Origin of the sequence: Xanthomarina sp. GH4-25, from assembly GCF_045363175.1 — a bacterium.
Taxonomy (GTDB): Bacteria; Bacteroidota; Bacteroidia; order Flavobacteriales; family Flavobacteriaceae; genus Xanthomarina.
The window spans coordinates 1-405618 of the sequence record NZ_JBJFLO010000003.1 but is presented as its reverse complement, the minus strand read 5'-3'; the positions used below and the strand labels follow the sequence as shown (position 1 = coordinate 405618).

Sequence of the window (405618 nt, the reverse complement as noted above, 5' to 3'; positions counted from 1 at the left end):
AGGTAAAACAAGTTGCAGACAGTCCTAAAATTAATGTCAACCACTTACAAGCTGGAATCTATCTTGTAAAAATATTTACAGACAACGGACAAATTACTAAAAAAATTATTGTTGAATAATTACAACAATTATTATTTAGTCTTTTAATTGCCAAAAAAGCTCAATGTAAAGTTTGAGCTTTTTTTTTATGCTTTTTATTAAAATATACAAGTTGTAACCAAATGTAAAAATCTTCAAATTCTCAAAATGCTTTGTAAGTGTGTGTGTGTGTGTGTAAAGCATTCAAAAACTTAACAAATAATTACATCATTGAAAGTTTATCTTTATAGTCCTTCATAAGTTGATGTCATTTTATTTGATTAATTTTAGATACTAATCGCTAGTATCATTTAAATGAAACGATTTTATATTGCTGTTATATTTTTTTACGGAATAAGCTCTATTACAGCTCAAAACGACAACTTTTATTTCAAACAAATTACAGTAAACGAAGATTTTTCACCAAACAATGTCGTTAGTGTGGCTCAAGATAGTACAGGCTATCTTTGGATTGCTTCAAGAGATGAATTATTGCGTTATGATGGTAGTAGTTTTAAAAGATTCTACAAACAGTTTGACGCGATTACAAAACCCAATATGAAAACTTTGGGCAAAGTGTATATCGATCATGAAAATAATCTTTGGATTATTTCAAAAGATGGCATTTTAGAAAAATTCAATCGTATTTCAGAAATTTTTATTCCTATTAGAAATATAAAACACGCTAGTTCAATATATCAAGATTCAGAAAACGATACTTGGATAGGGACTTATGGGGATGGTCTTTATAAAATAAGTTCAAATAAAAAAGATACAATTCATATTGACAAAAATTTTCAAGATGACATTTATGACATTATTGAGGCAGAAGACAGACATTCCATACTTTTTACTAGTGGAACTCGTATTATCGAAATGGATAAGAAATCCTTAAACTATCGAGTCTTGCCCATAACAGATAAGAATCTATATAAGGGCAGTTTTAATTGTTTGTCCATATCAAAAAAAGGAACTATTTGGGCTGGCTCTTATGACGATGGTTTGTTTTATAAGCCTAAAGGACAACATGAATTTAAACCCTATAAATTACCTAAAAAAAATATAAATACGCCAACAGTTACTATACAAAAACTATTTGTAGATCATTTAGATAGATTATGGATGTCTACGTTTTATAATGGCGTGTTTTTAATTGATAATGAAACAGTAAAACATTTTAATAACAAACAGATTAATACCTCTACTACCATTTTAACTAGTGTATATGAGATTTATCAAGATAAATCTCATGTCATTTGGTTTGGTATTGGAGATGGAAGCTTGAGCTATTATGATGAAAAACTTATAAAGTTTAATAAGCTTGCTGGCAACCCTACTAGTGACAGTGATTTTTTAAGTGAAATTTACGCCATTGAAAAACACAACAACTCTCTGTACTTTGGAGCAGCAAATGGCATAAACATTTATAATTTCGATACTGAAAGCTGGACACATATTAATAAAGAAAACTCTAACTTATCATCAAATGTAGTAACCGATTTTTGTTATATCGATAATGCTATTTGGATTGCCTTAAATAAAGGAGGTTTGAATATATTAAATAAAGATAATACCATTAACACATTTAACACTACAAGCAAAACACCTTTAAATGCTACTACTATTTGGTCAATAATTAAAGATTATAAAAATAGGGTTTGGTTAGGTACCAGAGAAAATGGGCTAATTCAATTTGATAGAAACTTAGGAATCATAAATCAATATAAAAATGTTTTTAAAGATTCAGATAGCCTATTTATTAATAATGGCAGAATTCTTATTGAAGGGAATCAAGGAGATTTGTGGATAGGAACTGAAGCTAATGGTATTTTTAAATATAATCCAGATTCAGGAGAAACTAAAAGTTTTAAAAATGATATTTTAAAAAATCCTATTAGATCGTTATACTACGACAAAGAAAAGAATAGACTTTGGATTGGAAGTTATCAAGGAGGTTTAAGCATTTTAGACATAAATACAGATACACTGTACAGCTATTCGATGAAAGATGGTTTAGCTAGCAACTCAGTTTCAGGCATCTTACCTGGTGTTGAAAATACCATGTGGATTAGTAGCGAGCGAGGTTTGGCTAAAATAGACCTATCCATAGATTTTAAAATAACTGATTTTGTAAATTATAACATACAAAACAACTTACAAAGTTTAATATTTAATGAAGGTGCATGTTATAAAGATGCCAATGGGTTTTTATATTTTGGAGGTATGAATGGTGTGAATTGGTTTAATCCTTCACAAATACGTCAAAACACTTACAAACCCCCTACAGTAATCTCTAAAGTAGAAGTATTTAACAAAGAAGTACCTTTTATTCAAAATCGTACCTTTAAATATTCCGAAAACAACTTGTCTTTTACGTTTTCGGCACTTCAATTTTCATATCCAGAACATAACATGTATAAGTATAGACTTAAAAATCATGATGATACATGGATTGATACAGGAACCAGAAACACAATTAGTTTTGCTAATTTATCTCCTGGAAACTACACATTTCAAGTAAAATCTGCAAATTATGATGGTATCTGGAGTGATACTCCAGTAAGTTATAAGTTTACAATTGCACAACCTTGGTATTTTAACACTTGGGCTAAAAGCATCTATTTACTATTATTCTGTTTAAGCATATACATGATTTATAGATATTTTAAATGGCGTTGGAATATGAAATTAACACTTCAAAATGAGCATGCAGAAACCGAAAGATTAAAAGAATTAAGCGATTTTAAAACGAAAGTTTACACCAATATTGCTCACGAATTCCGTACGCCTTTAACCTTAATTTCTGGTCCTATTGAAAAACGCTTAGAGTCTGTTGACCTTTCCGATACCGATAGATTAGAATTTGGAATGATTCAACGGAATGCCCATAGATTACTTAATTTAATCAATCAGTTATTGGATCTATCAAAAGTTAAAACCAAATATTTAAAGTTAAAAGTAGCTCAAGACAATTTGGGGTTATTTTTAAAATCTTTGGGAGCTTCATTCGAATATCAAGCAGCACAACAAAAAATAGACTACATCTTGACAATCGAAACTTTTAAAGATGCTTGGTTTGACAGAGATGTTATAGAAAAAATAGTTACCAATTTACTCTCCAACGCTTTTAAATATACACCAAAACAAGGTTGCATTCTATTTAAAGCATCAGCAGTAAACAACCACTTGCAAATCCTTGTTGAAAATAATGGCATTCAACTAACAGAAGTACAGTTAGAAAATATCTTTGATCGGTTTTATCAAATTAATGAACAGTCAGAAGGTGTCGGACTTGGTTTATCCTTGGTAAAAGAACTTGTGTCACTTTATAAAGGTACTATTTCAGTTAGCAACACTCAAAACAACAATATCGTTTTTACTGTAACCTTACCATTGTTAAAAACTCATTTCCAAGAAGAAGACATAGTTGAAACAGCTTTAAGTACACAAATAAAATTAGAATCTTTCAATGATAAAAAGACTCAAAAAACTGCAAGTTGGAATCAATTAGAATTACCAATTTTGTTAATTATTGAAGACAATCAAGATATTAGAACCTTTGTAAAATCGGCATTTATTGATAATTTTCAAGTATTTGAAGCTGAAAATGGGAAAACAGGTTTAGAGCTAGCAATAGAAATTATACCAGATATTATAATTTCAGATGTTATGATGCCTTTGGTCGATGGATTTCAATTAACATCGCAATTAAAACAAGATGATAGAACCAGTCACATTCCTATTATATTATTAACAGCTAAAGCCGAAGAAACAGCTAAAACAATTGGTTTAGAAACAGGAGCTGACGATTATATAACCAAGCCCTTTAAGTTAAAGCTTTTAGAAATTAAGGTTAGAAACCTAATGAATTTAAGAGAAAAACTCCAACAACGTTACAGTCAAGAGTTAGTATTAAAACCTAAAGACATGGTTGTTTCAGATTTTGATGGAAAATTCATTAAGAAACTAAAAATGGTTTTAGATGAAAGCCTGACCGAATCATCATTTAGTGTAGAAGATTTTAGTAATGCTTTGCAAATGAGTCGTATGCAGCTTCACCGAAAATTAAAAGCACTTACAGGCTTATCTGCTACAGAATTTATTCGTTCTCAACGTTTAAAACTAGCTGTCACTTTACTTCAAAACAGCGAAGCTAATATATCTGAAATAGGTTATTCTGTAGGATTTAACGATCCGTCATACTTCACCAAATGCTTTAAAGAAGCCTATGGTTGTTCTCCCTCAGAATACACATCAAAATAACCTTAAAACACTAATATTAACTTCTTCCATAACATCTTAAAAACCACAAATTCAACCTATAAATATCAGATGTTACATCTGTTATAGTGTTTGTTACATGTGTTTTACTTCAACTTAACAATAGTTTTTACTTTCACAATCATAGAGTTTTTTACTAATAAATAATTTGTATGAAACATACAAAGTATGAAGCTAATCTTGAAGGTGTTTTAGAAAAAAATATTTTTCTAAATGTGAATCTATTGAAAAAAGGAACCTATAAATTAAATATTGTTCACAAAAAAAAGATCATAAAAAGTATTCATTTTACTAAAGAATAAAAACAAACTAATTCAAATGTATTAATACAAATCCAAAAATCATGAAAATTCCAAAACAAGTATTCTCAGTTATAATTTTATGTCTTTTTATTATCACTTCCTGTTCAAGTGATGATGACAATTCAGATTCTCAACCACCACAACCAACTACCATAGAATTATTAACCTCAGGTAAATGGTATTTCGAATCTAAAACACCTGGCATGTATACATCATGTGAAAAAAAAGGTTACATCCAGTTTAAGACCAATGGTGATCTTATATTAAACTCCTTCGATGATGGCTCTGGTTCTTGCGAATCTTTAGGAGCAGTTACAGCTGCATACACCTTAACAAGTAATGTAAACCTCACACTAGTATTTGGACCAGACAGCCAATCTGCAGTAATAAATTCCATTTCTACAAACGAACTTAAAGTTTCAAATTCTGATACTGGTGAAAATTTAGTTTTTGATAAAACTGAAGGATAATCGTTTTACTAATTGAATTAACAAATTCCAAAAACAAAATCATGAAAACAAAATTTTTAATTTTACTCGCTTTACTTTTTTCAGTAATCAGTTTCGCCCAACAAGGCATCAATTATAAAGCAGTTATTAAGGATAATTCGGGCAATGTAGTTGCCAATCAAACTGTAACCATACAATTTTCAATATTGAAAGGTGCAGAACAAAACAACCAATACACAGAAACGCACAATCCAACAACCGACAACAATGGTATTGTAATAGTAAATATTGGAGAGGGTACTTTAGTTAACGGAAATTATGCAACCATAAATTGGGGAAGCGAGGACCATTTCTTGAAAGTCGAAGTAGATACAGGTTCTGGATTTGAGAACATGGGAACCACAGAATTTAAAGCGGTTCCTTATGCGCTCAATGTTACAGGTTTGGAAGCTATAGATGAAGGGAACGGGAGAGGTTGGCGATTAAAAGGACGTACTCCTAATCTTTATGGCAATATTGGTAATGGAGCCATAGATTTGAGTTTCAGTGGATCGCCCTCATTAACCCATGGTGCAACAGAAAGTTATTCCACCGCCATGGGATATTCTACGGAAGCATCAGAATATGCTTCCACCGCCATGGGATCTCGTTCAAAAGCAACAGAAATTTATTCCACCGCCATGGGATATTTTACGGAAGCATCAGGAATAGCTTCCACCGCCATGGGAAGTGATACAAAGGCTTCTTCGTATGCCTCAACAGCCATAGGAAAGTTTAATATTGGTGGAGGAATAGCTGATGTCTGGCTACCAACAGACCCATTATTTGAAATAGGAAATGGGGATTTTTTAACATCTTCAAACGCATTGACCGTTTTAAAAAATGGCACTATTACAGCACCATCACTAACAAATGCGCTTATTACTTTAGCAGGAAACAAAGCATTAATTACTAAAGAGTACTTTGACGCGAATGAACTAACAAGCATTAACGACTTAACAGATGGCAAATCCGATGCAAATGGTTCGTCCGTATTTCTTGGTCTGGATGCAGGATTAAATGATGATGGTAATAATGGAAATGTAGGCATTGGTTATCAGGCGCTTGCTTCCAACACCACAGGCAGCCAGAATACTGCCAACGGACATGATGCGCTTTCTTCCAACACTACAGGAAATTCCAATACCGCCAACGGACTTGGTGCGCTTTCTTCCAACACTACAGGTGGCTTAAATACTGCCAACGGAAGTTATGCGCTTACTTCCAACACCACAGGTGACTTTAATACTGCCAACGGAGTTAATGTACTTTCTTCCAATACCGCAGGTAATTTTAATATTGGCAACGGATATCGAGCACTTTTCTCCAACACCACAGGTGGCTTTAATACTGCCAACGGGAGTTATGCGCTTAGTTTAAACATCACAGGAAATAATAATACTGCAGTCGGAAATAGATCAGGTTATAATATAAAAGGAAGTGGTAATGTAACCATAGGTAATGACGCGGGGTATTATGAAATCGGGTCTAATACATTATATATTGATAACTCATCTGCCAATGCCAACAATGCACTTATCTATGGTAGGTTTGATACAGATTTCTTACGTTTTAATGCAAATGTTGCAGTAAAGGGAACCCTTAATTTAAACGAAAATACCACAGGCGAAGGTGTTGCTTTAAGGGTTCAAGGTGACGAAGCTTTATGGTATAATGGCACCTATTTTAGTTATGGTTTTGGTGGTTCAGCTAATTTTTTTGCCGATAATGTTGGTATTGGTATTACCAATCCAAATGCACAATTAGATGTCAATGGTAATATAGAATATACAGGTACTTTAACGGATGTGTCCGACAGACGCCTAAAAGAAAACCTTAACCCAATTACTAATGTTTTAGGGCAACTGCAAAATATAAAAGGCTATACCTATAACATGAAAGACGATGTCACAAAAAAACGCGAATATGGCGTTATCGCCCAAGATGTGCAAAAAGTATTCCCAGAAATGGTAAGCATTATAGATGATAAAGACCATTTGGGCGTAAGCTATGTACAACTTATTCCTGTGTTGCTGGAAGCGATTAAGGAGCAGCAAAAAATTATAGACCAACAAAACTCAAAAATCAATGGTTTGTCCGCAGAATTAACAGAAAAGGATATAGCCTTATCCCAATTTGATAAACGTTTAAAACAACTGGAAACACAAATTAAAACTTCAAACCAATGAAACCAACAGTAACATTAATTCTCGCATTACTCATTTCAGCAATAAATTTCGCCCAAAATAGTATAAACTATAAAGCCATAATAAAAGATACTAATGGCAATGTGGTTGCTAACGATTTAATAGTCGTCCAATTTGCAATTCTAAAAGGCTTAGCTCAAACCAACGTCTATCAAGAAACTCAGTCGCCAACTACCAATGCCAATGGAATGATGATTGTAAACATAGGTGAAGGCACGACATCTGATGATTTTTCAGCTATAAATTGGGGCAGCGATGATCATTATTTAAATGTACAAATCAATACAGGTTCTGGGTTGATTGATATGGGCACCACACAATTTATGGCAGTACCATATGCATTATCGTCTGGTGATAATTATTGGTCTAAAAACGGAGAAAAGATCTACACTTTAAACAATAATACGGGAATAGGGATAGATGACCCTCTAGCTAAATTAGATATTTTAGGAGGTAATTGGAATTTGATGCAGGGAACCCAGGGGATTTAAGAATTGGAAATCCTACCAATAACTTCCGAATTGGAATTGCTACAGGTGGTGGCGGAGTTGGGATTACTAGAATGTATACCAATAGCAATTCCTTAATTCTAGGGGTTAATAATGCGCCTGCATTAATGATAGAGCAAAATGGAAGTATTATTGCACCAGCTCTTACTAATACCCTTATTAATGATGCTGGAGATAAGGCTTTGGTAACTAAAGAATATGTTGATGCAAATGCTTCTGCTAATGCATCTGCAGCTAAATTTTATACAAATACACATATTGTAGAATATTCATGTGGTATATAATATAATTTAATATTTGGTTCTACTTGGTTTAATTATGGAGGAGGAGCTTATAACAATTCCACAGGCGAATATACTGTTCCATTTACTGGAGTTTATAATATCTCTACCAATTTACAAATGTGGTTCGGACGTTCTGTAAGTAAAGAAATGGTAATAACCTTTAGAATTTATGTCAATGGGCTAATAAGGGAAAGCAGTTCCTTACAAGGTGGTGCTTTTTATCTTTCAGGATATTCTCATAATTTTGATTATAACAGATATATTACTCTAAATGTAAATAATGTGGTTAGTTTTAGAATCCTTCCATATTGGGGAACAAGTACACCAGCTCCTTCTATTAGTTAATATAGTAGTATTTCTAAAACTAAGGTGTATTGAGCTTTCAAAAACAACCATGCTTATAAATTTGCTTATCAAATAATAATATTGAAAATGCTATTAATTAGGAGAAGGAGAAAAGGCTTTAGAGCTGCTGCTTCTCCTTTTTTAAAACCACTTAATAGTTAGATCTACCATTTTTTGCTTCCAATTGTTATAGGGTGGCTTTAATAAATCCACAGCTCCAATGGTATGTTGTTTTAATAGAGAGCGCTGGTTGGTGAATTCTAAAAACCCAAAATGGCCATGAGATTTACCAATACCGCTATTATTAGAACCTCCAAAAGGAAGGTTGTGATTCAAGTATTGTAATAAGTTATGATTGACACAGGTGCCTCCTGCTCTAGTATTGTTAATAACAAAATTTGTCTGTTTCTTGTTTTTACTATAAATGTAAAGGGCTAAAGGTTTTTCGTTAGAATTGATATAATCTACAGCTTCATTTAGTGTTTTATACGTTTTGATAGGTAGAATAGGCCCAAATATCTCCTCTTTCATTAAGGTGCAATCTTCGGTGAGATTGCTCACTAAAGTAGGTTCCATATACGTGTCTGATTCATTAAAATTCCCACCAGAATCCACAACGGCTCCTTTGGATTTAGCATCTTCTAAAGCATCTACCAACCTTTTAAAATGTTTCTTATTTACAATCCTACAATAGGATTCAGAATCGGAAGCATTTTCGGAATAGTCCTTTATGATTTGGTTTTTAAAACGAGTTATAAATTCATCTTTAATGGTTTCATTAATTAAAACGTAATCTGGAGCAATACAAGTTTGTCCTGCATTGGTGAATTTTCCAAAAATTATTTTCTGAACCGCTTTTTCAAGATGCGCAGAATCATCAATAATGGTGGGCGACTTCCCTCCTAATTCTAAAGTAACTGACGTTAGATGTTCGGAAGCTGCTTTCATTACAATTTTTCCAACGGCTGGAGATCCTGTAAAAAAGATGTGATTAAATGGTAATTTTAATAACTCTTGGGATGTTTCTACCTCCCCTTCAACCAAAGCAATGTCGTTTTCATCAAAAAGATTTGCCACCATTCTTGCCATAACTTTTGATGTATTTGGCGTCATTTCAGAAGGTTTTAAAATAACTGTATTTCCAGCAGCTATGGCAGAAACCAATGGCCCAAAGGTGAGGTTGATGGGATAATTCCATGGGGAAATAATTAAGCAAACTCCTTTCGGCTCGTTTACAATGTAGGACGTGCTTCCTAACATGGCCAAAGGCGTTCCAACTTGCTCTCTTTTTAACCAAGATTTTAAATTTTGTTTTACAAAATTTATCTCATCAATTACTGGGTAAATTTCGGTTAGGTCTGTTTCTAACTGTGGTTTCTTAAAATCTTTAAAAAGAGCTTCCCGAATATCCTGCTTATAGGTAACTTCAAGTGCTTTTTTTAGTTTATTTAATTTATCAATTCGCTGTTTAGATGAGGTATTCCCAATATGAAACTGATTCGCTTTTTGTTTATTAAATAACTCAGAATACTTATTATTTTCAATCATTGTATTACTAATCTGCACGCATTAATTCCCCTCTAGTTTCTTGTTCTTTGAATTTTTGAACGAGTGCTAACGCATCTGGAATCACATCGCTACATAAAATAATAAGCGATCCTTTTACAGCATTATTCACGGCGTAGGTTATCGCTTCTTTCTCTGAAGGTATAATGGTGGTTTTTTTATTTGGATCTTTAGATTGAATCCCATCATTCAAAAGCTTAATAAGCTCTTCTTCGGTTCTTCCACGTAAACGCTTGTCTTGTCTAATAATAATCTCATCAAACATATCTGCTGCAATACTTCCTACTTGATTCGTATCTTCATCTCGTCTATCTCCTACTCCTGCAATAATTCCTACTTTAACAGTTGCTTCTAATTCATCTGTAAAGTTTTTAAGTGCTAGCATTCCTGCAGGATTGTGTGCATAATCTAATAGAATTGTAAAATCTTTAAATTCGAATAAGTTTAAACGTCCTGGAGTTTGCGCTGCTGAAGGAATAAAAGTTTCTAAAGCAGCTTTCATATCTTCAATACTAAAACCTTGAATATTTGCTGTTAATATTGCTGGTAACACATTTTGAATCATGAATTTTGCTTTTCCTCCATAAGTTAACGGAATATCTTCAGCTTTCATGATACGCATTTTCCATTCGCCACGACAAATAGTTACATAACCGTTTTCGTAAACGGCTGTAATGCCTCCAATTCGTTGTAAAGCTTTAATTCTAGGGTTGTTTTCATCCATTGAAAATAAAGCAACATTGCAATTTACCGTTCGACGCATATCGTAAACCAAGTCGTCGTCTGCATTTAAAATAGCATACCCATCAGGCAAAACTGTTTCTGGGATCACACCTTTTACTTTGGCTAATTGTTCCACCGTATGAATGCCTTTTAAACCCAAATGGTCTGCTGCCACATTGGTTACAATACCAATATCGCATTTTTTATATCCAAGTCCGGCTCTTAGAAGTCCCCCTCTGGCACTCTCAAGAACAGCAAAATTTACCGTTGGGTCTTTAAGTACAAATTCGGCACTTGTTGGTCCTGTACAATCGCCAGTCATTAATAATCTGTTTTGAATATACACGCCATCACTCGTGGTATAACCAACACGATAGCCATTCATTTTCGCCATGTGAGCAATCAGTCTGGTGGTGGTGGTTTTTCCATTTGTTCCAGAAATAGCAACTATTGGAATACGACCCGTATTTCCTTTTGGGAATAACTTATCGATTACGTGTCCTGCTACATTTCTTGGCAACCCTTTGGTTGGTGCTAAGTGCATTCTAAATCCAGGTCCAGCATTTACCTCTAAAACGGCGCCTCCTGTTTCGGATAAAGGTTTCGAAATATCTGTTGTTGCAATATCAATACCACAAATATCTAAATCAATAATTTTAGAAATACGTTCTGCCATAGAGATATTTGCTGGATGCACAATATCTGTTACATCTTCAGCTGTACCCCCAGTACTTAAGTTGGCCGTATCCTTTAAAAGTAGCATTTCGTCTTTAGGGATAACAGATTCTAAAGTGTAACCTGCTTCTTTAATAATAGAAAGGGTTAATTCATTTATTGTTATTTGGGTCAACACATTTTCATGTCCATAACCACGTCTTGGATCTTTATTGACTTCATCTACTAATTCTTGTACTGTCGATTTTCCATCACCAATAACATGTGCTGGCGTACGTTTTGCAGCTGCAACCAATCTATTATTAATGACTAATAAACGATAATCATCACCTTTAATAAATTTTTCAACAATGATGGCGCCACTACGTGAACTTTCTTTGGCATGATTAAAAGCTTCTAAAGCCTCCTCATAATTTTGAATATCGACCGTTATACCTCGACCATGATTTCCATCTACAGGTTTAATAACCAACGGAAAACCAACATATCTACAAGCTTCTTCTAAGCTGCGTTCACGACGAATAATATCTCCTTTTGGAACTTCAACTTCAGCTTGTTCCAAAAGGTATTTAGTATCTTCTTTATCGCAAGCTATTTCCACACCAATACTACTAGTTTCACTAGTTACCGTTGCTTGAATACGTTTCTGATTGGCGCCATAACCTAATTGACAAAGCGAATATTTATTTAAACGAATCCAAGGTATGCCTCTTGCTTCTGCTTCTTCCACTATAGAACCAGTACTTGGTCCTAAACGGGAATCTTCACGAAGTTCACGCATTTTTTGGATATCATCGGTCATATCATAATCTTCACCAGCAATTAAAGCCTCACAAATATCCACAGAAACTTTAGCTGCATAACGCCCAACAGATTCTTCCATATATGCAAACACCACATTGTAAACGCCTTCTTCTCCATAACCACGGGTTCTTCCAAAACCAACATCCATTCCTGCAAGGGTCTGTATTTCTAAAGCAATATGTTCTATTATATGCCCCATCCAGGTACCTTCTTCCACACGTTGAAAAAATCCTCCAGGCTCTCCAACCGAACATCGATGTTCGAACATAGTTGGAAACATGTTTTTTAATCTATCGTAAAATCCGTCAATTTTATTAGATGGCAATGCTTCCATCTCTTCCAAGTCGAGAACCATAACTATTAATTTATGACGTCTTATTGACCAATAATTTGGCCCTCTCATGGCATTAATTTCTCTTATTTTCATAAAATTTTAGGATTTTGCTAATTAAAAATGAATTATTGTAAATATACAGAAATGATTGAAAAAAAAAAGTCATCTTATATTGTTTTAAAGAAGATAAAAAATAATCCAACACTTGAATCAATAGTAATCTCGTTTCAAGCATTGCATTTGTCTTAAACACATTAATAAAAAGTGTCTTTTAAATAAAAAATTATTGCCCACCAAACACAGCTATTCCATCTTTTTGAAGCACATAACCTTTCCAGCTTATAAGTATAAAGCCCTTGTTTGCCCAATTCCCTTCATTGGTTTTGGCCAATACCAACCCCTTGTCTTTCTTTGGAAGAAAAATCTCTGCTTTACTTTTATCTTGGCTGAAAAGAAGGTAGGTTATATCACCTTCAGTTGTAGCCCCATCTTTTAACGGATTCAGTTTTATGTTTAAATCAGTTAAATCCAAACATGTTTGTTTGATTTGGGAAAAAGATTTCCCGTTTTCAAAAAAACACAGTGCTCTTCACTGCTCACAATCTGTTTTAGTCAATGGCATAGTGGACGAATAGTTAACCGAATTGACATCCTTGAATGTTGTTCCGTCTTCATTCATTTCTCCATAGCCTTCAACTAACTGATTGTCCTTGAGCATAAAAGCAACTTGCCTGGCACTTTCAACACCTTCCGATTGAAATGTATACGTTCCAATAAGTTTCCCATCGTTGAACTCTCCTTTAAAAGTTCCTGTATTCTTATCCTTTTCGGCGAATTCATAGGTTAGATTCCCTTCTACTGGGTTATCTGAACTTGTAATTTCAATATTAACCATACTGCCATTTTCATTGTATGTGTAACAGCCTTTCTCAAGTGTTGGAGCTGTAACAACTACTTCTTCCACAACTTCCTCTTCAATAACTTCATCTGGTTTTTCTTCCTTGTTTTTACAGTTGAAAAAAGCCACAGCTACGAAAGTTAGCAAAACTATTTTTTTGCTTGCTGAAATAAAATACGAATTTTTTGAATTTGAATGTGTCATTATTTATAGTGTTTAATTGTTAATCTACTTTTTTAAATACGGTCAATATCCCAGAAGGGCTAGACAGGGTTAATCTATTATTTTCAATGGAATAGCTGATACTACTTTGAAGCGCTTTTAAAAATTCAGCTTCTTTGTTGTTTGGTTCACATAGCATTTTTGTTGTGGCTATTTTGGTAAACCGAAGCAGGTCTTTTTCAAAGAAAATTTTGCCGTTCATTCTATTGCAACCTGCAAAACCCATAAATTTATTATCGGCTGCATGGATTTCCATAGATGGGAATTCTTTTGGGAAATCCTCCTTGGTTATAGTTTTACCATTTAGAGTTTCTAGCACCCAAATATCGTGTAATCTATAATCGGTCATATAACGACCACAGCCTTCCAGCTTTTGAAATTCTGTTTCAATACCTTTTTTGTATTCAATCGTTACAGAATAAGGGGATACTTTTCCAGACATGGCATTGGTGCAATCCATTTGCGAAATTTGAATGGTCATTTTAGTGGACTCTGTTTCAATTTTGTAAAGTTTCACATTGGAATCCTGTGCCAAAATGGGTTCTACATGTGACATTTTAATAGAATCTATAGGTGTTTTAAAAACAATCTGTTTCTCGCTAACCTCTAAATTCCAGAATGGTTCTGTACCACTTGCGCTAAAATAAGCTGTGTTGGTATCTTCAAATATTTCAGAATTAATTGCATCAGATTGTTCTGTGATTTCTGACTCGTTGTTCTGTACAGCTTCCTGTTTCTTATTGGAATTGTTGCATGCAGAAAACATAAAAAAGCCTGCAAGAATAAAACAATATAGAGTTCTCATTATTTTTGTGTTTTTTTAAAACGCATCATTGGCACGTCTTCAATCATGAGGTTTAGTTTTCCATCAGCATCAAAATCGTAGGCGTTTATTTTTTTCATCATGGCAAGAAATTGGGGTTCGCCTTCACCACAAAACATCATGGTTGTTGGTCCTGGTTCGCCAAAGGAAATGGAATTTCCTTCTAAAGTGTATTTAGCAGAATAACCGTTACAACTATTGTTCCCACTAACTTCAGAAGTTTCTTTGTTAAATGTTAGTTCTGGTTTTTTGTCTGGAAAAAGTCCATCGAATGCAATACGTGGGCCAGACATGTATTCCAATTGCCAAGTGTTGCCATACAGTTGGTCAATGCTAGCCTTTTCTTTTTTAGAGCCACAAGCAGAAATAAGAGAAAGAAAAAGTAAGAATAAAATAGATTGAATTTTCATATTAATAGGTTTATGGTTTATGTTAATTAAAAATTGTACTAATAGATAAAATACAATCAACAGAATCAGTAAAAACAGATAATGAAGTCTGTTATTAGTTTAAATATAATAAAAAAACAGGATACTATTTAGAGAACGATATTCAAAATCAATTCCGTATTTAAATACAGAGATTAAACAGGATAAATATATTTTTTTAAGGAAATAAGTTTATTTTTGTTCCCGAAAATTAATAGCATATTATGAGTCAATCTGAAATAAAAGGAACACTTATTCCTATTGGTGGCAATGAAGATAAAGGTATGGGGAGTGACGAAAAACACACCTTAGAATTTATTGATGAAGGCATTTTATATCATGTCGTTAGAGAAGCTGGAGGTGTAGACGCTAATATTGTTGTTATTCCAACAGCATCGAGTATTCCAATAGAGGTTGGAGAAAACTATATGACGGCATTTACAACATTAGGATGCAAAAATGTGACTGTTTTAAATATTAGAAGTGTCAAAGATTCTGAAAAAGCTGAATCTATTCAACTTGTAAAAGATGCCGATTGTATCATGTTTTCTGGAGGTGATCAATCTAAAATTAAAAATAGAATTGGTGGCACAACCATTCATCAAATCTTATTAGACAGGTATAAAAATGAAGAAGGCTTTGTAATTGCTGGTACCAGTGCAGGTGCTATGGCCATGACCAATGAAATGATTGCTGGAGGAAGCCCTAAAGATGCTTTTGTAAAAGGCTCTGTGACTATGTATAACGGTTTAGGACTCATTCCTGAATTAATTATTGACACCCATTTTATTCAAAGAGGACGTTTTGGACGTGTATCTCAAGCTGTTTCTAAATTCCCAAACCTTGTTGGTTTTGGTCTTGCTGAAGACACTGGAATGATTATTAAAAACGGGAATAACTGTACAGTAATAGGCTCTGGAATGGTCATTGTTTTTGATGGTCATAAACTCACGCATAACAATGAAAAAGTACTAGAAGAAGGAACGCCAATGACAATGGTAAATTTGATTGTCAATATATTAACAAATGGCGATCTTTATGATATTAAGAACAGACGGGTAAGCGCCTTACCAATTGAGGCTGATTTTATTTAGTATTCCCACGAAGTCAGGAATTTTATATATTTTTATGTTTATTATTTTGGGCGTTACCTAAAGGTCGGGTTTTCCACTATATCTTTTTTAGCTATTCTCGATATATTTTTCTCATGCGTCAAAAAACCCTCGAACAGACTTAAAAAGGCTAAGACTATCGATAGATAGGCGAACTTCAATCCCTAACGCGAGAATCGAAATAGATTTAATAGATATAGTTCAGATTCATGAGACCCCTGTATTCAAAGGGATTTGTTACTTATAAATAGATATCTCCTCGGTTCCCATAGACGATTTACTTGCACGATACATGCCTTCAGTATTAAATGGCATTGCTATATGTCCTTGAGAATCAACAGCAACTAAACCACCATCTCCTCCAATTTCCAATATGCGTTTGTTTATCACTTCGTTTGAAGCATCAGCTAAACTCATATTTTTATGTTCCATCAAGCAAGCCACATCGTAAGCCACAACGCCACGAATAAAAAACTCCCCACTTCCGGTACAAGAAATAGCACAGGTTTTATTATTAGCATAATTTCCTGCTCCAACCATGGGAGAATCGCCTACGCGTCCCCATTTTTTATTGGTCATGCCTCCTGTAGAAGTTGCTGCAGCAATATTACCATCTTGGTCGCAAGCTACAGCTCCAACAGTTCCAAATTTTGAATCTTTCTTTTTAGCATGATCTAATTGAAAACTATCAGTATCTTTTATCTCTAACCATTGGTTGTGTCTAAACGCATCATAAAAATAAGAGGCATCTTCAAGTTTATAGCTTAACTCTTTTGCAAACTGCATAGCGCCATCGCCAGCTAAAAATACATGCTCGCTCTTTTCCATAACATCTCTAGCCAAACTAATTGGGTTTTTAATTCCCGTAATTAAAGACACAGCCCCAGCATTTAAGGTTTTTCCCTCCATAATACAAGCATCCATTTCATGAGATTCTGTAGCAGTAAAAACAGATCCTTTTCCAGCATTAAACAAAGGAGAATCTTCTAAAACGGTTACTGCTTTTTCTACAGCATCAACAGCAGAACCTCCATTTTCTAGCAAATAATAACCAGCATCAAGCGCCTCTTTTAAAGCTTGTTTATATTTAGATTCTAATTCTGGAGTCATCATCCCTTTTACTAAAGTTCCAGCTCCTCCATGAATGGCAATTGAAAATGTATTCATCTGTAATTTTTTAACTCCCGAAAAATACAAATTGCAAATCAAATGTCATTCATAAAAGCATAAGTTTTTGTAGCTTTGAGATTCTTACAAAAACAATCCAATGTCAGATCAAAAACGCCTTTTTCTAGTCGATGCTTACGCCCTTATTTTTCGTGGCTATTACGCTTTTATAAAAAACCCAAGAATCAACTCTAAAGGCGAAGACACGTCAGCAATCATGGGATTTATGAACTCCCTTTTGGATGTCATTAAACGCGAACGACCAGATCATCTGGCTGTTTGTTTTGATAAAGGTGGTAGTGTCGATCGCGTAGAAATGTTTGAAGCTTATAAAGCTAATAGAGATGAAACTCCCGAAGGCATTAAAACGGCTGTGCCGTATATCTGTGAGATTTTAAAAGCCATGCACATTCCTATTATGGTAAAAGATGGATACGAAGCAGACGATGTGATTGGCACCTTGGCTAAAAAAGCCGAAAAACAAGGCTATAAAACCTTTATGGTCACGCCAGATAAAGATTTTGCACAACTGGTTTCAGAAAATATTTTCATGTACAGACCTGTCTTTGGAGGTGGTTATGAAACTTGGGGCATTCCAGAAGTACAAAAGAAATTTGAAGTGACAGATCCTTTGCAAGTCATTGACTTTTTGGGTATGATGGGAGATGCAAGTGATAATATTCCAGGTCTTCCAGGTGTTGGCGAAAAAACAGCGAAAAAATTTATAGCTCAGTTTGGTAGTATGGAAGGCTTATTGGCCAATACCGATCAGCTTAAAGGCAAGATGAAAGAAAAAGTGGAAGCCAATGGCGAATTAGGCTTACTCTCAAAACAACTAGCCACCATTATGCTAGATGTTCCTGTGGAATTTGATGCCAAAGATTTTGAAATGTCTGAGCCAGACATTCCTAAAGTCACAGAAATTTTTCAAGAATTAGAGTTTAGAAGACTCATAGATAATTTCTTAAAAACATTTGCTTCAGAAGCCCAACCAGCAACAAACAACACACCTGCTACTCCTGAAAAAGCAGCAGTAAAAGCAACACCTAAAGAACAAGCTTCAGCAGGCGCTGGACAGTTTTCGTTGTTTGGAGGTAACCCTTCAACAGAGCCTGAATCCATTTCTGAGCATGCACGTAAAACTGCTGAAAACACCTCACATTTTTACCAAAGTGTGGCTTCTGGAATGGCAACCAAATTATTCGTAAAAAACCTCATGAATCAAACATCTGTTTGTTTTGATACTGAAACAACAGGCTTAAATCCATTAACAGCAGAATTGGTTGGTATTGCTTTTTCTTGGGAAGCTGGCAAAGGCTTTTATGTGCCTTTTCCTGAAGATAAAGCCGAAGCTCAAGAACTCATTGAAATCTTAAGACCGTTTTTCGAAAGTGAAACCATTCAAAAAATTGGTCAGAATTTAAAATACGATATTAAAGTCCTTAGAAAATATAACATCAAAGTAAAAGGCAAGTTGTTCGACACCATGTTATCGCATTATTTAATTAATCCAGATATGCGACATAATATGGATGTGTTAGCAGAAACCTATTTGAATTACACTCCTATTTCCATAACAGAACTTCTTGGTAAAAAAGGGAAGAATCAGTTATCGATGCGAGACGTTCCGTTAGAAAAACAAACAGAATATGCTGTTGAAGATGCTGACATAACATTACAGCTAAAAGAACATTTTGAAAAAGAATTAGGCGAAGCCAACACACAAAAATTATTCGATGAGATTGAAATCCCACTACTTCGTGTGCTGGCAGATATGGAATTAGAAGGCATTAATTTGGATACAGCGTTTTTAAATTCCCTTTCGGAAGATTTAAATAATGACATCGCTAATCTTGAAAAGCGTATTTACGAAGCAGCAGGCGAAGCATTCAACATTGCCTCACCAAAGCAATTGGGGATCATTCTTTTTGAAAAATTAAAGTTGGTTGATAAGCCTAAAAAAACCAAAACCGGACAGTATGCAACCTCTGAAGATATTTTATCTTATTTAGCAAAAGACCATGAGATTATTCAGAATATTTTGGATTATCGTGGACTTGCCAAACTAAAAAGCACTTATGTGGATGCTTTACCTCTTCAGGTTGAAGCAAGCACAGGACGCGTTCATACAGATTACATGCAAACCGTTGCTGCCACAGGACGTTTAAGTAGTAATAATCCAAATTTACAAAACATTCCCATTCGTACCGAACGTGGCAGACAGGTTAGAAAAGCCTTTGTACCAAGAAACGAAGATTACACCTTATTAGCTGCCGATTATTCTCAAATTGAATTACGTATTATTGCTGCTTTAAGTGAAGAAGAAACCATGATTGAAGCCTTTAAAAATGGCGAAGACATTCATGCATCCACGGCTTCTAAAGTCTTTAATGTGCCATTGGCTAAAGTCACCAGAGAACAACGTAGCAATGCGAAAACCGTGAATTTTGGAATTATCTATGGCGTGTCTGCTTTTGGTTTGAGCAACCAAACCGATTTATCTCGTAATGAATCTAAAGAGCTTATTGATACCTATTATAAAAACTATCCTAAGTTGCGTAATTATATGAGTGAGTTGGTAGATTTTGCTCGCGACCATGGCTATGTGCAAACCGTTTTAGGCAGACGCCGTTATTTAAAAGACATCAATTCCAGAAACGCAGTTGTTCGTGGTGCTGCCGAACGAAATGCTGTAAACGCGCCTATTCAAGGATCTGCTGCCGACATTATTAAGATTGCCATGATTAACATTTATAAGAAACTCCAGGAGGGCAATTATAAAACCAAAATGCTCTTACAAGTGCATGATGAATTGGTTTTTGATGTTTACAAACCAGAATTGGAAGCCATGAAAACGCTTATTAAAACCGAAATGGAAAATGCTTTTACATTAAAAGTGCCTTTAGATGTGGAATTGGATATTGGTGATAATTGGTTGGAGGCGCATTAGGGAAAATATTATTGATGTGGGAAACCGTAAACCAATATTAATCAATTCGTTTAATTTTAAAGATGAACAAATAAATTTATTAATAGTATAACTATGAAAAGAAATTTATATACTAAAGAAGAAATTATTCTTTGTACTTATATCGCTAGATTTGGACGATCTAAATTTGATGAAAGTGATATACACAAATTGAAAGAAAGGTCTATATCGTCAATTAAAATGAAAGTTCAAAACATTGCGTCTATGTTAGTCGAAAATGGTTTTGAAATTGATTCAGAAGTATCAATACTAACTGGAAAACCACATGGCAAAAAAGGAAGACGGACAAATTGGGATATTGTTGAAGCTCTAGCAGCAACTAATAAAATTGATTTATTTAATTTATGTTCCAAGATTATTTAGTAAAAAATTAGTAGAACTACTTATTGCATCGAACTTAGACTTTTGCTAAGTTTGGAAACATTTAATATCAAATATGTCAAAATTAAAATTTATAGATTTGTTTTCTGGTGCAGGAGGCTTATCAGAGGGATTTATGAGAGCTGGTTTCAGCCCAATTGCCCATGTTGAAATGAATAAAGATGCTTGTGACACTTTAAAAACAAGAACCGCTTACCATCATCTTAAAGATAATAACTGCATAAATATATATCACCAATACCTAAAAAAAGAAATATCCAGAGAAGAGTTTTGGAATTCAGTACCTATCAATCTAATTGATTCAGTAATCAATACTGAAATTTCAAAGAAAACCCTTAACCCTTTATTTGCACAAATAGACTCTTCACTAGAAGGTGAAAAAGTAGATTTAATTATTGGTGGTCCTCCTTGTCAGGCTTATTCAATAGTAGGAAGAGCTAGAGACCCAAAAGGAATGGTGGATGACCCAAGAAACCATCTTTACAAACATTATGTAGGGTTTTTAAAAAAATATAACCCGAAAATGTTTGTGTTTGAAAATGTTCCTGGAATTCTATCTGCCAGTAATGGCTCTTTTTTAAAAAAAATATTCAATGCAATTGATAGAGCAGGTTATAATATAGAAATCCCCTCAACCAAACATCTTAACTCGAAAAACTTCAATGTTCTACAAGACAGAAAAAGAGTTATAATGATAGGCTGGAAAAAGGGCTCTAAATACAAATATCCAGATTTTGAAGAAAGGCCAGTCCAATATAACTTAGGAAAAAGTTTGTTTTCTGATTTACCAAAATTAAAACATGGAGAAGGTTCATTGGGTATTGTCAAATATGCTAAACCAATAACTGATTACTTACAAGAAACAGGTATTAGGAATGGAATTGATTTTACCACTCAGCATATTGCTAGACCACATAATGAAACAGATTTAGAAATTTATAGAATAGCAGTCAATTTGCTTCTCAAAAAAGGCAAGAGATTAAATTATGCTGACTTACCTAAAAGATTAATTAAGCATAAAAACACAACGTCCTTTACAAACAGATTCCAAGTAGTAAACCCTAATGGCATTTCAAATACTGTAGTTGCTCATATTGCTATGGATGGTCACTATTATATTCACCCTGACGTTAAACAGAATAGATCTATATCACTAAGAGAAGCTGCCAGACTTCAATCATTTCCAGATGATTTCTTTTTTGAAGGCAGTAGGACAGCAGCTTTCAAACAAATTGGAAATGCAGTTCCTCCTTTAATGGCAGAAGGCATAGCTCACAAAATCAAAGAAATGTTCTAATATGGATGAATATAGAGCTGAAAATGCAAGACCTAACCCAAAATCAACTATAAATTCTTATAGAAGTTTTGGCTATAATTTATCTACAGCTATAGCAGATATTGTTGACAACAGTATTTCAGCTAATGCTTCTATAATAGAAGTTGACTATAAATGGGATGGAGAAAAATCATTCATATCAATTGTTGACAATGGAAATGGAATGAACTTAGAAGAGCTTATTGAAGCTATGACTCCGGGCAGTAAAGACCCAGAAGAAATTAGAAATAAAAATGATTTAGGTAGATTTGGTATGGGGCTAAAAACTGCTTCATTCTCTCAATGCAAAAGACTTACTGTTATAACTAAAAAGAAAGGTTACAAAACAATAAAACGATGCTGGGATATTGATTACATCAATCAAATTGAAGAATGGGTTTTATTAGACTATATTTCAGATTCAAGTTTTATAGAACTCTTAGATAAGTTTGATTCAGGCACTATAGTATTATGGCAAAATCTAGATAGAATTGTTGGAAATGCTCAAAAAAACAATGAGAGTGTAAAAAATGCTTTTTACAATGAGATGTCTATTGTTAAAGAACACCTTGGACATGTATTTCATAGGTTCATTGAAAACTCTAGAGTCACAATAAACTCAAATTCATATACTATTGAGCCTTGGAATCCATTCCTATATAATCTCACTACCAAACCAGAAATGGGTCAGCCTGAAAAATTAAATAATAATGTTGAAGTAACTTATTATATACTTCCTCATATGTCACGGATTTCACAAAATGAATACGAAAAATCTGGAGGACCTTTAGGCTGGTTTAATCAACAGGGATTTTATATCTATAGAGGAGATAGACTTTTAGTTTCTGGAGATTGGTTAGGTCTTGAAAAGAAAAGAGACTATTCCAAGCTAGCCAGAATTGCTGTTAACTTTCCAAATACAGGGGATTTTGATTGGAATTTAGATATTAAAAAATCTACAGCAACCCCACCAATTGAGATTCGTAGAGAATTATCTCGAATAGCTAAAATTACAATTAAAAAATCTGCAAAGATTTATAATTGGAGAGGTCAAAAATCTATATCCCAAATTAGTAATGGGAATAACTTTGAAAAACTCTGGATAGATTCAACAAATAGGGAAGGAATAAAAAAGTATCAAATTAATAGAAAACACCCAATAATTGCTCAAGCTCTAAAGATTGAGAGCTCAAAAAAAATATTTTCAAAAACACTTAAACTAATTGAAAGTAATATACCAATTGAGCTTATTCTTTACAATCAAAATGAAGACCCTTCTCATCACGAATTAGAGAAAATATCTGAGACACCAGATGATGCATTAATCCAATTAGCTATTGACTTATTTAAAATAAATATAGAAAATGGCATACCTGAATCATTAGCAAGACAACAGATAATGAACTCTGTTCCATTTAACCTTTTCCCACTAATAAATGACTATCTAAAATGAATAATATAAACGAAACTGCCAGAATGATAGCTCATTCTTTATTAGACCATGAGAAAAAAAATGGCGAAATAACAGAAGAAGTAATTCTTTCAATCATTGAAAAAGTATCTGCAATAGACATCATACCAAATCAACAAATAAACAAAGAAGATTTATTTGAAGTTTTAATGTCTGATTTAAGTATTGGACAAGGCTCAATTACATCTATGACAAATGATATTGAACCGTGGCTAAATGAAGAAAAGGTAAATATTGATTTTGAACTTTGGAATAGATATAAACTATATCTAAAAGAAAAAGACAAATCTTTCCCAATACCATCACTAGATGATTTTACTGATAAAATTTTAGATAAATGTGTTAACCCTAAACAAAAAGGGTCTTGGGATAGAAGAGGTATGGTAGTAGGGCATGTACAATCTGGAAAAACATCAAACTATGTAGGATTAATTAATAAAGCTACTGATGCAGGTTATAAATTAATAATAGTTATTGCTGGAACAATAAGCTCTCTTAGAAGACAAACTCAGGAAAGAATTGATTCTGGATATATTGGTAGAAATAGTTCTCTGTATTTAAGAAATAAAGGAGAAAATAGAATTAAAGGTGTTGGAAAATATAAAGTTAAAACTGATATATATCCTTTAACATCATCTTATTATCTTAAGGGAGACGAAGGTGATTTTAGCACAAAACAATTACATAATTCTAATATTCCAATTGGTAAGAACCCTGTGATATTTGTAATTAAAAAGAATAAGACTATCCTTGAAAACTTAATTGATTGGTTATCTCTTAATGAGAATATTAAAACAATTGAAGGTCGAAAAAAATTAATGAACATTCCTGCATTAATTATTGATGATGAATCAGATTATGCCTCTGTAAATACAACTAAAGATATAAATGAAGTAAAAACAATAAATAAACTAATTAGAATCCTACTTAATTTATTTGACCAGAATACTTTTATAGGATATACGGCAACTCCTTATGCGAACTTATTTATTTCTCAAGAATACAATGATGACCTTACAACCTATATTAAAGGTAAAGAATACTATATTGGAGATGATTTATTTCCTCAGCATTTCATTGTAAACATTAAAGCTGCTAAAAATTACATAGGAGCCTCAACTTTGTTTGGGTTAGAAGACCCTACTTTAGAAGAAAACAAGGAACCTCTTGATATTTTTAGACCAATTTATAGTGATGAGTATAACCCTCCTCTTTTTGAAAAAATCAATAAACACAATAAAGATGACTTACCTGAATATCTTCCAGATAGTCTAAAGTTTGCAATCAAATCTTATATTCTTACATGTACTATAAGAAGATTGAGAGGGCATGAAAAGAAGCATAACTCAATGCTAATACATGTAGCTTTATATGTCAAGTGGATTGATAGGGTTGCTTTACTTGTCAATGAGCTAATTAAAGAATTCACTAACAGTATTGAAGCAAATGATGCTGAGTTTATTGAAGAAATGAGAGAAATTTTTGAATCTGATTTCAAGCCAACTACTAAAAATGTTCTTGAAAATCTTAGTTATAAAGACAATAGAATTAAAACTCATGATTGGCAAGATGTAAAACGAGAAATCAGAACAGCTATTAAAAAGTTTGATGTTAGAGCTGTTCATGGTACAACTTCTTTATCAAAAATAGATTATCATAATATATCTAATATAGATTATGAAAGACATGAAAATGGCTTATCTGTAATTGCAATTGGAGGTGGCAAACTATCAAGAGGAATTACTCTTGAAGGTCTCTCTGTAAGTTATTACTTGAGAACTACTAAAATGTATGACTCACTTATGCAAATGGGAAGATGGTTTGGTTACAGACCAGGCTATGTTGATTTATGTAGACTTTTTACTAATAATCGAATTTTTGATTGGTTCAACCATATTACAATGGCTACTGAAGAAATGAGAAATGATTTTGACATCATGTGTTCTCAAAATTTAAAGCCCAAAGATTTCAAATTAAAAGTTAGAAACCATCATGGTTTATTAGCTGTAACTAGTGTCTCTAAATTACATTGGTCTACGAATATTAAAATATCATTCTCTGGAACTAATCTTCAAACTTATCTTATTAACAAAGACTTTGATTCAATAAATAATAATTTTAAGCAATTACAATATCTTAGTAAAAGACTCCGAAACCCTCAAAAAATTAACAAAAGGGGTAAATTGAGATATTTGCTTTTTAAAAATGTAGATATAGGACCTATAACAGAATTTATAAATGGAATCAGTATTAATTCCCCTCATATTAACAAACAAGTAATAACAGATTACATTGAATTACAGAAGGTTAATAACAATATTAAAGAGTGGACAATTTGTATAGTTTCAAATACTGATAAAGAAGTTGGTTTTTATGCAAACAAGGAAGACATGAAAAACAAAATTAAAACAAAAGGAACTCCTCGTCAATATAGTTTAATTTCTGATGGAAAAGATTTTAATATTACATGTAGTATAAGAAATCAAACTGAACCTTCAGAGCAATATAAAATAACGAAAAACCAAATTGATGACTTAGTTGATAGAAAAATCGATTTAAAAAACCAAGATTTAGAATCAAATAAATTAATTAAAAGTGAAAGAAAAAAAGAAGGAAAAGGATTGTTGTTGATTTATTCTCTTGATGAAAGAGGTACTAATAATTTGGATAATAACACACCTATAATTGGCTATAGTATCCATTTTCCAGAAATTGAAAATGAAACTAAAACTTCGTATACGGCTACAATATTTGATGATTTTGATGAAGAGGTTATGCCAGATGATGAAAACCCAGAAAACGAATAGCTATGTTAGATTTAAAGTCAATATGGGCTCTCCAAAAACCATCTAAAGAAGAGTTAATTATAAAAACAAGAATTGATACACTTCCTCAATTCAATTGTTTTGCAGCTACAAACCATTTAACAGGTAATCACCTTTACATTATGGAGTTATCAAATCATACAATAATTCCTGAATTTAAGAATTCAAATTTTAAAGGAGTTAGAATTGATGTTTTTGACCTAAATGAGAGTAAAGAGTTAAATGTATATTTAATTGACAATGAACTTAAAGATATATTTAGCCTATTCATTGAGAATATTATTGAAGAAATAACTAATGTTCCAACAGAAAATGAAGCTGTTACAATAACTTCAAATGTTATTCAAAAGTGGAGAAAACTATTCGATAAATTAAACACCCAAGGATTAACAATTGAACAACAAAAAGGTCTTCTAGGAGAGCTTTTGTTTTTGAATGAGTTGATTGAAAGTGGATTTAATCCTGACTATCTTTTAAATTGCTGGACAGGTCCTAATTATGAAGATAAAGACTTTACACTTGGAGCAACTTGTTTTGAAATTAAATTCACTACATCCAAACTACCTAGAATAAAAATAACTAGTGAACGACAATTAGACATTTCAAATATTGAAAACCTTTTTTTAAACACCTATACTTCTGAAAACTTAAAAGAAAACGGTATTTCACTCAATCTAATTATAGATAATATTCGTGTCAAATTATCTAATAACACAGCTGCCTTAAAGTACTTTAATGAAAAACTAGAATCAGCAGAATATTTTGATGAAGATAGAGATAATTATAATTCTCAATATGGAGTGAAATCTAGGTCATTATATGAAGTTAATGACTTATTTCCTAAACTAACTATTGACAATTTACCTCAAGGAATTTATAACACTTCTTATTATATCGAAAATTCTGCTGTAGAAGATTACAAGGTTGATTATGAATCAATAATTAATGAATTAAAAAATGAATAGAGCATTAAGAAATTATATAGATGAAGTGAAGTCTGAAGTTGCTGCTCTGGTGTATTCTGATGGTGAAGGTTCTAGTTTTGAAGATAAATTCACTGAATACTGTATTGAAGTCCTTGATTCAATAGGTAAGACTGATGGAGCAAGAGTCTTGTCTTTTATTCATCCCAACTCTAAAGGCGGAATTGATTGGAAAATTAACGGTTATTGCTTGAAAGATGCTTACAAAGATGATAGTAATAAAAGTTATTTTGAAACTTTAGAACTGTTTATTACTTATTATAATACTGATGATTATGATTATAACATTCTGTCAACAGAATTCACTAAAACCTTGAATCAAATCAAGAAGTTCTTAAATGGAGCTATTAAAAGACATATAGATTACATAGATGCTTCTAACGATGAATTAGTTGAACTTTTGAAAATTATAGGAAAACAAAACCATCTTTTTGATAGGGTTAATATTTATTTATTAATGAATGGTAACTCAAACCAAAAGGTTGACAAAATAAAACTAAAAGGTATAGATGAAAATATAAGCATAAATCTTCATGTTTGGGATATAAATAGATTCTTCAGAATTAATGAAACCAACAGCAATAGAGAACCTATTGAAATCAATTTTTCCGATTTCTTAGGTGATAATCAACAAGGAATACAATGCCTTAAAGTTCCTACTATAGATGAGTTATATGATTGCTACTTAGCCATCATACCAGGTTATGTTTTAGCCAATTTATATAAAGAGTTTTCTAATGAATTATTAGAAAGTAATGTGAGAGCTTTTCTTGGGCAAGCTGGTAAGTTCAATAAAGGCATCAGAGATACTATTAGAGAAAAGCCACATATGTTTTTGCCATACAATAATGGTATAACTGCAACAGCTAATGAAGTAGAGACAAAAATAATCGACAACCAGCTTTGTGTGACGAAATTAAACGATTTTCAAATTGTAAATGGAGGTCAAACTACAGCTTCCTTATACCATACTCAAAAAAAATATAAGGATGCAGATTTGAGTAGTATTTCGGTTCAAATGAAATTAACCGTTATTAAAGACATTGAAAAGAAGAATGTTGAAGTCCCTAATATTGCTAGATATGCTAATAGTCAGAACAAGGTAACGGAGTTAGACTTGTCATCTAACAACCCATATTTTGTAAAGATAGAGAGTCTATCTAGAAAGAAATATGTTGTTAATCCCGAGAATAAAAATCAATCACTTCTATGGTATTTTGAAAGGGTCAAAGGACAATATAGGGAAGCTATTAACAAGCTTACTCCAAGTATGCAAAGGAAATTTAAAGAGCAAAACCCAACAAAACTTAGATTTGTAAAATCTGATATTGCTAAATATATGAATTTATGGGAATTGAAGCCTTACATGGTGTCAAGAGGTTCTCAGAAAAATTTTATTGATTTTACTAAAAGTATAAATGAGCTAGTTGAGAAAAACAAAATACCTGGAGATAACTTTTATAAAAAATTCATTGCCAATGCAATAATTTTTAGAACAGTAGACAAGCTCTTCGGAAGAAAAAATGTTAATGCGATAGGAGATACAAACCTTAAATCTTTCTCTGTGTCTTATACTATTTCATATTATCATTTCTTAACTAATAATAGAACTGACTTATGGAAAATATATACAGATCAAAAGCTAAATGATTCATTTATAGACATGTTTCAAGAGTTACTTGTTTTTGTATATAATCATTTAACTAAAAACGCAGTAAATACTCTTATATCTGAGTACGCTAAAAAAGAAACATCTTGGAAAAGATTACAAGAAGAAAATTATAGTTTAGACAAGGCTGTATTAGATGAATATCTAGTTTCTGAAGAAGAAGCAATTTTAAGAGCTAAAGAAAAAGAAGTAGAAGAAAATGATACAGAAAGTAACATATTTATAATAAGTGAAATTAAGAAAAACGGAATACAATTCTGGGATGGTCTTAAAAAGTATGTTGACAAAAACCCTATTGATGGACTAGATTTTTATGAGCTATTTAATTTAGTAAAAAAAATAAAAGAAAATAGAAACTTAAATTCTAAAGATTATCATATTGGAAAAAAAGGATTAAATTTCTTAGCTAAAAACCCTGAAAAGCTTAATGAAATTAAAAACTTATCAGAACTAAAGGAAATTGAAATTGTAGAGATTAAACCTATTTATGACAGGCTAAAACTAGTTTCATCTGAAGAATGGAAAAAAGTTATTGCTTTAGGTGAACAAACCAAAATCTTTGAGTACAAAGAACTGTCTAACATAAAATACACTAGTTCAAAACTATTAAAAAGAGAATCTGTAAAAGAAAAAGCACTATTAAAATGTTTTGAGTCACTGAAAAAGGTGAAAAAATTTGGAATAAAAATTTAATTAAAATAGATACTATTTTAAATCCTGTTTAAGTTAAAAATGGAAAGAAATATTACTTTTCTATTCTTGTATATGCCTAGTTATTATTGAAATAGCTTCATCTTTACCTAAAATGTTATTAAACTCACTTATTGAATCTTCATCTCTGTAAACACCATTTCTATCATTCCATACTAACCAATCAATTAAATCTTCACGAGTCCAAGATTTCAATTCAAACTGAAGCTTATCATCACTCAATTCCATTATTTTATAATATGGATGTCTTAATTTTTCTTCTTCACTTACATAAGTATACATGACTTTATTATATATAAATTCGACTTATAAATATAATTAAAATCACACTAAAAACCTATTAAACAGTTAGTTGAAATTAACAAACAATTCTCTTTTTCGAGAAAAAGCAAAGAATGAGTTTGGAAATAGTATGGGATACGTATTTATTGGCGAGGGTGAATTAAAGGATTATAATGGCTCTAAACCAATCAGCATAAATTGGGAACTGAGTGAACCAATGCCACATTATTTATGGAAAGATGCAGCTAAACTTTCTAAAGGATAACCTATTAACTTTAAATTTTAAAAAAAATTCTAAAACACAAAAAAGCAGGATTTTCTATAAAAATCCTGCTTTTTCAAATTTAATTCAAAAACTTAGGCTGTTTGCATGTCATGCTTGCCTTCGTAAACTTCTTCAACGAATTTTGAATTAAATGCTGGTAAATCTTTAGGAGAACGACTTGTTACTAATCCTTCATCAACCACGACTTCTTCATCTACCCAATGGGCTCCTGCATTTTTAATGTCTGTTTTAATAGAACCATAAGAAGTTACTTTTCGTCCTTTTAAAACATCGGCTTCTGCCAATAACCATGGTCCATGACAAATAGCTCCAACGGGTTTTTTATTTTCAAAAAACGATTTCACAAAAGAAACTGCGTTTTCGTTTCTTCTTAATACATCTGGATTGATAACACCTCCTGGAAGCATTAAGGCATGATAATCTTTTTGCGACACTTCGTCTAAAGTTTTATCTACTTTATAGGTGTTACTCCAATTTCCATCTTGCCATCCTTTAATGTCTCCACGTTCTAAAGACACAATGTGAACATTAGCTCCAGCATCTTCTAAGGCTTTTTTTGGTTCTCTTAATTCACTTTCTTCAAATCCATTAGTTGCTAATATAGCAACAGTTTTTTTATTCAAATTTTTCATTTTTATATGTTTTTAATTAATTTTTATTTTATTCTAAATTAGCATTAATATCGTGTGAACACAAGTATTTTGGGTGGTTTAACCCAAGATTAACGCCTTGTGTTAATGAATCTTAAAATAAGATGCACGGCGTTATTTTATTCACTTTAATTTAACTTAAACAAATGAGAGGTATAAATAACTGATAGAATTCTTGAATAAAGAATCACGAATTTTAAATATAAAATGAGGAGTAAAAAAGATATAAACAAAGTTATCAAAAATATCTCACTTCACTATTTGGTAATCAAATATATAATCGTAAATTTGCAAACTCTTTTTAAGAGAGGAATGTTTAATCTATTGCGCCTAAGCGTAATAAAAAAATTAATTAATAACGTGGACACATTAAGCTACAAAACGATATCAGCAAACAAAGCGACTGTAAATAAGCAGTGGGTTTTGGTAGATGCTGATGGTCAAACTCTAGGACGTTTAGCATCTAAAGTTGCTAAACTATTAAGAGGAAAACACAAGCCTAACTTCACGCCTCACGTTGATTGTGGAGATAACGTCATTGTTATCAATGCAGAAAAAATCAACTTAACTGGAAACAAATGGACAGATAAATCTTATATCCGTCACACAGGTTACCCAGGTGGTCAAAGAAGTTTAACAGCTACAGAATTGTTTGGAAAAGATCCAGCAAGATTGGTAGAAAAATCAGTAAAAGGAATGTTACCTAAGAACAAATTAGGTGCTACATTATTCCGTAATTTAAATGTTGTTGTTGGTGCAGCTCATACACATGAAGCTCAAAAACCTAAAACAATTAACCTAGAAGAATTCAAATAACATGGAAGTAATTCACAAAATTGGTCGTAGAAAGACGGCTGTTGCTCGTGTGTATGTTGCCCCAGGAAAAGGGAACATCACGATTAATAAAAAAGACTTAACTAATTACTTTCCTACTGCAACATTGCAGTACAAAGTAAATCAACCTTTAGTTTTGACTAACAATGATGGCAACTTTGATATTACAGTAAATGTATTTGGAGGAGGTATCACAGGACAAGCAGAAGCAATCCGTTTAGGTTTATCTCGCGTTATGTGCGAGTTAGATCCTGAAAACAGATTAATTCTAAAACCAGAAGGTTTATTAACAAGAGATCCAAGAATGGTTGAACGTAAGAAATTCGGTCAGAAGAAAGCTCGTAAGAAATTTCAATTCTCTAAACGTTAATTTATCTTCAACAAGATTGAAATGCTTTATAATACGTATTTCCATCTTGTTGAAACAAAACAAAAAAATAACTCAGTTATTGTTGTCCATGACTTTTAAAAATAAAAAGTCAGGATTTAGTTTAGCATCTAAATGATTAAGGCGAATTGAAAAATGACCACTTAAACATTGCTAATACAACAGAACGTAAACTATTACAAAATGGCAGTAGAAGTAAAAGACTTACTTGAAGCAGGTGTACACTTTGGACACCTTACACGTAAATGGGATCCAAACATGGCTCCTTACGTATATATGGAGCGTAATGGCATCCATATTATCAATCTATACAAAACAGCAGCTAAAATGGACGAAGCTGGAGCAGCACTTGCTAAAATTGCAGCTTCTGGACGTAAAATTTTATTTGTTGCAACCAAAAAACAAGCTAAAGATATTGTAGCTGAAAAAGCAGGTAACATCAACATGCCTTACATTACAGAAAGATGGCCAGGTGGTATGTTAACTAACTTCGTAACTATTAGAAAAGCCGTTAAAAAAATGGCAACTATCGATAGAATGAAGAAAGATGGCACTTTCAATTCTTTATCTAAAAAAGAACGTTTACAAGTAGACCGTCAACGTGCTAAATTAGAAAAGAACTTAGGTTCTATTAGCGACATGACACGTTTACCAGCAGCATTATTTGTTGTAGATATTAAACGCGAACATATTGCTATTGCAGAAGCTCAAAAATTAAACATTCCAATTTTTGCTATGGTAGATACCAACTCAGACCCACGTCAAGTTGATTATGTTATACCAGCAAACGATGATGCTTCTAAATCAATTAGCAAAATTTTAACCCACGTAACCGACGCTATCGCTAATGGATTAGCTGAACGTAAAGCTGAAAAAGACGCAACTTCTAAAGATGCGGCTCCTAAAGCTGAAAAGAAAGCTGCTCCGAAAAAGAAAGCAGTAGCAAAAGACGAGGAAGAATAAATTATTAAAAACAACCCTAATTAAGTCGTTTATTCTTTTCTTTTAGAAACTAGATTAAACGACTTTTTTAAATTTAAAATAATATGGAAGCTATGGTAAAAGTAACAGCAGCAGAAGTAAATAAATTAAGACAAGCAACAGGTGCAGGAATGATGGATTGCAAAAAAGCTTTAGTGGAAGCTGAAGGAAATTTTGACAAAGCCATTGAAGTTTTACGTAAAAAAGGACAAAAAGTAGCAGAAAAAAGAGCCGACAGAGATTCTTCTGAAGGTGCTGCAATCGCTAAAATAAATGATGACAATACTGTAGGTGTTGCTATTGTTTTAGGATGCGAAACTGATTTTGTTGGTAAAAACGAAAACTTTGTAGCTCTTGCTAACCAACTTGCTGAAAAAGCAATCAACTTTAACTCTAAAGACGAATTTTTAGCTTCTGATTTTGGTGGCATGACAGTTGCTGAAAAATTAGTAGAACAAACTGGCGTTATTGGTGAAAAATTAGATATCACTGCTTTTGAGAAATTAGAAGCACCTTATGTTGGACAATATGTTCACATTAATAAAATTGCTGCTTTAGTAGGTTTATCTAATAAAGTAGATAACGCTGAAACTTTAGTAAAAGACGTTGCTATGCAAGTAGCATCAATGGGAGCAACAACACTTTCTTACAAAGATTTTGATCCAGCATTTATTGCAGCAGAAACTGAAGCTAGAATTGCTGTTATTGAAAAAGACAATATCGAATTAGGACGTTTAGGTAAGACCTTAAAAAATGTCCCTCAATACATTTCTATGGCGCAATTAACTCCTGAAGTTATTGCTGAAGCTGAAGAAGCTGCTAAAGCTGAACTTAAAGCTGAAGGGAAACCTGAACAAATTTGGGATAGAATCCTTCCTGGAAAAATGGAACGTTTTATTTCAGATAATACCACTTTAGACCAAGAAAAATGTTTATTAGATCAAAACTTTATTAAAGATGATAAAATAAACGTTTCTAAATATGTAGCCTCTTATGGAGATGTTGCTATTACAGGTTTTAAACGTGTAACTTTAGGATAACAAATTCCTTTTGTCACCTTGAGCACAGTTGAAAGGTATCAGACAAAAAATAAATATAAAACCACTACTCCTTTTTAAGATGTAGTGGTTTTTTTAAATTGTAAAAACAAATTTTTATTACAAATTATACCCAACAGAGAACATGATGATTCTTGGTAAAATATAAGTTTTAGTATCTGAAATTATATAAGAAGAAAAACTATTTTGTCTTCTAAATGCTACATCAAATACATTCCTAGCTTCTAATTTAAAACTCCATGCACTATTCTCATGCTTGTAATATAAAGAGGTGTTTACTATATCGTAAGTGTTATTTTGATTAAAGAACTTGTTTTTATAATTATACATAGAGTAATCGAAAGAGAAAATAAATCCTTTTAAAAAATCGTAATCAATATTTAAAAAAGGTTCGTTTGTAACAAATTCCGATTTGATATTACTTGACGTATAATTTCCAATACTACTTTTATAGCCCACTTCTATGGTTGGGAAATTAGTATAAAGTGTTTTGGCCGAGACGTTTATCGATGCTTGATTATTTTCGTTAGTTTCGAAAGTATTGTCTATTTGTTGTAGGTACTTTGAACCATTATAATTTAATCCTAAACCAAAATTTATTTTTTTAATCTTCTTTTGAATATGCCCTCTAACTTGCCAACTTTCAGTAGGGTTATCCAACATCATCACACTCACATATTGATTAGTGTCTTGATAATTTACAGTATTTTCTGCACCATGTAATTTTTTTGTGTAACTGGCATTTGCATATACCGATATCCCTCTAAAATTGCCCAGCCTTCTATATCCTAACCTAAACACATGGTATAATTCGTTTTCTAAATTTTCATTCCCTTTAAAAACAGAGTTATAGCTTTGCAGATTAAACCGATTGGCAAAAGTAGATGCATCTGAAAAAGAGGTTTTCAAGTTGTAATTAAATTGTAATCTCTTAGAGTTAGTTATATCAATTTTAGCCAAAAAACTAGGTAAAAGCACGACCTTGTTCTTAACAATATTTGTTTGCTGATCTAACTTCCAATGGTAAATATGTAAAAAAGCACCTTGATTAAAGGTGAAAATTCCTACCCTGAATTTATAGTGAATTCCAAAAAAGAAATCGTTTAAATTAAAAACTAAATCGTTTCCAAAACCTGAGGAACTAAAATCATTAATTGTTCCGTCTAAAAGTTCTTGACTATCGTTGGTGTAAAATTTTTGATTTAAATAGGTATTCGCAATAGAAGAATAGATATGATTAAATCTATTAAGCACCCAATAATGCTTAAAATAGACATTAAAGTTGGTGTTTTTTGTTTCCATTATTTGATTTAACCTATAAATAGGCTCTTCAACAACAGGAATTAAACCTTCTAAAATAGGGTCTGGAGTTTCCCAAAAGGAGTTTGGGTTGTTTTTATCGAAAACAAAATCAGCTGCAAAAGAAAACGTGTGGTTTTTAGATGCTTTTTTATGCCACTCTATATTCTGGCTAAAAAATGAAACATCCATATTTTGAAGTGTTAGATATCTACTATTGGTTGTATCTACTAAGGAGTTTATGATGTTTTCATTCTCTGCATGCGACTTTTTAAATTGGGTTTTAAAATCCCATTGTTCTCTTAAATTAGGTAAATATTTAAAATTCAAATTTCCTATGGCAAAGGTGCTTTGGGCTTGACCTAACTCATCTTTTAATTCATTAAAGGTATTGTATTGATTTAAAGATTGGTTATAAGTTTCATCTTTGGTATTGGAAAAAATCCCATAGCCTTGAACATTTAGTTTGTTATTAATTTCTTGGCTAATATTTATGGCTGCAAATTGATTCTGGCTTTTTATGACGTTTTTGTTTTCTAACAGTTGTAGAAAATCGTTATTTATGGTATTAAAAACAGTACTTCCATTTTTAAAGGCTTCGTTTAAACCACCTTGAAATTCAAAATAGTCCTTATAGGTTAATACTTTTTCGGCTGTATTATTGAGATTCCCTATAAAATTAATATTGGTTTTCGGACTATAATAAAAAAGATTGCTATGTGCTCTATAAAAATCCTGATTTCCCTTTCCTGCTTCAATATCGCCAAAGGCAAAATCTTTTTTATCTTCCTTTAATAACACATTCATTGCCATTTCTTCATTTTCAACCAAGTTTTTAAGAAAAGCAACTTCGTTATAGTTGTCTAAAACCTCTATTTTATCTATGGCATTTGCAGGGATATTATCTACTGCCAATTTAGAACCACCACCAAAAAACTTCTTCCCTTCCACAAGCATGGTGGTTACTTTTTTTCCGTTTACAGTAACGGTTCCGTTTTTTTCAACTTCGACTCCAGGGAGTTTTTTAAGGACATTTTTTAATTTCCGTTCGTCCCTTGTTACAAACTTATCTGTGTGATAAATAATGGTGTCTTGCTTAACCGTTATAGGTAATTCTATAACAACCTCGTCTAATCTGTTATCTTGTTCTTTTAATATTATATTTCTAATCGTGTTCTCTTTAGTGTCTATTTCAAAATGATAAGACGCATAACCCATATAACTGACCGTAACTTGATAAGCTACGTTTTCTAACTCTAATCTATAACGACCTTGCTCATCTGTTATAGAGAATTTCATCCTCTTAAGGGAGTCTTGAGGTTGGGCTATAACATTGGCATAGGGTAAAGGTTTTTGTAAACTATCTTTTACAACACCACTAAAAGTAACTTGTGAAAAACCAGAAAAATGACATATCAATAAAAGCAATAAGACTATTTGGGTTCGCATCATAAATTAAACTCTAAAACCTGAATTGGCACAAAATAGTTACCTGTCTTTTTTCCTTTCTGCTTCAATTTCGGAAATCATGGCGTGAGACTCTTCTTCGGTAATAATCTTTTCGTTTTTCTTTGGTTTAATTATTTTTACTTCTTCTTCAGGATTTAAATTAATTTCTATCGCTTTTAAGCTAAACTTATCTCTATAAATTTCTAATACTAAACCTGGTAAGCCTATATAATTTTTAGGCCCAAAATTTAACGGGATTTCTGGCGTGAACCAAGCAATCACTTGTCGATTATAATAAAAGCCCCGACGACTAAACAAGCGTTCAGAAGATTTAGCCTGGTAACAAGTGTACTTGCCTATTTTTTTTACCTCCCCTGTTAAATGCCATTTTAAAGGAGTCATAGCTATTTTTCCAAAATGTGTAGTATATTCGATAATTTTTCCTGAAGATTTTTCTGTATAATACGGAAAAATACTTGAATTGCTTCCCATAATATAACCCTCTTCTGTATCTAAACTTGGTAAGGTGTAATAATAGGATTCGTCCCCTTTAATGTGCAGTTCAAAATACTCCGGTCTGGCATTATAATAATGATTTGCAACCCTCTGTTTAACACCCATAGCTACATTTTTTTTATTTTCTAAAGCCGTTACAAAACTATCCACATATTTTGGGTTTATTTCCCCTTTATAGGTAATTATTGCGTTTGGGGTTTGAGCATAGGTTGTAGCAAGTAGCAGCGAACACACTAAAATGGTCAGTTGTTTTAAATATAACATCATACTATTTTTTTTTAAATAAAGTCTTTATCAAGCAGCAAGATTACCACTTGACAAAGACGTAATTTACTACTAATTAGCAACCACCGCTTCTCATACAATGATAAAACTCGGCATAATCATCCGGATATTGGGCGTCACAATCTAAAAATACTTGAGGACAATCCTCCTTTTCTTCAAAGACTTTGCTCTTTTGGTTGTCATTTAAAGGTTTTAGATTACTCATTGCAGTTAATCCAAAAAGGAAAACTGTTACTAAAATTGTTGTTTTAAAAATTTTCATAATTGATAAATTTTAAACTAGTTATGTATTTTTATTAACTAGTTAGTTAAACTAAATGCTTTTCAGTCTAAATTAAAATTTCAGTCTTTGTTGAATTATTGGTCTATTCAGTCTTATTTTTAAAATATAAGGTCAGTCTAAAACCTAATATCTTACGCTGTTAATTGTGTTAGGGAGAGAATTAAAAATCAGCGCTGATTTATGTTGCAACAAGGCTAATCGTATCCATTTGTTAGACTGAATAAAAACAAACTTTTACTTTTAGCTTTTCAAACTTAAAAAAAAAAAAAAAACTATTTCTAAAAGGATTTTAAAGAAATTTGTGCAGTTCATCGAAAAGTTAAAAATCCATTACGGTTTTTCCGTAATTGAAATTTAATTCTGAATCATTTTAGAATAAAACGTAAGTTTAAACAATAGTGATTTATAAAATCATTTTAAAAATGTAGTGGTTTATTTTATTTATAAAATCACGATTTTAAAAAATTTAAAAAATAAAAATTTTATGTAGCTTTGCGAAACGCTTTATTCCAGCAAATGCAGGAATGAGATACATTCCAAAAATACATGAAACAGTCATGCTAAAAGGTTGAACACCTAAGAAAATGATTATTAGGCTGTTCCATGTGACGATAAAAAAGCAATAGAATAAACACATGAAATACAAAAGAATTCTCTTAAAATTATCAGGTGAAGCCTTAATGGGTAACAGACAATATGGTATTGACCCAGATCGTTTAGCAGAATACGCTAAAGACATCAAAGAAATTAAAGACCTTGGTATTGAAGTAGCCATTGTTATTGGTGGTGGAAATATATTTAGAGGTGTTGCTGGAGCTAGTAATGGCATGGACAGAGTTCAAGGAGACCATATGGGCATGCTTGCTACCGTTATTAATGGTCTAGCATTACAAAGTGCTTTAGAAGATGCAGGAGTTCCTACACGGTTACAAACGGCTATTCATATTGAAGAAGTTGCCGAACCATTTATTCGTCGTAAAGCCTTGAGACATTTAGAAAAAGGACGTGTCGTTATATTTGGAGGAGGCACTGGAAATCCATATTTCACAACAGATTCTGCAGCCGTTTTAAGAGCTATTGAAATTGAAGCCGATGTTATTTTAAAAGGCACTCGTGTGGATGGCATTTATAATACAGACCCTGAAAAAGATTCAAAAGCCATAAAATTCGATTTTATTTCTTTCGACGATGTCTTGAAAAAAGGCTTAAAAGTTATGGATACAACAGCTTTTACATTAAGTCAAGAAAACGAATTACCTATAATTGTGTTTGATATGAATAAAAAAGGAAACCTCTTAAAAGTGGTTTCTGGCGAAAATATAGGAACTAAAGTTAATTTATAATTCTTACATTTACTTTTGGCTTATTTTTTGAATAGCCTTTAAAAAATTAAAATTTAAAAGATGAACGAAGACATTCAATTTATACTAGACTCGGCAAAAGAATCTATGGATGCCGCAATTAAGCATCTAGAAAAACAATTTCTTAATATTAGAGCTGGAAAAGCAACTCCTGCTATGTTAGGAAGTGTTATGGTAGATTATTATGGGTCTCAAACACCATTAAGTCAAGTTGCCAACGTAAACACTCCCGATGGTAGAACCATTACAGTACAGCCTTGGGAGAAAAACATGCTTCAGGAAATTGAAAGAGGCATTATGTATGCTAACTTAGGCTTTAACCCTATGAATAATGGCGATACCATTATTATAAACGTACCACCTTTAACCGAAGAACGCAGGTTAAATTTAGCAAAACAAGCAAAAGCTGAAGCTGAAGATGCTAAAATAAGCATTCGTACTGCTAGAAAAGATGCCAATGATGACATTAAGAAAGCTGACGTTTCTGAAGACCTTGAAAAAAATGCTGAATCTGACATTCAAAAATTAACAGATAAATACGTTGTTAAAATTGATAGCTTATTTGATTTCAAAGAAAAAGAAATCATGACAGTATAATTTAAAAGCGACTTAGGTCGCTTTTTTTATTGTTAAAAACACCTTTATTATTTTTTCATCGAAGACAGCAGCATGCTTATAAATAATAGTCATTAACAGCTTCATCTTTGGGTTGCATTTTGGTTTATTAATAGAAATAACTATTCTAAATTCTATTTTTTAGGCTCATATATTTTCTTCAAAATTCCAAATCATTTAGCTTCTTACCCTTTTAATTGCAGATATGCGATTTAAACATAACATTATACTTAAAATCAAGAGCAAATACATTGCTTTTTCCTAACTTTGCGCCTGTTTTTATTTCAGTATGTTTAAACTATTTACAAAAGGGTTTTGGGATGTTATTGCTCGTATTATTCTAAGGAATAAAATAGCAATACTAATAGCTATTGCATTGGTTACTATTCTTTTTAGTACTCAATGGAAAAACATGCGCTTCACATACACGGAAGCTAATTTACTACCAGACGACCATGAAGTAAATGTGGTCTATACTGATTTTTTGAAGATTTTTGGTGAGGAAGGAAACCTGGTTGTTTTAGGAATAAAAGACTCGACACTATTTACAGTCGAAAAACTAAACGCCTGGAACCAACTCTCCGAAGCATTTAAAACTTCAAAAGGCGTTGAAGCAGTTGTATCTATTAAAGACCTAAAAAAACTTGTAAAGAATACAGAAAAAGAGAGATTTGAGCTGGAACCATTTATTAAAGACTCCATTCATTCTATCAATCAATTAGATTCACTACAACAAGATTTATTTAAAAAATATCCATTTTACGATAATTTTCTGTTTAATAAAGAAACTAAAACCATTCGTACAGCCATTTATCTAAAAAAAGATATTGTAAACACTCCTGCACGAAAAGATTTTGTATTTGACGAATTATTGCCCAAAGTAGAAGCCTTTGAGAAAGCAACAAATCTAGATGTTAGAATATCTGGAATGCCTTATGTTAGGACTTTAAATGCGCAAAACATTGTTGATGAAATCGGTAAATTTATTGCTTTAGCATTGGGTGTCACCTCACTTATTTTCTTTCTATTCTTTAGGTCTTTTAGAGCCACGTTTATATCACTTTTAGTAGTTTGTATTGGTGTTATGTGGACCTTTGGAATTATTGGTTTTTTAAATTACGAAATAACGGTTCTAACGGCTTTAATTCCTCCATTGATTATTGTTATTGGTATACCAAACTGTATCTTTTTAATAAATAAATATCAGCACGAAGTCAAGCTTCATGGTAACAAAGTAAGATCCTTACAACGCGTTATTACAAAAGTTGGTAATGCAACTTTAATGACCAATGTCACGACAGCTTCTGGTTTTGCAACATTTATTTTAACAGAAAGTACGCTTTTAAAAGAATTTGGTATGGTTGCTTCCTTAAGCATTCTATCTATTTTTATTTTATGCTTACTTATCATACCTATTGTCTATACGTTTTTACCTTATCCTAAAGACAGGCATTTAGAACATTTAAATAAACGTTGGATAGGTGGTTTTGTCGATTGGATGGAACGCATGGTAAAAGAAAGACGTATTACCATTTACATTACCTCTATTGTGCTTTTAATTGCAAGTATGATAGGCATCTACCAAATAAAAATATCTGGTAGTTTAATTGAAGACATGTCTAAAGAAGCTGAGTTTTTCCAAGACATTCGCTTTTTTGAAGAGGAGTTTAATGGCATCATGCCTGTTGAAATTTTGGTGGATACCAAACGCAAAAAAGGGGTCATGAAATTAGCCACCTTAAAACGGATGAACGAACTGGAAGAAGTTATTTTAGAAACTCCAGAACTTTCAAGACCAATTTCTATTGTTAGCTTAGTTAAATACTCGAAACAAGCTTACTATAATGGCAACCCGAAATATTATCAATTACCAACATCGCAAGAAAATAATTTCATTCTTAGCTATGCTAAAAACTCTTCGTCTAACCTAAATCTATTAACCAATTTTGTTGATAGTACAGGGCAATATGCACGTATTACAACGTTCATGAAAGATATAGGAACTGACAAGATGGAGCGTATTGAAGATAATCTTCAAACAAAAATTAACAAGGTTTTTCCAGAAGACAAATACAATGTAACCATTACTGGAAAAGCCCTCGTATTTCAAAAAGGAACCAAATATCTGGTTAAAAATTTAGCCATTTCTTTATCGTTAGCTATTTTACTTATTTCGTTGTTTATGGCTTATATGTTCCGTTCTTTTAGAATGATTATTGTGTCTCTAGTCCCTAACCTATTACCTTTAGTTATTACAGCTGGTTTAATGGGTTATTTAGGGGTTCCTATAAAGCCTTCAACTATTTTAGTGTTTAGTATTGCTTTCGGAATCTCAGTGGACGACACCATTCATTTTTTAGCAAAGTACAGGCAAGAACTACAAGCGAACCATTGGAAAATTAGAAAATCGGTTTATGGAGCTCTTAGAGAAACAGGTGTGAGCATGTTTTATACATCCATAGTATTATTCTTCGGGTTTCTAGTTTTTACATTCTCTAGCTTTGGAGGTACTGTAGCTTTAGGAGCCTTAGTTTCTGCTACCTTGCTTTTTGCTATGTTATCGAATTTATTATTGCTTCCTTCGTTGTTGCTATCCTTAGAACGAAATATTGCAAATAAAGAAGTCTTAAAAAAGCCTTCAATAAATATCATTCCAGAAGAAGATGACATAGAAGAAAGTGATAACGACATAAAAAACAATCATTCATAAAATAAATCGAAGAATTATCTTTGTACAAAATATATATTACCATGAAATCGAGCACCATTGCAGACTTACTTTCAAAAGAAAATATCTTACAAGACATCGAAATAAAAGGTTGGGTTAGAACCTTTAGAGCTAACCGTTTTATTGCCTTAAACGATGGCTCTACCATAAACAACATACAATGTGTGGTAGATTTCGAGAACACAGACGAAGCTACTTTAAAACGTATTACTACAGGAGCAGCCGTTCATATCAAAGGATCTCTTACCGAAAGTCAAGGAAAAGGACAAAGTGTAGAAATTCAAGTAACATCTATTGAGATTCTAGGAGATTCAGATCCGGAAACGTTTCCTATTCAGCCTAAAAAACACTCTTTCGAGTTTTTAAGAGAAAATGCTCATTTACGTACTAGAACTAATACGTTTAGTGCAGTGATGCGTTTGCGTTCTTCTCTATCTTTTGCTATTCATAAGTATTTTAACGACAATGGATTCTACTACATGCACACGCCAATTATTACAGGAAGTGATGCAGAAGGTGCAGGCGAAATGTTTCGTGTCACCAATTTAGATGCTAAAAACCCTCCTTTAGATGAAAATGGCAACGTAAATTATAAAGAAGATTTCTTTGGAAAAGAAACCAACTTAACCGTGTCTGGACAATTAGAAGCTGAAACATACGCGATGTCTTTAGGGAAAGTATACACTTTTGGACCAACGTTTAGAGCTGAAAACTCAAATACGTCTAGACACTTAGCAGAATTCTGGATGATAGAACCAGAAGTTGCTTTTATGGATCTAGCTGGAAATATGGATTTAGCAGAAGATTTTATGAAATCGGTTTTAAGCTATATTCTGGAGCACAATCGTGAAGATTTAGAATTTCTAGAAAGTAGATTATTAGACGAAGAAAAAACAAAACCACAAGCTGAACGTAGCGACATGAGCTTGATTGAAAAAATTAAGTTCGTTGTCGATAACAACTTTAAACGTGTTAGTTATACCGAAGCTATTGATATTCTTAAAAATTGCAAACCAAACAAAAAGAAAAAATTCAAATATATTATTGAAGAATGGGGAGCCGATTTACAAAGTGAACACGAACGCTATTTAGTTGAAAAACACTTTAACTGTCCGGTTATTTTATTTGATTACCCAGCAAACATTAAAGCTTTTTACATGCGCTTAAACGAAGATGGTAAAACGGTTCGTGCTATGGATATCCTTTTTCCTGGTATTGGAGAAATGGTAGGAGGTTCGCAACGTGAAGAACGTCTTGATGTGTTAAAAGAAAAAATGAAAGCTTTAGATATAGACGAAGAAGAATTATGGTGGTACTTAGATCTACGTAAATACGGAACTGCAGTCCATTCTGGTTTTGGGTTAGGGTTTGAGCGTTTGGTGATGTTTGCCACAGGCATGGGCAACATTCGCGATGTGATTCCGTTTCCTAGAACACCTCAAAATGCAGAGTTCTAAACCTTGTTATTAAGAGCGAAACAAAGAATTATAATCATTTATATTTTCCTTTTAAAATTAAAGACCTAATTATATCATAAAACAATCTATATCTACGTTTATATAGATTGTTTTTTTTATTTTTATATGAAATGCCAGTAACAAAAATTACATACCAATCGATATAATAACAAGGACATTGCATCTGACCATTGAAAAACAATAATTATTAACAGGTGAAACCAAATCCATACAATGCTTAAACAATTTTTACAATTTAAATTATCGCAAAAGTTATCGCCTCAGCAAATTCAATTAATGAAGCTGATACAATTGCCTACACAAGCATTTGAGCAACGTTTAAAACAAGAGTTAGAAGAAAACCCTGCCCTTGAAAGTGGAAAAGAGCAACTAGAGGAGCTTGATGACGATTTTGATAATACAGACGATTACGACAATGACAATGAATCTATAAGTGCAGATGATATTAATGTGGATGATTATTTAAGCGATGACGATGTACCAGATTACAGAACACAAGCTAATAATTATAGTAGCGACGATGAAGAAAAAACCATGCCATATGCTGCTGGAACGTCGTTTACCCAACATTTAATCAATCAGTTAAACACTTTTAGATTAACAGATGATGAGTTTGATGTTGCCGAATTTCTAGTAGGTAGTATTGACGAAAGTGGTTATATCCGTCGTTCCCTAAGCGATATTATGGACGATTTGGCTTTTACACAAAACATCTACACTACAGAAGATGAGATTAAGAAGGTTTTAAAAATAGTCCACCAATTAGATCCAGCAGGTGTTGGAGCCAGAAACCTTCAGGAGTGTTTAAGCATTCAATTACATAGAAAAGAAAAACGTCCAGATGTTGAATTGGCCATTGAAATTATTGACAATGCCTTCGAGAAATTCACTAAAAAGCATTACAAGAAACTGCTTCAAAAATTCGATATCACAGAGCAGCAACTTAAAGATGCCATCGACGAAATAGAGCATTTAAATCCGAAACCTGGTGGTTCCTATTCTGGAAATAACCGCATGGTAGAACATGTTGTTCCAGATTTTGCCATTAAAATTGTTGATGGTGAACTTGAACTTACCTTAAACGGAAGAAATGCACCAGAACTCCATGTTTCCAGAGAATATAGCAACATGCTTAAAGGTTATAAAGAAGCCAAGGACAAGTCGAAATCTCAAAAAGATGCCGTAATGTTTATCAAACAAAAACTGGATGCTGCCAAATGGTTTATAGATGCTATTAGACAGCGTCAGCAGACTTTATTTGTAACCATGAGTTCTATTATGCATTATCAAAAAGAATACTTTTTAACAGGTGATGAACGCAAATTGCGTCCTATGATTCTTAAAGATATTGCAGACGAAATTGAGATGGATGTTTCCACTGTTTCCAGAGTTGCCAATAGTAAATATGTAGATACACCTTATGGCACAAAGTTAATAAAAGAGTTCTTTTCGGAATCGATGACAAACGATCAAGGAGAAGAGGTTTCAACCCGAGAAATTAAAAAAATCTTAGAAACTGTTATTGAAGAAGAGAACAAAAGAAAACCTTTAACAGATGAAGCTCTTGCTAAAATATTAAAAGAAAAAGGGTATCCAATTGCCAGAAGAACCGTTGCGAAATACAGAGAGCAATTAGATATTCCTGTGGCTAGATTACGTAAAAAAATATGATGAACTGGCTTTTAAAAAGTGTCTCTTTAATATTTCATCCCATTCTCATGCCATTATTAGGTGTGCTTTTTTACTTTTCTAAATCACCTAGATTTATTCCCATAGAAATTATTCAAGCTAAGATCATCTCCTTATTAATTTTAACCATTGCTCTGCCTATTTTGCTTTACTTTCTTTTAAAGAATATTGGAAGGGTAAATTCAATCTATTTAAATACAACAAAAGAAAGATTAATCCCTTTATTTTTAAATGGGTGTATTACTCTATTAATTATTAATCGTCTATTGCCTCCTACAGAAATTATTGAATTGTATTATTTTTTTGTTGGAATTTTAATCTCTACACTAGCCTGTTTTATTCTAGCCATCTTAAAGTTTAAAGCAAGTATTCACATGATTGGAATTGCTGGAGTAACTATGTTTTATATAGCCTTAAGCATTCACTTTAGCATTAATGTAAATGGTACATTAGCACTTATGTTTATATTGATTGGCGCCATAGCTACTTCGAGACTACATGTAAAGGCACACAGCAATATAGAGTTACTAATAGGTTTTTTTATAGGTTTAGTACCTCAGCTTATTTTAGTTAATTATTGGTTATAAAATATAAAAGATAAGACCAAATTTAACTGCATACATATCAATTGCTTGTTCTCCTAACCTAGCATCTGAAGAAAGTATCGAGTTTAAAGAATAATAGAGGTGGAAATTCCAGGTATTATAACCTGCACTAAATGTTAAGCCATATTGAAATTCGTTAAAGCTTTTAATATTACTATGTTTTATTTTCCCTAAATCTCCTTTAAATTTTGTGGAACTTGCCAATAGATAACCCACTTTAAATCCTGTATAAATACGCCAAAACTTATATTCTTCTGCTGTAGATGTTCGCCATCTAACTTCTAATGGCATTTCTAACAGATAGGTTGAGAATTTGTTTTTGGTATAATTTATATCAGCATCACTTAAATTAATATACTCTATCTCTCCAGAAGTGTTTTCAGATAAAAAGATATTATGATTGTAAGAGTTTATTGAGGCTCCTAAGCCTAAACCTAGACCAAAATTTCTTCTCTCGTTTAAAGGAAAGTCTCTAATATATCCAAAATGGAAACCACTAGAAAACCCGGTTTGTTTAACATTATTTGGTTTTTGTGCAAGCAAGTTGTAGGTAATAGCCAAATAAAACTGATCTTCTCTATATTTAGTGTCTACAGCCTTGGTAGTATCCATGACGACATCTTGAGACCAAATGGTAGTTACACAAAAAAAGCTCAAAAATAAAGTAAGAATAACCTTCATAACAAATAGTCCTTTTCCTAGATAAATATAAAACAAAAGGCGTTAAGATTTCTCAAAACGCCTTTTAATAATATAAAATTAAGATGTTATTAATTTTTCAATCCATCAAGGGCATTCCCTTTTCTAGTTGTATAATTAATTTTAAGTGCATTTACTTTACGCAATTCTTGTTTAATGTCTGTTACTAACCCCATATTAGCATCACTGTCTACTTTTAAAGCAGTTGTCAAGAAAGGGATTAACTCTTCTCTTTTAGAAGCACGCTCAGCAGCTATAAAAGCAGGTATTTCAGATACCTCAGCAAACTTATCGTTTAATTGAATTCTAGCTTCTGTACCAAATGTTGATTTATAATTGCTACTTGGTTTTCCAGCATAGATGTACATTACCAAATCTTTCTTATCTAATTTTTCAACTTGATCTGCTTGTGGTAACTTATTCTCAATCATTAGCGTGTTCTGTCTCATAACAGTTGCTACCATGAAAAAGAATAATAGCATAAATACGATATCTGGTAAAGAGGCTGTATTTACAGCTGGCATATCGCCACTTTTTTTCTTATTAAATTTAGACATATTTTTTATTTATCTAATTAGACTTTTTAGGTTCTGCTTCAGAGAACTTTTGCGGAATTAAAATTTTAATTTCTTCCAATTTGTCTTTTAATTTTGCTTTTTCTTCCGAAGAAGTTCTAGGGTCTGAATAGCGTTTCTCTGCTTCTACAAAACTCATTCTTAAATTAGGGAAACTTTTTTCAAACTCTCTATCTCTTAACTCGTTATAGGCAGCAATAATTTCGTTTTGAACAGCTATATACGTATCGTATTTTGTTGCTCTATCATTTTGTAACGAAATAATGGCTTTGTCGAAATTATCTGAAGATCTCGGATTTTTCTTTCCTTGACAACGCTTACAAGCATCAGGACCTGTACCACCACCATTGTCCAAAAAGGCAACTGCAGCTTTACGAAGATCTTTTATCTGGATAATTTTTTCTTCACCTCCTGTTTTTAAAAACAATTGGTTGCTTTTATTTACATTTAGTTGAAAAATATTTTTCTCTTTAATAATAACGTCTTCTTGTTCGGTATCGTCTATTGGAGGCAGTTTTCTGTTTAATCCAGAATCTGTTTCAATAGTTGTAGTTACCAAGAAAAATATAAGGAGTAAGAAAGCAATGTCAGCCATAGAGCCTGCATTAACTTCTGGTGCTGATCTCTTTGCCATAATTATTTATTCGTTACATTTTTAATTCCTGAAAACGCCATAGAACCAATAGCTATAATTGCTAAAGCATAGAAAGCGTACAATCCTGCTCCAACATATTTAGAAGTTGCTTCTGTTACATCAACACCTTTATCTGTAAAAGGGGTTAAATCTAAATCATTACCTGAAGACATGGCATAAGAAATTACAAGAATAACTACAAATGCTCCAACAGACATTAAGGTCTTTTTAATGTTACCTGCAAATAATCCTTTAATCACATACACTAGAACTAGAGCTAGTATAAGAGCAAGAATTACATAAGTAACATACATCATATTGTCTATCATACTTTCATTTCCGGACATAATCATTAAAGCGAATATGACACCGACTATTGAAAGTACACCAACAATAATTTTTAATATTTTATGTAAACTCATTGTTTAATGTGTTTTTAGGTTATTATTACTTCTTGTTTCTAATCAATAAATCCATTAAAGTGATTGATGCATCTTCCATATCGTTTACAATGCTATCAATTTTTGCAATAATGTAATTGTAGAATACTTGAAGTATAATAGCAACAATAAGACCAAATACTGTAGTTAAAAGTGCTACTTTAATACCACCTGCAACTAAAGAAGGTTGCATATCTCCTGCTGCTTCAATTTTATCGAATGCTTGAATCATCCCAATTACTGTTCCCATGAATCCTAACATTGGAGCCAAAGCAATAAATAATGATATCCAAGAAACGTTTTTCTCTAATTGTCCCATTTGTACACCACCATAAGCAATAACAGCTTTTTCAGCAGCTTCGATACCTTCGTCTGTTCTATCTAAACCTTGATAGAAAATAGAGGCAACAGGCCCTTTTGTGTTTCTACAAACTTCTTTTGCAGCTTCAACACCACCAGATTGTAATGCGTCTTCAACGTCTTGAGTTAATTTTTTAGTGTTTGTTGTAGAAAGGTTTAAAAAGATAATTCTTTCGATAGCAATTGCTAAACCAAGAATTAAACATAATAGAACGATTCCCATAAAACCTGGTCCACCTTCTATAAAACGTTTTTTTAGTTCTTGGTGAAATCCAAGATCTTCAGTTACTACATCATCAGTTGCAGCGTCGTCTTGTGATACACTAGCAACAGTTGCTGCTATTGATGCTGTTATGTTTGCAGTTGTATTTGCATTAACAGTTCCGAAAGCCATAATTCCAGTAATGGCTAGAATAGAAAATAATCTTTTCATTGTTCTTGTTCTTAATTTTATTAGTTAAAGTGTTAAAGATATAAAAAAAATACGATTAAAAAATAAAAATAACAGCAGAGAGGAAGGGATTCGAACCCTCGATACCCTTTTGAGGTATACACACTTTCCAGGCGTGCGCCTTCGACCACTCGGCCACCTCTCTCAATATTATATTTTATAATACGTTAGGCAAATAACAAAAAAAACTTTGAAAGCTAAAAATTTTGACAGTTAATTTTAAGACATTTCTCCTCTTAAAGAGGTTTCAAATATGGTTTTGAAGGTGTTAGCCGAAATTTTTTCTCCTAGAAAATACATTAATTTTACAATTGCAGCCTCTGTAGTAATGTCTTTTCCTGTAATAACCCCTATTTTTTTTAATTCAGAACTGGTTTCATACTGTCCCATATTAACACTTCCTCCTGAACATTGAGTCACATTTATTACTTGAACACCTCTTTTAATAACTTCGTCTATTAAAGTAATAAACCAGGATTCAGTGGTGGCATTTCCTGCTCCATAGGTTTCTAAAATAATTCCTTTTACGCTAGGATTATTAATAATACATTCTAAAACAGACTTAGAAATACCCGGAAATAATTTAATAAGTGCAATATTGGTATCTAATACTTTATGGACCTTCAGCTTTTTTTTAGCGTTTGGAGTAAATAAGGCTTCGCTATTTATTTTTATATGAACTCCAGATTCTGCTAAATGTGGGTAATTTAAAGATTCGAAAGCTTCAAAATGTTCGGCATTAATTTTTGTAGTTCTATTGCCTCTATATAATTTGTACTCAAAATATAATCCCACTTCTCTAATAACAGGTTTGTTATTTTTTATTAAAGACGCCATTTGTATGGACGTAATTAAATTTTCTTTAGCATCTGTACGTAAATCTCCAATGGGTAGTTGTGACCCTGTAAGAATCACGGGTTTTGCTAGGTTCTCTAACATAAAACTTAATGCTGAAGCAGTATAACTCATGGTGTCACTTCCATGCAGAACTACAAAGCCATCAAAATCGTTATAATTTTTTTCAATAATTTCAGCCATTTGCAACCAATATTCTGGATTCATATTAGAGGAATCTATAGGTTCTTCAAACGAAACGGTTGAAATATTACAACTCAACAGTTTTAACTCTGGAATACGCTTCAAGAGATTGTTAAAATCGAAGGCTTGTAATTCTCCTGTATTGGGATTTTTTATCATTCCAATAGTACCACCAGTATATATTAAAAGAATGTTGGGTTTCATGGCTTCCATACTTATATATTAAAAATGTCTTTTGAATTTTGAGTGGTAATTTCGGCAATTTTTTCCTGAGGCAGCTTATAAAGCTCTGATAGTTTTTCTAACACCTTTATAATGTAGCTACTTTCATTTCGTTTACCACGATAAGGTTTTGGTGCTAAATAAGGCGAATCGGTTTCTAAAACAATATGTTTTAAATCTATTTGATTGATAAACTGATCTATTTTACCATTTTTAAAAGTAACAACACCTCCAATGCCTAACTTCATATTAAATGATATAGCACGTTTTGCTTGATCTAAGGTTCCAGTAAAACAATGAAAAATTCCGAATAAGTCGTTGCTTTTCTCTTCTTCTAAAACATCGAAAATCTCATCGAAAGCTTCCCGACAATGAATCACGATTGGCAATTTATATTTTTTTGCCAATTGTATTTGTCGCCTAAACGCTTTTTTCTGGATATCTAAAGTAGATGTATCCCAATACAAATCGATGCCAATTTCGCCAATGGCATAAAAAGAACGTTTGTCTAACAGGTCTTCAACAAGTGCTAATTCGTCTTGATAATTTTCTTTTACAGATGTTGGGTGTAAGCCCATCATTAAAAAAACATTTTCTGAAAAATCTCTTTCTAATTGAAGCATGGCTTCTGTATAAGACGAATCGATTGCTGGAATAAAGAAACGGGAAACTCCTGCCTCAATAGCTCTTTGAATCATGTCTTTCTGGTCTTCAGCAAAAGCTTCGCTATATAAATGTGTATGAGTGTCTGTAATTATCATTTTGCAAAAGTATAAGTTTTTACATTACTATCTTTGTAAGAAATATGAAGTTATGGAAAATCTTAAAGACTTCCTTTTAGAAAAAGGCTATACAAAAATTAAATTGAAGCTAACAAAAACCAATCATTTTGAAATTAAAGCAACTATTAATGGTGTAAAAGGGCTTTTTATTTTAGATACAGGTGCTTCTAGTTCTTGTGTTGGGTTTGAAGCTATTGATAGGTTTCGTTTAAAAGTTAAAGACTCTGAAATAATGGCAGCTGGAGCTGGAGCGACAGATATGCTCACACAAATTTCTAAAAAAAATAAGCTAAAAATTGGCAAATGGAATAAGGAACAAGTTGTCCTTATCTTATTCAACTTAACACATGTTAATACAGCTTTAGTCAACCATAATGCCCAACCTGTAGACGGTATTATTGGAGCTGATATTCTAAAGAAAGGAAAAGGTATTATTGACTATGAAAAAAAATATTTATATTTAAAAATGTAGTAAATTTCTTATAAAATAAATATCTTTACCTTTATATTGATTACATTAATAGCACATGAATACATCTATAATAATTGCAGACGACCATCCTCTAATTTTAAAAGGGCTTAACGATTTCCTTTTAGAAAAAAAATATAATGTAATATCTAGTGCCGTTAATGGCAAAGAGGCCTTTGAACTTATTGAAACGCATAGACCTGGTATTGCGATATTAGATATACAAATGCCTTTTTTAACTGGTTTAGACATTGCTAAAAAATGCAAAGAACTTAACTACGAAACTAAAATAATCCTTATAACTTTCGAAAAGGATGAAACAATTTATAACCAAGCTAAGTGCTTGGGGATCTATGGTTATGTTTTAAAAGAGTTTGCTCTTGCAGAAATTGAACATTGTATCGATTCTGTTATTAAAGACATTCCTTATTTTAGTCAGGAATTACTTTCATATTTAGAAGTTGAGGAGGCTCCAGTAGAATTTGAAACTTTAACCCCAACCGAAATTGAAGTTTTAAAACACATTTCAGAAGATAAAACAGCTAAAGATATTGGAGACCTTATGTTTATATCTTTTCGAACTGTAGAGAAACACAAAAGCAATATCAATAAAAAATTGAATCTAACTCCAACAAAATACAGCCTACTTTTCTGGGCTAAAGAAAATAAGAACCATTTAAAGTAAAAAATACGTAGTACTACGTATTGTTTGGCATGTTCTTTATACCGATATTTGTCTTGCTATTAATTAGTTCTTAGGGAGAATTATGAAAGCTCTAAATAAATTATTTTATTTGGAGCTTTCTTCATTTACACCATTCTTGTTTTTGTAATTTATAATGAAAAATACGTAGTACTACGTATTGTTTGGCATTAAGATATTTAAGATATTTACAGTGCTATTAATCAATTACCTTTAAGGGATAAATTACAAAACTCTATGTGGTAAAAAGCATAGAGTTTTATTTCCTTTTAAAAGTTAAAAAACACCCTAAATCTAAATTTTTTAAAGACATGGAAAACGAGGAGCAAGCTGTAAACAAATATTTTATTATTGGATTGGTTATTGTTGTTGTAACTGTAATATCAATAAATATTCTTGTTAATTTTTTTTAGTTAGTTATTTTCAAGATAAAAGCGCAACCTAAAAATTAGATTGCGCTTTTTTTATGACTAATAATAACCTGTATTATAATTCTAAAGCTTTCTTCACATCACTATTCATTAACAATTCTGTTGGGTTTTCTAAAGCTTCTTTTACAGCTACTAAAAATCCTACAGATTCTTTTCCATCAATAATTCTATGATCGTAAGATAAAGCTACAAACATAATTGGTCTAATTTCCACTTTACCATCTACTGCTACCGGACGTTCCACAATATTATGCATTCCTAAAATAGCACTTTGTGGTGGATTGATAATAGGCGTTGATAACATACTACCAAAAACCCCACCGTTAGAAATTGTAAAGGTACCTCCTGTCATTTCATCTACAGTAATTTGTCCGTCACGTGCTCTTATTGCTAAACGTTTTACCTCAGCTTCAACACCTCTAAATGTGAGGTTTTCAGCATTTCTAATTACAGGAACCATTAAGCCTTTCGGGCCAGAAACAGCGATTGAGACATCTACAAAATCGTAAGAAATCATTTCGTTTCCATCTATCATTGAATTAACATCTGGATACATTTTTAAAGCTCTAACAACTGCTAAAGTAAAGAAAGACATAAAGCCTAACCCTACACCGTGTTTGTTTTTAAAGGTTTCTTTGTACTCGTTACGCAAAGCAAAGATTGGAGACATATCTACTTCGTTAAACGTTGTAAGCATAGCCGTTGTGTTTTTAGCTTCCACCAATCTTTCAGCTACTTTACGACGCAACATAGACATTCTACTTCTAGTATTGCCTCTGTTACCTCCTGTTGGGGTTCCCATAGACGGTACGGCTTGAACAGCGTCTTCTTTAGTAACACGTCCATCTTTTCCAGTACCAGAAATACTTGAAGCATCCATACCTTTTTCGGCTAAAATCTTTTTAGCTGCTGGACTTGCAGTACCTGTAGCATACGTTTTAGTTTCGGCTACTGCTGCTGGCTTTTCTTCCTTTTTAGGGGCTTCTTCTTTTTTTGGAGCCTCTTCTTTTTCTGGAGAAGAACTTCCCTCAGGTTTTGCAGCACTTGTATCTATTAAACAAACGACTTCTCCAACAGCAACAGCATCGCCTTCTTCAGCTTTAAGTGTAATGGTGCCACTTGCTTCTGCTGGCAGTTCTAATGTTGCTTTATCGCTATCTACTTCAGCAATGGCCTGATCTTTTTCTACATAATCTCCATCTTGAACTAACCAAGCTGCTATTTCTACTTCTGTTATTGATTCTCCTGGTGAAGGAACTTTCATTTCTAAAATCATAGTTTATAATTTTAATTGTAAACGGGTTGTTATCAGTCTCTATTTTTTATTACATCTCCTTTAACAGGAAGATAATCTTGTTTTATTTCGCCATTAACCAAAATTCTGTCAAAATATAATTTGGCTCCTGTAGCAATATTCATATCCAAAGTATTTTGAAGGCTTAAGTGTAAATGAGGTTCGGTCGTGTTCCCAGAATTCCCACATTTTCCTAGTAATCCTCCTTGTCTGATGAATTGACCTTCTCTTACTGTAATAGAATTCTCTTTTAAATGTGCAAACAAAAGATATTCTTTATTACTTGTCTCCAAAATAATGGTGTTTCCTGTAAGTTGCTCTGGGTTTAATTCTCCTGGAATATTATCTGATACTCCAGTAATAACCTTTACAACTTTAGCATCGCAAGGAGCTATAATATCTTTCCCAAAAACGTAATAACTTTCATTATTCTTAGGGTCTCCATTAAAAGATACGCCATCTTTAACCATTAAAATATCGTAAGCAAATTGCTGATTTTCATAAGCTACGTGATAATTTTGCTCTTTATTTGTTCCTCCCCAAAACACCATCCACTCTTCCTTAAAAGGCAAAATCATTTTTGTAGTATTTCTTTCTAATACAGGCAAATTATCTGGTTTATGGTATGTCACTAACAAGCCGCCAATTTTATTATTTCCATCAACATGTAAGGTAACATCCCTAACCTCAGCAGCAAATGTTATTTTATAAATATGTGTTTCGTCTTTAAGTTTATTAAATTCGACCTGAGATATTTTACCTAATTTACTTTTTAAATCTGAAAAAAATGCTTGTGTCTTTTTTAATGGTAATGCCTTTTTCATGCTGTAATTAAACATATTAAATATAGCATTATAATTCCCTTCATTATAAAATGTTTGGAATTCTGATACCACTTTGTTATAGTTTTCTTTTTCTTGCGAAAAAGAACCTATAGACAAAAGAAAAAGCACTATAAATATTTTATTTTTCAAACTAGCGTTGGTTATTTTTTGATTTATCGAAAACATAATCTATAACTTCCTTATGACGTTTCTTAGAACGAACAGAACTACCAGCTGCTGGTGCTCCATATGCTCTTCTGGTTGCAGCTCTGAATGTTTTTGCTTCGTCTAAATGCATGAGCATATGACTATATGCTCCCATATTTCTTGGTTCTTCTTGTGCCCAAACTATATCTGTAGCATTTTTATATTTTTTTAATATGTCTTTAATTTCTTTTACTGGTAAAGGGAACAATTGTTCTATCCTTACTAATGCCACATCGTTCCTCTTTAGTTTCTCTTGTTCTTCAAGTAAATCGTAGTAGAATTTTCCTGTTAGGAATACTAGAGTTTTAATCTTATCTGCTTTTGCTCTTTCATCATCTATTAGCATTTGAAAGCTTCCATTTGCAAATTCATCTACAGTTGAAACGACTAAAGGATGACGCAATAAGCTTTTTGGTGTAAAAACAATTAAAGGTTTTCTAAATTTAGCTTTTACCTGCTTTCTTAATAAATGATAAAAATTTGCTGGCGTTGTACAGTCTGCAACATACATATTGTCTTTAGCACAAAGTTGTAAGTAACGTTCCATACGTCCAGATGAATGTTCTGCTCCTTGACCTTCATATCCATGTGGCAACAACATAACCAATCCGTTTTGAAGCTTCCATTTATCTTCAGCTGCAGAAATATATTGATCTAACATAATTTGAGCACCATTACTAAAATCTCCAAACTGTGCTTCCCAAATGGTTAGAGTTTTAGGGCTTGCCATAGCATAGCCATAATCGAAACCTACAACACCATATTCAGAAAGTAAAGAGTTATAAATAAAGAACTTTCCTTGTTTATCGCTTATATTATTATGAAGAATTATTTCCTCTTCGCTATCTTCAACTTTAACAACAGCATGTCTATGTGAAAAGGTTCCTCTTTCTACATCTTGCCCAGAGATTCTAACATCAAATCCTTCTTCAAGTAATGTCCCGTAAGCTAAATGTTCGGCCATAGCCCAATCTAACTTATTTTCGTTAAACATGTCTTGTCTAGATTCTACTAAACGAGAAATTTTACGAATAAATTTTTTGTCTTTTGGCAATGATGAAATAACCTCAGTAATTTTAGCCAAGCCTTCTTTAGGGAAAGTGGTATCTACAGGTTTCATCATTTTATCTTCTTCAACAGTGATGTAATTCTCCCATTCATTTTGCATAAATGGTGTTATAACTGTTTTGTCTTCTTTTCTAGAATCTTCTAATTTCTCTTCTAATGATGCTTTATAATCTTCTTCTAACTTTGTAACATAATCTTGATCAATAATCCCTTGAGAAATTAGCTTTTCGGCATAAATCTGTCTTGGATTCTCATGTTTCGCAATAGCTTTATACAATTTTGGTTGTGTAAAACGAGGCTCATCCCCTTCGTTATGACCATATTTTCTATAACCCAATAAATCTATAAAAACGTCGCGTTTAAAAGTCATTCTAAAATCTAAAGCAAATAGCATGGCGTGAACTACAGCTTCAGCATCATCTGCATTAACGTGCAACACTGGAGAAAGCGTTACTTTACCAACATCTGTACAATAAGTACTTGAACGTGCATCTAAGTAATTAGTAGTAAATCCAACTTGATTATTTACAACAATATGAATAGTACCATTTGTTTTATAACCATCTAATTGTGCCATTTGAACAATTTCATAAACCAAACCTTGTCCTGCAATAGCAGCATCTCCATGCACAATAATTGGCAATACTTGCGATGGATTATCCGGATATTTATCGTCTTGTTTTGCCCTAACAATTCCTTCAACAACAGCACCTACAGTTTCTAAATGTGATGGATTTGGTGCAATATTTAAATTAATTTTCTTTCCAGTATTGGTTATTCTATCGCTCGTCCAACCTAGATGATATTTAACATCTCCATCAAACACTTCTTGTTCATAATCTTTTCCATCAAACTCGCTAAAAATATCTTTAGCCGATTTGCCAAAAATATTTGTTAAAGTACTTAAGCGACCACGATGTGCCATACCCATTACAAATTCTTTCACATCGTACTCAGATGCTTTTTCAATTAATGCGTCTAAAGCTGGAATTAAAGATTCTCCTCCTTCTAGAGAAAAACGTTTTTGACCCACATATTTAGTATGCAGAAAACTTTCAAATGAAACAGCTTCATTTAATTTTTTAAGAATATATTTTTTTTGTTCTACATCGAAATTAGGCTGATTATCATTAATATTCAACTTATCCTGGATCCATTTAATTTCTTCAGGCTTTCTTATGTACATATACTCAACACCAATGGAGTTACAATAGATTTTTTCAAGATGATCTATTATTTGTTGTAGAGTTTGAGAGCCAATTCCTAAAACTTCTCCTGCACTAAAAACGGTATTAAGATCTGATTTAGAAAGTCCAAAATTTTCAATCTCTAATGTTGGTGCATATTTTCTACGTGCACGAACTGGATTTGTTTTAGTAAACAAATGCCCTCTAGATCTATAGCCATCGATCAATTTTATAACTTGAAATTCTTTTGTCAAGCTCTCAGAAACGTGCTCGCAAGAAATGTCTCCAATTGATTGATCTACCAATCCAAAACTTTCGGAACCAAAATCATAGCCTTGAAAGAAAGCTCTCCAACTTGGTTCTACAGAATCTGGGTTTTGTAAATACTGGTCGTATAAATCAGCAAAGTATGCTGAATGTGCTGCATTTAAAAAGGAAAATTTATCCATATAAAATGTAAAACTAAATAGTTCAAACAAAATTTACACAAAAGTACAACATTTAGTAAAATTAGATATGGTTTTATTATTTTTATCCAGTACCTTTTTCAACGAAATTTAAAATCATGAAAAAAATATTCATTTTATTTAAGGAAAAGAATTATTACCTCTTTTTAATATGTTTGTTTTCTATGGGTGTGTCTGCCCAAGAAATTACACATAAACAATCTAATGATTTTTGGAATCATGTACAGTTTGGTGGTGGAATAGGTCTTAGCTTTGGTAGTAATTATTTTAGCGGAACCTTAGCGCCAAGTGCTATTTACAGATTTAATAGTCAATTTGGATTAGGTGTTGGACTTAGTGGCACCTATAACTCCCAAAAACATTATTATAAATCTTCCATAATTGGAGGCAGTCTTATAGGGCTTTATAATCCTATTAGAGAATTACAAATTTCTGCAGAATTTGAAGAAAACAATGTGAATGTAGATTGGGATAGTCGAACTGGATATGCAGATGACAATTATTGGTACCCATCCCTCTTTTTAGGCGCTGGTTACAGCACTAGAAATGTGACCATTGGAATTCGATTTGATGTGCTCTACAACAGTTCTAAAAGCACCTATTTAGACCCTTGGATGCCTTTTATACGTATTTACTTTTAAGAATATTTATTTTTAAACCACACTTTTTGCCATTCTCGTTGTAAAATTAAAAAAGCTACTTGATCCGAGAGTAATACCACATCAGTGCCATCTAATTGTTTTATCTTCTTTTCGGACACATCTATAATGTATAATAGATTGAGGTAATCCATGAATTTTTCTTGAATTAATTTAAAAACAGTTTCATGGAGCAATAGTTTTAAACTAGTTGGCAGGACGTCTTCATTAAAACTCAGGTCAATATTGGCATATAATAAATCTTTATTAAGCTGTTGCACCAATTTCCTGTATAACTTTAATTGTGTTGCTTCTTCAATTAACTGATTAAATGTGGTAGGTAATTGCATTACACGTTCCTATTCATTAATTCTTCACCAAACTGTCTTAAAGCTTGTTTATTTTCTTCTGAAATATGCAACTTATCCAGTACAAGAAAGGCTTTAGTAGTATAATTCTGAATTTCTTTTTGAGTCGCTTCTGCAGAACCACTTGATACAAATATCTGTTTGGTTGTTTTTATTTTCTCAAAATGATTTTTAGTCTCTAAGCTATATAAATGTAGAAGTTCTGTTTTTTTATCTTCAGCCGAAAATTCTACAGCTTTTAAATACAAATAGGTTTTTTTATTCTCAATAATATCACCACCTACCTGTTTACCAAAGGTCTTTGGATCTCCAAAAGCATCTAAATAATCGTCTTGTAATTGAAAGGCTATTCCTAAATTTATTCCAAAATCGTAAATTAAATGTTGGTCTTCAAGAGATGCTTTAGCTACAATAGCTCCCATTTGCATGGCAGCTCCAATCAATACAGCTGTTTTATATTCTATCATTTTCAGATACTCCGGAATGGTCACATCGTCTCTTGTTTCAAAATCGACATCAAATTGTTGTCCTTCGCAAACTTCAAGAGCTGTTTTACTAAATAATTTGGCAAGTGCTTGAAATGTTTCACAATCGTAATTTTCAAATAACTGGTAAGCCATAATCAACATTGCATCACCCGATAGAATAGCTGTATTTAAATCCCATTTCTCATGGACCGTTTCTTTGCCTCTTCTTAATGGAGCATCGTCCATAATATCGTCATGCACTAAAGAAAAATTATGAAACACCTCGATACTTAATGCAGCATTTAAAGCTGTTTTATAATCGCATTCAAAAATTTCTGCTGTCATTAAAGTTAAAACCGGACGCAAACGCTTACCTCCTAGTTTCAAAATATAATTAATTGGATTATAAAGAGATTCTGGATTTCTCTTAACTAAAAAGTTTTTTAAATAAGAAACAAATGCTTCCTGATAAATTGGTACTTGTTGCATCAAACAAAAATAGTGTAATTAAGAACACTTATCCAATAAGTTTTTATCAATATTAATAAATTGTTAAAACTTTGGAAACTTTTTAGGTTTTTAAAGTTTCCTATTGTACTTTTGCCACTTATTATGAGAGACAAAATACTTATTAACGCATCAGATATGTTTTTAAACTATGGGTTTAAAAGCGTAACAATGGATGATATTGCTAACAAAATTGGCATATCTAAAAAAACCATTTATCAGCATTTTGACAACAAAACAAAGCTAGTTGAAGCAACTACACTTTATATGTTTGAAGTGATTTCACATGGCATTGATTGTATTTGTGCTTTAAATAAAAGCCCTATTGATGAGATTTTTGAAATAAAAAAATTCACCATGGAGCATTTAAAAGACGAAAAATCTTCTCCACAACATCAACTTCAAAAATATTATCCAAAAATTTTTGAAAAACTAAAAACAAATCAATTTTGCATCATGCAAGACTGTGTTACCAATAACTTAACTAGAGGTGTAAAAGAAGGTTATTATAGAGACTCTATTAACATAGAGTTTATATCTAGGTTGTATTTTAATAGCATGATGCTATTAAAAGACCCTGAGATATTTCCATTAAATAATATTTCCATGAAAAAGCTTATGGATAATTATTTGGAGTATCACATTCGTGGCATCAGTACTGAAAAAGGCATTACAAAACTTAACAACATATTAAACACTAAATAGAAGTACATCAAATATGAAACACAAATTATTTATTCTAATAACTCTTTGTTATACTTCTTGGGTTTTTTCACAAGAAATACCAAGTAGTTTTTCACTTCAAGAAGCCATAGAATTTGCATTAGAAAATAATAGATCTGCAAAAAATGCTATAAGAAATATTGAAGCTGCAGAAAAACAAAAATGGGAAACTACTGCTACGGGATTGCCACAAATTAATGGTGGTATAGATTATCAAAATTGGATAAAACAACAAGTATCTTTACTTCCTGCTGAAATTGCAGGTGGTGATCCAGGAACCTTTGTTCCAGTTACATTTAGCCCGAAACAAAGTATTAACGCTACCGCAACCCTTAATCAATTATTATTTGATGGCTCTTATATTGTAGGTTTACAATCTGCTAAGGTGTATCTTGAAATTTCCGAAAACGCTAAAACCAAAACAGATTTAGAAGTTCGTCAATCAATCATTGATGCTTATGGCAATGTACTATTGGCTGAAGAAAACCTACTTATTGTAAACAAAAACATAGAAGTACTAGAAAAAAATCTTGCCGAAACTACTAAAATCTATGAAAATGGACTAGCTGAAGAAGAAAGTGTTGAACAATTACAAATTACATTAACTAGCTTAGAAAGCTATCTAAATAACGTTGAAAGATTAAAAGATTTATCTTATAAAATGTTCAATATTACGTTAGGTATTGACCTTAACAAACAAATTACATTAACAGATAACCTTGAAACTTTAACGCTTCAAAACATCTCTTTAGAATTACTTAATGCAGATGAGAATATTGAAAATAGCATAGATTTTCAAATAGCTAAAAACCAAGAGGTATCAAAAGAGCTTCTTTTAAAACTTGAAAAAAGCAGTTTTCTTCCTAGTTTAAATGCCTTTGTAAATGCTGGTTATAGTGGTTTTAGCGAAAAATTTACATTTGCTAACAACAATCAAGATTGGTATGGTTCATCTCTATTAGGCGTTAGTATGTCTATTCCTATTTTTAGTTCTGGCATGAGAAGTTCTGCGACGCAACGTGCAAAAATAGATTTAGAAATTGCAAAAGAAGAGCTCACAGAAACCGAACAACAATTAAAATTTCAAATTGCAAATGCAAAAAGCAACTACCAATTTGCTATTGAAGAATACGAAAACAAAAGACAAAATCTAAACTTGGCCGAGCGAATAGAACAAAAAAATCAAACCAAATTTTTTGAAGGCATTGCATCTAGTTTCGATCTAAGACAAGCACAAACACAACTATATACAGCACAACAGGAGTATTTACAATCCATGTTCAATGTTATTGCTAATAAAGCCGAATTAGAAACCATATTAAACACAGTTAACTATTAAGTCAACGAATCAACTAACTCTTATGAAAAATATAAAACTCCTTATTATCCTTGTTCTTATTGCAACTTCTTGCGGCAATAAAAAAACAAAATCAATAGATGATGTGCTTGCCTCCGGTAATTTAACAGAATTAAAAGAAAAACGAAACGAAATAGACTTAAAACAACAAGAACTTAACGATCAAATGAAGTTGCTTATTGAAAAAATAGCACAATTAGATACAGTTAAAAAGGTCCCTTTAATTACCACATTTAAAGCACATCAAGAAGTGTTTAATCATCAATTAGAAATTCAAGGTAATGTTACAACTAAAGACTTACTTGTTATTACTCCCGAATACAACGGCATTTTAACAAAGGTATATGTTAAAGAAGGGCAACAAGTAAAAAAAGGGCAGCTTTTAGCTAAAATTGATGATGGTGGTTTAAGTCAACAATTAGCACAACTGGAAATTCAAACCAGTTTAGCTAAAACCACTTTTGAGCGTCAAAAACGTCTTTGGGATCAAAACATTGGAAGTGAGATCCAGTTTTTACAAGCAAAATCTACTTACGAATCTCAAGCAGAAGCCGTAAACCAATTAAAAAAACAAATGGCTAAAACAAATGTAACTGCACCATTTTCTGGAACCATTGACGATGTAATTACGCAACAAGGAAGTGTTGTTGCTGCTGGTCAATCTCAACTTATGCGTATGGTTAATTTAGACAATATGTATATAGAAACGGATGTTCCTGAAAGTTATATTGGAGATGTAACTAGAGGAAAAAATGTTACGGTAGAATTTCCCGTTTTAGGAAAAATCATCGAAACAAAAATTCGACAAGCAGGAGATGTAATCAATCCAGCAAATAGAACTTTTAAAATTGAAGTAAGTGTACCAAATAAAGATAAAACCATTAAACCAAATCTTACGGCTCGACTTAAAATAAACGATTACACAAATAAAAAAGCCATACTTATACCTCAAAGTATTATTTCAGAAAATGCTGATGGCGAACAATATATTTACATCATTACAAATAAAAACTCTAATGGAGAAGGAGATGCCAAACGTGTTATTATAAAAACTGGAAAAACGCAAGGCGATGTCATTGAAGTCCTTGAAGGTGTTGAAGATGGAGCGGAAATTGTAAAAGAAGGAGCTCGAAGTGTTAAAGATGGGCAAACCGTTAAAGTCATAAACTTGCCTAACGAAACAATAAACAGCACTAACGAACAAAACTAAAGACTAATGACAAAAAAGAAAAAACAAGTCGAAAAAGAATTTGGTTTATCATCGTGGGCAATCAACAACAAAACCACCATGTATGTGCTTATTCTTGTGATTTTTTATTTAGGCGTTTCTGCCTTTTTCGATATGCCACGAGAAAACTTTCCAGAAGTTAATGAAACCAAAATTTACATAAGTTCTATTTATCCGGGAAACACAGCTGAAGATGTCGAAAAACTCATTACAGATCCACTAGAAGACGAATTAAAAACGGTTAGTAATGTGGTTGAAATAACATCCACATCGCAAGAGGATTTCTCAATGATTATTGTAGAATTCGACGAGCATCTTACCGTTGAACAGGCCAAACAAAAAGTAAAAGATGAAATAGACACTAAAACAGCTGGTGAAGACTGGCCAATGTCTAATGGAGCCAAAGTAAAACCAGATGTATTTGAATTAAGTATGTCTGAAGAAATGCCCATTTTAAACATTAATATTTCTGGTGATTATCCGGTTGAAAAACTAAAAGAATATGGCGAGTATCTTCAAGATGAAATTGAAGATTTATTAGAAATTAAGAAAGTAGATATTCGTGGCGCTCAAGACAAAGAAGTTGAAGTTGCCGTGGACATCTATAAAATGATGGCTGCCGAAGTCACTTTTTCAGATATCATTGGAGCCATAAATAATGGAAACGTTACCATGTCTGCCGGAAATTTAAAAACCAGTGGACAACGAAGAACCATCAGAATTTTAGGGGAAATAGAATCGCCAAAAGAATTAGAAAATTTTGTAGTAAAAGCTGAAAATGGCCATGCCATTTATTTAAAAGATGTTGCAACGGTAACGTTCCATGAAGAAGACAAAACAACGTTTGCTAGAGAGTTTGGAGCTCCTGTAGTTATGCTAGACGTTAAAAAGCGTGCAGGAAAAAATATGGTGGCTGCTGCAGAACAAATTCAGGTAATTGTTCAAGATGCCATAGACAATGTGTTCCCACAAGATTTAAAAGTAACAATTGCTAACGATCAATCTCCTGTTACCATTGGTCAGGTAGACGATTTAGTGAACAACATTATTTTTGGGGTTATACTAGTGGTCACTGTTTTAATGTTCTTTTTAGGTTTTAAAAACGCCATTTTCGTCGGTTTTGCAATCCCAATGTCCATGTTTATGTCGCTCATGATATTAAACATGCTAGGACAAAGTTTAAACACCATGGTTCTTTTCGGGTTAATTATGGGACTTGGCATGCTGGTAGATAACGGTATTGTGGTGGTAGAAAATGTCTATCGACTCATGGATGAAGAAGGCATGAGTAGGATTGAAGCTGCCAAAAAAGGAATTGGAGAAATTGCGTTTCCAATTATTATTTCGACAGCAACAACTGTTGCTGCATTTATTCCATTAGGTTTATGGCCTGGCATTATGGGAGAGTTTATGATGATCTTGCCTATTACACTTTCAGTTGTTTTAGGATCCTCCTTGTTTGTCGCAGTGTTCTTTAACTCGGTGTTAGTATCGCAGTTTATGAATACCGAAGATAAAAACATGCCACTTCATAAAATTATCCGTACCACCATAATTATTGCCGTTATTGGAATTCTCATCCTTATTTTTGGAGGAGACTATCGTGCTCTTGGATCATTAATGATTTTTACAGCTATCATGCTTTGGGTGTATCGTTTGTTTTTACGTAAATGGGCTAATAGCTTTCAAACAAAAACACTTGTAAGATTAGAACGTTGGTATGAGCGTCAATTACGTTGGGCTTTATCTGGCAAGAAACCTTTTATATTAACTATTGGGACATTTGTTTTATTAATCCTAGCCTTTGTAGCTTTTGGTATTTCTTTAATGACACAGCGAACCAAGGTGGAGTTTTTTCCAGATAACAAACCCAACCAGATTATTGTTTATATAGAATATCCACAAGGAACAGCTATAGAGAAAACAAATGTTATCACTAAAGAAGTAGAAAAAATTGTTTATCAGGTTGTAAACAACGATCAATATAAAGATGGCGACTATAACTTTATGGTAGAAAGTGCTGTATCTCAAGTAGGTGAAGGTGCTGGAAATCCACAAACAGATAGTGGTTCTTCTGCCGAAATGCCACATAAAGCTAAGATTACGGCTTCCATGCGTGAATATAAATACCGTCGTGGTGAAGACAGTGAGCTCCTACGTCAAAAAGTGCAAAAAGCTTTAGTTGGTATTTTCCCAGGGGTTCTTATTTCAGTTGAAAAAAATGCCGATGGACCTCCAGCTGGATCTCCAATTAATATTGAAATTGAAGGAGATGATTATGATGAGCTGATTAATACAGCCGAAAACATGCGTGAATTTATCAATAATAAAAATATTGCTGGAATTGATGAGCTTAAAATAGATGTGAACAAAGATAAACCATCTATGAAAGTTGTCATTGACAGAGAAAAAGCTGGTGAATTAGGCATAAGCGCTTCTCAAGTAGGACAACAATTACGTAATTCTATTTTTGGAACCAAAGCTGGTATTTATAAAGAAGGTGGAGACGACTTTGATATTTACGTACGTTTTAATGAAGAAAATCGCTATAACACAAGTGCTCTTTTTAATCAGAATATCACATTTAGAGACAATTCAGGAAAAATAAAAAGCATTCCCGTTTCAGCAGTCACCAAACACGAAAACAATTCAGGGTTTAGCGCTATTAAACACAAAGACACGAAGCGTGTTGTAACTATATATTCTGCATTATCCCCAGGTTTTACAGATGCTGGAGCCATTGTAACTCAAGTTCAAAATGAAATGAAGACTTATAAAGGGTTACCGAAGAATATTAAAATAGATTATACTGGTCAAATTGAAGAACAAAACAAGCAAATGACCTTTCTAATGGGTGCCTTTTTTACTGGGTTGGGATTAATATTCTTTATCTTAATATTTCAGTTTAACTCGATTTCCAAACCAGCCATTATTATGTTGGCCATCTTTTTAAGTTTAATAGGTGTCTTTGGAGGAATTGTTCTTACGGGCAGTGCTTTCGTAATTATGATGACTATGGTTGGAATTATTGCACTTGCTGGAATTGTGGTAAATAATGGGGTGGTTCTGCTCGATTATGCCCAGCTTCTCATTGACAGGAAAAAACAACAAATGAATTTAAAAGACAATGATTATTTAACTAAGGAAGATTTATTTGAAAGTATTGTTCGTGCCGGAAAAGCACGTTTACGCCCTGTATTATTAACAGCTATTACCACCATACTTGGTTTAATTCCATTAGCAATCGGATTAAACATCAATTTCTTTACCCTGTTTAAAGAATTTGATGCCAATATTTATATGGGTGGAGACAACGTGGTATTCTGGGGACCATTAGCATGGACCGTTATTTATGGTTTATTAATAGCAACTTTCTTAACACTAATAGTTGTACCTGTATTATTTTACTTATCCATGCAATTAAAAATGTGGATACGTAGAAAAAGAACTACAACAGATATCATATAATTACCTTCCTTTTTACGCTTAGTTAAAAGGACTAATTAATAGCGGAAAAGCCTCGACAAATGTTGAGGCTTTTTTTTATTTGATAATCATTTAACTTCCTTAAATTTGCAACCTATTTAATTACTTGGAGTAAAAGCAAGCAAATTTAAAGTTTAAATTTATGTATAGAAGTCATAATTGTGGTGAATTAAGAGCATCGCATATCAATAACGAAGTTACATTATCTGGTTGGGTACAAAAATCACGCGACAAAGGGTTTATTGTTTGGGTAGATTTACGCGACCGTTATGGTATTACACAATTAGTTTTTGATGAAGAACGTACCCCTAAAGCCATGATAGAAATGGCTCAAAAATTAGGTCGTGAATTCGTTATTCAAGTTACTGGAACTGTTATTGAACGTGCTTCTAAAAACCCAAACATCCTAACAGGAGACATCGAAATTTTAGTTTCTGAGATGACTATTTTAAACGAATCTTTACTACCTCCCTTTACTATTGAAGACAAAACCGATGGTGGCGAAGACATTAGAATGAAATATCGCTATTTAGATATTAGAAGAAATCCAGTAAAAAATAGTTTGATTTTCCGTCATAAAGTGACTCAAGAAGTTAGAAACTATTTATCTAAAGAAGGTTTTATCGAAGTAGAAACGCCTTACTTAATCAAATCGACTCCTGAAGGCGCTAGAGATTTTGTGGTTCCAAGTAGAATGAACGAAGGGCAATTTTATGCCCTTCCTCAAAGTCCACAAACCTTCAAACAATTGTTAATGGTTGGAGGTATGGATAAATACTTTCAAATTGTTAAATGTTTTAGAGACGAAGATTTACGTGCAGACAGGCAACCAGAGTTTACACAAATAGACTGCGAAATGGCGTTTGTTGAACAAGAAGATATATTAAATGCTTTTGAAGGATTAACACGTCATTTACTAAAAGAAGTAAATGGCATTGATATAAAAGAGTTTCCACGTATGTTGTACGATGATGCCATGCGTTTATATGGAAACGACAAACCAGATATCCGTTTTGGGATGAAATTTGGGGAATTAAACGATGTTGCTCAACACAAAGATTTTGGTGTATTTAACTCTGCCGAATTGGTTGTTGGCATTGCAGTTCCAGGAGGAAATGCTTACACAAGAAAAGAAATAGACAAGCTAATTGATTGGGTAAAACGTCCTCAAATTGGTGCTTTAGGCATGATTTATTCTCGTTGTAATGACGATGGAACCTATAAATCATCCGTAGATAAATTTTACGATCAAGACGATTTAGCAAAATGGGCAGAGAAAACTGGTGCTAAAGCTGGCGATTTAGTTTGTGTTCTTTCTGGAGATAAAAATAAAGTAAGGGCTCAATTAAGTGCCTTACGGATGGAATTAGCAGAGCGTTTAGGTTTACGCAAACCAAACGAATTTGCACCACTTTGGGTCATGGATTTTCCATTATTGGAATGGGATGAAGATACAGAGCGTTATCACGCGATGCATCATCCATTTACTTCGCCTAAACCTGGACAGTTAGAACTATTAGCTACAAATCCTGGAGACGTAAAAGCCAATGCATACGATTTGGTTTTAAACGGAAATGAAATTGGTGGTGGTTCTATTAGAATTCACGATAAAAAAATACAAGCCTTAATGTTCGATTATTTAGGGTTCACTGAAGAAGAAGCCAAAGCACAATTTGGTTTTTTAATGAATGCTTTCGAATTTGGAGCACCACCTCATGGTGGCTTAGCTTTTGGTCTAGATAGATTGGTTGCTATACTTGGTGGTCAAGAAACTATTAGAGACTTTATAGCCTTTCCAAAAAACAATGCTGGACGAGATGTTATGATAGATGCTCCTGCTCCATTAGACGACAAACAACTAGAAGAACTTAGTTTGAAGCTACATTTAAAATCATAAATATTAAATCCTGCAATTGCAGGATTTTTTAGTAGTTTTATTTCATGAGAAAGAAACTAATAAAAATCATCTTATATATAGTGCTTACTTTTACTATTATTTTGTTTGGTTTATACACTTATGCTTATTTTGCAATGAAACCTTAATAAACCATTCAATCTTTTCATGAACATAAAGTCTTTCATAAAGCAATTTATTATTTGGAGATATAAACATATCTCACAGAAAAACTTTGTTTTATTATTAAGCATTTTTGTTGGATTATTAGCTGGTTTAGCTGCTGTAACGTTAAAAAACATTACCTATTTTATACAAAACTCTTTAGAAGAAGGCATTGTTTTTTCTCAAAATCAATTGTATTTTATTTTACCTTTTCTAGGATTGCTCATTGTTTATCTTATTAAAAAATATTTATTTACAAAAGCATTAGAACCAACAACACCTCCTTTTATAAAGCGTGCCATTCCTTCATTATTATACTCTCTTTTAAGGCAAAAAGGACTTTTATCTTATAAACTTATTTATCATCCATTAATTCTGGCTCCTTTAACAGTAGGGTTTGGTGGTTCGGTTGGGTTATTAGGTCCAGCTATTACATCTGGTTCGGCTATAAGTTCGAATTTAAGTAGACTGATGCGAATTGATAAGAAAACCAGAACCTTACTTATTGCTTGTGCTACAGCTGGTGCTATTGCCTCAATGTTTAAATCGCCAATTGCAGCCATTGTTTTTGCTGTTGAGGTCTTTAGTTTAGACTTAACTTTTGCTTCATTATTACCATTATTAATTGCATCTATATCTTCTGTTTTAACATCGTATTTTTTTCTTGGAGATGAAGTGCTTTTTAACTTTACACTTACCGATAAGTTTACCATAAATGACACAGGATTTTATATTCTACTTGGCATAGGGACTGGAATTGCATCCATCTATTTTACTAAGATTTACTTTGCCATTTATGCCTTTTTTGATAGGTTTAAAACTCGGTTCACTAAATTACTTGTCGGAGGCATGGCTATTGGAATTATGCTTTATTTTATCCCTCCACTTTATGGGGAAGGGTTAAGTTTTACAAAAGATTTATTTGATGGAAATCACCTTCACGCTTTAGGCACCAATTTATTTGATGACTATTTAGATAATATTTGGGTTGTAATTGTTTTATTAATAGGGTTTACAATTTTTAAAGCCATTGCTATGACCACCACTTTTGCTGCTGGTGGTGTTGGTGGCGTTATTGTTCCAACTATGGTTATGGGAAGTGCTTTAGGTAATGTAGTAGCAAAAGTAATAAACAATATAGGATTTGGCCACCAAGTGTCTGAATCTAATTTTACGTTAGTTGGCATGGCTGGGCTTATAGCTGGTGTTATTCATGCGCCTCTTACTGCTATTTTTTTAATTGCTGAAATTACTGGAGGATATGAGTTGTTTTTACCATTAATGATAACTGTTGCCATTTCTTATATGATTACAAAAAATTATATGGTTCATACCATCTATACGAAAGAATTGGCCGAAAGAGGCGATTTATTAACTCATGATAGAGACCAAAATGTGTTAACTACCATGAATCTTGACAGTGTCATAGAGAGAAACTTTATTACGTTACACCCAGAAATGTCTTTAGGAGACATGCTTCATAAAGGGGTTTCTAAATCTAATAGAAATTTATTTCCAGTTATTAATGACGATAAAATTCTTGTAGGTATTATACTCTTAGATGATATTAGAAGTGTCATGTTCGACCAATCTTTATACCATTCTACATCTGTTGAAACATTTATGCATATGCCTCCTGGTTTTATTGATTATAATAAAGATAGTATGAGGATTGTTATGCAAAAATTTCAAGATACTGGAGCCTGGAATTTACCTGTTATTAAAAATGACAAATATTTTGGTTTTGTTTCAAAATCTAAATTATTAACAGCTTACAGACACGAATTAATTAATTTTACCTAATGAAAATAACTGTTTTAAAAATAATAACTCTCATACTACTTATTCTTTCTGTAGGTAGTATTTTTATTGGTTATGTATCTGATTTAGATGATGCTGAAAAACTCATTGGTTTTGGAGTTATAGGGCTATTTATTTTTGTGTTTCCATTATTTTCATATTATAGATGGAAAGACAGAAACGTTAAAGATTATATGATTACCAAAGAAAGTTTAGAAAAAATGCGTGATTATAAAGAAAAAAAAGATGCTTAATTTAAATTTCGTTTTTCAATAAAGAATCGCTTTAACAACTGAGAAGCTTCCTCTGCTAAAACACCTCCTTCAATAATGGTCTTAGGATGTAGGGTTGTTTTCATATTTATACATCCACGATCTTCATCTCTTGCTCCATAGACAATTTTAGATATCTGACTCCAATACAAAGCACCTGCACACATTTGGCAAGGTTCTAAAGTTACATATAGTGTACAATTTTTAAGGTATTTCCCTCCAAGAAAATTTGAAGCAGCAGTAATCGCTTGCATTTCGGCATGAGCCGTTACATCGTTTAAAAGTTCGGATAAATTATGTGCTCTGGCAATAACCCGATTATCCACAACAATGATCGCTCCAACAGGAATTTCTCCTTTTTCAAAAGCAACTTCAGCTTCTTGAAGCGCTTTTTTCATAAAATAGATATCGTCGAACATGTTTTCCATATTGGTAAAAATAAAAAAAGGCAGCTAATTAACATTAGCTGCCTTTAAATTATTATTTAAAAATCAATTAGTTTTTAATAACCTTATGATTGGCACTAAATGATTGTCCGTTGATACTTAATATATAAATACCAGACTGTAGTTTATTTATATCTAACTCAACTTGGTTAAATAATTCTACTTTTTTAGAAAGCACTTGTCTTCCATTAATATCTGTAAGTGTCATAGTAACCTTACCATAGTTCTTAGCCGTTTTAATAAATAAACGTCCATTGGTTGGGTTTGGATACACTTTATAACTACTTGTATTAAAATCTTCAATACTTAAGCTTGTACAATTAGCCAATGAAGGATCGTTTGCTGGAGGCATGGTGAAATCTTCAACCTGATCCACTCTACTAAAAGTAGAACCTTGATCTGCTGCATAACCAACACCTCTATTAGCAAATACTTCCCATATTAAACATTGGTCTTCACCACCTGTTAAAGCCATATCTGCTGCTAAAATACCATCTCTACCTGAAACAAATCCTGGTGAACAACCTTGTAATTTTAAACCATCCATAACAACTTGCATCACTTTATTGTTTCCACCTGTACCGTTATAAAGGTCTTCATCAAAACCATATTTATCAACATAAGCCCAAGTTAAATCCCAGATAAATGTTGCCCAAACAAAACCAATTCCATGTGGTGCTGCTACATTAGCAGTATCGTTCGTATCATTATAAGTAAAGTCATTAACAGCAAAATCTGTACTATAAGGTGCATTTCTAATACCTACTCCAGTTGTTGGCTGTCCTGTAGCATAAGTACCAATGCCTCTAGCATCTGTTCCTTCGTCTCCTGGTTTCATGGTTAGCATTAAACCAAACCAATCTGACCATCCTTCACCCATTTGCTCGGCATTGTTTAAACATCCTGCTGCTGCTGCGCCTCCTGTTAATCTATTTGAAATACCATGTCCATATTCGTGAGCAATAATACCGTTATCAAAACTTCCGTCTCTTTGGTAAGAATTTGGATTAACTAATGAAGCGCTAATAATATCTCCAGCTAATAAGGCTGCAATTATAGCTTCTCCATCAATATTATCTACCATAACTGCTGGAATTGTTACGGATCCTCCAAGGACACCTCCTCCCATTGCAATAGTTCCTCCAGGAACGTTATTCACAATAACGACTCCTACTGCCCCTTCATCTTGAGCAGCTTTGGCTTTAAATCCAAATTCACATTCACCTCTACGAATTACTACAATCTTACCGTTTAGTTCTGCTGCATTTGTTAATGGGTTACAACCATCGTTAGGGTCATTTACATTGTCTACAACAATTGCTAAATTTGCAGTAAGTGGCGTAGTTGGTAAATTAGCACCAAACGTTGCTGGTTCTGCAATATAACCTCCTGCTAAAGAGCCATCGTTAATAACCAATGCTTCTCCTGGTGGCTCTGACCATAAATACATTTGCATATATGGGTTTTGTCCATCAGGTCCAGTACCAAAATTGGCATTATTAGTTCCTCCGCCATCTTGTCCTTCAGCCTCAACATAATCACTTCCTAAACCTCCATTGCCATAATTGTTTTCTTGGAAATTTCCAGATGCTTCATCAAATCCATATTGATACCAAACATCATGCATCATGTTACTAACATAAAACATATTAGTTACTGAGACATCTTGATAACCAACTGGCTCTTGATTAATATTTAAAGTGAAATCGAAATTTAAAGTAGCTCCTCCATCTGGCGAAGCTCCTGGAACATCTTGATTAGCAGTGTCTTCATAAGCATATACATTGTTACCTCTAGTAATGGTAAATTCTGCTCCTGCAGCACCATTTGTATCATGCCATCCGTAAGGTGAAGCATTATCATCGGCTGGAGAATCTAATAAGGTTCTTCCTCCAAAACTTGGAGCTTCTACAGGAAAAGCAAACACGTTATATTGCGATCCATCAGCTACAAATGCATTTGGCTTAAATAAAGAGAAACTTTCTTGTGCTACTACTTGATGATTAGAATTATCTATGTGATTTGCATGATTTCCATCTCCAAAATTACAAGATACAACCCAGTTGTTCTTTTCTAGAACCTGTCCTGTAACAGCATCAACTCTTACACTCCACCAGTTGCTTCCATCTTTAGTTTGAATACTTAAATCCCAAGCTAATTTTAAATCATCTTGTTCAACTGAATAGTAATAAACTAATTTTACTGGGATATTATTTCTAGAAACATTTCCGTTTGTAAATAAAAATTCTTTATTATTCCCAGAAATTAATTCTAAGCCTTGTAAGCTTCCTAAGTTTAATTGTGTTACCACATTTTCTATAGCACGTTGTGCATTGATTTGTGGCGATATGGTGTTTACTTTTTGGCTAATATTACCTATTAAGTTATTAGCATAATAAAACACCGCATGATCTCTCATGGCTACACTTGAAATGGCGTTGTGTATTTCAATCCCTTGATATCTTTGATTGACATATACGTGATTGATTTTTGTGCTCTTAGAAAAGTATTCTTTGGTCACGTATAAATCTTCAATATCATTAGCTGTTAAATGATATTTAGCTTGATTTTGTGTTAAATACGTTTTAATAACATTGCCATATTCTGAATTAACCAAAGAGTTTTGTGAAAACCCCATTAATCCAAAAAATAACAATCCTACTACCATAAAGCTGTGGATGTAATTTTTTTTCATTCTATCTTAAATATTAATTTTTAAATTGTGTAAATATAGTTTCTACATCTCTACAAATCTAACTTTCAAGTTATAATATTAATAAGTTAGAAAAAAAAAGTCTTTTAAATTCATCTAATTGAAAGCATTAAATATCAAGACTCAGGATTTAACAATATTGCTTTTATACATATTCTAAAAAAAAAAAAGCAGCTAATATTAATTAGCTGCTTTTAAATTATTATTTAAAAATCAATTAGTTTTTAATAACCTTATGATTGGCACTAAATGATTGTCCGTTGATACTTAATATATAAATACCAGACTGTAGTTTATTTATATCTAACTCAACTTGGTTAAATAATTCTACTTTTTTAGAAAGCACTTGTCTTCCATTAATATCTGTAAGTGTCATAGTAACCTCACCATAGTTCTTAGCCGTTTTAATAAATAAACGTCCATTGGTTGGGTTTGGATACACTTTATAACTACTTGTATTAAAATCTTCAATACTTAAGCTTGTACAATTAGCCAATGAAGGATCGTTTGCTGGAGGCATGGTGAAATCTTCAACCTGATCCACTCTACTAAAAGTAGAACCTTGATCTGCTGCATAACCAACACCTCTATTAGCAAATACTTCCCATATTAAACATTGGTCTTCACCACCTGTTAAAGCCATATCTGCTGCTAAAATACCATCTCTACCTGAAACAAATCCTGGTGAACAACCTTGTAATTTTAAACCATCCATAACAACTTGCATCACTTTATTGTTTCCACCTGTACCGTTATAAAGGTCTTCATCAAAACCATATTTATCAACATAAGCCCAAGTTAAATCCCAGATAAATGTTGCCCAAACAAAACCAATTCCATGTGGTGCTGCTAAAACTGTGTTATTAGTATCACCATATGTATAATCGTTTATAGCAAAATCTGTACTGTAAGGCGCTTCTCTAATCCCAACACCTGAAGTTGATTGCCCTGCAGCATAAGTACCCATGCCTCTAGCATCTGTTCCTTCATCTCCTGGTTCCATCGTTAACATTAATGCAAACCAATCAGACCAACCTTCACCCATTTGCTCAGCATTGTTTAAACAACCTGTTGATGCTGCTCCTCCTGTTAATCTATTTGAAATACCATGCCCATATTCGTGAGCTACAATACTATTATCAAAACTTCCGTCAATCATATACTCAGCAACCACTTGTAAAGTCACACTAACAGGACCTTCATTTTGCATAGCTGCAAGTAAAATTTCACCATTATCATAATTTGTAAATACAGAAGGAATTGTAAATAAAGGATTAGTTTCTCCAGCCATTGTTACAAAAGGCACATAAGCAGGATCGTTAGTTGGGTTGTTATGGTTTATAACAATTACCGCTATAGCTCCTGCATCTTGAGCATTTTGGATTTTATCAACAAATGGGCAAGTCCCTCTTCTTATCACGGCAATTTTACCTGCTACACTAGAAATTGGGTTACACCCTTCTGTAGGAAGTGCTGTACCATCATCCACTAACACTAACTCACCTGTAACTGGTGTACTACCAATTCCTGTAATATTGTTTGGTGGCGTAGTTGCTGGATTTGCTGCTTGGTAAAAACCTGCAACAGATGTATTATTAACTTTTATTAATTCTTGGATAGCCGGAGGCGTCCATAAATACATTTGCATACGTGGATTTTGTCCATCTGGTCCAGTAGCAAAATTAGCGTTATCTGTTCCTCCACCATCTTGACCTTCGGCATTAACAGAATCACTTCCTAATCCAGCATTACCATAATTATTTTCTTGGAAATTTCCAGATGCTTCATCAAATCCATATTGATACCAAACATCATGCATCATGTTGCTTACATAAAACATGTTAGTAACGGATGCATTTTGATACCCAATTGGGTCTTGATCTATATTTAATGCAAAATCAAAATTTAATAAAGACCCACCATTTGGTGAAGATCCAGAACCAATATCATTAGTATCTTCATAAGCAAAAACATTGTTTCCTCTTGTAAAGTTATATTCAGCTCCTGCAGCACCATTTGTATCATGCCATCCGTAAGGTGAAGCATTATCATCGGCTGGAGAACTTAATAAGGTTCTTCCTCCAAAACTTGGAGCTTCTACAGGTAAGGCAAACACGTTATAATGTGATCCATCTTCAACAAGTGCATTTGGCTTAAATAAAGAAAAGCTTTCTTGCGCTACTACTTGATGATTAGAATTATCTGTATGATTTGCGTGATTTCCATCTCCAAAATTACAAGATACAACCCAGTCGCTCTTTTCTAAAATCTGACCTGTAACAGCATCAACTCTTACACTCCACCAGTTATTACTCTTTAAGGCATCGATGTTTAGATCCCAAGCTAATTTTAAATCATCTTGTTCAACTGAATAGTAATAAACTAATTTTACTGGGATATTATTTCTTGAAACATTTCCGTTTGTAAATAAAAATTCTTTATTATTTCCAGAAATTAATTCTAAGCCTTGTAAGCTTCCTAAGTTTAATTGTGTTACCACATTTTCTATAGCATGTTGTGCATTAATTTGTGGCGATATGGTGTTTACTTTTTGGTTAATATTACCTATTAAGTTATTAGCATAATAAAACACTGCATGATCTCTCATGGCTACACTTGAAATGGCGTTGTGTATTTCAATCCCTTGATATCTTTGATTGACATATACGTGATTGATTTTTGTGCTCTTAGAAAAGTATTCTTTGGTCACGTATAAATCTTCAATATCATTAGCTGTTAAATGATATTTAGCTTGATTTTGTGTTAAATACGTTTTAATAACATTGCCATATTCTGAATTAACCAAAGAGTTTTGTGAAAACCCTATTAATCCAAAAAACAACAATCCTACTACCATAATGCTGTGGATGTAATTTTTTTTCATTATTTATTTTTCTTAGTGAATATTTTGTGTAATCTTCAAATATAACATGCTTATTTGTATTATTAAAATAAAAATTTAAAATACTTTACATATTAACAGTTATTCTATCTATTTTAATAATTTTACGGAATATTTTACCTGGATGGCTACAGATATTTTAAAGACTATAAATTCATCAGAAGAACTACGTTCTCTAAGCGATAGCCAGTTACTTCAACTTGCAAAAGAGTTGCGAGAATTTATTATTAAAATTGTAGCTACAAAAGAAGGTCATTTAGGAGCCAGTTTAGGTGTGGTTGAACTGACCATTGCGCTACATTATGTGTTTAATACGCCTAAAGATTTACTTATTTGGGATGTTGGTCATCAAGCATATGGACATAAGATATTAACGGGTAGACAATCCGTTTTTGAGACCAATAGACAATTATATGGTATTAGCGGATTTCCAAGAAGGGAAGAAAGTGAGTTCGATGCTTTTGGTGTTGGACATTCTTCTACATCCATCTCTGCAGCTTTAGGTATGGCAATAGCATCTCAATTAAAAGGGGATTTTAAAAAACAACATATTGCCATTATTGGAGATGCATCTATAGCCAGTGGCATGGCTTTCGAAGGATTAAACCATGCTGGTGTAACAACAGCTAATTTATTAGTTATTTTAAACGACAATGCCATAGGAATCGACCCTTCGGTAGGGGCTTTAAAACAGTATTTAACGAATGTTAAAAAAGGTACTCAAAAACAGGACAATATTTTTGAAGCTTTAAATTTTGATTATTCTGGACCTATTGACGGCCATAATCTACCACTATTAATTTCAGAATTAGAACGTTTAAAAACAGTAAAAGGCCCAAAGTTTTTACATGTAATTACAAAAAAGGGGAAAGGTTTAAAACAGGCTGAAGATAATCAAATCACCTATCATGCACCAGGGAAATTTGATGCTATAACAGGGGAATTAGTGCCAAAAACTAATTACAATCAACCTCCAAAATATCAAGATGTTTTTGGTTTTACAATGGTAGAATTAGCTAGAAAAAATACGAATATTATAGGTATTACTCCTGCCATGCCTACTGGTAGTTCTTTAAAATACATGATGGAAGAAATCCCTGATCGCGCTTTCGATGTTGGTATTGCCGAACAACATGCTGTAACTCTTGCTGCCGGAATGGCAACCCAAGGACTCATACCATTTTGCAATATTTACTCTACTTTTTTACAACGTGCTTACGATCAAGTAATTCACGATGTGGCTTTACAAAAATTACCCGTAATTTTTTGTCTAGATAGAGCTGGTTTAGTTGGTCAAGATGGAGCCACACATCATGGTAATTTTGATATGGCTTTTTTACGTTGTATTCCAAACTTAATTATTTTTGCACCAAGAAATGAAATAGAATTACGTAACATGATGTATACCTCGCAATTAGGAAACTTAAAACAACCTATTGTCATTAGATATCCAAGAGGAAGAGGGGTTACTTTAAATTGGAAACAACCATTTAAAGAGATTGAGATAGGAAAAGGCATTCAATTAAAAAAGGGTACAAAAATAGCCGTTTTAAGCATTGGGAGCATGTCTAAAAATTGTACCGAAGCCATTGATTCAATATCTGTAAATCAATCTATTTCACATTATGATATGCGATTTGTGAAGCCTTTAGACGAAAAACTTCTTCATGAGATTTGTAAAACTTATAAAACTATTATTACGGTTGAAGATGGTACTATAAAAGGCGGATTTGGTAGTGCTATTTTAGAATTTGCCTCATACAACAATTATAAAAACACTTTTAAATTACTTGGTATTTCAGATGAATTTATTGAACATGGAACAACCGAGGAACTTCAGCAACAGTGCCATTTAGATAGTTATTCTATTTCTAAATTCATTTCAGATTGTTTAAACCAGTAAGTTTAAAAACCTATTAAAAACTTATTCTGAGTCAGCGTAGTATTGTTGAGCTTCAACGTCAGAAGCATTAACATCATTTACTTCGCTTATAACTAATAGGCAGGCAAAAATTACAAAAACGATAACGATTGCGCCAAGTAAATTTTTTTTCATTTTAAGTTAGATTTAGAGTTTTGGTTTGGTAAATATACATATTAAATCGTTAAAACGCAATATTTATCCGACAAAATGCAATATTCTTCATGTTTTTATAAAGAAATCCCTTTAATGTTTTTATATTTTAATATCGCTTGACTATCTGAAAGTAAAGACACATAATGACAAACACTAAGCAATTTATAGTAAATACTATGGTTTTCATTTAGGGTTAAATCTGGAATACTTTTTAAAATAAGCTTATCGTAATTAGATCCTAATTGATTAGATGTATTAATAATGGCTGAAGAATATTTTTCTAATAACGTGCTAATCACTTCAAAACCTACTATTTCTTTATCAATAACTTCTTTAGATTGATACACATTTTTAATGCTTAACTTAATAATATCAATTATTTGAGCTTCGTATTTACTTTTATCTAATAAAGCACAAGTAAACGTATCGTTTAATATCGCTTCTTCGTTGTTTAAAAAAACCTCAACAGCTTCATTGATTAATGTATTTATTGCTAAAGCCCTTAAGTAGCTTACACGATCTTGCGTTGTTGAAAGTTGGTTATACTTTTTAGAATTAATAGAATGTCTAACCAAATTAATTAAATACTCTAAGGCATATTCCTCTTGAATAAGCCCTAAGTTAATACCGTCTTCAAAATCAATAATGGTATAACAAATGTCGTCTGCTGCTTCTACCAAATATGTAAGTGGATGTCTAGAATAACTTACACAATTTTTATCTCCTCTTTTGAGTAAGCCTAATTCGTTTGCAACATCTTCAAACAATTCTTTTTCACTTTGGAAAAAACCATATTTCTTATCTGCAATATGATTGCTTGGCTTTTTAGGCAAGGATTCTTTGGGGTATTTAGTAAATGCACCAAGAGTGGCATAGCTTAAACGTAAACCTCCTTCTCTTCCAACCCTACTTTCTGTTACAATTTTAAATCCATTGGCATTTCCTTCAAAATCACATAAATCCTGATATTCTTTTTCAGTTAAATGATTTTTAAATTGTTTCCCTTTTCCTGATTTAAAAAACTCACCTATGGCTTTTTCTCCTGAATGTCCAAAAGGTGGGTTTCCAATATCATGTGCTAAAGCTGCTGCTGCAACAATAGCTCCAAAATCATTGGCTTGATAACCATGAATGGTTTGTAAATGTGGGTATTTCTCAATTAATTTGGCTCCAACTTTTCTACCTAACGTCCTACCTACAACACTTACTTCCAAACTATGGGTAAGTCTTGTATGGACAAAATCTGTTTGAGATAATGGAATGACCTGAGTTTTATCTTGAAGACTTCTAAATTCTGACGAAAATATAATCCGATCATAATCAACTTCAAAGCCTAATCTCGTTTCATCTTGTTCTTTTCTTAAACGCTTATTTGTATCTCCATATCGTTTTAAGGAGAGTAATTGTTCCCAATTCATAGTTGCTATTTATGAGATGCAAGATACATTTTTTCAACTTTCATATATCCAATTTACAAATCAGATATAAACAATTCTACAGACCTTAATGTTAAGAAATGGTTTCTAAAAAGAGCAGGTTATGTAAACCTCATAACATTTAAGTAATGGTTTTATTACGAAGCCTTAACTCAGCATTAACAACAGCTTTACATTGTTGCAGTTTATTTGCATAAGATTTTTATCAAGATAAACTCATATTAAAACTGAAAAAATGAAAAAATTAACTTTAGCCATTATTGGCCTATTATCAATAACTCTTACTGGTTGTTTTAAAGATGATGACACACCTATAGTTATAGAAGAAACTACTATTTATAATGAAAATGGTGGTGGTAATACTGAAACTTGTCCAACAATTACAAAAGCTGGTGGTATTGCACTTAACGAAACATGGACTAATGATAACATATACATATTAGATAGAAAAGTTGTTGTTCAAGACGGAGTAACACTTACAATAGAACCAGGTACCATTATAAAAGGTAGAGCTGGTCAAGGTTCATTATCGTCTGCATTAATAGTTGCCAGAGGTGGCAAAATTATGGCCGAAGGTACTCCAGATCAACCCATTATTTTTACATCTGAAAGTGACAATATTACTTGTGGAGAAACTTCTGGAACTAATTTAGATGAAAACAATCGTGGGCTTTGGGGAGGATTATTAATAATGGGTTATGCGCCATGTTCACTTTCTGGTGATGTTGAAGAAACTCAAATAGAAGGTATTCCTGCTGATGACACTTTTGGACTATATGGTGGTAATGACCCTGAAGACAACTCAGGAAGACTTCAATATATATCTATTAGACATGGAGGTACACTTATTGGTGATGGAAATGAAATTAATGGTTTAACTCTTGGTGGAGTTGGACGTGGAACTTTTATAGATAACATTGAAATAGTTGCGAATGTGGATGATGGTGTTGAGTTCTTTGGAGGAACCGTTGATGCTTCTAATTTATTAGTTTGGGCTCAAGGAGATGATGCTCTTGATATTGACCAAGCTTATTCTGGAACTATAGATAATGCTGTAGTTATATTGGGAGATAGCTCAGATCACGCTTTCGAAATAGATGGCCCTGAAGGATCTGCTGTAGGGTCTTTTACTCTTCAAAATGTAACTATGAAAGGTAATGCAATTACTGCTGGTGGTGAATATGCTGATTATAGAAGTAATGCAATGGGAGCCACAAATAACATTTTTGCATTTAACTTTAAAGATAGTTCTGATATTGAATTAGATAATGATGGTGTTGCTGCTAACTACAATAATGATATATTAACTTTCTCTAATTGGGAAATTGTTTTACCAACTGGAGTAACAGACGTATTAGACGTTTTCAACAATACAGCTTCAGGAACAACTCCAACACCTGGATATGGTTCAGAAGCAACAGCCGTTAATTTTGGCAGTCAAACTGTAGGAGCCAACACATCTACTTTAGGCTGGACTTACGCTAGCGAACTAGGAGCTTTAGACTTCTAAAACAAAATCTTTATGAAGCACTAAAGCTTATCTTATCTAGCTTTAGTGCTTTTTTTAATCTTTCTTAAAAATTAGGAAAAACTATAGAAATATACACACTTGTTTTTATAGCAAACCCTGGAAGTTAAGAAATAACAAAAAAGCTCAGATGAAAAAAAACAAAATATTATTCACGCTATCTTTGTTGTTTATTACTTTGTTTGGTTACTCACAAACCGGAAAATTAGCAGGTACTTTAATTGACGGAGAATTTGTTGACCCCCTTCCTTTTGCCAATGTTATAGTAAAAGGAACTACAACTGGAACAACAACAGATTTTGATGGCAAGTATGAACTTGAATTAGAGCCTGGTAACTATACAATTGTATTCTCTTATGTAGGATATGAAACCAAAGAAGTAAGCGACGTTGTTATACATGCTAATGAAGTCGTTATTTTAGATCTAACTCTAACCACAAATTCATTAGATGAAATAATAATTACTACTAGTACAAAAAGGAATACTGAGAATGCGATATTAAATATTCAGCGCAAATCTGTTGTTGTTTTAGATGGACTTTCAGCTCAAAGCATAAAAAAAACGGGAGCAAGCAATATTGCAAGTGCTATTAAAAGCGTCCCAGGCGTTTCAGTTCAAGGCGATAAATACGTATATGTTAGAGGGCTAGGTGACCGTTACACTAAATCCATATTAAACGGAGTCGATATTCCTGGATTAGACCCAGATAGAAACACCATTCCAATGGATGTATTTCCTACAAACATTATCGACAATGTATTAGTTATTAAATCTGCAGCAGCAGACCAACCAGCTGATTTTACCGGAGGAATAGTAGATGTTGTTACAAAAGATTTTCCAACAAAAGCAGAATATAGTCTTTCTTTAGGTTTTGGTTATAATCCAAGCATGCACTTCAATAATAATTTTTTAACTTATAAAGGTGGTAATACAGATTTTTGGGGATATGACGATGGCACTAGAAATAGACCTATAAACAGATACCAGCCAATTCCCGGAACTTTTGAAAATAAAATTTTGCTAACTAGTTTAACAAATAGATTTCAAGAACAACTAAAAGCAGATAAGGCTACAAGTAACCCTAATTTTAATATAGGAGCTACTGCAGGCAACCAATTTGAACTTAATAACGGTAATAAAATAGGCTATTTAGCATCTGCATCTTATAAAAATAATACAAAATTTTATGAAGGCAGAATTGATGGTGGAGCTATTAAAGACGCTGACAAAAACGATTACCAACCCCGTTATTCACTCTATACTGTTGGTGATGAAGGTATAAATGAAATATTAATAAGTGCACTTGGAGGATTAACCTACAAAACCGATTTATCTAAATATAAATTTACTTTGTTGCATATACAGAATGGAGAGTCTTCTGCCGGTTTTTATGATCAGGAATTATCCCAAGATAATGCTGGTGGTGCTTATGAAAATGTGGTTAAGGATGCCCTTTTATATACTGAAAGGTCTATTACAAATTTCAATTTAAGTGGAAATCATAAATTAGGTGTAAATTCAGGATGGGATTTCGATTGGACCTTATCTCCTTCCTTTTCAAAAGTAGAAGACAAAGACCATAGAATAACGCCATTATTAGTTACACAAGAGAACGAGTATGTAATAAACCCTAGTACAACTACTAACCCAACTAGAATTTGGAGAAATTTATTAGAAGAAAACTGGGTGTTTAAAGCTGATTTTGATAAAAAATATAAGCTGTTTGGAAAACCAGCAAAATTCCAAATAGGAGGTGGTTATATTTATAAATTTAGAGATTTTAGTATTGATGAGTTTTTTATGAGTGCCACAAATTTAGTTGTTCCAAATGGAGACACAAATTTATTATTAATTGATCAAAATTTATGGACACCAGAAAGCAACCAAGGCACCTATTTAATTTCAACAGCAAACAATCAGACATTTAACGCTTCGAACGCATATGAAGGGGAACAGTTTGTATATTCTACATATATTTCAAACGAATTTAATTTAAGTGAAAAACTTAAAACCGTTTTAGGATTAAGAACTGAATTATATCAATTGTATTACTCAGGTCAAACTGCACAAGGTTTAATTTATGATGACGTAAATACCATTGACAATTTCGATTTCTTTCCATCGGCTAACGTTATATATTCTCTATCCGATAAATCTAATTTAAGAGCTTCCTATTCAAGAACAACTGCAAGACCTTCTTTTAAAGAATCTTCACGAGTTCAAATTTTTGATCCAATTACTAATAGAACTTTTATTGGTAATGGTTTTGGGATTTTTGATCAGAATGGTTCTGTTATATATGAACCTGTTAAACCAACATATATTAACAATTTCGATGTTAGATATGAGTTATTTAGAGAAAAAGGTCAAATGTTTGCTGTAAGTGGATTTTATAAAGGATTTAATGACCCACTTGAAACAGTCTTCTTCCCTTCTTCTCCACTTCAATTAACAGTTTCAAATTTAGGAGATGCGACTGTAGTTGGAGGTGAAATTGAGTTTAGACAAAACTTTGGGTTTTTAACTAATAGCTTAGGGAATTTGAGATTAAACATTAATGCTTCTTATATTTATTCTGAATTAACAATGTCTGATAGTGAATATAACAGAAGAGTTCTTGCAGCCAGAGAAGGAGAAAGTATCGATAGAAAAAGAGAATTACAAGGCCAGTCTCCATTCTTAATTAATGCAGGTTTTGATTATGATAATGATGACTTTCAAGTTGGATTATTTTATAATGTTCAAGGCAAGGCTTTAGAAGTTGTTGGAACTGGTATTATACCTGATGTTTATAGCCAAGCATTTCATAGTCTAAATTTTACTCTAAATAAAAAGTTTGGCGAAAACAAAAAATCATCAATAGACTTAAAAATCAATAACATACTTGGTGATGACAGAGAAAGCCTATATGAATCTTATAATGCAACGGATTTAATTTATTCGCAAAGAAAACCTGGAACAGAATTTTCTTTAGGATATAGCTATTCCTTTTAATAAAAGCTTAGCTTTAAACATCAAAAAAGCCCTCTCAAATTATTGAGAGGGCTTTTTTGTTAAGTCAAACTAATGCTCAATTTCTTATTGCTAGTTTAGAATCACTCTTCCATTCATTTACTGTTGCAATTTTATAATCTACAAAATCAACCTCTTTCAAAGTATCATCCGACCAAAAAAACCATTTACCAACTTTTCTCCCATTGTCATAATTACCTACAGCAAGCTTCTCTCCATTTATATCATAACTGGTCCAAGTTCCGTGTAACTTCCCTGATTGATTAAAAAACCCTTGTTGCTTAACAGCACCATTTTCATAAAAATATGTAACCTCTATTTTATCTCCTATTTTTTCAGCTTTAGGACTAATTTGTTCTTGTGCAAAAGAACCCACTGTCATTAAAAAGGCAAAAAATACTATAACTCTTTTCATAATTATTCGGGTATTAATTTATTACAAATCAAATATAACAATTCCGTAACATTAAAACAACATTCACGTAACATTAATTTAACATTAAGCTTTCAATATTCTGATTATAAAGATATTATATGTTTTTATAATTTAGCAATTACTTAATATTTAGGTTACAAAAATATGGAGACAAATAAAGATATTTGTTTTGTCTTAAGACAATCAATTAGTAATTTCATATAATTTATTAGTTTTTGTCGACTATATTATAATGAATTCTATGGCTGCTTTTGGCCGAAGCAGCCTTTTTTATTATAAATTAGATTTAATCTTTAGGAAACATTAATTTAACATTAGAGTTGGTTCTTTGCAGCGACAAAAACTAAAAACTCTTTATGAAATTTAAAGCTATTCTTATTATACTTGTTTTAAGTGTAATAAGTCATTCGAAAGCTCAAGAAATTGAATCTCCTTCATTTGGAAAAGGCATTTTTAATCTAGTTGGAAAAGACAGTACTTGGTCAATGAAAGTTGGTGCAAGAATGCAATTTCTAGCATTAGCAAGTTGGGAAAACAACCATGGTGATTTCATACATGGAGAATCAGCTTTTTTAGTTAGAAGGGCCAGGTTAAAATTTGATGGTTACGCTTTAACTCCAAAATTAAAATACAAAATAGAACTTGGTTTATCAAATAGAGACATGGCCGGTTCATCCATCTACACAAGTAACACCCCAAGATTTATTCTTGATGCTGTTATGAAGTGGAATTTCTACGAAAATTTCGAATTATGGTTTGGTCAAGCCAAACTACCAGGCAATAGAGAACGAGTTATCTCTTCTGGAAACTTACAATTTGTTGATCGTTCTATTTTGAATGCGGGTTTTAATATAGATAGGGATTTAGGGATTCAAATTAGACACCATTTTAATCTAACAGACACCTTTGTGATTAGAGAAGCTTTAGCTATTTCTCAAGGAGAGGGAAGAAACGTCACTACTGGAAATATTGGTGGATTTCAATACACAAGTCGCTTAGAATTCTTGCCATTAGGATTATTTCCAGGTAAAGGTGATTATTTAGGTGGCGCTTTAAACAGACCTGAAACCCCAAAACTTGCCATTGGAGTCACTTATGATTTTAACAATAATGCTGTAAAAACTAGAAGCAATCAAGGGTCTTATATGGTAATTGAAGACGGTTTTTTCGAAACGAATATTACAACGTTTTTTGTTGATGCTATTTTTAAACACAAAGGCTTTTCTTTTATGGGCGAATATGCTAATCGTGATGCCAAAGATCCAATTGCTAAGGAAAAAGATGGCACACCAACTGGTAAAGTGGTACAGGTAGGAACCGCCATAAACCTACAAGCAGGATATTTATTTAAATCTAATTGGGAAATAGCAGGTCGTTATTCTAATGTAGATTTAAATAAAGGAATTACTGGAGAAGATTTGGTAAATGAATACACCTTGGGAGTTTCAAAATATATTGTTGGACATAAATTAAAAGTACAATCAGATGTTACTTATGTAGATACAGATAACTTTAATAGTCGTTTAGCGTATAGGCTTCAATTTGACATTCACTTTTAATTAATAACATTTAGATAACATGTCTATTAAAAACACTTTAGATATTTGCAAACGATATTAAAATAATATATGGATAATATTTACTTATTAATGATCATTGCTCTTGCTATTTTGGCTATTGCCGATTTAGTAGTAGGAGTTAGTAACGACGCAGTTAATTTTCTTAATTCTGCCATTGGGTCGAAAGCCATTTCGTTTAAAACGATTATGATAGTAGCCAGTGTTGGTGTTGCTGTTGGAGCCGTATTTTCTAGCGGAATGATGGAGGTAGCTAGAAAGGGGATTTTTAATCCTCATGAATTTATGTTTAATGAAATCATGATCATTTTTATGGCTGTCATGATTACAGATATTTTATTACTTGATTTCTTTAATAGTGTTGGTATGCCTACATCAACTACTGTATCTATTGTCTTTGAGTTATTAGGAGCATCCGTTGCTATGGCTCTTATTAAAATAGGTCATGATGGTGGTGGTTTGGTCGATGTTATTAATTATATTAATACTACTAAAGCTGCTGAAATTATTATAGGAATCTTACTCTCTGTAGTTGTCGCGTTCTCCATTGGTGCTTTTGTTCAATACATTGCTAGGGTTTTACTTTCTTTTAATTTTGAAAGAAAAGCGAAATGGGTAGGAGCTTTATTTGGTGGTGTTGCTTTAACGTCTATTACCTATTTTATCTTCATGAAAGGTTTAAAGGGTACATCTTATGCTAAACAAACCTTCGACATAATTAATGGCGAAACAATCAGTCATTACTTAGAAACTCATGTCCTATTAATTGTATCAGTAAGCATGATTTTTTGGTCGCTTTTATCTTTTTTATTCATTTCAGTTTTTAAAACGAATATTTATAAGCTTATCATCTTGGTTGGGACTTTCGCTTTAGCACTTGCTTTTGCAGGGAACGATTTGGTAAACTTTATTGGTGTGCCTATCGCTGGTTGGCAATCTTATGTTGCTTGGGCAGATTCAGGTGTGTCTGCAGAGTTATTCAGTATGGGTTTCCTTGCCGATAAAGTACCTACTCCAACTTATTTATTAGTTGCAGCTGGATTGATAATGGTTGTTACATTATGGTTTTCTAGTAAAGCTAAAGATGTAGTAAAAACATCGTTGGATCTTTCAAGTCAAGAAGATACAAAAGAGCGTTTTCAACCTAATTTCTTATCTCGTGGTTTTGTACGAATTGCTATGTTATCGTCTCAAATGTCATCTTATATTTTACCAGAATCTTGGCAAGCTAAAATTGAAAAACAGTTTGAAAAGCCAGTAATTACTTTAAAAAGAGACAAAACTTTTGAAATGCCTGCTTTCGATTTAGTAAGAGCAGCCGTAAATTTAATGGTTGCAGCTGTATTAATTTCTATAGCAACTTCAATGAAACTGCCTTTATCTACTACCTATGTAACCTTTATGGTTGCCATGGGAACATCGTTAGCAGATAGAGCTTGGGGAGCAGAAAGTGCCGTATATAGAGTGGCAGGTGTTCTTAATGTTATTGGTGGCTGGTTTTTTACAGCAATTATCGCGTTTTCAGCTGCAGCTTTAGTGGCTTACTTACTCAACTTAAATTTACCTATTATGTTTCCAATTTTATTATTGGCAGCCATTGGTTTGATAGTAAGAAATTACGTAGCTCACAATAAAAAAACGAAAGAAAGTAATGCTGAAGATAGTTTAAGAAGAGCTGAAAGCAGTTCTGTACAAGGAGTTATTCATGAAAGTGCTGAAAACATTGCAAACGTCGTGAAACGTTCTAATAGAATTTACTCTAATGCTATTGTTGGACTTGCAAGACAAGATTTAAGTTTATTAAAAAAGAGTAAAAAGCAAGTTGTTAAATTAACAAATGAAGTTGATGATTTACGTGATAACATTTTTTACTTCATTAAAAATTTAGATGAATCTAGTATTGGTGCAAGTAATTTTTATATTAATGTTTTAGGCTACTTACAAGACATGACCCAATCTTTGGAATATATTGCCAAAGTAAGTCACAAACACATTCATAACAACCATAAGAAACTTAAGTTTAGTCAAATAAAAGAGCTAAAAGAAGTTGATGAACGTTTTGAACTTTTCTTTAACAACACTTACAAAGCATTTGACTCGAGATCTTTTGAAGAAATTGGTATTATTTTAACTAGAAAAAAAGAGATTATTTCTTTGGTTTCTGATAAGATTCAAAAACAAGTAGAACGTACTAGAACGGAAGAATCCAGTCCAAAAAATACGACTTTATACTTTAGTCTTTTATTAGAAACAAGGGATTTACTTACAGCTACCATGAATTTATTAGAAGAGTATCATAATTCTCATGACAGTTCAGTAGAACCAGCTAAAATAGCTGATGAGCAAGGAGAATAAAAGTTTAAAAATTAAATTTAAAAAGCGCCTTTATTTGGCGCTTTTTTTGTTAGTATGACTTTCATATTATTTTTAAACAAATAGCTACTTTGGAGGAAGATTTATCTGTTTTAAACTAAAAAAAGCACCTCTTTCGAAACTTCAAAAAGAGATGCTTTAATAACACTTAAATCTAATTTAATTAAGAACCACACATCAAGCAATCATCACCTTCAGCTTCTTTAGCTTGAGCAATTAATGCTTTCATTTCATCTGCACTCATTGGTTCTGCTTCAACTTTTATTGGCTCAACTGCAACCTTCTCTGCTGTTTGCTTTGCAAATTTCACTGCAGTTTCAGCTGCCACTTGTTGTTTCTGAGCTATATTATCTACTGCAACCTCTTGTACTTCAGCAACAGGTTCTGCTTTAACTTCTCTTGTAATAGTTACTTTCTTAGCATCTACTGCACTTTTTGTTCGTAAATAATACATACCCGTCTTTAAGCCACTTTTCCATGCATAAAAATGCATAGAGGTTAACTTAGCCATGGTAGCTCCTTCTAAGAATAAGTTTAGAGACTGCGATTGGTCTATAAAATAACCGCGTTGACGAGACATATCTATAATATCCTTCATAGACAATTCCCAAACAGTTTTGTATAAATCTTTAATGTCTTGAGGAATACAGTCTACATTTTGTACAGACCCATTAGCTCTCATAATTTCGTTTTTTAGTTCTTCATTCCAAAGGCCCAATTCTACTAAATCTTCTAATAAATGTTTGTTTACAACAATAAACTCTCCAGATAATACACGACGTGTATAAATGTTAGATGTGTAAGGCTCAAAACATTCATTATTTCCTAAAATCTGTGATGTTGATGCTGTTGGCATTGGAGCCACTAATAACGAGTTACGTACACCGTTTTTCAAAACTTGCTTACGTAGTTTTGCCCAATCCCAAAGTCCACTAAGCTCTTCGTCTTTAATTCCCCAAAGATTGTATTGGAATTCTCCTTTACTTATTGGAGATCCTTCATAAGTTTGGTAAGGTCCATCTTTTTCAGCCTCTTCCATACTTGCTGTTACAGCAGCAAAGTATAATGTTTCAAAAATATCGTGATTCAATTTTTTAGCTTCATCACTGGTAAAAGGCATTCTTAATTTAATAAACGTATCTGCTAATCCTTGAACTCCTAAACCAACTGGTCTATGACGGAAATTTGAATTTTCAGCCTCTTTTACTGGATAATAATTTCTATCTATAACTCTGTTTAAGTTTTTAGTGACACGTTTTGTGATTCTAAATAATTCTTTATGGTCAAACTCGCCATTTTTAACAAACATTGGTAAAGCAATAGACGCTAAATTACATACTGCAACTTCGTCTGGAGATGTGTACTCCATAATTTCAGTACATAAATTTGAAGAACGAATGGTTCCTAAATTTTTCTGGTTTGACTTACGGTTTGCTGCATCTTTATACAACATGTAAGGCGTTCCTGTTTCAATTTGAGATTCTAATATTTTTTCCCAAAGCTCTCTTGCTTTGATCGCTTTTCTCCCTTTCCCTTCAGCTTCATATTTTGTATATAATGCTTCAAATTCTTCACTATGTACATCGCATAATCCAGGGCATTCGTTAGGACACATTAGGGTCCATTGGGCATCTTCTTGTACACGCTTCATGAATAAGTCTGGCATCCACATGGCGTAGAATAAATCACGAGCACGTAATTCTTCAGCTCCATGATTCTTCTTTAAATCTAAGAAACTCATAATGTCTGCATGCCAAGGCTCTATGTACATAGCAAAGCTTCCTTTACGTTTTCCTCCACCTTGATCGACATAACGAGCCGTATCATTAAAGACTTTAAGCATTGGTACAATACCATTACTTGTTCCGTTTGTGCCTGCAATATAACTTCCTGTTGCACGAACATTGTGAATAGATAAGCCTATTCCTCCTGCAGATTGTGAAATCTTAGCTGTTTGTTTTAAAGTATCGTAAATACCATCAATGCTATCATCTTTCATTGTTAACAAGAAACAAGATGACATTTGTGGTTTTGGTGTTCCTGAATTAAATAATGTTGGAGTCGCGTGTGTAAAGTATTTTTTAGACATCAACTCATACGTTTCTATAGCAGACTCTAAATCGTTAAGGTGAATACCAATAGATACTCTCATTAACATGTGTTGTGGACGTTCTGCAATTTTACCATTCAATTTTAAAAGGTAAGAACGTTCTAAGGTTTTAAATCCGAAGTAATCATAACCAAAATCACGATTATAGATAATTGCCGAATCTAATTGCTCTTTATTATCTTGAATAACTTTGTAAACTTCGTCGCTTAATAAAGGTGCTTTTTTGCCATTTCTAGGATTTACATAGGTATATAAATCTGTCATAACTTCGCTAAAAGTCTTTTTTGTATTTTTATGTAAGTTAGAAACTGAAATACGAGCAGCTAAACGTGCATAATCTGGGTGAGCAGTTGTCATCGTTGCTGCTTGCTCTGCTGCCAAATTATCCAATTCGCTTGTTGTAACACCATCGTATAAACCATCAATTACTCGCATTGCTACTTTAATAGGGTCTACAAGCTCATTAAGTCCATAACATAATTTACGAACTCTTGCCGTAATCTTGTCGAACATGATTGGTTCTTTTCTTCCGTCTCTTTTTAATACATACATATGCTACACGTTTTTAGTTTTTTTCTGAAGCAACCATTCAGAAAAAGGGATTAGTTAGTTACTATTAATCGGTAGAAACCTGATTAATAGCTGAATTAATTATTATTTATATTGAAATTAAAACTGGCTGTAACACTTTATGTTGAAATCGATACGACTAAAGCGACACGAAGCCAATTAAAATAATTCTATTTTTGATTATTGTAATGGCTCTAGAAATCGAAATTATCTGAACCAAAATCGTATTTATTCTCTTCTTCTTCCTTGTTTAGAACACCAGCTTTCTGGTATTCAGACACGCGTTTTTCGAAGAAGTTGGTTTTGCCTTGAAGCGAAATCATATCCATAAAATCGAATGGATTTGCTGTTCCATATTCTTTTTCACAACCTAAGTCTTGAAGCAATCCATCGGTTACAAACTCTAAGTATTGTGACATTAATTTAGAATTCATTCCAATTAAACTTGCTGGAAGAGACTCTGTAATAAACTCTCTTTCAATATCTAAAGCATCTACTAAAATTTCTCTAATACGTTCTTTTGGAACTTTATTTACTAAGTGGTGTTCGTGTAAGTGAACTGCAAAGTCGCAATGCATTCCTTCATCACGAGATATCAACTCATTTGAGAATGTTAAACCAGGCATTAAACCACGTTTTTTCAACCAAAATATGGAACAAAACGATCCTGAAAAGAAAATACCTTCAACAGCAGCAAAAGCAATTAAACGTTCAGCAAAACTTGGAGAATCTATCCATTTTAAAGCCCAGTCTGCTTTCTTTTTAATGGCTGGAAACGTTTCTATAGCATTAAATAAATTTGCTTTTTCTTTTTCATCTTTTACATAAGTATCAATAAGTAAAGAATACGTTTCGCTATGAATATTTTCCATCATAATTTGAAAACCATAGAAAAATTTAGCCTCAGTATATTGTACTTCACTTACAAAGTTTTCTGCTAAGTTTTCGTTTACAATACCATCACTCGCCGCAAAAAATGCTAAAACGTGTTTGATAAAATAACGCTCATCGTCATTTAATTTCTGTGTCCAATCTGTAAGGTCTTGATGTAAATCAATTTCTTCAGCTGTCCACATACTGGCTTCAGATTTCTTGTACCACTCCCATAAATCATGATGTTGGATAGGAAAAATTACAAATCTATCTTTGTTTTCTTGTAAAATTGGTTCTACAGCTTCAGACATATTATATGGTTTTATGATTAAAATTCACTGAAAAATTCGGTGTAATTTGGAACTAACAAAGATTCAAAAATGAGTTCGAAAATGAAAGGTTAAGTTATAAACATTGTAAACAAGTTTTTAACAAAAAAAGAAAGTTTCAAAATATAGCGCTCTAACCCTAAAAGCTTTATATACTTGATTTTCAGTTGTTTGAAATTACAAAAAAACAATATATTAAGTAAGAAAATATATGTTAAACAGCTGTACAAGCAAGGCAAACACTAAGTTTATTAATAAAAAAGTTGAATTTTTTGCATAAAAAAAAGTCAGCATAAACTGACTTTTTTAGATCGATTAATAGCAAACATTATAAAATGAAATGCATATCCCTTAATTAATAGCAATACAAATATCTCTATTTTTATGAAACAAAAATGAGATTTTGTATAGTTGGTATAAAATACTGTATAGTTGGTAAGCTAATTTTTACATTAATAAAAAATTAGGTTAAAAATGCTCATTATACAAGAAACACTTCCAACTATACATCTAAACTATTATTAAAAACAATATATTGTTATATTTGAATATATGATAAAAGCCGTAATTGTAGACGACGAACCTAAAGCAATTCAAAGTTTGTCTTGGGAATTAGAAAACTTTAGTAACGATGTTCAAATTATTGAAACGTTTACTAAACCAGAAGAAGCTATAGCTTATTTAAAAAAGCATACTCCAGATTGTTTGTTTCTAGATATAAACATGCCTACCATGGATGGGTTTCAATTTTTGGATTGTTTAGTCCATAAGGATTTTGCTATAGTTATTACAACAGCATATAATGAATACGCCTTAAAGGCTTTAAAAAATGAAGCTATAGATTATTTATTAAAACCTATAGATTCTGATGATTTAAGCGAAACGATACAAAAAATTAAAAAATTTTATGCTAATAATATTTCGGTGGCAAAAGTTGAAGAGGTTTTACTAAACTTTAATGCGAACTTAAAACATCAAAAAGTTATCATAAACACAGATGGGAAGCTTGTTTTCTTAAATATTGATGATATTTTATATATTGAATCTGATGGCAATTACAGCACATTTATGCTAACAAATAATCAAAAAATGGTTGTAACAAAGAAAATAAAAGAAGTTGATGCTCTTTTACCTGAAAGCTGTTTTTTTAGAATCCATAACTCTTATATTATTAATCTAAATAAAATTAAAGAGTTTGTTAAAAATGATGGTTACGTGGTTATGGAATCTAACGATAAAATTCCAGTTGCTAGACAACGAAAAACAGATTTTTTAAACAAATTATAATGTCATGAATCTTCATCTATTATTACATATAATGACATTAAAAAAAGTAGCAATCTTATTTTTATCACTTTTACTTTCTCCATTAATCAGCACTTCTCAAAACAACATAGATTCTTTATTTCAAGCTAAAGTAACACAGGTATTAAAGAATAAAACCCAAACACATCAAGCTTTTAATGATGCTTTTGATAAGACTAAAAACGATACTCTAAAAATGCAGTATCTATTAAAAAAAAGTAGAGAAACAAACTCTTTAGTTGGTGAAAGTTATTCGTTAAACCAGCTTGGGGAAACATATAGAAACCTTTCTCTATATAATAAAGCCATAGAGACACATCAAGAAGCCCTAGAAAAAGCTATTGAAGCAGACAATGTTGTCTTGCAAGTAATTAGTTTAAACATGCTTGGTGTTGTTTACAGAAGGTTAGATGTTATTAGAACAGCTCTAGATTACCATAAAGAAGCTTTAGATTTAGCTGAAAGTGTCAAACCCATTACTCTTGAATTAAAACATAATATTGCCATTTCTCAAAATAGTATGGGAAATATTTATCTGGCTCTTAAACAATATGATTTAGCATTAGGACTGTTTTATAAATCTTTAGAGATAGAAAAGGAACTAGACAATAAATTAGGTTTGGCTATAAATTACCACAATATTGGTTATGCACAAGAAGCTAAAGGTTATTTCGATGACGCATTAATTAATTACAAAACCTCTTTAAAATATAATAATGACATAGACTCAGACATTGGTCGTGTAATTTGTTACAATAGCATTGGAAAAATAGACATACAAAAAGGCGACTTTGATGAAGCATTACCAATTATCGAAACAGCCTTAGCAAAAGCAAAAATTATAAACGATAAATATTACATCTCTCTTTCCTACTCTAATTTAGGTTTAATATATTTAAAAACAAAAGATTTTAAAACTTCTGAAAAGTGCTTAAATGAAGCCTTAAAAATTGCAAAAAAATTCAACTTAAAATCTCAAGAATCTGAAACTTACAATTATCTATCGCAACTTAACGAAGAACTGAGAAACTACAAAACATCTCTTGAATTCTATCAACAATATGTCGCATTAGACAAATCGATTACTAACGAAAAAAACTTTCAATACGTAAGCGATTTAATTTTAAAATATGAAAGCGAAAAGAAAAACAACCAAATAAAAGCCTTAGCTAGTGAAAACGAAATTGTAAAATTACGATTAATTCAAAACAGAAAAATTCTGTTGCTAAGCTTACTAGGAGGTATTTTGATTGTTGGTTTTTTTGTTATTCTTCAAACACAACGCAGATTAAAAGATGAAAAGAAAATTGTAACACTAGAACAAGAAATGTTACGTAATCAAATGAATCCTCATTTTATTTTCAACTCTTTAAACTCCATAAAACTATATATTATTAATAATGAAAAAGAAAATGCTGTTTATTACTTAAATAAATTTTCTAAACTTATTCGGAAAATTCTGATCGCTTCTACAGAAAAAGAAATTTCTTTACAAGATGAACTGGACACCATGACCTTGTATATGAACATTGAAAACATGCGTTTTTCTAATGAAATTAATTACCAGACTTATATAGATGATAAAGTAAATCCTTCGGTTATAAAAGTTCCTTCATTAATTTTACAACCCTTTTTAGAAAACGCACTTTGGCATGGATTATCCTCTAAAACTGGGGAGAAGAATATTCAATTACATGTTTCTCAAAAAGATTCCGATTACATCACTATTACTATTACAGACAATGGTGTTGGTCGATCTGTTTCAGAGAAAATTAAAAGTCAGAAAAAATTAAAAAGAAAATCTGTTGGAATAAATATTACAAAAGCACGACTTGCAAATTTTTCTAAAGGATTTACAAACGATTACAAGATTGATATTGAAGATCTATTTGAAAACAACAAACCTTCCGGAACCAAAGTGATTGTAAATATTCCAATAAAAACAGTTGTTCTAAAAACAGCTTAAGCCCTAATTATCGATTATAACCTTTAGCAACCTTTTCTAATTCGGTATACCAATCTTCACCAAATTTTCTAATAAGCGCTTCTTTTACAAACTTATAAATAGGCACTTGCAATTCTTTGCCCAAAGTACAGGCGTCATCGCAAATCTCCCATTTATCATAATTTACAGCAGAAAATTCTGTATAATCTTTTACTCTTATAGGGTATAAATGACAAGACACTGGTTTTTTCCAACTAATTTCACCTTGATTATAAGCCTCTTCTATGGCACATAATGCTGTTCCTCTTTTATCGAAAATTACATAGGCACAGTCGGCATTATTAATTAAAGGTGTTTCAAAATCCCCGAATTCAGTCGTAATAAAAACTCCTTGTTCTTCGATGGCTTTAATACCTTCTTTTCTTAAAAAAGGTTTTAGTTTTGGATAAATATCTTCTAGAATCTTTGTTTCATCACTCTCTAAAGGCGCTCCAGCATCGCCATCTATACAGCAGGCACCTTTACAGGCTGATAGGTTACAGACAAAATCTTTTTCAATAATGTCTTCCGAAACAATGGTTTTTCCTAATTGAAACATGTAGCAAAGATACATTTAAAAAACACAAATAAAACGTCAAAAAGACCTAATATTCATTCAAATTAGCGAAATTTGTAAGGTGAGAAAAGTTGTTAATATTTAAACTTAAAACAGATGAAAATTTTCAAAATTCTATTATCATTAATTGCCATTATTTTAATTGTGTACAACTTCACGAAAGTTAATTTTAATTCCCCTTTAGAAGACGGTAGCATTACTGCCTTTATTACTATTTTTGCTTCAATGTGTGCTTTAATTCTGTTACAAATTTTAAGACTTTCGAAAAAAATTGAAAAACACGTAAAACAAAATAAATAATGTTTGATGTTTTAATAATTGGAGGTGGCGCCTCTGGACTTTCTTGTGCTTTGGTTTTAGGCTCTGCAAAAGACAAAGCTTTTGCAGCAGGCAAACAGATTGGAATTATAACACATCAAAAAACGTCGCATCTGCAAAATGCTTTATTTAATAATGTGTTAGGGTTAACTCCAGGAACAACTGGATCTTCCATTCTTACAAACGGCACTGAACAACTAACTTTATTATATCCACATGTTCAACAAATAGTTCATGAAAAAGCTACAGAAATTATTAAAAATGGCTCTGGTTTTATTGTAAAAACCAATAAAGCAGAATATGTTTCTAAAATGGTAGTTGTTGCTGTTGGCTATACTAATTTAATGAATATTAAAGGTTTAGACAAATACATTGAACCTCATCCTAGAACTAAACCAGAGAAAAACAGAATTTGGTTAAAAAATAAAGATCATAAAATTATCGATGGTCTTTATGTTGCTGGTACACTTGCTGGTTGGCGAAGTCAGTTTGCTATAGCATGTGGTAGTGGCGCTCAAGTGGCTACAGATATTTTAACATTTTGGAATGATGGTGAGCATACTAAAATTCATGATAAAATTTAATTTCCTCGATTACTTAATGTAATAACCTCTTCAATCATAATATCAGATTGATTGATAACTTCTTCAAAAGCACCATTTCCATAAAGCTGATCTGCAAGTGTCGCTTTAATGTACTGTTTGACTTCTTCGTTGTAAGCGACAAAAGTGATGTTAGCTTTGGTTTTTTCGTTTAAATAATTCTGAAAATCCAGAACCATATCGTCGTTAAACTGAAAATCCTTAATAAACTCATTTCTAGAAATACTGTCGTAAGCATGCCGATCTTGTTCTAGTAATTCAAAAACAAAATTGCTAATAAAACCTCTTCTCTCAAGAAACGTAAGTGTTTCGTTTTGCATACTTAAATCTAAAGGTACAAACACATCTGGAATAATCCCTCCACCTCCATAAACCACTTTTCCATTAGGAGTTGTAAATTTTAGTGAGTCTGCGACTTCAATTTTTTCTGGATCTAAAAGTTCGCCACTTTTTATTCGATCAAAATATTCATCGAAATAATCTCTATTTCCATTTTGGTAAGAGCGTTGAATGGAACGTCCTGTTGGCGTATAATATCTAGAAACGGTTAATCTTACAGCAGATCCGTCTCCTAATTCCATTTCACGTTGTACCAAGCCTTTTCCATAAGAACGACGACCAACAATGGTCCCTTTGTCGTTATCTTGTAAGGCTCCTGCAACAATTTCACTAGCCGAAGCCGAATTTTCGTCGATTAGCACATAAACTTGTCCTTTTTCAAAAGAACCTTTTTTTGTGGCAAAGCTTTTTTCAATATCACCACGTTTGTTTTTTGTAAACAGAATTAGTTTATCGTCTTCAAGGAATTCATCTACAATTTGTTCGGCTACGCCTAGAAAACCTCCTGGGTTATTTCTTAAATCGACTGCTATTTCAGTAATTCCTTCGTTCTGTAATTTACTAAGTTCTTTTTTAAATTCTTTATAAGTCGATTCGGCAAACCTATTAATTTTAATATACCCTAATTTATCTGTAAGCATATAAGCTGCATCTACAGAACTAATTGGAATGTGATTTCTTTTTACTGTAAAATTTAAAATTTTTGGTTCCCCTCTACGATATACTTTTAAATCTACAAGCGTATTAATTGGTCCTTTTAACCTTTTAATTATATCGTTATTGCTCATATTTTTACCAAAAATTGAATCACCATTTGCCATAATAATTCTATCTCCACCAATAATTCCAGCTTTTTCACTTGGTCCACCATCAATGGTTCTAATTACCGTAATAGTGTCTTTATAGGTGTAGAAATTGATACCAATACCAACAAAATCTCCTTTCATATTATCAGCCACACGCTCCATATCTTCTTTAGGAATATATACCGAATGCGGGTCTAGATTGTTTAGAATGCCATTAACCGTTACATCAACGATGCTGTCTGTATTCACATCGTCTATATATTCATAGTCAATAAAATCTATAAGTCTATTTAGTTTGTCTTTTTTGCTGTTTTTGGTAAATAATCTATCTGAAGTATCAGAAAAATTTAATTTCCCCCCAATATAAATACCTGCTGCAATTGCAACACCAATTATAAGTGGTAAATATTTTTTCTTTAATTTCATGATACTATTTACTATTTTAAGCTTTTAAATCTTCTATTAAAACAAGGTCTATCCCTGCTTTTTTAAGAAATTGCAGTCCAGAATCATCTTTATAAGCTTCTTTATAAACAACTCTAATAATACCAGCTTGATGAATCAATTTACTACATTCTTTGCATGGAGATAATGTAATATATAAGGTAGCTCCTTTACAAGATTGTGTTGAAGATGCGACCTTTAAAATGGCATTAGCTTCTGCATGAAGCACGTACCATTTGGTATAACCTTCGTCGTCTTCACAAAAGTTCTCAAACCCCGTTGGTGTGCCATTAAATCCATCAGAGATTATCATTCTATCTTTAACAATAATTGCGCCAACTTGTTTACGTTCGCAATAAGATAATTTTCCCCATTCTTTAGCAATTCTTAAATAAGCTTTATCGTATTTAAGCTGTTTGTGTTCCTTCATAAATGTTTAACAAGGTGAAAAATCTAATTTAATAATATACAACGAAGATAGGCTGTAAGTATTTTAATTACAACCTGTGAATTAAAGTTTTATGAAAACTTTAGGTAAACTTGAAGTTTAGTTTAAGCTATAAAATCGCTATTCAAAATCATTGGAATCACCAATCCAACTACAATTGCTGAAATAACCATTACCCAATCGCGTTTAGAAAACCTGAATACTGTTTGCATGATGTAGCCTAAAAATAGAATAACAAAAACAATAATTATTTGGGCAATTTCAATACCTAATGCAAATTCTAAGAGGGTTACTAATTTGTTTTCAGATTGACCAACCAACATTCTAAACTCTCTTGCAAAACCTAATCCATGAACCAAACCAAAGAATAAAGCAGAGAAAAACAACACGCCAACCCTTTCTTTTTGAGCGCCTTTTCCTGCAGTAAACACATTAAAAACGGCAACAATTAAGATGGTTATTGGAATTAAAAATTCCACCAATTGTCCATTAACACTTACTACATTATAAGCAGCAAGAACCAAAGACAGCGTATGACCTAAAGTAAATAAAGATACTAAAAGTATCACGCGTTTCCAATCTTTAAAAAGATAAGGGACAGCTAGTACAATTAAAAAAAGAACATGATCGTAGGCATTGATATCTAAAACGTGATTGATGCCATATTCAACGTGAAACCAGAAATTTTCAAACATTGTTTATTGTTGTTTATTTGGGTGTTTTCAAAGATACAATTTATAATGAAATGGCAATAACTTGGTCTATAAATCACTTTATATTACTTACAAAATAAAGCCAAAATAATTAGGAGTTTTCTTTCTTATCCATATAATCTACAGTAACTGGAATACTGGTTTGCGAGCCGTATAATTTTATTTCGGTAATATCGGCTGGCATATTCAATCCGTTTTCCATAATGACTTGTTTGACATTTCTAACTACACTACTTTTTACTTCACTTGCTCTTTTTCGATATTCCTTAGTTTCGGTCCAAAACAACACTTTTAAATTCACCGTACTTACTCCTAAAGAATCAACTACTACAAAACTTTCGTGTTCTGTATTTTCTATAACCCCTTCCGACGCCCGAACAGCTTCTAAAATAACTTTTTTAGCAAAATCAATATCATCTTCATAATCTATACCAACCATAAAATCCAACCTAAAGAACCCGTCTTCGGTATAATTGTAAACGGCTTTTTTTATAATATCACTATTTGGAATATATACATCGCGACCATCAAACGTTTTTAATTTGGTATATCGAAATTCTAAAGACGTAATTTTTCCAAAAATAGTATCTACCATAACTGTATCATTAACATCAAAAGGTCTGTTAAACGACAAGATAATTCCTGAAATAAAATTCTCTCCTACATCCTTAAAGGCAAAACCAATAATTACAGCAGAAGCTCCTGCAGCAGTTAACATACCTGCTGCTACACCTCCAAGCCCTGCCACATTTAAAGCCAACATAATCACGGATATTAATACACCCAGTTTTACTGTTTTAGACAGAAAATTAATCATTAATGGGTCTTGAGTTCTTAATAGAATGGTTTTTTTGAATAATCTAGAAATAACATTCGCTAATAAAAAGCCTATAACTATAAGTAAAATAGCTAGAATAATTTTTGGAACACTGGCAACAAAATCATTCCAATAGGCGCTTAGGGAATCTTCAAAAATTTTTATAGACTCAATCATATTAAAAGTTTATAGAGTTAGTAGTTCTCTAAAATACAATCTAAATTAGGTCTAAATTGTTTCAAACAACATTATTTTTAACTGTTATATGAAATAAAACAATGTAACACTTAGTGAAAATAGCTGAAAATCAGACTTTGTATCCTTTAAAAAACCAAACTAAAAACAGAACCTTCGCCCTCTTTACTGTTTACCAAAATCTTGCCTTTATGCAGAAGCATAATTTGTTTACACAGGCTTAGTCCAATACCACTCCCAGTACTTTTACTAGTAAAAAAAGGCACGAAAATATTTTCCATAATATCTTGTGGTATTCCGGAACCATTGTCATAAACTTTAATGGCAACGTCTCTATTTGGCATTTTTTCTGCAATAATTTTAATACTTGGATTTGGTTGCTCTTTACAAGCATCTATAGCATTTAAAATAAGATTTATCATAACCTGCTCAATCAGGTGTGCATCTATGTCAAGTTCTAATTTTTTCGAAGAGACATTAAATTCTACCTCAATATTTTTAGATTTTATAGATGGTTCCATCAATAATTGAATGCTGTCAAAAAGCTCTACAATTTTAACTCTTTGAAGATTTAAATGTGTGACTTTGCTTAAGCTTCTATATGTTTTTGCAAATTTTAATAATCCTTCGCTTCTGTTTTTAATGGTTTTAATTCCTGAATTAAGATCTTCTAGCTCAAGCTTATAGTCATCAGGTTTTTCTAAGGTTAATTGTAAGTTTCTTTGAAGTGTGTCTGCCAAAGATGAAATTGGCGCAATGGAATTCATAATTTCATGAGTCATAACACTTAATAATTTCTTCCATGCTTCAGACTCGTTTTTATTCAAAGTGTCATCAATATTCTGAACAACTATTAATTTAAAGGCGTCATTATCTACTTGAAAAACCGTGTCGGAAATCAATATTTTAATCTTTTCGTTTTGTACAGCTATGGTAATAGAATTTGGCTCTCTGTGGTAGGTTTCGAAAATAGTATTATACAATTCTGGTTGTCTGCTTTCAACAAAACGGATATTTTTAAATGCAGGAACATCCAGTGTTTCTCTAAAAGAATCGTTAGACCATAAAACATTTCCTGTTTCAATATTAAAAGCAATAATACCTATATCGACCATTTCTAATATTTTCTGGAGGTAAACATATTGAGCTTCGTTTTTAGAATTAATTTCTTTAATAGTTCTATTAATTTCATTAAAACCCGTGTATAGAAACCGAATGTCTTTTGGACCACGATCTTCTGGAAACCATCTTGAAAAATCGCGATATTTAACAGCTTCAAAAAAATCGCCAATGGCTGCAAATCTTCGTTTTACAAATGCATATAAATCAAATAACAAATACAGAATTATAAATCCAAATAGAACTTCAAATACTGTTTTCTTTAAAAAAAGAACATAAGCGAAAGAAAAAATCGCTACAACTAAAAGTAGAATTCTTAAAAAGAGCTTTAAAATGTAGCCTTTATAGTTCATATTTATCTAATCGTCTATATAAAGCAGCTCTGGTAATACCAAGTTCTTTAGCAGATTTAGTGACATTTCCTTTATTTTTTTCAAGAACTGTTAAAATGGCTTGTTTTTCAAGTTCATCCAAATTTGTTGTGGGCATCGAGCTTGTTGTTGTTGGTCTTTCAATAGATGAAAACACAAGGTCTTCGGGTTTTAATATATTTTCATCTGCCATAATAACTGCACGTTCTAGAACATATTGAAGCTCTCTTACATTTCCGGGAAATTGGTGTTTTTTTAATTTTGAAATAAACCCAGAATCTAAGGTAATGGCGCTTTTATTGTACTTATCTGCATAGATTGAAATAAAATGTTTTGAGAGCAAGGTCACATCATTTTCTCGATCTCTTAGAGGAGGTACAATAACATCTACTGTGTTGATTCTATAAATTAAATCTTTTCGGAATTTCTTTTCATCGGCTAGAATTTTTGGGTCAATGTTTGTGGCACAAATCAATCTAATATCGATAGGAATGGATTCATTAGAGCCTAAAGGCGTGACCACTCTGTTTTGTAAAACTGTTAATAATCTTACTTGTTGACCTAGGCTAATATTGCCAATCTCATCTAAAAAAATAGTACCACCATGTGCAGCTTCAAAACGCCCTTTTCTATCTTCTCTTGCATCGGTAAATGCGCCTTTTTTATAACCGAACAATTCGCTTTCAAAAAGTGAAGCAGATAAAGAACCAACATCTACTTTTACAAATGGTTTATTACGTCTGTTTGAATTTTCATGAAGTGCTTTTGCAATCAAATCCTTTCCAGTTCCATTTTCTCCAAGTATCAAAACGTTAGCATCTGTTGGTGCAATTTTTTTAAGCTTCAAGAAAACAGCACTCATAGCATTGCTTTCACCTATAATTTCAGAATTCTGTACATTACGAAGTTTCGGTTTCCCTCCAAAAGATTTTTTTGCATCCAGTAAAGATATAATGGTATTAATAATCTTATCATTCTTCCAAGGCTTTACTAAAAAGTCTGAAGCCCCTTCTTTCAGTCCTCTAATTGCTAAATCAATATCAGCATAAGCCGTAATTAAAATAACGGCTGTTTCGGGGTTTTTTTCTTTAATTTTATTTAACCAAAAAATCCCTTCATTTCCAGTATTTACTAAACCATTGAAATTCATATCCAAAATAATAATATCGAACTTATTATTATCCATTTGGAAATTAAGATTACTCGGATTCTTTTCTACAACAACCTCTTTTACCAAAGGTTTCAATAAAAGACGTAGTGCTGTTAGCACATCAAAATCATCATCTATAACTAATATTTTAGCTTCTTTTAATACCATTGATACAATATTACAACTTTATATTCAGCAAATAAACCTAAGAAAAACAAAATATTTTACCACTAAAAAAGTGTGTCAATTTCGAACATATGTGTATCGAAACCGAACACTTTTAAATTTTAATTACAATATTAAGTCTTGATTGTTAGGAGTTTATACTTTTGGCATCATCTTCACTATATGTATTATAATTAAAAAACCTTATATGGACGTTCAAATCGAAAAGAAAAAATATTCAAAACAAAAACTATTACTTATTGGTGGTGGATTAGCGCTTATAGTATTAATTGTTTTTGTGATTATATCAACAAGTGGTGGCTCAAAATTAAATGTAGAAAAAGAGCGCATTTCTATTAATACAGTAAGCAATAATGTCTTTCAAGAAAACATTCCAGTAAATGGGATTGTATTACCTATAACAACAATTTATTTAGATGCTTTAGAAGGAGGACGTGTTGAAGAGAAATTTGTTGAAGATGGCGCTATCATGAAAAAAGGGGAACCAATTTTAAGACTATCAAATACCGATTTAGAATTAAGTTTAATTAATCAAGAGACGTCTGTTTATAATCTATTAACTCAAATGCAGATTTCACAAAATGCGGCTCGCCAAAACACCATTAACAGACGTAATCAATTTACAGATGTTGAAAATAATCTTATTGAGGCGAAACGTGTTTACGATTTAAACAAACGTTTATACGAAAAGGATGCTATTGGAAGACAAGACTTCGAATCTTCTGAAAACAATTATAATTATCAAAAACAACGTATGGAACTGGCTAAAAAAGTATTAAGTCAAGATTCTATTTCTACAAAACAAGAAGTTAGTCAAGCTCAAAGTTCTTATTCAAGAACACAAAGCGCTTTAGAACTTATGCGCAAGAAAGTTGGAGATTTAGTTGTTCGAGCCCCAGTAGATGGGCAATTAACTGCTTTAGATGCCGAAATTGGTCAGTCTAAAAATAAAGGCGAACGTTTAGGACAAATAGATGTGCTAAGTGGATATAAAGTACGTGTAGATATAGACGAACATTATATTTCAAGAATCTACAATGGGCAAACTGGAACCTTTACGTTTAATAACAAACCTTATACATTGACTATTAAAAAAGTCTTTACCCAAGTTAATAATGGAAGATTTCAAGTGGATATGCAATTTGAAGGAGACGTCCCAGAGGGAATTCGTCGAGGACAGAATTTACAAATCCGTGTGGCTTTAAGTGCCGAAAAGCAAGCTTTATTAGTTGCAAAAGGGGGCTTCTTTCAAAAAACGGGTGGTAACTGGATTTTTAAAGTGAGTGAAGACGGGAATTCTGCATATAAAGTAAATATCAAATTAGGAAGCCAAAACACAGAATACTACGAAGTTCTTGAAGGGCTGAACTCTGGTGATAAAGTCATTACCTCTAGTTATGATAGTTATGGAGATACAGAAGAATTAATATTAAAATAATAGAGTCAATTAAAAAAACGAATACAATGATACAAATAACCGATTTAGAAAAATTTTACAGAACTGAAGAAGTTCAAACAATTGCTTTAAACAAATTATCCTTTGAAGTTAAAAAGGGAGAATTTGTAGCTATCATGGGACCTTCAGGATGTGGAAAATCTACCCTATTAAACATTCTAGGATTACTAGACGATCCTGATGGAGGAAGTTTCAAATTTAACGGAGAAGAAGTTGCAGGTTATAACGAGCGTAAACGTTCTGAACTTCGTAAACACAATGTTGGATTTGTTTTCCAAAGCTTCAACCTCATCGACGAACTTACCGTTTTCGAAAACGTCGAATTGCCATTAATCTATACAGGAGTAAAACCTGCTGAGAGAAAAGTGCAAGTGGAGGCTGTTTTAGAGAAAATGCAAATTATGCATAGACGTAATCACTTTCCACAACAATTGTCTGGTGGACAGCAGCAACGTGTTGCAGTAGCAAGAGCTGTAGTTAATAATCCAAAATTAATTCTAGCCGATGAGCCTACAGGAAACCTTGATAGCACCAACGGGAATGAAGTTATGGATTTGCTTATCGATTTAAACGAAGCAGGTACGACCATTATCATGGTAACGCATAGTGAGCATGACGCAAAATATAGTCATAGAATCATCCGAATGTTGGATGGACAAAAAGTTACTGAAAATATTTTAATGTAATTTTTAATAATTCATCAACCTTACTTCGTTAAAAACGATGCAAGGAAAATCAAAAATCGAACAGTCAAAAAGCAATCAATCATGTTTAAAAATTATCTAAAAATAGCATTCAGAAACCTTCTAAAGAATAAAGTATATTCACTTATAAACATTTTCGGCTTGGCTATAGGTATGGCTGTAACCATTATGATTGGACTTTGGATTACAGATGAATTGAGTTTTGATAATTATTTCGAAAACAAAACTCAAATTGCACAAGTTTATCAAAGTCAAGAATTTAATGGCAAGAAGGGTACGGGACCTGCTATTCCAAGACCTTTAGAGTTTGTTTTACGTGAAAATCATTCAGATAACTTTAAGCACATTGTAATGTCTTCTTGGACGTTTTCTAGATATCTAAGATTTGGTGAAACCAACATTAACAGAAATGGTAATTTCATGCAAGAAGGTGGTCCTGACCTCTTGAGTTTAAAGATTCTTAAAGGTGAAAAGAATGGTTTAAAAGAGAAAAAATCAATCATGATTTCTGAATCTACTGCTAACGCGTTGTTTGATTTAGAGGATCCAATTGGAAAGATAATTAAAGTCAATAATGAAGATGATTTGATGGTAACTGCTGTTTACGAAGATCTTCCTGAAAATAATTCATTTAGCAACACCCATTACATTATTCCTTGGAAACATTATATAACAACCCAAGATTGGCTTTCAGGATCTGAAGACCAATGGGGTAATAATTCATTCCAGATGTTTGTTCAGATTAATGACAATACAACTATGGATGCTGTAACGTCTAAAATTAAAGATGTTAAAAAAAATACTGCAATAGAAGAAGCCCAATACAACCCACAATTATTTCTGCTACCAATGAAAGATTGGTATTTACGTTCTAATTTTGAAAATGGGGTTCAAACTGGAGGACGCATTGAAAACGTATGGTTGTTTGGTATAATAGGTTTGTTTGTATTGCTTTTAGCTTGCATAAATTTTATCAATTTAAGCACAGCACGTTCAGAAAAAAGAGCTACGGAAGTTGGTATTAGAAAATCTATAGGCTCTAAAAGAGGCCAATTAATTTTTCAGTTTTTAAGTGAATCTTTTTTAGTTGTTATTTTATCATTTGTTTTAGCCGTTGCTATTGTGCTCTTATTTTTAAATGGTTTTAACAATCTAGCAAGTAAATCCATAATTTTTCCATGGTTAGACATTCAGTTTTGGGGTGTTTCAATACTATTTATTCTAATAACAGCTTTTTTAGCAGGGAGTTATCCGGCATTATATTTATCATCCTTCAATCCTGTAGCCGTATTAAAAGGTACATTTAAAGCAGGAAGATTTGCTGCTGTTCCAAGAAAAATATTAGTAGTCACGCAATTTACGGTTTCAATAGCACTCATCATTGGGACTTTGGTTGTCATGAATCAAATTCAATTTAGTAAAGATAGACCTGTAGGATATAACAAGGAAGGACTAATTCAAATCCCCGCAATGAGCACGGAATTTATTGGAAAAGCAGATGTAATGAGAGACCAATTTATCGCGTCTGGTGCAGCCATCGAAATGTCAACATCTAGTAGTCCAACAACAGCTGTTTGGTCGAATAGAGCTGGTTACACTTGGGATGGAAAACCAGAAGGCTTTCAAGAAGACTTAGCTTATACGGCTGTTTCTTATGAATTTATTGAAACCCTAGGCATAAAGTTAGTTGCAGGTCGTGGTTTTTCCCGTGAATTTGCAACCGATTCAAGTGCTGTTATTTTAAATAGTACAGCCGTAAAATACATGGGACTTATAGACCCAATTGGTAAATTTATTAGAGATGCTGATACAGAAGACCCCTCTCCACCTTTAAAAATCGTTGGAGTTGTTGAAGATATGATAGTTCAATCTCCTTACAGTCCGGTTAAACAAGCTATGTATGTATTTGATACTAATGACAACGCTGCCTACTATAACTTGCGACTTAATCCAAATAAAAGTGTCAGTCAAAATTTAGAAATCATTGAAAGCACTTTTAAAAATAATTTTCCAAATCTGCCTTTCGATTATCAATTTGTCGATCAAGAGTATGCTCAAAAATTCAGATCTGAAGAACGTGTTGCTAGTCTTGCTAAAGTCTTTACCGGCTTAGCAATTTTTATTAGTTGTTTAGGACTTTTTGGGCTGGCTGCCTTTGTTGCCGAACAGCGAACTAAAGAAATTGGCGTTCGAAAAATTTTAGGTGCATCTGTCAGTCAATTATGGGTAATACTTTCAAAAGACTTTATAACACTTGTTGTTATTTCATTGGTAATCGCTTCACCTATTGCCTATTATATTATGAGTCATTGGTTGCAAAAATTCAGTTATAGAACAACCATTTCTTGGGATATTTTTGCATTAGCATGTTCAGGAGCACTAATTATTACACTTATTACTGTGAGTTTTCAATCTATAAAAGCAGCTACATCAAACCCTGTAGACTCTTTAAGGACTGAATAAATCAATCAAAAAACGAATATTATGATACGGAATTATTTTAAAATAGCATGGCGAAATCTTATAAAGAATAAAGGCTTTACAGCTATTAACATCATAGGCTTATCATTAGGTATTGGTTGTTTTGTTATGATATCTATGTTTGTGATAGATGAATTAAGTTATGATAGTTACCACGAAAATGCAGACCGTATTTACCGAATTAATTCCGATATTATTTTTGGAGGCACAGAAATGAGTATGGCCTTAAGTTCAGACCCTTTTGGAGAAACTTTGAAAAAGGATTATCCAGAAGTTGATGAATATGTACGCTTCTATGCTTCAGGTGGTTCAAAACTTATAAAAAAAGGAAACGAATATATTAATGAAACTGCAACAACACATGTCGATTCCACATTGTTTCACATTTTCACTTTACCAGCGATTATTGGAAACACAAAAACAGCATTAAATGAGCCTAATACTGTTGTTATAACAGAAACGGCAGCCAAACGTTATTTTGGAAGTGCAGAATTAGCCATGGGTCAAATGTTAGAAACAGATGATAATAACAAAACCCTTTATAAAATAAATGCAGTAATCGAAGATATTCCTGAAAATTCACATTTTAATTTTGATTTTTTCTTTTCAATGGATAATGTGGACTACACATTTGGAAATTATATGAGTCATAATTTCCATACTTTCATATTACTCAAAGAAGGAATAAATTACGAAGTTTTTCAAAAAAACTTTAAAGAAGTAATTAATAAGTACATTGTCCCTCAAGCGTCACAATTCATGCAAATAGAATCTATTGAAGAATTTGAAGCGACCGGAAACAAACTTGAATACTCGCTTATTCCTCTAAAAGATATTCATTTGCACTCATCACGTCTTTATGAACTATCTGCTAACGGCAATATCCAATATGTTTATATTTTTTCAGCAGCTGCACTATTTATATTACTAATTGCTTGCATAAATTTCATGAACCTTACAACGGCTCGTTCATCAGGAAGAGCTAAAGAAGTTGGTATACGCAAAGTTTTAGGGTCAGAAAAGAAAGCGCTAATTGGGCAATTCTTGACAGAATCAACTTTAATAGCTGGTTTAGCACTTATTGTTGGCTTATTTTTTGTCTGGCTCTCGCTTGGATGGTTTAACAATATTTCTGGAAAAGACATGTTACTGACATCTTTGTTGAGTCCGAAATTTTTGATATTCCTTTTTCTACTTCCTTTAGTTGTTGGTGTATTAGCAGGCATCTATCCAGCATTCTTTCTATCATCCTTTAAACCAATTAAAGTATTGAAAGGCAAATTATCCACAGGGCATAAAAAGAACACCTTACGCAATTTTCTGGTCGTATTTCAGTTTGCAACATCTATCATTTTAATTATTGGTACCATCGTTATTTATAAACAAATTAATCACATTCAAACTACCAATTTAGGATTTAATAAAGATCAAGTGGTCGTAGTAAATAACTCTGGATTACCAAGTGAAACAAGGCAGTCGCTTAAAAATGAAATTGCCCAATTAGCTGAAGTGAAATCTGCTTCTTTTGCAGGATACTTACCAGTTTCAAGTTCATCACGATCAGACACTACCTTTTCTACAGAAACGGTTATGACAGAATCTAATGGTTTTAATATGCAATTTTGGAGAGTAGATTATGATTATTTAGAGACCGTTGGTATGGAAATGAAGGAAGGCCGAGGTTTTTCTCGCGAATTTGGTTCAGATTCATTAGGCATAATTCTCAATGAAACTGCTGTTAAATTAACAGGGTTTGAAAATCCTGTTGGAAAAAAAATCTATTCTGCCGATCGAGAAAATAATGTAACAGTATTTACCATAATTGGAGTAGTAAAAAATTTCAATTACGAATCACTTCGCGAAAATGTTGGTGCTTTAAGTTTTGTATTAGGAAACAATAGTTGGGAAACAGCTTACCGATTTAATACAAGTAATGTTAGTGGTTTACTCTCAACCATAGAAAACAAATACAAAGCTGCAGCTCCAGGCATGCCCTTTCATTATGAGTTTTTAGATGAAGCTTTCGATGATATGTATCGCCAAGAAAGACGTGTTGGAACCGTTGCTTTAGCATTTGCTTTATTAGCAATTATTATAGCCTGTCTTGGTTTATTTGGTTTGGCAACGTATATCGCAGAACAACGTACCAAAGAAATTGGTATCAGAAAAGTATTAGGTGCTTCAGTATCAACTATAGTAAAAATGCTGTCTACAGATTTTGTAAAATTAGTCATTCTTGCTTTTGTGATTGCTACACCAATAGCCTGGTGGTTTATGAATTCATGGCTACAGGATTTCGCTTACAGAATAGAACTTAACTGGTGGATTTTTGCAGTAACTGGCATTGTAGCTTTAGTCATTGCACTAATAACCTTAAGCTTTCAGGCTATTAAAGCGGCTATTGCTAACCCAGTAAAAAGCTTAAAAACCGAGTAAATATGATTTGGATTTATTTCAAAATCGCTTGGCGAAATCTTAAAAAAAGACAACTCTATACGGCAATAAATATCTTAGGGTTAGTTACTGGGATTAGTTTTGCATTATTGATTTCAGCTTTTGTTTGGCAAGAATTTCAAGGAAATAAAAACTTGAAAAACGCCAATTCTCAATACATTCTTACTAGTCAATGGAAAAACCCAAATATGGGTGTGGAATTTGCAACTCTTGCTCCTCTAGCAGAACGATTAAAGGAAGAATACCCCCATTTGGTTGCCAATTATTATCGATGGGATGGCCTAACAAGTATCGTATCTAATGGCTCTGTAAATTTCAGAGAAAGCATTCAATTAGGAGATGAGAGTTTTCTAGATATGTATGGTTTTAATTTATTATATGGAAATGCTAATACAGCTTTTAACAATCCTTTTTCAGTAGTTATAAAGTCTGAAAAGGCCACAAAATTCTTTGGAAAAACGGATGTTGTTGGGGAAACTCTAACAATTCAGAATTTTGAAGGAGACAATCACGAATTCATCATTACAGGTGTATTAGCAAAAACCCCAGAAAATTCTGTTACTCAGATAACGAAACAAAATAATGGCGGATTTTTCATTACTAAAAATTCTGCAACATATTTTGATCGCGCTCATTTTCAGGATTGGGAAGCTCCTATTTTTGCTTGTTATGTAGAACTTCAACCAGGTATTACTGCGCAACAATTAGCAGATCCGATAGAGCGATTAATCCAAAATCATACGTCTGAAGTTTTTCAGAAAAACCTAACAGTAGTGCCTCAAAAACTCACAGATTATTACTTAAACAAAGATCATGCGAGTTTAAAACAAATGCTTTATACTCTCTCTTTTGTTGGGTTTTTTATAGTCATTATGGCCATGATTAACTTTATTAATATCGCCATAAGTCATTCAGGAAGCAGGATAAAAGAAATTGGCGTTCGTAAGGTTTTAGGTGGAAATAGAAAACAATTAATACTTCAATTTCTAACAGAATCAATTATTTTGGTTAGCATTTCAACTGTGTTAGCCTGTTTGTCATATCCTTTTTTAAGTCCGTGGTTTGAAGGATTAATAGGCAAAGAACTCATGAACCTTTCACAGTTTCCTATTTATTTCTTATTTATCCCTTTTCTGTTTATACTCGTTTTAGGATTATTTGTCGGATTATATCCAGCATTTGTATTGTCTTCTTTTAAATCTATAGATGCATTACAGGGAAAATTAAAAACAGGAACCAAAGCGGTATATCTACGTAAATCCTTGTTAAGCTTTCAATATGTTACGGCACTCATCGTTTTAATTTCTGCGATTTTGGTAACGCAACAACTCAATAGTTTCTTTGGTAAAAATTTGGGTTATGATAAAGACTCGTTAATAACAGCTACCATCCCTAGAGATTGGACTCAAGAAGGTGTTAAAAAAATGCTTACAATTAGAAATGAATTTTCTAAACTGCCTTCGGTTGAAAACGTAAGCCTTTCTTATGAAATACCTAATGGCAATAACGGTTTTCAAATGTCTATTTACAAAACAGGTGAAAACCCAGAACAGTCTTATGCGACGCAAGGTTTAGTGAGTGATGATGCATACCTTGAAACCTATCAAATATCCTTAGTAGCTGGCAGATTTTTAGAGTCTGAAGAAACAAATCCTGATTTGGTGGTAATTAATGAAAAAGCAAGCGATACTTATGGCTTTAAAAATGCTGAAGAGGCTATAGGTCATCAATTAAATATAATTGATGATGAAAACCCGTTGACTATTATAGGTGTGATTTCAGATTTTCACTTTGAATCCATGCAACAACCCATAAAACCACAAGTGTTTTTTAACGTGAATACAAATCTTCATTACAGATATTTATCCTTTAAGTTAAAAGCTGGGAATATAAAAGAAAGCCTCATGGCTATTCAACAAAAATGGCAAAGCCTGATGCCAGATTCATCCTTTGAATATCAATTTATGGATGATACTTTGGCTACTTTATATGAAAATGAATTACAATTTAAAAAAGCAACTTATACAGCATCCATATTATCGTTCATTATTGGGCTTCTTGGCATATTTGGGATGGTTTCGTTAAGCATTAATAAACGAATAAAGGAAGTGGGGATTCGAAAAGTATTAGGAGCTTCAGTAGCGAGCATAAGCTATTTATTTATTAAAGAGTTTTTAGTAATTCTAGTGCTATCTATTCTTATTGCTTGCCCTTTAGCTTATTTGTTAATGAATCAATGGTTGTCTAATTACGCCTACCGAATAACCATAGGTTTGAATCCGTTTTTAATAGGAATTTTATTGATTGGAAGCATTACTATCATCCTTATATTATTTCAGACTTTAAAAACAGCCATTGCTAACCCTGTAAAAAGCCTAAAAACCGAATAACTATGATTCGTAATTATTTTAAAATAGCATGGAGGAATTTAATGAAACACAAAGTGTTTTCATTGATAAATATTATTGGGCTCACAATTGGATTGAGTGCATCTTTTGTTATCGGACTTATGATTTATTACGATGCGACTTTTGATACTTTCCATAAAGATAGCGACAGGATCTACAGAGTGGTTACCGATTTTAAATCTCCTGATGGCGAGTTTTACAACTCAGGAATCACCCTTGGACTTGAAGAAGCCATTTCTGAAAACTCTAATTTTGAAACTGTTAGCAGTTTTTACATTGAAAGACCTTCGAAGGTTGAAAACAAAGCTAAGAACATAGAATTTAAATGGCCCAATTTTGTCATTTTTACCAATCAGAATTATTTTAATTTATTTGAATATAAATTCTTAGCAGGTAATGAGCAGCAGCTTCTAACCAATCCAAACGAAGTTATTTTAACAGATAAACGTGCAGCCGATTACTTCCCTGATTTGGCGCCTTCAGAAATAATTGGTAAAACCCTAGTTTACAACGACTCGATAAATACAACAGTTACTGGAATTGTTGAAAATTTCACCCAACGAACTGATCTTGTCTTTCAAGAATTTATTTCGCAACCAACACTTTTACAAACCAGGCTTAAACAAGAAATTACAGAAAAAAACTGGAGTAGCACAAATTCAAATTCTCAACTGTATGTCAAAATCAGTAAAACAGCCGACTTGACTATTATTCAAAAACGTTTAGACGATTTGGTTAAAGAACATCAAGATGAAGAAGATTTGAAATTTGGACAGGAGCAAAAGTTCACTTTACAGCCCCTTGTCGATATCCATTTTAATGAAAATTACGGCACCTACGATTGGACTAAAACACAAGCCAGTAAATCGTTACTTACTAATTTAGCGCTTGTTGCTTTATTTTTATTGTTATTGGGTTGCATAAATTTTATCAATCTTAATACGGCTCAGGCATCGCAAAGAGCAAAGGAAATTGGGATTCGAAAAACTTTAGGAAGTTCTAGAAAACAGCTTGTTGGACAGTTTATGGGTGAAACTTTCTTGTTGGTTGTAATTTCGGCAGTCCTCTCTTTACTTCTTTCTAATTGGTTAATCTCGTTGTTTTCAGATTTTGTACCTGAAGACCTAAGCTTTGAACTTTTTAAAACGCCAATAATAGTTGTTGGAATAATCTTAATATTACTAATAGTAACCTTTTTATCTGGATTTTATCCAGCATTAATCTTATCAAAATTTAATACCGTTTCCGTATTAAAAAATCATTTGACAGTAGGCGATAAAAAAGTGAAACTAAGAAAATTTTTAACTGTATTTCAATTTACCATTGCTCAGATTTTTATTATTGCCACCTTACTTGTAGGAAAGCAAATAAATTACTTGCTAAATAAAGATATGGGCTTTAAAACCGATGCGATTGTTTCTGTTTACAGTCCTAGAGGAGAACGTGAAATTTCTAAAAAAGAACTTTATGCTGAAAAATTAAGAGCCATCCCAGAGGTTAAAGAAATAAGTCTTGGTGGACAACCTCCTGCTTCGTTTTCTACTCATAGCAGTGGTTTTACTTATATTGATGGAGAAAAAGAAATTAACTCAGATTTACAATTTATCTATGGCGATAAAAACTATTTACATCTTTTCGAACTCAAATTATTAGCAGGACGCAACATTAGAAACGACACCATCAAGGAACTTGTTATTAATGAAACATTTAGAAGTTTTTTAGGTTTTAAAAATCCAGATGAAGCGATAGGAAAATCCATTGTTATAGGAGAAAACTCCATTCCAATTGTTGGAGTTATGGCAAATTTCTATCAGCGTTCTTTAAAAAACGACATCAAACCTATGGCACTTTCAGGTGATTGGTATGGTCCAGAACGGAGTCAGTTTCAAGCGGTGCATATCGCCTTTCAAAGTGCAACTTCAGAAAATTTAAAAACAACACTTTCAAAAATTGAAAACACTTATAAATCTGTTTATTCTGAAGGAGAAGATTATCGATTGGTTTTTATGGATGAAACTATTCAACGTTTTTATAATCGCGAACGTAAAGTTTCAAAACTGTTAAATTGGGCAACTGGCTTATCTATTCTAATAAGCTGCTTAGGTTTACTAGGTCTAGTTATCTATACCACAAATCGTCGTGTAAAAGAAATAGGTGTCCGTAAGGTCTTAGGTGCTTCACTCATACAAATTAACTCGCTTTTATGTAAAGAATTTTTAATTTTAGTAGTAATCGCATTTGTAATAGCTTCACCAATAGCTTGGTTTGGCGTTAACAATTGGCTTCAGGATTTTGCTTATAAAACAAATATCAGTTTCTGGGTGTTTCTATTTAGTGGTTTTGCAATGATATGTTTTGCTTTGTTAGTTATATGTTTCAAAACACTACAAGCTGCTAGTGCAAATCCTGTAGATTCTTTACGCTCGGAATAACTTGTTTAGCAATCCTAAAAAAATTCAATTATTTAAGTCTTTAAAGTGTTCGATTACGAACAAGAAGTGTATTAAAATCGAACACTATAGCTTTTATTAATAATGTTAATTGTTTGACTATAAGGTGTTTAGATTTATGGCATCATCTTCACTATAATAATAGTATCAAATCAGAAAAAAAATACCATTATGATACTCAATTATATAAAAATCGCATTCAGAAGCTTACTTAAAAATAAAGGCTATAGTTTTCTAAATATTTTTGGACTAGCCATTGGGATAACCTGTGCAAGCTTGATATTTCTTTGGGTAGAAGATGAGATGAATTTTGATACGTTTGAAAAACAAGACCAAGTGTATTACCTGCCTACCAATCAAAGTTATGATGGCGAATGGCGTACTTTTTATTCTACTCCGGGTCCTTTAGCTCAAGCAATAAAAGATGAAGTCCCTGGAGTTCTTAGAGCATCTCGTTCTATGGGAGAGCATTTAATGTTTACTGTTGGCGATAATGCCATTAACAGATTAGGCAGATATGCAGATGCCGATTTTCTAGATATTTTCAGTTTAAAATTCATTGAAGGTAATGCAACCGATGCTTTTAAAAATCCTGAAGCTATTGTTATCACCCAAGAAATAGCCGAACTGCTTTACGGAACAGACACCAAAGTTTTAGGGAACGTACTAAAAGCAAATAACCAAGATAATTATGTGATTACTGGTGTGGTTGAAAATTTACCTAAAAATGTTTCATTTCCTTTTAATTGGGTGGCTCCTTTTGAACGTTTTGGTCATGATAAAGAATGGACAAGAGAGTATGGTAGTTTCTTTTCAGACACCTTTGTAGAATTGTCTCCCGAAGCGAATTTTGAAACTGTAGATGCTCGTATCCGTCAACTAATTCCAGAAAAAAGTGAAGAGAGTGATTCTCAAGCCTTCTTGCATTCTATGAATAACTGGCATTTAAGATCTAAATTTGAAGATGGTAAAATAGTAGGTGGCCAGATAACTTATGTCCGTTTATTTACCATTATTGCTCTTATCATTTTACTAATAGCCTGTATCAATTTCATGAATCTATCGACAGCTCGAAGTGAGAAACGTGCTAATGAAGTAGGAGTCCGTAAAGCTATGGGTTCTGGCAGATCACGATTGATGATGCAATTTATTTCAGAATCTTTAATCATGGCTTTTATAGCTTCATTTGTAAGCATATTATTCTTATTAATTTTACTTCCACAGTTTAATCTTTTAATAGACAAAAACCTGACATTGGGACTTACTAACCCAATACACATCATGGTTATATTAAGTATTACCGTTCTTTGTGGGGTTTTTGCAGGCTTCTATCCCGCATTTTATTTATCGTCTTTTAAGCCTGTAGAAGTGCTAAAAGGTATCAAATCGACTCATGGTTCTGCTTCATTTATTAGAAAAGGATTAGTAGTTGGTCAATTTACAATTTCTACGGTTTTTATAATTGGAACTATTTTAGTTTATCAGCAAATTCAACATGTAAAAAATAGAGAACTAGGTTTTGAAAAAGACCAACTTATTTCTATGAAAGTTAACGGGAAAATGATTGAAAAATTCCCTGTCATTAAACAAGATTTAATAAATACAGGAGCAGTTAAAGATGCGGCTTTATGTAATTCTGATATCCTTTCGGGTGGGAATAATGGCTCGGGCTTAACTTGGACAGGAGGAACAAACACCGAAGATGTGTTGATTTCTTTTAGATATATCAGCTCTAGCTTTTTTAATACAACAGGAGTTGAAATTATTGAGGGTAGAAGTTTTAACGAAAACATAGAAAAAGATAGTACAAGTGTAATAATAACCGAATCTTTTGCAAGACTCATGGGAGCAGGTAGCGCCATTGGTAAACAAGTTACAGCAGATGAACCGTATACAGTAGTTGGTGTGGCCAAAGATTTTCAATATGGAGATATGTACACAACAAGCGATCCAGTACTCTTTTTAAATTATCTAAACCAAGCACGTTTTTTTTACATAAAAACAAACTCTGACGTTGCGACAAATGAAGCCCTTTCAAAGATTGAAGCCGTAATGAAAAAATATAACCCTGCTTTCCCCTTTGAATATACCTTTGTGGATGAAAACTTTAATGCCAAATTCCAAAGCGAGCAATTAGTTGGAAAACTTTCCCAAATCTTTGCTTTGCTTGCTATATTAATTTCATGTCTTGGACTTTTTGGTTTGGCAGCTTATACAGCAGAACAACGCAGTAAAGAAATTGGGGTTAGAAAAGTTCTGGGAGCAAGTGTAACTGGTATTGTAAAATTACTCTCTAAAGACTTTTTAAAGCTGGTTGGGCTTTCCATTATAATATCCATTCCAATTGCTTGGTTTGTAATGAGGAACTGGCTTCAAGGCTTTGCTTACAGAATCGAGATTAATTGGTGGATTTTTATAATCGCTGGAATCATGGCCATTCTAATAGCATTAGTAACAGTAAGTTTTCAAGCCGTAAAAGCTGCCATTGCAAATCCCGTAAAAAGTTTAAAAACAGAATAATAAAACTGAAAAATACTATTATGAAAAATTTAAAATATTACATAGTCCTTTGTTTGATTCCTTTAACTCAAATTAGTGTGTCACAAACAAAGGAAGTAGTTAAAACATTCGATAGTGCTATAATAAGTCCACATATAGAAGTCACATTTATAGAAGGAAATGAGGAATCTGTAACTATCAATAAAAGCAAAGTTTCAGAAGATAAAATAAACATAAAAGTGAAAGGGAAAACGCTTCAAGTTTATTTAGATGATGCAAAAAATGTGACAAAAACAGAAACCGTTAATAGAGATGGTGTTGAAATGAAAGTTCCTATTTACAAAGGCAAAATGCTAACAATTACCATTGTTTATAAAAACCTTAATTCGCTTTTAATTAAAGGGGAGGAATCTACCATATGTAAAAGTCCTATAAAAGTGGAGCGTTTTGACCTTAAAATATATGGCGAATCACAAGTTGTTTTAAATGACGTTGCTTTTAATAATTTCGATTTAGACACCTATGGTGAAAGTACTATTGAAATTAAAAGTGGCAGCATTAACAATCAAAAAATAACGGCTTATGGGGAAGGGGAAATTAATCTGTTTGCAGTGGAAAATAATACCACAAAGATAACAGCCTATGGCGAAGCCGAATTCAAAATAAACGCATCAAATCTTATAAAAATTACGGCCTATGGGGAAGCTGAATTACAATATAAAGGAACAGCTTCTATTGATAAAGGAATTACTATTGGAGATGCAGCCATCTCTAAAGTTAACTAATTAAAAATAATAAAAACTAAAACATCATGCTTTTAAGACTCAATCAAGCTTCCCGAATTATTAAATCTGGAGGTAAAAAGGTAACCTTACTTGATACGATTAATCTCGATGTAAAGGAAGGTGAATTTATTTCATTGATGGGACCATCAGGCTCCGGAAAATCTACACTTTTAAATTGTATTGGTATGCTAGATAACTTTACAGATGGTGGTTACGTGTTTTTAGAAGAACCCGTTCATAGCATGAAAGAAAGAGATAGATCTAAGCTCTATAAGGAATATATAGGTTTTGTTTTTCAAGCCTATCATCTTATCGATGAGTTAACTGTAAAAGAAAACATTGAGACACCTTTGCTTTATAAGAATGTAAAATCTTCTGAGCGTAAAGCAATGGTAGCAGATATGTTAGACCGTTTTAATATTGTTGGAAAAAAAGATTTATTCCCTGCGCAATTAAGTGGTGGACAACAACAATTGGTTGGTATTGCAAGGGCTTTAATATCCAAACCGAAATTGATTCTAGCAGATGAACCTACTGGAAATCTAAACTCTAAACAAGGCATAGAAATCATGGAGCTATTTTCAGAATTAAACAAAGAAGGTGTAACAATTATTCAAGCCACACATTCTGAAAGTAATGCTGCTTATGGATCACGAATTATTAACCTTTTAGATGGCAGAATTGTCACTGAATAACACTAAAAACAATGTCTCTAAAACCCGTTATTTACGTCTTTATATTTTTAATTCAAGTTGCTGTTTTTTCGCAAGAAGAACCCGTAAAAAGTTATACCCTTAATCAATGTATTTCTTTAGCTTTAGAAAACAATCTCAATTTAAAATCTACTGAATTAAATGCAAATTCAGCTGATGTTAATTTTAAACAATCTAAAGCAAACTTGTTACCAACATTAAATGGGAATTATAATATTGGTGTCAATAACGGACGAAGTATCGATCCGTTTACAAACAGTTACATCAATCAAGAATTAACATTTTCTAATGCTAATTTAAATTTAGATGCCACCATATTTAATGGGTTTAGATTACTTAATTCAGTGAAACAGGACAAGTTTAACAAACAAGCTTCAGACATGGAAATTGAAGAAGCTAAACAAGATTTAATATTAAGAGTTACTCTTGCATATTTACAAGTTTTAAACAGTCGGGATGTTTTAGAGTTATCAAAAAAACGTTTAATTGCAACCAACGAACAATTAAAAAGACAAGAAGATTTATATAATGAAGAAGTAGGTAATCCAGCAGATTACGCCGATATTATTGGGCAAAAATCTATGGATGAGACCAATATTTTGACTTCTAAAAGCGCCTTAAATAATGCCAAATTAAATCTAGTAAGAATCCTTAATTTACAAGATGGTTTTACTATTGATACCAAAGATCTGATAATGGGCTTAGAAGGTTATCCTTATTCATCGGAGGAGGTCTACATCGACGCTTTACAAAATTTAGCAACTTTTAAAGCCAAAGATTTACGAATTAAAGCAGCAAAAAAAGGGATAAGCGTAGCCAAATCGCAATTCGTACCAGAAATATCGGTATTCGGTCAATTAAATACCAATTATTCTAGTGCTGCTGAAACATTTACAGAAACAGGTTCTCGTGTTGTTGAAACTTCAGATTTTGTGGTTTCTGGTGGACAAAACTTATCTGTATTTACAAACCAAACAGAATTTAACAGTCAAAAAATAAACTATAGCGATCAATTTGATAATAACTTGAACACCGTTATTGGCCTATCAGTAAACGTGCCTTTATTTAATGGTTTTAGAGCAAAGAACGATGTGGCACTGCAAAAAATTCAATTAGAAGAATCGCTTATAGAATTAGAACGTACACAACAAAACATTAAAAATGCTATAGACCAGGTACATTTCGACATGGAAGCTGCTTTTTTACGATACCAAAGTTTGTTAAAACAAGTTGAAGCTTACAAAGAATCTTTTCGTATTAATGAGATTCGATTTAATAATGGAGCATCTAATTTTTTAGCATATATCACCAGTAAAAACAATCTAGACAATTCCCAGACAAATCTTGCAAATGCTAAATACGAATATTTTCTACGTGTGATTGTTTTAGAATATTATAGAGGAGAGTCGTTTTCATCCATTTAAAACAATCAATCTATAGTTTAACAACACATTATTACATACAAAAACCTCAATTATTTTGTTGAAAATAAATTGAGGTTTTAAGTTGTACTCAAGGTGGGAATCGAACCCACACGACCAAAGTCACTGGATTTTGAATCCAGCGCGTCTACCAATTCCGCCACTTGAGCAAATTATAGAATGCAAAATTAGAAAATAAAATAGGACAAACAATTAAAAATAGTCTCTTTTATGCTTTTGGAGTTGAAATAAATTCCTAAATTTGCACCTCGTTTAACAAAACCGGTTTAATTCGTTATAAAACAATCCTTTAACAATGCCAAACGTAAGTACAGAAGCTAAAATTTTTACGTGTACACAAAGTAAGGAACTTGCTATTCAAATTGCAGGTGCTTTTGGTGTTCCATTAGGCAATGTAATAACCTCTACTTATAGCGATGGTGAGTTTCAACCATCTTATGAAGAATCAATAAGAGGGACGCGTATTTTTATAATAGGTTCCACACATCCAGGCCCTGAAAATTTAATGGAAATGCTGTTAATGATTGATGCTGCAAAAAGAGCATCGGCTAGACACATTACAGCTGTTTTACCATACTTTGGCTGGGCAAGACAAGATAGAAAAGACAAGCCTAGAGTACCTATTGCAGCTAAATTAGTAGCTAAAATGTTGGAAGTGGCTGGAGCTACTAGAATTATAACTATGGATTTACATGCAGATCAAATCCAAGGTTTTTTTGAAAAACCTGTGGATCATTTATTTGCATCCACAATATTTTTACCATACTTACAAAGTTTAAACCTAGATAATTTAACCATTGCATCGCCAGATATGGGAGGTTCTAAAAGAGCCTATGCATATTCCAAAGCTTTAGGAAGCGACGTAGTTATCTGCTACAAACAAAGAGCAAAAGCCAATGTTATTTCACATATGGAATTAATTGGAGATGTTACTGGCAAAAATGTCGTTTTAGTAGATGATATGGTAGATACGGCTGGAACGTTAACAAAAGCAGCCGATTTAATGATGGAACGAGGAGCGTTGAGTGTTCGTGCCATTTGTACGCATCCAATTTTATCTGGTAATGCTTACGAAAGAATTGATAATTCTAAACTAGAAGAATTAATTGTAACAGATTCTATTCCTCTAAAACAAAAAAACAGCAAAATACGTGTATTAAGCTGTGCAGATCTTTTTGCAGATGTGATGCATAATGTGCATTACAACAAATCAATTAGTTCTAAATTTATCATGTAAACCCTACCAATCTTCACAAATAGAAAGAAGAAAAGGTTTTAAATAAGAGTAATAATTAATAATAAATAAATTTTAAATGAAATCAATTACAATCAACGGATCTCAAAGAGAAAGCGTAGGCAAAAAAGCAACAAAAGCCTTACGTAATGCTGGTCAGGTTCCTTGCGTATTATACGGAGGAGACAAACCAGTTCATTTTACAGCTGATGAGTTAGCCTTTTCAAAACTAGTATATACGGCTAATGCGCATACAGTTGCAATTGCTTTAGAAAATGGCGAAACTTTTAATGCTATCATGCAAGATATTCAGTTTCACCCTGTAACAGACAAAATTTTACACATTGATTTTTATCAACTATTTGAAGATAAACCAATCATGATGGAAATTCCTGTTCATTTTATTGGAAATTCTAAAGGTGTTAAAGCTGGTGGTGTTTTACGTAAGAATGCTCGTAAATTGCGTATTAAAGCTTTACCTAAAAACTTACCAGATTTTATTGAAGTAGATATTACAGATTTAAAAATTGGAAACAAATTATATGTCACTGCTTTAGAAAACGAAGCTTTCAACATCATGCATACAGACAATACGGTTGTTTGTCAAATTAAACGTGCTAGAGCTGCAATGGTTGTTGCTGCCGAAGATGATGATGAAGATGCTGAAGGAGCTGAAGGAACTGCTGAAGGAGGAGAAACTCCAGAAGTAGCTGCTGAATCTCAAGAATAGACTTAAGCAAATATTAACTTAATTAAAAGCATTCTGAAAATTCAGAATGCTTTTTTTATTTTTACACAAATCTATAACATGTGTCATTTTCTAAAAAAATTATTTAGCAAAAAGAAAACTCCTGTAATAATAGAAGAAACAAATTCCATGAAAAAGTTTTTAATAGTAGGCCTTGGCAATATTGGCGAAAAATACACAAACACAAGACATAACATAGGGTTCAAAATATTAGATTATTTAGCATATAAAGAAGATCTTATTTTTGAAACTCAAAAACTAGGAGACTTAACTACCTACAAGTTTAAAGGAAGAACTTTTATTCTATTAAAGCCAAGTACGTATATGAACTTAAGCGGTAAGTCGGTCCTTTATTGGCTCACAAAAGAAAAAATCCCTTTAGAAAATCTACTAATAATTACAGACGATTTAAACTTACCTTTTGGATCTATTCGTTTAAAGACAAAAGGTAGTGATGGTGGACACAACGGCTTAAAAGATATTCAGGAAAAACTAAATACCACAAAATATAATAGATATCGATTTGGTATTAGCAATGAGTTTAGCAAAGGAAATCAAGTAGATTATGTCCTTGGAGAATGGGATGAAGAAGAAAATAAAACCCTTCCCGAACGCTTAGACAAGTCCATAGAATTAATTAAATCTTTTGGTACTGCAGGCATAAATAATACCATGAATACTTTTAATGGGAAATAAAAAAAAATAGCAAATTTTGTATTTTACCCACAATAAGCCACCTGTTTTATGTTAAAATTTTACATTATCCTGAATTAATCATATGATTTGGTCTGTTTTTTTATAATAATCTTATGATTTTTATTTAAATTTACCTCCTTATACTCTTAAACAACTAATTAATTAGTCTATTATGAAAAAAATTACATCAAGGTTTATTATTTTAACCTTCTTTTGCATGCCTGTTTTCTTGTTGGCACAAGAAAAAAATAAAACCGCAAAAAAAATCTTTGGTCAAGAATTAACTATTGACAACCAAAGAAGTGTTGAAGAAACCGGAGTTATACGCTGTGGATCAACAGAATACGAAAGAGCACTTCAAGCCAAATTCCCATACAGAGAAACAACTGAAGAATTTGAAAGCTGGTTAGCACCTAAAGTTGAAGAAACTAAAGCTTTACTAGCTAATGGAAGAGGATCAACAATAACGATTCCAATAGTATTTCATGTATTAACAGATGGTTCTGGTGCAGATAATATATCTGAAGCTTTAATACAAGCACAATTAGATCAATTAAATATTGATTTTGGTAATATGGATAATAGCCCATATGCCCAAGCTGTTGATACAGATGTTAGATTTTGCTTAGCACAACAAGACCCTAACGGTTTAGCCATGTCTGAAAACGGTATTAACCGTGTTTTAGATTATGGTGATGCAGGTCAAAGTCAAGGAAGTATGGATGGTGGTATAAAACAAGCTACACAATGGGACCCTACACGCTATTTGAATGTATGGGTTGCTAACTTAGGTGGTGGATTATTGGGTTATGCTCAATTCCCTACTGGTGCTGGAATACCTATGTATCCTGGTGGTCCTTCAAATACTGATGGTGTTGTAGTTCTTAACTCATCTGTTGGTTCTGAGGCTATGCCTAACCCTGCAGGTGGAGCTTATGCTCGTGGAAGAACATTGACACATGAAATAGGGCATTGGATAGGCTTACACCACATTTGGGGTGATGGTGGATGTTCTGTAGATGATTACTGTGCAGATACGCCAGCAGCTTCTGGTTCAAACTTTGGATGTGCAACAGGTGTAGATTCTTGTACTGGTGACGGTCCTGATATGGTTGAAAACTATATGGATTATTCAGATGACACCTGTATGAATACATTTACTAATGATCAAAAAACAAGAATTCTTGCTGTAATGGCTAATTCACCTAATAGAATGACTTTAGTGACATCTAATGCATGTCAACCTGCAATGGTTTATGATTTAGATGGTAGATTGAATATAGAAGATTTAAATATTGTTGATTGTTCTACACAATCTTTAACTCCAGATGTTAGACTTACTAATGCTGGAAATAACACATTAACTTCTGCAACAATAAGCTATTACCTTGATGCTGATACACCAGTAAATTATAACTGGTCGGGATCATTAGATATTAATGAATTTGAAATCATTTCTTTACCAGAAATAATTACTACTTCTGGGGCTCATACTTTTTATGTGGAATTATCTGCTCCTAATGGTGGAACAGATATGAATACATCTAATGATAACGCATCTGAAAGCAATACTTTTAATGGTGGTGCTTGTGTGTCGATTGGAAACGAAACAGATACTTATCTTACTAGTACTACTGGTGTTGTTTTTAACACAATTAGCAACTTAAACAATAACCCTGGAGGAGATAATGGATACAGTGATTTTACTGGACTATCTACAGATATAGCAAGAGAAGAATCTTATGACTTAACTGTCAATATAGATACTGATGGAAATTGGCCATGTGTAACAACTGTTTGGATTGATTGGAATCAAAACTGTAGCTTTGATGATGCTGGTGAAGAATATGACTTAGGTGGTGGCACAGGTTTAAGCAATCAACCTACAAGTAATTCTCCGTTGGCAATAACAGTACCTAGCGATGCTGTATTAGGAAATACAACCATGCGAGTTACTACAAAATATTTTAGTGCTGCGACTTCTTGTGAAAATAATCACGATGCAGAAGTTGAAGATTATTCTGTAAATGTATTAGGCTCTTTAAGTGTAGATGAATTTGGATTAAATAGTATTGGAATATACCCAAATCCAACTTCTAATGTATTAACAATAAAAGCAACTAATAATAACGTTCCAGATGCTTATGCTGTTTATAACATGTTAGGTCAAGTAGTGCTTAGTAACAAGATTTCTACTCAAGCAGATTTAACAATAAATACATCTAGCTTAAGTAACGGTATGTATTTTATTAAAGTTTCTAAAGAATCTAATCAAGTTTCTTTACCTTTTATTAAGAAATAAACCTTAATACTAAATAAACTTAAAAGAGGATTGATGTTTATCAATCCTCTTTTTTTATTTTTGAAGAAATAATAAGACGTTTGAAAATTTTTGACTCCTTACCCTCAGATTTTAACTCGAAAACAGTGGTTACCATTGGAACTTTTGATGGTGTCCATATTGGACATCGAAAAATTATCGAAAGGATTGTAAACACAGCTAAAAAAAGTAATTTAAAATCTGTGGTTTTAACTTTTTTTCCTCACCCAAGAATGGTCTTGCAAAAAGATGCTAATATCAAACTTCTTAATACCATAGACGAAAGAAGTTCTATTTTAGAACAACTTGGTTTAGATGTGTTGGTTATTAAAAAATTCACCAAAGAATTTTCACGTATTTCTGCCGAAGCATTTGTATCAGAAATATTAATCAAGCAACTTCATGCTAAAAAAATAATTATTGGTTACGATCATCATTTTGGCAGAAACCGTTCAGCCAACATTGACGATTTAAAAGCTTTTGGCAAACAATACAACTTTGATGTAGAAGAAATCTCTGCACAAGATATTAATGAGGTCTCTGTAAGCTCTACAAAAATTAGAAATGCTTTAGCTGATGGCGATATACAAACAGCCAACAAGTATTTAGGAGATAGTTTTATACTTACTGGAAAGGTGGTTAAAGGTAAAGGGTTAGGCAATACCATAGGATTTCCAACTGCTAACCTCGATATAAAAGAAACCTATAAACTAATCCCAAAACAAGGGGTCTATATTGCTAAAACTACAATTCTTAATCAAGTCGTTTATGGCATGATGAATATAGGACTAAATCCAACCATAGATTCAAACAACAAACAATCTATAGAAATACATTTGTTTGATTTTAATCAAACTATCTATGATGAAATATTAACTATAAAACTTTTAGATAGAATTAGAGACGAGCAAAAATTCGATTCGGTTAAAGAACTTAAAATGCAATTACAAAAAGACAAAGAAACTTCTATGAATTTTATTGAAAGGCATCATGATAGATAAACTCCTCTTTAAACAAATAGACAATAGTTCCCTAATCGTGTTTAGAATTATTTTTGGTCTGTTGTGTTTTTTAGAGTCTGTTGGTGCCATTTTTACAGGATGGATAAAAAAAACCCTTATTGATCCAGAATTTACTTTTTCTTTTATAGGTTTCGAATGGCTACAACCATTACCTGGCAACTACATGTATGCGTATTATATAGTCATGGGATTGTTTGGTTTAATGATTATGCTTGGTTATAAATATCGGTTTAGTGCTCTTATGTTTACAATCATGTGGGCTGGAACCTACTTCATGCAAAAAGCTTCGTATAACAATCACTATTATTTATTAATATTACTTAGTGCTTTCATGGTTTTTCAACCAGCAAATAGATATTATTCTTTAGATGCAAAAAACAACCCAAGTATAAATAGTATTTCCATGCCTAATTGGTGTCGATTAATATTTATTTTACAAATGTTAATTGTTTATACCTATGCATCCATTGCTAAGTTATATCCAGATTGGCTAAACACTTCTTTCATAGAAATCTTAATGAGAGGCAAACAACATTATTTCTTGGTTGGTGAGTTGTTACAAGAAAAATGGTTGCACTATTTTTTAGCCTATGGAGGCATTTTATTCGATGGTTTAATTATCCCATTATTACTTTATAAACCAACTAGAAAGTGGGCATTTTTTATATCGATTTTCTTTCATTTATTTAATTCTATTGTATTTCAAGTGGGCATTTTCCCGTATTTATCTTTAGCATTTGCTCTATTCTTTTTTGAACCTAGAACCATTCACCAAATCTTTTTAAAAAAGAAATCTTTTTACACTGAAAAGGAAATTCTTATTCCTTCATACAAAAAAACATTAATAGCTATTTTCTCTATATACTTTATCGTTCAGATAGCGCTTCCTTTAAGACATCATTTTATAAAAGACGATGTCCTTTGGACAGAAGAAGGCCATAGACTCTCTTGGAGAATGATGCTTCGTTCTAAACAAGGGTATGCAGTTTATAAAGTAGTAAATAATAAGACTAAAAAACCAACATTTATCAATCTTCAAGATTATCTAAGTCATAAACAAATTCATTTGGCATCTACGAAACCAGATGTTATTTGGCAATTTTCGCAACACTTAAAAGAAGTTTACACCAATAAAGGAGAGGATATTTCAGTATATGTCGATTGTAAAATCAGAATTAATGGGAAGCCTTATAAACAGCTTATCAATCCAGATGTTGACATGGCTGCTGTTCCTTGGTCTGTTTTTAAACATAGCGATTGGATTTTACCCTCAAATCAAGATTAATTTACTGAGTAATTCATTAAATTTGTCGCTTAAAATTAACAATACATGCTACAAGTACCTTTTATTAGAGAAAATAAGGAAGATGTTATAAAACGATTAGCCGTTAGAAATATCGATGCGACTCAAATGATTGAGGACGTGATTAATTTAGATGAAGACAGAAAACAATTACAAACGCAATTAGATAATACCTTGGCAGAATCAAATGCTATTTCTAAAGAAATTGGAAACTTATACAAATCTGGAAATACTGCTGAAGCTAATGTATTAAAAGAAAAAACAACACAACTTAAAGAGGTTACTAAAGAATTTACAGAAAAACTCAATAACACAATTGAATCTTTAAACCAATTATTATATAAAATTCCAAACGTCCCACATCCAACTGTACCAAATGGTTCTACAGAAGATGACAACGAAGAAATATTTAAAGAAGGAGACATTCCTGTGTTACATAGCGAAGCACTTCCACACTGGGAATTAGCTAAAAAATACGATATTATAGATTTCGAATTGGGTAACAAAATTACAGGAGCAGGATTTCCTGTTTACAAAGGCAAAGGAGCTAGATTACAACGGGCATTAATTGCTTATTTTTTAGATAAAAATACAGCTGCTGGTTATACAGAATATCAATTACCTCTTTTGGTTAACGAAGCATCAGGCTTTGGTACTGGACAATTACCTGATAAAGAAGGACAGATGTATCATGTAACCCAAGATAACTTATACTTAATACCAACGGCAGAGGTTCCTGGAACTAATATTTTTAGAGACGTTCTTTTAAATGAAACCGATTTACCTATTGGAATTACAGGTTACACACCTTGTTTTAGACGTGAGGCTGGAAGTTATGGTGCACATGTTAGGGGTTTAAATAGATTGCACCAATTTGATAAAGTAGAAATTTTACGCGTAGAACATCCAAATCGTTCTTATCAGGCTTTAGACGAAATGGTTAATCACATAAAAATCATACTTCAAGAACTTAAATTGCCTTATCGAATTTTAAGACTTTGTGGTGGAGATATTGGCTTTACTTCGGCATTGACTTTCGATTTTGAAGTGTTTTCTACAGCACAAAACAGATGGTTAGAAATTTCTTCAGTATCAAATTTTGAGACCTTTCAAGCAAACAGACTCAAACTGCGATTTAAAAATTCTGAAGGCAAAAACGAATTGGCTCATACTTTAAATGGAAGTTCGCTTGCCTTACCGAGAGTTCTTGCTGGTATTTTAGAAAATTATCAAACCAAAGATGGGATTGAAATTCCAGAAGTTTTAATACCATATACTGGTTTTAACATCATCAATTAACTTATTAAATACTGTAGGATATTTCCTATTTTATCGATAAAACGCTAAAAAACAACGTTGTTCAACGAATTTTTAGCGTTTTACTTTGTTTATTAAAATATTTTTTTCATGTTAGTACTCCCAAATAAAAACCTACTTATTCATGAAAAATGTAAAACGTGTTTTTCTGCTTATTGCTCTCGTTGTATTAGCTAGTAAAGTCTTATTTTCAGATTTCGAATTACCAAAATCTGAAAATAATCACATGACTGTTGCTGCAACAGAATAAATCAATTTGATTTAGTACAATTTGTCCCAATCGAATATTTGAATCATGTTAAATAAACAAGATTAATAGCACATTTATTTTGGTTGGTTAATGCCTGAATAACCTTCAGGCATTTTTTTTATAATAACATTTACATTTTCTACAAACCACATTTATTATATTTACACAAAGTAATGCTATGAGGTTTCTATTATTAATATGCTTTTTGTTTAGTTTCAATGTCTTTTCTCAAGAAGACCTTGTGGCATCAGAGTATTTTAAAAATGGAGATTTTGAAAAAGCACTACTTTCTTATCAGAGACTATATAACAAAACTCCTAATAACAACACCTACCTTCTACAATTAGTAAAAACACATCAACAATTAGAACAACTTGATGAGGCTCAAGCATTATTATTAGATCAATTAACTCGTGTTAATTACCCACCACTTTTAATAGAGTTAGGTTATAATTATCAGTTAAAAAATAATTTAGTACAAGCTAACAAGTATTATAATAATGCAATTGCAACTCTAGATGAAAACCCTAATTATGTCTTTATTATAGGTAAAACATTTGAAGACAGGTCGTTATTAGAACAAGCTATTACCGCATACGAAAAAGCCATGTTGCTAAAACCAGATTTAAATTTTAATATCCAATTAGCAAGAATCTATGGCGAACAAGGCAATGTAGAAAAAATGTTTAACAGCTATTTAAATTTTGTAGAATTTAACGACACTTATTTAAACACTATAAAAAGAGCTTTTAACGAGTTTATTACAGAAAATAGTGATAGCGAAAGCAACTTGATTTTAAAACGAATTCTTCTTAAAAAAATACAAACAGACCAAAATTTACTTTGGAACGAAATGTTAAGTTGGCTCTTTGTCCAACAAAAAGATTATAACAAAGCCTTTGCTCAAGAAAAAGCCATCTTTTACAGACAACCAGAAAGTTTAAATAGAATTGAAGAATTAGCTCATATTGCTTTAAATGACTATGAATCTGAAACAGCCATATCGATATTTTCTTATTTAGCAGATACTGCACAGGATATAGAAACCAAATTAAATGCCATATATTATTTATTAGAAATTAAAACAAAAATAGCTTCAGAATCTGAATATGATGACTTAAAAAAACAGTATCAAGAAGTATTTAATACCTATGGCTTATTTCCACAAACATTCTATATCCAAAAATCTTATGCCCATTTTTTAGCCTTTTACAAACACAACCCAAACGAAGCAATTTCTTTTTTAAAACAAGCATTAAAACTTCCATTATCTTCATTTCAAGAAGCTGAAGCTAAAATGGAACTTGGAGACATCTTAGTATTACAAGAAAAATTTAACGAAGCATTAATTTATTATACTCAAATACAACGCAATTTAAAAAATAGTACCATTTCGCAAGAAGCGCGATATAAAGTGGCAAAAACCAGTTATTATAAAGGTGATTTTAAATGGGCAGAATCTCAATTAAAAATACTAAAATCTTCAACATCTCAACTCATTGCAAACGATGCTCTAGAACTTATGTTACTCATTACAGACAACAAATATGAAGACTCTACACAAGCTGGATTAAAGCTTTATGCTAAAGCAGATTTAATGGCTTTTCAGAATAATAACGACGAAGCCATTGTGCTTTTAGATGAAATTTTAACTGAACATAAAGGCAAAACCATAGAAGATCAAGCCTTATTTAAACAAGCACAATTATTCGAATTAAAGAAAGAATACCATAAAGCTGAAGCTAATTATCAATCAATCATTACAAACTTCGGTGACGATATCCTTGCCGACGATGCCCTATTTTATTTAGCAGAACTGTATTACAAAAAACTCAATCAACCAGAAAAAGCTAAAGAGCTTTTCGAGAAAATAGTCTTTGAGCATCAGGACAGCATCTATTTTGTAGATGCTAGAAATAATTTCAGGGCACTTCGTGGCGATTTTATAAATTAATTCTATTTATGAAAATCGCCGAAACTAACCGACTAATTATTTTAAAAATCACCTTAGATGATGCCAATTTTTTTTTAGAACTAGTTAATACACCTAATTGGATTAAGTATATTGGAGATCGACAAATAAAAACATTAAAACAAGCTCAGCAAGCCATAAAAAATGGGCATCTTAAAAGTTATCAAACCTATGGGTTTGGCTTTTATAAACTACAACTTAAAGAAGAAAATAATAAAAATATTGGAACCTGTGGGTTAATAAAAAGAGAGAGTTTAGAACATGTCGATATAGGCTTTGCTATGTTACCTGAATACGAAGGCAAAGGCTTTGGTTTTGAGGCCTCTCAAACTATATTAAATTTAGCAAAAGAAAAATTCAATCTCGATAAAATTGTTGCAATTACACTTCCAACAAATACCAATTCCATTAAATTATTAGAAAAATTAGGCTTATCTTTTGAAAAAAGAGTCAAACCCTTTGAAGATGACGAAGAACTTCTGTTATTTGCAATAGATTTATAATATAAATCATATAATTAAATTTCAGACACTGAGCATTGCGAATACCTTTGGAGTTTAATTTTTAGGTTTAACCTGTTTAAAATCTAATAGACCTTTTTAAATTATCAACCATGATTATATACAACGTTACAGTCAATATTGACGAAAGCATTCATGATGAATGGCTTGTATGGATAAAAGAGCATATACCACAAGTATTAGCAACAGATAATTTCACAGAAGCAAAATTAACACGCGTTCTTGTGGAAGAAGATATGGGAGGAGTCACCTACTCCATTCAATATAGAGCAAAATCTAGAGACCATTTAGAAGCTTATTATACACATCATGCAGATAGATTAAGGCTCGATGGTTTAAAAAAATTCGCAGATAAAATGCTGACTTTTAGAACAGAGCTTCAAATAATCGACGAGTTTACTGTAACAATTAAATAATAAAACAAATTAATATTGTGTCTAAAGACCATCAAGTAAAAGCAAAAAAACATCTAGGACAACACTTTTTAATCGATGAGTCTATTGCTGAAAAAATAGCAAATACTCTATCGTTTAAAGGTTATAAACACGTCTTAGAAATTGGTCCAGGAACGGGAGTTCTAACAAAGTATCTGTTAAAAAAAGAAACAACAACACATGTTATTGAAATAGATCCAGAATCTGTAGAATATTTAAAAAACAACTATTTAAATTTAGCAGATAGAGTTATTGAACAAGACTTTTTAAAATACAATTTAAACGAGGTTTTCGAAAACGAATCCTTTGCCATTATTGGAAATTTTCCGTATAATATATCAACTCAAATCGTCTTTAAAACGTTAGAAATGCGTGAGCAAATTCCTGAATTTGCAGGCATGTTTCAAAAAGAAGTTGCACAACGCATCTGTTCTAAAGAAGGCAATAAAGTATATGGTATTCTTTCGGTTTTAACACAAGCCTTTTACGATGCTGAATACTTATTTACAGTTCCTCCAACCGTTTTTAATCCTCCTCCAAAGGTAGAATCAGGCGTGTTATTACTTAAACGAAAAGAACATTATACGCTTCCTTGTAGTGAAGACTTATTATTTAAAGTAGTTAAAACGGCTTTTCAACAACGAAGAAAAACACTTCGCAACAGTTTAAAAACTTTGAATTTAAGCGATAATTTAAGAGAAGATAGTATCTTTGGGATGCGTCCAGAACAATTAAGTGTTTCTGAATTTATAAAACTAACCTCTTTAATTGAAAACGATATAAATAGCTAAATCCTTTGTCTGAAGAAACCGAAAACATACAATTTGAACTCACCGATGAACTTATAGAACAAGTAGAATTACTTATTGAAACTAAAAACGATAAGGAACTTCAACTCATCCTAAAAGAGTATCATCATGCAGATATTGCAGAAATTTTAGACGAGTTAGATTTAGAAGAAGCTGTCTATATTATTAAATTGTTAGATTCAGAGACTACGTCTGAAATCTTAATGGAACTCGATGAAGACAATCGAGAAAAGGTTTTAAAAAACTTATCTAACAAAGAGATTGCTGAAGAGATTGAAGAGTTAGACACAGATGATGCAGCAGATATAATTGGCGAACTACCAGAAGAGCGACAAGCAGAAGTTATTTCACAAATTGAAGACGAAGAACACAAAGCAGAAATTCGGGAGCTTATGGCTTATGATGAAGATTCTGCAGGTGGACTTATGGCAAAAGAACTGGTTAAAGTTTACGAAACATGGACAGTTGCTGGCTGTATGCGCAGAATAAGAGGGCAGGCAAAAGATGTTACAAGAGTCCACTCCATTTACGTGGTAGACAAACAAGATAGATTAATAGGAAGACTCTCTTTAAAAGATTTAATTACTGCTAAAAGCGAACAAAAAATAGCTGAAATATCAAACTCGAATGTAGATTCTGTCAATGTTCATGATGACGCTGAAGATGTTGCAAAGGTAATGCAGAAATACGATTTAGAAGCCATTCCAGTAGTTGATGACAATCAAAAACTACTCGGAAGAATTACCATTGACGACATTGTTGATGTCATGAAAGAAGAAGCCGAAAAAGATTATCAATTAGCAGCTGGTATTTCTCGAGATGTTGAAGCAGATGATAGTATTTGGAAATTAACTATTGCTCGTTTACCTTGGTTATTAATTGGTATGTTTGGTGGTCTTGGAGCTGCAAGTATTATCGAACACTTTAATGGAGAAATGGGAGACTTTATAGTACTTCTAAGTTTTGTCCCATTAATTCAAGCAACTGCAGGAAATGTAGGAGTTCAATCGTCTGCTATTGTGGTTCAGGGTCTTGCCAACGATAGTGTTGATGGCAACATTTTGAAACGTTTGTTCAAAGAGTTTTTATTAGGTTTAGTAAACGGATTTGCTATTGCTTTAATTGGGTTGGCAATTACTCATTTTGTATTTGGAACACCTTATATTGTATCTATAACCATTGCTATTGCCTTAGTTGCAGTTATTGTAATGGCTGCTCTTATTGGTACATTTATTCCAATATTCCTAGATAAAAGAGGCATTGATCCAGCTGTTGCTACTGGACCTTTTATAACTACTAGTAACGATGTATTTGGCATTTTAACTTACTTTTTAATAGCCAAACTTATTTTAGGTTTCTAATTATGAAAGTCCTACATCTCGATACCAATCATACACTTATAATAGAACAATTAACCGATTTAGGTTTCCAAAACGATGAAGATTATACATCATCAAAAAAGGTTATTGAAGCTAAAATCCATCAATATGATGGCGTTATTATTCGCAGTCGGTTTACTATTGATAAACAATTTATAGATGCTGCTAAAAACTTAAAATTTATTGGAAGAGTTGGAGCAGGTTTAGAAAATATAGATTGTGTCTATGCAGAAAATAAAGGCATATATCTTGCTTCTGCTCCAGAAGGTAATAGAAATGCCGTTGGCGAACACAGCTTAGGCATGTTGCTGTCTTTATTTAATAAGCTTAACAAAGCAGACAAAGAAGTTCGTGAAGGTAAATGGCAACGTGAAGCCAATCGAGGAATCGAATTAGATGGCAAAACTGTAGGTATTATTGGATATGGAAATATGGGAAAAGCCTTTGCTAAAAAACTTTCAGGTTTCAATGTAGATGTTTTGTGTTATGATATTAAAGAGCATGTTGGCGATAAAAACGCTAAACAAGTATTGTTAAAAGAGTTTCAAGAAAAAGTGGATGTAGTCAGTCTTCACACACCACAAACACCTTTAACTCAAAACATGATAGACGCTTCGTTTATCAAAGCTTTCAAAAAACCATTTTGGTTTATAAATACTGCTCGTGGAAAAAGTGTTGTTACAGACGATTTGGTTTCGGCTTTAAAATCTGGTAAAATTTTAGGTGCAGGACTAGATGTCTTGGAATACGAAAAAGCATCTTTTGAAAACTTATTCAACAGAAGTGATGAAGAAATGCCATTGGCATTTAAATATTTAATAAAAGCCGAGAATGTTATTTTAACACCCCATGTAGCTGGATGGACTATTGAAAGTAAAGAGAAATTAGCACAAACTATAGTCGATAAAATTAAAGAGAAATTTTGTTAACTTTATAACATAAAGAAACACAAAAGCATGCAATATAAAGCAGACACTCCAGAAGACTATATTAATCAAGTTCCAGAAGAACGTAAAGGCGCTTTAAAAAAACTTCGAGAAACTATAAATATAAATCTTCCAAAAGGTTTTGAAGAAGGGATTCAATATGGCATGATTGGTTATTATGTACCTCATTCTGTATATCCAGGTGGCTACCATTGTAAGCCATCAGAGCCATTACCATTTATGAGTTTTGCATCACAGAAAAATTCCATCAATCTATATCATAGTGGTATTTATGCAAATCCAGATATCCATGATTGGTTTGTTAATGAATATCCTAAATACTGCAAACACAAACTAGACATGGGAAAAAGTTGTATTAGATTTAAAAAAATAGATGAAATCCCATTTGATTTAATAGGTGATTTATGCACCAAAATAACTGTCAAAGAATGGATTAAAATCTACGAAACTAATATTAAAAAGAAATGAAAAAACGCGTTACAGGAATTGGAGGTTTATTCTTTAAAACCAAAGATCCAAAAGCATCTAAAGATTGGTACAAAAAACATTTAGGTTTTAATACTGATGAATATGGTTGTACGTTTTGGTGGAAAGATAAAGAAGGGAAAGATTGTTCAACACAATGGAGCCCCTTTGCCGAAGACACTAAATACTACGAGCCTTCTAAAAAAGATTTCATGTTTAATTATCGTGTAGAAAATCTGCAAGAATTATTAGCAACTTTAAAAGAAGAAGGTGTAACTGTAGTAGGTGAAATGGAAGAATACGACTATGGGAAATTTGGTTGGATTTTAGACAACGATGGTAACAAAATAGAACTTTGGGAGCCAATTGATAGTGCTTTCAAATAAACATTGATGTCATTATTATTTTTATTATCTTTAGAATTACCTTGTTTAAATTATTAAATCATGACAGAAGAAAATAAAAATTTTGGAGAAGACTTTAAGGAAAAAGCTGAAGAGTTTTCTAACGATGCTAGAACCGTGTTAAACGACTCAAAGAATGTGGCTATCATCGCCCATATTACTATCATAGGCTGGATTATTGCCTTTATAATGAATAACAATAATAAAAGCGCCTATGGTTCTTTCTATATCAGACAAGTATTAGGTCTGATGTTATGCGCCATATTATTAAGTTTTGTTCCAGTTATTGGGTGGTTTGTGAATATAGGAGTCTTTGTATTATGGCTTATAAGTCTGGTGGGCTCTATGAGTGGAGAAATGAAACCTATTCCATTGTTTGGAGACTTATTTCAAGATTGGTTTAAATCGTTATAATAACACATTTAAGAGTCCTCATTTTGTTCGGAAAGTTTCTGTTCTAATTCAGCCTGAAATTCTTCCATAACAGGTCTTACTGTGCTTTCTGGTAGGTCGGCAATTTTTATATACATCAATCCATCAACCGCATTATTAAATAAGGGATCGACATTAAAAGCAACCAGTTTGGCATTTTGCTTTATATACTTTTTGAGTAAGACAGGCATGCGTAATGCACCTGGTTCTACCTCATCGATAATTTTATCGAATTTATTTAAATCAGCTTCCGTTTCGTCAAAAACAAAATCTTTATCAGCATCCTTCAGTTTTACTTTAAACTCTTTTTTAGGATGAACATATTGAGCAATATATGGATCGTAATAGTGAGATTTCATAAACTCTATCATGAGCGATTTAGAGAAATTTGAAAATTGATTGCTAATACTAACCCCTCCAATTAAAAATTTATGCTCAGGATAACGTAAGGTTGTGTGTACAATGCCTTTCCAAAGTAGAAATAATGGCATGGGTTTTTGCTGATACTCTTTAATAATAAAAGCGCGCCCCATTTCTATAGACTCACTCATCATTTTAAATAATTCTGGTTCAAACCTAAATAAATCTTGTAGATAAAACCCATCAATACCATGTTTAGCAAATATTTCTGACCCTAATCCCATTCTATAGGCTCCTGCAACAAGCTCTTGTTCGCTATCCCAAAGAAACATGTGATGATAATAGGTATCAAAAGAATCTAAATCTATGGCCTCGTTTGTCCCTTCTCCAACTTCCCTAAAGGTAATTTCACGTAACCTTCCAATCTCTCTTAATATGTTTGGCATCTCTTTAGAGGTGGCTAAAAAGACTTCATAATTTTTACTTTGTAACAACCTACAATCTCTTTTTCTCAAGGCATCAACCTCTTTATTCATAAGATCCTTTGAGATTGGTGTTACAATTCTCTTTGGAGGTTTTGGCACTTTTAAAGTAGAAGAAATGTTGCTTAATAAATTTCCTTTTTCATCAAAAGAATTTGATAACATATAGGTTTTCTTTCTTATAAATTCTGAAAACTCTTCAAGACTTTGATGCTCTTTTTGATCTGCAACAGAAATAGGTTTTCCTATTCTTACTTTAATAGTTCTACGTTTCTGTGTTAATAATTCCGAAGGCAGTTTGGCAGTTCTAAACGTATCACTAATTTTAGATAATTTATAAAAAAGTGGGCTGTTTTTGGCGTGAAAATAAATTGGGACTACAGGAACTTCAGCCTTCTTTATTAGCTTCATGGCAGACTCTTCCCAAGGTTTATCTACTAAAAGTTTGCCATCTCTATAGGTTGAAACTTCACCAGCTGGAAACACCCCTAATGGATGACCTTCTTGTAAGTGTTTAATAGCATTTTTAAAACCTGCAATGCTAGATTTTATATCCTTTTTGTCTTCAAAAGGATTAACAGGCATGATGTAAGGCTTTAAAGGTTCTATTCTATTCAATAAAAAATTGGCAATTATTTTAAAATCATCTCGTTGTTCAAGCATCAATTTTAAAAGTAAAATACCATCTATCCCTCCTAGTGGATGATTTGAAACTGTAATATAGGCACCATCTTTTGGTAAACGTTTTAAATCTTCTATAGGAATTTCGAATTTAATCTGAAACTCACTTAGAATACCATTTAAAAAATCGACTTTCTCTAGATGCTTGTTTCTATTATAAATATTGTTTAGTGTCGATATTTTCAAGACTTTCATAAGAATCCAACCAACAAAGGTTCCTATAAAGCCATAGGAATCTAATTGAATGGCTTTAGCTACTTCTTTTGCTGTAACTAATCCTTTATCTGGTTGATTGTTCATGAATACAAATGTAGTGAAATTGTTTATTTAGTAACTATCTGCATCGTTTCTTGTGTTAATTGTTTCAGTAACACTTCTTTATCTTTTTCAATTTGAGAAATTGCAGCTTGATTGTAATGTCGTATGGTATATAAAGACACCTTTTCATTACAAGTTACTTTAAATTTAGCCTTTAAATGTTGTAATAATGGATTTAAATTCTGGTACATATTGTCTACACAAACCGAAAAACTAATGGCTGAATTTTGAATCACATCCACTTTCATTTTATATAAATGCAACAATTTAAAAATATCACTTAAATTATCTTCCACGATATAGGAAAAATCTAAAGAAGATAACGAAATCAAAACCTGATTCTTCTTGACAATAAAACAAGGGATTTGTGGATCTAGCCCAGCTTCTTTACAAACCTTTGTCCCTTTGTTTTCAGGTTCCAAAAACGATTTAACAAATAATGGAATTTCTTTTCGTTGTAAAGGTTGCAATGTCTTAGGATGAATTACTGATGCTCCATAAAATGCTAATTCAATAGCTTCTCTATATGAAATTTTATTTAATAGTTGGGCGTTTTCAAAATAACGTGGATCGGCATTTAAAATTCCTGGAACATCTTTCCAGATTGTCACACTTTCGGCATTTAAACAATATGCAAATATAGCAGCTGTATAATCACTTCCTTCTCTGCCTAAAGTTGTTGTAAAATTATTAGAATCGCTCCCCAAGAACCCTTGAGTAATATTTAAAATACCTTTGTCAAATTTATTTAAAATTTGTTGTTGCGTTATGTCCCAATTAACATGGGCACTCCTATAATAATTATCTGTTTTAATAAACTCTCTTACGTCAAGCCAATTGTTCTTTAAATCAACTTCGTTAAGATATTCACTAATAATAATTGTTGAAACCAACTCTCCATAACCTATTACTTGATCGTAAACAAAATTATAATCTGGCGATTTATTGGTCTCTAAAAACAAGGATAATTCTTCAAACAAACTATTTACTCTTTTAAAAGATGGATGTTGTTCGTTTTCAAACAAGTCTAATAAAATGGCATTATGAAACTTTTTAACGTCTTGTAGCGAACTTTGTAATTCGTTTTTTTTATCAAAATAATTAGCTATTACCATTTCTAAGGCGTTGGTGGTTTTTCCCATAGCTGAAACCACAATCAACGTATTTTTAAAACCCATCTTTTGTAAGACAGTTACTAAATTTTTAACACCATTAGCATCCTTTACAGATGCACCTCCAAATTTAAATACTTGCATTATATGTTTGTTAGATAATCTTTAATTCCTTTTTCGTCTAGCTGAACAACATCCCAATCTCTCATTACGTTGGCTCCTTTTTTTTGGTAAAAAGAGATAGCAGATTCATTCCAATCAATAACCTCCCAGCTAATACGCTTAACGTTTAGCTGATTGCCATATTTAACCACTTCATCCAATAACAATGTTCCTATATTATTCCCTCGCATATGCTTACTTACAATTAAATCCTCTAAATGTAATACAGAGCCTTTCCAAGTAGAGTAACGTTTATATACTAAGGCAATCCCAGCTATTTTATTTTCTACCTCGGCCACAAAACAACGAAATTCAGGTTTACTACCAAAACCATCACGTTCTAAATCTGTTACAGTTACTTCAACAGCATCTGGCTCTTTTTCAAATATAGCTAGTTCTTTAATTAATTCTAACACAGCTGCCATGTCTTCCCTTATGGCTTCCCGAATAGAGATTTTCATATAAAAAATTTGGGTTAAAGATAGTTTAAAGTTGCCTATTTTGTATTATTAATCCGTTCTGAAAACGTTGTAGTTTGCTAAAAAATACGATATTTGCAATACAATCAACATATTGAAACTTCATGTCAAGAAAAAACAAAACTTTAGGAGAATTTATCATTGAAAATCAATCGTCTTTTAAATATACTTCTGGAGAATTATCTCGACTAATCAATTCTATTCGTTTGGCAGCAAAAGTAGTAAACCACGAAGTAAACAAAGCTGGTTTAGTAGATATTATTGGTGCTGCTGGAGATACAAACGTTCAAGGTGAAGACCAACAAAAGTTAGATGTCTATGCCAACGAAAAGTTTATTCAAACTTTAAAAAACAGAAACATTGTTTGCGGAATTGCTAGTGAAGAAGAAGATAGCTTTATATCGATTAATAGTCAAGATGAAAATAATCAGAATAAATACATCGTACTGATTGACCCTTTAGATGGCTCCTCTAATATTGATGTGAATGTATCTGTTGGAACTATTTTTTCTATCTATAGACGTGTTACTCCTGTTGGTACTCCAGTAACTATAGAAGATTTTCTTCAGGAAGGTAGTAAACAGGTAGCTGCTGGTTATGTGGTCTATGGCACATCGACCATGTTAGTGTATACTACTGGAGATGGCGTAAACGGATTTACATTAAATCCAGCAATTGGAACATTCTACTTGTCACATCCAAAAATGGAATTTCCTGTTGATGGAAATATCTATTCTGTAAACGAAGGAAATTACATCCATTTCCCACAAGGTGTTAAAGATTATATTAAATATTGCCAAATGGAAGAAGACGATAGGCCATATACAAGTAGGTATATTGGTTCTTTAGTTTCAGACTTCCATAGAAATATGATTAAAGGTGGTATTTATATGTATCCAAAAAGTTCGAAGAACTCCAACGGAAAATTGCGATTATTATACGAATGTAATCCGATGGCTTTCTTAGCAGAACAGGCTAATGGCAAGGCAAGTGATGGCTTTAACCGAACTCTAGACGTTAAACCAACCGAATTACACCAACGTGTCCCATTTATTTGTGGCAGTAAAAACATGGTGGAAAAAGCAGAAGAATTTATGCGAAATGCCAAATAACAGGCAAATATAAAACACAAAAAAAGCGAGTTATTTTATAAAATAACTCGCTTTTTTAAGTTTATGCTATAATAGATAATCTATCTATTCATGTTTTTTATTTCTTCAGTAAAAGTATCTAAATCCACACCATTACTTACTAAGGTTAATGCTTTATCAACCACATACTTAACGTTATCTGGCGTGAAACCTAAACCTACAGCTATCTTTTTAAGCACCAATACTTCGGTATCGCCTTTTATATGATCCACATGAACCATACGAGACAAATCGTATAAACGCTCTAAACGTCTATCATAAGATACAGGTGGATTTATAGGGTGAGACTTATAGTCCTTAAGAATTTCTTTATACGTGTCTTCTCCAATATCTAAATTACGAGCCAAACGATCTAAAAACGCTTTCTCTTCATCTGTTATTATTCCATCGTCCATAGCCACTCTAACAATTGCTGCAAAATGGTCTTCATTACGTTGTTTAAATCCACTATCGAATAAATCTAAAAATGACATATTTTTTTTGTTTTAAAAGTCGTGCAAATATAGACAAAGATACTACCTTTTAAAATATAAATATTGCTTTTTTTTAGGACATTCTTTTCATACGTTAAAGCTTCAAAAGTTGGTTTTTAACTTAAGCATAACGACTTCAATATACATAAGAAACCCATACAATAAATGAAGAAAAAAATATTTGTTAATCTGCGACTAAAAAAATGTAAATACTATCTTTGCTCAAAATAAAATACGTGAGCAAAATTCTTCTCTCGCAAACATATGCACAGGCTTTGCAAACACAAAATCTGCAAACTGCTATTGCCAAAAATCAAAGTAAAACACATTTAAAAGGCCTTATTGGTTCTTCTTTATCGTTTGTTTTAACAGAAACATTTAAAGAAGCTGACAAACCATTTCTATTAATCTTTAACGATAAAGAAGAAGCTGCCTTTTACTTAAACGATTTAGAAGTGATGCTAAACGATAAGGATGTCCTTTTCTATCCTGGAAGCTATAGAAGACCTTATCAAATTGAAGAGACCGATAATGCTAACGTCCTTTTAAGATCAGAGGTTTTAAACCGAATAAACTCGCGTAAAAAACCAGCCATTATTGTTACATACCCAGATGCTTTATTTGAAAAAGTAGTCACTAGAAAAGAACTGGAACGCAACACCCTTAAAATTTCTATAAATGATAATTTATCTATCGATTTTGTAAACGAAGTCTTGTTTGAATACAAATTTAAACGTGTCGATTTTGTGACTGAACCAGGTGAATTTTCAGTAAGAGGTGGAATAGTCGATGTGTTTTCTTTTAGCCATGATGAGCCTTACAGAATTGAGTTTTTTGGCGATGAAGTAGATAGCATTAGAACCTTTGATGTAGAAACACAACTCTCTACAGAGCAAATCAAAAAAATAAACATCATTCCAAATGTTGCAAATAAATTTTTAGACGAAAGCAGACAAAGTTTTTTAGACTATATCGCTTCTAAAACTGTGGTTTTTACTAAAAATAGTGATCTTTTGTTTTCAAGAATCGATGATTTTTTTGAAAAAGCCGTAGAAGCCTTTAAAAGCTTATCATCCGAATTGAAACATGCCGAACCAGAAGAACTGTTTTGCAATGCTACTTTATTAAAAAAGCAGTTATTGGATTATACGGTTGTTGAGTTTGGATCGCAAGCTATTTTTAATACTAACGACAATGTCATTCAGTTTAACACATTTCCACAACCTTCATTTAATAAACAATTCAATCTATTAATTGAAAATTTAAACACCAATCACGATAAAGGTTTTACCAATTATATAGCTTGCTCAAGCGAACAGCAAGCCAAACGTTTTCATGATATTTTTGAAGATGTAGACCAAAATGTTCAATATAAAACCATTGTCTTATCTCTATATCAAGGATTTGTCGACAACGAAAATAAAATTGTTTGTTATACAGACCATCAAATATTTGAACGTTATCATAAATTCCATCTTAAAAATGGCTATGCCAAAAAGCAAGCCATTACATTAAAGGAACTTACAAATCTTGAGATTGGCGATTATGTTACACATATCGATCATGGTGTTGGTCGTTTTGGTGGTTTACAAAAAATAGATGTAGAAGGCAAAAAACAAGAAGCCATAAAATTGGTTTATGGCGAACGCGACATCTTGTATTTAAGCATTCATTCGCTACATAAAATCACGAAATTCAATGGCAAAGATGGTAAGGCGCCAAAGATTTACAAATTAGGATCTGCAGCCTGGAAAAACCTTAAACAAAAAACGAAATCTAGAGTTAAAGAAATTGCGTTTAATTTGATACAGGTATATGCCAAACGTAAACTGAAAAAAGGTTATCAATACCATCCAGACAGTCACATGCAATTGGAACTAGAATCTTCCTTTATTTACGAAGACACACCAGATCAAACCACAGCAACCACTGATATAAAAACAGATATGGAAAGCGAAAGACCTATGGACCGTTTAGTTTGTGGCGATGTTGGTTTTGGTAAAACCGAAGTTGCTATTCGTGCCGCATTTAAAGCCGTAGATAATGGAAAACAAGTAGCTGTTTTAGTACCAACAACTATCTTGGCCTACCAACATTCTAGAACTTTTAAAGAGCGTTTAAAAGACTTTCCTGTTACTGTAGATTATCTAAACCGTTTTAGAACAGCTAAAGAAAAACGTGAGACTTTAGAACAGTTAGAAAATGGACAAGTCGATATTATTATTGGAACCCATCAACTAGTGAATAAAAACGTAAAATTTAAAGATTTAGGACTGTTAATTGTAGACGAAGAACAAAAATTTGGTGTTGCCGTTAAAGAAAAACTAAAAACACTTAAAGAAAATGTAGATGTGTTAACCCTTACTGCTACTCCAATTCCAAGAACACTTCAATTTAGTTTAATGGCAGCACGAGACATGTCGGTTATTACCACACCTCCTCCAAATCGTTATCCCATTGAAAGCCATGTAATTCGTTTTAGTGAAGAAACTATACGAGATGCCATTACCTACGAGATTCAACGTGGTGGACAAATTTTCTTTATTCACAATCGTATTGAAAACATTAAGGAAGTTGCAGGCATGTTACAACGCTTAGTCCCTGATGCCAAAATTGGAATAGGTCATGGACGTATGGAAGGTAAAAAATTAGAAAACTTAATGCTTGCTTTTATTAATAGTGAATTTGATGTATTGGTAAGCACAACCATTGTAGAAAGCGGGCTTGATGTTCCAAATGCCAATACCATTTTTATTAATAATGCCAATAATTTTGGACTAAGCGATTTGCACCAAATGCGTGGTCGTGTTGGGCGAAGCAATAAGAAAGCCTTTTGTTATTTTATTACGCCAGAATACTCAGCAATGACCGATGATGCCAGAAAACGAATTACAGCTCTGGAGCAATTTTCTGAACTTGGAAGTGGTATTAATATTGCCATGAAGGATTTAGAAATTCGTGGTGCTGGAGATTTATTGGGTGGAGAACAAAGTGGCTTTATAAACGATATTGGCTTCGATACCTATCAGAAAATTTTAAACGAAGCCATTGAAGAACTAAAAGAAAATGAGTTTAAAGATTTATATGAAGATACAGGCAAAGAAAAAGAATATGTAAAAGATGTTACCATCGATTCCGATTTTGAATTGCTTTTCCCAGACGATTATGTCAATAATATTTCTGAACGATTAAACCTATACACACAACTTAACAACATAAAAACTGAAGAAGAACTTCAAAAATTTGAGTCTGAAATTGTGGATCGATTTGGTGAGCTTCCTATACAGGTAATCGATTTATTAAACAGCGTTCGAATTAAATGGATAGCTACTAAAATGGGGCTTGAAAAAGTAGTGATGAAACAAAAGAAATTGATTGGGTATTTTATAACCGATCAAAAGAGTGGTTTTTATCAAAGTAATGGATTCACAAAGGTTTTACAATATGTACAGCAACATCCAGGCGCTTGTAAAATGAAAGAAAAACAAACCAGAAATGGCTTGCGCTTATTATTAACGTTCGAGAATATTAAAACCGTAAAACAAGCTTTGGCTGTTTTGAAACCAATCGTTGATTAGAAATGATAAAACGCATCTTCGAAATGCGTGAGTTCTTCAGTGGATTTATTTTTTATAATTGCAATAACATCAAAACGTGTTTCAAGAGAAATATCATGTTCCATTAAATAAGCATCCATAGCTTTTACTAGAAGCTTAATTTTTCCTTGGCTTACAAAGCTTTGTGGATCGCCAAAAAAATCAGAATTTCTGGTTTTCACCTCTACACATACCATGCTATCTCCTGCATTGGTTTTTGCTATAATATCTACTTCAGCACGATCGTAAAAATAATTACGCTCCAAAATTTCATAGCCTTTCTTTATTAAATATTCAGCTGCAAATTGTTCTCCCCATTCTCCAAGTTCGTTGTGTTGTGCCATTTTCAGTTTCCATGAATTCAGAAATCTCTTCCTGTAAATTGTTTAAGTTAAAGATAACTAACAATCAAACATTTAACAACCCAAAATGATTAATTCAAATAAAAAATTAAATCCTACAATAAGTATTACTTTTGTACATTCATTAAAGTGAGTATAACATGGCTACCATTAAATGTCCTAATTGTGGTGTTTATAATACAGATAGAGATTATTGCGAAGAATGTCAAACCGTTCTTTCCTATAAAATAAGACGTGAACTCGCATTAAAAAAAGAGGAGGAAAAACGTTTAAAACAAGCTGCATCTAAAGAAAAGGAAATTTCCTCTTTTGAGAAATATAACAATCATCGCTTTTTTTTAGTACGTTTTATTACTAAAATCCTTCGTTCTATCTGGCTTGTATTTATGGCTATTGGAATGTTTTTTGCTTGGTTGTTTTCAGCTGTACTCGCATGAAAATTATTAAAAACCCTTTACTAATAGCTTTCTGTTTTATTGCTTTATTTATTTATGTAGCTAGCAGATTAGCATTACCTCTTCCTTCATGGATTTACTTTTATGTAAACGATTTTTTATGCATGCCCATGGTATTAAGTATTAGTTTGGCAGCACTCCGATTTATAAAAAAAACAGATGCTATTTATGTACCTTTAAGTATTGTTCTAGTTTTAACGACTTATTATGCGATCTATTTTGAATGGCTCATGCCAAAACTTCATCCTAGATATACTAAAGATGTAATAGATGTATCACTTTATTTTTTAGGTGCTTTTTTATTTTTTAAGTTTCAAAAACGATTTTTTTAACATGCGTAAATTAATTGAGAAAAGTGTAAATTTCTAATTGTTTTAGAAGCTTTCTTTTATTTTTTATCGAAATTTGCATGATAATTTAATGCTGAAGGGTTTGAATAAATCCATTTACTGCTTGTATTTAAAAATATCTTAATTTTTTAAAACATTAAATTAAATTGACTTATCAATCAACATGAATAAAATTAAAAAACTCTATAATAGCTTTTTACAATTCAAAAAAGCATTTATCAATTACCCTTATAGAAAATTTAATTTTGCTGAAATCCTTTTGTTTTGGGTAAGTGAACGACTTACACGTTCTCAGTTTCTTATTTTATCAGGTGTAACGGTTGGATTAACAGCTGGTTTTGCAGGTGTAGTGCTTAAAGTCATAGTCCATCATATTCAAGTTTTTATTAATACAGAAGTTCCTTTTAAGGAACGTATGTTTGTATATGCTATTTTTCCTGTAGTGGGTATTACATTAACGGCTTTGGTTGTTAAGTATTTTTTTAAAGGAGATGAGGAAAAAGAATTATCGTTTGTTTTAAAAGATATTTCTCAAAATCAAAGTAAAGTAAAATCTACTAAAATGTATTCTCAAATCATACAAAGTGGAATTACTGTTGGTTTTGGTGGATCTGTAGGTTTAGAAACACCAATTGCAGTTACAGGGTCTGCTATTGGTTCTAATTATGCTCAACGTTATCGGTTAGGGTTTAAAGAAAGAACATTATTACTTGCATCTGGTGCTGCTGCAGGTATTGCTGCAGCGTTTAATGCTCCAATTGCAGGCATTATGTTTGCTTTTGAGATCTTACTTACTGGCTTAGTCTTTACAGATTTTATCCCACTTGTTATTGCTGCTATCTGTGGAAGTTTGCTTTCAACTATTATATTAGATGAAGAAATCCTGTTTAATTTTCAGACTCGTGAAGTTTTTAACCACTTTAATATTCTTTACTACATTGTTTTAGGCTTATTAACCGGTTTATATGCTCGCTATTTTTTAATGGTTGGTCAAAAAGTGCATCATTTTTTTGAACGTTTTGGAAAACGAGTCATATTAAAAGCTCTTGTTGGTGGTGGCTTACTCTCTTTGTTATGTGTTGCATTTCCTCCTCTTTTTGGTGAGGGATATCTCAATATTAAAATTTTACATCAAGGTAATGTCAATCAACTGATACATGAAAGTCTCTTTAAATATTTTGGCGACTCACAACTTATTATATTAATCTTTTTAGCTTTTGCTACGTTATTAAAAGCTTTTGCTACAAGTATAACACTTGGTTCTGGTGGGAATGGTGGTAATTTTGCACCATCATTAGTCGCTGGTGGCTTTTTAGGATATGCTTTCGGTTTTGCTTTAGAATTAATGGGGTTTCAAAACGTACCAGTTACAAATTTAATGTTAGTAGGTATGGCAGGCGTCATGTCTGGTGCTTTATACGCACCTCTTACTGCTATTTTTCTGATAGCTGAAACCAGTAGTGGTTATGATTTATTTATACCATTAATGATCGTTTCTGTAATAGCATATGTTGTTAATAGGTTCTTTTCACCAATTAATCCTGCTTACAATAAATTAGCTGAAGATGGTAAGATTTTCACCACCAGGCAAGATCAAAACATTCTTTCTCAAATCTCATTAAAAGATTGTATCAATCCTGCGTCGTTAATATTAAGTACAACAGAAAGCATGGAAGAAGTTATGCAAAAGTTTAGAAACAGCGACCAAAATAGTATGGCTGTTATTGATAAAAACAATCAGTTTTTAGGGATTTTAAATAGAGAGCATTTACGACCTTATCTATTAGGAAAAAAACCTGCCGATGAAACAAATGTAAGCAGCTTAGCTATTAAACCATCATTCATTATCAACCAAACGGATTCGGTTATGAAAGTCACAAAAATGTTTGATGAAGCAGATGTCTGGCAATTACCTTTGTTAGATGAAAATAAGAAATTTTGTGGATTTATTAGTCGATCTAAAATATTAACAAATTATCGAAGGTTATTAAAGGATTATTCAGAAGGTTATTAATTATTTTCAAAAACAACCGTCGACTTATCTTTCCCTACAGTCATTTCAATTGTTCTCCCTAAAATCATGGCACGATTATCTTTCTCATGTCCTGCAGGCATATTAAAAGCTACTGGAAAGTTGTAGTCTGAAAGTGCATCTAAAATAAGTTGTTCAATAGAGGTTCCCCAAAGGGTTGTATTTTTACGCATTTTACTCATATCACCAACCAAAACACCTGCACAATTATCAAAATAACCTGCACGTTTTAAACTCTGTAACATCCTGTCTATATGGTATTTATACTCACCTATCTCTTCAATAAATAAAATTTTTCCACTGGTATCAATACTTGTTTTAGATCCTAACATAGTATGCAATATGGTTAAGTTTCCACCAACCAATGGCGCTGTAACGGTCCCTATTCTATTATAATCTGTTCCAATAAGCGTGTAACTTAAAGGTTCACCAAAAATAGCTTTTTTGAAAGTTGAAATAGATTCAGGAATATCGTTTAAATCTTTGGTTAAACTGGTACACATAAGTGCATGAATGCTTTCAAACCCTTCGTTATGAAACTGATTGTGTAACGCAGTAATATCGCTATAACCTATCAGCCATTTAGGGTTTTTTCGAAACTTTTCGAAACTTAGTTTATCTAATATCCGAACGGTACCATAACCTCCTCTAGCGCACCAAATAGCACTAATTGTTGGATCGTCCATGGCATTTTGAAAATCTTCACAACGCTCAGCATCAGTTCCAGCAAAATGATTGTCTTGACTAAAGACATGTTTTCCAATAACCACGTTCAGCCCCCAACTTTTAAGTAAATCTTCAGCTTGTTGTACTTCACCTGTTTTATTTTTTAAGATTCCTGAAGGTGCTACAATGGCAACTGTATCGCCAGCCTTTAAATATGGTGGTTGTATCAAAATTTGTGTGTTTTTCGATTGGATGTCTTGTGCTAAAAGTGTCTTTTTTCCGAAGAAAAAAACCAGACAGAACAAGGGTAATAAATAGATGCTTTTTGTCATAATGTAAAAGTACGTTTTTTTTCTAAATAGCCCTTAAATTGTGTACTTTTGTAATCTCAAAAAAGTTCTAAAAATGTCAAAAAGATATACCATAACAGCTGCTTTACCATACACAAATGGTCCAATCCATATTGGACATCTTGCAGGTGTTTATGTGCCAGCAGATATATACGCTCGCTATTTAAGATTAACAGGAAACGATGTGGCCTTTATTTGTGGAAGTGATGAACATGGTGTTCCCATTACCATTAAAGCGAAAAAAGAAGGTGTTTCGCCTCAAGATGTTGTTGATAAATATCATGCAATTATTAAAAAATCGTTTGAAGACTTTGGCATTTCTTTAGATAATTATTCTAGAACTACGGCTAAAATTCATCATGATACAGCCTCAGATTTCTTTACCACTTTATATGAAAAAGGAGAGTTTAATGAAGAAGTTACTGAACAATTATACGATGAAGAAGCCAATCAGTTCTTAGCTGATCGATTTGTCGTTGGAACCTGTCCAAAATGTGGCAACGAAGAAAGCTATGGCGATCAATGTGAAAAATGTGGAACCAGTCATAATGCCACAGATTTAATTAATCCTAAATCGGCTATTACAGGAAATGTCCCAACTTTAAAACAAACCAAACACTGGTTTTTACCTTTAGATAAACACGAAGCCTTTTTAAAAGAATGGATTTTAAAAGGTCATAAAAAGGACTGGAAATCTAATGTTTACGGACAAGTAAAATCGTGGATTGACGATGGGTTACGTCCCAGAGCTGTAACCAGAGATTTAGATTGGGGAATTCCTGTACCACTTCCAGATGCCGAAGGCAAAGTGCTTTATGTGTGGTTCGATGCTCCAATAGGTTACATTTCTGCAACCAAAGAATGGGCAGAACGCGAAGGAAAAGATTGGGAGCCATATTGGAAAGATAAAGACACCAAATTGGTGCATTTTATAGGGAAAGATAATATTGTATTTCACTGCATTATTTTTCCAGCCATGTTAAAAGCTGAAGGAAGCTATATTCTACCTGATAACGTACCAGCAAACGAGTTTTTAAATTTAGAAGGCAACAAATTGTCAACTTCTAAAAATTGGGCTGTTTGGTTACCAGAATATTTGGAAGATTTTCCAAATCAGCAAGACGTATTGCGTTATGCTTTAACTGCTAATGCTCCAGAAACAAAGGATAACGATTTTACTTGGAAAGATTTTCAGGCTAGAAATAATAACGAGTTGGTGGCTATTTTTGGAAATTTCATCAATCGTGTGGTTGTTTTAACTAATAAATACTACAATGGAGTTATTCCTAACCCATCTGAATTTTCTCAAATAGATGAAGAAACTTTAGCAACTGTTAAAGCTTATCCAGCCGTAATTTCAAGCTCGATTGAACGATACAGGTTTCGTGAAGCTGGACAAGAATTAATGAATTTAGCTAGACTTGGAAACAAATATTTAGCAGACGAAGAGCCTTGGAAAGTGATTAAAGAAGATCAAGCCAGAACACAAACCATCATGTTCGTCGCTTTACAAATAGCTTCAGCTTTAGCCACTTTAAGCGAACCATTTTTACCATTTACTTCCAATAAATTAAAAGATATTTTAGGATTATTTCATAACGAGGAACAAAGCGACGTGGTTATCTCATCAAACAAAGAGATTGCCACGACTCAAAAAAATGAGTCTCGCAATGACGCTCTAAGTTGGAACGACATCTCTTCAAAAGACATTCTTCTTCCTTCCGGGCATCAGATAGGAAAAGCAGAATTATTATTTTCTAAAATTGAAGATGAAACTGTACAAGCACAAGTAGATAAATTATTAGCGACTAAAAAAGCTAATGAAGCAGCCAACAAAACAGTAGAACCTCAAAAAGAAGAAATTACATTTGATGATTTCACCAAATTAGACATTAGAGTTGGAACTATTTTGGAAGCTGAAAAAATGCCAAAAGCTAAAAAGCTTTTAGTATTAAAAGTAGATACTGGAATTGATGTAAGAACTATAGTTTCAGGCATTGCCGAAAGTTTTACTCCAGAAGAAGTTGTTGGAAAAAAAGTAACTGTTTTAGTCAATTTGGCTCCAAGAGCCTTACGTGGTGTGGAAAGCCAAGGGATGATTTTAATGACTGAAACTCCAGAAGGGAAATTGGTGTTTGTAAATCCTGATGATGCTTCAGTTAATAACGGATTGCATATTAGTTAGCAAATGAACTACCCTCAAAATTTAAAAGAACACTGGAACAAAGCTTATGATAAAGCCGATAATCAATTGGGTTGGTTTGAAGAAAACCCAACACCAACCATGCAACTTATTGACACATGTAAGCTTGAAAAAGATGCCAGAATTTTAAATGTTGGTGTAGGAACTACGACATTAATCGATGTACTTTTAGATGCAGGTTTCACTAATCTAATTGCAAACGATTTAAGCAATTTAGCTCTTGAGAAATTAAAAGAACGTATATTAAAATCTCATAATTATAATCTAAACAGTATTGTAGACGATTTAACCAAACCTATAGTATTACAAAATCTAGAGTCAATAGATTTATGGATTGATCGCGCTGTGCTTCATTTCTTTTTAAAAGATGAAGAACAAACAGCCTATTTCAATCTTATTAAAAAAATAGTTACAAAAGATGGTTATGTGCTTATTGCTGTTTTCAGTTTAGATGGCGCAGAAAAATGCTGTGGTTTAGATTTGAAACGTTACAATGTAGAAATGCTTCAAAATAAATTAGGAAACAGCTTTAAGCTTATAAATTCTTTCAACCATACATTTATCAATCCATTTGGTAGCGAACGTCCATATGTCTATACTTTATTTAAAAGATGTTAATGTTTTCTGAAAGTTAAGAATTAAAACATCCTATAGGAAAATTCTTCCGTAAATAAGATAGTTGCACAAGTAAATGAATTAGCTTTTTACTCTATTGCATCAATTAGAAAATGTTTTATTAGTTAATTTTGAATCAGTTTAAAAAATATCACTTATGAAAAAATTAATCCTATTCCTATTAACAATATCGATGCTTTCATGTGGAAGCTCCAAAACAGTTCGAGACTCTAAAAAAGTTATCAAAGGAAATTGGACCTTAAACGCTATAAGTTATAGTGAGACTGGAACTTACAATGTATCACTATTTGGCGATGCTTCTAAAACTTGTTTTGAAGGTAGTACCTGGCAATTTATTCCAAACAACAATACAGGACTTTACACTATTAATGATACGTCTTGTTCTACTGGAGAACGCTTTTTTGTATTTACCATTCAAGAAATAGACGAAACTACTGGTTTGTATGATTTTCTTTTAAAACCAACAAACAAAAAAGGCAAATCGGAAACCAATCAAGGGTTTAGATTGAAACTAAATGCGCTATCAGAAACCAATATGCAATGGCAGCAAACCGTTACAGTGGACAACAAGCCTTTTACTATAATTATGAACTTTACAAAACTTTAAAATCATGAACTTACATATAAATAAAATTAAAATAATTGCACTTGCCAGTATCATATTAATCAGTTTTGCCAATTGCAAAGCTGTAGATAACGCAAACAACAAACAAAAAGGTGCCGTAATAGGTGCTACCGGTGGAGCCATTTTAGGAGCTATTATTGGCAACAATGTTGGTAAAGGTGGCAATGGCGAAATTGGCGCAGTTATTGGTGGCGTAGTTGGTGGAGGAGCTGGTGTACTTATTGGTAATAAAATGGACAAACAAGCTCAAAAAATTGAAGAAGAAATTCCGGGAGCTCAAGTAGAACGTATCGATGATGGTATTGTAATTACATTCGATGAAAATAGTGGCGTGTATTTTGCTACAGACAAATACAATATTAATAATGCATCTCAAGAAACCTTAAACAAATTATCAAATGTGTTTAAAGAATATCCAGACACCAATATTTTGGTTGTTGGCCATACAGATAGTGTGGGAGCAGAATCTTATAACATGACGCTTTCAAAGAACAGAGCTTATGCTGTAACTAATTACCTCATTGGTTCAGGGCTAAGTAATGGTAGATTTACTACCAACTGGTTTGGAGAAACCCAACCCATGCACGATAATGCAACTGCTGAAGGTCGTGCCAAAAACAGACGTGTTAATGTTGCCATTTTACCTAGTGAACAAATGATTGAAGATGCTAAAAACGAAGTAAACAATTAAAAAATTATATAAATGAAATTTAGATTATTAGAACTTACGGCCATTGTATTTATTCTTTTTACTAGTTGCAATTCCAACAATAAAAAGAATGCTGAAACGACTTCGGAGAACTTAATTGAAGAAGAAGTTGTCATCGATTCTCATACAAGTGAAAAATCCTTAGATTGGGAAGGCACTTATAAAGGCACACTTCCATGTGCAGACTGCGAAGGAATTGAGAGAACCATTACCATTAATAAAGACCAAACATATGTTTCCAAAGACAATTATCTAGGTGAAAAAGATGGTGTTTTTGATAGTCGTGGGTACATAAAATGGATCGATAATGGTCAAAAAATTCTATTGTCAGACGATAATGGAACGATGTATTTTGTTGGTGAAAACACCTTAACGCAACTCAATAAATCCGGAAATAAAGTGACTGGCGAATTAGCCGATTTTTATATTCTAAAAAAACAAGATTTGTCTAATAATGAAGAAATTGCATTTACAGATACCAAATGGAAATTAGTAAAACTTATGGGAAAAGACATAACTGATAGCGAAGCCTTTATTTCTTTTGCAACAGAGGATAATCGTGTGTTTGGAAATTCTGGTTGCAACACCTTTACTGGTACATACAACATTGAAAATAACACACAATTGGAACTTTCTAAAATAGCAACAACCATGATGGCTTGCCCAGATATGACTGTTGAAGATCAATTTATTAAAGTCTTAAATACAGCAGACAACTTTTCCTTAAATGCAAATACCATGACACTAAATAAGGCAAAAATGGCGCCTTTAGCAGTTTTTGAAACTGCAGAATAAGTCCATTAAATTTCTATAAACGAAAAACCTCGCAGACGATGTACTGCGAGGTTTTTTTAGTATTTTCGACATTCAAAATAGATTTATGATTTCGTATATTATATCCCAAACAAAACTTCCAGAAACATCTGTAAAAAACACGGTCGAATTATTAGATGAAGCTTGTACCATTCCGTTTATTTCACGTTATAGAAAAGAACGTACTGGCAATCTAGATGAAGTTCAAATAGGAGATATTGTAAAATATAAAGAACAATTTGAAACGTTAGAAAAACGAAAAACCACCATTTTAAAAGCTTTAGAAGACCAAGACGTTTTAACGGAAGAATTAAAGAGAAAAATTGAAACCACTCAAGATTTAACAGCCCTTGAAGACCTGTACTTGCCTTATAAAAAAAGTAGAAAAACCAAAGCAGAAACTGCCAGAAAAAATGGTTTGGAACCTTTGGCTAAAATTATCATGAGTCAAAATGCTTCAGATATAGAATTTATTGCTTATAAATATGTAAAAGGTGATGTAACTTCTGTTGAAGATGCTTTGGAAGGCGCCAGGCATATTATTTCCGAATGGATTAACGAACGAACAGATGTCAGGAATACTATACGTCATCAATTAGACCGTTTCTCCATGATTTCAACCAAAGTAATTAAATCTAAAAAAGATGATGAAAACGCTCAAAAATATAGAGATTATTTTGAATGGGAAGAAACTTTAAGTAGAATTCCATCCCATAGATTACTAGCCATTTTAAGAGCCGAAAAAGAGGGATTTATTAAAGTTAAAATAGCTATAGACACCGAGAAAGCTTTAGCTAAAATTGAAGATCGTATTATTCGGTCTAATAATGCCTGTTCCAATCACCTTGAAATAGCCATTCAAGATGCCTATAAACGTTTATTGTTCCCATCTTTATCGAATGAAGCGCTTCAAAAAGCCAAAGAAAAAGCTGACGAATCTGCTATTAATGTATTTGCTAAAAACTTAAAACAGTTATTACTTGGTTCGCCTTTGGGTGAAAAACGCGTATTAGCCATCGATCCAGGTTTTAGAACAGGATGCAAAATTGTGTGCTTGGATGCACAAGGGAATTTAAAACACAACGAAACCATTTATCCACATCCTCCAAAAAGTGATACTATTGGAGCCATGAAAAAAATAAGTTCACTTTCTGAAGCGTATCAAATAGAAGCCATTGCCATTGGAAACGGGACAGCTTCTAGGGAAACCGAAGCCATAATTAGAAAGATTCGTTTTAAAAACGATATTCAGGTCTTTGTAGTTAGTGAGGCTGGAGCTAGTATTTATTCAGCATCAAAAATTGCTCGTGACGAATTTCCGAATTACGATGTCACAGTCCGTGGCTCTGTTTCTATAGGAAGGCGCCTGCAAGATCCACTTGCAGAACTGGTTAAAATTGATGCCAAATCTATTGGTGTTGGACAATATCAGCACGATGTGGACCAAACCAAACTTCAAAAAGAACTAGATATTGTAGTAGAAAACTGCGTAAATGCTGTTGGTGTAAATATCAATACTGCCAGCACTAGTTTATTAAGTTATGTGTCTGGAATTGGACCCAAATTAGCAGAAAATATTTTTAATTATAGAACAGAACATGGCGTTTTTAAATCCAGAAATGCCATTAAAAAAGTTCCACGTTTAGGAGATAAGGCCTTTGAACAAGGTGTTGCTTTTTTACGAATTAAAGATCCAAAGAATCCATTGGACGATTCGGCTGTACATCCAGAAAGTTATGCGATTGTTGAAAAAATGGCAAAAGATTTGGGCAAGGAAGTTTTAGATTTAATAGGGAATAAAGAACTTCTTCAAAAGATAGACTTAAAACAATATTGTACCAATTCTATAGGTTTACCAACACTTCAAGATATTTTTAAGGAATTGGAAAAACCCGGTCTAGATATTCGTGAGCAAGCAAAAGTGTTTACGTTTAATCAAAACATTAAATTCATAACCGATTTACAAGAAGGGCAATTACTTCCTGGCATTGTAAATAACGTAACCAATTTTGGTGCTTTTGTAGATATTGGAATTAAAGAAAGTGGCTTGATTCATGTGTCCAATTTATCAGATAGTTTTGTTAGCGATGTAAATGCACATGTTAGTTTACATCAGCAAGTTATTGTAAAAGTATTAGAAGTAGATGTCGCACGAAAACGCATCCAGTTAAAACTTCATAAATAAAATAGGATAATATTTAATCACAACTGGCTAATTTAGTCTCAGTAAAACCTGTAAATTATAAGTACTTTTGCCGGTTCAAATTAAGTTACTAAATAGATTTACATGAAAAAGGCAAGAATAGCACTAGTTATTGGAATATTTTGTATTTCAATATTCCCTATTTTGGTTAAGTTAAACTTGACACCAGGAGTTATTTCGGCATTCTACAGAATGTTGTTTTCGTTGGTGTTGTTACTACCTTATGTTTTAATAAGTAAACAATTTAAAATCCCAAATTTAAAAGCTGGGCTTTTAGCTATTTTATGTGGTATTGTTTTTGGTAGCGATGTGGCTGTTTGGAATGTTGCTATCCAAGAATCTACAGCAACTCAAGCTTCATTATTAACAAACTTATCTCCTGTTTGGGTAGGCGTTTTATCGTTGTTTTTTGTAAAAGATAAACCAAAAACAAATTTTTGGATTGGGACAGTTATTGCCGTTTTTGGGATGATGATGTTGGTTGGTTTTACTGTATTTAGAAACCTTGATTTTGACTTGGCTTTTAGTTTTGGAGTTCTTTCAGGTGTGCTTTATGCCTTTTATATGTTGATTAGTAAGGAGGTCTTAAAAACGATGAATGTTATTACATTTATGACCTTAAGTTTACTGTCTTCTTCAGTTCATTTAGGCCTTGTAAGTTATGCCATTAACGAACCATTTACTGGTTTTTCTAATGCAGGTTGGCTCGTTTTAATTATTCAGGCTGTTGTATGTCAATTATTAGCTTGGTTTCTTATTAGTTATGCAACACAGCATATGAGAGCAACTAGAGTATCGGTAAGCTTGTTGGGACAGGGTATTTTAGCGTCCCTATTGGCTTGGATGTTTATAGATGAAACAATTTCTTTACAAATGGTTCTTGGTGGATTTATTTTGTTGTTTGGCATACGTATAACCTTCATTGAGAAACAGATTTTTAAAATAAAAAAAGCGACCTAAGTCGCTTTTTAAATATATAGTTTACAAATACTATTTTCCTAACATCAAAAGTTCATTACATACCACTTCGGTTATATAGCGTTTTTCACCTTCTTTAGTTTCGTAACTTCTTGAAGTTAATTTTCCTTCAATAGCAACTTCTTTGCCTTTTGTGACATATTTTTCAATAATCTCTGCCGTTTTTCCCCAAGCAACTACATTATGCCATTGTGTGTCTGTAATTTTTTCGCCTTTAGCATTTTTATAACTTTCGTTTGTTGCTATAGCAAATTTTGCTAATGTTTTTCCTGATTCAAGATTGATAATTTCTGGGTCGTTTCCAAGATTTCCAATCAACTGTACTTTGTTTCTAAGCGTGTTCATAATTTTAAATTTTAATTGTTAAACAGTTAATACTATTGAATATCGTTCGGTCAATTCAACAAGGCAAAGATGCAACCACTTGCAAATGTTAGTCGGTTATTAACTATTTAAATTCGTTTGTAAATGTTTGTAGTCGTTTGTAAACGAATATTTTGTATCTTGTAGCATGACATTTTACATTGAAACAGAAAGACTCCTTTTAAGAGAATTAAGATTATCTGATCTGGAAGGGATGTTTACTTTAGACTCAGATCCTGAAGTTCATAAATATTTAGGAAATAAACCTGTAAAGACAATAGATGAATCTCAAAAAATTCTAGAAAGCGTGCTTAAGCAATATAAAGAACGAGGCATTGGCAGGTTTGCCGTTATTGAAAAAGATTCGGGTGATTTTGTTGGATGGTCTGGTTTGCGTTTAAATACAGAATACAATATGAATGGCTTTACTAGATATTACGATGTTGGTTACAGACTTATGAAACGTTTTTGGGGAAAAGGATATGCTACTGAATCTGGTAAAGCTTCTGTAGATTATGCTTTTAATTGTATGAAACTTCCTGAAGTATATGCAACTACTGAATTTGGGAATCAAGCGTCACACAATGCTCTTTTAAAAATAGGTTTGTACTATGTGGAAGATTTTTATTTTGAACAAGAGCAAGTAAATTTACGTTGGTATAAAATGACAAGCCCGTAATGGGAATTTAAAAAAATAAAATGCAAAAACAATGTCTGGAATGTGGTGATAAGATTGTTGGCAGAATTGACAAAAAATTCTGTTGTGATGCTTGTAGGAATTCATTTAATAACCGTGTAAATAAAGATTCTAAAAATCTAATTAGAAACACCAATAACCGTTTGAGAAAAAACTACCGAATTTTAGAAGCACTCAATCCTGAGCAGAAAACCAAAACTTCCAGAGCCAAACTTATAGAAAAAGGATTCGACTTTAACTACTTTACAAGTATTTATACTACTAAAGCAGGAACTGTTTATTATTTTGTTTACGATCAAGGATATCTTCCTCTTGAAGGAGACTTTTATGCTTTGGTAAAACGTGAAAGCTAAATATTTGATTAAGAGTTTTCATCTAAAATATTAAAATCTTTTAATGAAATGTATCTGCCTTTAATCTGTATGTCTTCAACAAATTCTGCAATAGATTTTTCTTTAAAATCTTGAAAAAGTTTCTTTTTAAAAGCAGAAACTGTAAAATGTACTGGACACGGATTATCATCTCCACATTTAGATAAACCTAAAAAACATTGATTAAACTTTTCTTGACCATCAATTACTAGCACAATATCCCAAACTGAATGTTGTTTGTTTTCATCACTTAAATAAAACCCTCCATAAGGTCCTTTAGTTGAAGTAACAAGATTGTTTCTATTTAATTGTTGAAGTAATTTAGCCAAAAAAGGCTGAGGAACTTCCAATTCTTTAGAGATAATCTTTACTCCAATCTTATGCTTTTCATCAGAACACATTCCTAAATAAAAAATGGATCTAATAGCATACTGACAAGCATTTGATAACACAGTGTTTTTTTTCAAAGATATAAAAAAGATGTTTTTGTCCTATTATTTTTAATCAATAAGTCGATATATGATTTATATCATAATTTGTAAGGCAGCTTACCAATAAATTTGCTTCATATATTATTCTTAATCCCTAGATACTTTGGACTTAAAAAAAGAAATACTTCGTTTAAAAAATGAAAAGAACGCTGTTATTTTAGCGCATTATTATCAGGTGCCTGAAATTCAAGATGTGGCAGATTATGTAGGTGACAGCTTAGGTTTGTCTCAAAAGGCAGCAGAAACAGATGCCGACATTATTGTGTTTGCTGGTGTTCATTTTATGGCTGAAACAGCAAAAATCTTGAACCCAAACAAAACCGTTGTTTTACCAGATTTAAAAGCTGGTTGCTCTTTAGCAGATTCCTGTCCTCCAGACGCATTTAAAACTTTTAAAGAACAACATCCAGACCATTTAGTGATAACTTACATCAATTGTTCTGCAGAAATTAAAGCTATGAGTGATATAGTTTGCACCTCATCAAATGCCCTAAAAATTGTAGAATCTGTTCCAAAGAAAATCCCAATTATTTTTGCACCTGATAAAAATTTAGGTCATTATATCAGTAAGGTTTCTGGTCGCAATTTAGCACTTTGGGATGGTGCTTGTATAGTACATGAAGCCTTTTCTATAGACAAACTATTAAATTTATATCAAAAACATCCTGGCTCCAAAATTATCGCTCATCCAGAATCTGAAGCTCATATTCTTGATGCTGCCAATTACATTGGATCTACAGCTGGGATGATTCAATTTGTAAAAAAACATCCGGAGGAAAAATTTATTGTAGCTACAGAAGCAGGAATCCTTCATAAAATGCAACAAGAAGTACCAAATACGTTATTAATACCTGCTCCTGCTGAAGAAGATAACACCTGTGCTTGTAGTGAATGTGCTTTTATGAAAATGAATACACTTCAAAAACTATACGATTGTTTATTGAATGAATCCCCACAAATTGATGTTCCAGAACCTATTAGAAAACAGGCTTTAATACCAATTGAACGCATGCTGGAACTATCTAAATAAATGAAAACCCACTTACTTATTATAGGCTCTGGGGTTGCAGGTTTAACATTGGCTGTAAAGTATGCTGAAGCTTTTCCTAAGAAAAACATCACCATTGTAACCAAAGGAGATGAGGACGAGTCTAACACCAAATACGCTCAAGGTGGTGTTGCAGTTGTATTAGATTACAAAACTGATTCATTCCAAAAACATATTGAAGATACGTTAATTGCTGGCGATGGTTTGTGCAACAAAGCCGTTGTAAACATGGTTATTACAGAAGGTCCCAAGCGCTTAAAAGAACTCATGGTCTGGGGAGCACAATTTGATGTAAATCAAACAGGAAAACTCGATTTAGGAAAAGAAGGTGGCCACAGTCAGAATCGAGTTGTGCATTATAAAGATATCACAGGTTACGAAATTGAACGTGCATTATTAGCTCGTGTGCATCAACTTAAAAACATCAGCATATTAGCTTATCATTTTGCCATCGATTTAATTACTGAACATCAATTAAAATTAGTGTCTAAAAACATCAACTGTTTTGGTGCTTATGTGTTGCATCAAAAAACTGGAGAGATTCTAACAATACAAGCAGATAATACTGTATTGGCTTCTGGTGGCATTGGTCGTTTATATGGACATACAACAAATCCTACTATTGCCACTGGAGATGGGATTGCTATGGCTTATAGAGCGAAAGCCAGAATAAAGGATATGGAGTTTGTACAGTTTCACCCAACAGCTTTATGCACAAATCGGGAAGGTTCTGCTTTTTTAATTTCGGAAGCTGTTAGAGGATTTGGAGCGTATTTACGAACAAAGGATGGCAATAGGTTTATGCCAAATTATGATGTACGTGCCGAATTAGCCTCTAGAGACATAGTTTCTCAAAGTATTGATACTGAATTAAAGAAAACTAGAGACAGTTGTGTCTATTTAGATTGTACACATTTAAATATTGAAGGTTTTAAACACCATTTTCCAAATATTTATAAAACCTGTTTGGACAACAATATTGACATTGGGAAAGATTGGATTCCAGTAGTTCCTGCTTCGCATTATGTATGTGGAGGCATTGAAGTTGATGTAGATGGAAAAACGTCTATTACCAATCTATTTGCTTGTGGTGAATGCTCAAGAACAGGACTCCATGGCGCTAACAGATTAGCTTCAAATTCATTATTAGAAGCATTAGTTTATGCTCATAGTATATTTGAATATCTATGCAAAAATCTCGTATCAGTTAAAGAACAAATGCTTCCATTTTGGGATGATAAAGGAACAAGCATCCCCAAAGAACATATTTTAATTATACATAACCTAAAGAAATTACAAACTTTAATGCGTGATTATGTTGGCATTGTAAGAAGTGATAACCAATTATTAAAAGCCACTAAACAGCTAGATATTATCCATAAAGAAGTTGAAGAACTTTATAAAACGTCTAAAGTTACAACCACACTATGCGAACTACGAAATATGGTAAATGTTGCCCATTTAATTATTGGACAATCTTTAAAAAGAAAACAAAATAAAGGAGGATTCTTTAATGTAAATAATATATAATTATTATTTGTCCCAAGTATGTCCTTTTAAGCTTATGGCTGCTTTTAAAATATCTTTCTGACTAATTTGTCCTACCAATTTACCGTTTACTACTATTGGGAAACGTCTTCTTTTAGATTCTAAAAATTTATTGGCAGCATCAAACACATTCATGTTTCCATCAATAGTTTCAACATCTTTTACCATACGCTTTTCTACATTATCATTCTCCATTGGCATATTATAATATCTACTTTCACTAATTTGTTTCAAGCAATCTCCTTCAGAAATAATCCCAATCAATTCATTATTATCATTTACAACAGGGCCACCAGATATTTTTTTATTTATTAACGTTTCAATAACTTCTTCAACAGATTGTTCTGGTTTAAAAGTGATGAGATCTTTACACATAATATCACTAACTTTAAATGGAGCGTCTTCAGATGTATCTGATTGTTGCTTTCTAGCTCCTTGGAAACTCTTTATTGCCATGATGAATCAATTTTTTATTAATCTTAAATATACTTATTATTAATGAGTTATCCTAACTGATAATTTGCTGAGATTATTTTCTTATTTTTATAAAAACTAACCAACCACATCCAGTCATGTTAAAAAAAGTGTTTTCCATTATTTTAATTATTGCTGCTATTTACTGGAGTTTTTCAGCTTTATTGCCAAGCAATATTTCTTCTATAGACGCACCAAACAGTACCTTTTCTACACAAAGAGCGTTAATTCATTTAAAAGAAATTTCAAAAAACCCTCATTATGTTGGGAGTCCAGATCATGAGAGAGTTAAAAATTACCTAGTAAAAGCATTACAAGATTTAGGTTTAGAAACCGAAATTCAAGAAGGATATATCTTAACAGATTGGGGAACCATAACCAAACCAAAAAACATCCTAGCGAGAATTAAAGGTTTAGAGAATTCTAAGGCCTTGATGTTACTATCGCATTACGATAGTAAATCTCATGCGTCTTTAGGAGCAAGTGATGCTGGCTCTGGTGTTGTTACTATTCTGGAAGGGCTAAGGGCTTATTTACACGAAAATAAAACGCCAAAAAATGATTTGATTATTATGTTTTCTGATGCGGAAGAATTGGGCCTAAATGGTGCTTCTCTTTTTGTAAACAAACACCCTTGGGCTCAAGATGTAGGCTTAGTCTTAAACTTTGAAGCTCGAGGAAGTGGTGGTCCAAGTTATATGCTTATGGAAACTAACGGAGGAAATAAGGCCTTAATTTCTGGTTTTAAGGCTGCCAATCCACAATATCCAGTAGCCAACTCATTAGCTTATAGTGTGTATAAAAAACTACCAAACGATACAGATTTAACTCGTTTTAGAGAAGATGGAAATATTGAAGGGTTTAATTTTGCTTTTATAGACGACCATTTTGATTACCATACTGCTTTAGATACTTACGAAAGATTAGACCGAAATACCTTAGAACATCAAGGCAGCTACTTGATGCCTTTACTACATTATTTTGCAGATGCCAATCTTAATAATCTAAAAAGTGATACAGACGATATCTACTTTAATGTACCTCTTTTTAAAACAGTAACATATCCGTATTCTTGGGTTTTTCCAATGCTTATTATAGCCATATTGATATTTATAGCATTAGTATTTTATGGCATAAATAAAAGAACCTTAAATTCAAAACACATTGCTATTGGTTTTTTACCTGGAATTGCTGCTTTAATAATTAATGGTGGCATTGGGTATTTTGGATGGAAAATATTAACAACAATCTATCCTCAATACAACGAAATACTTCAAGGGTTTACGTATAATGGCACTACCTACATTTTAGCATTTAGTTTACTTTCTGCTGCTATTTGCATGTGGCTTTATAATAAAGTATATAAGCCAGAAAATACGGCAAGCTTAGTGGTTCCTCCATTATTCTTATGGTTAGTTATTTGTGGTGTCATTGCTTTTCAGCTTAAAGGTGCTAGTTTCTTTATTATTCCTGTTTATTTCGGACTTATAAGTTTGTTTGTACTTGTAAGGCAAAAACATCCTAGTTTAATTTTAATGACGTTTTTACTGTTTCCTGCTTTATTGATATTATCGCCTTTTGTTAAAATGTTTCCTGTTGGTTTAGGTTTAAAAACCATTATTGCTACTACCATTTTGGTGTCCTTAATTTTCTCATTATGTATTGGTGTATTTGGATTTTATAGATATAAAAACAGGTGGTCTTATATCTTATTTATTTTAGCTTTTTGTTGTTTTGTGTCTGCGCATTTAAATGCTGATTTTAATGAAGAACACCCAAAACCTAATAGTTTGGTTTATTACTTAGATATGGATAAAAATGAAGCTATTTGGACAACTTACGACAAGGTATTAGATCCATGGACTGAAGCATATCTTACTGACTCTCCAGATGAAAACCACGATATTTCAAAAATAACTTTTGCAAGCAAATACAATACGAATTTCACCTATAGTAAAAAAGCAAATATTAAACCTTTTAAAGAAACTTATGTGGATATACAAAAAGATACCATTATTGGTGAATCCAGGTATTTAAAACTTTTTATTTCTCCACAACGTGTTGTAAATAGAATGGATCTTTATGCCGATTCAACAAATGTATTTACCTCTTTTAATGTAAATGGTCTTGAAATAGAAAAAAACAAAGCAGGTTTTGTGTTTTCAGAAAGAGAATATAACAGACTGTTTGAATATTATGTGGTGGATAATAAATTTCTAGAAATTGAATTTAGCGTTCCTAAAAACCAGAAAACCACCTTCACATTTTATGACATGTCTTTCGATTTATTAGATAATGATTTGTTTAGAGTTGAAGAAAGACCCAATGAAATGATTCCAAAACCATTTGTAATAAATGATGCGGTGTTGCTTAAAAAAACCATTGTTATTGAATAAGTACAATATGAATAATTAACAGGATTTAAAGATATTAAGTGATGAATTTTTATAATTTTGAGATAAAAAAATAAGATTTTTATGAAAAGAGCCATTCTTCTATTTTGCATTACCATGTGTTTAAATTTAGGTGCAAATGCACAAAACACCCAAGAGTTATTAAAGCATTATGAAGCTTATTATAAACAAATGAAAACCCAAGGCGATATTCAAGGGGTTATTAATGGGCTAACACATTTAATTGTTTTAGAACCTTCTGATGCTAGACAAGACACTTTAGCTTTTTTATACATGAAAGACGGTAAGTTTACACAAGCTATAAATACCATTGGCGTAGAGCTCTTTGCAACAGATTCAGATATGGCTGTCGAGATTAAAGCGGTGTCCTTAAAATCTTTAAACCAGCCACAGCTCGCATTAAAACAATTTGAAGAACTATTTAGAAGAACTGAAAACGTAACAGTTGCTTACGAATTAGCAGAATTATATTTACAAACACAAAATATAACAGAAGCTTCTAAAAAAGTTGAATACGGCCTTTTACATGTAGACGACAACATTAAAAAAACGTTTTATGAAACACAACAGCCATATCAAGTGCCTCTAAAAGCTGCTTTTTTATATTTAAAAGGACTTGTAGTTTTTAACCAAAATAAAGAAACAAATATTGACACTGCTGTTTCATACCTAGAACAAGCATTAACTATAGCACCCAATTTCAATTTGGCCTTTGTAAGTAGAAATGCACTTTTAGGACAAAAGTCAAAAACAAAAGAATAAACATAATCTAATAATTATCTAAAACTAAAAACCAGCAATTTAGTGCTGGTTTTTAGTTTTTAATATATTTTAAAAATTACCATATTTTAACTCGATTCTCTGGAGCTAGATACATGTTATCTCCTTCTTTAACATCAAACGCTTCGTAAAAAGCATCTACATTCTGTAATGGCATTACAGCACGATACATACCTGGTGAATGTGTATTTGTTTTAATTTGATTTCTTAAAGCATCATCTGTGTATTTGGTTCTCCAGATAGTTGCCCAACTCATAAAGAAACGTTGTTCTGGTGTAAAACCATCAATGTCCTCAGGTCTCCCTTTTTCGTTTAAATACATCTGTAAACCATCATAAGCAGCATTAACACCACCTAAGTCTCCAATATTTTCTCCTAAAGTAAAATCTCCATTTAATGAAACATCAGGAAAAGCTTTTACTTGACTAAACTGTTCTGATAATTGTTTTCCTAAAACAGTAAACTCTTCTAAATCTTCTTCTGTCCACCAATTATTCAAATTGCCATTGGCATCATATCGAGAACCTGAATCATCAAAACAATGAGATATCTCATGTCCAATAACAGCTCCAATACCTCCATAATTTACAGCGTCGTCTGCTTGATAGTTATAAAATGGTGGTTGTAATATAGCTGCAGGAAAAACAATCTCGTTATATGAAGGCATAAAGTAAGCATTCACAATTTGTGGTGCCATATGCCATTCGCTTTTATCAACTGGTTTTCCAAGCTTATTTAAACTTTCATTAAAATTCCATTTAGAAGCATTATTTAAGTTTATAAAATAAGACCCACCTTCATCGACTCCTTTAATGTCAAGAGCAGAATAGTCTTTCCATTTATCTGGATAGGCTATTTTAACACTCATTTTTTGAAGTTTCTCAATAGCTTTTACTTTAGTTTCTGGTGCCATCCACTCTAAGTTCTGAATTCTATTTTCGAAAGCAATCATGATGTTTTTTATCATCAGTTCTGCTTTCTCTTTAGCTTCTGGCGGAAACATTTTGTCTACATACAATTTCCCTAAAGCTTCTCCAACTGTACCATTTAAAGTATTCAAGGCACGTTCATCCCTTGGTCTTTGTTCTTTAGAACCTCTTAAGTCTCTACTATAAAACTCCCAATTTGCAGTTTCCATTTCGGTTGTTAACTTTCCTGCTGCACGTCTAATTAAGGTCCAGTTTAAATAATCTTTCCAAACATCAACTTTATTTTCTTTTAATAACACATCAAGTGTTTTAAAATAACCTGGATCTGAAACTATAACTGTATCAATAGATGTTACACCAATACCCTTAAAATAAGCTTCCCAATCTACAGAGGTGGTCATTACTTTTAAGTCCTCTAAAGATTTTGGATTGAATCTTTTTCTGGCATCTCTTCTGTCTTCTTTTGTCATTGTTGATTTAGCCATTCGTGTTTCGAATTCTAAAATCTGGTCTGCTTTTAGCTTTGAAGATGCTTCTGTCTCACCAATATATTGTAACATCCTTGCAATATGTGCACGATATTTCTCTCTCTTTTCTTTCGTATCGTCGTCTTGGTCTACATAATAATCTCTGCTTAATCCCAAAGAACCATTACCAATATAACCAACGTTTAAATCACTATTTTTTGGATGAGAGCCTACTCCAAACCCAAAAAAGCCAGCCCCTCCTTGAGGTTCCATCTCTATTAAATAAGCTTGTAAATCTTCAATATCTGTAATGTTTTCAATTTTAGATAAATAAGGTTTAATAGGATCGATACCTTGATGATTTCTAGAAACCGTATCCATAATAGTCTGAAAAAGTTTTACAGCTTTCTCTTGGTCTGAACCAGGAAGAACTTCAATTTTTTCTAAATCTTTATTATTAGACATTGCAGATTTTAAAATAGACAAAGCGTCCTCGTCTGTTTTTTGTCGAAGCTCATCAAAACTTCCCCATCGAGTTCTATCTGCTGGAATTTCATTGGTATTTAACCAGGTTCCATTCACATAATTAAAGAAATCGTTGGTTGGTTTTATGGAGGTATCCATAAAATCTAAATTTATTCCCGGAATTTTTTCAACTTCAAGTTGTGCCATGTCTTTGTTTTGGTCATTTTTGCATGCAATTAAACCTGCTAAAGCTACAGCGCTAAATAGCGACAGTCTCATGTTTTTTTTGTTCATAGAGTAAGGGTTGAATATTAAAACGCGAAAAATACTAGTAATTACTTATTTAGATAAGCACATTAACAAAATCTTAATAAATCTAGCAACTTTACTAAGGTTTTTGAATTTTTTGAGATTCTCTTTCAATCTTTTTATTCATTTGAAGATTTAAATTTGAAAAAGAAACTAACACTTCCTTAATTGGAATAATTAATTTATCTGAAGTTGTATTTGAAAGATTTACTACACTCTCTAATTTGTATAGTTTTGTGTCTAAAGCAATTAATCTTGACATAACTGATGGCGAATTAACGCTTTCTGGAATGGTCTCTTTAAGATCAGTGATTAATGCTTCTAATATATCATGATTCTCTTTAAAATAAGATAAATTTCCCTGTTTTAAATTTAAAATAACACCTTCCAACTCGGTATACTTATTCCAACCTTGAATTTTTTTCTTAACTTTAGAATCTAAAACAAAATCTGTATAATTAAGCTTTTGTATATTCTTTTTAGAAACTAAAACAGTTGTATTGTTTTCTGTTTGTTGCTCATTTTTAGTGTTCTCTTCACAAGAAAACAGGCATACAATTAGGAAAAAACTTAAAATTAATTTCATGTGCAATTTATAAAGAATAGCAAATATATAGATTTCGGTTTTTTATATCCTATTGTTTAGCACATGTTTAATATTTAAAGCGCATTTTTTAAGTTAATTTTATAATACAACTATAAAAATCTTATTATTTTTGAAAACCAAATACTAAAAAATGATTCCTAAAATATTAATAATTGGTGCAGGTGGTCAAATAGGATCTGAACTAACTCAAAAATTAAGAAGCATTTATCCTGCAAATAATGTTATTGCTAGTGATATAAGCTACAATAATATTGAATTAGTTAATTCTGGTATTTTTGAAATAGTAGATGCGCAAGATTTTAGTTCTGTTAAAATTTGTGTTGAAAAATACCAAATAAATACCATTTATTTAATGGCAGCCATGTTAAGTGCTACTGGAGAAAAATTTCCAAGAAAAGCATGGGAATTAAACATGGAATCCTTATTTCATGTATTAGATTTAGCCAAAGAAGGCTTTATTAAAAAAGTGTTTTGGCCTTCAAGTATTGCAGTATTTGGACCCACAACTCCCAAGGAAAACACCCCTCAATGCACCATTATGGAACCTGCTACTGTTTATGGTATCACGAAAGAAGTAGGAGAACATTGGTGTGAATACTACCATAAACAATATGGTGTAGATATTAGAAGCTTACGCTATCCTGGAATTATTAGTTGGAAAACAATGCCTGGAGGAGGAACCACTGATTATGCTGTAGAAATTTATCACAAAGCAATAGCTGAAAAAAAATACGAATGCTTTTTATCTGAGGACACCGAATTACCAATGATGTTTATGGATGATGCTATAAAAGCAACAATAGCTATTATGGATGCCAAACCCGAAGACATAAAAGTAAAATCTTCTTATAACATTTCAGCCGTTAGTTTTACACCAAAACAAATCGCTAAATCAATACAAAAATATATTCCTGAATTTACTATTTCATACAACCCAGATTTTAGACAAAAAATAGCCGATTCTTGGCCTAAATGCATAGACGATACTAGAGCTCGCGAAGATTGGGGTTGGAAACATTCTTTTTCTTTAGATGATATTACTCGAGAAATGCTTACAAACCTAAAAGCAAAAGTTAAACAACCTGTTTAAGCAATTCTCGTTTTATTTTATCATAAATATTTTAAACCACAAAGTTTAAAATACGTAGTTTTTCGTATGTCGCATATCATAAAGTTACTTTATATTAGCCCAATAATCAATAAAACTTATTACCATGAATAAAATATTATTTTTTGCATTCTTACTTTCTACTTCAATCATGTTTTCTCAAAAAGCAAATGTTACAAAGGGCGATTGGGACAATTTAAAAGGGATTTCAGAGTATACTCTTGTGTTTGATTATTCTGATTTAGAAATTCCAAAATTCGATTCTGAAGAAGCCTTTTTAGAAGACAAAATGGCCAAAAGAGATGAAAAAGAACCTGGAACTGGAGAAAAATTTAAAGAATCTTGGTTTTCGGATAGAGAGAACTTTTACGAACCAAGATTTATTGAAACCTTTAATGATAGATATAAAGATGGTCTTGTAAAAGTGGACAGAGATTTAGGAAGTGCTGAATATACTATGAAAATTCACACAACTTTTATCTATCCTGGTTATAATGTAGGTGTTGTTAGAAAAAATTCTAAAATTGAAGTTACACTTAGTGTATATAAAAATGACAGTCCTGATGATGTTATCTTCGAAGTAGATTATACAAAAATTGAAGGTGCAGGTAGTGGTGGCTACGATTTTAATTCTGGACAACGAATTGCAGATGCTTATATAATTTTTGCGAGAGCATTAACTAAACACATGTACAAAAACACAAAATAAATATAATTCTCAAAAACAATTAAAAAGCGAGTCTAATTAGACTCGCTTTTTTCTTTTTCCATATTTATTAAATGTGCTAATGTTTTAACCAACCGGTCATGCTTTTTAACAAACGGATTTGTTTCATCCCAAACATATCCAGCTAAAACAGCACAAATTTGACGTTTCACTTCAGGATTTTCCGGTCTATGAAAGAATAAAGTTTGTAAATTACCCGTGTACCACTCTTTTACATAAGTTGCAAAAACATCAACCCCACGTTTTATATAATTGGTATAATCTTCTTCCCAGTTTACAGATTCTCCTTTTAATTCTTTAGTAATTAATTTTGCGGCTTTTAAAGCCGATTCTGTTGCAAACGTGACACCTGAGGAAAACACAGGATCTAAAAATTCTGCACTATTGCCCGTTAATGCATAACCTTTTCCATAGAACTGTTTAACAGCTTTAGAATAATTTCTAATACTCTTTGGTTCAAATAATAATGGTGCATCTTTAAATCTTTGGTAATAGTAATCTGACTCTTTAAGCATGTTTTGAAGACGTTCTGAAGTTGTCCCATTAAAAGAATCTATAAATTCATTTTTACCAACAAAGCCTAAACTTGTATTACCATTCGAAAAAGGGATTACCCAAAACCAGGTATCTTTATCAAGCACATCGAAAGTAATAAGAGTACCCTCTTCGCCTTCTGGTCTGTTAATGTCTTTTACATGCCCAAAAATGGATGAATGCACTGGTATTGAAGAAGGTTTATCTAAATCTAATAGCCTAGGTAATACTCGGCCATAACCACTAGAATCTACAATAAATTTTGCATGAATGTTATAATTATTTCCATCTGCATCTTTCACTGTTGTTATCGAAGATCCATCTGCTTCAAAAGTAACATCGACTACTTCATGTTCAAAAGAAACATCAACCCCTTTTTTTACAATCTCTTTGGCTAAAATGTCATCAAAATCAGCTCGTGGCACTTGCCATGTCCAATCCCATCCATCGGTATGTTTTTTACTAAAATCGAAATTACAAACCACATCATCTCTTAAAAAACGAGCGCCATTTTTTATTTCAAAATTGGCTGCTTTTAAACTCTCTAACAGGCCTACTTCCTCAAAGTGTTCCATACATCTAGGCAATAAACTTTCACCTATTACAAATCTTGGAAACAAACTTTTTTCAACAACTTTTATATTGAAACCTTGACTGTTAAGATAAGCTGCTGCAACACAACCAGATGGACCTGCGCCTATAATTAAAACATCTACATGTATATCGCTCATAGTCTTTATAGTATTAATTCATTTATTATTATAAATTTGCAGTCCAAAATAACTACTTTAGTTTTAGTTATTAAAAATAAATTAAAAAAATAACAGAATAAAATATAGATGCTAACATTTAACGGAAAATTACAAATAGAAGATTTTTACAAAGTTATTTTCGAAGACACTAAGATACAAATCGATAAGCAAGTTATAGAAACTGTTGAAAAGAGTTTTAATTTTTTAAAAGAATTCTCCGAAGACAAAGTCATCTATGGTGTGAACACTGGTTTTGGACCAATGGCACAATATAAAATTAAAGATTCTGAACGAATACAACTTCAATACAACCTTATTAGGAGTCATGCTTCTGGAACAGGAGAACCAATTGCTCCAATGTATGTAAAAGCTGCAATGTTAGCTAGGCTAAACACCTTGTCTCTTGGAAATTCTGGTGTTCATGTTTCTGTAATTACATTAATGACAGAGCTTATTAATAGAAATATCACACCTCTTATTTACCAACATGGAGGCGTTGGTGCTAGTGGCGATTTAGTACAGTTAGCTCATTTAGCATTAGTACTTATTGGTGAAGGAGAAGTGTTCTATAAAGGCGAAAGAAAAGCTACAAAAGAAGTCTTTGAAATAGAAAACTTAAAACCTATTTCTGTTGAATTACGCGAAGGTTTAGCTTTAATGAATGGCACTTCTGTAATGACAGGAATTGGTATTGTTAATGTTATTTATACCAGAAGACTACTCGATTGGATGACCTCGTGTTCAGCGTCAATTAATGAAATTGTTAAAGCTTATGACGATCATTTATCTTTCGAATTAAATCAATCTAAAAGACATGTTGGGCAACAAAAAATTGCTGAATCTATGCGTGAGCATCTAAAAGACAGTTCTCTTACTAGAAAAAGAGAGCACCATTTGTATTCAAAAAACGATGATGTTTCTGTTTTCGAAGATAAAGTCCAAGAATATTACTCTTTACGTTGTGTCCCTCAAATATTAGGTCCTGTTTTAGACACTTTAAACAATGTGGAGAATATTTTAATTGAAGAAGTAAACTCCGCTAACGATAATCCCATAGTAAATGTAGAGAAAAAACATGTCTATCATGGTGGAAATTTTCATGGAGATTATGTGTCTTTAGAAATGGATAAACTAAAAATTGTTGTTACAAAACTAAGCATGCTTTCTGAAAGACAACTTAACTATCTTCTTAATTCAAGCTTAAATAACATGCTTCCTCCTTTTGTTAATCTTGGAAAATTAGGTTTAAACTTTGGGATGCAAGGAGTCCAGTTTACTGCCACTTCAACAACTGCTGAAAATCAAATGCTTTCTAACCCAATGTATGTGCATAGTATTCCAAACAATAATGACAATCAAGATATTGTTAGTATGGGTACAAATGCTGCATTGATTACTAAAAAAGTTATTGAAAACGCTTTTGAAGTCATGGCAATAGAAATGATTACTGTTGTTCAAGCCATTGAATATTTAAAAGTACAAGAAAGTGTTTCTTCTAAAACTAAAAAGATGTACGATGAAATTAGAAATTTAGTTCCTATCTTTACAGAAGATGTCATCATGTACCCTTATGTAAATAAGGTTAAAGACTATATATTAAATCATTAAAAGCTATTAATCATGAAATTAAAATGTTTATTAATTGTATGCTTAATCATGGGTTTCTCTGGTTTTGCACAAGAGCTCGCACTTGCTAATCAAGATGGTAAATATGGTTATATTACCAAAACAGGAGATTGGCAAATTAATCCCAGCTTTAAAGTAGCTAAAAATTTCTCTGAAGATTTAGCCGAAGCTTCAAACGATGGAAAAACCTGGGGGTTTATAAACCGAAAAGGCGAATGGGTAATCCAACCTGCATTCGATAAAACAAAAGAATTTAATTCTGGAATTGCAGTTGTACTTAAAGACAAAGAGTGGTTTTACATTAATACTAAGGGAGAGCCAACTCTTACTAATGTTACAACAGAAAAATTATACGATTTTAAAGATGGTTACTCCATAATTAGACAAGGAGATTTTGTTGGTTTTATTAATACCAAAGGTGAAGTTGTGGTGCCTGCAAAATTTAAAAAAGCGTTCAATTTTGAAAACGGTTATGCCAAAGTTTTAGAAAATGAAAAATGGGGTTTAATCGATCCAACAGGAAACTATTTAGTAAAAACTGAATACGATGGGGTTAGCAACTTCTATAACGGTAATATTGTGGCTAATTTAGGTGACAATCACGGACTTATTATCAACAACGAATTTAAAGTAGTTCCTGGAGCTGAAGATATTTGGGATTTTTCTAATAATTCTGAATATACATATGCTAAGAAAGATGGCAAGATGGGCTTTATAAACAATAAAGGAGAATGGGTTATCGAGCCAACTTACGATAAAGCTCGTGCTTTTATTAATGGCTTAGCACCTGTAATGAAAGATAAAACTTGGGGTTATATCAACCCTAAAGGCGAAACAGTTATTCCATTCCAATATAGAGATGCTGAAATATTTAGTGAAGACGGATTAGCGCCTGTAAAATCTTCAAAATTATGGGGATTTATTAATACTGAAGGGAAATTAGTCATCGAAGAAAAATACGATATTACAGCTGGAGGTTTTTCAATTTTCCAAAAAAACAATCCAAAAGGCTTTTTAAATGGTCTAGCAAGAGTAAAGGAAAAAAAATCTTGGGTCTATTTAAATACGAAAGGCGAAGTACTAAAAAACTTGCAGTTTGAGAATTTAGAATTATTCCATTAATTAGAGTTTTCTATTTCAATACAAACGATACAAAAACAATATATAGAATGAAATGTGCTTTAATTACTGGTGGGTCTAGAGGGATTGGCAAAGCTATCTGTGTCCAATTAGCAAAAGATTCAGACTATCATATTCTTATAAACTATAACAGCAACAAAACAGCTGCACTTGAAACTTTAAAAGACGTTGAAGCCGAAGGGAATACTGGAGACATTCTTCAATTTAACGTTACAGATGCTGACCAGGTTAAATCAACTTTAGATACGTGGCAAGAAAAGAACAAAGAAGCTACCATTGAAGTAATAGTAAACAATGCAGGAATTACCAAAGACGGTTTGTTTATGTGGATGCCGCAAAGCGATTGGCAAGACGTTATCAACACCTCTTTAAATGGTTTTTTCAATGTAACCAACCATCTTATTCAAAAAATGTTGCGAAACAGATATGGTCGTATTATTAATGTTGCTTCAGTTTCTGGTGTTAAAGGCACAGCAGGGCAAACTAATTATTCTGCTGCTAAAGGCGCTTTGGTAGCTGCAACAAAAGCTTTAGCTCAGGAAGTAGCAAAACGTAAAATAACCGTTAATGCTGTGGCACCTGGATTTATTAAATCGGACATGACAGCCGAATTAAACGAAAGTGAATTAAAAAACTTAATTCCAATAAATAGATTTGGAGAACCTGAAGAAGTGGCTTATGCTGTTTCTTTTTTAGCATCGAAAAAAGCATCGTATATTACAGGAGAAGTTATTAATATCAATGGAGGGATTTACTCATAAATTACATAGAAGATGAGGAGAGTTGTGATAACAGGAATGGGAATTTATTCTTGTATTGGAGAAAATTTAAATGAAGTAAAAGAATCATTATACAAAGGTAAATCTGGAATAGTCATAGACAAAGAAAGAACAGAATTTGGCTATCGTTCTCCTTTAACAGGAATGGTTAATATTCCAGATCTAAAAAAATCTCTTTCAAGAAGACAACGCATCAGCCTTGGCGAAGAAGGAGAATACGCCTATATTGCTACAGTCGAGGCTTTAAATCAAGCTGAAATATCTCAAGAATTCTTAGACCAAAACGAAGTGGGAATTCTTTATGGAAACGATAGTACAGCAAAGTCTATTATTGAATCGAATGATATAATAAGAGATAAAAAAGACACAACACTTGTTGGTTCTGGTGCTATTTTTAGAGGCATGAATTCTTCCGTTACCATGAATCTTTCAACCATTTTTAAATTAAGAGGTATCAACTTTACAATTAGTGCTGCATGCGCTAGTGGCTCTCATTCTATTGGCATGGCCTATCAATTAATTAAAAGTGGTTTACAAGATTGTATTATTTGTGGTGGTGCTCAAGAAATCAACAAACTAGCCATGGGTAGTTTTGATGGTTTAGGTGTGTTTTCAACAAATACAGATAATCCAGAAAAAGCATCTCGACCTTTCGATAAAAACAGAGATGGCTTAGTACCAAGTGGAGGTGCAGCGACTCTCATATTAGAAACATACGAATCTGCTGTGAATAGAGGAGCAACTATTTTAGGCGAAGTAATTGGTTATGGATTTTCTTCAAATGGAGACCATATTTCAACTCCAAATGTCGATGGACCAGCAAGAGCTATGAAAATGGCAATCAAACAAGCAGGTATTCATCCAACAGATATACAATATGTAAATGCCCATGCTACCTCAACTCCTGTTGGCGATGCTAATGAGGCAAAGGCTATCTTTGAAGTATTTGGTGAAAATGGCCCTTATGTAAGCTCAACAAAATCTATGACTGGACACGAATGTTGGATGGCTGGAGCGAGCGAAGTGTTATATTCAGTCCTAATGATGCAGAATGATTTTATTGCGCCAAACATTAATTTAGAGGAACCAGACGATGATGCTATAAAATTAAATTTAGTTAACAAAACGCTAGATAAAAAAATTGATGTACTTTTGTCCAATTCTTTTGGATTTGGAGGAACAAATTCAGCATTAATAATTAAAAAAATATAGTGTAGTAATGAATAAAGAGGTTATTATTGAAAAGATAAACGACTTTCTTATCGATGAATTTGAAGTTGAGAGTGAAGACATTTCACCAAATGCTAACTTAAAAGAAACTCTAGAATTAGACAGTTTAGATTTTGTAGATCTTGTGGTTGCTGTAGAATCTAATTTTGGTGTTAAATTGGTTGGAGAAGATTTTATCAATGTTAAATCTTTAAGCGATTTCTATACACTTATTGAAAATAAACTAGCCTAAAAAACTAGACTTTATAATATATGGCTGCAGAATGGCAAGGTAAATCCAGAGGAACCGTTCTTGGGTACAAAATCTTCGTGTTTTTCATGAAGAAAGTTGGAATTGGTGCAGCCTACTTTATCTTATTTTTTGTAGCTGCTTATTTTTGTCTTTTTTCAAAAGACAGCACAAAATCCATCTATTATTATCTAAAACATCGGTTAAATTATTCTAAAGCTAAAAGTTTTATAAATATTTATAAAAGCTATTATGTTTTTGGTCAAACCATTCTGGATAAAATTGCTATCTCTTCAAATTTAAGTCATAAATTTACTTACGAGTCAGATGGTGTTCATCTTATAAACGAAACCCTTAAAGAAAAAAAAGGAGGTATTTTGATTAGTGCTCATGTTGGAAATTTTGAAATTTCTGAGTATTTTTTTGGAGAACTTGAAGAAAATGCGTCCATAAGTTTACTTACTACAGACATTGAACACACAGCTATTAAAGACTATTTAGATAGTGTTAGAAAAAAATCGAACATCAATCTAATAATCATAAAAGACGATTTATCTCATATCTTTGAAGTCAATGCAGCTTTAGCAAGAAATGAAATTGTTTGTATTACTGGAGATCGATACATTAAAGGCTCTAAATTTCTAACAGAAAAACTTTTAGGAGAAGAAGCCAAGTTCCCGGCTGGCCCTTTTATGTTGGCTTCCAGACTGCATGTTCCAGTGTTGTTTGTATATGTTATGAAAGAACCTAAGAAACATTATCATTTATATGCTAGAAGAGCAACTGCTAAGCATAGAGATGCGCAAGCTTTATTAAAAGAATATACCGAAAGTGTTAGCTGGATGTTAAAAAAATATCCTTTACAATGGTTTAACTATTTTGATTTTTGGAGTTCGTTCAAAAAATAATTAAAGATTTATGAAAGAAATTTTAGTCATACATTATTCGCAATCTGGCCAATTAACAGAGATTGTAAATAATATTGTTTCACCTTTAAAAACTGAAGAAACAAATCTAACTTTTCTAAATATTGAAATGGAAAACCCATTTCCGTTCCCTTGGAACAAGAAAGAGTTTTATGGTGTTTTTCCAGAAACTTTTCTTCAAATTCCACAAAAAACAAAAATAGTTCCAGAATCCATTCTTAATAAAAAGTACGATTTAATAGTTTTTGGCTATGCCATTTGGTATTTAACTCCATCCTTGCCTACAACTTCCTTTTTAAATTCTCCAGATGCTAAAAAATTATTTGCAAACACACCAGTAATAACAGTTATAGGTTGTAGAAATATGTGGATAATGGCACAAGAAAAAATGAAGAGAAAGCTAAAAGATCTTCAAGCAACTTTGGTAGGAAATATTGTTCTTGCTGATAGACATATTAATCATATTAGTGTGATAACTATTGCACAATGGATGTTCTCTGGAAAAAAAGAACGTTTTTTAGGAATCTTTCCAAAACCAGGAGTGTCTCAAAAAGATATCGATGAATCTGTTAAATTTGGACTAGTAATAAAAAATCACTTATTAACTAATAATTATAGTACCTTACAACCCGAACTTTTAAGCCAAGATGCTGTAAAAATTAAACCATTTTTAATAACTGTTGACAAAAGAGCAAACATTTTATTTTCAAAATGGGCACATTTAATTCAATCGAAAGGAAGAAAAAACGTCTCAAAAAGGCAATTATTCGTTAAAATGTTTAATTATTATCTTTTATTTGCCATATGGATTATTGCACCTATCGTATTTATCTTATTTTTGCTCACTTATTTACCTTTATATGGTAAAATAAAAAAAGATAAGATCTATTACTCATCTGTTGTATTAAAATAGAAGGTACTAAAAAAATGAAGGAAGTTTACATTACAAAAATATCAAAATTTTTACCCAATCGTCCCATTAGTAATGACGAAATGGAAGATAAATTAGGCATAATTGATGGAAAATCTTCTAAAGGGAGACGTATTGTTTTACGTAATAATAAAATAACAACAAGATATTATGCTATTGATGATCATGGAAACATGACTCATAACAATGCACAATTAACTAAAGAGGCAATTGTAAAATTATATGATGATACCTTAAGTCCAAACGACATTGAATTATTATCTTGTGGCACATCGAGTCCAGATCAAATATTACCTTCCCATGCAGCCATGGTTCATGGATTCTTAAAAAACGGGAATACAGAAATAAATTCACCTTCAGGAGCATGTTGCTCTGGAATGAATGCGTTAAAATACGGTTTTCTAGCAGTAAAATCTGGACAAACAGAAAATGCTGTTTGTACAGGTTCAGAACGCACATCTTCTTGGATGAAATCGGATACCTTTGAAGACGAATTAAAACATTTAAATACCCTTGAAGAAAACCCTATTCTAGCTTTTAATAAAGATTTTTTACGTTGGATGCTTTCGGATGGCGCAGGAGCTTTTTTATTAGAAAACGAACCAAATGGAGAACTTCCTCTGAAAATTGAATGGATGGAAGGGTATTCTTACGCTCACGAATTAGAAGCATGTATGTATGCTGGAGCCGATAAGCTTGAAAATGGCTTTTTAAAACCATGGAGCGAGTACCCCTCGGATCAATGGAGTAAAAAATCATTATTTGCCATGAAACAAGATGTCAAACTTTTAGGCGAAAACATTCTTGTAAAAGGTGTTGACAGCTTAAAAATGGCTATCGAGAAACATGGTTTAAAACCAGAAGATGTTGATTATTATTTACCACATATTTCTTCATATTATTTTAAAGAAAAACTATACGAAGAAATGGTAAAACAAGGCGTTGAAATCCCTTGGGAAAACTGGTTTATGAATTTAAGCAAAGTAGGGAATGTTGGAGCCGCATCCATTTATATTATGTTAGAAGAGTTATCCTCTTCAGGAAAATTAAAAAAAGGAGATAACATATTGCTATCTGTTCCAGAAAGCGCACGTTTTGCTTATGCTTATGCCCTTTTAACAGTTTGTTAAAATGATACAGCATTCATTTCCAATAACAGATATCTCTCATTTAATTCCTCAGAAAAAACCCTTTGTGATGGTAGATACCTTGTTGGATTTCACCAATAGCAAAGTCGTTTCTTCATTTTTAATAAAAGAAGACAACCTATTTGTAAAAAACAATATCTTATTAGAGTCTGGTCTTATTGAAAATATGGCCCAAACCGTTGCACTTCATACAGGTTACGACTTTTTTATTAAAAACGAAGAAGCACCAACAGGATATATAGGTTCAATTAAAAAAGTTGAAATTTCAAAACTGCCAGCTTTAAACGATATTATCACAACCAAAGTAGATATTTTACACGAGTTTAATGGTGTTACCATGGTTGCGATTAACGTATTTAATAATGATAATGAAGAAATAGCCTCTAGTGAAATGAAAACGGTTATTGCTAACTAATGGATGGTCACTATTTAGACATAAAAAAATTCTTACCACATCGTGCGCCGTTTTTAATGGTAGACCAAGTATTGTCTATCGATGACGAGCATGTTTCTACTTCATTTAATATTAAACCAAACTGTATTTTTAATGAACTTGGTGTTTTTAATGAAGCAGGTTTACTTGAGAATGCAGCACAAACCTGTTCATCTATTGTTGGAAAAAGTTTTTTTAAAGAAGATGATACTGAAGGTGAAGGTGTAAAATTAATAGGGTTTATTAGTGCCATAAAGAAAGTAGTTGTGAGTCTGTGCCCAAAAGTAGGCAGTACTATAGTAACAAATGCAAAACTAAAATCTAGATTCGATACAGACCAATATAGCATCTGTACAATAATTTGTACTACAACACTAGACCATAAAGAATTACTATCTTGCGAATTAAATTTGGTTATACAAGAAGTCAAATAAATTCAGTATGAAAAAAGATGAAGTCCCACAGGATAAGAGTAATCTAGAATCGGCAAATTTTAAAGAATTGTGTTATGCTGTCGATGAGAATGGAGAATATACAACCGTTAATAGTTCCGGTTGGGACCCAAAAACCATTGCATTAAACAAAGCTATTGAAGATATTAAAGAACGTGTTGAAGATGCCAAACAACGTGTTTTAAATAACCAAAGCAGCCCTATTGAATATTACATGGAATTTCATAAAATGGACCTTCCTATTTTAGCTAGTTACGTTGGTATGTGGAAATGGCGTGTAAAAAGACATTTCAAACCCAAAGTATTCAATAAATTACCTAAAAAAATACTACAAAAATATGCAGATGTTTTCGACGTGAGTATGGAACAACTAAATAACATAACCCTTCATGGAAATTAATTTCACACATCATCAATCGGCACATTGCGAAAACGGTGTGATTTCTAATTTAATGAAACATCATGGTTTTCAAGTTAGTGAACCTATGGCTTTTGGTATTGGTTCTGGCTTGTTGTTTTGTTACATTCCTTTCTTAATGGTAAACCATGCACCAGCTTTTACATATAGAGCTTTACCAGGGATTATTTTTAAACGTTTTGCTAAACGTGTTGGAATAAAAATAAAACGAGAAAAATTTAAAAACCCGCAACAAGCTAAAGCTCGATTAGACGAGAATTTAAAAAATAACAACCCTGTTGGACTTCAAGTTGGTGTATATAATTTGGTGTATTTTCCAGATGAATATCGTTTTCATTTTAACGCACATAATTTAGTAGTTTACGGTAAGCAAAACGACACCTATTTAATTAGCGATCCTGTTATGGAAACGGTAACCACCTTAACAGACAAACAATTGGAAAAAGTCCGTTTTGCTAAAGGAGCCTTCGCTCCAAAAGGACACATATATTACCCTGTAGATTTCCCAAAAGAATTAGACTTAGAGAAAGCCATTGTAAAAGGCATCAAACATACTTGTAAAGACATGTTGGCTCCTATTCCTGTTTTAGGGGTTAATGGTATTCGACATACTGCCAAACTTATTAGAAAATGGCCAAAGAAAAAAGGTGTTAAAAAAGCCAATCATTACTTAGGTCAAATAGTTAGAATGCAAGAGGAAATTGGAACTGGAGGTGGAGGTTTTAGGTATATTTTTGCAGCTTTTTTACAAGAATCTAGTAACATATTAAATAAACCAGAACTTTCTAATCTGTCTAAAGAAATGACGTTAATTGGCGATTCATGGCGGGATTTTGCAGTAGATGCTTCAAGAATTTATAAAAACCGAAGCGCTAAAGAAGATGCTTATAACAACGTGGCGACACAACTAGAAGTTATTGCAGATAAAGAAGAGGTCTTCTTTAAAAAGTTAAAGAACGCTATTAAATAAAAATGATCAACATTGAGCACATATCTAAAAAATATAAACATGCAGATAATTATTCTTTATCTGACTTAAATCTGCTCATTACTGAAAAAGAAATCTTTGGTTTATTAGGCCCCAATGGTGCTGGCAAAACTACATTAATTTCCATTTTATGCTCGCTTATTAAACCTACTTCTGGCTCCTTCTCTATTGATGGATTAACCTACCAGAAGAACAAAAATGAACTTAAGCAGCTTATTGGTATTGTGCCACAAGAGTATGCTTTATATCCTTCGTTAACAGCTTTTGAGAATTTAAAATACTTCGGAAGCATGTATGGTTTAAAAGGAACTGTTTTAGACAATAAGATAAATAACTCTTTAGAACATTTAGGACTTGCAGCTTTTGCTCATAAAAAAATTGATACGTTTTCTGGTGGCATGAAACGTCGCATCAATTTAATTGCAAGCATTCTTCACAACCCTAAAGTCTTGTTTCTAGATGAGCCAACAGTTGGTGTGGATGTGCAATCTAAAAACGTTATTATCGAATTCCTTCAAGAATTAAATAAAAATGGAGCCACCATTATTTACACCTCACATCACTTAAACGAAGCTGAGACCTTCTGTACTAGAGTTGCTATTATAGATCATGGAAAATTAGTTATTAAAGGGAAACCAAAAGAATTGATTGAGAATAGTGAAGGCTCACACAATTTAGAAGATGTTTTTATAAGTATCACTGGAAAAGCCTTAAGAGATCATGCATAAATTAAAGGCTTCAGCACACAAAGAGTTTTTATTGCTTATACGCGATATTGGTGGTATTGCCATACTTTTCATCATGCCATTGGTATTAATTGTAACTATTACACTCATTCAAGATAGTACATTTAAAACAGTTTCTGATGCCAAAATTCCTATTCTGGTAGTAAATAACGATCAGGGTAAAGTTTCTGAAACTATTTTAAAAGGATTAGAAGAATCTAATGCTTTTGAAGTAAACATAAAAGACACCGAAGACATTGCAAAAGATTTGGTCTTTAAAGGGACTTTTCAATTAGCTATTATTATTCCTGAAGGCTTAAGTTCTGGATTAGAGCAAAAAGTAGCTCAGAATGTGGAAGGTATTATTGAAAAATTTGGTTTAGAAGATGAAACTGAAGGTCCTCCAAATCAAATCATAGAAAGTAAAGTGGTAAAACTTTATTTCGATCCTGCAACACAAATAACTTTTAAAAGCTCTGTAAAAAACGGGATTGATAAAATGGTTGCTAAAATTGAAACAGAATCCATTTATAAAGCATTTCAAGAACAAATAACAGACGACCCAACAGAAACTATTTTTGAAACTGAAAACTTCATCACTTTTAAAGAAATACTTCCTAAAAAAGATAATGAAGAACTTATTCCAAATTCGGTACAACACAACGTTCCAGCTTGGACCTTGTTCGCTATCTTTTTTATAATTGTACCTCTTTCAATCAATATCGTAAAAGAAAAAAGTCAAGGGACTTTTGTTAGGTTACGTACAAATCCGGTTTCCTACGCAACCGTTTTAGGAGGTAAAACACTTGTTTATTTAGTGGTCTGCCTTATTCAATTTGTATTAATGCTCTTAGTAGGAGTTTATTTATTTCCAGCCATAGGTTTACCAACCTTAGATATTTCTGGTAGATTACCATTGCTTTTTGTGGTAGCTATTTTTGCTGGTCTGGCCGCTATTGGCTTAGGCTTATTATTAGGTACCATTGCTAAAACTCAAGAGCAATCAGCTCCTTTTGGAGCAACGTTTGTTGTTATTCTAGCTGCTTTAGGAGGTGTTTGGGTTCCTGTCTTTATCATGCCAAAATTCATGCAAACACTCTCTAATATTTCGCCGATGAATTGGGGGTTAAATGCATTTTACGATGTATTTTTGCGTCATGGTTCCTTGTTAGATATTTTACCTGAAATTAGCTTGCTATTCCTGTTTTTTATAGCAACCACATTAATTGCCATTGTTTATAATGAAAAGAAAAACACCGTTTAAACCAAAAGAAATCGTTCACAAAAGTCAAGTGCGTGTACGCTTTGTTGAAACAGATCCGCTAGGAATTGTTTGGCATGGCAATTACATTCAATATTTTGAGGATGGTCGTGAAGCTTTTGGAAGACATCATGGTATTTCTTATTTAGACCAAAAAAAATACGGTTTTGCTACACCAATTGTAAAATCCAGCACAGATCATAAATTACCTTTGCGATATGGAGATATAGCGACTATTAAAACCATTTATGTAGATAGTCAGGCTGCAAAAATGGTGTTTCGTTACGAAATTTACAACCAAAACGATCAGCTGGTTTGTACAGGTGAAACCATACAAGTATTTGTAGACAAAATTGGAGAAGGAGATTTGTGGCTAACCATTCCATCATTTTTTAAAGATTGGAAACAAAACGTAGGCTTACTGGATGAATAAAACATTTGTTTCATATAATAACATAGTTTCATCATTAGGTTTTAATAGTGAAACGGTTGTAGAAAACATTCGCAATGAAGTTTCTGGTTTGAAATTAATAGACAATAAAAATGTCCTACCTGAACCTTTTTATTCAGCATTAATAAATTCTGAAGAACTAGAACAAGCATTTTTAAAACTTCAACCTAAAGAGGATTTTACACGATTAGAAAAAATGATGATCACTTCTTTAAATGAAGTTATTCAAAGTTCAAAAATTGAATTAAACGAACGCGTAGGATTCATTATTTCAACAACAAAAGGCAATATTGATGCCTTAGATGAAAACAACCCGTTTCCAATAGAACGTGCTTATCTAAGTGAATTAGGTAAAAATATCAAAGAGTTTTTTAGTTTTAAAAATGACGCCATAGTTGTTTCAAACGCCTGTGTTTCTGGTATTTTAGCAATAGCTATTGCTAAAAGATACATCCAGCAAAACACTTACGACCACGTATTTATTGTTAGTGGAGACGTGGTTACAGAATTTATTCTATCGGGTTTCAATTCCTTTCAAGCTTTAAGCAATGTGCCTTGCAGACCTTACGATAAAAATAGAACAGGAATCAATATTGGCGAAGTTGCTGCAAGTGTTTTGGTAACTAATAACTCTAAAAATCTTTCAAACAATGCTGTTGAAATCTTAGGAGAAAGTTCCTGTAACGACGCCAATCATATTTCTGGTCCATCTAGAACTGGAGAAGGGTTATACAGAAGCATGTTCTCTGCTTTAAATCAAGCAAACCTTAAAACTAAAGACATCGATTATATTTCGGCTCATGGAACTGCAACCATGTTTAACGATGAGATGGAAGCTATTGCTATAAATAGATTAGAATTACAAAAGGTGCCCTTAAATAGTTTGAAAGGCTATTTTGGACACACTTTAGGAGCTTCAGGATTATTGGAAACTATAGTCGGTATGCACTCCTTGTTTAATAATACTCTTTACGCATCGAAAGGCTTTGAAACCTTAGGTGTTTCGAAACCCATAAATGTTATTACAAAAACAACATCAAAAGAATTAAAAACCTTTTTAAAAACGGCTTCAGGTTTTGGAGGCTGTAATACTGCTGTTATATTTAAAAAAATTAATCAAACTAAAAATCATGTCTAAAAACCCTATTAAAGCTATAGATGCTATTCAAGAAGCACAAAAAATTGCTTTTGCTCCATTTGTATTTCAAGCCGTTGTTTCATTAAGAAATCTTGGGATTTTCGACCTTATTTTCGAAAGAAGAAAAAAAGGAGGAATCTCTATTGAAGATATCGCATCAGAATTATCTCTTAGCGCTTATGGAGTAGGTGTTTTATTAGAAATTGCAGAAAGTTCGGATATTGTTTCTAAAGACGAAAATAACCATTACGAATTAACAACTATTGGGTATTATTTAAACTCCCACAAAACGGTTGATGTCAACATCAACTTTACACAAGATGTTTGTTATAAAGGATTGTTTCATTTAGAAGAAGCAATCAAAACAGGTAAACCTTCTGGCTTAAAAGAATTAGGAGATTGGAGCACTATTTACGAAGGCCTATCGCAATTAACACCAGAAGTTCAAAAAGCTTGGTTTGAATTTGATCATCATTATTCAGACGATGTGTTTCAAGAAGCATTAGAAACTGTTTTTAGAAACAACCCAAAAACTCTCTACGATGTTGGTGCAAATACTGGAAAATTTGCTATAAGTGGGAGCAAATACAACGATTCCGTTTCTATAAAAATGGTCGATCTACCTGGACAGTTAAAAATTGCGCTTGGCAATGTAGCAGAAGCAGGATTTAAAGACAGAGTAACACATCATGAAATAGATTGGTTATCTGAGAATCCACAACTACCAAAAGGCGCCGATACTATTTGGATGAGTCAGTTTTTAGATTGTTTTTCAGAAGATGAAATTCTAACCATTCTAAATGCTTGTGCTGCTGCTGTAAATGATGATGGAGAAATTCTAATCATGGAAACATTTACCGATAGACAACGTTTTGACAATGCCAGATTTGCACTTGAAGCAACATCACTTTATTTTACAGTTATGGCAAATGGAAATAGTAAAATGTATCCAGCCAAAGTATTTATGAAACTTATAGATCAAGCAGGATTGGTGTTAAAAGAAGATATTGCTGTTGGAGAATATCACACCATTTTAGTTTGTAAAAAAAAGTAATAACATAATGAACACTAATTATAAAATAACATCCTATTGCCATATAAAGAATTCTAAAGTTTCTTTAAATGGTTCTGTTATTTTTAGTGAGCAATTACTAGATTTTCCTGAATTTATAAAAGCAGCATATAAATCTCAAGACACAAAATATCCTAAGTTTTTTAAAATGGATAATCTAAGTAAACTCGCCATTTTGGCAGCAGATATTTTACTTAAAAATGAAAACTTAAATTTAGAAGAAACCAATAATATTGCTTTAGTGTTTTCTAACAAAGCATCGAGTTTAGACACAGATAGGTCACACCAAAAAGCCATTCAACATAAAGACAATTATTTTCCTAGCCCTGCTGTTTTTGTATACACATTACCAAATATTTGCCTTGGCGAGATAAGTATTAAATATAAGCTATATACTGAGAATAGTTTTTTTATCTTTGACCACTTTAATGCCAAGCATTTGTTGACATATACAAACAGTTTGTTAGATACAAACAAAGCAGAATCAGTGCTTTGTGGTTGGGTTGAATTTGAAGGAGATCATTATGAAGCCTTTTTATATTTGGTTTCAAATGAAGGCAATATAGAACACAATAAACAGAACATAATAACATTATATAATACATAATATGGAAGCTTTAAAACAAGAATTAAAAGAAAACATTATCGAGCAATTAAATCTTGAAGACATGACGGTTACTGATATTGCAGATGATGAGATGCTTTTTGGTGATGGTTTAGCATTAGATTCAATTGATGCTTTAGAACTTATTGTTATGCTAGATAAAAACTATGGTATTAAATTAACAGACCCAAAAGAAGGTCGTGCCATTTTTGAATCTATCAATACGATGGCTGCTTACATTACTGAGCACAGATCTAAATAATAAATTCCTGCTAAAATCAGGAAACATACATGAGTAAAGGAATTGCTATAACTGGAATGGGAATTATATCTGCTATTGGAAACAATGTTGCAGAAAATTTTCAGTCGCTTATTGAAGCTAAAAAAGGAATTTCAAGAATTTCTAAAATAGAAACCATTCATAAAGACGACATTATGGTTGGTGAAATTGACTATACTAATAGTCAGTTAGAGCAACTTTTAGGTTTATCTCCAGATAATAATTTTTCAAGAACAGGGTTACTTGGAACTGTAGCTGCTAAGGAGGCTGTTGCGCATGCCGGAATTAATGATATTAATAAATATAAAACTGGTTTAATATCTGCCACAAGTGTTGGTGGTATGGATATGACAGAACGTTTTTATTATGAATATCTAGAAAGCAAAACAAACTTAAAATATATTGAAGGTCATCATGCAGGAGATTCTACTCAAAAAATTGCTGAACAATTAGGCATAGACAAAAGTTTAGTAACCACCATTAGCACCGCTTGTTCATCGGCTGCAAATGCTATAATGCTTGGAGCGAGACTTATAAAATCTGGACAATTAGATCGTGTGATTGTTGGTGGATCAGACTGTATGTCTAAATTCACTATCAATGGATTTAAAACCTTAATGATTCTTTCAGATACTTACAACACACCCTTTGACGAAAATAGAAAAGGGTTGAATCTTGGAGAAGCTGCTGCTTTCTTAGTTTTGGAATCTGATGCTGTAGTAAAAGCTGAAAACAAAACCGTTCTAGGATATGTAAAAGGGTATGGAAATGCCAATGATGCCTTCCATCAAACAGCTTCTTCAGATCATGGAGATGGGGCGACTTTAGCCATGGAAAAAGCATTACAAGTTGCTGGTTATTCTGCAAATGACATCGATTATATTAATGCCCATGGCACAGCCACAGGAAATAACGATTTGTCTGAAGGACGAGCTATTATTCGAGTTTTTGGAGAAAATACGCCAGAATTCAGTTCCACCAAAGCATATACAGGTCACACCTTAGCTGCTGCTGGAGCCATTGAAGCTGTATATTCAATTTTAGCGTTACAAAACAATGTGATTTATCCTAATCTGAATTTTAAAACTCAAATGAAAGAGTTCAGTATCACTCCTCAATTGAAACTTAAAGAAAAAACATTGCAAACAGTGATGTCTAATTCTTTTGGATTTGGGGGGAATTGTTCCACGGTTATTTTTTCGAAAGAACAATAATGGGTTTAACTATGAAAAAAGTCTACATCAATAGCATCGCAAGTATTTCACCTCAAAAAACATTCGATAATTCGGAGTTTTTAAATGAGGTTATTAATCATGAAAATCAAGTTGTTTATGCTATAGAACCTGTTTATAAAGATTACATTCCTCCTGCTGCTGCAAGACGTATGGCAAAAGGGATTAAAATGGGAGTTGTAGCTTCTAAAATAGCTTTACACGAAGCCAAATTAGAACATGTAGATGCCATTATAACTGGTACAGGAATGGGTTGTTTACGCGATTCTGAAAAATTTTTAAGTGGTATTATTAATAATAACGAACAGTTTTTAACTCCAACGTCTTTTATTCAATCTACTCATAATACAGTTGGTGGACAAATTGCTTTAGAGCTACAATGTAAAGGCTATAATTTTACTTATGTTCATGGAAGCAATTCCTTTGAATCGGCTTTATTGGATGCTAAACTTCAATTAGAATTGAATGAAGCACAAAACATTTTAATTGGTGGTGTAGATGAATTAGGAGATCATACCACAAAATTACATGAATTAATTCATCATATTAAAAAAGAAGAAATAACATCAAACACGCTTTTAAGTTCAAAAACTAAAGGTTCCATGTTTGGCGAAGGAGCTAACTTTTTTGTGTTATCAAATAAAAAACAAGCATCAACTTATGCAGAAGTTGTTTCTGTAAAGATGTATAATACTTTGTCTCTCAATGAGATTTCTCTACTAGCTACTACCTTTTTAGAAGAGAATAATCTAACTATAGAAGATATTGATGTTGTTGTTTTAGGCAACAATGGCGATGTAGATTTTGATGGGTATTACAACCAATTGACTTCTACTGTTTTTAACAATACCCAACAAGTTTGTTACAAACATCTTTGTGGCGAATTCAATACAGCATCTCCTTTTGGTATTTGGATTGCTTCAAAGATATTGAAAACACAAAGCTTACCTGATATCTTAAAATTGAACGATAAAGAAACAGGTTCCTTTAAAAACATCTTACTTTATAATCAGTATCGTGGAGAAAATCATAGTTTCACCTTGCTTAAAACATGCTAAACTTTAAAACAGTAAACAGCTTAACACTTATTGTTTTAATAAGTTTAATAGTCGCTTACTTTTTAATTGGCATTTCTTTTTGGTGGTTTCTTTTATTAGGTTTTTTTTGGTTCATATTAACTGCTTTAGGCTCTGGTTTAATTGGCTGGAATTATCATTTAGTAGCTCTTAATAGTAATCCTTCAATTGTAAAAAATCAAGTAGCTATCACTTTCGACGATGGCCCAAACCCAGAATTCACGCCTAAAGTTCTAGAGCTTTTAAAAAAACATCAAGCAAAAGCTAGCTTTTTCTGTATTGGGAAACAAATTGAAGCTTATCCAGATGTATTCAAAAACATCATTAACGAAGGGCATACTGTTGGAAATCATACTTATTCTCATGATCATCTTTTCGGGTTTTTTAGCACTGAAAAAATCATTTCAGAATTAAAGCAAACCAATAAAATAGTGTTCGAACAATCAAGTTTAAAATTAAACTTATACAGGCCTGCTTTTGGAGTAACAAACCCTAGAATTAAAAAAGCATTAAAAGCAACGCAACTTCAAGCTATTGGATGGAACAAACGCTCTTTAGACACCACAAATTTAAGTAAAGAAACCATTTTAAATCGTGCGTCTAAAAACCTAAAAAAAGGAGATGTCATTCTACTTCATGATGCAAGTGAAAAAACCTTATGGGTTTTGGAACAGTTATTGTTAATTTTACAAAAGCAAAATTTACAAGCTGTAACTGTTGATAGCTTATTTAATATAGAACCTTATGCGTAGTATTGTTTTTCTTTTATTTTTTATGTGTGTTGCAGTTCAAGCGCAAACAAAAATGTCTATATCTGAAGCAGAAACATTAAAAACCCTAGTAAAAAGTCAGGCTTTAACGACTAAAACTATTTCTAGCAATTTTATACAATACAAACATTTAGATTTTCTATCAAACGATATTATCACTAAAGGTACTTTAGCATTTAAAACACCAGATTTAGTAAAGTGGGAATATACAGACCCATATAAATATACAGTGCTTTTTAAAAATGAAACCCTTTATATTAATGATGAAGGTAAAAAAAACCAGGTAAATATGGGTTCTAATAAATTGTTTAAACAATTAAACAGTTTAATTATTAATAGCATAAAAGGTGATATGTTCGATGATGAAACCTTTAAAATTGAATTCTTCAAAATAGACAATAACAGTCTGGTACATTTTATTCCTAAAGACAAAAAATCCTCAAAATACATTTCTGCATTTCACATAACTTTTAATACAAAAGGCGATGTTATTGAAGTGAAAATGATAGAACCTTCAGGAGATTTTACTAAAATCGTCTTCAATAACAAAGTCTTAAACAAACCACTTGCTGATGCGATTTTTACTCATTAGTATTTGTTTGTTGCTTGTATCTTGTGCCAGTTATCCCAAAAAACAACACTTTCAATTAGATAATTCGGTTTCAAAAAGTATCGAAAACCCCTATTTTTCAGATGAAACAAAAGATTATATTTACAAAGCATCCATTGATGTGTACGACAAGCATTTTGGTGGCCTTTTAATTATCAAAAAAATAAATGAGCAGGAACATCGAGTTGTTTTTACAACCGAAATGGGAAACAAACTTTTCGATTTCTCCTTTTTTGAAGACGACTTTAAAGTCAATTTTATTCTCGATGAGCTTAATAAAAAAATACTTATCAATATTTTAAAGAAAGATTTCAAAGTCTTAATTACAGAAAAAATTAACGTAACGAACAGATTCTCAGAAGCTGATAATCATATTTTTGAAACAATTATTTATAATAAAAAACATTATTATTATTTTAATGAGAATCAACTTTCCCATGTTATTCGAACAAAAAACGGAAAAGAAAATGTTCAGTTTTTATTCACAGAAATAAGCACTAATTTTGCCAATCAAATTTCAATAAAACACAACAATATTAAATTACAAATTACCCTAAAATCTATTACCCAATGAAAAACCTACTTTTAGCTATCGCTATTATTGCCATTAGCATACCAACATTCTCGCAAGTAAAAGTTAGACCAGGATTACGATTGGGGCTTAATGCAGCTACTATTACCAATCATGAAGACTCTGAAAGAAAGATTGGATTTGATGGCGCCATATTTGCGAATATTCATTTTACCAGTTTTTATGAATTACAGCCAGAGTTAACATATTCTAACCAAGGTTTTAAGAGACGAAATATTATATATTATACTGGAAATGGAACAAATGAAATTGGAGGTGGCTTTAACATTAATTATATAGGTCTTTCAGTTGCAAACAAATTTTTTGTTGTTCCAAATACTGGTTTGCATTTTATTGTAGGCCCAAGTATTGAAATGAACGTTTCAGACGATTCTCAATATGATGATATAACCCCAATTGACTTTTCATTATTTGGCGGAGTTGGATACGAATTTCCAATGGGACTTGGTATTGAAGCTAGATTCAAACAAGGACTCATAGATGTTAGAAAAGATTATTATGACGATCCTAACTATCATGATGACAATGAACTCTATAACTACAACAACAAACTAAATTCTGTGTTTCAATTAAATGTATCTTATAAATTCGATTTTTAATAAATACACCCTAAAAAAATGAAAAACCTAATTCTTGCTATCGCATGTGTTGCCATTAGCTTACCTACATTTTCTCAAGTAAAAGTACGTCCAGGATTGCGCTTAGGATTGAACGCTTCTAATATTACAAACCATTATAATTCTGAAAGAGTTTTTGGGTTAAATGGTGCTGTGTTTGTAAACATTCATCTTGCAAATTTTTACGAACTACAACCAGAATTAACTTACTCTAATCAAGGTTTTAATGGAGTACAACATAGATATGTAGGTTCTTTTGACCCTTTAATTACTTCTAGTGATAGCGATGTAAATACCCATTATCTAGGTCTTGGTATTGCAAATAAATTTTATGTAGTCCCTAATTTAGGCTTGCATTTTATTGTTGGTCCAAGTTTGGAGTTTAATATTTCAGATAATTCGTATTATGACATTACACCTGTCGATTTATCTCTGTTTGGTGGTATTGGTTACGAATTTCCAATGGGTCTCGGTATTGAAGCTAGATACAAGCAAGGAATTGTTGATGTTAGAGATGGTTATTATGATATTTATTACGACGATTATAACTACGACGACGAATACTATAACGGAAAAAATAAATTAAACTCTGTATTTCAATTTAATGTGTATTATAAATTCGGAATGTAACTTTTTATCATGAAAAACTTACTACTCTCATTATGTTTTATATCTTTTATAAACATGTCTTTTTCACAAAACGAAAAAGGATTAGGGTTTCGAGGTGGCTTAAATTTCTCTAAACTTACCAATGCAAACTTAGACTATAAAACCAATGGCTATTTTGGTATATTTTATCAGGTAAGATTGTCAGACTTATATGCCTTACAACCTGAAATAGGTTATTCCAATCAAGGAGGCAAAACTACGGATGCTAATATATATGTGGAATATCTTACTTTAGGTATTACCAATAAATTGTTTTTATCTCCAAAAGCAGGCTTATATATGTTAGTCACTCCTGGTTTTGATTTTGATTTAGACGACACACTAATTGGCCTTATTAACAGAGGGGAAGGAAGTGGAAATAATGCTACCTTTATAGATTTTACACTTTCTTTTGGTTTAGGAATCGAATTTAAAAACGGCTTAGCTATAGAAGCACGATATAAACAAGGTTTAATTGATGTTTATTCAGGTTCATTTCATAATTTTGAATCTGAATTATTTGAAAACGAAACCCAATTTAATTCTGTTTTCCAAATTGGTTTAGCTTATACATTCAGCTTAACAAAAAAAGAATAATCATGCTTTTAAAAGGTTTTTACAAATTAAATAGTCTTACTGTAACAGAAAATTTGGCAATAGCTAAAATTACCATCAACAAAGACCATGAGGTTTTTAAAGGGCATTTTCCTGGAAATCCTGTTACTCCTGGTGTTTGTATGATGCAGATAATTAAAGAGCTTACAGAGCAAATTGTCGATAAAAAACTTTTTATGGAATCGGCAAGCAATGTCAAGTTTATGGCAATTATTAATCCAGATAAGACACCAGATTTAACGTTGGAATTAGATATTACTAAAACAGATTCTGGCTACAAAGTAAAAAACAATACCACATTTGGTGACACTGTGGCATTAAAATTGACTACTAATTACATTATAAAATAAATCCAATATTGTGAAATTTTTTATTGCGCTTATATTCTCATGCAGCTTATTAGGTCTAGATCTAGACTTAAGCAAAGTTCGTGTGGCTTATAAGGAAGCTGCTCACGATAAATCTAAAGTAGAAGACTTTAGTCAGATGCTTCAAGAAGTAACAAAAAAAGATAATGTTGCTTTAGTCGCTTATAAAGGCGCTTCCATTGCTTTAAAAGCCAAATATGCCAAAACTATTAAAGCCAAAAAAGAAGGGTTTATTGAAGGCGTGTCCTATATAGAATTTGCAATCGAGAAAGAACCAAATGCAGTGGAACCTCGATTTGTTAGAATTGGCATACAAGAGAATTCGCCAAAAATTTTAAAGTATAAAAGTAATATAGACGAGGACAAATTGTTTTTGCTTAAACAATATCAAAATATTTCTTCAGCAAATTTAAAAATGCATGTAAAAGACTATATTTTACAATCTACTGTCTTTACAGATGAAGAAAAACAAACCATAAATAACCAATAAGCATCATTATTTTTATCCCTAAATATATTATGAAGAAAATTACCCTATTAGTCTTTTTTGTTTTTTCACTTTCTATCTCAGCACAAGATCTTATTATAACATCAACCAATGAAGAAATCTCTGCTAAAGTTGAAGAGATTCATATTGAAACAATTTCTTATAAAAAATTTAATAACTTATCTGGACCTACCTATCATATAGAAAAAACAGATGTAACAAAAATTATTTTTGAAAATGGAGATGTTGATACCTTTGAATCTGATTCAAATAATACAACATCTGAAGAAAAAAGTGCCACATTAGAAGAAACAGAAGCATTTTTAAAAGAATATATTGAAACCTATTGCTATGATGATAATGGCTATTTAATAAATAGATATAAAGCAATCTTTGAAGGTGATTATTTAAGATTAATTGTCATGAATAAAAATCAAACCAAGGAATTAAGCAACTATTTATACAATTTTAAAAACGTGTATTCTTTTAGAAGGCCTGATAGAAGAGCTAACGAGCTAGCTTATATCAATTTTCATGTGCCATTCTTATTTAACGAAAAGAAAGACAAGTGGGATAAACGCAAATTAGTAATGAGTGTTGAAGGTCATGATACTGCCCAATCTATTGTAAACGCTTTGAAACATTACAATTACCTACTTAAAAATAAAAGCAAAAAACCGGATCAGAAATTTTAGTCCTAATTATTTAAACTATCGCTTAAATTAAGAGTAAAAATCAGTAATTTGGGAACAGTAACAAAAAAGCTTCCTTGAAGTGACTAACGAGCTTATTAAACAAAAAATTACCGATTTAAACGTATGTGTTATTATTCCAACATACAACAACCAGCACACCCTAAAACGAGTTGTTGAAGGGGTTCTAGAACTTACCAATAACATCCTTATTGTAAATGATGGTTCTACAGACACAACCTCAACCATTCTTAAAGATTACCAGCAACTAGAACAGATTCATTTTTCTGAAAATAAAGGCAAAGGTGTTGCTTTAAGAGAAGGATTTAAACACGCAATTTCTTTAGGGTATCAATTTGCTATTACTATTGATTCTGATGGGCAACATTTTCCAAATGATATTCCAAATTTCATCAATGAGTTAGAACAAAATGAAGATAAAAACATCTTAATTATAGGTTCTAGAAACATGGAGCAAGAAGGTGTTCCTGGTAAAAGTAGTTTTGGAAATAAATTTTCAAACTTTTGGTTTTGGGCAGAAACTGGTATCAAACTAAAAGACACGCAGTCGGGGTTTAGATTGTATCCTTTAGACGTTATTAAAAACCTAAAATTCTACACCACCAAATTCGAATTTGAAATTGAAGTGATTGTAAAAACGGCATGGAAAGATATTGAAGTTAAAAACATGCCAATTCAAGTTCTTTACGATGAATCTGAACGCGTCTCACATTTTAGACCTTTTAAAGATTTTACCAGAATAAGTATCTTAAATACATGGCTGGTTTTTTTAACCCTCATCTATTATTTACCAAGACGCATTTTTAGAAATATTAAAAAAAAAGGTCTTAAGCGTTTTTTTGTAGAAGACCTTTTAGGCAGTAACGATTCTCCTAAAAAGAAAGCCCTTTCTATTGCTTTAGGTACTTTTATAGGTTTTTCGCCACTTTGGGGATTTCATACCATTTTAGTTTTAACCCTTGCTGTGTTTTTAAAATTAAACAAAACCATAGCTTTTGCTTTCTCAAACGTCAGCTTACCTCCTTTTATTCCCTTTATTATATTTGCTAGTTTAGAATTAGGACAGTGGGTTTTAGGTGAAAAAATCTCTTACTCTATTGAAGAAATGATGGCTAATTTTGAAGCTTTTAAACATCTAAAAACGTATCTTGTTGGAAGTTTTGCCTTAGCAATTATTGGAGCTATTGTTTTTGGATTTATAGGATATATTTTCTTCAGTTTTTTTAATAAGAAGAAAATGGCATTAAAAAATGACTAACTTTTTTTACAACATACATACGTATTTAGCCTCAAGAAAAATTGTAGGCTTTTTTGCTTTAGTCCTACTGGTTTTAAGCTTAGGGTTTCTAGCATCTAAAATTGAATTTGAAGAAGATATTACAAAGCTTATTCCAATAAACGAAGAAAACTCTGATGCTCAAAAAGTTTTAAAATCAGTCAATTTTGCCGATAAGATTATTGTAAATATTAAGAGAGAATCTGCCGGTTCTATCAACGACTTAACACAATACGCTTCGCAGTTTATTGATAGTATTAACAACAGTTCTAGTGAATATTTCACAAAAATTCAAGGAAAAGTTGAAGATGAAGATATTCTCAATACTTTAGATTTTGTTTATAACAACTTACCACATTTTCTTGAAGAATCTGACTATAAAACCATCCAAAATAAACTACAAAAAGATAGTATAGAAGCTATTACCAAAGCCAATTATAAAACTTTGATTTCGCCCTCTGGAATGGTTGCTAAAGAAACCATTTTGAGAGACCCTTTGGGTTTATCTTTTTTAGCTTTAAAAAAATTACAACTCTTAAGTTTTGGTAATGAGTTTACCATGCAAAATGGCTTTTTATTAAGCAAAGACAAAAAACACGTGCTGCTTTTTATTTCTCCAACGCATGCATCTAGTGAAACATCAAAAAACGCCCTTTTTGCTGAGCAACTTTATCAATTAAATACAAATTTAAATCATGTCTTTAAAGGCAAGGTAAGTAGCGAATATTTTGGAGGCGCTTTAGTTGCTGTAGCTAATGCCAAACAAATAAAAAAAGACATTCAATTAACGGTTGGTATTGCTATTTCGGTTTTACTTTTAATCTTAATTCTTTTTTATAGAAAGCTAAGCGTTCCTCTAATTCTATTTACACCAACAGCTTTTGGCGCCTTGCTGGCTGTAGCGTTACTCTTTTTAATACGCACTAAAATTTCTGCAATTTCTTTAGGAATTGGTTCCGTTTTACTAGGGATTACCTTAGATTATGCCTTGCATATATTAACGCATATTCGAAGTAATAACAACGTTAAAGCTTTATATCAAGAAATTACCAAACCTATTTTAATGAGCAGTTTAACAACAGCTTTAGCATTTTTATGTTTGTTGTTTTTAGATTCTCAAGCCCTTCAAGATTTAGGACTTTTCGCTGCTATTAGTGTGCTTGGATCATCATTTTTTGCCTTGATTTTTATTCCTTTAGTTTATAAAAACAAAAGTGAAACAGCCAAAAAAACAACAATTTTAGACAAGATTGCAAGTTATCCATTACATAAAAACAAATGGATTTTAATTGGTTTAGTCATGTTGTTTATCATGAGCTACTTTACCTATAACAAAGTAACTTTCAACAACGATTTAGCCAATTTAAATTTTGAACCAACCGAACTTCGTGAAGCCCAAAACAGATTAGATGCATTAACCAATATCAATTCAAAATCTGTTTATATAGCTGCTTACGGAACAAATGAACAAAGCGTTTTATCTACAAACGACAGCGTTTTTTCAGCCTTAAAAACCCTTAGAAAAAAAGATAGTCTTATTGGTTTTAGTTCCATTAGTGCCTTAATAAAATCAGATAAAATCCAAGAAAAGCAACTTGCATTTTGGAATAATTTCTGGACAGAAGACACTAAACAAAACATCCAAAAAAACCTCATCGAAAGTGGCTCGAAATTAGGGTTTAAGCCAACTAGTTTTCAGGAGTTTTACACACAATTAAATAAGGATTTCAAACCCCTAAACCCTGAAGCTTTTAACGACTTTGAAACCATTTCGGTTGACGATTATATAGCTACCAAAGATGATTTTACAACCATAACGACTTTAGTTAAACTAAAGGATGAGCAAGCCGAAAACTTATTTAATAAATTTGAAAACAGCTCACAAACCATGGTTATTGACAGAAAACAAATGAATGAAACCTTTTTGGGAAGCCTTAAAACCGATTTTAATAGTTTAGTAGGCTATTCATTTGTTGTCGTTTTATTACTATTACTACTCTTTTACAGAAGCTTTTCATTAACACTTGTTACACTTCTTCCAATAGCTTTAACCTGGTTTTTAACCCTTGGAATTATGGGCTTGTTGGATATTCAATTTAATATTTTCAATATTATTATTACGACATTTATTTTTGGTTTAGGCATCGATTATAGCATTTTTATAACAAATGGTTTACTCCATGAATTAAGAACAGGCGAAAGCTCTTTACCTACTCATAAAACCTCTATTTTACTTTCTGTAATTACCACAATTTTAGGAGTAGGAGTTTTAATTTTCGCGAAGCACCCAGCTTTACATAGCATTTCTTTGGTGTCTTTAATTGGTATTCTTTCTGCCATGTTAATTTCGTTTGCTATTCAGCCACTTTTGTTTATGTTTTTTATTGGAAGCAAACATAGTAGACCTTCACCAGTACACATGTTTATTCATTCATCCATATCTTTTACATATTATGGCTTGGGTGGTTTATTATTGTCTTTAATAGGAATTGCCGTTATGAAAGTAGTACCTATAAGCATGAAAATTAAAATGAATTGGTTCCATAGAGTCATGTCTAAGTTTATGAAATCTGTTTTAGATTCATATCCATTCTTTAAAACGAAAGTGATTAATGAATCTAAAGAAACCTTTGAAAAACAAGCCATGGTTATAGCCAATCACACATCTTTTCTAGATATTCTTGCTATTGGCATGCTCCATCCAAAAATTATTTTCTTGGTAAACGACTGGGTTTACAATTCGCCTTTTTTTGGTAAAGCAGTGAAACTTGCCGGTTTTTATCCGGTATCTAGTGGCATTGAAAAAGGCGTAGACCATCTTCAGGAAAAAGTGAAACAAGGTTATAGTTTAATGGCCTTCCCAGAAGGTACGCGTTCTTATACAAACAAAATGAAACGCTTTCATAAAGGGGCTTTCTTTTTAGCTGAAAAGTTTCAATTAGATATTGTGCCTGTATTAATTCATGGAAATTCCGAAGTACTTCCAAAAGGAAATTTCGTTATTAAGAAAGGGATTATTTCAGTAAAAATATTAGATAGAATTCCTTTTAAGGATGGGTCCCTTTCTGAGGGAAATAGAGAACTAACCAAAAAAATAAGTCGCCATTTTAAAAATGAATTTAATGCATTTAGAAAAATAAAAGAAGATGCAACCTATTTTCATAAGGTGGTTTTAGAAGAATTTAGATATAAAGGTGATACCTTATACAAACAAGTGAAATTAGATTTAAAGACCAATGCAATAGTTTACAAAACCATTATAGATTCCATTGGAGAAAAAGACAATATTCTTCACTTTTCAAAAACTTGTGGGCAATTAGATTTCTTATTAGCATTAGATAGACCTGATAGAAAAATAAATACTTATTTTGAAGATCAAACCATCAGAGAGATTATCAGAAACAGTTATTTAAGCAATAATCACTATCGTATTTCGGTTTTAAATACACGTGATGAGGTTTTAAACTATCAAGCGAATGTAATTATTATAGACGATATTCAATTAACCAGTAATCAGTTGGAGACAGCTATTCAAAATGGCGTTTGTAAAATTGTTTTACTGCAATCTAGCATAAATCTATCTCCTAAAATAATTGAATATCAGAGTTTTAAAGTGAACCATCAAGCTGAAAAAATAACCATATTAACAAAAACAGAATTCCTTTGAAACCAAAATCTAAATATGATGTTGTTATAGTTGGTAGTGGTTTAGGAGGCCTTGTTTCAGCAGTTATTCTTGCTAAAGAAGGCTACAGCGTTTGCGTTTTGGAAAAAAATCAGCAATATGGTGGCAATCTTCAAACCTTTGTAAGAGATAAATCTATTTTCGATACAGGTGTTCATTATATAGGTAGTTTAGACAAAGGACAAAACCTGCATCAATACTTTAATTATTTAGGTATTATGGACGAACTTGCTCTTAAAAAAATGGATGAAGATGGTTTTGATGCCATCACCTTCGACGACGATGAAAAAGAATATAAGTATGCACAAGGCTATGAAGAATTCACTAAAAGCTTAATCAAAGATTTCCCAAATGAAGCTGAAGCCATACAAGCATATTGCAACAAAATTAAAGAAACTTGCGATAAGTTTCCTCTGTACCGTTTAAAACTTGGAAGACCTTATGCCGATGGTGTTTTTAAGTTACAAATAAGAAAGTTTTTAGAGTCTATTACCGATAACAAAAGGCTTCAGGCTGTTTTAGCTGGAACCAATTTTCTATATGCAGGCGATGGTTATAAAACCCCTTTTTATGTGCATTCTTTATCTGTAAACTCATACATACAAAGTTCGTATCGTTGTTTAAATGGAGGCAGTCAGATAACCAAATTATTAATTAGAAGACTCTTAGAAGCTGGTGGTGAAGTTTACAAATATCATGAAGCTGTAAAATTTGAGTTTGAAGACAACAAAATAAGTTCTGTAATCTGCGAAAATGGCAATAAGATTCAAGGCGACATGTTCATTTCTAACATAGAACCTAAACAAACACTAAAACTTGTTGGAGATGGGAAACTGCGAAAATCTTACACTAATAGAATTGAAAATATAGAAAGTACTATTGCAGCTTTTAGTTTATATATTGTGTTAAAACCAGGTTGTTTTAAATATTTAAACAAGAATTATTACCATTTTAAATCCCTTGATGCTGTTTGGAATGCACAACATTACACCCAAGAAAGTTGGCCAGAAAACTACATGTTATCCATGGGAATTAAAAAAAATAACGATGCATATGGAGACAACATAACCATAATGACTTACATGCGTTATGAAGAAGTTAAAGCTTGGGAAAACACGTTTAATACCACAGCAAATAAAAATGACAGGGGACAGACTTACGAAGAATTTAAAAGTGAAAAAGCAGAAAAAATCATCGTAGAACTTGAGAAAAAATTTCCAAATATTAGAGACTGTATTCAGGAAACGTACACCTCCTCGCCTTTATCTTACAGAGATTATATTGCTACCAATCGTGGTTCTATGTATGGTTATGCAAAAGATGTCAATAAATCCATGCAGTCTTTTATTTCCCCTAAAACAAAAATAGAAAACTTGTTATTTACAGGACAATGTTTAAACATGCATGGCATCTTAGGTGTTACCATTGGAGGCGTTGTTACCTGCTCTGAAATTTTAGGGCAAGAGTATTTATTAAATAAAATTGTGGAGGCCAATAAGCCTTCAAAACCAGAACAAGCATGACATTAAAAACCTACATATTATCTCTGTATATTCTGTTAAGTTTAGCTTCTTGTGGTGTTTCTAATTCCTTACATGATATTCCAGATGTTAGCAGTTACAATCCAACCATTCCAGAACGTCAAACCATATCAGACACTTCTTTTACAACTAAAAATGGGTATCTCACAAAAAATAAATTTGGCCAATGGGAATTATATGTTACTGGAGACCCTTATCAAATTGGCTTAAATACCGGAAGTTTAACTCAGGAGCTTTTTGAAAAACAAGAACACGCTTTTTTAGGAAAAGTGGACGAATTAGTACCTTCAAAATTCAAACAATATCTGTTAAGAAAAATGTTGGCTTGGTACAATCGTAAAATGTACTTACATATTCCTGAAGAATATAAATCTGAAATTTTGGGTGTTTCGAAATATGCAGGAGACACTTACGATTATGTTGCAGACAATTATTTGCGAATTCTTTATTTCCATAGTGCTCACGATATTGGTCATGCGTTACAAGACCTCATGTTAGTAGGTTGCTCGTCTTTTGCTGCTTGGGGAAATAAAACAGAAGATGGCGACTTAATCGTTGGAAGAAATTTCGATTTTTATGCAGGAGACGATTTTTCAAAAGACAAAATAATTGCTTTTATAAAACCCACAAACGGTTATAGTTTTATGTCCGTTACATGGGCAGGTATGTTGGGAGTGGTTTCTGGTATGAACGATCAAGGGTTAACAGTTACTATAAATGCAGGAAAATCTGATATTCCATGGGTAGCAAAAACACCTATTTCCATTTTAACTAGAGAGATTTTACAATATGCTTCTAATATTGATGAAGCTATTGAAATTGCAAAAAAACGTCAAGTTTTTGTATCCGAATCCATTTTTATTGGAAGTGCTAAAGACAATCGAGCCATTACTATTGAAGTGTCTCCAAAGAATTTTGGTGTGTATGACGTTGAAAATTCCAATCAATTAATTTGCTCCAATCACTTTCAAAGTGAGGCTTATGCTAACGACGAAAAAAACACAAAACACAAACTTGAGAGTCATTCACTATATCGTTACGAACGCATGGAAGAGCTTTTAAATGACACTCCAAAACTAACACCACAAATAGCTGTCGATATTTTAAGAAACAAAGAAGGTTTGCATGATAAAACCATTGGTTATGGAAACGAAAAAGCCTTGAATCAGCTTTTAGCACATCATGGAATTGTTTTTAAACCCGAAGATCGCTTGGTTTGGGTATCGTCAAATCCGTATCAATTAGGAGAATTTGTAGCTTTTAACTTGAACACCGTTTTTAATGAAGCACCAAATAACAATCAAGCAGAACCATTAAATAACAAGTCGCTGACAATTGAGGAAGACCCATTTCAATACACACAAGCCTATTTAGATTATGAAACCTATCGTGTTTTAAGCAGGCAAGTTGAAAAATCTATAAGTCATGATGACCATATTGTTCCAATCATGCTAACAGAATTACAGGATGCAAATCCAGATTATTGGAAAGGGTATTATTTAGTAGGAAAATATCATTATGAAAAAAAGCATTACAGAGCTGCATTAAATGCTTTTGAAGAAGCAAAAACTAAAGAAATTACAACAGTTCCTGACAAAGAACAGATAGATTTGTATATTAAAAAGATTAAAAGGAAATTAAACGAAGAATGATTCCCGAAATAGAAAAAGCATCAACCCAAGACATAAAAACCTTTCAAGAATACAAATTGAAAGAATTATTACAATATTTAAACACTCATTCACCTTATTACAATCGGATGTTTAAAGAGCAAAATATAGATATTCGTTCTATACATGCTTTGGAAGACTTGACCATGATTCCAACCACAACTAAAGATCAATTACAACAATATAATAACGATTTTTTATGTGTGCCTAAAAGCAAAATTATCGATTATGTCACCACTTCAGGTACTATGGGAGATCCGGTAACTTTTGCTTTAACAGACAACGATTTAAACCGTTTAGCCTATAACGAAGCCTTGTCTTTTGCTTGTTCTGGCGTTACAGAAAACGATGTTTTGCAACTCATGACCACCATAGACAGACGTTTTATGGCTGGTTTGGCTTATTTTCTTGGAGCTAGAAAACTTGGTGCTGGCATTATTCGTGTTGGAGCAGGCATTCCAGAATTACAATGGGATTCTATTTTAAAATTTAAACCTACCTACCTTATTGCAGTTCCTTCTTTTTTATTGAAATTAATTGAGTATGCCAAGCAACATGATATCGATTTAAAATCTTCTGGAGTAAAAGGAGCTATTTGTATTGGGGAACCTTTACGAAATCAAGATTTTTCGTTGAATACCTTAGCAGATAAAATTACCTCTCAATGGCAAATTGAATTGTATTCTACCTATGCTTCAACCGAAATGAATACAGCTTTTAATGAATGTGAAAAACAACAAGGTGGACACCATCATCCAGAATTAATTATTGTTGAAATTTTAGATGAAAACGATCAACCGGTTTTAGCAAATGATGTTGGCGAATTGACCATTACCACTTTAGGAATTGAAGGCATGCCTTTGCTTCGCTTTAAAACGGGAGATATGGTTCAAGCACATACTGAAGCTTGTAGTTGTGGTAGAAACACGATGCGTTTAGGGCCTGTTGTAGGCAGAAAAAAGCAGATGATTAAATATAAAGGCACAACCTTATACCCTCCAGCAATGGATAATATTTTAAACGATTTTAACGAGGTTGAAAGCTATATTATAGAAATTTCTAGAAACACTATTGGAACAGACGAAATCTGTATTAAAATAGCAACCAATGCACCAACAGATAATTTATTGTCTAGAATTAAAGATCATTTTAGAGCCAAACTTCGTGTGTCTCCTCGCATTGAAATACACGATAAAAAAGTCATCCAAAAATTACAATTCCCTATTATGAGTAGAAAGCCTGTGATGGTAATTGATAAAAGACAAAATGAGTCTTAACTAGCTTTCAAAATTCAACTTCATATAATAATAAAAGAGCCTGTTATATAACAGGCTCTTTAAATTAAAAAACAATATTAATCAATCTACTAATCATCTTTTAATTATTCGAATATTTTTAGAAACTCCTTCTATGCTAACTTTTACTAAATACATGCCAACATTAAGTTGCGAAAGGTTTAATTCACTACTATACGTTTTAGGAGTAGCTCTCAACATCTCTTGGCCTAATAAATTATATACAGAAATACTATCAATTGGCTTTTGAGCTTTAATAGTAAAAACATTACTAACAGGATTTGGAAAGTAAGTAAGATGGTTTAATTCTTGACTTTCAACATTTTCAACAGATAAGGTTGAATAACTATCTACATTAAAATCATCTACATAAAAGTTGTAATCTTTGGTTCCTGAGCCTCCTTCATTAGCCCAAAAAGCTAATTTTGAAGTAGCTGAACTATATGAAGACAAATCTATAATTACCTGTTCTCCTGTGTTTGAAGGTGAGTTAAGTTCATTCCAAGTATAGATAAGATTCCATGTAGCACCATTATCTTCACTAATTAAAAATTGAACTTCATCATCCACTTCCATGGTTTCTGCAGCAGATCCTGAATAAGCAGTAATTCCAACATTTACAGATACACCATTATCTCCACTAGATAAATCTAAAGTTGGTGAAACTAACCAATCTTGATCGGTTCCTCCAAAGAAATTAAATCTAGCTGCGCCACTAGTACCATTATTTAAAAATCCATCTTGAGACCAGTTTCCATTAACTCCGTCAGGTCCTGTAGCTATATCTGTATTGTTCCCTTCGCTCCAACATGATGGTAAAAAACTAGTAAAATCTTCCAGAAAAGGCATGGTATAAGTTGCACATTCTGTTGTAAATTCAAAAGGTCCAACCCAATCACTTGTATCTCCACCACCACAATCAGAACGCACATAAAATTCGTAAGCAGTTGCAGAATCTAATCCAGATAACGTATAAGGATTATTAATAGTATCTTCAATAGTAGGTGTTCCTGACGGTGTAAACCCTGAAACTCCCCACTCGATATCCCACGTTGTAGCTGTTCCTGATTCATTCCATTCTAAATCAGCAGAATTAGATGTTATATTTGAAACCGATAAGGCACTTGGATAAGGACATGTTGGTGCTAATTCCCAAACAATATCATCTACAAGTAAATTCTTATTTAAATCACCAGTTCTTAATGCAAATGTGACATTTCCTGAAGGCATTCCAGTTGGAATGGTTATAAATTCACTACGAGTTGTAGAAGTTGTAACAACAGATGAAATAGAAACAAATGTATTAGCATCTGTAGGGTTTGCTAAATAACCCAGCTCTAGAGTTTGTCCTATTTGAGACGTTACTGTTGCTTTATAATTCATTTTTAATTGATAGGTTCCAGCATCCGCATTGTTGACAGTTGGCAAAGCAACCATCCCTCTATCTATATCAGACGTACTTTGTATATGTAAAGCACGAGACCCTGTAGATGAAACAGATGCATTATTAACTGTTCTAACAGTCCCTGTTGTTCCTACTTGATTCCAACATACAGGCAAATTAATACCTTCAGTGCTTTCAAAATCTTGAAAAAATTGTGTTACCACATCACATGCTGTGGAAAAATTATAAGGACCAGCCCAAAAACTAAATCCATCAATATTACAATTTCCTCTTACGTACACTTCGTATGGTGTCCCAGAAGTTAGAGAGCTAACATTAACAGAATTTGAAGCAGTTGCTGTTCCAGAATCTGTTGGTTCTCCAGTATCACGAGCTTGCACTACATATTCCCATTGAGTTTCACTATTTCCAGCAGTCCAACCTATAGTTGCTGAAGTTGTAGTAATTGCAGTTGCTACAATATTAATAGGCTCAGGACAAGCCAATTCGGTGTTAAAGTAAGCTGGCCCAGTCCAATAGCTAACTCCATCTACTGAACAATCTGCTCTTACATATACTTCATAATCTGTACCTTGAGTTAGAGTCGTTAAATTTATTGAATTTGAAGCAGATGGAGTTCCAGAACTTGTTGGCTCACCTGTACCTAAAGGTTGTACTACATATTCCCAGTCAGATTCACTATCTCCTGCAGTCCAATCTATAGTTGCTGAGGTTGTAGTAATTGCAGACACTGTAATATTAGAAGGTTGCGGACAAGTTATTGTTGTTACGCTAAAATCTGTAACATCAAAATTTAAACCACCAGCATATATTCCAACAGCAATATATACCGTTTGTCCTGGCAATAATGTGGCTGAAATAGTAGTAGGAGATGTGGAAAGTGTAGAGCCATCTAAACAATCGTTAAAATCTACACCTGAGCAAGTTGAATAAATCCCAGCTGCTGCATTAGCTACATTGCTAATAAGTGTCATTGCTATTTCTTCGTTATTAGTCGAAGTATATGTATACATATATACGTCTGAGTTAAAGTAAATACCATTTAAACAACTATTAGGTGGGTTATTATTCCAGTCTTGAGAGCCGTCTCCTAAGGTGGTTATTCCTGTTGCTGTATAACCATCTGAAATTGCAATAGCTGATCCACATCCAAATTGTGCTTTACTTTGCCATGAAAAGGCTAAAAGACAAATGGCGAAACACCATAAGGTAATTTTTTTCATAATTTTGTTTTGTTTTTGTTAATATTTAAGGTAAAAGTTCAAAAACTAAAACTATGTCAACTGCATGTTGAAGAAAAAAAAAGCCCCCATTATTAATCACTCATTATCATTATTACAACTCTTTTAAAACACTCATAAAAACATATATATCTGAATGCATGCGTTTTAAACAAAATAAAAAATATTATGAATTTGGAAATATGGAGGACGGTAAAAGTAATGTTTGTGCAATTTTTTAAATAAACATCAAAAAATTAAACTCACTATTAAATGTAAATTGGATATTAATCTAACTTTAGATATTGTAATCTAAGATGTTTTTCAACCTTCAAATTTAAAATATTAAGACTTCAATGGTTTTAACTTATATTAAACTGTTACTCATGACATTTCGTATTGTAATAGTCCACAACTTTTTTTATGTCTTTTTTGCTAAAACCTTTTTCACCTTCTTTAATTTTTATTTTTAATTCAGAGCAATCTGAAAAATATTCACTCCCTTGAGTTTTAAAACTATCTGCAATAGTAATAAATGATACCGACGTATCTTTATTTCCTAGTATGGTTACAAAAGCTTCATTGTCTCTTTTAACTCCATAAATGGTAATATTATTTCTTGTGCCAGTAAAAACAGGAGTCGTTCCAATATTATTGCTAGAGGGCAACCAAAGCACAGGATAGTTACCATATTTACTGTATGTATACAAATTAACCTTTCCTTTTTTTACTAAATCGTAAACTTTAAAATCTTTACCATCCTTCCCAGTAGGAAAAATATAAGCCATTCTGGGGTTATTATCCTTTCGTTTGGATCGAGGGTTTATATAACCAGATATAGAATCTAACTGTTCGTATTTAATTTTTTCTTTTTTACTTTTCTTTTGTTCTTGAAATTTAATTTCCTTTTTCTTAAAAGTAACATAACCTGTTTGTGAGGTTCCATCTTTATAAAACAAAACAGATTTTGTTTGAGAAAAACACTTATTAGCTCCAGTAATCAACACTAAAAGCAGAGTTATTTTTATTAAATTAAACATTTATTTTTTAATTTTCTAGATATTCAACAAGAGGAATATCTTTATCAACATTTAGCTTTTTCTTTAATCTATATCTAGATTTCACAACGCTTTCTTTCGATATTCCTAAAATATCTCCAATTTCTTTAGTTTTTAAATTCAGTTTTTCCAAACATATTAAACGTTCTTCGGAATTTGTAATATCCTGATAATTTTTCCTTATTTGAATTAAAAAGGATGGATATACCTTATTAAATCTGTTTTTGAACTCCGTCCATTCATTTTCCGTTAAAATCTTACTCGACATTAATGTTTCAATGTTTTTAGACTCATCAATTTTATTAAAATCTTTTTTATACTTATGTACTTCATCTTTTAAAATTTTAAGTTCTTTAGCATTTGCCAAAAGTCTTTTTGTATAAGATACTAACTCTTCTTTATTTAAAACCAATTGCTTTTTTAAATTCGAGCTGCGTTTTCTTAAGTAATATATAATGGTAAAACCCAAAAACAAAATTAGTATCAACACTAAAAATAAAATTGTTTTTCTGCGTTTTTCAATAGATTTTTGCTGCTCTAAAATTTTTATATCTGCTTTTTGTAAACTTATTTTTTTGTCTTTAGTTTCAGTTTCAAATAACGACTGATAGTAAGACAAGGCGTTAACTTGCTTCACATTTTTTAAAGAATCTTTTAGGTTAGAATATAATTTGAAGTAATTGTATGCAGCTAATTTATCGCCTTTATTTTCATATATTTTATACAAATTCTCATATATAGATAACATTCTGGTTTTAGCTTTATCTACTTTAGCAGACTGAAATTCTTCTAAATTAATTTTTATAGCTAAATCGTGATTATTTTGTTTAGAATATAAATAACTAGTAAGTAACTTTGATTGATTAAGAAACCATGGAGAAATGTTGGTGCTCTTTTTTATTAGATTTGTAGAATCTAAATAGGCATTCGCTTTTAATAAATCATCATCTGCATAAAATTTAGCCAAGACTGCATAGAATATTAATACCGTACCATTTCTTTCTGATTCTATTGATTTTGCATATGCAAGCCCTTCTAGTAAACTATTTTCTTGTCCTCTTAAATCTCCTAATTCTTTTTGGGTTAAGGCTTTATTAAAAAGCAAAGTAGATAGGCTTTCTTTTTTATTATGACCACGAATAATTTCAATTAATTTATTTTGTTCTTTTAAGGCTTTGTCGTGCATGCCCATTTCCCCATATAAAATAAAAATACTGTTTTGAGCATTAATAAAATAATCTATATCGTTAAGGTTTAGGTAGTAATTAGAAGCTTTTTGAGTGTCCTCTAATCCTTCTAAATAATTGCCTAATTCAAAATTGGTAGTGCCTTTTGATAAATAAGAGTCTGCCACATAAATAGAATCTTTTTTTCCAAAGGTCTTAATTGCTAGCTCGTAATTTTTATTAGCATTTACATATTCCTCTCGGTTTAAATAATATTCTCCTTTCTTAAAATAGATGTTTCCTCTGTGTTGCGAATCTTCAATTTTAGAGATAACCAGTTCTACCGTATCCATTAGATGAAGTGCTCTTTCTGTTTGATTTAGCCGAATATTGAACGTATAAAATGATTTGATTGCAAGCTCTGCAGCCTGATCATATTGCTCTAAATCCATCATTAAATAAACAGATTCTTCAACATAATTTGGGTAATCTATAGGGTCTTGATCTAAAAGTGGAATTAATTTACCTATTACTTCAACTCTACTTTCCTTTGACTGGATGGTATCTAACGCTTTTAAGTAATGAGATTTTTGTATGGAATCTGTAATGCTTATCGATTCTTGTGCTTGTAAGTTTGATAAAATAAATATTAAAAAAATGAAGAGAATGGAGTGTTTAATCATGTAAAAAAGTAGTTCTCAAATTTATTATGAGATTATTATTTGAGTAAATATATGTGATAGAATTTAATTTATTCCTTTTTTTAGAAGATTCCTTTTATCAATTAAATGACAGTTTAAGACTCTTATTATTACTTTAAAGGTTGTGCTTTAATACTAACTCCTTTATCTCTTTCTATTAAACACAACTTGCTAAACTGCTTATTATCAGTATTTTATATTGTAGCGTTAGTTTTTGTCCATGTGTTTGTCCATGTTGAATGTTAGATTTTAAAGGTCATGTTAGGTAATATTGATGAAGCAAACTAGCAACCATAAAATCTTTAAAAATGAAACAAAAACAACTTAAGGGTACATCTTCCCTCAAAAACCGTAGAAAAATCATTGATTTTTCAATGTTAAATAATTTAGTATGGAAGCAAAGACATCAGTTCAAACTGATTGCTTTACTAATTACTTTTATTTTAAGTAGCAACTTACACGCACAAACACAGATAGGTTCTGATATTGATGGCGAATCATTTTCCGATCAATTTGGAAGAGCCATAAGTTTAAATGCCGATGGCTCAATAATGGCCGTTGGTGGAGAATATAACGATGGTGGGGCGCCGGATTCAGGTCATGTAAGAATCTTTCAAAATATAAATAATAATTGGCTTCAAATTGGTTCTGATATAAATGGTGTATCTGCAAGTGATTTATTTGGGAGCTCTGTGGCTTTAAGTGCTGATGGTAATCGTGTTGTCATTGGAGCGCTTGGCGTAGATATTGGTACAGAAACTAATTACGGTACAGCTACAGTTTATGATAATATAGGAAATAATTGGGTCCAAGTAGGATCTGTTCTTTTTGGAGAATCACAAAACAATCAATTTGGAAGTTCAGTTAGCATAAGTGATGATGGAAATATTATCGCTATTGGAGCTTCATTTGGTGGCGCATCTAATGGAGGTTATATGCGTGCCTATACGTTTTCTACAGATTGGGTTCAATTGGGACAAGATATAGAGGGTATGGCATTTTCAGACTTTTTTGGTTCAAAGGTTAGTTTAAATGCAGATGGTACTATTGTTGCAGTAAGCGCTTCGGGAACTGATGCTAACACCATTGATAATTCTGGTCAAGTACAAGTATACCAATATAATAATAGCACAAGTTTATGGGAACAATTAGGACAAAACATGGATGGTGATAGTATCGACGATTTTTTTGGTCAATCACTAAGTTTAAATTCAGATGGAACTAGACTTATTGCCGGAGCAAGGTCTGATATTGGTGGTTTAAATACTGGACTTGCAAAAATATATGAATATAATAATGGCACTAATTCTTGGGTGCTCATGCAAACCATAAATGGTGAAGCTGTAGGAGATTGGTTTGGAACATCAGCAAGTATTAGTGCTGATGGCAACAGAACTATTGTAGGGGCGAGATATAATGATGGGGGAAATGGTGTAGATTCTGGCCATGCAAGGGTATTTGAATTTAATAGCGGAACCAATGCTTGGGAACAGTTGGGCTCCGATATAGATGGCGAAGCAACTAATGATGAATCTGGTTATGCTGTTAGTATTAATAGTGATGGAACTCTAGTAGCCATTGGAGCCAGATACAATGATGCAGGTGATGCATCTTCAAGCGCTAATTTTGGCCATGCAAGAGTGTTTAGCTTTGTTAATTTAGCACCAATAGCTGTTTGTCAAGATATTACAGTACAACTAGATGCCACTGGTAACGCAACTATAGTTGCTACTGATGTTGATGGTGGCTCTAGTGATCCCGAAGGTCTAGCATTAACATTTTCTGTGAGCCAAAATACGTTTGATTGCTCCAATTTAGGAGCTAATATAGTTACGCTAACTGTTACAGATGCTGGACTAATTGGTGGTGACGAATTAATGGATACGTGTACAGCTACCGTAACTGTTGTAGAAGAAGCACCTGTAGCAAATTGCACGGATGTTTCTATCTATTTAGATGAAAACGGAATGGCATCTATAACGGCTGAAGACGTTTTGCATGGAAAGGGTAAACTTTATGGATTAGCATTATACAATGAAGGCATTAACGATATTGCACTTTATGATTACGATGCAAATACCCCTACCACAACGGTTGATCCTAGTTTTACAGGAAGTTCTACCTTAGCAGGAGGACCTCATTTGAGTATAGACATTAACCCCGTTGATGAGACTGTTTATTTATTAAGGCAAGACTATACAGGCCCAGAAACTATTAGTAATTTATATACTATCACGCTTCAAAACGGAACTTTAAATCCTGTGCTAATTAGCTCTTTAGAGTCTGTATCTGGAGACCCTTTTGCATTAAGTATGAGTTTTGGTCCCGATGGTACATTATATTTTGCTTTCGAATCTGGAGAAATAAACGCTTATAATATTGCTACAGATACTATGAGTCCATTTTCTTCCTTTTTATATGATGGAACTATAAGCTTAACAACAGATCTAAAAAATAACAGATTGATTTATTTAACAAGTGTGTATGTCTCACCTCGAGGTGGTGGTGGATCATTCGATCTTATTTTTACTGAAATAGATTTAAACACAGGTGTTAAAAACGTATTAACTACAGGAAACATTCTTGATGCATGTTACGTTCAAGCTATAGAGTATTTAGGAAAAGATACCGTTGTAGTAGGATTAAACAATTGCGGAGATGGGAATCTATCTGTAGATTTAATTTCTGGATCTTTAACAGACTTAGGGCCACAGGCAACAACACTTAATAATAGTATTATAGATTATCTGTTTATTGCAACACCAATAACTAATGCAACGTTTTCGGTCTCTAATTTTACATGTGCAGATCTTGGAGCTAATACAGTTACCGTTTCTGTTACAAGCATTTGTGGTACAGTTGTTAGCTGTGATGCAACAGTAACGGTATTAGATACACTTCCTATAATAGAATGCCCTTCAGATATAACAGTAAATGTAGACCCAGGAATGTGTGATACTGTTGTTAATTTTAACACACCTGTTTCTCCAAATAATTGTGCCGGCGCTGTAACAGTTACACAAACAGCAGGCATGCCAAGTGGTTCCGTTTTTTCAGCTGGATCACATACCATAGAGTTTACTGCAACTGATTTAAACGGCATTATGACGGTGTGTAGCTTTACCATTTTTGTGCAGGATAATATTCCACCAACAATAACTTGTTCAGGAGATGTAGCAGTCAATAACGATTTAGGTTTATGTGGTGCAGCTGTCACTCTTACTCCACCCACTCTAATTGATAATTGTGGTACTGCTATTGCGCCTTCCACAGGACTTGTAAACTTTAATTTTAATATTGATGGCGAATTAATAGATACTCCAGGAACCTTGCTAAATGCAATTACAGCTTCATCGGATGTTGTGTTAGACCTGACCTTTAGAGGTGATCTTAATGGGACAACAGAATGTTTTGAGCTAAACGATCCTGATGGCAATATCTTATTTTCTGAATGTGATATGGAAGGTACTTGCGATCTAATTAACAGGCAAGTAACTGTGCCTTTAGCCACATGGAATACTTGGGTAACTAATTTTGGGTCTAGTTTAATATTTACTTTAATAGCAAATGATTATGTCGATTCAGGTCAATGTGATGAAGGTGAAGAAAACCCAGATACGTTTATTATAAATGCTTTAATAACTGGCACCATTCAATTAACAAATGATTATAATCAAACAGCTGACGCTTCAGGGTTTTATCCTGTTGGAGATACGGTTGTAACTTGGACTGCTACAGATATTGGAGGTAATAGTGTGAATTGTACACAAACTATTACAGTTAATGATGCTGAAAATCCAGTAATAACATGTCCTACAAATATAACCGTGGTAAACGCTGCGAATGAATGTGATGCTGTTGTTACTTATAACATGCCAACGGCAACAGATAATTGTACCACTTTTAATACATCTTTAGAGTCTATTTTATCAAATTTTAACGGCAACAATTCAAGTGTCACGGCTTTAATTCCAAATGCCTTCGATTTTATTCTGGATGATGGGCTAAACAGTGATAATATTGACGATGGCGGAAATGACATGTATGATGGTGGTAACTACATTTCTACAGAGACTGGAAATGATATTAGCTATTCAGATAATTTAGTGGTTTCAGATATCAATTTTGGAACGACTGGCCAATATTTCACTAGAAAGGTAGAGGATATGTGGTTGTTAGTGGCAGATTTAGATGCTATTGATAGTTTTAATATCGAGGGAAATTTAGGTGCAGATGGTGATGGTACAGCAACAGGATACACCACAACTATTAACGTTGCAGGACTTAATTATAACATTTTTGCCAAACGTGTAAATGAGGAAGTAGGAGTTGTAGATAGCGATCCTTCTGTAAACCATTTGATAATTATCCCAGAGAACGTAAATGCGACTCATAACTTTACCACAGATACAGGTGACGATCAACATCAAGTAACTGCTTTAACAGGCACAACAAGGTTGTACTATTTATTATTTGCGAGTATTGATAGTGGTGTTGTAGACGATGCAACTATGGAAGCCATTGCAACATCATTTGTATCAGAAATTGTAGAACCAAAAGGACAGATGACACAAATTGCTGGTTTACCAAGTGGAAGCACCTTTCCGTTAGGAACGACTACAAATACCTTTGAAGCAACGGATGAAGCTGGAAATACAACAACTTGTAGTTTTGATGTCATTGTTTCTGGTACAGAAAGTCCAGTAATTAATTGTCCAGTAGATTTTGAAGTGAATACAGATTCAGATTATACGGTTTTAGATTATGGGTATACCGTTACCGATGATTGTTCATCAGGATCAGATTTAACAATAGTGCAAGATCCAATAGCAGGTACCATGGTACCTACTAATAATGTAATAACTGTATCCATTACAGCTACAGATGCTGCCGGAAACGAAACCGTTTGTAGTTTTACAATTACTGTTTCGCCTACATTAGGAGTTAGTGAATTTAATCAAAATCTATTGCAGTTATTCCCCAACCCTGCATCCACAACCTTTACTGTTAAAAACCTTCAGCTTGCAGGCATCAATACCATTACCATTTATGATATAACTGGAAGAGTCGTTATCAAATCGGAGGTATTAACAGGTAGTAATAACATGATTGTAGATGTTACGAGTTTAAGTAATGCTACATATTTTGTAGAATTAAAAGGCGAAGAAATACGTGTGATAAAAAAATTGATAGTGAATTAAATAGGGATTTAGTTAATTCTATTTTAAACGGGACTTTAATAGATAGTCCATTATAAACAATCTATATTTTATGTTAGCTAGGGCCTATTTCTTAAAATAAATAGGCCTTTTGCTATTATAATTTAAATGACTTGAACTATCACTAAGAATAAACCAACATTGTAACCATCTTAAAATATAGCTTTTCGTTAGTTTGGTTTTTGGGAATTTTAAAAAAGTAAAATCAAAAACAATCAAATAAAGTCCCTAAAAGAATTCATGGAATTGTATTTACTTTAAAAGTAATTTCTTTCCTTCTTCACAATATCCAACAACAAGACCTTATAAGCAAAATTATTTTATAACTAATTATCAGTCTAATTTTCCAAGCATTTGTTCGACCTATGTTCGACCCATACAAAAAACAAAAGCCTTTACATTTCTGTAAAGGCTTTGTCTAACTTGCTCCTCCTCTTAGGCTCGAACTAAGGACCCTCTGATTAACAGTCAGATGCTCTAACCAACTGAGCTAAGGAGGAGTATGTTGTCTTTTTGAGTCTTTTTTCTGACTTCCACTCTTTTTAAAAAGAGTGTTCTTTTCGCTTTTGCGAGCGCAAATATAAATTATTTATTAATTACAACAAATTATATTTTAAAAAATTTTAATTAAAAATAGCTTTAAAGATATCATTCCCATTTGCAAATAATACCAAAGCAATTAAAAGAATAAATCCAACCATTTGTGCATATTCTAAAAATTTATCGCTAGGCTTTCTACCAGAGATCATTTCGTATAGTAAAAACATAACATGTCCTCCATCTAAAGCAGGTATTGGCAGTAAATTTAAGAATCCTAACATGATGGATAAAAAGGCTGTAATATTCCAAAATACTTGCCAGCTCCAGTAGTCTGGAAAAATATCGTAAATGGCTTTAAAACCACCTACTCCTTTATAAGCTCCTGTGCTTGGAGTAAAAATAGCCTTCACTTGGGTTATATATGAAGTTAATTTATCTTTAGATTTTACAAGACCAACTGGAATAGCTTCAAAAAAACTATAATTTTGAGTTTCAAAAGTATAATACCCTAATGCCTCTAAAGTTTCAGGGGTTGCTCCTGTTGCATATACCAACCCTAATTTCCCTTTTTCGTTAATAGTTAAAGGAATTTGGATGCTTTGATTATCTCTTAAAATAGTTGCTTCTACTTGTTGTCCTTTCAACGTTTCAAGTGCAGGAATCACTTCATCAATATATTTTGTTTCCTGATTATTAAACCCAGTAATTATATCGCCTTTTAAAATACCACTTCCTCTATTAAAAGAGGTGTCTGGCACTTCAGCAATTACAAAAGGCATGCGTAAATCAATAAATTTCTTTTCTTTAGAATCTATTAATTGAGCTAAAAAATCTTCTGGTAAAACAACGGTTGATTGTTTTCCATTTCTTTCTATGGTGATTTCTTTTCCAAAAAGAACCTTTTCTGAAATTTGCGAAAAGTGATCTATCTTATCACCATCAACTGAAATAATTTTATCACCTGTAATTAAACCAGCATTATTTACAACCGAACTTTCAATTAAAAGACCATCTTTAATGTTCTCATTTGGTAAAATTCTATCTCCATAATAATAACTCATACCAATATAGATTAGAATAGCTAATAGGAAATTAACGGTAACACCACCAAGCATAATAATTAATCGTTGCCAAGCTGGTTTAGAACGAAATTCCCATGGTTGTGGAGGAAGTGCCATTTGCTCTTTATCCATGCTTTCGTCTATCATTCCAGATATTTTAACATAACCACCAAGAGGCAACCAACCAATACCATAAACAGTGTCTCCTATCTTTTTTTTGAATAAAGAAAACTTGATGTCAAAAAACAGGTAAAATTTTTCAACTCTGGTTTTAAATAGTTTTGCAGGAACAAAATGACCTAGTTCGTGTAAAACAATTAATAAGGAAAGGCTCAATAAAAATTGAGATATTTTTATAACAAACTCCATGTAATTTCTTGTCTAATGTAAATTAATTTGCAAAAGTAGTGTTTTAGCATCATTTAGAAAACTATTAACTACCCAAACCCTAGTTTTTTAACACCGATTTATTAATTATACCTTGATTTGTTTGTAGCTGAATGAAAAACAATCCAGTAGATAATGCTGAAAGATCAATACTCTCTTGCCAATTGGTTTTAATAAGTAACTGACCCAAAGAATTATAAATTTCTATACTTTCTACCTCCATAGCCTTAGGTTTTTGAATAGAAATAGAATGGCTTGCAGGATTTGGATAAATAATTAATTGATTTTCTAATACAACGTCATTGATGCCTAGAGTAACCGAATTATTTTTAGATATTAAATCCACTTCTGGGTCGAACAAAACAGTGCTTACTGGAAATGTAACATTTCTAATAAAAGTTTCGTTATTTGAAGTATTATCTAAAACAATATCTAAAATTTCTCCAGAAGTTCCAACAAGTCTTATAGGTATTGGAGCTTCAAAATAAGAAACAGAGGAATGACTTTGAGTTTGAGTAATTGTAATTCTTACTTGGCTTGCATTGGGTTGATGCCATTCTATTGCGTAACTTGGATATCCTTGATTATAAATCCAATCGCTAAAAAATTCGGATAAATCTTGACCACTAGTTGCTTCCATAACTTGTTTATAATCTTCTGTTTTAGCATAGGCGTAAGACAAGTTGGGAGCATCTAAATAGTTTTGCATGCCCTGAAAAAACATGGCGTCTCCAAGCTTTTTTCTAAGCATATGTGTAACCATAGCTCCTTTATTATAGCTCAATCTGCCACTAAAAATCCTATTAACACTTAAAGTATCTGTATCTGATAAATAAACAGCGCCTCCATTTTGAGAAGTTATAGAGTTGTTTAAGTTTTGTTTCCAATTGATAAAAGAACTATTACCATCTAAATTTTCAACCACAAGGCCAGACAAATAGGTTGCAAAACCTTCATTCAACCAAATGTCTTTCCAGCTACCACAAGTCACCTTATCTCCAAACCATTGATGCGCTAATTCGTGTGCAATTAAACCTCTACCAAAACTTCCCATAAAAGAAACTGTGGTATGTTCCATGCCTCCTCCCCAACCAAATTGGGCATGACCATATTTCTCGCTAGCATAAGGATACTCTTCAAATAAGTCTGTAAAAAGATTCATTATGTCTACAGTAACTGGCGTGTTAGATTGAGCATATGCTAAATCTTCTGGATAGACATAATTAATAATTTCAAACGGATTGCCATTGTTTGCAACAGTATGAGAATAGACTTCATAATTGGTAACAGCTATAGCAACTAAATAAGCAGGAATAGGATATTGATGCTTAAAATGCGTGGTCTTATTACTGCCATTTATAGTTTGACTTTGCTCCAAACCATTAGCAACAGCAACATATTCTTCGTTGGAAGGATTGTTTATTGGTGTGGTAATAAACACATCAATATTATCAATTTTATCGATTAAATCTTGTTTACAAGGCCACCAACCTTTTGCTCCATAAGGTTCGGAAAGTGTCCAGATTATGGGATCTCCATTGTGGGTTGTTTGCTCAAACGAACCAAAACCAGAACTAATTGGATTTCCAGAATAACTTATGGTTAAAGAGTCTAAAACACCCATATTTTGAACTTGATCTAAAGTAATAACCAATTCATCATCTGTGTTTTGTGTATACGAAAGTGGGTTCCCACGTTGCATTACTTGAGAAACAACCATGTTTTGAGTTAACTCGAAGGTCACCTCTGAAAGATTTTCTTTGGCTTCAAAATAAGTTGTTACATCTCCTGAAATGAAAGCTTGAGATGGATCTATATTAAATTCTAAACGATGATAGGTAACATCGTAATTTCCAGTATTCATATTCACCCGATGAAGCATTTTATTTAAAGCTGCTTTGGTTTCAGCTTCTCTAATCTGTTCCATTGATTCTGTAAAATCTTGTCCAAAAGAAATTACTGGAAGTAGTAACAAAAGGTAATTCATTAGTTTTTTCACAACGTTGTATTTAAGATGTTAAAAATACCTAATTAAACACGTATCTGTCGTATTTTTGCTATCAAATCTTATAAGAAATTTTAAATTAATAGAAAATGCTTTCATTTTTTAAAGACTATAAATACTTTGCCATAGTATTTGCAACCCTTTCACTTATCATTATTACTATTATCTACAATATTTTCGATGTTTATAAGCCACTTCCTATTTATCAACCAGCCATGGTAAATATCGAAATGGTAGATAGTACCATTCAATACAAAAAAAAGTATCATAAAATTGCCGATTTTAGTCTCATTAACCAAAATGGAGAAACCATCACACAGGATACTTATAAAGATAAAATCTATGTGGCCGATTTCTTTTTTACAACCTGCCAAACCATTTGTCCAATTATGACAGATCATATGGTGTTAATTCAAAAAGAAACAATGAATGATCCAGACATTATGTTACTTTCTCATACTGTAACTCCAAAAATTGATAGTGTTCCTCAACTTAAAAAATATGCTATTAAAAAAGGTGTGAACGATAACAAATGGAATTTAGTAACTGGAGACAAGAAGGAAATTTATGAATTAGCAAGAAAAAGTTATTTGGCAGTTAAAACAGTTGGAGCTGGCGACGAGTATGATATGATTCATACCGAAAACTTTATGCTAATAGATAAAAAACATCAAATTAGAGGTTATTATGATGGTACAAACCCCGAAGACATTTCACGCTTACTTGAAGATATTAAAATCTTAAAAGAAGAATATAAATAGTTTTTTGTTTACAATTTTTTTAGACTGATTTTTTAACTTATTTTTGCTTCTTTAAAATCAATCTAAATAAGCTTGGAAGTAACATTAGCACATCTTAAAAGAGGGGAAAAGGCCATTATTGTTGATGTCTCTTCCATGAACATCCCATTAAAACTTTTGGAAATGGGTTGTTTACCAGGCAATAGTGTCGAGCTTTTACAAGTAGCTCCTTTTTCAGATCCATTATACCTCAACATTAATGGGACGCATTTAGCTATAAGAAAAGAAACTGCTATTCATATTTTAATTGAAATAACCCATGAGTAAGCAGATAAACGTTGCCTTAATTGGAAATCCAAATACTGGAAAAACATCGGTTTTTAATGCCTTAACAGGATTAAACCAAAAAGTTGGAAATTATCCAGGCATAACCGTCGAAAAAAAAGAAGGTATTTGCAAACTCCCTCGTGGCGTTAAAGCACATATTATAGATTTACCAGGAACTTACAGTTTAAACGCTTCTTCTCTGGATGAAAATGTAGTTATTGAATTACTTTTAAACAAAAACGATAAAGATTTTCCAGATGTTGCTGTGGTAATAAGTGATGTAGAAAACTTAAAACGAAACTTACTTTTATTCACACAAATTAAAGACTTAGAAATACCAACTATTCTTGTTATTAATATGTCAGACAGGATGAAATATAAAGGTATTTCGTTAGATATTCCATTTCTAGAAACTGAACTTAAAACAAAAATAGCAGTTATAAGTACTAGAAAAAAAGAAGGTATAGACAACCTAAAGGAACTTATTTTTAATTATAAAGACCTGTCTGTTGAACCTTGCATGAACGCATCCGAAATTGACAAAATCTATTTCGATAACCTTCAAAAAGCCTTTCCTAATCAGTTACTATATAAGCTATGGCTTGTTATTACCCAGGATGTGAATTTTGGAAAAACGGATAGAAACGAAATTGATGCTGTTGCAGATTTTAAAACTAAAACCAAAGCCGATTTAAAAAAACTACAGCAAAAAGAAACTATAAAACGCTATCAGTTTATAAACAACACCCTTAAAATTGGGCAAACTATAGACCTAAGTACTGCTAAAGATTTACGAATTAAATTAGATAGAATCTTAACTCATAAAATTTGGGGTTATGTTATTTTTGGAATTATTTTATTAACCATTTTTCAAGCTATTTACGATTGGTCGGCAATTCCAATGGATTTTATCGATGCCACTTTTGCGTCTTTTAGTGAATGGACAAAAAACACTTTACCTCCTGGTACCTTTACAGATTTACTCTCCGAAGGAATTATTCCAGGCCTTGGAGGTATTGTTATCTTTATTCCACAAATTGCTTTCTTATTCTTGTTTATCTCTGTTCTTGAAGAAAGTGGTTATATGAGTCGTGTTGTATTTCTAATGGATCGAGGTATGCGCCGATTTGGTTTAAGTGGAAAAAGTGTTGTCCCTTTAATCTCCGGAACTGCTTGTGCCATTCCAGCCATTATGGCTACCAGAAATATTGAAAGCTGGAAAGAACGTTTAATTACCATATTGGTTACTCCTTTTACAACCTGTTCAGCTAGGCTTCCAGTTTATCTTATTATCATTTCATTGGTCATTCCTGAAGGTCGTTTTCTAGGATTAAGCTACCAAGCTCTTACATTAATGCTTCTGTATTTAATAGGATTTGGAGCTGCTTTAATTTCTGCCATGATATTAAATAAAATTTTAAAAATTAAAAGCAAATCGTTTTTTGTGGTTGAAATGCCAAATTACAAATTGCCTTTAATAAAGAATGTGGTCTTAACGGTTATAGAAAAAACTAAATCGTTTGTCTTTGGAGCTGGAAAAATAATACTTGCTATCTCCATTGTTTTATGGTTTTTAGCATCTTATGGTCCAGGCGAACAATTTAATAATGCCGAACAAATAGTCACCGAAAAATTCGCATCTCAAAATTTATCTGAAGATGAATTAGACAAAGAAATTGCATCACAAAAATTAGAATATTCATTTATTGGTTTAACAGGAAGAGCTATTGAACCTGCTATAAGACCTTTAGGTTACGATTGGAAAATTGGTATTGCCATTGTAAGTTCTTTTGCAGCCAGAGAAGTATTTGTTGGTACTTTAGCGACTATTTATAGTGTTGGTAACGACGAAGAAGAAACTATTAAAAACCGTATGGCTGGTGAAGTAAACCCAATACTGGGTGGACCACTATTTAATTTTGCATCCGGAATTTCCTTATTACTTTTTTATGCTTTTGCCATGCAATGTATGAGTACACTTGCCATTGTAAAACGGGAAACCAATAGTTGGAAATGGCCTACGTTACAATTAGTCCTTATGAGTGCTTTTGCATATGTAGTTGCACTAATAGCTTATCAAATTTTGATATAAGGTTTAAGAAAAAAATACGACAAAGAAATTATGAACGAACTACTTCAAAATATTCTAGCTTTTACTGCCCTATTTATGGCATTAAGCTTTTTGGTGAAGAAATTCTTTTGGAAAAAATCGAAACCTAAAAAAGGAATTAAAATCCATGATTGCGATAATTGTCATTAAAAAGACATCTATTCCTTTAAATGTACTCCTAACTGTAAATAATAATCTTCCTTTTTAATCTGTTTTTTGTCTCTTGGATAAGGAAACACATTTTGCGCTAATATCACTGTTTCTTCAGAAGCATATAAAGTCATTAAATCTTTACTCATGGTTTTTCCAGGCTCAAAAACCAATTCTTTTTGAGTTAATAAGGTATTGTTTTTATACACTTCAACTAAAGCAACAACTTGTCCTGCCCAAAAACAGGTGGCATCTTCTGGACAACGAGAATCAGTTAAAACATCGACAAATTTAATTTGAATGTCTTCAGAATTATAGGTTTTTCCCAAAGGTAGTTTTGCAACAATTTTTGGAGCTTCAATCTTGATGTTAGTAGAATCTTGGGCCATAGTGTGTTTTGAAATCAAAACCAACACAATTAATAAATAGAACTTCATAAGTGACATTTTACATTTATTATGGACAATTTACAAATTATTTTGCTTAAAAATATATTTTAGTTACATTTGAATAATATTTAAGCATACTTAAATTAAATTTAAAGCACTTGAAATGTCTGTAGCTATAGAAAATTTTGTAAAAGCTATTTACAAAAACGATAAAAACAATACCAACGATACTAAGCCTGGTAATATTGCAAAAAAACTTGGAATATCGAATGCTGCTGCTACTGACATGGCTAAAAAATTAGCTTCAAAAAATTTATTGAAGTACGAAAAATACCAAGCCCTTCAATTGACTGATGAAGGTACAAAAATGGCTTTAAATGTTATTAGGAAGCATCGTCTTTGGGAAGCCTTATTGTTTAAATTGTTCGACATGTCTCTTCATGAAATACATCGCGAAGCCGAGCTTTTAGAACATGAAACCTCCAATTTTTTAGCAGATAGAATTAGTGAATATCTTGGCAATCCAAAATTCGATCCACATGGAGACCCTATTCCTAACGCCCATGGGGAAATAACAACTATTGATAACTCCATCGCTCTTTCTAACACACAAGAAGGTAAAACATATATCATTTCCAGACTCATGAGCGATGATAAAGAGTTTTTTGATTTTTGCGCATTAAATGGATTAAAATATGGGAACTCTCTTCTTGTTACTAAGCAATTCAATAAAAATAAAATGACTCAAATCACTATTAATAATAACAACATTGTTCTTAATGAAGATTTTACAAATATTATATATGTCAATGAATCGAGCTATTAAGAATACGGTTCTAGGCTTAATTTTATTTACTGCAAAAACAATGAGTTTTGCACAAGAAAAAAGCACTCTAGAACCTCTTATAACAGACAGACCAGATCAAACAGAATCTCCAAACCTTGTTTCAAAAAGATCCATTCAAATTGAGACTGGCGCAGCTTATGAGGTTTTTAAAAACCAAAATATTAAAACTGAAAACACCACTTACAACACCACTTTAGTTCGATATGGGTTACTTAGTAATTTAGAATTACGCTTAGGGTGGAATTTTGATGAAAATAAAACCAAAATCAACAACAATAGAATAGATGATATAAGTAGTGGCTTTAGTCCTTTATTATTAGGAATTAAAACGAGTATAGCAAAAGAAAATAATTGGTTGCCAGAAATAGGCCTTTTAGGACACTTGTACTTACCATTTACAGCTGGTTCAGATTATAAACCGGACACTACAGGAATAGATTTTAGGTTTGCTTTTTCACATACCCTAAACGAAAAATCAAATTTATCTTACAACTTTGGAGTTGCTTGGGGAAATGACTCTCCAGAAGCAACTTATATTTATACCATAGCTTATGGTTATAGTTTAACAGAAAAAATGGGTGCCTATGCAGAATTATATGGAGATTTTCCTGAAAACAGTAAAGCCAATCATCTTTGGGATGCAGGTGCCACCTACTTAATAACAAACAACTTACAATTAGATGCAAGTTTTGGAACTAGCATCACAAAAGGTCAAGATTTAATGATAAGTGCTGGCCTTAGCTATAGAATTCCTTCAAAAAACAATTAGAAATGAAAAATATTATTCTTTTATCCTTAGTGTTTCTAGCAATTAGTAGCTGTAAAAACGAAAAAGAAAACAATGGTAAATTAAATATTGTAACAACCACAACCATGATTACCGATTTGGTAAAAAACATTGGCGGAGACCGTATAAATGTGCAGGGACTCATGGGTTCTGGTGTCGATCCACATTTATATAAAGCAAGTGAAGGAGATGTTACTAAATTGGCAAATGCAAATGTTGTTTTCTATGGTGGATTACACCTGGAAGGTAAATTGGTAGAAGTTTTCGAGAAAATGAGTCATCAAAACATTAAAACCATTGCTGTTTCAGATGCATTAGATCAAAACACACTTATTTCTTCAGAATATTTTGCAAGTAATTACGATCCTCATATATGGTTTAATGTTGATTATTGGATTCAAATCACACAATATGTGGCAGATCAATTATCTGAAATCAATCCTGAAAACCAGCTTTTTTATGAGGCAAATGCAAAAACGTATATCGAAAAATTAAACGTTTTAAACGAAAAATTAAAAACAACTATAAGTATCCTTCCAAAGGACAAACGCATTTTAGTTACAGCTCATGACGCCTTTAATTACTTCGGAAGAGCTTTCGGATTTGAAGTAGTAGGCTTACAAGGCCTTTCAACTGCAACCGAAGCTGGTGTGCAAGATGTTCAAAAATTAACAACCTTTATTATTGATAAGAAAGTGAAAGCTATATTTGTTGAAAGTTCCGTTCCAAAGAGAACTATTGAGGCTCTACAAGCAGCAGTTAAGTCTAAAGGTCATGACGTAATTATTGGAGGCACTTTGTTTTCAGATGCTTTAGGAAATGCTGGAACAACTGAAGGCACTTATATTGGTATGTTTGAATACAACGTCAATACAATTGTAAATGCATTAAAATAATGGACAAAAAAATAGCAGTACAAGTAGACGATTTAACGGTTGCATACAATTACAAGCCTGTACTTTGGGATATTGATTTAGAAATTCCCGAAGGGGTTCTTATGGCTATCGTTGGTCCAAATGGCGCAGGAAAATCCACCTTAATTAAAGCCATATTAGGCATTCTAAAACCTATTGCCGGAAGTGTAAGCATCTATGGAAAACCATACGACCAGCAACGCAAACTAGTTGCTTATGTGCCTCAAAAAGGAAGTGTCGATTGGGATTTTCCTACAACAGCCTTAGATGTTGTTATGATGGGAACTTATGGAAGCTTAGGTTGGATAAAACGTCCAGGGCAAAAAGAAAAAAAAGCAGCTCTTGAAGCTCTAGAAAAAGTAGGCATGCTACCTTTTAAAGGCAGACAGATCAGCCAGCTTTCTGGAGGCCAACAACAGCGTATTTTTCTAGCTCGTGCTTTAGTGCAAGATGCCTCAATATATTTTATGGACGAACCGTTTCAAGGTGTCGATGCTACTACAGAAATTGCTATTATTAATATTTTAAAGGAATTACGTAAAGCAGGAAAAACGGTTATTGTGGTTCATCACGATTTACAAACCGTTCCAGAATATTTCGACTGGGTTACTTTTTTAAATGTGAAGAAAATAGCAACTGGACCTGTTAAAGACATCTTTAATGATGATAATCTAACCAAAACATACGGCATAAATTATAAAGTAAGCATTCAAGAATAATGGACATTCAAGAGTATTTTTCTTTAGTTTTTAGTGACTACACGTTACGAACTATTACATTAGGAACAGCTGTTTTAGGTGCTGTTACTGGTATGCTTGGTAGTTTTGCTGTATTAAGAAAACAAAGTTTACTTGGAGATGCTATTTCTCATGCTGCACTTCCCGGAATTGCCATTGCCTTTTTAATTACCGGAGCTAAAGACAGCAACACCTTACTTATTGGAGCCTTAGTAAGTGGTTTAATTGGGACCTTTTGGATTCGAGGGATTGTTACTAAAACACATTTAAAATCAGATACAGCCTTAGGTTTAATCCTTTCCTTGTTTTTCGGATTTGGAATGTTGCTATTAACATTTATACAAAAGCAACCGAATGCCAATCAAGCTGGATTGGATAAATATTTATTTGGTCAAGCTGCAACCTTAGTAGAAAGCGATGTGTGGCTAATGGCAATTATTACAGGTCTATGCCTCATTGTGTTGTTGTTCTTTTGGAAAGAATTCAAACTCTTTCTCTTTGATGCAGACTATGCTAAAACCCTTGGTTTTAATACCAAATTCATTGACATCCTTATTACGTCTTTCATTGTTTTAGCCATCGTTTTAGGATTACAAACTGTTGGTGTTGTACTAATGAGTGCCATGTTATTAGCGCCTGCAGCTGCTGCAAGACAGTGGACAAATAGTTTATCAAAAATGGTGCTTTTAGCTGCAATTTTTGGCGCATTTTCGGGTGTATTTGGAACTGCAATTAGTGCTAGTCAAAACAATTTATCTACAGGACCAGTTATTGTTATTGTTGCTTCTGTTTTTGTCATATTCTCTTTCATTTTTTCACCTAGTCGAGGATTGCTTTTCCGTCAAATTAGATTTATTTCTAACAGACGTGATTTAGAACAACAAAAAACCTTAGCATTTATGTATCATATTGCTGAAACTCACGAGAATATTTCGCATCCACATACCATAAAAATCTTAAATAATTTTCAAGGTTACACACGTAAAACCCTTCAAAAATTAGTAGATAAAGATTATGTAACCTTAGATGGAACCATGTGGAGTTTAACAGAAAAAGGGTTTGAAACTGCTGCCAATTTATATAATCAACAAGCCATAAAAGATGAATAATGCACAAATAGAAATACAATTAATTGCAAGCTTGGTGGCTGTTGCTTGTGCTATTCCAGGTACTTTTTTAGTGCTTAGAAAAATGGCTATGATTAGCGATGCTATTAGTCATTCTATTTTACCTGGACTTGTCATTGGCTTTTTCATTACACAAGACCTCAACTCTCCTTTGCTTATTTTATTAGCTGCTTTAACGGGAGTTATTACAGTTGTTTTAGTTGAACGGATTCAAAAAACGGGCTTGGTAAAAGAAGATACAGCCATTGGCCTAGTCTTTCCTGCCTTGTTTAGTATTGGCGTTATTTTAATTGCTAAAAATGCCAACGATGTGCATTTAGATGTGGATGCTGTGTTATTAGGTGAATTAGCTTTTGCTCCATTCGATAGGCTTATGATTGCTGGAGCAGATGTTGGTCCAAAATCCTTATGGATTATTGGAACAATCTTATCCATGACCATTGGCTTATTAATTGCCTTTTTTAAAGAATTAAAAATAAGCACTTTTGATGCAGGTTTAGCAGCTTCTTTAGGGTTCTCTCCAGCCTTAATTCATTACGGATTAATGACAGTTGCTTCTGTTACAACTGTTGGTGCTTTCGATGCTGTTGGTGCCATTCTTGTAGTGGCATTAATGATTGCTCCTGCTGCAAGCGCCTATTTACTGACCACAAATTTAAAGAAGATGTTGGGTATTGCTATCTCCTTTGGTGTGTTTAGTGCAATTTCTGGCTATTGGCTAGCTCATTGGTTGGATGCTTCTATTGCAGGTTCTATTACAACCATGTTGGGTTTATTGTTCTTAACTATCTATTTGTTTGCGCCAAGCAAAGGGTTGATTGCTGTAATGTATCGAGAAAAACAACAACGTACAGAAGTATCTCTATTGACCTTTTTACTTCATTTAAAAAATCATTCTGAAACACGTGAACGACATGTGAATCACCTTCAGGAACATATCAATTGGCAAAAAGTAAGAGCTAAAACCGTTTTGGATCTCGCCCTAAAAAACAACATGATTATTATTGACAATAATATTGTGTCCTTAACCCAAAAAGGAGATGAATTTACTTCAAAAGCTATCAATTATATAATTACCAACGAAGATGCCCAAATTGAAGATATGAAAGACGATTTCTTCTTGTTTAGAGGTTAAAACCCTCGCTCTTTCTGCAACTGCTCATAAGCATCTTGAACCTGTCTAAACTTTTCTTCTGCCCCTTGTTGGTGTTCTTTACCTAAATGAATCACTTTATCGGGATGGTATTTCTTAGCCATTTTTCTATAAGCCGCTTTTATTTCTGAAGTAGTAGCTTCTTTAGTTATTTCAAGAATTTTATAGGCGTTATCGCTGCTGTTATAAAACATGGCTTTGATACTTTCAAAATCCTGGTGACTAATCCCTAAGTAATTTGCAATGGTTTGAATAATGCTCACTTCGCTTTCAACCACAATCCCATCTGCTTTAGCTATTCCAAATAAAAAATGAAGCAATTGCAAACGTGATGGATGATCCATCATTTGTCTTATTTGCAAACAAACCTGACGTGTTGGAATGTCTTGTTTATTTATATTTTTAAACAACTTAAAAGCACGATTGGCTCTATCTTTACCGTACATTCCAACAAATTGCTGACGTACAAAATCCAATTCTCGTTGATCTTGTTTGCCATCTGCTTTTATAACAATAGAAGAAAGCACCAAGAGACTCACTTCAAAGTCGCCAGATTGGGTTTGCCTAGTTCTTCTATAAGGCTGTTGTGTATCTACTTTAATACTTCCATTAGAAAATCCATCAACCACACTGCCTAATGCCATACCAAGTATAGCTCCTATTGGACCTCCAATCGACCATCCTAAAGCTGCACCAATCCATTTTGAAAAACTCATTTATTTTTGTTCTTTTTAAGGATTTAAAACTGTCATTTAAACCTATCAATTTTTGGGTAAACCTGTACAGATTTCATTATTATTGAAAAATGTTTAGATTCTTTAACAGGTTCACGAAATCCGAATTATTACACTATTAAATTTTGGGCAAATATACTATTGTTAGTCGATTATTTGTTGAAATTGTTACGCAAACGCCCTAAAATTTAATTGGTCTTCAAAAAATCTTAACACGTTAAAAGTCTGCTAATGCTCCATGACAAATGATTACTTTTTCCGTATCTTTGCAGTCCCGAGACATCGGGAAAATATTAATCTAAAAATTTAAGATATGTATCCAGCAGAATTAGTAAAACCAATGCGTGAAGATTTAACCAAAGTTGGTTTTGAAGAATTACATACTGCCGAAGCTGTTGAAACTGCTTTAGCTAAACAAGGTACTACTTTAGTAGTAGTAAACTCGGTTTGTGGATGTGCAGCAGCTAATGCACGACCAGGAGCAAGAATGAGTATTCAAAACGCAAAACGTCCTACAAATTTAGTAACGGTTTTTGCAGGTGTAGATAAAGAAGCTGTTGATAAAGCTAGAGAGCACATGATTCCGTTCCCTCCTAGTTCTCCTTGTATGGCTTTGTTTAAAGATGGTGAATTGGTTCACATGTTAGAACGTCATCATATTGAAGGACGTCCAGCAGAAATTATTGCAGAAAACTTAATCGATGCTTATAACGAACACTGTTAGTCTAGCATTATAATTAAAATTATAAAGCCACGATTTTTATCGTGGCTTTTTTATAGAATTTCATATGGATTTAATAATATTGTGTCTTAAAAAACCGTAATGAAAATCTCATTTATTATAAGCTTAATCATTTCGCAACTAATCTTTTTAGCTGCTTTTAGTTGTTCAGATGATGATGAACCTACTTCATGTAAAGACAGGAAATTATTTTTAAACGAACAGCGAAACCAAATCCGAGCTTTTGCAGAAACTTCAATCTGTAGTGACGATTTTGAATGTCGTTTTATAGCTTTCGGAAGCAAACCATGTGGTGGTCCATGGGAATTCTTAATTTATACCACTTCCATTGACACATTAGAACTTACTAATTGGGTTACTGATTTCAATACTCTTGAAGCGACTTTCAATCAAGAGGGTTGTGGTGGAATGTCAACTTGTGATACTCCACAACCTCCAATAGGTTTCAACTGCGTAGATAATACCTGTATTCCTATCTATTAATGTTTGTAAGCTCTTATATTTTCTTAATTTTGTAACATGCAAAAATTAGTAGCTTATATCTTAACGTCTATTTACGCTGTCGTCTTTTTATCGACTTTAGTTGTATTCCATCCTATCCAATGGTTTTGTTATAATGTGTTAGGATATCAAGCCCATAAAATTAGTGTCGATTGGCTTCAGTTTTTTATCATGAGGTGTACCAATATTTTAGGAACCCGTTACACCTTTACCAATCCACATACTATAAGTAAAGATACTCCCTTAATTATAGTGTCTAATCATCAAAGCATGTACGACATTTCACCTATTATGTGGTATATGCGCAAACATCATCCAAAGTTTATCAGTAAAAAGGAATTAGGCAAAGGCATTCCAAGCGTGTCCTACAATTTACGTCATGGTGGTTCGGTATTGATCGACAGAAAAAACCCAAGACAATCCTTACCTGCTATTTTAAAATTTGGAGAATATATTGAAGAAACCAAACGCTCAGCCGTTATTTTTCCTGAAGGCACAAGAAGTAAAGATGGACACCCAAAACCTTTTCAAACCAAAGGATTGGAAATGTTATTTAAAAAAATTCCTTCAGCAACCATTGTTCCTATTACTATTAATAATTCATGGAAAATGTTAAGATATGGTAAATTTCCTATGGGAATTGGAAATCACATCCAATTAACGGTTCATGAACCTTTAAAATTAACTAACTTTGATGATAAGCAAAAGTTAATTAAACAAATTGAAACCACTATTTGTTCTTGTATAAAACCTTAAAATTCTAAATTATGTCGTTAAAAAATGTCAGATTAGAAGTCATGAACCATTTAGAGAAGGATGTCGATTCTTTAATTGAAAAATATTTAATTCCTATAGATAGTATTTGGCAACCATCAGATTTTTTACCTAATTCTGAAGGGGAAAACTTCATGGAAGAAGTAAAAGAAATTAGAGAACTTTCTAAAGAACTTCCTTACGATTTTTGGGTGGTTTTAGTTGGAGATATGATTACTGAAGAAGCTTTACCAACCTACGAGTCTTGGTTAATGGATGTAGAAGGTGTGGATCAAGTTGGTAGAAATTCTTGGGGAAAATGGGTAAGACACTGGACTGCCGAAGAGAATAGACATGGAGACGTTTTAAACAAATATCTTTATCTTTCTGGGCGTGTAAATATGAAAGAAATTGAAAAAACCACACAACACCTTATTGCCGATGGTTTTGATATTGGTACAGATCAAGATCCATACAAAAACTTCTTATATACCAGTTTTCAAGAGTTAGCCACTTACATTTCTCACAATCGTGTGGCTAAACTAGCTAAAGACAAAGGCAATAAGCAATTAAGCAAAATGTGTAAAATTATTTCGGGAGACGAGATGAGACACCATCATGCTTATTGCGAATTTGTAGAACGCATTTTTAAAGTAGATCCCAACCAAATGATGATGGCCTTTCAACAAATGATGAAGCTAAAAATTACGATGCCAGCACATTTTTTAAGAGAATCTGGTGGTAAAATTGGTTCTGCTTTCGAAGAGTTTTCAAATACAGCACAACGAATTGGTGTTTACACATCCAACGATTATGTGGATATTTTAGATAAGCTTATTAAACGTTGGGAAATAGATAAAATAACCAACCTATCTGATGAAGCCGAAAAAGCGCGAGACTATTTAATGAAACTACCATCGCGTTTAACCAGACTTTCTGAACGTATGAAAATTCCAGAAAATTCGCATCAGTTTAAATGGGTGGAACCTGCTGTTTAAATCTTAACATGACACAGCAAGAGCAAATTGAAAACACCAAAACTTTTGTAAAAGAAACCCTAAAGCATGCCGAAGGTGGTCATGACTGGTTTCACATCTTAAGGGTCTATAAAAATGCCTTACTTATTTCTAAAAAAGAAGAAGTGGATGGATTTGTTGTCCAACTTGGTGCTTTATTACATGATATTGCTGATAGCAAGTTCCATGATGGAGACGAAACAGTTGGGCCCAAATTAGCTCAAGATTTTTTAACTCGTATACATGTTGAAAAAGAAGTAATTGAACATGTTGTTAATATCATTGAAAACATTTCATACAACTCATCTCTTGATCCTTCAAAGACTTTTAAATCCCCAGAATTAGATGTGGTTCAAGATGCAGATAGATTAGATGCACTTGGAGCTATTGGTATTGCTAGAACCTTTAATTATGGTGGCTTTAAAAACAGAGCACTTTACAATCCAGATATTCTTCCAGACCTCAACATGAGCAAAGATGTCTATAAAAAATCTACGGCTCCAACCATCAACCATTTTTACGAAAAATTATTGTTGTTAAAAGATCTCATGAATACAAAAACAGGGAAGCTAATTGCCGAAAAACGCCATGAGTTCATGATGGTTTATCTAGAGCAATTTTATGCCGAATGGGAAGGTGAAAAATAGTTTATATGTCATACAAAGAGGGTCTCAAAGGACGACCGAAGAATCTTATTACTATAGATTCCTCCTATCGTTGAAATAACAACATCTTGAAAAATTTAGTCAAGAAGACAGACCGTCAATCAAGGAGAAACGACTGAAGAATCCATTTTAAGTTGCAACCTAATTATCATTATTAGAAATAAATGATATCTTAGTACCTCTCTACCTACAAGAAATAGCGTTTCATATCAATCTATATTATAAATAAAACGTATTCATGATGACGAATTCTTTAAGAAATCCAAACGTATTCATTTTGGTTCTTTCCATCCTTATTATTAGTTGCCAATCAAAACAAGACAAACCAGATGTCATTGAAGAAGTTCTTACAGAACAAAATGAAATAACCCCAAATCCAGAGGAAGAAGAATTAAAAGCCCTTGTAGAAAAGCTATTATTTAATGTAGGTAATTCTAATTGGCAAGCTTTGGATTCCATAGTTTCAAACAAAGCAAACTTGGCAAGTGCCATAATTCGAGATGGAGCTTCGAAAAATTCCGTCATCACAATTGGTGAATATTTTGAGTCACAAAAAAATCGTGAACGGAAGCCCTTTTACGAGCCAGTAAATGAATACAAAATCCTTATAAATAAAGGGCAAATTGCTTTTGTTTGGGCTGATGCTACCTTACATAGTTTTGGTGTTCCACGGACAAATAACATCGACAATTTCACGCTTGTCAAGGAAGATGGTAAATGGAAGTTTATTAACATCTCATTTACAAATACACGCTTACCTGAAGAGTTGAGAAAATTTGATTTGGAGATTTTTGCTAAAAGCTACGCGCAGGTCTGGAGTGGTGTGCGACCGGAATTTGTAGCTATGTTCTTTGAAGAAGATGGATCATTACAAGTAAATGATGGCGATCATGCCATTGGCAGAGAAGCGATAACAAACGTGGCACAAGGATTTATGACTGCTTTTCCAGATATGGTTGTACGTTTTGATAGCCTTGTTCCAAAAACAAATAGCACCGAATTCCATTGGACGTTAATAGGAACAAACACTGGACCTAATGGCACTGGTAAAAAAGTGCAAATTAGTGGTTTTGAAGCATGGACTTTAAGTGAAGAAGGACTCATCCAAGAATCGAAAGGCCATTTTGATACCAAAGAATATCAACGACAACTTGAATTTGGCAATTAACAAAATCTCTTAATCTTGACTTTGTGCAAAAAAAAGACGAACTTCGTTTACAGCTGATATTAAACATTAAAACAATTTCATATCAGACCGTTAGCTGCAAGAATAAGAAACAATTAACCTAAATTAAAAATGATATGATTTTTCAAAAAATAAGATTGCTTTTTATTTCAATTATTCTATTACAAGCCTCATTATCCTATTCACAAGAAACATATGAAGATATTTTAGGAAGAACTTATGTACCTGCCAATCAAGAATTGTATGAAACTATTGTATCATTGGATAAAAAATTATTTGATGCTTATAATTCCTGTGATATGGATGTGCAAACCGCTCTTTATTCGGAAGATTTGGAATTTTTTCACGATGAAGGAGGCCTATCTACCTCAAAAAAACAAGTTCTAACTGCACTGGAAAACAATATTTGCAATAAAGTTTCAAGAACCTTAATTGATGGTAGTTTAGAGGTTTACCCTATAAAGGATTATGGAGCTGTTATTATGGGTTATCATACTTTTAATAACAAAGAAACTCCAGAAAATAAAACACAAGCAAGTAGATTCGTTATGATTTGGAAAAAAACGGATGAAAATTGGACTGTGACGAGAGTCATTAGTCTTCATTAAAATACAAAATTCCAGCAGCTAACACCGTATAAAATTAATTGCTAGTTCTAGCCTACTTACGAAAATCCTCACGGATTTTCTATTCGGTTTTTATTAGCTAAATTAGGTACTTAAACACACCACAAATCATACACAAACACGTAAATGAAATTCTAATTAAATCTGTAAAATAATCTTTTATTTCCCAGGAAAATCAGCTTTACGTTTTTCTAGAAAAGCAGTCGTTCCTTCGGTAAAATCTTCGGTACCAAAACAGTTTCCAAATTCCTCAATTTCTACTTGAAAACCATCTACGCCATCTTTAAAATTTGCATTCACAGCTTTAATTGCGCCTTTAATGGCAACTGAGGAATTTCGCATAATTTTACTGGCAATTTTTTCTGCAAGTGGTAAAAGTTCTTCTTGGTTAGTTACATGGTTTACCAAGCCATAAGCAAGTGCTTGGTTAGCGTCAATCATTCCAGCTGTCATAACTAGTTCCATAGCACGACCTTTCCCAACCAATTGTGGTAAACGTTGTGTGCCACCATAACCAGGAATAACACCTAAAGACGTTTCTGGAAGTCCCATTCTAGCATTATCGCTAGCCACTCTAAAATGACAAGCCATTGCTAATTCCAAGCCTCCACCAAGTGCAAAACCATTAACTGCAGCAATTACTGGAGTTGATAAATTTTCAACAAAATCGAATAGTAATTCTTGCCCTTTTGCTGCTAACTTTCCACCATTTGCAACATCAAAATGCGCAAACTCGCTAATATCTGCTCCAGCAACAAAAGCCTTTTCGCCACTTCCTGTTACAATAATGACTCTGGTGTTGGCATCTTTATTTGCTGCATCTAAAGCATCATGTAATTCTTGAATTGTTGCCTTGTTTAAAGCATTTAATTTACTTGGTCTGTTAATAGTTATGGTTGTTATTCCGTTATTGCTTTCTGAAATGATGTTGTTGTATGACATGATTGTTGATTTTATAATGACGCTTCAATTAACCAAGAGCGATCATATTTATAATTTAAGTTTTTTTAATCTTTTGGAAAAGACACTTTAAACGTTGTGCCTTTATTTTTTTGAGTTGTAAAGGTAATATTTCCGTTATAAGTTTCCACAATGTTTTTTACCATTCCAAGTCCTAATCCCATACCACTTGATTTTGTGGTAAATTTTGGTTCAAAAATCTTTCGGTTATTTTCTTCCGTAATACCAATACCATTATCTGTAATTTCAATAATTACTTGTTTGTTTTTTTCAAATAATTTAACTCCAATATGTTTTTCTTCTTGCTCGTCTGGAATGGCTTGAATACCGTTTTTTACCAAATTGGTAATCACACGAATAAGCTGTGTTCTATCTAATTTAGCCATAATCTCAGTTTCTTCGCATTGAAACACAATATAATCTTCACTAAAAATATCTAAAGCCAAGCGTGTAATTTCAACCAAATTCAACATTTCGTTTTGTTGAGCTGGCATTTTAGCAAAATTTGAAAATGCCGAAGCAATAGAACTCATGGTGTCTATTTGCTGAATAAGCGTTTTAGAATATTCGTCTACTTTTTGATAGATGTTCTCGTCGTTTGGATCGAATTTTCTCTGAAAACTTTGTACACTTAATCGCATAGGTGTCAAGGGGTTTTTAATTTCATGCGCTACCTGCTTAGCCATTTCCCTCCAAGCTTGTTCACGTTCGCTAGTGGCTAATTTTACAGCACTTGCTTCTAATTGATCAATCATGTCGTTATACGATTTTACCAAAGCTGCAATCTCTTCGCTGGAAGATTCAATCTCTATTTTTTTATTGTGTTTTTCCAGTCTGGTTTCATTCATTTTATCACTAATGGTTTTAAGCGATTTGGTAATATATTTTGAAAGAAAATATGCCAGACTTATGGCAATTACAAGCATTAATAAATAGGCATATGCTAATCGCTCTAAAAACTCGTTAAGTTCTTTGTTTAGAAAATCGTCGTTCTCTAAATATGGTAAGTTTAATATGGCTAATGGTTTGAATTTTTTATCTGTAATATAGGTGTATGAAGACAAAAAGGACTCGCCACCTTCAACAGTTTTACTTACAAATCTATGCTCGTACGTATTAGAAATAACATTTAAAACCTCAGGGTCTAAACATTTTGAAATGGAATCTGTTACAAAGCGTGGTTTTGAAGATTTTATAAGTTCGCCATCTAAATCGTATAGGTTAATCTGTAATTTATGAATGGCAGCAATTTCATAAATTTCTTCTTTAAAAATAAGGGCGATATTTTCTGTAGTAACGGGATAGGTTGTTTTTTTTATAGCGTATTCTATACTTTCTTTTATATTTTCTTCTTTTCGCTCTAATCGTTCTTTATGGTAGTCTCTGGCCTCTTCATTATATTGATAAATAGTTACAGCAGCAATAAGGATAGATGCTAATAAAACCAATAGAATCATGGCTATAAAAATGCGAAGTCGAAGCGAAAGTTTTCCTAAATTCATGCTAAAAATTGTGCTGCAATAAATATAACAATAATCAAACCAAATGTGCTTGACTAAAGCTATATTTAAAATTCAATTGGTTGCTACGTTTAAAAAAATGAAAAGTACGGTTTAGAAATAGCTTATTAAGCTTCTGGGTTTCTCTCTCTAATTCTTTTGTACATTTTGAAACCTAACATTAATAACATGCCCAAAACAAAAATACCAATAACACCAAATACCCAATTAATTGCACTTTTTAAAATAACCAAAAACACCACTGCAAATAAAATAAATGTGGCTCCTTCGTTCCAAAGTCTCATAAAATTAGATGACTTTTTAACGACATCTTGTTGCAATTGTTTGTAATAGATATGTGTTTTAAAATGGTAGATATATAAAAGCAAAACAAACCCTAATTTAACATGCATCCATGGTTGTTGTAACCATTGCGGTTGTAATATTAATAACCAGACAGCAAAAATAGTTGCTAAAATAGCCGAAGGCCAAGTAATAATATTCCACAATCTTTTTGCCATAAGCTTTAATTGTTTACCAAGTATTTCTTTTTCTGGAGAAGGCTTATGAAACGCTTCTATTTGATACACAAAAAGTCTAGGAATGTAAAACAAACCTGCAAACCAAGTAATCACAAAAATAAGGTGAAGTGATTTTATGTAATTGTAATATTCCACAGTCTAAAGGTACTTATTCTTTTTCTTCTAGTTGAATGACTAATGTTGCTTTTATTTCTTTATTTAAATAAAAAGCTGTGACAATAGTGGCTAATATATCTGAAATTGGGAAGGACATCCAAACACCTAATTCGCCATAAAATATAGGCAAAATGAGAATTAGAGGTATAAAAAAGAAGCCTTGCCTTGTTAAAGTTAATAAAAGTGCTGGAATGGCTTTCCCGATAGCTTGAAAATAAGCAGCACCAATAAGCTGAATGGCTATAATAGGTGTCGCTGCAAAAACCCAACGCATTGCACTTGGAGTTTCCTTAATAACCTCTGCATTGTTAGTAAATAACCTTGTTATTGCTTCAGGGAAAATCATGAGTAATATAAAAATAAAGGTTGCTAAAAACACCGCATATTTTATAGCTGTGTTAATCGATTCTCTAACTCTTGCAAATTTTCCTGCACCATAATTGAATCCTGCTATTGGTAAAAATCCTTGCGTAATTCCAAACACAGGAAATAAAGCAAACATGAGCATTCTGCCAACAATAGCGTAAGCCGTTACTGAAGATTCTCCACCTAAATCGTAGAGAATATTATTCATAAAAAGATAGGTAATACTCACAACGGCTTGCCTGGCCAATGTAACAAAACCCAGGGATCCAATTTCCGAAACAATAGCTTTTTGAAGTCCAAAATGTGGGAATTTCAATTTTAATTCTGAATTCTTAGAAAGGAAATACCAGAAAATAAATCCAAAACACAACAAATAAGATATGGTAGTTGCCCAAGCCGCTCCTTCCATGCCAAAATCTAAAAGATTTATAAAAATATAATCTAAAATAAGGTTTCCTACCGAAGGAATCATCATAGCGTACATGGCAAATTTGGGTTTGCCTTCTGCTCTTATAACTGTGTTCCCCATCATGCATAAGGCTAGAAATGGCACACCATAAAGCACAATAGTATAATAAATTTTTGCAGGTTCGAAAATGGCTCCTTTTCCTCCAAAAGCAGGAATAATATCATCGACATAATACAATCCAAAAACCACTAAAGTAACTGTAAACAAAAGCGTTAAAGTTATTTGGTTACCAAATGTTTTTAAGGCTTTTTCTGTGTGGTCTCCACCAAGAGCTCTGGAAATAATGGAGGAACCTCCAATACCAATAGACATTCCTAAGGCAGCAATAAAAAAAGAAACTGGTAAGACCACATTAATAGCAGCAATGGCAGTAGACCCAATCCAATTACCCACAAAAATTGTGTCCACAAGAATGTTTAGAGACATGACCAATATGCCAATAGAAGCTGGAACTGCTTGTTTTATAAGAAGTTTACCTATAGGTTGTTTGCCTAAATCTTGTGACGTTGCTTTTGCCATTAAACGCGTTCTGCTATACTAGGTTCTGCCCAACTTTTTATCCATTTTGCCAGTAAATGCACCCATGGATCATCATCGTTTAAACAAGGAACGGTTGTAAATTCTTTACCTCCAATTTCATGAAATATTTCTTGACCTTCCAAGGCAATTTCTTCCAAAGTTTCTAGACAATCACTAACAAAAGCAGGTGTTACAATAGCCATATTTTTAATGCCTTCTTTACCTAATCGCTCAATAGTTCTGTCTGTATATGGTAGCAACCAAGGATCGAAACCTAAACGAGATTGAAAACTACTTGAATAAGTGCCTGGCTTTAAATTTAATTTTTTTGCAACCAACCTCGTGACTTCCAAACATTGATGCCTGTAGCAAAATTCGTGAGCACTCGACGGGGTTTCGCAACAACTTCTATCTATTTTACAATGAGATTTAGTGACATCGCTTTTAAAAATATGTCTTTCTGGAACGCCGTGATATGAAAACAATAAATGTTCGTATGGATTTCCCTCCAAATGTTTTGAAATACTATTTGAAAGCACTTCTATATATTCTGAATTATTATAAAAAGCTGGAAAATCTGTGATTTTTATATTTGGAAAGTGAGCTTTTCTAATCTGTTCGGCTAATACTAAAATGGTTTCTGTTGTTGCCATTGCAAACTGTGGATACAAAGGAATTAACAACACTTCATCCACACCTTCATCTACTAATTCCTGAAGTCCTTTTTGAATGGTCATGGAACCATAACGCATAGCCAAAGCTACAGGATAGTTTTCGAGTTGTTGCTGCACTTTTTTCTGTAATCTTTCTGAGATAACAATTAAAGGAGACCCTTCTTCCCACCAAATTTTCTGATAAGCAGCAGCTGAAGCCTTAGGCCTGGTGTTTAAAATAATGCCTTTTACAATAAGTGTTCTTGCCCAAAGTGGTACATCAATAACACGCTCGTCCATTAAAAACTCTCCTAAATACTCTTTAACATCTTTAGGGTTAGGACTTTCAGGAGATCCAAGGTTTACTAATAATATTCCTTTCATATATTTAACAAAAAAATAAAAATCTTGATCTTAAAATTCTAAAAAATTATGTCTGCGAAGATACCGACATTATATATTTTTTTGGAGTCGTTCCGTATTTCTTTTTAAATGCCGAGATAAAATGGCTCGATGTACTATAACCTACTTTCAAACCTACTTCGTTTACATTATGTCCTCCAGATTCTAAGAGCTTTCTGGCAAACTCCATTTTATAGTCGAATAAAAAACTAAAAACAGAATCGCCATAGATTTCTTTAAATCCTTCTTTTAGTTTTTTTAGGCTTAGCTGAATTTCGTCTGCAAGTTCTTGTAGTGTTGGAGGTTCTGACATTCTAGAAATAATAATATCTTTAGCTTTTCTAATTTTAATAACATTGGTTTCATCTACTAAAAAAGGGCATTGTTCTATATTAGCATCTTCGCTTCTATTAAAATACAAACTCAATAATTCGTATGCCTTTCCTTTAAAATACAGGTTTTTTATTGATGAATTCAGGTTGTAATTTATCAGCTGATTTAAAACAATAGACATAGAAGGTGAGATTTTACCATCTTTATAATACTTTTTATCTTTATTATCATCACTTAAAAACGTGATATAATCTGCCTCTTGAGAAAATAGGCTGTGAAATTTTTTAATAGAAATCAATATCGAAACAAGCCATGAATGTGGATTCACTACTAAATGTATTGGTAAATCGCGTTGCGGATTATAAAGTAGTAACGAATTCTCATCCTGAATATCTAAAGCGTATTTGCCTTCATTAAAAATAAATTTACTGGATCCTTTAACACAATAATGAAATTGAATAAAACTACTATCTATCTTACGTTCAAGAGTTTCAAAAACTCCACTTTCATTCTGATACGTCAAAACAAAAAAATCTTGATCAATATCCACTTCAGAAAAAGCACCTTTAGCGATGTTTTTTTCTGCACTAAAACTTGAATTCATTCTATTTTATTTAGATTCATTCTAAACTAAATTATTTAAAAGCATTGATATAAGGGCAAAAGTATGATAATTATCATATTATATTAAAAAATATAGTTAAAAAACGATTAGCGACACTTAAAGTTCTTTGAGCGTTACTTTTTATCTAAACATAGGTATACATTTGCTTTCAAATTCCCAAGTCAGGTATGGAATATATGAATACACCCAAAACAACATACTTTTACGCTATTGGTTTAAGCTATAAAAAAGCTGATGCTGAAATTAGAGGTCATTTTAGTTTAGACGAACTGGCAAAGATTAACTTATTACAACAGGCCAAAGAAACAGGAATTGAAAGTCTAATTGTGACTTCTACTTGTAACAGAACAGAAATTTATGGTTTTGCTGAACATCCCTACCAACTTATCAAATTACTTTGCGAAAACACCAAAGGTACTGTAGAAGAGTTTCAAGATGTGGCTTATATTTATAAAGGGAAAGAAGCTGTTTCGCACATGTTTAAAGTGGGTTCTGGGCTAGACAGTCAGATTCTTGGTGATTTCGAAATCATTAGTCAGCTTAAAGCAAGTGCTAGAAATTCTAAAAAATTCAACTTATTAAATGCTTTTTTAGAACGACTGATAAATGCCGTGATTCAAGCTAGCAAACGTATCAAAACTGAAACAAATATTTCGTCTGGAGCAACATCCGTTTCTTTTGCTTCGGTTCAATACATTATGAAAAATGTAGAGAATATAACCCATAAAAACATTTTACTTTTTGGCACTGGAAAAATTGGTAGAAACACATGCGAAAACCTTGTTAAGCACACTAAAAATGAGCATATTACATTAATTAACAGAACAAAGAATAAAGCCGAAGAAGTGGCTGGAAAATTTAATTTGTTAGTGAAAGATTATGCCAATTTACAAGAAGAAATTAATCAATCTGATGTTCTAATTGTTGCTACTGGAGCACAAAACCCTACGGTTGACAAGCATTTAATACAATCTAAAAAACCTTTATTAATTTTAGATTTATCCATCCCAAGAAACGTAAATATAAACGTTACAGAATTAGAGCATGTTCATTTAATTCATTTAGACGATTTATCTCAAATCACAGACGAAACTTTAGAAAAACGCAAGGAACAAATCCCTCTTGCTAAACAAATAATAATAGAGGTAGAAACTGAATTTAATGCTTGGCTTGAAACTAGGAAATTTGCACCAACCATTAAAGCATTAAAATTAAAATTAAACGATTTTAAAATTGCTGAATTAGATACACAACGTAAAAAATTAGCTGGTTTTAATGAAGAACAAGCAGAGTTAATTAGCAATAATATCATTCAAAAAATAACGAATCATTTTGCACATCATTTAAAAGATGATGCAATTCCTACAGATGAAAGCCTGGAACTTATAAAAAAGGTGTTTCAATTAGAATCCTACACAAATCATGTCTAAAACAATTAGAATTGGCACACGCGATAGCCAATTAGCACTTTGGCAAGCCAAAGCAGTACAAAGTTTATTAGAAAAATTAGGTCATCAAACAGAACTCGTTCCAGTAAAATCTACTGGCGATTTAGTTTTAGATAGACCCCTACACGAACTTGGTATCACTGGTGCCTTTACAAAAACACTAGATATCGCCATGCTTAATAACGATATTGATATTGCCGTACATTCTTTAAAAGATGTACCTACAGTTTTACCAATAGGCATTGTACAAGCAGCTGTAATAAAGCGTGGTAACATAAAAGACACATTGGTCTTTAAAAATAATGAAGAGTTTTTATCCTCTAAAGAAGCTATTGTAGCAACGGGTAGCTTACGTCGTCGTGCTCAATGGCTCAACCGTTATCCAACGCATACAGTTGTTGGTTTAAGAGGAAATATCAATTTAAGATTACAAAAACTAGAAGAAAACCAAGACTGGAATGCCGCTATTTTTGCAGCTGCAGGTATTGGTCGTTTAGGAATAACCCCAGAAGATGCAGTTAATTTAGACTGGATGATTCCTGCTCCAGCCCAAGGAGCTATCATGGTCGCTGCTTTAGAAGAAGATGAAGAAATAAGAGCCATTTGTGCTGAAATCAATCATGAAGAAACTGAAATTTGTACAACGATTGAACGTAAGTTTTTAAATTTACTCGAAGGTGGTTGTTCAGCACCAATTGGAGCCTTAGCGTATATTAATAAAAACGAGGAAGTTGTTTTTAAAGGAGTCTTGTTAAGTCCCGATGGCACCAAAAAAATTGAAGTTACAAGAACAGAGAAACTTGGTGGACATCATAATATAGCTCAATACTGTTCTAATTATATTATAGAACGAGGTGGAAAAAAATTAATGGATGGTATTAAAAATCAAAACAAAAAAACCAATGTTTACTCTACTAAATCTTTAACCGAAGGACAAGAACAACTATTTAACGAAGGTATTGTTGCTACAAGTAACGATGCCATTAAAATTAGCTTGAACCGTATTACTCCTGCTACTTTAAAAGCTCCAATTAAAAATGCGATCATTACTAGCAAAAATGCTGTTGAAGCTATTTTAACCAATTGTACAGCAGAAGAATTGAACTTCGAAAACATATATTGTGTTGGAAGAAGAACCAAACGCATGGTAGAGAAAAGAATTGGAAAAGTAACTCATTCTGAAAACAATGCTAAAGACTTAGCCAATTATTTAGTTGAATATATTGATGGCACAGAAGCAACCTATTTTTGTAGCGATTTAAGACTAGATTATTTGCCAATAATCTTAAGTGAAAACAACATCAAAGTGAATGAAATTGAGGCTTATCAAACAAAATTTGATGCCATTGAAGTAGATGAAAACATTGAAGGTATTATGTTTTTTAGCCCTTCAACCGTTCAAAGTTTTATAAAGAAAAATCATGGAAATGGCATAGCTTTTTGCATAGGTGAATCTACAGCTTTGGAAGCCAAAAAACATTTTGAAGATGTTCGTGTTGCTAAAGTTCCAACTGTAGAGAGTGTGATAGAGTTAGTGAACGAACATTACATTTAAAACCCATTTAATAAAAATTAAGTTGAATTAAAATAATTCCGTTTTGACGGAAACTGAAAATGATTAAAAACGATTTATTTTTAAGAGCATTAAAAGGAGAAACCGTAGATCGTCCACCAGTTTGGATGATGCGTCAAGCTGGTCGTTACTTACCAGAATTCATGGAAATTAAAGCGAAGTACGATTTCTTTACACGTTGTCAAACTCCAGAATTAGCAAGTGAAATAACCGTACAACCCATCAGAAGATATGGTATGGATGCTGCTATTTTATTTAGCGATATTTTGGTAATTCCTCAAGCTATGAATATTGAGGTTCAAATGAAACCAAATTTTGGACCTTATTTGCCAAACCCTATTCGCTCTCAAAAAGATGTTGATAATGTGATTGTTCCTGATGTTACAGTCGCATTAGATTATGTTTACCAAGCTATAAAAGCAACCAAAGAAAAACTAAATAACGAAGTGCCATTAATAGGTTTTGCAGGTTCACCTTGGACTATTTTATGTTATTGTGTACAAGGTCAAGGCTCTAAAAATTTCGATAAAGCCAAAGAATTTTGTTTTACAAACCCTGTAGCTGCTCATCAATTACTTCAAAAAATTACAGTTACTACCATCGCATATTTAAAAGAAAAAGTAAAGGCTGGTTGTAATGCAGTTCAAGTCTTCGATTCTTGGGGAGGCATGCTTTCTCCTGTAGATTATCAAGAATTTTCTTGGCAATATATTCAACAAATTATCGATGCTTTAAAAGATGAAACTCCTGTTATTGCTTTCGGAAAAGGCTGTTGGTTTGCTTTAAATGACATGTCAAAATCCGGCGCTTCAGCTTTAGGAATCGATTGGACCTGCTCTCCAAGAAACGCTCGTTACTTAACAGGAGGCAACATTACATTACAAGGGAATTTTGATCCTACCAGATTATTTTCTCCACCATCAGAAATAAAAAAAATGGTGCATCAAATGATTAATGAGTTTGGAAAAGATAAATATATTGTAAATTTAGGTCATGGTATTTTGCCTAACATACCCTTAGACAATGCTAAAGCATTTATTGATGCTGTAAAGGAATACAACGTTTAAAAAAAATGACATTTTCAACAGAAACATTTAAACTTGAAGCCCTCAAACTTGAGGATGCTTCAAGTTTAAATGCTTTAATGATTACTAATGGCAAAAGCTTTCAAGAGTATTTACCTCAAACTTTAGCTCAAAACCTATCTGAATTAGATTCAAAAAATTACATTCAAAAAAAACATACTGCTCTTAAAGACCAAACAGAGTTTACTTTAGCTCTAAAAGATATTGACACGAACCATGTTGCTGGTTTGGTGATTTTAAAAAATCTCGATTACCAGATAAAGCAAGGTGAATTTGCATATTGTATTGGTAAAAAATATTCAGGTAAAGGTTGGGTAACCCAAAGTATTAAGGCTGTATCCAGATTTGCTTTTGAAGATTTGGGCTTACAACATTTACAAATCATCATTCATAAAACGAATGAAAAGAGTATTAATATAGCAAAACGATCTGGTTTTAAATGGACTAAAACACTCGAAAATGCATTTACACCACCTGGGGAAAACCCTGTAAACATGGAGCTTTACGAATTACATTATGAAGGATAAATTCTACCAATACATACAAGAATTACAAAACACCATTACTTCAAAACTTGAGGCTGTAGATGGCAAGGCGAAATTTCAAGAAGACCTTTGGAAACGTCCTGAAGGAGGTGGTGGGCGAACTCGCGTGATTGAAAATGGAAATATTTTTGAAAAAGGAGGTGTCAATATTTCTGCTGTTCATGGCGAACTTCCAGAAGCCATGCGCCTGCATTTTGGAGTAAAAGACGCCAATTTCTTTGCTTGTGGCTTGAGTTTAGTGCTTCATCCTAATAACCCAATGGTTCCAACAGTCCATGCCAATTGGCGTTACTTTGAAATGTACGATACTCATGGTAATATTGTGGAAAGTTGGTTTGGTGGTGGACAAGATTTAACACCTTATTACCTGTTTGAAGACGATGCTAAACATTTTCATCAAACTTGTAAAACAGCCTGTAATAAACATAATCCAGAATTCTATTCAAAATACAAGGAACGCTGCGACGAATATTTCTATAATTCTCACAGAAATGAAGCACGTGGTATTGGAGGTTTATTTTTCGATTATTGCAAAGCTTCAAAAGCTATGTCTATGGAGAATTGGTTTAATTTTGTTACAGATGTTGGAGATAGTTTTCTAGAAGCTTATGTACCAATAGTTAAAAAAAGGAAAGGGCTACCATTTACAGAAGCGCAACGTACTTGGCAGGAAATTCGCCGTGGACGCTATGTGGAATTTAATTTAGTTCACGATAAAGGAACGCTATTTGGCTTAAAAACAAACGGTAGAATCGAAAGTATTTTAATGAGCTTACCTCCACATGTGCAATGGGTTTACAACCATCATCCTGAAGTTGGTAGTGAAGAAGAAAAATTAATAAACGTGTTACAAAAACCAAGAACTTGGGTGTAAAAAATTACATATACTTAATCATTTTGCTTTTAGGAAACAGTATTTGTTGGGCTCAAGACAGTATTCCTGAAGTTATCTATGAAAAACACACAGCGTTTAAAGAAACTTTTCCAAATAGAATAACAGCTAGGTTTTTTTATGTTAACACCTCAAATTCTTTAACTGTTAACGATAGAAATTCTAATTTGTTTTTTAATTTAAACCCAAATAAACAAGACCGTATAGGTGCATCTGTTTCTTTTAGATCTATTACCTTTTCATATTCTTTTGCACCAGATTTTTTAGCCGAAAATAAAGATAATGACGATTCTAAATTATTCAATTTAGGTTTTAGAACTTATTTTGGAAAACACTGGATGCAATCTTTTGATGTCTATCAAGAAAAAGGATTTTATATTGAAAATAATGATGTGAGCGTATATCTACCCTTGTTTAAATCGTTTAAAATAGGTGGTGCAACTTCTTTTATATTTAATGAGAATTTTTCATTTCGAGCCATTGTTAGTCAAGATGAAAAACAAATTAAAAGTGCCGGAAGTTTTATTCCACGTATTATTTATTATTACAACAAGATTAATTTAAAAACTGAAGATGGTTTTTCAAATAGCGAATTAGATTCTTACGATATTGTTTTTGCTCCTTCATACTACTACAATTTTGTGCCTTCTAAAAATTTATTACTCTCAACAGGTGTTTCAGCTGGATTAGGATTGAATCATTCAAAAAACAAAGACAAAAATCATCTTGAAGAAGACGAAAGCTTGACTTCCTTAGTAACAGAGTTAAATTTTAGAGGCTCTATTACTTATGATGTGTCAAATATTTATATGGGGATTCATTACAATTATCTAATTCTTAACCATAATACAGATAGGTCCTCATATGTAAACGATGCCATTCCATTTTTTCAAATTTTTGTAGGCTATCGCTTTAAAGCTCCAAAAAAAATGGTTAGAAAGGCAGATGTTATCAACGATAAAATTAAATTTAAAAAATAATATGTACCCAATAAGAAGAAATCGCAGACTAAGAACCAACGAAGCCATTAGAAGTTTGGTTCGAGAAACCATAATCTCTCCAAACGATTTTTTAGTACCTCTTTTTGTAGTTGAAGGAAAAGGTATTAAAGAAGAAATTGCTTCTATGCCTAATTATTTTCGTTACAGTTTAGATTTACTTGAAAATGAAGTAAAAGAACTTTGGAAATTGGGCCTAAAATCAGTGCTGCTTTTTGTAAAAGTGCCAGATAACTTAAAAGATAATACTGGAAAAGAAGCTTTAAACAAAAAAGGGCTCATGCAGCGTGCTATTAAAACGGTAAAAAATGTCTGTCCAGACATGTTGGTAATGACGGATGTTGCTTTAGATCCATACTCCATTTATGGACACGATGGTATTGTGGAAAACGGTATGGTATTAAATGATGAAACTGCCGATTTATTAGCTGAAATAAGTGTTTCGCATGCCAAAGCTGGAGCCGATTTTGTAGCGCCAAGTGATATGATGGATGGCAGAATTTTAAGCATTCGGGAAGCTCTTGAAGACGAAGGATATTTAAACACAGGTATTATGAGTTATTCGGCAAAATATGCTTCAGCTTTTTACGGTCCTTTTCGTGATGCGTTAGATTCAGCACCTGTGGATTTAAAGAATATTCCAAAAGATAAAAAAACCTACCAAATGGATTATGCCAATAGGTTTGAAGCCATACGAGAAACAGAAATGGATATCGATGAAGGTGCAGATATCGTGATGATAAAACCAGGTTTATGTTACCTTGATATTGTTAGAGAAATTAAAAACGAAGTCGATGTGCCAGTTGCTGTGTATCAAGTTTCTGGAGAATATGCCATGCTAAAAGCAGCTGCAGAAAAAGGTTGGTTAGATCATGATGCTGTGATGATGGAACAAATTACAGCCATAAAGCGTGCAGGAGCCGATATTATAGCTTCTTACTTTGCTAAGGATATTGTGAAATTGATTTCGTAAATTAGCAGGAAACTAAACACACGTTAATGAGCACACTCATTTTTTGGGCCACCATATCTATATTCTTTTCATTTTTATGTTCCATTTTGGAAGCTGTATTGCTAAGTGTTACACCAACGTTTATCAACATTAAAAAACAAGAAGGAAAAGATTATGCTTTCAAATTGGAAGCACTTAAAGCCGATGTCGATCAACCATTAATTGCTATTCTTACATTAAATACGATAGCTCACACTTTAGGAGCTATGATGGTTGGAATCCAAGCTGAAAAATTACCTTATAAATTAGAGCTTTTCGGAATAAATACGGTTGGTATTGTCTCGGCTATCATGACCTTACTCATATTAATTGTTTCCGAAATTATTCCAAAAACTATTGGAGCTTCCTATTGGAAATCCTTGGTAGGTTTCACTGCAACTTCTCTAAATATTTTAATTTTCCCATTAAAATATACTGGTATCTTATGGCTTTTAAGACTTACAACTAAACTTATTGGAGGTAGCGCACATGGTAGTGTTTTAAGTCGTGAAGATTTTCATGCTATGACCGATTTAGCAGAAGAGGAAGGTGTTTTTCATGAATCTGAAAGTAAAGTTATAAAGAACATGTTAACTTTTAAAGAGGTTTTAGCTAAAGATGTTATGACACCTCGAACAGTCATGACTATTGAAGATGAAAACCAAACCATAGAACGTTTTTTTAAAGAAAACGCCAATATAAAATTCTCAAGAATTCCTGTTTTCACTGATAATCCTGATAATATTACTGGACTGGTATTAAAAGATGAAGTGTTTAAAGAAATGGCTTTTGGGAATGGAGAGAAACTACTTTCAGATATTAAAAGAAACATCATCATCATCAATCGAAACATGCCAATTCCACGTTTATTCGAACAATTGGTCGAGAGCAAGAATCATATGGCCTTAATTGTTGATGAATATGGTTCTGTAAGTGGTCTTGTAACTATGGAAGATGTTATTGAAACCTTGCTAGGTTTAGAAATTATGGATGAAAGTGACGATGTACCTGATTTACAACTTTTGGCAAGAAAAAGTTGGGAAGCTCGCGCCAAGCGTCTTGGACTGATAGACGACATTAAGCCTGAAGACTAATGGAAGACTGCATTATAAATTCTCCTTTAGGATTCACAAAAATTAGTGGAGACGACGACGGGATTTCATCTATTATCGTTTTTAATTCAGATGAAAAAACAACTGATATTATTCCAGAATGCCTTCAAGACTGTGTGTATCAACTCAACGAATATTTTGAAGGAAACAGAAAACATTTCGACCTATTATTAAATCCTGTAGGCACTGATTTTCAAAAAAAAGTTTGGTTTGCATTATTAAACATTCCATATGGAAAAACGATTTCATATTTAGAACTTTCAAAACAATTAGACGATGTCAAAGCCATTCGAGCAGTAGCCAATGCTAATGGGAAAAATCCGTTATGGATTGTCGTACCTTGTCATAGAGTTATTGGTAGTGATGGCAGCTTAACTGGATATGCTGGAGGCTTGCATAGAAAACAATGGTTGCTAGAACACGAAAATCCCTATAAACAACAGTCTTTATTTTAGTACTACTTTTTTTAAAACTTCGAATTCAACAAAATAATCTATCTTTAGTTTTTAAAATTTTATTCAATGAAATACCTCAAATTTATTGCTTCACTTTTGCTTCTAATTGGCGTCTTTTTTGTTTTAGATACTAGGTTTGGCTCTGTTCCTGCTATTGGTGAATTTTTAAATCCAGCTCAAGGGATTTGGCAAAACGAACAAGACGAATCTATAACTGGAACCATTCAAATAGATGGTCTTTCAAATCAAGTAACGGTGCATTACGACGAGAATCTAATCCCACATATTTTTGCACAAAACGATATCGATTTATACAGAGCGCAAGGTTACATTACTGCCAAACATAGATTGTGGCAAATGGAGTTTCAAACACATGCTTCAGCTGGAAGGTTATCGGAAATTATAGGTGAAAAAGCTTTAAATTACGATAGAGCCCAACGGAGAAAAGGCATGGGTTATGGTGCTGAAAATGCCATTAAAAAGATGGAAAAAGACGACCCTGAAGTTATAGATTTTCTTAAAGCTTATAGCCAAGGTGTTAATAGTTACATTCAATCTCTAAACCCTGAAGATTATCCTGTTGAATACAAGTTATTAGGATACAAACCAGAACCTTGGACCATTAAAAAAACTGCGTATTTGTTGATGTACATGACAGATATGTTATGTGGTGGAGATGAAGATTTAGAATATACCAATGCTTTGAGATTGCTTGGGAAAGAACGTTTTGATTTACTGTATCCCGATTTCTTTGATATAACCGATCCTATCATTCCAAAAAAAACAGACTGGAGCTATATTGACACACCAATAACCAAAACACCGCAAAGCGAATTACCTTTAGATTCCATTGCAGAAACTATGATAAAACCAGACCCAAACAATGGAAGTAATAATTGGGCTGTTTCTGGTAAAAAATCATATTCAGGAAACCCCATTCTTGCAAACGACCCACATTTAGGACTCAACTTACCTTCTATTTGGTTTGTGATGCAATTGGCAACTCCAGAACACAATGCTTATGGTGCAACATTACCTGGAGCATTAGGTGTGGTTTCTGGATTTAACACAGATATTGCTTGGGGTGAAACTAATGCCACAAGAGATGTGAAAGATTGGTACAAGATTGAGTTTAAAGATGAACACAGAGTGCAATACAAATACAATAATACTTGGAAAAATACGACTATTAAGGTTGAAGAAATAAAAATACATGGTAAAAAATCTTATCTAGATTCTGTTATTTACACCCATCATGGACCAGTAAGTTACGATCATACCTTTAAGGGAAATGGCGAAAAAGAAGGCTATGCTATGAAATGGGTTGGACATATTGGTGGTAATAATCAACGCACTTTAATCGATTTAAATACAGCTAAAAATTACGACGATTATTTAAAAGCATTACAACATTGGGTGGCACCAGCACAAAATTTTGTATTTGCTTCTACTAGTGGAGATATAGCTATTTGGATTCAAGGTTTATTTCCTAATAAATGGGAAGGACAAGGGAAATTTTTAATGGATGGTAGTAATCCAGAACACGACTGGCAGAGTTTTATTCCGATTAGCAACAATGCCTATAGCAAAAATCCTGAACGTGGTTTTGTGAGTTCTGCCAATCAGCATCCTGTAGATGAATCTTATCCCTTTTACATTTTTAATGATGGTTATGAAACTTATAGAAATCGTGTGATTAACAATTTCTTCAATTCAAAAAACACATTTAACATACAAGATTTTAAAGACCTACAGAATAACAACTACAATTTAAAAGCTTCGGAATTACTACCATACATGTTTGAAAACATGGATGTCTCTAGTTTAGACCAAGGAGAATTAGAGCTTTTAAACACTATTAAAGCCTGGGATTTTAATAGTGATATCGATAAAATCGCTCCAAGTATCTGGGATTTATGGTGGAAGAAACTCTATCCTTTAACTTGGGATGAATTTGATTTGGACAACACAGCTTTGATAGACCCTTACACTTATCAAACTATTTATATGTTTAAACATTATCCTGAAGATGACTTTATGGATATTCTAGAAACTCCTAAAAAAGAAACAGCTAAAGATTTATTCTTAATTACTTTTAAAGAAACTGTTAAGGAGCTTACCGAATGGAAAAAAATCCATGGAAATTATAACTGGCAAGCTTATAAAGGCACTTATGTTGGACATTTATTACAAGGGTTACCAGCATTTTCAAGATTCAATTTACCTATTGGCGGAGATAGAAATACGGTCAATGCAGCAGCTGAAAATTGGGGGCCATCCTGGCGAATGATAGTTGAAATGACCTCGCCTCCAACAGCATTAGGAATCTATCCTGGTGGACAATCTGGAAATCCAGGAAGCAAATATTACGATAATTTTATTGACCGTTGGGCCGTTGGAGAGTATTTTAAAGCCCTTTTTATTCAAGATCAAAATAATACGGAAGGTGTCATTTCAACCCAAACTTTAACTCCTTAATCATGACGAAAAACACAATCAATTTTATAGCAACAATTATAATCGCAGGTATTCTTTCTCAAATTTTACCTTGGTGGTCTATTATGGTTGCAGCTTTTGCTACAAGTTTGTTTATTAGTTTAAAACGAGTAGCTGTTTTTGTGGTTCCCTTTTTAGCAACGACACTTTTTTGGATGGTCTATGCTCTTTGGCTAAGTAATACCAACGATTTTGTACTCGCTAAAAAGATTGCTGTTCTTTTGCCTTTAGGTGGCAATGCCTATCTTTTAACTTTAGTGACTGGAATTATAGGTGGTATTGCTGCAGGAATTTCTGGAATATTTGGAAAACAATGCGTAACTTTATTATCTGACCGTTAAGTAGTTAACAAAATGATTGATAAATTAAATCTTGAAAACATTCTCTTTCTGGACATTGAAACCGTTCCTGAAACACAGCTTTATTCAGATTTAGATGAAACCAAACAAGCCCTTTGGGAACATAAAACCCAATATCAAAGAAAGGACGAATTTACTGCAGAAGAGTTTTACAACAGAGCAGGTATTTGGGCCGAATTTGGTAAAATAGTCTGTATTTCTGTCGGGTATTTTAAAAATCAAGGAGATATTCGGAATTTTAGAGTAACATCTTTTTATGGAGAAGAAACTAAAATTTTAAAAGATTTTAAAAACCTGTTGATTTCACATTTCAGTCAGACTAAACATCTTCTGTGTGCTCATAATGGCAAAGAATTTGATTTTCCCTATATAGCCAGACGCATGATAATTCATAATATCGAACTACCTTATAAACTGAATCTCTTCGGCAAAAAACCTTGGGAAGTACCTCATCTGGATACATTAGAACTTTGGAAATTTGGTGATTACAAACATTATACGTCATTAAAATTATTAACTAATATTTTAGGCATTCCTTCGCCAAAAGACGATATTGATGGTAGTGAAGTGTATCGTGTGTATTACGAAGAAAATCAAATAGACAGAATTATAGTTTATTGCGAAAAAGACACCATTGCAGTAGCTCAAATTTTCTTAAGATTACGTGGTGATGATTTACTTCAAGATCATGAGATTATTCATATTTAAAAAGATCTTACAATACAGCATTTCATTTTCTTATTGATTACAAAAAAATAAAAAAAGTCCAGAGCTTTCGCTCTGGACTTTTTGTTTTAATTGAATGAATATTCGGATTATTTCTTAATAAACCTTGTAACCTTAGTTTTCTCTCCAATGTTTAATTGTAACATATAAACACCAGCTTCAAACTTAGACACATCGATAGTAGATGTATAACGTCCTTTTAAAACAGTTTGTCCTAGCATGTTTTTCACTTCAAAACTTTGAGCTTCATAACCAAGTAATTCGATATTTAATAATTGATTTACTGGATTTGGATACACTTTAAAGCGTTGATTTGGATTCTCTGAAATGGTACTAGAATTAATTCCTTGATATACTCCAGAACCTCCTAAACAGAAATTAGTTGTTTGAGAACTTGTAAACGATCCCCCAGAAGCCAATGTAGCTCCAGAATCAGCATTTGTTAAAGTATATGAACCATTGCCATAAGAACAGCAAATACCATCTCCATATGTATCTGTTATTACAAAGTCGTAACAACCATCATCCAAACATCCTACATTAATATTTAACGTAGAACCATCTGCTTGAGACCCATATGTTCCTCCAGATGCCACTGTTGTTCCTGAACTATTTCTAAGACTCCAGGCTGTTTCTTCAGGATAGTTGTCGAAAGTAATTGAAAGTGTTACGTTAGAACATGTTGGGTTTGTTCCTCCACCAGTAGATAAACTAACAGCATCTACAGCCATATCACCTTGCCAGGTAGTTCCTGTAACTCCATTTAAGCGTAATTGAACAGAGCCTCCAATATATGAAGCTAAATTAACACTAGCTGTTTGCCAAGAGTTTCCTTGGTTTCCAGATTTACTCCAAACACTTGTCCAAGAAGACCCATTATCATCACTTACCTCTAATGCTAAACTTCCCATAGAAGAAGCTCCATACATGTGATACTTAAATTCAAATGTGGCTTGTGTAGCAGCACTTAAATCAAAACAAGGTGAGTTTAAAATAGCTCTTTTTGTTGAGTAATTTGGTGATGAAGATTCCATGTATACATAATATGAACCTGCCGAAGCACTAGATGGTCCTGTATTACTAGAAGGTGTACTTCCTGATCTTAATGCCCAATTGAAATTATCACTCGTACTTTGAGACCATGATCCTAATGTATTTTCAAAACCTTGAGAATAAGGGAAAGAAGAAATGCCTCCTGAACAACCTCCTGTAGATGGTTGCGTTACAATAATGGTTCTTGTACGTTGTGTTGCTGCATTTCCTGCTGCATCACTTACATTATAATTTCTTGTGTAAGTTCCTGCTGAAGCTGTATTAACCGTTCCAGTTATAACAATACTTGATGTTAAATTACCATCTACATTATCTGTAGCTGTTGCTCCTAATTCATTATAGGTGTCGCCAACTTCTAAATTAATTGTCGATGCACCATTTAATGTAATAACGGGTGCTGTAGTATCAGCTGGTACTGTTACATTAACAGTTCTTGTACGTTGTGTTGCTGCATTTCCTGCTGCATCACTTACATTGTAATATCTTGTATAAGTTCCTGCTGAGGCTGTATTAACCGTTCCAGTAATAACAATACTTGATGTTAAATTACCATCTATATTATCTGTAGCAGTAGCTCCTAACTCATTATAGGTGTCGCCAACTTCTAGATTGATATTTGATGCTCCTGTTAATGTAATAACTGGTGCAGTTGTGTCTGGCACACCTGTAACAAGGTTTACCGTATAGTCTTCAACTTCTCCATAAGAAAAAGATTCACAAGATGTTGGTATTCCATTATATTTCATAGATACTCGCATTCTAGTTGCTCCACTTACTGCATTTGTTGGTACTGTAAATGCCCCACTAACTGGAGTTGTTTTTGACGCTGATTTCGTCCAAACTTGTTCTCCAGAATCACTAAAATCACCATCTTTATTATAATCAATCCACACAGAATAGCCTTCGTTATAAAGGGTTCCTGTCCAAGTTGGAGTAATAGTAATAGTTGCAGAATTACCTTTTGTCAAATTAGTTGAAATAGACGTGTAATCTGCATAACCTCCTGAAGAAGCTCCAGTGGTGTTGTTAATAGTTCCTAATTGTACTCTTCCTATATATTCGTCAGAAACATTATTTCCATTGGATGCACAATAATTTAATGGTGCTGTGCCTGTTGTTGTAACACTTGTACTTGATGACGTTCCACTTCCTCCAGAAGAACAATTAGCAACAACTGAACTTGAATACGTTGTGCCTGGGTTTAAACCAGTAACTACATATGATGTTCCAGAGGTATTATTTGAAGATCCATTAACTGTTACAGTATATGATCCAGCTCCAGAAACTGAATTCCAAGATAGTGTGAATCCATTATCATTGATACTTGAGCCTGCAAGGTTAGAAGGCGCAGCTAAACTACATGTTTGTACATACTCACTACCAACACCTACTGCATAAAATGCATTTGTTGTTGAAATAACTTCTTGTGAACCTGCTCCATATAAATCGGTTGCAGCTTGAATTCCATAAGTTCTTGCATTTGCATACGTTGAGTTTGCTGATAAATAGACACTTACTAATCTGTAAGCGATGTTTGATGCTTTGCTAATGCCTATTCCTGAAACATTATAGCTATCATTAACATCATTTGTACCAGAACCACCAGCAGTTAATAAATAAAACCAGTGATTAAGAACACCAGAGTTAGTGTGAACACCACAATAATCATTATTGTTTGTTGGCGTTCCACAATTTGGATTTTGCCAGTAAGTTCCTCCATAAGTATCTGGTTGACCTAAGGATTTTGGGTTACTCATAGAACGTAACGCAGCCGAACCACTTCTTCTGTCTATCTCATCTCCAATTTGCCAAATATCCGAACTTGGTGCTGCATCGTTTCCATTTCCTTTTGCAAAATGCTCGATAGCTGCTCCCCAAATATCCGAGAATCCTTCGTTCATACCACCTGATTCTCTTTGATATGCAAGGTTTGCTGTGTATTCTGTAACAGCATGACCTATTTCGTGAGCTGCAACATCTATAGACGTTAACGCATCAAAATAACCATTTCCTTCGTTCCCATTTGAACTTCCATCTCCATAAGACATCACATTTAGAAACCAGAAAGCATTATCATAATTATTATCAACATGCACATAACTTCTTAGTTGTGCACCATTGTTATCATAACTACTTCTACCATGAACTTGGTCCCAATAATCATATGTTTTCATGGCTCCCCAATGCGCATCTAATGCCGCATTGTCTTTGTCGTTATTATTGTATTCTGCAGCAGTCCAATTATTATCATTATCTGAAAATTCACTATAATTAGTAATATAAGGCAGTGAATTTCCTACAGGAGCTAAATTATTAGCATTTCTAGTATAAACCTTTCTTGATGCATCATTCAAGGTATAGTTAGAACCTGTGTTTGTTGTTTCAATAGTTTGAGAACCACTATATCTAGTTGCTGCAGTACCTGCTACAAAAGCAGTTTCTTCAGCTTCTTCTAAAGGACCAACAAATGGAGCTTTTTTAGAAGTTATTGCTTTTCTTCCGTCATGACCAAAATTGTCATAATGTTTTACTCTATTATTATAGAATAATACCTTTCCTGTATTTGCATCTACATAAACATCTGCTCCTCCAAGTGGTACAATTGTAAAGATTTCATACTTATAAGCCAATTTCATTTTGTCTTCAGACTTTGCATTTGGTGCAGCATCAAACATAGGTAATAACACCAATTCTCCTTCGGGCTTTTCGTAGCCTAATTCTTTACTAGCAGCAGCATCTTCCCATAAATAACTGGAAGCATTAAGGTGCTGCATAGCCCTGTTTAAGCCTTGCTCTTTACTTAACGTAGGGGCTTTAGTTTCTTTAACATCATAAAATTCACCACTCATAGAGCTTAGTTTCCCATTTTCACCGTGTAATGTATAGGTAGCAAACTCCACTTTAATGCCTTCAAAATATTGTTGGAATTTTTGATGATTCATTCCAAGTTTATCATTAGTTGATTCTAATAACTGAAAGCTATTTCGCGAATCAGTAGTTAAAATATCTTGAAAAATTTGATTTGAATTTTGAAGACTGTAAGTATTGTCTTTTTTAAATACAACAAACGTAGGTTTGCCGTTTTGGTCTGATTTTGATTTGAGAATTTTAGATGATTTTTCTAAATCTTGAGCAAATAGCGCTCCAGAAAAAAGAAAACACATCATTAGAAAAGATAGTGTTTTTTTCATTTTTTTGTAAAAATTTATGTGATTAGTTGATTAATATTCTCTGAAAGTATTAAAATTCTGTTAATATGAAAATTTAATGATTTGTTTTTCGATAAAAAACAATCAATCTTTTGATATTTACGGAAAACCCGTAAACCGACTACGGGAAACCCGTAATTTTTTCGAATATATTAACTACTTTTATACCTAATATGGAAGCATCTTTATTATCAATTAACAACTTATCTATTTCATTTTTTTCCAATAAGGTTGATAAGGAAATTATCAAGGATATTTCCTTTCAATTAAATACAAATGAAATTTTGGGAATAGTTGGAGAATCTGGCTCAGGAAAATCTGTGTCCTCGCTTGCTATACTTGGTTTACTTCCTGAAAATATTTCTAAAATAACTTATGGTAGTATTTTCTTTAAAGGAGTTGATTTAACTCAAATAGGTTCTAAGAAGCTTCAAAAAATTAGAGGCCATGATATTGCCATGATTTTTCAGGAACCTATGAGCTCATTAAACCCTTCGATGACTTGTGGAAAACAGGTTCAAGAAATATTATTACAACATACTAAACTGACAAAAAAAGAAGCTAAAGATGAAACCTATTTACTTTTTGAGAAAGTGAAGCTTCCTAACCCAAAACGTGTTTTTAATGCCTATCCTCATGAAATTTCTGGGGGACAAAAACAACGGGTTATGATTGCTATGGCAATTGCATGCAAACCAAATATACTTATAGCAGATGAACCAACAACTGCATTGGATGTTACTGTTCAAAAAGAGATTATTCTGCTTTTAAAACAATTGCAAGCTGAAGAAGACATGAGTATTATTTTTATTTCACACGACCTGTCTTTGGTATCTGAAATTTCAGATAGAATTCTAGTTATGTATCAAGGAGCAATTGTTGAACAAGGTCCTGTTAAAACTATTTTTAAAAATCCTGAACACATTTATACCAAAGCTTTAATCAACTCCAAACCTTCTTTGGATATAAGATTAAGAAGACTTCCAACGATTAAAGACTTTATGAACGACACAACGGATAAGACCATTGTTTCAAGTGAAGACAGAAAATTGTTTCACGAAAACATTTATTCAAAAACACCACTACTAGAGGTTATAAATCTTGAAAAAACATATGTATCAAAATCTGGATGGTTTTCAAAGCCTGAAGTTTTTAAAGCAGTAAATCAGGTGAGTTTTAAATTATACGAAGGAGAAACACTTGGTTTGGTTGGAGAATCTGGTTGTGGAAAGTCTACTTTGGCAAATGCCGTTTTACAATTGGATAAAGCCACTTCTGGCTCAATACTATATCATGGAGTAGATATTACCAAACTCTCAAAAAAAGCCATTAGAAAACTAAGAAAAGACATTCAAATTATTTTTCAAGATCCTTATGCGTCTTTAAATCCTAGAATTCCTGTTGGTAAAGCCATCATGGAACCTATGAAAGTTCATGGGATTGGAAAATCGGAAAAAGAGAGAAAGGAAATGGTTTTAGATTTATTATTGAAAGTAGGTTTGGACGATACCTTTTTCAACAGATATCCTCATGAATTTTCTGGAGGACAAAGACAGCGTATTGGAATTGCTAGAGCAATCTCTTTAGAACCTAAATTGATAATTTGCGATGAGTCTGTTTCTGCTTTGGATATTTCTGTTCAAGCACAAGTGCTTAATTTATTAAACAACTTAAAAGAAAACTTTGGATTTACATATATTTTTATTTCACACGATTTGGCTGTGGTAAAATACATGTCAGATCAGTTAATTGTAATGAATCAAGGACAGATTGAAGAAATGGATGATGCTGATGTTATTTACCAGAATCCGAAGAGAAACTACACCAAAAAATTAATTCATGCCATCCCAAAAGGATTATAGCATGAATATCTTTTTAGTTAAATACATAAGACTTTTAATAAAGCGTCCTGTACTTTGCAAACTTGCATAAAGTTTGCTCTCGTAATTAGTAGGTTGTTTAGGTAGATTTGGGGCAAAATTCATAATTAAATAAGGTTTTTGGTAGATTTGGGGTCTACTTCTTTAAGGTTAAACTTATAATAGATTTGGGGCAAATTATAAATTCAATACTTTAAAGAACTCGGTTAATTAGTTTGTTTCGATTTGGTTCTGCTAATATGAAACTTTTTTTGAGTTGTTCAGCTTAAATACATAATAAATCGTTGAAATACATAAAATTTTAACATTTAAGATATATTATTAGGAATATTCCCACATATATTATTGCTTTTGATATTTAAATTAAATCTATAAAAACACAATACCTCGAATATTATTTATTAAATATTCGAGGTATTTTAGTTCTAATTATAAAAGGTTCTTAATGAATTATGGACAAATGGAATTCGTTTAAAGAAATAATCATAAGAACATTATTTATTATAAACTCATTTCAGGAATATCGCCTTCTACAATTAAAGTTCCTTCAGTCGCTATTTTAATAGCTTCAACAGAGACGCCAGGTGCTCGTTCTAATAATTTAAAACCTTGATTTGTTACCTCAAGCACTGCCATATTAGTCACAATTTTTTTAACGCAGCCAACGCCTGTTAAAGGCAGACTACAACTTTTAAGCAATTTAGATTCTCCAGCTTTATTGGTATGCATCATGGCTACAATAATGTTTTCGGCACTAGACACTAAATCCATGGCGCCTCCCATACCTTTTACCATTTTTCCTGGAATTTTCCAATTGGCTATATCGCCATTTTCAGATACCTCCATGGCTCCAAGAATGGTTAGATGAACATGTTGTCCACGAATCATAGAAAAACTCATAGCCGAGTCGAAAAAACTAGCTCCAGGTAAGGCTGTAATAGTTTGTTTACCTGCATTAATAAGATCGGCATCTTCTTCGCCTTCAAACGGAAAAGGTCCCATTCCTAGAATGCCATTTTCACTTTGAAATTCCACTTCTATATCATCTCTTACATAATTAGCCACCAAGGTTGGAATACCAATTCCTAGATTGACATAATAGCCATCTTTTACTTCTTTTGCTATACGTTTTGCAATTCCTATTTTATCTAAAGCCATAATTTAATCTTTGTTTTAATCAGACACCTCGACTACTCTCAGTGTGACATATCATTTTAATTTTAGCACTTATAACTTTTAACTTCTTTGTCTTACTGTAAGTTGTTCAATACGTTTTTCGTAGGTTTCACCTTGAAAAATACGTTGTACAAAAATACCTGGAATATGAATTTGATTAGGATCCAAAGTTCCTACAGGAACCAATTCTTCGACTTCAGCAACCGTAATTTTTGCAGAACCACACATGGCTGGATTGAAATTTCTAGCTGTACCCTTAAACACCAAATTTCCAGCAGCATCGCCTTTCCATGCTTTTACAAAAGCAAAATCGGCTTTAAAGGCATGTTCCAAGATGTACATTTTTCCATTAAATTCTCGAACTTCTTTGCCTTCTGCCACTTCTGTTCCATAACCTGCAGGTGTAAAAAAAGCAGGAAAACCAGATTGTGCAGCACGACAACGTTCTACTAATGTTCCTTGTGGCACCAATTCCACATCCAACTCGCCACTTAACATTTGGCGTTCGAATTCCATGTTCTCACCTACATAAGAAGAAATCATTTTTTTTATTTGCTTTTTATGAAGCAGTAATCCCAAACCAAAATCGTCCACACCAGCATTGTTAGATATGCAAGTCAATCCTTTTAGGTTTAATGTTACAAGCTCATTAATACTGTTTTCTGGAATACCACAAAGCCCAAAACCACCAAGCATAAAGGTCATATTATCTGAAACCCCTTGAAGGGCTTCATGAACATTGGCCACTTTTTTATTAATCATGTTACTATTATTTTGTAGTGGAAAAATACGAAATAAAAAAGCCATTCTAAAAAGAATGGCTAAATAATATATGTCTAAAATATGGTATTTTAGAAATCCAATTCATCAGGCACCTCAACATCTGGCATGTTGGAATCTGAATCGTTATCTGGGTCGTAATTTGCACAATCTACTTCTATAGAAAGTTCTAATGGTTTCTCGAAGTCTGAAGTGGAAATCTCTAAATCTGTATCTTCATAACAACTCTTCATATAAACTCCCCAAATAGGCAATGCCATGGCTGCTCCTTGACCATAAGTAATGGTTCTAAAATGTGCAGCTCTATCTTCGGCTCCAACCCAAACACCAGTTACTAAATTGGGCACCATTCCCATAAACCAACCATCGCTTTGATTTTGCGTCGTTCCAGTTTTACCTGCTATGGGGTTTTTAAATTCGTAAGGGTAACCTGTAATAATCTCCCTGTAATCTGCACGATAAGCATCGGCACCTTTGGTTCTTAATCTGGTTCCTGATCCACCTTCGGTAACACCTTCCATAAGTTTTACCGTTACATAAGCAGCTTCTTCGCTTAGCACATCTCTGGTTTCTGGGGTAAACTGATATAGAATCGTGCCGTTTTTATCTTCAATATGTGTAACCATAACTGGTTTGGTATAAACTCCTTTATTAGCAAAAGTGGCATAGGCTCCAACCATTTCATACACACTTAAATCTGCAGTTCCTAAAGCAATAGAAGGCACCACAGGAATCTCTGCTTCTACTCCTAGTTTTTTAACCAAATCGACTACTGGTTGTGGCCCCACTTTATCCATTAATCTGGCTGTAATAGTATTTATAGAATTTGCCAAAGCACTTTTTAAAGTACGAGAACCTCCATATTGTCCATCGGAATTTTTAGGTGTCCAAGGATCTGGATTTCCAAATTTTCCAGCTTCAATAGTTATTTGTGTGTTTGGTAATTCATCACAAGGTGATAAATGTAATTGATCTATAGCCGTTGCATATACAAATGGTTTAAATGTAGAACCTACTTGTCTGCGACTTTGTTTTACGTGGTCGTATTGAAAATGCTTATAGTTTACACCTCCAACCCATGCTTTAACATGTCCGGTTTGCGGATTTATAGACATCATACCTGTATGTAAAAATGACTTATAATATCGCATAGAATCCATGGGTTTCATAATGGTATCTATATCTCCTTTCCATGAAAAGATGGTCATTTGTGTTGGTTTATTAAAAGACGTAATAATCTCATCTTCGTCAATTTTTAAATCGTATTTCATGTGTCTCCAACGCTCACTTTGCTTCATGGAACGTTTCATAAGCGCATCGATTTCAGATTGGTTTAATTCTAAAAATGGCGCTGTTGGATTTCTATCTGGTGTGTTTTGATGATCGAATTCTGCCTGGAGCCTTGGCATGTGTTGTTGTACAGCATCTTCGGCATATTTTTGCATTCGTGAATCGATGGTTGTGTATACTTTTAAACCATCTCCATACAGATTGTATTTTTCGCCATCTGGTTTTGGATTATTTTTAATCCAATCTTTCATAAAGCCATCTAAATAAGCTCTAAAATATGTTGCTATGCCATCTCGATGCGATTGTGGTGAATAGCGCAATCCTAACTCTGTTTTTTGAAGAGAATCCATGACTTTTTCAGAAATATAATCGTATTTCTCCATTTGAGATAAAACCACATTACGTCTGTTTCTAGTGCCTATTGGATTTCTATGATCTCTTGGGTTATAAAGTGATGAGTTTTTGAACATCCCAACCAACATTGCTGATTCTTTGGTGTCTAACTCTTTGGGTTCTTTATCAAAATATATACTGGCAGCCGAACGGATACCATCTGCATTATTACCAAAATCGTAAATATTAAAATACATGGCAATAATTTCTTCTTTGGTGTATTGCCTTTCTAATTTGGTAGCAATAATCCATTCTTTTATTTTTTGAGTGTACTTATCCATTCCTTTTGAACGAACACCTACAAATAATTGTCGTGCTAATTGTTGTGAAATAGTACTTGCTCCACCTCTTTTACCTAAAAAGAAAAAGGCTCTCAAGGTTCCACGAGCATCTATTCCCGAGTGTGAATAGAAACGGGCATCTTCTGTGGCAATTAGGGCATCGACTAAATGTTGTGGCAATTCATCATAACCTACTGGAGTTCGGTTATCATTAAAATAAAATTTCCCTAAGGTTTTTCCATCGGAAGAAATAATTTCGGTCGCTAAATTTGTTTTAGGGTTTTCTAATATAGTATAATCGGGAAGCTCTCCAAAAACGCCCCATGATGCTAATAAAAACATCATAACTACCAATAAGATACCTGTCATAAATAATTTCCAAAACCATCTAACATAGCTTGAGAAATCTTGATTTTTTTGTTTTTGTTTTTTTTGTGCTTTAGCCATTCTTTTATTTTGCAGCTGGTTTTTCTATTCTAAATCCAATATCTGTAATCCCTTCTAAATTAACAACTCCATTTACTTTGCCATTTTCTCTCATAGCCTGTTGAATGTTTACTTGGTATTCTCCAGATTCTTTAAAAACAACGTTTTCTTTATACCACAATTTGTTTTCTTTTACCTCAGCAAATCCTGTGCCTAAAAATTCGCCATTAGGTTTTGCCATTTTATACTCTAAAGTATCTTTAATGGTTTTTCCATGTGGAAATTTCATCTCGACAATTAAAAACAAGTTACTATATTTATAGTTGTTATTATTTCTAAGATTAACATATAAGTTATACGGATTTAAGGTGTCTGGTGGATGTATTTTAAAACTAATTATGGAATCTTTATGCCATTTATTTGGAACAGACTTATATGTGTCAAACACTTGATTAGAGTCGCAAGAAACCATAATTATAGCAAAAAGAAGGAACAAGACACTATTTCGCATTGTTTTTACTGTTTTGTGGTTTTCTTCTTTTTTTATTCTTTCTTTTATTTTTATTTCGTTTGCTTGGCGATTTAGAATCAAATCTAGTTAAGCTATCTTGACCTACAACGTTTTCAAATTCATTTTTAGTATCTTGAATTAATTCTGTTGCATATTCTTCTAAGCTCGTTATTTTTTCTTTTTTCTTATTTAATTCTAAAATTTCATTGACCTGATCTTTAGTTATAACATGCCAATTGCTCCATTCTCCTTCATATGCAAACCATAAGTGTCCTTTAAAAATATCCGTTTTCTGACAAACAGCTGTTCCTTTTTCTGTGTATAGTTTCACATCAGATTTAGGAAAATCTTTTAATGCATCTAAATAGGTGTCTAATTCATAATTTAAACAACACTTTAATTTTCCACACTGTCCTGCTAGTTTTTGAGGGTTTAAAGATAACTGTTGGTAACGAGCAGCAGAGGTGCTAACAGAACGAAAATCTGTTAACCAGGTTGAACAACACAATTCTCTTCCACAAGAACCAATACCTCCAAGTCTTGATGCTTCTTGACGAAAACCAACCTGTTTCATTTCAATACGGGTTTTGAATTCTCTAGCGTACAATTTTATTAATTCTCTAAAATCGACGCGATCTTCGGCAGTATAATAAAAGGTGGCTTTGCTACCATCTCCTTGAAATTCGATATCAGAAATTTTCATTTGCAATTTAATATCGATCGCAAATTGACGTGCTTTCACCTTCATAGGCTCTTCTTTGTCTCTATAATCAGACCAAATATCAATGTCTTTTTGTGAGGCTTTTCTATAAATTTTTAATATCTCTTCGTCTGTTTCTGAAACTTTTTTTCGTTTCATTTGGATTCTAACAAGTTCACCTGTTAAGGTTACCATACCAACATCATGCCCAAATTGTGCTTGAGTAGCTACAATATCTCCAATGCTTAAGGTTAAGTTTTCAGTGTTTTTATAATAGTGTTTTCGTCCGTTTTTAAACCGTACTTCTACCCAATTAAAAGGGTCTTGCCCATTTGGGAGAGACATGTTTGCAAGCCAATCGAAAACAGTTAATTTATTACAACTATCTGTCCCACAAGTACCATTATTTTTACAACCTTTTGGCTGTCCATCTTTGCCTGTTGAGCAAGTGTTACAACTCATATGATTTTTGTATATATAGATTCTGAAAACATTAAAGTTCTCAGAAGAAGATTAATAATCCTTTTAAAGATGTAAAGATAAGATTATTTATTAAGTTAAATTAAATATGCTAAACCTACATTTTAAAATTCAAACACAAATTTAAGCAGTTGAAAATCAGATTTATACTAAATTTTTATATCTTATTTATGTATATAAATGGAATTTTATGCTTTTTAATGCTCACAAATATATTTTTTCACGATGATGCTATAAACCACTTAAAACTGTTATTATGAAATCTAATTTTACTTCCTCTATTATTATCAGCTTTTTATTATTGTCTTTTGGTATAACATATTCTCAAGATTTTAATGCTGTAATGACAAGTGTTGAATACAAATTCAATGAAGACAAAATACCATGTTTAACAGCCGCTCAAAGAGATGCAATTAAAGTTGAAACCAACAACAATATTGAACAATTACGACTTGAAAACAAGTTAGCCTTTCCAGAAGCAAATTGGCGTGGAGGCCATCCATTATTTATTTGGCCTTTGCAACAGGCTGCTGGTTTTAATTATAATAATACTTGGGCAATTTCTGGATATGTAGACCACAATTCTGCTTATCCAAACCAACTTACTGATTATAATTGTGGTACACGAACTTACGATGCTAGTAGTGGATACAATCATCAAGGTGTTGATATGTATTTATGGCCTTTTATATGGAACCAAATGGACAATAGTCAAACAGAAATAATTGCAGCTGCTCCAGGACAAATTATTGCAAAACATGATGGCGAATTTGACCGAAGTTGCAACTTTAATAACAATCTTTGGAATGCAGTTTACATACAACATAACGATGGTAGTGTGGCTTGGTATGGACATATGAAAAATGGCTCTGTAACCACTAAAAATGTTGGTGATATGGTGGCTTTGGGAGAGGTTATTGGAACCGTTGGAAGTTCTGGGAATTCTACAGGACCACATTTGCATTTTGAGATTTACACAAATAATTCCTACACGCAATTGGTAGACCCTTTTTCGGGACCTTGCAATGTTTTAAATGCTGATAGCTGGTGGGAAACTCAAATTCCATATAACTACTCTGGAATTAATGCTGTTTTAACTCACAGTGCTGTACCAGATATTTTTACTACCTGTCCTACACCTGAAACATCAAATACAAGTGATGATTTTGATACAGGAGACACCATTTATTTTGCCGCCTATTTAAGAGATCAAGTAAGTGGAGACAACATCCATTTATCCATTATTAAACCTGATAATTCTTATTTATATGATTGGGACATTACAGTAACAACTACTGCCTCTTCTTGGTATTACTATTGGTATTATTCTGGTGTGTACGATCAAGAAGGTGAGTGGAAATGGGAAGTTACTTATGGAGGCGAAACTGTTTCACACTCTTTTAATGTTGGAGCTTTAAGTATTGAAGAAGCAAATATAGAAACGACGAGTATTTATCCAAATCCTTCTAAAAATTATCTAAATATAAAAACAACTAAAACATTAGCGTCTGCAATGATATATGACGTTAGTGGGAAATTAATAAAAACCATTCGTTTTAATGAAGCTCCTACTCATAATATAGATGTTTCTAACATCTCTAAAGGCATGTATTTTTTAAAGGTTATTTCAAATGAAAGTGAGCAGGAAACCTTTAAATTTATCAAACAATAACTTAATTAAATTCAATCTCGTAATTAAGCCTATTAGACATAGATTTTAATTCCTTTTCAGATTTAAAAATATTGGACCATAGCTGTTTACTCCAACCAATTTTTTTGGAATAATCATTAAAGCTTTCGTTGTTCCAATCGAAACCATCTTTCCAGAATTTTTGTGGAGAGACGTAACAAAAGGTGTAATCGAAAATTAAACTGGATGCGTTTTCACTTTGGTTTTTAGGGATAGTGTTAGGTGCCAATAAAGTAATATGATTTGCTTTACACTGTGTTCTAATATCTTGAATTAATTTTGGGTAATCTGCTCGAATGCTATCTAAATCGAAATCGTTGTATTCGGTATTCCCTATTTTTTGAATGGGACGAATTTGAAGAATATCGAAGCTTTCGCCATTAAAGTGTTTAAAGAAATCGGCTAGTTCATAAAAATTATCTTTATTGAAGGTATAATTAATCCGAACTTTAAAATCGTATTGCTTTTTTAATTTTTCAAAAGCTTTAAACGCATTATGAAATTTTTCATAACTAGCTTTTTGCATAAAGCTTTCGTAGCTTTCTTTATGGACACCATGAAGCGAGATGGTAAACTCATTCAAGCCTGCTTTTAAGAGTGCCTCAATTTTTTCTTCATTCAATAAATTGGCATTGGTGGTAATTGAAATATATGGCACGTTATAAGTTTTGCCTAACTCTACCACTTTTACCAAATCCTTGTATAAGGTTGGCTCTGTTCCACAACCAATTTGAAGTTTTAAAGCACGATTAAAAATGGTTTTCGCTACTTTGTTTAACTCTTCCTCTTTCAATTGTCCTTTTAAGGTTTTTACATAATCGGCATCTGTAAAATAACACATTTTACAACGTAAGTTACAGGCCATTACTGGATCTAGATTGACTGCTAGATAGCGTTGATTAAACGTATGCAACAAATAGAGACCTAAAAATTTAATTCTATGACTTTTTATTTTTCTATTGAGTTGTAAGAGTTTGTAGATATTCATTTATTCTGTTTTTTTAAAAACATCAAAGATGTTTCTTAAATCCTTTTTATACGGCAAATGGTCTGCACGCCCTTTTTTAAAGATATCGTTACTATTACCTTGACCTTTTCGTAATGCTTTCTGTTCTTCGAAAGGTAATTGGATTATTTCCTGACAATTTGTAGAACAGCAGTTTTCCATTTTCTCCTTGCAAGCATCACATTGAATGAATAATAAATGACAAGCTTCGTTAGCACAATTGGTATGTAAATCGGCTGGTTCGCCACATTGATGGCAATGTGCAATTACGTCATCAGAAATACGTTCGGAACGACGCTCATCGAACACAAAATTCTTACCTATAAATTTATTTTCAAGCCCTTGTGCTTCAACTTGTCTTACATAATTGATAATACCACCTTCTAATTGATACACGTTTTTAAAACCTTTATGTTTGTAATACGCACTAGCTTTTTCACATCGAATACCTCCAGTGCAATACATCACCAGTTTTTTATCTTCTTTATGGTCTCTTAAATCAGCTTCGATAATATCTAAAGATTCGCGAAAGGTATCCACATCTGGAGTGACGGCATTTTTAAAATGACCAATTTCACTTTCGTAATGATTACGCATATCCACCAAAACTACGTTTGGATCGTCAATAAGTTCATTAAATTTTTTAGCTTCTACATGAATCCCTTTATTGGTAACATCGAACGTGTCGTCGTTTAAACCATCTGCTACTATTTTATCGCGAACCTTCACTTTTAACTTTAAAAACGAAAAATTATCATGTTCAATGGCAATATTTAATCGCACATGTTCTAAAAACGAAATGGTATCTAAATGATTTTTAAACAGATTAAAATGATCTGCCGGCACAGAAAGTTGTGCATTTATGCCTTCGTGGGCCACATAAATTCTACCTAAAACATCGAGCTTATCCCATGTTAAGAATAAGTGATCTCTAAAAATGTCTGGATTATCAATTTTGGCGTATTTGTAGAAAGAGATGGTCAAGCGTTCTTTTCCTGCTTGCTCGATAAGTTCGGCTCTTTCTTTAGCGCTTAAGGTATTGTACAGTTGCATGCTATACTAATTTTTAAGGTTAAAGATTGTTTGCTTGCAAAGGTACTATTTTTTACGAGTTTATGGGTTTACTAAAACCAAAAAGCACTTTATAAAATTTATAAAGTGCTTTAAGTAGACTAACTCGTTATTAATATTTTTTAATTTATTTTCTAAATCGAAAAAACATCTTTACGAGTTAACCTCCATCGGCTTTACAATTGCTATTAATAAAGATAGCAACCGAAACACCTAGTACATTAATACATTTTTTAAAAAATTTCATAGTCTTTGACACTTTTAAGTTTAAACTAATCATTTATTAAAAGTGAGTGATTCTTTTTTTCTTTTTCACAGTTAAAATTTTCCCACTTTATATAGTAGATGCAAAAAGTATGAAAAGGTTGCGTGATAAAATTGTAAACTGAAAAAAGAAGTAGTATTTTAGCATCACTTTCACAAGATAAAATAAAGAGAAATGAGCAACGAAAAAGACGCAAAATTAAAAGCATTAAAACTTACTTTAGATAAATTAGATAAAGCATACGGAAAAGGAACGGTTATGAAAATGAGCGACCAAGCGGTCGTAGATGTAGATGCCATTTCATCAGGATCTTTAGGTTTGGATATTGCATTAGGAGTTGGTGGTTATCCAAGAGGACGTGTTATTGAAATTTATGGCCCTGAATCTTCTGGAAAAACAACCTTAACCCTACATGCCATTGCCGAAGCCCAAAAAGCAGGAGGGATTGCTGCATTTATTGATGCAGAGCACGCCTTCGATAGAACCTATGCTCAAAAATTGGGTGTAGATATTGATAATTTAATTATTTCGCAACCAGATAATGGCGAACAAGCCCTTGAAATTACCGATAATTTAATTCGTTCTGGTGCTATTGATATTGTGGTTATTGATTCTGTTGCAGCCTTAACACCTAAAAGTGAAATTGAAGGCGAAATGGGGGACTCTAAAATGGGACTTCATGCACGTTTAATGTCACAAGCATTAAGAAAACTAACTGCATCAATTAGTAAAACCAACTGTACAGTAATCTTTATCAATCAATTACGCGAGAAAATTGGTGTGATGTTTGGAAACCCAGAAACTACAACTGGAGGAAATGCTTTAAAATTCTATGCTTCGGTTAGATTAGACATCAGACGTTCTACACAAATTAAAGAAACCGATGGTAATGTAATGGGTAACAAAACCAGAGTAAAAGTGGTGAAAAATAAGGTAGCTCCACCTTTTAAAATGGCAGAATTTGATATTATGTATGGTGAAGGCATATCTAAAGTTGGCGAAATTTTAGATATTGCTGTAGAATTCGAAATTATTAAAAAAGCGGGCTCATGGTTTAGCTATGGAGATACCAAATTGGGTCAAGGCCGAGATGCTGTTAAAGCCTTAATTAAAGACAATCCTGAATTACAAGATGAGCTGGAGCAAAAAATTAAAGAACAGCTAAAAGCTAATAATGAATAACTTAAATAAATCCCGAAGCTTTTCGGGATTTTTTATTATAACACGCAACCTTTTCATGTTTTATGCATCTACAAGTTAGATATGTATTTTTAATGAAAAAATTAATAGTCTATCTATTTGTATGTTTTATTTTTTCTTGTAGCACTAACGATGATAGTTCTCAAGGTTTTTATTATGAAATTTTACCTGTAGAAAGTGCTATATTGCCAGAAGAGTTTACTTTAGGTGACGTATATGAAATTACGCTAACCTATATTAAACCATCCACTTGTTATGCTTTTAATAACATTTATAATACGGAAGATGCCAACGAGCACAAGATTGCTATTGTTACTTATGTCAGTTTGGTAGACAACAATTGTGAAACCTTGGATGAGGAGGTTGAAACCTCTTTTAGTTTTAAAGCAGAAAATAGTGGAACTTATATTTTTAAATTTTGGCAAGGAGACGACAACTATATGGTTGTTGAAGTTCCAGTAGTAGATTAAATAAGTTAAATTAATACGTATTTCATTTGGGTTTAAATCAACTCATACAAAAATGTAGTAATAATGATACTCAAGCACAAAGTGAATTATATCAACTCTTTTCGAGTAAATTGTTTTCTCTTTGCTTAAAGTATTGTAAAAACTATGCTGAGGCAGAAGATAATCTGCAAGATAGCTTTGTGACTATTTTTAACAAAATATCTCAGTATAACCATAAAGGTTCTTTTGAAGGCTGGATTAAAAGAATAACCATAAATACAGCATTACAACGTTATAGAAAACAAGGTGTTTTCGAAATTATTGACGAAAGTAATATTGAAGACGTTGAACTAACAGTAGAAGAAGACGATATATCGATAGATTTTCTTCTTCAAATTATTCAAGAATTACCAGATAGATATAGATTGGTTTTTAATCTATATGTTTTAGATGGTTTTTCGCATAAAGACATTGCAGAGATGCTTTCCATAACAACGGGGACATCCAAATCTAATTTAGCAAGAGCTAGAAAGATTTTAAAAGACCGTATTGAAGAATATAAAATGAGCTTAAACTCACAATCATTGTAATGAGTGATAAAAAACATATAGATCGAATTTTTCAAGAAAAATTCAAAGATTTTGAAGTATCTCCAAGCCCAGAAGTTTGGAATGGTATTCAAGAAAAACTAAACCAACCAAAAGAAGACAAAAAGAAAATCTTTCCGTTATGGCTTAGATTTGCTGGTGTTGCAGCTTTATTACTTTTAATGCTAACAGTAGGTGGTTTGTTGTTTAATAACACTACAGAAAACACAAACAACACGATTAACACAAACGTGGTTGATACTGACAGCAACAAGAAAGATGCAACCAATTCTTTAACCGGAAACGAAATAAACACCCCTATTACAACGTCAAATAATACAGAAAATTCTTCAGAAATAGATGGTTTAGACACCCAATTAAATACTCATTCAAAAAACTCTCAAAGGCCATCAAGTAATCCCCAAATAGCAATAGAGAACTCGACAAAAACCCAGTCTTTAATTAACAAGAATAGGTCTAAAAATAACTCAAACAGCACAAAAACAGCAAACGCAACTCCTTCAAATAATTTAAACAACTCTAGTATTGCTCAGAATACAGGTTCTAAAAACAACGAGGATTCTAATACAAATCAAGTTGAATTTAACAAGAATAACAATACACCCAACAGTAATAGAATAGCAGAAAACCCAAATTCTTCAAATAAAGAAGAAACCTATTTTAATTCAGAATTTGACAAATCTAATGCTGAAATCCAATTACAACAATTAAATAATAACACATCAGAAAATATAATTGCTGAAGTAGAAAACACAGAAGCAGACATAGAAGAAACTGTTGAAGAAGAACTAAATAAAACAGATCTTACTATAGAAGAGGCTATTGCTGCAACCCAAGATATTATTGAAAAGGAAGAAGAAGAACTAATAAACAGGTGGCAAGTTTACGCAAATGTTGCGCCTGTTTATTATAATTCAATGGGAAAAGGTTCGCACATTGACGGACAATTCACAAACAACTCTAAAACAGGAGAAGTTAACACCAGTTATGGTGTAAATGTAAGCTATAATTTAAATAAAAAACTCTCCATACGAACAGGTTTAAGCTCTTTAAACTTGAGTTATGATACTAACGATGTTATTCTTTACCAAAGCGTTACCAACAGTAGTTCGGCACAAAGTGTTTTAAAGAATATTAATTTATCGAGTGGTAACGAAACACTTACTGCTTTAAGCGCAGACAATTTAAGTGTTGGACAAATTGATACAGCCTTAAGTCCTCAATCTAAGGCAGCAATTAGTCAACGCATTAGTTATTACGAGGTTCCTGTAGAATTGAATTATAGAATTGGAAACAAAAAATTAGGTTTAAATCTTATTGCTGGATTTAGTTCTTTTATTTTAAATGGAAATGAAGTGTTTTCTGAATTAAATGACGAAAAGACCTATATAGGTGAAGCAAACAATATAAAAAGTATGAGTTTTAGTACCAACGTTGGCGTTGGACTAGACTATAAATTTTCTGAAAAAGTGAAGTTTAACTTAGAACCAACATTTAAATATCAATTAAATGCGTTTGAAAACACCTCTGGTAATTTCAACCCTTATATTATTGGTATTTATACAGGTTTAAGTTATAAGTTTTAGTTTTTGGTTGGTTAGATTGATTTGTATATTCAATGAATTTGAATAACATTGAAGATCAAAACTAAAAGCTGCTCTGTGCCAAGAGCAGCTTTTTTAATTTAACATGTCATTGATATCTTTTTTAAATGTATAATTACTTTTCAGATTTAAGAAGCGCCTTATAAATAACTTCTCTTGCGCTACTATTTAAGCTCTTAGTGTCTTTTATTGTTAAACCTTCAGTCTTGATAAATGGATGGATTTTAACTCGCATTTTTCCGGGTCCACCACTAAAAAACGTATAAGAAAAGCGTTTTTTATTATCCAAAAATGACATTGGTACCACAGGGATTTGATGGTTAATGGCTAGCCTAAAAGCGCCATCTTTAAAAGTGTCTAAAACAACGCTTTCGTCATCAGGAACGCCACCTTCAGGAAAAATACAAATACTTAAACCTTGTTTTAACCTTCTTTGCGCTCTTAAAAATACGGCTTTTCTACTTCTTTCGGAGTTTCTGTCAACTAAAATACAAGATCGTCTATAGAAAAATCCAAACAAAGGGATTTTAACTAATTCCTTTTTTCCAACAAATACAAAGGGGTTTTTGGCAGACACCAACATCAACATAATATCTGCCATAGATGTGTGGTTAGCTACAAACATGTAACTTCTATTAGTTTCTATCTCTTGGTCATGCTCAATTTTCCAAATAAACCCCATACCAACAAGAATAAATTTCGCCCATAAACGAGCCAGCTTAAAAAAGTATGGATACCAAGTCTCTTTTAGTAAGGAAATAAAAAGAAATGGAAACAAAATGATAATAGGCAAGGCTACAAGAATATAGAACCAGATGCGATATAAAATCCAAAACAAATACTTAAATAATCTCATAAGAGCCAAAACTACTCAAATTTATTGAGCTATTATATCAAAAAAATTACCTTTGTAGCTCATTAAAAATTTTGGAATCACTAATTAATTAAATTCCTTTTCTTAGGAAACAGATATGGCAAGAATTTTAACAGGCATTCAAAGTACAGGAACACCACATTTAGGAAATATTTTAGGCGCATTAATTCCAGCCATTAACATGGCAAACAACCCTAAAAACGACTCTTATTTGTTTATTGCAAACCTGCATACACTAACACAAATTAAAGATGCAGAACTTTTACGTAGTAATACATATTCTACAGCTGCTACTTGGTTGGCTTTTGGGTTAGATGTTGAAAAAACAGTGTTTTACAGACAAAGCGACATTCCTCAAGTAACTGAATTATCTTGGTACTTAAGCTGCTTTTTTCCTTATCAACGTTTAACATTGGCACATAGTTTTAAAGATAAAGCAGATAGACTGGAAGATGTAAATTCTGGTTTATTCTATTACCCAATGCTAATGGCAGCAGATATTTTATTATATGATGCCGAATTGGTTCCTGTTGGAAAAGATCAATTGCAACATCTAGAAATGACACGTGACGTGGCTTCTCGATTTCATACTAAAATGGGAGACACTTTTGTCTTGCCAGAAGGGAAAGTCCAAGAAAACACCAAGCTCATTCCTGGAACCGATGGTGAAAAAATGAGTAAAAGTAGAGGGAATATAATCAATATATTTTTGGATGACAAAAAGCTGCGTAAACAAATTATGACTATTGAAACAGATAGTACACCTTTAGAAGACCCTAAAGATTGGAGTACATGTAATTGCTTTGCTCTTTATAAATTATTGGCTTCAGATGCACAAATTGAATCCATGAAGGCTAATTACGAAAAAGGTGGTTATGGTTATGGTCACGCAAAACAGGCTCTTTTTGAATTGATTATCGACAAGTTTGCTACAGAGCGCGAACGTTATCATTACTACATGAATAACTTAGAGGAAATAGACAGACAGTTAGCTATTGGAGCAGAAAAAGCTAAAGTGGTTGCTAATAATGTTTTAAAACGTGTTCGTGAAAAAGTAGGCTACTAACTTTCAAAATTTTATAGGTAATATTTTAATAGTATATTTAGTTTTTAAAAGTACTATTAAATGATGCGTTTTCTGATAGCCCTTTTTATACTTTCACCTTTTTGTAGCTATGCTCAAGAAGGGAAACGCTTTGCTTCTAACCAGAAATTCTATTTAAATGGAAATTCTACTATCATTGGAAATAGCATTGTAGGTACAGATGCCATTGAACCATTTAATGACGATTCTGAAATAAACGATGTGCTAAAAATGGAATACATAGATGTCGATGATGATCCATCAACATTTAGTTCCAGTCAAGCAAATTTGAAACTTCCAGACGAAACTTCATCTATAAAATATGCAGCTTTATATTGGAGTGCTGTTTATAAATACGATAAAGGCGTTCGTAGAATTATTAATTACGAAAAAATGGTGTATCAAGGCAAAGACGAACGCTCTACAAACGTAAATTCCATTCTCTTTAAACAGCCCCTGGGAAATTACCAACCCATTACTGGACATGTTATTTATGATAGTTATGAAACCGAATTGTTTGAAGACACCAAACCTTATGTCTGTTATGCAGATGTCACCTCATTATTAAAAAACAGCAGTACTTTAAACGGTACCTATGCAGTTGCAAATATAAAAGCTACCGAAGGCTATGTATCAGGAGGTGTTGCAGGTGGTTGGTTGTTATATATTATTTATGAAGATGAAACTGAAACTGCCAAATATTTCACCACTTACAATGGATTTGTTGGCGTTGATAAAACAGCTACAGATATTAAATTTAAAGATTTTAAAACAGATGAAATCGGCGATATCAAAACCTCACTTTTAATTGGAACTCTAGAAGGTGACCAAAAATACAAAACAGATAATTGCTCTATTTTAGATGCAGAAAAAAAATCATTTGTATTGCTTTCATCCAATCAACGTCCAGGAAATAATTTCTTTAATAGCAAAATAACCATTGAAGATGAGCCCTTTTTAGATCGAAACCCGAATAGCACTAATACCTTAGGTTTCGATCTATTAAAAATGGAAATCCCAAACAAAAACAACAACATTCTATCCAATAATTCTTCAGAAACCACCATTCGGTTTAAAACAAAGGCAGATGGTTTCTATCTGTTTTTTGTAGCGTTTGAAACCGAAATTAGTCCTATTTATTTAGAAGGAAAAAGTAACGAAGAAACTTTAGTCGTGTTTGAAAATGAAAAACCTACCGAAATTGTTGACATTGAAATAAAAGAGGAATCAGCCGAAATTCTTGAACCAAAATCAGACGTTTCAAAACCTGTTAAAGTAGCGCAAACCTCAACTCCTAAACCAAAAAGGAAAACAGGTTTAGAACGCATTGAAAGTTTAAAATCTATTAGTATTCCAAATCTTGCAAAAGGCTATTATTTAGTAACTAATGTGTTTTCCGTTGAAGAAAATGCTATGAATTGGATGAAAACTTTAGAAGAAAAAGGTCACACACCAAAATCGTACATCAATCCCAAAAATAAGTGGAATTATATTTATTTAGCCAATAACGAAGATGCAAGTGCTATTTATCAAAAACAAAAAGAGCTTTCAAAATTGGATTATTTTCAGGATATCTGGATTCTTAAAATTAACTTTTAAATAACTTCAAACAGCTTTCCTGGTAAAGGTCTTATCACGCCTTTTAGTTCCATATTCAATAAAACTCCCGCAATTTTATAGATAGGCATATGGCATTCTAATGCAATAACATCCAAAAGTTGTTTCTCGTTATCTTTTAGATAATTGTAAACTACTTTCTCTTCGTCATTTAACTCTACAAACAATTGCTTTTGCACAGCTGCTTTTTTATCCACTTCCAGTTCCCAATTTAATATATATGGAACATCCAGAGGATTAGACAACACATGCGCTTTTTGAAATTTAATTAAATTGTTACAACCCAAACTCTGACTATCGGTTACTCTTCCTGGTACAGCAAACACATCTCTGTTATAGGAGTTGGCAATATCTGCTGTTACCAAACTACCTCCTTTTTCGGCAGATTCTATGACAATAGTAGCTTCACTTAAACCTGCTATCACACGATTTCGTTTTAAAAAATTGTTTCTATCAAAGGGATCGCTACTCCAAAAATCGGTAAAAAAGCCACCATTTTTTTCAACCTCAGCCACATATTTTTTATGTGCTTTTGGATAAATCTGGTTTAAGCCATGAGCCAAACAACCAATGGTTTGTAACTTATTTTTTATAGCTGCCTTTTGGGCCGTAATATCTGTACCATAAGCAAATCCTGAAACAATTACAGGATTAAAAACAGCAAGCTCTTCAATGAGTTTATTACAAAAAGCAATGCCATAAGTCGTAATTTTTCTGGTTCCAACAACACTAATTATGCGTTGTTTCTTTAAATTAATGTTTCCAGATTGAAACAGTAAGATAGGACTATCGATACAATGTTTTAATTTTTCTGGATAATCTGCATCTGCAAAATATAAGGTACTAATCTTATTTTCTTGAATGTATTTTAATTCTTCTTCGGCTGCTTTAAAATGGTCTTTGTTAAATAAATCTCTTAATACCAAACTTCCAATACCATCAATCTTGAGGAGATTCTGTTTTTTTTCTTTAAAAATAGCTTCCACAGAACCACAATGCGAAATCAGCTTTTTAGCTGTAATATCGCCAATATTTGGTATGTGTTGCAAGGCTAAAACAGGAAGCAAGCTATTTTCTGTCATCTTACTTTTTTGATTATGAGACTACAAGTAAAGAATTTTTATCATGTTAATAAATAGTTAAGCCGAATTTTTGTTCGCTTTTAAATTTTGCTAACTTTGTTTTTATGCAATTAGAGTCTTACATCAGCGATTTATTATATAGATATGAATGTGTTACAGTTCCTGAGTTTGGAGCTTTTCTAACACAACGTGTTTCGGCAACCATACACGAATCGACAAATGCCTTTTATCCTCCAAAGAAAATGCTTTCTTTTAACGAGCAAATTCAGAAGAATGATGGTATTTTAACCCATTATATTGCAGATGTTGAAAAAATTCCTTTCGAGGAAGCTTCAAAGAAGATTGAAAAACGTGTTAAAGCGTTAAAGTCTTATTTAATTGAAGGTGAAACCATCTCCTTTGAAAATATCGGTGACCTTTCATTAAACAATGAAGGAAAAATGATTTTCGAACCTTCGTATCATTTAAACTATTTAACGGATGCTTTTGGGTTATCGCAATTTGTATCACTTTCAGTTAAGAGAGACGTTTATAAAAAAGAGGCTCAGGAAATCGAAAAAGTAATTCCTATTGCTGTTACGCCTGAAAGACGTAAGTCTAGAGGTTATTTAAAATATGCTGCTGTTGCTGTTATCGCACTTGCCTTGGGTGGTTTTGTTGCTTCTAATTACTATGTAAACAACATAAACACACACAATCAATTAGCACAAGAAGAAGCCAGTCAACAACTTGAAAACAAAATTCAAGAAGCTACTTTTGTGATTGAAAATCCACTTCCAGCCGTTACCTTACACGTTAAAAAACAAGTAGGTAATTACCACATTATTGCTGGTGCTTTTAGAGTGGAAGAAAACAGCGATAAAAAACTAGAAGAGCTTAAATCTTTAGGTTACGATGCCAGAAAAATTGGTGTAAACAAATATGGTTTACACGAAGTGGTTTATGCTAGTTACGAAGACCGTTTGGAAGCTTTACAGGCTTTGAGAGAGGTAAAACGTTCACACAATTCAGCTGCTTGGCTCTTGGTTAAAAAGTTGGATTAGTCTCTAAACCACATTAAAATCCTGACATTTTATCTTTTTAATTTTTCATTTTAAATTCAATTAGAATTCAAAATGGGCTTACCTTTGCATTTCTATTTAATAAATGTGAATCTATTATGTCTATAAAAACACCTGAACAATCTAGAACCATCATGACAGACTTAGTGCTGCCTAGTGAAACGAATCCATTAAATAATTTATTTGGTGGCGAATTACTTGCTAGAATGGATCGTGCTGCCAGTATTGCTGCTAGAAGACATAGCAGACGTATTGTAGTAACGGCATCTGTAAACCATGTGGAGTTTAATCGTTCGGTTCCTGTTGGGTCTGTTGTTACGGTTGAAGCCAAAGTATCTCGTGCCTTTAGAAGCTCTATGGAGATTTATTTGGATGTTTGGATAGAAGACAGAGAGTCTGGGCAAAAAACCAAAGCCAACGAAGCTATTTACACCTTTGTGGCTGTAGATGAAACAGGACGCCCTGTAGCTGTACCAGAAATTACACCTGAAACTGATTTAGAAAAAGAACGCTTTAAAGGCGCTTTAAGACGTAAGCAATTGAGTTTGGTGCTTGCTGGGAAAATGAAACCTAGCGATGCGACTGAGTTGAAGGCTTTGTTTGATTAACTTTTATTTAAATAATAAAAAGCACCTCTCCTTAAATTTTAGATGAGGTGCTTATTTATATATTAATTATTTTACCATTCTTCTTTTTCTATAATTTTAACTGTTTCCCAATTATCGCCTTTCTTCTCTAATAGAAACAGACCTCCACTACCCCAAAGTGAGCTTCTACTTATTCCGATTCTTAAAGCAGCCTTATCATAGTTTTTATTAAATGAAATGTTTGAAAAATAAAATAGTAAGTCATATTCTTTCCAATCTCTAGATTTTTTCAAAATAATAGTATCTGCAAGAATAACACGATGCCTACTTTTTTTATTAATAGATACAATTGGAATATTTGTACTTGATTTAATATTAATAAAATTATTAACTAAGGCTTGAAATTCTTCATCAAGTTTTAATAATCCTTCTTTATTATTACTTAAAGGAGCTTTTAAAGTAGGATAAATAGCCACATTCAATTTCACATTAAGTATTGAGTCTTTTACTTCTTGTGTAAGTTTCCATAACGAATCATTTGGAGGTGGTGGTGGCGGAAGAGCATACGCCTTACTCTCAATAATATATGATATTATATCTTCTGTGTTTTTAAGCAATTGTATATCACTATTTTCTGCTTTTTGACATGATAATAAAAATATTAAAATACCAATTATGTATATAACTTGTTTCATATTAATTGCAAACTTCAATTCCTAGATTAGTCTCAGTAAATATTCCATATAGACATATAAACTAAGAAACTGAAAGTCTTTTTCTTTTTATAATCTCCCAAGTCTTTTTATTCTTTTTTAATAAATATAAATAAGTAGAACTTGATAACCTGCCATTAGTATAGCCGATTATTACCAACGCCATATCCTTTTTATCATCGTATTTTATTGTTGATAAAAATAGAATGCCATCATAAAATTTAAGTTTACTGGTAAAATCTGAAATTTCTTCCTCAAGAACTGTGAATTTTAAACTTCTTCTAGCATTAATATCTTCTTTTCTTACTTTTAATGTTGAGATAAAATAGTCAACTTTTGCATCATTTATATTATTAAATAATTTAGTATAGTCACTTTTAAAATCAAGCAAAAAAGGATTAACTGCGATTTTTAATGGCACATTGTTTAATGAATCGATAACACTATTGCTTATTGAACTAATTGAATCACCCCTTATAGGAGGGGGTGGAGGCAAAGGTTTTATCTTTGAGTTAATAACTACCTTATATATATCCTTATCTGAATTATCAGAACAAGAAAAAATAGTAACAAAGAACACCAATATTATATAATTTATTCTTAATTGCATATAGTTGTGTTTTGATTAACAATTACTCTATAAACATCATATTCGTCTGCTAAAGGATCAATATCTAATAAATTCCCAGCATCCCATTTTCTTAGTCCATCCCAAGAAAATGATTTATAATACTCTAAAGGATAACTGTTATTATCAAATTCTCTCAATGCTTGAGTAATAGGGTTAATATAATTTTGAGTCATGAATATATGATCGATAGCATCATCAAATTCACCATATAGTTCAGCATAATAAGTATAATACTGAAAAAGTTGAGGTCTATTATTAATATCTACACCACTCAAATATTGCTCAACAAATCTTGCCAGTTCGGCATGTATAGACTCGTGTAAAATTGCTTGAGCCATTTCAACTGGGCTTGTATTTACATCTTCAAATGTAATAACAATGTTATTAGGGTCACTATCATTTGTACATTGGTCGTCAGTTAATGTACATTCTCCTACTCTAAATGTTAAATAAAAATTTGGGTCATTAACAAAAGCCCCAACTGTATTCTTAAATAGAGTATTGTTATCAGCAGTAAGTTTATCATATACACATTTTAACTGTACATTATTCACAAACGTAGAATCTAATATAACTCTATTTGGAAAATCTGCTTCTCCGCCTTCCAACTCTGTCTCAATACCTTCTATAATAAAACCCTGATTATCTGCATTACAGAGTTTGCTTGCATCCCTCATTTGAAAAAAATTAGCTGAATTATTTATCCACTCTAAAATTGCAAGATTGTCTGTTTCTAAACAGCCTATTAAATTTTGCTCGTAGGGAAAATTATATGTTGGAGCTGTTAAAATAGGGTCCGGATTATTTGAAGGACTGTTTCCTGAACCAGACGAAGAGCTTCCAGAGCCTCCACCTCCAGAGTTAGCGCAGGTCCAATCAACAGTAATATAGGCTGCTGTACAATTGCCTCCTGCTGGATGATCTGTCCCACCCCAAGAACTCGTATAATTTTCAACACAACCATCTATGTATTTATTTTCAATAAAGGAAGAATCTATCTCAATGGCTTCAAAAACACTAGTCCCTTGAAATGTATAAGAATTATGTGCTTCTATATATTCCATTGGAGACTCTGGAAAGTATGTAATAAGCATCGCTTTTATTCCTTCTAAACTATCTGTTTGGACAACTATATTGCTAAAACTATTAGGTTCTTGGTTGTCTAAAATGGCACGAAATGTATATGAGGTTGTATTACCTATTTTTATCTCTTTAATAACTGTTGAATCTATTTCGAAATCATTGTTATCAAAACTTCTGCCTTCATTCGATCTTTTCTTCTTTATAGCATCTACTACTTTTTTATACGATTTACTAAATTTTGTGTTTCCATTTAATTCATTAAAAGTGTATTCTTTAATACTAACATTGTTTATTGTTGATTCTATATTTACATCGTCTTCTTTCTGGCAACCAAACACACCAAGCAGTAAAATTAAGATGAAACTTTTAGATAAAAAACGCCTTAGCTTTACGCTTTTAAAATTTTGAATTTTGAATTTTGAATTTTGATCATATTAAATATTTTTTAAGTTTATATGGCATAAACCTAAAAGGTAAATTTATATTATCCTGTACGTAGTACTACGTATATTTCCTGCTTTTCGATGAAATGCATGGTTGTGGTTACGGTTTTTCCGTAATTGCTAGAGGTTTTCAATAATAGTTATAGAGAATTTTAGAGATTCCTCACTTTGTTCGGAAAGACAAACTACATTTATTAAGGAGATCCCGAAACAAGTTCGGGATGACAAGCGTTGCTTGTCACATCTTGTAAATCCAAAAAAAGTGTTTCAAAATGTTATCACATTTTGTAAATCCATGATAAGATTTTCAAGATTACATCTTGTAAATCCAATCTGCTGGGTTTTGAGTGGCGCTTTCTTTAAAAATACTAAAGTTTAATTGGGTTTCTTTGTTAGATGGATTAGTAAACACTTGTCCAATTTCTTGTTTCGTCTTAACATTATCGCCTTTCTTCACATAGACTTTTGCTAAATTTTTATAAACCGTTACGTAGTTACCATGTTGTATTAATACAGATAAGTTTCCGTGTTTTATAGCTTGTACAGCAAGTACTTTTCCGTTAAAAACAGCACGTATTGGTGCATTTTCTTCAGTGGCTATTCTTACACCATTACTTTGTATCATCACTGTTTTTACCACTGGATGTGGTTGTTTTCCATAGCGTAGTTTAACCACACCTTTTTCAACTGGCCAAGGCAGTTTTCCTTTACTAGACACAAAATTATCGGCTAATATTTTATCTTCTGGAGTCAATGCAAAGCCAGTAGAGGCTTTTGTAGTTTTTCCTGCTTTTTTATTGGAACTAGCTATGGCATCGCGAATAATTTTTTCAATTTCTCGATCTATTTTATCGGCTTCTCGTTGCTTCTCTCTAATTTGTGCCGTATAATTATTTAAGTTTTTATTAATAGAAGCCATCAAACTTTCTTGCTGCTTTAATTCGCTTTCAAGTTCTCTTTGAGCTACTCTATTTTCGTCAATTAGCTTTTGTTTATCTGCTTTTTGTTTTAATAAAGCCACATTGGTTTCTTGTAATTCCACCGTTTTTATTTTGATAGCTTCCCCTTGCTCTTTTTGGTAATCTGCATATTGATTGATGTATTGCACACGTTTATAAGCTTGCTGAAAATTACTGGACGATAACAAAAACATGACTCTACTTTGTTCGCTTTTGCTTTTGTAAGATGTGACAATCATTTTGGCATAATTGTCTTTTAGGGTTTGAAGTTCATCTCTTAATTCTGTAATTCTTTTTTGATTGGTATTTATTTCTCGAGTCAATAAATTGGCTTGCTGATTGGTAACCCTTATCAAGTTTTGACGTACACTCACCTTATAACTTAAATCTTCAATAAGTGAGGTTTGTGATTTCTGCTGAGATTTATTTTTGAATAATAAATCGTTAATGCGTTTAATTTCTATTCGAAGTTCCTGACGACGTTCTTCTAACTCTTGTTGTTTTTTACTTTGAGAAAAACCAACCAGACTACTCAATGTAAAGCCTAGTAAGAATATATATTTAAAAGTGTGTTTGAGCCTCATTTATTTTAAAACTATTTCTTCGAATCCAGATGGCATGTTAAAAGGATATCTTAAATTTTGGTTCAAAGATACAGATTTGAACTCCATTTCTATAACCGTTTCTTGGTCTCTTTCCAACACGTTTATCTTAATATTTTCTGGTAGACTTTGCTTATCAACTACCTGATAATTTAAGTAATCTATTTGTAGAAATCTGGCTTCTATAGTTTGTGCTAATTGTTGTGAATCCATTTTAAAATGTACTGGATTTATAATATAAAACAACTCGAAAAGCGCTAATTGTTCTTTAGGTTGAAACAAATATTTTTCATTGTTTACAGACATGCTGTAATCTGTTTTGTTTAAGGTGTATAACGGATTTCCAAGCAATAGATTTTGCACTTTCTCGAAATCTAAATCAGTTCCAAGAATGTCGCTTAAAAAACTGAAATCTCCATCGAAATAGGTATTATCTAATTTGTTGTAATATCGCACTTTTTCGGGAGTGATTATGACTCTAATAATATTAAACGAGGAGCTAATCCAAATAATTTGATCTTTCAACATTCTGAAAGAAACTGTATGAGTTTGCGAGTCGTTTCCTTGAATGTAGGCAACCCGAACTTTAGCCTGAAGAGTTTTAAAATCGGGAGACATTCTTGAATTTTCCTTTATAACTTCTTTTGAAGATACATTTAAATTTACAGAGCCATCAGCAAGTGTTTTTGCAGATTTACACCCAAAAAAACTCACTAAAAGACTTCCAATAACTAGGTATTTTTTAATAAAGGATAGGTTCATTAATTTGTAGATTCTAACTGTTTTGCTTTATCACTAAACGTCTTAGCTTTGGTTGTATTGTTTAAAGAGGTATGAGCCAAACTAAGTTGCTTGTAAAAATCGGCTTCCATTTTTGTGTCGTCTATCACATAATCGATTCCTGTTTCTAAAACATCAATGGCTTTCTGAGGCTTGTTAAGTTTATTAAGAGCTACGCCGTTTACTAAATATAATAAGGGTTGCGAAGGGTATTTTAATAAGGCTGTTTCACTTTTTGATGCAGCTTCATCATATTGTTCTAAGTCAATCTCTAAAAGGAGGACGTTTTTTAAAACCGTATAATTATCTGAATCTATTTTTAATGCTTCGTTAAAATATTCTAAAGCTTTTGGCTTATCGCCTTTAGCTAAATAATATTGCGCTAATTCTATATGACTTTTTTCGTTAGTATCGTCTAAAGTATAACTGGTTGCTTCCACTAAATCTGCTTCATATTCTGGATTTTCACCAACAAATTTCACGAAATCTGACAAGACCTTCATTTTGGCTTCTGGTTTAATTTGAGAACTTTGAAGCACAATTTTCATAGACGCTATAGATTGTTCTGGATTGTTATCCCCTAAATAAAACTTATATAATGCTAAATGAACCAACTGTGAATTTGGTTTAATTTCAAGTAATTTTTTAGCCGTTTCAAAAGCCTTTTCATTATCGTTATTTTCACTGTATCTATAAATCAATGCGAGATAATTTGATTCTTCGTCTGGATTATCTATCACACGTTCTTCAAGATTTTCTATTTGATCTTTTTTACGTCCAGTTGCAGCATAAATTTGATTTCTTAACATGTCTCTTGAAGGTGTAATACCTTGCTCTTTATCCAATTCATCTAGAACCTCAAGTGCCTTTTTATAGTCTTTAGTTCTATAATATAGATTCGCTAAATCTTCTTTATAATCTGGATGATAATTAACTAGTTGTTTGACAGTTTTTATGGCTTTATCGTAATCGTTTTGCTGCGCATACACTTCGTAAAGCGCATCTAAATACCATTCGTTATCTGGTTGTTCTTTTACGGCTTTTTTTAAGGCATCTTCTGCTGCACCAAAGTTTTTTAATAGGTTGTAATTTTTACCTAATTCATAATAAAATGCCGATTGGGATTTATCTAGTTCTATACATTGTAAAAGTGCTGTAACTGCCCGATCGTAATTTTCAATGCCCTTTTGTTTTAAAGCTTCAAAAAACAATTCCTGGGTTCTGTCTTCTACATTGCCTAAATCATCGTCTGGAGTTTTGTTAAAATCCACTTGTGCATAGTTTACCTGTGGCATGAAAATCATTCCGAATAAAAAAATGAGGATGTAGATTTTATTTTTCATATTATGAGATTCATCGCTTTGCTCAGAATGACAATTTAATATTTATTCTAAAATTGAATAATCGCCAATACTAATTTTAGTGAAATTTCCATTGTAATTCACATGATTACCAATCATTGCGTCGTCTAAATTAGCGTTTTTAATAGTAGTATGACTTTGTATTAAGCTATTTTTAACGGTTGAAGCTTCTATCTTACAATTGTTGCCAATAGACACATTTGGTCCAATAGTGGCATGATTTAAAACGACATTCTCACCAATAAAGCAAGGCTCTATAATAGTCGAATTATAATTTTTAATGGTTGAAGCAATCAATTGTTCGTTTCCGTCTGTCTTTAAAAAGCCTAACATTCTTGTGTTAGTTTCAATAGTTACTGGTTTGTTGCCACAGTCCATCCACTCATCAACGGTTCCAGTTTTAAAGACTTTTCCTTTTGCCATCATACCTTTAATACCATCGTTAATCTGGTATTCTCCTCCATTAATGATGTTGTTATCTAACACATGTTGCAATTCTTCTTTTAATATAGCCACATCTTTAAAGTAGTAAATTCCAATAACAGCTAAATCGCTCACAAAGGTTTCTGGTTTTTCAACCAGTTCTACAATTTCATTCTTATCGTTTAATTTAACGACTCCAAAAGCTTCGGGTTTATCGACTTGTTTGACCCAAATAACAGCATCTGCTTCTGGGTCTAGATTAAAATTTGCTCGAATCAACGTATCTGCATAAGCAATAACTGCAGGACCAGAAAGAGATTCTTTGGCACACATAATGGCATGACCTGTGCCTAAAGGTTGGTCTTGACGGTAGATAGTTGCTTTAGCATTTAAGCTCTTTGCTAAGTCTTCTAAACTAGAAACAACATCGTCTCCAAACCAAGCAGGATCGCCAAGCACAAAGGCTATTTCTTCTATAGGTTGGTTTAATACTTTTACAATATCTTTAACCAGTCTGTGAACAATAGGTTGTCCTGCAACTGGAATTAAAGGCTTTGGAACTGTTAAACTATGTGGACGAAGACGAGAACCTCGTCCTGCCATGGGTACTATTATTTTCATTGAAAATTTTATTTTCATTCCCTCGAAGGAGGGAATCTTTTTAATTAATTTTAATTTCTTTTTTGATAAGATACCAACAAGGTTTTTAAAATCTTGCAGGATAACTATTTTATTTAGTTCCTGTGCTTCCGAAACCACCTTCACCTCTTGAGGTTTCAGATAATTCTTCAACTTCAGTCCATTGGGCACGTTCGTGTTTTGCAATCACTAATTGCGCAATACGTTCGCCATTATTAATGGTAAAATCTTCGTTTGAAAGGTTTACAAGAATCACACCAATCTCGCCTCTATAATCAGCATCTATTGTTCCTGGTGCATTTAAAACAGTAATTCCTTTTTTGGCTGCCAAGCCACTTCGTGGACGTACTTGTGCTTCAATACCAACTGGTAATTCAATAAAAAGCCCAGTGCCAACAATGCTTCTCTCTAAAGGTTTTAAAACTCTAGACTCTGATAAATTTGCTCTTAAATCCATGCCAGCAGACGCTATGGTTTCATAGTGTGGTAATTCGTGACTGGATTTGTTGATTATTTTTATGTTCATAATATTTTCCCTTGAAAATGGGAATCTTTTAAATTATACATTTATTTTTTTGAGATTCTTCGCTATCGCTCTGAATGACAATTATTCGTGCTTTTCAATTTCTAATTCTAATAAATTAATTATTGAAATCATTTTTTCTCTTAACATTGGACCTTCTGTAAAAATGTCTCTCATGTAGCTATACACATAGACCATTAAGTTTTCAAATTTATCAGATTCATATAATTTAATTATGTCACTTTTATATATGGTTTTTTCTTCTTCTGTAATTTCAATATTATTGAAAATCAAATTGAAGTCCATTTTAAAGTTATCTATAATAAAAGGATATAAATTGTTTGCTGCAAACTCGTTTGCATTTAATTCTTCTTCTTTGTAATCTTTTAGTAGATCTTGAAATTCAGATAATTCTTTCTTTAGCACATCGTTTGTTATTAATTCTATTTTACCTGAATTAATAACTGATTTATAAATACTTAAAAAAGGATCATACGTCCATTGTTGAGTAACACCTCCCATTAAAGTTCCTAAGTTATCGAAAGTTAATTCCTTAAAGTTATTAGACATTACAGCATTTATACATTTTTTTCTATAAAGTTGTAGATCGTATATATCATTAAATCTAACACGATTTTCACTAAATTCTTGATGAAGGCTTTTAAGAACTTTAAACTCTTCTTTTGCTAGTTGTCTGTTTTGATTCCAATTGTTTACCTGTAATGCCAAAAGAATACCAACCATGACTAAGAAAATTTCTCCAATAGCATATTTAAAATAACGCCCAGTTTTATTTTTTTCCATAAGATTGTAACGTATTTTTCGAAAGAATTTTATCATTTGGTTAGCGTTAACTATTTATGGTTTGCAATTTCTGATTCTAATAAATCAATAATGGATACCATTTCTTCTCTTAATATTGGACCTTCTGTAAAAATTGCTGACATATAAGCAAATGCAAGATTAAGAAGGTTTTCGAATTTATTAGATTGGTAAATTTCGATATAAATTTGTTTTTCAATTATTTTCTCTTGTTCTGTTCTCTCACTAATATTAGTTATGGTCTCAAAATTCGGGGAGTCATAATCGATAAGGTATGGGTAAAGGTTTTCATCAACAAAACCCATTGTATTAATTTCTTCTTCTTTATAATCATTCAATAAATCTTGAAATCTAGTAATCCCTTGTTTTAAAACATCATTAGAGATTAATTCTATTCTTCCTGAACTAATAACAGAATTATAAAACCCTTGATAAGGATCAAATGTCCATGACCAACCAATAACCTTACTGATCGAATCAAATTCTTCAATTGAAAGGTCTTCTATATTGGAAGTCAGTGCTTCCAAAATACCATCTCTTCTAGCTTCTTGTAATTTATAAATGTCATCAAACCTAGTGATGTTTTCATTAAACTCTTGATGAAGACCTTTTAATATCTTTGCTTCCTCTTTATTTAATTGTCGCTCTTGATTCCAGTTATTAACTTGTAAAGCCAATAGAATACCAATCATAACCAAAATAATCTCACCAATAGCATATTTTAAATAACGCCCAGTTTTATTCTCATTTAAAAGTCGCTTTCGTATTTTACTAAAGAGCTTGATCATTACCTGTTTTTGATTAGCATACGTTTTAATTCTTTCTTTTCGAGTTGAAAAACAAGACCTAAAAATACAATTAATGCTGAAACTCCAACAACATAATTCCCTCTAAATCCATAAAAGGTGATTGCTGAAAGACCGATTGAGAGCAATAAATACAATGAAATCTTTTTAAGGTTGTAGGGAATTGGATAGTACTTTTTCCCATAATAATAAGATATCATCATCATAGAAGCATAAGCTGCTAAAGTTGCTAGAGCAGAACCAACATAACTTATTTTAGGAATTAACCAAAAGTTTAAACTTAATGTTATAAGTGCACCAAACACAGAAATGTAAGCGCCAAATTTGGTTCTGTCTGTTATTTTATACCAGACAGACAAATTGTGATAAATACCTAAACATAAATTAGCCAATAGTATAATTGGTACTATTAGCATGGCTTGCCAATAAGCTTCATCTCCAATTAGAATCACTTTTAAAACATCGGCAAAAACAACAACTCCTAATAAAATAACTGAACCAAAAATAACGAAGTACTCAAGAATTCTTGCATAGTTCTTTTTAGGGTTTTCAGTTTTTGCATGACTAAAAAAGAAAGGCTCCACACCCAGTTTATAAGCAGTTACAAAAAGGGTCATAAACATACCTAATTTATAACATGCTGAATACATACCAATTTCAGTTTTTGCAATGTTTTCAGGTAAGAGTTTATCGAGTAGAATTCTATCGAACGTTTCGTTTATAGAAAATGCCACACCTGCAATTAATACTGGAAAGGCATAACGCATCATCTGTTTCCAAAGATTGGTATTAAACGTGTATTTAATTTTGAAGTAAAATGGCAACATTAATAACAAAGTGACAGCACTTGCCACTAAATTGGCTATAAATATATAATTGATTTCAAAATCAGGTTTGTAAATACTTGCTAACACAGAAGATTCTGTTGCTAAATCTTTCAACCACAACAGTAAAAACAGATTTAAACCAAGATTAATAACGACGTTAAGAATTTTTATAAGCGCATATTTTACAGGTTTTGCATTGGCTCTTAACCAAGCAAAAGGAATAATAACCAAAGCATCTAATAGTAAAATCCAAATAACTAGATTAATGTATTCAGCTTTAATATCAATTAAATTTGCTATTTGATTTTGAAATGCTAAAGCACATACAAAAAATAAAAATGAAGAAACAATTAGTGAAATGGAAGAAGTCCCAATGACTTTTGTTTTGTCATCCTCTTTATGAAAAAACCTAAAAAAGGCTGTTTCCATACCATAAGCCAAAATAACATTAAAGAGAACGAAATAGGAATAGATTAAAGAGACATCTCCATAATCTGCAACCGATTTTAAGACACTTTCGTCTGTGTGTAAACGCACTAATAAAAAACTTAACATTCGTGGTAGCACAGTTGCTAAGCCATAAATAAAAGTTTGTTTAAATAGAGATTTTAAAGTACTCAAGTGGTTGTTTTTATGCTGCTAAATATACAGTTTTATAAGACGCTATACAACGAATAAAATTATGGCTGCTTTGGTGGTGCAGATGGATAATCCTCTTTAGGTTTTTCAACAAGATTATTTACTTTAAGATATTTGGTTGTGCCTTTCTCTAAATAACTAATAACACACTCATTATCGGCTATTTTGAATGGGAAATTAGCTTCTTTAATTGGTGACTCGTTGCCAAACTCCTCTTTTCCATTTTCACTCATTATAAGGTCTTCTCGTTGATTTAAATCTGTCTTAAAATTAGCGATATAGTCAATTTTTCCTATTTCTATTTTTGTTTGATAGCCTCTAAAATACACCGAATCGAATATAACATTGTTTTTGTTTGAAACCACATTAATCAACATGTGTATACCAGAACCACCACCTTGAACACCTGCAACCCATCTTTGAAAGGTTACTTGACCTAATTCAAATGAGACATTTTCTTGTAGTTGTAGTTTTTGTGCACTAGAACATTGTGTAAAACTTATTAAGATGACAGCCATAAAAATAAACCCTAAAAACTGCTTCTTATTTTTCATTATCAAGTGTTTTGTTTTTAAAGATACTAAATCAAATAATGTTCTATAAAAAAACCTCACTTTAAAAGTGAGGTTTTGTTTATTTATATAGACCCTTAGACTGCATCCAGGATGACAATATGATACCCATCTTGAAGTCTTAATTTTTAATTTGTTTTAAAGAAGTTAGCTCTTTTTTAATTTGCTTCCCTATAAAAACGATCAAAATTAAGAATATGCACATTGATGAAATTATGATATACATATAAAATCCATAAGATAAGTTTTCTTTAAAAAATGGCAGTAATATAACAAACCCTATTATATATAAAATTAGAATAATTGGCGTAGCGATATAGTGTGTTTTTATTCTTTTTTTATAATAAGTTGCCATTAGAGTGTTAAAAGTTGTCACGTTTGTAGTAACATCTAGTTGGTTCAATTTTTTAATACTTAAATGTTCTATAATTACTCGTATCATCAAACTTCCTATCATTAAAAAAAGAGCAAAGCTCACTAACACATTGTTATAAGCATCAATATAAAAAGAAAACCCTATTAAAATTAATACTGTAACTAACAAAACAAAATTAGTGATACGCTGTTTCTTTTTAAGAAAATTAATTTTCTTAAAAATATCTTTTGAGCCATTTTTTGGTGTTTCTACCTGTGGCTGTTGTTCCCATTTGGATTTTAAATCTTTGAATTCTGTCATTGTTTAACACATTTAGTTAATTCATTTTTAATTCTGTGAACTCTTACTCTAATAGCCTCATGACTCAAACCTATAATGTCTGCAATCTCTTTTTGAGGTAAGCCTTCCAATTCGAGTAAAATGATACTTTTATTTTCATTTTTTAATTTAGTAATACAACAATACAATTGGTTTAGTTGTAATTCCTTCTTTTCTGAACTATCGTCATTATTTTGTTCAAGATGACTTAAATGATCTGAAATTGGTACTGACTTTTTATTCCTAAGTTCAATAAGGCATGTATTAACTGTAATTCTGTATATCCATGTTGATAAACTTGAGTCGTTTCTAAAAGATTTTAAATTCTTCCATACCTTAATAAAAGTTTCTTGAGTTAAATCCTTAGATAGAGTCTCGTTACCATTAGTATAACCTTGGCACAGACGAAACACTTTTGAATAATTAGCATTGTAAATGCTGTCAAATTTGGATTTTAAAGTACTCATAGTTTATTGCATTGCTTCATTAATCTGTTCTAATAACCAATCTGGTTGATCATACATAATGAAATGTGCTGATTCCATAGCGTATTTAATGGTGTAATTTTTTAAATTTTTATATTGATCTTCATAGGTCTTTCTAACTGTTTCTTCGCCATAAGGTTTGGTCGCTGCTAAAATTATTACTGGAACAGTTATTTTTGCTATATCTTCTCTTAAATCTAATTTCAGCAAATCTGTAAAACCATAGACATAGGTTTCGCGATCTGACATTAATATCCAATCTTTGATTTGTTGGTGTCTGTCTGTATTTAAAGCCATTCCAGATGCCATTTGAGTAGCCATTGCCTCAAAATTTTTCTCATCCATATCTAATAGTCTTTGATTGTATGGGTTATCATAAACAATAGTATCGCTGTTAAAATTTGGTATCATTAAGGCTCCAGTTGAAGGTAAAGCATCAACAACAATAATTTCATGGTATTCTGCATTCTCATCAATAGCTAAGCTCAAACCTATTGTACCCCCTAAGCTATGTCCAATTATTGTTGCCTTTTCAAGCTTTCTGCTTGAAATATATAAAGATATTTCATTTTTAATTTTAGAAAGCCATGGTTTTTCTATGGCAGGCACGTTACCGAAACCTGCAAATGTAAAAATATGGCATTCTTTTGTTTTAGAGAGTTCAATTATTAATTCATCCCAAACGGATCCTGTACAAGTAAAACCAGGAAATAATAATATGGGTTCTCCTTTACCTATAACCTGAACCTCGAAAGCGTTATTTTGAGCTTCTAGTGAAAAGCTGGTTAAGTAAACTGTAAATAAAATAATGTATTTAATTGATTTCATAATCTAAGTTTTAGTTGATTTTCTCTTTAGATACAAAATCTGAAAAATGTTACAAGAAAATTTTTAAGCATAAAAAAAACCTAACTCGTTAAAGTTAGGTTTTTGTTTTATTTAGATTCTTCGCTTTCGCTTTGAGTGATAATTACATGTTTAATGCTTTCGCCCTTTTAAACATTAGAAAAACTCAATTAATTTTTCTAATTATTCAATGCCTCAGCTCCACCAACTATCTCAAGAATTTCATTGGTAATAGAAGCTTGACGTGCTTTATTGTAAGTTAATTTTAATTGATCTCTTAACTCAGTTGCATTGTCTGTTGCTTTATGCATAGCAGTCATACGAGCTCCATGCTCACTTGCAAAAGAATCTCTAATACTTTTAAATAACTGTGTCTTTAAAGACTTTGGAATTAATTGCTCTACGATTTCAATTTTTGAAGGCTCAAAAATATAATCTAAGTTTACATTGACATCTGCTTCAACAGGTACAATTGGTAAGAATTGTTCCGTCATGATTTCTTGAGTCGCCGCATTTTTAAATTTATTATAAACAATTACGATTTTATCGTACTCGCCTTCAGTAAACATATTCATTAAGCGTTTTGCAACATTTGCAACGTTATCAAAGGTTAAATCGTCAAACAATTCACTGTAATTACCAACTACAATTTGTTTTTTTGAAAACGCGTCATTAGCTTTCTTTCCAATAGCTAAAACAGATACTTTTTTACCAGCATATGTATTACTAATTAGGTTTTGCGTTTGCTTTATTATATTTGAATTAAAAGCACCACACAACCCTCTATTAGACGTAATTGAAACAATTAAAACGTTATTAACTTCACGTTGATCAGAATATTTGCTTCCTGAATCTGCATCTAAAGTAGCACTTAAACTTTGTAAAAGTTCAGTCAATTTATCTGCATAAGGACGCATAGCTGTAATAGCATCTTGTGCCTTCTTTAATTTTGCAGCAGAAACCATTTTCATGGCACTAGTAATCTGCATGGTAGAAGATACCGATGATATTCTGTTACGTATTTCTTTTAAATTTGCCATATTTTAAAATATGAAATAAAATTCCCACTCTCGTGGGAATATTAATTATGCTTTATACTTTTCTGATAAATCTTTTGCTACAGTCATTAAAGTATCTGTAACCTCATCAGTTAATTTACCTGCTTTTAAAGTTGCTAACACATCGCTATGTTTCGCCTTTAAGAATTCTAAATAATCGCGTTCGAATTCTTTTACTTTCTCTACAGGAACATCTTTTAATAAGTTTTTAGATCCCGCATAAATAATAGCTACTTGATCTTCAACTTTAAACGGATCGTTTTGTGCTTGTTTTAAGATTTCAACGTTACGCTTACCTTTATTAATTACATTTAAAGTAACGGCATCTAAATCAGATCCAAATTTCGCGAATGCTTCTAATTCACGATACTGAGCCTGATCTAATTTTAACGTACCAGATACTTTTTTCATGGATTTAATCTGAGCATTACCACCAACACGAGATACCGAAATACCTACGTTAATTGCTGGACGTACACCAGAGTTAAATAAATCTCCATCTAAGAAAATTTGTCCATCTGTAATTGAAATTACGTTTGTTGGAATATATGCTGAAACGTCACCTGCTTGAGTTTCAATAATTGGTAATGCTGTTAAAGAACCACCACCTTTAACCAAAGGTTTTAAAACATCTGGAAGGTCATTCATTTCTTTAGCAATTGCATCATTATTAATAATTTTTGCAGAACGCTCTAATAATCTTGAGTGTAAGTAAAATACATCACCAGGATAAGCTTCACGTCCTGGAGGGCGACGTAATAATAAAGAAACCTCACGGTAAGCAACGGCTTGTTTTGATAAATCATCAAATACAATTAATGCTGGACGACCAGTGTCTCTAAAATACTCTCCAATAGATGCTCCTGTAAAAGGTGCATAAACTTGCATGGCTGCAGGATCTGATGCATTTGCTGCAACTATTGTTGTGTAAGCTAAAGCGCCTTTTTCTTCTAAAGTTTTAGCAATTAAAGCTACTGTTGAAGCCTTTTGACCTATAGCTACATATATACAATATACTGGATTTCCAGCATCGTAAAATTCTTTTTGATTAATAATAGCATCAATACAAACAGCTGTTTTACCTGTTTGTCTATCTCCAATTACCAACTCACGTTGACCTCTACCAACTGGAATCATGGCATCAATAGCTTTAATTCCTGTTTGCAATGGTTCTGTTACTGGTTCTCTGTAGATAACACCAGGAGCTTTACGCTCTAAAGGCATCTCATAAGTTTCACCAGCAATTGGTCCTTTACCATCGATTGGGTTTCCTAACGTATCTACAACACGTCCAACAATACCTTCACCTACTTTAACAGATGCGATACGTTCTGTACGTTTTACTGTAGAACCTTCTCTTACTCCTACCGAAGTTCCTAATAATACAATACCTACGTTATCTTCTTCAAGATTCAGTACAATACCTTCTAAGCCTCCTTCAAATTCTACTAACTCACCATATTGAGCGTTAGCTAATCCATAAGCTCGTACAATACCATCTCCTACTGTTAGTACTGTTCCAACCTCATCTAATGTCGCTCCTGCTTCAAATCCTGAAAGTTGTTGTTTTAAGATTGCTGATATTTCAGCCGGTTTTACTTCTGCCATCTTATTTAATATTTAGATAAAAATATCTTAGTTTAATGTAAATTCTCTTTTTAACTTATTTAATTTGTTTGCAATACTTGCATTGTATTGAATATCTCCAACACGTAAAATAAAACCTCCCAATATACTTTCGTCTATGGTGCTTTTTATTTCAACATCTTTTCCTGTAAGCCCTTTTACTTTAGCTAACACCTTAACTCTTAAATCGTCTGTTAAAGGTATTGCTGTTGTAACTTGTGCTATTTGAGTTCCTGTTAATTCGTCAAATAACAGATTGTATTTTAAAGCTACTTGCTCTAAAAGTGGCAATCTTTTATTTGTAATTAAGGTGTCAATTAAATTATTTGTAATTTCATTAGCGTCTTTAAAGATATCTAATAAAATTGTTTTTTTAATTGAAGAACCCACTACAGGATTTTGAAGCATATCGTTTAAGTCTTTGCTTTCTGCAATAGTTTTAGTAATTAGCTTCATATCATTATTTACAGCTTTAGCTGTATTTTTATCTGATGCTAAACTTAAAACTGCTTTTGCATAACGTATTGCTGCTCTTGCTCCTGCCATTATATCTTAGTTTAATTTTGCTTCACCTAACATAGACTCAACCAATTGTATTTGCTTGTCTTTATTAGATAATTCTGCACGTACTACTTTTTCAGCGATTTCTATAGATAATCCTGCAACATGGTTTTTAAGTTCAGCCATGGCAGCTTTCTTTTCACTTTCAATGGCAGCTTGAGCCTGTTCTATTATTTTATTAGCTTGAGCCTGAGCTTCATCTTTAGCGTCATCAATCATTTTAACTTTAATATCACGAGCTTCTTTAAGTAAAGCTTCACGTTCTGCTCTAGCTTCTTTTAAAATACGTTCGTTATCTGCATGAAGGTTCTCCATCTCTTTACGAGCGTTTTCTGCAGATGCTAATGCTTTTTTTATACCTTCTTCTCTATCGCTTACGGCTCCAAGAATAGGTTTCCAAGCAAACTTTTTTAAGATAATAAGCAAAAACAAAAATGTAATTACTGTCCAAAAGACAAGTCCTAAACCGGGTGTAATTAAATCCATTTCTTAATTTATTTAGTTTTTTAATCCCACGTGTGGGTTCAATTTTATGAGGCAAGCCTCAAATTTAAAATTATTTCCTATGTCCTCCCTTAAGGATGATGAAATTTAATTAAAATATAGAGGTAACCAACCGTTACCTCTATACTTCATAATCATAATTAAACGATTAATGCAGCAACAACACCAAAAAGTGCTACTGCTTCTACGAAAGCTGCTAAAATAAGCGCTGAAGTTTGGATTTTTCCTTGGATTTCCGGTTGACGTGCCATGGCATCCATAGCAGAACCACCGATTCTTCCAATTCCCATTCCAGCTCCAATTGCTGCTAAACCAGCTCCGATTGCTGCGATTCCTGTAATAGTCATAGTTATAAAATTTAAATTAATTAATGATGAGCTTCTTCGGTTGCCATGCCAATATACAAGGCAGACAACACGGTAAATATATATGCTTGAATTGCAGTAACTACAATTTCTATTAATCCGATAAATAATGCGAACGCTACTGAAACTGGTGCTACAGCAATGGTCTCAAAAATAAATATTAAAGACATTAAGGCTAAAATAATAATATGTCCTGCTGTAATATTTGCAAATAAACGAATCATTAAAGAGATTGGTTTAACAAACATTCCAACTATTTCTATAGGCATTAAAAATATTTTCATTGGAACAGGAACTCCTGGCATCCAGAAAATATGTTTCCAATAGTTTTTATTTCCACTAATGGTTGTAATAATAAAAGTAAATACTGCCAAGGTTAAGGTAAAGGCAATGTTTCCACTTACGTTTGCTCCATTAATAATTGGAATCAATCCAAAAATATTATTAATCCATATAAAGAAAAATACGGTTAATAAATATGGCATGTATTTTTTGTATTTATGCTCTCCAATCATTGGTTTTGCAATCTCGTCGCGTACAAAAACAATTAATGGTTCCATAAACCCAGCGATTCCAGTTGGAACCTTGTTATTAGATTTTTTATAAACTCTAGCTGTAGATATAAAAACAAGTAATAAAGCAATTACCGAAATCCACATCATAAACACATTTCGTGTAATTGACAAGTCTGTTGGTAAGCTAGCATTAGTTGGATGGTGTTCTGCATCGAAAGAAACCTCCTGAGCATCAACATCTAACTGATATATTTTTTCGTGAAATTTTACGAATTTCATACCATCTTTCTCTACAATATGAGATCCTGAATCGTCGTGATGAAACTCGCTAGACATGAAGGTTGTTAATCCTTGATCTGTCCACAGAATAATAGGTAAAGCAATGGTAATTGGTTTACCATTCCAATCAACAACATGAAACTCATGCGCATCCTTAACGTGATGCATAATCATTTCTTTGGCATTGAACTCTTTATCGTTCTCGTTCTCTGGGTTTTCTGATGCATGTCCAACAAATGTAGTTGCTATAAATACTGCAGAAAAAAATACGTTTTTAAAGGTGCTTAATGTCATTATGTATTGATTAAAAATACCTTGCTTTAAATTCCGTGCAAATGTACGTACATTATATTAAATGTCAAACACTTTTTTAATGATTATTTAAAGCCTTGTTTTTAGAGGGTTTTCAAGGCTTTTTTTGAAGGAAACTTGTTAAAGAAAAGACTTCAAAAAACAAGTATAAAAAGTAAGGGATAAAAAAGTTGAATACATCTGGCTGTTTATGTTCTGTATCTGATAACAAAACTGGGAGTAAAAAAACGATAGCTAAAATCATTTTTAAGAAGGTAAACCCCATAAATAAGTTGAAAATTTCGGTTTTCCCTCTAGAGTATTGAAAATTAATGACTGAATATAATAAGGTGGTAACCACAAAATGAAAGACATATACTTGCCATAAAGGAATAATAAAGTTGATATTTTCAGCAAAATGAAATAGCAAATAACTGTGTATCCCAAATAAAATAAGGGTTACTGCTATATTTTGAATTAAAAACGAAAGTTGTCTAGATTTAAAAGCTGGATTCATTTAATTGTCTTCTTTTGAGATTGCAATAATACGTCTTATTACAAAAACAATAGCAAAAATTACAAACACTAAAGATAGAATAATGGTGTAGAGGTTGTGTTTGTTTGGAAAAGCATCGTCTAATTTTACACCAATAAAAGCCCCAATGCCAATAATAGCAAACATTTGGAAAGCAATACTGGAATAACGAGCGTAAGTATTAAGCTGTTTCTTGTCCGGATTTTGGGAGTTCTTTTTGTTCACTTCTAGAGTTAAAATCTTTTACAGCGCCTTTCATAGCACAAGTTACATTAAATGTTGCACCAGGCTCCACTTCTAGTTTTCCTAAAACAACTTCACCTTCTATATGTGCTGTAGATTTTAAAGATAAAGTTCCAGACAACGATAATTTACCTGAAAATTTCCCTTCAAAATAAGCATCAGTACCACTTAAAGTTCCTTTAACATATCCTGTCTTACCAACAACTACTTTTCCAGGTGTTTTTAAATTCCCTTCAATAGTTCCATCTATTCTTAAATCGCCTTCACTTGTTAAATCTCCAACAATTTTTGTGCCTTTAGAGACAATATTTTGACTTGATGTTAATTCAAGGCTTGTTTTGTCTTTTTTATTTTCAGAAAACATAATGAACTGTTTTTAATAGTTATTCAATATTTAAATACTCATCAAAATTCTTGTGAATTTGTATGATTCTGTAATTAGTAGAAGACACAGCAAAATGATCATGCTTTATTTTATCTTTCTTTTTCTCCTCTAATGATTCGGCATAACCTAGAGCTCCATCTTTACTTTTTAATCCATGGATAATAACAAAGGTTGTCGTTGGATTATAAATATCTTCAGAAATGGATAAATTATAAACGTTTACTTTTTCAATTTCTTTATCTAAAGCTGTTTTAAACGCCTCTATGGCTTCTTTAGTTGTATTGGTGAAATAGTAAACTACTTTGTAATTATCATCTGTTTCACTATCTACAAACTCTTTATTTGCTAATTTAGGTAACACATTGTCTATTATCTCTTGAGCCCTTACACCTTCTGGAGTATTCGCATAATTTAACGCTACAAAATTTAGCGCATTGCTATAGGCATCAAAACCATTCAGTCTTCCAGTTGCAGTTGCTTTAAGCAATTCGAATTTAGGTACCATTGGGTCTCCTTCAAAAGCTGTAATATATTCGTCGCTTTGTGTAATGACCTCACTGAATTCTTGATTCTCTAGCTTGTTGAATAATTTGGTGTAAATGTTTTCCGGACTGTTTTCATCTTTCGCTGCTCCTGCTTCTGGATTCAATAAAATGGCTGCATAACGTGAGTCTGGATAATTAGCTATAATATCGTTTTTAGCTATAGTTGCTTCGTCATTTTCTTCTAATAAAGCATATAATTTATACAAATTATATTTAGACGGGAGCACCAATTTTTCTTCTGGTTCTTGGTTTAATAAGTGTTGAAATGTTTCTTTAGAAAGCTCATACTCCTTAAACTTTTCTTTATAAATAACAGCTAACTGATAGTATGCAAAATTTCTTTCTTTTATAATACTATCTATTTTTTTCTGGTCTGTTGGTATTTTATCTATATAATATTCTGGGTTGAACAATTCGTTTTCGGCCACAGCTACTGCTACTGTGTTTAGGGTTTCTTTATTGATAAAAGATTTACTTTTTGTAGACCACCTCCAGTCATCTTCTAAGGCTCGATCTCCCCAATTTTTTATAAAATCGTTTTTTCCATAAGCCACGGTTGTGGGATTATAAAAATAAAAACTTGATCCCCCAGGAGGGCCGTTTGGGCCTCTACTTAAAGTCATAGATTTAGCACTTTTTGCTTCAAAATCATTATTTGCGAAATTGTTAGCAAACTCTTTGTTGCGTTCTTGTATTTCTTCCTCTTCTTTTTCTTTTTCTGCTTGAATTTTTAATTGCTCTGTGTAGTTTTCAAAATAAGCCAATTGATCTTCATAAGATAAAGCTGTAAGCGATAAAATACTATCATTAACAACAGCAATGTCTTCGTAATAAATAACATCGTCTAAGTTGTCTCTTTTACGTTTAATAATTCTAAAAGGCTTGCTATCTTTAACCATATTGGTCATTGTACTATCAAAATAAGCACCTGCTATTTTATATTCGGAATAATCGAAAAAGTAATCTCCAAGAATTTCATAATTAATTGCTTTTAATTTTTTATCAGCCGAATTGGTACGTAAGGATCTGTTATAATATTCTACCGCAAGAGAGTCGGATGCTATAGTGCGATAATAATCCCCTATTTGATGGTAAATTTTATCTAAAAACGGTCTGTTTTCTCTATTCTCTTCAATCTCTGTAAGTGTTTCTAGGATAATTTCTCTATTATCTTCTGAAATACTTAGATTATTAGCTTGTTCTAAATGAGCAGCGATTAAATAAATACGAGGGGTTTTTCGGTTTAATTTAATAACTTGTCCAAAAGCTATATTGGCACTGTCTTTATATCCAAGTCGGTTATAAAGCTGTCCCTGAATATATCTATAACGACCTCTTTCGTCGTTGTTTTTAGTGTTAAGGCTTGCTATGTTTAGTTGTGTAACGGCACTATCAAGAGATTTTAAATTTATATAAGCTTGAGCAAGTGTTGATGTAGCATCTGCTAAATCTTGATCTTTTAATTCTTCTTGCTCGAGTAAACGTTTTAAGTTTTCTATAGCAAGTTGATCGTTTTCTAATCTAAGATTTGTTTTTTCTCTCCAAATTTTTGCTTGATTGATTTTATCGCTTGCTGCATATTTATATAAAATGTAGTTGAAGGCTTCTAAAGCTGGCACGAACCTTTGGTCGAAATATCTAGATTTTCCTAAGAGCAAATAGGCTTCATCCATTTGTGGGTTGACTTCTTTGCCTTGAATATTCATACTGTGCATTTGAATGGCTTTAACTGCTTTTTCTTCTGCACGACTGAAGCTTTCGTTTTTGTTTTGACCAGGGAGTATCACCTCATCATCTACTTGCATACGCTCTACTGGAAGTATATCCCAATAATTATCTTGGTAAGATTCGTTTAATCCTATTCGTCCTTCTTCTAAAGCAATGTATCCATTATATAACGTATTGTCTTTGGCAGATAATGCATGATAATTTCTGCTAATAAATGAGTCTTTTTTTCGTGAACAACTCGAAATAAAAAGAGCGACACAGAACAGGAATGATATGATTCTAAAAGATGTACGCAATGTTGAAAGTATTAGGTTTAAATATAAACTATAAATAGCTACATATATTATGTATAGCCGTAAAAATAAGGCATCTTTTTGAATTATTTGTAAAGAAATATACCAAATATAACTCTGCGGGAAATATAATAAATATTATAGATTGTTTTTTTAGATAAAAAACACTTGAGTATTTTGAAAACCCTTAAGCCATTTCTGTTCCTGAAAAATGGGCTTCTAACTCTTTTAGTGTCGCTTCACTTGTCTTTAAATCTTTAATAATTTTTCCTTTTTCTAATACAACAATACGTTCGCAAACATCTGTAACGTGCATTAAATCGTGACTAGACACAAGAACGGTAACCCCTTGTTTTTCTGCAAGGTTTTTAATAATCTCTTTTAAACGAATTTGAGTTGTTGGATCTAGATTTGCAAAAGGTTCGTCTAAGATAATCACTTCTGGATGTCCTATTAATGCAGCAACAATGCCTGCTTTTTTCTGATTTCCTTTACTTAAATCTCTTAAATACTTTTTCTGATTCAATATTTCACCATGGAAAAAATCTTCAAATTGAGATAGTAAATCATCAACATCTGCTTTGTTTTGTCCACGAAGTTCGCCAATAAAATAAAAGTATTCTTCGGGTGTTAGATAACCAATTAAAAAACTTTCGTCAATAAATGAAGCCGTAAAGGGTTTCCAGTCTTCACTGTCTTTTACTAAAATATTATTGCTCCTAATGTCTCCTTTTGTAGGTCTAATTAAATCCAATAATAAGCTAAAATAAGTCGTTTTTCCTGCGCCATTATTTCCTACTAGTCCAAAACTTTGGCCTTTTGGTATCTCTAAACTTTCTATATCTAAAACGGTTTTACTTCCGTAAGTTTTTATAAGGTTTGATGTCTGTATCATAGTACTTTTTTATTAATTGTCTTGACTAAAAGCCTGAATCATTTTATATTTTGAATCTAAATATTTTTCTGTAATAGCATTCATTAGTTTTTGATGAAAAACAATACCTATTACTCCAAGAATGGTTAGAACCAAACAACCTATTTCGAAACTAAAAAAGTAATAGCATACTCCAAAAATTGCTAAAGGCAACAACATTAAAGGTATTCCAATAAGCCACTGCACAGCTCCTGTACCTTGATAATTAAATGCTGCACGTTGATTTAAATCAATCTTTTTCCTGTTAAAAGAACCACCTAATAACATGACATGTGTATTAATACCAATGTTATAAACAGCAGCTGCAAAATGTGCTAATAAAATTTTCCACCCAAAATACACATAAGGTATACTTAAAATAAATAAGATAATTACACTAACTGCCATTAAAGTATATTTCGATTTTAAATACTGCTTGTATTTTATGTTTTGACTCATCAACATTTTATAATACCCACTATCCCAAGCTGGAATAAACTGTCCAAAGTTAATTAAGAAAATACCTGTTACAAATATGCCAACAAAAGCAAACATCCAAGGTTTATCTTGATAGGCTGGATTTGGATAGAAAAACAATCCGTAAAGCAAACCAATAACTAAAATAAAAACTGAAGAACGAGGACGCTTATTTCTCCATATTAATTTTAAATCCAATTGCATAAAAGGTGCAGCATCGCCAAATTTTCTGGTCCACTCTAAACTAGAAGCTTTTACTTCTTGAACTTTAGACTTTAATGAACTGTCTAAATACAATTTATTCTTTAGTATCTTATAATTTACAACATACAAGGTTATTAATATCAAAATTGGAATCACGACTAATAAAGGTGTTTCATAAATTGAAGACACAGCATTAGAGGTTAAAATGGAAAAAGAAATTATATTGAAATAATTAATAGCAAACAAACCTCCAGCAAACACAATAATTGGCAAATAAGACAAGTCGGTTTCAGAAGAAATACTTTCTATAATAAAATTTAAATAGTTAATTATTAATGTGATAATGAAAATAGTAACCATCCAAAAAACAACTGAAACTAAAGGATAACCATTAATTATTAACGTCACTCCAAAAGGAATAATTGCAAAAAGAGGTAAGATATTAAAAAATGAAAAACTTGATTTTCTTAGAACATAGTGTACCACTTTTGGTCTTTTAATGGGTAATGTTAGCAATGGTTTTACGCTCATAACAGGCAGTTTTTGAAAGAAAAAACGCATGATAACATCTGCTAAAAACCAATAAAACAAATAACTATTTACAATAACTAATGGGTCTTGATCTGGAATAGCGTCTTTTAAAATTGGGTATAAAGCAATCCCTAATGCTAGGAAAGTAACTACAAAATATAAAGCAACTAAAACCAGTAAAACATTAATTGCCATGCTTTTTTGCCAATAAGCAGACCTAAAATATTGTTTCCATTCTAAGTTTATAAAGTGTTTTAATTTCATAAGTTTATAGTTGGTTTTTACTATTAGTAATATTAATATACATTTTGTTACAATCAAAACTTAATTACTAACTGTATTTCTTATTTTTGTGAAAAATTTTAATATGTCACATTTTCATAAACTTATTATAAAAGACATTTCAAGAGAAACAGATAAATCTGTTGTTTTAAGTTTCGATGTCCCAGAAAATTTAAAATCGACTTATGCTTTTAAAGCTGGTCAATATATTACTTTAAAAACTATCATTAACAACCACGAAGTACGTAGAGATTATTCGTTGTGTTCTTCTCCAAAAAGTGGCTATTTAAAAGTAGCTGTTAAAGAAGTTACAGATGGTACTTTTTCGGCTTATGCTAATAACACCTTGAAAGTAGGAGATGTTTTAGAAGTGGCTCCACCTAAAGGACGCTTTGTTTTTGAACCTAACGATTCTAAAACAAAAAACATTGCGCTTTTTGCTGCAGGATCTGGCATTACACCAATTTTAAGCATTATAAAATGTGCTTTAGAAGAGGAAGTATACAGTAAGGTGATTTTGGTTTATGGGAACAAATCGACTAAAAACACCATGTTTTTACAGGAACTTTTAGACTTGCAGCATCAATATAAGGACCGTTTTTCTATCCAGTTTGTATTTAGTCAGACAGACGAAGAAGATGCTATTTTTGGACGCATTGAAAAAAGCACGGTTAATTATGTCATGAAAAACACACATAAGAACGTTATAGTAGACGCCTTCTATTTATGTGGTCCAGAAGCTATGATTCACACAGTAAAAGATGTCTTAACCGAGCATAGTATTCCAAAAGAAAATGTGTTTTATGAGCTTTTTAAAGCAGCAAAACCTGCAGATGTTAACGAAGATGAGATTGCTAGTGGAAAAACTAAAATTACGGTTATTGTTGATGATGAAGAAACCACCTTTGAAATGTCACAAAAACAATCCATTCTTGAAGCGGCTTTAGATGAAGATTTAGATGCACCATATTCTTGTCAAGGTGGTATTTGCAGTAGTTGTTTGGCGAGAGTGACTGAAGGTGAAGTAACCATGAGACAAAACAACATTTTAACTGATGGTGAAGTGGCCGAAGGATTGATTTTAACTTGTCAGGCACATCCCACAACTCCTACTGTTAAGGTAGATTATGATGATATTTAGAAAAAAGACACTAGACTATAGTACGTTTCATTTTTAAAAACAAGACTGTTTTTTTTTAGTAATGACATAATAATAACACCTATTTCAACATAAACTGAAAGGCTTCCTTCCTATTATTTACGCCTAATTTACTATAGGCATTACGAAGATGAAATTTTACAGTACTTACCGAAATATACAAACCTTTTGAAATGGCTGAATTAGTTTTTCCGGCAATACAAAGTTTTAAGGCTTCAAATTCTCGTTCTGTTAGTGGTGTGTTTAGTTTTTTATTGAGATTTTCCATATCCATTTTAACTGCTAATTCAGCAGGACTGCTGTGCAATTCCATAAAGCGTTTTTGTAAGGCTTCTACCTGTAAGGTTTGTGCTTCACGTTCGGCTTTTTCCTTTTTGTAACGAGCTGTAAAAAACACAACCAGGATTATAATAATGCTAACAGCTCCTGTGGCTAATGCTATTTGGGCATTTCTGGCTTCAGCTAAGGTTGCGTCTTTCAACTGACTTTCAAATGTGAGCTTTTGGATTTCTTTTTCTTTTTTTGTGGTTTCGTATTTGGTTTCTATATCGGCTACACGTGCTTTAACCTCAACACTATTTAAGGAATCGGTTAAGGAAATATAGGCATTTCTATAGTCTAAAGCCTGTTTGGACTGGTTGTTCTGCAAGGCAATTTTATACAACAAATCATAGGCGCCCTTTTCACTATCGGCAAAGCCTTTTTCTTTTGAAAACATTAAAGCGTCTTGAGCATAACGTACAGCTGCACTTAATTTCGACTGCTTTAGGCTTACTTGTCCCATAGAAAGTAACGTTAATGCATATTCTTCTTGCTCTCCAACAGATGTTGCTAAATGATGTGCTGTTTCGTAATGGCTAAAAGCTTGATTTAATTCATCTTTCTTTTCGAAAATATTACCCAAACTACTTTCGGCATAGACCAACATGGTGGTGTTGTTTAAATCTTTAAAAAATGTTCGCGCTTCACTTAAATGATAAATACCATCATCCAATTGATCTAAATCGTTATACACCATGGCTAAACGTAAGTGGTTTAAAGCCATGTCTGTAGTGTCTTTTAAAGTTTCAGACAATACCAGGCATTTTTTAGTGGTTTCAAGCGCTTTATCCATTTGACCTAACTGATAATACACACCTCCCAGGTTGCCATAGGTTTTGCTTAACACATCGTTGAGTCTGTTATCATTTTTGCCTTCTGCCAATTTCATGACCTCTTGGTAAGCAGCCAAAGAAGCTTCATATTCGGCTTTTCCCATATACACTAAACCTCTGGTATTATAAACCATAGCTAATAAAAAGTCTGATGATGTGCTGTGGGCAAAAGTTTCAGCTTTATCTAAATACCAAAAGGATGAATCGGCTTGATTTAATTGACCATAAGCAATCCCTAAATTCATGTAATAATGCCCTTGAAGCGAATCGGTTGTTTTGGGTACCACCTTTTGTAATGCGAGAAGATTTTTAATCCCATCGTTAGGATTTTCTGTAATCATAAACTCGTCTAGAGCTTCCACTACAAGTTCTTGGCTGTTTTGAGAAAACATTATTGCCGAAAAACCAAATAGCAGAATACATACTACATTTTTTAATAAATGGTTAGATGGCAAACGAGTCATTTGGTCGGGTTTTAGATAACACGATGTTATTCAACCCAATAAATATAATAAATATTCGTCATTGCGAAGCAACTTGTTGCTGAAGTAATCTTTTAATATTGAACTCGTATTTAATAGATTGCCACGACCTGAAGGTTTCGCAATGGCTAAAAAACAAAACCTGTCTTTTAACCTTTGTTCGCCGAAAGGCTACATAAAGATAAGACAGGCTGGTAATCTTAAGTTGATTCGCTATTAACCTAAAGATTACTTCGTTTGTAATTTATTTTCAAAGACGTACTTATTTTCGGTTTTAGTTTCCAAAGCTTCCACACGTTCTAACAGACTTTGTATTGCTGTTGATTGTCCAGAAATGGTTTTGTTTTGGCTGTCTATAATCTCTTGTTGCTCTTGTATGGCATTGATTAATACTGGAATCAACTCGGTATAGTTTACACTTAAGGTGTTGTTTTCATCATTGGCTGTGTGTACCAGTTCTGATATAATGGGTTGTACTTCTTGGGCAATTAAACCTAACGATTTGTGAGTTTGCTCGCCACGGTTTTTCCAGTAGTATTGTTTGGGTGCCAATTGCAAGACTTCGTTTAAACCATAGGGCAAGGTTTCTATATTGCGTTTTAACCTACGGTCGCTACTGTGCACCACAGCACCACCAACATGTACAGAACCACCATCGTTTTGTAAGTATAAAGGTGCTGCCACACCATTGTTGCGAACCATGATTTCGTTAGTATCCATCACGAGATTCATACCAGAGGTCTCACCCAACAGTACAAAACCACCAGCATGGTTAAGACCAGCATCACTACCACCAGTAACCTGTAACTTGGTTTGTGGTGTGTTGGTGGTAATGCCCATATTACCATTTTTAAGTACGGTTAGCGCATTTGATGGAGTTGAAATAGTACCATTACCAATCTCAAACAAAGGGTCTGTATCTACTCTAGACGTTGGATTACCGCCTCCAATATTATGACTTCCTATAGCTGTTGATAAATAAGCTTCTGCTATTGTACCTGATCCCATTGCTGTGGAAACGCTTCCTAAAGCTGTTGTGTAATCTCCCGTTGCTATTGAATTATATCCTAAAGCTTCTGAACCGTACCCCATTGTTGTGGAATAATTTCCTAATGCTGTTGTTAAATTTCCCATGGCTGTGGAATAATCTCCTAATGCTCTTGTAATGTTTCCCATGGCTGTGGAATGATCTCCAGAGGCTTCTGTACTAGTTCCCATGGCTGTAGAACCGAATCCAGTTGCAGTTGTTGCATTTCCTATTGCTGTTGACCTGTTTCCTGATGCTCTAACACTAATACCCATTCCTAATGCGAAATCACCTGTAGCGTTAACAGCATATCCAACTGCAAAAGCACCAATACCTGAAGCTCCAGCAACATTGTTAAACACACTTCTGCTCAAATCTACTGCACCAAAACCAATATTATCATAATTATCTGGATCTCTCCCTATCAAGCGATAACCTATGCCATTACCTTCATCAATAGCTTCCAACCCTGTGGCAACTACTGCTGTGTTTTCTAAATATTCTTTGGTAATCAAAGCTTTTGGGTCGGTAATTTCTGCTATATCAAAGCTTGGTGCTGTAACGGTTCCGTTTTTTAAAATGGTTAAGGCGTTAGATGGTGTACCTCCTATACCATTACCGACTTCTAAAAGTGGGTCGGTTTGTACCCAAGCTGTTGGGTTACCACCACCAACATTGCGTTGTCCCAATGCCAATGAGGCGTAAGCATCGGCTGTGGTAATGTAGCCAAAAGCTGTGGCATAATCGGCAGATGCTGTATTACCATAATTGTTAGCCATGGCATAACGTCCAGAAGCAATAGCATTGCGTCCAGAGGCAAAAGCATAATCTCCTGTAGCACCAGAGTTGTCTGTGGTGTTGCTTTGGCTTACATCTACAGCATCAAGACCTATGTTACCAAAATAACTCGGGTTTCTGCCTACCAATCGGTAACCTTTACCATTGCCTTCGTCCAAGGTTTCCAGTCCGTTTACATTGGCTGCTGTGGTTGCGGTTTCTGCTTGTTTGGCATAAGGCACAGCCATAAACTGTGTGGTGCCCATATCGGTTAAACCACCTCCTGTGTTTATCTGTACGTTTAGGTAATGGTCGTCTGCTGCCCAATCTATAGCGTTAAAGCTACCTGAAATGGGTGTGCCTTCGCCAATGTTTACCATAACAATACCATTGGCATCGGTTGTTGGTGCGTGACTTTCTTGATAGACGTTGGTTTGTCCTGCACCTTGTAAGATGGTGAATTGGATGGTAATTAAATCGTTGGCAACCACGTTGCCAGAACCGTCTTTAATAAGGGCTTTGTAATTAATACCTTGTTGTGCGAACGTGATTCCTGACATAAGGAACACGAGCGTGAAAATTAATTTTCTCATTGTCATTCATTTTTAGGTTAATAGCGTTTTAAAAATTCTATGCTGAAACTACCTAAAATGAACTTGTTAGCACCTAACCTTATGGGTTAGGATTTTAAAAATAATTTGCAATGTGCTAGTTTTTAGTAATTTAATAAAATGAATGAAAACTAAGAATTATGTTGATGTATTTATGAGATTGCTTCGTTTTGACTTCGACACTTCGACTACACTCAGTGCAGGCGAGCTCAGTCTGACAGCTCATAATGACGTTATAGAATAGACTCTATTTTATTTATGATTGTTTGTGGAGCAATACTTCTAGAAGCATCCTCATAACCTTCCGGGTATTTATTCCCATAAATAGAAGTAGGAATTAAAGGAAATTGTTCTCTATCTGAAAGCAGAGCAAAATCATCTGGTTGGTTAAAAGGTGCAAAACCAGCATAAGGATGCGTCACTCCCCAAATGGTAATTACTTTTACACCTAACATAGCTGCCATATGTGCATTTCCTGAATCCATAGAGAGCATAACATCTAAATTAGAAATCACATCTAATTCTTCATCAAGGGTTAATTTTCCTGCTAGATTAATAACATGTTTGTATTTATTTTGAAAACTATTAAGGATTTCAACTTCTTTACTTCCACCACCAAAAAGTAAAATTTTATGATTATTTGAAAGCGACTCGATTACTTGTTCCATTAAATCTAAAGGATACATCTTACTTTCGTGAGCAGCAAAAGGAGCTATGCCAATCCATTTATTAATGTCTGTTCCAACTATATCCTGCAATTTGGAATTCAACACGACACGATTTGGAAATTTAGGGTTTGCCAAATCTAACGGAAATCCTAATTTTCTAAAAACATCGGCATAACGTTGGTGAGTTGTTTTTAGTTGTTGGAATGCTTTTCCAGAAATTAACCCTTTTTTTTCAGCTCTGCCTTTATCTATTTGCACAAACGGTTTTCCTAAGAAAAAGCATTTTAGAATATTTGTACGCAACACATTGTGAAGATCTGCGATGGCATCAATCTGTAATACTTTTAATTCTTTAGAAAGTTTATAAAGGCCGAAAATGCCTTTGTGTGTTCCTTTTAAATCGGCAGGAAAAACAGATACATTATCAAAATTTCTAAAAAAAGGTATGAAAAACTCTCTGGTTAAAACCGTTAGTTTTACATCTGGATATTGGATAGTGAATGCCTTTAAAACAGGAACTGTCATGGCAACGTCTCCCATGGCTGAGAGACGAATGACTAGAATGTGTTTTGGTTTTTTTGACATAGAATTGTTATGTCATGTTGAGCACGGTCGAAACATCTATTAAAGATTAGCTTCGCTGAATCTTCGATTTCTTCACTTTGTTCAGAATGACAAGCTATTATTTCTGACTTCTTAAAACTGGGTTCAACTCGTCGTCGTTGTACATTTTCATTTGCTTATACACTTTCATGTATTTATCGCCTTTTTCTATATCACTTAATAGTGTATCGATAGCAGTCGATAAGTCTACACGTTGTTCCAATAACACGTCAAGTTTCGTTTTACAAGCTGCTAAATGAGCGTCAGAAGCATCTGTTCTAGTTGCTTCTTCATTCATATGGTACACTTTTAATGCTAAAATAGACAATCTATCAATTCCCCAAGCTGGACTTTCAGTGTTAATTGTAGCGCCAGTTTTTGGTGTTACATGCTTATATTTTTCAAGAAAATAACTATCAATATATTCCACCATATCTGTTCTGTCTTGGTTGGAAGCATCAATTTGACGTTTCAGTTTTAAAGCAGCAACTGGATCTATTTGCGGATCGCGAATAATGTCTTCATAATGCCATTGAACCGTATCAATCCAAGATTTTCTGTAAAGTAAATGCTCAAGCAAATGAGATTCTTTGTTATATGGGTTTTCAAAAGGTTGATCGACCGTATTTATAACATGATATTTCTCTATAACGTCTTGGAAAATTTTATTGGCTTTGTCTGTAAACATGATTTTTTTTATTAAAACACAAATCTACATATTTTTTAGCTAAAAGGTTTTTAAAGCCTAAAGAAAGTAGATTCACGTTTACTTTTCTATTAAAATAAAATTACAAACGTAAATATAAGCCTAATTAATTAACTTTACCACTTATAAAAACAGCTCAAACATGCACATTCATAACTTTTCAAATCAAAATACCATCTTAAACACATTCATTTCTGAAATGCGAGATGTGAACATTCAAAAAGACAGCATGCGCTTTCGAAGAAACATTGAACGTATAGGTGAAATTTTAGGTTATGAATTAAGTAAAACATTAAGTTATAAACCTACAACTATTAAAACACCTCTAGGTGTTTGTGAGATTGAAAAGCTAGATAACGACATCGTTCTTTGTTCCATTTTAAGAGCAGGAGTTCCTTTGCACGATGGCTTATTGAATTATTTTGATAAAGCAGAAAATGCCTTTATTTCGGCCTATAGACATCATAAAGAAAAACCAGAAAATTTTGAAATTATTGTCGAATATTTGGCTTGTCCTAGTTTAGAAAACAAGACCTTAATTTTAGCAGACCCGATGCTAGCTACGGGACAATCTATGGTAGCTACTTTTGAAGCTTTAAAACCTTTTGGAAAACCAAAAAATATTCATTTAGTAAGTGTGATTGCAGCTCAAGATGGAATTGATTTTATAAAAAACCATTTTGAAAAAGACACGCATTTATGGGTTGCCACTGTGGATGAAAAACTAAATGAAAAAGGGTATATTATTCCTGGTTTAGGCGATGCTGGAGATTTGGCTTTTGGAGAAAAACTACAACATTAAATTAATAACTGGCACAAGAATTAGTATCCATATTAATATTTCTTTAAACCAATTTTCTGAAATAATTTCTATATAATTTGCCATAATAATTGATAATGGTGCAAATAAGAAAATAAATTCTGCTCCAGATTTTTCAGGAGAAATAACAATGATGGTAATAGCAATCAATGCCGCTAGAAGTACCAGTAAATATGAAGGTTTATAGCTTTTGGATTTAGATTTAATATTATTCACATAGAAAAAAACAGCCCAAACAAAATAAGATAAAATAACCGTTGAAGAAACCACAATCTGAATAGTGTTTAACATGCTAAAATCGAAACTGATAGCTGTATTGATGTTAGAATAATATTCTAAAACATCTGTGTTGGTTAGCAGTAAAAAACAAACACTAATTATAGCTACAGTTAAAATTCCTATAAAAGGAATGATCCAATTTTTTATATCTGTAACTGTATATAATAAAAGAGCTGCAAAAATTAGTATATAGAAAAGTGATGCCCAAAAACTCAATAAAGTTGCTAAACTAATCCAAAAAGCAGCATCAAACACTTTTTTATTAACTTGTCTCATGGTGCGAATGCTAATAATACGCCTTAATGCAAATAAAATAAAGAGGTTTGCTAATAAAAGTTTTGAGTTTAGAAAGGTTTGTGGCATCATGACCATAAACAAACTGAAAAATAAAATTTTATAGCTATTGCTTTTTGTTAGGTCGTTTTTACCAGATAGAAAATCGAAAACAAAAATGGAGAAAATGCATACACCAAATAATAAAATTTGTTTTAATATTTCAAGAACATCATAATTTAGTGTTGTTTTAAAAACTTTTGTAAGAATAAATGCAATCATTAACAAAGTGCTTACAACAACAAAATGTATGGGTTTGGCTTTGCTAAAAAAACTGGATATCATTTAAAAAGTTATTTGATTTATAATGATTGTGTTTCAAAATAAAGTAAATTACTAATATTCTTCATTATTTATTAAATTTTAAAATGAAAAAAATGTAATTTTGTAAATATATTGATAATACCTTATTCGCTCTTATTGAGCTTTAAAATTTATATATAATGAAAGACTTTTTTTACGCCATCCAAGATTTATTTGTAAACGTATTATTTGCTCCTTATGATGCATTAGCTAAACTAGAACTAGAAAGTTGGTTTGCTGCTAATACTGTTTCCTGGATCTTTATACTTATTGGTTTTGTTGCTTTTTTATATTGGATGAAACAATTAAAAGGATATAATGATGCAAATGATGATGATAAAAGCATCAGCTCGCATTCTTACCTATAAATCGAAACCAATATCTTTTCGATAATTCATCTTATCAAAATGTAGTTTTTCTATGTTTTGATAAGATTTTTTTATGGCCTCTTCATACGTATCTCCATAAGATGTTATCGCCATAACTCGTCCTCCAGAAGTCACAACCTTTCCATCTTTATTAATGGCTCCAGCATGAAAAGGAATAGAGTCTGTTATGTGTTCTAAACCTGTAATTTCTTTTCCTTTCTCATAAGCTTCAGGATATCCACCAGATACCAACATAACTGTTGTAGCAGTACGTTCATCAATGACAATTTCTACCTTATCTAATGTTTGATTAGCTATAGCTTGAAAAATCTCTACCAAATCGGTTTTAAGTCTAGGTAAAACTACTTCGGTTTCAGGATCTCCCATTCTTACGTTGTATTCAATAACTTTTGGATCGTTTCCTACTTTAATCAATCCAATAAACACAAAGCCTTTGTAAGGTAAATTATCTTTTTTTAAGCCTTCAATAGTTGGCTTTACTATACGTTCTTCAATTTTATTTAAAAAGTCGTTCGTAGCAAAAGGTACTGGAGAAACAGCTCCCATACCACCAGTGTTTAAACCTGTGTCTCCTTCGCCAATACGTTTGTAATCTTTGGCAGTAGGTAAGATTTTGTAATTTTTTCCATCGGTTAAAACAAAACAACTTAGTTCTATACCATCTAAAAACTCTTCGATAACTACTTTAGTACTCGCTTCACCAAATTTAGCATCAATCAACATGCTTTTTAATTCGGTTTTAGCTTCGTTTAAATCGTTTAAAATCAAAACACCCTTACCTGCTGCAAGCCCATCTGCTTTTAAAACATAAGGTGGGTTTAATGTTTCTAAAAAAGCATAACCTGCTTCAACATTAGAAGCGTTAAAGCTTTTATAAGCTGCTGTTGGAATATTATGACGATACATAAACTCTTTGGCAAATTCTTTACTTCCTTCTAATTCGGCTGCTGCTTTTTGAGGTCCAATTACAGATACATGTTTAATGGCATTGTCGTTTAAAAAGAAATCGTGAACTCCTTGAACCAAAGGATCTTCTGGACCAACCACAACCATAGTTATTTCATTTTCTAATACAGCCTTCTTAATAGCTTGAAAATCGGTAACCTTAAGATCTAAATTAATTGCTATTTGAGAGGTTCCTGAATTTCCAGGTGCCACAAAAAGTGACTTGCATAAAGGGCTTTGTGACAATTTCCAAGCAAATGTATGTTCTCTTCCACCAGAGCCAAGAATTAAAATGTTCATGTTGTAAGTTGTTTGCGCAAAAATAAAACTAATGCTTCGAATACACGAATTATTTTTGTTTACTTTACATAAAATATATTTTAAATTTTGTGTTTTCTATAAACACTATCTGTTTAGTAATTACTTACATGGCTTTCTATCGTTTCTTTTTAAACAAAATTATTCTTCCAGTTGGTGATGCATTGGTTGGTGGAAATTATTTAAAATATATAAAACACTGGAAAACATTTGATAAAGCATCTGAAGCAGCGCTGAAAACTCTTGAAAAAGAGAAGCTTCAGATTTTAATAAACTATGCCACGACCCATGTACCTTACTATAGAAATTTAAAGATTTCTGAAATTTCTGAATTTCCAATTTTAACAAAATCTATTTTAAGAGAAAGGGTTAGTGACTTATTATCAGAGGAATATGATGTTTCAAAACTAGACAAACATCATAGTAGTGGCAGTACAGGTGTGCAGTCGTTTACATATATGACGCATGATCATAAATTTTTTCTACGAGCCTTACAAACGCATTGGTGGACCTGGAGTGGTTATCAAATTGGTGACCCTTTGTTGCAGTTTGGAATTTCACAAAACCGTTCTTTTGTTAAACGTTTAAAAGATATTTTTTATAGATGCACTTATGTGAAAGCTTTTGGTTTATCGGAATTAGAATTAAAAGAAACTCTTCAAAAAATAGCTATAAAAAAAGCTATTTATATTGCTGGATACCCTTCTGTAATTAATGAATTAGCTAAAGCCAGTACGACAAACAATATATCTCCTGATGTAAAAGGTGTTATTTGTTTTGGCGATAAACTGTTTAACCATTATAAAGAAAATATCCATCTTGCGTTTGGCAAGAACATCCGTATAATTGATACCTATGGGTGTGCCGAAGGATTACTTATGGCTTGTAAATACGATTTAGATTATTATTACATCATGTCTCCCCATGTGTATTTAGAAATTGTAGACGATTATGGAAGCCCTGTACCCGATGGACAAATGGGTCACGTTTTAGTTACTTGTTTAACCAATTATGCCATGCCAATAATTCGTTATAAGCTTGGTGACTTAGCCATAAAATTACCCAAAGAACAATACCCAAATACACGTCTTTTAAACTATCCTCTATTACAGAAAGTAGTAGGAAGAGAGACAGATATTGTAAAAACCACAAAGGGCATTACGCTTAATGTCCATAGTTTTACTGGTGTTTTGGAATATTATCAAAACATAAAACAATATAAAATTATTCAGAATAACTTAGAGAGCATTGAAATAGAATACCTTTTAGAACCCAATTTAACATTAAATGATAGTGTATTATTGGAAATAAAGTCCAAGCTAAATACATTAACAAATAATTGCTTAGACATCACTTTTAAACTCGTTAAAGAAATAAAACCTACGAAGTCTGGAAAACCACAAATTATTGAATCTAATTTGAAATTAAAATGAAAGATGTTTTAATCATTACAAGTTATTTTCCACCAGAAACTGGAGCTGCTTCAAATAGAATGTTTCATTTAGCTAATGGGTTACAAAAACGGCATTATAACGTTTCAGTAATTACACCTTTACCTAATTATCCTACTGGTAAAATTTTTCAAGAATATAAAGGTAAATTTAAACTTACACGCATTGAAAACAATATAACAATCCATAGATTATGGGTTTATGCAAGCAACTCTAACAATAAGTTTTTACGTTTATTTGCCATGCTTTCGTATAGTTTTAGTTTGATTTGGTTTTTTATTTGGAATAAAATCCCTAAAACAGTTATTGTACAATCCCCTCCATTATTAGTTGCATTTACTTGTATGTTTTTTTTAAGATCTAAAAAGCGAAAACTTATTTTGAATGTTAGTGATTTATGGCCTATTGCTGGATTAGAATTAGGGGCATTTAAAAAGAACTTTAGCTATCAATTACTGGAAAAAATTGAACGTTTCAACTATAAAAAAGCTCAATTGGTTTTAGGTCAAAGTGAAGAAATATTAACGCATATCAAGTCGATTATTCCTAAAAAAGAAACCTTTTTATATAGAAATTACCCAGATTTTGTAGTTCCTAAAGTAGAAATCAGTCATCCTACAGAAGAGCCAATAAAACTAGTTTATGCTGGTTTGCTTGGAGTGGCTCAAGGTATATTTAAACTCTGTGAATCTTTAGATTATTCTAATTTGGAATTTCATATTTACGGAGCAGGAGCAGAGCAGAGTAAAATAGAAACATTTATAGCAAATCATCCAGAATTACCAATAACGTTTCATGGAGAAATTTCAAGAATTGAATTACACAAAGCTCTTTTAAAATACGATTTAACCATCATTCCGCTACTTAATAGAATTTATGGGTCTGTTCCTTCAAAAATATTTGAATATGCCAGATTAGGCTTGCCAATATTATATTTTGGAGGTGGTGAGGGAGAACATATTGTTGAGAAGCATCAATTAGGATGGATTGCAAATGCTGGAGATTACCAATCGTTAAATCGAGCTCTAACTACAATTAAAAAAACTGATTTGAATATAGAATTAAAAGAAAAAATTAAGAAAACGGCCTTTAAAAAATTTGATTTTAACAATCAATTAAACACATTAAAACTCTAATTTAATATGCCTTTTCTTCGCCTTTAACGGCATTTAAAAAGGTTTTAAAGATAATTTTAAAGTCTAATAAAAGGGACCAGCTTTCGATATAGAAAATATCGTATTTTACACGGCCAATAATATCTTTATCTGTTTCAACTTCACCTCTAAATCCACTAATTTGAGCTAAACCGGTAATACCAGGTTTCACAAAATGGCGCACCATAAATTTATCAATTTTTTTAGCATACATATTGGTATGACTTACCATATGAGGTCTTGGGCCAACTACAGACATGTCTCCAAATAGTACATTAAAAAACTGTGGTAATTCGTCAATACTTGTCTTTCTAATAAATTTACCAATTTTAGTAATTCTTAGATCTCCACGTGTCGCTTGATACAAATGCGCTTCTTTATTTGGCATCATAGATCTAAATTTATAACAATCGAATTCTTTGTAGTTAAAGCCATTTCTTGATTGTTTAAAAAACACAGGACCTTTAGATTCTAATTTTATCAATATGGCTATCAATGGAGTGAGCCAGGATAACAAAAAAATAATAACTAAAGATGAAAATAAAATATCGAATGATCTTTTTATAAACTGATTAACAGAATCTTCTAAGGGTATATTTCTTAATGATAATACAGGGATGTAGTCGTAATATTCATATTTAAGCTTCTTAGAATGAATGTCTTTATTGTCAGGTAAGAACTTAAGGATTTTTAAATTGTTATCTGCAAAGTCAATTATTTTATAAACCTGAGAATTTGAAAGCTCAGAAATAGAACAATATATTTCATCAATTGATTCTTTAGCAATAAAATTAAAACATGCTTCTAAACTAAAACCTTCTTTGTCTTTAGTGTTAAATGTTTTTTTATGGATATAACCATATTCTGGGTTGTTTTGAAAGAAACTCTCTAAAGCTGTTGTTTGTTTGTTTTTACCTATTATAGCAGTTATTCTATAATTTCCCCCAAAAGTTGTTCGGTATTTTTGAAGTAAATAATAAAGTGTGAATTTAGATAAACCTATTAAAAATAATGAAGCGACTGTGTATTTTAAAATAACTAAAGGTTGAATATCTAATTCATGATTTAAACCAGAAAAAGCAAACATGAGCAACGTAAATAAACCTAATTGCTTTAGAATTAAAGCAGCAATGTTTATTTCTCTTGAATATCTATAAACTTCATAAAATTTTGAGTAAATAGATAAAACGATCCATGCAGATGAAATTAGAATTATAAATTTTATTGGATCTACTGTTGTAAAAAAATACAATATAGCTAGTCCATTTATAATACTTAAATCAATTAAGTAAGAAATGTGCTTTAAATAACCTGAATATCGTCCTTGTTTAAATGTAGTCACTATTTTTTTATATGCTTTGTAAAGTCTTTGTGTTCGCTTTTATATAATTCGTCTTCGGTAAGATTTTTAAAATAGTTAAACGTTTTAAGCATACCTTCTTCTCTTTCCACTTTAGGTTCCCAGCCTAAAAGTTTTTTAGCCAATGATATATCTGGTTGCCTCTGTAATGGGTCGTCTTTTGGAAGGTCTTTATAAGTTACTTTTTGATCTGTTCCAGTAAGTTTAATAATTTCTTCAGCAAAATCTTTAATTGTAATTTCATGGGGATTCCCAATATTTACAGGATTCGAATAATTACTAAATAAAAGTTTATAAATTCCATCTACTTGATCTGTTACATAACAAAAAGATCTTGTTTGTAATCCGTCACCAAAGATTGTTAAATCTTCGCCTCTTAAGGCTTGCCCCATAAAAGCAGGAATTACACGACCATCATTCAGTCTCATTCGTGGTCCATAGGTATTAAAAATACGCACAATTCTTGTTTCTAACCCATGAAATCTATGGTATGCCATGGTAATGGATTCTTGAAATCTTTTAGCCTCGTCATAAACTCCTCTAGGACCAATAGTGTTTACATTACCGTAATAATCTTCACTTTGAGGATGTACTAAAGGATCTCCATATACTTCTGAAGTTGAAGCGATTAAAATTCTAGCTTTTTTAGCTTTAGCAAGACCTAATAAGTTATGAGTGCCTAAAGAACCAACTTTAAGTGTTTGAATAGGTATTTTTAAATAATCTATTGGACTTGCTGGAGAAGCAAAATGTAATATATAATCTAATCTCCCATCAATTTTAATAAACTCAGTAACATCGTGCTCAATAAATTGAAAATTAGGGTTAACCAATAAATGCTGAATATTTTTTTGGTCTCCAGTAATAAAATTATCCATTCCAATAACTTGAAATCCTTCGTTTATAAATTTATCACATAAATGAGATCCTAGAAATCCTGCAGCTCCTGTTATTAATACCTTTTCCTTTTCCAATTTAAATTCTTTACAAGTTACTATTTATTCTACGCCACTTCCAATTTTATAATATACAAAACCTATATTTTCTAATGTTTCTTGATCTAATATACCTCTTCCATCAAAAACAAAAGCAGGCTTTTTCATGTTTTTATAAATTCTTTCCCAATCGTAGGTTGTAAATTCATCCCATTCTGTTAAAACAGCAATAGCATGAGACTGATTACAAGCCTGGTATGGGTCTTTAGACACCTTAAGTAGGCGTTTATTCTCTTCTTCTGTTCTTGTATTTAAATAATCTAAATCTGCATAAATTCTTTCAGCTACTACTTTTGGGTCGTAAACTGAGATTTCAGCTTGTTCACTTAGTAAATTATCGGCTACATTTATAGCTGCTGATTCACGAGTATCATTCGTATCTTTTTTAAATGCCCAACCTAAGAATGTTATTTTTTTTCCAGAAACCGTATTGTACAAGGTATTAACAATGTTATCAGAAAACCTTTGCTTTTGATGGTTATTCATAATAATTACTTGCTCCCAGTAATCAGCAACCTTATCTAAACCATAGCTTTTTGCTATATAAACCAGGTTGAGGATGTCTTTTTGAAAACAAGACCCTCCAAAACCTACTGAAGCTTTTAAAAATTTAGGTCCAATTCTACTATCCATTCCAATGGCCTTAGCCACTTCATCAACATCAGCACCTGTTTTTTCGCAAAGTTCAGACATGGCATTAATAGACGAAACACGTTGTGCTAAAAAGGCATTTGCCGTTAGTTTAGACAATTCAGAGGACCATACATTGGTTGTTAAAATTTGTGCTCTAGGCACCCAGTTTTCATAAACCTCAACTAAGGCGTTCACAGCTATTGCACCTTCAGGAGTTGTATCACCACCAATTAATACACGATCTGGATTTAATAGATCTGGAACTGCTGTTCCTTCGGCTAAAAACTCGGGATTAGATAATATTTGAAACTGTACATGGTTTCCGGTATTATCCAAAATACTTTTAATTGCTGAAGCAGTTCGCACAGGTAACGTTGATTTTTCAACGACAATTTTATCAGTTTTTGAAACACGTGCTATCTGGCGGGCACATAATTCAATATACTTTAAATCTGCAGCCATACCTTTACCTTTCCCATATGTTTTAGTTGGGGTGTTTACCGATATGAATATCATTTCTGCTTCGTCAATAGCTTTATCGACATCAGTTGAAAAAAAGAGGTTTCTATCTCTAGCTCCTTTTACAATGTCATCTAATCCTGGTTCAAAAACTGGTAATTTGCTTAAGTCTTTATCGTTCCAGGCTGCTATTCTTGCTTCATTGATGTCTACAACTGTAACTTTTATATGTGGACATTTTTGAGCTATGACAGCCATGGTGGGTCCACCAACATAACCTGCACCGATACAACAGATATTTTTAATTTTCATTTAAATTGCTTTATGCAACAAAAATAGGAAAGTAAGTTGAAAAAATAGACTCTTAAATTATTATTCTAAAAGAATACGTTTTTAAGTTCATACAAAACAAGGAAATACTTATTGTTTTGTAAAGCGTTCTTTAATAACTAATAAAATAAATTTTGTGTTCCCAACCAAGTAACGTTTCCACATACGCTTAGGTTCTTGTACAAACCTATAAAACCATTCTAAGCCACAGTTTTGCATCCAGATTGGTGCACGTTTTACTTTACCAGAAACAACATCAAAACTACCACCAACACCCATAACAAAGTTAACACCCTTAAGTAAGGTTTTGTTTTCGTATAAAAAGTTTTCTTTTGTTGGAGAACTTATGGCGACAAATAAGATATTTGCACCACTATTAGAAATTTGTTTTGCAATCTCTTGTTCTTCATCTTTTTTAAAATATCCGTTTCTATAACCAGCAATAATATTTGAAGAGTATTGGTCTGTATAAACATTGACAACCGTTTTAACAACTTCTTCTTTTGCTCCTAAAAAGAATATTTTATAATTATTTTTAGCAGCTAACTCTACAAGGTTAACCATTAAATCTATTCCTGCCACACGCTCTTTTAAGGGTTTACCTAATATTTTTGAAGCCCATACTACTGCTTGTCCATCGGCATTAATAAGGTTGCTTTCGTTAACACTTTTGCGCAATTGCAAATCGTCCTGCATGGCAACAATCTTTCCAGCATTAACCACCACATGGTGCAATTGCTTTTTTGATTCTATTACACGTTCAATATCTTGCAAAGTTTCCTGCATGCTTAGATTATGAATCGTTGTATTAAGTATTTTAATTTTGTTCATTCTGTTTAAGAAAACTCTTTAGAATAATTACATTAAAAATTATAAACTAACCTTACTAAATATCAAAACTGAATCGTTTTTTTTCAATTTATCACTTATAAATTTATCAAACTTATTTAGAGAATAATCAGTAAATGCTTTTGGGTGCCCAATTATTACAAAATTTAATTTGCCTTTTTTCAAATAAGTATTATACGCTTTGTTAAGTAAAGACACCTTATATCCATCCATTGAAACAACAGAAAAAGAAGATTTAGTTAACAATCTTTTTATTTGATTATTTGAAGTTGGTGATGCAAAACCATTTCCATATGTCTGATGTTTTTTTAAACCACTTTTCTTAATAAATACAAACTTCCAGAAAAACAAAGGTGAAACTTTTGTGCTCGCAATAGGGATTTCTAAAAACATCCCTTTTTTATCTTCTATACATGGGTTATCTGAAAATCTCCAAAGATCCAAATCCTTAGCTGTTTCAAAATCATACCATTGCGCTTTTGTTGAATTTTTTCCTTTAAAAAAAACAGTGCTATCTATTTTTAAACCACATGCTAAAAAAGCTTTTTTAAGCTTTTCAAAAGGTTGTATGCACCATCCACCCGCTCTGTAACTATTTATTTTTTTACCAGTTATTTCTTCTAAAACCGACTTATATCTAAAAAAAATATCTGTGATTTGGTTTTCTGAAAATGCATCCAATCGATATCTTGAAAGGTCAAAATTCCAACCATCTTCACTATAAGTTGTATCCTCCCAATGTGGATGGACATGTAGTTGGATATCATGTCCCATATCTGAAAGTTCCTTTATTTGATTAATAACTAAACGGTAATCTTTCTCCAATTTTGGGTATTTGTGTTTAAATTCTTTTAGTTTGATTAAATACCCTGAGTCAACAAAAAAAACACATTTGAAATTGTGTTTATTAGCAATTTCAATTAGCTTGTTAGTAGGCTCTATTATACATTTTTCAGGAGTTCCTGAATCACCAAAGAAAAGCTCATAATCTAGAGTAACATAAATATTCATTCTTTATTTTTTATAGATACTTTTTCCTTCTTTAGCTATTTCTATCAACGTATTGGTAACAGCACTTGCATTTGCTAAAAACATAGGAACCCCTTTATAATTCCACTGGCTCAAATTGGATTCGTTCATATATTTCTTTAAAATTGTTAAGTCTCTGCTGTTGGATAATGAGTCTGTATAACATTTCAAATTATATAAGGTAGATTCATCTTTACTAATTAAAGTAACAGGAATAATATTATATTTCCTTTCAATAGGAAAGGGGAAATTTTCTTTTAATAAGTCTTCAGCTACATGAACATGTGTTAGATTTCTATAATAATAAACACCTAGACCTAATATTTTAGTATTATAGGAGTCCATAATTCCAAAAGGAGTATTTCTACCAAAGGGAGTATCACTTTTATGGTGGTTAGCTGTAAGTTCTTCTGCTTTGGTGCCATAAGCAGCTATACTGTGTGTTGGATGAATACTTCTTAAAACGCCTCTTTTTCTTCTAAATAACTCATTTAAAAGCCCAACTGTTGTGGGTGTTTTATCAACATTGAATATATTCTTTTTTGAATAGTACTTCTCTATACCAGAGTTTTTTTTACCAAGTGTGAAAACCGGCATAACTAGTGTGATTCCTTTCAATTCTGAGTACTTTATCAAAGCATCCAACAGCTCTTTAATATTGCCTTTATACATTGGCATTAAATTGTTAATTGAGCTATGAATCATTAAAAAATCAAAAGGATCTTTTCCAAGTTTTCTCTCTATTTCTAAAGTTAAATCATTAGTAGTGAAGCTTCCATTAAAAAAAACAATAACTTTTGGATATTTATTTTTGAAATTAATAATCTTGTGCTTAATCTTATTTTTTAAATCACTAGAAAAAAGGTTAATAAAAAAAACTGTTAATCTATCTTTCATATTAAACTTTTAAAGCTCAATAATTACAGAAGCCCAAGAGTAACCTACACCAAAACCACACAACATAATCTTATCTCCTTTTTTTACAAGACCTTTAACCATACATCTTTTTAAAGCAATTGGAATGGTTGACGAAACTGTGTTTCCTAAATCATCAATATTATTATAATACTTGTCTTTACTTATTTTTAGCTTTTTAGTCAAAAAGCTTATCATATATTCGTTAGCTTGGTGAAAAATAAAAAAATCAATATCAGATTGTCCAAGCTTATTTTTTATTAAAGTTTGATCTACTACTCCAGGGATTTGCTTACTTACAAAATAGAATATTTCAGAACCATTCATGTATAAATCATTCGCTGTTCTTTCATCATTTCTATTTCCAATTATAACTTCTGCATTATGATCATAGCGACATTTCATACCTCCATTTGGGACTATTAAATTCTCATAACCATCTCCATTTGTCCCTAAAACAAAGTCTCCTATCATTTGACTTTCACTCTTTTCTACAACAATAGCAGAAGCTCCATCTCCAAAAATCATTCTATTACCTAAGTCTTTTGGATTTAAGTGTTTTGAATATGTTTCAGCCATTACGAGTAATACATTATTAGCTATACCAGCAGAAATAAATCCTTTAGCAATAGTTAAACTGTATACAAAACCGGAACATCCCTGATTAATATCAAAGGCTCCAACTTTTTCAGACAACCCTAATCTATTTTGCAACAAGCAAGCAGAGGTTGGTAAGTGATAGTCAGGACTTTGCGTACATAAAACAATGAAATCTATTTTGTTTTTATCATAAGTTTCAAATAATTTCTTACATGCCGCTTCCCCCAAATCCAATGCTGTTTGTGTCTCATGTACAATATGTCTTGAGAACACGCCAATCTTTTTTGCCATTTTGGCTACATCTCTATCTGGAAATTCCTGTTGTAAATCTTCATTAGAAAGTACTTTATCGGGCAGAAAATATTCTATTTGTTTTATTGATGCTGACATTATAATGAATTAATATATTCAACAAGCGTTTCTACATCTTTAAAATTATTTAAGAAATTAGCTTCTTCCTCATTTAAAATTTTAACTTCATTTCCGAAAATTTCAGCATACTTCTCTTCCATATCAACAGAAAGAACAACTAAATCCATACTGTCTACAGCTTCTTGTATTTTTGTTTTTTTACTGGGATTTTCAAAATTACTTATCTTTTCTTCTTTACCAAAGTTAATTAAACACTCTAATACAATCTCTTCAATTTTTTTTATTTTATCCATTTTCTTCTTTTTAATAAATTTAACGGAAACTTCTCGTACTATTGTATAAGATTCTTCATTAAATGTTTTTCTACACAAAAATAAGAAAGTAAGTTGAAAAACTGTACATTAAAGCTGTTATTATAAAAAGAATGCCCTTATTACTTAAACAAAGTTTCTATGGTAATAAGGATAATAAACTTATTATTACCAATCAAAAAACGCTCTCTCATTAGCTTAGTATATTTAAAAAATCTACTTTAAGCTATAATTTTGTATCTATCTTAGCGCATGTGACTTTACCAGAAACAATATCAAAACCATCACCTATCCTCTAAACAATATTAGTCGCATTTATTATAGCTCTTTTTTTGGATTAAGAATTTTCATTTTTTGACAAACCTAAAGCAACAAATTGATTATTAAAACAAATTCAATAATATCAATTTCATTAACATTTTGTAATCACTTAAAAATCGGTTTACATAGTCACAATTTGTTAACAAGTATAATATGTGATTTTGTATATTATCTACAGCTTATTTAATCTTGGAAAAGGCTTATTTTGAAGTTAAGGTTTTTTCATAAACTGTATCAGAACATAAAGGGTTAGGAATGAGAGACTTCTTGATCTTGAATAATCGAATTCATCATTAAGGTTACAAAAAACACATAAAAGGTTATGCCTTTATGCAAATCTAAAATTGATTCTGTTAAACTAACTCCACATATAATAAATACAAACGTTGTTAAAAGCATGTTTTTTTTACGTATGGATACATACATTGGTAAAAAATAAACAGACAACAAACAGATACTACCACCAATTAATCCATTTCTAACCCAGCTTTCTAAAAACTGATTATGAGGGTTATATCTGTATTTATAGCCCATTACAAAGTTCATTTTTTTATATTCTTTTACAAGTTCGTCCTTAACATCACCTGTACCTGTACCAAACCAAAAATTATTTTTTATGACTTCTATAGAAGCTTCAATTTTACCAAATCGAGACGATATATTTTGGTAGTTATTTCTATCAAACCCTATTTGTTCTATTTCTAAAAATTGATTAAATTTTTGCTTAATGGAAGGAATGGATACTAAAAGAGTAATGCCAATTAAAGTTACTAAAAGAAGTGCAATGACCCTTTTTGTATTAGATTTAATTATAAGTAGTATGGATGCACCGATGGATAATATAGAAAGAATAAATATTATTCTTGCTGAAGTTAGTATGGCACAAAAAATAAAAAACATTGCTAAGAATAAATAGATCTTTTTACTTTTTTTAATAAAGAAGTCGAAACAAATCCAATAAGCTAATAGATTGTACATGCCTAGATAAGTTGAATGATAAACATCCAAAGTAACAATCATATAAAACTTAGTGCCAAAATTAAAATAGTAAAAAAACAAATAGATTAAATATAGATTTGTTAGTGCGAGACCTAAAAGAAATGTCTTATATAATTTTAATTGATCAATGTATTTCCCAAGACTAAAAAAAATTAGTGGAAAAGCTAAAAAGCTCATACTCTTTGCCAAAAAAGTAAAACCATGGTTTATGTTTGAAGTGTTTATTAGGCCTAATAAATAAATAACAAGTGGAATGCTAATAATAAAAATATAAAGTTTAGCTGATTTTAAATTTATTTTTTTAGAATATAATAAGTTTAGTACACTTAATACTGTTAAAAGAATAATTGTAATACTACTATAGTTTAATTTTACAGGAAGAACAGTAAAGAGAACAAATAGTATTAAAAAAAGATTAGTTGCTTTTATTATAATTTTGTTTATACTCATAAATTAAAATTAAAATTAAAGTCAAGTTAAAAGGGTAATTCACTATGGCGTTACCAAAAAACATTGGTACAACCATTAAAATAATAATATTAAAGTTTTTGTTCATTACTTTATATATTTTTCTAAAAAATCTTAAAAACAACAACAATCCTAATACACCATACTCAAGTAATACTTTAACAAAATCGTTATGAGGATCTTTATCCATAAATTCATAAGGCATAAACCCTTTTGTTAAATGGTCCACGCCAATCCCAAAAATTATATGCAGAAAAGGTTCTGAAAAAAAGGTAAGCATTAGTTTAGACCAAAATATTATTCGCCAAACAAAAGAGCCATAACCACCAGCCCTATTAACACCATCTATAGTATAAGTTTCAATTCTTTCTTTTACAAATTCCCAAGTTAAAAAATCAATTGATTGCAATTGATAGGCGATTTTTTCTGAAAAGTTTAATGCTAATACAATTGCTATTATAAGTAATAGTATAAAAGTTAATTTCTTTACTAAAGATATTCTTTTTGATTTCAGTGAATTATAGCCTAATAAGACCAAAAGAACTAGCAAACCACCTGTTGATTTTGTAAGTATTAAAGACACGAATAAACCTATTAAACAAATGTTTTTAACAATTTTCTTTTTAAATGGATTGTGAAAAACCAAAAAATAAATGCACATTGTCAATACATATGCTAAATGATTAGAGTGATCAAATACATTTTGATATCGTTCCCAGTCCCAATTTAAAACCTGATAAAAACCTATTGGAATAGTTAATAGAAAGTAAAAAATGATAATGATAAAAAAATACTTAATATCATCCTTTCTTAAATAAGAAATCAACACCGCAAATAAAAAGTAAGCTACAAATCGAAGCCACCCTTTTATAGAAAAAACCTTAATATCAAAGTACAATATGGATTGGACAACAAAAAAACCTAAAACAACTAAAAGAACAGATAAATAAATCTTACTGATTGGGTTTAAGGATAATTTAGATTCTTTTTGGGTAGAAATATAAAATAAAGAAACAAATGGAATGATAATGTACAGCCCTTGATGAAAAAAGCCTGCTAAAAAAAAACAAATAAGTATTATAATTACATTCACTTTTAATATTTATGGATTAATTTGTTGAACATATAATATCTAAAATATTTTCTTAATTTAGTATCTTCTATTCGTGGTTTTCTATTTATAGCACTTTTAATATAGCCCATAAAAAATGTATATCCCGTTTTAAAATTCTGTTTTACAAATGTATAGTGAAGAAATTTAAAAATAGTATAAAACAAAGTATGGCCTCTAAAATAGGCATGATATCCTTTGCTCTGTGGGTTTGACAACCTAACATCTATCTCTCTCGAAACAACTTTAGCTGATTTTAATGTCTCGGTTTTCCATCCTTTTAAATGTGCTAAAGCTAAAGAAACAGTATCTGCTGTATATGCAATAAGATAGCCTGCATCTTGAAAACATTCTTTTTTCCAAAGCCTACTATTGCCTCTAACAAAGTTTGGGTCTGCGATATGTAATTTACCTTCTTCTGTATAGGTTAATCCACTAGAGATTCCAATTGTTGGATTCTCATTTAAAAACATTGTTAATTTATAATAATATTCTTGCTCAGGAAACACGTCACAATCTAAAATACCTATATAATCTAATGAATCAAAAAATAATTGCTCCTTTAGGTATTGAAACCCTGTATCTATAATAGTGGCATATTTTTTTCCTACGCGATATGACGTGTCTTCAAAATTAATATTGATTACTTTAAAATGTTCTACATTTTTTATTGAAGCAATTTTATTTAAATATTCTTTGCTTCCATCTGTACTGTCATTTTCTACAATGACTAAACATTTTATAGCAATAGATTGGTTCTCTAAAGTCTTGAGGAATCTATCAATATTCTCTTTTTCATCTTTTAGAGGTGTTACTAATGCTATTAGGGGTTTGTTATCAGTCATTATAAGTATTTACTTTGTTTAACATTAAAGAGTCTCCTATTTTGTGTTTTTCACCATCTATCTCGTTGAACATATAAATTTTCATTTTCTTTATTTGATCTTCTTTAATTTTGATTTCTTTTGTTATGTATTTATATTTTTTTACTTGGGTTAGTTTCGGATTAAAATCCCAATTTTCAATTCTTTTATTTTTATTATCATCAATAATCCACACTCTTATTCCAAAAATATTATCATTATTAAAAGCTTCTTTTGATGTATCCTCATCTAGTTTAAAAACTAAAGTTTTAATGCCTTCTTTTTGGTCTCTAATTACTCCAATTTCATTGATAGTGATTCCTTTAAATATATTGAAATTGACTTCTTTTGTATTACTTAATATGTCCAATCCTCTCTCTAAATATAAGTCTGTTTTGGGTTTGCAAGCAACACTTATTAATAATAAGAAAAGAAATGACATATTAACCTTCATGTTTTCCATTACAACTCTTTTTATGCCTTTTTTTCCCTTTTTTTCTTTCTAATCTTATTCTTTATATAGAAATACATTTCGATAAATATCATCTTTACTTTTTCTTTAAAACCTACTCTGAAATTATTATCTTGAGATATGTTATAACCAAATGCATTCATATTATATCTACATTTTGATTCAATAATTAAAATATCTTCTAATTTAAGTTCATTTTTCCATTTTTCAATTCTATTTAGGTCCAATTTTTTTCCAACTAATCTATGCTGAGAAGCTGTGTAACCAGGAATCTTAAACCCAGTAGCTTCAAGCATGGAGTCATCATAATCAATTTTCGAAAATTCGCATACTTTTTTTATATGCAATATTGGGTTTGTTAAAATATCCTCATATCTTATTAAGCATATCCTATTAGGAAATAGTTTTTCTAATGAAAAATAATGGTTTGTATATTCATTCCATATTTCACTTAATCTTAATGGTGTGTTAGCTCCCCAATCTAAATCTTTTACTGAAGCATATACAGCTCTTGGGTCTCTTATAATAAAAATAAACTTAGAATCTGGAAACAGCTCATTTAATACATAAAAATTTTTTATACTACTTGGTGTATGGTCTATTCTTACAAACTCATTTTTTGATACTTTAAAATGTGTAGTAGCAAATAAATTAACGGTGTTTTCTATTAAATAGTTTAGGTTTGAAAAGCTTACTTTTTCAGGAAGATTCTTAATATTATTCGCATCAATGTTCCATTGCTTAAACCGATAGTTATTATTTAAGTACTCAACATAATCTGAAGTTTGTACTGAATCGGTCTTTTTAGGTAAATATTTATATATAAAATCCACAAAAAAGTCCGATTCAGGTGTAGCCACACAAATACTTTTATTTCCAAGCATACTTGCAAGCATTGTTGTTCCGCTACGTGGACATCCTGTTATAAAAATATGCTTCATTACTTTTTCTTTCCAATTTTTTTAATCACTGCATTTATTTCATCCGAAATTCCTAAAACACCCTTAAAACGCAAAGCTACGATTAATAAAAAACTCAATACCAATAGTAAGTATATAATTTCAGTGACTATAATATTTAGTTCAAATGATCTTAAAACATATAGAGTCGTGTAAGCAAAAATAAAAACAAAAACAGACAGAATTAATGGTTTTAAGTGTAATTTAATAAACTTAGACCAAGTATCTTTGAATTGCAATAGGCTTAAATGAGTCATAAAAATAAAATTAAAAAAAATTGCTGTTAATACTCCAAAAGCAACTCCTTCAACACCCCAAAAATGACCTATATAAGAAAATGTAAAAACACAAATAGCATATATTATTTGAATTATAGCTCTTTTGTGTACGTCTCCAAGAGCCTTTATTAAAGAGTCACTTATTTTATAACTCATTCTAAATAAAGTACCTACGGCTAAAATCTGAAATGGAACTATAACATTTAGCCAATTATTACCAAGTAAAATCAAAACAATTTCTTTTGCGTTTACAAACAAAATAGCTGAAATAAGTAAAGAAGCATAAGCTACAAGCTGAGTTGACTTATAGTATGCTTTTTTAACTTTCTCCATATCTGTTTGTATTGAGGCAAGAGCAGGAAACAAAACTATGTTTAAAGACTGGCCTATTAAAGCAACAGGTGCTACCATTAGTTGATAAGCGCGACTGTAATAGCCTAAATCTGTAGCACTTAACATTTTACCAACAACTAAGTTGTCTCCTTGACCAGCAAAATAATTGGCAGTTTTAGCAATGGTATGTCCACTTCCAAAGAAAAATAGTTCTTTAAAACTTTTTGTGTCAAAAAATGGCATGATAGAATGAGGCTCTAAATAAGATACCATGATCGCTCTTGTTAAAGCCTGAACTATGTATGCGTAAACTAAAGCATACATACCATAACCCATAAACGCAAGTGATACTCCTACAATACCAAATCCAACTAGATAAGAGATTAATTCTGTTAATGCAAAAAATTTCATTCTTAAATTACGTTGAAGCAACGATTGAGAAACAGAAATAAAACTATCTATTATAAATATTATAGAAATAAATTTTAAAACTCTTGAAAGTTCTGGCATCTCAAAATATGCAGCAACATTATTAGAAAAAAGTAGTGTTAAAATACAAAAAAAAACACCTATAAATAAAGATGTAGTGTATGCGGTTCTAATGTGTTTTTTTGTGATTACTTTTTTTTGAACTATGGCTGCTCCCATACCGAGTTGGGAAAATATTTTTGAAAATCCATGAAATATAGTTGCAATACTAATTACTCCAAATTCTTCAGGAACAACAAGTCGTGCTAAAACTGATAGAACTAAAACCTGTAAAATCGTTTGCGAGCTACTACCCGCAAGTAACCAAAGGAACCCTGTAAACGTTTTATTTTTTAAATTTTTTGACATAAGTCATTTTGTCTAATCCCAATCAAAACGCTTTCCTATAGCGTTATAGAGGGTCGCGTTAGGTTCTTTATAATACGCTTTTAATTCTGTATATACTTGTTCTTCATCCGGATCTTTTACATAATTTCCAACATTAAATCTTTTTCCAGTTTTTATCTCAAATTTAGGATCGACGCCTATAAAACTTAAAACGTCTCTTACTGTGCCTTTAGTTTGTTTAAAGAAATCCTTACTATCAATTATCTTAATATTATCCTCTTTAAAACATGCTTTAATCTCATTAATTTGATCAACATATATTCCTCTTGATTTATAGGAGTATCTTTGATATTTATTGCCCCTATAATAAGGGTTGTTCTTAAATTTTTCTAATTCACCTTCTAGTCTTTTGTTTTCTTCTTCAAAGGCTACTTTCATTCCTAATTCTTCTCTACCCAGCCTAACCTCGTGGTAATAGTGAGAAATGGCTCTACTTACTGGATCCCTTAATAAAACTATTATTTTCATATCCGGATTATACGCAGCTATCCTTTTAATTGCAAGTGGATGAAACATATAATATGGTGAAGCCTCGCCTGTAATATGACTATTATTTCTTTTTAAAGGAAAAAAAGATTGATACCAAGACAATGGTTTATTAAAATTCAAATCAAAATAATGTACTTCTTTTAATAAAGTTGATTCAATTTCGGGATGTTGGACCAAATATTTATATAAAGAAGTTGTACCTGCCTTTTGTGCACCCACTATAATAAAACTAGGCTTCATTCTATTTCCTCCAATTAACTGTCGTAAGTTAAACCTTATAGGAAAAATAATCTTCTTTATTATGCTTTTTATCTTGTTGTTAGACATCTATTATTCTTAATAAAAATACTTATTTATTATATGCTTTATACCATTCTACAAATTTCTGAACGCCCTCCTTAATATTTACTTTACTTTTATAACCCATTTTTTCTAATTCGGAGACATCTGCCCAAGTTCGTGGTACATCACCAGGCTGCATAGGAAAAAACTCTTTTTTTGCAGTCCTTCCTAAACTTAGCTCTATAGCCGCTATAAAATCTCCTAATGATTCTGGGCTTCCATTACCAATATTTGATAACCTATACGGCACTGATTTATTTTCTCCTGTTCTATTTGGTGGATTATTTAATACAATTTGAATACCTTTAATAATGTCATCTATATAAGTAAAATCTCTACTCATGTTACCATGATTGAAAACCTTTATCGATTCTCCCTTGTCTATTGCTCTTGTAAATAAAAAGAGTGCCATGTCTGGTCTACCCCAAGGTCCATACACGGTAAAAAACCTCAAACCTGTTGTAGGTATGTTGTATAAATGACTATATGTGTAAGCCATTAGTTCGTTACTCTTTTTAGTTGCTGCATACAAACTAATAGGGTGATCTACAGAATCTGTAACAGAAAATGGAATTTTTTCGTTCTCACCATACACGCTGGAACTACTTGCATAAAGTAAATGTTTTATGTTGTTGTGTCGGCAACATTCTAGAATATTTAAAAAGCCTACCACGTTGCTATCAATATAAGATTCTGGGTTTTCTAAACTGTAACGGACTCCAGCTTGAGCTGCTAAATTACACACCACATCAAATTTATGTGTTTCAAAAAGTAATGGTAAATTTTCACGGTCTTCAAGAGATAGTCGAACAAATGAAAACCCTTCTGAGGTTGTAGATATACTTAAGCTATTAAATTGTTTAGCCTCCTGTTTTAAAATACCTAATTCTTTAAGTCTGGCATATTTTAATTCAACTTCATAATAGTCGTTAATATTATCTAAACCAACAACTTCATAGCCCTCACTTAGTAATTTTTTACACATGTGAAATCCTATAAACCCTGCTGCTCCTGTAACGAGTATTTTCATATTATAAGCATTATTTTAATTGCTAATAGTTAATTTAAAAAAATGATAATTAACTTAGTTCATGTAATGGGTGCAGTACATAAAATGTTGATAAAAATACTGCGAAATCTATAGAATTAAATATCATAATTATGCCTTAGTTATAAAATAAGGGTTCAACAAATCGGCTTTATTGTATTGTAAGGATTGTTTCGTTGTTGGTTCTATCACATCGATTTCCAATCCTAATAAAACAGCATGAGCTGCTGCTGTATCCCATTCCATAGTTGGTGCAAAACGAGGGTAAATATCGGCTTTCCCTTCAGCAACTAGCATAAATTTTAAAGAACTACCCATCGAAACGATTTCTGTAGTCTCAAATTGGTCGATAAAATCTTGGGTATCCTGATTAAGGTGTGATCGTGAAGCGACAATTCTAACAATATCTGACTTGTTTTTTGAAACTTCTAAAACGGTAATTTCATCTTTATGCATCATAAAAGCCCCTATACCTTTACCTCCATAATAAAGTTTATCTAAAACAGGTGCGTACACAACACCAAAAACTGGTTTATTGTCTCTAATAAGTGCAATATTAACGGTAAACTCTCCGTTGCGCTTTATAAACTCTTTTGTACCATCTACAGGATCTACCATCCAAAACTCAGACCACTTTTGACGTTCTGAAAAATCTATTGATTTTCCTTCTTCCGACAGTAATGGGATATCTGATTCTTTTAGTCCTTCTACTATTATTTTATGAGCTGCTTTATCAGCTAATGTAAGTGGACTTTCATCTGCTTTTATTTCTACTCCAAAATCATCTGCATTATAAATTTCTAAAATAGCTTTACCAGCTGCTTTTGCAACAGCAATAACCTGATTTATATCGTCTTCTTGCATTTGCATTTATTCTTTTATACAATCATTCCTGCTGCAACAGTTTCATTCGTTGCATCGTCTACTAAAATAATACTTCCAGTGGTTCTGTTTTCTCTATACGCATCTACCATTAATGGTTTTGTGGTACGTATTTTAACCTTACAAATATCATTCATTTTTAGTTCCTTGTCATCTTCTTTTCGTTCTAAAGTGCTTATGTCGAATTTGTAAACAACCTCCTTAATCATCGCTTTTTGCTCGTTAGAGGTGTGTTTTATAGTATATTTCGCTCTTGGTTTGGCTGCATCATTATTTAGCCAACATAACATAACTTCAATGTCTTGTGAAGCTTCTGGTTTGTTATTAGATCGAACAATCATATCTCCTCTACTTATATCAATATCATCTTCTAATGTCATAGAAATAGACATTGGTGCATAGGCTTCAGTTAACTCCCCTTCTAAGGTATCTATTGTTTTAATTTTACTAGTAAACCCAGAAGGCATAACAGTTATTTCATCTCCTTTTCTAAAAATACCACTAGCCACACGTCCTGCATAACCTCTATAATCAATAAACCCTTCTCTTTGTGGTCTTAAAACTGTTTGTACTGGAAAACGTGCATCTACTTTATTAATATCGCTACTTATATGCATCGTCTCTAATGTATGTAACATTGGAGCTCCTTGGTACCAAGGCATGTTTTCGGATTTATTGACAACATTGTCTCCGTTTAAAGCACTCATTGGAATAAAACGTACATCTGTAACCAACATCTTTGAAGAGATACTTTCAAATTGAGTAACAATGTTATTATAAACTGTTTCAGAGTAATCAACCAAGTCCATTTTGTTTATACAAACAATAATGTGTGGTATTTGTAACAACGAAGCTATAAATGCGTGTCTTTTAGTTTGTTCTATAACGCCATGTCTTGCGTCTATTAAAATAGTTGCAACGTTGGCAGTTGATGCTCCTGTTACCATATTACGTGTGTATTGAATATGTCCTGGAGTATCGGCAATGATGAACTTACGTTTTGGTGTTGTAAAGTATCTGTAGGCAACGTCTATAGTTATACCTTGCTCACGCTCATCGCGTAAACCGTCTGTAAATAAGGCTAAATCTACACCATCATGACCTTTCTTTTTACTTGTATTGGTGATGGCTTCTAATTGATCTTCAAATATGGATTTAGAATCATATAGTAATCGACCTATTAAAGTGCTCTTTCCATCATCTACACTTCCTGCTGTTGTAAAACGTAATAATTGATTGTTATCTAACATGTTTTGCTTTTTATTGAATAGATTCCTGTTTTCACAAGAATTACAAACTTTTAATTTCTAGAAATACCCTTGGCGTTTTCTGTCTTCCATTGCAGACTCAGAGCGTTTATCGTCACTTCTGTTTCCTCTTTCTGTATTTCGCATTCCTGCAACTTCTGCAGCAATTTTTTCTAAGGTATCTGCTTCAGATTCATCTCCTCCGGTAATGGTAATATCCCCTAAAGTTCTAAAACGAATTTTTTTAGTTACGACCTCCTCATGATCTTCTAATATTAAAAACTCAGAATTAGGAATCCATGTGTTTTGTCTCCAAACCACTTCGCGTTCGTGAGCAAAATATAGAGAAGGAATAGCAATATTTTCTCTTTTAATGTAATTCCAAACATCCATTTCTGTCCAGTTGCTAATTGGAAAAGCTCTAAAATGCTCGCCTTGAAAATGTTTTCCATTAAAGATGTTCCATAATTCTGGACGTTGGTTTTTTGGATCCCATTGACCAAAGTCATCTCTATGTGAAAAGAAACGCTCTTTAGCTCTTGCTTTTTCTTCGTCACGCCTTCCACCTCCAATAGCACAATCTACTTTATTAGCTTCTATTGCGTCTAATAATGTTGTAATTTGAAGTGAATTTCTGGTGGCATTTTTACCTTTCTCTTCGGCAACACGACCATCGTCTATAGAGTCTTGAACTGAGCCAACAATTAGATCGACACCTAATTCTTTAATAATGTTATCTCTAAACTGAATTGTTTCAGGGAAATTATGCCCTGTATCCACATGCATTAATGGAAACGGGATTTTAGCTGGATAAAAGGCTTTTTTAGCTAAATGTGTAACTAAAATAGAGTCTTTACCTCCTGAAAATAAAATAACTGGATTTTGAAATTGTGCCCAAACCTCTCTTAAAATAAAAATGGCTTCACTTTCTAATTCGTCTAAGTAATTTAAATAATATTTACTCATTTTTGAGTTTTAATTTTGGTGTTATATACTCTATAATCTGCTCTACTGCTTTTTCAATAGAAACATTTTCTGTTTTAATTTCAACATCAGGGTTCTCTGGTGCCTCATATGGTGCCGAAATACCTGTCATATTTTTTATTTCTCCTGCTCGTGCTTTTTTATAAAGCCCTTTAACATCTCTCTTTTCACACTCTTCGATACTCGTATTTACATATATTTCGACAAAGTTAACATCTTTAACGATACTTTTAATGTTCTCACGGTCTTTTTTATAAGGAGACACAAAAGCTGCAAGTACCACTAAACCAGCATCAATCATTAAATTAGCAGTTTCGGCAATTCTTCTTATGTTTTCTGTGCGATCTTCTGGAGAAAAACTGAGATCTTTATTAATTCCATTGCGAATATTATCTCCGTCTAGAATATACGTTTTAATACCTTTTTTATACAGCTCTTGTTCAACAACATTAGCTATGGTTGATTTACCAGAGCCTGAAAGACCCGTAAACCACAATAAAAAAGAATTCTGCAGGTTAGCCTTTCTTCTATCTTGAATGGTAATTTGATAAGTATGTGGTATGATATTTTCTTTCATCTGTATATTTATTTCTACATGTTACTAAACCTGAAGCGGAATCTTATTAATGATTTTTCTTTGGAAAAAAGAAATTTCGAATTTTTCCTAAAGGCAGTTTTAACCACATTCTTTCGTGCAAATAATATAAAATAAATTTACTAAATAATTCTATTAGAGCAATGTAAAGTGCAATTTCGCCAAACACATCTAAAATAGCTCCTGAAATAATAAAAGTCATGGTCGTTGCAATCACACGCCAAGAAATGGTTTTATATAAGGTCTGTTTTTTGGTAACTTCCGCATCTTTTAAAGCAAATTGCCAAATTCTTTCATGGAAATAGTAAATTGCTAGTTTTATAAAAAACTCGAAAAAACCAATTTTTAAAGCGTCATCAATACTGCAGCTTCCTGAAAGACAGGTGACCAAAAGAACCACAAGAATAGTATCGGATGTAGCTATAATTCGCCATGAAATACCTTTAATAATACTGCGTAAGTGAGATTCTTTTTTATATGACATTGTAATATAATTTATTGCTTCCTAATAATTTTAAATCGATATTATAACCCTTGATTTGTATTTTATACTGCCCGTTCGTTTACAGTAAACAAAATATTGCAAGGTTCATTTTTAAATATTTATGACTATTTAAAAACACCGCAAAAATCTAATACCTTTTTATCTGAAGGTATGTTCAAGGTTTTAAACTCCTTATGCGCCACTAAAAACACAATAATATCTGCCTTTTTTGCAGCTTCTTTATAATCGGTTAGCTTAAATACTTTATGAGAATTAATATTAGGTTCAACAATAAAATATTCTTCATTATTAGCATTTTGCAATACTTTTTGTGTAATATATTTTGCTGGAGATTCTCTTAAATCATCAATATCTGGCTTAAATGCAAGCCCCATAATTGCAATATCTGGTTTGCGACTATGTTTTAACTCAAATTCAAGTTTTGCTGTTTGCACTTTTTCAGCACACCAGAAAGATTTATAGTTATTTATTTCACGTGCTTTTCCAATAATTTGAGATTCCATTGGATATTCTGCAACAATAAAATATGGATCTACTGCAATACAATGTCCACCAACTCCACAACCTGGTTGTAAAATATTCACTCGAGGATGTTTATTGGCTAATTCAATAAGATCCCAAACGTTGATGTCTGCTTTATCGCATATAAGGGATAATTCGTTTGCAAAAGCAATTTGTACATCTCTTGACGAATTCTCTACAAGTTTGCACATTTCGGCTGTTCTTGCATTGGTTTTGTGTAAATCTCCTTTAATAAATTGACGATAAAAAGCAATTGCTTTTTCGGTTGATTTTTCATCTACACCTCCTATAACTCTATCATTATGAACCAATTCGTACATTACATTTCCTGGTAATACGCGTTCTGGACAATAAGCAATATGCAATGTATCTTTAAGTTCAGGGCGTTCGCTGTAAATAAAATCCATCATCTTTTCCGTAGTACCTATTGGAGATGTTGATTCTATAATGTACAAATCGTCTTCTTTTAATAAAGGCAAAATGGCTCGTGTTGCTGCTTGAACAAAAGATATGTCTGGTTCGTTTTTAGCTTTAAAGGGGGTTGGTACAACAATTAGATATGTATTAGCTTCAACTGGTGTTGTGGCAGCTTTTAAAAACCCGTTTTTTACTGCATTAGCGACAGCAGTATCTAATTCTGGCTCAACAATATGTATTTTTCCAGCATTTATTGTGTCGACAACGCTCTGATTAATATCCACCCCATGAACATGGGTTTTATTTTGAGCAATTAAGGCTGCTGTTGGAAGACCAATATATCCAAGACCAATCATTACTACTTCAGGATTATTTTTTGCCATATGTTTTACTTCAAAATTATGTTTTAATGAATTATATCTATTGATGTAGAATTGCTTACTAAGCTTCAACCACCGTATTTAATTTTATTATATGCTCAACAATTTTTTTACAAGCGTTACCATCGCCATAAGGATTATGTAACTTACTCATTGTAGAATACGAATCTTTATCGGTTAATAATCGATTGGCTTCTGCAACAATTTTATTTTTATTGGTTCCTACAAGTAATACCGTACCTGCGTCAACAGCTTCGGGTCTCTCAGTCGTATCTCGCATTACTAATACAGGTTTTCCTAAACTAGGCGCTTCTTCTTGAACACCTCCAGAATCTGTAATTATTAAGTGTGATTTTTCCATTAACCAAACAAAAGCTGGGTAAGATAGTGGCGCTATAAGTTTAATATTAGAAATATTTGCTAATAACTCATACACAGGTTTTTGAACATTCGGATTTAAATGTACTGGATAAATAATCTGACTCTCTGGATGGGCTATTGCAATCTCTTTTAATGCTTCACAAATATTGATAAATCCCTGACCATGATTCTCACGTCTGTGTCCTGTTACCAGAATCACTTGTTTAGACGGGTCAATTATAGTTTTAAGTTCTTCTACTTCCTTATCTTCGAAATGTGTGCTATTGACCTTACTAACACTAAATAGAAGTGCATCAATTACGGTATTACCAGTAATAATGATGTCTTGTTCTTTTTTGTTTTCGGTTAATAAATTTTGTTTTGATGTTACTGTTGGCGCAAAATGAAGATTTGCAACAACTCCAGTTACAGATCGATTCATCTCTTCCGGAAATGGAGATTGCATGTTAAATGTTCTCAAACCGGCTTCTACATGACATACTTTAGCTCCAGAATAAAATCCTGCTAAGCTAGTTGCCATGGTAGTTGTTGTATCTCCATGTACAAATACATAATCTGGATTAAAATTGTCTAAAACTGGTTTTAAATGAGTTATAATATCGGCTGTAAGTCCGAAAAGATTTTGATTGGGTTTCATCAAATCTAGATCGTAATCGGGAGTAATTTCAAAAAAAGATAATACCTGATCTAACATCTCTCGATGTTGTGCAGTTATACAAACTTTGGTTTCAAACTGATCGTTAAATTCCTGAAAAGTTTTAACTAAAGGAGCCATTTTTATGGCTTCTGGTCTTGTTCCAAAAACAATTAATATTTTCTTTTTCATTGATGTTCAAGCAAAAAATGTTAAGGATATAAGAATCGATAACATTTTATTTTAGGATGCAAAAATACCATTATTAATTTGTTTACCAAGTCAATCGCCTTAATCCTTGAATTCATCTAATTATTTTATAATTAGCAAGCTAATTTAATCGGCATCAAAATGTTTATTAAGAATAAAGTGTAAAAGAAACATGTAATCTAAACGCTATTTGCTTAAAAAAATAAGCCAACTGTCAATAACAGCCTTTTCGGATTAGAAAACATTAAATTACTTCTTGCAATTTGATAGTGCAACTCTTAAACTTTCTTTCCAATTTGGAATAGAGATTCCTAAAACGGTTTCTATTTTAGTCGTATCTAAAACACTATATTTTGGACGCTTTGCTGGCGTAGGATAAGCTTTAGTTGGGATTGGTTTTAAATCTATTTTAATATGGCTAAGTTCAAAAATAGCTTTAGCAAAATCATACCAACTTATTTGTCCGGAATTAGTAAAATGATATGTGCCGTAGTTTCTGTTTTTAGAAATGATTAGTTTTATGATGACTTCAGATAAATCTCCTGCATAAGTTGGAGTTCCAATTTGGTCTGAAACTATCTGTAATTGTTCTCTATCTTGAGCCAATCTCAACATGGTTTTCATAAAATTATGTCCATATTCGGAGTACAGCCAAGCTGTTCTAATAATAAAATAAGTATCAAGCGTATTGCTAATTGCTTGTTCCCCTTTTAATTTTGTATCACCATATACTCCAAGTGGATTGGGAACATCGGTTTCTTTATAAGGAAGGGTACTTGTTCCATCAAACACAAAATCGGTTGAGATATGAATTAACGTGATATGATGTGTTTTGCAGGCTTCAGCTAAATTTTTAGAACCTATAACATTTATAGAACAAGCCATTTCATAATCAGATTCTGCTTTATCTACTGCAGTATAAGCAGCACAATTAACACAATAATCGACATGATTCGTATTAAAAAATATCTTTAGTTGAGTTTTATTGGTAATATCCAATTCAGATTTAGAGACAAACTTAAAATCTAAAGTTTCATTATTATTTGCATAATGTTCTCGTATGGTTTTAGCTAATTGCCCATTGGCTCCTGTTACGAGTACTTTTGTTTTCATTGGAATAGCTTTTCAAAAGTTGGCAATATGAAATCTTTTTCTGAAATAATTAATTTGTCTTGAGGCAATTGCCAATCAATATTTAAAGTTGGATCGTTATAAATAATTCCTTCTTCTGAAGTTTTATTATAAAGGTTATCGCATTTATAAGATAAAATAGCCGTTTCACTTAGTACAACAAAGCCATGAGCGAAACCTCTTGGTACAAAAATTTGCTTTTTATTTTCTTCTGTTAGTTCTAAAGAAAGATACTGACCAAATGTTGAAGATTCTCTTCTAATATCTACCGCAATATCTAACACTTTTCCTTTTACAACTCGAACAAGTTTGGCTTGTGCAAACTCTCCTTTTTGAAAATGTAATCCTCTTAAAACGCCTTTAGTTGAAAAAGACTCATTGTCTTGAATAAATTGAATGTTCTTTTTTATTGCTTCGTTGAATTTACTTTGATTAAAGCTTTCAAAAAAATAACCCCGATTATCATTATATATTGTTGGTTCAATAATAAAGCAGCCTTCCAATTTTGTTTCTGTAACTGACATTAGATTGTTTTAATTAATCCCAATAAATTTTTACCATAACCACTTTTAAGTAAGGGTTCTGCTAAAGCTATAAACTGTTTTTTATTAATATAATTCATCTCAAAAGCTGCAGCTTCAATAGAACCAATTTTTAAACCTTGACGCTCTTCTATAACTTCAATAAATTGGGAAGCTTGCATTAAAGATTGAAATGTTCCGGTGTCTAACCAAGCTGTTCCTCTGTCTAAAATACTTACACTTAATTTTCCTTGTTTTAAATACTCTCTATTAACATCTGTAATTTCAAGTTCTCCTCTGTGGCTTGGTTTGATATTTTTTGCAATATTAACTACAGAATTGTCATAAAAATAAATACCTGGAACAGCAAAGTTTGATTTTGGTTCCTCAGGTTTTTCTTCAATAGAAATAGCATGCCCATTATCATCAAATTCTACAACGCCATAACGTTCTGGATCGTGAACTCGATAGGCATAAATAATGCCTCCTTCTGGGTTATTGTTGCTTTGAAGTAATTTAGATAATCCTGTACCATAGAAAATATTATCTCCTAAAATTAATGCAACTTTATCATTTCCTATAAATTTTTCGCCTATAATAAAAGCTTCGGCTAATCCATTTGGCTCTTCTTGTACTTCATAAAAAAACTTACAGCCATATTTTGTGCCATCTCCTAATAAGTCTTTAAAAAGTGGTAAATCTTTGGGCGTAGAGATAATTAATATTTCTTTTATTCCGGCATACATTAAGGTAGAAAGTGGATAATAAATCATAGGTTTATCATAAATAGGCATTAATTGCTTACTTATTGATAAAGTTAATGGGTGTAGTCTAGTACCAGAACCACCTGCTAAAATTATTCCTTTCATAATTAATGATATTGCTTTTGGTAGTATTCTTGGTAAGCACCACTTGTAACATGGTTTAACCATATATCGTTTTCTAAATACCAATCTATAGTTAAAGCTAAACCTTCTTGAAATGTTACAGAGGGTTTCCAACCTAACTCTGTATGGATTTTCGAGGCATCTATAGCATATCTTAAATCGTGTCCAGGTCTATCTTTTACAAATGTTATTAATTTTTCTGAAGTGCCTTTTAAACGGTTTAATTTATCATCCATTTGTTGACATAATAAATGAACTAAATCTATGTTTTTCCACTCGTTAAATCCTCCTATATTGTATGTCTCAGATTTTTTTCCTTCATGAAAAACTAAATCTATTGCTATAGCATGATCTTTAACATACAACCAATCTCTTGTGTAATTTCCATCTCCATAAACAGGAAGTGGCTTATTATTAATAATATTATTAATAAATAATGGGATTAGCTTCTCAGGAAATTGATTTTGTCCATAGTTGTTTGAGCAATTTGAAATAACATACGGCAAACCATATGTTTCTCCATAAGCTCTCACGAAATGATCTGAACTCGCTTTTGAGGCAGAATAAGGTGAATTTGGATCATAAGAAGTCTTTTCAGTAAAAAGACCTGTTTTTCCTAATGTGCCATAAACTTCATCTGTACTAATATGATAGAATAACTTATTGTTAAAATTGTTTTTCCAAAGGTTTTTAAAGGCATTCAACAAATTCATGGTTCCTATAACATTTGTTTTAACAAATGCTAGAGGATCTTCAATGGATCTATCTACATGAGATTCTGCTGCTAGATGGATGACAGCTTCAAATTTATACTTTATAAAAAGTGTACTAATTTGAGTTTCATCATTAATATCTGCTTTTAAAAAAGTATAATTAGGTTTGTTTTCTACATCGGTTAAGTTTTCTAAATTCCCTGCATAAGTTAATTTATCTAAATTAAAAATCTGGTATTCTGGATAATTATTTACAAATAATCTAACGACATGAGATCCAATAAACCCTGCTCCACCAGTTATTAATATAGATTTTTTATCCTTCATAGTTATTTACATAAGTAACTGTTTTTCTAGATAAATAAACAAAGCATAAAATTAAAAAAGCTAAAATTGGAAAAACTAAAGTGTATTTCTCATACCACTCTGAAGATTTATTACCAACTTCTTGAAAGCTAGAAATAACATCGAAAAAGACATCTTCTTCAATTTTTTTCTCTTGCAATTGTTTTAATTCATTTCGTAATTGCATTTCAGTATTTAATAAATCGTACTCTCTTGTTTTTGTTTTATCTGAACTTAAAGAAAAGCCCTCCCCTCCTAAATTTAATTCTGTTGCTTTAGATTGCGATTCATCTTTTAGTACATTAATATAAATTTCTTGAAGTTTATCTACTTGTGCAATTTGTTCAATAATATTTTCTTTTTGAATAGATATTAAAGAGTCTCTTTTCTTCATTTTCTTTAAAGAATAAAAGTTTGTAAAAGAGTTGTTTAATCCTTCTTCAAGTTTTGGAAAAATATCTTTTTTAGCAGCAGTCACATTTATTTCAAAAAAATCGCTCGAATAAATACTTCTATTTTCAACAAAATCTTCATAACTTATATCTTGAGCTCTAATACTATCTACGTTTTTAATAAAATTTTCAAATTGTAATATTCTTTCATTTTCTGTTTCTGGACCAGGTTGAATAATAAATTCGCCAATATTTTTAACATCTTCTTCAGGTAATTTAAAAAGACTCGAAAGCGTTTCAAAATTTTCGTTCTCTATTAATGCATTAAAGTAATTAATGTTTGTTATTAATTGGTACTTGGAGTCAAAATAAGGTTTTACAAGCATCGTCGATGAATAAGAGTCTGGTTTTACCTTGTCCAGAACATATCCCAAAACACCCGCTAAAATCATGACAATTAGTATGGTTTTAACATTAACAATAAGCGCCTTTAGTGTATAAATAATTACTGAAAAAACAGCTTTTATAATTGAAGCAATTAAATTGTATAGTTTTTGAAAAGCATTTCCTATTAAGGTGAATAGCTGTCCTAAATCTACTTCTCCTGAAGTCTGTTGCTCTGGTAAATTCTTATTCATTTTAATGATAGGTGTTAATTAAATATTTGTTCTAATATTTTTCTTGTTATTAAATATGTTGGTTTTACTCCAGAGGTTCCCAGACCTCCTGAAGCCAATGTACTTCCTGTTTCTAATGGGTTATCACTTGCGTAATACGCATATCTTACTTTTACTTTTGGGTTGATGCTTCTTCTTACTTTAGATGCTGCTTGAATTGCTTTTTGGTAATGAGCACCTTCCATTTCTAAACCAATAACATTCCATGTAGAGTTAAAGAAGAATTTTAGAATTTCTTTATTTTGTAACGAAGTTCCTAAAACAGTAATCATCGCACCTTCAAAAACGGCAACACCATGTCCGTCTAAATCTTTTTTACTCAATTCGTTTTTAAACGGGTAATTATCTGCTGTTCCTTCAAAAATATGTGCTGAAGGAATCATGATGTCTCCTTTGCCTCCTTCTAAAATCCCAGCTTTCCCCATAATGGAAACAGATTCCACATTTAAATGCACTTTCTTTCCATTAAACTTAATAGGTTTCAAAAGTTCATCTATAGTTTCATAGGCTTGCTCTCCAAATGCATAATCCATGACGAATATAACAGGTTTTTCTGAATTTTTAAACGTCTCACTAACTTCAATATCTAACTTTGAAAAATCTATTTTTTCTGTATCGAAAATTTGAACATCGATGTTTGTTCCAGAACTATCTGGAATGTAAATCATTCCACTCTGCAACGCTTCCTTTGTTACTTTATTGCGTAATTCTTGATTATTTTTTTGGCTTATAGCTTCGTAAACTTCAAAGATGGTTTTCTTTTTTGCAAAAGCCTTTAATGCTGATACTGCAAATAGAGAATTCATTACACTATGCATATTAGCACTAATTATATGTATAGGTCTTTCTAATAATCCATTTTTGTTTAGAATTTCTTTAATATTATTAGACCAAATTTCACCATGTATATGATGCCCTAATCGTTCTCTTAAAACTGGACTAAAAGTCACAGTTCTTTTATTGTTATTTATAACTTCCTCTATGGCTAATTTTCCTAACCAATATACAATGTGTAATAATCTTTCTGGTTGGGAATCTAAAGCAAACTGATTATAAACTGTAACAATTTCGTTAAAGGTTCTTCCTAAAATATTAGCTGTATGTGAAATCGCAACTTCTCTTTCTTCTTGTGTGAGTTTCTTTTTTGATAAAACAGCTTTCTCTAGTTTTTTCCAATCTCTAGTTGTATCTCCTTTTTCGTCAATTAAAACTCGTTTACTAATTTTATGAGATTCTATAAAAATAAAGGTAAGATGGGTAAGAATATCATAAATTTCTGATCGTCCACGAGTGATTTCAATATTCATTTGTTCGTTATCGATACGATAACAATTTCTTCTTCTTTTAGGTGGAATTATAGGTTTAAAATGTGAATTATTATAACCTTCGTCGCTAGTTAGGTTAATAAATGTACATTCTTCAATGCCTTGTGGCAATCTATCTATAACATAAAGTAGTCCTTCTAATTCGGCTTTTTCTTCACCTACAGAACCGTATATTTCTGGTCTTAAAAGTAGTAAGGCTTCTCGAAGTGTTTCACCAGAAACTCCCATAGGCTTATAAAATCCTCTATTAAATAGGTGTCTCATGGTAATATACATTCTTTCTATGGCATTTGAACTCTCTTGAGCTCTCGTTCTTTCATGATGTTTTATTTTACTCATATATTTAATTTAGCTAACAAATATAGCATTATTTAATCAGATTTTGGGTTTCAAATACATTCGCTATTTTCCGATCGTTTGAAAGTCTCGCTATTTTATTCTGTCCCCCTAGTTTTCCAATAGATTTCATATATTCCTGAAAGCCATTTTTCTTTATTCGGGTTATTTTTAATGGTTGTAGAACGTTTCCTTTTATCAAATCGAAATAGTAACTGTTTTGACTTTGTAAAGATTCATCTATTTTTATTGATAAATCATCCAGATTTGCAGGCTCATTAACAAATTCTATGAACCACTCATGATAAGGTAAGCCTTGTTCTGGAGTTATTTGAGGGGCAACTGTAAATTCGGTTACTTGAATTTCACTTCCCTTTATTGCCTCTTGTAAGGCTTGTTCCACTTCTTTTCCAATAACATGTTCTCCAAAAGCCGAAATAAAATGCTTTATTCTTCCTGAAACAATCACACGATAGGGTTTCAAGGATGTAAACTCAACGGTATCTCCAACATTATAAGCCCAAAGACCTGCATTGGTTGAAACTATAAGTACATAATTTACTCCTAGTTCAACATCTTTAATTGTAAGTCGTTTTGGTTTTTCATTAAAAAATTCATCTGCTTTTATAAATTCATAAAAAATACCTGAATTAAGCTGAAGTAACATCCCCTTTTCGTTCTGTTTATCTTGAAAAGCAAAAAATCCTTCACTTGCTGGAAAGAGTTCAATACTATCTACTTTTCTTCCAATTAAGTTTTCAAATTTAGCGCGATATGGTTCGTAATTAACACCTCCAAAAATAAAAAGGTTGAAGTTTTTAAATACATCTCCAACTTTTTTACCAGTTTTCTCCTGTATTTTTTCAAAATACATTTGTACCCACGAAGGAATTCCAGAAATAATAGTCATGTTTTCTGGTAAAGTTTCTTCCACAATGGCATTTACTTTGGTTTCCCAATCTTCAATACAATTGGTATCCCAAGATGGCATTCTGTTTTTTTGAAGATATTTCGGCACATAATGAGCAACAATTCCAGAGAGTCTTCCTAACTGGATGCCATGTTGCTTTTCTAAAACCGGACTGCCTTGTAAGAAAATCATTTTCCCATCAACAAATTTACTGTTTCCCGTTTCAGCTATATATAGTAAGATTGCATTTCTAGCAGCTTCAACATGTGTAGGCATGCTTTCTTTAGTAATTGGAATATATTTTGCTCCAGATGTTGTTCCAGAAGTTTTTGCAAAATAAAGCGGTTTTCCTTTCCACAAAATATTTTCTTCCCCTGCAACAACACGTTCTACATAAGGTTTCAAATCTTCATAATCTCGTATTGGAACACGCTTTACAAAATCTGCATGTGTATTAATGCTAATAAAGTCATGATCTTCTCCAAATTGTGTAGCAGCTGCTGTACTAATTAATTCTTGAAATACTTTTTCTTGTGTTTCAATAGGATTATTCGCCCATTTCTGGACAGATTTATAAACACGTTTTGCGAATGGTTTTGCTAATGCAGCTTTAAGTGATAACATTAATTAAAGTCTATAAAATTGGTTGGATTAATTGGGTAACCATCTTTCCAAAGTTCAAAATGTAAATGTGGTCCAGAAGACAATTCGCCTGTATTACCAGAGGTTGCTATAACCTCTCCAGATTTAACTAATTCGCCTTGAGATTTTGTAAGCGATGCGTTGTGTTTATACACTGAAATAAGTCCATTGCTATGTTCTATTATTATCACATTTCCTGTTTCAACCGTCCATTCGGCAAAAATGATGGTTCCATCTGCCGTAGCTTTTACAGGAGTATTACTTTCTACAACAATATCAACTCCATAATGTTTTTCTTCAAAATTATAAGTTTCTGAAATGGTTCCAGTAACTGGTGGAAACAATACAAAGTTTATTTTTGAAGTGGCAGTTTCGAACAAATTATACTTGTCTTCTTTTGCTATTTTCTCTCTTAAAAGTGAATCTTCTTTCGATGGTCTTAAATCTATTTGAGAAGCAAATTGTTTGGCATCTTCTATAATAGAATCTCTATTAAAATCTACCGAACTTATCTCACCTTGAAGGACTTTTTTTATTGAAGTAAAATATCTTTCGTTAACTGCTATTAACTGTTGTAAAGAATCTGTTTTATACGTTAATTCTACAGCTTGTTTTTTTAATGCTGTAGAAGAGTAACCAGGAATATATTCTCTTAAAGAAGTAAAAGCAATTAACATGGTCGTTCCAAAAATAAGCAAGATGGAAGTTAGAGACATAAGAACAAATACATTTAAACGTGTTAATTTAAATGATAGTCTTTCTTCAAAAGTATCTTCGTTAAGTATGACCAAACGATATTTATGAAGAAGCTTCTTTTTAAACTTTTTTTTGGTTTTTTTATTCTCTGCCATTATATCAACAAAATTAAATAAAATTATGACACTTGTTGACCTCCTTTATGCTAAAGTTCTTGTTAAAACGATAATATTAAACTTTAATTATTAACTTTGTCTTTTAAAATAAATCTATATGAGTTTATATATGTTACCCTTAGCAATTGGACCATGGCAAATAGCACTAATTGTTGTTATTGTTTTATTATTATTTGGTGGAAAAAAGATACCAGAATTAATGCGTGGTTTAGGTAGTGGAATTAAAGAATTTAAAGACGCTAGCAAAGAAGAAGACGAGACAAAAGACAAAAAAGAATAATGTCTTTTTTTATAACGAAAAAACCTAACAGAATCTGTTAGGTTTTTTTTGTGTTTAGATTTTTCAGTTCCTAATCATTAATTTTTAGAGATCTAATTATAGCTTCAAGTTCAAACATGTAATCACGCTTTCCTACAGAAGGAGCAAAAGCAAATCCTTCTATAACTAGTAACCTATTATTAATTTTATCATCAATTATATAATTAATAAACGGACCAGACATAAACGCATTTTTAACGTCCCAGAGTCCTTTTGTTTCAATGGTTGGTTTATTGTCTATAATGGTTTCAAAAACAGCTGGAGCATAGGCTTCTTCCGTAATCATATAAGTTCCATCTGTAGGACCTGGAATATGTGCTTTTCCAACAGAATCTCTCAATTTAATTATTTGATCTACTAAACTATCTCCTTTTTTAATATAAGTATATGGTAATTCGTAGATCATTAAGTTGGTGGTTCCAGTAGTAATATCTTTTCTTATCCAATAAAAATTATCTTCTTCTTTAGCAATTCTATATGCTGTTGGGAAGTTTAACGTAATCCCTAAATTATTTTTTAAACTGTTGTTTTTATGAAGTGATAAGGCAATACGTCTTTGCTTTTCTTTTATTTCTTCGTTTTTAAAAGCTGCTATTATTTTTTGTTCATTTTCTTCAATTTGTTGTATAATTTCGTTATCTGTTTTACCCGTGATAAGAACTAATTTTTGTGGCTTCGCATATACGTTTGAAGCTATTTTTACTGATGCTTCACTTCCTTTTTCTATTTTTAATACAGTTCTGTTATTAGTTACAAACCCAGAAAAAACGGCTGGAGGAATCTGACTCATATTAAATAGAGGTTCGTCTTGAGGCAAACCATCTACAGGAGCTGCAAGAATATTTCTTATGGCTTCGCCTACATTACCCTCCCAAAGTTCGTTATCTATAACTACTGATAAGTTATTAATGTTTCCAGAAGACTTAGATAACATCTTTTGTTTTGAAGATTCATTATTGTTACAACTTAGTATAAACAAAAATGATACGATTAAAAGTGCATGTTTCATGTGATAATATGTGTTGGTTTTTAAAGCTTAACCTTTAGAAATTTTAAGTTTCATTCCAGGTTTTAAATTATTCCCACTAATATCGTTCCAATCTCGAATATTTTGGACAGAAACTCCTGGAAATTTTTGAGAAATGCTCCAAAGTGAGTCTCCTCTTCTAACGGTATATACTTTTCCACCACTTGAAGTTGTGGTTGTACTTAAAGGTTTACTTGTTGTAGAAGAACTATTTGTCACAGGATTTCTCGGGTAAATAGTTAATCTTTGACCTATTCTAATATTATTGCTACGTAAACCATTCCATTTTTTTAAATCGCTTACTCTCACCTTATATTTTCTAGCAATAAACCCTAAATTATCTCCACTTCTTACACGATAGCTTATTTTAGATTGCGATTCGAAAAATTGAGGCAGTGGCTTCTCTTTTTCATCAATTTCAGCTTTTGCAGATGCGTAAATTGCTGTTTCATTATTCACAAATTTTCCAACGGAAGCTCTAGGCAGTCTTAAATAATAATTTTTTCCTTCTATATATGGAATAATATCTAATTTGTATGAAGGGTTTAAAAACTGAAGCTCTTCAATAGGCACCTCTGTTGCTTCAGAGACTTGATCCAGTGTGATTAATTGCTTCACTCTAATGGTATCTGTTTCTATAAAATGAAACATGGGTTTTTCAGGTTTAAAACCATGCTCCTCAGCATACTCAAAAATATACATTGTGGCTAAAAAAGCTGGTACATATCCAGCTGTTTCTCTAGGTAAATTATGACGAATATTCCAGTAATTCTCATAACCTCCAGAACGACGAATGGCTTTAGACACGTTTCCTGGTCCAGAATTATAGGCTGCTAACGCCAAATCCCAATCGCCAAATATTTCGTAAAGTTTCGATAAATAAACAGCTGCTGTTGTTGTAGATTTTATTGGGTCGCTACGTTCATCTACATAACTACTTACATCTAGTCCATATTGTTTTCCTGTTGCAAACATAAACTGCCACAAACCTGTTGCTCCAACTCTAGATCTCGCTCTTGGTTTTAAAGCAGACTCTACAATGGCTAGATATTTCATTTCAAGTGGAATATCTTTAGCATCAAACTCTCTCTCGAACATGGGAAAATAATAATGACTTAAGCCCATAATTCGATCAAAATATGACCTTCTATTTTTTAAAAAGTTTTTAATTACACTTTCTAAAGATGGGTTATACGCCACATTAAAAGGCGTTTTAGCATCTAACCTTTTTAATCTGGCTTTTAATGTATCGGTAGAAAGTTCTGGGTAATCTATCTCTTTATAGTCTAACTCAGATACTGTTTTGTAAATAGTATCATATAACGTGTTGCTGTATAATTCTTCTAACCATTTTTCATCAAATTGAACGGCTTGTTCATGATCAACAAGAGTCATTAAATCTGAAATTTCTGGAATAGGTTCTATAGGTAATTTATACAGTTTCTTGCCATCAATGATGGTGTCTAATACGTATTTTTCGCCAGCAACCAGCTCTGATTCAGATAGTTTTTCTGTTTTATTTTTAGCAATCAAAGAATCTTGTGCATACGTTATACCGATACTTAAAACGAAAACAAAAGTTAAGATTTTATTTAAATACATAGGACTGAGTTTGTTTAACTATAGTAAACGTATGTGCTATTAATTTCTTACAATTATAAATATACAATTTAAAGCTTTAATCTAATATGGCGGCAATTCCTGGAAGTGTTTTTCCTTCTAAGCTTTCAAGCATTGCTCCTCCTCCAGTACTCACATAACTCACTTTGTCTTCGAAACCAAATTGCTTTACAGCTGCAACAGAATCTCCTCCTCCTACAAGAGAAAAAGCACCTTCTTTAGTAGCTTCAGAAATGGCATGTCCTAAAGCAATGGTTCCCTTTGCAAAATTTGGCATTTCAAAAACACCTAATGGCCCATTCCATAAAATAGTTTTAGATTCTTTAATAACTTGAGCAAAAAGAGCTTCCGTATTTGGACCAATATCTAATCCCATCCAGCCATCTGGTATATTATATACATCGCAAGTATTTGTATGTGCATCATTACTAAAGGCGTCAGCAATAATAGCATCTACAGGTAAATGTACTTGCACGTTTTTTGCCTTAGCTTTTTCTAAAATTTCATTAGCTAAGGATAATTTATCCTCTTCAACCAAAGAATTTCCAATGTGTCCTCCTTGAGCTTTTATAAACGTGAATGTCATGCCTCCACCAATAATTAAATGATCTATTTTATCTAAAATATTATCTATAATGGTGATTTTTGAAGATACTTTTGCACCACCTAGTATAGCACAAACAGGTTTCTCGCCTGTTTTCATGACTTTATCAATGCTTTCAATTTCTTGAGCCAATAAATATCCAAAACACTTATTGTCTGGAAAGAATTGAGCTATTATTGTTGTAGAAGCATGTGCTCTATGTGCTGTTCCAAAGGCATCGTTTACATATACATCTCCTAAACTAGAAAGTGCTTTTGAAAAGGCTTCATCTCCAGCTGTTTCTTCTTGATGAAATCGTAAATTTTCAAGTAATAAAATCTGACCAGGTTGCAAATTTTTTGCAGCAGTTGTAGCTTCTTCGCCAATACAGTCTGAAACAAATTTTACTTCCACACCTAAAATATCTTCAACTTTATCAACAATATGTTTTAATGAAAACGTCTCATCAACCCCTTTTGGTCTCCCTAAATGCGACATTAAAATACAGGATCCTCCATCTTCAAGGATTTTAATAATGGTTGGTTTTGCAGACCTAATTCTAGTATCATCTGTAACCTTGAATTCATCATTTAAAGGCACATTAAAATCTACGCGAATTAAGGCTTTTTTATTTTTAAAATTAAAGTCGTTTAGTGTTTTCATAAGTTCCTATTTTGAGTGACAAATATAATTTTTTCAATTCAAAAAAAAGAGATGAATTCTGTTATCTTTGCTTCATGCTATTTAGTGAAATTCTAGGTCAAGAACATATAAAAACCCATTTAACACAAAGTGCCAATCATGGCCGTGTACCACATGCGCAACTTTTTGTAGGTCCAGAGGGTTCTGGAACATTACCAATGGCAATTGCTTATGCACAATATATATTGTGTAAAAATGTTGCAGGTGAAAACACAGGTGAAAACGAGTCTTGCAACCTGAAGTTCAACAACTTATCTCATCCTGATCTGCATTTTGCTTTTCCAGTAGCAACAAACGATAAAGTTAAAAGACATCCTGTATCAAGTATGTTTTTAGAAGAATGGCGAGAACTGTTAAAAGAACAACCATATGGAAATTTGTTTGATTGGTATAAAAAACTTGGCGTTGAAAATAAACAAGGACAGATTGGCGTAGATGAAGCAACTGAAGTTGTAAAATCTTTAGCTTTAAAAGCTTATGAAGGAGGTTATAAAGTCATGCTAATTTGGATGGCAGAAAAAATGAATACCTCTGCTGCCAACAAACTATTAAAGCTTATAGAAGAACCACCAAACAAAACTGTTTTTATCCTTATATCTGAAGACGAAGAGCAAATTATAAACACCATTCGCTCTAGATGTCAAGTATTACACTTCCCTCCTTTAGCTGAAGACGTAATTAAAGAAGCCATTATAAAAAACTATAATTTAGACCAATCCGTTGCTGCAAAAATTGCACATCAAGCAAATGGTAATTACAATAAAGCTTGCGATTTGGTCTATCATGATAGTGAAGATACACCTTTTGAAACCTGGTTTATTTTTTGGATTAGATCTGCTTTTAAAGCGAAAGGAAATAAAAGTGCCATTCACGATTTAATTTCCTGGAGTGAAGATATTTCTAAAACTGGTAGAGAAACACAAAAACAGTTTTTACAATTTTGCATTACCTTTTTTAGACAAGCACTTTTACAAAATTATCAAGCTAGTGATTTAGTCTATTTAGAAACAAAAACAGAAAATTTTGATCTAAAGAAGTTTGCACCTTTTGTTCATGGTAATAATATTGTAGAAATCACTCAAGAACTTCAAGATGCTATCTATCATATAGAACGCAACGGAAATTCTAAAATAATTCTAACGGATTTATCAATAAAACTAACCAGATTACTTCATAAAAAAGACAGTTAGATAGAAAATAAAAAGCGCCAAACTTTCGTTTGACGCTTTTCTATCTTACTTTTTTAAAATTTAATCCTTTTTATACGCAGCATTTAAAGCATCTAAAATAGTTTGAGTTACTTCATTTTCTTCAGCTCCATACATAACAGACCCTCCTTCATTGCTTCCAAAAATATAAGCATATCCATTATTCTTGCCATACTCCGAAACAAAATCTTTCACCTTAGAAATTAATGAATCTATTGCTACTTGGCTTTCTTTTTGAATTTGCTGTTCTTCTAACTGAATGCGTTGTTGCAACACTTGTTGTTTCTGACTTAAAGCTTGATATTCTTGTTGTGCTTGAGCATCTGGTAATTTTTGAGCTTTTAATTGAAACGCTTGAGCTTCTATTTGGAATGCTTTACTTGTACTATCTGTTCTTTTTTGAAACGCTTCAATTTTTACTTTAAATTTTGCTTCAATATCAATTTTTTCTTGATAGTTGTTAATGACTTCTGCATTATCAATAAATCCTGTTTTTAATGATTGCTCACAAGAAACCAATGTCACAATTGCTAATGCAATTAAAAATATATTTTTCATTTTTTTGTTTTGATTTTAATTTGTGGCAAATGTAGAAAAGTAAAAGTTATAGTTTAAAAAAATAATTGATAATTTAAATAATAAGAATAATTTATTTAAAACAATACATACTATAAGTAATTTTGATTGAAAATCACTTCAATAAACGCTTTTTAAGACGCTTTTAGGTTTTTTGTTACTTAGAGCCCGGTTTGACTGCAATTCGTTTATACAAATCTTTTAAATAAAGAATTAGCAGTTTTTAACTATATAAATTAATGAAGAATACTCTCCAGATCGTTTTGCCTTAAAGTTTGATAGCCATCCAACACGAACAGCATTAAAAATGTTAGAGACACCATTTTTATATTTTTCAGAAAGCAGACTCACATAATATGAATCGAATTTCATTGGGAGTGTTTTTTCAACTCTCATATTTTGTTTAGAAACTAATTTTGAAATTGAATCTTCCGAAAAATGCCAAAGATGCCTTGGCACATCAAAAGCTGCCCAGAAACTTTTGTAATATAAAGCGTCATAACTTTTATAATTTGGAACAGCAATAATTAAAGTACCATTTGATTTTAATAAGCGCTTAAAAGTTGAAAGTTGATTCTCTAAGTTTGGTAAATGTTCTAAGACATGCCATAATGTAATTACATCGAAACTTTGAGAATTAAATTTTAATAATTGTTCAATATCAAATACCGAATTATTAGTTTTTAAATTTGAAATTTTCCTGGCATTTTGATTTGGTTCAATACCCGAAACTATCCAATTATTTTGTTGAGCTGTTTGTAAAAAATCTCCGGTTCCACAACCAACATCTAGAAGGTTTTTTTCATTAGTTGAAAATGAATTAATTAATTTCAATTTTCGCTTTAAAGAAATATTCCGAACGAAATGATACGCTTTTTCAAACAAATTTCTTTTTGAATCTGTATGAGAAATATAGTCTTCTGTTTTATAATATTCTGGAAGTGCTACTTGACTAGGCTGAGGAAATGTTTCTAAAAATCCAAATGTTTTATTTTCAATTAACTGAAATTCTTCTCCTGAAACAGAGTGGTCTTTGACTTGTAAATACACTAATTTATTCTTCATAAAATCGAATCCCTATACTTTAGAAATTACCTAACAATTATATGTTCCACGTGGAACATGTTTAAAAATGAGCATCATTTATCTTCCCATATAAACTAAAAGCACGGACACGTCACTTGGAGAAACACCACTAATTCGTGAAGCTTGAGAAATAGTTACTGGTTGAATTTTATTTAATTTCTCCCTCGCTTCCAAACTCATTGATTGTAATTTAGAATAATCAAAATTCTTTGGGATTTTAATATTTTCAAGCCTACTTAATTTATCGGCATTATTCTTTTCTTTCTCAATGTATCCAGAATATTTAATTTGGATTTCAGCTTGTTCGATTACTTCATTGTCTAGATGATGGTCTTGAATATAAGTCTCAACAGCTTCCACTTGACGCATATCATCTATAGTAATGTTAGGTCTAGAAAATATTTTTTGCATCTTATCTGATTGCTTCATCAAAGCAGAATCTTTAGCTTCTAAAATAGGATTAATGTCTTCGTGTTTGACACTGGTATCTGCAAAAAACTTTACAAATGCTTCAGATTTTTCTTGCTTCTCCTCCATACGCTTCATCCTTTTTTCTGAAGCCAAACCAAGTTTATATGCTTTGGGTGTTAATCTAAAATCGGCATTATCCTGTCTTAGTAAAGTTCTATATTCAGCTCGAGACGTAAACATACGATAAGGCTCCTCTGTACCTTTTGTAATTAAATCATCAATCAACACACCTATATATGCTTCGCTTCTACTTAACATAAAAGGATCTTTTTCTTGTACTTTTAAAGCTGCATTAATTCCAGCCATCAAACCTTGAGATGCAGCTTCTTCATATCCTGTAGTTCCATTAATTTGTCCTGCAAAATATAAACCTTCAATCAACTTTGTTTCTAAAGTGTGCTGTAATTGTGTTGGTGGAAAATAATCGTATTCAATTGCGTAACCTGGACGAAAGAATTTCACATTTTTAAACCCAGCTACAGAACTTAAAGCTTTAAACTGAACATCTTCAGGTAATGATGTAGAAAATCCATTTATATACATTTCAACAGTATTCCAACCTTCTGGCTCTATAAACAATTGATGCCTGTCTTTATCTGCAAATCGATTAATCTTATCTTCAATCGACGGACAGTATCTTGGGCCTAAGCTTTTAATTCTACCATTAAACATTGGCGATCTTTCAAAGCCTTCACGAAGTAAATCATGCACTTTCGGACTTGTATAGCTCATATAGCAAGAACGCTGTTTTGTTAATGGCTTAGTAATATCTAAATAAGAAAACTTCTCAGGATTTTCATCTCCAGGTTGCTCAATCATTTTAGAATAATCCAATGATCTGCCATCAACTCTTGGTGGTGTTCCGGTTTTCATTCGTCCAGATTCAAAACCAAAACTTACCAATTGTTCTGTAATTCCTGTAGCTGCTTTTTCTCCTGCTCTTCCTCCTCCAAAATTTTTATCTCCAATATGAATTAGCCCATTTAAAAAGGTGCCATTTGTTAATACTACAGACTTGCATTTTACTTCAATTCCTAAAGAGGTTTTTACACCTACTACTTTATTGTTTTCTACAACAAGTCCAGAAACCATCTCCTGATAAAAATCTAAATTTTCTGTATTTTCTAACATCAAACGCCAATCTTCAGCAAAGCGCATTCTGTCACTCTGCACACGAGGACTCCACATGGCAGGTCCTTTAGATTTATTAAGCATTTTAAACTGAATAGCAGAAGTGTCACTAACAATTCCACTATACCCTCCAAGCGCATCAATCTCTCTAACAATTTGTCCTTTTGCAATTCCTCCCATAGCAGGATTACAAGACATTTGAGCAATGTTTTGTAGATTCATGGTAATAAGCAAAGTCTTGCTTCCCATGTTTGCAGCAGCAGCAGCAGCTTCGCTTCCTGCGTGACCACCACCAACTACTATAACATCGTATACTGTATTAAACATAACTTGTTTTATTCTTAAGTTTCCTTCTTATTAATTTAAAGGAATAAATTGTTCCACGTGGAACAATTGTATTATATATTATAAAAATATCTTGTTTGAAATAAATAATTTGCAAATATACACTGATTTAGTGAACATTAGCAAATAACTGAAGGTAATGATTTTCCTTTTCACGCATTAGTTTTGCGTCTGCATCTGTTTTGTCTTTATAACCACAATAATGTAAAATACCATGAACCATCACCCGATTTAATTCATCTTCAAACGAAACTTTAAAATCTTTTGCATTATCAGAAACTCTCTCGGTTGAAATGTAAATATCACCTTGTAATATCTTTCCTACGGTGTAATCAAAACTAATAATATCCGTTAAGGTGTCGTGTTGTAAGTATTCAATATTAAATTTAAGTAAGTAATCGTCGTCACAAAAAATGTAATTGATCTCTCCTAACTTGCGTTCTTCACTTGTAATTACAGTTTCTAACCACGTAGATACTTGAGATGCATTATTGAGTTGAAACGTGTTTTCTGAATTGTAACTAATCATTCTCCTGTTTGAAATATTCTTTAACTTTTTTATTATAAACTGGCTGCAAAGGTAAACTTTGTCTGTTTAAAATTTCATTTGTGTTAAAATATTCTTTTGCTTTTGGAATCTGGTTATTCGTATTATTATCAAATTCATTAGAATTGGTGTCTGATTTACGTTTGGTATCTTGTCCTTGCTGAAACGTCGCGTTTTCCAATTTCAATAATTGATGTTGTAAATTCATCATTTTCTCTAGGGTTCTTTGGGTAAAACCTTTATTTAATAAATCCATTTCAACTTGTTCCATTTGCTTTAACAAATTATTACCAGCTGGGTTAATACCTTCTTTAGCTAACCTATCTTCTAAAGCTTGTCTAATTTGTTGTTGTTGCTGGTAAATTTTAAATAATTCACCATTCATTTCTTCAGACATTGAACCCTCACCTTGACCTTGTTGCTTGCCGTCACTGCCCGTTATACCGTCTTTTCCACCTCCCTCATTATCTCCATTTTCGCCTTTATTACCCTCTTTTCCTTGATTACCTTCTTTACCTTCGCCCTCGTCTTTAGGTTTACCATCTTGGCCTTTGTTCATGCCTTCACCCATTTGCTTGTTTAGCTCTTCTTGACTCATAATTATGTCTGGCAACCCCTGCTCTGGTTTCCCTTGACCTCCTTTTCCTTGTCCACTTGCTTGCATTTGCATAGAATCCATGACGTTGCTTAAAAAGTCGGCTAAATTGTTAGCAGATGTAATGGTGTATTGCTGATTAGAAACACCTTGGAAAATGTTATTTTCTGAAAACTGATCTAGAGACTTATCTATGTTATAAAACACTTCAGAAATTTCTTTATTGACGAATTCTGAAAGTTTTGGTTGCCTTAAAGACAAGGCAAATAAACTATCGTCTATATGTGAAAAATGCTCTTTTAAAGTGTATTGCTTTTTTAAATAGGTTGCATATTTATTATGATTTACTTCAATAACTTTAAACTGGTTCATCAAGGCTTCTTGGTCTAAAGAAAACAAAATCAAGTTGTCTAAAATCTGACGTAACATCTCAATATCTTCCTGCATCTGCTCTCCTCCTCCCATCATTTGCATACCAGCTTCCATTTTCTTACTTAGGTTTTTCATTTTTTGACCAGCTTGTTTTTGCTTCTTAGAGGCTTTTTTTTGATTTTCTTGTGCATCTTGCTCTTGATTCTGTTCTTCGTTTTCTTCCTTTTCTCCTAATTCATCTGAAGCTTCATTCTGATCTTTTTTAATATCTTCTTCTTGCTTTTTATCTTGAGGAAGCTTTAGTGGATCGATTAAACTTTCATTTTCCTTTTGAAGTTTTTCCATTTCTTTTTGAAAATCTTCAAATTCTTTATTTAGTTCTTCCTGTTTTTCTTTAGTGTTGTTTTCTTTTGTTTCATTGGAAAGATCTAATTGTTTTTCAGCTAAATCTTCCAATTCTTTTTGAAGCTTTTCGAGCTTTTTAGACACATAATATTTCTTGGTCAACTCTAATAACTGCTCTAAACTTCGCTTCTTATTTTTATTTTGCTTTGCAAGTTGCTCAAGCTTTTCAGATAGTTCTTCTTTATTTATTTTCTCCTGAAGTTTTTCAAGTTCTTCAAGAAGCTTTTCGTCTTTTTTAAGCTGTTCTTCATTTTCTTTTAAACGTTCTTTTAAATCTTCTTTAAATGGATCTTGTTCTTCATTTTCCTTTTGAAAATCTTCTAAATTTTCCTTGAGCTGTTTGTTAAAATTCTGCATCATTTCTTCTTGTTGCTTTTGGCGCTTCAAAAAGTTTTCTAATTGTCGTTTATCATTGAAATTTAACTCTGCTTTTTCTTTTTGGGTTTTAGAAAGTGATTCTAATTCTTTTTGACGTTCGTCAAGCTTTTCAAGCGACTTATCTAAACTTTGTATGGTTTCACTTTGTTGTTCTAATTGTTTTTGTTCCTCTTCATCTTTCGTTAATTTTCTATAAGAATAAACCGTACTTTTTGTGCTTTTGTAGTTGTGTAACACATCATTATCAAACACCTGAAAAAATAAATTATAACTTACACCTTCCTTGAGTTGTAATTGGTTTGGAAATGCACTGATGAAATCTGCTACGTTAGATGAAGAAATTGGAATTGGCTCATACTTAATATCTTCTTGATTATCGGTTGGAAAATACACCAATTGTAGTTTACTTAATCCATAATCATCACTAGCTTGGCCATGAAAATACAACGATTGTTGATCTAAGCTATCTACAGCTATTTTCATGGATAATTCGGGATACTCATCTGAAATAACATCAATACTATACGACAGAGTTTCGTAGTTCTTCAATTTTGCGTTACTAGTAGTTAAACTGTAGTCTAGAGGTTTTGAAACTTGCTTTGTGGTTTCAAACTTATCTAAAGCTGTTTTTGATAATTCTAGGGTGTCTTTGGAAATTAACTGAACTTGTTCCGTTGACTTGGTCTTTAACTTCCATGTAATTTTTGTTCCTTGTGGAACGATAGCATTTCCAGTACTTTTTAAAACCTCATCTGTTCTTTTAGTGTATGACGGATAATCTAAAAGCATTTCAAAATGGAGCAGACTTGGAACTTCCTCTACATTTAATACATATGGTTTAGACCTGACATTATTTGCTGTTAATTGAAATTCAATATTCAATTTTGGCCTTGAAAAAACATACTCAAACAGTCCTGTTTTTACTTGTTGAAGCACATAAGATTCATTATTAAACGTAATCTTTACGTTCTCAGGAACCACGTCTCCAGCAGTTGAAACTATTAATTTAAAATCGGTATTTTCGTTAGTACTTAAAGATTCATTGAGAACAAAAAAATGAAATGGCGCTGGAGGCTCGTAAGCTGTTTTATAATTCAAAACGCGATTATAACTATCGCTAAACCAATTAATGTGACCAGTTACAAAGGTTAAAAACAAAATTAGTACAGGAATAGCTGCGTATTTTAGATACTTTAAATTGGATTTAAAATTCACTGCTAATTTAAAAGGAATGGGTTGTAATTCTGATGATTTTTGATCTATACTCGCCAATAGTAGTTCAGATTCTGTCGAATCTTCTTTTAATTGAAGGACATTTAAAAGCTTATCGTTAACCTCTGGAAAATGATTTCCAATAATTTTTGAAGCTGCTTTATAATCTATTCCTTTCTGAAGTTTAAATAATTTTGCTAATGGAATAGCAATAAACTTAAAGAACAATGCTAGCTCTACACCAATAAAAACCCAAAACAAAATGGTTCTGGCAGTTGGATTAAGCCAAAGCACATATTCTACAAAAAGGGTAAACAAGAAATACAAAAAACCTAAAGCAAAAAATAATATGGCTCCTTTGAGCAATTCGTTGGTATAAAAGCGTCTTATAAATTGCTCTAATTTTAATTGTATGTCTTCAAATTTAGTCATGTAATTTAATCACCTGTTTTCTTAACCACTAAAACTACAATAATATTTTTACTCTTAAATATATAGATTTGGTAAAACTTAGTTAATTTTCAATTAGAATTATAAAAAAGCTAGGTTAATAGTCTTCCTTCTTAATAATCTGTTTGCTTTATCTTATTTTCTTTGTTCTTTCTTCTGCTCTGCTCTATCTTTGCAACTTCAAACAAAACAAGATGTCAAAACAAGTTAGAGTGCGTTTTGCACCAAGTCCAACAGGACCTTTACATATTGGAGGTGTAAGAACAGCACTTTTCAACTACCTTTTTGCTAAAAAACACAACGGAACTTTTATTCTTAGAATTGAAGATACCGATCAAAATAGATACGTTGAAGGTGCCGAAAATTACATTGTTGAATCCTTAAATTGGTGTCATATTCCTTTTGATGAAGGTCCAGGAAAAAACGAAAAATTTGGTCCATACAGACAAAGTGAACGCAAACATTTATACAAAGAATATGCTGATAAATTAATTGCTTCTGGCAATGCTTATTACGCTTTTGATACAGCTGAAACTTTAGATTTTCATAGAAAAGACCATGAAGAAAAAGGGAAAACGTTTATCTATAATTGGCATAACCGTTTAAAATTAGAAAACTCATTATCGCTTTCTGCTGAAGAAACTCAAGCAAAATTAGATGCTGGCGAAGATTATGTGATTCGATTTAAATCGCCTCAAGATGAAACCTTGCATTTAACTGATATTATACGTGGTAATATCACGATTGATACCAACGTGTTAGACGATAAAGTGTTGTTTAAAAGCGATGGTATGCCAACTTATCATTTAGCGAATATTGTGGACGACCATTTAATGGAAATCACACATGTGATTCGTGGTGAAGAATGGTTGCCTTCTTTAGCTTTACATTTTCAATTATACAAAGCATTTGGTTGGGAGGCTCCTGAATTTGCACATTTACCACTTATCTTAAAACCAACTGGAAAAGGAAAATTAAGCAAACGTGATGGCGATAAATTAGGATTTCCCGTCTTTCCATTAGCTTATAAAGACCATAAAACAAATGAAGTATCTCGAGGCTATAGAGAAGATGGTTATTTTTCTGAAGCTGTTGTCAATTTTTTAGCCTTTTTAGGATGGAACCCTGGAACCGAACAAGAGATATTTAATTTAGAAGAATTAGTTCAGGCTTTCGATTTAAGTCGTGTAAACAAAGCTGGAGCCCGTTTTGATCCAGATAAAATAAAATGGTTTAACCATCATTATATGCAAGAGCAAGACAACGATATGCTTGCAGAACAATTTCAAATACTTTTTCCTGAAGAGCTGAAAGACATAGACATCAATTACATTTCTATGGTTATCAATCTGGTAAAAGAGCGAGCTACTTTTGTAACCGATTTTTGGAATTTAGGACACTTTTTCTTCGAAACACCATCAGATTTAGATGAGAAAGCTGTTAAAAAAGCCTGGAAAGAAGATTCACCAGAATTAATGAAAGAATTGATATCTGTTATTTCTTCTGTTGAAGATTTTACAGTTGAAAGTCTTCAAACAGATGTTAAGGGCTGGATTGCTTCAAAAGAAATAGGTTTTGGAAAAGTCATGATGCCTTTACGTTTGGCATTGGTTGGCGCTTTACAAGGGCCTGAAGTTTTCGATATTATGTATTTAATTGGAAAAGATGAAAGCATGAGACGTATTGAGAATTTAATCAACACATTATCATAAAAATTTAAATAAATAATTAACCTCTCGATAAACTAATATTATACCCATAATCAAAAAAATTATAAGACCAACAACTATATTTACATTAAAAGAAAAAGACATACTATCAAATTTTTCCTATCGGTTAATCTCTTTTTTTAATAAAAAATATAGGTATAAACTACAGGAAATAATTAACAATATTCCAAGCAAAAACTTATAAATATCCATAAATTAATTGATGTCATTCCGACGACAGGAGGAATCTCTTTAACCTACTTGAGATTCTTCGCTTTCGCTCTGAATGACAGTATTAAAAAGTTATCATCGCTGTAAAAGCAAACATAGACTGGTTTCCTTTAATCTTCTTATCGTTTCCTGTGAGATCTAAATTACTATCGTTTAATTTATTTAACATGTTAGTAAAGCCATAAATATATTGTGCTTTTAATCTAAAAAAAGCATAACCAGCTGAAACCCCTATGGCACCATCGACATTAAAATTAGTAATGTCTTTTAAATCTTTAGCTAATAAATTATCGTAAGAGTTAATTATATAATTCTCATATTTTTTATCATCCATTTCCATGTCGCCATTATATTGAATCATAGGTCCAACATCAATGGTTAAAAAGCTTTGAATTAGTTTCACATGCATTAATAAAGCAACTTGAGCTGTAAATATTTTATAGTCTACAAACTCTTCATTTAAACTAATTGGTAGAGGTCTAGAAGAAATACCAACATGGTTTTCAGATAATTGAATGGTATAACTTACATTGTACCATTTATGAGGAATATCGACCGTTGCCGAAGCTCCTGCTTGCCAACCATTACCTTTTTTAGTAGTAAAATTATCAGTTAAAATATCGTATTGAGTGATTCCTCCATAGATACCAAAGCCGTTTTGGATTCTATAGTTTCTACCTTGTCCATATGAAACTGTAACAAAACCGATACACAATGCTACTAATACTATAAGTTGTCTTTTTTGCATGATTGTTCTTGTGTGATTGTGACAAATATAACTTAAATTAGTAGTCATTTATTTTACAACTCTTAAAAAATCCTATTATGTCCATTTTATCTATACCTATTATAATCTTAGGTTTGTTCATTTTTATCTCTTTGTTTTTTATTGTAAAACAACAAACAGCTGTTATTGTAGAACGCTTTGGAAGATTTCATAGTATTCGTCAGTCTGGATTGCAACTAAAAATTCCCTTGGTTGATAGAATAGCTGGAAGATTAAGTTTAAAAATTCAACAATTAGATGTTATCATTGAAACTAAAACCTTAGATGATGTTTTTGTTAGATTAAAAGTATCAGTTCAATATAAAGTGATTAGAGAAAAGGTATATGATGCTTTCTATAAATTAGATTACCCTCACGAACAAATAACCAGTTATGTATTTGATGTCGTTCGAGCTGAAGTTCCTAAAATGAAACTAGACGATGTCTTCGTGAAAAAGGATGATATTGCATTGGCTGTAAAAGCTGAACTTAATGATGCCATGTCTGATTATGGTTTTGATATTATTAAAACGCTTGTTACAGATATCGATCCTGATGCTCAAGTAAAACAAGCCATGAACCGAATTAATGCTTCAGAGCGTGAAAAAATTGCAGCACAATTTGAAGGTGATGCTGCCAGAATATTAATTGTTGAAAAAGCCAAAGCTGAAGCTGAAAGTAAACGCTTACAAGGTCAAGGAATTGCAGATCAAAGACGTGAAATTGCTAGAGGTCTAGAAGAGTCTGTTGATGTTTTAAATCGTGTAGGAATTAATAGTCAAGAAGCTTCTGCATTAATTGTGGTAACGCAACATTATGATACCTTACAAGCCATTGGAAGTGAAACAAATACGAATTTAATTTTATTACCAAATTCACCTCAAGCTGGATCTAATATGTTAAACGATATGGTTGCAAGTTTTACAGCAAGTAACCAAATTGGGGAAGCCATGAAGAATACGAATAAGAAAAAAGAAGATTAGTTTCTTATTAAATAAATTAAAAAACCTCCAACCTATAAAGATTGGAGGTTTTTTAATTTTTTGCTTCTTTCTTAGCTATTAAATCTTTTAAAATGGCTAAGTATTTTTCCAATTCTTCAGTTGATATATTTGGATGTTCCATATTGGGTATGGTAATCGGGTTTTCGTCTAGATACTTATAACTGACTGGGTACTTTTTCTTAATATAAAGCAATGACTCTGATATTTCTGTAAGTAACTCTTTCACAGTTTTCATATTAAGTTTGATGTTTATGGAAGTTAAAAGATAGTGAAAATAGCCAATCTTTCAAAATTAAAAGAATTGTATTTCAAGTGAATTAAGATTTAAAAGGATGTCTTTCTTCCCAGTTTTGTTTGGGATTCATCAATTTAAAAATATACTTTAAAAGCGTATTCATTATCCAATTGGTATGTTTCATATAGATAAACATCTTTTTGGGCTTTGCTCCAACCGAACTCTTTATTGCCATAGCAGTTCTAGCATAAACAACAGAAGAAAAGTTGTTTTCAATACCATAAGAAACCATATCGTAAAGCATGTTTAGATATAGTTGATTTTTATATTGATGTTTAGCATCATAACCTAAAAAATAAGTCTCTAGCTTAGTTCCATTTAAGATTAATGTATAAAAACCTATTAGTTGGTTATCTAAGTAATATCCAAAGACTTTAAAATTTTCATATAAATGGTTTTTAAGACTGTAAAAATGGTTTTCCGGAAGAATAAAGGTGTTTATTTTGGCATGGTCTGAAACGTTTTTATAAAGCGTATGAAGTAACGTTGAATTTTCTTTAATCTCTTCTAATTCTAATTCTCGCTTTTGTATGTTTATTGCTTTCTTTCTTGCTGTTTTATATCTATCTCGATACTTTTTATGTAAATCTGCTATATAATTGTCTAAATGACTCCAATGGCTTTTAACCTCTAAAATCATATTTGGCTGCACAGATACTTTAAGAATTTGATTTTCTTTAAATAAATCTAACTCTTGATGCAGCGCGTCGTTGTAAAAAAAATCTTTTAGCATAATCATTCGAATACGCTTATTATCATTAATAATTACCTCTTTTTTAAGTTGAAGAACCGCTTTATAGATTGTCTGTATAAAGTCCTTTTGCAAAATTTCATCTGAATTAAAATATATACCATGCTGTCCTGTATGAGATAAATTTCCAACAACTAAAATATTTCCTTTTAATAATTTTGAAACTAGATTTTTAAAACTTTCAACAAAATGTGAATCGGTTTCATTTCTAAATATATCCTTTAGATACAATTCTACACGTTGAATGATTGCAATTCCAACTAAACTTTCATCTTTAAAAACACCTACGTAATTCATAGATATATTATTGGGAGAAGCTTGTTCTAAAGCTTTAAAATAGTTGGTTTGTAAAAAAACATCATGTACTACAAAGTCATCCCATTCGGGTGGCAATTGTATTGAAGAATTAAATGTTTTAAAGTATATCAAATTGAAAAATGAAAAAGACTGAAACAAAATCTTTCAGTCTTTTAATAAGTTATATCATTACAAAATTAGACCCAGCCACAAACAATACCACCCATAATAATGGCACATATCATCCAAAAACCACTATTAACAAAGATATATTTCCAACTTTTACGTTCAAATAATCCATTGATGGCTATAACCGGAAACAATAATAAAAAACTACCAAGAAAACCATGTAATGCGCCATGTTTAAAGGTTCTAAAAGCCATGCCATAATCTGACATAAAAGCTGTGTAAGAAGGTAAAGCTTGAGAAGGGTCTCCTCCAACCATACCTAATGCTCCTGTTTGGTGAATAGCTAAAAACTGCAAAGCAAAAGCTATTAAAAAAGAAAACACAAAGGTTAATCCAAAAATAACAGCCATGTTACCACCTTTTAAAGATTCTGCTGTTAATCCAGATTCACGCATCCAAATATTGCCAAATGTTTTTGGGTGATACCAAATAAAACCCATTACAAGTGGTACAAGTGCAGCAACCAAGATTGCTAAAAAATTAATTTCCATAATATGAGATTGTTAGTTAGTTTGCTAAAGATACTTAAAATAAATACATGTTAATAAATAATAAAGCTTCGAAGGTCTTGATTTTGAAGCTCTTTTATTATTAGAATGATTTTTAAATTGCTTTAGCTTCAGCCACTAAAATCTCATTTTTATCGTCTAAAGCCTTCTCAATAAACTCAATAATAGCTGAGTTTTTCTTTTGTCCGTTTTTAATTAAAACACCTAATGTTAACATGGCTGCAATACGTGTTCCAACCTTTTTAACAGCTGTATTAAACAAAGGTTCTAGCTCTTCATAACTAACATTCTTAGCTAGTTCTATGATTTCAGCCTTTACATTTTGTTGCTTGGCTTCAGGAAGATTAGTATACTTTTTTCCTAATTTCTGAATAACGTCAATGGCTTTTCTCTGAGGTTGATTTTGTTTTGATTGTTGTTGATTCTTGTTTTCAGATGGCTTTTGTTTAGCCCAAGAATCTTTTAAACCAACCGTTTTATTAAAAACAAGTTTATCTGAAGTTGTATCGTTATCCACATTAAAATATCCTAAACGTTGAAATTGAAACCTGTCTCCTACTTTAGCATCTGCTAAACTAGGCTCAACAAAAGCTTCTACTATTTTTAAAGATTCAGGATTAATAAATTCCATAAAATCTTTATCTGGATGCGCATCTGGAGCTTCATTTAAAAACAATCGATCATATTCTCTTACTTCAGCTTTTATAGCATGTGGAACGGAAACCCAATGCAAGGTTCCTTTAACTTTAATAGAAGTATCTTCGGTATAGGTACAATGAATTTCGGTAATATGTCCTTTATCATCTTTTACAACACGTTCAGCTTTTATTATATAAGCATTTTTTAATCGTACTTCTTTACCTAAAGTCAGTCTAAAATATTTGTTACCGGCTTGTTCTTTAAAATCTTCTTTTTCAATATAAATTTCACGAGAAAAAGGTACTTTTCTAAAACCAGCAGTGTCATCTTCTTGATTATTCTCTGCTTCTAACCATTCCACTTTATCTTCTGGATAATTAGTGATCACAACTTTTACTGGATCTAAAACAGCCATGACTCTTGGAGCCGTTTTGTTTAAATCTTCACGAATACAGAACTCTAATAATGCGACATCAATCACATTATCACGTTTCGCAACACCAACGGTTTCAACAAACTTTCTAATGGAATTTGGCGTATAACCACGACGACGAAGTCCAGAAATAGTTGGCATTCTTGGGTCGTCCCAACCAGATACTATCTTTTCTTCAACCAGCTTGAGCAACTTTCGTTTACTCATAATGGTATAACTTAAGTTTAAACGTGCAAACTCACGCTGTTTTGGAAGCATAGGTAACGCTTCTGGTTGATATTTATACACTTGGTCTTTAAACCAATCGTAAAGCTCTCTGTGAGGCTTAAATTCGAGAGAACAAAGCGAATGTGAAATTTGTTCTAGATAATCGCTTTCACCATGCGTCCAATCGTACATTGGATAAATACACCAATCAGTTCCTGTTCGGTGATGTGCTTTTTTTAAAATACGATACATCAACGGATCACGCATTAACATATTTGGATGCTGCATGTCTATTTTTGCACGTAATACGTGCGAACCTTCATTAAACTCGCCATCCTTCATACGTTGAAACAAATCTAAATTCTCTTCAATACTTCGGTTTCTATATGGCCCATCAACTCCTGGTTGTGTAGGTGTTCCTTTTTGTTCAGCCATAGCTTCACTAGATTGCGAATCTACATAGGCTTTCCCTTCTTTGATTAATAGAACTGCCCAATCGTATAACTGCTGAAAATAATCTGAAGAATACAGCTCATTAGCCCATTTATAGCCTAACCAAGAAATATCTTCTTTAATAGCATCTACATATTCTTGCTCTTCTTTTGCTGGATTGGTATCGTCAAAACGAAGGTTTACAGGCGCATTATATTTTTCACCTAAACCAAAACTAATACCTATAGCTTTAGTATGACCAATATGCAAATATCCATTTGGTTCTGGTGGAAAACGAAACCGTAAAGCTTCTTTTTTTAAGCCATTAGCTAAATCTTCTTCTATAATATGCTCAATAAAATTGAGTGATTTTGTTTCTTCAGACATAAGATGTTCTCTATTCAAAATATGAAGCACAAAATTAGGTAATTTTAGACTAATTGTAACATCTGAAGTGTATTTCATACCTATAATTAAAAGATAAATTATGCAACATAGAAATTACGAATGTCCAAAATGCCATAATCGGACTTACGATATGGATCAAATGCAAGCAACTGGAGGATTGTTTACAAAACTGTTTAATATCCAAAATAAAAAATTTACGTCCGTAACATGCCAAAAATGTACCTATACGGAGTTTTATAAATCGAAAACAAGTGCAATTAGTAATATTTTCGACTTTTTTACAAATTAATAATTTTCACTATTAAATTCTTTCATAATTTCACTTATTGTGACGTTTTGAATGGTATTTTTGCAATATGGGAATAATAAAAGTAGAAAATATACGCGTATTTGCACATCATGGTTGTTTAAATGAAGAAACAAAAATTGGAAGTGATTATCGTGTAGATTTAAAAGTAAAAGCGAATTTAAAAGACTCAGCAAATACCGATAATTTAAGCGATACTGTTGATTATGTTTTTTTAAATAGAATTGTTAGAGAAGAAATGCTTAAACCTTCTAAACTGCTGGAAACAGTAGCTAAACGAATATTAAGTAGAATTTTTATTGAAGATACCTTAGTTAAAAAGGCTACTATTTGTGTAAGCAAACTAAATCCTCCTATTGGTGGTGATGTTGAAATGGTTACGATAAAAATGACAGAAAAGCGTAAAAAGTAAGTTCTAAATAGCTAAAAAGGGGAAATATTTTTATATTTGCCTTCTCATAAATTAATATGAGATGCCTGTTTTTATAGGAATTAAGGGTGTCGTGGCCGAGTGGCTAGGCAGTGGTCTGCAACACCATCTACAGCGGTTCGAATCCGCTCGACACCTCAAGAAAGAGTTACTTTTAAGTAGCTCTTTTTTTTTTAAAAAATTTTAAGAAAAATTAATTAAAGTTAACACACCATCTTCAGCTAGTAAGAAAGCTTATTAACACGACACCTCAAGAAAGAGTTATCATTTAGGTAGCTTTGTTTTTTAAAAAAAAATATAAAAAATTAGGTATAGTCGTTCACCATTTACAGTGTTTGCATTTATACGCAACATTTCAATAGTTTTCAAACTTAATTTTTGAATGAACGTTAATTAAACCAGACAGCATAACGTTGTCTTCTTAACTCTAAAGCTACTTGTTCTTCCATTTTAAGTGCTTCTGCTCTAGAGTTTATTGGATCTATATAATTATAAAGACTTGGTCTTAAATAAGAACCGTATTTTTGAACAATTGTAGAAGATAATTTGTGACCTTTTATATTTCTAAATCCTGTCTTATGTTGTTCAAATCTTTCCTTAGGAGTTTTGCTAGTCATGCCAACATATAAACATTCTAAAACACCATTAAATTGCGGATTTGCTTCACGAAATTTTCTGTTTTCAGTAAAAACCCGTTTAGATAATTCTATCACATAAATACGATATTGAATTTTTGACATGTGTTAATAAATAAAAAACTATGAATTTTTAAGAAGAATTATGAATCACTTTTAATAGGATTAATTTGCTCGAGCTTATCTTTAATAAGTTCTTTTTCTTTAGGAAAAAAGCCTTGTACCAGTAATAAGATACCGAATCCTAAAATTACTAAAGAGACTATTTTTTTAGTTTTAAAAATACGTCTTGGGGTTAATTTACTCTTTAGTGTTTTTGCAGCTATCATTTTAAGTAAATCTACTAGAAAATATACAGCCAATATTGTTGCTAAGAATACCCAAAGTTCTTGATTAGTTTCTGTAAAAGAATTTCCAATAACAATAAATCCTAACCATCCTAAAAGCACGCCAACATTAATAAAATTGAGTAAAAATCCTTTAATAAAAAGCATTCCAAATTTCTTTTTTATCTCAACTGTGTGGTATTCCCTAACAATTTCACGAAAAGATTTTGAAGTTTTTATAAAAGAAATAAACCCATAAACTGTTAGCAAAACACCACCAAAGATGAGAAAATTTGGATCGTCTTTAATTTTATCCAACAATTTAGTAGTACTGTAAAAGGCTACAATAATAAATAGAATATCTGCTAGAATAACACCAAAATCGAATATTAAAGCACTTTTAAGTCCTTTTGTTGCGCTGGTTTCTAGGAGCACAAAAAAGACAGGTCCAATAGTGAACGATAAAAGAATACCAAATGGAATTGCTGTAAGAATAGCATCTTGCATACAAACGAGGTGTTTCTACAAAATTACATAAAAATTTTAGCGAATTAAAGATAAAGTTACCTGTAACACGTTTCAAGCTTTTTAAGATGACATAAATAGATCCAATTTTTAAAATTAATCTTTACGTATAATCTTTCCACCTAGAACCGTTTTTTCATTTACTGTTTCCGGATTTCCATAAATATAAGCTGTTCCTCCTGCTTTTACCTTTACATTTACTTCTTGACTAGCTTTAATATGTGCTTCACCAGCTGCTCTAATTGTTACTTTTGCTTTTTCTGTTTCTAAGTCTTTTCCTAAAAAAGAACCACCAGTCGTTAAATCGATGTTTTGACTTATAGCTTGTCCTGAAATACGAATAACACCTCCAGTAATTGCTTTAGCTTCAACAAACGTTACATCTTCAACCATTAATTTCACACTTCCACCTTCTTGTGCACGAACATCAATTTCGAATTGTTTAATAACATTGTTAGAGCTTATAAAAGTGCCTTCGTTGGCATCTATAATATCAATATTAGTATAATATAATTGTACTGTTGTTTCATCTCCATTGAAAATTTTTGGAACTGTCATACGTATTTTTAAGGTGCCATTTTTATTAACCATAACGACATCTTCTGTATTTTTACCTGTAATAATTACTTTATTTGTGTCCGATTTTATAAGTTCTACCTCTATTCTGTCGTACACTTTAAGTTCTGTAAAATCTCCTAAATTCTTTTCAATTTGTGCATTAATACTAGTTACTGCAAACAAGAGGCTTGCAAAAATTATCTGTTTCATATGTATATAATTCTTTTAAGTTTTAAAAAATGTTTTAGATTTTATTTTAATTATAAAAAATCACTAGAACTGACGTTTTAAGTAAGTAACAAAAACTATTCCTCATGTTTACCAATCAAGGTAAAATCTAAATGTTTTTTTACTAAATCGGTATCTTTTACTTTTACAACGACTTCGTCTCCAAGTTGATACATGGTTTTAGAGTTTTTTCCTATTAAAGCATAATGATCTTCATCAAATACATAATGGTCGTCTTTCATATTACGAACACTTACCATGCCTTCACATTTGTTTTCAATAATTTCTACATAAATTCCCCAATCTGTAACTCCTGAAATTACACCAACAAATTCTTCATCTTGATGATCTTGCATAAATCTAATTTGCATGTACTTTATGGAATCTCTTTCTGCTTTTGTAGACAGGTTTTCCATATTACTAGAATGGTTGCATTTATCTTCGTAAATATCTTCGTTAACCGATTTTCCACCATCTAAATAATGCTGTAACAAACGATGAGCCATGACATCTGGGTAACGACGAATAGGTGAAGTAAAGTGACTGTAATAATCGAAAGCTAAACCATAATGCCCAATATTTTTAGTGGTATATTCGGCTTTACTCATGGTTCTAATAGTTAAAGTATCGACTAAATTCTGCTCTTTTTTTCCATTAACTTCAGTTAATAAATTGTTTAAAGAGGAAGCCACACTTTTTCTATCTTTAAAATTTAATTTATAACCAAAACGACTCACTACATTTTGTAAAGCTGCAAGTTTGCTTTCGTCTGGCTCATCGTGAACACGATAAATAAAAGTCTTTTTTGGTGATTGTTTTCCAATAAATTCTGCCACTTTTCTATTGGCTAACAACATAAATTCTTCAATTAATTTATTTGCATCTTTACTGGTTTTAAAGAACACTCCTATAGGATTTGCTTCTTCATCTAAATTAAATTTCACTTCTACTTTATCGAAAGAAATAGCTCCCGAACGCATGCGTTTAGAACGCATAATTTTAGAAAGTTCATTTAATTTTAAAGTAGCAAACGCTATTTCTGGAGTAGTTTTATAGGCTTTGCCAGAAATAGAAACTTCAGCTGGAATATCGATAGCTATTTTATCTAATTGTGACGGATTAGGTGAACTTAACGTTGGGTTATTTTCAATAATAGCCTGAGCTTCTTCATAAGCAAAACGAGCATCGCTATAAGTAACGGTTCTTCCAAACCATTCGTTTTTAACTTCGCCTTTATCATTCATTTGAAAAACGGCAGAAAAGGTATATTTCTCTTCGTTTGGTCTTAAAGAACAAGCATTATTAGATAATACTTCTGGTAACATTGGTACCACGCGATCTACTAAGTAAACCGAAGTAGCACGTTCGTAAGCTTCATCGTCTAAAATAGTATTTGGTTGTACATAATGTGATACATCTGCAATGTGAATACCAATTTCGAATAAGCCATTATCTAAAATCTTGAATGATAAGGCATCATCGAAATCTTTAGCATCTTTTGGATCTATTGTAAACGTCAAAACATCTCGCATATCGCGACGTTTGGCTATTTCTTCTTTAGTAATAGAGGTATCAATTTTGTTAGCATACTCTTCAACTTCATGTGGAAAATCGTAAGGCAAACCATATTCTGCTAAAATAGCATGTATTTCTGTGTTGTGTTCTCCTGGTTTTCCTAAAACCTTAAGGACTTTTCCAGAAGGAGAATCGGCTTTTTCTGGCCAATCTTCTAAGGAAACAAGAACTTTATCTCCGTCTTCAGCTTTATTAATTTTATTAATAGGAACAAAAATATCTGTATACATTTTATTGCCATCTGCAACCACAAAAGCATAGCTTTTATGAATTTGAATCACGCCAACATATTCGTTTTTAGCACGTTTTATAATACTGGTAATTTCACCTTCGCGTTTGCCTCGTTTTAAACGTTTATAAGCATAAAATTCTACTTCATCTCCATGAAGCGCTTTGTTCATATTATTTGAAGAAATATAAATATCGTCTTCAAAATCGTCGCTAATAATATATCCAGAACCTCTAGAGGCCATATCTACACGACCTGTGTGATATTCTGTATTAACAATGGCTTTAAATTTGCCTCTTTCTACTTCTTCAATTTCTTGCTTTGCTTTTAAATCTTGAAGTTTTTTTATAATTTGATTTCTACTACTAGCATCGTTAACACCGAGTTTAGAAGCAATTTGTTTATAGTTGAAGGTTTGGTTTCTTTCTTTTTTTAAAATACTAAGAATGGTATTTGTAAGGTTGGAAATCTTGTTATGTGAAGGTTTCCTTTTTTTCTTTTTTGTCATTTATTTTGTAATCATTTATTAATCTCAATGTACTGAATTTTTTACATTCGGACGAATGTTTTAATCTAGGAAGTCTGTTTAAAATATTATGAATTCTTTTAAATCAATTCATTAAGAATAGTGCAAAGCTACGTTTTTAATATTAAATGATGTTTCTAAATTGTTAAATTACAAAAAAGGATCCCATGGATTGCCTATGGCAAATACATGCTACATAAGTTTATAATCTCTTTTTATTAATTTAAAAAGATTCTTCGCTTCACTCTGAATGACAAAATAATTACTCAATAATAAGTTGCTTAGTTGCTTTTCCTTGGGTGGTTTCTATTTCTAGTAAATATAAGCCTGAAGATAAATGAGATGTATTAATTACTTTTTCTTTAGAAGTACTTATAAACTGACCTAAGGTATTATAAATGTTTACTTGGTTTAATTCCAAGCCTTCTTGTAATTGAATGGTTACTTGGTTTTGTGCTGGATTTGGGTAGATATTAAAAACTGTTACATTGTTTTCTTCTATTGTTAATGATTCCGTAGTATCATACACTCTTACATGCCCAGATCTAGGATAATTATTATTATTTCTTGGAGCACCAATAGCTACCACAGAGCCATCTGAAGAAAGACTGATAGCGCTTCCTGAATGATCGCCTTCTGCTTCTCCATACATGGTACTACCTTCCTGCGTCCAAACTCCGGATACATTTTTATAGATTCTTACATAGCCAGAATCTCTTCCATTTCCATTATTAAGTGGAGCACCAATAGCAACAATAGAACCATCTGAAGAAAGACTGACACTACTTCCTGATTTACCATTTGTTGACCCTCCATCAATATCATTACCTACTTGTGTCCAAGCTCCTGATACATACTCAAACATTCTTACATGACCGCAATTTTCTCTATCTCCATTTCCATCATTCTCTGGGGCACCAATAGCTACAATTGAACCATCTGAAGACAAACAAACAGCTCTTCCTGAATGATCACGTGTTGCCTCTCCATCTATATCACTCCCTATTTGTGTCCAAACTCCTGATATATTTTTATAAATTCGTACATGGCCTGAATCAAAACCATTATCATTACTACCTGCACCAATAGCGACCACAGAACCATCTGAAGAAAGACTGACTGCAATTCCTGAAACATCATCATCAACCTCTCCATTAATATCCCAACCTACTTGTGTCCAAACTCCGGATACATTTTTATAAACTCTTACATGACCAGATCTGTCTCCATTTCCATTATTAAGTGGAGCGCCAATAGCTATAACAGAACCATCTAAAGAAAGACTGACTGCACTTCCTGAAAGGTCTTCAGTAGCCTCTCCATCTATGTCTTGACCTACCTGCATCCAAACTCCGGATACATTTTCATAAACTCTTACATGACCAGATCTGTCTCCATTTCCATTATTATATGGAGCACCAATAGCCACAATAGAACCATCTGAAGAAAGACTGACGCTTTCTCCGGAATAATCATTAAATGCCTCTCCACTAATACTACTACCTACCTGTGTCCAAACTCCAGAAACATTCTCATATATTCTTACTAAACCCTTACTAGAATTACTATATGGAGCACCAATAGCGACCACAGAACCATCTGAAGAAAGACTGACTGCACTTCCTGATAAGCTGCTATGTCCTATTCCATCAATGTCTTCTCCTATTTGGACTTGGCTAAATAAGAAAAATGGACAGAGTATTAAAAGCAAAGTAAGTTTCATTTTTTAAATTTAAAATTGTTTAAATATAAGAATTTATTCTATAACAAGCTGTTTAGTCGCTTTTCCTTGAGTGGTTTCTATTTCTAGTAAATATAATCCTGAAGATAAATGAGATGTATTAATTGTTTTTTCTTTGCTAGTACTTATAAATTGACCTAAGGTATTATAAATATTTACTTGGTTTAATTCCAAACCTTCTTGTATTTGAATGTTTACTAGGTTTTGTGCAGGATTTGGGTACAAGCTAAACTGTGATAACACAAATTTATCTGATGATAATAATAAACTTAAATCATAAATTCTTACATGACCAGAATCATTCCCATTTCCAACATTAGATATAGCTCCAATAGCTACTATAGTACCATCGCTAGATAAAGAAACACTAAATCCACTAAGATCACTAGAAGCTTCACCATCGATATCATCTCCTATTTGAGTCCAAATTTCTAATACAGAATCGTATTGATAAACCCTAACATGACCTGAATTAGTACCATTTACGCCATCATTAAAATAAGCACCAATAGCAATTATACTACCATCACTCGATAAAGAGACACTATTACCACTTAAATTATCAGCATCTTCTCCATCTATATCATCGCCTATTTGTTCTTGAGAAAACGTTATGCACGGAATAATTAAAAAGAATAGTATTATTTTATACAAAACTAAAATTATAATTTTTAAAAACTAGTTATTCACATTTATATATATAATCATCTTTTTCTTTTAAAATTTAAAAAATAATTAATGATGATGATAGTCTGTTAATAGCTGTTATAACTTTATGAAGTTATAGTTTGATATATGACTTATTAAGTTCTATTAACAAGTTATTAGCTATCTAAATGGTTAATTTTTAATGGTTTTAATTTTACTATTAACAACTGTTGATAACCATTATTTACGATATATTATTCATAAATATTTTAAGTTTTTGTGTTTATAAACTAAAATTTATGTCTGAAAACTTGTCTAAAAATACATGAGTTATATTTTGGTGGTTTCAACCCAATTCTTGCTTGTAAAATTTATTGAATAAACCCAGTTTTAGTTTTAATTAATTATAAACAGTTATTAACAGGTTGTGAGATTTATTATAGTAAGCTATTAACAATTATAAAAAACCATTTACTAAAGATATAAAAAATGATAAGCTATATACCTACATTTTGTACCTTTACATTAACAAAAACACAACTTAAAAAATGAAAATTTCAATTGGTAACGATCACGCTGGAACAGATTACAAGCTTGCTGTAATAAAACATTTAGAAGCTAAAGGATTTACAGTTACTAACCATGGAACAAACACGAGTGATAGTGTAGATTATCCAGATTTTGTACATCCAGTAGCAAAAGATGTTGAATCTCAAAAAGTAGATTTTGGTATTATAATTTGTGGGAGTGGTAATGGCGCTAATATGACTGCTAATAAGCATCAAGGTGTACGTTCTGCATTATGTTGGACAAAAGAAATTGTAGCACTTGCAAGACAACATAACAATGCAAATATATTAAGTATTCCAGCAAGGTTTACAGCTTTACCTCAAGCTATAGAAATGGTAGATACGTTTTTAGAAACAGCCTTTGAAGGAGGACGACACGAAACACGAGTGAATAAAATTCCTCTGTCTTGTTAAATGAGTCATTCGCAGCACAACCATATTCATGATTATAAAGATGTTAAAGATAGAAACCTATTAATTTCCATTTTTTTAAACATCTTAATTACTGCTGCACAAATTATTGGTGGTATTGTTTCTGGAAGTTTGGCATTATTAAGTGATGCTTTACATAATTTTAGCGATGTAATATCTTTAGTAGTTAGTTATGTTGCCTCAAAATTATCAAAACGTAAAGCCTCTATAAATAGAACTTTTGGTTATAAACGTGCTGAAATTCTAGCTGCTTTTATTAATGCTGCCACTTTAATAATTGTTGCTATTTTATTGATTATTGAAGCTGTAAAACGGTTTCAAGACCCTCAAGAAATTGAATCTAATCTGGTTATTTGGTTGTCGTTGATAGCTATTTTTGCTAATGGCTTGAGTGTACTATTACTTAAAAAAGAATCAAAAAATAACATTAACATTCGGTCGGCTTATTTGCATTTACTAACAGATATGTTAGCAAGTGTAGCTGTTTTGATTGGTGGTTTGCTAATGAAATATTATCTATTGTTTTGGGTAGATAGTGTATTAACTTTTTTAATAGCTATGTATTTAATTATTGTAGGTTACGATTTATTAAAAACCTCTACAAAAATGCTTATGTTATTCACGCCTGACCACATCAATATAAAAGAGGTGGTTAGAATTGTAAATCAGTTACCAAAAGTTAAAAAATTACATCATGTCCATATTTGGAATTTAAGTGATGATGAGTTGCATTTAGAGGCTCATTTAGATTTAGAAGAAAACATAACCACACAAGAATTTAATATATTGTTAGTAGATATAGAACGTGTGTTACACGACACGTTTAATATCAACCATGTGACCATTCAACCAGAATATAAAAAAGAAGATCCTAAAGAAATTATTGTTCAGGATTAATACGAAAGTTATGCTTGAAATTACTACAAAAACGTTTAAAGAATTAACCACACAAGAGCTTTATGATGTCCTTCAATTACGTGCTGAAGTATTTGTAGTAGAACAAGATTGCGTGTATCAAGATGTGGATGGTAAAGATAAAAAAGCCTACCATGTATTAGGTTATAAAGACACTACATTAGTAGCATACACACGTGTTTTTAAACCTGGAGATTATTTTAAAGAGTCAAGTATAGGACGCGTTGTGGTTTCTAAAAACCAAAGACAGCATAAATATGGTTATGATATTATGAAAGCTTCTATAACTGCTATAAAAGAAAATTTTGATGAAACCATTATTAAAATTTCGGCTCAATGTTATTTAAAAATTTTTTATAATCAGTTAGGTTTTATTGAAACTGGTGAGGAATATTTAGAAGATGGTATTCCACATATGGCCATGATAAAAACTTAATTTCTTTGTCTGGTTTCACCAACATAAGTAATTAAAATTTCCACACGTCTATCGAATTTTGGTTCGCCACCAAGAGGAAATTTTCTACGCATACCAACATATTTCATACGTCTTTTATCGATGCCTTTTTTGGCTAAATAATCGTAAATATATTTAGCTCTTGCTACAGATAGATTCCGTTGTTTGGTTTTTCTATCTATGGCATCTCTACTGTTTTGTGTACAGCATACATGGCCTTGAATAGTAAAGTAAATATCTTTTCTTTCAACCATAACATCTGCCATCTCTTCTAACGTTTTTTTAGATTCTGGAAGTAAGACACTATATCCTGTTTTAAACAAAATGTTTTCTAGTAAAATCTTATCGCCAGCTTTTAATTTATCATCTTTTAAAGATTCGGCAACATTTTTCTTTTCAGGTTGTTTAAGTTCTCTTGGAGGGTTATAAGGTTGAACAATGATTTCAACTTTTCGATTTAAACCTCTTATTTTATTAAGATCTTCCTCTTTAATAAGTTTGACTAGAATCTTCCCTTTTCCATCTACGTTTGTAATAATGGTTTCATCAAATTCGTTATTAGAAAATATGGTTTTAATAGCGTTAGCACGTTCTTGAGAAAGTACCAGGTTATAAGAATCACTTCCTCTATCGTCTGTAAACCCGTAAATAGATATTTTTTCTATGTCTAACCCTTCAATCTTAGAAAGGAACATGAGTAGTCTATTATGTTCGGTTTCTGGAACTTCAAATTCATCGGTTTCAAAATAAACCTCATGTGTTAACTCAGTTTGAGCAGACACACAAAAACCAATAAAAAGGAATGTTATAATTAAGAGTTTTTTCATAAGAGGCACATGAAATTTCAAGTAAATATAAGTATTTACTACGACTATTTCAATAGAACTAAATTTACCTTAAATAACCTTTGTATTTTATAGGGTTTGAAAGGATTTCAGTCGCTTTTTTAATTTCTGGATTATGAATTTTATAATATTCAAATAAACCTTCTCTGTAGGCATAACGTTTAACTATTTCGTCTGTTAATAAGTATAGAATCTGATCTTTATTTTCTGAAATAGCCAATTCTTTTGAATTATTTAAATTGGTTAATAAGGTATTATAATCTGTTTTTATATTATCGTCTAAGTCTTCTTTTTTAGCACTTTCTAATACTTTATTTAAAGCTTTTTCAGTTTCTGTTATAAACGAAAAGTTGTTTGTTGATAGATAATTATTAAAGTCTTTAAAATCGGTATTAGATAATTCCAATTGATTAACATCTGAAATATTAGGATGCTTGTAATAATAATCTGTTGCAAAATCGAAAATTAAAAAATCTTCAATAATAGCATTTGTAATAGCAGAATTTTTAGAAATTTCTAAAGCTTCGTCTGGTAGGACGCCTCCACCATCAAAAACTGGACGACCATTTTTAGTTTTAAATTCATGATATTCTTTACTCTCAATTCTTACAGCATTACCTTTATCGTCTCTATTCCAATAATCTAAAGCTTGAATACAACGTCCAGAAGGTGTGTAATATCTAGAAATGGTTATTTTTAATTGGGTTCCATAAGTAAGTGGTTTTGGACGTTGCACCAAGCCTTTTCCAAAACTACGCGAACCTACTATCACAGCCCTGTCTAAATCTTGTAGAGAGCCTGAAACAATCTCGCTAGCAGATGCACTACTACCATTTATTAAAACAACTAAAGGGATTTCGGTATCTACAGCATCTTTTGTCGTGTAATAAGTTCTGTTATACTTTTTTACTTTAGATTTTGTGGTAACTACTAATTGCCCTTTTTTAACAAATAAATTTACCACATTAACAGCTTCGTGAAGCAAGCCTCCAAGATTGTTTCTAAGATCTAAAATGATACTTTCGGCGCCTTGAGCTTTTAAATCTTTAAGTGCATAACCTGTTTGTGAGGATGCTTTGCTATTAAATGTACTTAAAACAATGTAGCCAGTTTTATCGTCTATCATCGAGAAATGAGGCACTGCATCTATTTCAACTTCAGAACGTGTTATGGTTGCTTTGTTTTCTTTTCCTTGTCTTAAATAGGTGACTTCTATAGTCGAGTTTGAAGTGCCTTTTAATAAGTCGCCTGCATCATCTTCATAAGAATCAATAACAATATCTCCAATTTTAATAATTTCGTCTCCAGCTTTTAAACCAGCTTTGTCTGCAGGATAATCTTTATAAGGCTCAACAATTACCAGTCTATCATGTAGCGTTCTTACTTTAGCTCCAATACCAGTATAATCTCCTGTTCTTCGTATGCGTTCAGCTTCAACATCTTGTTCGTTATAAAAATTGGTATAAGGATCCAGATCTTTAAGCATACCTTTTATGGCAGTATCCATTAAATCTGCAGGATTGGTTTCGTCCACATAATTCATATTAATTTCTTTGAATAAGGTGGTGAAAATTTCTATTTGCTTGGCTATTTCAAAAAAATCGTTTTGAAAGGCAGATCCAGTTATAAATATAGTTGCAGCTAATACTGGAACGATAATGAGTCTTTTAAGTCTGTTTTTCATTCTAAATCTATTCTTTTAAACTATTTTCAACAAATTTCTGCAACAGTTGGGTCATTTTTGCTTCAACTTCAGCGTAAGTTGGTTTTTCTTTTCCAATGTACAAAATCATTAACGCATATTGTGTTGTCATGTTGTTAAAAAAAGCGCCTTTTTGCAATCTATAGGCTTCCCGTAATAAACGTTTTATTCGGTTTCTATCGACTGCATTTTTAAAATTTCTTTTAGAAACAGACACACCTGCTTTTACTTTTATGGCATCATTATGTGTGGTTTTTAAATATACCATTCTTAATGGATAAGCCGAAACGGACTTTCCTTCCAGAAACAATTGCGAAATAAGTTTTTCGCTTTTAAGTTTTTCTTTATGTGAATATGTTGCGTTCATATTTAGAAAGCAAATGTAACAAATACCAGCAATCCTTAATACATGTCTATCAAGTTAAATAGAAACAAAATAAAAAACCACTTGAAATTCTCAAGTGGTTTTGTTTTATTGAATTAAGATTTATTTAATCTACATTTCAAATTTATTATTCTCTTTATTAATATCTGCCATCCCTTCTTTTGGGTCTATTTGCACAGATTTAATGGTTTTAGATGTTTCAAACGTATATGTTGGAAAAGCCCAAGCCCAATTAGAAATAGTTGTTGCTGTTGTTGGTTTTTTACCACGCATCATACGTAATGGTATGTAATAATCTTCTGTAGTGCCATCTGTATAAGTAACAGTTAAGTCTATAGGCATTGGCATAAGACCTATGCGCTCTAAAGTTATGGTTTTATCACTTACTGCTTTTACGCTATAATCAATAGTGTTTGTAGTTTGAGCAAAATCCATTAAATACCAATCTAATTCAAAATTGGTAACTTTTTCAGCTGAACGAATAAAATCGTTTGGTGTTGGATGTTTAAACGCAAAATCTTTAAAATACTTTTTTAAAGTGGCATTTAAATTATCTTGACCTATAACGTAGCCTAATTGTGCTAAAAACACTTCACCTTTCACATAGGCTGCTAATCCGTATGCTTGATTAAATTCAAAACGATCTGCTTGTGTTGTTAAGGGTTGTTCTTTTCCAGATGTTGCTAGATAAATATAACCTCTATAAGAACCTGCTGCTGGGTTTTCTTTATTGGTTTCCATAACAGCATCCATAGCGTAATCGCTAATATAGCTAGTAAATCCTTCGTCCATCCAGTAATGTTTAAGCTCGTTTGTAGCTAATAAGAACTGAAACCATGTGTGCGCTAATTCGTGTGCTGTAACACCCACTAAACTTCCAAATTTACGTTTTCCAGTAATTAAAGTACACATAGCGTATTCCATACCTCCATCTCCTCCTTGAATTACGGAGTATTGATTGTAAGGATATTTGCCTATATTTTCGCTAAAGTAATTCATTAACTCAACCGTTTTTGGTTGTAACTTTTTCCAGTTTTCTAGATATTCAGCTTCTAAAGTCTTTTTATAAAAGAAATGTAACATGGGACCATTAGGAACTTGCATTTGATCGTGAATAAATTCTGGATCTGCAGCCCAAGTAAAATCGTGAACATTAGGAGCTTTAAAATGCCATGAAAGCATATCTCCTTTTGGTTGTTTTACTTTACCTGTTTCGTAACCATGACCAATTTCGTTTGGATTTTGAAGGTAACCAGTACCACCAATTACATAGTTTTTATCGATGTTGATAGTGACATCAAAATCTCCCCAAACACCATGAAATTCTCTTCCTATATAAGGATCTGCATGCCAACCTTCAAAATCGTATTCTGCTAATTTAGGATACCATTGCGTCATAGACAACGCAACACCTTCAGCACTATCTCTTCCAGAACGACGAACTTGTAAAGGTACTTGACCGTTAAATATCATATCGAAAGTTACTTTTTCACCTGGTTGAATAGGCTTGTTTAATTGCACTTCTAAAACAGTTCCTACCACATCGTAATTTAAAATAATACCATCTTGTTTTAAAGAGGTTATTTTAAGATACCCAATTTCTTCGGGTGTTAAGTTTCCAATTCTATCTCCAACACGATCGTCTGGATCTGCAATGGTTTGAGATCTCACATCCATTTCACTACCAGGTTGAAAAGCATTAAAGTATAAATGATAATATACTCTATGAAGCACGTCTGGAGAGTTGTTGGTATAAACTAAATTTTGAGTACCAGTATATCTATAGTTGTTAACATCCATGGTGATATCTATTTTATAATCTACATGTTGTTGCCAATAAGACGTAGAATTTAATGGTTTAACAACTTGGTTTGGAGTTACAGGGTCTTTAGTATTACTAAAAGCTATAAAAACACTTAAAGTGAAAAGACATAAAAAGAACTTTTTCATTTTTTTATTGATTTAAAAAAACCTCAACTTTTGAAGATGAGGTTTTTAGATTTTTAAAATTTATTTAGACAGTTGCTCTGCCATAATTAATGCATTATAAGCATTTACTATTTTACCAGACTTTGTTAAATCTCCAATAGGTCTAACATCTTCTGTATCACCTCCAACAACAACTTTAGTTGATAAAGCCAAACCAGAATCTAGGATGATTTGTTTTACTTGAGTAGCAGATAATTTAGGGTAGTAAGAACGAATAAGGGCAGCAACACCAGCAACTGCAGGAGCAGCCATGGATGTACCACCTTTCGTATCGTATTCATTTTCTGGAGTAGTAGAGTATATTTTTGCACCAGGAGCAAAAACATCTACATTAATTTTTCCGTAGTTAGAAAAACCAGCAACCATTCCAGAACCATATTTTGGTTCTAAAGCTCCAACGGTAATAAAAGTAGTTGATACTTCTGGACCATTATTTACTTGATCGTTAGGATAACATTCTTTTTGGTCTAAATCTAAACCTTCGTTTCCAGCAGCATTAACAAATACCACATCGTTTTTACCAGCGTAAGCAATGGCATCTCTTACCCAATCACTATGTGTAGAATAGTATTTACCAAAACTTCCGTTAATTACTTTTGCCCCATTATCTACTGCGTATCTAATTGCTAAAGCAATATCTTTATCGTACTCATCGCCATTTGGAACAGCTCTTAAACTCATAATTTTTACATTATTAGCAACGCCATCTACACCTAAACCATTACCACGTTCTGCAGCAATTATACCTGCTACGTGAGTTCCATGACTTTCTCCTTTTTCTGAAGGCAGTACGTTACCATTTCCGTAACCAACATCAGATAAATCGTTAGGGTCGTCTCCTGTTGTTCTACCCTTGAAATCTAAATTAATGTTCGCGTTTAATTTATCGGTAAAATATTCTACACCACCTTTAATAGATTTTAATGCATCTTGAGTATTGTCGAAACCATTACCATACATAAAATTCATAACACCAACAGCATTAGTAATAGCTTCATCCTCAGATTCAATAGCACTTACATCATCAGCAGTATAATCTTCTTTCCCTAAATGTTCAGAGATGACATCGTTAGCATCTTTAACTTGTTGGTAAATTTGATCGTATTGCGCTTTTCTAGCAGTTGTTTCTTCATATTCTTTATCATATTCTGCTTGGGCTCTTTCAAAATCAGGATTAGTTGTGTCTCCACTTGCAAGAATTCTTACATATTCTAATTGCTCATCGTATGCATCTCCAAGAAAATTCCAACCGTGAATATCGTCTACATAGCCGTTTTTATCATCGTCAATACCATTTCCAGCTATTTCTTTTTCGTTGGTCCAAACCACACCATTTAAGTCTTCGTGTTCAATATCGATACCAGAATCTATTACTGCTACAATAACAGTTTGTCCTTTTTTGGTTTTAATTATTTCAGCATACGTTTTTTCTACGCTCATTCCAGGGATGGTGTCTTTAACAAGATCTAAATGTCCCCAAGTGTGTTTTTCATTTTCTGTTAATTCTGAAACTTTTAATGCAACAGAATCAATGTTTTCAACAGGTGTTGAAACTATTTCAGCACCACCACCACAACTAGCTAACGTTGTAGCTATAAGAGCAGAAAGGAATAAAGGTTTAATTAATTTCATTTTAATATTAAGTGTTAGTTAAAAATATCATTACAAGTATAAACGTTATTAAGTCGCACGCCTTTTTCAGTGTGTTTTACTGTAATAATCTCGTTATGTGCATCGTGCTCCAAAAATAAGTAATAATTATTATCTGCCGCTAAATTCAGGAATTTTTCTTTTTCATCTAAAGTTAATAAAGGTCTTGTGTCGTAACCCATTACAAAAGGGATAGGTAGATGGCCGGCTGTAGGTAACAAATCTGCCATAAAACAGATGGTTTTTCCCTTGTAATTTATCATGGGAATCATTTGTTTATCTGTATGACCATTTGCAAAGAAAATATCAAAACCTAATTTCGAATTTTTTAATGTATTTGTTTTAGGAAGTTCTGTGAATTTTAATTGCCCACTTGCTTCCATTGGTAGAATATTCTCTTTAAGAAAAGAGGCTTTTTCTCTATTGTTTGGAATAGTTGCCCAATTCCAATGGTCTTGATTGCTCCAAAAATGGGCATTTTTAAAAGCAGGTTCGTACCCAGTTTTGTCTTTGTTCCATTGAACAGAGCCACCACAGTGGTCAAAATGAAGATGCGTCATAAATACATCGGTAATATCATCTCGATGAAATCCATATTGTTTTAAGGATTTGTCTATGGTATCATTTCCCCATAAGTAATAGTAACCAAAAAATTTATCACTTTGTTTGTTACCCATTCCTGTATCAATTAAAATAAGTTTATTACCATCTTCAATTAATAAACATCTAGCTGCAATGTCTATCATATTATGCTTATCTGCAGGATTGGTTTTTTGCCACAAAGATTTAGGAACCACGCCAAACATGGCGCCACCATCTAACTTAAAATTTCCAGATTCAATTGGGTATAAATTCATAATGAATGCAAATTACTAAAACCCTTCATATAAGTGAAAATTATGTCTTGATATTAGATGTTTTTTAACATTTGAATATGGCATGTTAAAGGATAATTAATTTGTTGCTGATAAATATTAATTATAATTTTATAAAAAACCATTTATGAAACCACTAAATCCGAATCCATTAAAAATTAAAAAATTGAAGCTTCTTCGGTTTGGGCGAGATTTTAAACCAGATGAAGAAGTTATCTTAAGAGACTATTTAGCCATAGAAAGAACCAGATTGGCTAATGAGCGCACTTTATTATCTTACATCAGGTCCTCTTTATATCTATTACTAGGTGGTATTGCTTTTTTTCAACTTAAGGATTTTCCCTTTCCAAATTTTAGATTTCTAGGATTATTGTCATTAGTGTTTTCTGCCCTTTTTTTTATTATTGGACTGTATAGATTTATACTACTTAAAAAGAGTTTAAAGCGTTTGTTCTACATGTCTGAATCTAAAAGTGAGGATTAATCTCTTAATCTTTGATATTTCTTTTCTTGATTTTTTAACTTGTTAATATGATGGAATTTATAATTGTAAAATAAAAAAGCATTATTTTGCCATAGTTTTTTTATAATTGTTTATCTAACTTAGAATCTTATATGGTAGAATTAGCAGGTATTATTATCCTTGGAATATTAGCACAATGGGTTGCATGGAAACTCAAAATACCAGCCATTTTACCTTTAATTCTTATTGGTTTATTTGTAGGGCCCATTGCAGCAGAATTTTTAAGTGATGATGGTACCAAGTGGATAGAGCCTAGATGGAACGGTCAAGAAGGCCTTTTTCCAGGTGGTAGTTTGTTTTTCTTTGTGTCCTTAGCCATCAGTATTATTTTATTTGAAGGAGGTTTAACTCTTAAAAAAGGCGAAATTAAAAATGTAGGCCCAGTTATTACTAAGTTAATTACAGTAGGATCTCTTGTTACCTTTTTTGGAGCTGCCATTGCTGCACATTATATTTTTTACTTAAGTTGGGAGATTTCTTTTTTATTTTCAGCTTTAATTATTGTTACTGGTCCCACCGTAATCACGCCTATTTTAAGGAATATCCCACTTAAAAAGGATGTTTCTGCCGTTTTAAAATGGGAAGGCATTCTTATAGATCCTATTGGAGCATTAGTTGCTGTATTGGTATTTGAATTTATTAGTGTAGATGCAGGAGGAGAGTTTACTAAAACGGCATTTATAGAATTTGGAAAAATCGTGTTATTTGGTACTACTTTTGGGTTTACTTTTGCTCATGGACTTAATTTAATTTTAAATAAAAAATGGGTACCACATTATTTAATGAATGTGTTTTCGTTAGCAGCTGTTTTAGGCGTTTTTATTCTAGCCGATGAGTTTGCTCATGAATCTGGTTTATTAGCAGTAGTCGTTATGGGAATGGTTTTAGGCAACTCCAAATCTCCTTATTTAAAAGAATTGCTTTATTTTAAAGAATCCTTGAGTGTTTTATTAATATCCATCCTTTTTATTCTTCTTGCTGCAGATATTAATTTTGAAGATTTACTTTTAATTTACAACTGGAACACTGCTATCTTATTTGCAGTCGTTGTATTTGTTTTAAGACCAATAGGTGTGTTTTTAAGCACTCAAGGTTCCAATTTAAAACTTAAAGAAAAGTTGTTTATTAGTTGGGTCGGTCCACGAGGGATTGTAGCTGCTGGTATTGCTTCGTTATTTGGATTGAAATTAGCTGAAGATGGTGTTCCTGGAGCAGAATATATAACTCCTTTGGTGTTTATGATTGTGTTAGGAACCGTGATACTTAATGCCACTACAGCAAGAATGTTTGCTAAAATAGTTGGTGTGTTTTTAACAGAATCTAGAGGTATTTTAATTGTAGGTGCTTCTAAACTTCCAAGGTTACTAGCTCATTATTTAGAGAAAAACGGCAGACATGTTGTTTTAATAGATAGTAATCAGAATAATGTAGCCAAAGCAGACGAGCTTGGTCTTGAAGCCATGAATACCAACATCTATTCTGATAAATTATTAGATAATATCGAGCTTAACGACATGGGTTTTTTATTGGCTTTAACAGGAAATACAGATATTAATAAGTATGCTATTAAACAATTTGGAGACAAATTTGGAGAAAATGGGTCTTATCGTTTATTGACCTCTACCGAAATGCTAGAATCTTCAAATACACCAACCGAAGGTGTCTTTTCTTATACAGACGATTTTAACTCATTAACCAACGTTATTAATAAATACCCTTCCATTCAAGAAATTAAATTAAAAGACAAAGAACATTATCACGATTTGATTGAAATTTCTAGTAAAGACCAAGATATTATTCCGTTGTTCATTAAAAATAATGAAAATGATTTATTTGTAGTTAAAGCCGATAAAGAAGAAACTCTAGAAAGTTTAGAACCTGGATGGAAACTCGTCTATATAGGAAAACCTTTTGATGTTGAGAATGTAAAGAATGAAACAAATGGGGTAAAAAATCACGAGAACAACTAACAATTAATTAAAAAAAAGCTTAAAAATTTCAAGAGTTTTCTTGCTCTTTTTAAGCTTTCTTAGTTTATATTTTTAGTGTAATTGCTATTTAATCATTCAGTTTTAAAACAGCCATAAACGCTTGTTGTGGTATTTCAACATTACCTACTTGGCGCATACGTTTTTTACCTTTTTTCTGCTTTTCTAGAAGTTTACGTTTTCTGGAAATATCTCCTCCATAACATTTTGCCGTTACATCTTTACGAAGCGCTTTAATAGTTTCTCTAGCTATAATTTTTGCTCCAATAGCAGCTTGAATAGGAATATCGAATTGTTGACGTGGAATAAGTTCTTTTAACTTTTCACACATTTTTTTACCAATACTATGGGCGTTATCTGCATGAATTAAAGCCGAAAGCGCATCGACAGGCTGTGCATTTAGTAAAATATCTACACGAACTAATTTTGATGTTTTCATACCAATAGGATGGTAATCGAAAGAGGCATATCCTTTTGAAACAGTCTTTAATCTATCGTAGAAATCGAATACAATTTCTGCTAAAGGCATATCGAATGTCATCTCAACACGTTCTGTTGTTAAATACGTTTGATTAAGAACCATTCCTCTTTTTTCAATACATAAAGACATAACGTTTCCAACAAAATCAGACTTTGTAATAATAGTTGCTTTAATATATGGTTCTTCCACACGGTCTAAACCGGATGGATCTGGTAAATCGGTTGGATTATTCACAATAACAGGAACATCTGGATGTTTCCTAGTAAAAGCGTGGTAACTAACATTCGGAACTGTAGTAATTACAGTCATATCGAACTCTCGTTCTAACCGTTCTTGAATAATTTCCATATGGAGCATCCCAAGAAAACCACAACGGAATCCAAAACCTAAGGCAGCCGAACTCTCTGGTGCAAAAACTAATGATGCATCATTAAGTTGAAGCTTTTCCATAGAATTTCTTAACTCTTCGTAATCTTCTGTATCTACTGGGTAAATACCAGCAAAAACCATTGGTTTTACATCTTCAAAGCCTTCAATAACATTGGTTGTTGGGTTTTTAGCATCTGTCAAGGTGTCTCCAACTTTTACCTCTTTTGCTTCTTTTATACCAGTAATAACATAGCCAACATCTCCAGCTTTAATTTCTTGTCTAGGAAATTGCTTCAGTTTTAAAGTACCAATTTCATCAGCAAAATAATTTTTTCCAGTAGCAATAAATTTAATGTTTTGACCTTTTTTTATGGTACCATTTTTCACTCTAAAGTAGGTTTCTACACCACGAAACGGATTGTAAACAGAATCGAAAATTAATGCTTGTAAAGGCTCGTCTGGATTACCTTTTGGAGCAGGAACACGCTCTATAATTGCTGCTAAGATATCGTCAACGCCAAATCCGGTTTTACCACTAGCATGGATAACTTCTTCTGGCTTACAGCCTAATAAATCTACAATATCGTCGGTTACTTCTTCTGGATTAGCGCTAGGTAAATCGACTTTATTAAGAACTGGAATAATTTCAAGATCGTTTTCTAAAGCTAAATATAAATTAGATATGGTTTGCGCTTGAATACTTTGCGCAGCATCTACTATTAACAAAGCGCCTTCACATGCAGCAATAGATCTAGATACTTCGTAACTAAAATCTACGTGGCCAGGCGTATCTATTAAATTTAAAACGTATTGTTCCCCTTTATAGGTATATTCCATTTGAATGGCGTGAGACTTAATAGTAATACCACGTTCACGTTCCAAATCCATGCTATCTAAAAGCTGTTCTTTTTTCTCCCTTTCGGTAACAGCTCCAGTATAATCCAATAATCTATCTGCCAAGGTACTTTTACCATGGTCAATATGTGCTATAATGCAAAAGTTTCTAATGTGCTTCATAATTCTATTCTAGCCAAAACTAATTTGCAAATATAATTGTTTTAAAATAGCTTTAAATATTAAAGGATAACTAAATGAAATTATTTATTTATGGTTTTTCCGTAAAAATAAGTGCAAAACTATTTTTATCTTGTAGCCCCAAATAAGCTTTTGAGTTTGAAATTAGAAAACATATTACTTTTATTTATCTTTCTACTGCCTTTTACAATAATAAGTCAGGATATATCTATTACAGGAAACGTTAAAGACTCAGAAAACAATCCTATTTACTTTGCAAATGCTGTTTTGTTATCTTCTAAAGATTCTACTGCAATTAAAGGAACTTCAACCAATGACAATGGCTTTTTTGAACTAAAGAACACCAAACAGGGCAATTATTTAATTAAAATTAGTTTTATAGGTTATACCGATTTTAGTAAACCGATTACGGTTTCTACTGAAGATATCCATCTTGGAGACCTTATTTTAAATGAAAATACCGAAGCTTTAGACGAAGTAAACATTATAGCAAACAAACCAACCATTAAAAAGGAGGCAGATAAATTAGTTTTCGGAGTTGAAAATACAGCACTTTCTGAAGGTACCTTGCTTCAAGTTGTAAAAAGTACACCTGGCGTTTTGGTTTTAGATGGACATATAATGGTAAAAGGATCATCGCCTTCTGTTTATATAAATAATAGAAAAGTACAATTATCTACTGAAGAATTATTGCAACTCTTAGAAAGTTCTCCTGCAAATGCTATTAAATCTGTTGAGGTTATTACCAACCCTTCTGCTAGTTACGATGCAGAAAGTGGTGTGGTAATAAACATTATTATGAGTAAAAACTTGGTAACAGGATACAGAGGAAGTGTTTCTGGAAACTATACGCAAGGTGTTTTTCCTAGATACAACTTTGGAATGATTAATTATTTTAAAACCGATAAAATCAACTTATTTGCTAATTATAGTTATACAAGTGAAAAAATAAATAGAGATAACGACGATGGTGTTTATTACTTCGATACTAATAATCAAATTGATGAAGTATGGAAATCTTCAACAAATAGAAATACTTGGACCAAGTCTCATAGCTTGAATTTCAACCTCGATTTTCTTTTAAACGAGAACAATACGTTAAGCGTGTCCTCAAACATGTTATGGACACCTTATTTTAAGTATAAGCTTGATAATAACACCAATATTTTTAATGCCAATAATGAGTTTCAATCTCGATTTGAAGCCGATAATTTAACTAACGATGATAAATATAATTTAGGATTCGACTTAGATTACCTTCATCAATTCTCAAAAAGCAGCTTGGCTTTTAATAGTCATTTTACCATTTACGATTACAACAGGTTTCAAGAATCTTCAAGCATTTATTACGACCAGAATAATATTTTTATTGCACCAACAGCCTTTAACACAGACGCCAACCAAAAAACACAAATATTTACGGTTCAATTAGATTATAAACTTCCAATTAACGACACATCGAATTTTGATGCTGGTTCTAAATATTCAAGTATTCAATCTGATAGCGATATAACTCGTTATGATTATGATTTTAACACGAATGAAGAGGTTTTAAATTTGGCAAACTCAAGTGCTTTTGAATATAATGAAAATGTCTTTGCTTTATATTCTAACTATGATAAAACCTTTGGGAAATGGAGTCTAAATGCAGGCTTGCGCATGGAGCAAACAGACATAAAAGGTACTTCAATAACTTATAATCAAACGAATAAACAAAGTTATTTAGATTGGTTTCCAACAGCGAGTATTAAATACCAAGCAGAAGGCGTAAGTAGTTTCTATACAACTTATAAGCGAAGTATTGTAAGACCTAATTATAAAGATTTAAATCCATTTACTTTTTTCTTAAATGATAATACATTGGTTGTTGGTAATCCCAATTTAAAACCAACCTATAAAGACCATTTTGTAATAGGCTCTGCAGTGACTTCTTTCTTAACACTTGAAGCTTATTATATTAATGAAAAGGATTTTATTATTGAACTTCCACTTCAAGACAATGTAACCAACCAATTAGTTTATGCTCCAGTTAATATAGACAAATCCATAGAGTATGGTTTTGATATTATTTCTTATTTTAATATTTCAGACACTTGGTTTATGTATGCTGTAACGTCTTTTTATAATGCACAAGAAGAAAAAAATACAGTCAATGGTTTTATAGAAGCAGATAAATGGTCTAATTATAGTGTGCTAAGTAACGATTTCTCATTTTTAGAAGATAGAAGCTTGTCTGTAAACTTGACATTTATTTATCAATCTGAGGTTTTACAGGGTTTTAGGGATGTTGGTGCAAGATTAGAATCGGAATTATCTGTCTCTAAAACCATTTTAAAAGAGAAAGCCGTTATTTCATTAAGTGCAGCAGATCTATTCAATTTAGGAGATTTTGAAACAACTACAGAATATTTAAACCAACAAAGTTATAATCATACAGATTTAGATAACAGATTCGTTAAACTTGGATTTAGGTACAAGTTTGGTAATACCATATTAAAAACAAACGAACGCCAAAAAGCTGTTAAAGAAAGAGAACGTATTAAAGAAAGAGATTAATTTTTTAATCTCACTATTCTGAAATTCGTATCGTGATTTATTTCAGACAGTCAATCCTTTCTAGTCTTGCCATTCCGCAATAATGGTATCAGGAGTTATATATTTCAGAATGTCAGTCTTTTTAATCCTGCCACTCAGCAATAAACAAATTCGTATCGTGTCCACCACCATTATTTCTGTTAGATGAGAAAATCAATTTTTTACCATCGTTAGAAAACACTGGAAACGCATCAAATGTATCGCTATGTGTTACTCGCTCTAAGTTTTTACCATCCAAATCAATCATATATAAATTAAACGGAAAACCACGTTCGGACTCAAAATTCGAAGAGAATAAAATCTTTTCACCAGAAGGATGAAAAAACGGACTCCAGTTGGCATTTCCTAAATCGGTTAGCTGGCGTAAATCGCTACCATCTGCATTACAAATATATAATTCCATTTCAGTTGGTTGTACCAAGCCTTCAGCTAACAAATCTTTATATTCTTTAATGTCTTCTTCGGTTTTAGGTCTAGAAGAACGGAAAATGATTTTAGTACCATCTGGCGAAAAGAATGCACCACCATCATAACCTAATTCGAAGGTAATTTGTTTGACATCGCTACCATCTAGATTCATCGTGTATAATTCAATATCACCACTTCTATCTGAAGTAAACACAATTTTATCACCTTTTGGCGACACTGTTGGTTCTGCATCGTATCCAGGCTCATTTGTAAGCTGATTTACAATATTACCCTCCAAATCTGCAACAAAAATGTCGTAAGTATCGTAAATTGGCCAAATGTATTTACCGTTTTTTCGTAAAGGTGTTTCAGGACAATCTTCGCCACCTAAATGTGTAGAAGCATAGATAATATGTTTGTTATCTGGTAAGAAATAAGCACAAGTGGTTCTTCCTTTTCCTGTACTAATCATTGGAGGCATGTTGTCTTTAAAGGTTTCATCAGCATTCATTAAAAACATTTGGTCGCAACCTACATTCCATGCTTTATTGTTAGACTGAAATACCAATTGCTTATCATCAAAACTCCAGTATGCTTCTGCATTATCACCACCAAAAGTGATTTGTTTTAAAGATTTGAAATGAACCTCGTCTGAGTAAATTAAAGTATCCACCCATTTTGTCGCACCAGATTTGACATCAGCAGATTGGGTTTTATCATTTTTACATGACGTAATTAAGGCTAAAAATAAAAAGCTATAAAAAAATCTTAAATACATAGACATCGATTAAAGTTTAAATAAATGGCAATTATTCCATAATTTTGCCAAAAATAAGATTAATAAAATGAAGAAAATATCGTTACTGGTTCTTTTTATATCGCTTTGGGGTTGTAAACAAGAATATACCTATGAAAATAAAATAAAAAAGGATGTTTCGTTTTTAGCAGATGATTCATTAGAAGGTAGAGAAACTGGAACTAAAGGAGAACAAGCAGCAGCTGCATATATTGTTGAAAGATTTACAGAACTCGGCTTGCAACCAAAAGGCACCGAAGGGTTTTACCAAGCTTTTAGTTTTAAACCTAAAACAGATCCACATAGCGAAGTAAATTATACAGTAAATCCAGAAGATTCTACTATTACAGGCACCAATGTTTTAGGTTATATAGATAATCAAGCAGAAAACACGATAATTATTGGCGCACATTACGATCATTTAGGTTATGGTAGCGATGGTTCTTTACATAGAGGGGAAAAAGCCATCCATAATGGCGCAGACGATAATGCCAGTGGCGTAGCTGTTATGTTGGATTTAGCTGCAAAATTAATGAAAGCTAATACGTCTAATAACTATTTATTTATGGCTTTTTCAGGAGAAGAAATGGGCTTATTAGGCTCAAATTATTTTACTAAAAATGCCACTTTAGATTTAAATAAAGCCAATTACATGATAAACATGGATATGGTTGGACGCTTAAAACAAGATAGCACCTTGGCAGTTTATGGTGTTGGAACCTCGCCACGTTGGAAGCAAACCTTATCGGCAACCAACCCTGGATTTAAACTTATTGAAAATGAATCTGGTGTTGGTCCAAGCGATCACACTTCTTTTTACTTACAAGATATGCCTGTATTGCATTTTTTTACGGGACAGCATGATGATTATCACAGACCTGGTGACGATTCAGACAAGTTGAATTATGAAGGAATGGATGCTATTTCAAATTATATTTTTGATATTATTACCGAATTAGATGATGATGGTAAACTAGCTTTTAGAAAAACAAAGAATGAAAGTGAAGAAACGCCACGTTTCAAAGTTGGTTTAGGTGTGGTTCCAGATTATTTATTCGATGGTGAAGGTATGCGAGTTGATGGTATTAGCGAAGACAAACCTGCACAAAAAGCAGGATTACAAAAAGGAGATATTGTTGTGAAACTTGGCGATAGCTCCGTGGTTGATATGATGAGTTATATGAGAGCGTTATCTGTTTTTAAAGCAGGAGATTCTACACAAGTCGTGGTTAAAAGAAATGGCGAAGATATTCAAGCAAACATCAACTTTTAAGATTTGGTAAAAATAGGTAACATAGAACTCCCAGACTTTCCATTGCTTTTAGCGCCAATGGAAGATGTTAGCGATCCACCTTTTCGTGCCTTGTGTAAGGAGCAGGGGGCAGACGTGGTTTACACAGAATTTATTTCTAGTGAAGGCTTGATTCGTGATGCTGCTAAAAGCGTCATGAAGCTAGATATCTATGAAAAAGAACGACCTGTTGGGATTCAAATTTTTGGAGCTAATTTAGAAAGTATGTTGCAAACCATTGATATTGTTGAAAAATCGAATCCAGACATTATCGATATCAATTTTGGTTGTCCAGTAAAAAAGGTGGTTAGCAAAGGAGCAGGAGCAGGTATTTTAAAAGATGTTTGTTTGATGGAGCAATTAACTGCCGAAATGGTCAAACGCACTAATTTACCTGTAACCGTAAAAACCCGTTTGGGTTGGGATCACGATTCGATAAGAATTGTTGAGGTAGCCGAAAGACTTCAAGATGTAGGTTGTGCTGCCATTTCCATTCATGGACGCACACGAGCTCAAATGTATAAAGGTGAAGCCGATTGGAAACCTATTGCAGATGTAAAAAACAATCCTAGAATGCACATTCCTGTGTTTGGAAATGGAGACGTAGATTCTCCTGAAAAAGCCATGTTAATGCGAGATAGTTTTGGCCTTGATGGTTGTATGATTGGTCGTGCCACTATTGGAAATCCATGGTTTTTTAAACAAGTAAAACACTTTTTTAATACAGGTGAACATTTGGAGCCTGTTTCTTTAGAAGAACGTGTAGAAGCCGCTAGAAGACATTTACAAATGGCCATAGATTGGAAAGGGGAAATCCTGGGCGTATTTGAAACTAGAAGGCATTATACGAATTACTTTAAAGGGATACCACATTTTAAAGAATTTAGAATGAAAATGGTTACTAGTGACGACTCGAAAGATGTTTTTGCAGCTTTTGATGAAGTTTTAGAAGAGTTCTCAGGTTATCAGTTTATTTAATTTTCAACCAGGTTTTTAGAAATCCTAACTGAAGCTATTTTTGAAGCAATAATGCCTAAAACAGAAATAGTTAGAAACACAATAATGAGATTCTCTATTTTTAAAGTGACTGGATAAGGTAAAGAAGGGGTAATCATTATTAGAGAAAATGTACTTTGTAGCCACACAATTAGGCAGCCAATGAATAAACCTATCAAGCCTCCAACAATCGTCATTAAGCTTCCTTGAATAAAGAAAATATTTCTAATGTTTGAAATAGTTGCTCCAAGGTTAAAAAGTGTTTTTAAGGTGTTCTTTTTATCCAGAATCATCATAATAATAGAACCAATCACATTAAATAATGCAATTATTAATACGAGTGTAAATATTAAATATACGGCTAAATTTTCAGTATTTAGCATCTTGTAAAGTGCATCGTTTAATTGCGCACTATTTTTAAGGATTATTTTATCTCCTAAAACCGAAGCAATTTCTTTTCGTGCTTGTTCTTCGGTGGCATTTTCTTTTAATTTAAATTCAATAGCAGAAACTTCATTTTCTTTGTAATTAAGAAGGGCTCGAGCCATATCTATTGGAGCAAAAATATATTTATCGTTTAGATTTTCATTTACATCAAACACGCCAACACTTACAGCATTAAACGTATTGAAGGCTTGATTTGCAGATGTTATTTGTCCTTTTCCAGGTTTTGGAACATATAAATTGATACGCTTTCCATAGTCCAACACACCAAAAGACAAGGTGTTAGCAATGCCCCATCCAGAAACAATCTGGTTTGTTTTTTGGGTGATCCAGCTTCCTAAAACTACCACAGAATCTATAGCATTTACAATTTCAAAATTTTCATCAACGCCTTTTATATAGGCATTTGGATAGCTTTTTTCTTCAAAGGTTATAAAAACGCGTTCCTCAATAATTTTAGAATAGGATGCAACACTTTCTAAATTATTCAACTTAGAAAACTCATCTTCAGAAATTAAAAAGGATTTCCCAACTGAAGCTTCAGCTTTCAAATCTGGGTCGATTACAGAAGTAAATTGGAGTGTAAAATCTTTTAATCCAGCAAAACCAGAAAGTACAATAAACAGTGATGCAGCACCTAAAATGACTCCAATTGCTGCAATTATGGTAATAAAATTAATAGCATTGTTAGAGCTTTTAGAAAGCAGGTAACGTTTAGCTATGTAGAGTGAGAAGTTCATAAATTATAACAGTTAAAACAAATTTAACTGACAAAAGGCTTCCATTATGAAGGTTTTTTTAAAACCGATTACGATTTTTTACGTTTTCCTAACAAGTCTGGATTGTTTATTGGGTTTTCTTCACCTTTTAAAGATTGGTCTATTTTATCTATGTATTCCAAAGAATCATCAATAAAAAACTGAAGAGAAGGCATGCGTCTCAATTGGTGCTTGGTACGTTGTGCCAATTCATGCTTAATTAAAGGAGCATTAGATTTAATGCCTTCAATAAGTTCTTTACCTTTATCATTAGGAAAAATACTTAAATATACTTTCGCTACAGATAAATCTACTGTGACTTTAACCTTAGAAACCGATATTAAAATACCATACATTCCACCTTGTGTGGCTGCTTTTTGAAGGATATCTACTAAATCGCGTTGTAAAACAGAACCAATCTTTTTTTGTCTTTGACTTTCTTCTTCCATACTCATATTTAAAACGCCTTTTTAATTAATAAATTAAGACTCATGATATTCATTGTAAAATCTATTAAGATTTTCATGATGCAAAAATAACCATATTTAAAGATTATATTACTTTTGAACTGAAAATTCGTAACTTACTATAAAAGTATTAATTAAAATTCCCTTCTTTAGGGGAATGAAATGAGATTAAGATAAAATATGAATAAGATTGAACACATAGGTATTGCAGTTAAAAATTTAGAAGCTTCTAACGATTTGTTTTCCAAGTTATTTGGTAAATCACATTATAAAATTGAAGAAGTAGCAAGCGAAGGTGTTAACACATCATTTTTCCAGATAGGAGAAAATAAAATTGAATTATTAGAGGCTACAAAACCAGATAGCCCAATTGCAAAGTTTATTGAAAATAAAGGGGAAGGTATCCACCACATAGCCTTTGATGTTACTGATATTCAAGCTGAAATAACCCGATTAAAAAACGAAGGATTTATTGTTTTGAACGACACCCCAAAAAAAGGGGCAGATAATAAACTGGTAGCGTTTTTACATCCAAAATCTTCAAATGGTGTTCTTATCGAGCTATGTCAAGAGATAAAGGAATAAAAAATCTTGCAGCCTTTGAAAATATGTAGTAATATTGCACACTCTTTTAAAGAAGAGTAAAAATTAGCAGCAATGTTAATTGGTCCCATAGCTCAGTTGGTTAGAGCACCTGACTCATAATCAGGTGGTCCTTGGTTCGAGCCCAAGTGGGACCACTAGTAAAATCAAGCCTTACGGAGACGTAAGGCTTTTTTATTTTGTGTAGGTTAAACATAGGTCGAACAAATGAACTGAAAATCACCCAAAACTTTACAATAAAAACACTTGCCTCTAAAAAATATCTCCCTATTTTAAAATTCTTTTTCTTTTCAAAATGCAGATTTATGATTTCTCCAAATTTGCTTTTCTGTTCTAAACGGTAAATAAATGAATTATATCGGTGTCAAAACTATTGTTAAAATTATGTAGCCTAATTTTAGGACGGGTCAAAATGTTACACAACGGTTTTCTTTATTTATTAATTTAACAGAAGAAAAGAGGAGAACTAAAACCAACTAGATGAAATTCCAAAGGAATTTCCAAGTAGGCGAGTACTAGCCATTAATTATACACGTTGTTGTGCTTTCGTTATTTTTTTTTCTTTACTTCCATTTCTATTAATGATATCAAATCTTTAATTTCTCTATCAAGATTTTCTTTAGAGATAAGAATATCTTTAGTCATAAATAATTTAATACCAAGAAGGTTTCTAATGCGTTGATTGCTCAATATTTTACTATAATCATTCGACTTTTCGTTAGAAATATCTATAGTTGGAAAAGAAGATTTTAAAAATGGAATAAAGTTGATGTCATTTTCAGCAATATTATCCATTCGAATTTGCTGAAAATTTAATCTATCGTCTAACATTATTTTAAGTTCAATTAAGTTAATTTCTAAACTTGTGAATTTTTCTTTTAAACCTTGGTTTTTTATAAGTTCTAATTTATTGGTGTTTTTTAAATCTTCATAAGCATTTACGACAAGCAGATGACTATCTAGATTCCATAAAGCATTTTTGAATGTTACAGCTCTAGTACTGTCTTTGTTAATTAGTAAATTATTGGATTCATAATTGATTACAGTTATTATGTCTTTAATCAATCTTTTTTCATAGGAAATTAAAGAGTCAGACTGGTTTTTTGCTAGAATTAAGTTTTTTTTTAAATTCTCGAGTATAGTTATTTCTTCTTTATCTTGTTTAAGATTTTCATTCCAATTATTAATTTGTAATGCAATCAAAATTCCAATAACAACTAGAATTATTTCTCCGATTGCATAAATCAGATACTTACTGAATTTATTTTCAGAAACTAAATTTTGGCGAATTTTTCTAAAGAATTTTATCATTGGTTAGTGGCTGGTTTTAATGTCTTGTCCTGAAATATGGCTACAGGTTAAAATTGAATTTACGCTGATAATTTATATACCATATTTGGTGTTTTATAGTCTAAAGATAAATGTAATCTTATTTCGTTGTATAAATTAATTG

Annotated in this window: 354 protein-coding genes, 5 tRNA genes and 2 pseudogenes; 190 read left to right on the top strand and 171 right to left on the bottom strand. The window is 32.3% G+C overall.

Going from position 1 to position 405618, the window contains the following annotated elements; translation table 11 throughout:
* From ACI5KZ_RS06370 to ACI5KZ_RS06335, 8 genes are all read left to right on the top strand, one after another.
* Positions 1–119 (top strand): T9SS type A sorting domain-containing protein (locus ACI5KZ_RS06370; RefSeq protein ID WP_406847238.1); only part of this gene is annotated, 119 nt, incomplete at its 5' end.
* A gap of 274 nt (positions 120–393) precedes the next feature.
* Positions 394–4341 carry a two-component regulator propeller domain-containing protein gene (locus ACI5KZ_RS06365; RefSeq protein ID WP_406847235.1) on the top strand — a complete coding sequence of 1316 codons (3948 nt, stop codon included), beginning with the start codon at positions 394–396 and terminating at the stop codon, positions 4339–4341.
* 170 nt (positions 4342–4511) lie between these two features.
* Positions 4512–4661, top strand: coding sequence for a hypothetical protein (locus tag ACI5KZ_RS06360; RefSeq protein WP_165815855.1), 150 nt, complete (start codon positions 4512–4514; stop codon positions 4659–4661).
* A gap of 41 nt (positions 4662–4702) precedes the next feature.
* Entirely contained in the window at positions 4703–5131 is a 429-nt protein-coding gene (locus ACI5KZ_RS06355) for a lipocalin family protein (protein ID WP_109310217.1), read from the top strand.
* A 41-nt stretch (positions 5132–5172) separates the two neighbouring features.
* Positions 5173–7338: a tail fiber domain-containing protein gene (locus ACI5KZ_RS06350; protein WP_406847234.1), complete on the top strand. Its 2166-nt coding sequence runs from the start codon at positions 5173–5175 to the stop codon at positions 7336–7338.
* Positions 7335–7847 (top strand): hypothetical protein, encoded by a 513-nt coding sequence (locus ACI5KZ_RS06345; protein ID WP_109310219.1) that lies wholly within the window; start codon positions 7335–7337, stop codon positions 7845–7847. Before ACI5KZ_RS06350 ends, ACI5KZ_RS06345 begins: the two co-directional genes overlap by 4 nt.
* Positions 7814–8149: a hypothetical protein gene (locus ACI5KZ_RS06340; protein WP_109310220.1), complete on the top strand. Its 336-nt coding sequence runs from the start codon at positions 7814–7816 to the stop codon at positions 8147–8149. The genes ACI5KZ_RS06345 and ACI5KZ_RS06340 overlap by 34 nt, the downstream gene beginning before the upstream one ends.
* Positions 8150–8266: 117 nt before the next feature.
* On the top strand, positions 8267–8494 hold the full coding sequence (locus ACI5KZ_RS06335; RefSeq protein ID WP_406847233.1) for a hypothetical protein: 228 nt from the start codon (positions 8267–8269) through the stop codon (positions 8492–8494).
* Positions 8495–8635: 141 nt separating this feature from the next.
* Here the strand turns inward: ACI5KZ_RS06335 and ACI5KZ_RS06330 are convergent, their stop codons facing one another.
* From ACI5KZ_RS06330 to ACI5KZ_RS06305, 6 genes are all read right to left on the bottom strand, one after another.
* Positions 8636–10042, bottom strand: coding sequence for an aldehyde dehydrogenase family protein (locus ACI5KZ_RS06330; RefSeq protein WP_109310222.1), 1407 nt, complete (start codon positions 10040–10042; stop codon positions 8636–8638).
* Between the two features lie 7 nt (positions 10043–10049).
* Positions 10050–12689, bottom strand: coding sequence for a cyanophycin synthetase (gene cphA / locus ACI5KZ_RS06325; RefSeq protein ID WP_109310223.1), 2640 nt, complete (start codon positions 12687–12689; stop codon positions 10050–10052).
* Between the two features lie 190 nt (positions 12690–12879).
* Positions 12880–13128, bottom strand: a complete 249-nt coding sequence (locus ACI5KZ_RS06320; protein ID WP_109310224.1) for a hypothetical protein — start codon at positions 13126–13128, stop codon at positions 12880–12882.
* Between the two features lie 57 nt (positions 13129–13185).
* The gene (locus tag ACI5KZ_RS06315; protein WP_406847232.1) at positions 13186–13641 is read right to left on the bottom strand and encodes a hypothetical protein; all 456 of its coding nucleotides are present in this window, start codon (positions 13639–13641) and stop codon (positions 13186–13188) included.
* Between the two features lie 76 nt (positions 13642–13717).
* The gene (locus tag ACI5KZ_RS06310; protein WP_406847231.1) at positions 13718–14521 is read right to left on the bottom strand and encodes an META domain-containing protein; all 804 of its coding nucleotides are present in this window, start codon (positions 14519–14521) and stop codon (positions 13718–13720) included.
* Entirely contained in the window at positions 14521–14949 is a 429-nt protein-coding gene (locus ACI5KZ_RS06305) for an META domain-containing protein (protein WP_406847230.1), read from the bottom strand. The genes ACI5KZ_RS06310 and ACI5KZ_RS06305 overlap by 1 nt, the downstream gene beginning before the upstream one ends.
* Before the next feature lie 242 nt (positions 14950–15191).
* Here ACI5KZ_RS06305 and ACI5KZ_RS06300 point away from each other — a divergent pair, with 242 nt between their 5' ends.
* The gene (locus ACI5KZ_RS06300) at positions 15192–16061 is read left to right on the top strand and encodes a cyanophycinase (RefSeq protein ID WP_109310227.1); all 870 of its coding nucleotides are present in this window, start codon (positions 15192–15194) and stop codon (positions 16059–16061) included.
* Positions 16062–16316: 255 nt separating this feature from the next.
* Here ACI5KZ_RS06300 and ACI5KZ_RS06295 read toward each other — a convergent pair whose 3' ends face one another.
* Positions 16317–17246 carry an isoaspartyl peptidase/L-asparaginase family protein gene (locus ACI5KZ_RS06295; RefSeq protein ID WP_406847229.1) on the bottom strand — a complete coding sequence of 310 codons (930 nt, stop codon included), beginning with the start codon at positions 17244–17246 and terminating at the stop codon, positions 16317–16319.
* A gap of 100 nt (positions 17247–17346) precedes the next feature.
* Between ACI5KZ_RS06295 and polA the strand changes: the two genes are divergently transcribed.
* From polA to ACI5KZ_RS06260, 7 genes are all read left to right on the top strand, one after another.
* Positions 17347–20196, top strand: coding sequence for a DNA polymerase I (gene polA / locus ACI5KZ_RS06290; protein ID WP_406847228.1), 2850 nt, complete (start codon positions 17347–17349; stop codon positions 20194–20196).
* A gap of 93 nt (positions 20197–20289) precedes the next feature.
* The gene (locus ACI5KZ_RS06285) at positions 20290–20598 is read left to right on the top strand and encodes a hypothetical protein (protein WP_406847227.1); all 309 of its coding nucleotides are present in this window, start codon (positions 20290–20292) and stop codon (positions 20596–20598) included.
* A gap of 73 nt (positions 20599–20671) precedes the next feature.
* The gene (locus tag ACI5KZ_RS06280) at positions 20672–21913 is read left to right on the top strand and encodes a DNA cytosine methyltransferase (protein ID WP_406847226.1); all 1242 of its coding nucleotides are present in this window, start codon (positions 20672–20674) and stop codon (positions 21911–21913) included.
* A 1-nt stretch (position 21914) separates the two neighbouring features.
* Positions 21915–23384, top strand: coding sequence for an ATP-binding protein (locus tag ACI5KZ_RS06275; protein WP_406847225.1), 1470 nt, complete (start codon positions 21915–21917; stop codon positions 23382–23384).
* Entirely contained in the window at positions 23381–26209 is a 2829-nt protein-coding gene (locus ACI5KZ_RS06270; RefSeq protein WP_406847224.1) for a Z1 domain-containing protein, read from the top strand. Before ACI5KZ_RS06275 ends, ACI5KZ_RS06270 begins: the two co-directional genes overlap by 4 nt.
* 2 nt (positions 26210–26211) lie before the next feature.
* The gene (locus tag ACI5KZ_RS06265) at positions 26212–27192 is read left to right on the top strand and encodes a PD-(D/E)XK motif protein (RefSeq protein WP_406847223.1); all 981 of its coding nucleotides are present in this window, start codon (positions 26212–26214) and stop codon (positions 27190–27192) included.
* Positions 27185–29572, top strand: coding sequence for an AIPR family protein (locus ACI5KZ_RS06260; RefSeq protein WP_406847222.1), 2388 nt, complete (start codon positions 27185–27187; stop codon positions 29570–29572). The genes ACI5KZ_RS06265 and ACI5KZ_RS06260 overlap by 8 nt, the downstream gene beginning before the upstream one ends.
* Before the next feature lie 60 nt (positions 29573–29632).
* Here ACI5KZ_RS06260 and ACI5KZ_RS06255 read toward each other — a convergent pair whose 3' ends face one another.
* Complete coding sequence (locus ACI5KZ_RS06255; protein WP_406847221.1) at positions 29633–29872, bottom strand: hypothetical protein; 240 nt, start codon at positions 29870–29872, stop codon at positions 29633–29635.
* A gap of 130 nt (positions 29873–30002) precedes the next feature.
* Here ACI5KZ_RS06255 and ACI5KZ_RS06250 point away from each other — a divergent pair, with 130 nt between their 5' ends.
* Positions 30003–30137: a hypothetical protein gene (locus ACI5KZ_RS06250; protein ID WP_406847220.1), complete on the top strand. Its 135-nt coding sequence runs from the start codon at positions 30003–30005 to the stop codon at positions 30135–30137.
* Positions 30138–30229: 92 nt separating this feature from the next.
* On the opposite strand, the gene ACI5KZ_RS06245 is transcribed toward ACI5KZ_RS06250, so the two are convergent.
* Positions 30230–30790: a type 1 glutamine amidotransferase domain-containing protein gene (locus tag ACI5KZ_RS06245; RefSeq protein WP_109310233.1), complete on the bottom strand. Its 561-nt coding sequence runs from the start codon at positions 30788–30790 to the stop codon at positions 30230–30232.
* Positions 30791–31168: 378 nt separating this feature from the next.
* Between ACI5KZ_RS06245 and rplM the strand changes: the two genes are divergently transcribed.
* From rplM to tsf, 4 genes are all read left to right on the top strand, one after another.
* Positions 31169–31624, top strand: a complete 456-nt coding sequence (gene rplM / locus ACI5KZ_RS06240) for a 50S ribosomal protein L13 (protein ID WP_109310267.1) — start codon at positions 31169–31171, stop codon at positions 31622–31624.
* A 1-nt stretch (position 31625) separates the two neighbouring features.
* Positions 31626–32012 (top strand): 30S ribosomal protein S9, encoded by a 387-nt coding sequence (gene rpsI, locus ACI5KZ_RS06235; protein ID WP_109310234.1) that lies wholly within the window; start codon positions 31626–31628, stop codon positions 32010–32012.
* Positions 32013–32213: 201 nt separating this feature from the next.
* Positions 32214–32993 carry a 30S ribosomal protein S2 gene (rpsB, locus tag ACI5KZ_RS06230; protein WP_109310235.1) on the top strand — a complete coding sequence of 260 codons (780 nt, stop codon included), beginning with the start codon at positions 32214–32216 and terminating at the stop codon, positions 32991–32993.
* 92 nt (positions 32994–33085) lie between these two features.
* Positions 33086–34051 (top strand): translation elongation factor Ts, encoded by a 966-nt coding sequence (tsf, locus tag ACI5KZ_RS06225; protein ID WP_406847237.1) that lies wholly within the window; start codon positions 33086–33088, stop codon positions 34049–34051.
* Positions 34052–34168: 117 nt separating this feature from the next.
* On the opposite strand, the gene ACI5KZ_RS06220 is transcribed toward tsf, so the two are convergent.
* From ACI5KZ_RS06220 to ACI5KZ_RS06210, 3 genes are all read right to left on the bottom strand, one after another.
* Positions 34169–36820, bottom strand: a complete 2652-nt coding sequence (locus tag ACI5KZ_RS06220; protein WP_406847219.1) for a carboxypeptidase-like regulatory domain-containing protein — start codon at positions 36818–36820, stop codon at positions 34169–34171.
* Between the two features lie 36 nt (positions 36821–36856).
* Complete coding sequence (locus tag ACI5KZ_RS06215) at positions 36857–37600, bottom strand: GLPGLI family protein (protein ID WP_109310237.1); 744 nt, start codon at positions 37598–37600, stop codon at positions 36857–36859.
* A gap of 73 nt (positions 37601–37673) precedes the next feature.
* Positions 37674–37880, bottom strand: coding sequence for a hypothetical protein (locus ACI5KZ_RS06210; protein ID WP_406847218.1), 207 nt, complete (start codon positions 37878–37880; stop codon positions 37674–37676).
* 656 nt (positions 37881–38536) lie between these two features.
* On the opposite strand from ACI5KZ_RS06210, the gene pyrH reads away from it, so the two are divergent.
* From pyrH to ACI5KZ_RS06180, 6 genes are all read left to right on the top strand, one after another.
* Positions 38537–39244 (top strand): UMP kinase, encoded by a 708-nt coding sequence (pyrH, locus tag ACI5KZ_RS06205; RefSeq protein WP_109310239.1) that lies wholly within the window; start codon positions 38537–38539, stop codon positions 39242–39244.
* Positions 39245–39304: 60 nt separating this feature from the next.
* Positions 39305–39859, top strand: coding sequence for a ribosome recycling factor (gene frr, locus ACI5KZ_RS06200; protein WP_109310240.1), 555 nt, complete (start codon positions 39305–39307; stop codon positions 39857–39859).
* A gap of 307 nt (positions 39860–40166) precedes the next feature.
* Positions 40167–42587 (top strand): RND family transporter, encoded by a 2421-nt coding sequence (locus ACI5KZ_RS06195; protein ID WP_406847217.1) that lies wholly within the window; start codon positions 40167–40169, stop codon positions 42585–42587.
* A gap of 41 nt (positions 42588–42628) precedes the next feature.
* On the top strand, positions 42629–44062 hold the full coding sequence (asnS, locus tag ACI5KZ_RS06190; RefSeq protein ID WP_109310242.1) for an asparagine--tRNA ligase: 1434 nt from the start codon (positions 42629–42631) through the stop codon (positions 44060–44062).
* Between the two features lie 234 nt (positions 44063–44296).
* Positions 44297–45754 carry an RNA polymerase factor sigma-54 gene (rpoN, locus tag ACI5KZ_RS06185; protein WP_109310243.1) on the top strand — a complete coding sequence of 486 codons (1458 nt, stop codon included), beginning with the start codon at positions 44297–44299 and terminating at the stop codon, positions 45752–45754.
* Positions 45751–46359 carry a hypothetical protein gene (locus ACI5KZ_RS06180; protein ID WP_406847216.1) on the top strand — a complete coding sequence of 203 codons (609 nt, stop codon included), beginning with the start codon at positions 45751–45753 and terminating at the stop codon, positions 46357–46359. Before rpoN ends, ACI5KZ_RS06180 begins: the two co-directional genes overlap by 4 nt.
* Here the strand turns inward: ACI5KZ_RS06180 and ACI5KZ_RS06175 are convergent.
* The 8 genes from ACI5KZ_RS06175 to ACI5KZ_RS06140 form a co-directional block, all read right to left on the bottom strand.
* The gene (locus tag ACI5KZ_RS06175; protein WP_406847215.1) at positions 46354–46989 is read right to left on the bottom strand and encodes a porin family protein; all 636 of its coding nucleotides are present in this window, start codon (positions 46987–46989) and stop codon (positions 46354–46356) included. The genes ACI5KZ_RS06180 and ACI5KZ_RS06175 overlap by 6 nt on opposite strands.
* A gap of 158 nt (positions 46990–47147) precedes the next feature.
* Positions 47148–47633: a biopolymer transporter ExbD gene (locus tag ACI5KZ_RS06170; protein WP_109310246.1), complete on the bottom strand. Its 486-nt coding sequence runs from the start codon at positions 47631–47633 to the stop codon at positions 47148–47150.
* 13 nt (positions 47634–47646) lie between these two features.
* Positions 47647–48285, bottom strand: coding sequence for a biopolymer transporter ExbD (locus ACI5KZ_RS06165; RefSeq protein ID WP_109310247.1), 639 nt, complete (start codon positions 48283–48285; stop codon positions 47647–47649).
* Between the two features lie 2 nt (positions 48286–48287).
* Positions 48288–48707, bottom strand: coding sequence for a hypothetical protein (locus ACI5KZ_RS06160; RefSeq protein ID WP_109310248.1), 420 nt, complete (start codon positions 48705–48707; stop codon positions 48288–48290).
* A 25-nt stretch (positions 48708–48732) separates the two neighbouring features.
* On the bottom strand, positions 48733–49518 hold the full coding sequence (locus ACI5KZ_RS06155) for a MotA/TolQ/ExbB proton channel family protein (protein ID WP_109310249.1): 786 nt from the start codon (positions 49516–49518) through the stop codon (positions 48733–48735).
* A 75-nt stretch (positions 49519–49593) separates the two neighbouring features.
* A tRNA-Ser gene (locus ACI5KZ_RS06150) sits at positions 49594–49681 on the bottom strand.
* 74 nt (positions 49682–49755) lie between these two features.
* Positions 49756–50787 (bottom strand): asparaginase, encoded by a 1032-nt coding sequence (locus ACI5KZ_RS06145; RefSeq protein ID WP_109310250.1) that lies wholly within the window; start codon positions 50785–50787, stop codon positions 49756–49758.
* 2 nt (positions 50788–50789) lie between these two features.
* The gene (locus ACI5KZ_RS06140; protein WP_109310251.1) at positions 50790–51557 is read right to left on the bottom strand and encodes a TatD family hydrolase; all 768 of its coding nucleotides are present in this window, start codon (positions 51555–51557) and stop codon (positions 50790–50792) included.
* Between the two features lie 52 nt (positions 51558–51609).
* On the opposite strand from ACI5KZ_RS06140, the gene ACI5KZ_RS06135 reads away from it, so the two are divergent.
* Positions 51610–52050, top strand: a complete 441-nt coding sequence (locus tag ACI5KZ_RS06135; protein ID WP_109310252.1) for a TIGR02281 family clan AA aspartic protease — start codon at positions 51610–51612, stop codon at positions 52048–52050.
* Positions 52051–52105: 55 nt separating this feature from the next.
* A complete protein-coding gene (locus ACI5KZ_RS06130) occupies positions 52106–52732 on the top strand; it encodes a response regulator (protein WP_406847214.1) in 627 nt (208 codons plus the stop codon).
* A 504-nt stretch (positions 52733–53236) separates the two neighbouring features.
* Here ACI5KZ_RS06130 and odhB read toward each other — a convergent pair.
* From odhB to ACI5KZ_RS06115, 3 genes are read right to left on the bottom strand one after another with little or no spacing between them, the layout of a single operon-like run.
* Positions 53237–54457, bottom strand: a complete 1221-nt coding sequence (gene odhB / locus ACI5KZ_RS06125; RefSeq protein WP_406847213.1) for a 2-oxoglutarate dehydrogenase complex dihydrolipoyllysine-residue succinyltransferase — start codon at positions 54455–54457, stop codon at positions 53237–53239.
* Between the two features lie 32 nt (positions 54458–54489).
* Positions 54490–55449: a M23 family metallopeptidase gene (locus tag ACI5KZ_RS06120; protein ID WP_109310269.1), complete on the bottom strand. Its 960-nt coding sequence runs from the start codon at positions 55447–55449 to the stop codon at positions 54490–54492.
* A 1-nt stretch (position 55450) separates the two neighbouring features.
* Positions 55451–58210 carry a 2-oxoglutarate dehydrogenase E1 component gene (locus tag ACI5KZ_RS06115; protein ID WP_406847212.1) on the bottom strand — a complete coding sequence of 920 codons (2760 nt, stop codon included), beginning with the start codon at positions 58208–58210 and terminating at the stop codon, positions 55451–55453.
* A gap of 116 nt (positions 58211–58326) precedes the next feature.
* Here ACI5KZ_RS06115 and ACI5KZ_RS06110 point away from each other — a divergent pair, with 116 nt between their 5' ends.
* Positions 58327–58869, top strand: a complete 543-nt coding sequence (locus ACI5KZ_RS06110; RefSeq protein ID WP_109310256.1) for an alpha-ketoglutarate decarboxylase — start codon at positions 58327–58329, stop codon at positions 58867–58869.
* Here the strand turns inward: ACI5KZ_RS06110 and ACI5KZ_RS06105 are convergent.
* Both ACI5KZ_RS06105 and ACI5KZ_RS06100 read right to left on the bottom strand, forming a co-directional pair.
* A complete protein-coding gene (locus ACI5KZ_RS06105; protein WP_109310257.1) occupies positions 58866–59216 on the bottom strand; it encodes a hypothetical protein in 351 nt (116 codons plus the stop codon). The two genes, ACI5KZ_RS06110 and ACI5KZ_RS06105, sit on opposite strands and share 4 nt — an antisense overlap.
* A complete protein-coding gene (locus ACI5KZ_RS06100) occupies positions 59216–60190 on the bottom strand; it encodes a polyprenyl synthetase family protein (protein ID WP_406847211.1) in 975 nt (324 codons plus the stop codon). The genes ACI5KZ_RS06105 and ACI5KZ_RS06100 overlap by 1 nt, the downstream gene beginning before the upstream one ends.
* 123 nt (positions 60191–60313) lie before the next feature.
* Here ACI5KZ_RS06100 and ACI5KZ_RS06095 point away from each other — a divergent pair, with 123 nt between their 5' ends.
* The 7 genes from ACI5KZ_RS06095 (at position 60314) to ACI5KZ_RS06065 (ending at position 71115) form a co-directional block, all read left to right on the top strand.
* Positions 60314–60913 carry a TetR/AcrR family transcriptional regulator gene (locus ACI5KZ_RS06095; RefSeq protein ID WP_109310259.1) on the top strand — a complete coding sequence of 200 codons (600 nt, stop codon included), beginning with the start codon at positions 60314–60316 and terminating at the stop codon, positions 60911–60913.
* A 13-nt stretch (positions 60914–60926) separates the two neighbouring features.
* Positions 60927–62270, top strand: a complete 1344-nt coding sequence (locus ACI5KZ_RS06090) for a TolC family protein (protein WP_406847210.1) — start codon at positions 60927–60929, stop codon at positions 62268–62270.
* A 22-nt stretch (positions 62271–62292) separates the two neighbouring features.
* Positions 62293–63498 (top strand): efflux RND transporter periplasmic adaptor subunit, encoded by a 1206-nt coding sequence (locus tag ACI5KZ_RS06085; RefSeq protein WP_109310261.1) that lies wholly within the window; start codon positions 62293–62295, stop codon positions 63496–63498.
* Between the two features lie 6 nt (positions 63499–63504).
* Positions 63505–66984: an efflux RND transporter permease subunit gene (locus tag ACI5KZ_RS06080; RefSeq protein WP_406847209.1), complete on the top strand. Its 3480-nt coding sequence runs from the start codon at positions 63505–63507 to the stop codon at positions 66982–66984.
* Positions 66985–67144: 160 nt separating this feature from the next.
* Positions 67145–68899, top strand: a complete 1755-nt coding sequence (gene aspS / locus ACI5KZ_RS06075; protein WP_109310262.1) for an aspartate--tRNA ligase — start codon at positions 67145–67147, stop codon at positions 68897–68899.
* A gap of 165 nt (positions 68900–69064) precedes the next feature.
* Entirely contained in the window at positions 69065–70864 is a 1800-nt protein-coding gene (locus tag ACI5KZ_RS06070) for a chloride channel protein (RefSeq protein WP_406847208.1), read from the top strand.
* On the top strand, positions 70864–71115 hold the full coding sequence (locus tag ACI5KZ_RS06065; RefSeq protein ID WP_406847207.1) for a hypothetical protein: 252 nt from the start codon (positions 70864–70866) through the stop codon (positions 71113–71115). Before ACI5KZ_RS06070 ends, ACI5KZ_RS06065 begins: the two co-directional genes overlap by 1 nt.
* Here ACI5KZ_RS06065 and ACI5KZ_RS06060 read toward each other — a convergent pair.
* The 3 genes from ACI5KZ_RS06060 to ACI5KZ_RS06050 form a co-directional block, all read right to left on the bottom strand.
* Entirely contained in the window at positions 71112–71561 is a 450-nt protein-coding gene (locus ACI5KZ_RS06060; RefSeq protein WP_109310265.1) for a nucleoside deaminase, read from the bottom strand. The two genes, ACI5KZ_RS06065 and ACI5KZ_RS06060, sit on opposite strands and share 4 nt — an antisense overlap.
* 67 nt (positions 71562–71628) lie before the next feature.
* Positions 71629–74274 (bottom strand): T9SS-dependent M36 family metallopeptidase, encoded by a 2646-nt coding sequence (locus tag ACI5KZ_RS06055; protein WP_406847206.1) that lies wholly within the window; start codon positions 74272–74274, stop codon positions 71629–71631.
* Between the two features lie 235 nt (positions 74275–74509).
* Positions 74510–77176, bottom strand: coding sequence for a T9SS-dependent M36 family metallopeptidase (locus ACI5KZ_RS06050; RefSeq protein WP_406847205.1), 2667 nt, complete (start codon positions 77174–77176; stop codon positions 74510–74512).
* A 142-nt stretch (positions 77177–77318) separates the two neighbouring features.
* Between ACI5KZ_RS06050 and dxs the strand changes: the two genes are divergently transcribed.
* Entirely contained in the window at positions 77319–79097 is a 1779-nt protein-coding gene (gene dxs / locus ACI5KZ_RS06045) for a 1-deoxy-D-xylulose-5-phosphate synthase (protein WP_406847204.1), read from the top strand.
* Positions 79098–79118: 21 nt separating this feature from the next.
* Here dxs and ACI5KZ_RS06040 read toward each other — a convergent pair whose 3' ends face one another.
* A complete protein-coding gene (locus tag ACI5KZ_RS06040; RefSeq protein WP_406847203.1) occupies positions 79119–79250 on the bottom strand; it encodes a hypothetical protein in 132 nt (43 codons plus the stop codon).
* 95 nt (positions 79251–79345) lie between these two features.
* Positions 79346–80689 carry a deoxyguanosinetriphosphate triphosphohydrolase gene (locus ACI5KZ_RS06035; RefSeq protein WP_406847202.1) on the bottom strand — a complete coding sequence of 448 codons (1344 nt, stop codon included), beginning with the start codon at positions 80687–80689 and terminating at the stop codon, positions 79346–79348.
* A gap of 253 nt (positions 80690–80942) precedes the next feature.
* On the opposite strand from ACI5KZ_RS06035, the gene ACI5KZ_RS06030 reads away from it, so the two are divergent.
* Both ACI5KZ_RS06030 and ACI5KZ_RS06025 read left to right on the top strand, forming a co-directional pair.
* Complete coding sequence (locus tag ACI5KZ_RS06030; protein ID WP_406847201.1) at positions 80943–82217, top strand: hypothetical protein; 1275 nt, start codon at positions 80943–80945, stop codon at positions 82215–82217.
* 148 nt (positions 82218–82365) lie between these two features.
* Positions 82366–85230 (top strand): TonB-dependent receptor, encoded by a 2865-nt coding sequence (locus ACI5KZ_RS06025; protein WP_109309449.1) that lies wholly within the window; start codon positions 82366–82368, stop codon positions 85228–85230.
* A gap of 76 nt (positions 85231–85306) precedes the next feature.
* Here ACI5KZ_RS06025 and ACI5KZ_RS06020 read toward each other — a convergent pair whose 3' ends face one another.
* Positions 85307–85663: a toxin-antitoxin system YwqK family antitoxin gene (locus ACI5KZ_RS06020; RefSeq protein ID WP_109309448.1), complete on the bottom strand. Its 357-nt coding sequence runs from the start codon at positions 85661–85663 to the stop codon at positions 85307–85309.
* Positions 85664–86040: 377 nt separating this feature from the next.
* Between ACI5KZ_RS06020 and ACI5KZ_RS06015 the strand changes: the two genes are divergently transcribed.
* Together ACI5KZ_RS06015 and ACI5KZ_RS06010 are read left to right on the top strand one after the other, a co-directional pair.
* Positions 86041–87243 carry a porin gene (locus tag ACI5KZ_RS06015; RefSeq protein WP_406847200.1) on the top strand — a complete coding sequence of 401 codons (1203 nt, stop codon included), beginning with the start codon at positions 86041–86043 and terminating at the stop codon, positions 87241–87243.
* A 69-nt stretch (positions 87244–87312) separates the two neighbouring features.
* Entirely contained in the window at positions 87313–89616 is a 2304-nt protein-coding gene (locus tag ACI5KZ_RS06010) for an inorganic phosphate transporter (RefSeq protein ID WP_109309446.1), read from the top strand.
* Between the two features lie 181 nt (positions 89617–89797).
* On the opposite strand, the gene ACI5KZ_RS06005 is transcribed toward ACI5KZ_RS06010, so the two are convergent.
* Both ACI5KZ_RS06005 and ACI5KZ_RS06000 read right to left on the bottom strand, forming a co-directional pair.
* Complete coding sequence (locus tag ACI5KZ_RS06005; RefSeq protein WP_109309445.1) at positions 89798–92296, bottom strand: ribonucleoside-diphosphate reductase subunit alpha; 2499 nt, start codon at positions 92294–92296, stop codon at positions 89798–89800.
* 212 nt (positions 92297–92508) lie between these two features.
* Complete coding sequence (locus tag ACI5KZ_RS06000) at positions 92509–93498, bottom strand: ribonucleotide-diphosphate reductase subunit beta (protein ID WP_406847199.1); 990 nt, start codon at positions 93496–93498, stop codon at positions 92509–92511.
* Positions 93499–94068: 570 nt separating this feature from the next.
* On the opposite strand from ACI5KZ_RS06000, the gene ACI5KZ_RS05995 reads away from it, so the two are divergent.
* Complete coding sequence (locus ACI5KZ_RS05995; protein WP_109309443.1) at positions 94069–94803, top strand: LytTR family DNA-binding domain-containing protein; 735 nt, start codon at positions 94069–94071, stop codon at positions 94801–94803.
* 4 nt (positions 94804–94807) lie between these two features.
* Positions 94808–96787, top strand: a complete 1980-nt coding sequence (locus ACI5KZ_RS05990) for a tetratricopeptide repeat protein (RefSeq protein ID WP_406847198.1) — start codon at positions 94808–94810, stop codon at positions 96785–96787.
* Positions 96788–96794: 7 nt separating this feature from the next.
* Here ACI5KZ_RS05990 and ACI5KZ_RS05985 read toward each other — a convergent pair whose 3' ends face one another.
* Positions 96795–97364 (bottom strand): DUF3109 family protein, encoded by a 570-nt coding sequence (locus ACI5KZ_RS05985; RefSeq protein ID WP_109309442.1) that lies wholly within the window; start codon positions 97362–97364, stop codon positions 96795–96797.
* Positions 97365–97478: 114 nt separating this feature from the next.
* Between ACI5KZ_RS05985 and ACI5KZ_RS05980 the strand changes: the two genes are divergently transcribed.
* Together ACI5KZ_RS05980 and ACI5KZ_RS05975 are read left to right on the top strand one after the other, a co-directional pair.
* Entirely contained in the window at positions 97479–97682 is a 204-nt protein-coding gene (locus tag ACI5KZ_RS05980) for a hypothetical protein (RefSeq protein WP_406847197.1), read from the top strand.
* A complete protein-coding gene (locus tag ACI5KZ_RS05975) occupies positions 97682–98284 on the top strand; it encodes an FAD-dependent oxidoreductase (RefSeq protein ID WP_406847196.1) in 603 nt (200 codons plus the stop codon). Before ACI5KZ_RS05980 ends, ACI5KZ_RS05975 begins: the two co-directional genes overlap by 1 nt.
* Here the strand turns inward: ACI5KZ_RS05975 and ACI5KZ_RS05970 are convergent.
* The 6 genes from ACI5KZ_RS05970 to ACI5KZ_RS05945 all read right to left on the bottom strand — a co-directional run bounded on the left by ACI5KZ_RS05970 (position 98281) and on the right by ACI5KZ_RS05945 (position 104872).
* Positions 98281–99873 (bottom strand): S41 family peptidase, encoded by a 1593-nt coding sequence (locus ACI5KZ_RS05970; protein ID WP_109309439.1) that lies wholly within the window; start codon positions 99871–99873, stop codon positions 98281–98283. The genes ACI5KZ_RS05975 and ACI5KZ_RS05970 overlap by 4 nt on opposite strands.
* A 16-nt stretch (positions 99874–99889) precedes the next feature.
* Positions 99890–100321, bottom strand: coding sequence for a dCMP deaminase family protein (locus ACI5KZ_RS05965; protein WP_109309438.1), 432 nt, complete (start codon positions 100319–100321; stop codon positions 99890–99892).
* A 122-nt stretch (positions 100322–100443) separates the two neighbouring features.
* Positions 100444–101034 carry a HupE/UreJ family protein gene (locus tag ACI5KZ_RS05960; RefSeq protein WP_109309437.1) on the bottom strand — a complete coding sequence of 197 codons (591 nt, stop codon included), beginning with the start codon at positions 101032–101034 and terminating at the stop codon, positions 100444–100446.
* A gap of 109 nt (positions 101035–101143) precedes the next feature.
* A complete protein-coding gene (locus ACI5KZ_RS05955; protein WP_109309436.1) occupies positions 101144–102046 on the bottom strand; it encodes a mechanosensitive ion channel family protein in 903 nt (300 codons plus the stop codon).
* Positions 102047–102192: 146 nt separating this feature from the next.
* Positions 102193–103536, bottom strand: coding sequence for a PAS domain-containing sensor histidine kinase (locus ACI5KZ_RS05950; RefSeq protein ID WP_109309435.1), 1344 nt, complete (start codon positions 103534–103536; stop codon positions 102193–102195).
* Positions 103526–104872: a sigma-54-dependent transcriptional regulator gene (locus ACI5KZ_RS05945; RefSeq protein ID WP_406847195.1), complete on the bottom strand. Its 1347-nt coding sequence runs from the start codon at positions 104870–104872 to the stop codon at positions 103526–103528. The genes ACI5KZ_RS05950 and ACI5KZ_RS05945 overlap by 11 nt, the downstream gene beginning before the upstream one ends.
* Positions 104873–105077: 205 nt before the next feature.
* Here ACI5KZ_RS05945 and ACI5KZ_RS05940 point away from each other — a divergent pair, with 205 nt between their 5' ends.
* The 10 genes from ACI5KZ_RS05940 (at position 105078) to ACI5KZ_RS05895 (ending at position 122264) form a co-directional block, all read left to right on the top strand.
* Complete coding sequence (locus tag ACI5KZ_RS05940) at positions 105078–106328, top strand: efflux RND transporter periplasmic adaptor subunit (RefSeq protein WP_406847194.1); 1251 nt, start codon at positions 105078–105080, stop codon at positions 106326–106328.
* A 26-nt stretch (positions 106329–106354) separates the two neighbouring features.
* The gene (locus ACI5KZ_RS05935) at positions 106355–107032 is read left to right on the top strand and encodes an ABC transporter ATP-binding protein (RefSeq protein WP_109309432.1); all 678 of its coding nucleotides are present in this window, start codon (positions 106355–106357) and stop codon (positions 107030–107032) included.
* A gap of 81 nt (positions 107033–107113) precedes the next feature.
* Positions 107114–109513, top strand: a complete 2400-nt coding sequence (locus ACI5KZ_RS05930) for an ABC transporter permease (RefSeq protein ID WP_109309431.1) — start codon at positions 107114–107116, stop codon at positions 109511–109513.
* A gap of 21 nt (positions 109514–109534) precedes the next feature.
* Complete coding sequence (locus ACI5KZ_RS05925) at positions 109535–111967, top strand: FtsX-like permease family protein (RefSeq protein WP_406847193.1); 2433 nt, start codon at positions 109535–109537, stop codon at positions 111965–111967.
* 2 nt (positions 111968–111969) lie between these two features.
* On the top strand, positions 111970–114375 hold the full coding sequence (locus tag ACI5KZ_RS05920; RefSeq protein WP_406847192.1) for an ABC transporter permease: 2406 nt from the start codon (positions 111970–111972) through the stop codon (positions 114373–114375).
* 2 nt (positions 114376–114377) lie between these two features.
* Complete coding sequence (locus tag ACI5KZ_RS05915; protein WP_406847191.1) at positions 114378–116825, top strand: ABC transporter permease; 2448 nt, start codon at positions 114378–114380, stop codon at positions 116823–116825.
* Between the two features lie 189 nt (positions 116826–117014).
* Positions 117015–119363 carry an ABC transporter permease gene (locus ACI5KZ_RS05910; RefSeq protein WP_406847190.1) on the top strand — a complete coding sequence of 783 codons (2349 nt, stop codon included), beginning with the start codon at positions 117015–117017 and terminating at the stop codon, positions 119361–119363.
* A 20-nt stretch (positions 119364–119383) separates the two neighbouring features.
* Positions 119384–120127: a head GIN domain-containing protein gene (locus ACI5KZ_RS05905; RefSeq protein WP_406847189.1), complete on the top strand. Its 744-nt coding sequence runs from the start codon at positions 119384–119386 to the stop codon at positions 120125–120127.
* 26 nt (positions 120128–120153) lie between these two features.
* A complete protein-coding gene (locus ACI5KZ_RS05900) occupies positions 120154–120822 on the top strand; it encodes an ABC transporter ATP-binding protein (RefSeq protein WP_406847188.1) in 669 nt (222 codons plus the stop codon).
* Positions 120823–120833: 11 nt separating this feature from the next.
* Positions 120834–122264, top strand: a complete 1431-nt coding sequence (locus ACI5KZ_RS05895; RefSeq protein WP_109309424.1) for a TolC family protein — start codon at positions 120834–120836, stop codon at positions 122262–122264.
* Positions 122265–122349: 85 nt separating this feature from the next.
* On the opposite strand, the gene ACI5KZ_RS05890 is transcribed toward ACI5KZ_RS05895, so the two are convergent.
* Positions 122350–122431: transfer RNA gene (locus ACI5KZ_RS05890), tRNA-Leu, on the bottom strand.
* A gap of 146 nt (positions 122432–122577) precedes the next feature.
* Between ACI5KZ_RS05890 and ACI5KZ_RS05885 the strand changes: the two genes are divergently transcribed.
* The 17 genes from ACI5KZ_RS05885 (at position 122578) to ACI5KZ_RS05805 (ending at position 138517) form a co-directional block, all read left to right on the top strand.
* Positions 122578–123519: a ribose-phosphate pyrophosphokinase gene (locus tag ACI5KZ_RS05885; protein WP_109309423.1), complete on the top strand. Its 942-nt coding sequence runs from the start codon at positions 122578–122580 to the stop codon at positions 123517–123519.
* A gap of 76 nt (positions 123520–123595) precedes the next feature.
* Positions 123596–124246 (top strand): 50S ribosomal protein L25/general stress protein Ctc, encoded by a 651-nt coding sequence (locus ACI5KZ_RS05880; protein WP_109309422.1) that lies wholly within the window; start codon positions 123596–123598, stop codon positions 124244–124246.
* 147 nt (positions 124247–124393) lie between these two features.
* On the top strand, positions 124394–124960 hold the full coding sequence (gene pth / locus ACI5KZ_RS05875; protein ID WP_406847187.1) for an aminoacyl-tRNA hydrolase: 567 nt from the start codon (positions 124394–124396) through the stop codon (positions 124958–124960).
* 172 nt (positions 124961–125132) lie between these two features.
* Entirely contained in the window at positions 125133–127262 is a 2130-nt protein-coding gene (locus tag ACI5KZ_RS05870) for a M43 family zinc metalloprotease (protein WP_406847186.1), read from the top strand.
* Between the two features lie 80 nt (positions 127263–127342).
* On the top strand, positions 127343–128281 hold the full coding sequence (locus ACI5KZ_RS05865; RefSeq protein ID WP_406847185.1) for a bifunctional riboflavin kinase/FAD synthetase: 939 nt from the start codon (positions 127343–127345) through the stop codon (positions 128279–128281).
* Entirely contained in the window at positions 128271–129587 is a 1317-nt protein-coding gene (locus ACI5KZ_RS05860) for an HTTM domain-containing protein (RefSeq protein WP_109309418.1), read from the top strand. Before ACI5KZ_RS05865 ends, ACI5KZ_RS05860 begins: the two co-directional genes overlap by 11 nt.
* Positions 129588–129632: 45 nt before the next feature.
* On the top strand, positions 129633–130904 hold the full coding sequence (gene serS / locus ACI5KZ_RS05855; RefSeq protein ID WP_109309417.1) for a serine--tRNA ligase: 1272 nt from the start codon (positions 129633–129635) through the stop codon (positions 130902–130904).
* 142 nt (positions 130905–131046) lie between these two features.
* The gene (locus tag ACI5KZ_RS05850) at positions 131047–131172 is read left to right on the top strand and encodes a hypothetical protein (protein ID WP_406847184.1); all 126 of its coding nucleotides are present in this window, start codon (positions 131047–131049) and stop codon (positions 131170–131172) included.
* 178 nt (positions 131173–131350) lie between these two features.
* On the top strand, positions 131351–133126 hold the full coding sequence (locus ACI5KZ_RS05845) for a tetratricopeptide repeat protein (protein ID WP_109309416.1): 1776 nt from the start codon (positions 131351–131353) through the stop codon (positions 133124–133126).
* A gap of 8 nt (positions 133127–133134) precedes the next feature.
* The gene (locus ACI5KZ_RS05840) at positions 133135–133647 is read left to right on the top strand and encodes a GNAT family N-acetyltransferase (RefSeq protein WP_406847183.1); all 513 of its coding nucleotides are present in this window, start codon (positions 133135–133137) and stop codon (positions 133645–133647) included.
* 110 nt (positions 133648–133757) lie between these two features.
* The gene (locus ACI5KZ_RS05835; protein ID WP_406847182.1) at positions 133758–134081 is read left to right on the top strand and encodes a DUF4286 family protein; all 324 of its coding nucleotides are present in this window, start codon (positions 133758–133760) and stop codon (positions 134079–134081) included.
* Between the two features lie 17 nt (positions 134082–134098).
* Positions 134099–134890, top strand: a complete 792-nt coding sequence (gene rsmA, locus ACI5KZ_RS05830; protein WP_406847181.1) for a 16S rRNA (adenine(1518)-N(6)/adenine(1519)-N(6))-dimethyltransferase RsmA — start codon at positions 134099–134101, stop codon at positions 134888–134890.
* 5 nt (positions 134891–134895) lie between these two features.
* Complete coding sequence (gene mgtE, locus ACI5KZ_RS05825; RefSeq protein WP_109309412.1) at positions 134896–136269, top strand: magnesium transporter; 1374 nt, start codon at positions 134896–134898, stop codon at positions 136267–136269.
* 2 nt (positions 136270–136271) lie between these two features.
* Positions 136272–137216 carry a 2-hydroxyacid dehydrogenase gene (locus ACI5KZ_RS05820; RefSeq protein WP_109309411.1) on the top strand — a complete coding sequence of 315 codons (945 nt, stop codon included), beginning with the start codon at positions 136272–136274 and terminating at the stop codon, positions 137214–137216.
* A 27-nt stretch (positions 137217–137243) separates the two neighbouring features.
* Positions 137244–137702 (top strand): DUF1801 domain-containing protein, encoded by a 459-nt coding sequence (locus ACI5KZ_RS05815; RefSeq protein WP_406847180.1) that lies wholly within the window; start codon positions 137244–137246, stop codon positions 137700–137702.
* Positions 137699–138085, top strand: a complete 387-nt coding sequence (locus ACI5KZ_RS05810) for a VOC family protein (RefSeq protein ID WP_406847179.1) — start codon at positions 137699–137701, stop codon at positions 138083–138085. Before ACI5KZ_RS05815 ends, ACI5KZ_RS05810 begins: the two co-directional genes overlap by 4 nt.
* A 60-nt stretch (positions 138086–138145) precedes the next feature.
* Positions 138146–138517 (top strand): DUF4870 domain-containing protein, encoded by a 372-nt coding sequence (locus tag ACI5KZ_RS05805; protein WP_109309408.1) that lies wholly within the window; start codon positions 138146–138148, stop codon positions 138515–138517.
* Positions 138518–138525: 8 nt separating this feature from the next.
* Here ACI5KZ_RS05805 and ACI5KZ_RS05800 read toward each other — a convergent pair whose 3' ends face one another.
* From ACI5KZ_RS05800 to ACI5KZ_RS05790, 3 genes are read right to left on the bottom strand one after another with little or no spacing between them, the layout of a single operon-like run.
* Positions 138526–140358, bottom strand: a complete 1833-nt coding sequence (locus ACI5KZ_RS05800; protein ID WP_109309407.1) for a lysophospholipid acyltransferase family protein — start codon at positions 140356–140358, stop codon at positions 138526–138528.
* Between the two features lie 23 nt (positions 140359–140381).
* Complete coding sequence (locus tag ACI5KZ_RS05795) at positions 140382–141632, bottom strand: aspartate kinase (protein WP_109309406.1); 1251 nt, start codon at positions 141630–141632, stop codon at positions 140382–140384.
* Complete coding sequence (locus ACI5KZ_RS05790) at positions 141632–142111, bottom strand: GNAT family N-acetyltransferase (protein WP_109309405.1); 480 nt, start codon at positions 142109–142111, stop codon at positions 141632–141634. The genes ACI5KZ_RS05795 and ACI5KZ_RS05790 overlap by 1 nt, the downstream gene beginning before the upstream one ends.
* Positions 142112–142233: 122 nt before the next feature.
* On the opposite strand from ACI5KZ_RS05790, the gene fbp reads away from it, so the two are divergent.
* Positions 142234–143241, top strand: a complete 1008-nt coding sequence (gene fbp / locus ACI5KZ_RS05785; RefSeq protein WP_109309404.1) for a class 1 fructose-bisphosphatase — start codon at positions 142234–142236, stop codon at positions 143239–143241.
* An 80-nt stretch (positions 143242–143321) separates the two neighbouring features.
* Here the strand turns inward: fbp and ACI5KZ_RS05780 are convergent, their stop codons facing one another.
* Positions 143322–143753, bottom strand: coding sequence for a fructose 1,6-bisphosphatase (locus tag ACI5KZ_RS05780; RefSeq protein ID WP_109309403.1), 432 nt, complete (start codon positions 143751–143753; stop codon positions 143322–143324).
* 236 nt (positions 143754–143989) lie between these two features.
* Here ACI5KZ_RS05780 and mfd point away from each other — a divergent pair, with 236 nt between their 5' ends.
* Positions 143990–147331: a transcription-repair coupling factor gene (mfd, locus tag ACI5KZ_RS05775; protein WP_406847178.1), complete on the top strand. Its 3342-nt coding sequence runs from the start codon at positions 143990–143992 to the stop codon at positions 147329–147331.
* On the opposite strand, the gene ACI5KZ_RS05770 is transcribed toward mfd, so the two are convergent.
* Positions 147328–147693, bottom strand: coding sequence for a YraN family protein (locus tag ACI5KZ_RS05770; protein ID WP_406847177.1), 366 nt, complete (start codon positions 147691–147693; stop codon positions 147328–147330). The genes mfd and ACI5KZ_RS05770 overlap by 4 nt on opposite strands.
* A 158-nt stretch (positions 147694–147851) precedes the next feature.
* Between ACI5KZ_RS05770 and ACI5KZ_RS05765 the strand changes: the two genes are divergently transcribed.
* The 3 genes from ACI5KZ_RS05765 (at position 147852) to ACI5KZ_RS05755 (ending at position 150530) form a co-directional block, all read left to right on the top strand.
* Positions 147852–148148, top strand: a complete 297-nt coding sequence (locus ACI5KZ_RS05765; RefSeq protein ID WP_109309400.1) for a TFIIB-type zinc ribbon-containing protein — start codon at positions 147852–147854, stop codon at positions 148146–148148.
* Positions 148145–148498, top strand: a complete 354-nt coding sequence (locus tag ACI5KZ_RS05760) for a hypothetical protein (protein WP_406847176.1) — start codon at positions 148145–148147, stop codon at positions 148496–148498. The genes ACI5KZ_RS05765 and ACI5KZ_RS05760 overlap by 4 nt, the downstream gene beginning before the upstream one ends.
* 181 nt (positions 148499–148679) lie before the next feature.
* Positions 148680–150530, top strand: coding sequence for a chloride channel protein (locus ACI5KZ_RS05755; RefSeq protein ID WP_109309398.1), 1851 nt, complete (start codon positions 148680–148682; stop codon positions 150528–150530).
* Here ACI5KZ_RS05755 and ACI5KZ_RS05750 read toward each other — a convergent pair.
* A complete protein-coding gene (locus tag ACI5KZ_RS05750; RefSeq protein ID WP_109309397.1) occupies positions 150527–151546 on the bottom strand; it encodes an LD-carboxypeptidase in 1020 nt (339 codons plus the stop codon). The two genes, ACI5KZ_RS05755 and ACI5KZ_RS05750, sit on opposite strands and share 4 nt — an antisense overlap.
* Before the next feature lie 73 nt (positions 151547–151619).
* Here ACI5KZ_RS05750 and metG point away from each other — a divergent pair, with 73 nt between their 5' ends.
* From metG to ACI5KZ_RS05715, 7 genes are all read left to right on the top strand, one after another.
* Complete coding sequence (metG, locus tag ACI5KZ_RS05745) at positions 151620–153749, top strand: methionine--tRNA ligase (protein WP_109309396.1); 2130 nt, start codon at positions 151620–151622, stop codon at positions 153747–153749.
* 3 nt (positions 153750–153752) lie between these two features.
* The gene (locus tag ACI5KZ_RS05740) at positions 153753–154385 is read left to right on the top strand and encodes a class I SAM-dependent methyltransferase (RefSeq protein ID WP_406847175.1); all 633 of its coding nucleotides are present in this window, start codon (positions 153753–153755) and stop codon (positions 154383–154385) included.
* A 154-nt stretch (positions 154386–154539) separates the two neighbouring features.
* On the top strand, positions 154540–155010 hold the full coding sequence (locus tag ACI5KZ_RS05735; RefSeq protein WP_109309394.1) for a lipocalin family protein: 471 nt from the start codon (positions 154540–154542) through the stop codon (positions 155008–155010).
* A 4-nt stretch (positions 155011–155014) separates the two neighbouring features.
* Positions 155015–155719 (top strand): OmpA family protein, encoded by a 705-nt coding sequence (locus ACI5KZ_RS05730; protein ID WP_109309393.1) that lies wholly within the window; start codon positions 155015–155017, stop codon positions 155717–155719.
* Positions 155720–155731: 12 nt separating this feature from the next.
* Positions 155732–156532 carry an META domain-containing protein gene (locus ACI5KZ_RS05725; protein ID WP_109309392.1) on the top strand — a complete coding sequence of 267 codons (801 nt, stop codon included), beginning with the start codon at positions 155732–155734 and terminating at the stop codon, positions 156530–156532.
* An 85-nt stretch (positions 156533–156617) separates the two neighbouring features.
* Positions 156618–158735 (top strand): Tex family protein, encoded by a 2118-nt coding sequence (locus ACI5KZ_RS05720; RefSeq protein ID WP_406847174.1) that lies wholly within the window; start codon positions 156618–156620, stop codon positions 158733–158735.
* A 102-nt stretch (positions 158736–158837) separates the two neighbouring features.
* Positions 158838–159713, top strand: a complete 876-nt coding sequence (locus tag ACI5KZ_RS05715) for a DMT family transporter (protein ID WP_406847173.1) — start codon at positions 158838–158840, stop codon at positions 159711–159713.
* A 30-nt stretch (positions 159714–159743) separates the two neighbouring features.
* On the opposite strand, the gene ACI5KZ_RS05710 is transcribed toward ACI5KZ_RS05715, so the two are convergent.
* Complete coding sequence (locus tag ACI5KZ_RS05710) at positions 159744–160076, bottom strand: single-stranded DNA-binding protein (protein WP_109681025.1); 333 nt, start codon at positions 160074–160076, stop codon at positions 159744–159746.
* Positions 160077–160242: 166 nt separating this feature from the next.
* Between ACI5KZ_RS05710 and ACI5KZ_RS05705 the strand changes: the two genes are divergently transcribed.
* Together ACI5KZ_RS05705 and ACI5KZ_RS05700 are read left to right on the top strand one after the other, a co-directional pair.
* Positions 160243–160773 carry a GNAT family N-acetyltransferase gene (locus tag ACI5KZ_RS05705; RefSeq protein ID WP_109309372.1) on the top strand — a complete coding sequence of 177 codons (531 nt, stop codon included), beginning with the start codon at positions 160243–160245 and terminating at the stop codon, positions 160771–160773.
* A gap of 20 nt (positions 160774–160793) precedes the next feature.
* Positions 160794–161144, top strand: a complete 351-nt coding sequence (locus ACI5KZ_RS05700) for a hypothetical protein (protein WP_109309371.1) — start codon at positions 160794–160796, stop codon at positions 161142–161144.
* An 8-nt stretch (positions 161145–161152) separates the two neighbouring features.
* On the opposite strand, the gene ACI5KZ_RS05695 is transcribed toward ACI5KZ_RS05700, so the two are convergent.
* Complete coding sequence (locus ACI5KZ_RS05695; RefSeq protein WP_406847172.1) at positions 161153–161629, bottom strand: RrF2 family transcriptional regulator; 477 nt, start codon at positions 161627–161629, stop codon at positions 161153–161155.
* Between the two features lie 127 nt (positions 161630–161756).
* On the opposite strand from ACI5KZ_RS05695, the gene nadA reads away from it, so the two are divergent.
* Both nadA and nadB read left to right on the top strand, forming a co-directional pair.
* Positions 161757–162683, top strand: coding sequence for a quinolinate synthase NadA (gene nadA / locus ACI5KZ_RS05690; protein WP_109309370.1), 927 nt, complete (start codon positions 161757–161759; stop codon positions 162681–162683).
* On the top strand, positions 162684–164231 hold the full coding sequence (gene nadB / locus ACI5KZ_RS05685; RefSeq protein WP_406847171.1) for an L-aspartate oxidase: 1548 nt from the start codon (positions 162684–162686) through the stop codon (positions 164229–164231).
* A 3-nt stretch (positions 164232–164234) separates the two neighbouring features.
* Here nadB and ACI5KZ_RS05680 read toward each other — a convergent pair whose 3' ends face one another.
* Positions 164235–164705, bottom strand: a complete 471-nt coding sequence (locus ACI5KZ_RS05680; RefSeq protein WP_406847170.1) for a CBS domain-containing protein — start codon at positions 164703–164705, stop codon at positions 164235–164237.
* A 116-nt stretch (positions 164706–164821) separates the two neighbouring features.
* Between ACI5KZ_RS05680 and ACI5KZ_RS05675 the strand changes: the two genes are divergently transcribed.
* Both ACI5KZ_RS05675 and ACI5KZ_RS05670 read left to right on the top strand, forming a co-directional pair.
* Positions 164822–167119: a M28 family peptidase gene (locus ACI5KZ_RS05675; RefSeq protein WP_406847169.1), complete on the top strand. Its 2298-nt coding sequence runs from the start codon at positions 164822–164824 to the stop codon at positions 167117–167119.
* Positions 167120–167200: 81 nt separating this feature from the next.
* A complete protein-coding gene (locus ACI5KZ_RS05670) occupies positions 167201–167899 on the top strand; it encodes a hypothetical protein (protein ID WP_109309366.1) in 699 nt (232 codons plus the stop codon).
* Positions 167900–167975: 76 nt separating this feature from the next.
* On the opposite strand, the gene ACI5KZ_RS05665 is transcribed toward ACI5KZ_RS05670, so the two are convergent.
* Complete coding sequence (locus tag ACI5KZ_RS05665) at positions 167976–170072, bottom strand: M13 family metallopeptidase (RefSeq protein WP_406847168.1); 2097 nt, start codon at positions 170070–170072, stop codon at positions 167976–167978.
* Between the two features lie 94 nt (positions 170073–170166).
* On the bottom strand, positions 170167–170673 hold the full coding sequence (locus tag ACI5KZ_RS05660) for a hypothetical protein (RefSeq protein ID WP_109309364.1): 507 nt from the start codon (positions 170671–170673) through the stop codon (positions 170167–170169).
* Positions 170674–170824: 151 nt separating this feature from the next.
* Here ACI5KZ_RS05660 and ACI5KZ_RS05655 point away from each other — a divergent pair, with 151 nt between their 5' ends.
* Together ACI5KZ_RS05655 and ACI5KZ_RS05650 are read left to right on the top strand one after the other, a co-directional pair.
* A complete protein-coding gene (locus tag ACI5KZ_RS05655) occupies positions 170825–171784 on the top strand; it encodes an NAD-dependent epimerase/dehydratase family protein (protein ID WP_109309363.1) in 960 nt (319 codons plus the stop codon).
* 124 nt (positions 171785–171908) lie between these two features.
* Complete coding sequence (locus tag ACI5KZ_RS05650; protein ID WP_109309362.1) at positions 171909–172511, top strand: hypothetical protein; 603 nt, start codon at positions 171909–171911, stop codon at positions 172509–172511.
* A gap of 32 nt (positions 172512–172543) precedes the next feature.
* Here the strand turns inward: ACI5KZ_RS05650 and ACI5KZ_RS05645 are convergent, their stop codons facing one another.
* Positions 172544–173794, bottom strand: a complete 1251-nt coding sequence (locus tag ACI5KZ_RS05645; RefSeq protein WP_406847167.1) for an NAD(P)/FAD-dependent oxidoreductase — start codon at positions 173792–173794, stop codon at positions 172544–172546.
* Between the two features lie 108 nt (positions 173795–173902).
* Between ACI5KZ_RS05645 and hutH the strand changes: the two genes are divergently transcribed.
* From hutH to ACI5KZ_RS05470, 35 genes are all read left to right on the top strand, one after another.
* Positions 173903–175423 carry a histidine ammonia-lyase gene (hutH, locus tag ACI5KZ_RS05640; protein ID WP_109309360.1) on the top strand — a complete coding sequence of 507 codons (1521 nt, stop codon included), beginning with the start codon at positions 173903–173905 and terminating at the stop codon, positions 175421–175423.
* A 12-nt stretch (positions 175424–175435) separates the two neighbouring features.
* A complete protein-coding gene (locus tag ACI5KZ_RS05635) occupies positions 175436–176563 on the top strand; it encodes a WG repeat-containing protein (protein ID WP_165815825.1) in 1128 nt (375 codons plus the stop codon).
* Between the two features lie 47 nt (positions 176564–176610).
* Positions 176611–177342 carry a 3-oxoacyl-ACP reductase FabG gene (gene fabG, locus ACI5KZ_RS05630; RefSeq protein WP_109309358.1) on the top strand — a complete coding sequence of 244 codons (732 nt, stop codon included), beginning with the start codon at positions 176611–176613 and terminating at the stop codon, positions 177340–177342.
* Between the two features lie 12 nt (positions 177343–177354).
* Positions 177355–178572, top strand: coding sequence for a beta-ketoacyl-[acyl-carrier-protein] synthase family protein (locus ACI5KZ_RS05625; RefSeq protein ID WP_406847166.1), 1218 nt, complete (start codon positions 177355–177357; stop codon positions 178570–178572).
* A gap of 7 nt (positions 178573–178579) precedes the next feature.
* Entirely contained in the window at positions 178580–178822 is a 243-nt protein-coding gene (locus ACI5KZ_RS05620) for an acyl carrier protein (protein WP_109309356.1), read from the top strand.
* 20 nt (positions 178823–178842) lie between these two features.
* Positions 178843–179727 carry a lipid A biosynthesis acyltransferase gene (locus ACI5KZ_RS05615; protein WP_406847165.1) on the top strand — a complete coding sequence of 295 codons (885 nt, stop codon included), beginning with the start codon at positions 178843–178845 and terminating at the stop codon, positions 179725–179727.
* A 10-nt stretch (positions 179728–179737) separates the two neighbouring features.
* Positions 179738–180658 carry a hypothetical protein gene (locus ACI5KZ_RS05610; protein ID WP_109309354.1) on the top strand — a complete coding sequence of 307 codons (921 nt, stop codon included), beginning with the start codon at positions 179738–179740 and terminating at the stop codon, positions 180656–180658.
* Positions 180659–180672: 14 nt separating this feature from the next.
* Positions 180673–181806 (top strand): beta-ketoacyl-ACP synthase III, encoded by a 1134-nt coding sequence (locus tag ACI5KZ_RS05605; protein WP_406847164.1) that lies wholly within the window; start codon positions 180673–180675, stop codon positions 181804–181806.
* A 1-nt stretch (position 181807) separates the two neighbouring features.
* The gene (locus tag ACI5KZ_RS05600) at positions 181808–182239 is read left to right on the top strand and encodes a hypothetical protein (RefSeq protein ID WP_406847163.1); all 432 of its coding nucleotides are present in this window, start codon (positions 181808–181810) and stop codon (positions 182237–182239) included.
* On the top strand, positions 182239–182691 hold the full coding sequence (locus ACI5KZ_RS05595) for an ABC transporter permease (protein WP_406847162.1): 453 nt from the start codon (positions 182239–182241) through the stop codon (positions 182689–182691). Before ACI5KZ_RS05600 ends, ACI5KZ_RS05595 begins: the two co-directional genes overlap by 1 nt.
* 7 nt (positions 182692–182698) lie before the next feature.
* Positions 182699–183109, top strand: coding sequence for a hypothetical protein (locus ACI5KZ_RS05590; protein WP_109309350.1), 411 nt, complete (start codon positions 182699–182701; stop codon positions 183107–183109).
* Positions 183099–184097, top strand: coding sequence for a BtrH N-terminal domain-containing protein (locus ACI5KZ_RS05585; RefSeq protein ID WP_406847161.1), 999 nt, complete (start codon positions 183099–183101; stop codon positions 184095–184097). Before ACI5KZ_RS05590 ends, ACI5KZ_RS05585 begins: the two co-directional genes overlap by 11 nt.
* Positions 184098–184099: 2 nt before the next feature.
* The gene (locus tag ACI5KZ_RS05580; protein WP_109309348.1) at positions 184100–184843 is read left to right on the top strand and encodes an ABC transporter ATP-binding protein; all 744 of its coding nucleotides are present in this window, start codon (positions 184100–184102) and stop codon (positions 184841–184843) included.
* A complete protein-coding gene (locus ACI5KZ_RS05575) occupies positions 184836–186104 on the top strand; it encodes an ABC transporter permease (protein ID WP_406847160.1) in 1269 nt (422 codons plus the stop codon). The genes ACI5KZ_RS05580 and ACI5KZ_RS05575 overlap by 8 nt, the downstream gene beginning before the upstream one ends.
* Positions 186082–186534, top strand: a complete 453-nt coding sequence (locus ACI5KZ_RS05570) for a thioesterase family protein (RefSeq protein ID WP_109309346.1) — start codon at positions 186082–186084, stop codon at positions 186532–186534. Before ACI5KZ_RS05575 ends, ACI5KZ_RS05570 begins: the two co-directional genes overlap by 23 nt.
* Positions 186527–187690, top strand: coding sequence for a beta-ketoacyl-[acyl-carrier-protein] synthase family protein (locus ACI5KZ_RS05565; RefSeq protein WP_406847159.1), 1164 nt, complete (start codon positions 186527–186529; stop codon positions 187688–187690). Before ACI5KZ_RS05570 ends, ACI5KZ_RS05565 begins: the two co-directional genes overlap by 8 nt.
* Positions 187683–188744, top strand: a complete 1062-nt coding sequence (locus ACI5KZ_RS05560) for a methyltransferase (RefSeq protein ID WP_406847158.1) — start codon at positions 187683–187685, stop codon at positions 188742–188744. The genes ACI5KZ_RS05565 and ACI5KZ_RS05560 overlap by 8 nt, the downstream gene beginning before the upstream one ends.
* Positions 188745–188751: 7 nt before the next feature.
* Positions 188752–189369 carry a 3-oxoacyl-ACP synthase gene (locus tag ACI5KZ_RS05555; RefSeq protein ID WP_406847157.1) on the top strand — a complete coding sequence of 206 codons (618 nt, stop codon included), beginning with the start codon at positions 188752–188754 and terminating at the stop codon, positions 189367–189369.
* 1 nt (position 189370) lies between these two features.
* Positions 189371–189628, top strand: a complete 258-nt coding sequence (locus tag ACI5KZ_RS05550) for a phosphopantetheine-binding protein (RefSeq protein WP_406847156.1) — start codon at positions 189371–189373, stop codon at positions 189626–189628.
* A gap of 29 nt (positions 189629–189657) precedes the next feature.
* Positions 189658–190860: a beta-ketoacyl-[acyl-carrier-protein] synthase family protein gene (locus ACI5KZ_RS05545; protein WP_406847155.1), complete on the top strand. Its 1203-nt coding sequence runs from the start codon at positions 189658–189660 to the stop codon at positions 190858–190860.
* Positions 190861–190871: 11 nt separating this feature from the next.
* Entirely contained in the window at positions 190872–191936 is a 1065-nt protein-coding gene (locus tag ACI5KZ_RS05540; protein WP_406847154.1) for a beta-ketoacyl synthase chain length factor, read from the top strand.
* A complete protein-coding gene (locus ACI5KZ_RS05535; protein WP_406847153.1) occupies positions 191930–192706 on the top strand; it encodes a polysaccharide deacetylase family protein in 777 nt (258 codons plus the stop codon). The genes ACI5KZ_RS05540 and ACI5KZ_RS05535 overlap by 7 nt, the downstream gene beginning before the upstream one ends.
* 52 nt (positions 192707–192758) lie before the next feature.
* A complete protein-coding gene (locus tag ACI5KZ_RS05530; protein ID WP_406847152.1) occupies positions 192759–193316 on the top strand; it encodes an outer membrane lipoprotein carrier protein LolA in 558 nt (185 codons plus the stop codon).
* Positions 193297–193908 (top strand): hypothetical protein, encoded by a 612-nt coding sequence (locus ACI5KZ_RS05525; RefSeq protein WP_109309337.1) that lies wholly within the window; start codon positions 193297–193299, stop codon positions 193906–193908. Before ACI5KZ_RS05530 ends, ACI5KZ_RS05525 begins: the two co-directional genes overlap by 20 nt.
* Entirely contained in the window at positions 193905–194525 is a 621-nt protein-coding gene (locus ACI5KZ_RS05520; RefSeq protein WP_406847151.1) for a porin family protein, read from the top strand. Before ACI5KZ_RS05525 ends, ACI5KZ_RS05520 begins: the two co-directional genes overlap by 4 nt.
* Before the next feature lie 18 nt (positions 194526–194543).
* On the top strand, positions 194544–195173 hold the full coding sequence (locus tag ACI5KZ_RS05515; protein WP_406847150.1) for a porin family protein: 630 nt from the start codon (positions 194544–194546) through the stop codon (positions 195171–195173).
* Between the two features lie 9 nt (positions 195174–195182).
* The gene (locus ACI5KZ_RS05510; protein WP_109309334.1) at positions 195183–195788 is read left to right on the top strand and encodes an outer membrane beta-barrel protein; all 606 of its coding nucleotides are present in this window, start codon (positions 195183–195185) and stop codon (positions 195786–195788) included.
* Positions 195789–195790: 2 nt separating this feature from the next.
* Entirely contained in the window at positions 195791–196156 is a 366-nt protein-coding gene (locus ACI5KZ_RS05505; protein ID WP_109309333.1) for a 3-hydroxyacyl-ACP dehydratase, read from the top strand.
* 10 nt (positions 196157–196166) lie between these two features.
* A complete protein-coding gene (locus ACI5KZ_RS05500) occupies positions 196167–196664 on the top strand; it encodes a hypothetical protein (RefSeq protein ID WP_109309332.1) in 498 nt (165 codons plus the stop codon).
* A gap of 29 nt (positions 196665–196693) precedes the next feature.
* Positions 196694–197356: a hypothetical protein gene (locus ACI5KZ_RS05495; RefSeq protein WP_406847149.1), complete on the top strand. Its 663-nt coding sequence runs from the start codon at positions 196694–196696 to the stop codon at positions 197354–197356.
* Between the two features lie 79 nt (positions 197357–197435).
* Complete coding sequence (locus tag ACI5KZ_RS05490) at positions 197436–198632, top strand: DUF2062 domain-containing protein (RefSeq protein WP_109309330.1); 1197 nt, start codon at positions 197436–197438, stop codon at positions 198630–198632.
* Positions 198625–202317 (top strand): MMPL family transporter, encoded by a 3693-nt coding sequence (locus ACI5KZ_RS05485; protein WP_406847148.1) that lies wholly within the window; start codon positions 198625–198627, stop codon positions 202315–202317. Before ACI5KZ_RS05490 ends, ACI5KZ_RS05485 begins: the two co-directional genes overlap by 8 nt.
* Positions 202314–203858 carry a phytoene desaturase family protein gene (locus tag ACI5KZ_RS05480; RefSeq protein WP_406847147.1) on the top strand — a complete coding sequence of 515 codons (1545 nt, stop codon included), beginning with the start codon at positions 202314–202316 and terminating at the stop codon, positions 203856–203858. Before ACI5KZ_RS05485 ends, ACI5KZ_RS05480 begins: the two co-directional genes overlap by 4 nt.
* Positions 203855–205528, top strand: a complete 1674-nt coding sequence (locus ACI5KZ_RS05475) for a C45 family autoproteolytic acyltransferase/hydolase (RefSeq protein WP_406847146.1) — start codon at positions 203855–203857, stop codon at positions 205526–205528. The genes ACI5KZ_RS05480 and ACI5KZ_RS05475 overlap by 4 nt, the downstream gene beginning before the upstream one ends.
* Complete coding sequence (locus ACI5KZ_RS05470; RefSeq protein WP_406847145.1) at positions 205525–206823, top strand: phenylacetate--CoA ligase family protein; 1299 nt, start codon at positions 205525–205527, stop codon at positions 206821–206823. Before ACI5KZ_RS05475 ends, ACI5KZ_RS05470 begins: the two co-directional genes overlap by 4 nt.
* 93 nt (positions 206824–206916) lie before the next feature.
* On the opposite strand, the gene ACI5KZ_RS05465 is transcribed toward ACI5KZ_RS05470, so the two are convergent.
* The 3 genes from ACI5KZ_RS05465 to ACI5KZ_RS05455 all read right to left on the bottom strand — a co-directional run bounded on the left by ACI5KZ_RS05465 (position 206917) and on the right by ACI5KZ_RS05455 (position 212373).
* Positions 206917–209469: a fibronectin type III domain-containing protein gene (locus ACI5KZ_RS05465; RefSeq protein WP_406847144.1), complete on the bottom strand. Its 2553-nt coding sequence runs from the start codon at positions 209467–209469 to the stop codon at positions 206917–206919.
* A 377-nt stretch (positions 209470–209846) separates the two neighbouring features.
* The gene (locus ACI5KZ_RS05460) at positions 209847–210506 is read right to left on the bottom strand and encodes a hypothetical protein (RefSeq protein ID WP_406847143.1); all 660 of its coding nucleotides are present in this window, start codon (positions 210504–210506) and stop codon (positions 209847–209849) included.
* A 7-nt stretch (positions 210507–210513) separates the two neighbouring features.
* Positions 210514–212373 carry a hypothetical protein gene (locus ACI5KZ_RS05455; RefSeq protein ID WP_406847142.1) on the bottom strand — a complete coding sequence of 620 codons (1860 nt, stop codon included), beginning with the start codon at positions 212371–212373 and terminating at the stop codon, positions 210514–210516.
* 326 nt (positions 212374–212699) lie between these two features.
* Between ACI5KZ_RS05455 and ACI5KZ_RS05450 the strand changes: the two genes are divergently transcribed.
* On the top strand, positions 212700–217592 hold the full coding sequence (locus ACI5KZ_RS05450) for an HYR domain-containing protein (RefSeq protein ID WP_406847141.1): 4893 nt from the start codon (positions 212700–212702) through the stop codon (positions 217590–217592).
* Positions 217593–218036: 444 nt separating this feature from the next.
* Here the strand turns inward: ACI5KZ_RS05450 and ACI5KZ_RS05445 are convergent.
* The 3 genes from ACI5KZ_RS05445 to ACI5KZ_RS05435 form a co-directional block, all read right to left on the bottom strand.
* Positions 218037–218110 (bottom strand) — tRNA-Asn (locus tag ACI5KZ_RS05445).
* 123 nt (positions 218111–218233) lie between these two features.
* A complete protein-coding gene (rseP, locus tag ACI5KZ_RS05440; RefSeq protein ID WP_109309321.1) occupies positions 218234–219580 on the bottom strand; it encodes an RIP metalloprotease RseP in 1347 nt (448 codons plus the stop codon).
* Positions 219581–219659: 79 nt separating this feature from the next.
* Positions 219660–221585, bottom strand: coding sequence for a M1 family aminopeptidase (locus ACI5KZ_RS05435; RefSeq protein WP_406847140.1), 1926 nt, complete (start codon positions 221583–221585; stop codon positions 219660–219662).
* 107 nt (positions 221586–221692) lie between these two features.
* On the opposite strand from ACI5KZ_RS05435, the gene ACI5KZ_RS05430 reads away from it, so the two are divergent.
* The 4 genes from ACI5KZ_RS05430 to ACI5KZ_RS05415 all read left to right on the top strand — a co-directional run bounded on the left by ACI5KZ_RS05430 (position 221693) and on the right by ACI5KZ_RS05415 (position 224930).
* On the top strand, positions 221693–222364 hold the full coding sequence (locus ACI5KZ_RS05430; RefSeq protein WP_109309319.1) for an SCO family protein: 672 nt from the start codon (positions 221693–221695) through the stop codon (positions 222362–222364).
* A 72-nt stretch (positions 222365–222436) separates the two neighbouring features.
* The gene (locus ACI5KZ_RS05425) at positions 222437–222670 is read left to right on the top strand and encodes a FeoA family protein (RefSeq protein WP_109309318.1); all 234 of its coding nucleotides are present in this window, start codon (positions 222437–222439) and stop codon (positions 222668–222670) included.
* The gene (gene feoB, locus ACI5KZ_RS05420; protein WP_109309317.1) at positions 222663–224762 is read left to right on the top strand and encodes a ferrous iron transport protein B; all 2100 of its coding nucleotides are present in this window, start codon (positions 222663–222665) and stop codon (positions 224760–224762) included. Before ACI5KZ_RS05425 ends, feoB begins: the two co-directional genes overlap by 8 nt.
* Before the next feature lie 30 nt (positions 224763–224792).
* Complete coding sequence (locus tag ACI5KZ_RS05415; RefSeq protein WP_109309316.1) at positions 224793–224930, top strand: FeoB-associated Cys-rich membrane protein; 138 nt, start codon at positions 224793–224795, stop codon at positions 224928–224930.
* An 8-nt stretch (positions 224931–224938) separates the two neighbouring features.
* On the opposite strand, the gene ACI5KZ_RS05410 is transcribed toward ACI5KZ_RS05415, so the two are convergent.
* Positions 224939–225367 carry a hypothetical protein gene (locus tag ACI5KZ_RS05410; RefSeq protein ID WP_123808385.1) on the bottom strand — a complete coding sequence of 143 codons (429 nt, stop codon included), beginning with the start codon at positions 225365–225367 and terminating at the stop codon, positions 224939–224941.
* 115 nt (positions 225368–225482) lie between these two features.
* On the opposite strand from ACI5KZ_RS05410, the gene ACI5KZ_RS05405 reads away from it, so the two are divergent.
* From ACI5KZ_RS05405 to ACI5KZ_RS05380, 6 genes are read left to right on the top strand one after another with little or no spacing between them, the layout of a single operon-like run.
* A complete protein-coding gene (locus tag ACI5KZ_RS05405; protein ID WP_109309314.1) occupies positions 225483–226145 on the top strand; it encodes a metal-dependent transcriptional regulator in 663 nt (220 codons plus the stop codon).
* The gene (locus tag ACI5KZ_RS05400) at positions 226099–226935 is read left to right on the top strand and encodes a transporter (protein WP_406847139.1); all 837 of its coding nucleotides are present in this window, start codon (positions 226099–226101) and stop codon (positions 226933–226935) included. The genes ACI5KZ_RS05405 and ACI5KZ_RS05400 overlap by 47 nt, the downstream gene beginning before the upstream one ends.
* A gap of 2 nt (positions 226936–226937) precedes the next feature.
* Entirely contained in the window at positions 226938–227849 is a 912-nt protein-coding gene (locus ACI5KZ_RS05395) for a metal ABC transporter solute-binding protein, Zn/Mn family (protein WP_406847138.1), read from the top strand.
* Positions 227849–228586, top strand: a complete 738-nt coding sequence (locus ACI5KZ_RS05390; RefSeq protein WP_109309311.1) for a metal ABC transporter ATP-binding protein — start codon at positions 227849–227851, stop codon at positions 228584–228586. The genes ACI5KZ_RS05395 and ACI5KZ_RS05390 overlap by 1 nt, the downstream gene beginning before the upstream one ends.
* Positions 228586–229713 (top strand): metal ABC transporter permease, encoded by a 1128-nt coding sequence (locus ACI5KZ_RS05385; protein ID WP_109309310.1) that lies wholly within the window; start codon positions 228586–228588, stop codon positions 229711–229713. The genes ACI5KZ_RS05390 and ACI5KZ_RS05385 overlap by 1 nt, the downstream gene beginning before the upstream one ends.
* Positions 229706–230866, top strand: coding sequence for a metal ABC transporter permease (locus ACI5KZ_RS05380; protein WP_406847137.1), 1161 nt, complete (start codon positions 229706–229708; stop codon positions 230864–230866). Before ACI5KZ_RS05385 ends, ACI5KZ_RS05380 begins: the two co-directional genes overlap by 8 nt.
* Here ACI5KZ_RS05380 and ACI5KZ_RS05375 read toward each other — a convergent pair.
* Positions 230863–231600 (bottom strand): TerB family tellurite resistance protein, encoded by a 738-nt coding sequence (locus ACI5KZ_RS05375; protein ID WP_109309308.1) that lies wholly within the window; start codon positions 231598–231600, stop codon positions 230863–230865. The genes ACI5KZ_RS05380 and ACI5KZ_RS05375 overlap by 4 nt on opposite strands.
* A 331-nt stretch (positions 231601–231931) precedes the next feature.
* Here ACI5KZ_RS05375 and ACI5KZ_RS05370 point away from each other — a divergent pair, with 331 nt between their 5' ends.
* The 7 genes from ACI5KZ_RS05370 (at position 231932) to ACI5KZ_RS05340 (ending at position 237089) form a co-directional block, all read left to right on the top strand.
* Positions 231932–232342: a BrxA/BrxB family bacilliredoxin gene (locus ACI5KZ_RS05370; RefSeq protein WP_109309307.1), complete on the top strand. Its 411-nt coding sequence runs from the start codon at positions 231932–231934 to the stop codon at positions 232340–232342.
* Between the two features lie 99 nt (positions 232343–232441).
* Positions 232442–232843 (top strand): hypothetical protein, encoded by a 402-nt coding sequence (locus tag ACI5KZ_RS05365; RefSeq protein ID WP_406847136.1) that lies wholly within the window; start codon positions 232442–232444, stop codon positions 232841–232843.
* Between the two features lie 36 nt (positions 232844–232879).
* A complete protein-coding gene (locus tag ACI5KZ_RS05360) occupies positions 232880–233617 on the top strand; it encodes a 1-acyl-sn-glycerol-3-phosphate acyltransferase (protein WP_109309305.1) in 738 nt (245 codons plus the stop codon).
* 11 nt (positions 233618–233628) lie between these two features.
* The gene (locus tag ACI5KZ_RS05355) at positions 233629–234612 is read left to right on the top strand and encodes an acyl-ACP desaturase (RefSeq protein WP_406847135.1); all 984 of its coding nucleotides are present in this window, start codon (positions 233629–233631) and stop codon (positions 234610–234612) included.
* Between the two features lie 8 nt (positions 234613–234620).
* Positions 234621–235277, top strand: coding sequence for an HD domain-containing protein (locus ACI5KZ_RS05350; protein WP_406847134.1), 657 nt, complete (start codon positions 234621–234623; stop codon positions 235275–235277).
* Between the two features lie 256 nt (positions 235278–235533).
* Complete coding sequence (locus ACI5KZ_RS05345) at positions 235534–236463, top strand: ester cyclase (protein ID WP_406847133.1); 930 nt, start codon at positions 235534–235536, stop codon at positions 236461–236463.
* Positions 236464–236597: 134 nt separating this feature from the next.
* A complete protein-coding gene (locus ACI5KZ_RS05340; RefSeq protein ID WP_109309302.1) occupies positions 236598–237089 on the top strand; it encodes a nuclear transport factor 2 family protein in 492 nt (163 codons plus the stop codon).
* 177 nt (positions 237090–237266) lie between these two features.
* Here the strand turns inward: ACI5KZ_RS05340 and ACI5KZ_RS05335 are convergent, their stop codons facing one another.
* From ACI5KZ_RS05335 to ACI5KZ_RS05310, 6 genes are all read right to left on the bottom strand, one after another.
* The gene (locus tag ACI5KZ_RS05335) at positions 237267–238049 is read right to left on the bottom strand and encodes an enoyl-CoA hydratase/isomerase family protein (RefSeq protein WP_406847132.1); all 783 of its coding nucleotides are present in this window, start codon (positions 238047–238049) and stop codon (positions 237267–237269) included.
* A gap of 65 nt (positions 238050–238114) precedes the next feature.
* Positions 238115–239569, bottom strand: a complete 1455-nt coding sequence (locus tag ACI5KZ_RS05330) for a PAS domain-containing sensor histidine kinase (RefSeq protein ID WP_109309300.1) — start codon at positions 239567–239569, stop codon at positions 238115–238117.
* Positions 239570–239694: 125 nt separating this feature from the next.
* Positions 239695–240243, bottom strand: a complete 549-nt coding sequence (locus ACI5KZ_RS05325) for a CopD family protein (protein WP_109309299.1) — start codon at positions 240241–240243, stop codon at positions 239695–239697.
* 13 nt (positions 240244–240256) lie between these two features.
* Positions 240257–241618, bottom strand: coding sequence for an MATE family efflux transporter (locus tag ACI5KZ_RS05320; RefSeq protein ID WP_406847131.1), 1362 nt, complete (start codon positions 241616–241618; stop codon positions 240257–240259).
* A complete protein-coding gene (gene hemH / locus ACI5KZ_RS05315; RefSeq protein WP_406847130.1) occupies positions 241618–242655 on the bottom strand; it encodes a ferrochelatase in 1038 nt (345 codons plus the stop codon). Before hemH ends, ACI5KZ_RS05320 begins: the two co-directional genes overlap by 1 nt.
* A 46-nt stretch (positions 242656–242701) precedes the next feature.
* The gene (locus ACI5KZ_RS05310) at positions 242702–243610 is read right to left on the bottom strand and encodes a helix-turn-helix transcriptional regulator (protein ID WP_109309296.1); all 909 of its coding nucleotides are present in this window, start codon (positions 243608–243610) and stop codon (positions 242702–242704) included.
* Positions 243611–243798: 188 nt separating this feature from the next.
* On the opposite strand from ACI5KZ_RS05310, the gene hemA reads away from it, so the two are divergent.
* The 12 genes from hemA to ACI5KZ_RS05250 all read left to right on the top strand — a co-directional run bounded on the left by hemA (position 243799) and on the right by ACI5KZ_RS05250 (position 256293).
* Positions 243799–245061, top strand: a complete 1263-nt coding sequence (gene hemA / locus ACI5KZ_RS05305; protein WP_406847129.1) for a glutamyl-tRNA reductase — start codon at positions 243799–243801, stop codon at positions 245059–245061.
* On the top strand, positions 245054–246634 hold the full coding sequence (gene hemC / locus ACI5KZ_RS05300) for a hydroxymethylbilane synthase (RefSeq protein WP_406847128.1): 1581 nt from the start codon (positions 245054–245056) through the stop codon (positions 246632–246634). Before hemA ends, hemC begins: the two co-directional genes overlap by 8 nt.
* A gap of 59 nt (positions 246635–246693) precedes the next feature.
* Positions 246694–247719: a uroporphyrinogen decarboxylase gene (hemE, locus tag ACI5KZ_RS05295; RefSeq protein WP_406847127.1), complete on the top strand. Its 1026-nt coding sequence runs from the start codon at positions 246694–246696 to the stop codon at positions 247717–247719.
* 5 nt (positions 247720–247724) lie between these two features.
* Positions 247725–248264, top strand: a complete 540-nt coding sequence (locus tag ACI5KZ_RS05290; protein ID WP_406847126.1) for a GNAT family N-acetyltransferase — start codon at positions 247725–247727, stop codon at positions 248262–248264.
* The gene (gene hemF / locus ACI5KZ_RS05285) at positions 248254–249156 is read left to right on the top strand and encodes an oxygen-dependent coproporphyrinogen oxidase (RefSeq protein ID WP_406847125.1); all 903 of its coding nucleotides are present in this window, start codon (positions 248254–248256) and stop codon (positions 249154–249156) included. Before ACI5KZ_RS05290 ends, hemF begins: the two co-directional genes overlap by 11 nt.
* On the top strand, positions 249147–250154 hold the full coding sequence (locus ACI5KZ_RS05280; RefSeq protein WP_406847124.1) for a DUF4421 domain-containing protein: 1008 nt from the start codon (positions 249147–249149) through the stop codon (positions 250152–250154). The genes hemF and ACI5KZ_RS05280 overlap by 10 nt, the downstream gene beginning before the upstream one ends.
* Before the next feature lies 1 nt (position 250155).
* Positions 250156–251145 (top strand): porphobilinogen synthase, encoded by a 990-nt coding sequence (hemB, locus tag ACI5KZ_RS05275; RefSeq protein ID WP_406847123.1) that lies wholly within the window; start codon positions 250156–250158, stop codon positions 251143–251145.
* Positions 251146–251171: 26 nt separating this feature from the next.
* Complete coding sequence (locus tag ACI5KZ_RS05270) at positions 251172–252257, top strand: CNNM domain-containing protein (protein WP_109309289.1); 1086 nt, start codon at positions 251172–251174, stop codon at positions 252255–252257.
* Positions 252257–252730, top strand: coding sequence for a methylated-DNA--[protein]-cysteine S-methyltransferase (locus tag ACI5KZ_RS05265; protein ID WP_406847122.1), 474 nt, complete (start codon positions 252257–252259; stop codon positions 252728–252730). Before ACI5KZ_RS05270 ends, ACI5KZ_RS05265 begins: the two co-directional genes overlap by 1 nt.
* A 66-nt stretch (positions 252731–252796) precedes the next feature.
* Positions 252797–255208, top strand: coding sequence for a penicillin acylase family protein (locus ACI5KZ_RS05260; RefSeq protein WP_406847121.1), 2412 nt, complete (start codon positions 252797–252799; stop codon positions 255206–255208).
* A gap of 2 nt (positions 255209–255210) precedes the next feature.
* Entirely contained in the window at positions 255211–255567 is a 357-nt protein-coding gene (locus ACI5KZ_RS05255) for a hypothetical protein (RefSeq protein WP_406847120.1), read from the top strand.
* Positions 255568–255579: 12 nt separating this feature from the next.
* Entirely contained in the window at positions 255580–256293 is a 714-nt protein-coding gene (locus ACI5KZ_RS05250) for a 3'-5' exonuclease (protein WP_109309285.1), read from the top strand.
* A 107-nt stretch (positions 256294–256400) separates the two neighbouring features.
* On the opposite strand, the gene ACI5KZ_RS05245 is transcribed toward ACI5KZ_RS05250, so the two are convergent.
* Entirely contained in the window at positions 256401–260555 is a 4155-nt protein-coding gene (locus tag ACI5KZ_RS05245) for a M4 family metallopeptidase (RefSeq protein ID WP_406847119.1), read from the bottom strand.
* A gap of 191 nt (positions 260556–260746) precedes the next feature.
* Between ACI5KZ_RS05245 and ACI5KZ_RS05240 the strand changes: the two genes are divergently transcribed.
* Positions 260747–262435, top strand: coding sequence for an ABC transporter ATP-binding protein (locus tag ACI5KZ_RS05240; protein WP_406847118.1), 1689 nt, complete (start codon positions 260747–260749; stop codon positions 262433–262435).
* A gap of 519 nt (positions 262436–262954) precedes the next feature.
* Here ACI5KZ_RS05240 and ACI5KZ_RS05235 read toward each other — a convergent pair.
* From ACI5KZ_RS05235 to ACI5KZ_RS05215, 5 genes are all read right to left on the bottom strand, one after another.
* Positions 262955–263611: a 3-oxoacid CoA-transferase subunit B gene (locus tag ACI5KZ_RS05235; RefSeq protein WP_406847117.1), complete on the bottom strand. Its 657-nt coding sequence runs from the start codon at positions 263609–263611 to the stop codon at positions 262955–262957.
* A gap of 78 nt (positions 263612–263689) precedes the next feature.
* Positions 263690–264391, bottom strand: coding sequence for a CoA transferase subunit A (locus ACI5KZ_RS05230; protein ID WP_109309281.1), 702 nt, complete (start codon positions 264389–264391; stop codon positions 263690–263692).
* Positions 264392–264480: 89 nt separating this feature from the next.
* Positions 264481–266820 (bottom strand): penicillin-binding protein 1A, encoded by a 2340-nt coding sequence (locus tag ACI5KZ_RS05225; RefSeq protein WP_406847116.1) that lies wholly within the window; start codon positions 266818–266820, stop codon positions 264481–264483.
* Between the two features lie 4 nt (positions 266821–266824).
* A complete protein-coding gene (locus ACI5KZ_RS05220) occupies positions 266825–267310 on the bottom strand; it encodes a gliding motility lipoprotein GldH (protein WP_406847115.1) in 486 nt (161 codons plus the stop codon).
* Positions 267300–268472, bottom strand: coding sequence for a regulatory iron-sulfur-containing complex subunit RicT (locus ACI5KZ_RS05215; protein WP_109309461.1), 1173 nt, complete (start codon positions 268470–268472; stop codon positions 267300–267302). Before ACI5KZ_RS05215 ends, ACI5KZ_RS05220 begins: the two co-directional genes overlap by 11 nt.
* Positions 268473–268746: 274 nt before the next feature.
* On the opposite strand from ACI5KZ_RS05215, the gene ACI5KZ_RS05210 reads away from it, so the two are divergent.
* Positions 268747–270162 (top strand): peptidoglycan DD-metalloendopeptidase family protein, encoded by a 1416-nt coding sequence (locus tag ACI5KZ_RS05210; RefSeq protein WP_109309277.1) that lies wholly within the window; start codon positions 268747–268749, stop codon positions 270160–270162.
* A 1-nt stretch (position 270163) separates the two neighbouring features.
* Here ACI5KZ_RS05210 and ACI5KZ_RS05205 read toward each other — a convergent pair whose 3' ends face one another.
* Both ACI5KZ_RS05205 and ACI5KZ_RS05200 read right to left on the bottom strand, forming a co-directional pair.
* Positions 270164–271168, bottom strand: coding sequence for a radical SAM protein (locus ACI5KZ_RS05205; protein WP_406847114.1), 1005 nt, complete (start codon positions 271166–271168; stop codon positions 270164–270166).
* On the bottom strand, positions 271169–272239 hold the full coding sequence (locus ACI5KZ_RS05200) for a rhodanese-related sulfurtransferase (protein ID WP_109309275.1): 1071 nt from the start codon (positions 272237–272239) through the stop codon (positions 271169–271171).
* 457 nt (positions 272240–272696) lie between these two features.
* On the opposite strand from ACI5KZ_RS05200, the gene recA reads away from it, so the two are divergent.
* From recA to ACI5KZ_RS05180, 4 genes are all read left to right on the top strand, one after another.
* Positions 272697–273704, top strand: a complete 1008-nt coding sequence (recA, locus tag ACI5KZ_RS05195; protein WP_109309274.1) for a recombinase RecA — start codon at positions 272697–272699, stop codon at positions 273702–273704.
* Between the two features lie 92 nt (positions 273705–273796).
* Positions 273797–274192 (top strand): hypothetical protein, encoded by a 396-nt coding sequence (locus tag ACI5KZ_RS05190; protein WP_109309273.1) that lies wholly within the window; start codon positions 273797–273799, stop codon positions 274190–274192.
* Between the two features lie 26 nt (positions 274193–274218).
* The gene (locus tag ACI5KZ_RS05185; RefSeq protein WP_406847113.1) at positions 274219–274761 is read left to right on the top strand and encodes an RNA polymerase sigma factor; all 543 of its coding nucleotides are present in this window, start codon (positions 274219–274221) and stop codon (positions 274759–274761) included.
* On the top strand, positions 274761–276365 hold the full coding sequence (locus tag ACI5KZ_RS05180) for a hypothetical protein (protein WP_406847112.1): 1605 nt from the start codon (positions 274761–274763) through the stop codon (positions 276363–276365). The genes ACI5KZ_RS05185 and ACI5KZ_RS05180 overlap by 1 nt, the downstream gene beginning before the upstream one ends.
* A 133-nt stretch (positions 276366–276498) precedes the next feature.
* On the opposite strand, the gene ACI5KZ_RS05175 is transcribed toward ACI5KZ_RS05180, so the two are convergent.
* Positions 276499–277239, bottom strand: coding sequence for a 1-acyl-sn-glycerol-3-phosphate acyltransferase (locus ACI5KZ_RS05175; RefSeq protein WP_109309270.1), 741 nt, complete (start codon positions 277237–277239; stop codon positions 276499–276501).
* A 115-nt stretch (positions 277240–277354) separates the two neighbouring features.
* On the opposite strand from ACI5KZ_RS05175, the gene trpS reads away from it, so the two are divergent.
* Together trpS and ACI5KZ_RS05165 are read left to right on the top strand one after the other, a co-directional pair.
* Positions 277355–278323 carry a tryptophan--tRNA ligase gene (gene trpS, locus ACI5KZ_RS05170; protein ID WP_109309269.1) on the top strand — a complete coding sequence of 323 codons (969 nt, stop codon included), beginning with the start codon at positions 277355–277357 and terminating at the stop codon, positions 278321–278323.
* Positions 278324–278383: 60 nt separating this feature from the next.
* Complete coding sequence (locus tag ACI5KZ_RS05165; RefSeq protein WP_406847111.1) at positions 278384–279940, top strand: hypothetical protein; 1557 nt, start codon at positions 278384–278386, stop codon at positions 279938–279940.
* On the opposite strand, the gene dprA is transcribed toward ACI5KZ_RS05165, so the two are convergent.
* Entirely contained in the window at positions 279937–281040 is a 1104-nt protein-coding gene (dprA, locus tag ACI5KZ_RS05160; RefSeq protein ID WP_406847110.1) for a DNA-processing protein DprA, read from the bottom strand. The genes ACI5KZ_RS05165 and dprA overlap by 4 nt on opposite strands.
* Before the next feature lie 104 nt (positions 281041–281144).
* Here dprA and ACI5KZ_RS05155 point away from each other — a divergent pair, with 104 nt between their 5' ends.
* Positions 281145–282083: an SPOR domain-containing protein gene (locus tag ACI5KZ_RS05155; RefSeq protein ID WP_109309266.1), complete on the top strand. Its 939-nt coding sequence runs from the start codon at positions 281145–281147 to the stop codon at positions 282081–282083.
* Between the two features lie 116 nt (positions 282084–282199).
* Positions 282200–282709 carry an acyl-CoA thioesterase gene (locus ACI5KZ_RS05150; RefSeq protein ID WP_109309265.1) on the top strand — a complete coding sequence of 170 codons (510 nt, stop codon included), beginning with the start codon at positions 282200–282202 and terminating at the stop codon, positions 282707–282709.
* Between the two features lie 71 nt (positions 282710–282780).
* On the opposite strand, the gene ACI5KZ_RS05145 is transcribed toward ACI5KZ_RS05150, so the two are convergent.
* The 27 genes from ACI5KZ_RS05145 to ACI5KZ_RS05015 form a co-directional block, all read right to left on the bottom strand.
* Positions 282781–283383, bottom strand: a complete 603-nt coding sequence (locus ACI5KZ_RS05145) for a hypothetical protein (RefSeq protein ID WP_406847109.1) — start codon at positions 283381–283383, stop codon at positions 282781–282783.
* 61 nt (positions 283384–283444) lie between these two features.
* Positions 283445–284011 carry a hypothetical protein gene (locus ACI5KZ_RS05140; protein ID WP_406847108.1) on the bottom strand — a complete coding sequence of 189 codons (567 nt, stop codon included), beginning with the start codon at positions 284009–284011 and terminating at the stop codon, positions 283445–283447.
* The gene (locus tag ACI5KZ_RS05135; protein WP_406847107.1) at positions 284002–285453 is read right to left on the bottom strand and encodes a hypothetical protein; all 1452 of its coding nucleotides are present in this window, start codon (positions 285451–285453) and stop codon (positions 284002–284004) included. The genes ACI5KZ_RS05140 and ACI5KZ_RS05135 overlap by 10 nt, the downstream gene beginning before the upstream one ends.
* A gap of 418 nt (positions 285454–285871) precedes the next feature.
* The gene (locus tag ACI5KZ_RS05130) at positions 285872–287101 is read right to left on the bottom strand and encodes a murein hydrolase activator EnvC family protein (RefSeq protein WP_406847106.1); all 1230 of its coding nucleotides are present in this window, start codon (positions 287099–287101) and stop codon (positions 285872–285874) included.
* Positions 287102–287881 carry a DUF4292 domain-containing protein gene (locus ACI5KZ_RS05125; RefSeq protein WP_109309261.1) on the bottom strand — a complete coding sequence of 260 codons (780 nt, stop codon included), beginning with the start codon at positions 287879–287881 and terminating at the stop codon, positions 287102–287104.
* Positions 287881–289242, bottom strand: a complete 1362-nt coding sequence (locus tag ACI5KZ_RS05120; RefSeq protein WP_406847105.1) for a tetratricopeptide repeat protein — start codon at positions 289240–289242, stop codon at positions 287881–287883. Before ACI5KZ_RS05120 ends, ACI5KZ_RS05125 begins: the two co-directional genes overlap by 1 nt.
* A 42-nt stretch (positions 289243–289284) precedes the next feature.
* The gene (locus ACI5KZ_RS05115; protein WP_406847104.1) at positions 289285–290304 is read right to left on the bottom strand and encodes a sugar phosphate nucleotidyltransferase; all 1020 of its coding nucleotides are present in this window, start codon (positions 290302–290304) and stop codon (positions 289285–289287) included.
* Between the two features lie 109 nt (positions 290305–290413).
* The gene (gene dut, locus ACI5KZ_RS05110) at positions 290414–290848 is read right to left on the bottom strand and encodes a dUTP diphosphatase (protein WP_109309258.1); all 435 of its coding nucleotides are present in this window, start codon (positions 290846–290848) and stop codon (positions 290414–290416) included.
* Between the two features lie 81 nt (positions 290849–290929).
* Complete coding sequence (locus tag ACI5KZ_RS05105) at positions 290930–291649, bottom strand: DUF6090 family protein (RefSeq protein ID WP_109309257.1); 720 nt, start codon at positions 291647–291649, stop codon at positions 290930–290932.
* Positions 291650–291699: 50 nt separating this feature from the next.
* The gene (locus ACI5KZ_RS05100) at positions 291700–292455 is read right to left on the bottom strand and encodes a DUF6090 family protein (protein WP_406847103.1); all 756 of its coding nucleotides are present in this window, start codon (positions 292453–292455) and stop codon (positions 291700–291702) included.
* Positions 292455–293921, bottom strand: a complete 1467-nt coding sequence (locus tag ACI5KZ_RS05095; RefSeq protein ID WP_406847102.1) for an oligosaccharide flippase family protein — start codon at positions 293919–293921, stop codon at positions 292455–292457. Before ACI5KZ_RS05095 ends, ACI5KZ_RS05100 begins: the two co-directional genes overlap by 1 nt.
* Before the next feature lie 59 nt (positions 293922–293980).
* On the bottom strand, positions 293981–294493 hold the full coding sequence (locus ACI5KZ_RS05090) for a hypothetical protein (RefSeq protein WP_109309254.1): 513 nt from the start codon (positions 294491–294493) through the stop codon (positions 293981–293983).
* Positions 294494–294632: 139 nt separating this feature from the next.
* Positions 294633–295187 carry a hypothetical protein gene (locus ACI5KZ_RS05085; RefSeq protein WP_109309253.1) on the bottom strand — a complete coding sequence of 185 codons (555 nt, stop codon included), beginning with the start codon at positions 295185–295187 and terminating at the stop codon, positions 294633–294635.
* A complete protein-coding gene (locus ACI5KZ_RS05080) occupies positions 295184–295672 on the bottom strand; it encodes an RNA polymerase sigma factor (RefSeq protein ID WP_406847101.1) in 489 nt (162 codons plus the stop codon). Before ACI5KZ_RS05080 ends, ACI5KZ_RS05085 begins: the two co-directional genes overlap by 4 nt.
* A gap of 3 nt (positions 295673–295675) precedes the next feature.
* On the bottom strand, positions 295676–296518 hold the full coding sequence (locus ACI5KZ_RS05075) for an alpha/beta fold hydrolase (protein ID WP_109309251.1): 843 nt from the start codon (positions 296516–296518) through the stop codon (positions 295676–295678).
* A 197-nt stretch (positions 296519–296715) separates the two neighbouring features.
* Positions 296716–297576: an ATP synthase F1 subunit gamma gene (atpG, locus tag ACI5KZ_RS05070; protein ID WP_109309250.1), complete on the bottom strand. Its 861-nt coding sequence runs from the start codon at positions 297574–297576 to the stop codon at positions 296716–296718.
* Positions 297577–297621: 45 nt separating this feature from the next.
* Positions 297622–299202 (bottom strand): F0F1 ATP synthase subunit alpha, encoded by a 1581-nt coding sequence (atpA, locus tag ACI5KZ_RS05065; protein WP_109309249.1) that lies wholly within the window; start codon positions 299200–299202, stop codon positions 297622–297624.
* A gap of 27 nt (positions 299203–299229) precedes the next feature.
* Positions 299230–299766 (bottom strand): ATP synthase F1 subunit delta, encoded by a 537-nt coding sequence (gene atpH, locus ACI5KZ_RS05060; protein WP_406847100.1) that lies wholly within the window; start codon positions 299764–299766, stop codon positions 299230–299232.
* Positions 299767–299772: 6 nt separating this feature from the next.
* The gene (locus ACI5KZ_RS05055; RefSeq protein WP_109309247.1) at positions 299773–300267 is read right to left on the bottom strand and encodes a F0F1 ATP synthase subunit B; all 495 of its coding nucleotides are present in this window, start codon (positions 300265–300267) and stop codon (positions 299773–299775) included.
* Positions 300268–300425: 158 nt separating this feature from the next.
* Positions 300426–300632: an ATP synthase F0 subunit C gene (atpE, locus tag ACI5KZ_RS05050; protein WP_007647348.1), complete on the bottom strand. Its 207-nt coding sequence runs from the start codon at positions 300630–300632 to the stop codon at positions 300426–300428.
* A 20-nt stretch (positions 300633–300652) separates the two neighbouring features.
* Entirely contained in the window at positions 300653–301738 is a 1086-nt protein-coding gene (gene atpB / locus ACI5KZ_RS05045; protein ID WP_406847099.1) for a F0F1 ATP synthase subunit A, read from the bottom strand.
* 112 nt (positions 301739–301850) lie between these two features.
* On the bottom strand, positions 301851–302252 hold the full coding sequence (locus ACI5KZ_RS05040) for a hypothetical protein (protein WP_109309245.1): 402 nt from the start codon (positions 302250–302252) through the stop codon (positions 301851–301853).
* A complete protein-coding gene (locus tag ACI5KZ_RS05035) occupies positions 302253–302495 on the bottom strand; it encodes an AtpZ/AtpI family protein (RefSeq protein WP_406847098.1) in 243 nt (80 codons plus the stop codon).
* Entirely contained in the window at positions 302452–302877 is a 426-nt protein-coding gene (locus ACI5KZ_RS05030) for a polymer-forming cytoskeletal protein (RefSeq protein ID WP_109309243.1), read from the bottom strand. The genes ACI5KZ_RS05035 and ACI5KZ_RS05030 overlap by 44 nt, the downstream gene beginning before the upstream one ends.
* A 19-nt stretch (positions 302878–302896) precedes the next feature.
* Positions 302897–305467 carry a tetratricopeptide repeat protein gene (locus ACI5KZ_RS05025; RefSeq protein WP_406847097.1) on the bottom strand — a complete coding sequence of 857 codons (2571 nt, stop codon included), beginning with the start codon at positions 305465–305467 and terminating at the stop codon, positions 302897–302899.
* A gap of 184 nt (positions 305468–305651) precedes the next feature.
* Complete coding sequence (locus tag ACI5KZ_RS05020; protein WP_109309241.1) at positions 305652–306359, bottom strand: ABC transporter ATP-binding protein; 708 nt, start codon at positions 306357–306359, stop codon at positions 305652–305654.
* A 12-nt stretch (positions 306360–306371) separates the two neighbouring features.
* Positions 306372–307853 (bottom strand): DUF5687 family protein, encoded by a 1482-nt coding sequence (locus tag ACI5KZ_RS05015; RefSeq protein WP_406847096.1) that lies wholly within the window; start codon positions 307851–307853, stop codon positions 306372–306374.
* Positions 307854–307956: 103 nt separating this feature from the next.
* On the opposite strand from ACI5KZ_RS05015, the gene ACI5KZ_RS05010 reads away from it, so the two are divergent.
* A complete protein-coding gene (locus ACI5KZ_RS05010; protein ID WP_406847095.1) occupies positions 307957–309012 on the top strand; it encodes a 2Fe-2S iron-sulfur cluster-binding protein in 1056 nt (351 codons plus the stop codon).
* A gap of 79 nt (positions 309013–309091) precedes the next feature.
* On the opposite strand, the gene ACI5KZ_RS05005 is transcribed toward ACI5KZ_RS05010, so the two are convergent.
* The 4 genes from ACI5KZ_RS05005 to ACI5KZ_RS04990 form a co-directional block, all read right to left on the bottom strand.
* Entirely contained in the window at positions 309092–310648 is a 1557-nt protein-coding gene (locus ACI5KZ_RS05005) for a LuxR C-terminal-related transcriptional regulator (protein ID WP_406847094.1), read from the bottom strand.
* A gap of 246 nt (positions 310649–310894) precedes the next feature.
* Positions 310895–313063: a tail fiber domain-containing protein gene (locus tag ACI5KZ_RS05000; protein ID WP_406847093.1), complete on the bottom strand. Its 2169-nt coding sequence runs from the start codon at positions 313061–313063 to the stop codon at positions 310895–310897.
* 251 nt (positions 313064–313314) lie between these two features.
* Positions 313315–314334 (bottom strand): glycosyltransferase family 9 protein, encoded by a 1020-nt coding sequence (locus tag ACI5KZ_RS04995; protein WP_406847092.1) that lies wholly within the window; start codon positions 314332–314334, stop codon positions 313315–313317.
* 97 nt (positions 314335–314431) lie between these two features.
* Positions 314432–315040 (bottom strand): DUF4254 domain-containing protein, encoded by a 609-nt coding sequence (locus tag ACI5KZ_RS04990; protein WP_109309237.1) that lies wholly within the window; start codon positions 315038–315040, stop codon positions 314432–314434.
* A 160-nt stretch (positions 315041–315200) separates the two neighbouring features.
* Here ACI5KZ_RS04990 and upp point away from each other — a divergent pair, with 160 nt between their 5' ends.
* Complete coding sequence (gene upp / locus ACI5KZ_RS04985) at positions 315201–315860, top strand: uracil phosphoribosyltransferase (protein ID WP_109309236.1); 660 nt, start codon at positions 315201–315203, stop codon at positions 315858–315860.
* Here upp and ACI5KZ_RS04980 read toward each other — a convergent pair.
* Positions 315849–316775 carry a DUF6427 family protein gene (locus ACI5KZ_RS04980; RefSeq protein ID WP_406847091.1) on the bottom strand — a complete coding sequence of 309 codons (927 nt, stop codon included), beginning with the start codon at positions 316773–316775 and terminating at the stop codon, positions 315849–315851. The genes upp and ACI5KZ_RS04980 overlap by 12 nt on opposite strands.
* A 158-nt stretch (positions 316776–316933) precedes the next feature.
* Here ACI5KZ_RS04980 and ACI5KZ_RS04975 point away from each other — a divergent pair, with 158 nt between their 5' ends.
* Entirely contained in the window at positions 316934–317161 is a 228-nt protein-coding gene (locus ACI5KZ_RS04975) for a DUF6341 family protein (RefSeq protein ID WP_109309234.1), read from the top strand.
* Here ACI5KZ_RS04975 and purD read toward each other — a convergent pair.
* On the bottom strand, positions 317156–318427 hold the full coding sequence (gene purD, locus ACI5KZ_RS04970) for a phosphoribosylamine--glycine ligase (protein WP_406847090.1): 1272 nt from the start codon (positions 318425–318427) through the stop codon (positions 317156–317158). The genes ACI5KZ_RS04975 and purD overlap by 6 nt on opposite strands.
* A gap of 89 nt (positions 318428–318516) precedes the next feature.
* Between purD and ACI5KZ_RS04965 the strand changes: the two genes are divergently transcribed.
* Positions 318517–319878 (top strand): hypothetical protein, encoded by a 1362-nt coding sequence (locus tag ACI5KZ_RS04965; RefSeq protein ID WP_406847089.1) that lies wholly within the window; start codon positions 318517–318519, stop codon positions 319876–319878.
* Entirely contained in the window at positions 319875–321032 is a 1158-nt protein-coding gene (locus tag ACI5KZ_RS04960) for a glycosyltransferase family 4 protein (RefSeq protein ID WP_109309231.1), read from the top strand. Before ACI5KZ_RS04965 ends, ACI5KZ_RS04960 begins: the two co-directional genes overlap by 4 nt.
* 1 nt (position 321033) lies before the next feature.
* Here the strand turns inward: ACI5KZ_RS04960 and ACI5KZ_RS04955 are convergent, their stop codons facing one another.
* The 31 genes and pseudogenes from ACI5KZ_RS04955 to ACI5KZ_RS04805 all read right to left on the bottom strand — a co-directional run bounded on the left by ACI5KZ_RS04955 (position 321034) and on the right by ACI5KZ_RS04805 (position 352949).
* On the bottom strand, positions 321034–322392 hold the full coding sequence (locus tag ACI5KZ_RS04955) for an undecaprenyl-phosphate glucose phosphotransferase (RefSeq protein WP_109309230.1): 1359 nt from the start codon (positions 322390–322392) through the stop codon (positions 321034–321036).
* Positions 322392–323384 carry a UDP-glucuronic acid decarboxylase family protein gene (locus ACI5KZ_RS04950; RefSeq protein ID WP_109309229.1) on the bottom strand — a complete coding sequence of 331 codons (993 nt, stop codon included), beginning with the start codon at positions 323382–323384 and terminating at the stop codon, positions 322392–322394. The genes ACI5KZ_RS04955 and ACI5KZ_RS04950 overlap by 1 nt, the downstream gene beginning before the upstream one ends.
* A 24-nt stretch (positions 323385–323408) precedes the next feature.
* The gene (locus ACI5KZ_RS04945; protein ID WP_109309228.1) at positions 323409–324809 is read right to left on the bottom strand and encodes a UDP-glucose 6-dehydrogenase; all 1401 of its coding nucleotides are present in this window, start codon (positions 324807–324809) and stop codon (positions 323409–323411) included.
* Between the two features lie 108 nt (positions 324810–324917).
* Entirely contained in the window at positions 324918–325658 is a 741-nt protein-coding gene (locus ACI5KZ_RS04940) for a WecB/TagA/CpsF family glycosyltransferase (RefSeq protein WP_406847088.1), read from the bottom strand.
* A gap of 39 nt (positions 325659–325697) precedes the next feature.
* Complete coding sequence (locus tag ACI5KZ_RS04935) at positions 325698–326687, bottom strand: hypothetical protein (RefSeq protein WP_406847087.1); 990 nt, start codon at positions 326685–326687, stop codon at positions 325698–325700.
* Positions 326688–326690: 3 nt separating this feature from the next.
* Positions 326691–327602: an AAC(3) family N-acetyltransferase gene (locus tag ACI5KZ_RS04930; RefSeq protein WP_406847086.1), complete on the bottom strand. Its 912-nt coding sequence runs from the start codon at positions 327600–327602 to the stop codon at positions 326691–326693.
* A gap of 9 nt (positions 327603–327611) precedes the next feature.
* Positions 327612–328610, bottom strand: a complete 999-nt coding sequence (locus ACI5KZ_RS04925) for a 3-oxoacyl-ACP synthase III family protein (RefSeq protein ID WP_406847085.1) — start codon at positions 328608–328610, stop codon at positions 327612–327614.
* Positions 328610–328885: a hypothetical protein gene (locus ACI5KZ_RS04920; protein WP_406847084.1), complete on the bottom strand. Its 276-nt coding sequence runs from the start codon at positions 328883–328885 to the stop codon at positions 328610–328612. Before ACI5KZ_RS04920 ends, ACI5KZ_RS04925 begins: the two co-directional genes overlap by 1 nt.
* Before the next feature lie 588 nt (positions 328886–329473).
* Positions 329474–330244: an O-antigen ligase family protein gene (locus tag ACI5KZ_RS04915; protein ID WP_406847083.1), complete on the bottom strand. Its 771-nt coding sequence runs from the start codon at positions 330242–330244 to the stop codon at positions 329474–329476.
* Positions 330245–330638: 394 nt separating this feature from the next.
* A complete protein-coding gene (locus ACI5KZ_RS04910) occupies positions 330639–331352 on the bottom strand; it encodes an O-antigen ligase family protein (protein ID WP_406847082.1) in 714 nt (237 codons plus the stop codon).
* A 434-nt stretch (positions 331353–331786) separates the two neighbouring features.
* A complete protein-coding gene (locus ACI5KZ_RS04905; protein ID WP_406847081.1) occupies positions 331787–332647 on the bottom strand; it encodes a glycosyltransferase in 861 nt (286 codons plus the stop codon).
* The gene (locus ACI5KZ_RS04900; protein WP_406847080.1) at positions 332640–333128 is read right to left on the bottom strand and encodes a hypothetical protein; all 489 of its coding nucleotides are present in this window, start codon (positions 333126–333128) and stop codon (positions 332640–332642) included. The genes ACI5KZ_RS04905 and ACI5KZ_RS04900 overlap by 8 nt, the downstream gene beginning before the upstream one ends.
* A gap of 11 nt (positions 333129–333139) precedes the next feature.
* Positions 333140–334078: a sulfotransferase family protein gene (locus tag ACI5KZ_RS04895; protein WP_406847079.1), complete on the bottom strand. Its 939-nt coding sequence runs from the start codon at positions 334076–334078 to the stop codon at positions 333140–333142.
* Positions 334078–335544, bottom strand: coding sequence for a lipopolysaccharide biosynthesis protein (locus ACI5KZ_RS04890; RefSeq protein ID WP_406847078.1), 1467 nt, complete (start codon positions 335542–335544; stop codon positions 334078–334080). Before ACI5KZ_RS04890 ends, ACI5KZ_RS04895 begins: the two co-directional genes overlap by 1 nt.
* A gap of 12 nt (positions 335545–335556) precedes the next feature.
* On the bottom strand, positions 335557–336399 hold the full coding sequence (locus ACI5KZ_RS04885; protein ID WP_406847077.1) for a sulfotransferase family protein: 843 nt from the start codon (positions 336397–336399) through the stop codon (positions 335557–335559).
* Between the two features lie 22 nt (positions 336400–336421).
* A complete protein-coding gene (locus ACI5KZ_RS04880) occupies positions 336422–337444 on the bottom strand; it encodes an NAD-dependent epimerase (protein ID WP_406847076.1) in 1023 nt (340 codons plus the stop codon).
* A 129-nt stretch (positions 337445–337573) separates the two neighbouring features.
* Entirely contained in the window at positions 337574–338326 is a 753-nt protein-coding gene (gene cysQ, locus ACI5KZ_RS04875) for a 3'(2'),5'-bisphosphate nucleotidase CysQ (RefSeq protein WP_406847075.1), read from the bottom strand.
* Between the two features lie 14 nt (positions 338327–338340).
* Positions 338341–339597 (bottom strand): annotated as a pseudogene (locus tag ACI5KZ_RS04870) (sulfate adenylyltransferase subunit 1); the annotation flags it as partial.
* A gap of 54 nt (positions 339598–339651) precedes the next feature.
* Complete coding sequence (cysD, locus tag ACI5KZ_RS04865) at positions 339652–340557, bottom strand: sulfate adenylyltransferase subunit CysD (RefSeq protein ID WP_109309215.1); 906 nt, start codon at positions 340555–340557, stop codon at positions 339652–339654.
* Positions 340550–341152, bottom strand: coding sequence for an adenylyl-sulfate kinase (gene cysC / locus ACI5KZ_RS04860; RefSeq protein WP_109309214.1), 603 nt, complete (start codon positions 341150–341152; stop codon positions 340550–340552). The genes cysD and cysC overlap by 8 nt, the downstream gene beginning before the upstream one ends.
* Before the next feature lie 46 nt (positions 341153–341198).
* Positions 341199–341654: a DUF2061 domain-containing protein gene (locus ACI5KZ_RS04855; protein ID WP_406847074.1), complete on the bottom strand. Its 456-nt coding sequence runs from the start codon at positions 341652–341654 to the stop codon at positions 341199–341201.
* Positions 341655–341779: 125 nt separating this feature from the next.
* Positions 341780–342997: a UDP-N-acetyl-D-mannosamine dehydrogenase gene (gene wecC / locus ACI5KZ_RS04850; protein ID WP_406847073.1), complete on the bottom strand. Its 1218-nt coding sequence runs from the start codon at positions 342995–342997 to the stop codon at positions 341780–341782.
* Positions 342998–343055: 58 nt separating this feature from the next.
* Positions 343056–344201, bottom strand: coding sequence for a non-hydrolyzing UDP-N-acetylglucosamine 2-epimerase (wecB, locus tag ACI5KZ_RS04845; RefSeq protein ID WP_406847072.1), 1146 nt, complete (start codon positions 344199–344201; stop codon positions 343056–343058).
* 267 nt (positions 344202–344468) lie between these two features.
* Complete coding sequence (gene rfbD, locus ACI5KZ_RS04840) at positions 344469–345332, bottom strand: dTDP-4-dehydrorhamnose reductase (protein WP_406847071.1); 864 nt, start codon at positions 345330–345332, stop codon at positions 344469–344471.
* The gene (gene rfbC, locus ACI5KZ_RS04835) at positions 345329–345874 is read right to left on the bottom strand and encodes a dTDP-4-dehydrorhamnose 3,5-epimerase (protein ID WP_406847070.1); all 546 of its coding nucleotides are present in this window, start codon (positions 345872–345874) and stop codon (positions 345329–345331) included. The genes rfbD and rfbC overlap by 4 nt, the downstream gene beginning before the upstream one ends.
* Entirely contained in the window at positions 345874–346740 is an 867-nt protein-coding gene (rfbA, locus tag ACI5KZ_RS04830) for a glucose-1-phosphate thymidylyltransferase RfbA (RefSeq protein WP_406847069.1), read from the bottom strand. The genes rfbC and rfbA overlap by 1 nt, the downstream gene beginning before the upstream one ends.
* A 2-nt stretch (positions 346741–346742) precedes the next feature.
* Entirely contained in the window at positions 346743–347798 is a 1056-nt protein-coding gene (rfbB, locus tag ACI5KZ_RS04825; RefSeq protein ID WP_406847068.1) for a dTDP-glucose 4,6-dehydratase, read from the bottom strand.
* Positions 347788–348846, bottom strand: a complete 1059-nt coding sequence (locus ACI5KZ_RS04820) for a hypothetical protein (protein ID WP_406847067.1) — start codon at positions 348844–348846, stop codon at positions 347788–347790. The genes rfbB and ACI5KZ_RS04820 overlap by 11 nt, the downstream gene beginning before the upstream one ends.
* Positions 348847–348860: 14 nt before the next feature.
* Entirely contained in the window at positions 348861–350549 is a 1689-nt protein-coding gene (locus tag ACI5KZ_RS04815; protein ID WP_406847066.1) for a DUF6909 family protein, read from the bottom strand.
* Between the two features lie 28 nt (positions 350550–350577).
* Positions 350578–352080 carry a GH3 auxin-responsive promoter family protein gene (locus tag ACI5KZ_RS04810; RefSeq protein ID WP_406847065.1) on the bottom strand — a complete coding sequence of 501 codons (1503 nt, stop codon included), beginning with the start codon at positions 352078–352080 and terminating at the stop codon, positions 350578–350580.
* Entirely contained in the window at positions 352080–352949 is an 870-nt protein-coding gene (locus ACI5KZ_RS04805; RefSeq protein WP_109309203.1) for a M23 family metallopeptidase, read from the bottom strand. The genes ACI5KZ_RS04810 and ACI5KZ_RS04805 overlap by 1 nt, the downstream gene beginning before the upstream one ends.
* Before the next feature lie 118 nt (positions 352950–353067).
* Here ACI5KZ_RS04805 and ACI5KZ_RS04800 point away from each other — a divergent pair, with 118 nt between their 5' ends.
* On the top strand, positions 353068–353250 hold the full coding sequence (locus ACI5KZ_RS04800; RefSeq protein ID WP_109309202.1) for a twin-arginine translocase TatA/TatE family subunit: 183 nt from the start codon (positions 353068–353070) through the stop codon (positions 353248–353250).
* Positions 353251–353320: 70 nt separating this feature from the next.
* Here the strand turns inward: ACI5KZ_RS04800 and ACI5KZ_RS04795 are convergent, their stop codons facing one another.
* The 3 genes from ACI5KZ_RS04795 to ACI5KZ_RS04785 all read right to left on the bottom strand — a co-directional run bounded on the left by ACI5KZ_RS04795 (position 353321) and on the right by ACI5KZ_RS04785 (position 357182).
* Entirely contained in the window at positions 353321–354298 is a 978-nt protein-coding gene (locus tag ACI5KZ_RS04795) for a DUF4837 family protein (RefSeq protein WP_109309201.1), read from the bottom strand.
* 27 nt (positions 354299–354325) lie between these two features.
* On the bottom strand, positions 354326–355918 hold the full coding sequence (locus ACI5KZ_RS04790; protein WP_406847064.1) for a LysM peptidoglycan-binding domain-containing protein: 1593 nt from the start codon (positions 355916–355918) through the stop codon (positions 354326–354328).
* A gap of 76 nt (positions 355919–355994) precedes the next feature.
* Positions 355995–357182 (bottom strand): phosphoglycerate kinase, encoded by a 1188-nt coding sequence (locus ACI5KZ_RS04785; protein ID WP_109309199.1) that lies wholly within the window; start codon positions 357180–357182, stop codon positions 355995–355997.
* A gap of 74 nt (positions 357183–357256) precedes the next feature.
* Between ACI5KZ_RS04785 and ACI5KZ_RS04780 the strand changes: the two are divergent.
* A pseudogene (locus tag ACI5KZ_RS04780) lies at positions 357257–357874 on the top strand (ATP-binding protein); the annotation flags it as partial.
* 597 nt (positions 357875–358471) lie between these two features.
* Here ACI5KZ_RS04780 and ACI5KZ_RS04775 read toward each other — a convergent pair.
* The 5 genes from ACI5KZ_RS04775 to ACI5KZ_RS04755 all read right to left on the bottom strand — a co-directional run bounded on the left by ACI5KZ_RS04775 (position 358472) and on the right by ACI5KZ_RS04755 (position 365979).
* Positions 358472–358987 (bottom strand): OmpH family outer membrane protein, encoded by a 516-nt coding sequence (locus ACI5KZ_RS04775; RefSeq protein WP_109309197.1) that lies wholly within the window; start codon positions 358985–358987, stop codon positions 358472–358474.
* A gap of 231 nt (positions 358988–359218) precedes the next feature.
* A complete protein-coding gene (locus ACI5KZ_RS04770) occupies positions 359219–360070 on the bottom strand; it encodes a class I SAM-dependent methyltransferase (RefSeq protein WP_109309196.1) in 852 nt (283 codons plus the stop codon).
* Between the two features lie 78 nt (positions 360071–360148).
* Positions 360149–362020: a tRNA uridine-5-carboxymethylaminomethyl(34) synthesis enzyme MnmG gene (gene mnmG, locus ACI5KZ_RS04765; protein WP_109309195.1), complete on the bottom strand. Its 1872-nt coding sequence runs from the start codon at positions 362018–362020 to the stop codon at positions 360149–360151.
* Positions 362021–362147: 127 nt separating this feature from the next.
* Positions 362148–362567, bottom strand: a complete 420-nt coding sequence (gene ybeY, locus ACI5KZ_RS04760) for an rRNA maturation RNase YbeY (protein ID WP_406847063.1) — start codon at positions 362565–362567, stop codon at positions 362148–362150.
* A complete protein-coding gene (locus ACI5KZ_RS04755) occupies positions 362560–365979 on the bottom strand; it encodes a DUF4175 family protein (protein WP_406847062.1) in 3420 nt (1139 codons plus the stop codon). The genes ybeY and ACI5KZ_RS04755 overlap by 8 nt, the downstream gene beginning before the upstream one ends.
* A 212-nt stretch (positions 365980–366191) precedes the next feature.
* Between ACI5KZ_RS04755 and gltX the strand changes: the two genes are divergently transcribed.
* Positions 366192–367709, top strand: a complete 1518-nt coding sequence (gene gltX, locus ACI5KZ_RS04750) for a glutamate--tRNA ligase (RefSeq protein ID WP_406847061.1) — start codon at positions 366192–366194, stop codon at positions 367707–367709.
* Positions 367710–368001: 292 nt separating this feature from the next.
* Here the strand turns inward: gltX and ACI5KZ_RS04745 are convergent, their stop codons facing one another.
* Positions 368002–368685 (bottom strand): hypothetical protein, encoded by a 684-nt coding sequence (locus tag ACI5KZ_RS04745; RefSeq protein ID WP_109309191.1) that lies wholly within the window; start codon positions 368683–368685, stop codon positions 368002–368004.
* Between the two features lie 77 nt (positions 368686–368762).
* On the opposite strand from ACI5KZ_RS04745, the gene ACI5KZ_RS04740 reads away from it, so the two are divergent.
* Complete coding sequence (locus ACI5KZ_RS04740; RefSeq protein ID WP_109309190.1) at positions 368763–369686, top strand: SPFH domain-containing protein; 924 nt, start codon at positions 368763–368765, stop codon at positions 369684–369686.
* 52 nt (positions 369687–369738) lie between these two features.
* Here the strand turns inward: ACI5KZ_RS04740 and ACI5KZ_RS04735 are convergent, their stop codons facing one another.
* From ACI5KZ_RS04735 to ACI5KZ_RS04720, 4 genes are all read right to left on the bottom strand, one after another.
* The gene (locus ACI5KZ_RS04735) at positions 369739–369942 is read right to left on the bottom strand and encodes a hypothetical protein (protein WP_406847060.1); all 204 of its coding nucleotides are present in this window, start codon (positions 369940–369942) and stop codon (positions 369739–369741) included.
* 82 nt (positions 369943–370024) lie between these two features.
* Positions 370025–371182 (bottom strand): GNAT family N-acetyltransferase, encoded by a 1158-nt coding sequence (locus tag ACI5KZ_RS04730; RefSeq protein WP_406847059.1) that lies wholly within the window; start codon positions 371180–371182, stop codon positions 370025–370027.
* A gap of 65 nt (positions 371183–371247) precedes the next feature.
* Positions 371248–371730 (bottom strand): DUF1761 domain-containing protein, encoded by a 483-nt coding sequence (locus ACI5KZ_RS04725; RefSeq protein ID WP_109309187.1) that lies wholly within the window; start codon positions 371728–371730, stop codon positions 371248–371250.
* Between the two features lie 112 nt (positions 371731–371842).
* Positions 371843–373846 (bottom strand): glutamine--tRNA ligase/YqeY domain fusion protein, encoded by a 2004-nt coding sequence (locus ACI5KZ_RS04720; RefSeq protein WP_406847236.1) that lies wholly within the window; start codon positions 373844–373846, stop codon positions 371843–371845.
* Positions 373847–373946: 100 nt separating this feature from the next.
* On the opposite strand from ACI5KZ_RS04720, the gene ACI5KZ_RS04715 reads away from it, so the two are divergent.
* From ACI5KZ_RS04715 to ACI5KZ_RS04705, 3 genes are all read left to right on the top strand, one after another.
* Positions 373947–374156 (top strand): zinc ribbon domain-containing protein, encoded by a 210-nt coding sequence (locus tag ACI5KZ_RS04715; RefSeq protein ID WP_109309186.1) that lies wholly within the window; start codon positions 373947–373949, stop codon positions 374154–374156.
* A gap of 67 nt (positions 374157–374223) precedes the next feature.
* Positions 374224–374586 (top strand): dihydroneopterin aldolase, encoded by a 363-nt coding sequence (gene folB / locus ACI5KZ_RS04710; RefSeq protein ID WP_109309185.1) that lies wholly within the window; start codon positions 374224–374226, stop codon positions 374584–374586.
* Positions 374587–374671: 85 nt separating this feature from the next.
* A tRNA-Cys gene (locus ACI5KZ_RS04705) sits at positions 374672–374742 on the top strand.
* A 251-nt stretch (positions 374743–374993) separates the two neighbouring features.
* Here ACI5KZ_RS04705 and ACI5KZ_RS04700 read toward each other — a convergent pair.
* The 6 genes from ACI5KZ_RS04700 to ACI5KZ_RS04675 all read right to left on the bottom strand — a co-directional run bounded on the left by ACI5KZ_RS04700 (position 374994) and on the right by ACI5KZ_RS04675 (position 381601).
* Complete coding sequence (locus ACI5KZ_RS04700) at positions 374994–375344, bottom strand: ribose-5-phosphate isomerase (RefSeq protein WP_109309184.1); 351 nt, start codon at positions 375342–375344, stop codon at positions 374994–374996.
* A gap of 38 nt (positions 375345–375382) precedes the next feature.
* Positions 375383–376072: a LysE family translocator gene (locus ACI5KZ_RS04695; RefSeq protein WP_109309183.1), complete on the bottom strand. Its 690-nt coding sequence runs from the start codon at positions 376070–376072 to the stop codon at positions 375383–375385.
* 114 nt (positions 376073–376186) lie between these two features.
* Positions 376187–376858 (bottom strand): head GIN domain-containing protein, encoded by a 672-nt coding sequence (locus tag ACI5KZ_RS04690; protein WP_406847058.1) that lies wholly within the window; start codon positions 376856–376858, stop codon positions 376187–376189.
* A gap of 95 nt (positions 376859–376953) precedes the next feature.
* Positions 376954–379188, bottom strand: coding sequence for a ribonuclease R family protein (locus ACI5KZ_RS04685; RefSeq protein ID WP_406847057.1), 2235 nt, complete (start codon positions 379186–379188; stop codon positions 376954–376956).
* A 280-nt stretch (positions 379189–379468) separates the two neighbouring features.
* Positions 379469–380929 (bottom strand): T9SS type A sorting domain-containing protein, encoded by a 1461-nt coding sequence (locus tag ACI5KZ_RS04680; protein ID WP_406847056.1) that lies wholly within the window; start codon positions 380927–380929, stop codon positions 379469–379471.
* A gap of 33 nt (positions 380930–380962) precedes the next feature.
* Entirely contained in the window at positions 380963–381601 is a 639-nt protein-coding gene (locus ACI5KZ_RS04675) for a T9SS type A sorting domain-containing protein (protein ID WP_406847055.1), read from the bottom strand.
* Positions 381602–382143: 542 nt separating this feature from the next.
* On the opposite strand from ACI5KZ_RS04675, the gene rpiB reads away from it, so the two are divergent.
* The 3 genes from rpiB to ACI5KZ_RS04660 are packed head-to-tail and all read left to right on the top strand — an operon-like array spanning position 382144 to position 383947.
* On the top strand, positions 382144–382578 hold the full coding sequence (gene rpiB, locus ACI5KZ_RS04670) for a ribose 5-phosphate isomerase B (RefSeq protein ID WP_406847054.1): 435 nt from the start codon (positions 382144–382146) through the stop codon (positions 382576–382578).
* Positions 382579–383493: a cation diffusion facilitator family transporter gene (locus ACI5KZ_RS04665; RefSeq protein WP_406847053.1), complete on the top strand. Its 915-nt coding sequence runs from the start codon at positions 382579–382581 to the stop codon at positions 383491–383493.
* 10 nt (positions 383494–383503) lie between these two features.
* Positions 383504–383947 (top strand): GNAT family N-acetyltransferase, encoded by a 444-nt coding sequence (locus ACI5KZ_RS04660; protein WP_406847052.1) that lies wholly within the window; start codon positions 383504–383506, stop codon positions 383945–383947.
* Here ACI5KZ_RS04660 and ACI5KZ_RS04655 read toward each other — a convergent pair.
* The 6 genes from ACI5KZ_RS04655 to ACI5KZ_RS04630 form a co-directional block, all read right to left on the bottom strand.
* Positions 383944–384792 (bottom strand): OmpA family protein, encoded by an 849-nt coding sequence (locus ACI5KZ_RS04655; RefSeq protein ID WP_406847051.1) that lies wholly within the window; start codon positions 384790–384792, stop codon positions 383944–383946. The genes ACI5KZ_RS04660 and ACI5KZ_RS04655 overlap by 4 nt on opposite strands.
* Before the next feature lie 64 nt (positions 384793–384856).
* Complete coding sequence (locus tag ACI5KZ_RS04650; RefSeq protein WP_109309176.1) at positions 384857–386494, bottom strand: S41 family peptidase; 1638 nt, start codon at positions 386492–386494, stop codon at positions 384857–384859.
* Positions 386495–386501: 7 nt separating this feature from the next.
* On the bottom strand, positions 386502–386879 hold the full coding sequence (gene rnpA, locus ACI5KZ_RS04645) for a ribonuclease P protein component (RefSeq protein WP_109309175.1): 378 nt from the start codon (positions 386877–386879) through the stop codon (positions 386502–386504).
* A gap of 129 nt (positions 386880–387008) precedes the next feature.
* Positions 387009–388847: a M1 family metallopeptidase gene (locus ACI5KZ_RS04640; RefSeq protein WP_406847050.1), complete on the bottom strand. Its 1839-nt coding sequence runs from the start codon at positions 388845–388847 to the stop codon at positions 387009–387011.
* A gap of 60 nt (positions 388848–388907) precedes the next feature.
* A complete protein-coding gene (locus ACI5KZ_RS04635) occupies positions 388908–390518 on the bottom strand; it encodes a S8 family peptidase (protein ID WP_406847049.1) in 1611 nt (536 codons plus the stop codon).
* Between the two features lie 14 nt (positions 390519–390532).
* A complete protein-coding gene (locus ACI5KZ_RS04630; RefSeq protein WP_109309172.1) occupies positions 390533–391393 on the bottom strand; it encodes an MBL fold metallo-hydrolase in 861 nt (286 codons plus the stop codon).
* A gap of 145 nt (positions 391394–391538) precedes the next feature.
* On the opposite strand from ACI5KZ_RS04630, the gene ACI5KZ_RS04625 reads away from it, so the two are divergent.
* Positions 391539–391895 carry a DUF202 domain-containing protein gene (locus ACI5KZ_RS04625; RefSeq protein WP_406847048.1) on the top strand — a complete coding sequence of 119 codons (357 nt, stop codon included), beginning with the start codon at positions 391539–391541 and terminating at the stop codon, positions 391893–391895.
* A 131-nt stretch (positions 391896–392026) separates the two neighbouring features.
* Complete coding sequence (locus ACI5KZ_RS04620; RefSeq protein WP_109309171.1) at positions 392027–393904, top strand: sodium:proton antiporter; 1878 nt, start codon at positions 392027–392029, stop codon at positions 393902–393904.
* 88 nt (positions 393905–393992) lie between these two features.
* Here ACI5KZ_RS04620 and lepA read toward each other — a convergent pair whose 3' ends face one another.
* Entirely contained in the window at positions 393993–395789 is a 1797-nt protein-coding gene (lepA, locus tag ACI5KZ_RS04615; protein WP_109309170.1) for a translation elongation factor 4, read from the bottom strand.
* A 156-nt stretch (positions 395790–395945) separates the two neighbouring features.
* Here lepA and ACI5KZ_RS04610 point away from each other — a divergent pair, with 156 nt between their 5' ends.
* Complete coding sequence (locus tag ACI5KZ_RS04610; RefSeq protein WP_406847047.1) at positions 395946–398363, top strand: TonB-dependent receptor domain-containing protein; 2418 nt, start codon at positions 395946–395948, stop codon at positions 398361–398363.
* A gap of 121 nt (positions 398364–398484) precedes the next feature.
* Here the strand turns inward: ACI5KZ_RS04610 and ACI5KZ_RS04605 are convergent, their stop codons facing one another.
* Positions 398485–399594 (bottom strand): PD40 domain-containing protein, encoded by a 1110-nt coding sequence (locus tag ACI5KZ_RS04605; RefSeq protein WP_109309169.1) that lies wholly within the window; start codon positions 399592–399594, stop codon positions 398485–398487.
* A gap of 61 nt (positions 399595–399655) precedes the next feature.
* Between ACI5KZ_RS04605 and ACI5KZ_RS04600 the strand changes: the two genes are divergently transcribed.
* Positions 399656–400879 carry a M28 family peptidase gene (locus tag ACI5KZ_RS04600; protein WP_406847046.1) on the top strand — a complete coding sequence of 408 codons (1224 nt, stop codon included), beginning with the start codon at positions 399656–399658 and terminating at the stop codon, positions 400877–400879.
* 3 nt (positions 400880–400882) lie between these two features.
* Positions 400883–401875, top strand: coding sequence for a tRNA dihydrouridine synthase DusB (gene dusB / locus ACI5KZ_RS04595; protein WP_406847045.1), 993 nt, complete (start codon positions 400883–400885; stop codon positions 401873–401875).
* Here dusB and ACI5KZ_RS04590 read toward each other — a convergent pair.
* Positions 401872–403077 carry an ABC transporter permease gene (locus tag ACI5KZ_RS04590; protein ID WP_406847044.1) on the bottom strand — a complete coding sequence of 402 codons (1206 nt, stop codon included), beginning with the start codon at positions 403075–403077 and terminating at the stop codon, positions 401872–401874. The genes dusB and ACI5KZ_RS04590 overlap by 4 nt on opposite strands.
* A gap of 68 nt (positions 403078–403145) precedes the next feature.
* Complete coding sequence (rbfA, locus tag ACI5KZ_RS04585; RefSeq protein ID WP_109309165.1) at positions 403146–403550, bottom strand: 30S ribosome-binding factor RbfA; 405 nt, start codon at positions 403548–403550, stop codon at positions 403146–403148.
* A 192-nt stretch (positions 403551–403742) separates the two neighbouring features.
* On the opposite strand from rbfA, the gene mce reads away from it, so the two are divergent.
* Complete coding sequence (mce, locus tag ACI5KZ_RS04580) at positions 403743–404147, top strand: methylmalonyl-CoA epimerase (protein WP_109309164.1); 405 nt, start codon at positions 403743–403745, stop codon at positions 404145–404147.
* Between the two features lie 81 nt (positions 404148–404228).
* Positions 404229–404302: transfer RNA gene (locus ACI5KZ_RS04575), tRNA-Ile, on the top strand.
* A gap of 412 nt (positions 404303–404714) precedes the next feature.
* On the opposite strand, the gene ACI5KZ_RS04570 is transcribed toward ACI5KZ_RS04575, so the two are convergent.
* Complete coding sequence (locus tag ACI5KZ_RS04570) at positions 404715–405476, bottom strand: DUF6090 family protein (protein ID WP_406847043.1); 762 nt, start codon at positions 405474–405476, stop codon at positions 404715–404717.
* Positions 405477–405618: the final 142 nt, after the last annotated feature.

What these genes read in the sequence shown, in the direction of transcription:
- ACI5KZ_RS06365 (WP_406847235.1), top strand. Translation starts at nt 394, where the DNA reads ATGAAACGATTTTATATTGCTGTTATATTTTTTTACGGAATAAGCTCT.
- ACI5KZ_RS06360 (WP_165815855.1), top strand. Translation starts at nt 4,512, where the DNA reads ATGAAACATACAAAGTATGAAGCTAATCTTGAAGGTGTTTTAGAAAAA.
- ACI5KZ_RS06355 (WP_109310217.1), top strand. Translation starts at nt 4,703, where the DNA reads ATGAAAATTCCAAAACAAGTATTCTCAGTTATAATTTTATGTCTTTTT.
- ACI5KZ_RS06350 (WP_406847234.1), top strand. Translation starts at nt 5,173, where the DNA reads ATGAAAACAAAATTTTTAATTTTACTCGCTTTACTTTTTTCAGTAATC.
- ACI5KZ_RS06345 (WP_109310219.1), top strand. Translation starts at nt 7,335, where the DNA reads ATGAAACCAACAGTAACATTAATTCTCGCATTACTCATTTCAGCAATA.
- ACI5KZ_RS06335 (WP_406847233.1), top strand. Translation starts at nt 8,267, where the DNA reads ATGTGGTTCGGACGTTCTGTAAGTAAAGAAATGGTAATAACCTTTAGA.
- ACI5KZ_RS06330 (WP_109310222.1), bottom strand. Translation starts at nt 10,042, where the DNA reads ATGATTGAAAATAATAAGTATTCTGAGTTATTTAATAAACAAAAAGCG.
- cphA (WP_109310223.1), bottom strand. Translation starts at nt 12,689, where the DNA reads ATGAAAATAAGAGAAATTAATGCCATGAGAGGGCCAAATTATTGGTCA.
- ACI5KZ_RS06310 (WP_406847231.1), bottom strand. Translation starts at nt 14,521, where the DNA reads ATGAGAACTCTATATTGTTTTATTCTTGCAGGCTTTTTTATGTTTTCT.
- ACI5KZ_RS06305 (WP_406847230.1), bottom strand. Translation starts at nt 14,949, where the DNA reads ATGAAAATTCAATCTATTTTATTCTTACTTTTTCTTTCTCTTATTTCT.
- ACI5KZ_RS06300 (WP_109310227.1), top strand. Translation starts at nt 15,192, where the DNA reads ATGAGTCAATCTGAAATAAAAGGAACACTTATTCCTATTGGTGGCAAT.
- ACI5KZ_RS06295 (WP_406847229.1), bottom strand. Translation starts at nt 17,246, where the DNA reads ATGAATACATTTTCAATTGCCATTCATGGAGGAGCTGGAACTTTAGTA.
- polA (WP_406847228.1), top strand. Translation starts at nt 17,347, where the DNA reads ATGTCAGATCAAAAACGCCTTTTTCTAGTCGATGCTTACGCCCTTATT.
- ACI5KZ_RS06285 (WP_406847227.1), top strand. Translation starts at nt 20,290, where the DNA reads ATGAAAAGAAATTTATATACTAAAGAAGAAATTATTCTTTGTACTTAT.
- ACI5KZ_RS06280 (WP_406847226.1), top strand. Translation starts at nt 20,672, where the DNA reads ATGTCAAAATTAAAATTTATAGATTTGTTTTCTGGTGCAGGAGGCTTA.
- ACI5KZ_RS06275 (WP_406847225.1), top strand. Translation starts at nt 21,915, where the DNA reads ATGGATGAATATAGAGCTGAAAATGCAAGACCTAACCCAAAATCAACT.
- ACI5KZ_RS06270 (WP_406847224.1), top strand. Translation starts at nt 23,381, where the DNA reads ATGAATAATATAAACGAAACTGCCAGAATGATAGCTCATTCTTTATTA.
- ACI5KZ_RS06265 (WP_406847223.1), top strand. Translation starts at nt 26,212, where the DNA reads ATGTTAGATTTAAAGTCAATATGGGCTCTCCAAAAACCATCTAAAGAA.
- ACI5KZ_RS06260 (WP_406847222.1), top strand. Translation starts at nt 27,185, where the DNA reads ATGAATAGAGCATTAAGAAATTATATAGATGAAGTGAAGTCTGAAGTT.
- ACI5KZ_RS06255 (WP_406847221.1), bottom strand. Translation starts at nt 29,872, where the DNA reads ATGTATACTTATGTAAGTGAAGAAGAAAAATTAAGACATCCATATTAT.
- ACI5KZ_RS06250 (WP_406847220.1), top strand. Translation starts at nt 30,003, where the DNA reads ATGGGATACGTATTTATTGGCGAGGGTGAATTAAAGGATTATAATGGC.
- ACI5KZ_RS06245 (WP_109310233.1), bottom strand. Translation starts at nt 30,790, where the DNA reads ATGAAAAATTTGAATAAAAAAACTGTTGCTATATTAGCAACTAATGGA.
- rpsI (WP_109310234.1), top strand. Translation starts at nt 31,626, where the DNA reads ATGGAAGTAATTCACAAAATTGGTCGTAGAAAGACGGCTGTTGCTCGT.
- rpsB (WP_109310235.1), top strand. Translation starts at nt 32,214, where the DNA reads ATGGCAGTAGAAGTAAAAGACTTACTTGAAGCAGGTGTACACTTTGGA.
- tsf (WP_406847237.1), top strand. Translation starts at nt 33,086, where the DNA reads ATGGTAAAAGTAACAGCAGCAGAAGTAAATAAATTAAGACAAGCAACA.
- ACI5KZ_RS06220 (WP_406847219.1), bottom strand. Translation starts at nt 36,820, where the DNA reads ATGATGCGAACCCAAATAGTCTTATTGCTTTTATTGATATGTCATTTT.
- ACI5KZ_RS06215 (WP_109310237.1), bottom strand. Translation starts at nt 37,600, where the DNA reads ATGATGTTATATTTAAAACAACTGACCATTTTAGTGTGTTCGCTGCTA.
- ACI5KZ_RS06210 (WP_406847218.1), bottom strand. Translation starts at nt 37,880, where the DNA reads ATGAAAATTTTTAAAACAACAATTTTAGTAACAGTTTTCCTTTTTGGA.
- pyrH (WP_109310239.1), top strand. Translation starts at nt 38,537, where the DNA reads ATGAAATACAAAAGAATTCTCTTAAAATTATCAGGTGAAGCCTTAATG.
- frr (WP_109310240.1), top strand. Translation starts at nt 39,305, where the DNA reads ATGAACGAAGACATTCAATTTATACTAGACTCGGCAAAAGAATCTATG.
- ACI5KZ_RS06195 (WP_406847217.1), top strand. Translation starts at nt 40,167, where the DNA reads ATGTTTAAACTATTTACAAAAGGGTTTTGGGATGTTATTGCTCGTATT.
- asnS (WP_109310242.1), top strand. Translation starts at nt 42,629, where the DNA reads ATGAAATCGAGCACCATTGCAGACTTACTTTCAAAAGAAAATATCTTA.
- rpoN (WP_109310243.1), top strand. Translation starts at nt 44,297, where the DNA reads ATGCTTAAACAATTTTTACAATTTAAATTATCGCAAAAGTTATCGCCT.
- ACI5KZ_RS06180 (WP_406847216.1), top strand. Translation starts at nt 45,751, where the DNA reads ATGATGAACTGGCTTTTAAAAAGTGTCTCTTTAATATTTCATCCCATT.
- ACI5KZ_RS06175 (WP_406847215.1), bottom strand. Translation starts at nt 46,989, where the DNA reads ATGGATACTACCAAGGCTGTAGACACTAAATATAGAGAAGATCAGTTT.
- ACI5KZ_RS06170 (WP_109310246.1), bottom strand. Translation starts at nt 47,633, where the DNA reads ATGTCTAAATTTAATAAGAAAAAAAGTGGCGATATGCCAGCTGTAAAT.
- ACI5KZ_RS06165 (WP_109310247.1), bottom strand. Translation starts at nt 48,285, where the DNA reads ATGGCAAAGAGATCAGCACCAGAAGTTAATGCAGGCTCTATGGCTGAC.
- ACI5KZ_RS06160 (WP_109310248.1), bottom strand. Translation starts at nt 48,707, where the DNA reads ATGAGTTTACATAAAATATTAAAAATTATTGTTGGTGTACTTTCAATA.
- ACI5KZ_RS06155 (WP_109310249.1), bottom strand. Translation starts at nt 49,518, where the DNA reads ATGAAAAGATTATTTTCTATTCTAGCCATTACTGGAATTATGGCTTTC.
- ACI5KZ_RS06145 (WP_109310250.1), bottom strand. Translation starts at nt 50,787, where the DNA reads ATGGAAGCCATGAAACCCAACATTCTTTTAATATATACTGGTGGTACT.
- ACI5KZ_RS06140 (WP_109310251.1), bottom strand. Translation starts at nt 51,557, where the DNA reads ATGATAATTACAGACACTCATACACATTTATATAGCGAAGCTTTTGCT.
- ACI5KZ_RS06135 (WP_109310252.1), top strand. Translation starts at nt 51,610, where the DNA reads ATGGAAAATCTTAAAGACTTCCTTTTAGAAAAAGGCTATACAAAAATT.
- ACI5KZ_RS06130 (WP_406847214.1), top strand. Translation starts at nt 52,106, where the DNA reads ATGAATACATCTATAATAATTGCAGACGACCATCCTCTAATTTTAAAA.
- odhB (WP_406847213.1), bottom strand. Translation starts at nt 54,457, where the DNA reads ATGATTTTAGAAATGAAAGTTCCTTCACCAGGAGAATCAATAACAGAA.
- ACI5KZ_RS06115 (WP_406847212.1), bottom strand. Translation starts at nt 58,210, where the DNA reads ATGGATAAATTTTCCTTTTTAAATGCAGCACATTCAGCATACTTTGCT.
- ACI5KZ_RS06110 (WP_109310256.1), top strand. Translation starts at nt 58,327, where the DNA reads ATGAAAAAAATATTCATTTTATTTAAGGAAAAGAATTATTACCTCTTT.
- ACI5KZ_RS06105 (WP_109310257.1), bottom strand. Translation starts at nt 59,216, where the DNA reads ATGCAATTACCTACCACATTTAATCAGTTAATTGAAGAAGCAACACAA.
- ACI5KZ_RS06100 (WP_406847211.1), bottom strand. Translation starts at nt 60,190, where the DNA reads ATGCAACAAGTACCAATTTATCAGGAAGCATTTGTTTCTTATTTAAAA.
- ACI5KZ_RS06095 (WP_109310259.1), top strand. Translation starts at nt 60,314, where the DNA reads ATGAGAGACAAAATACTTATTAACGCATCAGATATGTTTTTAAACTAT.
- ACI5KZ_RS06090 (WP_406847210.1), top strand. Translation starts at nt 60,927, where the DNA reads ATGAAACACAAATTATTTATTCTAATAACTCTTTGTTATACTTCTTGG.
- ACI5KZ_RS06085 (WP_109310261.1), top strand. Translation starts at nt 62,293, where the DNA reads ATGAAAAATATAAAACTCCTTATTATCCTTGTTCTTATTGCAACTTCT.
- ACI5KZ_RS06080 (WP_406847209.1), top strand. Translation starts at nt 63,505, where the DNA reads ATGACAAAAAAGAAAAAACAAGTCGAAAAAGAATTTGGTTTATCATCG.
- aspS (WP_109310262.1), top strand. Translation starts at nt 67,145, where the DNA reads ATGTATAGAAGTCATAATTGTGGTGAATTAAGAGCATCGCATATCAAT.
- ACI5KZ_RS06070 (WP_406847208.1), top strand. Translation starts at nt 69,065, where the DNA reads ATGAACATAAAGTCTTTCATAAAGCAATTTATTATTTGGAGATATAAA.
- ACI5KZ_RS06065 (WP_406847207.1), top strand. Translation starts at nt 70,864, where the DNA reads ATGAAAATAACTGTTTTAAAAATAATAACTCTCATACTACTTATTCTT.
- ACI5KZ_RS06060 (WP_109310265.1), bottom strand. Translation starts at nt 71,561, where the DNA reads ATGGAAAACATGTTCGACGATATCTATTTTATGAAAAAAGCGCTTCAA.
- ACI5KZ_RS06055 (WP_406847206.1), bottom strand. Translation starts at nt 74,274, where the DNA reads ATGAAAAAAAATTACATCCACAGCTTTATGGTAGTAGGATTGTTATTT.
- ACI5KZ_RS06050 (WP_406847205.1), bottom strand. Translation starts at nt 77,176, where the DNA reads ATGAAAAAAAATTACATCCACAGCATTATGGTAGTAGGATTGTTGTTT.
- dxs (WP_406847204.1), top strand. Translation starts at nt 77,319, where the DNA reads ATGGCTACAGATATTTTAAAGACTATAAATTCATCAGAAGAACTACGT.
- ACI5KZ_RS06040 (WP_406847203.1), bottom strand. Translation starts at nt 79,250, where the DNA reads ATGAAAAAAAATTTACTTGGCGCAATCGTTATCGTTTTTGTAATTTTT.
- ACI5KZ_RS06035 (WP_406847202.1), bottom strand. Translation starts at nt 80,689, where the DNA reads ATGAATTGGGAACAATTACTCTCCTTAAAACGATATGGAGATACAAAT.
- ACI5KZ_RS06030 (WP_406847201.1), top strand. Translation starts at nt 80,943, where the DNA reads ATGAAAAAATTAACTTTAGCCATTATTGGCCTATTATCAATAACTCTT.
- ACI5KZ_RS06025 (WP_109309449.1), top strand. Translation starts at nt 82,366, where the DNA reads ATGAAAAAAAACAAAATATTATTCACGCTATCTTTGTTGTTTATTACT.
- ACI5KZ_RS06020 (WP_109309448.1), bottom strand. Translation starts at nt 85,663, where the DNA reads ATGAAAAGAGTTATAGTATTTTTTGCCTTTTTAATGACAGTGGGTTCT.
- ACI5KZ_RS06015 (WP_406847200.1), top strand. Translation starts at nt 86,041, where the DNA reads ATGAAATTTAAAGCTATTCTTATTATACTTGTTTTAAGTGTAATAAGT.
- ACI5KZ_RS06010 (WP_109309446.1), top strand. Translation starts at nt 87,313, where the DNA reads ATGGATAATATTTACTTATTAATGATCATTGCTCTTGCTATTTTGGCT.
- ACI5KZ_RS06005 (WP_109309445.1), bottom strand. Translation starts at nt 92,296, where the DNA reads ATGTATGTATTAAAAAGAGACGGAAGAAAAGAACCAATCATGTTCGAC.
- ACI5KZ_RS06000 (WP_406847199.1), bottom strand. Translation starts at nt 93,498, where the DNA reads ATGTCTGAAGCTGTAGAACCAATTTTACAAGAAAACAAAGATAGATTT.
- ACI5KZ_RS05995 (WP_109309443.1), top strand. Translation starts at nt 94,069, where the DNA reads ATGATAAAAGCCGTAATTGTAGACGACGAACCTAAAGCAATTCAAAGT.
- ACI5KZ_RS05990 (WP_406847198.1), top strand. Translation starts at nt 94,808, where the DNA reads ATGAATCTTCATCTATTATTACATATAATGACATTAAAAAAAGTAGCA.
- ACI5KZ_RS05985 (WP_109309442.1), bottom strand. Translation starts at nt 97,364, where the DNA reads ATGTTTCAATTAGGAAAAACCATTGTTTCGGAAGACATTATTGAAAAA.
- ACI5KZ_RS05980 (WP_406847197.1), top strand. Translation starts at nt 97,479, where the DNA reads ATGAAAATTTTCAAAATTCTATTATCATTAATTGCCATTATTTTAATT.
- ACI5KZ_RS05975 (WP_406847196.1), top strand. Translation starts at nt 97,682, where the DNA reads ATGTTTGATGTTTTAATAATTGGAGGTGGCGCCTCTGGACTTTCTTGT.
- ACI5KZ_RS05970 (WP_109309439.1), bottom strand. Translation starts at nt 99,873, where the DNA reads ATGAAATTAAAGAAAAAATATTTACCACTTATAATTGGTGTTGCAATT.
- ACI5KZ_RS05965 (WP_109309438.1), bottom strand. Translation starts at nt 100,321, where the DNA reads ATGAAGGAACACAAACAGCTTAAATACGATAAAGCTTATTTAAGAATT.
- ACI5KZ_RS05960 (WP_109309437.1), bottom strand. Translation starts at nt 101,034, where the DNA reads ATGTTTGAAAATTTCTGGTTTCACGTTGAATATGGCATCAATCACGTT.
- ACI5KZ_RS05955 (WP_109309436.1), bottom strand. Translation starts at nt 102,046, where the DNA reads ATGATTGAGTCTATAAAAATTTTTGAAGATTCCCTAAGCGCCTATTGG.
- ACI5KZ_RS05950 (WP_109309435.1), bottom strand. Translation starts at nt 103,536, where the DNA reads ATGAACTATAAAGGCTACATTTTAAAGCTCTTTTTAAGAATTCTACTT.
- ACI5KZ_RS05945 (WP_406847195.1), bottom strand. Translation starts at nt 104,872, where the DNA reads ATGGTATTAAAAGAAGCTAAAATATTAGTTATAGATGATGATTTTGAT.
- ACI5KZ_RS05940 (WP_406847194.1), top strand. Translation starts at nt 105,078, where the DNA reads ATGGACGTTCAAATCGAAAAGAAAAAATATTCAAAACAAAAACTATTA.
- ACI5KZ_RS05935 (WP_109309432.1), top strand. Translation starts at nt 106,355, where the DNA reads ATGATACAAATAACCGATTTAGAAAAATTTTACAGAACTGAAGAAGTT.
- ACI5KZ_RS05930 (WP_109309431.1), top strand. Translation starts at nt 107,114, where the DNA reads ATGTTTAAAAATTATCTAAAAATAGCATTCAGAAACCTTCTAAAGAAT.
- ACI5KZ_RS05925 (WP_406847193.1), top strand. Translation starts at nt 109,535, where the DNA reads ATGATACGGAATTATTTTAAAATAGCATGGCGAAATCTTATAAAGAAT.
- ACI5KZ_RS05920 (WP_406847192.1), top strand. Translation starts at nt 111,970, where the DNA reads ATGATTTGGATTTATTTCAAAATCGCTTGGCGAAATCTTAAAAAAAGA.
- ACI5KZ_RS05915 (WP_406847191.1), top strand. Translation starts at nt 114,378, where the DNA reads ATGATTCGTAATTATTTTAAAATAGCATGGAGGAATTTAATGAAACAC.
- ACI5KZ_RS05910 (WP_406847190.1), top strand. Translation starts at nt 117,015, where the DNA reads ATGATACTCAATTATATAAAAATCGCATTCAGAAGCTTACTTAAAAAT.
- ACI5KZ_RS05905 (WP_406847189.1), top strand. Translation starts at nt 119,384, where the DNA reads ATGAAAAATTTAAAATATTACATAGTCCTTTGTTTGATTCCTTTAACT.
- ACI5KZ_RS05900 (WP_406847188.1), top strand. Translation starts at nt 120,154, where the DNA reads ATGCTTTTAAGACTCAATCAAGCTTCCCGAATTATTAAATCTGGAGGT.
- ACI5KZ_RS05895 (WP_109309424.1), top strand. Translation starts at nt 120,834, where the DNA reads ATGTCTCTAAAACCCGTTATTTACGTCTTTATATTTTTAATTCAAGTT.
- ACI5KZ_RS05885 (WP_109309423.1), top strand. Translation starts at nt 122,578, where the DNA reads ATGCCAAACGTAAGTACAGAAGCTAAAATTTTTACGTGTACACAAAGT.
- ACI5KZ_RS05880 (WP_109309422.1), top strand. Translation starts at nt 123,596, where the DNA reads ATGAAATCAATTACAATCAACGGATCTCAAAGAGAAAGCGTAGGCAAA.
- pth (WP_406847187.1), top strand. Translation starts at nt 124,394, where the DNA reads ATGAAAAAGTTTTTAATAGTAGGCCTTGGCAATATTGGCGAAAAATAC.
- ACI5KZ_RS05870 (WP_406847186.1), top strand. Translation starts at nt 125,133, where the DNA reads ATGAAAAAAATTACATCAAGGTTTATTATTTTAACCTTCTTTTGCATG.
- ACI5KZ_RS05860 (WP_109309418.1), top strand. Translation starts at nt 128,271, where the DNA reads ATGATAGATAAACTCCTCTTTAAACAAATAGACAATAGTTCCCTAATC.
- serS (WP_109309417.1), top strand. Translation starts at nt 129,633, where the DNA reads ATGCTACAAGTACCTTTTATTAGAGAAAATAAGGAAGATGTTATAAAA.
- ACI5KZ_RS05850 (WP_406847184.1), top strand. Translation starts at nt 131,047, where the DNA reads ATGAAAAATGTAAAACGTGTTTTTCTGCTTATTGCTCTCGTTGTATTA.
- ACI5KZ_RS05845 (WP_109309416.1), top strand. Translation starts at nt 131,351, where the DNA reads ATGAGGTTTCTATTATTAATATGCTTTTTGTTTAGTTTCAATGTCTTT.
- ACI5KZ_RS05840 (WP_406847183.1), top strand. Translation starts at nt 133,135, where the DNA reads ATGAAAATCGCCGAAACTAACCGACTAATTATTTTAAAAATCACCTTA.
- ACI5KZ_RS05835 (WP_406847182.1), top strand. Translation starts at nt 133,758, where the DNA reads ATGATTATATACAACGTTACAGTCAATATTGACGAAAGCATTCATGAT.
- ACI5KZ_RS05820 (WP_109309411.1), top strand. Translation starts at nt 136,272, where the DNA reads ATGAAAGTCCTACATCTCGATACCAATCATACACTTATAATAGAACAA.
- ACI5KZ_RS05815 (WP_406847180.1), top strand. Translation starts at nt 137,244, where the DNA reads ATGCAATATAAAGCAGACACTCCAGAAGACTATATTAATCAAGTTCCA.
- ACI5KZ_RS05810 (WP_406847179.1), top strand. Translation starts at nt 137,699, where the DNA reads ATGAAAAAACGCGTTACAGGAATTGGAGGTTTATTCTTTAAAACCAAA.
- ACI5KZ_RS05805 (WP_109309408.1), top strand. Translation starts at nt 138,146, where the DNA reads ATGACAGAAGAAAATAAAAATTTTGGAGAAGACTTTAAGGAAAAAGCT.
- ACI5KZ_RS05800 (WP_109309407.1), bottom strand. Translation starts at nt 140,358, where the DNA reads ATGAACAATCAACCAGATAAAGGATTAGTTACAGCAAAAGAAGTAGCT.
- ACI5KZ_RS05795 (WP_109309406.1), bottom strand. Translation starts at nt 141,632, where the DNA reads ATGCAAGTATTTAAATTTGGAGGTGCATCTGTAAAGGATGCTAATGGT.
- ACI5KZ_RS05790 (WP_109309405.1), bottom strand. Translation starts at nt 142,111, where the DNA reads ATGAAAATCTCTATTCGGGAAGCCATAAGGGAAGACATGGCAGCTGTG.
- fbp (WP_109309404.1), top strand. Translation starts at nt 142,234, where the DNA reads ATGTCAAGAAAAAACAAAACTTTAGGAGAATTTATCATTGAAAATCAA.
- ACI5KZ_RS05780 (WP_109309403.1), bottom strand. Translation starts at nt 143,753, where the DNA reads ATGTCATTTTTAGATTTATTCGATAGTGGATTTAAACAACGTAATGAA.
- ACI5KZ_RS05770 (WP_406847177.1), bottom strand. Translation starts at nt 147,693, where the DNA reads ATGGCACAACACAACGAACTTGGAGAATGGGGAGAACAATTTGCAGCT.
- ACI5KZ_RS05765 (WP_109309400.1), top strand. Translation starts at nt 147,852, where the DNA reads ATGGCTACCATTAAATGTCCTAATTGTGGTGTTTATAATACAGATAGA.
- ACI5KZ_RS05760 (WP_406847176.1), top strand. Translation starts at nt 148,145, where the DNA reads ATGAAAATTATTAAAAACCCTTTACTAATAGCTTTCTGTTTTATTGCT.
- ACI5KZ_RS05755 (WP_109309398.1), top strand. Translation starts at nt 148,680, where the DNA reads ATGAATAAAATTAAAAAACTCTATAATAGCTTTTTACAATTCAAAAAA.
- ACI5KZ_RS05750 (WP_109309397.1), bottom strand. Translation starts at nt 151,546, where the DNA reads ATGACAAAAAGCATCTATTTATTACCCTTGTTCTGTCTGGTTTTTTTC.
- metG (WP_109309396.1), top strand. Translation starts at nt 151,620, where the DNA reads ATGTCAAAAAGATATACCATAACAGCTGCTTTACCATACACAAATGGT.
- ACI5KZ_RS05740 (WP_406847175.1), top strand. Translation starts at nt 153,753, where the DNA reads ATGAACTACCCTCAAAATTTAAAAGAACACTGGAACAAAGCTTATGAT.
- ACI5KZ_RS05735 (WP_109309394.1), top strand. Translation starts at nt 154,540, where the DNA reads ATGAAAAAATTAATCCTATTCCTATTAACAATATCGATGCTTTCATGT.
- ACI5KZ_RS05730 (WP_109309393.1), top strand. Translation starts at nt 155,015, where the DNA reads ATGAACTTACATATAAATAAAATTAAAATAATTGCACTTGCCAGTATC.
- ACI5KZ_RS05725 (WP_109309392.1), top strand. Translation starts at nt 155,732, where the DNA reads ATGAAATTTAGATTATTAGAACTTACGGCCATTGTATTTATTCTTTTT.
- ACI5KZ_RS05720 (WP_406847174.1), top strand. Translation starts at nt 156,618, where the DNA reads ATGATTTCGTATATTATATCCCAAACAAAACTTCCAGAAACATCTGTA.
- ACI5KZ_RS05715 (WP_406847173.1), top strand. Translation starts at nt 158,838, where the DNA reads ATGAAAAAGGCAAGAATAGCACTAGTTATTGGAATATTTTGTATTTCA.
- ACI5KZ_RS05710 (WP_109681025.1), bottom strand. Translation starts at nt 160,076, where the DNA reads ATGAACACGCTTAGAAACAAAGTACAGTTGATTGGAAATCTTGGAAAC.
- ACI5KZ_RS05705 (WP_109309372.1), top strand. Translation starts at nt 160,243, where the DNA reads ATGACATTTTACATTGAAACAGAAAGACTCCTTTTAAGAGAATTAAGA.
- ACI5KZ_RS05700 (WP_109309371.1), top strand. Translation starts at nt 160,794, where the DNA reads ATGCAAAAACAATGTCTGGAATGTGGTGATAAGATTGTTGGCAGAATT.
- nadB (WP_406847171.1), top strand. Translation starts at nt 162,684, where the DNA reads ATGAAAACCCACTTACTTATTATAGGCTCTGGGGTTGCAGGTTTAACA.
- ACI5KZ_RS05680 (WP_406847170.1), bottom strand. Translation starts at nt 164,705, where the DNA reads ATGGCAATAAAGAGTTTCCAAGGAGCTAGAAAGCAACAATCAGATACA.
- ACI5KZ_RS05675 (WP_406847169.1), top strand. Translation starts at nt 164,822, where the DNA reads ATGTTAAAAAAAGTGTTTTCCATTATTTTAATTATTGCTGCTATTTAC.
- ACI5KZ_RS05670 (WP_109309366.1), top strand. Translation starts at nt 167,201, where the DNA reads ATGAAAAGAGCCATTCTTCTATTTTGCATTACCATGTGTTTAAATTTA.
- ACI5KZ_RS05665 (WP_406847168.1), bottom strand. Translation starts at nt 170,072, where the DNA reads ATGAACAAAAAAAACATGAGACTGTCGCTATTTAGCGCTGTAGCTTTA.
- ACI5KZ_RS05660 (WP_109309364.1), bottom strand. Translation starts at nt 170,673, where the DNA reads ATGAAATTAATTTTAAGTTTTTTCCTAATTGTATGCCTGTTTTCTTGT.
- ACI5KZ_RS05655 (WP_109309363.1), top strand. Translation starts at nt 170,825, where the DNA reads ATGATTCCTAAAATATTAATAATTGGTGCAGGTGGTCAAATAGGATCT.
- ACI5KZ_RS05650 (WP_109309362.1), top strand. Translation starts at nt 171,909, where the DNA reads ATGAATAAAATATTATTTTTTGCATTCTTACTTTCTACTTCAATCATG.
- ACI5KZ_RS05645 (WP_406847167.1), bottom strand. Translation starts at nt 173,794, where the DNA reads ATGAGCGATATACATGTAGATGTTTTAATTATAGGCGCAGGTCCATCT.
- hutH (WP_109309360.1), top strand. Translation starts at nt 173,903, where the DNA reads ATGCTAACATTTAACGGAAAATTACAAATAGAAGATTTTTACAAAGTT.
- ACI5KZ_RS05635 (WP_165815825.1), top strand. Translation starts at nt 175,436, where the DNA reads ATGAAATTAAAATGTTTATTAATTGTATGCTTAATCATGGGTTTCTCT.
- fabG (WP_109309358.1), top strand. Translation starts at nt 176,611, where the DNA reads ATGAAATGTGCTTTAATTACTGGTGGGTCTAGAGGGATTGGCAAAGCT.
- ACI5KZ_RS05625 (WP_406847166.1), top strand. Translation starts at nt 177,355, where the DNA reads ATGAGGAGAGTTGTGATAACAGGAATGGGAATTTATTCTTGTATTGGA.
- ACI5KZ_RS05620 (WP_109309356.1), top strand. Translation starts at nt 178,580, where the DNA reads ATGAATAAAGAGGTTATTATTGAAAAGATAAACGACTTTCTTATCGAT.
- ACI5KZ_RS05615 (WP_406847165.1), top strand. Translation starts at nt 178,843, where the DNA reads ATGGCTGCAGAATGGCAAGGTAAATCCAGAGGAACCGTTCTTGGGTAC.
- ACI5KZ_RS05610 (WP_109309354.1), top strand. Translation starts at nt 179,738, where the DNA reads ATGAAAGAAATTTTAGTCATACATTATTCGCAATCTGGCCAATTAACA.
- ACI5KZ_RS05605 (WP_406847164.1), top strand. Translation starts at nt 180,673, where the DNA reads ATGAAGGAAGTTTACATTACAAAAATATCAAAATTTTTACCCAATCGT.
- ACI5KZ_RS05600 (WP_406847163.1), top strand. Translation starts at nt 181,808, where the DNA reads ATGATACAGCATTCATTTCCAATAACAGATATCTCTCATTTAATTCCT.
- ACI5KZ_RS05595 (WP_406847162.1), top strand. Translation starts at nt 182,239, where the DNA reads ATGGATGGTCACTATTTAGACATAAAAAAATTCTTACCACATCGTGCG.
- ACI5KZ_RS05590 (WP_109309350.1), top strand. Translation starts at nt 182,699, where the DNA reads ATGAAAAAAGATGAAGTCCCACAGGATAAGAGTAATCTAGAATCGGCA.
- ACI5KZ_RS05585 (WP_406847161.1), top strand. Translation starts at nt 183,099, where the DNA reads ATGGAAATTAATTTCACACATCATCAATCGGCACATTGCGAAAACGGT.
- ACI5KZ_RS05580 (WP_109309348.1), top strand. Translation starts at nt 184,100, where the DNA reads ATGATCAACATTGAGCACATATCTAAAAAATATAAACATGCAGATAAT.
- ACI5KZ_RS05575 (WP_406847160.1), top strand. Translation starts at nt 184,836, where the DNA reads ATGCATAAATTAAAGGCTTCAGCACACAAAGAGTTTTTATTGCTTATA.
- ACI5KZ_RS05570 (WP_109309346.1), top strand. Translation starts at nt 186,082, where the DNA reads ATGAAAAGAAAAACACCGTTTAAACCAAAAGAAATCGTTCACAAAAGT.
- ACI5KZ_RS05565 (WP_406847159.1), top strand. Translation starts at nt 186,527, where the DNA reads ATGAATAAAACATTTGTTTCATATAATAACATAGTTTCATCATTAGGT.
- ACI5KZ_RS05560 (WP_406847158.1), top strand. Translation starts at nt 187,683, where the DNA reads ATGTCTAAAAACCCTATTAAAGCTATAGATGCTATTCAAGAAGCACAA.
- ACI5KZ_RS05555 (WP_406847157.1), top strand. Translation starts at nt 188,752, where the DNA reads ATGAACACTAATTATAAAATAACATCCTATTGCCATATAAAGAATTCT.
- ACI5KZ_RS05550 (WP_406847156.1), top strand. Translation starts at nt 189,371, where the DNA reads ATGGAAGCTTTAAAACAAGAATTAAAAGAAAACATTATCGAGCAATTA.
- ACI5KZ_RS05545 (WP_406847155.1), top strand. Translation starts at nt 189,658, where the DNA reads ATGAGTAAAGGAATTGCTATAACTGGAATGGGAATTATATCTGCTATT.
- ACI5KZ_RS05540 (WP_406847154.1), top strand. Translation starts at nt 190,872, where the DNA reads ATGAAAAAAGTCTACATCAATAGCATCGCAAGTATTTCACCTCAAAAA.
- ACI5KZ_RS05535 (WP_406847153.1), top strand. Translation starts at nt 191,930, where the DNA reads ATGCTAAACTTTAAAACAGTAAACAGCTTAACACTTATTGTTTTAATA.
- ACI5KZ_RS05530 (WP_406847152.1), top strand. Translation starts at nt 192,759, where the DNA reads ATGTCTATATCTGAAGCAGAAACATTAAAAACCCTAGTAAAAAGTCAG.
- ACI5KZ_RS05525 (WP_109309337.1), top strand. Translation starts at nt 193,297, where the DNA reads ATGCGATTTTTACTCATTAGTATTTGTTTGTTGCTTGTATCTTGTGCC.
- ACI5KZ_RS05520 (WP_406847151.1), top strand. Translation starts at nt 193,905, where the DNA reads ATGAAAAACCTACTTTTAGCTATCGCTATTATTGCCATTAGCATACCA.
- ACI5KZ_RS05515 (WP_406847150.1), top strand. Translation starts at nt 194,544, where the DNA reads ATGAAAAACCTAATTCTTGCTATCGCATGTGTTGCCATTAGCTTACCT.
- ACI5KZ_RS05510 (WP_109309334.1), top strand. Translation starts at nt 195,183, where the DNA reads ATGAAAAACTTACTACTCTCATTATGTTTTATATCTTTTATAAACATG.
- ACI5KZ_RS05505 (WP_109309333.1), top strand. Translation starts at nt 195,791, where the DNA reads ATGCTTTTAAAAGGTTTTTACAAATTAAATAGTCTTACTGTAACAGAA.
- ACI5KZ_RS05495 (WP_406847149.1), top strand. Translation starts at nt 196,694, where the DNA reads ATGAAGAAAATTACCCTATTAGTCTTTTTTGTTTTTTCACTTTCTATC.
- ACI5KZ_RS05485 (WP_406847148.1), top strand. Translation starts at nt 198,625, where the DNA reads ATGACTAACTTTTTTTACAACATACATACGTATTTAGCCTCAAGAAAA.
- ACI5KZ_RS05475 (WP_406847146.1), top strand. Translation starts at nt 203,855, where the DNA reads ATGACATTAAAAACCTACATATTATCTCTGTATATTCTGTTAAGTTTA.
- ACI5KZ_RS05470 (WP_406847145.1), top strand. Translation starts at nt 205,525, where the DNA reads ATGATTCCCGAAATAGAAAAAGCATCAACCCAAGACATAAAAACCTTT.
- ACI5KZ_RS05465 (WP_406847144.1), bottom strand. Translation starts at nt 209,469, where the DNA reads ATGAAAAAAATTACCTTATGGTGTTTCGCCATTTGTCTTTTAGCCTTT.
- ACI5KZ_RS05460 (WP_406847143.1), bottom strand. Translation starts at nt 210,506, where the DNA reads ATGTTTAATTTAATAAAAATAACTCTGCTTTTAGTGTTGATTACTGGA.
- ACI5KZ_RS05455 (WP_406847142.1), bottom strand. Translation starts at nt 212,373, where the DNA reads ATGATTAAACACTCCATTCTCTTCATTTTTTTAATATTTATTTTATCA.
- ACI5KZ_RS05450 (WP_406847141.1), top strand. Translation starts at nt 212,700, where the DNA reads ATGAAACAAAAACAACTTAAGGGTACATCTTCCCTCAAAAACCGTAGA.
- rseP (WP_109309321.1), bottom strand. Translation starts at nt 219,580, where the DNA reads ATGGAGTTTGTTATAAAAATATCTCAATTTTTATTGAGCCTTTCCTTA.
- ACI5KZ_RS05435 (WP_406847140.1), bottom strand. Translation starts at nt 221,585, where the DNA reads ATGAATTACCTTTTGTTACTACTTCCAGTAATTTCTTTTGGACAAGAT.
- ACI5KZ_RS05430 (WP_109309319.1), top strand. Translation starts at nt 221,693, where the DNA reads ATGCTTTCATTTTTTAAAGACTATAAATACTTTGCCATAGTATTTGCA.
- feoB (WP_109309317.1), top strand. Translation starts at nt 222,663, where the DNA reads ATGAGTAAGCAGATAAACGTTGCCTTAATTGGAAATCCAAATACTGGA.
- ACI5KZ_RS05415 (WP_109309316.1), top strand. Translation starts at nt 224,793, where the DNA reads ATGAACGAACTACTTCAAAATATTCTAGCTTTTACTGCCCTATTTATG.
- ACI5KZ_RS05410 (WP_123808385.1), bottom strand. Translation starts at nt 225,367, where the DNA reads ATGAAGTTCTATTTATTAATTGTGTTGGTTTTGATTTCAAAACACACT.
- ACI5KZ_RS05405 (WP_109309314.1), top strand. Translation starts at nt 225,483, where the DNA reads ATGTCTGTAGCTATAGAAAATTTTGTAAAAGCTATTTACAAAAACGAT.
- ACI5KZ_RS05400 (WP_406847139.1), top strand. Translation starts at nt 226,099, where the DNA reads ATGAAGATTTTACAAATATTATATATGTCAATGAATCGAGCTATTAAG.
- ACI5KZ_RS05395 (WP_406847138.1), top strand. Translation starts at nt 226,938, where the DNA reads ATGAAAAATATTATTCTTTTATCCTTAGTGTTTCTAGCAATTAGTAGC.
- ACI5KZ_RS05390 (WP_109309311.1), top strand. Translation starts at nt 227,849, where the DNA reads ATGGACAAAAAAATAGCAGTACAAGTAGACGATTTAACGGTTGCATAC.
- ACI5KZ_RS05385 (WP_109309310.1), top strand. Translation starts at nt 228,586, where the DNA reads ATGGACATTCAAGAGTATTTTTCTTTAGTTTTTAGTGACTACACGTTA.
- ACI5KZ_RS05380 (WP_406847137.1), top strand. Translation starts at nt 229,706, where the DNA reads ATGAATAATGCACAAATAGAAATACAATTAATTGCAAGCTTGGTGGCT.
- ACI5KZ_RS05375 (WP_109309308.1), bottom strand. Translation starts at nt 231,600, where the DNA reads ATGAGTTTTTCAAAATGGATTGGTGCAGCTTTAGGATGGTCGATTGGA.
- ACI5KZ_RS05370 (WP_109309307.1), top strand. Translation starts at nt 231,932, where the DNA reads ATGTATCCAGCAGAATTAGTAAAACCAATGCGTGAAGATTTAACCAAA.
- ACI5KZ_RS05365 (WP_406847136.1), top strand. Translation starts at nt 232,442, where the DNA reads ATGAAAATCTCATTTATTATAAGCTTAATCATTTCGCAACTAATCTTT.
- ACI5KZ_RS05360 (WP_109309305.1), top strand. Translation starts at nt 232,880, where the DNA reads ATGCAAAAATTAGTAGCTTATATCTTAACGTCTATTTACGCTGTCGTC.
- ACI5KZ_RS05355 (WP_406847135.1), top strand. Translation starts at nt 233,629, where the DNA reads ATGTCGTTAAAAAATGTCAGATTAGAAGTCATGAACCATTTAGAGAAG.
- ACI5KZ_RS05350 (WP_406847134.1), top strand. Translation starts at nt 234,621, where the DNA reads ATGACACAGCAAGAGCAAATTGAAAACACCAAAACTTTTGTAAAAGAA.
- ACI5KZ_RS05345 (WP_406847133.1), top strand. Translation starts at nt 235,534, where the DNA reads ATGATGACGAATTCTTTAAGAAATCCAAACGTATTCATTTTGGTTCTT.
- ACI5KZ_RS05340 (WP_109309302.1), top strand. Translation starts at nt 236,598, where the DNA reads ATGATTTTTCAAAAAATAAGATTGCTTTTTATTTCAATTATTCTATTA.
- ACI5KZ_RS05335 (WP_406847132.1), bottom strand. Translation starts at nt 238,049, where the DNA reads ATGTCATACAACAACATCATTTCAGAAAGCAATAACGGAATAACAACC.
- ACI5KZ_RS05330 (WP_109309300.1), bottom strand. Translation starts at nt 239,569, where the DNA reads ATGAATTTAGGAAAACTTTCGCTTCGACTTCGCATTTTTATAGCCATG.
- ACI5KZ_RS05320 (WP_406847131.1), bottom strand. Translation starts at nt 241,618, where the DNA reads ATGGCAAAAGCAACGTCACAAGATTTAGGCAAACAACCTATAGGTAAA.
- hemH (WP_406847130.1), bottom strand. Translation starts at nt 242,655, where the DNA reads ATGAAAGGAATATTATTAGTAAACCTTGGATCTCCTGAAAGTCCTAAC.
- ACI5KZ_RS05310 (WP_109309296.1), bottom strand. Translation starts at nt 243,610, where the DNA reads ATGAATTCAAGTTTTAGTGCAGAAAAAAACATCGCTAAAGGTGCTTTT.
- hemA (WP_406847129.1), top strand. Translation starts at nt 243,799, where the DNA reads ATGGAATATATGAATACACCCAAAACAACATACTTTTACGCTATTGGT.
- hemC (WP_406847128.1), top strand. Translation starts at nt 245,054, where the DNA reads ATGTCTAAAACAATTAGAATTGGCACACGCGATAGCCAATTAGCACTT.
- hemE (WP_406847127.1), top strand. Translation starts at nt 246,694, where the DNA reads ATGATTAAAAACGATTTATTTTTAAGAGCATTAAAAGGAGAAACCGTA.
- ACI5KZ_RS05290 (WP_406847126.1), top strand. Translation starts at nt 247,725, where the DNA reads ATGACATTTTCAACAGAAACATTTAAACTTGAAGCCCTCAAACTTGAG.
- hemF (WP_406847125.1), top strand. Translation starts at nt 248,254, where the DNA reads ATGAAGGATAAATTCTACCAATACATACAAGAATTACAAAACACCATT.
- hemB (WP_406847123.1), top strand. Translation starts at nt 250,156, where the DNA reads ATGTACCCAATAAGAAGAAATCGCAGACTAAGAACCAACGAAGCCATT.
- ACI5KZ_RS05270 (WP_109309289.1), top strand. Translation starts at nt 251,172, where the DNA reads ATGAGCACACTCATTTTTTGGGCCACCATATCTATATTCTTTTCATTT.
- ACI5KZ_RS05265 (WP_406847122.1), top strand. Translation starts at nt 252,257, where the DNA reads ATGGAAGACTGCATTATAAATTCTCCTTTAGGATTCACAAAAATTAGT.
- ACI5KZ_RS05260 (WP_406847121.1), top strand. Translation starts at nt 252,797, where the DNA reads ATGAAATACCTCAAATTTATTGCTTCACTTTTGCTTCTAATTGGCGTC.
- ACI5KZ_RS05255 (WP_406847120.1), top strand. Translation starts at nt 255,211, where the DNA reads ATGACGAAAAACACAATCAATTTTATAGCAACAATTATAATCGCAGGT.
- ACI5KZ_RS05250 (WP_109309285.1), top strand. Translation starts at nt 255,580, where the DNA reads ATGATTGATAAATTAAATCTTGAAAACATTCTCTTTCTGGACATTGAA.
- ACI5KZ_RS05245 (WP_406847119.1), bottom strand. Translation starts at nt 260,555, where the DNA reads ATGAAAAAAACACTATCTTTTCTAATGATGTGTTTTCTTTTTTCTGGA.
- ACI5KZ_RS05240 (WP_406847118.1), top strand. Translation starts at nt 260,747, where the DNA reads ATGGAAGCATCTTTATTATCAATTAACAACTTATCTATTTCATTTTTT.
- ACI5KZ_RS05235 (WP_406847117.1), bottom strand. Translation starts at nt 263,611, where the DNA reads ATGGCTTTAGATAAAATAGGAATTGCAAAACGTATAGCAAAAGAAGTA.
- ACI5KZ_RS05230 (WP_109309281.1), bottom strand. Translation starts at nt 264,391, where the DNA reads ATGATTAATAAAAAAGTGGCCAATGTTCATGAAGCCCTTCAAGGGGTT.
- ACI5KZ_RS05225 (WP_406847116.1), bottom strand. Translation starts at nt 266,820, where the DNA reads ATGGCTAAAGCACAAAAAAAACAAAAACAAAAAAATCAAGATTTCTCA.
- ACI5KZ_RS05220 (WP_406847115.1), bottom strand. Translation starts at nt 267,310, where the DNA reads ATGCGAAATAGTGTCTTGTTCCTTCTTTTTGCTATAATTATGGTTTCT.
- ACI5KZ_RS05215 (WP_109309461.1), bottom strand. Translation starts at nt 268,472, where the DNA reads ATGAGTTGTAACACTTGCTCAACAGGCAAAGATGGACAGCCAAAAGGT.
- ACI5KZ_RS05210 (WP_109309277.1), top strand. Translation starts at nt 268,747, where the DNA reads ATGAAATCTAATTTTACTTCCTCTATTATTATCAGCTTTTTATTATTG.
- ACI5KZ_RS05205 (WP_406847114.1), bottom strand. Translation starts at nt 271,168, where the DNA reads ATGAATATCTACAAACTCTTACAACTCAATAGAAAAATAAAAAGTCAT.
- ACI5KZ_RS05200 (WP_109309275.1), bottom strand. Translation starts at nt 272,239, where the DNA reads ATGCAACTGTACAATACCTTAAGCGCTAAAGAAAGAGCCGAACTTATC.
- recA (WP_109309274.1), top strand. Translation starts at nt 272,697, where the DNA reads ATGAGCAACGAAAAAGACGCAAAATTAAAAGCATTAAAACTTACTTTA.
- ACI5KZ_RS05190 (WP_109309273.1), top strand. Translation starts at nt 273,797, where the DNA reads ATGAAAAAATTAATAGTCTATCTATTTGTATGTTTTATTTTTTCTTGT.
- ACI5KZ_RS05180 (WP_406847112.1), top strand. Translation starts at nt 274,761, where the DNA reads ATGAGTGATAAAAAACATATAGATCGAATTTTTCAAGAAAAATTCAAA.
- ACI5KZ_RS05175 (WP_109309270.1), bottom strand. Translation starts at nt 277,239, where the DNA reads ATGAGATTATTTAAGTATTTGTTTTGGATTTTATATCGCATCTGGTTC.
- trpS (WP_109309269.1), top strand. Translation starts at nt 277,355, where the DNA reads ATGGCAAGAATTTTAACAGGCATTCAAAGTACAGGAACACCACATTTA.
- ACI5KZ_RS05165 (WP_406847111.1), top strand. Translation starts at nt 278,384, where the DNA reads ATGATGCGTTTTCTGATAGCCCTTTTTATACTTTCACCTTTTTGTAGC.
- dprA (WP_406847110.1), bottom strand. Translation starts at nt 281,040, where the DNA reads ATGACAGAAAATAGCTTGCTTCCTGTTTTAGCCTTGCAACACATACCA.
- ACI5KZ_RS05155 (WP_109309266.1), top strand. Translation starts at nt 281,145, where the DNA reads ATGCAATTAGAGTCTTACATCAGCGATTTATTATATAGATATGAATGT.
- ACI5KZ_RS05150 (WP_109309265.1), top strand. Translation starts at nt 282,200, where the DNA reads ATGTCTATAAAAACACCTGAACAATCTAGAACCATCATGACAGACTTA.
- ACI5KZ_RS05145 (WP_406847109.1), bottom strand. Translation starts at nt 283,383, where the DNA reads ATGAAACAAGTTATATACATAATTGGTATTTTAATATTTTTATTATCA.
- ACI5KZ_RS05140 (WP_406847108.1), bottom strand. Translation starts at nt 284,011, where the DNA reads ATGCAATTAAGAATAAATTATATAATATTGGTGTTCTTTGTTACTATT.
- ACI5KZ_RS05130 (WP_406847106.1), bottom strand. Translation starts at nt 287,101, where the DNA reads ATGAGGCTCAAACACACTTTTAAATATATATTCTTACTAGGCTTTACA.
- ACI5KZ_RS05125 (WP_109309261.1), bottom strand. Translation starts at nt 287,881, where the DNA reads ATGAACCTATCCTTTATTAAAAAATACCTAGTTATTGGAAGTCTTTTA.
- ACI5KZ_RS05120 (WP_406847105.1), bottom strand. Translation starts at nt 289,242, where the DNA reads ATGAAAAATAAAATCTACATCCTCATTTTTTTATTCGGAATGATTTTC.
- ACI5KZ_RS05115 (WP_406847104.1), bottom strand. Translation starts at nt 290,304, where the DNA reads ATGAAAATAATAGTACCCATGGCAGGACGAGGTTCTCGTCTTCGTCCA.
- dut (WP_109309258.1), bottom strand. Translation starts at nt 290,848, where the DNA reads ATGAACATAAAAATAATCAACAAATCCAGTCACGAATTACCACACTAT.
- ACI5KZ_RS05105 (WP_109309257.1), bottom strand. Translation starts at nt 291,649, where the DNA reads ATGGAAAAAAATAAAACTGGGCGTTATTTTAAATATGCTATTGGAGAA.
- ACI5KZ_RS05100 (WP_406847103.1), bottom strand. Translation starts at nt 292,455, where the DNA reads ATGATCAAGCTCTTTAGTAAAATACGAAAGCGACTTTTAAATGAGAAT.
- ACI5KZ_RS05090 (WP_109309254.1), bottom strand. Translation starts at nt 294,493, where the DNA reads ATGAAAAATAAGAAGCAGTTTTTAGGGTTTATTTTTATGGCTGTCATC.
- ACI5KZ_RS05085 (WP_109309253.1), bottom strand. Translation starts at nt 295,187, where the DNA reads ATGACAGAATTCAAAGATTTAAAATCCAAATGGGAACAACAGCCACAG.
- ACI5KZ_RS05080 (WP_406847101.1), bottom strand. Translation starts at nt 295,672, where the DNA reads ATGAGTACTTTAAAATCCAAATTTGACAGCATTTACAATGCTAATTAT.
- ACI5KZ_RS05075 (WP_109309251.1), bottom strand. Translation starts at nt 296,518, where the DNA reads ATGAAATCAATTAAATACATTATTTTATTTACAGTTTACTTAACCAGC.
- atpG (WP_109309250.1), bottom strand. Translation starts at nt 297,576, where the DNA reads ATGGCAAATTTAAAAGAAATACGTAACAGAATATCATCGGTATCTTCT.
- atpA (WP_109309249.1), bottom strand. Translation starts at nt 299,202, where the DNA reads ATGGCAGAAGTAAAACCGGCTGAAATATCAGCAATCTTAAAACAACAA.
- atpH (WP_406847100.1), bottom strand. Translation starts at nt 299,766, where the DNA reads ATGGCAGGAGCAAGAGCAGCAATACGTTATGCAAAAGCAGTTTTAAGT.
- ACI5KZ_RS05055 (WP_109309247.1), bottom strand. Translation starts at nt 300,267, where the DNA reads ATGGATTTAATTACACCCGGTTTAGGACTTGTCTTTTGGACAGTAATT.
- atpE (WP_007647348.1), bottom strand. Translation starts at nt 300,632, where the DNA reads ATGACTATTACAGGAATCGCAGCAATCGGAGCTGGTTTAGCAGCAATT.
- atpB (WP_406847099.1), bottom strand. Translation starts at nt 301,738, where the DNA reads ATGACATTAAGCACCTTTAAAAACGTATTTTTTTCTGCAGTATTTATA.
- ACI5KZ_RS05040 (WP_109309245.1), bottom strand. Translation starts at nt 302,252, where the DNA reads ATGAATCCAGCTTTTAAATCTAGACAACTTTCGTTTTTAATTCAAAAT.
- ACI5KZ_RS05030 (WP_109309243.1), bottom strand. Translation starts at nt 302,877, where the DNA reads ATGTTTTCTGAAAATAAAAAAGACAAAACAAGCCTTGAATTAACATCA.
- ACI5KZ_RS05020 (WP_109309241.1), bottom strand. Translation starts at nt 306,359, where the DNA reads ATGATACAGACATCAAACCTTATAAAAACTTACGGAAGTAAAACCGTT.
- ACI5KZ_RS05015 (WP_406847096.1), bottom strand. Translation starts at nt 307,853, where the DNA reads ATGAAATTAAAACACTTTATAAACTTAGAATGGAAACAATATTTTAGG.
- ACI5KZ_RS05010 (WP_406847095.1), top strand. Translation starts at nt 307,957, where the DNA reads ATGTCACATTTTCATAAACTTATTATAAAAGACATTTCAAGAGAAACA.
- ACI5KZ_RS05005 (WP_406847094.1), bottom strand. Translation starts at nt 310,648, where the DNA reads ATGACTCGTTTGCCATCTAACCATTTATTAAAAAATGTAGTATGTATT.
- ACI5KZ_RS05000 (WP_406847093.1), bottom strand. Translation starts at nt 313,063, where the DNA reads ATGAGAAAATTAATTTTCACGCTCGTGTTCCTTATGTCAGGAATCACG.
- ACI5KZ_RS04995 (WP_406847092.1), bottom strand. Translation starts at nt 314,334, where the DNA reads ATGTCAAAAAAACCAAAACACATTCTAGTCATTCGTCTCTCAGCCATG.
- ACI5KZ_RS04990 (WP_109309237.1), bottom strand. Translation starts at nt 315,040, where the DNA reads ATGTTTACAGACAAAGCCAATAAAATTTTCCAAGACGTTATAGAGAAA.
- upp (WP_109309236.1), top strand. Translation starts at nt 315,201, where the DNA reads ATGCACATTCATAACTTTTCAAATCAAAATACCATCTTAAACACATTC.
- ACI5KZ_RS04980 (WP_406847091.1), bottom strand. Translation starts at nt 316,775, where the DNA reads ATGATATCCAGTTTTTTTAGCAAAGCCAAACCCATACATTTTGTTGTT.
- ACI5KZ_RS04975 (WP_109309234.1), top strand. Translation starts at nt 316,934, where the DNA reads ATGAAAGACTTTTTTTACGCCATCCAAGATTTATTTGTAAACGTATTA.
- purD (WP_406847090.1), bottom strand. Translation starts at nt 318,427, where the DNA reads ATGAACATTTTAATTCTTGGCTCTGGTGGAAGAGAACATACATTTGCT.
- ACI5KZ_RS04960 (WP_109309231.1), top strand. Translation starts at nt 319,875, where the DNA reads ATGAAAGATGTTTTAATCATTACAAGTTATTTTCCACCAGAAACTGGA.
- ACI5KZ_RS04945 (WP_109309228.1), bottom strand. Translation starts at nt 324,809, where the DNA reads ATGAAAATTAAAAATATCTGTTGTATCGGTGCAGGTTATGTTGGTGGA.
- ACI5KZ_RS04940 (WP_406847088.1), bottom strand. Translation starts at nt 325,658, where the DNA reads ATGAACAAAATTAAAATACTTAATACAACGATTCATAATCTAAGCATG.
- ACI5KZ_RS04935 (WP_406847087.1), bottom strand. Translation starts at nt 326,687, where the DNA reads ATGAATATTTATGTTACTCTAGATTATGAGCTTTTCTTTGGTGATTCA.
- ACI5KZ_RS04930 (WP_406847086.1), bottom strand. Translation starts at nt 327,602, where the DNA reads ATGAAAGATAGATTAACAGTTTTTTTTATTAACCTTTTTTCTAGTGAT.
- ACI5KZ_RS04925 (WP_406847085.1), bottom strand. Translation starts at nt 328,610, where the DNA reads ATGTCAGCATCAATAAAACAAATAGAATATTTTCTGCCCGATAAAGTA.
- ACI5KZ_RS04920 (WP_406847084.1), bottom strand. Translation starts at nt 328,885, where the DNA reads ATGGATAAAATAAAAAAAATTGAAGAGATTGTATTAGAGTGTTTAATT.
- ACI5KZ_RS04915 (WP_406847083.1), bottom strand. Translation starts at nt 330,244, where the DNA reads ATGATTGTTACTTTGGATGTTTATCATTCAACTTATCTAGGCATGTAC.
- ACI5KZ_RS04910 (WP_406847082.1), bottom strand. Translation starts at nt 331,352, where the DNA reads ATGTGCATTTATTTTTTGGTTTTTCACAATCCATTTAAAAAGAAAATT.
- ACI5KZ_RS04905 (WP_406847081.1), bottom strand. Translation starts at nt 332,647, where the DNA reads ATGACTGATAACAAACCCCTAATAGCATTAGTAACACCTCTAAAAGAT.
- ACI5KZ_RS04900 (WP_406847080.1), bottom strand. Translation starts at nt 333,128, where the DNA reads ATGGAAAACATGAAGGTTAATATGTCATTTCTTTTCTTATTATTAATA.
- ACI5KZ_RS04895 (WP_406847079.1), bottom strand. Translation starts at nt 334,078, where the DNA reads ATGAAGCATATTTTTATAACAGGATGTCCACGTAGCGGAACAACAATG.
- ACI5KZ_RS04890 (WP_406847078.1), bottom strand. Translation starts at nt 335,544, where the DNA reads ATGTCAAAAAATTTAAAAAATAAAACGTTTACAGGGTTCCTTTGGTTA.
- ACI5KZ_RS04885 (WP_406847077.1), bottom strand. Translation starts at nt 336,399, where the DNA reads ATGTCTAACAACAAGATAAAAAGCATAATAAAGAAGATTATTTTTCCT.
- ACI5KZ_RS04880 (WP_406847076.1), bottom strand. Translation starts at nt 337,444, where the DNA reads ATGAAAATACTCGTTACAGGAGCAGCAGGGTTTATAGGATTTCACATG.
- cysQ (WP_406847075.1), bottom strand. Translation starts at nt 338,326, where the DNA reads ATGCAAGAAGACGATATAAATCAGGTTATTGCTGTTGCAAAAGCAGCT.
- cysD (WP_109309215.1), bottom strand. Translation starts at nt 340,557, where the DNA reads ATGAGTAAATATTATTTAAATTACTTAGACGAATTAGAAAGTGAAGCC.
- cysC (WP_109309214.1), bottom strand. Translation starts at nt 341,152, where the DNA reads ATGAAAGAAAATATCATACCACATACTTATCAAATTACCATTCAAGAT.
- ACI5KZ_RS04855 (WP_406847074.1), bottom strand. Translation starts at nt 341,654, where the DNA reads ATGTCATATAAAAAAGAATCTCACTTACGCAGTATTATTAAAGGTATT.
- wecC (WP_406847073.1), bottom strand. Translation starts at nt 342,997, where the DNA reads ATGGCAAAAAATAATCCTGAAGTAGTAATGATTGGTCTTGGATATATT.
- wecB (WP_406847072.1), bottom strand. Translation starts at nt 344,201, where the DNA reads ATGAAAAAGAAAATATTAATTGTTTTTGGAACAAGACCAGAAGCCATA.
- rfbD (WP_406847071.1), bottom strand. Translation starts at nt 345,332, where the DNA reads ATGAAAACAAAAGTACTCGTAACAGGAGCCAATGGGCAATTAGCTAAA.
- rfbC (WP_406847070.1), bottom strand. Translation starts at nt 345,874, where the DNA reads ATGTCAGTTACAGAAACAAAATTGGAAGGCTGCTTTATTATTGAACCA.
- rfbA (WP_406847069.1), bottom strand. Translation starts at nt 346,740, where the DNA reads ATGAAAGGAATAATTTTAGCAGGTGGTTCTGGTACTAGACTACACCCA.
- rfbB (WP_406847068.1), bottom strand. Translation starts at nt 347,798, where the DNA reads ATGAAGGATAAAAAATCTATATTAATAACTGGTGGAGCAGGGTTTATT.
- ACI5KZ_RS04820 (WP_406847067.1), bottom strand. Translation starts at nt 348,846, where the DNA reads ATGAATAAGAATTTACCAGAGCAACAGACTTCAGGAGAAGTAGATTTA.
- ACI5KZ_RS04815 (WP_406847066.1), bottom strand. Translation starts at nt 350,549, where the DNA reads ATGAGTAAAATAAAACATCATGAAAGAACGAGAGCTCAAGAGAGTTCA.
- ACI5KZ_RS04810 (WP_406847065.1), bottom strand. Translation starts at nt 352,080, where the DNA reads ATGTTATCACTTAAAGCTGCATTAGCAAAACCATTCGCAAAACGTGTT.
- ACI5KZ_RS04805 (WP_109309203.1), bottom strand. Translation starts at nt 352,949, where the DNA reads ATGGCAGAGAATAAAAAAACCAAAAAAAAGTTTAAAAAGAAGCTTCTT.
- ACI5KZ_RS04800 (WP_109309202.1), top strand. Translation starts at nt 353,068, where the DNA reads ATGAGTTTATATATGTTACCCTTAGCAATTGGACCATGGCAAATAGCA.
- ACI5KZ_RS04795 (WP_109309201.1), bottom strand. Translation starts at nt 354,298, where the DNA reads ATGAAACATGCACTTTTAATCGTATCATTTTTGTTTATACTAAGTTGT.
- ACI5KZ_RS04790 (WP_406847064.1), bottom strand. Translation starts at nt 355,918, where the DNA reads ATGTATTTAAATAAAATCTTAACTTTTGTTTTCGTTTTAAGTATCGGT.
- ACI5KZ_RS04785 (WP_109309199.1), bottom strand. Translation starts at nt 357,182, where the DNA reads ATGAAAACACTAAACGACTTTAATTTTAAAAATAAAAAAGCCTTAATT.
- ACI5KZ_RS04775 (WP_109309197.1), bottom strand. Translation starts at nt 358,987, where the DNA reads ATGAAAAATATATTTTTAATTGCATTAGCAATTGTGACATTGGTTTCT.
- ACI5KZ_RS04770 (WP_109309196.1), bottom strand. Translation starts at nt 360,070, where the DNA reads ATGAAGAATAAATTAGTGTATTTACAAGTCAAAGACCACTCTGTTTCA.
- mnmG (WP_109309195.1), bottom strand. Translation starts at nt 362,020, where the DNA reads ATGTTTAATACAGTATACGATGTTATAGTAGTTGGTGGTGGTCACGCA.
- ybeY (WP_406847063.1), bottom strand. Translation starts at nt 362,567, where the DNA reads ATGATTAGTTACAATTCAGAAAACACGTTTCAACTCAATAATGCATCT.
- ACI5KZ_RS04755 (WP_406847062.1), bottom strand. Translation starts at nt 365,979, where the DNA reads ATGACTAAATTTGAAGACATACAATTAAAATTAGAGCAATTTATAAGA.
- gltX (WP_406847061.1), top strand. Translation starts at nt 366,192, where the DNA reads ATGTCAAAACAAGTTAGAGTGCGTTTTGCACCAAGTCCAACAGGACCT.
- ACI5KZ_RS04745 (WP_109309191.1), bottom strand. Translation starts at nt 368,685, where the DNA reads ATGCAAAAAAGACAACTTATAGTATTAGTAGCATTGTGTATCGGTTTT.
- ACI5KZ_RS04740 (WP_109309190.1), top strand. Translation starts at nt 368,763, where the DNA reads ATGTCCATTTTATCTATACCTATTATAATCTTAGGTTTGTTCATTTTT.
- ACI5KZ_RS04735 (WP_406847060.1), bottom strand. Translation starts at nt 369,942, where the DNA reads ATGAAAACTGTGAAAGAGTTACTTACAGAAATATCAGAGTCATTGCTT.
- ACI5KZ_RS04725 (WP_109309187.1), bottom strand. Translation starts at nt 371,730, where the DNA reads ATGGAAATTAATTTTTTAGCAATCTTGGTTGCTGCACTTGTACCACTT.
- ACI5KZ_RS04720 (WP_406847236.1), bottom strand. Translation starts at nt 373,846, where the DNA reads ATGTCTGAAGAAACAAAATCACTCAATTTTATTGAGCATATTATAGAA.
- ACI5KZ_RS04715 (WP_109309186.1), top strand. Translation starts at nt 373,947, where the DNA reads ATGCAACATAGAAATTACGAATGTCCAAAATGCCATAATCGGACTTAC.
- folB (WP_109309185.1), top strand. Translation starts at nt 374,224, where the DNA reads ATGGGAATAATAAAAGTAGAAAATATACGCGTATTTGCACATCATGGT.
- ACI5KZ_RS04700 (WP_109309184.1), bottom strand. Translation starts at nt 375,344, where the DNA reads ATGTCAAAAATTCAATATCGTATTTATGTGATAGAATTATCTAAACGG.
- ACI5KZ_RS04695 (WP_109309183.1), bottom strand. Translation starts at nt 376,072, where the DNA reads ATGCAAGATGCTATTCTTACAGCAATTCCATTTGGTATTCTTTTATCG.
- ACI5KZ_RS04690 (WP_406847058.1), bottom strand. Translation starts at nt 376,858, where the DNA reads ATGAAACAGATAATTTTTGCAAGCCTCTTGTTTGCAGTAACTAGTATT.
- ACI5KZ_RS04685 (WP_406847057.1), bottom strand. Translation starts at nt 379,188, where the DNA reads ATGACAAAAAAGAAAAAAAGGAAACCTTCACATAACAAGATTTCCAAC.
- ACI5KZ_RS04680 (WP_406847056.1), bottom strand. Translation starts at nt 380,929, where the DNA reads ATGAAACTTACTTTGCTTTTAATACTCTGTCCATTTTTCTTATTTAGC.
- rpiB (WP_406847054.1), top strand. Translation starts at nt 382,144, where the DNA reads ATGAAAATTTCAATTGGTAACGATCACGCTGGAACAGATTACAAGCTT.
- ACI5KZ_RS04665 (WP_406847053.1), top strand. Translation starts at nt 382,579, where the DNA reads ATGAGTCATTCGCAGCACAACCATATTCATGATTATAAAGATGTTAAA.
- ACI5KZ_RS04660 (WP_406847052.1), top strand. Translation starts at nt 383,504, where the DNA reads ATGCTTGAAATTACTACAAAAACGTTTAAAGAATTAACCACACAAGAG.
- ACI5KZ_RS04655 (WP_406847051.1), bottom strand. Translation starts at nt 384,792, where the DNA reads ATGAAAAAACTCTTAATTATAACATTCCTTTTTATTGGTTTTTGTGTG.
- ACI5KZ_RS04650 (WP_109309176.1), bottom strand. Translation starts at nt 386,494, where the DNA reads ATGAAAAACAGACTTAAAAGACTCATTATCGTTCCAGTATTAGCTGCA.
- rnpA (WP_109309175.1), bottom strand. Translation starts at nt 386,879, where the DNA reads ATGAACGCAACATATTCACATAAAGAAAAACTTAAAAGCGAAAAACTT.
- ACI5KZ_RS04640 (WP_406847050.1), bottom strand. Translation starts at nt 388,847, where the DNA reads ATGAAAAAGTTCTTTTTATGTCTTTTCACTTTAAGTGTTTTTATAGCT.
- ACI5KZ_RS04635 (WP_406847049.1), bottom strand. Translation starts at nt 390,518, where the DNA reads ATGAAATTAATTAAACCTTTATTCCTTTCTGCTCTTATAGCTACAACG.
- ACI5KZ_RS04630 (WP_109309172.1), bottom strand. Translation starts at nt 391,393, where the DNA reads ATGAATTTATACCCAATTGAATCTGGAAATTTTAAGTTAGATGGTGGC.
- ACI5KZ_RS04625 (WP_406847048.1), top strand. Translation starts at nt 391,539, where the DNA reads ATGAAACCACTAAATCCGAATCCATTAAAAATTAAAAAATTGAAGCTT.
- ACI5KZ_RS04620 (WP_109309171.1), top strand. Translation starts at nt 392,027, where the DNA reads ATGGTAGAATTAGCAGGTATTATTATCCTTGGAATATTAGCACAATGG.
- lepA (WP_109309170.1), bottom strand. Translation starts at nt 395,789, where the DNA reads ATGAAGCACATTAGAAACTTTTGCATTATAGCACATATTGACCATGGT.
- ACI5KZ_RS04605 (WP_109309169.1), bottom strand. Translation starts at nt 399,594, where the DNA reads ATGTCTATGTATTTAAGATTTTTTTATAGCTTTTTATTTTTAGCCTTA.
- ACI5KZ_RS04600 (WP_406847046.1), top strand. Translation starts at nt 399,656, where the DNA reads ATGAAGAAAATATCGTTACTGGTTCTTTTTATATCGCTTTGGGGTTGT.
- ACI5KZ_RS04590 (WP_406847044.1), bottom strand. Translation starts at nt 403,077, where the DNA reads ATGAACTTCTCACTCTACATAGCTAAACGTTACCTGCTTTCTAAAAGC.
- rbfA (WP_109309165.1), bottom strand. Translation starts at nt 403,550, where the DNA reads ATGAGTATGGAAGAAGAAAGTCAAAGACAAAAAAAGATTGGTTCTGTT.
- mce (WP_109309164.1), top strand. Translation starts at nt 403,743, where the DNA reads ATGAATAAGATTGAACACATAGGTATTGCAGTTAAAAATTTAGAAGCT.
- ACI5KZ_RS04570 (WP_406847043.1), bottom strand. Translation starts at nt 405,476, where the DNA reads ATGATAAAATTCTTTAGAAAAATTCGCCAAAATTTAGTTTCTGAAAAT.